Raw genomic sequence first — 457,395 nt, 5'->3', positions numbered from 1 at the left:
CGTTCCTTGCCCAGGCGCCGGTGCCGGAGACGCCGACGCTGACGCCGCCGGCGCCGCCCGCCGATATTGCGACCGAAACCGCAGTGGCGGTGATCTGCTTGGTCGACTGCGCGTCAATGCTCACCAGACCGTTGGTCGCCGTGACCGTGGAACCGTCGATCGTGGCCAGTGTCGTGCCGCCGATCTGGTTCTCCGCCAGCGTCACCGAAATGGCGACGTTGACAGCGGCGGCGCCGCTGCCGGTCGCCCCTATTGAGGCGGACACAAGCGTGGCCGTGATCGAGGAATTGTCGTCAGCGGCAAGCGTCACGTCGCCGTGAGCAGTCACGACGCTGCCGTCGGTGATGCTGGCCTCGACGGAATTCGACGTCGTGTTCTTGGCATGCGCGCCTGCGCCCGCGCCGCCGACAGACACGGCGCCGCTGCCACCGGCCGTTATCGCGGCGGACACCGAGGTCGAGACGATCTGCATGGCGGTGTCTGCGTCGACGGTGATCATGCCGCCGGTGCTGTCGACGGTGGAATCGCCGATGGTCGCAAGCACCGAGCCGCCGATGGAATTCTCCGCCAGCGTGATCGCAATCGAAAGACCGACCGCGGCGGTGCCGCTGGCGGTCACGGAAACCGAGGCAGACACGAGCGTCGCAAAGATGCCCGATATGTCCGATGCCGACACGAGCACCTTGCCAGTCGCATCGACATCGCTGCCGAGGATCGACGCCTCGACCGAATTGGTGGTCACATTTCTGGCCCAGGCGCCGGTGCCGGCGCCGCCGAACGAGAATGTACCGCTGGCCGAAACCGAGACGCTGACCGCCGCGGCGGTTGCCGTGATTGTGTTGTCGGCCAAAGCCGAGACCGTGACGAGACCGTCAAGGGCGTCGACTGAGGATCCCTCGATCGAGGCAATGACGTCGCCGCCGATGGCGTTATCGGCAAGAGCGACCGAGGCGGCTATGTCGATGGAAGCCGTGCCGCTGGCCGAAACCGAGACGCCGACCGAGGCGGAGGTCGCGAGGATCGTCGAAGTGTCGCTCGCCGTGACCGAAACCGAGGTCCCGGCCTCGACTGTGCTGTTGGCCGCAATGCGGGCGGAAACCGTGTTGGTCGTCCTATTGTCGACGCTGGCCGCGACACCGACGCCGCCGATAGCGAAGGAGCCGCCGGCCGACACGCTGACGGCGGCGGCGACGCCAGTCGCCGTGATGGTGTTGATCGTGTCGGCGTCGACGGTGACCGCGCCCGAGGCGCTATCGACGGACGATGCCGAAATCAACGCCGAGGTGGCCCCGGCGATGGAATTCTCCGCCAGACTGATGGCGATCGCGAAGCTGACCGACACATTGCCTGAAGCCGACACCGAGACGGCCGCCGCGGTGACCGAAGAGAAGATGCTCGAGGTGTCGAGGGCCTCGACGCTGATGGCGTCGACCGCATCCACCGTGCTGCCGCTCTCGATTACCGCCTGTGTCTGGCCGGTTATCGCGTTGGTCGCGCTGGACCCGGAACCTGCCGCCGACACGCTGACCGTGCCGCCGGAAGCCGAAACGGAAATGGAGACCGCGACGGCGACCGCGTCGATTTCGTTATCGTTGGTCGCAGTGACACTCACCGCGCCGTCCGAGTCGACGTCGGAGTTCTGGATGCCTGCAAGCACCGTGCTCGAAATGCTGTTCTGAGCCAACGAAACGGCGACCGACAGCGACAATGTCGCTGCGCCGGATCCCACAGCGACCGAAGCCGCCACAACCACCAGCGTGGCGCCTATCGTGCTGCTGCTCGATGCGCCGATGGTCAGCGGCCCACCGACGGTGACCGCCTGGCTGTCGGCGTCGGTGTCGAAGATGCCAGCCTTGGTCGAACCGCCGATGGCGTTGGACACTTGCGCCACGCCGAACGCGCCGGCCAGCGTCGCGCTGCCGGATCCGATGGAGATCGAGACCGCGACGGCCACCTGAACGGCAGTGATCGACTTGGACGAATCGGCCTCGATCGTGGCGCTGCCGCCCGCCGAGAGATTCGAATCGACCACATGCGCGGCCACGACATCGTTCACCGTGTTGGTGGCGACCGAAACGGCCGCCGTCAGCGAAATGGTAGCCGAACTGCCGCCGATGGATGCCGAGATCGCGGCCGTGGCCACGTTGGCGTTCACCGTCGCCGAGTCGGTGGCGAAGATTGCGGCATTGCCGTCCGCGTCGACCGACGAGCCGCCGATGACACCCGCCTCGATCGTATTCGAGATGGTGTTGTCGGCCCCGGCGCCCGCTCCGGCGCCGGAAAGGCTGACGTTGCCGCCGCCGACGCCAACGCCGATCGATGCCGCCACGGCCGTGGCGGCGATGGAACCGGTCGAGGAAGCGTCCGCGGTGAAATTGCCACCGGCGGTTATGTTCGATCCCCCCTCGACAACGGCGCGGGTAGTATTGGTGATCGAGTTCGTGGCGTCGATAGCCGACACGGTCAGCGTCGCCGACGCGCCGCTGCCGCCGCTCACGCCGACCGATGCGGCGACTGATACGATGGTGGCGCTGATATCGGTCTGGTCGGCGGCGTTGAGGGTAACGTCGCCCGAAGCGTCGACATCCGCCGCGCGGATGATTGCAAGCACGGAATTGCTGGTGACGTTCGAGACCCCGGCGCCTGCGCCGGTCAGCGAAACGCTCGCGCTGCCGGAGCCGACCGACACGCCCACCGAAGCTGCCGTGACGACGGCGTCGATAGACTTCGACGACGAGGCCAGCACATCGACGTCGCCGGTAACCGTCGTATCGACGTTGTCGATGATGGCTTCCGTCGTCGAGGTGATGGTATTCTGGGCAATCGACGCGCTGACCGTGCCGGCCACAGACACGCCACTGCTGCCGCCGGCCGCGACGCTCAGGCCGACCGATGTCGCATCGGCGTTGATGATGCCTGAATCCGTAGCGCTGACCAGCAGGCCCGCACCGGCCGAGACGCTGTGGGGATTGCCGCCGGCGTCATCGGTGATCGCCGCCCTGCTCGTCAACGTCAGATCGTTCGCGGTGACTGCGATGTTCGCGCTGATCCCAACGGCAGCGGCGGAGGAAGAGTTGGAAACCGTCAGCGACACGCCGAAGGCCGTCGCATCGATATTGCCGGTGTTGCCGGCCGTGACCGAAATCGCCCCTTCGGCGAACACCGAGCTGTTCTCCACCAAAGCGAGCGCGCTGCTGGTGATGTCGTTGATGGCGATCGCCAGGCCGAGACCCACGCCGACCTTCGCTCCCGTGCCGCTGCCGACGTTCAAGCTGATGCCGACCGCGCCAGCCGTCGCCGTGATGTCGGCGCTGTCGGTTGCGGAAACCGTCACATCGCCGGTAGCGGTTATGACGCTCGGATCGATGCTCGCCGTGGTCGTCGACGTGATGTAGTTGCCGGAACCGGAGCCAGCGCCGGCCAGCGACAGGGGACCGTTGCTGGTGTTCAGCGACCCGGAAATGCCCAGTGTGAAGGCGCTGATGGTGCCGGTGGAGCCGGCCGTCACATCGACATTCGCACCGCTTGCATTGACGTTCTGCAGCGCCGCCGTCGTCGTCTTGGTGATCTCGTTGTCGGCTGCGGCAGCACCTATGGCGACGGCGCCCATATTGCCGCCGTTGGTAGAGACCGACAGAGCCCCCGAGCCCGCATCCGCGTCGATCTCGCTGGAATCCGTAGCTTCGATGTTAATGTCGCCCGTCGCGGTCAAATTCCTGCTTCCGGACGGATTCAGCACGCCGGCCGTGGTCGTGGAAACGACAAAGTTGCCGGAGCCGGAGCCAGCGCCGCCGAGCGCATTGCCGCCGGTCGAGACGGATGCCGAACCGGCGATCGTCAGCGCGTCGATGACGGCGCTGTTGTCGGCTGTGGCCGACACGTTGGCGGCCGAGATGGACGTGTCCGTCGCCGCCGCCGAAATTGTCTGGGTGATGTCATTGACCGCGACCGATGCGCCGACGGAGCCTGCCGTCGTTCCGTTGTTGGTCGAGACCGTTATGGCGACGCCGCCGGAATCCGCCGTGATCGCCGAATCGTCGCTCGCGTCAAGCGTCAGGTCGCCGGTTGTCGAGACGCTGCTGCCGGCTCCGATATCGGCCAGCGCCTCCGTCTCGACCATGTTCACAGTCACGGCGCCCGCCCCGGAGAAATTGACGGAACTGTTTTTTCCGGAACTGGACGAACTGGTGCTGACGACGCCGGCGACCGCGATCGTCACCGCGTCGATGTCGACCTTGGCGTGGGAATCCAGGCGGACTCCGCCCCCGGCCGCGTTCAGCGTGTTGCCGCCGAGCGCGCTCGCCCAGACGAAATTGTCCACCTCGTTGACCGTGACCGAGCCGGTGACGCCGGCGTCACCGCCCTGGACGGTAATCGCCAGGCCGCCCGTGACGTTGGTCAGGTTGGTCTCGCCTGTGCCGCGCAGCAGGATTCCCTGCGCCGCATCGGCCCCGGTGTTGTCCAAATTGACCGCGACGCCATTGCCGATGGTGGCCTTGGTCTCACCCTTCAGGACCGCGACGCCCACCGATGCCGCGATGCCCACCTTGGTGCCGCCGCCGGAGCTGCCGCTGCCGCCGGAGCCGCCGCTCTGGCCGCTGTTGTCGCTACCCAGCGAGCCCGACGCCGCGATTGCCAGCAGGAACACGTCGTCGTAGCTGGTCGCGGTTACGGCAAGGCCGCGGACGGATTCCGAGCCCTGGTTGCCGTCGCCGTCGAAGATTCCGTCGTTCACCGAGGCATCCTTGCTGCCGAACGCGGTGATCGTGGACCCCTCTCCTATCGTCGCGGTGGTCTGGTCGAGATCGACCACGATGCCGATGGAAACGCCGACCGCCGAGCCGCTCAGCGAGAGGCCGAGCGTGCCTGCATAGCTCTCGATCTGCGTCTTGCTGTCTGCCACGACGACGACCGAACCGTCGGCATCGATCGCTGCTGTGCCGGTAGTCGAAGCAGCATCCGTCGGGTCCCGCCCGACCAGGGCCCGCGTAGTGGTATCGTTGACGAGCACATTGAGCCCGCCGGCGCCCGAGGTGCTGTTGCCTGCCCCAGCATTGACGGTGAGCTGGAAAAAGTCCTCAGACGAGGCAGCGTCGACGATGACGTTGCCGCCTGCGGTGACCGTGCTCGCCGCGCCGTTGCGCGTCGCGATCAGCGCTTCGGTCGTTTCGTTAAGTACGGTGACGTCAAGACCAATGCCGACGCCGCTGCCGCTCTTTTGCCCGGAGCCGATGGTGACGGCGATGCTGCCCGCGAAGTCGATGACGTTCACGTCGCTCGATGCCGTCACCGAGACGTCACCTGCCGACGCGGTGACCGTCGCTCCGGAGCCTATGCCGGCCCGGGTGGTCACATCCAGAACGTTGATGACGGCCGAGCCGGCGCCGGTGTCGCCGCCCGAGCCGATAGCCGCGCCTATCGCCAGATTGGTGACGTCGACGCCTGTATCCACTGCCTTGACGAAGGGCGAGACGATCTCAAGTGGCTTGAACGTGGTCACGGCGCTCACGTCGACATTGCCGGTGTCCACCGTGACCGTGGCATCACTGCCGATCGTGGCCAGCGTCTCGACATCGAGGACGCCGATGGTGACCGCTGCGCCAACCGTCGTGTCGGAACCGCCGCCTCCGCCTCCACCACCGGAGATCCTCAGGGCACCGCCGCCGGCGATGTTCTGCATGCCGATGTCCTGGCGCGCCGTGACCGTGACATCGCCGTTGAGCGCCGTGACGGTTGCACCATCCGCGATGCTGGCGCTCACCGTATTCGGATCGTCAGTCGCCGGTGAACCAAGGACGCTGAAGGCGACCGCCCCGGCGATGCCGAGGCTCGATTTGTCGCCGCCGGTTCCTTGCCCGCCGCCACCGGAACCGCCCTGGGTGGCCCCGCCGGTGCTGCTCTGCTGCGAGCCGGCTCCCGAGAGAGCCAACGCCTTGAACGCATTCACCTCGCCGGCGCTGGTGCCAGCCTCGACGGTTACCGACCCTGCTGTCGTGGTGCCATCGCCGAGCCGCGCTATCGTGTCCATCAGCGCGACGTTGAACGCTACCGCGGCGCTCACATTGTTGGACGAGGACGAGCCTTTGGTGAAGGCGATGCTCACCGCTTCGGCCTGCGCGTCGGCGTCGCTGATCGCCTTGACCGACAGGTCGCCGGTCGCATCGATATCCACGTCGTCGGCGATCTCCGCCGCGACCTTCGATACGATCACCGTGCCGCCGATCGACGCTGCGATTCTCAGCACGCCGCCAGACGTCTGCGTGCCCGCCTGATTGGCGTTGGCGTTACCCTGCCCGCCGGGATTCGTCGTCTGGTTCTGCGACGTCTGGTTGGCGCTCGCCACTTGGGTCTGCGGGGTCGGTTCGGTCAGGCTGGAATTCGTCCTGGCATTCAGGAAACTGGTCTGCGAGCCGGTCTGGTTCTGCGCGGTCTGGCCGCCGCTGTTGGCACTCTTCTCGCCTTCGGCGCTGCCCGTCGCCAGCACCGTCGACGTGATCGTGCCCTTGGCTTCGACCTTCACATCGTCGGCCACTGCCGCGCCAGTCGAGACGCTGCGTTCGAGCCGCGCGCCAACGTCGTCTTCGGTCCAGCCGAGCGCGATCGCCGCGCCGACCCCTGTACCGCCCGAACCGGTGACTTCGGCATTTGCCTCGGTCGCCTGGCTGACGACGTTATCTGCCGTGACCGCGAGGTCGCCTTCAATCTCGATTGCACCGAGGCCCGCCAGTATGCGCGCATCGGTGTGGTTGTCGGAGACCCCGAGCGCGACGGCGCCGCCAACCGAAGTGCCACCTTGGCCGGCGCCTGCGCCGGCGGTCGCCAGCGTGATCACACCGTGACTGGCGTCGGCGGCGACCGCCAGGTCATTGGCCGTCACCGTGGCAGAGCCGTTGATTTCGGCCAGCGTGTCGTAGCCGGCATAGCCGACGGCAAAGGAAAGGCCGACGCCCGTGGTTGCGCCCGTCGCCGCTGTGGAGGGCAGCGCCCGCGTGAGCGTGTAGGCCGTCGTCCCGGCTTTGACTGCCGAAGCGCCGATGTCCGGATCGGCGTCGTTGCCGTCCTGCGCCGTGATCGCCGCACCGTCGCCGAAAATCGCGCTGGTTTCACCTTCGACGACGTTGATCGCGACCGAACCCGCCACGCCGATCTTGCCCTTGCTGGCGCCCGATTTGGCGGTCGCGTCGGCCGAATGGCTGGTTTCGGTCAGCTTGTGACCGTCGCCGGTGCCAGACGAGGTGATCTTGATCGCCTCGCTCTTCAATGCCTTGGCCCGATCTTCGGCGAGCTGGATGTTTCCGCTGCCGTCGACGATGGCGAAATAGGTGGTGCCGTCGGTCAGTCCGCCGATGTCGGTGTTGCCGCCGCCGCCATTGGAATAAACCACCTCGTCACCAGTCACCACGCCCGGCGACACGAACCGCGCCGCGTCGGGATCGAAGGTGATGTCGTCATCTTCGGCCGTCTCGGTGCGCTGGAGCTTGTGCGCGTCACCGGAGCCGAGCCCGGTCAGGTCGACAGCAACACCGTTATCGGCGTCATCTGCCGACGCCGCCAATTGAATCAGGCCCTTCTCGCCCTTGATAACGTAATAGTCCGTACCGCTTGTCAGTCCGCCGATGTCGCTGCCGCCACCGTTGGAATAGACAACCTTCTCGCCTGTCTCGAGGCCGGCCTGCTCGCCGACGAAGATCGTGTCGGCATCGAGATCGATGGTCGAGGTCGCCTCGATCTCGCGTTCGGCCATCCCTGCCTCGACGGTGACGCCGTCGCCGGTCACGGCAGCATGCTCGATCAGGGCCTGGTTCTGGCTGTCGGAGGCGTTGACCGCGACAGCCGCGCCGATGGCGGTGGCGTTCGAGGTGGTCACCGACTTGCCGTCGGCGGTTGCCGCGGCATCGTGATTGGCAAGGCTCCTTACGGTGACGCCACCTTGTGCGGCCACGGTGATAGGCGATCCTGCGACGCCGCCGATGACCGCGCGCGAGGCCGTATCCTGCGCGATGTTGATGCCGATGGCGGCGGCCACGCTGAGCGGGCCGGCCGAGGTGCTGGTGCCGGGAGAAGTGGCGCCCGCACCGCTGGCGTTGTTGGCGCCCGCGACCTGGGTGTCTGTCTGGCTCTGGGTGGTGGTGCTTCCGTTGTCGCCTTCCTGCTTGGCGCCCGTAGCGCTCGCCTTGGAATCGGCGCGGCTGGCCGCCCGGCTGGTCGCGGCGATGAGCACCGCTCCGCCTGCCGTGACGCTGCGCGCCAAGCCCGCGAGCAAACTGTCCTGCGCGATCGTCAACGCCAGGCTCGCGCCAACCGCGGCCTTGGTGCCTTTGGCGGCGCCGTTGGCGGTAGAGGCCGCTCCGTTCTCGTGCTCGGCGATGACCGTCAGATCGCCCGTGATCGTCAGCGTCGATCCAGCTAGGATGTCGGCACTCGTGTCGTTGAGCGCGACCGCGGTCGCGACAACCGGAGTGACAGCCGTGCCGCCCGTCGCGCCGCCTTCGGCGGTGGCAAGAACGTCATGAACACCTTTCGCCGAAACGGTGATGTCGGCGGCGCCGGAAACCGCACCGGAAATACGGGCGACCGTATCGTTGTCGCCGACGCTGATCGCCACCGAAGCGCCGATGCCCGTCGAGTTACCGCTGCCGTCGACGGTGGCCTTGGCGGAGGCCTCGGTGGCGGTAGCGGACTCCGCCGACACCGTCAGGTTTGCGCCGTTCAGATTGACGTTCGCGTCGCTCTCGACCAGCGCGGTGGTGGTGGAGGTGACGACACTGAGGGCGAGCGAGCCGGCGAAGCCGGTCTTGCCGCCGTCGCCGACGCCGGACGTGACCTCGGTCCTGTAGGTACTGTCGGCATCGAGCGCCGACGTCAGCGCCACGTTCGGGGCTGTGTAACTGCCTGTGCCGCCCAGGGAAACGAGCGTCTTGGGCGCGATGACGCCGATTGCAACGGCGACGCCTACGCCAGTGCCGCCGGAGGGCGGCGGGTCCTGGGCTTCGCCGGTGTTGGACCCGTCGGCGCTGGACGTGATGGTATCGGTAGTCGTCGCAGACAGCGTGATGTCGCCAGAACTTGTTATGGAGCCTGAAGTATTGCTGGAGATCTGCGTGACCGGCCTGTAGACGGTTACTGCCACAGCGCCTGCAAATTTGATGGAGCCCTCGGCGGTTTTCGCATTGTTGCTGTCGAGCTGCTGTTCGGACTGGTTTGCGCCGCCATTCTCATCGCCACCGCCCTTGGTCGAGATCGCCGAGGTTGTGATGGTGCTGGTGGTCGTCGCGGCGAACGCGACGGACGTCGGCGCAGTGGTGGCGCCGATCGACGCGGAGTCGCTGAATTTCACGCCGGTGGCGGCAACGACCACCGTCGCGGCCACGGTAGCGCCTGCGCCGCCCGCCGTTCCGTCCGCGACGTTCTCGATCTCGAACGTCGATGCGGCATCGATGCTGACCGCACCGGCTGCGTCGATCGTGCTGGCGCCAAAAATCCCGACTTCGGACTTGGAAATCAGCGTAGTAACCGCGATCGCGGCGTCCAATTTGGCTTCGGTGTCGCTCGAATCCGCCTCGTCGGCAGCCGTGACGGTAACGTTCACAGCGGTGTCGAGATCGACCTTGCCCGTGGCCGAGATATGGGGGCTGGATGAGCCGTCGCCCAAGGTGATCGTGGCCTTGGGCAGACCGACCACGATAGCGCCGCCGATGCTTCCGATCTGACCCTGGCTGGGGGTGAGCGACGAGGTAGCAGTTGCGCTCATCACGACGTCGCCCGCAGTAGCGGTCACACTGCCCGTGACGTTGATGGTGGCGTGCGGCGCCGCCAGATAGAGACCCTTGGTGAGTTCCGTCGGAATCAGGCCGTTGCCTTCGCCGACGGCCTCAAAGTTGACGGACGTGCCGGAGACCGACGCGCCCGCGTTGACATTGATCTCCTCGGCCTTGAAGTGAATCGCTCCGGCCGTCAGGGCGCCGGTCACGAGGATGTTGTCGAGCCCATCCTCACCATCGACCGTCAGGCTCGCCGAGCCAAAATTGATGGTGCCCTGGAAGGTGATCGCATCACCCTCAACGAAGGCGGCGATGAGGTTCCCCAAGTTGGCGCCAGCGAATACGTCCTCGCCCAAATATTCATTGAGAAGCGGGAAGAGACCCTGGTCGTTGCCGAGTTTGATCGTGACGGAATTGGTTGGTAGTTCGAACGAGGTCTGCTCGAACGTCGGAATGCTTTGCGACGCGACCGTTACGGTCGACCCGCTCATCGTCACGACTGCATTGTCGGAAGCGGCACTGAGGTCGATGGTCACATTTGCAGCGTTGCCGAGGCTGACCGGCTCGAGGCCTGCATAGGTCAGCACCGCGCCGTCGCGCGTGATGGTGCCGGAATGCGCGTCGTCGGCCTTGTAGACGATTGTGCCGGAATTGCCTTCCAGAACCATGCTGTCGAAGCCGCCGGCGCCGCCGTCCATGACACCGCTCATGACGCCGCCTGCGGAAACGAAAAAGGTGTCCTCGTTGTCGGCCGAACCCCGAAGGTTCTCGACCTCAACGAAGGACACCCCTGAAACACTACCCGAATTCTGTCCGGTTATGCTCCAGGTGGCGTTCGCGGGCGGGCCGGTCACCGCGTCACTGCCCGCGCCGCCACTCAGCAGGATCTTGCCGACGAGCGCCGTTTCGAAGCCATCATGGACGAAAGTATCGTCGCCCGCGCCGGCATCTACCGTAAGCGTCACGTCCGGATGCAGGAAATTATAGGTGAGCGCGCCGCCGGCGCCGATCGCGTCGATGGTCGATATGCCGTCGCCCACGCTACCGTTATCGCCGATCCTCAGCGTCTGGCCCTGCCCCGTGGCGTCCTGGAAGATGCGGTTGCCTGCCGTGCTGCCATCCGAAACCGTGCCCACGCCGGTGAAGCCGATAATATGCGGCCCGGTTGTGCCGTTGACCGTGACCGCGCCAGCGCCGTCGCCGGTCATCCTAACGGTGACGTCGGAGAAAGTACCGCCCGACAGCGCCAGCACATCGTCGCCGTCGCCGCCTTCGAAGTCGATTGCGATCCCCTGCAAAAATTCCTCTGCGAAGTCGACCGTCAGCCGGTCGTTTGCAGCCGTGCCGACAACGCGTATGAGGTTGATGTCCTGCGCGCTGCGGCTGTCGATCAGCATACCGCTTCGGTCGTCGAAGACCTGAACTGACTGTATAAGATTGTCGTATTTCAAAGAATAATGAGCGCCGCTGGCATCGCCCATCATATCAACCCGGAAGGGGATAATGTCGGCCGAGAGCAGAAAACGCGGCTCCAATGGCTCCAACCTGAGGCCTTGGAGATGACTGGTTGCAGAGCGTGGATTCCGGTTTGCCTTGCGCTTCCTGCCCCATCCCAGCAGCCGCGCCCACATGCTTCTTCCGGCATTTCCGGATTCTTGTACCGTTTCCCGCGCCGATGACGAACCCACAACGAATGGACGCAGCATCTCAAGCCCCCCCGGTAAGATACGAAAGATTGCCTTGTACCACGCGAAACCCTGTCGCGCTATGGCAATAATCTACCCTTCAGCCAATTTCTTGCCATTTTTACACAATTCAACAATATTAAATAAAGTTATCATTCGAATTTAACGGTCCCTCATCGAGAGATATACGGTATTATATTTCGAATAACGAAATGGCCGCTGACGACCGGGCGTCAAGTGCGTTTCTTTTCCACTGTTGAGCTCGTCGCCGAGGGCTCGATAAGGCCAGAGCAAGGTTGAGTAGATCGCCAACCGACCCACTCCGGAGGGATCAAATCCGACGCGATATCGCGCAGCTTGCTCGGTGCGCCGACGCCGCCGAGCCGGTCCAAACAAGGGAGAAGCAGCCCACAAGCTCAAGCGCGCCGTCTTCTTCCCCGAGCGCGGTAAAATCGGTGATCTGTCCTGCTACAGTCGGGTATTCTGGGCGTCAGCACTCAATCTGGTGGTCAGTGCCATCGTCCACTGGAGCACCGTCTATCTCAGCCGAGCTACATCGGATTGAACGTGATCGCGTTGATGCGGCTGCGCCCGCCTACGACCTGCCTCAAATAAAGATTTGAACCGTTCCCCGAGTTCGAGGCGCTGAAGACACTCTAGACCCAGCAGGAGATCGAACCCTACAGGGCAGTTTTCATGTTCCGGCCCCGCTCGCGAGCACGCGCAATTCGGCTGGCGCAGCATGGCAGAAAGTTCGAAAAGCTTTCAAGAACCCCTAGCCAAACTGGATGCCCTACGGACAACTCAGTTTTACGAACTCCACCATCACGACAACGGCCGCCGTTTCAATCAAAGGGCTGCCTGACAACCGTACGGATTTCACCCAGATACGGTTAGCAGTTCGACAGAAACTGCGCGTTTTCACCGATGGGCTTGGGCAAGTCACGCAAAATGGCGCCGTGTCTACGCCATTTCGGGACGTCTGGAAGCCTCGCGGATCGCCTTGTGGACATTGCGCTGCAGGTCCATGAAGCCCGCGCTTTCCATGACATCTTCCCGCCGCGGGCGCTCGATGTCGACGTTGAAGGTCCGCATGATGCGGCCCGGGCCGATGCCCATCACGACGATGCGGTCCGAAAGATAGACGGCCTCCTCGACGTCATGGGTGACGAAAAGCACAGTTAGCCTGTGCTCTTCCCAGATTTGCGTGAGCAGCTCCTGCATCTGATGCCTGGTCAAAGCGTCGAGCGCGCCGAAGGGTTCGTCCATCAGCAGCATCTTGGGCCGATAGGAGAGAGCGCGCGCTATGGCGACGCGCTGCTTCATGCCGCCCGAAAGTTCAGCCGGGTAGCGATTGGCGCTGTCCGACAGCTTGACGAGCTCGAGATGCTGGCGTGCGATATCGCGGCAGGTCGAGCGATCGTGACCCGCGGCCTTGAGGGCAAACTCGATGTTCTGCTGCGCGGTCAGCCAAGGCAGCAGCGTATAGGACTGGAAGACGACGCCGCGGTCGAGGCCCGGCTGCAGGATTGGCGAGCCGTCAATGTCGAGCTCGCCGGCGTCGAAATCCTGCAATCCGGCAACGATCGACAGCAGCGTGCTCTTGCCGCAGCCCGATATGCCCACCAGCGATACGAATTCGTTGTCGGCAAGATCGAGATTGATGTCCCGCAGCACCTCGGTGCGTTGTGCGCCTACGCCGAAGCTCTTGTGCAGGCCTGCAATGCGCAGTTTGGGGGAGCTCATCGGCCGCACCTCATTACGAGCGGCTATCCTGCCGGAACAGCACCTTGCCCAGCGCCTTCATGACCTGGTCGGTGATGAGGCCGAGCACGCCCAGCAAAAGGATATAGCCGATTATCGTGTTGGTCTGGAAATAGCGCTGGGACACGGTGATGCGGTAGCCGAGGCCGGATGTGGCCGCGACGAGCTCCGCCAGCACCAGCCAGGTCCATGCCCAGCCGAGGCTGATGCGCAGGGTATCCCAGATGCCCGGCAGGGCGCTGGGAACGACGATGCGCGTCAGGATCTTGCGGTCCGGCAGCCCGAGCGTCCTGCCGAGACCGACGAAGTCCGTTGGAACCCGTTTCACGTTGTCCATGATCATCAGCACCTGCTGGAAGAATGTTCCGATGAAGATGATGAGGAATTTTTGAACGTCGCCTGTTCCCGCCCACAGGATCGAGAGGGGCACGAACGCCACCACGGGCATGTAACGGATGAAGTCAACGAGCGGCTCGATGGCCGCTTCAAAGGCCCTGAAGCTGCCGATCAGCACGCCGATCGGGATAGCCAGCGCCGAGGCGATGAGAAAGCCGATCGAGATACGGTATATCGAGGCCTTAAGGTCCAGCCACAATGTGCCGTCGCTCCAGAGCTTGCCGAGCTGAACCGCCACGCTTCCAGGCGATGGCAGGAAGATGGGCTTCACCAGTCCCAGGCCGGTTGCTGCCCACCAGGCGAGGCCAAGGCCGGCAAAGACGGCCACGGCGATCATCAGGAAGCTCGATTTCGCGATAGGCGCGCCGATCCCGGAGGATCGGCGGTGCCGCACTGCCTGTTTGGCAACCGGCCCGGATGCCGAGCGGGCCGGGCTCGTCTTGGTGGCAGGCTGCTCGGACATCTGCGCTACCACCGCGACCCGGCCTCGATCATTGCGCGGCCTTGACGAAGGCCGGATCGATCATCTGCTCCGGCGTCACGTCGGCCTGGAGCAATCCGGCATTCTTGGCGGCCGCCTCGACGTCGGCGAACGTCCTGGTGGAAAATTCGCCGGTCAGCGCATTCTTGTTTTCCGCGAGGGAATAGTAGCGCACGCCGTCAAAAGCGGTGTTGAGATCCTCGACGCTGGAGCCGACCGCCTTGGAAATAATGGCGCGGCCACCCGCGGTGTCGGCCTTGTAATCCTTCAGCGCCGCATCCCAGGCCTTGATCATGGCAAGCACCTGGCCGGGCCGCGACTTGATCACCTCGTCGCGCACCACCAGCACGTCGCTGATCAGGCCGGGATCCTCGCCCGCCGTGAAGAGCAGTTTGACATCCTTGTTCTGCGCCCTGGCCGTGGTGAGATAGGGTTCATAGGTGACCGCGACCGGGACACGGCCGGCGATCAACGCACTGCCGGCATCCGCCGCCGGCATCGGAACCGGCTGGACATCGGCGATCGACATGCCGTTCTTGGCGAGCGCGTATTTGAGCAGGATGTCGCTCGTCGTGCCTTCCTCGAAGGCGACCTGCTTGCCCTTGAGGTCCTTGATGGAAGCGATTTCCTTGCCGGCGATCATGGCGTCGGCCGTCATGCTGACATCGAGCAGAAGCACGATCTTCACCGGCAGGCCGGCCGCGACCATGCCCATGGCCGTGTGGGTCGCAATGTTTGCGGCATCGAGTTGGCCGCTCGCGAGGGCGGCGTTGATGTCCTTGTCCTCCGCGAAATTGACGATCTGCACGTCCGACAGCCCGCTTGCCTTGAACAGCCCCTTGGCCTCCGCCACGTGCCACTGGCCGTATCCCAGCCAAGGCTCGATGCCGATCTTGAACGATCCCGCCTCAGGCGTCGTGGGAACGGCCGCATCGGCCGCCTGGGCTGCCGGAGCCGCGGCGAGTCCGATGGCCGCAGCCACCAGGAGCGCACGAAATTGTCCTACCGGGTTACGCATCATCTTCTTGTTCCCCTTGATGGTCAGAGCGATTTTTTGAACCAGGCTTTACGGCCCGGTGAGAATGCGGGCTTCAGTTCTTGCAGCACTGTGCCGTGGCGGCTTACCTGCCACTTCAGCGGAGGCGCAAGCATATTCAACGTCGGCGACAAAGGATGTCAAGGCGCAAATACATACATGCATATACAAGTTGCCCTGCTGATTTCCACGCCCTCCAACAGGTCAGGTCGCCCCGGGCTCTTTGGACCTAAACTCGTCCTTTCGCGATCAGTTGTGCTTGGAAGGCGAGTAGCGGCTGCCGAGCGAGTAGCGGCTGCCGACATAGGTAAGCTTGCTGATCGTCGCCACGACCGCGCCCGTCCAGGTCCGGCGGTGCAGAAGCAGGCAGCAGTTGCCGGCATCGATACCGAGATGGCCCGCCGTTTCGGCATCGGCCGCAATGGCGGAGATGATGTGCTCGACTTCCGTCACAGGGGTCTTCTGCATCAAATAATCGTAAGTCGCCGTCTTCGAGAAGTCCTGCTTGTCATAGTCGGGTATCAAGCTCGGATTGACGAAACGCTCCTCCAGTTGCACCGGCAGGTCGTTCTCGAAGTTGACGACAACGGAATGATAGACCGCCGCGCGCTTCGCGAACTCGAACGAGAGCGCCATCTCCTTTGTCGGCATGACCTTTTCGAGGACCAGAACCTGCGAGCGATGCCTGTTGCCGCGCGCGACAATCTCGGCCGCGATGTTGTTGATCTCGATCAGCGTCGATTGCGGCCGCGGCGGCGCGATGAATGTTCCGACACCTTGGAGCCGGATCAGGATCCCCGCCGAGGTCAACTCCCTCAAGGCGCGGTGAACCGTCATGCGCGATACGCCGAGCGCGGCCACGAATTCGTTTTCGGACGGCAGCTTCCGATCCTTGCTCCACCGGCCGGTTCCGATGTTCGTCAGGATGTAGTCCTTGACCTTTTCGTAGAGCGGGCTGGCCGTATTCGGCAGATTGTTCATCTCAACGTCCTCCCCCGTCATTGTGGCCGCCAGGTTGCCGCATCCGGACGATCGTTTTCAAGCCGTCGCCTTGGCCCGCCAACAGCCGATGATAGGCCGAAGGAACATCGTCCAGGCCGATCTCCCGATCGATCAGGCTGAGGAGCGGCTCGGCCAGTTCGGGCAGCATCCGGACGGCGTCGGGAAGCTCGTCCGCGAAGGCATTGCATCCAAGCAATCCGATCTCGCGTTCGACCAGGATGTTGGGATCGATGTCGAGCCGGCCATGGAAAATGCCGACCACTGCCACCGTGCCGCCGGGACCGAGAACGCCGAGCAGCTGGTTGAGCGCAGCGATGCTGCCGGTTGCTTCGACGGCCGCGAGCAAGGGCGAGTCCGCGGTCGCCGAGGCGATGGCCTTGCGGTCAAGATCGACGATCGTGGCGCCCGTCACCCGCGCAACCCGATCGCATCTAGGCTTGTTGCGATCGGCGATGAGGACGGTACCGGCAAACGTCCGGGAGAGCAGCAGCGCTGCCAGACCGCCGATCGTCCCGCAGCCGACGACAAGGACCGAGCCCGCCGTCTTCGGCAGGCGCCGCACGGCATGCAGCGCCACCGCGAGCGGTTCGGCCATCGCGGCGACCCGCTCGTCGAGCGCGGCGTCGACGACATGCAGCAGCCGGGCCGGCAGCACCGTCTCTTCGGCGAATCCGCCGTCGCAGACCTCGCCAACGAAGCCCAGCGACCAGCAAAGATGCCGCCTGCCGGCATGGCATTGCGCGCACTCCCCGCACCAGAAGCGGGAGTCGGCGACCACCCTGTCGCCGATGGCGACGGTATCTACCCCTTGCCCGACGCCGATCACCGTTCCGGTCAGCTCATGGCCGGCCGTCGAGGGCGAACGGCTTATCCATTGGCCGGTGCGGAAATTGTGCAGATCGGAGCCGCAGATGCCCGCGGCATCGACCCTGAGCTTTACCCAGCCCGCGTCGGGAGCACCCGGCTCGGCGATGTCCTCCACCCGCAGGTCGCCGGGTGCATGAAGACGTACGGCCTTCATCGTCGCCGTTCCGCTCACGCGCCGAGATAGCGGCTGCGGATTTCCGAAACCGCGTTCTCATGCGAGCTGAAGCCTTCGTAGCGGGCTAGATTGCGGGCATGGCGGGCAAGTTCGGGATAGGCAGTCGAGGTCACATAGCCGACGGAAGAGCGTTTGAGGAAATCCGTCACGGAAAGCGGTCCGTAGGTGCGCGCCCACCGACTGGTCGGCAGCACCGCGTTGGGCCCGAGGACAAAGTTGGCAAGCGTCACCGGCGTGTGCGGCCCCATCAGGATCTCGGCCGCCTCGGTGATGTGCCCGAGATGCGCGAACGGCTCCTTTGACAGGATCTCCAGATGCTCGGGCGCATAGTCGTTGATGAAGCGGTAGCTGTCTTCCAACGACGCGGTCAATACGATGCCGCCGCGCTTTCCGGTCAGCACCGCGCGCGAAAATTCCACGCGCTGCTCGGTCATGCGGGACCAGTGCTCGGGAAGCGCAGCCAGGGCTGCCTCGGCGACCTTGCGGCTGTGCGTCACCAGATAGGCCGAGGAATCCGGCCCGTGCTCGGCTTCGATCAAAAGGTCGAGGGCGGCAAGGCCGCCGTCGACGCTGTCATCGGCAAAGATGATCGCTTCGGACGGACCTGCCGGAAGGCCGGTATCGATGATCGAGGAAAGCAGGCTCTTCGCCGCGACCACCCAGGGGCTGCCGGGCCCGACGATCTTGACCGCGGGCTTTACCGTCTCGGTGCCATAGGCCACCGCCGCGACCGCCTGGGCGCCACCGCATTTGTAAACGGTCTCCACACCGGCGAGGCGGGCGGCAACCAGGGTCGCCGCATCGACGGAGCCGTCCGAGGTCGGCGGGGTTACGATCGCGATCTGGGGAACGCCGGCAATCACCGCTGGAACCGATGTCATCATCGTCACCGAGGGGAAGGCCCCCTTGCCCCGGGGGACATAAAGCGCAACGGAAGCGATCGGCGTGTATCTGTCGCCAGCATAGGCGCCCGGCCGGACTTCCTTGAGCCACATTGTTTCCGGGCGCTGCTCCTCGTGGAAATGCCGGATGTTCTCGATGCCGAAGCGGATGCTCTCGATGACGTCCTTGTCGACCTTGCCGAACGCGGCGTCGAATTCGGCTTCCGAAACCTTGAGATTGCCATCGGCAACGGCGGCCTTGTCGAGTTCGCGCGCAAAGCGCAGCAAGGCCGCGTCGCCCTCGTTCTTGACCGCCTCGACGATGGGGCGAACCTTCTCGATGAAGACCGACAGGTCGATTTCGGCGCGCTTCAGCAGGCTGGCCCGCTGGTCGGCGCCGAGCGATGACAGGTCGTGGAAGCTGATGTCGGACATGGCTGTTCCTTCTCTTGAAATGCAATTCTTGTCGGCGCCGATCGGTCACATCCTCCGCAAGGCATCGAGTTCGACAGTCTGGCTCGGGAGCAAGGGCCAGGCCGTTTCTCAGATCGATGCCAGAAAGCCTCCGTCCACGGGGATGGACTGGCCGGTTATATAGGCCGCCGCGTCCGAGGCCAGGAACACCGCAATCCCGTGCAGATCCGAGAGATCGCCGAAACGGTGCTGTGGAATCTTGGCGAGCATCGATTGCTGCCAAGCCTCATTGACGTAGAAAGCCTCCGTCATCGCCGTCCTGAAGTAGCCGGGGGCGATGGCGTTGACCCGTATCCCCAGATCCGCCCACTCCGTCGCAAGGGCCCGCGTCATCCCAAGCAGTCCAGACTTTGACGAGCCATAGGGCACTGCGGTTGGAATTCCCACTTCGGAGGTGAGCGAGCAGAGATTGATGATGGCGCCGGGACGTCCGGCGTCCCGCATGTGCCGCGCGGCGGCCTGCGCGCAGAAGAAGGCGCCTTTGAGGTTCGTATCGACGATCCTGTCCCAAAGGGCCTCGTCGACATCGAGCGAGGGGCGAACCTCTTCCATGCCGGCATTGTTGACGAGAATATCGAGCCCGCCGAGCATGCCGGCGGCTTCGGCCGTCGCAGCCTGGCACCGCTCGACATTGGTGACGTCTAGGGCGACTGCGTGGGCGACCCCACCGGCGGCGCGGATGGCTGCCGTGGTTTCCCCGAGCGAGGCCGCGTCGCGCGCCGTGACCGCGACATCGGCGCCGGCCGCGCTGAGCGCCGCAGCGATGCTGCGCCCGATGCCGCGGCTTGCGCCTGTTATCAGCGCCTTCCTGCCCGAAAGGTCGAAGAGGGAAGCATTGCGCATGTGTCCTCCTTGACAAGATCAGCTTCACGTCCCGCTCGAGGCTATCCGATCCAGCTTATCTATACAAGCATATACAAATCTTGCGTCTTCTGTTCGGGGCGTGCCAACGGGGGTATATCCCTCGGCAATTTGCTGCCAGAACGTTGTCTCATGGAGATCGAGGGATATGTGAAGTTGGCTGGCCGACCTGGAACCGAGACCGCGCGGCCGCTTGGCCATCCACAGATTTGAGAGGCATGATCGATGCACCGCTTAGTTGATCATGGAGCCATGAGTGCGGTCGGCTATACCACGCCCTGGAGCGTAGAGCCCGGCCAGCAGGTGGAACTTGGCCTTTCCTGCGACCGGCCGGTTGAGAGCGTGCGGATATGCCGGCTGGACACGCAAGCCACGGAATTTGCGAATTGGCCGATCGAGGCGACATAGGCGCCAGTCGCGCATCGCAGTTTCGATCACGGATCATACCTTCGCCTGCATAGGGAACAGCTTGCAAAGGCGCCGACTGTCCAGGGCATCCGCTTTGAGCTGCTGCTCACCCGCAACGAAGGAGCGCGTACGATACTGGAAGCGGGCTCCGTTCGGCTAAGCCTGAATGATGGGGCGCTCGCCCTGGAAATCGCGAACGATCTTTTGTTCACGCGGGAGGTGCCACAGAGAGTTTGGCTGATCGTCGAGCTCGGCCTGGATGGGGGCGAGCCGTTCTTCATGCTCAAGTCTCACGATCTCCTCGCGCCTTATGAATTCAAGCAGCGTGTGCGCGACGCCGAATGGAAACTGCAAGAGCGCGACATGCTCTTCGGAGCCAGCACCTCCCGAAACGGCCTCACGCTCAATGCGAGATTCGCGGCCATTCGGCTGGAAACCTCTGAGGGGCCGATCGCCTGGGATTTCCCGACTGTCCTGCCGACAGGACCGATCCCTTCATCAGGCGGGCCCGTTCCGCTGGCCCTCGATGTGATCAACCAACCTACATTCTGCGTGACGTCGTCGCGCTGGGATGGATCGAGTTTCGACCCCCGGCTCGTTCCCTCGCATTACGATGCCGTCCATTGCCATGACGATGACATGGGACCGCTCCAATGGCCCGCTTCCCATCGCGTCATGGTGCCCAAAGATGCAAAGCCCGGTGTATATGCATTCCAGGCGGAATGGGACGGCGGCTATGAGCGCATCGTGTTCTTCGTCACCTCCGCGCGCGCCTCGTCATCGCTGCTTTATCTGCTGCCGACCGCGACCTATCTCGCCTACGCGGACGAGTATCTGCCCGACCATCTCTATGAGTGGAAGAGCGACGACCGCGGACACCGTTTTGCCATCGCAAACAACCTCAAGTCGCTCTACGACTACCACTCCGATCTCAGCGGCGTGTCGATCTGCTCCTACCGCAAGCCCAAGGTTACCCTGCGGGACGACTACAACTATCCGCTCTGTGGCTGCCCTCACAACCTGCCGGTCGACCTGCATTTCCTGAGGTTCTGCCACGAGAACGGCGTCGCGCTCGACATCGTCACCGATCACGACCTGCACCGGCATGGCATCGAAGCCCTGCGCGGGCATCGGGCAGTCGTGACCGGCAGCCATCCGGAATACATGTCGACCGAGATGGAAGGGGCGCTGCGGCAGTTTGCGGCCGAGGGCGGCAGCATCGCCTATCTCGGCGGAAACGGCTTTGCCGGGACGGTCGCCTTCAAGGACGACATGATGGAATTGCGCCGCTCGCCCCTGGAGTCGGGCCGCACATGGGACGGTCCAATCAGCGAACAATATCTGTCGATAACCAATGAGCCTGGAGGCTACCTTCGCTCTCGTGGCCGAGGCGAGTTTTCGCTGATCGGAGGCGCGATCTCGCTGATGGGCTTCGACGGCGCACGTCCGTTCACGCGCACGCCCGAAAGCCGCGCGCCGCAATATGCATGGCTTTTCGAAGGCGTCGAAAGCGATACCTTTGGCTCGGAGGGCATCGTATTGGGCGCAGCCGCGGGCTACGAAGTGGACGCAACCAGCCAGGCCCTGGGCACGTCGCCCGACACAATCGTAATCGCCCGCGCGACGGACTTTCCCGCCAGCTTCTTTCAAGATCCCTCCCGCTGGTACGAGGGCGGGGATGAGGAACGCGCCGGCCGTCGCTGCGCTGAAATGACCTTACGAAATCTCGCTGCAGGCGGCCTGATCTTTTCTGCAAGTTCGGTCGCCTGGTGCGGTGCGCTGCCTGTCGGAAAGGCAATGAATGATGTGGGGCGGATCACCCTCAACCTCCTCAACCATTTCTCGGCATTGCAAAACAGGGGATCAACTCCAAAGGCGAGCGAGGACAGCGCGTCTTGATGTGGCGATGTCTGCGCCTGGGCTGAACATCGCCGATAATAGAGGAGCGGTTCCTTGATAGTGGGTTTCACGGAGTAGCAGTCCTGTGACTCGAATCCCCGGACTTGGCGAAGGGCTAGTCCTCTGGCGTTGCCAACCTCATGGCCGCACCGATGTTGCACTATCTACTCAGAATTGTTCCCAGCATTGGGCACTCCGACCGATCCGCTGCCGTGAATTAGAAGCGAGAGGTTCAGCGGCACCCGTTTGCTGGTCAGGTTGCGCAGGGCTTCGTCCTGATAAGCAGCACACACCGCGCCGGCATCATTGAGAAGCCTGGCGACGGTGTTCTTGCTGACATCCATCACACGGGTGATTGGGCGGATCGACTGACCTTCGCAGAGAACGTGAAGAATGCGTGCGCGGTCTTGAAGGGCAAGCTTGTAGATATTCATTGTGGGTCTTGCGTTGGCGCAATCCCCAGAAGGTCGGCCAACCGGTGTCTGAATTGCCTGACGGCGCGGGCGGCCGTGGCAATCTCTTGCCGTTTGATGCTCTTTCGCTGCGCAATGACCGCAGCCATCAGGTAAAGAGCTTTCTGTTCGGCCTCGAACGCGTTGGACGCCCCACGGCAGACCAGTCGCCGCCACGTCCAGCGCTCGGCAATCCGTGCTGCCAATAGAGCTGCGCGCATTGTGAGAGCGCGCGGTGCCCAGACGCTTCCGCGTGCCCACCGTCGCCTCAAATTGTCAAGGATGACCAGCAGACGATGATGTCGGTTGATTAGGCGGATCATCGGTGAGGCGAGCCCAAGCCTGGACAGGTTAGAAGTCTCATCGCCTTCGTCTGAGATCGCATTGCTGGCGGCGTGGTTTCCAGTCGACGCGCGCAGGGGCTTCTGCGCTGCAGACTTTCGATATCTCGGATACGTATTTCTAAGCGGAAATTCCAAGATGGCACTCCAAGCAGTGCGGCTCGGCCTTTGTGATGGCGAACCAATGCAGTAGTCCGCACCTCCACTGCATGTTATCAGGCCGTCACATAGCGCAGAATTGCATCCCATTTTGCCCGGTTTGCCCGAAAATACCAATGAAACATTTGCGAAGTTTATTTAATACCAAACATATATGTTACAAAGCTGCGCCAGACGAGGGTATTGCCCGCAGGCGATCCTGTAGCTCAAACCGCGGCGTTCAGAGACGCCAAGCTGGCAGGAGGTCGGCGGCCGCGCCAATTTGACGAGGTCCGATAGCGGTGAGCGATCGCAACGCTAGATCATGTGTTGAACGCGCCTTCAAGCTGCTGTCCAGGCGTCTGTGCGCGTCGCATGACGTCTCCGGCGGACCGAGGATCCCGGGCCCTATTGGCGCTCTAGAAACTGTAAGCTTCACCTCCAAATCAAGGTGATCTGTAGGACGAAGGTTCCAAAAAAAGCACCATTACTCCTCCAGTCGCAGTCAAGCGGGCGCTGCAGCAAGCTGGGAGCCGATATCCACGACGCCGCCGGCGGCGCCGGCTGCCGATGGCTGTGGTGGCCGAGCGTGCTTTCACCTCGCGCTCGACCTTGCAACGGGTCGAAGCCGGCGACACCAACGTAAGCATCGGCATCTATGCAGGCGTCCTGCAAAGCGCTCGCCTGCTCGATGGCCTGACCCAGCTACCCGACATCGGCAACGACGAGGTTTCGCCCGCACCGGCGACATCAACCGCATGGCCAGCGCCTTCCAGCATGGTGATCTCAAACGGGCGCTGGCGCTCTAAACCATGCCCCTCGACCCCGGCCAGCTCATGATCGAATCCAGACCACGGTGCCCAAACAAACCGGCAGAGTTTGAGTTTGAGGTATCCGTTACGAGGCGGCCGCGGAGCCGGGGAGCTGGCCTTGTCCGCCCGCCAGTTCGTGGAAGACCGTGCACCAGAAGCGGTAGTCGCCATTGCGTCCGTCGAAATGTGCCGTCAAGGCGCAATGTGCGGCGGCGGTGGCGGCATGCGAGCCGTAAACCGCGCGCGCGGCGTTGGCCGCCCTTACTGGATCGGCGATGTTCCAAAAACTGGCTTTGCCGTCATCCGACGTGCGCGCGTTCAGTGAGTTGGGCTTGATTTCGGCCATGACAACAGCTCCCGCGGGATGGTCCAGCGAGGCGGCGTTGTGCTGCCGGCCGGACGTTGAAACCCACGTGCAGTGAGCCACGATCAAGGCGCGATGCGCCCAGACTTGCGTCGTGTCGTCCCTGGCTAGCATGCGCCCGCGACGGTCAGTCACGGACTATTGCGAGGCCAGATTATTGCAAAGCGGCATGCTGGAAGCAACCAGCGGACTGCGGGTAATGCAGGACTTGCCTGAAGCGCTGTTGAAGTCGGTGCGGGAAAGATCGGGAAGGATGCCGCCTTCATCCGGCGGCTTGGGGCTGGGTGGCGCTAGATCGCCTATTTGCGCTTTGCATTGGTCATGCCGAACTGGTCGAGCAGTTTCGGCCGGGTCGACTCCCGACTATCCTGCTCTACCGGGCGACCTGCACGATGGGCTGGATGGCATCTCCTGGGGGCCGCACGATCGGAAGGGACTGGCTCGCGGCCGCATCGGCGAACTATTTTATTAAACCAAAGCAAGTTTGTGCTCTGGGACTGGCAGAGCGGTCTGCAGCGGCACTACACATGCACCGCAAGCTTGGATCGCGCTGAAGTAAGGGACCCTGCGAACACCACACTGGGAACGTGCGAGGATCGCGGCCGTGCTCGACCCATCTAGGCTGCCGAAAAGGCAGTCCACGTGCCATGCATTCCTAGCAATGCTTCCCGTCCGCCCGGCGGCGGGAGCACCAACGCATGCCTTTCCGTCAGTTCCTGGTCTGCAAGGAAGCGCTGAAGCGCGAGCTCGGCGTCGAGCCCGAGGAAGCGACGCGGGCGCTGGTCGAACGCGCAGAGATGCCCAACATGGAGAGCCTGAAGGAGCCGATAGCCGACGGCGGCCCGCCCGAGGTCGAGCTGTCCCGCCTCGAAGCGAGAGCAGAGCCGCCGCGTACTGCCGTTTTAGTGCCGGAAAAGCCGTCGATCGCGGTCCTGCCGTTCCAGAACATGAGCGGCGACGCCGAACAGGAGTATTTCACCGACGGTGTTGTCGAGGAGATCACGACGGCGCTGTCGCATGTGAACTGGCTGTTCGTGATCGCGCGCAATTCCGCCTTTGCCTACAAGGGCCAGGCGATCGACGTGACGCGCGTGGCGCGGGAACTCGGAGTGCGCTACGTGCTGGAGGGCAGCGTCCGCAAGGCCGGCAGCCGGTTGCGCGTGGCAGGCCAGCTTATCGAGGCGGCGGCGGGGGTGAGTCTGTGGGCCGATCGCTTCGAAGGCGATGTCTCGGAGGTGTTCGAACTGCAGGACCTCGTCGCCTCCAGCGTCGTCGGCGCGATTTCGCCCAGGCTCGAACAGGCCGAGATGGCGCGCGCCAAACGCAAGCCCACCGAAAGCCTCGACGCCTACGACCATTATCTGCGTGGCATGGCGAGCCTTTACCGCTGGACGAGGGAGGGGCAGGAGGAGGCGCTGCCGCAGTTCTACAAGGCCGTCGCGCTCGACCCCGATTTTGCCGCAGCGGAGGGCGCTGCCGCCTGGTGCTATTTCTGGCGGATGGCGAATCGCTGGATGACCGATCGGCAGAAGGAGACCGCCGAGGTTTCCCGGTTGGTCGGCAACGTCGCGATCTCCGGCCATGACGACGCGGTAGCGCTGGCCTTCAGCGGCCTGGCGCTGGGCTATGTCACCGGCGACTACGAGGCCGCCTCGGCACTGGCCGACCGCGCGCTCGTGCTGAACCCGAACTGCGCCACCGCCTGGTGCGCCAGCGGCTACCTCAAGTCCTGCTACGACGATCCTGACATCGCCATCGAGCACCTGTCGCGGGCAAGACGGCTGAGCCCGCTCGATCCGCTGACCTTCTTCATGCAGACCTGCACCGCCTTCGCCCATTTCGTGGCCGGCCGCTACGACGTCGCCTGGCCGCTCGCAGAGGCGGCATCGCGCACGCAGCCATATTATCTCACCGGCCTGCGCGTCGCGGCCGCCAGCAATGCCATGGCCGGCAGGCTGGATGCCGCGAGCAAGCATATCGCGCGCGCGCTGGCGCTCGACCCCGACCTGAAGCTTGCCAACCTCACACACGTGGCGGGGCATATCAGGCCGGCCTATTTCGCCAGATATGCCGAGGCGCTGCGGCTGGCCGGGCTGCCCGAATGACGTCTTGGCCGCGCTCTCTTCAATGAGGTAGTGCCTCAGCCTCGATTTCCTTTCCGATGCGAAGCGTCTCGCGCACCAGCAGATCGAGATCGTCGCGCCGCGTGCGGTGGTTGGTGATTGCCACCCTCAGGCAATGCCGACCGCGCACGGTGGTGTCGGACAAGGCGGCGATACCTTCTTCCTGCAGCCGCAGCATGATCTCGGTGTTGAATGCCTTGAGCCGTTCCTCGGATGCCCCATCCAGGCGGTGGCGGAAGCAGACGATGTTGATCGTGGTCGGCGCCGTCAGCTCGAGCGCCGGCTCCGCCTCGATCAATTCGGCGAGATAGCGAGCCTGGGCGATGTTCTGGTCGATGAGCCGGCCGAACTTCTCGACCCCATGCTCCTTGAGCGCCATCCAGATTTTCAGCGCGCGGAAACCACGCGAAGTTTGAAGCCCGTAATCGTGCAGCCATTGCCCTGAGGCGAGGCCGCGCGGCGTCGATTCCAGATATTCCGGGGTAACGGCGAAAGTGTTGCGGTGGGCAGAAGAATCGCGAACCAGCGCGCAGCCCGCCTCGAACGGCGCATGCAGCCATTTGTGCGGGTCGAGCGCGACGGAATGTGCTTGTTCGATGCCGGCGACGAGCGATCTGTTTTCAGGCGCTATCGCGATCAGAGCGCCGATGCAGCCGTCGACATGGAACCAGAGGTCTTCTTCGGCCGCCAACCCTGCCAACGCCTGCAGGTCGTCGATCGCGCCCGTGTTGACGGTGCCGGCGGTGCCGATCACGCAGGCCGGCTTGAAACCCGCCGCGCGGTCCTCGGCGATGGCCGTCTTGAGCGCATCGACGTCGATGCGCAAATCGGCGTCGGTCGAGACGCGCTGCAGCGCCCGGTTGCCGAGGCCGAGCGCTTCCATCGCCTTGCGATGGCAGGAATGGACCTGGTCCGAGGCATAGTAGCGCAGCGGCCTTGGGATAGCGCCGACGCCCCTTTCGCGAACGTCGACGCCCGCCTTGGCATTGCGCGCCACGGTCAGCCCGATGATGTTGGCCATCGAGCCGCCGCTGACCAGCGTGCCGCCGGCCGAGGCCGGGAAGCCCACCATCTCCTTGCACCAATTGACCACCTGGCTATCCATCAGCCCGGCGGCGTGGTTGCCGCCGCCGAGGTTCGAGCCCTGGATCGCCGCCAGGAAATCGCCGAGCGCGCCGGTGAAATTGCTTGAACCCATATACCAGGACCAGAAGCGCGGATGGATGTTGCCCATCGGGTAGGCCATCACATTGCGAGCCACATCGTCATACACATCGGCAATGGACGCCGGCTCGTGCGGCACCGGCGCCGAAAAGAAGCTGCGGACATCGGCCGGCATCTCGCGCCACACCGGACGGTCCCGGACGTTCTTGAGATAAGCGACGGCGTCGTCGATGATCCTGTGCGACAGCGCCTGCATATCGCTCCAGTCCGGCGGATCGAGCGTTTCGTCCGAGACCATGGCTTCCTGCAGCGTGTCCATCATTGCTCCCTCGAGGCATCCACTTGCGAAATCGGCCGCGGCACCGCCGACCCGATGGGACGGCAGCGCCGCGCCTTTCTTCAGGCTTCGAACTGGCAGCTTGGCGTCGAGCGCGACAGCGCCGTCTCCTCGGCATCCATCTCCGCCTCGATGCCGTCGAAGAGCGGCGTCGACATGTAGCGTTCGCCGGTGTCGGGCAGCATGCACAGGATCACCGAACCGGCCGGAGCGGTTCCGGCGATCTGGCGCGCTACGGCGAAGGTGGCGCCGCCCGAGATGCCGGTGAAGATGCCTTCCTGCTGCGCCAGCGCCTTCGCCCATTTGATGCCTTCCGGACCGGGGATCGGCACGACTTCGTCGTAGTAGTGCTGGTCGATCGCCTCCTGCAGCACATTGGGGATGAAATCGGGCGTCCAGCCCTGGATCGGATGCGGCTCGAAGGCTGGATGGCTGGCGGCCGGCGCGCCGCCAGCGCCGCGCTCCTGTCCCTTGCCGCTGCCGATAAGCTGTGCGTTCGCAGGTTCGGCCAGCACGATCTTGACGTCCGGCCGCTCGCGGCGCAGCACCCGGCCGACGCCGGCGACCGTGCCGCCGGTGCCGTAGCCGGTGACCAGCACGTCGAGCCTCGAGCCCGCGAAATCGTTGATGATCTCGCGCGCCGTCGTCGCCTCGTGAATGGCGGCATTGGCTTCGGTCTCGAACTGGCGGGCCAGGAACCAGCCATTGGCTTCGGCGAGTTCCACCGCCTTCTTGTACATGCCAAAGCCCTTCTGGGCGCGCGGCGTCAGCACCACCTTGGCGCCCAGCATGCGCATCAGCTTGCGGCGCTCGATGGAGAAGCTGTCGGCCATCGTCACCACCAGCGGATAGCCTTTCTGCGCGCAGACCATGGCTAAGCCGATGCCGGTGTTGCCGCTGGTCGCCTCGACGACGGTCTGGCCCGGCTTCAGCTTGCCGCTGCGCTCGCCTTCCTCGATGATGTTGAGCGCCAGCCGGTCCTTGACCGAGGCTGCCGGATTGAAGAACTCGGCCTTCACATAGATCGTCGCATGGGCCGGGCCGAGATTGTTGATACGGATGACCGGCGTGTCGCCGACCGTGTCGAGAATGCTGTCGAACAGCCGGCCGCGACCGGCGGTGGTCCTGATCTTCAACTGCTGCAACATGGGCTTTTCTCCTCGGTATCTCACGTGCCGGTTACAAACCGGCGGCTTGGGCGGCGCGGTTTCGACACCTTGCCGAGTTAGGTTGCTTGACCAGCCGCGAATGCGGCAACGGCGGCATTCCGGCACGGAATGAGGCTGCCGGATGCTTCCTGTCGTCTTTGGTGATAGAACATGGACCAGCTGGTCAGCGTTGGAGAGAGCGTGGAAACATACGTGGAATCCACCCGATCGAGCCTGAACGAAACCGCCGCCGGCTTGTCCGTGCGACTGCTTGGGCAACTGGCGATTGCCCGTGACGGCGAGCCGGTGAAGCTGCCCTCCTCGCGCAAGCTGCGCGCGCTGCTGGCCTATCTGGCGCTCGCGCCGCATCCCGTCAGCCGCAGCCGGCTCTGCGAGCTTCTGTGGGACGTTCCCAACGATCCGCGCGGCGAGCTTCGCTGGTGCCTGAGCAAGCTTCGCGGCGCCCTCAACGAGCCGGGTCTGCACAGGGTCGAGACCGAAGGCGACACCGTGGCGCTTCGTCTCGCCGATATCAACGTCGATGCCGTCGCCGCCGCCGCGGCGGTAGCCGAAGGGATCGAGACGCTTAGCCTCGGACGCCTGCGGGCGCTTGCGCAACTCTTCGCCGGCGATTTCCTTGACGGGCTGGAACTCGATCGAAGCCCGCATTTCACCAGCTGGCTGACCGCACAACGCCGCCGTTTCAGCTCATGCCATGTCGCCGTTCTGGAGCATATCATCGCCCTTCTTGCGCAGGGAGCCGATGAAGCCGGCGCCTATCTGGACAAATGGCTGGAGCTCGCGCCGTTCGACGGGCGCGCGCATGTGGCGTTGCTGGAAAACCTTGCGCGGCGCGGCCAGATCGGCGCCGGCGAGGAACATCTGGCCACCGCCGCGGAGCTGTTTCGCTCCGAGGAGCTGGATGTCGCTCCCTTGCGCGAGGCATGGCAGGAGATTAGAGCCCGCAACATCAGCGCGACGCCATGCGCCCGGTCCGGGCCAACTTTTCTGGCCCCGCAACCCCCAATCGTTGCCGTCGATTTCGAACCCGCCGCGTCGCGCCGGGCCTCGCTGGCGGTGATGCCGTTTGCGGAAAGCACCGTCAATTTCCGCGGCGGGCTGGCCGACGGCCTGACCCACGACGTCATCACGCGCCTCGCCAAGCTCCGCGATTTCTTCGTCATCGCGCGCGGCTCGGTCTTCGCGCTCGCGGAAAAGAACATCGCGCCGGAGGATGCCGGCCGCCGGCTCAATGTCGATTATGTGGCGACAGGCTCTGTCCGCAGCTTTTCGGGCAGGGTCATCGTCTCGGTCGAGCTCGTCGAGGTCCGCACCGCCAGGATCGTCTGGGCCGAGACCTTCGAGCACAGGCCGGACGAAATCTTTGTCGTCATCGACGATATCGGCAACAGCATCGTCTCCTCGATCGCCGCCGAGATCGCGACCGTCGAGCGAAACCGCGCGATGCTGAAGGCGCCGAATTCGCTGAATGCCTGGGAGGCCTATCATCGCGGCCTCTGGCACATGTACCGCTTCACCCGCCAGGAGAACGACCTGGCGCAGCAGTTCTTCAACGACGCTCTGAAGCTCGACCCGACCTTCGCCCGCGCCTATGCCGGGCTTTCCTTCACCCATTGGCAGAATGCCTTCCAGCGTTGGGGCGATCGCGACCACGAGACGGCGCTGGCTTTCGAAACCGCCGGTCACAGCCTTCTGGTCGATGACCGCAATCCGGCTGCGCACTGGGCGATGGGACGCGCCTTGTGGCTGCGCGGCGAGCAAGACAACTCTCTGATAGAGCTGGCAAAGGCCGTCGACCTCAGCCCGAATTTCGCGCTCGGCCACTATGCGCTGTCCTTCGTCCACTCGCAGTCGGGCGATCCGCAATTGGCGATCGGCTCGTCCGATCACTCGCGCCATCTCAGCCCCTTCGATCCGCTGCTGTTCGGCATGATGGGCGCGCGCGCCATGGCCCATGCGCGGCTGGGCGAATACAATGAGGCCGCGGAATGGGCGCTGAAAGCGGCGGCCCGGCCCAATGCCCATGTCATCATCCTGGCGATCGCGGCCCACTGCCTGGCGCTGGCCGGCCGCCGGCACGAGGCGCGGAATTTTGCTGCCGCGATCCGCACCACATGGCCTGACTATCGGGCGGACGATTTCATCGCCACCTTCCGCTTCGATCGGGACGGTGAAGCCCTGTTCCGCAACGGAGCCAAGCTCATCGGGTTGCATTGAGCCTTGGCTCTTGGCCGCCAAGGGTGTGCCGAGATTCAGGTCAGGCCGAGCCGAGAACGGTGGTTTCCGAGAACCGGAGCGGAGCGTACTTGAAGTACGTGAGCACCGGAAGCGCAGGAAGCCGCCATTTGCAGGCCGGCCTCACCTGAATATCGGCACACCTTAGTGCACGAGCGGGCCGCTGGCCTTCCGCCACGCATCGATGCCGCCTTGGATGTGGCGGGCACTCGAAATCCCGACATCTTGCGCCGCCTGCACGGCCATGGCCGAACGCTCGCCGAACGCGCAATAGAACAGGATCTGCTTGGCTGTCGACTTCGCCAGCTCATGCAGCATGCCGCCGGCCGCGATGTTCTCCTGCAGCCGCGCATAGGGCAGATGGATCGCGCCGGGGATGACGCCGTGGCGATCCCGTTCCGATTGCTCGCGCAGGTCGATCAGCGCCACATCGGGCCGGCCGACCAGAGCCAGCGCCTGTTCGGCGGTCACCGACCAGCCGCGGCTGGCGATGTCGTCCTGATGCAGCCCCACCCGCATGTTGGCCGGCACCGCGACGTCCATCATCTTCGGATTGGACAGCTTCAGATTGTTCATGATGTCGACATACTCGTCGACCGACTTCACCTGCAGGCGGGGATTGAAGGCCTTTTCCTCGCCGATCGTCGACACGGTCTCGCCCTTGTAGTCATGCGCCGGGAAGATCATCGTCTCGTCGGGGAGCTTCAGCAGTCGGCCGAAGATCGATTCATATTGCTGGCGCGGATCCCCGTTCTGGAAATCGGTGCGGCCGGTGCCGCGAATGAGCAGCGTGTCGCCGGTAAAAACCCGGTCCGGCAGGATGAAGCTGTAGGAATCGTCGGTGTGGCCGGGCGTGTAGATGACGTCCAGCGCCAGCCCCTCGATCGCGAGCTTGTCGCCGTCGGCAAGCCGCATCGACACGACGTCGGCCTTGGTCTGCTCGCCCATCACGGTCACGCAATGCGTTCTGTCGCGCAGCGCGCCGAGGCCGGTGATGTGATCGGCATGGAGATGCGTGTCGACCGCCTTGACCAGCCTGAGGTCGAGTTCGTTGACCAGTTGCAGGTAGCGTTCGACCTTCTCCAGCACCGGATCGATGATCAATGCCTCGCCGCCCCGGCGGCTGGCGAGCAGATAGGAGTAGGTGCCCGAAACGGAATCGAAGAGCTGACGAAAGATCATTTCTCGGCCCCATGCGTCAGCGGCCCAGCCCGGCCGTCAGTCAGGTAAGTCTAAAACAAGCATGAGGTGCCCGCCAGCGAACACTTCATGCTTGATTTAATGCATGTCGCCCAAAAGTGCGCGGCGGTTTTGGGAAAAGGACATGCATCAAAACCAAAGGCCGAAGCTATCGCCTCAGCACCGCGCTCAGCACGTCGCGGATGCCGATCGCGCCGACGAAACGCGAGCCTTCGTCGAACAGCGCCACTGGCGCCGTCTGCGAGCGGTGCATGGCCAGCATCACCGTCTTCAGCGACGTGCCGGGATTGGCCCAGAACACCTGCGCCCCCTCCTCCGGCCGGCGCTCGACATCGGCGCAGGACACCCACACTGCCGGATTGCCGTGGCGTTCGGCCGCCGCCACCAGGCCATGCTCGTCGATCTTGAAGCGCGTCGTCTTGCGCCGGTCGAGCCAGACCCAGCCGTTCTCGCCCTGTTCGAGATCGCGGCGGTCGCGCATCACGTTCCACGCCGTCAGCACCGAAAGAGGATTCACATTGGCGATGAAGTCGCGGACATAGTCGTTGGCGGGCCTGAGCACGATATCTTCCGGCGCGCCGGTCTGGACGATGCGCCCGCCTTCCATGATGGTGATGTGGCTGCCGATCTTCAGCGCCTCCTCGAGGTCGTGGCTGACGAAGATGATGGTCTTCTTCAGCTCCGCCTGGAGCTGCAGGAGCTCGTCCTGCAGCTTGGTTCGGATCAGCGGATCGAGCGCCGAGAACGGCTCGTCCATCAAAAGGATCGGCGCCTCGGTGGCGAATGCTCGGGCGAGACCGACGCGCTGCTGCATGCCGCCCGAGAGCTCATGCGCGTATTTCTTCGACCACTGGTCGAGATGGACGAGCTGGAGCTGCTTTTGCACCCGCACCTTGCGCTCGGCATCCGGCACGCCGGCAAGCTCGAGGCCGAAGCCGACATTCTCCTCCACCGTGCGCCACGGCAGCAGGCCGAACTGCTGGAACACCATCGCCACCTGCTTCTGCCGGAGCCGCCGCAAGGTCGCTTCGTCGCAGGTCACGACATCGACGGTGCGGTCGCCGTCATTGACCAGCACCTGTCCCCGCGACACGACATTGAGCCGGTTGACGGCCCTGAGCAGCGTCGACTTGCCGGAGCCCGACAGGCCCATCAGCACGGAAATCTCGCCCTCATTCACGGTGAGATTGGCCCCGGCGCAGCCCAGCACATTGCCGGTCTTTTCGAGGATCTCGGCGCGCGTGGCGCCTTTGTCGATCATTGCAAGCGAGCCCGCCTGATCGGCGCCGAAGACAATGTCGACGTTCCTGAAGTCAACCGCGACGGTCATTTCTTGCCTCCCACGCCGATGCGCGTCATCCGGTCGAGCACGATGGCCAGCACGACGATGCCAAGGCCAGCCTCGAGCCCGAGGTCGATCCGGCGCGAGCCGAGCGCGCGGTTGATTTCAGTGCCGAGGCCCCCGGCACCGATCAGCGCCGCGAAGACCACCATCGACAGCGACAGCATGATCGACTGCGTCAGGCCCGCCATAATGGTGGGCAAGGCTGAAGGTAGCTCGACCTTCCAGAGAAGTTGTCTTTTGGTGGCGCCGAACGCCTCACCTGCCTCGACGATCGATTTCGGCACTGAAGTGACGCCGAGATGCGTGAGACGGACCGGGGTCGGAATGACGAAGATGATAGTGACGATGAGGCCGGGGGCGTTGCCAAGCCCGAACAGGGTCAGCACCGGGATCAGGTAGACGAAGGTCGGCAGCGTCTGCATCAGGTCCAGCACCGGCAGCATGAAGCGGTAGACCTTCGGCTTGTGCGCGGCCCAGATGCCGAGCGGAACGCCGATAGCCATCGAGGCGGCGGCGGCAGCAACCACCAGCACCAGCGTCTCCACGGTCTGCTTCCACAGGTTCTGGTTGATGATGAAGACAAGGCCGATGAAGACGCCGATGGCGAGCGGCCGCGAGCGCTGCAGGAACCAGGCGATGACGGCGACGACCAGGGCTAGCAGCACCGGCGGGACTATGAGCAGGAGGTCCACCGCGCCGTCGAGGATGAAGTTCAGCCCGTTCGAGAAGGCCCTGAAAATCGTATCGAAATTGTCGGTGAGGAAACTGAAGAAGTCCTTGCCCCACCGACCTATGGGGATCTTGTAGGCGACCAGGAATTTCGAGATCGGATCCATCTTTCCCCTCTTCGACCTTCGCCATCCTTGCCGGACGGTCCTCTTCTCAGCATATGAAAAAGGGCAGCCTTCTCCAGTGGCTGCCCTTTTCCGGAGATCATGCCGGACTCAAGGCCGGCTCAGCTCCCGAGCGCGGTCTTGACCGCCGCCGCCGCGTCGCCACCATCGAAGGTGGTCACGCCTGCGATCCAGGGCGCGATCGCGTCCGGATGCTTCTTCAGCCAGTCGGTGGCGACCGTCTGGGCATCGCCGCCCTTGAGGATCGCGTCCATCATCTCGCCTTCCATGTCGAGATTGAACTTCAGGTTGGAGATGAACTTGCCGGCGTTCGGGCATTCGGTGGTGTAGCCCTTGCGCACGTTGGTGTAGACGGTTGCCGCGCCGAAGCCGCTGTCGCCCATGCCGTCGAGGTAGGTGATCTTCATGGCGCCCATCACCGGATGCGGCGTCCAGCCGAGGAAGGCGATCCACTCGTTGTTCTTCATCGACTGCTCGGCCTGGGTCAGCATGCCGGCTTCCGACGACTCGACGAGTTCGAAGCCTTCGAGGTTGTCCTTCGGGTTCTTGATCATGTCGAGGATGATGCGGTTGCCGTCATTGCCGGCCTCGATGCCGTAGATCTTGCCGTTGAACTTGTCCTTGAACTTGCCGAGATCGGTCAGCGTCTTGACGCCGGCATCGGCGACATAGGTCGGCACGACGATGCCGTAGCCGGCGCCGGTCAGGTTGGTGCTTACCGTCTCGACCGAGCCGTCGGCGGTGTAGTCCTTGATGTCATTGGTCATCGACGGCATCCAGTTGCCGAGGAAGACGTCGAGGTCCTTGTTCTTCAGCGACGCATAGGTCACCGGCACCGAAAGCTGGATCACCTGCGGCTCGTAGCCGAGCGCGGTGAGCAGCACCGAGGCCAGCCCCGTGGTCGCCTGGATGTCGGTCCAGCCGACATCGGACAGACGCACCGCCTTGCAGCTCGCCGGGTCGCCGGCATAGGCGGCGGTCGTAGACAGAAGCGCCGCCAGGCCGAGGCCGGCGACGAAGGATTTCATACGCGACATTAACTTTCTCCCATTGCAATTCGAGGCGGCTCGAAGTCACGGTTCTTGCGACCGCCTTGTTTCGTCAGCCAAACACCATTTTGATGTGGTTTCAAGCGGCGCCACATCACGATGAACGGCGCGCGCTGGCCATTCAGCGACATGACCACGCCTTTCCGGCAGGGCGGCTTTTTTAGTGGACGGCGCTGGCGCCCCCTCCCAGTGCCGCGGCAACTCGGCTTAAAAGGGCGCCATGGCCAAGCTCTACTTCAATTACGCGACGATGAATGCCGGCAAGACAACGATGCTCTTGCAGGCGTCCTACAACTACCGCGAACGCGGCATGACGGCGATGCTGTTCGTCGCCGGCCATTATCGCAAGGGCGACACCGGACTGATCTCGTCGCGCATCGGTCTTGAGGCCGAGGCCGAGATGTTCCGCGACGGCGACGATCTCTACGCCCGCGTCGCCGAGCATCACGAGCACACGACCGTGCATTGCATATTCGTCGACGAGGCGCAGTTCCTGGAGGAAGAGCAGGTCTGGCAGCTTGCCCGCATCGCCGACCGGCTGAACATCCCGGTCATGTGCTACGGCCTGCGTACCGATTTCCAGGGCAAGCTGTTTTCCGGCTCGCGCGCGCTGCTTGCCATCGCCGACGACCTGCGCGAAGTGCGCACCATCTGCCGCTGCGGCCGCAAGGCGACGATGGTCGTGCGCCTCGGTCCCGACGGCAAGGTGGCCAAGCAGGGCGAGCAGGTGGCGATCGGCAAGGACGTCTATGTCTCGCTCTGCCGCCAGCACTGGGAAGAGGAAATGGGCCGGGCCGCGCCCGATGACTTCATCGGTTTTGCCCGTAATTGAGGCGGAGACCTGCCGACGGCCTTGCCGCGCAAAAACAATAGCTTAAGCATATCAGTTCAAGCTGCTTGAAGGCGATGCGCATTACTCGCGCCTTGAGCATGCTTGCCTTGTCTTTCAAGGGCCCAACCAATTCTTTTGTTTTGGCGCTTCTCCTTGTCTTCCGTCTTTCAATCCCTTGAGGCCCCACATATATTCGCCGCCACGTGCGACACGAAACCGGATGCCGAAGCGGGAGGCCCCTATGGCGACATTGCAGAATTTCGATGCCGAAATTGCCAAGACCAAGCAAGTCGTCGAGGACATGCGCACCAAGATCGAGCAGTCCGGCACAGTGCTCGACACGCTCGCCCAGGCCGACAAGAAGATCGGCGACGCCAATTTCGACATCGAGAACGCCCGCATCGAGGACGTGCTCAAGCAGCAGAAGGTGATGGAAGGCAATATCGCCGACCTGATCATCGGGCTGGAAGACGCCACCAACGTCTTCGGCGCCGAGTTCGAGAGCATGAAGAACTATACCGGTTGGGAAAATTTCGTCGGCGTCTTCTCGGCACAGCGCAAGCAGCGCATGCGCACCGACCGCGTGCGCAACATGTCGCTGGCCGGCAACCTGCAGGAGCTGCTGGCCAAATCCGATACCATCGTCGGTATTCTCAAAGCCCAGAAGCAGATCCTCGACCAGCGCTACAAGACCTCCGAGACCAGCCTGTCGCAGGTGATCGAGCGCCGCAAGGCGACCATGGCCAATCTCGAGGCGGTGCAGAAGCGCATCGAGGAGCTCAACCCGATGCTGCTCGACATCGAGAACAAGATCGCCGCCTCGACCAGCCAGAAGGAGCGCACCCAGCTCGAAGGCGAGCGTTCCAAGATGGCGACAGAATACAACGAGAAGCAGGCCAAGGAGCAGGAGTTGCTCGCCGAAAGCCAGACGCTGGAACGCTACACCTCGATGTTCCAGACCTTCGTGGATTCCCTCAACAACCAGATCGCCGCGCAGTCGACGCTGATCAACAAGCTGACCATAGATACCGAGCAGCGCATCGTGTTGTACAAAGCGCTGGAAGACTCGCTGAAGACCGCCGCCCAGCAGGACGTCGCCCACAAGATCAACACGCTTGGCAGCCAGGTCGACAACACCGCCGAGGAAACCATGGCCGGCATCGGCGCCGCCTCCCAGAAGCACATCGGCGACCTGCTCGAAATGCACGAGAAGAACATGGTGGCCAGCGCCGACATCCAGCGCCGCAAGAAGCTCGCCGACGATGCCTTCGCCCGCCGATTCGACGAGGTGATGAAGAAGCACAATTCCGCCAACTACGTGCAGCAGTAGGCGGCGTGCCGGCATTTTCTTCCAGGGCAGTGCCATGACCCCCGAAAATGAAGCGGCGGCGCGCTACTTCTCCGCTATCACAGCGGCGCTGAGCGGGCTGGAAATATTCATGCGCGACGACCGCTCGCCGCTCTACCGGCATGGCATCGTCGCCAGGATCGTCGCCGAATACATCGCCCGGCTGGACAAGTCTTTTTCCTGCTGGCGCAACCGGCTCGGCTTCATGGACACGTTCCGTATCTCGCGCGCCGACAGCGGCTATCCGGTTTTCCAGAACCTGCTCGAGCTGGAGAACGACCGCCGTCAGGCCGACGCACGGCTCGCCAACATTCCGCAGGCCGGCGAGCTGCGCGAGGAGATGGCCGACTTCATTCTGCGCCACAAGGAGTTTCCCGCGGCGCTGCAGAAGTCGATGGCCGAGCGGCTCTATCTGGAAGACGTCAAGAGCGAGGCGACCTTCGGTCCCTTCATCCTGGCGCAGACGGCGAAGGTCTCGGTCAATCCGAAAACCTTGCGGCCCTATTACCTCGTCCACTGGGCCTCGTTCGACGGCAGCGCCAACCTGCCGCTGGTCTACATGGTGACAGTGGAGGACTCCTCCGAGAGCATGGTGCGCCAGCTTGTCGACGAGAACGGCAAGCTCAATGAGCGGGTCGACATCCCGCTTCCCGTCGACGGCCTGCTCAACCCAGAGCTTGCCCATCGCTTCGACGATTTCACCGAGAAGAACTCGGCCTATACGCTCTCGCCCGCAACCATCGCGGTCAATCTTGACAAGGATTTCGAGCCGTTGCACCCGAAGCAGTTGAGGCGCGTCGTGCTCGGTCCCTTCTATTCCGCAGGCATCACCGACAACAATTCGACCGTGACCGAGGTACTGGCAAAGGTGCGCAAGCCGGAAAATGCCTGGCTGCTCACCTGGACCATCCAGGAAGTCTTTTCCAAGAGCGAGAAACCCGGCCGCAAGGGCCTGTTCTCCAGCGAGAAGACGACGCAGGAATTCTTCATCAACACCGACGACCTCGAGGCGGCGCGCCAGGGCGTGTCGAGCTACGAGAACCATGCGCTGATCCCGCACGAGGCCTATCAGGCGCTCTACGCCGCCGGCGAGGCGCAGAAGATCTTTTCCGGCTACAAGGTCCACATCCTGTCCAAGGGGCAGGTCATCAGCGACGTCTGATTTCAACCGCGGAGCACCCTCGATGGACACCGGGCTGACCACGATCTCGGAAGCGGCAATCGAAAAGCACCGCGCCACCGCGCAGAGCTTCATCACCCGCATCGTCGTGCTGGAGGATCCGTCGCGGGAATCCGGCACGCCGCTTGCCGGCACCAACCGTCGTTTCGTCTCGACCGTGTCGACCGGCTCGGTGCGCCGCACGCGCGAGGTCGAACTGTCGAAAACGGTTCAAGCCGTCCATCCCGACGACCAGTTGATGACCATCCCGCAGCACATGCTCCTCTTCCGTGCCCGGCGCGGCTTGGCGATCGCGCTTGCCGTATCGGATGTCTTCGCCGAAGGCTCCGACCTCGAAAGCCTGCAGGCCAAGAACGCCCGCGCGCCGCTCGAAGGCGATGAGGCCGCGGCCTTCAAGAAACTTTTGTCGGCCTCGGCTTACATTTCCGCCTTCAGCCTCGCCTCCTACCTCTTCCAGCTGATCGACAGCGACGGTGAGGCGCCGAACGATATTCCCGAGCCGGACTTTCTGTTCGACACGCCGCAGGACGCGGTGAAGTCGATCGTGGCCGGGCTCGACAAGGCGATTGCCGGCTCGAAGGATGACGCCGACCTGATGACGCGGGGGCGCGCCTTCGCCCGCGTCGCCATCGACGGGCTCCTGGCGCGCAAGGGCCGCTTCGACGGCATCGGCCCGTTCGAGAACGCGCACATCCGCATCGACGTCGACGACTTCACCCTCGACGGCTTCGACGTCGCGCCCGGCAAACGTTCGAAGCCGCTGGTGATGACCTTCAAGAAACCGGAAGAGGTCGTCGGCAATCACATCGCCAAATTCCAGTCGGTCAGGCTGGCCAAGATGCTGATGGCCTATGACTTCGAGCGCGAGTTGAACCCTTTTGTCGAGCTCGGCGGCTTCCTGTTCACCTTCATCGGCGACGGCGCGCCGGGCACCGGCAAGACGACGCTGATCCAGATGATCGCCGGCCTCGTCAACGGCTACTGCCAGGTGGCCGGCTACCCCTTCGCCTACGAGAATTTCGGCGTCGACCAGATCTCGTCCTACCAGGGCAAGTCCGGCCAGAACTGCCGCCAGTTCATCAACAATGTGCTCAATCCGCGCGCCATCGGTTTCGGCACCATCGACGACATCGACCAGGTGGCGGCGCGCCGCTCCGACGATCGCGCGTCCGCCGGCCAGCAGGAGATTACCGGCGTGCTTATGGATGCTTTTGCAGGTGCGGCCACCGTGGTGCGCGGCAACTGCTCCTTCGGCATGTTTTCCAACTATCCGGAAAATGTCGACGATGCGCTGCGCCAGCGCGCCGGCGCCCGCTGGCTGGTCGACGGACCGCAAACGCGCGACGACTACATCGACATCTTCGTGCTGCTCGCCGGCAAGAACCACAAGATCCCGCTTGGGGACCACGAGCTCTATGCCGCGCAGGAGATCCAGCGCGCCGTCGCCGAAGCCTATGAGGAGCACGAGAAGCCGCAGGAAGACGGGCTGATGAAGGTCTACGAGCGCTACATGAAGGAGAACGGCGCGCCCAAGACCATGGCCGACATCGGCACCTACCTGCACATGATCAAGGACGCCGAGCCGCGCTTCACCGGCCGCGCCATCAAGAACGTCACCGACGCCATCAAGATGCGCGCCATGGACATCGAGCTGCCGGACGACTGGTTCGAGAAGCCGGAAGCCTTCATGCACAAGAGCTACGACGACAAGAAGGCGATGATCGAGGAACTGCGCGGGCCGTTCTCGATGGACATGGTCATGCAGGAGATCAACCGCTACGCCGATTCCGAATTCCGCTATTCCGACAAGTCCGACGACGCCGCGGTGGAGAAGCTCCTGCGCGACGCACGTCTGCGCGAGCGCGCCGCGCGCGAGATGGAGGAATTGAAGAAGAAGGGGTTGTGGAATGCGTAGGCTTTCTTCGCTGCCCGCGAGTGCGGAAGGATGTGGTGCCAACGTCGGCGCCCCCCTCTCCCCGTCCTTCACGGGGAGAGGGTAAGGGTGAGGGGCAGCGCCGTGCGTGGACCGGTAATCGAGACGACGAAGCGAGCGCGGCGATTGCGGCAGTCAGACAATGACGCCGAAAACGCACTTTGGATCGAACTGCGTGACCGCAGGCTGAACGGCAACAAATTCGTGCGCCAATTTCCTATCGGTCCCTACTTCGCCGACTTTGCTTGCAGGGAATGCCAACTTGTAGTCGAAGTCGATGGGAGCCAGCATTTCGCGAACAAACGCGATCAGATCCGCGATCGCTTCATGGTGTCGGCCGGCTGGTCCATCCTCCGCTTTTGGAATATCGACGTTTTGAAAGAAAGGGAGGCCGTGCTTGAGACCATACTGGCGGCCGTCGAGCAGCGTTTAGAGCGCCACATCGATACGCACGACCTTCGATTTTTTGCTGCCGAAGGTTATGGGGAGACATATCCTTGACGGTTCGCGCTGCCCCTCACCCTTACCCTCTCCCCGTGAAGAACGGGGAGAGGGGGTCGCCAGCGTTGGCGCTCTATCCTTCGTCCATACAGGAAAACCCCGCGGGGTCGCGCATATGACCTCCGCCAAGAAACCCGATCTCCTGCGCGATAACGAGCTGATCTATGGCAGGCTGCTCGCCGTCGACGAGCCGCATCTCATCCAGCGCTACAACAAGGCACTTGTCGCCTTTGGCCTCGAGCCTACCAAGCTGAAGAGCTTCCAGATTGACCGCACCGGCTTCTCGCCCGAGGTCGCCGAGGAATGCGGCGACTACGACTATCTCGATCCCAACGAGGTCAATCGCCGCTTCATCATCCTGACGCCGTCGCAGATCGACCTGCCGGTGGTGCACACCGCTTTCTCCAACACCTCGCAGTTGATGTTCGAGTTCATGTCCAAGAACCAGCGCGCCATCGACGCGCTGACCATCAAGGATGTCATCTACGGCGAGATCGAGGATTCCGTCCCCAAGGTCAACGACATCGAGGACCTGCTGTCGATCAACCAGGTCGAGTTCAAGGTGCTGTCGGCCGAGGACGTGCTGGGCAAGGCGGCCGAGCTCGGCAAGCTCGTCGACCGGCTGAAGCAGGAGCCCGACGCCTGGCGCGACAACGCCATGCTTGAGCGCATGGTCGATCTCGCCAAGGTCTGCGGCGACATCCGCGAGAACGCGCTGGTCCCGGACCAGGTGATCTTTCGCCACAACGCCTACTGGACCAGCCATTTCGGCGGACTCTACGTCTTCGTCGACCCTGACATGACGACGGTGATCAGCGATCCCTCCGCCCCAGGCTTCCGCCGCTCGCGGCCCTGGCAGGTGAGCTATCTGTCGATCAACGACGCCGACAAGGTGTTCCGCTTCCTCGCCGCCACCGGCCGCCTTGACCTGCCGCGCGCCTCCTGGATCGAGGCCTCGGGCTATCTCGAGCATCGCGCCGAGATGGTGGTGCGGGCATTGATCCGCGACGCCGAGCCCAACCGCAACCTGACCGATGTCGACAAGGTCTGGCTGCAGACCTGGATCCACGGCCATGCCGACCTGATCGCCAGCGACGGCAACTTCCCCTTCCTCAACGCCGCCAAGCGCGAGATCGCCCAGTTCGGTCACCTGAAGCTGGAAGATGTGCCGCCGCGCCAGCGCTTCCTGGTCGTGCGCGCCAGGCCCGATCATCACGATGCCTGGCTCACCAACCAGCTTATCTCGGATTTCGTGCCGCAGGACTTCGCCTCGCGCTACGTCTTCAACAAACCAGGCTTCTACAAGGACTTCGACGGCTTCAGCGACGCCTGGCGATCGCATGTTGTGGACGTTCTGAAAACCACATATCTGAAGGATAAGGCGGCGTTCCGCGCGCGCCTTTACGGCTTGACTGACTGAGGGGGTGACGAGAGCCATGCTTGATCCGATCGTGAATTTCTTCACCCAGGTTTTTCAATTGATCGGCCGCGGCATCGGCTTCGTCGTCGGCATCATCCTGTGGCCGTTCATGTGGGTCGGCCGGTGGTACGGCCAGCGCGGCTGGATCCTCAAGGCCGTGGTCGGCCTCGCCCTTCTGGTGCTGATCGGCCTCTATGCCAACTTCTTCTACGCCACCCAGTGGTGGAACAATTTCGACCCGAACTATCCCGACAAATACACCTTCGAGAAGCGCAACGTGTCGGCCGGCGAGCAGGTCTCGGCCGGCGCCGGCACCGACACGGCCAAGACCTGCGGCAACTCGGCGATCGCCCAGGTGGCCGCGGATCTCACCGACTTCAACGTCAACCAGAATGCCTGGATCTCGTCGATGATCCTCTACAAGCTTGGCCTGTTCGGCATCGACTGGGACCATACGCCCTGGATGGACAACAAGGCCTCCTTCCAGCGCGGCATCAACCAGGCGGTGCGCCGCACCGCGACCGAGCTTGCCGACAATCTCGGGCGCGTGCGCACCACCTCGCAGATCGACGCCGATCTGCAGGACGCGCGCGGCAACCTGCAGTTCGATGAATACACCTGGTATTTCGGCCTCAACCCGTTCGGTCCGAAGACGCCGACGCCGAGCTACTACCGCGACGCGGTGCGCAAGCTGCGCTCCTTCAATGCCCGCCTTGCTACCTGCCAGGCGACGTTCGATGCCCGTGCCGACAATCTGAAGCAGTACATCGACCGCATCTCTTCCGACATCGGCTCGACCTCGGCGATCCTCAAGGAACGGGCCGAGAACCATAATGACGGCTGGTTCGACTTCCGCGCCGACGACCGCTTCTGGTTCGCCTTTGGCCAGCTCTACGGCTATTACGGCCTGATGAAGGGCGCTCAGGCCGATTTCGACGATGTGATCAAGGAAAAGCACCTGCAGAACCTGTGGGACACGATGGACGCCCAGTTCGTCTCGGCGCTGCGCATCCAGCCTTTCATCATCGCCAACGGCCGCGAGGACGGCTGGCTTCTGCCGACGCATCTGACGACCATGGGCTTCTATATCCTGCGCGTGCGCTCCAATATGGTCGAGATCAGCAACGTCCTCAGCCAGTAACGCTGCGGCCACAGCCGGGCGCTGGCGGATTTGCGCCGTCGCCTCTGTCGCATTCCGTGCATTGCGCGGCTGTTTTGAGACGGCGGAGCGATCCCCGCTCTGGCTTCTATACGGCGCAACGACCGGGCGCCAAAGACCCTGGGAAGGTCGGCTTGGAACAGCAATCTCTTTCTTAACAGGAAACATAGTTGCATGGAAGTTGACGCCGTGACAGCGACAGGGTTAGAACATGCCCTTGCGTCCGGGCGGCGTTTCGAGCATGCACGAATGATCGAACCCCTCCCCTCCACCGACTATTCCAGAGGAAAGCCGTCATGGCCGAAGTGAAGTCCGACATCGAGATCGCGCGTGCCGCCAGGAAGAAACCGATCCAGGAGATCGGCGCCAAGATCGGCATCCCCAACGAGCATCTGCTGCCCTATGGCCACGACAAGGCGAAGGTCTCGGCCGAGTTCATCAAGTCGGTCAAGGGCAACAAGGACGGCAAGCTGATCCTGGTCACCGCCATCAACCCGACGCCTGCTGGCGAAGGCAAGACGACCACCACGGTCGGCCTCGGCGACGGCCTGAACCGCATCGGCAAGAAGGCGATCGTGTGCATCCGCGAAGCCTCGCTCGGCCCGAACTTCGGCATGAAGGGCGGCGCCGCCGGCGGCGGCCTGGCCCAGGTCGTGCCGATGGATGACATGAACCTCCACTTCACCGGTGACTTCCACGCCATCACCACCGCCCACAACCTGCTTTCGGCGCTGATCGACAACCACATCTACTGGGGCAACGAGCTCGGCATCGACATCCGCCGCGTCGCCTGGCGCCGCGTCATGGACATGAACGACCGGGCGCTGCGCGAGATCCTCTGCTCCCTCGGCGGCGTCGCCAACGGCTTCCCGCGCGAGGCCGGCTTCGACATCACCGTCGCCTCGGAAGTGATGGCGATCCTGTGCCTCGCCACCGACCTCAAGGACCTCGAGAAGCGCCTCGGCGACATCATCGTCGCCTACCGCCGCGATAAGTCGCCGGTCTATGCCCGCGACCTCAAGGCCGACGGCGCCATGGCCGTGCTCTTGAAGGACGCCATCCAGCCCAACCTCGTGCAGACGCTGGAGAACAACCCGGCCTTCGTGCATGGCGGCCCGTTCGCCAACATCGCGCATGGCTGCAACTCGGTCGTCGCCACCACGACGGCGCTCAAGCTTGCCGACTATGTCGTCACCGAAGCCGGCTTCGGCGCCGATCTCGGTGCCGAGAAGTTCTTCGACATCAAGTGCCGCAAGGCGGGCTTGAAGCCGGCGGCGGCCGTCATCGTCGCCACCGTGCGCGCCATGAAGATGAATGGCGGCGTCAAGAAGGAAGACCTCGGCAAGGAGAACATCGAGGCGGTCAAGAAGGGCTGCCTCAACCTCGGCCGCCACATCGAGAACGTGAAGCAGTTCGGCGTCCCGGCAGTCGTCGCGATCAACCACTTCACCACCGACACCGAAACCGAGATCCAGGCGATGAAGGACTTCGTCAAGGCGCAGGGCGCCGAGGCGATCCTGTGCAAGCACTGGGCGCAAGGCTCGGCCGGCATCGAGGACCTCGCACGGAAGGTCGTCGAGATCGCCGAATCGGGCGCCTCGCAGTTCTCGCCGCTCTATCCCGACGAGATGCCGCTATTCGAGAAGGTCAACACCATCGTCAAGCGCATCTATCGCGGCGACGAGGCGATCGCCGACAAGTCGATCCGCGACCAGCTGCATGCCTGGGAGCAGGCCGGCTACGGCAACCTGCCGGTCTGCATGGCCAAGACCCAGTATTCGTTCTCGACCGACCCGAACCTGCGCGGCGCGCCGACCGGCCACACCGTGCCGGTGCGCGAGGTGAGACTCTCGGCCGGCGCCGGCTTCGTCGTCATCATCTGCGGCGAGATCATGACCATGCCGGGGCTGCCTAAGGCGCCGTCCTCGGAAAAGATCTTCCTCAACGAGGCAGGTCAGATCGAAGGCCTGTTCTAAGCATTGCTCGAACACAATGACCAAGGGCGCCGCCTCATCGCGGCGCCCTTTTTACTTGGACGACCTTCTTGATGCCGGCCACCGACTGCGATGAAGGCGCCTTGGCTTGAAGCAAGGATTGGCAACTCGCGCTGCCGTTCCTTGCGGTTCACCGATCGCTAATTCCCGCCGAATTTGCTGATCGCGTTCGTGGAGATGAAAACCAGACGGTCGAGCAGCGCAAAAAAGATGTCTATGCTGAACCCAACGATAAAAGCAAAGGTGAAGAGGCCGAAACCTACGGACTTGAACTCGCTGTTGCTGCCGAACGTCGGACCCCAAAACCACGCCAGGATCATCCCAGCCAGCGCGGCCAGCGCCATACGATGGGCTATGCGATAAACCGGCGGATTTGGTTGCGTCGTATCCAGAATAAGTCTCATATAGTAGATCATTGAGCCCAAGGCTGCATAAAGACATGGCAAGATCCATACGGCGTAGGGATCGATGGCGTCTTTTATCCTTAGAGCCCACGAATCCACCGATGGCACCGTCATCGAGACATAGTTCAGCGAATACTTGCAGGCTTGATCGACAATCTTTCTCATGTCCATCCCAAGGACCTGAGAGGCGGAGGCTTGCATCGCAGGCTCAGCCGCAGATGTTGCTTGCGTCGTAGCGCCGTCTACGCTTTTGCCGTCTTTGTTTTGCAGTTTCGCCGCCGGTTGAGCCCGACAAAAGAAGTTCATGGTATCGTTTGCGGCAGACGGTTCCTTGGCGGCCTCTGCATTGCCGGCACCGCCCGGCTTCTCAGGTGAAGGCGGACCGGCCGTGGTGACGTCCGCGGTTTTGAATGCCCCGACAAAATTCCGGCCGCTCGCCATCGCCGTACCGACGAAGGTTTCGAGCTTCAACACTCCCGGAAATGGCGAGGCTGACAAATTCTCGAAGTCGCCCACTCTTGTTTCCAGGGATTTCAGCTTGAAATTCAGATCGCGAAGTTCGTGCAGCGTCAGGTAGGATGATTCACGCGCCAGTTCGTCGATCGGCCTTTTTGCTGGAACCTTAGGGTCTTCCGGCTTTCCACCCAATTCAACGGGAAGGCTCGCGAGTTGCATCTGGTCTGGGGAGAACAGATCATCCTGGGCGACAAGCAGTTGCCGCTCCAGCTGACCAAATCGGCGATCCGGTTGCTGTGCCGCCAAAGTTTGCACCTCTGAAAGCAAGGCGACACCCTTGTTGTATACCAGAGACAGAGATCCGACCAGAAACATGAGCAGCATTGAAAGAAAAATACAGGTATAGACCATGCCTCGAGAGACAAGGTTGTCGTTAGCGCTATTCAAGGATAACTGCGCCGCTTCTATCTCAGCTTTCAGCGCAATAACATCAGCGTGATCAATCTTTCTTTGCTCCGCCGGAAGTGCCGTAACTTTTTCTCGCGCGGATATGAGTTTCTCGTTCCGCGGCCTCCCCTTGCTTGCCGCCTCCGCGACAAGCCGATCCGCTTCCAAGAGCAGATCCTCGACGCTTTCGGCTTGTGTCGTTTGCGCCAAGCGACCTCCTCAGCCAAGCCACCCAGGCACAAAGCCATAGGGACTAGGGCATCCACAGGGCGATCCAGGCGGGCCTGGAGGCTGCGCCCAACACCAGAAATTCGGAGTAAAACAGATTGTCCCTGGAGCGTGCGGGGGAACTTGAGCGAAAGCAGGCCGCGGCAGGGCTGTCGCAACACAAACTAACGCCGCGGCCACCCCATTTCGTGCAACCCGCGCTTTCAATTGCCAGCCCCCACAGCCTACCAATCGAACTTGAATTAAAGCTCAAATTCTATTTTGCGGCAAGACGACGGTGACGTCTGTGAAATACATCACTCTCTGCATGGTTTCCATTTGCTTCAACACAACGCCAAAAATTGTGATTGGCGAGGCGTTGTTTGAGCAGCGGGTTGCCGAAAAAGAAATGCCGGGCGCGATAAATCGCGATCGCTGGAAGCATCTCCATGGAAACAAGAGCGCCGCATCGCTGCGGCGCCTTTGTTGTGTCGGGCAGCCCGGCCTAAAGCATGTCTCCCGGAAGTGGGACCGGTTTCGGGGACAAAGACATGCGTAAAATCAAAATCCAAGCGCATGGAGCGAACCTGAAAGATCGCGACGCGCTTTAGGCAGCGTTGCGCGCCAGCGCCCGCTGGTTCGACGCATAGATGGTGTCGCGTTCGGGCAGGGCGCCGGTCTTCAGGCAATCGATCCATTCGGCGGTCTTGAGTACCGCGGCGAAACGCGACTGCAGCACGACGCTCACCACGCGATGGATGTCCTCGGCGGACGCGTAGCCGGCGCTGTTGGCATAGGGAACCGAGCCGCTGGCATCAGAGAGGAACTCGACGGCAAACCCCATATGCACGGCATGGATGATGGTCGACAGATCGCAATTATGCGTCATGTAGCCGACGACCGCGATCGTATCGATCTGGTTGGTGCGCAGCCAGTCCTCGAGATCCGTGCCCGTGAAGGCGGAGGGCAGCGTCTTTTCGACATAGTGGTCGCGGGCACGCCGGGCGATCTCAGGGTGCAGTTCGCCGCCATGGCTGCCCTTGGCGAAGATCGGCGAGGTCTCCGGCGCCATCTGCTTGACGACGACGATCTTGATGCCGGCCGCCGCCGCGGCGTCCATGGCGCGCGCCACGTTGGCGACGCTGTCGGCGAAGGGCGGATGCTGGATGGCGAGATTGCCGCCGTTATAGTCGTTCTGGACGTCGACGACGACGAGCGCGCGGCGCGGCTGGGTGGCTGGTACTGACATGGCGATTTCCTTTCGACCGGGTTGATGGGCGCAAAGCTAGTCGAACATCGACACATAGAAAGTGGCCCGCTTGACATTATTCGAAAGAATTGGGACACTCAACCCAACCTAATGGTGTCTGCCCTGCCATGCGCAATCCGATCATTGCCGCCGTCGCCTTCGATGGCATCAGTCCCTTCCACCTCTCCGTGCCTTGCCTTGTGTTCGGCGCGGACCGCACGAAGCTTGGCCTGCCGCGCTTCGACTTCCGCGTCTGCGCAGTCGAACAAGGGCCTATTCATACCGATGCCGGTCTGAGCATTTCGGTCCCGCACGATCTTTCGGCGCTTGACGACGCTGATATCGTCATCATTCCGAGTTGGAAGGATCTCGACGCCCCTCTGGCCGCGCCGCTCAAGCAAGCGCTCGAACGGGCGCATGAACGCGGCGCGCTGATCGTGGGCCTGTGCCTCGGCACCTTCGCCATCGCCGCCGCCGGATTGCTGGCGGGACGCAAGGCGACCACACATTGGGCCTATACCGATCAGCTCAAGGCCATTCACCCCGACATCGCTGTCGACGCCGACGTGCTCTATGTCGATGAAGGCGATATCGTCACCTCCGCCGGCGTCGCTGCGGGTCTCGACTGCTGTCTGCACATCGTGCGGGCTCGCTACGGCGCCGAGGCAGCGCTTCGGCTTGCCCGCCACGTCGTGCTCTCGCCGCACCGGCAAGGCGGACAGGCTCAGTTCATCGAACGCCCGCTCGCGCCGACGCCGAGCGTCGACCGGTTCGCCAAGGCTCTCGACGACGTGCGGGCAACGCTCGGCGAAACCCACAGCCTGGACAACGTCGCCGAAGCGGCAGGCCTTACCCGCCGCACCTTCACGCGCCGCTTCCAGAAGACGACCGGCACCAGCTTCGGCGACTGGCTGGCCGACCAGCGCGTGGCGCTGGCGCAGAGGCTGCTGGAGCAGACGGACAAGTCGATGGATATGGTGGCCTTCGAGGCCGGCTTCGGCAGCGCGACCTCGCTGCGCCAGCATTTCGCCGCGCGGCTCAAGACCTCGCCCATGCAGTATCGGCGCGAATTCTCAAGAGCAATTCCAGGAAAGGTGCTGAGCGGTTTTGCGTCCGGAATTGCGTAAGAACAAATACTGGAGCGTTCAGGTCGCCCTCAACGGCGTGTGACCGCCCGCGCCGGATTGCCGACGACGATCGCATTGGCCGGCACGTCGCGTGTCACCACCGCACCAGCACCGACGGTGGCGCCGTTGCCGATGCTGACGCCGGCGAGGATCACCGCGCTGCCGCCGATCCAGGCGTCGTCGCCGATCGTCACCGGCTTCGCGATCTCCAGGCCGGCGCGTCGGCCGGCGGCTTCGCGGTGATGTTCGGCGCAATAGATCTGCACATTGGGCCCGAGCATCGTCCTCTTGCCGATGCGGACCGGCGCAGTATCGAGGATGGTGCAGCCGGCATTGAGGAAGACGCCGTCGCCGAGGAACAGGTTGAAGCCGTAGGCGCAGTGGAACGGCGCCTCGATGCGTGCCCCCTCGCCCGCGCCGCCGAGCAGCGCAGCCAACGCCGGACCGATGTCGCCGCGCTGCCGGGGCGGCAGCCCGTTGTGCTCGAAAACGGCATCGCGAGCGGCATCGCGCAGCTCTTCCAGCTCCGGGTCGAGGCAGGTGTACCATTCGCCCGCCGCCATCTTCATGCGCTCGCTTGTCATGTCCGCTCCTCCGATGCCGCCTGCTGCCAAGCACAATCCGCCCCCAAAGCATGTCTCCCGAAAGTGGGAACCGGTTTCGGGACAAAGACATGCGTAAAATCAAAAACCTAAAAGCACATGGAGCGAATCTGAAAGATCGCGACGCGCTTTAGGGAAAAGCCGTGGCCAAAAGCCCGGCCTATGCTAGCCTGACGTCTCGGGGCCGTGCGAGGCCCTGAATTTGAGGGGGGTCGAGCATGCTTTACATTCTTGCATTGCTGATTGGTGTCGTCACCGGCCTGCGTGTCGGAACGGCGCTTGCCGTCACCGCCTGGGGCGCCTGGCTCGGCTGGCTGCCGGTCGGCGGCACCTGGGCGAGCTTCATGGGCCACTGGATCGCCGTCGGCATCTTCACCATCATGGCGATCGTCGAGCTCATCGCCGACCAGCTGCCGTCGACGCCGAGTCGCAAGGTGCCGCAGCAATTCGGCACGCGCATCGTCGTTGGCGCCTTCTGCGGCGCGGTGATCGGCGCCACTGCCGGCGCCACCATCGGCGGCCTGATCGCCGGCGCGATCGGCGCGGTGATCGGCACGCTGGGCGGCGCGGAAGTTCGTGCACGCATGGCAGCCGCCTTCGGCAAGGATCCGCCGGCTGCCTTCATCGAGGACGCGGTCGCGATCATCGGCGGCCTGCTTATCGTGGCGGCCGTGGCATGACGGCGAAGCGCTTCGACGCCATCGTCATCGGTGCCGGCCAGGCCGGTCCACCGCTCGCCGGCCGGCTCGAGGCCGCCGGCATGAATGTCGCGCTGATCGAGCGCAAATTCGTCGGCGGCACCTGCGTCAACACCGGCTGCATGCCGACCAAGACAATGGTGGCGAGCGCCTATGCCGCGCATCTAGCCCGCCGCGCGACCGACTATGGCGTGGCGCTTTCCGGTCCCGTCGGTGTCGACTATCAGAGGATCAAGGCGCGCAAGGACAAGGTCACGAACGACGCCCGCGGCAATCTCGAAAGCTGGATCGCCGGAATGAAGGGCTGCGCGCTTTATCGCGGCCATGCCCGTTTTGAATCCGCCGACACCGTGCGCGTCGGCGACGACCTGCTGACCGCGCCAAAGATCTTCCTCAACACCGGCGGCCGTGCCTCCGTGCCTGACCTGCCCGGCGTCAACGACATCCGCTATCTCACCAATTCCTCGATGATGGATCTCGATGTGCTGCCCAGCCATCTTATCGTCGTCGGCGGCAGCTACATCTCGCTCGAATTCGCGCAGATGTTCCGCCGCTTCGGATCCGAGGTCACGGTGATCGAGAAAGCGCTTCGGCTGGCCGGCCGCGAGGACGAGGACGTCTCGGCCGCGATCCAGTCCGTCCTCGAAAACGAAGACATTGCCGTCCATGTCGGCGCCGACGACATCGGCTTTGCCAGGAAGGGCAACGAGATCGCCGTGACCTTTTCCGCCGGCCAGCCGCCGGCGGTCGGCTCGCATGTGCTGCTCGCGCTTGGGCGCGTCCCCAACACCGACGATCTTGGTCTCGACAAGGCAGGCGTCAAGGTCGACCAGCGCGGCTACATCGTCGTCGACGACCAACTGCGCACCAGCGTGCCCGGCATCTGGGCGATGGGCGATTGCAACGGCAGGGGCGCCTTCACCCATACCTCCTACAACGACTACGAGATCGTTGCCGCCAATCTGCTCGACAACGATCCACGCAAGGTCAGCGACCGCATCGAGGCCTATGCGCTCTACATCGATCCGCCGCTCGGCCGCTGCGGCATGACGGAGGCGGCGGTGAAGAAATCCGGCCGCCGAGCGCTGATCGGCCAGCGGCCGATGACCCGTGTCGGCCGCGCCGTCGAAAAGGGCGAGACGCAGGGTTTCATGAAGATCCTGGCCGATGCCGACACCGGCGAAATCCTCGGCTGCTCGGTCCTCGGCCCGGGCGGCGACGAGGCGATCCACTCGGTGCTCGACCTCATGTACGCCAAAGCGCCGATCTCGACGCTGGCGCGCGCCATGCACATCCACCCCAATGTCTCGGAGCTGCTGCCGACCATTGCCCAGGAACTGAAGCCGCTGGCCTGAGGCTGGATAAGCCGCCTCAGGCCGCTGGGCTGCGCTGGCGCTCAACCGTGCACAGCGCCGCAGATCCGCCCGCCGGGTAACAGTCTGAGCCGACAGCCCGGCCCGGCTGGACCACTCGACAGTCGAGCCGCAAACATGCATGTCTGGCCTCTCTATCGGAGGCACCTCATGCAGAAGACGATCGAGCGCATCGCCGGCGACAGCGAAGGCGTTGCTTACGAATTCCCGGTTTTCCGCTTCGAGGGCGCGGACAAGTCGGCTCCGACCGCCTATCTCCAGGCCGCCCTGCATGCCGGCGAATTGCCGGGCGTCGTCGCCATCGACGCGCTGATGCCGATGCTGACCAAGGCCGAGGCCGAGAGCCGCATCAGGGGCGCCATCACCGTCGTGCCGTGGGCCAATCCGATCGGCCGGGCGCAATATCATTTCGGCGAGCACCAGGGCCGCTTCAATCTCGGTACCCGCACCAATTTCAACCGTGCCTTCCCGCTGCTTGCAGCGCCGCACGCCGAGCTTTTGCCGGACGTCAGCCTCGGCGGCGCCGACCGCCGGCTGAAGCACCGGCTCGTCGAGCTCTCGCTTGGCCGCGACATCGTGCTCGATCTCCATTGCGACGACGAAGGCCTTGCCTATCTCTACATCCACGCCAGCCTGTGGCCGGCGATGGCCGACTGCGCGGCGGCCATGGGCGTCGATGCCGTCTTGTTATGGAACGAGGACAGCAGCGGCACCTTCGAAGGCGCCTCGATCATGCCCTATCAGAATGTGCCGGCAAGTGTGTCGCGCTTCGACCGGCGCGTCGCCACCACGGTCGAATATCGCGGCATGCTCGACGTCGACGGCGCCTTGGCCGCGTCCGATGCCCAAGGGCTCTATCGACTCTTGGTCACGCGTGGCGTGGTACAGGATCCGTCCGTTCTGAAAGCGAGCAGCTTCACCGGCGCCGTCGTGCCGCTGGAAAACATCGACATGATGCCCTCGCCCAGGGCCGGCGCCATCCTTTACGACGTCAAGCCGGGTGACCGCGTCGCCAAGGGCGACAGGCTGGCGACGATCGTCCACGCGCCCGGCGAAGTCGGCGGCCGCACCGAGGTCTTCGCGCCGCAGTCGGGTTTCATCCTGACCCGGCGTTCCCGCCGCATCATCCGCGCCGGCGAGGATTTGCTGAAGCTGGCAGGCGACAAGCGAAGCGACGACGCGCGCTCCGGCACGCTTGAGGACTAACGCATGTCGCCCAAACTGCGCTGCGGTTTAGGCGAACGACATGCACCAAACAAAGGCCGCCCTCTTCACCGTCTCCACGAAATCCAGTTGCGCGGGTCGCCATTCGCCGCTATGGGAGTCGCCATGAACATGCGTTCGAACAAGACCGTTTGGTGGTGGGCTCGCTGACAGCGGCCGGTTCGAACGCGCGTGCGTAAAGAGAGGGTGGCCGCAACGGAATGTCCGGGCGGCCATTTGTTTTTTCAAGCCATTCCCGGGTCCGTTGCCCAAAACGCTGATGGAGACGGCAATGACGACTAAAGTTCTGGACAACGGGGCCGAGCGCTTCGTCACCGCGGGCGGGGTGACGATCACCCGCGAGCGCCATGACAGGCCCTATGAGGGCGCGATCGATGCCTATGTCGATGGCCTGAATTCCCGCCGCGGCGCGGTGTTTTCCTCCAACTACGAATATCCGGGCCGATACACGCGCTGGGACACGGCCATCATCGACCCGCCGCTAGTGATCTCGGCGCGCGGCCGCGCTGTGCGCATCGAGGCGCTGAACGCCCGTGGCGAAGCACTGTTGCCGGTGATCGGCAAGACGCTCGCAGCGTTGAGCGAGGTGACGATCGCCGAGGCCTCGAAAAAGCTCATCCGCTTCGATGTCGCCAGGCCGGGCCGCGTCTTCACCGAAGAGGAGCGCAGTCGCGTTCCGTCCGTTTTCACGGTGCTGCGCGCCATCACCGCTTTGTTCAAGACCGCCGAGGACGCCAATCTCGGCCTTTACGGCGCCTTCGGCTACGACCTCGCCTTCCAGTTCGACCCTGTCGACTACAAGCTCGAGCGCAAGCAAAGCCAGCGCGACCTGGTGCTCTTCCTGCCTGACGAGATTCTGGTCGTCGACCACTATTCGACCAAGGCCTGGACCGACCGCTACGACTATTCCGGCGAAGGTTTTTCGACGGAAGGCTTGGCGCGCGACGCCCATGTCGAGCCCTTCAAGACCGCCGACCGCATCCCGCCGCGCGGCGACCACGAACCGGGCGAATACGCGAACCTCGTGCGCCGGGCCATGGAGAGCTTCAAGCGCGGCGACCTGTTCGAGGTCGTGCCCGGCCAGATGTTCTACGAGCGCTGCGAGACCCAGCCCTCCGACATTTCCCGCAAGCTGAAGTCGATCAATCCCTCGCCCTATTCCTTCTTCATCAATCTCGGCGAAAACGAATATCTGATCGGCGCCTCGCCGGAGATGTTCGTGCGCGTCAACGGCCGCCGGGTCGAGACCTGCCCGATCTCCGGCACCATCAAGCGCGGCGACGACGCGATCTCCGACAGCGAGCAGATCCTCAAGCTGCTCAACTCCAAGAAGGACGAGTCCGAGCTCACCATGTGCTCGGACGTCGACCGCAACGACAAGTCGCGCGTCTGCGAGCCGGGCTCGGTGCGCGTCATCGGCCGCCGCCAGATCGAGATGTATTCGCGCCTGATCCACACCGTCGACCACATCGAGGGGCGGCTGCGCGAAGGCATGGACGCCTTCGACGCCTTCCTGTCGCACGCCTGGGCGGTCACCGTCACCGGCGCGCCGAAGCTCTGGGCCATGCGCTTCATCGAGCAGAACGAGAAGAGCCCGCGGGCCTGGTATGGCGGCGCCATCGGCATGGTCAACTTCAACGGCGACATGAACACCGGTCTGACGCTGCGCACCATCCGCATCAAGGACGGCATCGCCGAAGTGCGCGCCGGCGCCACATTGCTCTTCGACAGCGTTCCAGAGGAAGAAGAAGCCGAAACCGAACTGAAGGCATCCGCCATGCTCTCCGCCATCCGCGACGCCAAGACCGGCAACGCCGCAGGCACTGAACGCACCACCGCGCGCGTCGGCGACGGCGTCAACATCCTGCTCGTCGACCACGAGGACTCTTTCGTTCACACTCTGGCCAACTATTTCCGCCAGACCGGCGCCAATGTTTCCACCGTGCGCACCCCGGTGCCCGAAGAGGTCTTCGAGAGGCTGAAGCCCGATCTCGTCGTGCTGTCGCCCGGACCGGGCACGCCGAAGGATTTCGATTGCGCCGCCACCATCAAAAGGGCGCGCGCTCGCGACCTGCCGGTCTTCGGCGTCTGCCTGGGCCTGCAGGCGCTGGCCGAAGCCTATGGCGGCGAGTTGAGGCAACTGCACATCCCGATGCACGGCAAACCCTCGCGCATCCGCGTCTCGAAGCCCGGCATCATCTTCTCTGGGTTGCCGAAGGAAGTGACGGTCGGCCGCTACCATTCGATCTTCGCCGATCCGGTGCGCCTGCCGGACGATTTCGTCGTCACCGCCGAGACCGAAGACGGCATCATAATGGCCTTCGAGCATCGCAAGGAGCCGATCGCCGCCGTGCAGTTCCATCCGGAATCGATCATGACGCTCGGGCAAAATGCCGGCATGCGCATCATCGAGAACATCGTCGCGCATCTGCCGCGCAAGGCCAAGGAAAAGGCCGCGTAGGGACGATGACCGAAGCGCAGGAGACGACGACGGCCGCGGCGAAAGCCGCGACAAGGCAAAAGGTCGAAAGGCTCGCCTTCTGGTCGATCGTCGTCGCCGGCGTCGTGCTCGCCCTCAAGGTCGCCGCCTGGTACATCACCGGCTCCGTCGCGCTTTATTCAGACGCGGCGGAATCGATCGTCAACGTCATCGCGTCGGCCGCCGCCTTCTGGGCGATCCAGGTCAGCTACAAGCCTGCCGACCAGGACCATCCTTTCGGCCATCACAAGGCCGAGTATTTCTCGGCCGTTCTCGAGGGCGTGCTGATCGTCGTCGCAGCACTCCTGATCCTCAACGAGGTCTGGCGATCCTGGCAGCATCCGGCCCCGCTCGAGCAGCCCTGGAAAGGCCTTGCCGTCAACGGCGTGGCAACCGTGGTCAATGCGCTCTGGGCTTGGACGCTGATCCGTACCGGACGGAACGCGAAGTCGCCGGCCCTCGTTGCCGACGGCCAGCACATAATGACCGACGTGGTGACGTCGGTCGGCGTGTTCGGCGGTCTTGTCGGCGCCGTGCTCACCGGCTGGCAGATCCTCGATCCGGCGCTTGCCGTCATCGTCGCGCTCAACATCCTGTGGCAGGGCTGGCATGTCATCGGCTCGTCGATGAGCGGCCTGATGGACCGCGCCGTGGACACGCAAGAGCATATGCAGATCCGCGACATCATCTCGGCCAATTCGAAGGGCGCGCTGGAGGTGCATGACCTCAAGACGCGCATCGCCGGGCGCGCGACCTTCATCGAGTTCCACCTGGTTGTCGATGCCGACATGACGGTCGGCGCCAGCCACGTCATCTGCGACCGCATCGAGGACGCGCTGAAGGCCGAGATCCCCTCGGTGCGCGTCACCATCCATGTCGAGCCGGACGACGAGGCGAAGCTGCCGAAAGGCACGACGGCGGTGCCCTTCGCCTGAAGTCACCAGGTCTCGATAGCCAGATTCTTAATCCGCTCGAACTCGCGAACATTTCGTGTCATCAACGTCAGGCTGCGGGCACGTGCTTGGCCTCCAATAAGCACATCAAAGGGACCAATTGGAGTTCCCGATACCGCCAGCATCGCCCGAATCTCGCCGGCGTGCCGCGCGTCTTCCCGATCGAATTCGAGTACCGGGAACAGAAGGGCGTCCAGTCGTGCGAGATTCTCTTCCGTTCGCTGGCCTCTGCAGGCCCCATAATAGAGCTCGTGCGCAACGATGGCCGAAAGCGCAAAATCTTGCGGCTTGTTTCGCTTGAGCACTTTCAGCAAATCATCATCGCCCTTCATGATGGCGATGACAGCATTGGTATCGAGCAGATAGATCACTTGAAGACGTCGCCGAGAGCGGGCCGTTTCTGCTCCTCTACCCTTTCCTCCGCCGCATCGACAAAATCGTCGTCAAGTGTCCCGATCACTTGATCGAGCCATGCCCAATCTTGCGGAAGAGGTTCAAGAACGACAGTCTGCCCATGACGGCGGATCGAAACCTCGTCAGTTTCAAAGCGAAACTCCTTCGGCAGGCGGACGGCCTGCGAGCGGCCTGACCAGAATATTTTTGCTTTGTTCATCGCAAGCAAATCCATTGATATCTAGCAAAAATATATAGCATCACACCAACATGGACAAGGCGATCCGTCCCGAAATATCTCACGGCGTGCAGGCCGACTGCGGCATCGGGTTCAGCCTATAGATCTTGTCGTCGGATTTCGTCTTGCCACCCGCTGCCTTCGAGCAAAGGTCGACGATGGCAAGCGCATTGTTGGGGTTGGCCAGCATCATCGTGCCGCTGGCGCCGCGCTTGAGAAAAATCTCCTTCTGCGAGATGTCGCAGGCAAAGTCGCTCATCTTCGAGCTGGCCGAGCATCGCCACTGATCGGCCTCGCCCTGGCAGGAATAGGTCTGGGTGACTTTGGCGCCCTTGTTCCTGGTCGTCATCGAAACGGCGATATCCGCCCCGTCGGGCCAGTTCGCGGCATCGCCCCCGGCGGCGAAAGAGGCGAGCTCGATGGGTCCGCGGAAGACGCGGATCGATTGCGTCAACTGGTTGGGATGCGACTTCAGATGCGCATCGTCGTAGTCACGCCCGAAGCAGAAGGGCTGATCGGACTTCAGCCGCACGCGCAACGGGTCGCCTAGCGCCGGATCGATCGGATCGATGCGCGCGAATTCCGCCTTGCAGGTCGAGGCCGGCATCGGATCGAGACGGAAATTGTCGTCTTCGCTGCCCAGCGCCTGCTCGTTGTACTTCGTCTTGCCGAGATCTTCCTCCGCGCCGGCGTCGAGGTACACGTCAGGCTGCACGTTGGAGAGGATCAGCCTGCCCTTGTCGTCGACCTTCAGCGAGGCGAGCGTGCGGTCGCATTCCATGCCGCAACGGATGCCGCTCGCCTTGTCGCTCGCATCCTCCCTGTTGCACCAGCCGGCCGCCCATTCCGGCTTCTTGGCGCCGCGCACCGTCGTGGTGAGGAAGCCGTTGTAGGCGGCGTCGCCGAGCGTGCTCGGCTCCTCGTTCGGCCGGCTGACCGGATCATGGCCATAGTAGAAGAAAATGCGCGCCACCTTCTGGTGCGGATGCGCCTTGAGGTGCGCGGCATCGTAGACACGGCCGAAACAGGCATCGGCGCCATTCGGGCTCAATTCGGTGAGCTTGGGAGCATCATCGGCAAGCGCCGCGCCGACAACAAACAACGCGGCACCCAGCGCCGCGCCCCCCACCATCCACGACGTCATGTGATCCTCTCCTCGCACCGACAGGACGTGCCCGAGATTTATGCTAGTCTAGGTTCGCAGCCTCGGCCACGCAAGTTGTGGGCAAGCAGGCAGCTGAGGAGGACGTGATGCTGCGCCGTGACATTTTCCGCGCCGGTTTTGCCGCCGCAGCCGGCCTTTTCGGCCTGCGCCGGGCGAGCGCCGCCACGGGCGAGGACAGGCTGAAGGTTGCCTACCATCTCAGCGACGCCGACAAGGTCAATTTCGTCCTCGGCAACATCAAGAACCATTATGAGGGCACCGGCGGCGATGTCGAGATCGTGCTGGTCGTGCACGGTCCGGCCCTCGCCGCCTTCAAGGCGAACAGCGCTTCCGGCGCGACGTCCAGCCGCTTTGCCGGCCTTGTCCAGCAGGGGCTCGTTCCACAGGCTTGCGGCAACACGATGCGCGGCATGGATATCGCGCTTGCCGATCTGCTCGCCGGCTTCCATGTCGCCGACAAGGGTGGCGTCGTCAAGCTCGCGGAACTGCAGCGCCAGGGCTATGTCTATCTCCGGCCCTGATCTCGCGCCCTGGTTTCGTTTCTTGACTTGAACGCCTGGCCGGCGAGCGCCTACCAATTGCCAGCGCAAATCCCGGAGGTATCGACTTGCCCAACACACTTCTCATCCCAGACCTTGCCGGCAAGGTGGTGCTGGTCACAGGCGCGTCGACCGGGATCGGCGCCGCACTTGCCCAGGCGTATGCCGCGCAGCAATGCCGCGTCGCGCTGCACTACAATTCGAGCCGGGAAGCGGCGGAGGGCGTCGCCAAAACCATCCGTGACGGCGGCGGCGAAGTGTTCCTGACGCAGGGCGATTTTTCGGTTCCCGTCGATGTCGAGCGAGTGGTCGAGCAGAGCGCGCAACATTTCGGCCGGCTCGACGGGCTGGTCAACAATGCCGGCGGCATGCTCGGGCGCGTTGCCTATGCCGAGCAGACCGAGGCGCATTACGACGCGGTGATGGACCTCAACGCACGCTCGGTGCTGACCGCCTCGCGCAAGGCGATCCCGTGGCTGAAGCGCCAGGGCGGCTTCATCATCAACACCTCCTCGATCGCCGCCCGCAACGGTGCCGGTGGCGGCGCCGGCCTCTACGGCTCATCCAAGGCCTTCGTCTCCAACGTGACGCGCGGCATGGCAAAAGAGCTGATCGGCTTCGGCATCCGTGTCAACGCCGTGGCGCCCGGCACCATCCTGACGCCGTTCCACGAGCGCTATTCGAGCGCCGAGCAGATGAAGGCCATGGTTGCCACCATACCGCAGGGTCGCGCCGGAACCGCCGAGGATTGCGTCGGCGCCTATCTGTTCCTGTCCTCCGATCTCTTGAGCGGCTACATCATCGGTCAGGTGATCGAGGTCAACGGTGGCCAGTTGATGCCGTGAGCCGTCGACTGCATACTCGGGCGGCATACAACCTGGAGGGAGAGGAAGGGCATGTTCGGACTGATCGGCAAGATGCGGGCGGCACGCGGCCAGCGCGACGCGGTCATGGACGTGCTGCGTGAAAGCACCGTCGCCCTGCCCGGCTGCCTGAGCTACATCATCGCCACCGACCCGGTCGATGCCGACGCGATCTGGGTCACCGAAGTGTGGACCGACCAGGCAAGCCACAAGGCCTCCCTGCAATTGCCGGAGGTCCAGGCGGCGATCGCCAGGGCGCGTCCTTTCATCGCCGGCTTCGAGTTCCAGGTCGAGACCCATCCGGTCGGCGGCTTCGGCCTGCCGGTCCCCGGGAAGGGCGGCTGAGCGCGAGACTGGCGCGAATAGCACTTTCAGCGGGAAAATGGGTTCGCATTTGCCAGTGCCCGGTCTAAGAGCCGAGTATGGACTCCTCACCAGAGCGACCGCCACTGGATCAGCCACCCGCTGAACGCATGGCGCGGTTGCGCCAGCCGTGGCAGTGGCTGGTGTTGCTGGCGTTCTCGCTGCTCTTTGCCGGCGCGCTGGAACTGGCCGCCCTGCCGGCGGCGCTGCTGATCGGCCCGATGATGGCCGCGATCCTGGCCGGCACCAATGGCGCTAGGGTGCGTGTGCCCCGCCCGCTGTTCGGCTCCGCCCAGGCCGTGGTCGGCTGCCTGGTGGCGAACTCGATCTCGGCCGACATCTTCCCGGTCTTCTACGCCGAATGGCAGCTCTTCCTTGGCGTTGTGGTTGCGACCCTCGCCGCTTCCAGCCTGCTCGGCTGGCTGATCAGCCGCTGGCGCATCCTGCCCGGCACCACCGCCGTCTGGGGCTCCTCGCCGGGCGCGGCCACCGCCATGGTGCTGATGGCCGGCGCCTTCGGCGCGGACCAGCGCCTCGTCGCCTTCATGCAATATCTGCGCGTCATCTTCGTCTCGATGACGGCGGCGCTCGTCGCCAAGATGTGGGTCGACACGTCAGGCATCGAAGTGCCGCCCATCGTCTGGTTTCCGCCGATAGATCTGTTGGCCTTCACCGCCACCATCGCCATCGCGATCGTCGGCGGCCTGCTCGGAAGGCTGCTGCGGCTGCCCTCGCCCTTCTTTCTCGGCACCTTCATCTTCGGCGCCGTGGTCCATCTCGGCTTCGGCGTGCCGATGCAATTGCCGCCGTGGCTGCTGGCGGTCAGCTACGCGATGGTCGGCTGGTCGATCGGATTGAACTTCACCCGGCCGATTCTGCGCCATGCGGCACGCGCCCTGCCGCAGATCATCGCCTCGATCGTGGCGCTGATCGCCTTCTGCGGCGGGCTGGCTTTCGTCATCAGCCGTGTGCTCGGCATCGACCCGCTGACCGCCTATCTCGCCACCAGCCCAGGCGGCATGGACAGCGTCGCCATCATTGCCGCCGCCGCGCAGAACGTCGACATTTCTTTCGTCATGGCGCTGCAATCGGCCCGCTTCCTGGTCGTGTTGCTCATTGGGCCAAGCGTAGCCAAGCTGGTGGCGCGAAACGTCAGGGACTGATCCGCGATATCCCTTGCGGGGGGAAACAAAGGAGGCAGCTCATGAACCGCCGTTTGAATGCCGTCGATCTCACTGGCCGTGTCGCCGTCGTGACGGGCGGCGCGCAAGGCATCGGTCTTGCCGTCGCCCGACGTCTGCTCTCGTCGGGCGCAGGCGTCGCCATCTGGGATATCGACCAGGCCGCGATGACAGGTGCCCTGGCCGAGCTTGCGCCGCTTGGTCGCGTCGAAGCCTTGCTTTGCGACCAGTCGCAGATCGAAGCCGTCGACCGCGCCGCCATCGAAACCGAGCGGGCGCTCGGTCCCGTCGATCTTCTCGTCAACAATGCCGGCATTGCCGGCCCGGCCGCGACGGTCGTGGACTATGACCCGGCCGCCTGGCGGCAGATCGTCGACATCGACCTCAACGGCGTCTTTTATTGTTGTAGGCGCCTGGTGCCCGGCATGATCGCGCGCAACTACGGCCGCATCGTCAATGTCGCTTCCGTCGCCGGCAAGGAAGGCAATCCCAATGCCGCCGCCTATTCGGCCGCCAAGGCCGGCGTGCTTGCGTTGACCAAATCGCTCGGTAAGGAACTCGCCGGTCACGACATTGCCGTCAACGCGCTGACTCCCTCGCCCGCCCGTACCCGCATCCTCGAGCAGCTCACAGAGGCCCAGGTGACCTACATGCTTGGCAAGGTTCCACGCGGCCGCTTCGTAGAGGTGGAGGAGGCCGCCGCCATGGTCGCGTTCATGCTCTCCGACGAGAATTCCTTCACCACCGGCGCCACCTTCGATCTCTCCGGCGGACGCGCGACCTACTGAGCGAGGCCTGCGAAAGCGCCACCGTCACCTTTTCGCATCGCATGCGCTGGGGTCATGGTCAGCCTTCGGCAAAGGCATCAAAAAATACTTGACTCAGTTACTCATATTTGAGAGCGCGAAAGCGCAATCAAACATGATAATGGAGACGAGTTTATGCGCGAGCGGCCGAGGACATGGCGCCCAAAGATATCACGCCAGGCGATGTCATTGCTGGCAGGCACCGCGATCCTCGGCCAGGCCTGGCCGGCAATCGCGCAGGAGAATGGAGACGCCACCGTCCTCGGCAAGATCGAGGTCACCGCCGAGAGCAACGAGATCCTGGTGCAGGACGGCTATGTCGCCAAGAAGGACCGCATCGGCACCAAGGTCGACACGCCGATCGTCAAGATCCCGCAGGCCGTCTCGGTCGTGACCCAGAAGCAGATCGAGGACCAGAAGCCGCGCACGCTGAACGATGCGCTGGGCTACACGGCCAGCGCCAATCCCAACAGCTTCGGCTTCGACACCCGCTACGATGCCTTCTTCCTGCGCGGCTTCCAGGCCTTCTACAACGGCATGTTCCGCGACGGGCTGCGCCAGTACAACGGGCCTTCGGCTTGGTTCAAGACCGAGCCTTACGGCATCGAGGGCGTCACCATCCTGAAGGGGCCGGCGTCCTCGCTTTACGGCGTCAGCGGCCCGGGCGGCATCGTCAACGTCGTCACCAAGCGGCCCAAGGACGAGCAGTTCCACGAGATCGAATTGCTGGCCAGCGAGCACAACCGCTTCCAGGCGGCCCTCGATGCCTCGGGACCGGTGAACGAAGACGGCAGCATCCTCTACCGCTTCACCAGCCTTGGCCGCCTCAGCGAAACCGATCTGCCCGCCTATCCCGACGATAAGCTCTACCTGGCGCCGGCCGTCACCTTCAAGCCGGACGAGGACACCAAGCTCACCATCCTCGGCGAATATTCGAAGTCGGTCACCGGCGGCACCGCGGCCTTCTACAACTCGGCCTATGGCGCATTGTCCAATGTCTATGAAGGTGATCCGGCCTGGAACGACTTCAGCCAGTACCAGGGCCGCATCGGCTATGAATTCGAGCACCGTTTCAACGACTGGCTCACCGTCCGCCAGAACCTTCGCTACAACGCCGTCGACTCAGACATCGAATACAGCGGCCACTATTCGGTCGGCGCCGACCAGCCGCTGCAGCGCTACTGGGGCCACTACACCGAGACGATGAAGAACTTCGTCGTCGACAACATGGCGCAGCTCGAATTCGACACCGGCCCGGTGCGGCACACCGCGGTCGGCGGCATCGACTATGCCTGGTCGGACTACGACGCCGGCAGCGGGCTTTCCTATGTCTCGGTCGACGACATCAAGTCAGCACCCGTTCCCCATTCCGGCGGTCAGCAGATGAACCAGCTCGGCGTCTACCTGCACGACCAGATGGAGTGGAACGATTTCACGCTGTTCACCAGCGGCCGTTATGATTGGGTCAACACCACCTCGACGGCGGCCGATTTCAGCCAGTCGAAGCAGAAGGACAGCGCCTTCTCCGGCCGGCTCGGCCTCTCCTACCGGACCGAATGGGACATCATCCCCTATGTCAACTATTCGACCTCGTTCTCGCCCAACATCGGCTTCGTCTATGACGACATCAACAGCAATGTCAGCCGCGTCGCCCGCCCGATGATCGCGACGCAGAAGGAGATCGGCGTCAAATACGAAATCCCGGATTACAACGCGACGGTCAGCGCCGCGCTGTTCGACATCGACCAGAAGGACGGCGTCGTGTTCGACGCCTCGTCCGGCATCAACAAGCAGCGCCAGCTCGACCTCAACTCGCGCGGCGTCGAATTGGAAGCCAATGCCTCGCTCGACAACGGCTTCAGCGTCATCGCTTCCTACACCTATCTGCGCGTGAAGATCGAACGCGGTGCGGCAGGCACCGACGGCAAGGAGCTGTCGGCGACGCCGAACCACATCCTGTCGCTTTGGGGCCACTATCAGTTCGAGAACGGCACGTTGGAAGGGCTCGGGCTCGGCGCCGGCGTGCGCTTTGCCGGCGCCAGCTACGGCGACGACACCAACACCTTCAAGAACGATGCGCGCGCCTTCGTCGACGCCTCGCTGTCCTATGACTTCGGCTACCGCAATCCGAAGCTCGAGGGCGTCAAGCTGCAGGTCAACGCCAAGAACCTCTTCGACAACCAGCAGACGATCTGCTCGGCGGGCTATTGCTACCGCGACGAAGGCCGTTCGCTGTTCGGCAGCCTGCGCTACCGCTTCTGAGGCCGCACCGACTGCCGTGAAGCGTGCGGCGAGGACAAATCCAAATTCATGGATTGTCCTGTTCCTCGCCGTCCCCGCCCTCGCCATGCGCGCCACGGCGCCAATAGGCGGTGACCAGATGCCGGTCGCGCGGCAGGCCCCACTTCTTGCGCACGATCCTGCGGATCTCCCGGAAGTCGGCGAACTCGCATCCGGCCCAGACATAGAGATCGTCGGCCGCATGATCGCGTTCGCCCAATGCCGCCGGCAGCAGACCGGCGCGGCCTGCTTCGCGGCCGTGCCGGTAGAGCCAGCGGACGGCGATGTTATCGCCCTGTGTCAGCGCGATCCGGTCTTCCGGACCATCGACCTCGATCAGGGCCTCGGCGCAAGCCGCTGGCGGGAGTTCCTCCAGGATCCTGCCGATGGCGGGAAGCGCCGTGTCATCGCCGACCAGGAGCAGATTTTGCGCCTCCGGCACGCCACCACCGCCGGGGCCGATCATGCCGATGACATCGCCGGCCCGCGCGCCCTGCGCGAAAGCCGCGGCCGGCGTTTCAGTTCCCGGATGCAGCACGAAGTCGATGTCGAGCCAGCCATCGGCGACATCGAGCGCGCGGATCGTATAGACGCGGACGGTGAGCGCATCCTCGCCTGATGGCCACACGATCATGCCGTCGGCGCGCATGGAGGGCCACACCGGCTGCCGCCCGGCAGGGGGCAGCAACAGCCGCACATGCAGCCCGCCATGGGCGAAGCGACCGAGGTCGTGGCCCGAGAAGCGCACACGCTGCATATGTGGCGACAGCCGCGTCGAGGATTGCACGGTGATCTCACGGAAGAAGACGGGCGTGCCGGCATCGCTGCCGTCGCCCTGCCAGCGCAAGCCGCCGGTGGTTCCCAACTGCCCGGCGATATGACCCGCAACGATCATCTTCATGTAGGACAAGCAGGTTTCGTCTTGCGCCGCGACCCGGATGCGTACACCGCCGTCGTCGAGCGTGGCATTCAGCGAGCCGTAATGCATGTGGAATTCCCACTGGCCGGCAATACCAGTGTCGATCTCGCAGTCACGGTGTTCGGCGCGCAGACTGTCCATCACCGCCCGAATGGCGTTATTGCGGATATCGGCTTGCGCGCTTAGTCGATCCATAGCTCAAGTCTCCTGGAACCGGCGCATGCAAGGGCGCCATCCGTCAGGCGGGCATGCCACAATGGCACCCTGGTTTCCACAGAAACTTGACTAAACAATTCATATTTTATGATCGCCGGCGGAATGACCCGCCTCGGATCATGCGTCAAGCCAAGCGCTTCCGGGTTCAACTGATGATCAGGCTCGCGATCCGGTCGCCGTCCAGCGTGAAGGTCATGTCGCCTTCGCCGTTGAAGCCGTTGCCTGCCACCTTGATGCGCACATGGCAGGCGCCGTCAGACGGCGCGATGCGGACGATGTCGAGATGGGACTGCACGCCGATATTGTCCGTCCGGTTCCAGCGCGCGATCTGTTCGCGTCCGCGGAAAGAACGGCCCCAGTCGGTGAGCAGGGCATCGGCCGTGAAGGTTTCGAGAAAGGCCTCGCTGTCGCCGGCATTGGTGGCTTCGACAAAACGGCGAATCGGGTCGGGTGTGGTCATCAATCGAGCCTGTGCATCAGATCGTCGTCCAACCAGCGCCCGAAGAAATAAACGAGCTGCTTGTGCCACCACGGCCAGTCATGGCTGACGTCGCCGCCCCAATAGTCGACCCAGGCCGGAATGGATTTGTCGCGCAGCACCTGCTCAAGTTCGCGCGTCTCGACAAGCATGCGCTCTTCCCAGGCGCCCTGCCCGCAGCAGAAGATTAGCCTCAGCGCCCTCAGCCGCCCGAGCAGCCTCTGGTCGACGATGCCCGGCAGATAATCGAGCGGCGAATTGTAGAAGATGCTGCCCTCGAGCGTCCGGTCGAAGAAGTCGCGGGTCGAATAGACGCCGGACAGCGAGATCACGCCGCTCGCCAGTTCCGGATAGCGGAACACGAAATTCGACGAGTGGTAGCCTCCCATCGAGCAGCCGCAGAACAGCGGCTTCAAGCTGCGCCCGCCATTGGCCTTGGCGGCAACCGACTGCAGTTCCGGCAGCGCCTCCTCGCGCACATAGCGGAAATAGGCCTCGTGGCGGGCGATGCGGCTGGCGAGATCGCCATGCTTGTCGAAGAAGGATTCCGAATCGATGCCGTCGAGCGTGAACAGCTGGATGCGGCCGGTATCGATGAATTCGGCGAGCGCGCCGACGCCGCCCGAATCCTCGAACTGGAAGAACCGCCCCTGCGAGGTCGGGAACACCACCACCGGCCGCCCGGCATGGCCGTAGCGCTTGTACTCCATGTCGCGGCCGAGATTGCGGGCATGGCCCTTGTGATAGGAAACGTCCATTCGCCTCACGCCTTTTCCGCGTGGATATAGTCGACCGCCCGGCGCAGCGCTTTCTGGTCCTTCGAGCGCATCTGGTAGGCGTAATTGCCCATGGCGCGGCTGAAAACCTCTTCGATGGCCTGGTGGTGGACGATCTTGTCGCCGTGCGCGGCTAGCACGTCCTCATGGCTGTGCAAATAGTCGAGGTGGCGTTTGCGGCTGGCATAGGCGGTGAAATACTTGCCCTTGTAGGGGCCGCCGGCCGCGTCCTTGACCACCATGTCGGCCCATTCGCCATAGACGTCGATGTCGAAGGTGTAGTTGATCGCGTCGGTCATCCAGGCGCCGGGCGGGCGCATGTTGACCTCGAGCGCGATGACGCGCTTGTCCCTGGTTTCGAACAATTCAATGTGGAAGAAGCGCTCGCGCACGTCGAACGCCTTGAGGATCTTCCTGCCCGCCTCCTCGACCGCCGGGCTGATCTCGGGAAAGCAGGTGTAGCTCATGTGGCGGTCGCGGTTGACCACCTCCATGACGCTCTGATCGTAGCGGTGGCTCGCCGCCAGCACCACCTCACCGTCGCGGTTGACCAGCCCGTCGAAGGTCACCACCAACCCTTCGATGAACTGCTCCATGACGAAGCTGACGCCTTCGGGCTTGTCCCTGAAGAACTGGTCGAGCTCTTTCGCGTTTGAAATCTTAAACGTGTTCGAGGCGCCGGAGCCTGAATCCGGCTTGACCACCACCGGATAGCCGACGCGGCGGATGAAGGTCATGGCCCCGGCGCGGTCGGAGCATTTGCGCTGCGGAATGGTCTCGACGCCGCTCTTGCGGAAGAAGGCGCGCATCCGGCTCTTGCGCTTCAAATTCTTCACGAAATCGAGCTTGGTGCCGAAGATGTTGAAGTCGGTGCGGATGTTGGCTTCGAGCTCCAGCCAGTGCTCGTTGAGCGACTCGAACCGATCGATGCGCCCCCATTTGTGGATGAAGTGCCCCATCGCCCGGAACACGGCATCGTAGTCTTCCATGTCCGCGACGCGGTAATATTCCGACAGCGCCGCCTTTAACTTCCCGCTCAGCGTTTCATAGGACGCGTCGCCGATGCCGAGCACCGTGGCGCCGGCCTTCCTCAGCCGGTCGCAGAAATCGGCGCCGTTGGCCGGAAAATGCGGCGAGAAGAACACGAAATTCATGCACGACCTCCCCCTGAGATCAGGTCCTCCGGGAGCGAGTGTGGCGCATTTGCCTGATGCGGGGAAGAGCGGCACTTCACGCGGCGGGGCCGGCACTTGCCTCCCGATGGCTGCTCCTGTAAGAGAGCCGGCATGACCACGCGCACCCGCTCCGTCGCTTCTCCTCGCCCCGGCTTTGCCGGCGAGACCGTGCGCGCGCTTGCTTCGACCCTGCTTCTTCTCGGCCTTATCGGCGATCGCCGGGTTCGCTGAAGGAGCGCCCGGCGGTCGAAAACCGCCGCTCAGGGCGCATGCTCCTTGGCCAGATTGGCAAGTCACATCAAGCGAATGAAACTTTGGTAAAGGCGCCGCTCGGCACCAACCCGCCTGAAGGCGGTCACACGAGCCGCCGGGAGAAACGACGATGAATAGAAGAGAAGCAATCCGCGCCGGCGAGGCAGAAACGGGCGCGCAAGCGCCCGGGCAGATGTCGGACGCCGCCCGCAAATATCAACCCTACCCGACCGTCAATCTCGCCGATCGCACTTGGCCGTCCAAGGTCATCGACCAGGCGCCGATCTGGTGCTCGGTCGACCTGCGCGACGGCAACCAGGCGCTGATCGACCCGATGGGCCATGAGCGCAAGGCGCGCATGTTCGCGTTGCTCATCGACATGGGCTTCAAGGAGATCGAGATCGGCTTTCCGTCGGCTTCGCAGACCGACTTCGATTTCGCCCGTTGGTGCATCGAGGAAGGCGGCGTGCCGAGCGATGTGTCGCTGCAGGTGCTGGTGCAGTGCCGGCCCGAGCTGATTACGCGGACCTTCGAAGCACTCAAGGGCGCCCATCGCCCGATCGTGCATTTCTACAACTCGACCAGCGAGCTGCAGCGTCGCGTCGTCTTCGAAAAGGACGTTGCCGGCATCAAGCGGATCGCCACCGACGCCGCCAAAATGATCACCGACATGGCGGCCAAGGCCGGCGGCGGCTATCGTTTCGAGTACTCGCCGGAGAGCTTCACCGGCACCGAGCTCGAGGTCGCCCTGGAGATCTGCAACGCCGTCATCGAGATCGTGAAGCCGACGGCCGACAACAAGCTGATCATCAACCTGCCCTCGACCGTCGAAATGTCGACGCCCAACGTCTATGCCGACCGCATCGAATGGATGTGCCGCAACCTCGACAACCGCGACAAGCTGATCATCTCGCTGCATCCGCACAATGACCGCGGCACCGGCATCGCCACCACCGAGCTCGGCCTGATGGCCGGCGCCGACCGCGTCGAGGGAACGCTGTTCGGCAATGGCGAGCGCACCGGCAATGTCGACATCGTGACGCTGGCGCTCAACATGTACACGCAAGGGGTCGATCCCGGGCTGGACTGCTCCGACATCAACCGGATGAAGGATGTCTACGAATATTCCAATCAGTTGAAGATTCCGGAACGCCATCCCTATGTCGGCGAGCTCGTCTACACCGCGTTCTCCGGCTCGCACCAGGATGCCATCAACAAGGGCATGAAGGCGCTGCGCAAGGCCAACACGCCGCTCTGGGAAGTGCCCTATCTGCCGATCGACCCGGCCGACGTCGGCCGCACCTATGAGGCGATCATCCGCATCAACTCGCAGTCCGGCAAGGGCGGCATCGCCTATGTTCTGCAGGCCGATTATGGCCTCAACCTGCCGCGCAACCTGCAGATCGAGTTCAGCCAGGCGATCCAGGCGATCACCGACGCCGAAGGCAAGGAAGTGCCGGCCAAGCGCATCCACGAGCGCTTCCTCGAAGCCTATGTCGACCAGCCCGGCGCCAGGCTGAAATTCCTCGACCACCACACCTACCCCGACACTGCGGCGAAGGGGCGGCGCATGGTGGAGGCGGTCATCCTCGACAATGGCAAGGAGATGACCATCACCGGTTCCGGCACCGGCCCGATCGACGGCTTCGTCGATGCGCTTTCGCGCCATGTTGGCGTCGAGATGTCGGTGCTCGACTATTCCGAACATTCCTTGCAGCGCGGTTCGAACGCCTCGGCCATCTCCTATGTCGAGATGGAATATCCGGGCGGCAAGCTGTTCGGCGCCGGCATAAACACCAACATCGTCGCCGCCTCGCTGGAGGCCGTGGTTTCGGCCGCCAACCGGATTCTGGGCCGCGGGGCCGGCTGATTGTTTGACCTATGAAGCGTGGCGCGTTCACCGGACGTGCCACGCTTCATGGCAGGCGCAAGCCGCGATCAAATTCATTAACCGGCAGGTAAATTTCCCGTGGCTTACGCGATCACATAACAGAAGGTTCCTTGTGCGACGGCGCGAGCGCTATATTATCGCGCCCTAACCTGTGCCGACTTCGGAAGGATCGACACTTGGAGCCTGCCACGCCTGCCGCCCCCGCAGTGCGCGAGACATTGGAGCGACTGCTTGCCAGCGAAACGTTCGGACGCTCCGAGCGCGCGCGCAGGCTATTACGCTATCTCGTGGAGCGCGAGCAGGCCGGCGAAGGCGACAGGCTGAAGGGCCTTTCCATCGCCATGGACGTCTTCGGCAAGGACGGCGATTTCGACTCGGCGACCGACGCCGTCGTCAGGGTCCAAGCCGGGCGGCTGCGTGAGCTTCTGGAGCATTATTTCGCCAATGAGGGCATTGCCGAGCCGGTGCGCATCGCAATCCCGCGTGGCGGCTATGTACCTTCCTACGAGCTGAATGCGATCCGGCTGGCCGCCGAAGCCAAACCCGCCGGTAGCGGCCAGGCCGCTCCGCCATCGGCCGAACATCTCGAGAATTCCGCACCCACCGAAGCCGCGCCATTGATGCCGACCCCGGCGGCGTCCGCCTCTTCGCTGACGCGCCAATTGCGGTTCTTCTGGGCCGCCATGGTTCTGGTCATCGCCATGCTGGGTGTCCTTGTCGTCCGCCAGGGCAACGCCTTTTTCCACGATCGCGACGCAGCCGCGCCGGTCGAAACGGCAGGTGCGACCAGCAGCGTTGCTTCGCAGCCGTTCGAGAGCTTGCCCTTGATCTACATGGCCATCAAAGCCGATGGCCCTGAGGCGGCCCGTGTCGCCGCTTCGCTACGCGCAGGCCTCGCCGGCTTCGATACCATAGACTTCATCGGGCGTGACGCCGATGCCACGCGCGAAAGTTCCGCCGATCCCGTTAGCTTCGTTTTCGACGTTATTCCCGGACCCGCCGCCGGCGACGTGATGATCGAATTGCAAAGCGTCGCGACAGGACGGGTTCTCCTGTCGCGCAACCTGACGTCAGCTGAAAGCGCGCCTGGTGCGGTCGAGAACAACGTCGCCAGTCTTTTGACTTCGACCATCCCCGCTTCCGGCGCGATCTACAGTTATATCGACCAGAGCGACATCCAGACCAGCCAGATCGGATGTCTGGTGCTCAACGACCGCTACTACCTCGACCAGAGCGGCAAGACGCACGAGGCTGCGTATCGCTGCCTGGAGAAGCTGGTCGGCGAAGGCACGAAATCATCGCTCGTCTACTCGGAACTGGCTTCCCTGCAACTGGAAGCCGTCAACAACCACTACGCCTATCCGCCCGGCGCGACCATCGAACAGGCCATGTCGTTTGCTCATCGCGCCATTCAGATGGGGCCGATGAGCCCGCACGCGCATCGCGCCTATGGCTATCTCAACTCGCGTCTCGGCAATACCGACGAAGCGATCCGCTGGATGCGCAAGTCCTATGAGCTCAACCCCTATGATCTCGGTATGGCCGCCGCCTATGGCTACGGTCTGATCTTCGCCGGCAAATATCAGGAAGGTACGCCGATCCTCGGCCACGCCGTCGAAACATTCAGCGGCCACCCGACCTGGTGGGATTACGGTCTGTTTCTCGGAGCCCTGATGCAAGGCGACACGAAGCGGGCGGCGATTGCCAGCGAGTCGCTCAGAACCACGGCGTCAAAATCGCATTACCTGGCCGCACGCCTGATCGGCGCCAAGATTTCAGGCCGTGACAAACTCGCGAGCCAGCTGGCCAACGAATTGACGGCCGAATTCCCGAAATTCGCCGCCGATCCGCGCGCGACCTTCGTCGACAGGAAGTATCCCGCGGATCTCACCGATCGGCTGGTGCAGTCCCTGCGCTCTGCGGGAATCGGCAATCCAAGCTGAGGCCGCAAGCCTGTCTCCGCCGCGTCGACCGACGATGGAACCGATCCCTGGCTGCCCCGATCGCCTCAATAGCACGAGGACGACCGAAAAAATTAGAGTATGCTTATGCGGTTGGTTTGGCGCTGACCGCCCCAGTCGCGAAGATTTTACTAGCTATCGACTCGGCCGGGGAGCATCCAGCCACGATTTGGAATTGCCGCTCGTTTTGCTTCGTAACCGATAAATTTCATGCTGCCATCCCTTAACGTCGCCGAATACGGTGCAGGCCCGAAGACGATCGTGTTGCTGCACGGCTTCGGTAGCTGCCATGAGACATGGCGCGACGTGATTTCTGCATTGGCGCCGAGTGCGAGGGTGCTGGCCTACGATCTGCCGGGCCATGGAAACTCGTTGGAATGTGACGGAAATGGCGGCGCCAAGCAGGCGGCACGGGCCATCCTCGCGGATCTGGCCATCCGCCGGCTGGGCAGGGTCCACCTCGTTGGCCATTCCATGGGCGGCGCGATCGCAACGTTGATGGCGCTCGCCGATCCCGAAAGGGTGGCCTCGCTGACCTTGCTGGCGCCCGGCGGCTTCGGTCCCGAGATCAACGGGCCGCTGCTGCGCCGCTATGCCGCCGCAGACGACAGCAATGAGATTCGCGCTTGTCTTGCCGCCATGTCGGGACCGGGAAGCATGCCTCCTGAACACGTGGTGGAGGCGCTTTTGCGTATGCGTGGACGGCCGGGCCAGTTACAGACCCTTGTCGATATCGCGGCCGCGATGACCAGGGATGACCGGCAAGGTGTCATCCCCGGCGAACGGCTGGAGACCTTGAACATGCCGGTGATGGTGGTTTGGGGAACCGACGATCCCGTCCTGCCCGTCGACCAGGCCGAAAGCCTGCCGGCGCATTTCCACCTGCACCACGTGCTGGAGGCCGGCCACATGCTGGCCGAGGAGGCGCCCGACCTGATCGCAGAGGTCGTGCGCCGCAACACGCGGCGGCGCCGTCGAGGCCGGCGGCCTGTATTGGGCGCCGCGGCGAGCTGAACCCCATCTCGCAGTGCATTTTGCCGGCGACTGTGTTAACTCGCTGTTTACCAACAGCGAGGCAGCCGCCATGAAGGATGCAGGCGACAAAATCACCCCGATCGAGCCATCGCGAAAGCTCGCGGATGCGATCCGCGACGTCAAGAATGCCTTCGCCGACCGCGACGATGTGGTGGTCGACATGCGCGAGGCGCACCGCATGCGGCTCGAACTTCTGGCTGCCGAGCTTGCGCCCGTCTTTGCCGATGTGCCGGCCGACATCGACAATTTCGATTTCGCCGTCTCGTCAGGCCTGCAGCCACGACTGTGGATCGATGCCGTCAGCCACGTCGCCATGGGGCGGGATCGCCGCACCTTCCGCTTCCTCAAGGACACGCGCATCGGCCGCGTGGTGCTGGCCGAATCCGTCGACATGAAGCCCGTTTCGGACGCCGTGACACGATACGTGGCCGAGCGTGTCGTCGAACGGCAGCGGATGATGGAGGGCGGGGTCGAGAGCGCCGTGCCTGGCCTGCATCGCGCCGATGTCCAGGAAGCGGAGCCGCCCTTGCAATCCGCAGCGCGCCGCAACGGCTGGACGACCTTCTTCGCCGGCCTTGGCTTGATCGCCGCCGGCGCCCTGGTGGGCCTGGCGGTGTCGCTCGTGCTGTTCTGGGACCGCATCGCCCAGATGAAGATCAGCTTCTGACGGGAGCATGATCCCGAAAAGTGGAATCCGGTTTTCGGAAAAGATCATGCTCAAACAAACAGATAGAGCCTATCCATCCCGATTTCATCGGGATGGAACAGGCTTTGGCTCCCGAACCACAGGCATATCGACGCCGAGCTCCATCACCTGAATATCCGACGGCGGCAGTGCCGGACCGGTCAGGCCGCGCCGTGTCAGGCGGATGCTCCAGTTGCCTTTTTCCCCGTCTATCTCGAACAGATTGTATTGAGCGGCCGGATGCCTGCCGCCCGGCGCCTGGCCGGCGGCGGCCACGCCGACCACCGGCACCTTGGCGCCGCGCGGGCCGATGGTGAACAGCGACGGCAGATGCGAGTGACCGTGCAGGACAAGCTCGGCGCCATGCCGGCGAATGACCTTGTTGAAGCGCGCGATGCCGAACAGCCGCTTATGCTGCGAGACGGCGCCGCGCACTGGCGGATGATGGATCATGATGGCGCGAAACAGCCCCTGTTTGGCCGTGGCATCGAGTATCTTGGCGAGCCGCTCCGCCTGGCCCTCCATGAAGAACCCGTTGGCCATGAAAGGCGCCGTGGCCCGCGCCGTCGTGACGCCGATCAGCGCAACATCGCCTCGCACACGCAGATACGGAAAGGAATTGCGGTCGACCGGGCTGTTGACACCGTCGCCCGTCATCCACGGCGCCCAGGACCGGCAGACCTTGTCGAAGGCGCCCGGCACGTAGGCGTCGTGATTGCCTGGCACCACGGACACGTCGTTCGGAGCGCCAAGCGTCTCCAACCAATGCTTCGCCATCTCGATCTCGCCGTCGAGCGCCAGGTTGACGAGATCGCCGGTGACGGCGAGATGGTCTGGCGCGTTGGCCTTGATGTCGGCGACGATCGTGTCGATGACGGCATCATGCATATGGCGGCGACGGTTGCGCTGCCAGTTGACGTAACCCAGCACGCGCTTGGACGCGAGGTCGCGATAGGTTACATCGGGCAGAGGCCCCAGATGGACATCGGAAATATGTGCGAGCCTGAGCATAGCCCCTTCTTAAGCGACACGGTTCAGGCTTTCCACTCACCGTTTGCTGTTCGCTTGGCGATTGCCGGATGACCGGCGCCACCGATCCGGAACAGGCGTTCCGCCAGGCCGGCTGGGCGGGACTGCGGGCAAGGCTGTTCCATCTCTATTTCCTGCTGCGGCGCCCGATGACGCTTGGCGTCCGCGGCCTGGTCTACGACCGCGCCTCCAACACCGTCTTCCTCATCCGCCATACCTATGTTCCGGGCTGGCAATTGCCGGGCGGCGGCGTCGAGATAGGCGAGACCCTTCTTGAGGCCTTGGCGCGCGAGCTGGCCGAGGAAGGCAACATCGCGCTGACGGCCCCGCCGATGCTAAAATCGATGCATTTCAACCGCCGCTCCAGCCGCCGCGACCATGTCGGTCTCTATCTGATCGAAGCCTTCAGCCAGGCGGCGCCAAAACTGCCTGACCATGAGATCGCCGAGGCGGCCTTCTTTCCGCTAGACCGCCTGCCGAAAGACACGACGCCGGCGACACGACGACGGATTGCCGAAATTTTCGACGGCGAGCAGGCCTCAGTCTACTGGTAGTCAAGCTGCCTTCCTGAACCTGCCGCGATCGTGCGCCGCCGCATAGTCGAGTTCTGGCCCCACCGGGACAATGCCCGTCGGATTGATCGATTTGTGGCTTCCGTAATAATGCGACTTGATGTGATGCAGGTTGACCGTTCCTGACACGCCGGGCACCTGGTAGAGGTCGCGCAGATAGTTCGACAGGTTCGGATAGTCGGCGATGCGGCGCAGATTGCATTTGAAGTGGCCGACATAGACCGGATCGAAGCGCACCAGCGTGGTGAACAGCCGCCAGTCGGCTTCGGTGATGCGTTCGCCGGCCAGATAGCGGTGCTTTGAAAGCCGCTCCTCGATCGTATCGAGCGCCGAGAACAGCTCGCCGAACGCTTCCTCATAGGCTTCCTGCGTGGTGGCGAAGCCGGTGCGGTAAACGCCGTTGTTGATCGCCGGATAGACCAGCGCATTGATCTTGTCGATCTCGGCGCGCAGCGCCCGCGGATAGAAGTCGAGGTTCGCATCGCCCCATTCGTCGAAGGCGGAATTGAGCATCCGAATGATTTCTGAGGACTCGTTATTGACGATGGTCTGTTGGTGTTTATCCCACAGCACAGGCACCGAGGCCCGGCCCGAATAGGCGGGATCGGCCTTCGCATAGATCTGGTGCAGGAAGTCGAGGCCGTAGAGCGTGTCTCCGGTGGCGCCGTCTTCCGCCTTGAAGGTCCAACCGTTCTCGCCCATGAAATGGTGCACCACCGAGACGGAGATGATGGCTTCCAGCTTCTTCAGGGCGCGGAATATCAGCGTCCGGTGCGCCCATGGGCAGGCAAGCGAGACGTAAAGGTGGTAGCGGCCGGGTTCTGCCTTGAAGCCGCGCTTGTGGCCCTCCGCCGGCGCGCCGTCGCGCGTCACCCAGTCGCGCCATTGCGCTTCGGCCCGCACGAATCTGCCGCCGCTGTTGGCGACCGGCCGATCCTGCCATCTGCCTTCAATCAGCAATCCCATGCGAAATCTCCCTGCGGCCCCAACAGATATTTAGGCGTTTGGCCGGAATGTCGAAGCCCTCAGGCGCTGAACAGTTCGTCAAACGACGAACCAGTTCGTTCAAACGACGAACCAGTTCGTCGAGCCGCACAAAGAAAGGTGAAAAGCGCCGATTGCAGCCGGGAAAAATTGATGGTAGCGGAGGCGCCCATGTTCGACTTTGCCTCGATCCGGTTCGACCGACGACGAAAGGGCGCCCGCGCTTGATGAAGCGCTGACTGGCGAACGCTGCCGCTTGCAGCAAACCTTTCCTCGCATACCGGAACGCAAAGACCATGAGCCTTGCCGACGTGAAATATCTGCCGGAAACCCCGGCGCACGATCCTGAAATCGAAGCCATAAACGAGGAAGCCTTCGGGCCAGGCCGTTTTGTGCTTGCCGCTTACAAGATCCGCGAGTCCGGCGGGCATGACCGCTCGATGTCTTTTGTCGCGGTCAAGGGCGATACGGTGATTGCTTCCGTGCGCATGACGCGCGTCGCGGCAGGCGTCGGCCGCGCCATGATGCTGGGGCCGCTCGCCGTGCGGCCGGCGTTCAAGAATCTCGGCATCGGCCGCCGGCTGGTTGCGATCGCGCTCGAAGCCGCGGCGAAGGCCGGCGCGCCGGCCGTGATGCTGGTCGGCGACGAGCCTTACTATGGGCCGCTCGGCTTCAAGCGCTTCCCGCGCGGGCAGATCACCATGCCGCGCCCGGTCGATCTCGACAGGCTTCTCCACCACGAAATCAGGCCGGGCGCGGTGGCCCGGTTCGTCGGCGAGGTCTGCCATGCGGACACCGCCCGCCTGCCCGAGCAACTCCCAGCAATGGCGTGATCGACAATGTCGATTGATCCCGGTCAATCGCCCCGCGATTGATCCCGCCGACCGTCAATCCACATGTCAATTGATGCAGGTTGCGCCTCGCGGGCGGGCTTCGTAGCATGACCAAAAATCCTGGGAGGACGCCGACATGAACCCGAATGGCCAGATCGCGATCGTCACCGGCGGTGGCTCCGGCCTAGGCGAAGCGACGGCGCGCGCCCTTGCCGCCAAGGGCGCCAGGGTTGCCATACTGGATGTCGGCGTCGAGCGCGCGGCGAAGGTTGCCGCCGATATCGGCGGCATCGCCGTTCAGTGCGATGTCAGCAGCGGCGACAGCGGCGTCGCCGCCATTGCCGAGGTGGCGAACAAGCTCGGCGAGCCGCGCATCCTGGTCAACTGCGCCGGCATCGCCATCGGCGTGAAGACGGTCGGCAAGGATGGTCCGCACCCACTCGACCAGTACCGCAAGGTGATCGAGATCAACCTGATCGGCACCTTCAACATGATCCGCCTCGTCGCCGACCGGGCGGCGAAACTCGATCCGCTGGCAGGCGGCGAGCGCGGCATCATCGTCAACACCGCTTCGGTCGCGGCCTATGACGGCCAGATCGGCCAGGCCGCCTATTCGGCATCCAAGGGCGGCGTCGTCGGCATGACGCTGCCGGTGGCGCGCGACCTCGCGCGCTCCGGCATCCGCGTCTGCACCATCGCCCCCGGCATCTTCAAGACGCCGATGATGGCCGGCATGCCGCAGGAGGTGCAGGATTCGCTCGGCGCCTCGGTCCCCTTCCCGCCCCGCCTCGGCGAGCCATCGGAGTATGCCGCGCTTGCTCTCCACATCATCGAGAACCAGATGCTGAACGGCGAGACGATCCGCCTCGACGGCGCGATCCGCATGGCGCCGAAATAGAAAGCAATGACCACGCCACCGACAGCCACCGACAAGGCAGGACCTCTGGCTGGCTTGAGGGTGATCGAGATGGCAGGCCTCGGCCCGGTGCCGCTGGCCGCCCTGATGCTGTCGGAAATGGGCGCCGAGGTGCTGCGCATCGAGCGGGCGGACGCCAGAGAGCCGCTTCTGTCCTTGCCGGAAGCCTACGACCTCGACCGCCATGGCCGCTCAATCCTCAAGCTCGACCTGAAACGCCCGGATGGCCAGGAGCTTCTGTTGCGCCTTGCGGAAAAGGCCGACATCCTCATCGAAGGCTTTCGCCCCGGCGTCATGGAGCGGCTGGGTCTCGGTCCCGGCATCGCGCTCGAACGCAATCCGGCGCTGATCTATGGCCGCCTGACGGGTTTCGGCCAGGACGGGCCGCTCTCGCGTCGTGCCGGCCATGACATCACCTATCTCGCTTATGCCGGCCTGCTGCACGCCATCGGCAGGCAAGAGGCGCCGCCCGCGCCGCCGCTCAACCTCGTTGCCGATCAGGGTGGCGGCGCCATGATGCTGATTGCCGGCATGCTGGCGGCCCTGTTCCAGCGTTCGCGCACCGGCAAGGGCCAGGTGATCGACGCCGCGATGATCGAGGGCGCATCGATGCTCGCGGCTCCGATCCACGCTTTCATGGCGGCAGGCCTCTGGAACGACCGACGCGGCGAGAACCTGCTCGATTCAGGGGCGCCCTCCTACGACACTTACGAGACCGCAGACGGCCGGCATGTCGCCATCGGCTGCCTCGAACCGCAGTTCTTCGCTGAATTCGCCAGGCTGCTGCCGCTCGACCAGCGTTTTGTCCGCAGCCAATATGACAGGGCATCGTGGCCCGAGATGCGAGCCGTGATCGCAGCCAGGATCAGAGAGAACACGCGCGACGAGTGGATCGACGTCTTTGGCCCGACCGATGCCTGTGTGGCGCCGGTTCTTTCCATGACCGAAGCCAGGAACCACCCTCACAATCGCGCAAGGCAGAGCTTCGTGAGTTCCGGCCGGCTTGAGCGTCCGGCCCCTTCGCCGCGCTTCTCGCAAGCTCCTCAAACTCTTGCCACGGCGCCAAACGCTGCCGATCGTCAGCCGGCCACCGTGCTGGCGCGCTTCGGCATCGACGAAAGTGAAATCGAGGCCCTTGTCAGGTCCGGCCTGTTTGGCCAATAAACCGGAGAACAGAAATCAGCTTATCCTGAAAGTGTTTCGACCGAAAAGGGGAGCGCTTTGACCGAGACCAGGAAGGATGTCATCCGCGAGACCGATGCCGAGGCCGTCAGGCTGGCGAAGACGCTGATCCGCTCGGCCCGCTTCGGCGCGCTCGCGGTGATCGAGCCCGGCACCGGCGCGCCCCTGGCAAGCCGCGTCGGTGTGGCGACCGACATCGACGGCGCGCCGCTGATCCTGGTTTCGATGCTGTCCGCGCATACCGGCGCGATTGTCGCCGATCCGCGCTGCTCGCTGCTGCTTGGCGAACCCGGCAAGGGCGATCCGCTGGCGCATCCGCGTATCAGCCTGATATGCCGGGCGCTGCGGCTGGAGGGTGGATCGGCCGTTCACGCCCGCGCCGAACGGCGCTACCTCAACCCCAATCCAAAGGCGAAGCTCTATGCCGGGCTTGGCGACTTCTCGATATTCCGGCTCGAGCCTGAGCGCGCCAGTCTGAATGGCGGCTTCGGCAAGGCCTACCTTCTGGATCGCGCCGATCTGATCACCGGCGACCCGATCGTCGAGGAGCTCGCGGTGAGCGAACAGTCGGCGCTCGACCATATGAACGCCGACCATGGCGATGCGCTTTGCCTCTATGCGCGCCATTTCGGCCGGGCCGAAGGCGACGGCTGGATCGTCACCGGTTTCGATGCCGACGGCATGGACCTGGTGTCCGCGGATGCCACCTGCAGGGTGTTCTTCCCGCGGCCTCTCGGCGCCGCCAGCGAGTTGCGGTCCGTGCTGGTCGAGATGGCAAAGACCGGACGCGCCGCCGGCCAGCCACAGTAGCGAAAGTTAATCGTCCCAGATCGAAAGCAACTCTTGAGATTTAGATAAAATGATCTACCCTTTGTTGTAGCGCTGATTCAGCGGCGCTTCCTGACCTGAACATTGTGGAATCAGCCACCATTGCCCCCATGGCGGCTGGATGAGCCAGAAAACATGGGGCATCTATGATCTCGAGCAAGCTAGTCGCCAATGCCGAATCGGCTGCCGCGTTTCTGACGCTCATGGGCAACGAAAAGCGGCTGCTGATCGTCAGCTATCTGATCGAAGGCGAAATGTCGGTCGGTGCCATCGCCGAAAAAGTCCAGTTAAGCCAGTCCGCTCTGTCGCAGCATCTGGCCAAACTGAGAGCACTTGAAATCGTCGAGACGCGCCGCGACCGCCAGATGATCTATTATTCCTGCAAATCCGATGCGGTGCGCGAGCTGCTTCGCATGCTGGAAGGCATTTTCGGCGACGGCGACCTGTCCCAGATGGCCTACAGGATGCGCCGCGCCGGGGCTTGACCCGCGCTGTCCAAAGCCCCTTACCTCGCTGACGATCGTTTGCCGGCGAGATTTGCATGAACCTCATCCCCATCGACGACCCGCAGGATCCGCGTGTCGCTGCCTATCTCGACATCCGCGAGCGCGATCTCGTCGGGCGCCACGGGCGCTTCGTCGCGGAAGGCAAGGTCGTGCTGGATCTTCTTTTGTCGGTCCGACGCTTCGCCGCGGAGTCGGCCCTCATTCTGGAAAACAGGCTGGCTGGCCTGGAAGGCGTCTTGCGCAAGGCGCCGGCGGATTTCCCGGTCTTTGTCGCCAAGAGCGAGGTCATGGACCGGATCGCCGGCTTCCATATGCATCGCGGCATATTAGCGATCGGCGTTCGCGACGCTCCTCGACCGGCGGAGGTTTTGCTCGAAACCTTGCCGGCAGGCGCGCTGGTCGTGGTCCTGGTCGGCATATCCAATCACGACAATATGGGCTCGATCTTCCGCAACGCCGCGGCCTTTGGCGCGGACGCCGTGCTTCTCGATCCTACCTGCTGCGATCCGCTCTATCGCAAGGCGATCCGGGTTTCGGTCGGCGCGGCGCTGAAGGTTCCTTTCGCGCCCTTCGGCGACGCCATGAGCTTGATTGCGACGCTCAACCGGCTGGGCTTCAGCCAGTTCGCGCTCTCGCCGCGCGGCGAAACCGAAATTCGCGCCGCGGAAAGAACTTCGCGGCTGGCGCTTTATCTCGGCACGGAAGGCGAAGGCCTGCCCGAAACCGTGCTCAACCGGCTGCGGACGGTACGGATCGGCATGGCGGAGGGTTTCGACAGCCTGAACGTTGCCGCCGCTTCGGCCATCGCCCTGCACCAGTTCTCGAGACGATAGCTGTCCAGCAAGCAGGGAAAGCGTCGCCTTGCCGACAGTCTGCGTTTTGATCAGCTGGTTGGGTCGGCCTTCTGAAGGGCCCTTACACGGTCCGCGAGGCTGATGCCGCGCTCGCCCGCGCCCTGCTGCCCGTCGCGAGGGGTCGCCAACGCCTTCAAAATCGGCGAATCCGGCCCGTCCAGCTTCATCGTCAGGTTGACGACCTCGGCCGCCAGTTCGTTCATCTGTTCGCGAAGCGCCGTACCGGCGCGTCGCGCGTCGCTGGCCTGTTCGGGCCTTGCCGTTTCGAGCGTGGCAAGATCGGTCTTGAGCCGCTTGTTCTCACGCGCCAGCGAAGTCAGCCTCGCCTCCAGCCGCTCCCGATCGCCTTCGAGCTTGGCGATCGCCTTGTCGATGCCTTCGACCTCGCCGGTCTGGTGCGTTCCGCCATTTGCCTCGGCACCCTGCTTTAAGCGTTCGCGCATCCGGGCAAGCTCCTTCTCGCGCCTGTCGAGCCTTTCCTCGCGGTCGGCAAGAGTGGCAAGCAGCCGCTCGACCTTCTTGTCCAGTTCGGCTGCCCGTTTCTTTTCTGCCTTGAGCGCGTCCCTGGCCGCTTTGCCTTCCGCGGCGATTTCCTGGTTGCGCCGGTCCGCTTCCTTGCGCTGGCTGCGCAGCACCGCAATGTCGTTGGCGAGCTTGTCCAGTTCCGATTCACGGGCCACGAGCTCGATCTGGCGGTTGCTGGATGAGAAGCTGGCATCGTCATACATCTGCTCGAGCTTTTGCAGCTCCAGCGCGCGCTTCTCCAGGGAGCGCTCCGTCTGCGCCAGCTTTTCCGACAGTTTGTGCAGTTCTTCCTCGCGCTGCCGGAGCTCCGCGTTCCTGGCCTGCAGGTCGGAAAGCGCCTGGTTCTTGTCTTTCGTCTCGACCGCCAGCCCCTTCAGGGCCTCGCGGCCGCGGCCGATCTCGACCAGTTGCTCGGCCGCCTTCTCCTTGAGGCTCTTGATGTTCATCTCGAGCCGGCGCGTGTTCATGGCGAATTCGGCGCGGACCCGATCCTTTTCAGCCAAGATCTCGGCAGGCGTCAGCGGCATCGAGGCCTCGAGGCGCCTGCGCGTCAGAACGACGGCCCGCCGCCAGATGGCCGGCGCAATCAGCGACACCAAGAAGACGGCGCAGAGGAAGCCGAGTGCGAAGAACAGGATCGACTGGACCAAGGTGGACTATTCCGTATACGGGAGCGGCAAACCGCCAATGCCCGACTGTGCCATCTTGGCATGGCGGAAATCCAGCGCCGCGGCAAGAGCATGCCGCGGCGCGATCGGTCTTATCCGAGCGGTTGTGGCAATCCTGTCCGCTCAGAACGGGTTCCAGGTCGCCCGTTCGGTAAGCTTCAGGTAGCCGAGATTGACGCCGAGCCGGGCGCCGACGCCGGTGCGGATCGGAACGATGAGCACCCTGTTGCTCTGCAGCACGTTGAAGCCGACGCCGGCCACGACATAGGCGGAGCCGGCGACGCCGCCGAAGCGGTTGTAGAGGCTGCTGATGTCGTCCAGATTGTAGACCAGCATCATCACGCGCGACCCTTCGCCGCCGAAATCCCAGCCGAGCGATGGGCCTTGCCAGAATACCTTATGGTCGCCCGCGTTCTTGGTATAGAGCGTGCCCTCGCCATAGGTCAGGCCGCCGATCAGCGCGCCGGATCCCTCCTCGCCGAGCAGATAGCCGTTGGGCAGGCCGTAGGACGCAAAGATCTTTTCGACGACGGTGGCGAGGCCGCCCGACGTCGCGCCGAAGAACTTGTGGCCGGAATCGACGATCTCCTGCGCGGTGTATTCCTGGGCCCGCGACGCGGAGGTTGAGAAGATGACAGCACCCATGAGGGCGATCGTCATGGTGAGGACGCGGACGAGAGTCCGGTCATAGAATCGGGAAAACATGCTTCCAATCTCCGTCAGGGAGCACTTTCGCCGACGCCTCGTACCCCTGCGGCTCTTGGCGGCCGCTTCGAGATGACTATTACGGGCAAACTATGCCGTAATCCTTTTTCAACCATTAAGCTGGCGCAGGAAGATGGCGGTTCGAAGGCTGGCGGCCCGACGTGGCCCCTCTGGCCTCGTTTTCCCGGCATGAATGCAGCATTTTCGCCATCCGCGGTTGCGGATTTGTTGATGCACGGGCGGGCGCTGTGTATTCAGAAAGCCTTGGAAAGGGCGTGATTCGCGTGGCGGGCGCGAAATCGATCGCTCGGCCATGAATATGTGAACTAGCAGGGATTCTCTGATGGCCGAGCTCTTCACCCTCTCCGCCCCCGATCTGGCGGCGCTTCTGTGCAGCCGCGTATGCCACGATATCATCTCGCCGGTCGGCGCCATAAACAACGGCCTCGAACTGCTCGACGAAGGCGGCGCCGACGAAGACGCCATGAAACTGATTCGCCAGAGCGCCAGGAACGCCTCGGCGCGTCTGCAATTTGCCCGCATCGCCTTCGGCGCCGCCGGCTCGGCCGGCATGATGATCGATACCGGCGACGCAGAGGCCGTGGCCATTGCCTTTTTGAAAAACGAAAAGCCGGAGCTGGTCTGGAACGGTGCCCGCGCGCTGCTGCCCAAGAACAAGGTCAAGCTCCTGCTCAATCTCATTCTCGTGGCCAACGCGGCCATACCGCGCGGCGGCAAGCTGGTGGTCACGCTGGAGAACCTCGAGACCGAACCGCGTTTTGCGCTGTCGGCCAGCGGCCCGATGCTGCGCGTGCCGCCAAAATTCCTCGAGCTGCATTCCGGCCACAAGCCTGAGGAAGCGATCGACGCCCATTCGGTCCAGCCCTATTACACGCTGCTTCTGGCGCGTGAGGCCAACATGACGATCTCGATTCATGCGACCGCCGACGAGATCGTGTTGTCTGCGGCCTGAGGCAATCAGCAAGAACAGGCCAAGTATTTATCTCAGCTGATATTGCTGCTTCCGGTACGAGCGAAGCAACTTCTGCCATTGCCGGCTTATTGACGTGGGGCGAAAAACCGCGCCATGCGTCTCTTTGGAAAAACTTTACCTAACCGCTTTTCGGCTTCTTTACCAGATTGCTCTAGGGTGCCCCACGGTTACCGGAGGTTGCCGGTTCGGCAGATGGCAAAGAGGGCCCGGAAATGAAGCGCTGCCTGTTCGTGGACGATTCGAGCGTCATCAGGAAGGTCGCAAAGCGTATCCTTGGCGGTTCGGACATCGTGGTCATCGAAGCGGCCAGCGGGCTTGATGCGATCGAGATCTGCTCCAGCGACATGCCCGACGTCGTCGTTGTCGACGGCGGTTTGCCGGACATGCAGGCAGTCGACCTCATTCGCCGCATCCGTGCCATCGAAAGCCCCGTCAAGCCGCAGATCCTGGTCTCGCTCGTCGAAGTCGACGTCGGCTCGATCATGCGCGCGAAGCGTGCCGGCGCCCAGGGCTATCTTTTGAAGCCCTTCAACCGGGCGCAATTGCTCGAGAGTTTCCGCTTCCTGAAGATCGCGGCCTGAGCTTTCGATGCCAAAAAACAAAAAACCCGGCGGGATGAACTGACCCCGTAAAGTTGGACGGTTCATTGAGCTGGTAGATTTAAGGACTGGGTCCTGTATTGCACAGGGGCCAGCCCTTTCAGTTTCAGTTTGATGCGGCGGTGGTTGTAATAGTCGATGTAGCCCTTGATGGCCGTATCGAGGCTTTGGACAGTGTCGAACCTTTCCGGATGGAAGAGCTCGGACTTGAGTGTGGCGAAGAAGCTCTCCATCGGTGCGTTGTCGAGGCAATTGCCTTTGCGTGACATGCTCTGTGCAAGGCCTCTGGCCTCCAGCCTGCGCTGGAATGCCGACATCTGGTATTGCCATCCCTGATCGGAATGCAGGATCGGCCGCTCGTCCTCGTTGAGCCGGGCGAAGGCTTTGGTCAGCATGTTGTCCACCAGTTTGAAGCGCGACCGGCGCGCCGTCTCGAAGGCGACGATCTCGCCATTGTAGAGATCCATGATGGGAGACAGGTAGAGCTTGTCGCCGGCCACGCTGAACTCCGTCACGTCGGTCACCCATTTGCGGTTGGCGCGGTCGGCGCCGAACTTGCGCTGCAAGAGATCGGGAGCGGTCCGCCCGATCTCGCCCCTGTAGGAACGATACTTCTTCGGCCTGACCAGTGACTTCAATCCCATCCCGGCCATCAGGCTCTGGACGGTCTTGTGGTTGACGCATTGGCCCAACTGGCGCAGTTGCGCGGTCACCCGGCGATAGCCATAGCGGCCCTTGTGGCTGTCGAAGATGGCCTTGATCGCCTCCTTCAGCGCCGCATGACGGTCCGGGCGCGAGGCCGCCTTTTGCCTGTAATAGAACGTGCTGCGCGGCAGCTTCGCCAGGTCGAGCAGGTCCTTAAGCGGATAAAACGGCCTTAACGCTTGGACGGCTTGCGCTTTTTGGGCGCATGTTCCTGCGTTAAGGCCCTCAGTTTTTTTAGGTAGGCGTTCTCCATCCGCAACTGCTTCAACTCGGCCAGCAATTCTTCGCGGCTTTTGGCCTCGTCACTGGCTGCAACAGGCACCGCAGGGGCCGGCGGCTTTGACATGGGTCGTCCTCTGGGGCGGGGGCCGAGCGCCTCTATCCCACCCGCATGATAGTGCTTCTCCCAGCCCGTCAGGCAACCGGAATTGCGGATATTGAACAGCGTCGCCGTCTGGCGATGCGACAGACCGTCCTTCCACATCCGCTCGAGCACCGACAGCTTGAACGCCACATCGTAACGACCGTACTTCCGCGACAGCCCGGCATCGCCATGCGCCTGGTACAAAGCAACCCACTTGCGCACAGTCGCCGCGTCAACTCCACGCTTAGACGCCGCACTCGCGTAGCTTTCATCCCCGCACAAATAGCTATCGACAACCGAGCGCTTGAAACGCGCACTGTGTTTGGACATGCAAAACCCCCGAAGGTTGTGTCCAACTTTCGGGGGTCAGTTCAGGAGCCGGGTTATTTGTACGAATCGCTTGGCCGAAGATCAGGCGCTGACGCGGATGTCTTCCGGCTCGCGCAGCACATAGCCGCGGCCCCAGACCGTCTCGATGTAGTTCTGGCCGCCGGACGCCGCGTCGAGCTTCTTGCGCAATTTGCAGATGAAGACGTCGATGATCTTCAGTTCCGGTTCATCCATGCCGCCATAGAGGTGGTTGAGGAACATTTCCTTGGTCAGCGTGGTGCCCTTGCGCAGCGAGAGCAGCTCCAGCATCTGATATTCCTTGCCGGTCAGGTGCACGCGCTGGCCGCCGACCTCGACCGTCTTGGCGTCGAGATTGACCACCAGGTCGCCGGTGGTGATGACCGACTGGGCATGGCCCTTGGAGCGGCGCACGATGGCGTGGATGCGCGCCACCAGCTCGTCCTTATGGAAAGGCTTGGTCATGTAATCGTCGGCGCCGAAGCCGAGGCCGCGCACCTTGTCCTCGATGCCGGCCATGCCGGAGAGGATCAGGATCGGCGTCTTGACCTTGGAGAGGCGAAGCGTGCGCAGCACCTCGTAGCCCGACATGTCGGGAAGGTTGAGATCGAGAAGGATGATGTCGTAGTCGTAGAGCTTGCCAAGATCGACCCCTTCTTCGCCGAGATCGGTCGTATAGACATTGAAGCTTTCCGATTTCAGCATCAGCTCGATGCTTTGTGCGGTTGCACTGTCGTCTTCAATCAGCAGAACACGCATTTCATTCCCCTTTTCTGCTGCCGAACCGTGTCACGACCCGTCCGGACCGGAGCAGTGATTGCCTGAACAGAAGGTGCCACCGACTGGTTAACAAATCCTAATTTCGTGCTGACCACGATATCAGATTTTTTAACCCCTTTCTACACCCACTTGAATCTAATAATGAATCACAGACCCAAATCGCTCATGTACCACATTAACAAGCCAGCCTAAGTGACTCCAGTGACTCGCAGGCCGCGCTTCCCTCGCCGCAGCCGGAATTTTTACCCGGCCTTAAGTCCTCGCCCGTATGATTAACAATGCCCGTAAACGAATGGTTACCGCCGGCAAAAATCTTTAGGGCTTTGTTTCCCATAGCAGGGGGAAAGCCGGGGGAAACGGGCGACGCATGGGCCTGTCCAGGCCGATGGGACGATATGCAAGGTGTGCGGTTCCGGGAGTACCGAGTCATGAAGTCACGTGAAAACCTCGTTCGGCTGAAGCAGTTTCAGGTGAATGAGAAACGGCGCCAGCTCTTGCAGCTGGACATGATGATCGCCGAGTTCGAACGCATGGCCGTCGAATTGGAGGCGCAGATCGTCGCCGAAGAGAAAAAAGCCGGCATCACCGACATCAATCATTTTGCCTATCCGACCTTCGCCAAGGCGGCACGCCTGCGCCGCGACAACCTCAGGAACTCGCAGAGCGACCTCGCCCAGCAGCGAACCATGGCCGAATCACTACTCGGCGAAGCTGAAGCGGAGCTTTCCAAGGCGGAGATGCTGGAATCGCGCGACAGCAAGATCCGCGATGCGGATATGGGCGGCCGCAGCGCCATGATCGGCTGAGCCGACTGCGCTTAGCCGCTATCGCCGGGGCCGGCCGGCGGCGCCCTTGAACCGCGCCGGGAACAACTCGTGCTCACGCTCCCGCTTCAAGGCAGCACTGCCATATCGTCTTGATGGTTCGCCGATGCCCGCGCGCGGGCATCCTTGATGTCGGGCGCATGCTCTTCCGCCCAGGAGCGTATCTGGCTGAGCAGCCCCGCCAGGTTCTGGCCAAGCTCCGTCAGCTGATATTCAACCCGCGGCGGGATGACCGGAAAGACCTCGCGCCGGACAAGGCCGTCGCGCTCCAGCACGCGCAGCGTCTGGGCCAGCATCTTCGGCGTGATGCCTTCCAGCTTGCGCGCCAGTTCGCCATTGCGCAGCCGGCCGCGCTGCAGCGCGCAAACGGTCAGATAAACCCATTTGCTGGCCAGCATCTCGAGCACGGTATGCGACGGGCAGGTGCGCCGGAACGCATCGTAGCCGAAGGGGGTGGCGTCATCACTATCCATGAGGTGCCTATATATAGAAAGGTACATACTAGACAACAGAATATTACTATCCAAATGATAGCGGCATACCAATTGAGAAGGAGGCTTCCATGCGTGCCGTTATCCAAAACTCCGTCGGTGGACCCGACGTCCTTTTCGTCGCCGAGCAGCCAGACCCCTCGCCCAAGCCTGGCGAGGTGCTGGTCCGCGTCAAGGCGGCGGGCATCAATCCTGTCGACGGCGCCGTGCGCGGCGGCTTTTACCCGCTGCTTGGCGAACCGCCTTTCATTCTCGGCTGGGATATTTCCGGAACCGTCGAGGCGCTGGGCGCCGGTGTGACCGCCTTGAAGGTCGGCGACGATGTGTTCGGCATGCCGCGCTTTCCCAAGCGAGCCGGCGCCTATGCCGAGCTCGCGGCCGCGCCGGCGGACGAGATCGCCATCAAGCCCGCCGGCATCGATCATGCCCATGCCGCGGCGCTGCCGCTCGCCGGCCTCACCGCTTGGCAAGGCCTTGTCCGGCACGGCCGCATTCAGCCCGGCCAGCGCGTGCTGATCCACGCCGGGGCCGGCGGTGTCGGCCATCTGGCCGTGCAAATCGCCAAGGCAAGCGGCGCCTATGTCGTCTCGACCGCCAGCCCGGACAAGCTCGACTTCGTTCGCTCGCTCGGCGCCGATGAGGTCATCGACTACACCAAGAGTGATTTCGCGCAGAAGGCCGGCGAGTTCGACCTTGTGCTGGAGACGGTCGGCGGCGACCACGCCGAGGAGTCGTTGAAAGTGCTCCGCAACGGTGGCGTTCTTGTCTCGTTGCTCAACGTCCACGACACGACAAAGGCGAAGGCAAGGGAGCGGAACATCCGCGTCGAGCGCATGTCGGTGGTGCCTGACCGCGAGGGTCTCGTCGAACTCGCAAGGCTGGTCGACGCGAACAAGTTGTCGCCCCACGTGGCGAAAACCTTCCCGCTCGATCAGGCGGGCGCCGCCCAAGCCTTCCTTGCGACCCGGCCGATCGGCAAGGTCGTACTGACGGTGTAAGCGAAGCGCGTCTCTGAAAAAGTGAAGGGCGCGGAATTCCGCGCCCTTTCTGCTTCCGGTTGTGTGTACCTAGTGCCGGTATTGCTGGATTCGCGTCGTGCGCAGCCCGGCGAGGCCATATTCGTCGATCGATGCCTGCCAGGAGAGGAATTCCTCGGTGGTGAGCTTGTAGCGCTGGCAGGCTTCCTCGAGGCTGAGCAGGCCGCCGCGTACTGCAGCGACCACTTCCGCCTTGCGCCGGATAACCCAGCGCCGTGTATTCGTCGGCGGCAGATCGGCTATGGTGAGGGGGCTGCCGTCAGGCCCGATAACATATTTGACTCTAGGTCTAACCAGATCGGTCATCGTACTCTCTACTAAAAACTCAAAGACCCAATCCCCGCCACAGTACCGCCACAGCTTTAAAAATTGCCTAAGCCAACCGTAATGACTAGGTAAGGATCGTGAACGTCACGTTAGGTTTTTGTTCGGCATTTGAGACAATGGCGGTCCAGGCCCCGATTTCGCCGGGAAAAATCGCCGGAAAAATCGCTTGAGGAGCCAAGCTGGCGCAGCCGCAGCGCTTGACCTATATTCCGGCCATTGGCAGCCAGCGCCACGCAGATTGAAAGAACCATGAACAGCCTCGACCTTCCCGGACGCCCAGAACAGACCCGCGTCGTCGTCGCCATGTCGGGCGGCGTCGATTCGTCGGTCGTTGCCGGCATCCTGAAGCGCGAAGGCTACGACGTCGTCGGTGTCACCCTGCAGCTTTACGACCACGGCGCGGCAACGCACCGGGCGGGCTCCTGCTGTGCCGGCCAGGACATCGACGATGCCCGCCGCGTCTCCGAGACGCTTGGCATTCCGCATTACGTGCTCGACTACGAAGAGCGCTTCCGCAAGGCGGTCATCGATCCTTTCGCCGAAAGCTATGTCGCCGGCGAAACGCCAATTCCGTGCGTGTCCTGCAACCAGACGGTCAAGTTCGCCGACCTTTTGGCCACCGCGCAGGATCTCGGCGCCGATGCTTTGGCCACCGGCCACTACATCCGCTCGCGCGCCAACGGCGCGCATCGCGCGCTCTACCGTCCGGTCGATGCCGACCGCGACCAGAGCTATTTCCTGTTCGCCACCACCCAGGCGCAGATCGACTATCTGCGCTTCCCGCTGGGCGGTCTCTCCAAGCCGCAGGTGCGGGCGATCGCCGAGGAAATGGGGCTGACGGTCGCCGCCAAGCAGGACAGCCAGGACATCTGCTTCGTGCCGCAAGGCAAGTATTCCGACATCATCGCCAAGCTGAAGCCGGCGGCCGCCAATCCAGGCGACATCGTCCATATCGACGGACGCGTGCTCGGCCGTCATGAAGGCATCCTGCGCTACACGATCGGCCAGCGCCGCGGCATCGGCATCGCTTCCGGCGAGCCGCTCTATGTCGTTCATCTCGACGCCGATCGCGCACGCGTCGTTGTCGGCCCGCGCGAGGCGCTGGAGACGCACAAGATCTACCTGCGAGCCATGAACTGGCTCGGCGACGGCCCGCTCTCCGACATCCCCGAGGGCGGGATCGAGCTTTTCGCAAAAGTCCGTTCGACCCGGCCGCCGCGTCCGGCCGTGCTGCACCACCGCGACGGCGTGACCTCGGTCGAGCTGGTCGACGGCGAATCCGGCATCGCCCCCGGACAGGCCTGCGTGCTCTATTCCGACGACGGCAACGAGGCGCGCGTCTTCGGCGGCGGCTTCATCGAGCGCTCAGAGCGCGGCGCCGAGGCCGAGGCCATGCTGTCGAGGCTTGCGGCGCGGCCCGCGCACATCCCCGCCGAGTAAGCGTCTCTTCGACCAGCCGCTTCAGTTTCAGGATTGTCTTTGCGAACGCCTCAGGCGGACGAGCCGCTATGCGTCACCGTGCCCGCGGTGAGGATGCGCAGCACCCGGATCGCTTCCTCGCCGTCGGTGCGGGGTTCGGCGCGCGTTTCGATGCACTGCATGAAATGCGCAAGTTCGCGCGTCAGCGGCATGCCTTCGCCGACCGCGACATAGGACGGCTCGTTGGCGGTAAAAGCCCACTGGCCGCTGTCCTGCCAGACGGCGTGCCGGTAGACGGCAAGCTTGCGCTCCCAGGGCTCGACGTCGTCGAACACCGCCATCGCCTTGGTGCCGACCACGGTCAGCCGCCGCTCGCGATAAGGATTGAGACGCGAGGCGAAGAGATGGCTGCGCACGCCGTTCGGAAAACGCATGTGCAGATGCGCGAAATCGCTGAGATTGTCGAGCAGGGCTGCGCCCTCTCCCCTGACCTCGATCGGCTCGGTGCCGGTAATGGCGAGGATCATCGACAGATCGTGCGGCGCCAGGTCCCAGAGCGCGTCGTTCTCGGTATGGAACTTGCCGAGGCCGAGCCGGTGCGAATGGATGTAGCGCACCTCGCCGAGCTCGCCATTGTCGATCAACGCCTTCAGCGTCTCGAAGGCGGGATGGAAGCGCAGCACATGGCCGACCATGAAGACGCGGCCATTTTTCCTTGCCGCCTTCACCGCGCGTTCGGCGTCGGCAACCGTCAGCGCGATCGGCTTTTCCACCAGCACGTCCTTGTCGCCCTCGACGGCGCGCACCGCCATGTCGGCGTGGAATTGCGGCGGCAGCGCCATGACGATGGCGTCGACATCGGCGCGCTCGAACAGCTTGTCCGGCTCGATCGCCTCGCAGTCCTGCTCGCTGGCGAAGCCTTCGGCGCGGGCGCGATTGACGTCGGAAACGGCATGGAGCGCGCCAAGCGCCTTGAGGGTGCGGATGTGGTTGCTGCCCCAGTATCCGCAACCGAGGACTGCAATGCGCGGCTTCATTCGTTCAAACTCTAGAATTTCATGGCCGAGACATAGCGACGTGCCCCGTCGAACTCAACCCCGCCGCATGCGCTTGAGTGTCTGTCCGGCAAAGCTTTTTCGGGCATGAGATTATGCTGGTGTGTCCGCTTGACAGGTTTGCCCTGCCAACCTTATATCCGCGCGACCTTGGCGAACGCCTCGAATTGCCCACGTTGCGTGTGCTTCTTCGAGCCTCTTCGTCAATCCTGGCGGAGTAGCTCAGTTGGTTAGAGCACGGGAATCATAATCCTGGGGTCGGGGGTTCAAGTCCCTCCTCCGCTACCATATAGTAAATTCAATAACTTAGCTGAAATCATTGGGCACTGCCACCGTTCCCCCGGCGCCTTAAGACGACATCAAGTCGTCACAGCGGTGCAGACAGTATCCCATGTCGCGCCATCTCCGGCTATGCCGGAAGCGGAAGGTCCGCCTTTGGGATGATTAGAGCTAGAAAGCTGACCTTCCGCGTTCAGCGTTGGCTCGGGTCGCTTTGCGCCAAAGCAGTCGTCGGATAGCCGGCAGCGCCCCGGGTTCTGATCGTCCACAAACTCTGCCTTGCAGCGGGCTGGCATCTACCATTTCACACTGAAAGCGAGCTTCGCACCTATCGCGCGGCTGTCGCCGAAGTTTTTCAAGCTCGATTTGGCGAAGGCCTCGCCGAAGACCGTGTAGCGGTCGTCGGCCCAGGAAAGCGATCCGCCGACACCCAGGCCGCCCCACAGCGGCTGATCGTGCTCGGGGAAGCCAACCCCCGAGACATCGACGTCATTGCCGTCGAGGAAGTCGTAGTAGAGGTTGGCGATGCCGTAGAGATGCGAGCGGCTGACCTTGCCTTGGGCGCCCGTCCAGGCATCCTCATAGTCCAGCGACAGGCCGGCGCGGCCGACCAGCACATCGCTGCCGCTCAGAGACACCGCCGCGTCGAACGGATCGGTGAAGCTGTTGAAGCGCACCGAGGAATAGGAGAGCTGGGCTTGCGGCGTCAGCGTCCACTTGCCCTGCAGCGCGAGCTTCTGGCCGGCCTCGATGCTCAGCGCGTAGCCGAAGCCGTTGTTGCCCTTGGCGAGGTCGCTGCCGAGCGTTGCGGACTTCAGGTCGCTGTCGTACCACGTCACCTCGGCCTGGGCGTCGGTGTAGAAGCCATTGTCGCCATACCAGGTCAGCGTGCCGCCGAAGCCATAGCCGGTGGCGCGGATGGAGCCGACACCGTAGATCGAGGAGATGTCGGAAGAGGCCGTCCCGTAGTGGAAGGTGAGGCCGCCGAGCAGGGTGCCGGTGGCGTCCTCGTAGAGAAGGCCATCGAAGCCCGACTGCAGCTTCCAGGTGGTCACGTCGTAAGCCGAGACGGTTGTCGCGCTGTCAGGGCTCTGCCGCGTCTGCGCCGCCTCGATGCGGGCCCAGATCGCGCTCTGCGTCGGCACGCTGCCGATCTCGTCGGCGCCCTGGCTTGCGCCGGTCCAGGAGCGATTGCCGACGCGCTGCTGCAGGGTGCCCAGTTCGTTCAGGCTCTGCAGCACGCCGGGATAGGCTTCGTAGATCGGCACGGCCGGCGAATAGAGCGGCTGCGGCGAATTATTGATCAGCGCCGAGCGAAGATACCAGTCGCCGTCATCGGGCGTGCTGACGCCGTTCTTGTAGAGCCGATAGGCATACGCGCCGCCGACCACGGCCTGGTCGCCCTCAAAGACATAGTCGCCGGCGAGCGAGAAGGTGCCGGCCGAGGCGCCGCCGACATCGATGATCTTGATGCCTTCCACCGTCTGCGCGCCGCCGCCGCCGAGATTGGCGACCTTGAGCCTGGTGGTGCCGGCGGTGTTGCCGGTGACGACCAGCCGGTCGGTGGCGGAAGCATCGCCGCCGAACACGGTCTCGATCTCCAGCGTGCCGCCACTGCCGGTGTAATTGCCGGCGATGGTGAGCGTGCCAGGCACACCCGGATTGCCGGCGGCGATCGTGCCGCCCGCGGCGTTGGTGGTGTCGCAGACGGTGCCGGTGCCTTCAAGGCGCCCGCCGGAAAGCACATTGACGTCGCCGCACAGGCTCCCCGACACATTGATCGTGCCGCCGCCGACCGCGGTCGTGCCAGTGAACCCGGAAGAGTCGCCCGTCAGCGCCAGCGTGCCGGATCCGCTCTTGGTCAAAGCGCCGGCGCCGGAGAGCACCCCATTCAGGGTCAAGGTCGTGTGGGCGGCGGCCGAGATCGTGCCCGAGCTCATCACGTTGACCGCGCGAGATGTCGCGAAACTGTCTGTCGTGCTGAGCGTGCCGCCGTCGAAGCTGAGCGCGCCGGCGGCATCGCCCAGATTGGCGTCTTGCGAGACCTGCAACGTGCCGCCATTGACCGCCGTGCCGCCCGTGTAGCTGTTGAGACCGCTCAGGACCAGCGTGCCGAGGTCCGACTTCACCAGCTGCGCGCCGCCCGAGAGAGCGGAAGCGATCGTTGCCGTCATCCCCGCGCCGGCATTGGTGCCGTCGCCAACACGGATCGTCGACTGCGGGCCGACCAGGCCGATGGCGCCGCCCTGAATGACGTAGCCGTCGGTGGCGAACTGCATACCTGGGGCCGCAACCTGGCCGAGGCTGTTGTCCACAGTCACAGTGCCAGATCCGCCTGCGAAGATCGCGAATACATTGTCCGCGTATGGCGCGTTGACGGTGCCTGTGCCGTCGGTCCAGTTGTCATTGCCGGTCGAGCTCTGCCAGATGCCGTCGCCGCCGTCGATCATGCTGTTGTTCTTCGGACCCGCACCCCCGTCCCAATAGTTCACCGTCAGCCCTGCCGTGCTAACCAGATTCACCTGGTGAGCGATTGAAGTCTGGACGAAGGCGCCCGGCAACGGGATCGCCCCAATCGACAGGCCATTGTTTGTCAGCGTGCCGTCATAACTGAACACGCGATAGACGCCTGGCCCGAAGGTGCCGCCCGCACTCACGCGGACGTTGAGCGTGCCGTCGAGAACGAGATTGCCGCCGACTGTCGTCAGGTCGTTGAGGGCACCGCCAGCCGCATCCGCCTGCCCGAAGCTGTAGTTCAATATCGAGCCGCTGTTCAACGATAGATCGCCGCGAATGGTCAGCGTGCCGACGCCGCCTCCGAGGTCTCCCGGCGAAAGCGTGCCGCCGCTCGCGACGGTGACGGCGCCGCCGACCGTGCCCGTGCCGCCGAGTGTCCCACCGGCGCCGACAGTGGTGAGTCCCGTGGCTCCGCTCTGATTGCCGTTCACGATCAGGGTGCCGGCCGCCACGGTGGTCGCGCCGGCGTAGCTGTTGGTTCCGGTGAGAACCAGCGCATCGGTGCCGGCCTTGGTGAGCGCACCAGCTCCGCCGATTGTCCCTGAGAAGGTAAAATCGGCATCGGTTTCAAACGTGCCGCCGCCGGCGTTGAGTGTCACGCCGCGCGCCGAGCTAAAGGCGGCTGTGTTCCGCAACGTGCCGCCGTCGAACGACAGGCCGCCGGTCACATTGCCGAGATTGGTATCGGCAGAGACCTGCAGGGTGCCGCCGTTGACCGCGGTGCCGCCGGTGTAGGTGTTGGTGCCGGTGAGCACGAGCGTGCCGAGGTCGGTCTTGGCGAGTTGGGTGTTGCCAGCCAGAGCGGATTCGATGGTCGTCACATAGCCTGCACCCGGCGCCGTTCCGTCACCGACGCGGACGATCGACTGCGGGCCAACCAGGTTGATGGCACCTCCCTCGATCAGGTAGCCGTCGGTCGCGAACTGCATGCCTGAGGCGGTGACCTGACCGAGGCTGTTATCCACCGTCACCGTACCCGGCGTGCCGGCGAAGATGGCAAATGCGCCATTGGTGTAGGGAGCGTTGACGACGCCGGTGCTGTCGGTCCAGTTGTCGTTGCCAGCAGAATTCTGCCAAATCCCGTCGCCGCCGTTCACCGCGCTGTTGAACTTCGGGCCGGCCGCACCGTCCCAAAAGCTCACAGGGAGACCTGCCGTGTTGACCAGGTTGACCTGGTTGGCGACTGACGTCTGGACGAAGAAGCCCGCAGATGGGATCGTCCCGACATCCAGGCCGTTGTTGGTCAGGTTGTCGCCGTAGCCGATTATCCGATAGAGGCCCGGGCTGAACGACGCCCCAGGAGAGACCGTCACATTGAGCGTGCCGTCCAGCACGAGATCGCCCTGGACCTGGGTCAGGTCGTTGAAGGGCCCACCGACAATATTTGCCTGGCCGAAACTGTAGTTGAGCTGAGAGTCATTGCCCAGGATCGACAAATCGCCACGGATCGTCAGCGTGCCGGGCGCGGCGCCGAGATCGCCGGGTGACAAGGCTGCTGTATCGTTGAGGACGACATTGCCGCCGATGATGCCTTTGCCGCCGAGCGTGGTGTTGTTGTTGGCGAAGACATCGCCGCTCGCGCCCGATTGGTCGCCGTTGATGTAGAGGCCACCGCCGGTAAGCGTCGTCGGGCCGGCATAGCTGTTGTTGGCGGTAAGGACCGTTGTGCCCGCCCCGGCCTGAACCACTTGTCCCGAACCGGTGATGGTGCCGTTGAAGGTCACCTGGTCGGAGCGGTTGAAGATCAGGATGCCGTTGTCGACGACGTTCCCGACGACTGACCCGGTCGTGCCGCCGGTGCCTAGCATCACGGCGCCGCCCGAAATTGTCGTTCCACCGGTGTAAGTGTTGGTTCCGGTGAGGGTCAGAATGCCGGCGCCGGTCTTGGCGAGCCCACCCGCTCCGTCAATGGTCCCCGACCAGATCAGATTGGCGTCGGTCTCGAACGTGCCGCCGGCCGCATTGAGCGTCGCGTTGCGTGTCGAGGCGAAGGCCGCCGTATTCTGCAGCGTGCCGCCATTGAGGGTGAGCTGCCCTGCTGCGTTGCCGACATTGGCATCGGCCGAGACGGATAGCACACCGCCATCGATGAAGGTGCCGCCCGCATAAGTATTCGTGCCCGTCAGCGTCAGCGTGGCGGCGCCTGTCTTGGTGAGCGCGCCTGCTCCGCCGATCACGTTGGTCAGCGTCAGGTCGGCATCGGTCCGGAAGGTGCCGCCACCCGCAAGCAGCGTCACGCCGCGTCCCGAGGTAAAGGAAGCAGTGTTCGACAGCGTGCCGCCGTCGAAGGTGAGCGCGCCGGCGGCGGCGCCGAGATTGGTGTCGGCCGAGACCTGCAGCGTGCCGCCATTGATCGCCGTGCCGCCGGTATATGCGTTGGTTCCGGTGAGCACGAGCGTGCCGAGATCGGTCTTCACGAGCTGGGTGCTGCCGGCCAGATTGGAGTTGATGGTCGCGACATAGGCTGTGCCGGCCGCCGTTCCGTCGCCGACGCGGATCGTAGTGGAGGTGCCGCTGATGATGTCGGGAACCAGCGTGAGGTCGCCGCCCGTGATCACATAGCCGTTGGTGGCGAAGTTCATGCCTTGCGTGGTTATCTGGCCCTGGCTGTTGTCTACGGTCACCGTTCCCGCGCCGCCCGTGAACACAGCGAAGGAGCCGTTCTGGTAGGGCGCGTTGATCGTGCCGTCGGCCGTCGTCCAGTTCTCGTTGTTGTTCAGGATCCAGGTGCCGCTGCCGCCGTTGATGACGCCGTTGTTTCTGGGAAGCGTCGGGCCGTCCCAGAAGCTCAGGTTGAGGCCGGCGAGATTCACCAGGTTCACCTGGTTGGCGACCGAGGTCTGGAGATAGTAGTCGGGGGACGGGATGGTGCCGATTGTCAACCCATTGTTGGTCAGCGCGCCGCTATAGTTGACGACGCGGTAGATTCCCGGACCGAAGCTGCCGCCGCCGGTCGTCGTGACGTTCAGCGTGCCGTCGAGCGTTAAATTGCCGCCTACGCTGATGAGGTCGTTGAGCGCGCCTCCTACAACATTCGCCTGGCCGAAATTGTAGTTGAGCGTGGATGCCCCGTTCAACGTGAGGCCGCCGTTGATGGCGAGGGTTCCCGGTGCACTGCCGATATTGCCGGGATTGATCGTGGCCCCGTTTGCCAAGACGCTGCCGCCGATCGTGCCGCTGCCGCCGAGAAGGGCACCGGCTGCGACGGTGGTCAGGCCGGTGGCAGCGGACTGGTTGCCGTTGACGATGAGGCCGCCTGCCTGAACGGTGGTTGCCCCCGTGTAGCTGTTGTTGCCGGCGAGTATCAGCGTGCCCGCGCCAGTCTTGGTCAGGCCGCCCAGCACGTTGATGCTGCGCAGCACGCCGCTCATGACGGCATCGGCATCGGCAAGGCCGTCGCGCACCTCGACCGTGCGGTTGGCACTGCCGAGATTGATGCCATTGCGGAAGTCGACCGTGCCGTCGGCGGTCTGGTAGCCGAACACCAGGTTCTGAGCAGTCGGCACGAAGCCGCCGCTGCCCCAGTTCAGCTCACGGCTGTCGGCGAACAGGTTGACCACCTGCGTGCCGTCCCACGCGGCGAAGCCGCCCGAACCAGTCCAGCGCACACCTTGCACGTAGTTGTCGTCGTCCAGCACCTCGATGCCATTGGGTGGCAGCGGGCCGACGCCGTCCGGATCGACACCCACAGTGGTGCCGTTGTTGTTCTGCCAAGCCTGGCCCACGGTTGTTGTACCGCGGAAGAAGCCGCCGCTGGCGGCGGTGAGGCCGAGCACGCCGGCCGTATTGTCGGCCGCGCCCTGGAAGAGGACCATGCTGCTGCGCTGACTCGAGCCGGTCGCGCCATGGGATGAGGTGACGCCCAGCCCGCCAGTGATTGCTCCGGCGTTGTCCAGCCGCAGCGCGCCGCCGTTGATGATCGTGTTGTGCGAGTAGGCGTTGGCCTGGGCGTTGTTGTTGGTCGCCAGTGCCCACAGGCCCGGCCCTTCCTTGCCCAGCCGGAACCAGCTCGTGGTGAACTCCACCGGCGTAGGACTGTCGACCAGCGTCGCCGACAGGATGTTGTCGCCGGTGTTGGTGCCGCCCAGCCAATGAGTGAATCCGCCGTTCTGGGTGACTACAAAGCCGGTATTGGTGAGCACGAGCGGACCGGTGCCGGAGGATTCAAGGTGGGAATTGCCCCAGGCGTAGAACAGCCGGTTGCTGGTGTCGCCGCTGCCAATGTAGCGCAACGTGCCGTCTAAGCCGCGGAAGTCCGCGATCAGGTTCCCTGCGCCGACCGCTGAAGCCGTCCCGGCGTTGCGGATCGTCGTCGCCTCGAAGACGCCGCCGTCCGGGCTCAGCTCCCCGGTGAAGGTGTTGGCCCCGGTCAGGCGCCAGACCTCGCCGGTCACGTAAGAGCCGCTATTCCATCCTCTGACGCGGGTCACGCCGCTGCCGTCCGAAATCACCCCGGAAACCACGTTGGGAGCGACGGCGACGCCATTGGCGTCGGTGGTGGTGGCGTAGGTGCCCCCCAGCCGCAGGTCGTTCTGGCCCGACCCGGTGGTGGTGATGTTGCCGGTCCAGGTCAGCGCTCCGCTGCCGTAGTTGAAGAGGTGGTGGACCGCACCGGCCGTTCGGTTCAGCGCCAGCGTGCGATTGGTGCTGGTGGCGCCGCCAGTGTAGATCAGGCCGCCCACATGCGAGTTCAGAACCACGGTCGAGCCCGCGCCGAGCGAGCTGGCAGTGCCGGCGTCGGCGAGGGTGTTGGCCCATACCCACATGCTGTCGCCTGTACCGCCGACAGTGTTGCCGCCGATCCAGGTGGTTCCGCTGTAGGTGTTGAGCGCGTTCAGCGCCGCGTCGCCATTGCCGACCAGGACCAGCCCGCCGGTCCCCTGGATCACCCCGTTGAGGTTGACCTCCAGTTCGGAAGTATTGCTGTAACCGGCGCCCTGACCTTCAGAGACGGAGATCACACGATCGCTCGCCCCAAGGTCGAGGCCGTTCTGGAAGTTGACGGTGGAATTGGCGAAGTTGCCGCCGAAGCGCAGCACCTGTCCGGTCGGCACGAAGCCCCCACTGCCCCAGGTAAGCGTGCGGGCGTCACTGAACAGGTTGACCGTGCGCGGTCCGCCGATCGCGCCGAAACCGCCGGAGGCGGTCCATTGCACCTCACCGCCACCCGTGCCCACCGCTTGCGTGAAGGGGCCGCTGGCGGCGGTCAGATATGTCGTCCCGCTGTAGCTCCAGAAGGCGGAATTGCCGTTGAGCTGCAGGTTGGAACTGGCTGGCAGTGTGCCGGCGGCGTTCAGGATCAGGGCGCCCTGATTCTGGTTAACCGCGTCCCCGACCACCGTCGCCCCGGAATAGCTGTTGCTCGTGTTGGTCAGCTCCAGCGCGCCGCTGCCGACGATCTGCAGCCCGCCGGTGCCTGTAAGCTGGCCGCTCAGCAGGGCGTGGTCGGTGATGCTGCCATTGTCCACCCGCACCGTGCGCACCGCGCCGTTGAAGTCGATCGGATTCTGGAAGTCGACCTGGCGCGCGGTGGCGCCGGTGGCGTTCGTGCCCAGGATCAGGCTTTGGCCGGTCTGCACGAATCCGCCGACGCCCCAGGTCAGCGGCGCGGAAGCGCCGCCCAGGTTGACCGTCACGTCCGACTGGTTGTTAAGCGCGTAGAAGCCGCCGCTGCCGTTGCCGCTGCCGGCCCAGCTGATCTGGCCGTCGCCGGTGCCGACAGGAAGCGTGATGCTGGGCACGACGTTGGTGCCCCAGACCACCGCCGTGTTCGCGGTGGGATGGCCCGCGAAGCGGATATTGGTGTTGGGCGAAAGCGTGCCGGCCGAATTCAGCAGCAGACTGCCGCCGGTGATGATGGTGTCGCCGGTGTAGGTGTGAGCGCCGCCGTCGAACCAGGCCTGCCCGCCGGCCAGGGTGAAGTCGCCGGAGAAGCCGAGATTCCCCGAGAAATGCACGGCGCCGCCTTCGGTCTGCAGCGACAGCACGTTCGCGCCGGTGTCGGACAGGTTGCCGGTAACGTTCAGCGTGCCGCCGGCGAGCCGCAGCTGACTGTTGGTGGTAAGCACGGGAACGCCATTCCATGTGCCGGCGGCGCTCGTCTCGATTCGCGGCGTGCCGCCGGTCAGGGTAACGTCGTGGGCCACCGTGCCGCTGATGTTGAACCGGGCTCCGCTATTGAGGACGAGGCGCGAGGCCGCGGTATCGCCACCGAACGAGTTGCTGTTGACAACGAGAACGCCACCGTTGTTGACGGTGACGACATTGTTCGCGCCGTTGAGGCCATTGGCGGCCGAGACGGCCACCGACAGACCATTGATATTGATCCCGCCGGTGATCGTATTGGTGGCGCCAAGGATGATGCCGCCGCCGCCAAACGTATTGCCGGTGAAGGTCACGCCGTTAGTTCCGGCGAGGACCGAATTGATGGAATAGTTCACCCCGCCGGCGTTCTCGGTGATCGTCGGAGTCGCCCCGGCCAGAGTCAGCGTGCTGCCGGTGATCGTGTAGGCGCTGTTGAAGGTGATGTTGTGCACGGTGATCGGCACGCCGAGCGTGACAGTGCCCGCCGTGCTACCAAAGATGGCATTGTCGAGCGCCGCGTTGTCCCACACCGTCACCGTGCCTCCGGTGCCGGTAGAACTCGAGTTCCAGAACGGATTGGTGAGGTTCCAGGTGCCGCTGCCGCCGAGCCCCGTGGTGTTGCCGTTGATGTCCCAGTACTTGTCCGCGCCGCTTGCCGGACTGGCGGCCAGTCCCGTCAGAAGCGCCAACGGAAGAAGCCGCGCCACGCTAGCCGCGCGTAGAGCAACCTGCACCATCTTCGGCGCATAACTGGCGGCCTCGCCCTTCCATTTGGTCATACGGCCGCCGCGCTGAAAGCGCGAGAAAAGACGCCCGCGCCTCTGCCCTTCCAGTCGGCATTCCGGACGCGCCTGGGATGACGCGCGTTCGCGATGCCGGCTGTCGGCATTCAATCTCGGGTCGCCGGTGCCATTGCCGGCTTCAACGTTGTCGTGGATCGTCCTGTCGCAGGTCAACCCAACCATGCATGCCCCTTTTAGTAAATTCTAAAATAACCTTCAAGAATCGAGACCGCCAACTGGACAAAGGCATATAAAGGTAGTCGCGTATTTCAAAAAAGTGCGGAGTTTTGTAAAAAATCCGATTTCCTACCATTTTGCAGCAACATCTGAAGCGTCGGGTTACTCCAATGCGACACATCATTGTTCAGCAAGGATAATATAGATTTAAGCATTGCGGTAGAGGATTCACCTTGAGGCGCGCAGTTGCGTGGGTGCGATGCGCCTGTGCTTCTTCATGGCTACAGTCAAATGGCTCTGGCTGGAAAATCCGCGGAGATAAGCGACCGCTGCTATGGCAGCCGCTCGGCGAAATCGAGCCTGAGGTCAACCAGGCGGCGATGCGGGGCAACCCGAGGGTCTTGGTGAAGGAATGGATGAAGTGCCTCGGCGATCAGCGGCGAACTGCACGTGGATCACCCTTGCGAGTTTCCAGAGGTCTTGGGCGGCGACTGCTGCCAGATGGAACTGGTCTCGGGTATCATTGCTTGTAGTCGTAAGCGATACAGCCCACACCGTGCGCTTGAGGTGAGCGAACAGCATCTCCACGCTGTTCCGCGCGGCGCGAGAGCATGCCTGTTAGAGATCAAGCTGATCGGGTTCGCTCAAACTCCAGACCAAACACAGGCTCTTCCCGTCGGGGGAATCGGCGGTAGCGGGCCTCCGCTACCGCCATCAACGCAAGCCATGGAAATCACGGTCTAGCCGTGCCGGATTTCCGTGCCGAGCACCTTCAGGCATTCCCGGATGAAGGCTGCCAGAGCGGTCCAGCCTTTGGCCGAGACCATTGTGCCGTCGACATATGCCTCGGTTGGCGACAGGTCGATATAGGTGCCGCCCGCAAGCGTCACTTCCGGCTCGCAGGCCGCCAGCGCCCCGACCTTCTTGCCGCGCACCACGCCGTCGACCGCGATCAGGATCTGCACGCCGTGGCAGATCGTGAAGATCGGCTTCCTGGCTTCATGGAAATGGCGCACCATCGCCTGAACGCGCTTGTCGGTGCGGATGTATTCCGGTCCGCGGCCGCCGGCGCAATAGACCGCGTCGTACTGATCGAGCTGCTTCTCCGCATCCGCGAACGTCTTGTTGATCAGCGCGTAGTGACCGAGCTTCTCGGTATAGGTCTGGTCGCCCTCGAAGTCGTGCAGCGAGGTCTTGATCAGGTCGCCTGCCTTCTTGTCGGGACAAACGACATGGACCGTGTGGCCGACCGCCTCCATCGCCTGCTGATAGACGTAGATTTCATATTCCTCGGTGAATTCACCGGTCAGCATCAGTATCTTCTTGGCTGGCATGACTTGTCCTTTTCGATTTGGAAGTGGCAAGGCGCGGGACGCGCCTACTCGAAGGCGGGCAGGAGCCTGTCCCGCGAATTCTCAATGTGCACGCGCATCGCCTTCTTGGCGGCGCCCGCATCGCCCGCGGCGAAGGCAGCGAGAATCGCCTCGTGCTCGTCCAGCGCTTCTTCGGTGACGCGCGAATGATACATCAGGCGAAAGATGTGGAAGTGCGTATGCTGGTGGTTCAGCGTCTCGCGGATCAGCTCGTTCTGCGCGAACTCCATGATCTTGTCGTGGAAGATCGCGTCCTGCCGCGCAAAATTCGAATAGCGCAGGCGCTCGTCCTTTCCCACCCGCCGCGCCATGACGCCGGCCGCTTCCCGCAGGATTGCAAGACGCTCGTCATCCAGCGTTGCCGTGGCCTTGGCCGCGGCAGCGGGCTCGAGCAGAAGACGCAGCTCGTAAAGCTCGTCGAACCGGCGTCGCGTGATTTGCGGCGCGGCGCGATAGCCGATCAGGTGAGTCTTCACCACCAGCCCCTCCCCTTCCAGCCGGCCGAGCGCTTCGCGGATAGGCGTGTGAGAGACGTTGAATTCCTTGACCAGATTGTCGACGGTGATCCGCGATCCCGGAGCAATCCTCAGCGACATCAATTGCGCGAAGATTGCTTCATAGACATCCCCGGCCAGACTGTTGGCTCGCTGGATGCGGCCGCTCGTGCGGCCTTCATTGTCAACCGTCAGGTCGGGATTCTGCATCGTATTGCCTCTTGACAGGAGCAAGCCCTACCACGATGCTTGGGTCAATTCAATACTATATCCTATACGATTTAATAGAGGATACGAATGAATGGGCTAGATCCTTTCTGGACGTTGGCTGGCCTCAACGGACCCAGCATGAAACCTGACGCCGAGGGCAGGCCCTTGTCACCAGGCAGGTGTCACCAAGTGGGCCTGCAACGAACTCGATAGCTTAGCCATCAATCTGTTTCGAAGACATCAGTCCATGACCCTGTTTGCCGCCGCGCGCCTGCCGCGCGAAATCCTGTTCGGTAAAGGCCAGCGCCATGCGCTGCCGGCCATTGCCGCGCGATATGGCAGCCGCGCATTCATCTGCACCGACGAACGTCTCTCGAAGACGTCAGAGTTCGCTGAAATCCTCGTCGGGTTGGAGGCTGCCCATGTCGACACGCTCGTCCACGACCAGACCTTGCCTGACGTTCCCCGCGACAGCGTGGGCGGCTGCATTGCGGGGGCGAAAGACTTCAAGCCCGACATGGTGATCGGCATCGGCGGCGGCAGTTGCCTCGACATGGCCAAATGCGCCGCGCTTCTGCTCAGCCATGGCGGCGAGCTCCAGGACTACTATGGTGAGTTCAAGGTGCCGGGTCCCACCCTCCCCGTGATTGCAGTGCCGACCACGGCCGGCACCGGCTCCGAAGTGACACCGGTCGCCGTGATCTCCGATCCGGAGCGGACGCTCAAGGTCGGCATCTCCAGCCCCCATCTGATTGCCGCGGTGGCGCTTTGCGACCCGGATCTGACGGCGACCTGCCCGCCCTCCCTGACCGCCATCGCCGGCGCCGACGCGCTGACGCATGCGATCGAAGCCTTCACCGCCGCAAAACGCGGCGCCGATGCCGATCTGCCGCAACGACATGTCTTCATCGGCAAGAGCGCGCTGACCGATCATTTCGCCCTGCTGGCGATCAGACTTTTGGGCCGCAGCCTCGAAGCAGCCTGTCGTGACGGGTCGAACGAGAACGCGCGCGCCGACGTGATGATGGGCGCGCTGGCCGCCGGCTGCGCCTTCGGCACGGCGGGAACCGCCGCCGCACACGCGGTGCAATATCCGGTCGGCGCGCTCACCCACACGCCGCACGGGCTGGGCGTCGCAACCATGCTTCCCTATGTGATGCGCTATAATCTTTCCACCGCGGCTGCGGAAATCGCCGAGGTCGGCGCTGCTCTCGGCCTGCCTCGCCAGGACGGCAACGCCAATGGACTGGCAGACGCGGCGATCGGCGAAGTTGCCAGACTGTTCAGCGCCATAGGCATCACGCGGACGTTGGCCGAACTGGGCCTTCCCGTGGGCAAGATCGACTGGACGGCCGAGCAGGCGCTCGGCATCGACCGGTTGATCAAGAACAATCCCCGCCCGTTCGACATTGCCGCGATGCGGCGGTTGGTCAGGGCTGCCTATGAGGGCGACATGGCTGCCAGCGCCATGTGAAGGATGGAGCGCGCACCCAATGAACATCTCCCCGGAACTATTCGACCTGGATGCTGACATGTCCGACTACACCACGTTCTCCCACGGGCTCTATATCGGCGGCAAATGGCGGCCCTCATCGGACGGCCGCGTCATCGAAGTGGTCGACCCTTCGACCGAAGCCGTGATCGCGGCGGTTCCCGATGCCACGCTCGCCGACGCCGCTGCCGCGGTCGATGCGGCGGCCCAGGCAGCACCGGGCTGGCGCGAGACTCCACCGCGCAGGCGATCCGAAATCCTGCGGCGCTGCTTCGAGCTGATGACCGAAAGGGCGGAGACGTTGGCCGCGCTGATTTCCCTGGAGAACGGCAAGGCGTTGCGCGACGCGCGCGGCGAAGTCGCTTATGCGGCCGAGTTCTTCCGCTGGAACGCGGAGGAAGCGGTTCGTATCAGCGGCGAATTTGGCCTTGCGCCGTCGGGCGCAAACCGGATCGTCGTCGACTACCAGCCCATCGGCATTTGCGTTCTGATAACGCCCTGGAATTTCCCGGCAGCCATGGCGACTCGCAAAATCGCGCCGGCGCTCGCAGCCGGCTGCACCGTGATCCTGAAGCCCGCCAGCGAGACGCCGCTGACAGCCTATGCGCTTGCAGCGCTCTACGAAGAGGCCGGCGTGCCGCCCGGCGTCGTCAACGTCATCACCACCTCGAACCCCGCCCCGGTGACGGCGGCCATGCTGGCCGACGCGCGTGTGCGGAAGCTCTCGTTCACCGGCTCCACCGGCGTGGGCCGGGTCTTGCTCGCCGAGGCGGCAAAACACGTCATCTCCTGTTCGATGGAGCTTGGCGGCAACGCGCCGTTCATCGTCTTCGACGACGCCGATCTGGAGGCCGCTCTCGACGGCGCGATGATCGCCAAGATGCGCAATGCCGGCGAAGCCTGCACGGCGGCCAATCGGCTCTACGTGCAGGCCGGCATCCATGACGCCTTCGTTGACGGGCTAGCCAAACGCATGGCCGCGCTCAATGTCGGCCCCGGCACGGATTGGGAAACCGAATGCGGCCCGATGATCACCAGGAAGGCGGTCGACAAGATCGATCGCCTCGTCCAGGACGCCGTTGCCCGCGGCGCGAAAATCCTGTGCGGCGGCGCAATTTCTGCAGGCAGAGGTTATTTCTATCCGCCAACGGTGCTGAGCGATGTCCCCGCTGGTGCAGCCATGGCGCATGAGGAGATTTTCGGCCCGGTGGCGCCGATCAGCCGCTTCGAACAAGAGGCGGAAGTAGTCGCAAAGGCGAACGATACCGAATACGGCCTGGCCGCCTACATCTACACGAGCGACCTGGCAAAGGGGATGCGCGTGGCGTCGAAGGTCGAGTCCGGCATGATCGCGCTCAATCGTGGCCTGATGTCGGATCCTGCGGCGCCGTTCGGCGGCGTCAAGCAGAGCGGGCTGGGACGCGAAGGCGGACAGAAGCACGGCATAGCCGAGTTCATGGAGGCGAAATACATCGCCGTGACGATGTGAGCAGAGAGATGCCGAAAGATCCGTTCCGCATCCGTGATCACGTCGTCGAGTTCGACGACATCGTCGCCGAGATTGTCCGCAGAAGCGCGGAGACCAGGGCGAAAGTTCCAATGGTCCCCGATGTCGCCTATGGGCCGGACCCCATCGAAACCGCGGACCTGTTTTTTCCGCAGGGCAGACGCGATCGATTGCCGGTGCACATGTTCATTCACGGCGGCTACTGGCGCATGTTCTCGAAGCGCGACTATTCCTATGTCGCGCAGACCGTCACGAATGCGGGAGCGATCGCAGTCATCGTCGACTATGCGCTGATGCCTGCGGTGAGGATGGCTACGATCGTCGATCAGGTGCGCCGCGCCAGGAATTGGGTGGGCGAGCAAATTGCAAATTACGGCGGCGATCCCGGGCTGCTCACCGTTAGCGGTCACTCGGCCGGGGCGCATCTCGCAACCATGCTCTTCAACGACGGCAGCCGGCCATCAGGCATAAGAGCTGCCATGCTGCTTGGAGGGCTTTACGACCTGAGACCCCTGCAAACCTCCTTCCTCGCCGGTGAGATCGCGATCACGGATGACGAGGCAGGTCGACTTTCGCCGATCGACCATCGCTTTGATCGATCCGTGGCCGTCGAGATCTCGGTCGGAGCCGATGAGACTCCACCCTTCCATAGCCAGGCTGCAGCCTTCACTGAGCATCTGGAGAAGCAAGGACTGACCGTTTCACGCACCAGCCTTGCGGGGGCCAATCACATGAGTAGCGTCCGCGACCTCGGCTTGGCTGGTACGGAGGCTGCGGCATCCTTGGCTCGTGTGTTGACCATTTGAAAATGGTCGGCCTGCCGACACTCGCCTGTCGCTTCGGGCGGACTCGCAATCAATTGCCCAGAATGGCGCTTCTGCTGCGTTGCCTCACCAGCATCTTGAGGGGTCGTAAGTGGTTCAGTCGAAGAAGCCCGCATCCTCTTCCTTAAGATATTTTCTGGCCGCTTCGGCGTCGATATCGAGGCCTAGCCCCGGCGCTTCCAGCAGGTCCACCATGCTGTCCTTCACGATCTGCTGCGGCAGGCCGATGACGAGGTCCTCCCACCAGGGGTCGGAGGCGCTCGGGTATTCGAAGGCGATGTAATTGGCGGGTAAGGTGGCGCAAACATTGATCAACGCGCCGAGGCCGAGCAGGCCGTTCGCTGTGCCGTGCGGCGCCATCAGGATCGAGTGCATATAGGCGTGCTCGGCGACCCATTTGAGCTCGGCAATGCCGCCAATATCGGCGGGATCGGGGCCGATGACGCGCACCGCCTGCGTCTCGATCAGCTCCTTGAAATTGTGCCGCAGGTAGATCTGCTCACCGGTATGGATCGGCGTCGAGGTTGAGGTGGTCAGTTCCCGGTAGGCCTGCGGATTGACCCACGGCACATAGTCGCCGGTCAGCATGTCCTCGAGCCACATCAAATTGTACTTCTCGACCGCGCGGGCGAACTTGATCGCGTCGGGCAGCATCCAGCCCGGGCCGCAGTCGAGCGCCAGGCTGACCTTGTCGCCCAGCACTTCCTTCATCGCGATGACGCAGTCGAGCATGTGATTGAAGCCGCGCTCGCTGATCACGCCCTGATCCATGGCGCCGTGATAGCCGGCCTTCTTCTGCGTAACGCCGTAATGGAAGCCCTCGACAGAGTCCTTCATGTTGGAGTGGAACGAGATTCCCTGCTTGATCATGAAGAAGTTCTGCGGCTGCTCCATCATCCATTTGACGTCGGCGGCGTAATCCTCCGGCCGGTCGCCCGTGCGCTTGCGGCGGATCGAGCCGTTATAGACGCGCACCTTGTCGCGCACCTTACCGCCGAGCAGCTTGTAGACCGGCACGCCCGCTGCCTTGCCGGCAATGTCCCACAGCGCATGGTCGATAGCGCTTACCGCCGCGCCATAGGGCTTGAAAGAACCGCGTTGGCGGATCTTCAACATCACCCGCTCGACGTCGGTCGGATCCTCACCGATCAGCGCCTCGCGGAAATGCAGCACAAAGGGTTTGAGGTAGGTCTTGGTGAACTCGACTTCGCCGAGGCCATAGAGCCCCTCATCGGTGACGATGCGAACGATGGGGTGCTTGCCGATGACGGCGCAGCGCAGGTCGGTGATCTTCATGGCGCAGTCCTATTTCACAGACGAGAAAGCTGTCGGCGTGAGCAACTGGCTGCTGATATTGGCAATGATCTGCCCGTCGCGCTCAGACTCGTCCCGGGCCCTGTGCCATGCCGGATCGGTGACGAAAGCCGCCCATTTCGCCTCACGCTCGGCCAGCGATTCCCAGGCGAGGAAATAGGTGAGGCGATTGCTGTTTTCGCCGATCGCCGTGGTGAAAAACCCGGCTTGGCGGATGCCATGCCTCCCCCAGATGGCCAGCGTTTGGTCGGAAAAGCGCTTGAGCAAAGCCGGCAGCCTGCCCGGCAGGCAGTCATAGATACGCAGTTCGTAGATCATGGTTTCGTCCGTTTCTTTCTTCGCCTCTCCCTTGGGAGAGGTCGACGCGAATGGTCGGTCGTTGGCCCTGTGAGCCTGGGGGGAATGAGGGTACGGGTCTGGGCTAACTCCAGGTCCGGTCCCAGCTATATTCATTGTCCCAATGCTCGGTGGATTGCCATATCCCCGTGACACCGGGCTGCAGATGCTGGCTGATCACCTCGTCGACCACATCGTCTATGCCCAGCCCCGGCTTGTCGGGCACGGTTATGAAGCCGTCCTTCACCAGCGGCTTGGGCAGGCCGGTGACGATGTCGTCCCACCAGTCGACATCGGCGGAGTGGTATTCGAGCGCCATGAAGTTCTCGGTCGCGGTCGCGACATGCGCCGCGGCCATCGCGGCGATCGGGCTTTCCGCCATGTGGATGGCCATGGCGACGCCGTGGTCCTGCGCCATGTCGCCGATCTTCTTGGTCTCGAGGATACCGCCGCTGGTGAGCAGGTCCGGGTGGATGACGGAAAGGCCGCCGCTCTTGAGCAGAGGCTCGAAGGCCTCCTTGAGGTAGATGTCCTCGCCGGTGCAGATCGGCACCGAGGTCGCCTGCTGCAGCAGTCGGTACTGCTCGGTATACTGCCAGGGAATTACGTCCTCGAGCCAGGCAGGGACGTATTTCTCGATGCGGCGCGAGAGGCGGATGCCGTCCTGCAGCGAGATGTGGCCGACATGGTCGATGGCTAAAGGGATCTCGTAGCCGATGACCTCACGAACCTCGTGGATATACTGCTCGAGCAGGTCGATCCCCTTTTCGGTGAAATGCAGGCCCGTGAACGGGTGCTGCACGTTCTGCGCGTCATAGGCGAGGTTGCGGGCCTTGCGCTCCTCGAACGAGCCGCCGCGGCCGCGCGGATTGCCGTGAAACCCTTCGAGCACGCCGGCGGGCGCGACCACGGCGCCCGGGATATGGGCGATCTGCATTAAGCCCAAGTCCATCTTGAGGAAGGTGAAACCGCGGTTCATGCGCTCCTCGAGGCGCTTTCCGGTTTCGGTGCCGCTCGGCTTCTCCGCGTCGGTATCGCAATAGACGCGCACATGATCGCGAAACTTGCCGCCGAGCATCTGGTAGATCGGCACGCCATAAGCCTTGCCGGCAAGATCCCATAGCGCGATCTCGACCGCCGACACGCCGCCGCCTTGCCGCCCATGTCCGCCGAACTGTTTGATGCGGCGGAACAGGCGGTCGATGTCGCAGGGATTCTCGCCAAGCAGCCGGCTCTTTAGCATCAGCGCAAAGGTGGCGCTGGCGCCGTCGCGCACCTCGCCAAGCCCGACGATACCCTGGTTGGTGTAGATCTTGAGCAGCGCGGAGGTGAAAGGCGCGCCGACGATTTCGGCCACCCGCAAGTCGGTGATGCGAAGCTCGGACGGCCTGGAATTCGCGTTGATGCGATTGAGAGCCTCGTCGGCTCCACTCGTATTTGGCATGATTTGTCCTCTTTCCGCTCGGAGTGACCTGCCGCCCCGCCCGCTGGCCTGCTTTAAGCAGTGCTAGCCCAGCTCGATCTCATGGGCCTGCAAGTAGTCGCGGTTCATCTCGACACCGAGACCCGGCCTCGACGTCAGCTTGAGGCTGCCGTTCGAAACGTCGAGCGGTGCGTCGATGAGGTGATCGTATTTGGAGAGGTTCCACTCCGACGTTTCGAGCTTGTAGAAGTTGGGAACCGTCATCATCACCTGCGCTCCCGCGACCACGTTGATCGGTCCCGCGGCGTCGTGCGGCGAGACCGGGACGTAATAGGCTTCGCATAGGGCGGAAATCTTCTTGAGCTCGGTAATGCCGCCGGTCCAGGTGACGTCGGGCATGATGTAGTCGGCGAGCTTGTTCTCGAGCACCGGCACGAAATCCCACTTCGTGTGGCCGCGCTCGCCCCACGAGATAGCGGCACTGACCTTCTCGCGCACCTGCTTGAGGGCGTTAAGGCTCTCGGGTGGGCAGGGCTCCTCGAACCAGTCGATCTGGCCGGCTTCCTCGAGACTCCGACAGAGGCGAATGGCGGTGGGGACGTCGAAGCGGCCATGCGCATCGATCAGGATGTCGACATCAGGGCCCGCCGTTTCCCGGATCAGGGCCGTGAGTTCGGCCGCCTCGCGCTCATCCTTGCGTGTCATGCTGCCATCGAGGTAGCCGTCCCGCCGTTCGCGGGGCACGCCATCGACGCTGCGGCCCTGGTGGGGGAAAGGATCGAACTTGAGCGCGGTGTGTCCGGACTCGACGATGTCGTGAATTTCGCGGACCACGGCCTCCTTGCTGGTGAACTTGGCCTGATTTGGATGGGTGTAGAGGGCGATCTCATCGCGTACCGGCCCGCCAAGCAGCTCGTAAATCGGCTTGCCGAGGACTTTGCCTTGTATGTCCCAGAGGGCTATGTCGATGGCGCTCACGCATTCGACGGCGGCGCCGCGGCTGCCCATGTAGGTGAAGCTGCGGAAAATCTTGTGCCAGAGATACTCCATACGCGCCGGGTCCTCGCCTGTCACGGCGACGCCGATCTGCCGCAGGATCGTGCAGAGCGCGCGGTTGGCGAGTTTTGTCGTGGTGGTGATTTCTCCCCAGCCGCTCACCCCCTCGTCGGTCGTCACTTCGACGAACAGGTACTCTCCCCAATAAGAAGCGTCGGACTTGATCAGCCACGGCCGAATGCTCGTGATTTTCATCTCATCTACCTTTGTCCGAAGTGGTCAGGATAACGATGTTCTGGACCGGATGTTCTATCCGGCCCGAGCGGCATTGCGCGCACGCATGTGTTCGAGGATGTGCCGGCCGGAGCCCTCGACATGGCGAGCAACGAGTTCGGCCGCCTTGTCGGCATCTCCCGCCTTCACGAGCGCGATGAGCTCGCGGTGCTCGCGAAGGATCGCGGCACGTCGCGCCAGCGTGAAATCGAAACGCCGGCTCACGGCTCGCAGCACTTCGCGATGCTTCCACCAAAGCTCGGCGGCATGGCGGTTGTAGTGCCGCTGGTACATGACGGTGTGGAAGGCGGTATCCAGCTCACTGTGCCTGAACGTGTCGGCGAAGTTGTTTTCCTCAATCAGGCCTTGAAGACGTTCGAGTTCCGCGATGTCCTCGCCGGTGGCCATGTTCACGAACCATCGCGTCAGGGCCGGCTCGATCAAAACGCCGATCTCATAGATATCGCGGACAAATTCCTGATCTATGGGTCGCACGCGCGCCCCGCGGTTGGGGGCAAAGATGACGAAGCCCTCGCCGCGCAACAATTGCAGGGCCTCGCGCACGGGGTTGGTCGAGGTGCCGTGACGCCGGGCAAGATCGGCGACCACAAGCCGCTCGTTGGCGGCCAGCCGTCCCTCGATGATGTCTTCCCTGATCAATTCATAAAGCGAGGCGCCCTCGCTGGAGGCCCCTATGGGGTCAATCCCCGCGGGTGGCTCCGCTTTAAAATCGCTCGTTTCCGCCAAGGCAGTTCCCCCAATTCAGCACACACCCTGCCCTATATCACGCTCGACTTCGATAAAACAATGTACGATTCTGCTCGTTGACAGGCAATCTGTGATCTGAAAACGTACAAAGTGGTCGAAGGGATACATAGAACCGGAAAATGTCCCGCGATCGAATGAGCAAGGACCGCTTGCCTCGACGCAGAGCGGCATGGGAGAGAACCTGGAGGAGACCTATGAGGAGGATTACACTCGGCGGTGCCGTCCTGCGTGGCACTGTCTCGACGGCTTTAATGGCATCGTTGATGTCGGCCTCGGCGCTGGGTGCGCCGCCGGTCGACCTGAGCAAGTGGTCGCCGGAATATGTGCGCTCGATTGCGGGCACACAGGATTTTGACACGGCGGCCGATTGCGGCAAGGTCACCCCGCTCGACTACAAGGGACGACTGACTTTCTGGTACCAGGGCGTGTTCGAGGGTGACCCCGACCTTCTGCGCCAATACTACAAGGATTTCTTCGAGACTTTCCGCAAGACCTATCCGAACATCCAGCTCGAGGAACAGGCCCTCACCTATAACGACCTTCTCGACAAGTTCCGCACGGCGCTGCTCGGCAATGCCGCGCCGATGGCGGTCCGCCTGCAAATCCTGGGCGGCACCGAGTTCGCCTCAAAGGGCTACCTGCAGCCGCTCAAGCCCGAGGACGTCGGGTATTCGACCGAGGACTTCTGGCCCGGCGCCATGAAGGCGGTTACCTGGGACGGGGTGACCTACGGCATCCCAACCAACAACGAAACGATGGCGTTCATCTGGAATGCCGACATTTTCAAGCGCGCGGGCCTCGATCCGGACAAGGCTCCGGCGACCTGGGACGACGTGGTCAAGTATTCCAAGCAGATTCACGACAAGCTCGGCATTTCCGGTTACGGTCTGGTGGCGCGCAAGAATGCCGGCAATACGCCGTACCGCTTCATGCCTCAGTTATGGGCCTATGGCGGCGGCGTCTTCGACGAAGCCACGGCGAACCCGACCTATAAGGACATTGAGCTTAACAGCCCGCAGAGCAAGGCGGCGCTGCAGGCCTCCTATGACATGTATGTTCGCGACAAATCGGTTCCGGTTTCGGCGCTCACCAACCAGCAGGCCGACAACCAGCCCCTGTTCCTCGCCGGCCAGCTCGGCATGATGATCTCGCACCCGTCCGACTACAACGTCATGCTCGACCTGCAGAAGAAGGCGACCGGTCCCGACAAGGAGAAGGCGCAGACCGTCATCGACAACATGCGCTACGGCCTCATTCCGACGGGTCCCGACGGCAAGCGCGCCGTCGTGTTCGGCGGTTCGAACATTCACATCCTGAAGCCTGAATATGTCGAGGGCGGCAAGGTGGACGAGCCGGCGGCAAAGGCCATCATCTGCATGTGGACGAGCCCCGAATGGTCGCTGAAAATGGCCTATGCCGGCTCGAACCCCGGCAACCTCAACGGCTTCAAGACCAAATGGATGAAGGAGCGTCTGGACAGCATCAAGTTCCTCGATGTCACGACCTCGATGCTGCCATATGGCATCCCGTTCCCGGCCCTGCCGCAGTCGCCCGAGATCATGAACATCATCGTTCCGGACATGCTGCAGAATGCCCTGACCGGAGCGATGACTGTCGACCAGGCGGCGGACGATGCGGCCAAGAAGGTAAAGGACCTGATGGGCGGCGGACTCTAGCAGAAACCTGACCTGCGATCTCACCGGCTGCGCCGACAACGCAGCCGGTTCGTTCCGAAGAACAAGGGCACGCCAAAGTGACGATCGTGAGCGGCAGGACCGAGGTTCGCCGAAAATTGCAACCTGGCTGGTCCGGTCTGCTACGAAAGATGTGGGAGCATCGCGCCGACTACGCGTATGTGCTCCCCGCGATCGCCGTGATGCTGATCGTCATCGCCTATCCGATCTACTACACGATCGAGCTGTCCTTCTTCAACACGCCGCCCGGCCTGCAGCTCCGCGATAAGATCTTCGTCGGCTTCAACAACTACACGGCCATCCTTAAAAGTGAGGTGTTCTGGAAAGTCACCTGGAACACCCTTGTCTGGACAGTGGGATCCACCTTCATCTCCTTCGTCCTGGGGTTTGCCACAGCGCTGGCGCTCCATCGCGACTTTGTCGGCCGCGGTATCCTGCGCGCCATCCTGATCATCCCCTGGGTCATCAGCGCGGTCGCCGCGTCCTATATCTGGAAATGGATCTACCATTCGGACTTTGGCATCATCGGCGCGATCCTGGTCGAGCTCGGATTGGCCGACCGGCCGCCGAATTTCATCGACAGCGTCGGCACGGTGCTGCCCTCCCTGATCGTCGTCAATATCTGGCGCGAGTTTCCGTTCGCCATGATCATGATGATGGCCGGCCTGCAGACCGTCCCTGACCAGTTGCTGCGCGCCGCGAAAGTCGACGGGGCCAACGCATGGCAGCGCTTCTGGCACGTCACCTTCCCGCATCTGAGGAACGTCTCGACGGTGACGATCCTGCTGCTGGCCGTGGCCAACTTCAATTCCTTCATCATCCCCTGGATCATGACCGGCGGCGGGCCGTCGAACGCATCGCATATCTGGATCACCCACATCTATGAGCTCGCCTTCGGCCGCCAGCGCTGGGGGGTGGCATCGGCCTATTCGGTGCTTCTGTTCCTCATCCTGATGACGCTCGGCTACTTCTACGTCCGCGCGCTGAGCGGCAACGAGCGGAAGGTCGGGAGCGCATGAGCACGATTGCCGAGACAACCTCTCGAGGCCAGCCCAGTCGCCGCCGCGCGCGCGTCGACGGATGGCGGTGGGGCGGGCGCTTCTTCCTGGTGTTCATGCTGCTTTACACCGCGTTGCCGATGGTCTGGATGCTGCTCACCTCGATCAAGTCCGGCTTCGCGGCAATGCAATTCCCGCCGCAATGGTGGCCCGACCAGCCTACCCTCGCCAGCTACCAGAAGCTGCTCGATCCGCAGAACAGCGTCGGCCAGGACTTCCTCCGCTTCTTCTGGAACAGCCTTTTCGTCTCGACCGCCACGACCATCCTTTCGGTGATCGTGGCGGTTCCTGCGGCCTACGCGTTTTCGCGCTTCACCTTCCCCGGCCGGAACTTCCTGTTCTTCGCCGTGTTGCTGCGCAACATGTTCCCGGCGGTAATCTTTCTCGTGCCGCTCTTCATCCTGATGCGCGCGATCGGGTTGGTGAACACGCATGGTTCGCTTGTTCTCACCTACCTCACCTTCGGCCTGCCGCTGGCAATCTGGCTCCTCAAGGGCTTCTACGACAACATTCCGGTGCAGCTCGAGCAGGCGGCGCGCATTGACGGGGCGACGCGGCTGCAAGCCTTCATCCTGATCGTGATGCCGCTCTCGGCGCCTGGCATCATCGCCACGGCGATCTATTCCTTCATCGGCGCGTGGAACGAGTACATCTACGCCTACACCTTCCTCTCCAAGAACGAACAGTTGACGCTGCCGGTCGGCATCCAGCGCTTTTTCTCGGAAAACACGACGGACTTTCCGGGCCTGATGGCGGCTAGCTTCATGATGAGCGTGCCCGTCGTGGTGCTGTTCCTCGTCCTGCAACGATACTTCGTACGCGCCCTGACGGAAGGCGCGGTCAAGCATTAGGAGTTGCCGATGGCCCACGTGGTCCTAAAAGATCTCGTCAAGACCTATGGCGGCTTCAAAGCGGTCAACGAGGTTTCGCTGACGGTCAATGACGGCGAATTCGTTGCGCTGGTCGGCCCTTCGGGCTGCGGCAAGACAACGACGCTCAATCTCGTCGCGGGTCTGACCTCGATCACATCGGGCGACATCGTCATCGGAGACCGGGTGGTCAACGACCTCGACCCTAAGGACCGGGACATCGCAATGGTGTTCCAGAACTACGCGCTCTATCCGCAAAAGTCGGTCTATATGAATCTCGCGTTCCCGCTGCAGATGCGCAAACTGCCCAAGGACGAGATCGACAAGAAGGTCAGGGAAGCGGCGCGCGTGCTCGACATGACGCAGCTGCTCGAGCGCAAGCCGCGCGAACTTTCGGGCGGGCAACAGCAGCGCGTGGCCCTGGGCCGCGCCCTCGTTCGAGATCCGGCGGTGTTCCTGATGGACGAGCCGCTCTCCAATCTCGACGCAAAGCTGCGCGTGCAGATGCGGTCCGAAATCAAACGGTTCCATCAGGACCTGAAGGCGACGATCATCTATGTCACGCACGACCAGCTCGAGGCCGTGACCATGGCGGACAGGATGGCTGTGATGAATGGCGGCTACCTGCAGCAATACGATTCGCCGGCGCAAGTTTTCGCCCATCCCGTAAACATGTTCGTCGCGAGCTTCGTGGGCAGCCCGGCGATGAGCCTTATTCCGCTGGAGGCATCGACGGCAAACGGCGACACCGTTCTGACGAGCGCGGAAGGCTGGAGCCTCGAGCTGTCGCAACTCAACGCGCGCAAGGTCCAGAGAGCGGCCACCAAAAAGGTCGTGCTCGGTGCGCGGCATTCGACGATCAAGCTGCACAAGAGCGCGGTCGCCGGCGCCATTCCGGCCAAGGCCTATACGGTGGAACCGACCGGAGACGTCACCTTCGTGCAAGCGTTCCTCTCCGGCGCCATCGTCAACATCAGCGTGTCCCCCAACATCGCCGTCATACCTGACGAACAGATCTGGCTCGAGTTCGACCAGGAGCGCATGCACCTGTTCGACGGCGAAACCGAAATGGCCCTCAATGCCAACTGAAACTGGGCCAACTGAGACTGGGCCAACTGAGACGAGGATGCGTGTGGAACGTGGGCACGAATGACTACGAAACTTAAGATCACCGCGATCAAGCCCTACCCGGTGTGGGTGGGAACTCGTAACCAGATGCTCGTCAAGGTCGAGACCGACCAGGGCATCTTCGGCTGGGGCGAGAGCGGCTTGAGCGGTCGCGAGAGGGCCGTGGCCGGCGCGATCGAGCACTACCGCGAGTTTCTCATCGGCCGCGACCCGATGCGGATTGGCCGCATCTGGCAAGAGCTTTACCGCAGCCAGTACTTCGAAGGCGGGCGAGTCCTGCAGGCGGCGATTTCCGCCATCGACATCGCCCTTCACGACATCAAAGGCAAGGCGCTGGGGGTGCCGGTCTACGAGCTGCTCGGCGGCATGCAGCGCGACCGCATCCCCACCTTCGCCTCGACCGGAGACGAGGCCGAGGGCGACGCGGCCATCGAACGAGCCCGTGAACTGCGCGCGCAGGGGTGGCAGGCGATCCGCTTCTTCCCCGTAGGGCAGAGCAGCAGGGACATATTCGAGCCGCGCGAGTCGATAGGCGCTACCGCGAATATGCTGAACAAGGCGCGCGAGGCGCTGGGCGAGGACGTCGTCCTCGGCATCGACTACCATCATCGGCTGTCGGTGGCCGAGGCGGCGAGCTTCTGCAACAAGCTCGGTCGCGGCGTGCTTGATTTCCTCGAGGAGCCGATACGCGACGAGACGCCGGAGGCCTACGAATCCCTGCGCAGGATGACAGACATCCCCTTTGCCATCGGCGAGGAATTTGCCAGCAAGTGGCAGTTCCTGCCCTATATCGAGCGCGGCATCCACCAGTTCAACCGGCTCGACGTCTGCAATGTCGGCGGGCTGACCGAGGCAATGAAGGTCGCCGGCTGGAGCGAGGCGCATTATGTGGACCTGATGCCACACAATCCCCTCGGTCCGGTGTGCACGGCCGCGACCGTGCATCTCGCCGCCGCGGTGCCCAACTTCGCCTGGCTCGAGACCAGGGCGCCCGAAAGGAAGCTGGGCTTCGACAATTCCGACTTCTTCCCCATGCAACCACGGCTCGACGGGACCGATTATCCGGTCAGCGATCTGCCGGGACTCGGCGTTGAGATCAACGAAGCGGCGATCCAGGCGGAGAGTTTCCGTTTCTGGGAGGCGCCCCACCTCAAGCGCCGCGACGGTTCTGTTACGAACTGGTAGCTCAATTTCAACCGGAGTCCACCATGACGCATACTCCCGACATCACCCGGCCGCCCAGAGACCTGATCGACGCGCTAAGGGAGATCGGTGCCGCGACGGTTGCCGGCACGCTTGGCCACATGGGCTTCCGCAATCCGCACATGGTCGGTCCGGTGGCGCAGAACCACGGGAAGTCGATCGTCGGGCCGGCGCTGACGCTGCAATTCATGCCGCAGCGGCCGGACCTCTTCACCGAGGGGGAATATGCAGATCCAGAGACGCAACTGCACCGGCACGTGCTCTATCACGCGCAGGAGGGTGATGTGGTCGTGGTCGACGCTCGCGGCGACATGAGCTCCGGCGTCTTCGGCGATATGATGTCGACGTATTTCAAGGGCAGAGGCGGCGCGGGCATCGTCATCGACGGATGCATGCGCGACCGGCCCAATGTCGAAAAGCTCGATCTGCCCCTGTGGCTGCGCGGCTGGACGCCAAATTATCATGTGCAGACCAGCATTTATCCCAATGCCGTCAACGTGCCGATTGCCTGCGGCGGGGTCACGGTGATCCCCGGCGACATCATCGTCGCCGACGATGACGGGGTGGTGGTGGTTCCAGTCGCAATGGCCCCGAAGGTGATCGAAGAAGCGAAGAAGCATCACGATTGGGAGGACTTCTCGCGAGAGAAGCTGATGCAGGGCGCGCCGTTGCAGCGCTACTATCCGCTGCATGACGATGCCCGCGGAGAGTACGAGGAGTGGCGCAAGACGAACCGCTTGGAGAACCCGCGTTAGCGGGTTGACGGGATGCGGGAATTCGCCGCCAGCAGCCCGGTGTTGATCGCCTCCTCCACCTGGTTGCGCAACTGGACCCAAAGCGGTGCGGCCTCGTCGCGGTTGAGCTGGACCTTGGAGCCGATCGAGCGGAACGCTTCGGCGGCGGCGGCATCTTCCTGGTCACAACGAGGACGCCCACGCATTCTGGTCATCTGTTCCATTCGGTCTTCAGCCCGCCGCAAAATCATTTGCCGCGACTCAAAATAGCGGCAGCGCCTCCCTAACGGAGACCGCCAGCCATTTTCACGCTCTCCGGCAAATTTCGCAACCACAGCATGGCGATCGCTCCAAGAGCCGGGCCGGGAACCAGCAGCAGGAAGGCCCATCGCCAGCCGCCGATGAAGTCGGCAAAGCGCGGCGTCAGCCAGATCGCGAGCACCGTCAGCGCAAAGCCAGCTCCAAGCTGCACCGACAGAGCTGTGCCGACGAAGCGGCGGTCGCCGAGTTCCGTCACAGCGGCGGAGAATTGCGCCGAATCGCCGATCACCGAAATGCCCCAGATGATGGCGACCAGCATGAAGAGCCAGAGCGGACCGGGGAACAAAAAGCCCATCAGCAGCGCGCAGCTTCCCGAGACGATCATCATGCCGGCGGTGGTCGCTGTACGGCCGATGCGGTCCGAAAGATAGCCGCCCAACAGGCAGCCAAGGATGCCGGAGGCGACGACGAAGAAGGTCGAAAGCGAGGCGGCCGCGGCCGATCCGATCGCCTGCGCCTCGAACGCGGCGCGCGTATAGGCGAGCAGCCAGGCCCACATGGCGTAGAGCTCCCACATGTGCCCGAGATAACCGAGATTGGCCAAGAGCAGTGGCCGCTCGCGAAACACCTGCCCGATGCGCGAAGGCTCGAACACCGCCTTGCCGAAGGGATAGGGCCCTTCCCTGGCAAAAAGCAAGAATAGCAGCGCGCCGATGGCCGTCGCCACGCTGGCGGCGGCAACCACCGGCCGCCAGTCGAGCGCGGTCAGGATGGCGCGGAAGAGATGCGGCAGCGCCGAGCCGATGGTCAGCGCACCGATGACCGCGCCGAGCGCCAGCCCCCTGTCGCGCGCGAACCAGGTTGCCACCAGCTTCAGCGCCGGCGGATAGACGCCGGCGAGCGCCATGCCGGTGACGATGCGCGCGGCGATCACGCCGCCCGGCCCAAGGTTGAGCAGCAGGCTTGTATTGGCGAGCGCCGCAACAAATGCCGCCGCCGCCATGAGACGGCTGAGCCGCACCAGGTCGGGAAGGTTGACCATGCTCGCGGCCAGCGCGCCGATCACGAAGCCTACCTGAACGCCGTTGGTCAGCCAGGCCTCGGCGTCGGGACCGAGCGCGAGCTCCTGCTTCAGCTCTGGCAGGATGGCGGTCGCCGAAAACCAGGTTGTCAGCGACAGTACGACCGCCAGGCAAAGCAGCGACAACACGCGCCAGCGTTCGCCGTCGTCGGCTATGCCAGCCTGGCTGTCGTCCGCCGCGCTCATGCGCCTTGCAGCGGCACGGTGAACACCGTCGCGGTGCCGGTGAGACAAAGCTCGCCCTGGCCATTGCGCACGCTGGTCTCGATCTTGCAGATCGGCTTGTCGGGGCGCACTTCCTTGACCTCCACCCGCCCGGTGATCTCCTCGTCAACGCCGACCGCCTTGACGAACTTCCAGGCGACTTCAAGAAACACCGTCCCTGGCCCGGGCAAATCCTCCACGACCAGTGCATTGAGAATACCAGAAATGACGCCACCCTGGACGATCAGCTTGCCGAACACCTCTCGGCCAGCGCGCGGTCATAGTGCAGCGGATTGCGGTCGCGCGGGTCGAAGCCGTTCGCCAGCGAAAAGCGCGCAAGCTTGGACGATTGGAACGCGCCCGGCGCCGGCGCCCAAAGCACGGATGACATGGATTTCCTCCCGCAATGCAGGCCGGGCTCGATGGCGGCGGCGCCATCGCGCTCGGCCACCCGCTGGCGGGATCCGGCTGCCGCATCGTGGTGACGCTGCTCCACGAGATGATCCGGCGCCGAGCGAAGAAAGGCCTGGCCTCGCTCTGTATCGGCGGCGGCCAGGGCGTGGCGATCTGCCTGGAGCGGTGAGCCTGGAGCATCGAGCAACGCTTGAAGCCGAAGCGAAGGATGCGCTTGGCGTCCGCTTTAGGCCCCCACCCCTTAGAAACATCGATCAGGGCTATCGCCTAGCCGGCGACATCGCCGAAGGCGCCGCTGCTACCCTTCCTTGCCGTTTTTTGTACGCCGAAGGAACCAACCGCGCGCCTGCTGGTTCGAAAGGCATCCAGCGGAGCCTTGCCATGCCCGGGCGCAACCGAAAATCCTCGCCGACACGGAACGTGGAGGCGCGGGCAGCCGGCCGGAGCGATGGAGGCCCGCTGATGAGACTGCTGCAGGCGCTTGCGATTTCATCGCCTTGACCAGTTGAGGAAGCACATGCTCGACCTGTCCCGCGAACGCCGTCGAATGGTCGATGTCCATCTCAGCCGCCGCGGCATCCACGACCGGGAGATCCTGCAAGCGATGCGGGAGGTTCCGCGCGAAGCTTTCGTGGATCCTGGCTTCGAAGAATTCGCCTATGAGGACGGACCGCTGCCGATTGCCGAGGGCCAGACGATATCGCAGCCCTATATCGTCGCGTTCATGCTGGAGATGGCTGGGATCGGCCCCGGCGATCAGGTCCTCGAAGTCGGCACAGGGTCCGGCTACGCAGCCGCCGTGATGAGTCGCATCGTCGATCATGTCTATACGATCGAGCGGCACGCAGGCCTCGCCGAGACTGCTAGACGCCGCTTCGATAAGCTCGGCTATCGCAACATCGAGGTCAGGACGGGCGACGGCACCAAGGGCTGGCCCGAAGCGGCGCCCTTCGATGCCATCATCGTCGCGGCGAGCGGACCGGGCGCGCCGCTTGCGCTGCAGCAGCAGTTGGACGTCGGCGGCAGGCTGATCATTCCGGTCGGGGAGGATCCTGAAGAGCAGCGCCTGCTCAAGGTCACCCGCACGGGCGCGTCGACTTATAGCGAAGAAGATTTCGGAGCGGTGCGCTTTGTCCCCTTGATCGGCGAAGAAGGCTGGCGGGAGGACAACCGGATCCGCACCGGCCGTGCCCCCTCGCATTTGCCGACGCGGAGCCTGCCGCAGATGATCGCCGCGGCGGCCGAACCGCTTCCGGATTTCGATGATCCGGCCTTTGCGGGAGCCTTCGACCGCTTTGCGGAGCGGCGGCTCGTGCTGCTCGGCGAAGCCAGCCACGGCACGTCCGAATTCTACCGGGCACGAGCTGCGATCACCAGGAGGCTGATCGAGAAACATGGCTTCACGATCGTTGCGGTTGAAGCCGACTGGCCCGATGCCGCGGCGATCGACCGCTATGTGCGTCACCGCAGACATTCGCCCGCAGCCGTCCGGCCGTTCCAGCGGTTCCCGACCTGGATGTGGCGCAACATCGAAGTTGCGGCGTTCGTGGACTGGCTGCGCAACCATAATCGGAGGATCAGAACATCAAAGCGTCAGGCCGGCTTCTACGGCCTCGACATCTACAACATGAGCGGTTCCATTGCCGCGGTCCTCGACTATCTGGACCGCGTCGACCCTGAAGCGGCGGCGATAGCCCGACAGCGCTATGGCTGCCTGACCCCGTGGCAGAAAGAGCCTTCGACCTATGGTCGCGCGGCGCTCACCAGCGGCTACAGGGAATGCGAGGAAGCGGTCCTCAAGCAATGCCGGGACATGCTGGCAAGGCAGATCGAGCATGCCGGCGAGGACGGCGCCGAGCTTTTCGACGCCGCGCAGAACGCGCGGCTTATCGCTTCCGCCGAACGCTACTACCGCATCATGTACTATGGTGGGTCGCAATCCTGGAACCTGCGCGACACGCACATGTTCGAGACGCTACAACATATTCTCGAAGCGCGCGGCCCAAGTGCGAGAGCTGTGGTGTGGGCGCACAATTCCCATATCGGCGACGCGCGCTACACCGATATGGGAATCTCACGCGACGAGGTGAATATCGGTCAGCTCTGCCGTCAGCGGTTCGGCGATGAGGTCGCCCTCATCGGCTTCGGGACGCATACCGGCACGGTCGCTGCCGCCAGGGATTGGGACGGCGACATGGAAGTCATGTCCGTGCAGCCTTCGCGCGAAGACAGCTATGAGCGACTTTGTCACGACGCCGGCATCGCCCGTTTCCTGCTCGATCCTGGAAGCGATCCAGTCCTTCGTGACCGGCTGATCGAACGTCGGCTGGAACGCTTTATCGGCGTGATCTATCGGCCGGAAACGGAACTGCACAGCCACTATGCCGATGCCTCCCTTGCGCGGCAGTTCGATGCCTTCGTCTGGTTCGACGAGACCACCGCCGTGGCGCCGCTCGGGCCTGAGCACGCGGTGCGCGGCGTGCCGGAGACCTATCCGTTCGGGGTCTAGACTTCGGCACATGTTGGCCACGTATTTTTTCCTGCACCGATCTCGCGGCAGGCCGCCTGTCTTGATGGAACAAACATCAAGCCGTCCGATTGGATGTAAACAAGCGCCGTATCAGGCGCCCAGGAGGCAGCCATGGACAGGGAAGAGCGCATAAAACGCCGCGCCTACGAGATCTGGGAGCGGGAAGGTCGGCCGAAAGGACGGGAGCAAGAGCACTGGGATCAGGCAGTCCAGGAGATCGAGGCTGAAGGTTCGGAGAGCGAACGCGGTCCGGTTGCGCCTGATCCGACGGTCGGCACAGCCCCGGAGCCAGATACCAACAAGCCGGGCGGCTAGAGCATGATCCCGAAAAGTGGAACCGGTTTTCGGAGAAAGATCATGCTCCAACAAAGAGTTAGATCGTGATGGCGATTCAACGAAACGCCATCACGGTCTAAGCGCAAGAGAAGTCACTGCATCGGGCTGGAACATGTGCTCCGGCTCGGAGTTTTGCGTTCGAGACCATCGTTATCATTGCTGGGTGAGATGAAATCGAAGCTGGTTGCCGAGACCTCCGGGCAAAGGACATTCGTGGTAGTGCTGGATCCCGGCGAGGATGCAATCGCTGCGCTGACTGCGTTTGCCGGCCAGAAGGACATCACCGGCGCCTCGCTAGCAGCGATCGGCGCGTTCGAGAAGGCGACGGTCGGCTGGTTCGACGTCCAGTCGAAGTCCTACCGGAAGATCCCCGTCGACGAGCAATGCGAGGTGCTGAGCGCCATCGGCGACATCGCCGTCGACGACAGCGGCAAGCCAAGCCTGCATCTCCATGCGGTGCTCGGCCTGAGCGATGGATCGGCCCGCGGCGGACATCTGCTCGAAGGCATCGTGCGGCCGACGCTCGAAATCACGGTGCTGGAGTCGCCCGGCTATCTGCGCCGGAGGAAGCGTCCTGAACTCGGCATCGCCCTGATCGACCTGGAGGCCTGATATCCGGCGCAAGATGGTTGAGTCATCAAGCGACAGGTTTTCGCTGCCTCCGGACACGCCTCCTATGGAGGCACGCACGGCCGACGCGCTGCCCGAGGACCGCGGTGCCTGGCAATACGAGCCGAAATGGGATGGGTTCCGCTGTCTCGCCTTCAAGGGCGTTGAAGCCGTCGATCTCAGGGCAAAGTCCGGCAAGCCGCTCGGCCGTTACTTTCCCGAGTTGACGGCGATGTTGCATGGCCTCGACGCCAAGGATTTCGTCGTCGACGGCGAGATCGTGATCGAGATCGAAGGCCGCGCCTCCTTCGACGCGCTACAGATGCGGCTTCACCCCGCGGAGAGCCGGATCCGCAAGCTGAGCGTGGAGACGCCGGCCCAGTTGGTCCTGTTCGACATGCTCGTCGCGGCGGGCGGCAAGAGCCTCCTCGAGAAAACACTGGTCGATCGGCGTGCGGCACTCGAGGACTTCGTGGCGAAGGCAAATACGGCCTCCTTGCGGCTCTCGCCATCCACGACGAACCTTGCGACCGCGAAACGCTGGCTGCAAGGCGCCGGGCACGGTTCGACCGACGGCATCGTCGCCAAGGCGCTGGCCGAGCCTTACCGGCCAGGCGAGCGGGCGATGATCAAGGTCAAACGGCTGCGCACCGCCGACTGCGTGGTGGGTGGGTTTCGCTACCTGAACGGCAAGCCCCAGGTCGGATCGCTGCTCCTTGGCCTCTACAACGAACGCGGCCTGCTCGACCATGTCGGCTTCACCTCGACCATCGGCAATGACGAGCGCGCGGCGATCACCGACAAGCTGGAGAAATTGCGCGGCGGTTCCGGCTTCTCCGGCAAGGCGCCGGGCGGACCGAGCCGCTGGAGCACCGAACGCAGCGGGAAATGGGAAGCGGTGCAGCCGGAATTGGTGGTGGAGGTCCGGTTCGACCATGTCACCGGCGGCCGCTTCCGGCATGGAACCAAGCTGCTGCGCTGGCGGCCCGACAAAGCCCCGCACCAATGCACGTTCGAGCAGATCGAGTAGCACGCCACCGTATGATGGCACCCCGCTTTCTGCTCAGCGGAACTACGGGCCGCTTGAGCGGTTCCTCAAGGGAACACTAGCGTTGGAGAACGAGATGGACCCGCGCAACAAGCAACGATCGGCAAAACAGGGCGAAACCGAGGCTCCGGCCATTGAGCAGCAGGACTGGGAGGCCCTTGAGGGCAACAAGGTGCTCCCGGACAGCGTGGTCGTGGAAAACGGCGTTCCGGATACCCAGGAGACGGAGGGAACTCTTCCCGAAGAAGACGACGACAACCCCTACGAGGAGAGCGACGAAGCTTTGCCCGATGATGAGGAAGAGGACGTCCTGAAACGCGATCCCTCCAAGGAAGGAAGCCGGTTCGACGAAGTTTAATGCATGTCGCCCAAAAGTGTGCAGCGGTTTTGGGACAACGACATGCATGGGAACAAAGACCTACAGCGCGGCGCCTGAATTCGTTTCAGCGCGACGCGCTTTACGGAACCGTGCGTAGCGTCGACCAGGCGCGCCTCAGACTTCGAGCAGCGCGTAGGGTCGGCCGGTCGGCTTCGCGACATGCATGGCAACGTTGTAGACCTTGGCGCCGCCCGGCGTGCAGCCTTCGTAGGTGCCGCGATGGGCGTGCCCGTGCACCACCGCGCTCACCTTGAAGCGGTCGATCGTTTCGCCCAGCCGGGAGGATCCCAGAAACGGGAAGATTTCCGGCGGCTCACCAAGGACCGTCTCCAGGATCGGTGCATAGTGGAGAACCACCAAGGTGCGTTTGGCGCGGACTTGCCGCATTGCGTTCTCGAGCCGCATCGCCTCGCTGACGCTTTCAGCCACCATCGCCTTGATCGCGGGTTCCCCGAAGGAGCTGAGCATTCTTGCGCCAAAACCGCCGACGAAGCCCTTCACGCCGACAAAGCCGACATCCATCAACTCCGTGGCTTGTCCATCGAGGAGATGGACGCCCGCCTGACGAAGCGTTGCCGTCACCTCCTCGACAAAACCCGACTCGTAGTCATGATTGCCAAGCACGCCGACCACGGGGATCGAGCAGGCGCGCAGATCTTCGGCAAGACGCTCGGCCTCTTTGGGTTTGCCGAGATTGGTGAGATCGCCAGCAAGAACCAGGACATCAGCCTCGCGCGAAACTTCGCCGAAGAGATCGCGATAGGAAGTCTGGGCATCCTCCTGGGCATGCAGGTCGCCTATGGCAGCGATCTTGATGGCGCCGTCGCCGTCTACATTGCTGCCTTTGGCGTTGACGCTGTCAGCCATCGCGGAATTCTCCCATGCCTCCGACACCGGCAAATCCCCATTCCTTGACGTCGATCTCATAGTCGACCTGCGACAGCAGACGGCCACGACAGATCTTCGTCCGGGACGGCGGCAGTTGCCGTTGCCTGGCAAGCCGCGCGAGCAGATCGTCGAGCAGCCAATCCGGAATGTGGCCGCGCTCGCTGGGATAGATCCAGCGGAAGTTCAGGATGTGCATCAGCAGCACTTCCCAATGGACGTCGAGATGGGCGAGAAGCCTGTGCCAGTCGATCTGATCGTGCGCCTTGAGGATGGTGTGGGCGATGTCGGCGCCGTCATGGCGGCCCCGGTCCTGGATGAAGCATTTCGACCAGACGAGCTCGGTCGGGCCGACGATCCTGACCCGACTGCCCAGAAGCTCGACCTGACGGGCATGTTCCAGCCACTGGTCCTCGACCTGCATGGTGCCGTTGGCGGAGGCGAATATGACGTCGAAGAAATGCTCGCCTTCGAACACCTTCCCAAGCCACCGGTCGTCCTCGATCTCGACCCCGTAGCCGATGTCCTTGAAATGCTCGAGGATGCGCTGGCAGTCGCCGGCCTTGCAGAAAATGTCGAGGTCCTTGGTGTGGCGGACAACGCCCGTATAGGCGCTCACCGCATATGCCCCGGCGACGAGAAAGGGAATGTCGGTGGCTGCGAGCTCGCGGATCGCATTCGTATAGAAGGCCTCTGCTTCAGCGCTTTTCAGCGTCGGCTCGGCCTTGGCATCAATTACGGGAAGTGATGCCAGCACACCCGGCAACTCATCGTTCGCCATCAGCAACGCTCCGGCCTCGGACCTTTCGTCCGCCTGGTCCGATAACAGCCAGCGACCCTGCCTTGTTCCGCCATCTGGTGCGGGGACCCGTCCCGCAGTCCGGTCACTCAATGGCGGCACCCGTGCTCGACGAGATGGAACCTGTATCGATCGCGCACGAATTCGTTGAAGAACCGCCCTTTCGACGAAGCGGCCTTGAACGCCGCATAGGTCTCGGGCTCAACCTCGTCATAGTCATAGCGGTCGCCGCTCGGGACGAACCAAACCGAAAGGATCCTCGTCGACCGATCGTAATGCATGTTCCGTATCGCGGTGGAAGGCATGTCGGACGTCCCGCTTGCCAATGCGTAATTTCCAGGCGGCCGCGAGGTTCCGCGTTATCGGATGGTCCGGCACAGGATGAAGCCTTGCGGGCGCGGCCGCACTCCCTATCTGGCAGTTATGCCATCGACAAAAATCAGAACTGCAACGGCCCGCCAGGGCGAGCTGTTTGGCGCCGCCGAAAGTTTGCCGGAAGGTTTCCAGTACCAACCGGAGCTGATCACGCGCGACGAAGAACGCGAATTGGCCATTCGCATTGCGGGCCTGCCGTTCAAGCCCTTCGACTTCCATGGCCATCTTGCCAACAGGCAGGTCGTCGGCTTCGGCCTCCGTTACGACTACGATCGCAGCCAGGTCGTGGAGGCGGCGGCCATACCCGATTTCCTGCTCCCGCTCCGCCACAAGGTTGCGGGTCTGGCCCACCGGCCCGCGGCCGAGTTCGCGCAGCTGCTGATCAATGAGTATCGGCCGGGCGCCGGCATAGGCTGGCATCGCGACAAGCCGCAATTCGGGCTCGTCGCCGGCGTTTCCCTGCTGGCGTCCTGCAGCTTCCGGCTACGCCGCAAGAATGGCGCGGGATGGGACCGGGAGACGATCGAGGTCGAACCGAGATCCGCTTATGTCCTGGACGGTCCGGCGCGGAACGAATGGGAACACAGCATTCCTCCGGTCGCGCAACATCGTTACTCGGTCACCTTCCGGACGTTGCGGCCTGGCCTATGATTGCCCGCCCCGATTACGCGCCCGGCGCCGCTGCCGTCACCCGCCACACGAGTGGGCCGCAGGCAAGCTGTTCAAAGCTTGATGAGTTCTCTGGCCACGGCGATTTCCTCGTCGGCGGGAACGACAAGTACTTCTACCTTCGAATCCGGGGTGTTGATCAGCTCTTGGCCCTTCGCGTTCAACCCATCGTCGAGCGCGACACCCAGCCACGCGGCGGCCTCGCAGATCCTTTGCCGGATTTGAGGCGCATGCTCGCCGATGCCCGCGGTGAACACGAGTGTGTCGAGCCCTCCAAGCGCGGCTGCGAGCGATCCGATCTCACGCCCGATACGGTAGACGAAGAAATCGATGGCACGACGTGCCGCGGCATCTTTCGACGCAAGCAGCGTCTGCATATCGCCGGAAATGCCGGATATCCCCAGCAAGCCGGAACGCTCGTAAAGCAATTCGGTCAATTGATCGGACGACAGCTTCCGGTCCTGCAGGAGATGCAGGATCACGCCGGGATCGATGGCGCCGCAACGCGTGCTCATGAGAAGACCGTCGAGCGTCGAAAACCCCATGGTGGTGGCGGTGCTTGCCCCTGCCATCATGGCGCACAAGCTCGCTCCACTGCCGAGATGGGCGACGATGGCCCGGCCGCCGGCCCCTGGGCCGTAGCGGTCACGGAGCTTCGCGGCGATGTGGCTATACGAGAGCCCGTGGAAGCCATAGGAGACGATGCCCTGGTCGGACATCTCATGCGGCAAGCCATAGATTTTGGCGAGTTCCGGCCGCGCCGCGTGAAAGGCCGTATCGAAACAGCCGACCTGCTTGGCTTCCGGCAGGAGCCGGCTGGCCAGATCGACGATCTCGAGATTGATCGCCTGGTGGATCGGGGCGAGCGGCTCAAGCCCATGCAGGGCGTCGAGCGTATGCTCGTCGAGCCGAGTCGCGCGAACAAAACTCCTGCCGCCATGCACGATCCGATGTCCGACTTTCCCGACCTGGCGCAAAAGGCCGCGATCGGTGAGAAAGGACGCCACGGCTTCGAATGCCTTGGCAATATCGATCGGCCCGTTTCCCAAGCTCATGTCGATCTCGGGCGAGACAGCCGTCGGCGCGACGTGCAGTCGTGGCCGGCGCCCGATCGATGAAACGCTGCCGCGCACCAGAAGGTGAAGGTCGTCGCGCTGCTGAAACACCGCGAACTTCAGGCTTGAGGAGCCGCCGTTGAGGACGAGGATTGCACCGGTCATGGCCGGCCGGCTCCTGCCGCTTTTGCGGCGCTCGTCCTGGCGGCCTGGCGCTTCGGCATCGACGACTGCTCCCATTTCCAGCCGAGAATCTCCGGCATGTCCTGCCCATGCTCGCGGATATAGGCGTGGTGTTCGATCAGCTTGCCTTCCATGGCCTGTTTGAGGTCGACATGGGCGCCGGTTGGCCCGGGAAGACGTTCGATAACACCCAGTACGAGATGGTAGCGGTCGAGGCCGTTGAGCACGGTCATGTCGAAGGGCGTGGTTGTCGTCCCTTCCTCATTGTAGCCGCGCACGTGGATGTTGTCGTGGTTGGTTCGCCGGTAGGTCAGGCGGTGGACGGTCCATGGATAGCCATGGTAGGCGAAGATGACGGGCTTGTCGCTGGTGAACAGCGCGTCGAACTCGCGATCCGACAGCCCGTGCGGATGATGTTCCTTTGCCTGCAAGGTCATCAGGTCGACGATGTTGACCACCCGGATCCGCAGTTCCGGAATAGCGCGTTTCAGAATTTGGACGGCGGCCAGGGTCTCGAGCGTCGGCACGTCGCCGGCGCAGGCCATGACCACGTCCGGCTCGGTCCCGTGGTCGGTCGATGCCCACTCCCATATGCCGATGCCGGCGCTGCAGTGAACTTTCGCCTCGTCGATGGAGAGCCACTGCCAGGAATTGACCTTGCCGGCGACGATGACGTTGATGCGGTTCCATGTCTTGAGCACGTGGTCGGTCACGCAGAGCAGGCTGTTGGCATCCGCAGGCAGATAGACGCGCACGACGTCCGCCTTCTTGTTCAAGGCCACGTCGATAAAGCCTGGATCCTGATGGCTGAACCCATTGTGCTCCTGCTGCCAGACGTGGCTCGACAACAGGTAGTTCAGCGAAGCGATCGGTCGTCGCCAGGGAAGCTTGCCGCAAGCGTCCAACCATTTCGCATGCTGGTTGAACATGGAGTCCACGATATGCGTGAAGGCCTCGTAGCAGGAGAAGAAGCCGTGCCGGCCGGTCAGCAGATAGCCTTCCAGCCAGCCCTGACAGGTGTGCTCGGACAGTATCTCCAGAACCCTGCCCTGCCTGCCGAGGTGGACATCCTCGGGCAGGATGTCTTCCATCCAGGCGCGTTCGGTCACCTCGAAGACATCCTGAAGCCGGTTCGAGGCCGTCTCATCGGGACCAGCGATGCGGAAATTCCTCGCGCTTTGGTTCAATGCCATGACGTCGCGCAGGAAGTTGCCCATCACACGGGTCGATTCCGCCTTGACGCCTCCGGGGTGCTTGACCGGGACGGCGTGCTCGAGCAAATCCGGCAGATCGAGAGACCGGCGCAGCAGACCGCCATTGGCATGCGGATTGGCGCCCATGCGTTTGGCGCCGCTCGGCGCGGTGGCGCGGATCAAGGACACCGGAGCGCCCGCGGCATCGAAGAGTTCTTCGGGCCGGTAGCTCCTCAGCCATTCCTCGAGCATCTTCAGATGCGCCGGATTTTCCGCGAGACCGGAGAGCGGGACCTGGTGGGCGCGCCAGAAACCCTCGGTCTTCAGGCCGTCGACCTCCTTGGGGCCGGTCCAGCCCTTCGGGCTTCGCAGCACGATCATCGGCCATTTCGGCCGGAACGGTGCAGCCTCCGCGCCGTTTCGAGCTGCGTCCTGAATCGCCTTGATGCGATCCAGCGCATCGTCGAGCACGGCGGCCATCCGCTCGTGCATCCAGGCCGGATCATCGCCCTCGACGAACAGCGGCTCATAACCATAGCCGACGAATAGCGCTCGCAGCTCTTCTTCGGGGATGCGGGCCAGAATGGTGGGATTGGCGATCTTGTAGCCATTGAGATGCAGGATCGGCAGCACCGCCCCGTCAAGCGCCGGGTTGAGAAACTTGTTGGAGTGCCAGGACGTGGCGAGCGGCCCGGTTTCCGCCTCGCCGTCGCCGACGACGCAGGCGACGATAAGATCGGGATTGTCGAAGGCGGCGCCAAAAGCATGCGAGAGCGCATAGCCGAGCTCGCCGCCTTCATGGATCGAGCCGGGCACATCGGGCGCCGCATGGCTTGGGATGCCGCCGGGAAAGGAGAACTGCCGGAAGAGCTTCCTCATTCCGGCCTCGTCCAATTGGATATCCGGATTGATCTCGCTGTAGGTGCCCTCGAGGTAGGTGTTTGCAACCATCGCAGGTCCGCCATGACCGGGACCGCAGAGGTAGATGACATTTGCGTCGCGCTGTCTGATTGCGCGGTTGAGATGCGTATAGATGAAGCTGAGCCCCGGCGAGGTTCCCCAATGGCCGAGCAGCCTCGGCTTGACATGCTCCAGCCGAAGCGGCTCGCGAAGCAGCGGATTGTCGAGCAAGTAGATCTGCCCGATGGTCAGGTAGTTAGCGGCACGCCAGTAGGCATGGATGTCTTGCATCTCCTGCTCGGACAGGCGTTTGGCGCTGGGTTGCTCGGCCATCTCTCAATCCTTCGCTGGTTCCAAGCCGACCTTCGGTTGAAGCACAACGCGTCGGTGCCCGCACCGGTTCATGCCGGTCGCTACAAAGGTCGGCCACCGCCGATCTATCCGGCAAGCGAGGAACAGGCTTTGATCTATCGCAAATACCCGGCGTCATCGGCCGTAAGTGCAGAAGCGTGCCAGGCAAACTGTCTCTGGTTTTGGCAGGTCAGTCTGGACACGCGCGATCGAGTGGCGGCTCGATAAACTCGACGCGTAGGCTGCCTTCTTTCGGATGCGGAAAGCTGCGAACGCGGATCAGCGGTCAAGGCCGAATTTGGTGGAACGTTATCGGCGAGGAGTTCGTTCCCTCATCGACACGGATCGAGCGGCGGGCTTTGCAAAGCGATAGGAGATTGCCATGAAAGTCGGCAACTGCATGACGAGGGACGTCAAAATCGCAAATCCCGACCAGCCAATTCGAGACGTAGCGCAGATGATGGCCAGCCTCGATGCCGGCGTGATGCCTGTTGGTGACAACGACCGGCTGGTCGGCATGATCACCGACCGCGATATTGTGGTCCGCGGCGTAGCGCTGGGCAACGGGCCTGACACCAAGGTGCGTGACGTCATGAGCGTTGGAGAGGTCAGATATTGCTTCGATGACGAAGACATCGAGCATGTACTTGCGAATATGGGCAACTTGCAGGTGCGCCGACTTCCCGTTCTCAATCGAGACAAACGGCTTGTCGGGATCATCTCCCTCGGCGACCTCGCGAAGAACGGAGAAGCGGCAGAGGCTGGAGAGGCTTTGGGCAGCATATCGGTACCTGGCGGGGAACATTCGCAAACTGCCCATTGATCCAGGATGCCGGATCGCCGGAACGTCAGGCCTTCGCGGGGCGTTGGCCGACGCTGGGTGCCATCCAGTCGTGTCGCCTACGCCCCGACGCTCTCGGGCCACAACGCCTTGAAGTCCTTGGGCAGGCTATCGCGCACCTTCGCCGACTGCCCCAAATCGATGTGATGGGCGACTGCCTTGAATACCGTCCTGGCCGCGTCGTTGGCGTTTACCGGTCGTCCGGATTCCAAGCCTTCAGCGATGGTGTTGAAGAACTCTTCGACCGAGCGATTCCGGCTCGGCAAATTGGACGGCTGGTATTGGTCGTAATATGCACCGCGGATCAGGAGCGGTAGCTCCGCGCCCAGATTGGCTCCCAGTTCCGCGGGCAGCCTGTCGCGTAAAGCACGCAGAACCACACCAAGCGCATGCCATGCAAGTTGCCGATCCGGACCGAGGTCATCCATGATCTCATTCAACCAGATATTGGTGATCTGGACTGTCTTGTCGAAAACCTCGAGGCCATTTGCGCTCATCGTAATCTCCCAGACAAAAGCGCCCCACGCAGCCCTGCTTTGGTTGGAACGTTCGGCTGAGGCTATTGTTTCGTCCATCCGGCCGATTGCCTGAACTCTGTGCAAATCGATTGTGGGAAGGCGCTCGCCGATGACGCAGTCAGACAGCCAGGCAGTAGCGAAGACCCAACCCTCGGCGTGAGATGCGGACGTACTTTCGGAGCTAAGGATCAATTGCGTCCCTGACGCGTTGCCACCTTTTAAGGACGCGGATCGGCCGTCCCCAGCCGAGAAAGGAGAAGGCGATGCTGGACAAGAAAACCATCGAGAAGGCGCGACAGGACAAGCGTGAAGGCAAGTCGCCGAGCACGCAAGCAAGCGAGTTCGTGCGCGAGGAGATTGACGAGATTCGCCGCGGCAAGCACGGCGCGCGCTCCACAAAGCAAGCGATCGCCATCGGCCTTTCGGAAGCGCGCCGCGCCGGGGTCGACCTGCCCCCGCCAAAGAAGGGCAAGGTCAAGGAGAGCACGCGCAAAAGCGCTGAATACGCATACGAAGTCGGCCAGGGCGAACGCAAACCCAAGCGCCGGCCGAAAGTTTCGAAGGCCGTGTCCGAGGTCCTTCAGGATGAACCGAAAAGCAGCGCATCTCATGAGGCGCTGTCACGGCAAACCAAGAGAGCGGCTTCGCGCCGGACCGCCGGTGAACGGTCGGCCGCTGCTAAAAAAGCGGCCGAGACGAAAGGCGCAGCCGGGCGCTCGGCGGCCGCACGGAAAGCCGTAGAGACCAAGGGCGCTCAAGGCAGGAAGCAAGCGGCGAAGAAGGCGGCCAGAACCCGCGCGAGCCGCAGCTAGCTCCCGGCCATCCAGATACGCCTTCACGGAAGATCCTGTCGGTGATGCGGTAGCACCATCGAACAAAAAAGGGACGCCTCCGCGGAACAAGTGGCGGGGACCTCAGTTAATGCATGTCGCCCAAAGGTGCGCAGCGGTTTTGGGCGACCGACATGAATCGAACGAAGAAAAGACTTGAAGTGCGTCCCCTGAATCCTTTTCTGCGCGGCACGCTTTAGGTATCCTGTCCATTGAATGATGCCCAGCACAAAGTGTCCACGGGCCTCACCAGATAAGCTCTTGCCGCACATGATGAGATCAAGTGTTCTCCCTCGGCAAATCTAGGCGAACGCTGTCGCTATTCTGGATATTCGCGGCTCTGTCCGGCTGCGCGGGAGGCGTGCTTGACCCGCAAGGCCCGATCGGCGCGGGCAACCGCACGATCCTCTTGAACTCGCTGGCGGTCATGCTGGTCATCGTCATCCCGACGCTGGTGGCGCTGCTTTTGTTTGCCTGGATGTTCCGCGCCTCCAACCGCAACGCCCGCTACGATCCGGAATTCACCTATTCGGGCCGCATCGAGCTGATCGTCTGGTCGATCCCGACGCTCACCATCCTCTTCCTTGGCGGGTTGATCTATTACGGGTCCTACCATCTCGATCCGCGCCGGCCGATCGCCTCCAGCCAGCCGCCGCTCGACATCCAGGTCGTGGCGCTCGACTGGAAGTGGCTGTTCCTCTACCCGGACCAGGGCGTCGGAACGGTCAACCAGCTGGTCATCCCGGCCGGCGTGCCGGTGCGTTTCAAGCTGACCTCGGCCAGCGTGATGAACACCTTCTTCGTACCGCAGCTCGGCAGCATGGTCTATGTCATGAACGGCATGCAGACCGAAGTTAATCTGCAGGCCGACCGCGAGGGCGACTATCTCGGCCTGTCGGCGCATTTCAGCGGCGACGGCTTTTCGGACATGAATTTCCGCGTGCGGGCGATCCCGGCCGACGCCTTCGCCAGCTGGGCCTCGTCCTTGCATGGCGGCGGCGGCGTGCTCAACGCCAGCGCCTATCGCGAGCTTGCCCGGCAGAGCATCAACGTGCCGCCGTCCTCCTTCGGCCATGTGCAGCCAGGCCTGTTCGACGCAATCGTGCGGCAGACGCTGCCGCCAGGCCCGGGACCGACTGAGGCCGCCGCCGGCGAGGCGCAGGTGAGCCCGAAGGCCGAGCCGAAGGCGGGAACGACGCCCGCGGCTCAACAGCCCAAAGTGGGAGGATGACGATGCTCGGCAAGCTCGACTGGTCGGCCATTCCCTTCGATCAGCCCATCCCGCTGGGTGCTGCCCTCATCGTCTTTCTGGCGGCCGCCGCGGTGCTGATCTGGGTAACGGTCAAAGGCTACTGGCCCTATCTCTGGCACGAGTGGATAACCTCGGTCGACCACAAGCGCATCGGCGTCATGTATATCGTGCTGGCTGCGCTGATGCTTTTTCGCGGCTTCGTCGACGCCGTCATGATGCGCACCCAACAGGTGATGGCGATACACGGGCCCGGCTACCTGCCGCCGGAGCACTACGACCAGGTGTTTTCGGCGCACGGCACAATCATGATCTTCTTCGCCGCGATGCCGTTTGTGATCGGGCTGATGAATTTCGCCGTGCCGCTGCAGCTCGGCATCCGCGACGTCGCCTTCCCGACGCTGAATTCGGTCAGCTTCTGGCTGACGGCGACCGGGGCGCTGCTCGTCAACATCTCGCTCGTCGTCGGCGAGTTCGCGCGCACCGGCTGGCTGCCCTATGCGCCGCTGTCGGAGACGGCCTACTCGCCCGGTGTCGGCGTCGACTATTATCTGTGGTCGATCCAGATTTCCGGCGTCGGCACGCTGCTCACCGGCGTCAACCTGGCGACGACCATCCTCAAGATGCGCGCGCCCGGCATGGGGTATCTGCACATGCCGATGTTCTGCTGGACCTCGCTCGCCTCCAACCTGCTGATCGTCGCGGCCTTCCCGATTCTGACCGCGACGCTCGCCATGCTGACGCTCGACCGTTACCTCGGCTTCCACTTCTTCACCAACGAAGGCGGCGGCAACCAGATGATGTTCATGAACCTCATCTGGGCGTGGGGGCATCCCGAGGTCTATATCCTGGTGCTGCCCGCCTTCGGGATCTATTCCGAGATCTTCTCGACCTTCTCGTCGAAGCCGCTGTTCGGCTACCGCTCCATGGTCGCGGCGACGCTGTTCATCTGCATCGTCTCCTTCATGGTCTGGCTGCACCACTTCTTCACCATGGGCGCCGGCGCCGACGTCAACGCCGCCTTCGGCATCGCCACCTCGGTCATCGCCGTCGGCACCGGGGTCAAGATCTACAACTGGCTTTTCACCATGTATGGCGGGCGCGTGCGCTTCGACACGCCGATGCTGTGGTCACTGGCCTTCGTCACCACCTTCATCATCGGCGGCATGACCGGCGTGCTGCTCGCCGTGCCGCCGGCCGACTTCATGCTGCACAATTCGCTCTTCCTCGTGGCGCACTTCCACAACGTCATCATCTCGGGCGTTCTGTTCGCCGCCTTCGCCGGCTTCACCTACTGGTTCCCGAAAGCCTTCGGCTTCCGGCTGCACGAAGGCTGGGGCAAGGCCGCGTTCTGGTTCACGCTTGCCGGCTACGTGCTGGTCTTCGTGCCGCTCTACATCGTCGGCCTGCTCGGCATGACGCGCCGCCTCCAGCACATCGACATGGACCTGTGGACGCCGTGGCTGGTGGTGGCGGCCTTCGGTATTGCGGTGATGATCGTCGGCGCCGCGTGCCAGGTCGCGCAACTCGTCGTCTCGATCAGGCATCGCGAAGCGCTGCGCGACGAGACGGGCGACCCCTGGGACGGCCGCACGCTGGAATGGTCGACGTCCTCGCCGCCGCCTTTCTTCAACTATGCGCGGCTGCCTTATGTCGAGAACGAGGAGCCCTACTGGACCGTCAAGCAGCGGGCGCTGGATGGGCAAGCCCCGGCCGAAAACGAAAGCTACGAGCCGGTCGAGATGCCGCGCAACAGTCCGACCGGCTTCGTCACCGCCTTCTTTGCCACGCTGATCGGCTTCGCGCTGATCTGGCATATCTGGTGGCTGGCGATCGTCGGCTTCCTCGGCGCCTATGCCACCTTCGTCGTCTTCGCCTGGCGCGAGCATGGCGACTACGAGGTCCCCGCGGACGAGGTCGAGCGCATCGACCGCGATGGCAGGGCCGCGCAGCTTGCCTGGATACATAAGCGGGAGCGCGTGGCATGAGCGACATCGCAGCCGGCAGCGCGGTGCGCGAACCGTATCGGCCCGGACAGCACGACGGGCACGGTCATGGCCTGTTCTCGGCGACCGGCCATGGCCAGGGCGGCCCGGCCTCGAAATTCGTCACGGTTGCCTACGGCTTCTGGATCTTCCTTTTGTCCGACATCATCATGTTCTCGGCCTTCTTCGCGTCCTTCGCCGTGCTGTCCCAGGCGACGGCCGGCGGGCCGGCCGGCAAGGAGCTGTTCGAGCTCAACCGCGTTGCGGCCCAGACGGGGCTTCTGCTCACCTCGAGTTTCACCGGCGGCCTTGCGACGCTCGCGACCCATCGCCGGTCGATGGCGGCCACCCAGTTCTGGCTGCTCGTCACCGGCCTGCTCGGCGCTGCCTTCCTGTTCCTGGAGGTACAGGAGTTCGTGGCGATGGCGCACGAGAATGCGGGGCCCTCGCGCAGTGCCTTCCTCTCCGCCTTCTTCGCCCTCGTCGGCTGCCATGGTACCCATGTCGGCCTCGGCCTGCTCTGGCTCGGCACCATGATGGCGCAGCTCTGGGTGAAGGGTTTTCGGCCGGACTTGTTGCGGCGGCTGCACTGCTTCGGCCTGTTCTGGCACGCGCTCGACATCATCTGGATCGCCATCTTCACCCTGGTTTATCTGCTGGGAGCATCGCCATGAGCGACATTGAAAGCCGGATCGAAGAAGAGCTCGACCGCCGCGATTCAGCGCCGGGCGAAGAGCGCATCACCGAACACGAGCTGGCGGGAGGGCTTTCGGGCTATCTGCTCGGCTTCGGCCTGGCAATCCTGTTGACCATCGCCTCTTTCCTGGCGGCGCAAACCGGCCTGATCTACCAGCCGGCGGTGATCTCGGCTCTGGTGGTGCTAGCCATCGCGCAGATGGGCGTGCATCTGGTCTTCTTCCTGCACCTGACCACGGGGCCCGACAACACCAACAACGTGCTGGCGCTCGCCTTCGGCGTGCTGATCGTGGCGCTCGTCGTGATCGGCTCGGTCTGGATCATGGCCCATCTCAACGTGAACATGGCTCCGATGAGCGCCCATCAGGCCGAGATGATGCCTTAAAGCGCGTCGCGTCGAAACGGATTCAGGCGACGCGCTTTAAATCTTTGTTTTGCTGCATGTCGTTTTCCCAAACCGCTGCACACTTTGGGCGACATGCATGAACCGGGATTGCGCCGGGGCGCTTTGCAGAGCGGCCAACTTCATCAGTTGGCCGTTCGCGGCCGCCATCAGTTTTCGACGGCCATGCCGCCGAGCAGGCGCAGCCCGGTTTCGTATCTTTGCGGCGAGGCGCCTGCATGATGCGCCTGCCGCAGATTGTCCGTCAGGTCCGCCTCCTTGACCCGCCTCGCCAGCGGATTCGAGGCGGCGCGGCAAATGAAACCCTGCTCACTATCGTCGAGTCGTCTCGTCAGGGCATCGACCGCCGCCACGACGGGAAGGCTGAAGCCTGCCGCCTCCAGCCGATCCAGTGTCCAGCCCTCGCCTTTCTCCACCACGTCGTGCAGATAGGCGACGGTCTTTTCGTCGAGCGTCTCGACCGCGTTGGCGACGCGCCTGACATGTTCGATATAGGGTTGGCCGGTCTTGTCTTTCTGGCCGCGATGAGCCTCTTCAGCGATCTTGGCCGCGCGATAAAGCATGATCGTTCCCAGTGCTGACTTCAGAGCCCGCCTCGAGAGGGCGGCCGAGGCCGGCTTGCTCGGGCTTGATGCCCGGCTTGCCGGCGCGCTTTTCGCGGGGGAGCGAGAACTGCGCGCCATGCATTACGAACATTGGCAGCGCATGAATGTTCCCGCCCACAAGCGATTTTCGGGTTGGGCCTGGCGACGAGGCAGCGAGCGGCGCGATAGGTCCTGCATACCCGTTAGGGGCAAAGCATGTCGTGAGATTGTTCGAGCGAACATTTCGCTCGCAAGACCGTTTAGGGGTATGGCCGGCGCACAAACCTCGTTATCAAACCCTCGACCGCAGTCAGGCTGCGTCACAGTGTTCGGCGGTTCTGGCTTTCTTGGGCGAAGAATCGTCAAGCACCTCTTGAACCACGGGCTTGTCGTGCGCTCGGCTTCCCGCCATCCCGCACGTGCGGGACGGAAGCAGGCTCATCACGAGCTCTTTAGCGCGGTCAAAGCCGACATCCTCGACCGAAGCCAAATTGCCGCGGCCGTTTCGGATGCAAGCACGGTCGTAAACGCAGTCAGCCTCTATTCCGAACATGGAGGCGTTACTTTCGAGCGCGTCCATGTCGAGGCTGCTTCCCAGTTGGCGGACGCGGCGCGGCGAGCCGGCGCCGAACGATACATCCAGATATCCGGCATCGGTTCCGACTCACGCTCGCGGTCCAGTTACATCAAGGCGCGGGGGCAAGGTGAAGAGGCCGTCGACGTCGGATTTCCGGGCGCGACCATCGTCCGCCCCGCGGTGATGACCGGACGGGACGACGCCTTTTTGACGACGATCACGAGATTGTTGCGCATCCTTCCTGCATATCCGCTGTTCGGCAACGGCGACACCCGTCTCCAGCCGGCATCCGTTGAAGACGTTGCGGAAGCCATTGCGCGCATCGCGTCCGCAGGTGCCGACGCCCGTCTGTTCGAGTTCGGTGGGCCGCGTGTCTACACCTATCGAGACCTGGTGCTGGAAGTTGCCCGGCTGCTTGGCATCAGGACACGATTGGTGCCCGTTCCGTTTGTCTTTTGGCACGCACTCGCCACTTTCGGCGAGTTCGTCCCCGGCATGCCGCTGACGCGCAACCAGGTCGAGCTCATGCAGATCGACAATGTTGCGGATACTCGACTGCCGGGACTCCGCGATCTCGGGATAGAGCCTCATGACATCGATCAGGTGTTGCGATCGGCCTGAGAGCAGCCGTGATGAGAACTGATTTCCAAAGGAGTATGACCATGGCCAGATGCGACCAGTGCGGCAACGACTACGACAAGTCCTTTCAGCTTCATCTGGGAGGAGAAACCTACACATTCGACAGCTTCGAATGCGCGATCCAGAAGCTCGCGCCTATCTGTCCCCATTGCCAGGTCCGCATCATTGGGCATGGCGTCGAGCAAGGTGACGTCATCTACTGTTGCGTCCACTGCGCGGAGCAGGAAGGCGCTGATGCGCTTACCGATCGCGCTCCTTGAATCGTCGGCGACACAGGCTGGCAGTTCCGCGACGTCGGTGCGCACACGACGGCTTTTTTTTGCGTCGCTCCCGGCTGCATGAGCCATGACTGAGCTGCGCGGCCGGTCCAGATTTGTCGGAACGTTTTTGCCGCAGGTTCATTGGGCGTTGATCAGCGCTTCAGCGAGCGCACCCAATTTTTCCGGGAGAACGCCATGAAAGTGCAAGAGTGTATGACCACGAACGTGCGGATTGCGACACTGGAAGCAAGTCTGCGTGATGTTGCCCAAGCGATGGCCGTTCTGGACGCGGGGCTGATCCCCGTTGCCGACAACGGCCGATTGGTCGGCATCGTGACTGACCGGGATATCGCCATCCGGGGCATCGCCGCGGGAATGGAACCTGACACCCCCGTGCGCGATGTCATGTCGACTGACGTCAAATTTTGCTTCGAGGATGAGGAAGTCAGTGCCGTCCTTCAGGACATGGGCGATATCCAGGTGCGGCGCTTTCTGGTGCTCAACAGGGACAAACGGTTGGTGGGCATCGTCTCGCTCGGCGACCTCGTCGGAAACGGCGAAGCGACCCATGCTGGAAAAGCGCTTGAAGGCATCTCTCAAACTGGCGGTCAACACTCGCAAGCAGCAGCTCACTGACAGCGCCAGGCTGCTCAGCTTGGAATTGCGGCCAGATCGATCTCGGTGATGTGCCAGCGGCCAAGATTTGCGGTGTAGAGCTTGTCGCCCTTGAAGGCGATGTTGGTGGGGTGAGCCAGCGTGGTCGCCGCCGGATCCTCGATCAGCACTTCGAGGCCTCGCTCCTTTCGCCAGCGATAGATCCGGCTTGGCTCGTAGCATGAGATGAACAGCGAGCCGTCGGGAGCGAAGGCGACGCCATCCGGAACATTGCGCACGTCTTCGACGACGACCTGCCGAGCCCCTGCGCTGCCGTCGCCGAGGATCGGCACATGACTGATGCAGGACGCGTTGCTTTCCACCACGTAGAGGCCGCTGCCGTCCGGCGCCATGGCCATGCCGTTGGCGAACGACATGACTTCCCGGCACCACAGGCCGCCCTCGCCCGTCTCGAGATCGTAGCGGAAGATGCCCGAGCGATTGCCCTCGCCGACGCTGTCCGAAACGAAGAGCCAGCCTCTCGTCTCGTCGACCACCGGATAGTTGGGCACGCGGATGCCGGACGAGGCAAAGCGCTCCATGTAACCCGTCGCGGCGTCCCAGCGGAAGATCGCGGCATGCCTGAGATCGCACGCGAAACAGTTGCCGGCGCTGTCGAAGGCAATGCCGAGCAGAAACCCATCCGTGCCGCCCATGCGCTCGACCGAGCTGCCGTCGGCGGCAAGCCTCAGGAGATCGCCGTTTTCGGTGCCGCACCAGATCGATCCATCGCGGTGGACAGCAACACCTTCCGGATGCGCGACGCGCGGATTGGTGAAGATGCCGTCGAAGAAGGTGCGCGCGGCGGACATGTCGAGCAACGGCTTTGCCATGGAGCGCTCCTCAGCTTGTAACAGGCGATCTCTGCATGCCGATCAAGCGCTCGACCATCGCGCGATCGGCGGCGAGGATCTCGGCAATCAGAGCGCCACGCTCCTTCGCGCTGACGAATTCGAGACGCCGCAAACCGAGCGGGTCGATGCGGTTTCTTAACGTAGCGAGCGTATCGCTGGACGGCACCGGCACCTCCCGGCAACCGGCATCGAATGTTACGGTAAATCCGGTGGCGTCGCGGATCTGCTGGCGGGTAACGCCCGGCATGGTTTCGATGACGGTCAATTCCCTCGATGTCTGGTCGAGCCGGAAGACGCAGAGGTCGGTGAAGACCAGCGCCTTGCCGGTGCGATAGCCCATCGGCTCCCGCTCGGCCGGCGTCAGCAGCCCGCGCGCCGAACTCACGATCTCGACCTCATGCACCAGCGACTGGACCGAATGGCGGGGGATATAGAGCAAATAGTCGCGGTGCATGTTGGCGACGTCGGCCATGCCGCCCTGTCCGGGCAGCCGCAACAGGCCGCCGCTCGGTTTGCGCAGCGCGATAGTGTTGACGCGGCCGCGCCGGTCGACTTGTGCCGCGCCGACGATCTCATGCGTCACCGCGCCGGCCTGGTAGTAGGTCGAATAGGTGTCGTCGCCGCCGGCATGCGCCGCCGCCGTCTCGCAATCGAGGCTTTCTATCAGCGAGAGCACCATCGGGCTCGGCGCGATGTCGAGATGGCCGCAGCTCATCGTCGCGATGAACATATCCGGCGCATGCGTCGCCTTGGCCAGCCGGTAGGCGACGTTGGCGAGCGGCGACACCGCGCCGGCGCTGGCGAAGCTCTCATTGTCGAATTCGGTGGCGATCCGCGCGGTAATGACCTCGTCGATGGATGCCTCCTTGTCGCCATGCGCGAGCGCAGGCATCGCAAGAACCGTCTCCGTGCTGACTTTCGCCGCTTTCCGGAGCCGCTCCGACAGGCCGCCCGAAGGCAGGCGGAGCTTGTCCGACAAGGCTGTGTCCTTCGCCGCGAATGCCTCCGACAATCCCTGATAGTCGGTGACGTAGAACGGCAGGCACGAGGCCGGATAAGCGCCGCCCGGCGCCAGGGCTATGGCCGAAACCTGATTGCGGGTGAGGATGCTCTGGCGGCCGTCCTGCCGCAGCGCTCCGACCGGCACGATCTCTTCGACGGTGACCAGCACCTTGCGCGCCGCGCCCGCCATGGCGAAGTCCAGCGCCCGCGGCCCGATGATCTGCACATTGCCGCTTGCATCGGCGCGCTGGGCATGGACGACGAATGTATCGAGCCTGAGCGGCGGGACAAATCCGGTATCGGTTCCGGCAAGCGGATCGGGTCCGGCTGTCGCATTCGCCATGCGCGCCAGCATGTCGGATCCCTCTGGAAGCTGGAACGGCATCGACGGCAGGTTCTGCTGTGCCGCCCGCAATGCCTGGATCATGGCCAGGGCCGTCCAGTCGCGAACGGGGATTGCGCCGCTCTCGGCAGCGGCGCGGAACTTCGGCGGCAGCCCGAAGATGTCGAGGCTGGAGAAGCAGAGGTCTATTTCCGCCACCGCATCCGCCTCGAGCAGCAGCTCGAGCGGCAACCCGCCGGCCCAGCAAATATAGCGCAAGTCCTTGATGCCGGACCTCGCTATCGCGCGCAGCAGCGCGACCGGCAGCCGGGCGAAATGATGGCCGCCGACCCCGAAGGCATCGCCGTGGCCGACCATCGCCGCCAGCCCCTCGACATCGGTGAATTGAGGCCGGTTCGACTTGACCAAGGAGACTGACCTGCGATCTGTCACAGCGTGGATGCCTCGATGCGGTAGCGGGTCACGAACGGTTTTTCGGGCGAGAATTCCAGCGCCGTCGCAATGCCGGATTGCGCGATCGGATTGCCGGCCAGCGCGGTCGCCGGACCGAGTCCGAAGGGCGAGCAGATCGGCTCGATGCCGATGGCGACGTGACGCCTGTTCCAGGGCGCCGCCTTGCGCCCGCGATTGGAATACCAAAGCAGCAGGCTTGGGAAATGCTCCTTTTGCCAGGACAGCTGCACCCGGTAGCCGTCCTCATGGTTGGCGAGCGCCGCCGTGCCGTCCAGCCCCTCGATTTGCAGCAGCTCTTCCGTGTCGGCGTCCAGTGGCAAGCGAGAGGCGTCAGTCACACCGCCGGCGCGCGCGGGCACCGAGGCGAGGTCAGTGAAGGATTTGTTTCGGGCAAACAGCGCCGCGCCGGGTTCGACATCGTGCGGATAGGTGCGGCCTTCGTCGAAGCCGCCAAGCTCCAGCGTGGCGGCGCCCGTCTCGAACGGCAGCCGGAACACCGGATGCAGCCCGATCGGCAGCCGGCAGTCACGGCGGACGACGACCTTGAATTCAATGTCGATGGCCGGCGCCGACGGATCGGGCCTCACCGTCCGCTCGACACGCTCGACCGGGCTTGCCTCAGGATAGGCAAGCGCCAGCGATAGCGATCCGCGCTCGCTGTCGCGCCAGGTCCAGTCATGGTTGGAGCTGTGGCCATGGACTTCTTCGTCCGGCGCCGGCGGGCCCATGACGCGCACCCAGCTCTCGGGCCATCCCTCGGCTGGCACCGAATAGCCGAAGGGCACACAAGGCCATTCGCCGCGCAGCCTGCGCAGAATGCCAGGCAGCATTTCGGCCCCCGGCTCGTTGGACCAGGGCGCGATGTGCATCGGCGCGACCTGCCGGCCATCGGCCAGCAGGAAGGTGACCGGCGCCAGCATCGCGCCGAGCCGCTGCACGGTCAGCGCGCCATGTGCCCAGCCCAGGCCGCGATAGTCGTCGCCGGCGTTCACGGCGCAGCCTTCTTAGCCTTTGTCGTGCTTTTGTCGGCGAACTCCCTGATGCGCCGCTGGCCGATCTCGCTGCGGTAGAGGCCGCCCAGAATGTCGCGCTCCATGGCGAGGCCTTCGGCCAGATCGCCCGACAGCGCATGCGCCGTCAGCGCTTTCAGGCCTTCGATCGCCGCGGCCGGCTCGGCGGCGATCATCCCGGCCAATTCCAGCGCGCGCGGCATCAGGGCGTCGACATCGACAATCTCGTTGACCAGGCCGGCACCGACGAATTCGGAAGCCGGCACGATGGCGCCTGTCATCAGCAGAAGATTGGCGCGGTTGCGGCCGAGCTTGGCGACGCTGCGTTGCGTGCCGCCGCCGCCGGGGATCAGCCCGAGCTTGATCTCCGGCAGGCCGAGCTTCGCGAACTGGTTGGCGATCACGAGATCGCAGCACAGCACCAGCTCCATGCCGCCGCCCAACGCGAAGCCGTTGACCGCCGCGATCACCGGCTTGCGGTTGTTCTCGATCGCCGCGTACATGCGCGTGCCCGCCGCCTGGAACGTGTCGAACTCGGCAGCCGTCTGGGCGGCGTATTCCTTGATGTCGGCGCCGGCCATGAAGCCGCGCCCCTCGCCGGTTACCACGATCACGCCGACGCCCGCATCTGCCGACAGCGCCTCGAACACCTCGGTGATCTCGCCCTGCATCAGCCGGTTCATGGCGTTGAGCTGATCGGCGCGCCGGAAAGTGACGATCGCGACACGGCCAGAGGTCTCGACCGTGAGTGTCCGGTAGGTGCTCATCGTCAGGCCGCGTCCACGGTCATGTCACCGGACGCTTCGAGCGCGGCGATCTCATCCTTCGACAGGCCGAGCTCGGAGAGGATCTCGCGCCCATGCTGGCCGACCAGAGGCGCCGGCCGTTCGATGGTCGCGGGCGTCTCGCTCATCTTGACAGCCGGCGCCACCACCCGCACCTTGCCGCCGCGCGGATGATTATAGCTGGTGATCATGCCCATATGCGTGACCTGCGGGTCTTCCGCCGCGCTGCGGATATCCTTCACCTCGGCGCACCAGATGTCGGCCTTGAGCAGCCTAGCCAGCAGATCCTGCGTGGCGAATTTCTTGGTCTCGGTATTGACCTTCTCGAAGACCTCGTCGCGCTTGTCGAACAGCGTCTTCAAGTCGTCATAGACGGCGAGCTGCGGCGCCTCCAGCACCTCGTAAAGCGTCTTGAACGGGCTCATGGCGATCGACACGTAGCCGCCGTCCCTTGTCTCGTAGATGCCGAACGGCGCCTGCATGCCGGGATGGCCGATGCCGGAATTCGGCCGCACGAAATCCTCGCCGAGATTGAGCACGGCGACATATTCCTGGTTGAGATGCGCCAAGAGGCCGGCCAGCAGATTGACCTCGATCTTCTGGCCCTTGCCGGTCTTCTCGCGATAGTAGAGCGCCGACAATATGCCGTAGACCATGTTCATGGCGCCGATCTGGTCGGCGAGGCCGGCGCCGGCGGGAACCGGAGCCTGGTCGCCGCGGCCGGTGTTGGCGATCAGCCCGGCAAGTCCCTGGATCAGCATGTCCTGGCCGGGGCGCTCGACGTAAGGCCCCTCCTCGCCATAGCCCGAACCCGAGCAGTAGATGATACGCGGATTGACGGCCTTGAAGTCCTCGTAGCCATAGCCGAGCTTGGCCAGCACGCCGGGGCGGAAATTCTGCACCACCACATCGGCGGTCCGGGCCATCTCCATGATGATGGCACGCACCCTGCGGCTTTTCAGGTTGAGCGCGATCGAGCGCTTGTTGCGGTTCCAGGCGAGGAAGTTCGGGCTCTCGGAGCCGCCCACCCATTTGGCGAAGAAGGTCATGCCGCGGAACATGTCGCCGGCGCCGGCGCGCTCGATCTTGATGACATCGGCGCCCATGTCGCCAAGCAACTGCGTGGCGAACGGCCCTTGCAACAGATGGCTGAAATCGAGGATGCGGACGCCTTCGAGGGCCTTGTTCATTTCAATTCTCGTTTCGTGTTTCAGAGCAGTTCGGGAACGTAGCGCGGCGCGGCGGTCAGCCCGCCGTCGACGCGCAGGTCGGTGCCGGTGGTGAAGCCGGCCGCATCGGAAGCCAGATAGACGGCGGCCTCGGCCACTTCGGAAGGCTCGCCGATGCGGCCGAGCGGATGCATCTTGATCCAGGCCTTGGCGAGGTTGCCGCCGATCTCCTTGATCAGCCTGTCGTTCATCGGCGTGTTGATGGTGCCGGGCGAGATCGAATTGACGCGGATGTTCAGCGGGCCGAACTCGACCGCCATCTGGCGCGTCATCGCCATCACCGCGCCCTTGGCGCCGGCGTACGCAGTCCAGCCGTCGAGGCCGATATGACCCTGCGCGGAGGCCATGTTGATGATCGAGCCCGACTTCTGCGCGATCATGTGCGGCAGCGCGTATTTGCAGCCGCGGAACACGCTGGTCAGGTTGACCGCGATCAGCCGGTGCCATTGCTCGTCGGTCATCTCGTGCACCGGCATGCCGCCGATGGCGATGGCGGCGTTGTTGACCAGGATGTCGAGGTGTCCGGTCTTCTTGACCGCGCCGTCGATGAGGCCGGCGATATCGGCTTCCTGCGAGACGTCGCAATGGACATAGTCGGCAAGGTGGCCGGCCGCGCGCAGTGCGGCCGCGAAAGCCTCGCCGGCACCGTCGGCGATGTCGCCGAGGAAGACATGCGCCCCTTCCCGCGCCATCGCCTCGGCGATCGCGTGGCCGATGCCGTCGGCGGCGCCGGTGATGACGGCGGTTTTTCCTTCAAGACGAGCCATGTCAGCCTCCATTCGCGCGCCGGCGCTTCGCCTCGTCGAAGGCGACCGCGGCGATGATGATCATGCCGGTGATGACCAGCTGCCATTCGGTCGGCAGCCCAAGCCCGCGCAGGCCGTTGGACAGGAACTGCAGGATCAGAACGCCGAGCGCCATGCCGGTCAGGCTGCCTATGCCGCCGGCGAGGCTCACCCCGCCGAGCACGGTCGCGGCGACAACCTGGAATTCGAAATTGAGCCCTGCCGTATGCTGCGCCGAGCCGACACGCGCCGCCAGGATGATGCCGGCAACCGTCGCCAGCAGCGAACTGATGATGAAGCAGATGAACTTGACGCGCCGCACGTCGTAGCCCGCCAGCCGCGCCACTTCCTGATTGCCGCCGACGGCGTAGATCTGCCGCCCGAACGGCCGGTGCTGCATCATGTAGCCGAAGGCGGTAAGCAGCACGATGGCGATGACAGCCGAATACGGGATGATGTTGAACAGGCGCCCGTCCGACAGCGCGATGAAGCTGTCGAGGCTGGCGTCGTCGGGGATCGCGCGCTGGCCGGTATAGAGATAGACGCCGCCGCGCATGATGAACATCGTGCCCAGCGTCACGATCAGCGAGTTGATGCCGGCATAGGCGGTGAGGTAGCCGTTGACCACACCGGTGATGAGGCCGAACAACAGCGCAACGCTGACGCCGGCCAAAAGCGAATTGGTGTCGTTCATGACGATGATCAGCGGCAGCGCAATCGTCGCCAGCAGCGAGCCGATCGAGATGTCGACCTCGCCGGAAATGAAGACGATGGCGCAGCCGATGCCTGCGGTGAGCGCGAGCGAGGCCTGGCCAAGTACGTTGGTCATGTTGCGCACGGAGAGGAAATTCTCGACCGTGGCGGAAAAGAACACCAGCACCAGGACGAGGCAGACGAGCAGCGCCAGTTCCTGCCTGGCGAAGAGCCGCGCCAGCATGGAGGGCTCAGCTTTTGCAGAAGCTGTGCTTGTAAGGCTCATCGCTTCTCCCCTTCAAAGGACTGAACGCAGGAAATGCCGCCGCGAGGCACCATGGTCTCACCCGATCGCCGCATTGAGGATCTTTTCCTGCGTAGCTTCCTCGCGCGACATGATCGCGGTCAGGCGGCCCTCGCACATCACCGCGATCCGGTCGGCGAGACCGAGCAGTTCGGGCATCTCTGACGTCATCATGACGACCGCCAGGCCTTCGCCGGCAAGCCGGTCGATCAGCGCGAAGATTTCCGACTTGGCGCCGACGTCGATGCCGCGTGTCGGCTCGTCGACGACGATGACCTTCAGGCCGCGCATCAGCCAGCGCGAGATCAGCACCTTCTGCTGGTTGCCGCCCGACAGGTTCTTCACCTGCTGGAACAGGCTGGGCGTCTTGATGCGGAAACGGTCGACATAATCCTGTACCGCTCTATGTTCCTTCGCCTTGTCGACGAACCCCAGGCGGGCGAAGGCGCCGAGCGAAGCAAGGCTGGCATTCTGGTAGACCGGCAGCTCACCCATCAGGCCTTCGCTCTTGCGATCCTCGGTGAGCAGGCCGATGCCGAGCCGGACGCCGGCGCGCGTGTCATGCGGCGCCAGGCGCTGACCATCGACCGTGATCGCGCCCGAACTGATCGGGTCGTAACCGACGATCGCCTTGGCGAGTTCGGTGCGGCCGGCGCCCATCAACCCGAAGAAGCCGAGCACCTCGCCGGCGCGCGCCTCGAAGGAGACGTCGTTCAGCTTCTTCGCCGTGCTGAGGTTTTCCACGGAGAGCGCGACCTTGCTACCCGGCGCACCGCGCTTGCGGGGAAACAGATTGTCGATGCGCCGGCCGATCATGTCCTGGATGAGCGTGTCGTTGGTGTGCTCGCCGATCGGCTTGGTCGAGATGTGGCGTCCGTCACGCAGCACGGTCACCGTGTCGGCGATCTCGAACACCTCGTCGAGCTTGTGGCTGACATAGACCACCGCGATGCCGAGGGCCGCCAGGCGGCGGATGACGGTGAACAGCAGCGAGACTTCGTTCGGCGTCAGCGAGGACGTCGGCTCGTCCATCACTACGACGCGCGCCTCGTGAGCGAGCGCGCGGGCGATCTCGACCATCTGCTGCTGGCTGACCGGCAGCGATCCCGTCCGCGCCGCCGGATCGACATTGAAGCCGATGCGGTTGAACAGCGCTGCGGAATCGGTACGGATCTTCTTCCAGTCGATCGAGCCGGCCTTGCCGGTCGGATAGCCTTCGAGAAAGATGTTCTCGGCGACGGTGAATTCGGAGATCAATGCGATCTCCTGGAACACGACCTTGATGCCTTCCTTCAGGCTGTCGCGCGGCGACTTGATGTCGACCTCGCGTCCGCGCATGCGGATGGTGCCGGCATCCTTGCCGTAGACGCCCGCCATGATCTTGATCAGCGTCGACTTGCCGGCGCCGTTCTCGCCCATCAGGGCGTGGATCTTGCCGGGCTCCAGGGTGAAGTCGACATTGTCCAGCGCCACGACGCCCGGGAAGCGCTTGCCGATGCCGCGCAGTTCCAGCGCCAGCACATTCGTGTCGATAGCCGCGCCTTCGCCGGGATGCAGGAAATCAACGGACATTGGCTTTGTTCCGGATGATGTCGAGATAAGTCGCCAGGATGATGACGATGCCGGGCACCACCATCTGCAAATCCTGGTTCCAGCCGAGAATGATGATGCCGTTGTCGATCACCTTCAGCACCAGCACGCCGAGCAACGTGCCGAACAGCGAGCCGCGGCCGCCGAGCAGGCTGGTGCCGCCGAGGATGACGGCGGCGATGACCGTCAGCTCGAAACCGCGGCCGGCGGTCGGCTGGCCGGCATTCATCAGCGACGACAGGATCATGCCGGCGACGCCGACGCATAGGCCGGTGACGACGAAGGCAAACAGCTTGAGCCGTTCCGAGCGCAGGCCGGACAGGCGCACCGCCTTTTCATTGGCACCGACCGCGTAGAGATAGCGGCCGAGCGTGGTGAAGCGCAGCGTCACATAGGCAACCGCGAAGATCAGCGCCGCCAGGATGACAGGGACCGGCACCGCGCCGACATAGCCGGCGCCGAGATCGGTGAAGCTCGCCAGCTGATTGTGGTTCTGCACCGCCTCGCGCGTGAACAGATAGACGCCGCCCTGCAGCATCATCATCGTGCCGATGGTGGCGATCAGCGAGTTCACCCTGAGCCTTGTGACCACCAGCCCGTTGAACAGCCCGACACCGCCGGCAAAGGCAAGCGCCGCCAGCATGCCGAGCGCAAGGCTGTGCGTCGAGTTGAGCACCGCCATGCCGATGCAGCCGACGAACGCGAGCGACGCTCCGACCGACAGGTCGACCTCCGCCGTGATGATGAGCATGGTCATGCCCGAGGCGACGATCAGCACCAGCGCGCATTGGCGCAGGATGGCGATGATGTTGGCCTCCGAATAGAACTGCGGCGCCGCGATCGAGATGGCGATGCACAGCGCGGCCAGGATGGCGCCCAGCACGAGCTGGCTGCCGCCCAGAAGCTGGCCGCCGATCGAACGTCTTTGCGCGGGGGCGTGGGTAAGCTCGCTCATCTCAGTCCATTCCGGTCGCTCGGGGTCAGGCGCTGGTGCCGTGTCCTTGCTGCCGACAGCGCCCGCCTGGGCCCTTCCCGCGTCGCGGGAAGAGCCGTGTCGATCAGCCTATTTCTTTAGGTCGGCTGAGGTCTTCATGCACTTTGCCGGCGGCTGCAGCGCATTGACGGCGTCCCATTTGATGGTGCGGGTGGTGCCGTCGTAATCATAGAACTTTTTCCAGTCCTCGCCGGCCATCGGTGCGGTCGGGCTGACGATGTGCTCGGGCACTTCCTCGCTGTTGAAGAGCTTGACCGCGGCATCGATGGCGGTGAACCCCTCCTTTTCCGGGAACATCGCCGCCTCGATGCGGTAGGACGGCTCGTTCTGCATCGCGTTGATGAAGGCAAGCCCTTCGCCGCCGGTGCCGACCGTCAGCAGGCCGTCCTGCGATTTGCCGGCCGCTTTCCAGGCCTGCAGGCCGCCCAGCGAGGAGGAATCGTTGATGCCGTAGATGATGTTGATGTCGGAATTCTTGGCCAGCGCCGCCGAAGAGACTTCGAGCGCGCGGTCCGGATTGCCGCCGCCGTCGAGGTCGTGGACCATGACCGCGTCGGGGATGATCGTCTTCAGCCCGTCCATGAAGCCATGCGAGCGCAGCACCGTGGCGGACAGCAGCGGCAGGCCGACATTCATCACCTTGGCGACGCCGCCGAGCTTTTCCTTGGCGTATTTGCCGGCCTCGACGCCGGACATGTAGCCGGTGTCGTAGTCGCAGATGGCGACCATGGTGGTCATGCCCTTGACCGGGTTGCCTTCCAGCACGACCGGGATGTTGTTGGATTTGGCCTGGCGCAGCAACGGCACCACGCCCTCCTCGTTGACGGGCGTGATGATCAGCACGTCGACGCCCTTGGCCATGAAGTCTTCCGCGGCCGACACTTCCTTGGCGATGTCGAGATTGGCGTCCTGCACCTCGAACTCGATGCCGAGATCCTTGGCGCGCGCCTTCATGCCCTTGATGACGTTCTGGTACCACTCATGGGTGGCGTAGTTGGTGACGTAGCCGATGCGCTTGGGCATGTTCTCGGCATGCGCCGCGGCGGCGCCCAGGGCCAGTACGGCCGCGGATGCGAATAGGATTGACTTGGTCCAGTGCATTTCCTTCTCCCAGGTTTTTTCGCTTTTTGTCAGTCGCTGAACGGGTAGTCCCGCCGTTCCGGGTCGGCATGCAACGAAGAGGTGGATTCGCCCCAGCCGAGCGCGGCCGATATCTTCTCGGCGGCGGCGCGGGTGCGTTCGAAGACGGTTTCGCGGTCGAAGCGCGCCGCCTTCTGCGGCAAGAGCGGCACCGTGAGCGCGGCGATGACGGCGCCGGTGTGATCGCGCACCGGCATGGAGATGTTGGTGCAGGCCTCGACGGCCAAGGAAGCGCGCATCTCGTAGCCGAGCCTGGCCACTTCGTTCAGCCGCGCCTCGATTTCCGCCCGCGTTCCCTGGCCTTCGCCGGCGGCCACGATGCGCTCGACGATGCGGTCGCGCTCGGCCCGATTCGAGTGGGCGAGCAGGACCGCGCCGGAACTGGTTTCGAGGATCGGGAAATGCGATCCCAGCGCAACCGAATAGCGCATCGGCAGCGGTGAATCGATCTGCAGCACCACCAGCGCGTTCTGTCCCTCGCGCACCACCAGGTGACAGCTTTGGTCGGCATTGGCGGTCAATTCGCGCATCACCGGCAGCGCGCATTCGACCAGGCGGTTCACCGGCGGATGCATATGCGCCAATTCGAACAGTTTGAGCGACAGCCGGAAGCGGTCCGATTGCGTGCGGAAGATATAGCCCCGCTTCTCCAGGAGTAGGAGGATGCGGTAGATCTCGTGGATGGAGCGGCCGAGACCGGTCGCGATCTCGGTCTGGGTCAGCGCTTCGGCGCTTGCAGCCATGAACTCCAGGACGTCGAGCGCCTTCTCCACCGCCGGCACGCGATAGCCGTTGCGGCCGCTTTCGCCCTCGTCGATCGTTTCGGCAATGCCGGCAGCCATCACGCGACGCTCCGTTCCGGTTGCCTGGTTTCGCGGCAGAGACGGTTCACGTGCTCGGCCAGTTCGGCAGCCGCGATATCGCCGGCGATAGCAGCAGCCGCGCGCGGCGCGCATTCGCGGAAGAAGGCGATGAAGCCCGGGTTCGTCGGGCGCAGATAGGACGAACTGATCGTGCGCAGCGTCGATGAGAAGAAATCGCCGGCGAAACGATTGACCTCGGCGTCCTTCCAGGCGGCCAGCGATCCCGGCTGTCCGCCCGATCTCACATAGTCGCCGCGCTGATATTCGGGCGAGCACAGGAACAGCGCGTAGTCGATCGCCTCCCGCTTGTGCTTCGACTGGGCGCTGACGCCGATGCCGGCGCCCCCGAGCAGGGCGCCGGCCGATCGCGTCGTCGGCACGTCGGCAAAGCGCAGATACGGCCCGTCGGTCTTCGACGCGTAATTCACATAGCCGAAGGCGAAGGGCACATAGACCACGTCGTCATGCGCGATCATGTGGTCGTAGCAGCGGATCGGATTCCATTTGGACGAGTTGGGATGTGACAACGCCGCAAGCTCGCGCAGTTGTGCCACGGCCTGCTCGACCATCTCCCTGGCGATGAATTGCTCGCCGTTCTCCTGCGGATGGCAGAGCGTCAGAAGCAGGCACATGGCATCCGTCGGCACGGAAGGCAGGCCGAGCCATCTCCCGTCCTTGCGCGCCAGCCGGCCGAGATCGACGACCTCTTCATGCGTACGGGGCACCGGCCCGTAGCGCTCCAGGAGGTCCGGACGATATGACGCTACGTGGCAGGCGGCATCGATCGGCAATGCCCATTGCCGTCCGTTCTTCTCGTAGGACCGCCAGGACGGACCGACCGAATCCTGCTCGAAGAAGCGGATCTGCTCCGCCGACAGATAGGCGTCGAACGGCACCATCAGCCCGTCCTGCGCGATGTCGCCGATGAAGGGATGGTCGAACACGACCAGATCGTACTTGCCGAGCACCGGGCCGAGCGCGCCTTCGCCGAATTCATAGAGACTGCGGCGATCCCATTCGATTTCCAGGCCGGGATTGGCGGCGCAATACGGCCCGACGCTGGCGTCCAGCGGACCCCAGCAACGTCGATGATCCCACGCAAGACCGCGCAGTCTTGTCATATCCGGCAATTCCTCCCTGGAACCGGGCCTGTTGCCCGGCTCGCAAATCAGTAGCAGGTATTTTTACCTGAGCAAATAGTTTTTACATACGCAAACAGCGCTCCCCCGGCCAGCCACAGCCTCAAGCCAGCCCAAACCGCTCGACAGCCCGCATGATGCCGCGCAACTCGGCGAGGCCTTTCAGGCGGCCGATCAGCGAGTAGCCGGGATTGATCCTGGTCTTGCCGATGTCGTCGGCGAGCAGATGTCCGTGGTCCGGCCGCATCGGAATGCGCCAGTCGGCGCGGCCTTCCGAGCGGCGGCGCGCCTCCTCCTGCATCAAGGCGAGGATGACATGCGCCATGTCGGTCCCGCCCTCGAGATGCTCGGCCTCGTGGAACGAGCCGTCGTCCTCGATGGTGACGTTGCGCAGATGGACGAAATGGATGCGGCCGGCGAATTCCTTGACCATGGCGACGATGTCGTTGTCGGCGCGCGTGCCGTAGGAGCCGGTGCAGAAAGTCAGCCCATTGGCCGGACTGTCGACGGCGTCGAGGATGAAGCGCGCATCCTCGGCTGTCGAAACGACGCGCGGCAGGCCATAGAGCGAGAAGGGCGGGTCGTCGGGATGGATGCACATGCGCACCCCTTCCTGTTCGGCCACCGGAATGATCTCGCGCAGGAACCAGGCGAGATTGTCGCGCAATTCCTTCGGTCCGATTGCATCGTATTCGGCCAATGCCTCGCGAAAACTGTCGCGGTTGTAGCTGCGCTCGGTGGCCGGCAGGCCGGCGATGAGGTTGCGCTCGATCCTGTCGATCTTCTCCTTGCCGAGTTCCTTCAGCCGCGCTTCCGCTTCGGCGATGCGGGCGGGCGCGTAGCCGGCCTCGGCATTCCTGCGCTTCAGCACGAACAAGTCGTAAGCCGCGAAATCGATCGCGTCGAAGCGCAACGCATAACCGGTCGTCGGAAGGCGATACGCCAGATCCGTGCGGGTCCAGTCGACTACAGGCATGAAATTGTAGCAGATCGTGGCGATGCCGGTCTTCGCCAGCGCGCGGATCGTGTCCTTGTAGAAGCCGACATAGCGGGACCGTTCCGGCGAACCGATCTTGATCGAGTTATGGACGGGAATGCTCTCGACGACCGACCAGGTCAGCCCTGCCGCCTCGATGATCCGCTTGCGCTCCAGGATGTTTTCCAGCGGCCAGGCGCGTCCGTCATAGATGTCGTGCAAGGCCGACACGACGCCGGTCGCGCCCGCCTGCTTGACGTGATCGAGTGTCACCGGATCGTCCGGGCCATACCAGCGCCAGCACTGTTCCATTGTCGTTCTCCTCCGTGAGAGGCCGGCAACTTATTGTTGGACCACAATGCAAGTCAAATTAAAAATTGCGGCGCTCACGGCGATTATCTTTTCGCAAAAAGGCGTAGGAAATTCGCTGACATGGCCCAGAGCGGTTGTTTTCCCGAAATCTTACGATATTGTGGTCCAACAATTAGGAGGATCGATGTCGGAAAACTCTCAGGTGGCGCGCGACAATGTCGTCGCCCGCCGCGCCGGCGGCAGCTCCGCGGTCGACGTCGCGGCCGGGCGGATCCTCGACCTCATCCGCGCGCGGCGGTTGAATGTCGGCGACGTGCTGCCGACGGAGCGCGAGCTCAGCGAGATCACCGGCGCCAGCCGCAACACGGTGCGCGAGGCGTTGCGCACCATCCGAACCTACGGGCTGATCGAACCAAAACCCCGCGTCGGCGCCGTGCTCGCCGACGGGCAGAGCATCGCCATCCAGAATTTCTTCGCCGCGCATATGGATGTCTCGCGCTCGTCCTTCGCCGATATCCAGGGCTTCAGGCGCATCATCGAGGTCGGTATCGGCGACCACATCGTGCTTAACGCCACGAACGAACAGATCGAGGCGCTCGACGAGATCAATGCCCGGATCGTCGACAGCCGCTCGATCGAGGAGGCCGCCGAGAACGATTTCAATTTCCACATGGCGCTGGTCGCGCTGGCCGACAATCGCATGCTGACGGATATGTATTCCTTCCTGTCCCCGGTGATCCTGCGGATCATGACCATCGGCAAGGAAATGCGCCCGGTGCTGGCCGACACCCGCGCCGCGCATGGCGAGATCATCGCCGCCCTGCGTGCGCGCGACAGGCTGGCCTACGCCTACCTGAGCAGCCGCCACCTCGATTTCGCCCTGCGATTCCTGCCGGAAGAGCCGGCTTCCGACAGTGACTGAAGGAGTTCGCAATGAAGGATTTTGAAGGCAAGATCGCCCTGGTGACCGGCACGACCGGAATTGGTCTCGCAACCGCCAGGCGCCTTGCGGCAGGGGGCGCCGCGATCATCGCCTGCGGCATCGACCGCCCAGCCAATGCGGCGATGAGAGCGGAACTGGAAAGCTCCGAGGCCGGCGTGCTGGTCATCGACACCGACGTCTCCGTCTCCGACCAGGTTCGCGACGCCGTCGCCGCCGGTGTCGGACGCTTCGGCGGCCTCGATGTGATCGTCAATTCGGCGGCCGTCCATCCGTACGGGACTGCGACCAGCACCGATTTCGAGACCTGGAACAAGGCGATGTCGGTCAATGTCGGCTCGATCTACCTGACCGCCCATTTCGGCATCCCGGAAATGATCCGCCGCGGTGGCGGCGCGATCGTCAACGTCGCCTCGGTGCAGGGTTTCGCCTGTCAGCAGAACGTCGTCGCCTATGCCACGACCAAGGGCGCCATCCACACGCTGACGCGTTCGCTGGCGCTCGACTACGCGGCGGCCGGCATTCGGGTCAATTCCGTCAGCCCTGGCTCGATCCGCACGCCGATCCTCGAGAAGGCCGCGCGCGGCGAAAACGGCAGCAATGCCGACGTCGAGGAAGCCTACAGGCGCTTCGGCGCGGCCCATCCGCTCGGTCGTATCGGCGAGCCGGAGGAAGTGGCGGAGCTCATCGCCTTTCTCTGTTCGTCGAAGGCCGGCTTCTGCACCGGCGCGGATTACAAAATAGATGGCGGTCTGACCGCCGGCATCGGTGTGAAGTAACCATGAAGATCGGTCTTGGCCTTTACCGGGAATCGCTGACGCCGGACAATTTCCGCTTTGCACGTCAGGCAGGCGCCACGCACATCGTTGCCCACCTCACCAATTATTTTCGCGGGCGCGATCCTTCGCTGTCCGCCGGCAGCGAGAAGGAAGGCTGGGGCGACTGCTCCACCGATGAGCTCTGGGGCTATGAGGACTTCGCCGGCCTGGTGAAGACAGTACGCGACAACGGTCTGGAAATCGCCGCGATCGAGAATTTTTCGCCCCGTTTCTGGTCCGATGTTTTGCTCGACGGCCCCGACAGGGTAAAGCAGATCGAAGGCTTGAAGCGCCTGATCCGCGACGCCGGGCGCGCCGGCATTCCGTGCATCGGCTACAACTTCTCCATTGCCGGCGTCTGGGGCTGGTCGCGCGGACCGTTTGCGCGCGGTGAGGCGATGTCCGTGGGGCTCGATCTTGCGGCCATCGATCCCAATCTGCCGCTGCCCGACGGCGTCGTCTGGAACATGCGCTACCGAGCCGGTCGGCCTGACGCCGAACCGGTGACGGTGAGCAGCGATGAGCTTTGGCAGCGGCTCGGCACCTTCCTGCGCGAAGTCGTTCCGGTGGCCGAGGAATCCGGCGTGGTGCTGGCCGCGCATCCCGACGATCCGCCGGCCGAAGCGCTGCGCGGCACGGCACGGCTCGTCAACCGGCCGGAGAAATATGACCGGCTGATGGACATCGTCGAGTCGCCGTCCAACGGGCTGGAGCTCTGTCTCGGCTCGCTGCAGGAGATGCCGGGCACCGACGAGATTTACGGGCATGTCCGGCGCTTCGCCCGGCGCAAGCGCATCGGCTACATCCATTTCCGCAACGTGCGCGGCAAGGTGCCGAACTATCACGAGACCTTCGTCGATGACGGCGACATCGACATGGCCGAGATCGTCCGCATCCTGCGCGACGAGGGCTATGATGGCGTCATCATCCCCGACCACACGCCGGAAATGTCCTGCGACGCGCCCTGGCATGCGGGCAAGGCCTTCGCGCTCGGCTATATGCGCGCGCTGGTGCAGAACGCCGCGGCGCTGGGACTTTCCCGCACCGCCCAAGCCACCAACATCCGGATGCAAGCTTGATGACGAGACCGACGCGCCTCTATGCCGACGATGCTGAAATGTACCGCCGGTTCGAGGAAGAACTTTTCGTCGCGGTGGTCGGCGACGTGATGGACATGCTTGGGCTGCAGCATCAGTTCCTGCCGCCGGTGTTCAAGCCTGTCGATGAGAAGACGCGGCTGCTCGGCCGGGCCATGCCGGTGCTCGAAACCGACATCTTTCCGTCCAACGAGCCGACACGCGATCCGCTGATGACCAAGCCGTTCGGGCTTATGTTCGAAGCGCTCGATGAGCTGAAGCCCGGCGAAATCTACGTCGCCAGCGGCGCCTCGCCTCGCTACGCGCTGTGGGGAGAGCTGATGTCGACGCGCGCGAAGATCCTCGGCGCACGCGGCGCGCTGCTCGACGGCTTCGCCCGCGATACGGATGGCATCAAGGCGCTGGGCTTCCCCTGCTTCTGCACCGGCTACTACGCACAGGATCAGGGCGTGCGCGGCAAGGTCATCGACTATCGCTGCGCGCTCGAGATCGGCGGTGTGCGCGTAGAGCCGGGAACGCTCCTCTTCGGCGACAAGGAAGGTGTCCTCGTTATCCCACGGCAAGCCGAGGAAGAGGTCGTGCGGCTCGCCCTTGAAAAGGTTCGCGGAGAAAAGCTCGTCGCCAAGGCGATCCGCGAGGGGATGAGCGCGGTGGACGCTTACAAGACCTTCGGCATCATGTGACAGCGGCCTGAGGCGTGCCGCAGCGGCCGCGACCAGCGCATCGCCATTCGTCTGGGACAAATTGCAACTTCAAACGGCGAAAAACAAGCTGCGATTGCATCCAAAATAATTAAATTAATTTATATTTCAATTCAATTTTTACATATTAACTAACTATTAATATATCGCTTAACATTTTGATTTTTTTACTTATGGTGCCCATGAAGGGGGTAGTTTGAATATCGGAGAATGGGGCGATTTCTCCTATGCGAAAAGTTTTAGAGAATTCAAAAAAGGATTTTGAAGAAGACGGCGCTACGACCGGCGGATCGGATCCGCTCTATCCCAGCCAACATTTGACGCCCGCGAATCATGAGACTTCTCATTTCCTCCGGTTGCAGCATCAGACTTCCACCGGGCACACCAGCGTGAACGCCGTAATGAAGCTGGAAGCAGCGCCTTCCCGGCAGGACCTGCCTGCGTTGCCGACGGTGCAGTTGGGCGGGCTGCCCGTCACCGTGATTGATCGGCAGGGCGCCGCCCGGCTGATGATCGCAGCGGCGCGGCAACACCGCCACGGCAGCCGTCCGTATTATTTCACCTCCGCCAACGGCGAGGTCATCGCCCAGGCGCGTGCGAAATCGGAAATAGCTGCCCTCTTCCGCGAAGCCGACCAGATCTTCGCCGACGGCCAGCCGCTTGTTCTTGCCTCGCGCCTTTTGTGCCGCACGCCGCTGCCCGAACGGGTGGCGACCACCGATCTGTTCCACGACGTCGCAAAGCTCGCCGAGAACGAGGCCACGACCTTCTACCTGTTGGGCTCGACGGAGGCCGGGAACGCCAAGGCCGTGGCCGCCATCAAGGCCAGCTACCCACGCCTGCGCATCGTCGGCCACAGCCACGGCTATCTTTCCGGCCAGGCGCTCGAGAAAAAGCTCGATGAGATCAACGCGCTTGCGCCGGACATACTGTGGCTGGGCCTCGGCGTTCCGCGCGAGCAGATTTTTGTCCGCGATTTTGCGTCGCGGCTCTCGAATGTCGGCGTGATCAAGACCTCCGGCGGGCTCTTCGATCATATCGCCGGCAAGGTCCGGCGCGCGCCGCTCTGGGTCCAGAAGTCTGGCTTTGAATGGCTCTGGCGCATGCTGATGGAGCCGCGCCGGCTCTTCTGGCGCTATTTCACCACCAATCCCCGCGCCCTCTATGCCCTCCTGAGGTATTCGCAATGACCGCCGAACAATCGCTTCGTCCGCTGCCGGCGGGAACCGATACGGAGATCGCTATCGTCGGCGGCGGGCTCTCCGGAACGCTTGCCGCGACCCTACTTGGGCGGTCAGGTTACCGTGTCACGCTGATCGACCGCCACCCCGTTTTTCCGCGCGAGTTCCGCGTCGAGAAGATCGCCGGCGACCAGATCGACAAGCTGCGCCGGATCGGTCTCCTCGACAGTCTCTCGGCGGCGGCCGCAGCATTCGACGAGATCGTCAACGTGCGCAAGGGGCGTGTGCTCGACCGCACGCGCGCCCGCCACTACGGCATTTTCTACGACGACCTCGTCGCGGCGATGCGGGCCGAGCTGCCCAAGACCGTACGTTTCGTCGCCGGCCGGGTGAGCGCGGTGGAGGCTGGGCCCGAGCGGCAGCGTGTGTCGATCATCGGCCAGCCGGACGTGACGGCTCGCCTGCTTGTGCTCGCCACCGGCATGGGAGACATCCTGCGGCGCGACGTTGGTATCGAGCGGCGGTTTGTCCACCAGCGCCAATCACTGACCTTCGGCTTCAATGTCCGGCCGGCGGGCGCAAGCGCCTTCAAGCATCCGGCGCTGACCTATTACGGCGAGCGGGTCTCCGACGGGATCGACTACCTGAACTTTTTCCCGGCCGGTGGCGTCACCCGCGCCAATCTATTTGTTTTCCGGGACCACACCGACCCGTGGGTCAAGGCGCTGCGCGACCGCCCTCGCGAGACGCTCATCGAAACGCTTCCCGGTCTGCTCAACACATTCGGCGATTTCGAGGTCATCGACCGTGTCTCGAGCTGGCTCACCGACATCACCGTCGCCGAGAATTGCAAGCGCGATGGCGTCGTCCTGATCGGAGATGCCTATCAGACATCCTGTCCCGCCGCCGGAACAGGGGTCAGCCGGCTGCTCACCGATGTCGAACGCTTGTGCATGGTGCACGTGCCGCAGTGGATGGCATCGCCCGGCATGGCGGCGGCAAAGATCGCCACTTTCTATGATGATCCCATGAAGCAGGCGATGGATGAGCGGGGACTCGAGATGGCGAATTTCCGCCGCAGCCTGACCATCGACACCGACCTGCGCTGGCGCGCGCGCCGGCAGGTTCACTTCAGCCGCCGCCGCATCCTGCACGAGATCGACAAGGTGAGCCCAAGCTTTGCCGCGAGGCTGCGCGGGCTCAAGCGGCCGCAAATCAAAGCCGTCACCTGATCACGGACCCGTAGGCCGATGCATGTCGCCCAAAACCGCGCGCGGTTTTGGGAAGACGACATGCATCAAAACAAAGGCTTAAAGCGCGGCGCCTGAATCCGTTGCGGCGGGCTTTAGCGCATTTCGTTCGATGCCAGGCTCCGGCATGAAGATGACGGCGCGATAGAACGGGGGTCTTGAACGCACGTAGTGGCGTTCAAACCCGACGCATCGATCAGGACGATTCGGCAGCCTCATCGGAGGCCGGCGGCACCATCACGGGAGAAGGCTTGGCCTTCTTGACGTGCGCGGCTTCCAGGATACGCCGCGCCAATGCCTTGGCCGCCGGCAATTTCTCCACCGTCAGATGCGCCGCATAGCCGAGCGGGCTTCCCGCGCGGTAGATTTGCCACATCGGTGAAGGCCGGCCGCCGAAGATGCGCTTGTAGGGCTCGTCGCCGATGGTGAAATCGAGGTGGTGGTCGCCACGCTCGATACAGTCGCGGGCGATCTGCTCGAACATCAGGCTGCCGATCGACTGTTTTCTGTAGCCTGCTTCGTCGAAGCCGCCGAGAATGACCAGGAGCGAGCCGCGGTGCTCGAGCCCGAGCGCGCCAGCGATCGGCCGTCCGTTCATCCAGAATGCGTAGGTGCGGGCGAAACCGCCGCATCCTTCATTGGCGACGGCCAGATAGAAATCGAAATAGGAGGGCAGCTGCAAAAGGTCGGCGGGACCGTTGCTCCCGTCGAAGCGTTTGCCGCGATAGAGCTTGAGGGCATCGAATGTCGTGCGGATGGCGGCCGCGCCGTCCACGCATTCGAAGCGCGCCTCGCCCATGCGGTTGAGCTGCCGGGACTTCTTGTCGAGCTCCTTGCGATAGGACTGGTCCAGCCGGTGCTCGCGCCAGCCGGCGAATGTCGGTTCCAGCTTGCTGGAATAGGCGCTCATGCCCATGCTGTCGCGCTTGTCGATGCCGAGCAAGCGCTCCATCGCCAGCGAGCGGTCCGCCAGCTTGCCGACACGCAAGAGATCGTAGGGCCGCAAATGCTTGCGGATGGCGGCGACTGCGCGGCTGTCGGCGAGGATGCGGGAGAAGGTCTCCTCGTCGGCGACTGGCGACACATAGTCGGAAACCCGCATATCCGCGAATTCCACGGCCTTCAGCAGCGTATACCGGCGCCTCACCAGCGGCAGGACCATCGCTAGTTTCCCGCTTGCCCGCGCGCGTACGAGGATGATCAGCGGCGTGGCGGCGCCTTGCCGTACGATCCTCTCGTACAGTTGCGCGAGCCATATGGGATGCTGAAAAGCGGTCGCCGCCGAACTGGCGAACAGCTCGGCGTATTCCGTCGAGCGGAAATCGAACACATCCTCGGCAGTGACTTCAAACATGTGATCCGAACCGGCGCGACAGCGGCCTATCGACGACGTCTTGCATTTCAGGTCAAGATCGATCGCCGGGATTGTTGGAATCTTGGTATATGCGCAAAGTGCTAATGTTGCGTTGCACAGGGCCGGAAGGCGACCGGATTGCGGCGCGTGGCCCCAAGAATTTTTGCCTGGAAGCGCGCCGTCGGGCTTTGCCTGTAACCGCAAGGTAAGCTTTTTCAGCCAAGTCATTTCTTCCTCGGAAAACCGAGCACGATGAGAGCCGCACGGGAAGACATGCTGGCGATCGAGGTCATTGTTCCGCAATCGGCGCCCCGCCGCTGGCAGCAGCTTGTCATAGAGCGGCTTGAGGCGGACGGCCACGATGTCGCGGTGGCGCATCGGGCGGGCCCGGCAAGTTGGCCGGCCCCGGCAAAAGCCGCCTTCCAGTTCGAGCAACGTCTTTTCCGCCGGCCCGGACCGCTTCTCGGCTCAGCGGTGCAAGCAATCCAGGCTCGATCCGGCAATCGCCCCGCCGCGCTGAGGCTCGACCTCGCCGGCGATGCGGCCCCATCGGACGTTCCGACCATCGGCCTTTGGTTCGACGGATCGGGTGCCGATCTCTCGGCGGCAATTGCCGTCGCGGCCGGTCGGCTGCCGGTGATCGAGGCCGTCCTCGACAAGAAGACGGTCGTGGGCCAGGCGCGGCCGATGGTGGACAAGCGCGAATCCACCGCACTCGGCACCGAGGACGTATTCGCCCGGGCGATCACTCTGGTTCAGTCGGTCGCCCGCGCGTTTGCTGCGGGTCGGTTGCCGCTGGAACCGATCGCTGAGACCCATGCTCGCGGTCAGCGAGGCCGGTTCACATCGGCATATCTCGGCGCCGCGCTGCCGCGGCTGGGCCGGGAAGCACTCCGGCGCGCACGTTTCCGCCATGCGCACTGGCGCGTCGGCTACCGCTTCACCGATGCGCCGGGCGTCGCCGATACAGGCAAGCTCGGCACCGGTTGGTCGGTATTGCCGGACATGGGCGACCATTTCTATGCCGACCCATTCCCTTTCTGGCGGCAGGGTCGGCCTTTCGTCTTCGTCGAGGACTATCCGCATGCCACCGGCAAGGCGGTCATCTCCGTTGTTGCGTTCGACGCGAACGGTGTCCCCGGTACGCCTCGCGTCGTGCTGGAGGAGGCCCACCACCTCTCCTACCCGCAGGCATTCGAGCGCGACGGCGTGATCTGGATGCTGCCGGAGGCGAGCGCCAGCGGCAAGCTGACGCTCTACCGCGCCTCGGGCTTCCCGGATGGCTGGGTTGCCGAGACCGTGCTGGTCGAAGGCGAGATTTCCGACGCAACCTTGTTCGAGCATGAAGGCCTGCTCTGGCTGTTCGCCACGGACCGGGACGGCCATGGAAGCACTTCCGATACGCTGGCGGTTTTCTCCGCCCCCGCGCTCGCCGGTCCATGGCGGCCGCATCCGGCGAACCCGATCCTGATCGACCATCGCATGGCTCGCCCCGGCGGCGCCTTCGTCCGCAACCGCGATGGCCGCATCCTCCTTCCGGTTCAGGACGGAACGCTGGGTTATGGCGGCGGGCTTGGCCTGTCCGAATTGCTGCAACTCGACCAGCAGGCGGTGCGGCTCTCGGCGCCGCGGCCGATCGATGCCGCCGGCGACTGGCCCTATCCGAAGATCCACACGCTCAACCGGGCCGGCCGCCTGGAGGTGATCGACGGGATCGCCGCCGTGCGCAAGCGGTCAGGCAAGCAGTAGCGCCTCGTATCCCGCGCACATCCTGGCCGGCGAATATTTATCCCTGAGCCGCCGCCCCGCGGCCGAAAGCCTGGCTTTGAATTCCGGCCGCGCAAACAGATCGGCAAGTCCCGTAGCGATGCCGGCGGCGTCTGCCTCGACGAACAGCGCGGCGGGTGAGCCGTCCTCCGCGGTCAGCACCTCGCGCATGACGTCAAGGTTGCTCGCAACGACCGGCAGGCCGGAAATGGCCGCTTCGACGCAGGCAAGGCCGAAGGTCTCCGTCATCGAGGCAAACGCGTAGGCATCGCCGGCAGCAAGGAATTCGAAGATGCGCGCCGGAGGAACCTCGCCGACGAGATGCAGGCGGTTCGCCACGCCGTGGCTTTCGGCGAAGGCGACGAGCGCCTCGCGCTCCGGCCCGGCGCCGGCGAGCGCGACATGGACATCGGGCAGCCGGTCGAGCGCGCCGACAAGCGCGATCTGGTTCTTCATGGGCGTCAGCCGGCCGGACGAGACAGCCAGCCATACGTTCTGCGGCAGGCCGAAGGCGGCGCGCGCCGCCGCCTTGTCGAACTCCTCGCCCGGTACGGGAACGCCATGATCGATGCGGCGGATACGCCGCCGGTAGGATCGCGGGTAGGAATCGAACTGCGCTTGCGTCCAGCCGGAATTGACGACATTCGCCTGGTAAAGGCCGATCATGCCCATCAGCTTGTCGATCTGGGAGAGCAGCCCCATGACGCCCTTGCTATGCGGGGCGCCGCTCTGGTTTGCGACGATGTGCCTGACACCGGCCAGCCGGGCGCCGATCGTGCCGAAGATGTTGCCATAGTGCTGGTAGGTGATGACCGCGTCGGGGCGTGCCCCGCGCAGATAACGCGCCAGGCCGATGCTTGCCCGGATCTGTCCCGGCAATCCGCGCGGGCGTTCCGACAGGACAAAATCCGCATTGGGGTCGCGGTCATAGGCATCTGTCTTGCGATACATGAAGACGGTGCGCACGTCATGGCCGCGGGCCCGCAATCCTTCGCCTACCATGTCGGAGATGCGTTGCGCCCCCGCCGCCTCCGCCTGGGTCTGCACCTGGACGATCTTCACGTGCGCCCTCTCATGAGCACATGCGGCACGAGACCGATCCTGTCAAAAGACAAGCCGAGGATCGACGGGTTGATGCCGATCCTGCGCCGGGCGATCGACACCCCGAAGGCCGTCCAGGCGATCACAGTTCCGGCGATGCTGAGTGCCGCGCCTATGGGTCCGAGGTAGTAGGTTGCCACGGCCGTCACGCAAAGTCCGACCACGTTGACGACGACAAGCACTTTGAACAGCGCATGCTGGAGACCGGTCAACTGCAGCAGGACTTCGATCGGGCCGCAGGCCGTGCCGAATGTCGCCCCTATGCCGAAGATGACGAGCGTTGCCCTCATGGTCGGCGTCGCATAGGCCGGATTGAATATGGACAGGATGAAGCTGCCGAATATCCAGAACGTCGCCAGAACGCATAGCGCAATGGCCGAGCCGCCAAGCGCGGCGAGACTGGTGATGCGCTGCACGTGAGCCCTGTCGCCGCTATAGAAAGCGGCCGATATCTGCGGCGCCAGCGCCTGGTTCAGGCCGTTGAGGGCGAGGGTCACGAAACGGGTGGTCCGGTCCGCAACGAAGATCGCGCCGGCCGCCTCGGGCCCCAGGATCATCGCCACGAGGAGCGTGCTGACCTGGCCGAGAGCGGGCGGCAGCGAGGTGACGCCCCATAGGCCAAGCGTGACGGTCTTGAACTCCTGCTTTTGCGCTTCGGTGAGACCGCCGCGATCGGCCCGCATCGTGTCGCGTGCCAGGATGATTGTTTGCGGGACGACCGAGAGGACGAGCAGCAGTGCCGTCAGGTACGTTGCCGTAACCGCATCCATCTTCACATGCATGAAATGCAGCGCCAGAACGGCGGCGATCGTCGCCGCGCGCCAGATGATATCCCGCGGCAACAGGCCCGATATCAACGCGTTCTTGGCCCGGAAAGCGCCGGAGGTAAACTCCGACCAGCCGAGCGAGAAGGACAGCACCGCGGCCGCCACACACAGCGGGAGCCATTCTGGCGTTCCCCTGCCGATGAAGGGCAGCAATCCCACCATGATGATGAGCAGGCTGGTGCCGATTAGCCCGGCCAGCGCAACCAGAATGGCGCGCGCCATCAGCCCATGAGCCGAGGCGAGGTCGCCCAGTCCGGCATATTGGGGCCAGAACCGGAGCACGGTGCTCTGCTGGCCCACCGAAGCAAAGAAGGAAACCAGGCTCGCGCCGGCATAGGTCGCGCTGTAAAGGCCGAACTCCCGTTCGTCCGTCACCATCGCCACGGCCACGAACATGAGGAAGGACAGGCCCGCGCTGGCAAGCTTGATGATGCCGGCCACGGCGCCGCTCTTGGCGAGGGCTGTGATCGACATGCGCATGTCGGTCGCCGGGCTGGCCGCTGCCCCCTGGGCGGCCTCGCGGTTCCCTGTATTGTCCTTCAACGTCGCCTCCTGAGACGATCGGCGATGGGCCTACCCCGCACCTACGACGACGCTCAAAACCCAATCCTGCATAAGCAAAATGCCGTAACCGCGCCAGCGCGAACGCTTCGCATGGTTACCGGCATCGCCCACGCAGAGCTCATCGTCACGCCGCCACCCTTAACGGATGGCTAACGATAATCCTTAATAATGTGGAGACGCGTGAGGTCGTGAGATCGCGGCTCTGCATGAGGGAAATGATGAAGCCAGCCAGTATCGACGAGCGCGCTCTCCCGCCCTTGTTCGACATAGGTGCCGTCTGGGCCATCCTTTGGGCGCGTCGCCTGATGGTGCTTGCCATCGCCGGCGCGACAGTGCTGCTGGCGCTCTCCTATCTTGCGGTGACGAAGCCGAGCTATACGGCGACCGCCTCGATACTGATCGACCCCCGCGACACGCGCGCGACCAATTTCAACAACGTGCTTCCCGGGATCGGCTCCGACAGCGCCGCGATCGCCAGCCAGGTCTTCGTCATCCAGTCGCCCGACCTCATAGGTTCCGTCTTCAAAAGCCAGAAGCTCGACAGTGATCCGGAATTCGCCGGCGTCGGCATGATGTCGCGTCTGTTGTCGCTGTTCGGAGCCGGCGCGACCCCCACGCAGGATGCCGCCTTCAAGCGCTTCCAGAGCAAGGTATCGGTGGAGCGCGAAGGACTCACCTACGTCATCAATGTCAGCTTCACGTCGCCGTCGCCGGAAAAGGCCGCGCGCATCGCCAATGCCATCGTCGACCAGTACCGGGCAGGCCTCGTGGGAGAACGCGAGACCGCCAACAGCGACGTGAATACTCTGCTGACAGACAGGATCTCGGGCCTGCAAAAGGATGTCAGCGACGCAGAGCGAGCGGTCGAGGATTTCAAGGCCAAACACAATATAGTGAATTCGACGGATGGCGGCACGCTGCAGTCGCAGCTCGATCAGCTCACGGCACAGCTGATAGCCGCCCAGGGCGACGCCGATCGGGCCAAGGACCGGTACAACCAGGCGCTGGCGGCGGGCACTTCGCCGGCCGGCCTCACCAAGCTGGCGGACATTCTTACCTCCACTTCCGCCAGCAAATTGCGCGACGACTACAACCAGCGCGCCACCGAGCTTGCCAGCTTGCAAACCATGTACGGGCCGCGTCACCCGACGATCGGACGGCTTCAGTCCGAACTGGAGCGGTTGCAGCGACTGATGGCGGCTGAAGCCGACCGGATAAGGCAGCAGTTGAAGGCCAGCTACGATCTTGCCGTGCAGAATGTCGGCAAGCTGCAGGACAAGCTCGAAGCCCTGCGTCAGCAGTCCACGGACTCAAACATCGCGCAGGTGCAGCTGCGGCAACTGGAATCGAAGGCGCAAGCCGCGCGCGCCGTGCTCGACGACTATCTCAAGCGCGCCCAGGAAACGTCCCAGATGCAGGGCGTGCAGACTTCCGAGGCGCGCAAGATCGGCGTAGCCTCGCCGCCAGTCCAGCCGACATGGCCGAAGCCGGTCCTGCTTCTCCTGGTGAGCGCCGTTCTGGGGCTTCTCGCCGGATGCGGCCTCGCTCTGGCGCTTGGTCCGGTCCCGCAGCCGCAAGAGGATCCGCAGGCACCGAAGGACGCCGCGCCGGAGCCGGTCGTGGACCGCACGCCCGTCAGCCCCCTGCCACTGCCGATGCCTGCCAATTTCGGCGAATACCGTCTGCCTGGCGTTGCCGGCGGGACCGCCTATTCCAACATCAAGGCGATCAGGAAGCAGCTGTTCCAGACCGGAAACGAAACGCTTTCGCTCGACGTCCTGAAGATCATGCGGCAGATGATCCTGCACTTGAACGATCATGGCAAACCCTTTGTCATCCTCGTGTCGTCGATACGCAGCAGCTTCGAGGCAAGGATCGCGGGCGCGATGCTGGGCATCGGCATGCAAAGGGCGGATCAAAATGTGCTGATGGTGGAAATCGGCGATCATCTGTCCAACTCGACGACGGACGGAGCCGGATTGTTCATCGATGGCGCGACCGGTCTGCGGACGGTCGTGTGCGGTTCCGTGACGGAGAAAAGTCCTGGCGTTGCGGACCGCAACACCTTCCGCGGCCTCCTGACTGAGGCTGGGAGCGCATTCGATTTCGTGCTCGTGACCGTGCCTTCGTTCAAAGAGGACGGCTGGAATCCTGAACTCTTCGCCAAGGCAGACCTGGCGATTCTGGCGCTCAGCCCGTCCGAACAGCCTTCGGAGGCTGCCAAGCTCATCGCGCAGAAATTCGGCGCCGGCCAGATCGGCCGCAGTGCCACTCTTGTTGTCGCGCCGGATGGCGCGCGGCCGGCCGGAGCGATCGACGGTCCGCGAACCACAGGCGAACGGCGCCACATGTCCGCCGCCCGCGGATGAGCCGTGGAGGCGGTGGATCGATGACATCACCGCCCAAGGTGTCACGGCGACATGCGCTGGCGCTCGCCGCCGGAGCCCTTTTCGCCACCTCCCTCCTGCCCAGGTCCGCCGCGCTGGCGACGGCCGGCGCCCGCGTTCCGTCGCGCGGCTTCAACCTTCCCGGATGGCTCGATCGCGGCGACGGGCCCGCTCCCGCCGCGGCCACGCTTGAAAAGCTGCGCCAGGCGGGGTTCGAAACGATCCGGCTGCCGGTAAACGGCGACCTCGTCTCCAGCGGCGGCCCGGCAACGCTTCGCCGCATCCAGAACGGAATCAGGGACCTTGTCGGGTTGGGCTTTTCCGTCCTGCTCGACATGCACCCCTCGGGCAAGCTGGTGGCGGCGTTCCGGAGCGATCCCGAGGCCGCGGGCGGGCAGGTGCTCCAGGCCTGGACGGCGCTGCGTGTCGTCGTCGCCGATCTGCCGGCGGACTGGGTCTATCCGGAGCTCCTGAACGAGCCGCCCATGGAACGAACCAACTGGCTGGCGCTGCGCGAACAGATCGCCGCGACGCTGCGAGCGACCTGCCCGCTCCACACGCTGGTCTGGGGACCGGCGCGGTTTCAGGGCATCTGGGAAATCGCCGACACGCCGCCGCTCGCCGACGACAACCAGATTGCCGCCGTTCACTATTACGCGCCCATGGCATTCACCCATCAATGCGAGAACTGGGATGCCTCGCCGCTCGCCCGCATCGCCAACCTGCCCTTTCCCGCAAGCAAGGAAACGGCACAGGTGAACCAGCTACTCTCCAAACTGCGCGCCGCTGGCGACGAAGAGGCCGCGAACCTCGTCGAGGACGAACTGTCGGCGCCCTGGGCGGAGGCGCGGATCGCCGCGGACTTTGCCGACGTGGCGCGCTGGTCCGCGACCCACGGCTGCCCGGTGATGCTGAACGAATTCGGCGTGCTCAATTTCTGCGTGGACGCCGACAGCCGGGCGTCCTGGGTGCGCGCCGTGCGCAAGGCGGCGGAAGCAAACCATGTCGCGTGGACCTATTGGGAACTCGATCAGGGTTTCGGCTTCATCAGGAGCAGGCAGAGTGTCGAAGGCTTCGACGACTCGATGATTGCCGCGCTCCTTGGGGGTTAAGCGGGAAACGGACGTGGACGACAGACGCCATAAACGCTTGCTGGAGCAAGCAATGACCGGGACGGGCCAGAAATGAGCACGACGCAGGCCCATTCGCCTGCCGGACCGGGCGCGCCGAGCAGGGCCACGTCGGAAGCCCTGCTGCATGTCGGCACGGCTCTGCTTGTCGTTGCGCTCGCCGTCTCCTCCTTTGCGGTCTGGACTCCGTTCGGGATTGCCGCGACCTTCGTGCTGACGCTGATCATTGCGAACGCGATGCCTTCGGGCGTCCCCGTGCTGATCATCTGCGCCTTCCTCTACCAGAACCTCGTGGTCGCCTGGTTCACCCCTTACATTCCCGACAACGACACATTCGACACGCTGCGCGGCACGAACTTCATCATCCTGATGACCGCGTTCGGCATTTTCCTGGCCGCCTCGTTTCAGCACCGCGTCCGCGCGCTGACCGAATTGCGGCCATGGCTGCTGCTGAGCATGGTTCTGTGCGGCACGGTTTGTTTCTATTTCGCCCTCGGGGTCGTGCATGGCGGCCCCAAGGACGCGGTCGTCTATTTCCGCAATACGATCACGCCGCTGGCCTGCTTCCACGTTGCGGTCCTTGCCGCCAGCCTTTATCCCGTCGACCTGCGCAAGAGCATGCTCTGGCTTGGCGCCGGCGCGATCATCTATGGCTATGCGGAACTGACCTTCACCATGGATTTCCTCGGGCTCTTCCATGGCGACCAATATGTCGAGCGCAGCATATCGCGACAGGTCGAGACAGGTGTATGGGAGCAGGCGCTGAAGGAGACGGGTTTCGTTTACCGTGGGATCGAGGACGTGATGACCACGACCTTCTTCAACACGCCGCTGTTCAACGACATCCTGCCGAGCGTCTTCCGCATCGGCGGCCCCAACTTCCATCCGATCAGCTATGCTTACGCCTTGAGCATCATATCGGCCTGGCTTCTCTTCAGGGGACGATGGTTGCTGCCTCTTGCGGCCTTGCCGCTGCTGCTCGTCATCGGCTCCAAGGGCGCCACCTTCATGCTCTTCGTCGCGATTGCCGTGCGGCTCATCTACAGCCCCGCCCGCGCCGGTCTGGCGCTCATGGCCGCGATCGCCCTGGCCGTAGTCTGGACGACGGCGGCGATCGCCTACGGCGCCACGCATGGCGACTACCATGTCCTCGGCCTGATCGCCGGTATGCGCGACTTCCTGGCCGATCCGCTCGGCCAAGGACTGGGTCTCGGTGGCAACCTGTCGAGCACGAGCATCAATCTCAACTGGCAAAGCGCTCAGGCCGAGGGTGCCGCCTCCGTTCCGGTCGAGAGCGCGGTTGGCGTCATGCTTTACCAGATGGGCGTAGGCAGCCTGGTGTTCTTCGGCTTCCTGGCGGCACTGTTGGTGGCATTGCGGCGGCAGCTCATCGAAACCGGCGACCCTGATTTCCTGTTCGGCTTTGTCGGCATCGCCACCATCTCGGCCAACGCCGTGCTGCAGGAGGAAGCGTTCTACTCCCCGCTCGCCCTCGCCTTCTGCCTGCTGCTCGCCGGGATCTCGCTCGGAACACGCTGGCGCATTGCCGCCGCGGCAAGAGCTGGTTCGCCCGGCTGATTCAGCCGGCTGCGCGATGTCGTTCAGGAGCCGAACAGCACCATCTCGGTAAACGTCAGGTCTCCCGGCGAAGGTTGTTTCGGACCCTTGAAATACTTGATCCCCTTCTTCGGAAAATACCTGCCCGACAGACCGGGAACCGGCCCCATGGCATCGACGAGGCAAAGCAGCTTTCCACGCCGCAGGAGAAAGCGCCCCAGGGCCCCGGCACAGCGGACAAGGTCCACGTGCGAACGGCAGTAGACGACCTGGCAGCACGGAATGAGGCCACGCAAGATCCGGCGCGGCTTGAGCACAACGGGCAGCGCTACGCCATCGCAAATGCATATCAGCGAAAGGCAGCCCAGCGCCGCATGCTCCAGGAGTATGTATCTTTCATTGTCGGTGAGCTCAGCCATGTCGGCGAGCTCCGCATGGACTTCCAGCACGCGGTCCGACGGCGGCACGGAATTGAAAGCCGGAAGGAAGGCGACCTGTCCGCCGGAAAACAGGCGAAAACCGAACGCTTTGTTGAGCTTCACGGTCCCGGGTGATGGAGAAATATTGATGTAGACCACGTCCTTGCGCGCAATGACCGTCGCGATCATCCTGCTGGCATAGGGCCGGAACTCCGCGTCCACGGACCAGCTCGACAGATTGCAGCGGATTTCGTCGCCCTCCAGGCTCCTGTGCCTGGCATAAAGCGTAAGCACGGCGCCGACGATCCGGCCTGACTTCTCGAGGACAAATCCATATCGCGGGAAATCGGCGACCACGGGCCGCTGCGAGAGACGCGTCAGCGCATCTATCCAATAGCCCCGGCTGCGTTCCGGAAAGCCCCTGTGCAGGCAATCCGCCACGCCTTCCCAATCTCCCTCGTCGAAGGGTCGGCAGCCGACACCGGGAGGAAATGCACCGAGAACCGCCATGGTCGACTCAAGAAAAAAGGCACCGGATATGGTCGAGGTCCGTATTATCCTGACGATCGATTACTAACGAATTACACCGCCGTCGAAGCCAATTTTATTGGCCATATCTCACGCCGCCGTGCAGCGCTCCTCCGCCACACCTGAGCTTCCAAATTCTACAACTCCAAAGATATTTAAGGGTTGTAGGATCGACTAATAATCATTTGTTTTCGCGTAATCCGGTGGAGAGCCATTGCACGCCTTTCCTGATTGCCCCTGGCCCCAGCCCTTTGCGATCAGCCCTCGAGCCACCGCAGGACGCTGCCGCTATCCCGACCAACACGGCGCTATCGACGGCGCGACCGCACAGCCAAAATTTCTGCCGACCCCGCTTGTACCGAAATCTCATATGTGAATATAGTCTTCACAAGAGAAGATTTGGGGAGGATCGATCGCGTCTGGCTCCGGCTTTGCCCGGACGGCGCGGCCTATTCTCCGGCAGCGGATGAACAGGACAATGACCAGCTTCCCGCCCACCGTCGGCGTCGCTTCGACACGCCCTTCCGACATGCCGGCAGATCACGCCGAGCTGCCGGTGTGGAACGCCGAAAACTGGTTTTACGAGGATTGGCCGGTCGGCCAGAAAATCCGCTCGCTCCGGCGCACCATGGCCGAGGGCGACAGCCATCTCTTCAACACCCTGGTGCTCGACATCCATCCCTATGTTCAGGACCAGATGTTCGCCGAGCGCGAAGGCATTTTCGGCAAGCGTCTGGTGGCCGGCGCGTTCGTCTTCTCCGCCGGGCTCGGCCTCGTCGCGACCAACTGCGTCAACGCCTTTTCCTACGGCTACGACAAGCTTCGCTTCATCAAGCCGGTCTTCATCGGCGACACCATCTATTCGATCCGCACCAACATGGAAAAAAGGCCTCGCTATCATGACATGGGGCTGATCCGCGCCAGCTACGAAGTGTTCAAGGGCGAAGGCGAGCTGGTGCTCTACTGCGAGCACCTGCAGACGGTGAAATACAAGAACCCGGCCGACTTCGCCGGCAAGACGGAGAAGTGATGATGGCCGACCTGCCGCTCTCCGGCCTCGTCGTCGTCGATATGAGCCAGTTCCTGTCGGGACCTTACTGCTCGCTGAGGCTCCTCGATCTCGGCGCCCGCGTCATCAAGATCGAGCGGCCCGATGGCGGCGACCTATCGCGCAGGCTCTATCTCAGCGACACCGAGATCGGCGGCGATTCCACCATCTTCCACGCCATCAACCGGGCCAAGGAGAGCTTCGCGGTCGACCTGAAGAATGAGGACGACCTGAAGGCGCTGCGCGGGCTGCTCGCGAAAGCCGACGTGCTAATCCAGAACTTCCGGCCCGGCGTCATCGAGCGGCTCGGCCTCGACTATGAGCATGTGCGCACGCTCAACCCGCGCCTGGTCTATGCCTCGATCAGCGGCTATGGCGAGGAAGGCCCGTGGGTGAAGCGTCCGGGCCAGGACCTGCTCGCCCAGGCGCGTTCCGGCGTGATGTGGCTGAATGGCGACGAGGACCAGGGTCCGGTGCCGTTCGGCCTGGCGATCGCCGACATGCTGGCGGGTGCCGCTTGCGCGCAAGGCATCCTCGCCGCCCTGGTCCGGCGCGGCATCACCGGCGAAGGCGGCCATATCGAGACCAGCCTGTTCGAGGCGCTGATCGACTTCCAATTCGAGGTCCTGACGACGCATCTCAACGATGGCCGGCGGCTGCCGCGCCGCTCGTCCTTCCGCAGCGCCCACGCCTATCTGGCGGCGCCCTACGGCGTCTATCCGGCGAAGGACGGTTTCCTCGCGATCGCCATGACGCCGATCCCGAAGCTTGCCGACCTGCTGGAGATCGAGGCGCTGGCGCCCTATCGCGACCAGCCGTCGACCTGGTTCACCGCGCGCGACGAGATCAAGGCGATCATCGCCCAGCGCATCGCGCAGAAGTCGGTCGACGAATGGCTGGCGATCCTCGAGCCGGCCGACATCTGGTGCGCCAAGGTGCTGAACTGGAAGAAGATGCTGGAGAGCGACGGCTTCACGGCGCTCGACCTCTTGCAGACCGTGACGCGCGAGGACGGTGTTGCGATCCACACCACCCGGTCGCCGCTGAGGATCGACGGCGTGCGCGCCAAGGTCGAGCAGGCCGCGCCGCGCGTCGGCGAGCACAGCGCAAAAATCCGCGAGGAATTCGGCCTGTGACGTCGCTCAAGGGCATGACCTGGAACCATCCGCGCGGCTACGACCCGATGGTCGCCTGCTCCAGGCTGTGGAAGGAAAAGACCGGCGTTTCGATCGAATGGGAGAAGCGCTCGCTGCAGGATTTCGAATCCTTCCCGGTCGAGGAACTCGCCCGCGCGTATGACCTGATCGTCATCGATCATCCGCATGTCGGCCAGATCACCGCCGAGAAGTGTCTCGCGCCGCTCGACGTGCCGGGCCGCGAGGCGGACCGCGCGGCGCTGGCGAAGGCAAGCGTCGGCCGATCCTACCCAAGCTATACCTGGCAAGGACGGCAATGGGCCTTCCCTATCGATGCCGCGACCCAGGTGCAGGCCTGGCGTCCCGATCTGATCGAGACCGCGCCGACGTTCTGGACCGAAGTGCTGGAACTCGCCCTAGAGGGCCGCGTGCTTCTGCCGCTCAGGCCGCCCCATTCGCTGATGTGTTTCTACACGCTTGCCGCCGATCTCGGCCGGCCATGCATTGTCGATGGATCAGGTGACCTGGCCGATCCGGAGATCGGCGAGACCGCCTTCGAAATGCTGCGCGAGATCATAGCGCTCGTCGATCCCGAATGCCTGACGATGGATCCGATCGCCGTGTTCGAAAAGACGGCCGAGGCCGGCTCGAGCATTGCCTGTGTGCCGCTGGTCTATGGCTACGTGCCTTATGCGGTAGCAGGGTTCCGCCCGAACCGGCTTGCCTTTTGCGACATGCCGGTCGCCGGTGGCAACGGCCCGGTCGGCTCCGCCCTCGGCGGCACCGGCATCGCCGTCTCGGCCTTCTCAAATGCGAGCAGGGAAGCGATCGACTTCGCATACTGGATCGCCAGCGGCGAGGTGCAGCGCGGACCGTATGCCGTCGCCGGTGGCCAGCCCGGCCATGCCGCCGCCTGGGAGGACGAGGCCGTCAATGCCGCGACCGGCGACTTCTATCGCGCCACGCGGGCAACGCTCGAAGGCGCCTGGGTGCGTCCGCGCCATGACGGCTACATGGCCTTCCAGCAGGCGGCATCCGACCGCCTCAACGAGGGCCTTGTCGGCCGGCAGGACGCACGCCGCGTCGTCGCCGACATCAACCGCCTGTTCCGAGAAAGTTTCGCGCCGTCCGTCGCCGGCTAACGTCGCTTAACCCGCGCAACGGTCTCGGGGTTTAAAGCCGCCACAGCTTCTTCGCGTTGCCGGACAAAAGCTTGGCGCGCTCGGTGTCGCTTGCGCCTGCAAGGAGCGCATGCGTCGCCGCCACCCAGCCGAGCAGCCCGCCGCCCAGTGTGCAGACCGGCCAGTCGCTGCCCCACACGACACGGTCCCAGCCAAAGCTGCCGATCGTGTGCTCGACATAGGGCCGTAGCGTCTCGACGGTCCAGGTCGCGGGATCGGCATAGGCGACGACGCCGGAGATCTTGCCGACGACATTGGGGCGCCGGGCGATCTCGGCGATCTGCTCGCGCCAGGGGTGCTCGGCCTTACCCTTGATGTCGGGCACGCCGCAATGGTCGAGGACGAACTGCACCTCCGGCGCCAGATCGACCAGCGCGATCGCTTGGGCCATCTGCCTCGGCAGCACGCAGAGGTCGAAGGTCAGCCCGCTGCCGGCGATACGTCGGATGTTCTCGCGGAACAGGGGGCCCTCCGAGACGTCGTCGGGCACGACATGCAGCACGCGGCGGAAACCCTTGACGAAAGGATCGGCCTTCGCCTTGTCCAGCCATGCGGCGAAGTCAGCCTCTTCCGGCCGGCACGAGACGATCGCGCCCCGCACCAGGCTGCCAGGCTTCTTCGACAATCCTTCGACGTGAGCCGTCTCGGCCTCGATATCGGCCGGCTCGACATCGACCTCCATATGCAGCGCCAGCTCTATGCCGGCGCGGCGCGCCTCTGTGGCGTATTCATCGTAGGAGAAGTTGTGGTCCAGCGCCGGTACGCCGGACAGCCAAGGGTAGCGCAGCGCCGCCTTATCGATGAGATGCAGGTGCGTGTCGACGATCATGGCTTCCTCCCTTGTCGCGCACATACATGTTGCCCCAAACCGTGCAGCGGTCTTGGGAAAAGAACATGCATCAAAACATGGACCCGATCATCTCACGGGAGAATTGATCATTCAAATAAGAATTACGCCTTGGGCATCACGTCCGATCCGGCGAGTTGCGACAGACGGGCGGCGGCGGCCTGGAGCAGCGTGATGGTCCTGGTGATATCGGGCGCGGCCGGTGCATTGACCAGCGTGATATAGGGGATGGTGAGCGCGGCGATGCCGCGTCCGTCGGGACCGAGCACCGGCGCCGACAGATTGTAGACGCCGGCCGTCTGCAGCGAAGCCATCATCTCGTAGCCGCGGTCGCGCACCTGGTCGAGGCGGGCGAAGAAGTCGGGCGACAGCTTCATCTCCTCGTTGCTGCGCAAATGCTCGGCGATCATCATCTTACGCTCTTCCGGCGAGCGGAAGGCCAGCAGCACGTGCCCCGATCCGGTGTCGAACAGGCTGATATGCGAGCCGACGCGGATCGAGATTCCCCAGTATCCCGGCGCTTCCTGCTGGGCGATGACGACAGCGCTGCCGCGGTCGAACACCACGAGCTGGTTTGCCTGCCACGCGGTTTCGGCCAATTCGCGCATGATCGAGGTGGCGTAGGAGACCAGCCTGCGCACCGGCGCATGCAGCTGGCCGAGCCCGAAGAGCTTCAGCGTCAGCGAATAGCGGTCGCCGTCGGGGCGTGTGACGTAGCCGCGTTTCACCAGCCGGTCGAGCATCCGGTAGAATTCGTTCGGGCTGCGGTCGAGCCGCTTGGCGATCTCGGCCTGAGTCAGCCCGCCATCGACGCTGGCCAGCAGTTCCAGGATGTCCAGCCCTTTGTCCAGAGCCGGCGCGCGATAGCGGTCTTCCTCGTCTTCCTGCACCGGATGCCTCTCTGGTGAATTTCCATCTTCATATACGCAAGAGCGCCTTCATTGGGAAGAAGTTTCGGCTTGACGACTTATGAATATTTTGTTTGCATATGAATGAAGCGGTAGAGCTTCAGGTCATGACGGCCCATCGGCCGTCCAGGGAGGAATTCATGAACAGACTGCTTACCGGCGTCGCCGCCGGCGCATTGCTCATGGCATCGGGCGCTGCATTCGCGGCCGACCTGCCGGGCAAGTTTTCCGGCGTCACCATCGACGCCAAGCTAATCGGCGGCCAGCAATACGAAAAACTCTACGAGCGCATCGGCGAGTGGGAGAAGGCGACCGGCGCAAAGGTCAACGTCATCTCCAAGAAGAATCACTTCGATCTCGACAAGGAGATCAAGTCGGACATCGCCTCCAACTCGATCACCTGGTGCGTCGGCTCCAACCACACCTCGTTCGCGCCGCAATATCCGGGCATCTACACCGATCTCGCCAAGCTCTTGCCGAAGGAGGAGATCGACGCCTTCGTTCCGGCCAACATCGCGGCGGGAACGCTCGACGGCAAGCTGGTGATGCTGCCGCGCGCGCAGTTCGACGTCTCGGCGCTCTACTACCAGAAGAGCCTCTATCAGGACGAAGCCAAGAAGAAGGCTTACAAGGAGAAGTACGGCGAGGAACTCGCGCCGCCGGACACGTTCGACGAGATGGCCCAGCAGGCGGAATTCTTCGCCAGCCCGCCCGATTTCTACGGCACGCAATATGCAGGCAAGGAAGAAGCGATCAACGGCCGCTTCTACGAGATGCTGATCGCCGACGGCGGCGAATATCTCGATAAGGACGGCAAGCCGGCCTTCAATTCCGAAGCCGGCGTCAAGGCGCTCGACTGGTTCGTCAACCTCTACAAGGCTAAGGCCGTGCCGGCCGGCACGACAAACTATCTGTGGGACGATCTCGGCCAGGGTTTTGCCTCCGGCACCGTAGCGATCAATCTCGACTGGCCGGGCTGGGCCGGCTTCTTCAACGACCCGAAGTCGTCCAAGGTCGCCGGCAATGTCGGCGTCAAGGTCCAGCCCAAGGGCTCGTCCGGCAAGCGCTCTGGCTGGTCCGGCGCGCACGGCTTCTCGGTGACCGAGAACTGCGCCAACAAGGACGCCGCCGCTTCGCTGGTCTGGTGGCTGACCAACGAGGACAGCCAGAAGCTGGAAGCCGCGGCCGGCCCGCTGCCCACCCGCACCAAGGTGTGGGAGTGGGACCTCGAGCAGGCGAAGTCCGATCCTTACAAGACCGAAGTGCTGCAGGCCTTCCAGGAAGCCGCCAAGAACGCCTTCCCGGTGCCGCAGACGCCGGAGTGGATCGAGATCTCCAACGCCGTCTATCCGGAACTGCAGGCCGCGATCCTCGGCGACAAGACCTCCAAGCAAGCGCTTGACGATGCGGCCGCCAAGGCGACGCAGATCCTTGAGGACGCTGGCAAGCTCTAAGGACCATCTTCCCCGCGGCGCCGGTCCTCGCGACCGGCGCCGCTTTGACCGATGCCGCCGCCTGCGACACGGATCGCCGGTCGCGCAACCATCTTTGGGACATTGCATGACGGCCAAGCGGCTATCCGCGCCAACCCTTCTCCTGCTGCCGGCCGTCCTCGTGCTGGCGGCGGTGGTGGTCGTACCGCTCTGCCTGTCCTTCTATTCCAGCTTTACGCCGTTCAGGCTGACGCGGCCGGAGACCTTCTTCACCTTCATCGGCCTGCGCAACTATCGCAACATCCTGTCCGACACGAATTTCTGGTGGGCATTCGGCCGCACCGTGCTCTTGCTCACCATCGCGCTCAATCTCGAAATGCTGCTTGGGCTCGGCCTTGCGCTGCTGGTCGAGAAGGCCAGCCGCGGCCAGCGGTTGCTGCGCACCATCATGATGTTTCCGATGATGTTCTCGCCGATCCTCGTCGGCTTCCAGTTCAAGTTCATGTTCAACGACAATATCGGGCTGGTGAACAACGCGCTGCAGTCGCTTGGGCTGACGCGGGATGCCATCCCCTGGCTGATCGAAGGCCACCTCGCTTTCATCGCCATTTCGATCGCCGAGATCTGGTCGTCGACCTCGATCTTCGCGATCCTGATCCTTGCCGGCCTGCTCGCCATGCCGAAGGAGCCGGTCGAGGCGGCGCGAGTCGACGGCTGCACGCCCTGGCAGACCTTCCGCTATGTGACCTGGCCCTTCATCATGCCCTTCGCCTATATCGCCATGACCATCCGCTCGCTCGACGTCGCGCGCGCCTACGACATCGTCAAGATCATGACGGATGGCGGCCCGGCCGGCCGCACGGAGCTTTTGTGGACGCTGGTCGCGCGCACCGCTTACGGCGACGCGCGCATGGGCGTTGCCAACGCGATGGCCTATTTCTCGATCCTGCTGTCGATCGTCTTCACCGTCTATTTCTTCAGGAAGCTCGCCTCGGCGCGCACCCAGATCGGCGCGGAGTGGTGAGAATGGACGCCAATGCATCCGCCCGCCTGAAGCGCCGCGTGGCGACCGTCGCGCACCGCGTCGGCCTGTTCTTCGCCATGCTTTTGATCTGCCTGCCCGGCATTTGGATCGTGCTGTCCTCGCTGCGGCCGACCGTCGAGATCCTGGCCAAGCCGCCGGTCTGGATTCCGCAGCAGGTCTCGCTCGATGCCTACATCGCCATGTTCAGCGGTGTCGGCAAGGGCGGCATTCCGGTCCTCGACTATTTCCGCAATTCGTTGATCATCTCGGTCACCTCGACCGTGATTGCCATCGCCATCGGCATGGCCGGCGGCTACGCCTTCGCGCGCTACCGCTTCCGCGGCAAGTCGGCGATGTTCCTCGGCCTGATGCTGACGCGCACCGTGCCCGGCATCGCGCTCTCACTGCCGCTGTTCTTCGTCTATGCGCGGCTCGACATCATCGACACGCATTTCGGCCTGATTCTGGCCTATGTCGCGCTCAACGTGCCCTTCACCATCTGGCTGATCGACGGCTTCTTCCGCCAGGTGCCGAAGGACCTTGCCGAGGCCGCGCAGATCGACGGCTGCACGCGCTGGCAGGCTTTCTGGCAGGTCGAGTTTCCGCTCGCCGGACCCGGCATCGCGTCCGCCGGCATCTTCGCCTTCCTCACCTCCTGGAACGAGTTCGCGCTGGCCTCGCAGCTGACGCGCTCGATCAATTCCAAGACGCTGCCCGTCGGGCTGCTCGATTACACGGCCGAATTCACCATCGACTGGCGCGGCATGTGCGCGCTGGCCGTGGTGATGATCATTCCGGCGCTAATCCTCACCTTCATCGTCCAGAAACACCTCGTCGGCGGCCTGACCTCCGGCGCGGTGAAAGGTTGATCCGATGGCGATTGTCTCGCTCAAGAAACTCACAAAGCGTTACGGCAACATGGAGATCGTGCACAGCATCGACCTCGACGTCGCCGACCGTGAGTTCATCGCGCTCGTCGGGCCGTCCGGTTGCGGCAAGTCGACCACCTTGCGCATGATCGCCGGGCTGGAGGACATCTCCGGCGGCACGATCGAGATCGGCGGCCGCGTCGTCAACGACCTGCCGCCGCGCTCGCGCAACATCTCGATGGTGTTCCAGTCCTACGCGCTTTATCCGCATATGACGGTGCGCGAGAATCTCGGCTTCTCGCTCAAGATCGCCGGCGCGCCGAAGGAAGAAATGGACCGCCGCGTCGCCGAAGCGTCGGCCATCCTCGGCCTCGACGCGCTGCTCGAGCGCCGTCCCTCCCAGCTTTCGGGCGGCCAGCGCCAGCGCGTCGCCATGGGCCGCGCCATCGTGCGCGATCCGGACGTCTTCCTGTTCGACGAGCCGCTCAGCAATCTCGACGCAAAGCTGCGCACCCAGATGCGCACCGAGATCAAGAAGTTGCACGCCAAGGTGAAGTCCACCGTCATCTACGTTACGCACGACCAGGTCGAGGCGATGACGCTTGCCGACCGCATCGTCATCATGCGCGACGGCTATATCGAGCAGGTCGGCACGCCGGACGAAGTCTTCCAGCGCCCGGCGACGCGCTTCGTCGCGGGCTTCATCGGCTCGCCGCCGATGAACCTGCAGGAGGCGACCGTGGACGACGGCAAGATCGTCTTCGCCAGCGGCCAGAGCCTGCCGCTTCCCGGCCGGTTCAAGGCCAGGGTGAGCCCCGGAGACAAGGTGGTGTTCGGCCTGCGGCCCGACGATCTCTACCCCGTGGGTCACGGCTTGCATTCCGGCGACGCCGCGGACGTCCATGAGGTCGACCTGCCGGTGACGGTGACCGAGCCGCTCGGCAACGAAACGCTGGTGTTCGCCGAATTCGACCGCCGCGACTGGGTTTCGCGTATGCTGAATCCCAAGCCGCTGAAGGCGGGCGACCGTGTCGCCATGCATTTCGACCTGTCGCAGGCGCATCTCTTTTCCGCGGAAACCGGCAAATCCTTGAGGAGCTGACGATGGCGAAGATCGAGAAAGTCGAGCTTGCAATGGTCGACCTGGTGCCGAAGGTCAAGCGCACCGACGCCATCCAGAGTTTCGTCAGCCAGGAGACGCCGATCGTCACCATCACCGACGCCGATGGCGCGGTCGGCATGGGCTACAGCTACACGATCGGCACCGGCGGCTCCTCGGTGATGCGGCTTCTGGCCGACCACCTTGCGCCGCGCCTGATCGGACAGGACGCCGACCGGATCGAGGCGATCTGGCACGATCTCGAATTCGCCACTCATGCCACCACCATCGGCGCCATCACGGCAATCGCGCTCGCAGCAATCGACACCGCGCTTTGGGACCTGCGGGCGCGGAAGCAGAAGCTGCCGCTCTGGAAACTCGCCGGCGGCGCCAAGGATCGCTGCCCGCTCTACACCACCGAAGGCGGCTGGCTGCACATCGAGACGCAGGCGCTGGTTGCCGACGCGCTGGCAGCCAAGGCGAAAGGCTTCACCGGCTCCAAGGTCAAGATCGGCAAGCCGCACGGCTCGGAGGATTTCGCCCGTCTTTCGGCGGTGCGCAAGGCGGTCGGCGACGGCTACGAGATCATGACCGACTGCAACCAGGGCTTTTCCGTCGACGAAGCCATCCGGCGCGCCGAGCGGCTGCGCGACCTCGACCTCGCCTGGATCGAGGAGCCGCTGCCGGCCGACGACATCGATGGCCATGTGCGATTGTCGCGTTCGACCGCGACGCCGGTGGCGGTCGGCGAGTCGCTTTATTCGATCCGCCATTTCCGCGAGTATATGCAAAAGGGCGGCTGCAACATCGTCCAGGTCGATGTCGGCCGCATCGGCGGCATCACGCCCTGGCTGAAGGTGGCGCATATGGCGGAAGCCTTCGACATGCCCATCTGCCCGCATTTCCTGATGGAACTGCATGTCAGCCTGGCCTGCGCGGTGCCGAACGGCAAATATGTCGAGTACATTCCGCAGCTGGATGAGTTGACGGGCAAGAAGATGGTGATCGAGAACGGACATGCGCTGGCGCCGAGCGAGCCGGGCCTCGGCATCGACTGGGATTTCGATGCGCTCAAGGCGCGCGGCATCGCCGAGTTCAGCGTCACCGTCACCGAACGGAGGAACTGAGATGCAGCGAATGGGCATGGTGCTCGGCCTCAAGCCGGAGAAGGTCGAGGAATATGTGCGCCTGCACGCCGCCGTCTGGGCGGACGTGCTGAAGGTGATCTCGGCCTGCAACATCGAGAACTACTCGATCTACCTCAAGCGGCCGGAGAACCTGCTGTTCTCCTATTTCGAGTATCACGGCACCGACTATGCCGCCGACATGGCCAAGATGGCCGCCGATCCAAAAACCCAGGAATGGTGGGCGGTCTGCATGCCTTGCCAGGAGCCTTTGCCGACAAGGCAGGAGGGCGAATGGTGGGCGATGATGGATGAAGTCTTCCACCATGACTGACGCCTTCGATCCCGCCTCGCTGGCGCAATCCTGGCCAAAGCCCACGAAGCCGCGTCCGATCGTGACCTTCGGCGCCGGCTCGATCGTTGGCGATGCGCATTTCCCGGCCTATCGCAAGGCCGGCTTTCCGGTTGCCGGCCTTTACGACCCGGACCAGGGCAAGGCTGAGACGCTGGCCGAGAAATGGGGCGTGACGGCGTTCCGCTCGGTGGACGAGGCGGCCGCTGTCAAGGACGCGATCTTCGATCTGGCGACGCCGCCCGGCCGGCACGCCGAGGTGCTGAAGGCCGTGCCCGACGGTGCGGTCGCATTGATCCAAAAGCCGATGGGCAACTATCTCGGCGAGGCAACCGAGATCCTCGAAATCTGCCGCACCAAGAGGCTCAAGGCTGCAGTCAATTTCCAGCTCCGCTTCGCGCCGATGATGCTGGCGCTGAAGGACGCGATTGCCAAGGGCTGGCTTGGCGATGTCGTCGACTTCGACGCCTGGCTGGCGCTCGACACGCCGTGGCAGCTCTGGGAATTCCTGCTCAAGGCGCCGCGCGTCGAGATCGCCATGCATTCGATCCATTACCTCGACCTGATCCGGCAGCTTCTGGGCGACCCCAAGGGGGTTCACGCCAAGACGCTCGGCCATCCCAATCACAAGGTCGCGCAGACCCGCACCAGCGCCATTCTCGACTATGGCGATACGGTGCGCTGCGCGCTCTCGATCAATCACGACCACAAGTTCGGGCGCCGGCACCAGGCCTGCGAGTTTCGCATCTGCGGCACCGAAGGCGCTGCCTACGTCAAGCTCGGCCTCAATCTTGACTATCCGCGCGGCGAGCCGGACGTGCTGGAGATCTACCCCAAGGGTGGGGCCGACTGGATAAAAGTGCCGCTGTCGGGCGCCTGGTTCCCCGACGCTTTTGTCGGGCGCATGGCCAATGTCCAGCGCTTCGCTTCCGGCGAGGACAAAGAGCTGGTCAGCTCAGTCAAGGACGCCTGGAACACAATGGCGCTGGTGGAGGCCGCCTATCGATCGAGCGCCGCGCCGGCGACGCCGCTGGCCGAAAGACCGTAAGGAACCGCATGGAACAGGTCACCTATTTCGAGGACTACGAGGTCGGCTCGTCTCGGCTGACAAGTGGGCGCACGATCACCGAGACGGACTTCGTCGTCCATGCCGGCCACACCGGCGATTTCTTTCCGCACCACATGGACGCCGAGTTCATGAAGACGACGCCCTTCGGCCAGCGCATCGCGCATGGCACGCTGGTCTTCTCGGTCGGCGTCGGCCTGACGGCGAACGTGATCAACCCTGTCGCCTTCTCCTATGGCTACGACAGGCTGCGCTTCATCAAGCCGGTCTTCATCGGCGACACGATCCGCACGCGCACGACGATCGCCGCGAAGGAGGACGATCCGAAACGCCCGGACTCCGGGCGTGTCATCGAACGCGTCGAGGTTCTGAACCAGCGCGACGAAGTCGTGCTTGCCGCGGACCACATCTATATCGTCGAGCGGCGCAAGCAGCCGGCCTGAGACACGAAGGAGAACCGACATGGCTCAATCACTGGACGGCAAGACCGTCGTCGTCACCGCGGCTGCGCAGGGCATCGGTCGGGCAAGCGCGCTCGCCTTCGCTGCCGCCGGCGCCACTGTCCATGCCACCGACATCAACGAAGCTGCGCTCGCCGAACTCGACGGCCATAAAGACATCGTCACCCGCAAGCTCGATGTGCTGAACGACGAGGCGGTGAAGACCGCCTTCGCCGAGATCGGCCGCGTCGACGTGCTGTTCAACTGCGCCGGCTTCGTCCATTCGGGCTCGATCCTCGAGATGAAGGACGGGGACCTCGACTTCGCCTTCAATCTCAACGTGCGCGCCATGATCCGCACCATCCGCGCCGTGCTGCCCGGCATGCTGGAACGCGGCGATGGCGCCATCATCAACATGGCGTCGGTCGCGGGCGCGCCGAAAGGCGTGCCCAACCGCTTCGCCTATGGCGTGACCAAGGCCGCCGTGATCGGCCTGACCAAATCGATCGCCGCCGACTACGTGGCCAAGGGCATCCGCTGCAACGCGATCTGCCCCGGCACGGTGGAGAGCCCCTCGCTCGAAAGCCGCATGCGCGCCCAGGGCGACTATGAAGCCGCCCGCGCGGCCTTCATCGCCCGCCAGCCGATGGGAAGGCTGGGCACGGCCGAGGAAATCGCCGATCTTGCCGTCTATCTGGCCGGCGCCACCTATACGACCGGGCAGGCCTATAATATCGACGGCGGCTGGTCGATCTGATGGAACTGAGAGCATGACCCGCATCACCGATCTTCACACCTTCGACCTGCGTTTTCCGACGTCGCAAAGCCTCGACGGCTCGGATGCGATGAACCCCGACCCGGACTACTCCGCGGCCTACGTCATCCTCGACACCGACGTGCCGTCGTTGAAGGGCCATGGGCTCACCTTCACCATCGGCCGCGGCAACGAGATCTGCTGCGCGGCGTTAGAAGCGCTGCGCCATCTGGTCGTCGGGCTCGACCTCGACTGGGTCAAGGAGGATCCCGGCCGTTTCTGGCACCACGTGACCGGCGACAGCCAGCTGCGCTGGATCGGCCCGGACAAGGGCGCCATGCATCTCGCGGTCGGCGCGGTCGTCAATGCGGTCTGGGACCTGTGGGCGAAGGAAGCCGGCAAGCCGGTCTGGCGGCTGGTCGCCGAGATGAGCCCGGAAGAGATCGTGCGGATCGTCGACTTCCGCTACCTCACCGATGCCATCACGCCGGCCGAGGCGCTGGAGATTCTGAAGAAAGCCGAGGCCGGCAAGGCCGAGCGCATCGCCACGCTAAAACGCGAAGGCTATGCCTGCTACACCACCTCCGCCGGCTGGCTCGGCTATCCCGACGACAAGCTGAGGCGGCTCTGCCAGGAAGCGGTCGACCAGGGTTTTGATCACATCAAGCTGAAGGTGGGCCGCGACCGCGCCGACGACATCCGCCGCCTCAGGATCGCGCGCGAGGTGATCGGCCCGGACCGTTACCTGATGATCGACGCCAACCAGGTCTGGGAGGTCGACCAGGCAATCGACTGGCTGGGTGACCTTGCCTTCGCCAAGCCCTTCTTCATCGAGGAGCCGACCAGCCCGGACGATGTCGCCGGCCATGCCAAGATCCGCAAGGCCGTGGCGCCGATCAAGGTCGCGACCGGCGAGATGTGCCAGAACAGGATCATGTTCAAGCAGTTCATCGCCGGCGGCGCCATCGACGTCGTGCAGATCGATTCCTGCCGCATGGGCGGCCTCAACGAGGTGCTTGCCGTCCTGCTGATCGCAGCCAAGTTCGGCCTGCCGGTCTGGCCGCATGCCGGCGGCGTCGGCCTCTGCGAATACGTCCAGCATCTGTCGATGATCGACTATGTCGCCGTCTCGGGCACCAAGCAGGATCGAGTGATCGAATATGTCGACCACATGCACGAGCATTTCCTCGAACCCTGCACCATCGAGAACGCGGCTTACATGCCGCCGACGGCGCCGGGCTTCTCGATCGAGATGAAGCCGGATTCCATTGCCGCCTATCGGCACCGTGGTTGATCAGAGTCGTAACGCAGGCGATTAGGCCCGCGTTACGACTTGCTTCTCCAGGCGTTCGGCGCGCCGCGTGATTTTGCGTCAGTCGACCTCGACGGCAAACACCGAGACGCAATCGCCGGCCTTGACCAGGCCCGGAAAATGACGCGCCGCCAGCAGGCCCGACATCCTGGCCTTGATTTCCTGCGGTACGATGCCGGTGCGGCCCGTCGAATGGATGCGCGCCACGGCCTGACCCTCATCCACTTTCTCGCCGAGATCGACCATCGTTTCGATCAAGCCGTCCTCATCGGCGAAGGCGAAGCAATCGCCCGACGGCATGTCCAGCCATTGAGTTCGAGTCTTCTCGACCGCACCATTAACGATGCCAGCATGGCGCAGCACGTTGAGCATGCCGCGCCGGGCAATCCGCACCGTCTCGGCACGTGATGTGCCGCCGCCGCCGAGCTCGGTGGTGACGAAGACCTTGCCCATCTCCTCGGCCGCCGTGTCATACATGCCGACCGTATCGATCTCGGTCATGCGCATCGAGAACGGCGCCGAAAAAGCCTCGACCGCGGCGAAGGCCTTCTTTTCCTGCACCTTGTCTGGCAGCGTGTGCGCGGCGCAGAACGGCACGAAGTCCAGTGTCTTTCCACCGGAGTGGAAGTCGAACACGATGTCCGCGCGCGGCAGCAACTCGCGCTGGAAATAGTCGGCGATCTTCTCCGTCACCGTGCCGTCGGGACGACCGGGGAAAGAGCGGTTCATGTTGCCCTTGTCGATCGGCGAGGTGCGCGTGCCGGCGCGGAAGGCCGGATAGTTCATCGCCGGCACGATGATGACCGTGCCGGAAACGTCCTTCGGGTCGAGGGTGCGGGCAAGCTCATAGAGCGCCAGCGGCCCCTCATATTCGTCGCCGTGATTGCCGCCCGTGAGCAGTGCCGCCGGCCCCTTGCCGTTGCGGATCACGCAGATCGGGATCATCACCGAACCCCAGGCGGAATCGTCGCGGCTGTAGGGCAGGCGCAGGAAGCCGTGCTGGACGCCGTCACGTTCGAAATCGACGGTGGGCGTGATCGGCGATGGACGCAGAGTTGACATCGGCCTCAATCCTTCACGAACAGCTTGCGCGGCACATTGGCCAGGCACTCGACGCCGGTCTCGGTGATCAGGATCGACTCGGTGATCTCCAGCCCCATCGTCTCCAGCCATAGACCCGTCATGAAATGGAAGGTCATGCCGGGCTTGAGCTCGGTGCGGTCGCCGGGGCGCAGGCTCATGGTGCGCTCGCCCCAGTCCGGCGGATAGGAGATGCCGATCGGGTAGCCGGTGCGGTTGTCCTTGACGATGCCGTACTTCTTCAGCACGGCGAAGAAGGCATTGGCGATGTCCTCGCAGGTGTTGCCGGGCTTGGCGGCAGAGAGGCCTGCTTCCATGCCTTCCAGCGTCGCCTTCTCGGCGTCGAGGAAGCCCTGCGTCGGCTTGCCGAGGAAGACGGTGCGCGACAGCGGGCAATGGTAGCGGTTGTAGCAGCCGGCGATCTCGAAGAACGTGCCCTCGCCCGCCTTCATCGGCTTGTCGTCCCAGGTGAGATGTGGCGCCGAAGCGTCGGCGCCCGACGGCAGCAGCGGCACGATCGCCGGATAGTCGCCGCCGATGCCTTCGACGCCGCGCGTGCCGGCGTCATAGATCTCGGCGACCAGATCGCATTTGCGCATGCCGACCTCTATTCTGTCGACGATGCGCTTGTGCATGGCCTCGACGATGCGGGCGGCATTGCGCATGTAGCCGATCTCGGTCGCGCTCTTCACGGCGCGCTGCCAGTTGACCAGCGCGGTGGCGTCGACGAAATGGGCATTGGGCAGATGCTTCTGCAGCGAGGCGAAAGCAGCCGCCGAAAACCAGTAATTGTCCATCTCCACGCCGATGGTCAGCTTGTCCCAGCGGCGATCGGCAAGCACGCTGGCGAGGTAGTCCATCGGGTGCCGCTCCGTCGACTGCACATAATGGTCGGCATAGCCGATGATGTTGTCGTGGGCGAGATAGGCGGTGCGCTTGGCGCCGTTGGCGTCCTGGCCGCGGCCGTACCAGACCGGCTCGCCCGAAGGCGGCACGATGACCGCCTGATGCACATAGAACGACCAGCCGTCGTAGCCGGTCAGCCAGGCCATGTTCGAGGGATCGCTGACGATCAGCAGATCGACCCCTTTGGCCTCCATGGCTTTCCGCGTCTTGGCGAGGCGATCGGCAAATTCGCTTCGCGAGAATTTCAGGTTTGGCTGCATTGTTCTTGATCCTCGTTTGTTGGGCCCAGAGCCTATTTCTGTTTGAGCGTGATCTTTCCGGAAAACCGGTTCCCACTTTTCCGGATCACGCTTGGCCAGGTATCAGCTTTCGAAAATGGTTCCGGCATTGGCCGCATGGGCGCGATCGCGGGCTAAAGTGGCGATCGCGGTGTCCTGCACGCCGGTGCCGGTGAGGTCGGCAATCGTGATGTCGCCGGCCGAGCGTCGTCCGTGCTTTTTCCCGGCGATGATCTGGCCGAGTTCGGTGACGTCCGCGTCGGCGGGCATTACACCAGCCTCGATGGCATGGTGGAGCTCGCCCAAGCGCCGCGTCTGCTTCGCGCTGTCGGCGACGTAGAGATCGGCCAGGCGAAGGATCGCCGGCGCGATCTCGTTCTTGTGCTCGGCGTCCGAGCCCATGGCCGTGATGTGCTGTCCAGCGGAAACGAAACCGGCCTTGATCAGCGGCTCGGTCGACGGCGTGGTGGTGACGATGATGTCGGCATCTGCCGCCGCCTTCGCCGCATCCGGCTCGGCGCGCACCATGATGCCCAACTTCTCGCGCAAGCGGGCGGCCGCCGCCTCGGCCTTGGCTGCGTCGCGCGCCCAGATACGCGCTTCCTCGATCGGCCTGACAAGGCGCAAGGCTTCCAACTGCAGGCCGGCCTGCAAACCGGCGCCGAAGATCGCGGCTACGGTGGAATCTTCGCGCGACAGATGCTTGGCCGCTACCGCGCCGGCGGCGGCCGTGCGGACATCAGTCAGATAGCCATTGTCGAGCAGCAGCGCCTCGACCACGCCGGTCTTTGCCGAAAGCAGCACCATCATGCCACCGCCACTCGGCAGGCCGAGCGTCGGATTGTCGAAGAAACCTGAGCTTATCTTGACGGCGAAGCCGTCGATGCCGGGTACGTAAGCGGACTTCACGTCGACCTCGCCGCGATGCTCGGGAATGTCGAGCCTGAGAATAGGTGGCATCGCCACCGGCAACGTGGCCAAAGCGCGGAATGCGTTCTCGACGCAGGCGGCGGCATCGAGATCCAGCGTCACGATCTTGCGCAGTTCCGCTTCGGTGAGGATGATCATGCGGCTCATGCTGCGCTCTCCTCCAGTGCAGTGTCGCCGCAGACAATGCGGCGATGCAGGCTCATGTCGATATTGCGGCCCGACAGGATGAGGACGGTCGGGCCGTTCGCTTTCACCTTCCCGGAAAGCAGCGCGCCGATGCCGACGGCGCCCGCGCCTTCGATGATCTCGCGCTCTTCCTCATAGGCATGGCGGATGCCGGCGGCGATCTCATCCTCGGAAAGCAGGATGACGTCGTCGAGCAGGCCACGGCACATGCCGAAGGTCAGTTGGTTGTCGAGGCCGATGCCGCCGCCGAGCGAATCGGCGAGCGTCGGCAGTTCCTCGACCTGCACCGGCCGACCGGCATCGAGGCTTGCTTTCATCGCGGCGCCGCGCGCCATCGAGATGCCGATGACTTTGGTGGCCGGGCTCACGCCCTTGACGGCAGCGGCAACACCGGCTGCCAATCCGCCGCCGGAGAGCGGCACCAGCACGCTTGCTGCGTCCGGAACTTGCTCCATGATCTCGAGCCCCAGCGTGCCTTGCCCGGCAATGATGTCTGGATGGTCGAAAGGCGGCAGCATGACGAGCCCCTCTTCCGCGACCAGCCTGTCGACTTCCTGCTGGGCGTCGTCCTGGCTGTTGCCGACAATGCGGATCTCCGCGCCGAGGCGGCGGATGGCGTCGAGCTTGTTCTCGGGCACCAGCCTGGACATGCAGATCACCGCGCGCATGCCTTCGAGTTTCGCCGCGTGAGCGAGCGCGCGGCCGTGATTGCCTGTCGACGCCGCGACGACGCCTCGCGATCTTTGCTCCGGGCTCAACGCGGCGATGGCGTTGGACGCGCCGCGCAGCTTGAACGCGCCGGTGGTCTGGTGATGCTCCAGCTTGAGGTGGATGGGATGGTCAGCGCGGTCCGAAAGGCTTTGCGACTTAACGGCGGGCGTCCGCTCGACCTTGCCGGCAATGCGTTCGCGGGCGGTACGGATGTCCGCGAGAGCGATGGCGCGCGTCATGGGGCGACCCCCTCTGGCCTACCGGCCATCTTCCCCTCAAGGGGGGAGATCCGCAGCTTCGACACTGTCTCTCTTCCTGCAACGTCGATGATTGGCGAAAGCGTAGCAGCAGCCAATCTCCCCCCTTGAGGGGAAGATGGCCGGCAGGCCAGAAGGGGTCGCTCTTGTACGCAGGACATAATTTTTACTGTCCAAGCGGCAGTGTCATCAGCCGGCCGAACTCGGGTCGCGGCGCGTCATCGCCGCAGAGCCGCAGGCAATTCCAGGCGCTGGCCTGGTTGCTGGTGACGACCGGACGACCGATCGCCTCCTCCATTCCGGGGACCGCAAGTGCGGCGCGCAGCGCCGTGCACGAAACGAACAGCGCATCGGCCTGCGCATGGGTGGCTTTGCGCGCCAACTCGACGAGAGCGCCCGGCTTGATGCGCGCCATCTCGCGATCGTCCTCGAAGCCGAGGCAAGTGAAGCTCTCGATATCGAAACCGTGCGCGGCGAAATAGGTCGCCATCGGCCGGCTGGTCTCGACGGTGTAAGGCGTGAGAATGCTGATCCGCTTCACTCCGAACGCGTTCAGGCCGCGCACGCCGGCCATGGGTGGCGTGACCACGGGAACATTCGGTTTGGCCGCCTGGATCGCGGCCTCGATCTCGGCATCGCCGATCACCACCGAGGCCGAGGTGCAGGAATAACAGACGGCATCGAGCGGCTCGTCCGGCAGGATGAGCGCAGCGCCCGCCGTCAACGATGGCTGCATCTTGCGCAGGTTCTCCGGCGTCGTCGGGTTGGCATAGGGAATGCGCGCGACATAGACGCCGATCCGCTCGCTCGCCACCATTCGGCGGAAGTCGACCTCGCTGGTATGGTCGGTGGCTAAAGCGATCAGGCCGACGCGTTTTTCGAGTGGACGCGCGTCGAGGGCGGGCCGGCCCGGCGCCAGCCGGATTTCGGGCAATTGTTTCATGACTTTCATCTTTCGATCCTGCCGTAGCGGTGCTCCAGCCAGCGCAAGAGTACGACGGAGCAGAGGCTGATGACGAGGAAGAAGGCGCCGACCAGCGTCATCGGCTCGATGTAGCGATAGTAGGTGTTGGCGACGCTCTTGGCCTGGTTCATCAGCTCCAGCACGGTGATCGCCGACAGCAGCGGCGTCTCCTTGAACATGGCGATGAAATAGTTGGCCAAGGCCGGGATCATCGGCGGGATCGCCTGCGGCAGGATGATATGCGTCCAGGTGTGGCGGCCGCCGAGATTGCAGGCCTTGGCCGCCTCCCACTGGCCGCGCGGAACGTTGTCGATGCCGGCGCGGTAGACTTCCGCCGTATAGGTGCCGTAGTGCAGGCCGAGCCCGATGACGCCTGCCACCAGCGGCGGCAAAAGGATGCCGATATCGGGCAGCACGTAGAAGATGAAATAGAGCTGCACCAGGAGCGGCGTGCCGCGGATGAATTCTGCGAACCAGCCCACGCTGCGCGCCACGGCCCGGTTCGGCGAACGCCGCGCCAGCGCTATCGCCAGGCCAACGATCGCCGCCAGGACCGAGCCGAGCACCGTTGCCAGGATGGTGATCTTCACGCCCTGGATCAGGGTCGGCATGATCTCGCGGACGAAGTTCCAATCCCATTCCATCAGAGGGCCCATTCCATCAGACACGCACTCCATCGAGGCCGCGCGCCATGCGGCGTTCCAGTGAACGAATGCCCCAGGAGATGATCAGCGCGAGCACGAAATAGATGACGAGAACGGAGACGAAGGGCATTAGCGTGCTGCCGGTCTGCGAGCGCACCACTTGCGCCTGGAAAGTAAGATCGGCGAGCGAGATCAGCGACACGACCGACGTCGCCTTCAGCAGCTCGATCGCGTTGTTGCCGAAGGTCGGCAGCATGACCAGCAGGGCTTGCGGCAGGATGACGTGGCGCATGCCTTGCCAGCGGCCGAGATTGAGCGCCGTGCAGGCCTCGTATTGCTCGCGGCCGATCGACAGGATGGCACCGCGCACCACTTCCGCGGCATAGGCGCCGACATTGAGCCCCAGCGCCAGCACGCCAGCTTGGAGCGGCGTCAGCGACAGGCCGGCGAAGGGCAGCACGAAATAGGCCCAGAACAGCTGCACGAAGATCGAAGTGCCGCGAAAGAACTCGATATAGGCGGTGGCCAGCGCCCGCACGACAAAGAAACGCGACACGCGGCCCATGCCGGCGAGGAAGGCCATGACGAGCGCGAGCACCGACCCCATCAGCGTCAGCTCGATGGTGACAAGCGCTCCCTGCAATATCAGGCCGAGATAGCCGGACCACTGGGTCATCTGGGTTCCAACGTTTGCATTCCTGGTCCCTTCTCCCCGTTAACGGGGAGAAGATGCCGGCTCGCCCTGCGTAGCTGCAGCGCAGCTGCTGCGTAGGATGGGCAGCCAGATGAGGGGCAGCGCCAACTATGGAAGCGTGGCGCCGCCCCTCATCCGGCCCTTCGGGCCACCTTCTCCCCCGTGAACGGGGGAGAAGGAAAGCTCCCTACTTCGCCGCGCAGAGCTTCTCGCGCGTCGTCGACATCGCCGCCTTGGCCGAGAAGCCGTAAGGCTCGATGATCTTGGCGAACTCGCCGGACTTCTTCATCTTGGCAAGCTCGACGTCATAGGCATCGCGCAGCGCTTCGTCGCCCTTCTTGAAGGCGGCGCCATCGCAATAGACCGGGGCGCCCTGCACCGGCGCGATCACTTCCAAGTTCGGATCGTTGGCCTTCTTGATCAGGTCGTTGATCGAGAGAACGGGAAGCGAATAGGCGTCGATACGGCCGTCCTGCACCATCTTCAGGCCGCTCTGGCCATCCGGCACGACGATGACGCGATCGCGCGGCACGCCGGCATTGAGCGCCAGCTTCTCCTCGGTGCCGCCACCCGGCGCGCCGACGGTGGCGGAAGTATCCTTGGCGATATCCTCATAGCTCTTGAAGCCTTTCGGATTGCCCTTCTTCACCAGCATCGCCTCCGCATCGCAAAGCACAGGCTCGGAATAGGCGACCGCCGCGCAGCGCTCCGGCTTCATGAACAGGCCGGCGGTGACGACGTCGAAGCGGCCGGCCTGCAGGCCGGGGATCATGGCGCCATATTCGGAGATGGAGGCGACGATGTCGTTGACGCCGAGGCGCTTGAAGATCTCGCGCGCCACGTCGGGCGCCGCGCCCGAGACCTTGCCGTCGGCGGCCACCGCCGTGTAGGGCGGCTCATTGGCAATGGCGACGCGGGCGAAGCCTTGCGCCTTGAGCTGCTCGAGCTTTGCGTCGTCTGCTGAACGCGCACCGGAGGCGAGCAGCATTGCGCTCACCGCGAGGCCGGCGACGCCAGCCAGAATGCCAAGTTTCTTCATCGTTCCCAACTCCTTGTTTCTATCTTCTTGGTTTGCCCACTTGGGCGTTTGGACCCCGAGGGTGGCTCGTTGCCCGGGACGACTTCGTCGCCCGTTTGCATTGCGGTCAGACGCGATGTCCGGCCGCGATGATCTTCTTCAGGAAGCTTTGCGTGCGCTCCTGCTTGGGATGACGGAAAATCTCGTCGGGCTTGCCTTCCTCGACGATCTTGCCGCGGTCGAAGAACAGCACCCGGTCGGCGAAGTCATGGGCAAAGCCCATCTCGTGGGTGACGAGCAGCATGGTCATGTCGGTCTCGGAGCAGAGCCGCCACAGCACGTTCAGCACCTCCTCGACCAGTTCCGGATCGAGCGCCGACGTCACCTCGTCGAACAGCATGATCCTCGGCTGCAGGGCGAGCGCCCTGGCTATCGCCACGCGCTGCTTCTGGCCGCCGGAGAGCTGAGCCGGCATGCTCCTGGCCTTGTCGGCCATGCCGACCATGTCGAGCAGCTCCATCGCCCGCTTCTCGGCGGCGGTGCGCGAAACACCCTTGGTCAGCATCGGCGCCAGCGTGACGTTGTCGATGACGCTCTTGTGCGGGAATAGGTTGAACAGTTGGAAGACCATGCCGATCTTCTGGCGCATCTTCGCCAGGTGCCGCTCGTCGGCCGGCAGCAGCTGGCCGTTGCGCTCCATGTGATAGAGCTGCTCGCCATCGATCTGGATGTGGCCGCCGTCAATACGTTCCAGCGTCATCAGGATGCGCAGGATCGTCGTCTTGCCGGAACCGGAGGGACCGATCAGCGCGAGCTTCTCGCGCGGCATGACCTGCATCGACAGGCCGTCCAGCACCTTGAAGGTGCCAAAGCTCTTCGTGATGGCGTCGACCTTGATGATGGGCGCGGGCAATCCATTTCCCCGTTCTGGAGAAGCCTATGCCCTTAACGATGCGGAACAGCAGAAATCATGTCAATTATGAAAATAATATCATGACAATATTTCCGCTGCGGCACAATTTCGGGGCAATTTGCGCTCCCGTTGTGCATCAGATGGCGAGCAGGAGATGTTCCGGGTCGCCAAGCAGGAGCTTGGCGACAACGCTCAAGCCCGCGCGCAGTTCCCCCTCGGTGGTCGATCCGAGCGAGATGCGCACGGCGGGACGCCAGGGCGTCTCGGCGATACGGAACGAAGTGCCCGGCGCGATCGCCACCCCCCGCAGGCGCGCCTGCGCGACGAAGCTCTCCTCGGCGCGATCGCCCGGCAACTCGAGCCACAGATGCAGCCCATCACGATGCACGCGATAATCGACACCCGTCAGCACTTCCGCGGCGATCTCCTGACGTCGTCTCAGCGCGCCGCGCTGCCAGTTGACCAGCTCGATCGCCGTGCCGTCCTTCACCCAGCGCGTCGCGATCTCCGCCACCATCGGTGTCGCCATCCAGTTCGAGACGAGATGGCGGTTGGCGACGGCCGCGACGTAGCGGTCCGGCACCGCGAGATAGCCGATGCGCAGGCCCGGCACGACGATCTTGGTGAAGGAAGTGACGTAGAGGGTTCGCTCGGGCGCGAAGGCGGCGACGGCCGGAGGACGGCCTTCGACGAGAGGCCCAAGCACATCGTTCTCGATGATGGCGATGTCGTGCTTGCGCGCGACCGCCGCGATCTGCTCGCGCCGGGTGGCATCCATCAAGGTGGCCGTCGGGTTGATTACCGAGGGCTGGACGAAGACGGCGCGGATATCCGAGAGTCGGCAGGCTTCGTCCAACGCCTCAGGGATCAGGCCGTTGTCGTCGATCGGCAGGCCTTCGAGGTTGAAGCCTAGATAGCGGGCAAGCGGCACCAGCGTGTGGTGGCCGATCGCCTCGGTGGCGACGGTCGAGCCGGGCGGCGCCACGCTCATCAGCGCCACCGTCATGCCGGCCGTGGCGCCGTTGGTGAGGCAGATATTCTGCGGCGAGGCTTCCAGGCCGCAGAGCTTCAGCCACTCGACCGCCACCGCGCGGTGGCGCGGGAACACCATGTTCGGCCGGAACGACAGAGCCGAGCTCGACGGCAGGTTTTCGGCCAGCCAGCCCAGCGCCTGCTTCAATCTCTCCAGATGCATCGGCTCGCAGACCGGCTTCAGGATGGAGAGGTCGATGACCTCGCCCAGCCGTTCCGGGAGGTAGGGCGGCTCCGGCTCGCGACGCTGCGTCTGCACGAAGCTGCCGCGCCCGACCTCGCCGGAAATCAGGCCGCGGCGGATCAGTTCCTCATAGGCGCGGCTGACCGTCTGCACCGAAAGTTTCAGGTCGTCCGCAAGGCGGCGGTGCGTCGGCAGCCGCACGCCATTGGCGAGCCGTCCGTCATGGATCGCGCGGGCGAATTGATCGGCCAGCGAGAGGTAGGCCGGTCGTCGGATCAGCGCTGGATCTGGCTGCCATAATGTCATGACTTATTAGAGATCGAAATCAGTGCAATTGACAATCGAAATAATGCATCGTCATGGTGTCCCGAGCAAAAAACGGAGCCGGCATGGCGGCAGCGAAACTCGACCCGATCGACCTCAAGATCCTGGACGCCATCCAGCGAGATGGCCGCATCACCAAGCTGGCGCTGGCCGAGAAGGTCGGTCTGTCGCCGACCCCTTGCTGGATGCGGCTGCGCAAGCTGGAGAAGGCCGGCATCGTTTCCGGCTACCACGCCGCGATCGCCATGCGTGCGATCGCGCCGGTGGCGACCGTGCTGATGGAGGTGACCTTAGCCAGCCACCGCCAGGCCGACTTCGACCGCTTCGAGCGTGTCGTCCGCGACATCCCGGAGATCGTCGCCTGCTGGTCGGTCGGCGGCGGCGTCGATTACATGCTGAAGGTGATGGCTCGCGACATCGACGCCTATCAACGGCTCGTCGACGCCCTGTTGGAACGCGAGATCGGCATCGACCGTTACTTCACCTACATCGTTACCAAGACGGTGAAGGAGGAGACGGCGCTGCCGGTGGCCGACCTGCTGCCGGGACAATGAAAAACGGCCATCGTCATCCACGGGCGGAGCAAGGAGCGTAGCGACGCAGCGCAGACCCGAGGATCCATTCCGTTACATCGGAACGGTGCCAACGGTGCAGAATTCTGCTCCCGCTGCGTACTTCGGCCGGGGTCACGGCATGGATCCTTGGGTCTTCGCGACGGAGCTGCGTTCCTGCTTCGCCCAAGGGCGAGGTTGAGGAGACTCACGGTTTGGCGGCACCCGCCGGACGGCAAGCTAGAGAGATCGTCCTGCCCTGCCTCCGAATAGAGACAATCTCTCTACAAGCGGCTGCCGAAACAGCCTCTCTGTCTCAGTCGCGCGGCTAGTCTCTCCGTATCGCCTCGACACCGGGAGATATCGATGTCCGCGCATTTTGCACGCCCGCACCGCCACGAAGCACTCGACCGTCTTGCCGATCGCCGGCTGCTGCGCGATCTCGGCTATGTCGGCGGCCACTGGACGGCCGGCCGCTCGGCCGCGAGCTTCGAGGTTACCGACCCCGCCACCGGCGCCACCGTGGCCTTCGTCGCTGCGCTCGACGCGGGGCAGACGACGGAAGCTGTCGACGCCGCAGCGCGCGCCCTGCCGGCCTGGCGCTCGGCCCTGACGCAGGAGCGCTCCAGGATTTTGCGAAAATGGTTCGATCTGATCATCGCTGCCAAGGACGATCTGGCGCTGCTGATGACGCTGGAACAAGGCAAGCCGCTCAAGGAATCGCTCGGCGAGATCGACTACGCCGCCTCCTTCGTCGAGTGGTATGCCGAGGAAGCAAAACGCATCAACACCGAAAGCGTGACCAGCCATCTGCCCAATGCCGAGATGACCGTGCGCCGCGAGCCGCTCGGCGTCGTCGGCGTCGTCACGCCCTGGAACTTTCCTTCGGCCATGCTCACCCGCAAAGCGGCAGCGGCGCTCGCCGCCGGCTGCACGGTGGTGGCGCATCCATCCTCGGAAACGCCTTTGTCGGCGCTGGCGCTGGCCGAACTCGGCGAGCGCGCCGGGCTGCCGGCCGGCGTCTTCAACGTCGTCACCGGCGATGCGCGAACCATTGTCGGCGCGATGTGTGCTGCTGCCCGCGTGCGCGCCATGAGCTTCACCGGCTCGACCGAGGTCGGCAGGCTGATCGCCGCGCAGAGCGCGCCGACCATGAAGCGGCTGGTCATGGAGCTCGGCGGCCACGCGCCGCTGATCGTCTTCGACGATGCCGATATCGACAAGGCTGTCACGATCGCGCTCGATGCCAAATTCGCCACCTCCGGCCAGGACTGCCTGGCCGCCAACCGCATCTATGTGCAGCGTCCGATCTATGAGCGGTTCTGCGCCGCGTTCGCCCGCCGCATCGAGCTGCTGCGCACCGGCAACGGGCTTTCCGGCGACGCCGACATCGGGCCGCTGATACATGAGCGCGCGGTCAAGAAGGTGGAAGAGCAGGTAGCCGATGCGCTGACACGTGGCGCACGCTGCCTGACCGGCGGCAAGCGCCACGCGGCCGGGCCGCTGTTCTACCAGCCGACGCTGCTCGCCGACGTGACGGACGCGTCGCTGATCATGCGTGAGGAAACCTTCGGTCCGGTCGCTGCCGTGACGCCCTTCGAGGACGAGGCGGAAGTCGTCGCCCGCGCCAACGCCACCGAATATGGCCTCGTCGCCTATGTCGTGACCGAAAACGGCGCCCGCCAGGCCCGCATGGGCCGCATGCTGGACTACGGCATGGTTGCAATCAACCGGGTGAAGATCACCGGCGCGCCGATCCCGTTCGGCGGCGTCAAGCAATCCGGCATCGGCCGCGAAGGCTCGCGTCATGGCCTCGAAGCCTTCACCGATCTGAAATATCTCTGCCTGGACGTCGCCTAAGGTGTGCCGATATTCGGGTGATGCCGGCCTGCAAACGGCGGCTTCCTGTGCTTCCGGTGCTCACGTACTTCAGTACGCTCCGCTCCGGTTCTCGGAAGCCACCATTTTCGGCTCGGCCTAACCTGAATCTCGACACACCTTTGGACCGCGCCAAGGCGATCATTCTTAAGGAGTCAAAAAGATGCTCGAACAATCCAACGAACTTTCGGCCTGGGACCGCGACCACTTCTTCCATCCCTCGACGCATATGGGCACGCATGCGCGTGGTGAATCGCCGGCCCGCATCATGGCCGGCGGCGAAGGCGTCACCGTCTGGGACAACACCGGTAAGAAGAGCATCGATGCTTTCGCCGGCCTCTATTGCGTCAATGTCGGCTATGGCCGCCAGAAGGTCGCCGATGCGATTGCCGAACAGGCGAAGAACCTCGCTTACTACCATGCTTACGTCGGCCACGGCACCGAGGCCTCGATCACGCTCGCCAAGATGATCATCGACCGCGCGCCGAAGGGCATGTCGAGGGTCTATTTCGGCCTCTCCGGCTCCGACGCCAACGAGACCAACATCAAGCTGATCTGGTATTACAACAACGTTCTGGGACGGCCGGAGAAGAAGAAGATCATCTCGCGCTGGCGCGGCTATCACGGCTCGGGCGTGATGACGGGATCGCTCACCGGGCTCGAGCTGTTTCACAACGCCTTCGACCTGCCGCGCGCGCCGATCATGCACACCGAAGCGCCCTATTATTTCCGCCGCGCCGACCGCTCGATGAGCGAGGAGCAGTTTTCGCAATATTGCGCCGACAAGCTCGAGGAGATGATCCTGGCCGAAGGCCCGGACACGGTCGCGGCCTTCATCGGCGAGCCAATCCTTGGCACCGGCGGCATCGTGCCGCCGCCGGCCGGCTATTGGCAGAAGATCCAGGCGGTGCTGAACAAATACGACGTGCTGCTCATCGCCGACGAGGTGGTGACCGGCTTCGGCCGACTCGGCACCATGTTCGGCTCCGACCATTACGGCATCAAGCCGGACCTGATCACCATCGCCAAGGGCCTGACCTCGGCCTATGCACCGCTTTCCGGCGTCATCGTCTCCGACAAGGTCTGGCAGGTGCTGGTCAAGGGTTCCGACAAGCTCGGCTCGCTCGGTCATGGCTGGACCTATTCGGCGCATCCGATCTGCGTTGCCGCGGGTGTCGCCAATCTCGAGCTGATCGACGAGATGGACCTGGTGAGGAACGCCGGCGAGACCGGCGCCTATTTCCGCGCCGAGCTCGCCAAGGCCGTCGGCAGCCACAGAAATGTCGGCGAGGTGCGCGGCGACGGCATGCTGGCTGCGGTCGAGTTCGTGAAGGATCGCGACGACCGCGTCTTCTTCGATGCCTCGCTGAAGGTCGGGCCGCAGATCGCCACGGCGCTTGCCGCAAGCGGCGTCATCGGCCGCGCCATGCCGCAGGGCGATATCCTCGGCTTCGCGCCGCCGCTCTGCCTGACGCGCGAGGAGGCCGACACGATCGTCGCCAAGACCGCCGATGCCGTGAACAGTGTGCTCTCAGCTCTCTGATTTCGACACTTGGCGCTGCCCCTCATCCGCCTGCCGGCACCTTCTCCCCGTAAAAAACGGGGAGAAGGGACAAGCTCCAGCGCCGGCGTCCCCCTCTCCCCGTTCTTCACGGGGAGAGGGTAAGGGTGAGGGGCAGCGCCAACCTGCACAGTTGGAAGTAACATCTATGAAGTCCCATTCCACCGTCCCCGCCACGATGGCCGCCGTGCAGCTCACCGGCCATGGCGGCCTGGAAAAACTCGTCTACCGCACCGATGTGAAGGTGCCCTCGCCGGCTGCCGGCGAGGTGCTGGTCAAGGTCAGCGCCTGCGGCATGAACAACACCGACGTCTGGGTCCGCCAGGGCGCCTATGGCACCGAGGAAGATGCGGCCGCAGTGTCGACCTGGCGCCGGCAGGGCAACACGCTGACCTTCCCGCGCATTCAGGGCACCGACACGGTCGGCACCATCGTCGCCGTCGGTGACGGCGTTTCGGCCGACCGCATCGGCGAACGTGTCATGGTCGACTTCTCCATTTACAACCGCGACGACGATTCGCTTGCGGACATCGACTATATGGGCCACGGCCGCGATGGCGGGTATGCCGAATACCAGGCGCTGCCGGCCGAGAACGCGCATGTCGTCGACACCGACTTCAGCGATGTCGAACTCGCCACCTTCTGTTGCGCCTACCTGACCGGCGAGCAGATGCTGGAGCGTGCAGGCTTGAAAGCCGGCGAGCGGGTGCTGGTCACGGGCGCCTCCGGCGGCGTCGGCTCCGGCATTGTCCAGTTGGCACGGGCGCGCGGCGCCATTCCCTATGCCATCGTCGGCAAGGGCAAGGAGCAGGCGGTGCTCGACATCGGAGCCGAAAAGGTGATCACGCGCGGCGTGGCCGATCTGCCGGCCACCGTCGCCGAGGCGACCGCTGGCCAACCCATCGACGTGGTCGCCGACCTCGTCGGCGGCGCGATCTTCAACGACCTGCTGCGGATCCTCAGGCCCGAAGGCCGCTACACCACGGCGGGCGCCATTGCCGGGCCTGTGGTGCAACTCGATCTCCGCACCATGTACCTCAAGCAGCTGCAGCTCCACGGCTCGAGCCAAGGGACGCGGGCGGATTTCCGCCGCATCGTGCGTTACATCGAGGAAAAGAAGATCAGGCCGCTGGTCGGCGGCGTGTACAAATTGTCGGACTTCCACCACGCCCAGACGGACTTCATGGCCAAGGACTTCGTCGGCAAGCTGGTGGTGGTGCCGGACGCGATAGCGAACACGAGCAAATAACCGTCGATGGCGGCCGAGGGCTCGACCTTCGCGCTCAGCCCTTGCGCTCCTGCAGGATGTTGCCGCCGTCAACGACGAGAACGGCGCCGTTGACGTAGCTGGCGCCGTCGGACGCCAGGAACTTGACGGCAGCGGCGACTTCCTCAGGTGTGCCGGCGCGGCCAAGCGGCGTGTTTTGCGCGGCGACGAGCTCTTCCGGCGTTGAAGCGCCGGTGGCGATCCAGCCCGGCGCCACGGCATTGACCGTGACGCCGCTGCGGCCGACCTCGAGGGCAAGCGCGTGGGTGAGACCGACCATGCCCGCCTTGGCGGCGGAATAGGCGGCCTCGCCTTCATTGGAGACGTAGGGTCCGGTGACCGAAGCCATGTTCACCACGCGTCCATGGCCGCGCTGAACCATGCCGGCCAGAAATCCGCGTGTGCTCAAGAACGCGGTCTTCAAGCTGACATCGATGCCCCGGTCCCAGTCGCTTTCGCTGAGATCGAGAAATCGCCGCTGCAGCGCCGGCTCGGCCACCGTGCCCATTCCGGCATTGTTGACGAGGATATCGATCGCGCCGACCTCCGAGCATAGTCGCTCGACATCCGCCGAACGCGTCAGGTCGGCCACGACCGCACGGACGTCGAGCCCGTCCGCCCCCAGCTCTTCGGCGCGCTGCTCGACGCGTTGCGACGAAGCGGTGATCGCGACCGCAAGCCCGGCTTCGCCGAGCGCACGCGCGATGGCGACGCCGATGCCGTCGGCGGCGCCCGCGCCGGTCACCAGCGCCGTGCGGGATTTGCGGAACACGGTCATGGATCCTCCAGGCGGTGAAGCCGACGCCGACGCAATTCAATATCCGGCGCTGATGCCGAAATCGATCGAAAGCGCGGCCCCGGTGATCGGCGCCGCGCCGGGCTGGCAAAGATAGTGAATGAAGGAAGCGATCTCTTCCACGGTGATGAAGCGAGCTCTTTCCCCTTGCGGGTAGTGCCCCAGAAGCTTCCGCTTGTAACCGTCCGGGTCATTTCCGCCATAGGTCCTCGCCTGATATTCGATCATCGGCGTCGCCGTGTCGCCGGGGCAGACGGCGTTGACCCTGATGCCCTGCGGGGCGAGCTCCAGGGCGAGAGCCTTGGTCAAAAGCACCAGCCCGCCCTTGGAGGCGCAATAGACCGCCGCGCCGCTGTTGCCGACGATGCCCGCGTCGGAGGCGATGTTGATGATCACACCTTGCGCCGCCGACAGATACGGGATCGCAGCCGAGATCAGGAAGAACGCGCCTTTCAGATTGACGTCGAGCACTAGGTCCCATTGCTCTTCGCGAACCTCGCTTGCCGCTCCCTCGAGCCAGACGCCGGCGGCGTTCACGAGGATGTCCAGGCCGCCTCCCCACGCGCGGGCCTTGTCCACCACTTCGCGGCAGGCGGCAACCGAGCGGATATCGAGCGACAAGCCGATCGCCTTCGCGTCGGTCGCGGCAACCCTGGCCACGGCCTCGTCGAGTTTCGGGCCGGGAAGGTCGGCGAGCGCGATCCGGTCACCGTCGGCCGCGAGGCGAAGTCCGGTCGCGAAACCCATCCCTCCGGCGCCGCCCGCGATCAGGACCGTCCTGCCAGCCATTCGATAACCTCCACGAAACGTCGCCGCTAACACATGCCAACCATGTCCAGCAGAGATGTCGCATGGACCACTTCGGATAAACAATGATCCCAAGAGGTTTGGCCCTGCGGCCGACGATCACCCCAGTTCCAGCGTCGTGATGCCGAAAACCTTCGACGGCGCATTGCCGGGCTTGCCGCCCTTGTACATGCGGGTCGTGGTGAAGCCTGGAACCATGCCGGCCGCTTGAAGCATTGCGGTGAACTCGACCTGGGTGGCCGGCACGTCGATATGCAGCGCTTCGTCTTCTGTCTTGCCCGCCAATCCCGCCACCAACGCCAGGGCTATGTCCATGTCCTCCGCGAACAGCGGCCCAATCTTGAAACCCTCCCGGCACCGACGCGCCACCCCATAGCCGGCAATGCCGGCCGGACCGGCGGACACCAGCGCGATCCGGGGCGGCTGCAGCCATTCCCGCAGGAAGGCCTCGCGCGGCGCCGGGAAGCATCGGCGGTCGTAAGCCAGGATCCCGGCTGGGCTGGCGGCCGTCACGGGCAGGACGTCGCTGGCGCCAGCCAGCCCAACGGCGCGCCCGCTGTAGCGGACGGTCTCATAGGCGGCCACGAACCCCTTGCGGCGGTAGTTGGCCCGCTGCTCGGCTACGCCATCGAGACCGATGATGCGGTTGCCGAGCCGGGCCATGCCGGCGTCCCAGACCGCCCTGCCGTGGCCTTCGCCCCGCCGATCGGGCCGGCAGATGTAAAGGCCGATGAAGCCAAAACCCGCGCCATAGGCGACGGCCGAAACGCCCGCCACCATTTCGCCGTCGTCGAAAGCGCCGACAAAGCCTTCCGGATCGGCCGCCCAAAAAGCGGCGGCATCGCCAACGCCTGGATTCCAGCCCTCCCCCGCCGCCCAGTCGACGAGCATTTCCACCTCGCTGGCGGTCAGCGTTCGGATCGTTCTCGGCATTGTTTCACTCGGCGGCCTCGGCCGAAGGACCTCGATCCACCACGATAGGTCGTCGCTCGCGGGTTGCAAGGGCCATGCTTGGACGCCCGCTCGCCCTTGCGGCGAAAGGGACGTGTCACGCGGGCGGCGGGCCCGACTATTGTTGGAACGGGTTTTCCGAACCGATGCAAGGGGTTAGCGAGGAACGCGGCAAAACGTCTGCTGTTGTTCCAATAGGCAACTGGACACAACCGTCGTAGGCTGGGAATCTTCATTTGCCGTTGCTTGGAATCGAATGGAGTGCCGCAGGAATGCCGCTGAGTGCCGAAGAGATCGCCAGTCATCCGGCAGCGCTTCGTCATGTTCAGGAACAGTCGCGCGCGCTCATTCATGTCTACGAAACCAGCCCGCGCCTTGCCGCCGTCTTTGCCACCCAGCAGCGTTGGCTGCTCGGCCATGTCGGGCTTGCCCTTCATTTCAGGCGCGACCCCAATGACCGCCGCACCGAAATGACGGTGGCGCGTTTCATCGAGGCCGTGCGCCGCAATTCAGTGGCCAGCCGCAACACCGCCGAGGCGTTTGTCAAGGAAATGCTGCATTACAACATCGCCGAATATGTTTCGAAGAGTGGCGACGGCCGCGCCCACCCCTTGCGGGTCAGCGCGGCCACCATTGAGACCTTCACCAGCTGGATCCATGCTCATTTGAGAACGCTCGATCGCATCGATGGCGGGAACCGGCTGGCAACCTTCCTCGAGCGACCCGATATGCTAGCGAAGCTGCAGCCGTTGATCTGCGACGGACTGCTCGCATCCGATCCGGTGCGGGAGCCCGAACAAACCTTCTCGCTGTTTATCTGGCTGAACAACGGCGGCATCGTCATGGACTGGCTGATGTCGGGCATCGATCCGGAGGACGCCGACCTCGACAAGATACCGACCAGCGTCATTTCGATCAGCGAATTCGCGCATTGGCTCAAGCTCTCGCGCACCCATCTGGCGCGCAAGCTTCATGATGCCGAAGCGCTCGGCAGCATCGGCTGGGTCGGCCAGCGCGGGCATTCCGTCATGTGGGTTTCGCGGCAGTTCTTCGACGAATACATGGCTGTCCAGGCAGCCAAGCTCGCTATCGTCGATGCGGCCTTCGAAGCCTGTTTCCCTCCGGCGGCGAAAAACTGAGCGCCGCACGGTTGCAACTCAGGCCCAACCGGTAAAAACCGGCGGTTGCGCTGGCGGGCGCCGGCCGAAACTGCTATCCAGATCCGGGCATTGCGATATCTGGCGCGGATTCTGGGGGGATGGCGCTGAACTTCGAAGACATTGCCGGCCATCCTGCGCTGCGTGCTTGCGTCCAGGCGCAGGCGCGGGCGATGCTGCGGGCCTATGAAGGGAACCCGAGGGCGTCGTCGGTCTTTGCCACCCAGCAGCGCTGGCTGATGGCCCATATCGGTCTTGCCCTGCATTTCCGCAGGGACCCCAGCGACTATCGAAAGGAGCTGACGGCCGCGCGTTTCGTCGACGTCACCCTTCAGCATTCGGTGGCCAGCCGCAACACCACCCATGCCTTCATCAAGGAAATGCAGCACTACAATTTCATCGTCGATGCGCCTGGCAGTGACGACGGCCGCATTCGCCCGTTGCAACCAACGGCCGCGGCATTGGTGGAGCTGACAGGTTGGGTTCTCATGCATCTCAAAACGCTTGACGATCTCGATGGCGCGAACCGGCTGGCGACATTCCAGGCACGGCCGCAAATGCTTGCGCAGCTGCAGCCGCTGATCGCGGACGGGCTGGTCTCGTCCGTGCCGGTGCGCGAGCCGAAACAGACTTTCTCGCTGTTCACCTGGCTCAACAATGGCGGCGTCGTCATGGACTGGCTGATAGCCGGCGTCGAACTCGAGGACGTTGGCCAGGAGCATATCCCGACCGGTATCCTCTCGATCGGCGATTTCGCCAGGTGGCTGAAGCTGTCGCGCACCCACCTGGCGCGCAAATTGCGCGACGCCGAGACGCTCGGCAGCGTCGGCTGGCTCGGCCAGCGTGGGCATTCCGTGATGTGGATCTCGAACGAATTCTACGGCGAGTATGTGACGGCGCAGGCGGTCAAGCTCGCCATCATCGACGCGGCCTTCGCCGCTTGCATGGAGAACGCGGTCTTCCGGCAAGCCGGAGCGAGGTCAGCATCATAGCGAGGCTGACCGCCCCAGACCGCGTTTGCCGTCTTCAGTCGATGTCGAACGACACGCCTTGCGCCAACGGCAGCGCCTTGGAGAAGTTCACCGTATTGGTGGCCCGGCGCATATAGGCCTTCCACGCGTCCGAGCCGCTCTCGCGGCCGCCGCCGGTCTCCTTCTCGCCGCCGAATGCGCCGCCGATCTCGGCGCCCGAGGTGCCGATATTGACGTTGGCGATGCCGCAATCCGAGCCGTCGACGCCCAGGAAGCGCTCCGATTCCTGCAGGTCACGCGTGAAGATCGACGACGACAGGCCGGCGCCGACCGCATTGTGCAGGTCGAGCGCCTCGTCGAAATCGGAGTACTTCATCACATAGAGGATCGGTGCGAAGGTCTCTTCCGTCACCGGCGAGACTTGGGCAGGCATCTCGACCAGCGCCGGATGCACATAGTAGGCTTCCGCGTGGCCATTCTCGAACCGCGCGCCGCCGGTGACCTTGCCGCCATGCGCTTGCGCCTCCTTGAGCGCCTTCTGCATGTTGTCGAAAGCGGCCTTGTCGATCAGCGGGCCGACCAGCGCCGACGTCTCCAGCGGATTGCCGACCGAGACGCTCTGGTATGCCTTCTTCAGGCGCGGCAGCAGCGCGTCATAAACGCTCTCATGCACGAACAGGCGCCTGAGCGTCGTGCAGCGCTGCCCGGCCGTGCCCATGGCGCCGAAGGCGATGGCCCGCAGCGCCATATCGAGATCGGCGGTCGGGCAGACGATGCCGGCATTGTTGCCGCCGAGCTCCAGCACCGCGCGAGCGAAGCGCTTCGCCAGCCGCGGACCGACCTCTCGGCCCATGCGGGTCGAGCCGGTGGCCGAAACCAGCGGCACCTTCGGATGGTCGACCAGCACCTCGCCGGCGGCGCGGTCGCCGATCAGCACCTGCAGCAGGCCTTCCGGCGCGTCGGCGCCGAAACGCTTGGCGGCGCGCTTGAAGATCGCCTCGCAGGCAAGTGCTGTCAGCGGCGTCTTTTCCGACGGCTTCCACACCACCGCGTCGCCGCAGACGAGTGCAAGTGCCGCGTTCCACGACCACACAGCGACCGGGAAGTTGAAGGCCGAAATTACGCCGACGACGCCGAGCGGATGCCAGGTCTCCATCATGCGATGTCCGGGACGTTCGGTGGCGATGGTCAGGCCGTAGAGCTGGCGGGAAAGGCCGACCGCGAAATCGCAGATGTCGATCATCTCCTGCACTTCGCCGAGGCCCTCGGACGGGATCTTGCCGACCTCGATCGACACCAGCCGGCCAAGCTCGGCCTTATGCGCGCGCAGTTCCTCGCCGAGCAGGCGCACCAGCTCGCCGCGCTTCGGCCCCGGCACCAGCCGCCAGGCCTGGAAGGCCTTGTGCGCGGCATCGATGGCCTTGCCGGCATCAGCCGCCGAAATCGACTTCAGCGCCGCGATCTGCTCGCCCGTCACCGGGCTGCGCACGATGAGGTCGCCGCCGGAAAGCGCATCCTTGGCAACGCCCAGTTTCTCCAGAATTGAGGCCGTTTCCTTCGCTATCGTCATTTTGGTCCCTTTCAAATCCCGCCTGGATATGGCGAGCGTCGAAGCCTTGCGCCGTGCCTTGCCGTGCCCTTGGGCACGTCCGGGCGCCTTTGATGGCGTGGCATTACTCGTTTCAGGAAAAAACCGCCACCCCGGCATGGTCCAAGGCCGGTGCGCTAAATTGGGCCAGAAACCGCTACTCGCTATCAGCGCGCCTTCTGGATGGAGGACTTCTCAGCGCTTTCCTTGATCAGCCGGTCGATATGCATGCGGATATGCGCCGCCTCTGCGGCGGTATTTGCTAGAGCTATGGCGCGGTCGAAGGCGACGCGCGCTTCCTCATTGCGGTCGAGTTGCATCAGCAAACCACCCCTCAGCCCGAAGAAATGGAAATAGCCGGACAGCCTGTCCTCCAAAGGCTCGATCATGGCTAAAGCCGCTTCCGGGCCGCGCACCTTGCTCACCGCGACGGCGCGGTTGAGCGTCACCACCGGCGACGGCTGCATCTGCTCGAGCAGGCCGTAGAGCAGGTCGATCTCGGTCCAGTCGGTATCCTCGGGCGTTGCCGCCCGCGCATGCAGCGCTGCGATCGCCGCCTGCACCTGGTAAGGGCCGGGCTTGCGGTGGCGCAGCGCCTTGTCGACCAGGGCCAGGCCCTCGTCGATCATCTTGCGGCTCCAGAGCGACCGGTCCTGGTCTTCGAGCAGCACGATCTCGCCATTTTCGTCGAAGCGCGCCGGCGCGCGCGCATGCTGGAGAAGCAGCAGCGCGGTCAGTCCCATGATCTCCGGTTCCTGCTGAAACAGCCTGAGCAGCAGCCTGGCGAGCCGGATCGCCTCCTCGCAGAGCGGCGCGCGGACCGGCGCCTCGCCGCCATTGGTCGAGTAGCCCTCGTTGAAGATGAGATAGACCATGGCGGCAACCGCCGCGAGCCGCTCGGAACGCTCGACAGCGCCGGGCGTCTCGAACGGCACGCCGGCGTCGGCTATGCGCGCCTTGGCGCGGGTGATGCGCTGCTCCATGGCGCTCTCGCCGACGAGGAAGGCGCGCGCGATCTGCTTGACTGTGAGGCCGGAGACGATGCGCAGCGCCACCGCGATCTGCTGCGTCGCCGGCAGGTCCGGATGGCAGCATATGAACAAGAGCCGCAATATGTCGTCGCGATAATGCGCGCCGTCCAGCCGCTCGGCCATATCGCCTTCGGCATCCTCGAGATCGGAAATCTGGTCCTCTTCCGGCATCGGCGCCTGCTTGGCGCGCTTGCGCACCGCGTCGATGCCGCTGTTGCGGCCGACGAAGATCAGCCATGCCGCCGGATCGCGCGGCGGACCGTTTTTCGGCCAGTTCTTCAGTGCCCTGAGACATGCATCCTGGAAAGCTTCTTCCGCGGCGTCGAGGTCGCGGAAATAGCGCAGCAGCGCGCCCATCGCCTGCGGACGGGCGTTGCTGATCGCGGTGCTTATCCAGGCAAGCTCTGTCATACGGCAACCTTTGTGGGATTGAAGACCGAAACCGGTCGGATCTCGTAGGAACCGCCACTCGGATTGACCTCGGAGAGCTCGCGGGCGAACTCGACGGCCTCATCCAAGTCTTGGCATTCGAGCGTGTAGAAGCCGAGGAACTGCTCCTTGGTCTCTGCGAACGGCCCGTCGAGCACCATAGACTCGCCCTTGACCTTGCGGAGTGTCGTCGCGGCGGTGGTCGGCAGGAGACGCGCCACAGGCCCCAGCCGACCCGCCTTGGCGTATTTGTCCTGTACGTTGAGGAGCTTTGCCATCACCTCGTCGTCCTGTTCCTTGCTCCAGGAGCACACGACGTCTTCGGAGGCGTAGCAGAGGATGGCATAGAGCATGGTGCGTCCTTTCCGTATCAAAGGACGAGACAGTAGGACCCTTCCCGACACGACGTCGATAAAAAAATTTGTAGGGCGATCACGGGCTTACCTTGTCCGCCTGCCATTCGTCAGGCTCCGCGCGCCTTGAGCCATCTGAGCACCAGCGTCTCCTCCTCGTCGAGGCCCGGTATAAGACGCTTTCGCTTGTTGGCTTCCGCCATTTCGTCGAGCAGCTTCCCTTCGGACCACGCCTCGAAGACGAGTGGATGGATATAGCACTGGCGGCAGACGGCTCGCGTGTTGCCGAGCCGTTCGGCAACCTTGTCGACGATGCCGTTCATCACCCGCTTTCGCTGGGTCACGCTCTCTGGAAGCTCTGCCTGCGCAAACAGCGCTGCCGCATGGATGGTGCCGCCCCAGGTACGGAAGTGCTTGGAGCTGAACTCCGAGCCGGACGCCTCGCGGATGTAGCGGTTGACGTCCTCCGACCGCAGCGGTCGCCGATCGCCGCCTTCGTCGAGATATTGGAACAATTTCTGGCCGGGCAGGTCCTGGGCGCCGCGCACGATTTTGGCTACGCGGCGGTCGACCAGCCTCAGCTTCCATTCCTTGCCGGATTTGCCCTTGAAGGCGAACCGCAGGCTGGAGCCGGTGATTTCGACATGGCGGTCGCGCAAAGTGGTCAAACCGAAACTCTTGTTGTCGCGGGCATAGGCGGCATTGCCGATGCGGATCATGGTGTTGTCGAGCAACCAGACCACCGAGGCGACCACACGTTCCAGCGACAGGCCATGCCGGCGCAGGTCAGCATCGATCTGGCGCCGGAGATCGGGCAACGCCTCGGCAAAAGCAACGAGACTGGAATATTTGACACCGTCCCGCTCTTCGGTCCACTGCCGGTGATAGCGGTATTGCTTGCGTCCGCGCTGATCCCGGCCGGTCGCCTGGATATGGCCGTTCGGATCGGGCGAAATCCATACGTCCGTCCACGCCGGCGGAATGACGATCGCCTTGACGCGGGCGAGCGTCGCCGCGTTCACCGGGTTCCCGTTCGGGCCGAGGTAGGAAAATCCCTTTCCTTTTCTCAATCGGCGAATGCCGGGATCGGCGTCGCTGACATAGCTGAGCGAGGCGCGATCGGCGAAACCTTGCGCCCCGTTCCTTTGCATTTCCTCCCCACCCGTCGGGCGGCCGGAGGACGATTGTGCTCGTTGCAGCATGATGGCTCCACGGAACTGGTCCGTAGATAAGCGGCGCAACAGGCAGCTGGTTCCACCGTTCCCAAAGCGCGCCCCCAGCCCGTCGATGGCGCAGCCCGGATCGCGACCGATGCCAACCACGCAGCTTTCAGGCAGCGACCGGAATGACATCGACGGCCTGCTCACCGACCTGGCCGCCGGTGGTTTTCAGCACGCCGACGATCGGCGCCACGTCGGAATAGTCGCGGCCGTACCCGACGGTGATATGGTCGTTGCTCGCCCGCATGCCGTTGGTCGGGTCGAATTCCTGCCAGCCGGCGTCGCGGCCGCACCAGGCCTTGACCCAGGCATGCATGGCATCCGCCCCTTCGAGCCGCGGTTTGCCTTTCGGCGGAATGGTGCGCAGGAAGCCGCTGACATATCCGGCGGGGATACCCAGCCCGCGCAGCCCGGCTATCATGATGTGGGAAAAATCCTGGCAGACCCCGCGTTTCAGCGCGAAGGCGTCGCTGGCCCGTGTCTGCACGGTGGTCGCCTCGCCGTCATAGGCAAAATCGCGGTGGATGCGGTTGCAGAGATCGGCCGCTGTGGCGACGGTCGAACCTGCAAGGCTCTCCCGCGCATAGGCGCTGATCGCTGCGTCGATGCCGGCGTGATCGCTGGCGGCGAGGAAATGATGCGGCGCGGCAGGCGATAGCGAACGCACTGCATCGAGTTCCGCCCTCAAGCCGTGAATGTCGGGCGAGACGTCCAGCCCCGGCTCCGGCCGCGAGACCGACACCCGCGCGCTCATCCTGATGTCGAGCTCCTCATGCGCGTCGCGAAAGGCGATCGCGGTGACGTTGTTGCCGAAGAAATCGGAAAAATCCGCCCGCTCGGCCGGCGTCGGCGCGAAGGACAACGAGGCGGCGATAACCCTCTGCACGCCGGGAACCGTCTGCGGCAAGACGCGCACCTGATGCCGGCCGCCGCCGGCTGCGGCCGCGTAATCGTAGTGCAGATGGAGCCTGATGTCGTAGAGCATTGCCGCCTACCCGAAATAGCCCTTGGCGAGGCTGCTGTAGAGATCGCCGATCTGGTTGGCGAGTTCGTCGAGCACCTTCACGGTCATGTCGTGGGGCTCCATCACCGCGATTGCCGTGTTGAGCTGCAGGATTTCTTTCGCCGCGGGCGACATGTGTCCCTCGCCTCCGACGGGTGGCAGCATGCCGATCTCGGCCTTCAACCGCTCGAGCTGGAACAGGATGGAGCGCGGGTTGAGCGGATCGAGCGCCAGAAGGTCGATCACCGTGCGCCGCCCGGCCTGCACCGGATATTGCCGGCGGTGGGTCATCACGCTGTCGCCGATCTCCAGCATCATGTCGAGTGCGCCGTCCGGCGCGCCGTTTCCGGTCAGCCGTGCCAGCGTGCGGGCGATCTGGATGCCGCGCTCCAGCCGGCGGCCGATCTCCAGGAAGCGCCAGCCGGTGAAGCGGTACATGTTCTCGTGCAGCAGGCCGGAAAAGCCAGCAAGCTTGCGCAGCATCACGGTCATCGCCCGCGTCGCGTCGTCGCCGGGCGCCACGGTCTCGGCGAACTGATGAATGGTCTTCGACAGGTCCTTCAGCGCCAGCCAGCCGTCCGGCGAGAAGCGGTCGCGGATCTGGCCGGCGCTGTAGACGGCGCTGTCCAGCGTGCTGATCAGCCCGAGCGGGATCGCCGGCTCGACCTCGATGCCGAACGGTTCGAGATAGTCCCTGATGTCGGCAAGCAGCGGCATCTCGGGGTCGGAGGTCTCCGCCAGCCGTACATGATAGGCGCGCAGGATGCGTACCGTGTCTTCCGAGCGCTCGATATAGCGGCCGAGCCAGGTCAGGTTCTCCGCCGCGCGGCTCGGCAGGCTGCCGGGCATGGTGCGGGTGAAGCCGTCAGTCTCCTGCGGCAGCAGCGTCTCGCGTTCGACAGGCCTGTCGCTGACCACCCAGACATCCGCCGCCTGGCCGCCGCGCTGCATGGCGATCGCCGTCGGGTCGAGCGAGAAGCCGACGCGGGCAAAGCCGCCGGGCATGACGGTCCAGCCTTCTTGTGTTCGCGCCAGGTAGACGCGCAGGCTGGCAGGCCGAGGCTCCAGCACACCGCCGACAAAGACCGGCGTCGTCGAGAGCGTCACCGCTTCCTGGCCGACAAAGCCGGCGCCGTCGGCTTCGATCCGCGCGATCAGCGCCGCCTGTTCCCCTGCCGAAAGCGCCGAACCGAGCTGCGTTGCGCCGTCGTCCTCGAAAGCGAGCCGTGTCGACAGCGCCGGGCCAACCACCAGGCGGTCGATATTGGCCAGCACATGGTCGCGCTCGATCTCCTGCCCGCACCACCAGGTGGCGATGCTCGGCAGTTTGAGCTCTTCGCGCTGCAACTCGCGCGCGATCCTCGGCAGGAAGGAAAGCAGCGCTCGGGTTTCCATCAGGCCTGAACCCAACGCATTGACGGCCGAGATCGTGCCGCGACGGATTGCCTCGACCAGCCCCGGCGTGCCGATCTGCGAGTCCGGCCTGAGCTCGAGCGGATCGGCGAAGGCGGCATCGAGGCGCCGCCACAGCACGCCGATCGGCATCAGCCCCGAAACGGTGCGCACCATCAGCCGGCCGCCGGACACCGTCAGGTCCTCGCCCTCGAGCAGCATGATGCCGAGATAGCGCGCGATATAGGCATGCTCGTAATAGGTCTCGTTGAGCGGCCCGGGCGTCAGGATGGCGACACGGCCGCCGGAATCCTTCGCCATGCCGTTCAGCGCGTCGCGGAAGCGGCGGAAGAAGCCGGCAAGCCGGTGCACATGCAGCTCGCCATAGATGTCGGACAGAGCGCGTGTGGTGGCGACGCGGTTCTCCAGCGCGAAGCCGGCGCCCGACGGCGCCTGCGTGCGGTCCCCCAGCACCCACCAGCGGCCATCCGGTCCGCGACCGAGCTCGAAGGCGACCATATGCAGGAAATGACCGCTGGCCGGACGGACGCCGACGACCGGGCGCAGATATTCCGGACTGGCCGCGATCAGCCCTGCCGGGAGGATGCCTTTCTCGATCAGCCGGTTCGGCCCGTAGAGATCGGCCAGGATCGCTTCGAACAGGTCGGCGCGCTGGACCAGGCCGGCGCTGATCTCGGCCCATTCTTTTTCGTCGATCAGCAGCGGGACATGCGCCAGCGGCCATTCGCGCTCGTTGGCGCCGGCCTTGTCATAGACGCGGTAATAGACGCCGGCATCGCGCAAATACTGGTCGGCGCGGGTAAAACGCTGTCCGAGCGTTTCCGCCCCCAGTTCGTCCAGCGCTTCGATGAAGGACCGCCAGGCAGGGCGGGGATTGCCTGTGGCGTCGACCATCTCGTCGACGACGCCGTCGATCGGCCGATAGAGCCTCAGCAGGCTCCGCGTCCGCGGCCTGCTGCCCGCCCGTTTCTGATTCCCCTTTGCCATGGTCGATCAGAGTCTCGCCGGGCGTCTCAGGTCAAGGGTCATGGGAAAGTCTTCAGAAGCTTCTTCGGCGGTGAGCACATAGCCGCCGGGCGTATGACCGCGCGGCTCGAAGCGGGCCAGCCGCCGCGCCTCGGCCTCGTTGCCGTTGACCGGGAAGGTATCGTAGTTGCGGCCGCCCGGATGTGCGACATGGTAGACGCAGCCGCCGACCGAACGGCCCGACCAGCGGTCATAGATGTCGAAGACCAGCGGCGTGTTGACCGGCAGGGCCGGATGCAGGCCGGAGGCCGGCTGCCAGGCCTTGAAGCGCACGCCCGCCACCGCGACCTCGCGGTTGTCGGTCACCTTCATCGGCACGATGCGCCCATTGCAGACGATGGCGTGGCGCTCAGGATTGAGGCCTTCCGTTCTCACCTGCACCCGCTCGACCGAAGAATCGACGAAGCGGACGGTGCCGCCGATGGCACCCTGCTCGCCCATCACGTGCCAGGGCTCCAGCGCCTGTCTCAGCTCCAGCCTGACGCCTGCGTGCTGCACCTCGCCGCAGAACGGGAAGCGGAATTCGAGCTGCGCGGCGAACCATTCCGGGCGGAACTCGAAGCCGTTGAGCTTCAAATCCTCCAGCACGTCGAGGAAATCCGCCCAGACATAGTGCGGCAGCATGAAACGGTCGTGCAGCGAAGTGCCCCAGCGCGTGAAACGGCCATCGAGCGGGTTCTTCCAGGCGCGTGCGATGATGGCGCGAACCAGCAACTGCTGTGCGAGCGACATGCGCGCATTGGGCGGCATCTCGAAACCGCGGAATTCGACCAGGCCAAGCCTGCCGGTGGGGCCGTCCGGCGAGAACAATTTGTCGATGCAGATTTCCGAGCGATGCGTGTTGCCGGTCACGTCGGTCAAGAGATTGCGGAACAGCCGGTCGACCAGCCACGGCAACGGCGCCTCGCCCTTGTCGGGATGGGGCACCTGCGCCAGCGCAATCTCCAGCTCATAGAGCGAATCGTGCCGCGCCTCGTCGATGCGCGGCGCTTGGCTGGTCGGGCCGATGAACAGGCCCGAGAACAGGTAGGAGAGCGAGGGATGCCGCTGCCATTCTAGCACCAGGCTTTTCAACAGGTCCGGCCGGCGCAGGAACGGGCTGTCGTTGGGCGTCGCGCCGCCCACCACGACATGGTTGCCGCCGCCGGTCCCGGTGTGGCGGCCATCGATCATGAACTTGTCGGTGCCAAGCCGCGACTGCCGGGCTTCCTCGTAGATCGCGGTCGTCGTGGCGACGCATTCCTGCCAGTTGGCGGCCGGGTGGATGTTCACTTCGATGACGCCGGGATCGGGCGCCACGCGGATGACGTTGAGGCGCGGATCGTGCGGCGGGCTGTAGCCCTCGATATGCACCGGCAGGCCGATCGCCTTCGCCGCATTCTCGGCCGCCGCCACCAGTTCGAGATAGTCTTCCAACGCCTCGACCGGCGGCATGAACACGCAAAGCCGTCCGTCGCGCGGCTCGACGGTGAGCGCGGTGCGCACCGCTCCGCCGATCTCGGTGAGCTGCTGCTCGACACGGTCCTGCTGCGCGGTGGCCGCCGTGAAGGAGGCTTCCGTCTGCTGCCGCGCCGTTTCATCGGCGCCGCCCGCTGGCGCTTCCGGCAAGATGGCCTCGCGCGCCGGCAGCGGCCCGCGCGGCACCGACGGATCGACCGGCACGATGTAGGGGAATTGCGCCGGCGGCACGTAAGGCAGCGTGCCAAGCGGCAAGCGGTAGCCGACCGGTGAATCGCCTGGCACCAGGAACAGCCGGCCGCGCCGGGTGTTCCATTTCTCCGAACGCCAGCGTTGCCCCGCGGCCTGGCTGTTCCAGCGCTGGACCGGCAGCACGTAGCCGGATGGCTTGGTCAGGCCGCGCTCGAACACACGCGCCATGCGGCTGCGTTCTTCCGGATCCTCCAGCTTGGAATTCGACGGATCGACATTGTCCGGCAGCTTGCCCTCCTTGAGCAGCCATTCGGCCGGATCCTCATAGGCCTCGCCGACCATCGATTTCTCGATGCCAAGCTCGCCGGCGATCGCCTTGAGCAGGCTTTCGGCCTGCTGCGGGCCGATATCGCCCTCGCTCTTTTCGCGGGCGATCAGCGAAGGGTCACTCCATACCGGCTCGCCGTCGGTGCGCCAGTAGAGCGAGAAGGTCCAGCGCGGCAGACTCTCGCCCGGATACCATTTGCCCTGGCCGTAATGCAGGAAGCCGCCTGGCGCGAAGCGCTCGCGCAGCCTGCGGATGAGCCGGTCCGCCTTGTCGCGCTTGGTCGGACCGACGGCCGCCGTGTTCCATTCCGCGGACTCGAAATCGTCGATCGAGACGAAGGTCGGCTCGCCGCCCATGGTGAGGCGCACATCGCCTTCGTTCAGCGCGGCATCGACCTTGTTGCCCAGCGCGTCGAGCGCCTGCCAGCTTTCGTCGGAGAACGGCTTGGTGATGCGCGGATGCTCGGCGATGCGGTCGACCCGCATGTCGAAGTCGAAATCGACATTGGCGAAGCTCGCCATGCCCGAGATCGGCGCGGCATTGCGGTAATGCGGCGTCGCCGCCAGCGGCACATGGCTTTCGCCCGTGAGCAGGCCGGAAGTCGGATCGAAGCCGATCCAGCCGGCGCCCGGAATATAGACCTCGCACCAGGCGTGCAGGTCGGTGAAATCGACCGAGGTTCCAGCCGGTCCGTCCAGCGAAACCAGATCGGGCTTGAGCTGGATCAGGTAGCCGGACACGAAGCGCGCGGCGATGCCGAGGTTGCGCAGGATCTGCACCAGCAGCCAGCTTGAATCGCGACACGATCCCTTGGCCGCGGCCAGCGTCTCCTCCGGCGAGAAGACGCCGGTCTCCATGCGCACGATATAGGCGATCTCGCGCTGCAGCCGAGCATTGAGGTCGACGAGGAAATTGACGGTGTTCTTCGGGCTGCGGTCGATGCTTTGCAAGAATTTCGACAGCAACGGCCCCGCCGCCTCCGGCGTCCGGTAGATGGCGAGGTCCTCTCTAATCTCTTCCGGATAGTCGAACGGGAAGTTTTCGGCCGCCTCCTCGACGAAGAAGTCGAACGGGTTGTAGACCGTCATGTCGGCGACGAGATCGACCTCGATCTTGAGTTCCGTTACCGGCTCCGGGAAGACGAAGCGGGCAAGGAAGTTGCCGTAAGGGTCCTGCTGCAGGTTGACGAAGTGGTCCTTCGGCTCGACCTTCAGCGAGTGGCTGAGCACTTTGGTGCGCGAATGCGGTGCCGGCTGCAGCCTGATCACCTGGGGACCGAGCACCACCGGCCGGTCGTATTTGTAGTGGGTCAAGTGATGGACGGCTGCCAGAATTGCCATGGTGCCCCGGAGAATGGCGTTTTACCGCCAGACCCTGACACAAGTCCTGGGCATTCTCCAAGCAGAGATGTTGCGCTGCACCTAATTTAAGCAACTATCATAGCATCGCGAAACAGAGCACTCCGCTCGCTGACGACAAAGCGTTGCAGCCGCACAGAGCCAACGCTGGCGGGACAGCACCCCCCTCTGTCCTGCCGGACATCTCCCCCTCAAGGGGGGAGATTGGCAGCTTCGTCGCCGGCGCCTTCCTGCAACGCCGGAGATTGGCGAAAGCCGGCGAATATCTGATCTCCCCCCTTGAGGGGGAGATGGCCGGCAGGCCAGAGGGGGGCGCGAAGGAACTCGGCGGCTCCAGTTTTGCTTCGCTTCTGCTCCGCCAGAGGATGACGAAGCGGATGGGTTAGCCGGCTTAGAAAAACGCCTGGATACCCGTTTGAGCCCTTCCCAGGATCAGCGCATGCACGTCATGCGTGCCCTCATAGGTATTCACCGTCTCCAGGTTCTGCGCGTGGCGCATCACGTGGTAGCCGATCTGGATGCCGTTGCCGCCATGCATGTCGCGAGCCTGGCGGGCGATGTCGAGGGCCTTGCCGCAATTGTTGCGCTTGACGATGGAGATCATCTCCGGCGCCATCTTGCCCTCGTCCATCAGCCGGCCGACGCGCAAGCTACCCTGCAGGCCGAGCGCGATCTCGGTCTGCATGTCGGCGAGCTTCTTCTGGAAGAGCTGCGTGCCGGCGAGCGGCTTGCCGAACTGTTTGCGGTCGAGGCCGTATTGCCGCGCCCGGTGCCAGCAATCCTCGGCGGCACCCATGGCGCCCCAGGAAATACCGTAGCGCGCGCGGTTGAGGCAGCCGAACGGTCCTTTCAGGCCCGAGACGTTGGGCAGCAGCGCCTCTTCGCCGACTTCGACGCCTTCCATCACCACCTCGCCGGTGATCGACGCGCGCAGGCTGAGCTTGCCTCCGATTTTCGGCGCCGAAAGCCCCTTCATGCCTTTTTCCAGCACGAAACCGCGGATCTGGTTGTCGTGTGCTGCCGACTTCGCCCAGACGACGAAGACGTCGGCGATCGGGGCGTTGGAGATCCACATCTTGGAGCCGGAAAGCCTGTAGCCGTTCGTCGTCTTCTCCGCGCGCGTCTTCATGCCGCCCGGGTCGGAGCCGGCGTCCGGCTCGGTGAGGCCGAAGCAGCCGATCCATTCGCCGGAGGCGAGCTTCGGCAGGTATTTCTTGCGCTGCTCCTCCGAGCCATAGGCGTGGATCGGATACATGACCAGCGACGACTGCACGCTCATCATCGAGCGGTAACCGGAATCGATGCGCTCGACTTCGCGCGCGACCAGGCCGTAGGTCACGTAGCCGGCGCCGAGCCCGCCATATTCCTCCGGAATGGTAATGCCGAGCAGGCCAGCCTCGCCCATCTCGCGGAAGATCGAGGGATCGGTCTTTTCCTCGGCATAGGCTTCCTCGATGCGGGGCGCGAGCTTGTCGGCGGCGAACGCCGCCGCGCCGTCGCGCACCATGCGTTCATCCTCGGAAAGTTGATCCTCGATCAGGAAAGGATCGTTCCAGACGAAGGCGTTCTTCTCGGCGGCCATGACCGTGTGCTCCCGGCAAAATCTTGGATTGCCCGGCTTATCGGCCTCCACATGGAAAAAATCAAACAAAATTGCATCACGGATCAATGAGGGTTAGTAATGGATCATGAACGTCCAGCGCCGCCTTTTGCCGAACATCAGCGCCCTTGCCGCCTTCGAGGCGGTGGCGCGCCTTGGCTCCTTCACCGCCGCCGCGCGCGAGCTCGATCTAACACAAGGGGCCGTCAGCCGGCAGATCGGCCTGTTGGAGGAACAGTTCGGCCGACGATTATTCGAGCGCGACAGCCGCAATGTCCGGCTGTCGACGGCGGGAGAAACCTACGCCGAGGCGGTGCGCTCGGCGCTGGGCCAGTTGCGCGATGCCGCGCTTGGATTGATGAGCAATCGGCATAGCGGCGTCCTCAACCTTGCCATCCTGCCGACCTTCGGCACGCGCTGGCTGATGCCGCTGATCCCGGATTTCGTCGCCCGTCACCCCGACGTCACCATCAACTTCGCCACCCGCATCGGCCGCTTCGACTTCGCCCGCGAGCGGCTCGACGCCGCGATTCATCACGGCACGCCCGACTGGCCGGACGCCGACAGCACGCTTTTGATGCGCGAAACCGTGATGCCGGTGGTTTCGCCGGAATTTCTCGCCACCCGCGACGTCGCTACGCCGGCCGACATCAGCCGCCTGCCGCTGCTGCATATGGCAACCCGCCCGGGCGCATGGAACGAGTGGTTCGAAGAGCAGGGGCTCGAGGCGCCGACCGGTCCCGGCATGCAGTTCGAGCAGTTCGGCACGGTCGCCCAGGCCTGCATGGCCGGGCTCGGCGTCGCACTGCTGCCGGAAATCCTGATTGCCGGAGAATTGCAGCGCGGCCAGTTGGTGCCCGCGCCCGGCCAGCCGATGCAGAGCCGCAGCGCCTATTACCTCGTTGTCCCGCATGACAAACGCGGTCATCCACCAGTCGCCAGCTTCCGCGACTGGCTGCTGGGTCAAGTCGAGAAGGAACCGACTGTTCTGGCGTGGTAGCTATTTGCGCTTCGTCGCTTCCGCTTCCAGCTGTAAGCCTAGCGTCATTGAGACTTGCGTTTCGGCAACTTTCGCATCGAGCTTGCTTTTGATCCGGGCGAAAGCCTGGTTTCCATCGACCGAGCTGCCACTCGCCATGCCCTCGTCCCAAAGGCGCCCCAGCTCGTGGATACTCACTTTCTCGAAACTTGCCATATCGCGCGTCTCTCCACACACGGATGGTAGATAACGCTCTATTGATTGCAAGGAACCATTCGAGATTACTTCCGCTTCATCGCTTCCGCAAGCGCAGCGCCAAACGCGCCCTGCACCGGTCTTTCCGGCTGGCGCTGCGGCGCCGGCGAGCGCGGCGCTGGCTTGCCGCCGCCACCGTCACGCTGGCCGCCACGCGAAGCTCCGCCATCGCCATCCTTGCGCATCGATAGCCCGATACGGTTGCGCTTGATGTCGACGTCGACGACCCGCACCTTCACCACATCGCCGGCCTTCACCACCTCATGCGCGTCCTTGATGAAGCGATCGGCCAGCTGCGAGACATGCACCAGCCCGTCCTGATGCACGCCGATGTCGACGAAGGCGCCGAAGGCCGCGACATTGGTGACGGTGCCTTCGAGCAACATACCGGGCTTCAGATCCTTGATGTCGTCGACGCCGTCGGCAAAGGTCGCCGTCTTGAAGCCGGGACGCGGATCGCGGCCGGGCTTTTCCAGCTCGGCGATGATGTCGCGCACCGTCGGCAGGCCGAAACGCTCGTCGACGAAGACGCGCGGGTCGAGCGCCTTGAGCGCCGCGCTGTCGCCCATCAGCGAGCGCACGTCACGCCCGCAGGCGGCGACGATCTTCTTTGCCACGCCATAGGCCTCCGGATGCACTGAGGAAGCATCGAGCGGCTCCGCGCCATTCGGAATGCGCAGGAAGCCGGCGCACTGCTCGAACGCGCGCGGCCCGAGACGTGACACATTGAGCAGATCGCGGCGTGTGGCGAAGGGACCGCCGGCATCGCGATGCGCGACGATCGCTTCGGCGAGCGACGGCCCCAGCCCAGAAACCCGCGCCAGCAGCGGCGCCGACGCCGTGTTGAGGTCGACGCCGACGGCATTGACCGCGTCCTCAACCACCGCTTCCAGCGAGCGGCCGAGCCGGTATTGGTCGACATCGTGCTGGTACTGGCCGACGCCGATCGACTTCGGCTCGATCTTGACCAGCTCGGCGAGCGGATCCTGCAAGCGCCTGGCGATCGACACCGCGCCGCGCAACGACACATCCAGGCCGGGGAATTCCGCCGCTGCGGTCGCCGAAGCCGAATAGACCGAAGCGCCAGCCTCGCTGACGATAACCTTGAGCGGCTTCGGCCCGCCATCCGCAGGCAGGCTGGACAGCAAGTCGGCCACCAGCTTCTCGGTCTCGCGGCTGCCGGTGCCGTTGCCGATCGAGATCAGCTCGACCTTGTGCTGGCGGATGAGGGCGGCAAGTTCGGCCTGCGTGCCGCGCACATCGTTCCTGGGCGGGAAAGGATAGACGGTCGTCGTTGCCACCAGCTTGCCGGTCCCGTCGACCACCGCCACCTTGACGCCGGTGCGGATGCCCGGATCGAGGCCCATGGTGGGTCGCGAGCCGGCCGGCGCTGCAAGCAGCAGGTCCTTGAGATTGCGCGCGAAGACATGGATCGCCTCTTCCTCGGCCCGCTCGCGCAAGTCGCGCATCAGGTCGAGCGTGAGGTGCAGCGACAGCTTGATCCGCCAAGTCCAGCCGGCGACCTCCATCAACCATTTGTCGCCCGGCAGATTGCCGCCGATGGCATAGGCATTGGCGATCATGCGCTCGACCGGCTTCACCGGCGAGGCGTCGTCGGCATCGACCTCGATGTCGAGCGACAGCACTTCTTCGTTGCGGCCGCGCAGCATGGCCAAGGCGCGGTGGCTGGGAACGCCCGCCCAGCGCTCGGCATGGTCGAAATAGTCCGAGAATTTCGCGCCCGCCTCCTGCTTGCCGTCGACGACGTGAGCGCGCAGGAAGGCGCGTTCCTTCATATAGGCGCGCAGCTTGCCGACCAGGTCGGCATTCTCGGCGAACTGCTCCGACAGGATGTCGCGCGCGCCTTCGAGCGCCGCTTTAACGTCGGCCACCTCTTCCGTGACATAGGCGAGCGCGAGTTCCGCAGGCACGGCCGAACGATCGGCGAGGATCCCCTCGGCCAGAGGTCCAAGCCCGCGCTCCCTGGCGATCTCGGCCTTGGTGCGGCGCTTCGGCTTGTAGGGCAGATAGATGTCCTCGAGCTCCGCCTTGGTGGCCGCCGCGGCGATCTTGGCCTCGAGCTCTTCGGTCAACTTGCCCTGCTCGCGGATGGAACCGAGGATGGTCTCGCGGCGCGCATCGAGCTCGCGCAGATAGGCAAGCCGCTCGGAAAGGTCGCGCAGCTGCGTGTCGTCGAGCCCGCCGGTGACCTCCTTGCGGTAGCGCGCCACGAACGGCACCGTCGCGCCTTCGTCGAGCAGCCCAATGGCCGCCGCAGCCTGTTCGGGCCGCGAGTCGATCTCGGCCGCGATGATTGCTGCGATGCGCTTGATGTCCGATGCCATGCTGGTCCCTGTCGAAAAGAGCGGCGACCATAGGCCGGGATGGCGGCTGCGCCAACCGGGTTGGTTTCAACTGGATGAGGGGTCCACAGGAAACCGGTCTAAGGTTGGCGCCGCCCCTCACCTGCCTGCCGGCATCCTCTCCCCGTATAGTGACGGGGAGAGGGGCACTCTCATCGCCGGTTTCGCCAATCGCCAGCGCTGCAGGAAAAGCGCCGAGTTGCGGCCATCCTCCTTCTCCCCGTCACTATACGGGGAGAAGGTGCCGGCAGGCGGATGAGGGGCAGCGCCGACATAGACTGTCGGCTCGATAAGCCCCTCAGACCATCCCGCTCAGCGCCTCGAAGAACGCCACGATATCGATGTCGAGCACATCATCCACCGGCTCCGGCTGCGACGACATCTTCGCGATCACCACCTCGTCCCTGGGATTGACGTAAAGCCACTGCCCGTGGATGCCGATGCCGCAGAAGGCGCCTCTTGTCGTGCCCATCTGGTACCATTTGTTGCGGTAGCGCCCCTTGGGGAACAGAAACGCCATGGTGCCGCGCTGCCAGGCTTCATGGCTGCCGCCGGCGGCGACCGTATCGCGCACCCAGGCTTCCGGCACGATTTGGCGGCCATTGGCCGTGCCGCCCTGCCGCATCATCTCGCCGATGCGGGCAAGGTCGCGCGGCGTCATCGACATGCCGCCGGCGGTGCGCGCCGTGCCTTCCATGTCGACCGTCACCGACATCTCGCTCGCGGCGCCCAGCGGCAGCCACAGTTTCTTAGCTAGCAAGTCACTGACGCGCTTGCCCGAGGCTCGCTCCACCAGGATGCCGAGCATATCCGAATTGGGCGAGCGGTAGCGGTAGGTCTGCCCATGCGGCTCGGCCAGACGCTGCAGCGTCAACAGGAACGCCGCGAGGCTTTCCGACCCGCCGCCGGGATTCCACAGCGTCGCGCGGCGATAGCGGGCGAAGGCGCTTTCCGGATCGAGATAGGCCTCCTCGAAATCCAGGCTGACCGTCATGTCGAGCACGTTGCGCACGCTGGCATCGCCATAGGCCGACCCCTTGGCCTCGGGGATGTACCGCGTTACCGGCGCCTCAGGATCGAACACCCCCTCGCCTTCCAGAATGCCGGCGAGAATGGCAGTCACCGACTTGCTGATCGAGAAGATGATGTGCCGCGCTCCGAACGCCATGTGCGGTGCCGACCAGTCGCCGACCAGCTTGCCGCCTTTAACGATCGCCAGCCCATCGGTGTCTGAGCGTTTGAGGAAAGCCTCGACGGTTTCGGGCCCGCCAGCAAGCGAGACCTTTTCTTCGAGCAGCGCACCGAGAGGCTTCGCCTGCGCCTCTCCGCCGGGCGCGGCGGCAACATGCACCGACGGGACAAGTTCGCCGACATTCTGGAACGACCATTGGCTGAAAGGCCTCAGCCGCCAGTTGTCGAGCCGCACATCCTTTCGGGAAAAGCCGTATTTGGTCTCGAACGCAGTCTTGCCGGTCACGATTGTCTCCCGGGTGTTTTATCTCTGATCTTCAGGCGAGCGCCGCCGCTATGGCGTGCACCGCCTTCAGCGTCGCCACCGAATAGGCGGCGTTGAGGAAATCCGGATAGGTCGAGAGCTTCACCACGACCATCCGGTGCTCCCAACTGATATGGATCATCTGGCCGAACACGCCGCGGCACATCAGCGAGCGCGAGCGCGAATCCTCGATCCAGAACTGGTTGCGATAACTGCCGTCCGGCAGGCTCGGGCTGAAATTCGGCCCATGCTTGCCGGTGCGCGTCGCCTCGATCCAGTCGGCCGGGATCACGCCGCCGCCATTGTCGAGGATCAATTGGCCGAAGCGGCCATAGTCGCGCAGCGTCGCGTTGAAGCCGCCATCGGCCAGCGCATAGCCGGCGCTGTCGACCGTGAAACATGCGCTCTCGTCGGCGCCGAGCTTTTGCCAGAGTTCTTCCGAGACAAGCTGCGCCAGGCGCCTGCCGCTCACCCGCTCCATGATGAAGGCAAGCACATCCGTCTCGATCGAGCGGTACTCGAAGGCCTCGCCATGCTCCCGCACCTTGTCCTTCAGCCGCAGGATCAGCTCGAACAGATGCGACGGCCACTGGAAGTCTGGATCGCTGCCCGGCGGGATCGGCTTCCAGCCCGTGGCGACATCGACCTGGCCGATTTCGGAATAGCGATCGGTGTACTCCTCGGAAAAGCGCACGCCCGTCGTCATGTCGAGCACCTGCTGCACGGCAGCGCCGGCCCAGGCGGTTTCGCCGAGCTCCGGCAGATAATCGGTCACCAGCCTGGCGGGGTCGAAAAGGCCGCGTCCGACCAGGATGCCGAACACCGATCCGGTCACCGACTTCGCCATCGACTGCGACAGATGCAGTGTGCGCTCGTCCATGCCGTTGAAATAGCGCTCATAGGCTATCCTGCCGTCCTTGAGCACCAGGAAGCCGTCGGCATAGGTCTCGTCGAGCAATCCGGCGAGTGTCGTCGCAGCACCCGTGCTGTCCACCACCGGCAGTGCATCGAGATCGACCTCGGCGCGCTCGAGACGACGGCGATGACCATGGCCGCGCCAGACTTCGACGGTCGGCAGGACCTCGCGGATATTCTGGAAGGCCCAGCGATTCCAGGGCCCCCTGTCCCAATCGAGTTTGGGCGGTACCATGACGGGCGGCGAGCCCTGCATGATCGGCGGCCGCGGATCGGAGTTGCGGTAAGAGGTCATGATGAACTTCCCGACGACATGGACGCGACCCGGCGGCGTGTGCCGCCGGGTCCGTCGGGACGCGTTTTACTTCTGCAGTTCGGTCCAGATCTTGGTGTAGATATCCTGCACTTCCGGAGCGCACATCCGCTGGAACTCGCCACGCGGCTTCGCGTCAGCCGGAATGATCACTTCCGGCGCGTCCTTCATGTCGGCCGGCATGTATTTGTCGGAACCGGTGATGGCGTTGGCGTAGCGGTGGAAAGCCGAAAGGCCGGCGGCATTTTCCGGATCCATGATGAAATTCTGGAACAGCTTGGCGTTCTCGACATTCTTGGCTTCCTTGAGGACGACCACATTGTCGCTCCACAGGCCAAAACCTTCCTTAGGGTAGTTGTAGTGGATGGCCGGGTTGGCCAGCCGCTGGCGCAGCGCCGAGCCGTTCCAGTCGCTGGTCGCCTTGAAGTCGCCGGCGCCCATCTTCTCGATGGTGTTGTATTCCATAGCGATCCAGTTCGGCTTGGCGGCAACGAGCGTGTCGCGCACCTTCTTGAGAACCGCCTTGTCGTCGGTGCATTGCTGGCCGCCGAGATATTTGATCGCTGCGAAGATCACGTCGTTCATTTCGGGAACGACGTTGACCTTGCCCTTCAACTCGTCCGGTGCGTTGAAGATGATCCCCCATGAATCGGCCGGCCCCTTATAGGCGTCGGTGTTGACGACGACGCCGATCGTGCCCCAGGCCCACGGCACCGAATATTTGCGGCCCGGATCGAATTCCGGATTGGCCCATTCCGGCGCCACGTTCTTGAAGTTCTCCATCTTGCCGGGGTCGGTCTCGAGCAGGAGGCCCTCCTTGATCCAGATCGGAAGGAAGGTCTGCGAGGGCACAGCGATATCGAAGCCGGTGCCACCCTGGCGGACCTTGGCCAGCGCCGTGTCGTTCGAATCGTAATCGGTGATGGTCACCTTGACGTTGTATTTCTGCTCGAACTTCTTGATCACGTCGGGGCTGGTGTAGTTGCCCCAATTGTAGATGTTCAGCACGCCGTCGGCGCGGGCCAAGCTTGTCGAAGCGAGCAACGCCAGCCCGACGGCGGTAGCTGTTGTCTTCCAGTTCATGTCTTAACTCCCATTATCGGTTCAGTCTTGTTTCCTGCTGATGAAGAAAAACAACGTGACGATGGCGACCGAGAGCAGCAGGAAAGCGGTCGATATCGCGTTGATCTCAGGCGTTATCCCTCGGCGTATCTGGCCGAGCATGTAGGTGGGCAGCGTATCCTGGCCGCCCGACTTGACGAACTCGGTGATGACGACATCATCGAGCGAGATGACGAAAGCGAGCATCAGCCCGGCCAGAATGCCGGGCCACAGCAGCGGCAGCGTAATGCGGCGAAAGGTCTGCCAGGGCGTCGCGTAGAGATCGGCGGCGGCGCGCTCCAGCGTCAGGTCCATGTTCTCCAACCGCGCCCGGATCGGCAGGTAGGCGAAGGGTATGCAGAATGCCGTATGCGCCGCGATGAGATAACCGAGGCCGGAATAGCCGGTGAATATCTTGATGCGCGAGAAGAAGATCAGCAGCGCCACGCCGGTGACGATCTCCGGCACCATAAGCGGCTGGTTGATTGCTGCATATTTGAAGGTCAGTCCCCGATAGGGCGCCGTGCGCGTCGTCGCGAGCGCCGCCATTGTGGCGGCGATGGTCGCGAGCACGGCGGCGACGGAGCCGATCTGGAAGGACAGCAAGGTGGCGTCGATGACTTGCGTGTTCTGCCACGCCGACTGGAACCATTTCAGCGAGAAGCCACCCCATTCGGAGGTCGAGGTGGCGGCGTTGAACGCATAGATGACCAGCACGACGATCGGCAAATAGAGAACGACGAAGCAGGTCGCCGCGATCGCGGTGAAGCCTGGCTGATGCTTGATGGAGAAATTAGCCATGCCGCGTCTCCGCTCGTCCGGCATTGCGCACATAGGCAAGCAGCGCCACCATGACGATGATCATCACGGCGATCGACAGCGCCGAGCCGAGCGGCCAGTTGCGGCCCTGCCCGAACTGCAGCTCGATCAGGTTGGAAAGCATCATGTTCTTGCCGCCGCCGAGCACGCTGGGCGTGACATAGGCGCCGATCGCAGGAATGAAGACCAGGATCGAGCCGGCGATCACGCCCGGCCTGACCAGCGGGAAGATGATACGCCTCAGCACCTGGAAACGGCTGGCATAGAGATCGTAACCAGCCTCGACCAGCCGGAAGTCGAGCTTTTCCATGCTGGCATAGATCGGCAGCACCATCAGCGGCAGGTAGACATAGGCCATGCCGATCAGTATCGCGGTATCGGTAAAAAGCATCTGGATCGGCTGGGAGATGATGCCGAGCTTGAGCAGGATCGTGTTGATGATGCCTTCGTTGCGGATGATCTGCAGCACGGCGAACGTGCGGATCAAAAGGTTGGTCCAGAACGGTATAGTGATCAGGAACAGCCAGATGTCGCGCGTCTTTTCGCTGCGCGTCGCCATGAAATAGGCAGTAGGAAAGCCAAGCGCCAAAGTGGCGATCGTGGTCACGATCGCCAGCTTGATGGAGCGCCAGAAGATCGTGACATGGGCGGCCGCGAGCGAAAGCGTGTCGTCGAAGATATCGCGTTCCATGAACACCGACACCCAGGCCTCCGGCGAGAATTGCCATTTCACGTCGCCATAGGGACCCGGCAGCAGGAACGAATAGACGAGCACGATCAGCAAGGGGCCCGTTGCCGCGAGAAAGATGATGATGAGCGCCGGCGCCGACAACAGCCAGCGCGTGCGGATATCTTGCCGTTCGGCTTCCTTGGCGACTTGTTCCGCGGTGGCCATCAGTCCCTCAGCACCTGCGCCGCGTCGTTGCCGATAGTGATGCCGACCGTGGCGCCGCGCTCGAAGCCGCAGCCGGCGCTGCGCGTATTCTGCTGGCGCACCGTGAAGGCCTCGCCGCTGTCCAGCCGGACATGGATATGCGTGTCGGTGCCGAAATAGACGATGTTCTCGACCGTCCCCGAAAGATCGCCCTTGCTGTTGCTGAGCTTGGCATGTTCCGGCCGCACCACCACGGTCGCATTGCCCTTCGGCTGGAAGCCATCGGCCACGGTCGCCTCGATTGTGGTGCCGGATTTGAGCGTCGCGCGCGCCTTGCCGTTGCCCATGCCGGTAATGGCCGCGGTGAGGAAATTGGTCTCGCCGATGAAGTCGGCGACGAAGCGTTCCGCCGGCTTGTCGTAGATATCCCAGGGCGTGCCGACCTGCAGGATCTTGCCGGCCGACATCACCGCGATGCGGTCCGACATTGTCAGCGCTTCTTCCTGGTCGTGGGTCACGAAGATGAAGGTGATGCCCGTCTCGTGCTGCAGCCGCTTCAGCTCGATCTGCATTTCCTTGCGCAGCTTGTAATCGAGCGCCGAGAGCGGCTCGTCGAGCAAGAGCACTTTCGGCTGCGGCGCCAGCGCCCGGGCGAGCGCCACCCGCTGCTGCTGGCCGCCGGAGATCTGGCTGGTGCGGCGCGCCTTGAGCGCCTCCATCTTGACCAGCTTCAGCATCTGGGCGACGCGCGCTTCGATCTCGGCTTTCGGCTTGCCGAGCATTTCCAGCCCGAAGCCGATGTTCTGGGCCACCGTCATATGCGGGAACAGCGCATAGCTCTGGAAGACCGTGTTGACCGGGCGCTTGAAGGGCGGCAGCGGCGCGATGTCCTGGCCGTGCAGCAGGATTTCGCCGGCGCTTGGGAAATCGAAGCCGGCAATCAATCTCAGCAGCGTCGTCTTTCCACATCCCGACGGGCCGAGCAGGGTGAAAAACTCGTTCTCGCGGATCGACACCGAAACCGTGTCGAGAGCGGCTACCTGATTTTCACCGGTTCCAAATACCTTGCGTACACCGCGAACTTCGATCGCGTTCTTATCCGGTTGTTCCGGCACGATTACCCCATTGAGAGAGCCTGCTCTTGGCGGCAGGTTTGTTCCTGTTTGATTGTCACCACAAGCCAATCGGCTTGGCAACTGCGGAGCTTTGACTGGACCTAAAAAGCAATTCCTGTGCCACCGTCAGGCTTGATACGTGACCTTTCCACCACAAATCGTCGTCACCGGCCGGACCGTATGCAGTGCTTCCGGCGCGGTCGTCTCGATGTCGGCCGACAAAACCACGATATCGGCAAGGTATCCGGTCTTCAGCCTACCCTTGCGATGTTCCATGAACTCGGCATAGGCGCCCTCGACGGTGTAGGCGGCAATCGACTCATACAGCGAGAAGCTCTGATCAGGATCGGTCTCCGCCCAGGGTTTGCGCAACACTGCCGCCTGAATGCCCAGGATCGGATCGATCGGCGATACCGGCCAGTCCGAGGCGAAGACGATGCGCGCGCCGGCATTCTTCAGCGTCCGCCAGGCATAGCTTAGCGGCCAGCGTGGGGCGCCGATGCGCGACACCGTCGGCTCCAAGGGAAAGCCCATGGCGCCCGGCGGATGCGGCGGCTGCATCGAGGCGATGACTCCGAGATTCTGGAAGCGCGGCACGTCGGCAGCGGTGATCACCTCGATGTGCTCGACCCGATGCCGGCTGTCGCGCCTGCCGTTGGCCTGCTCGGCCGCCTCATAACCATCGAGCACGGCGCGCACGGCGCCGTCGCCGATCGAATGCACCGCGATTTGCAGGCCGCGCTTGTCGACGGCGACCGCAAGGTCGATGAACTGCTGCGGTGTGAAAAGCGGTTCCCCTATCCAGTCCGGACGGTCGGCATAGGGCTCGATCATGACAGCCGTCCAAGAATCGAGCACGCCGTCATAGAACACCTTGACGATGCCCGACGACAGCCATTCGCTGTCGTAGCGCTCGGCCATGGCTGACGCCTTGTCGAGCATGTCGAGCGTCATGAAATTCTTGTAGTGGAACGGGACCTGCACGCGGCAAGCCAGCCCCTCCTCGGCCTCGATCTCGGCCAGCAGTTCGAGCTGGTAGAGGTTGCCATCCATGTTCTGGACGGAGGTGATGCCGTGGCGCGCGCACCAGGCAAGTCCGCGCCGCATGATATCGCGATCGGCGGCACGTTCTTCCGCAGACGGCGTTGGGTCCGGCTCACCGCCGGTCGCCAGCCCCAGCCGCACACGGCTTTCGCCGGCAAGGTCGAGCACCGGACCGAACGCTTCGCCCTCGCGCAATTCGCCGGTGGCCAGGCCATCATCCCCCATGACGATTTCGTTGCCCGGGCCGAGCTGTTGTCCCTGCAAAACCCCCGCCATCTCTAAGGCCATGGTGTTGGCCCACATCGTGTGGTGGTCGGGAGCGGCCATAGCAAAAGGCCGGTCCGGCAGGATCGCATCGAGATGGTGACGCGTCACCCGCTCGCTGCCGAGCACGGTGTAGTCGACACCCTGCCCGACCAGCATCTTGGCATCGGGACGCGTCTGCGCGTGGTCGCGGATCGCGCTTTGCAGCGCTTCGAAGCCGTGGACGCCCGCCAGCTGCAAATGGGCAAGCTCGGCCGCACCTGAAAACAGATGCATGTGGGCCTCGATGAAACCAGGCAGGACGGAGCCGCCCTTGGCGTCGATGACCTTTGTTGCCGGTCCCTTGAGCCGTTCGACAGCGGCGCGGCTGCCGATGGCGACGATGGCGCCGTCCTTGACGGCAACGGCCTCGGCGGCGGGATTGTCCTCGTCCATGGTCAGTACACGACCGTTGATGACGATCAAATCCGCATTGTGACCCGCACCCGTGACCGACATCGCGACTCCGCGCTTTTGATGACTGACCGAGAACCGGCAACGCCCGCCCAGCGACCCGCCACACCACTGGAGTGGGGTCTTGGAAAATATGATGCCGGTGCGCGTCTCCGAAATTCCCCTTGTTATCTCTGAAGACAGCGTGGATAAAGAATGCGACTGTTTATTCGCGTTTGTCAACAGCCGGAATTTGGAATGTATAGTGGACAGCACCCCGCGTCTGTGTTGAGGCCGGGCGGGGAACGAGGGGACCGAAAAGTGAAGCGCAGTCTCGACCGTAAGACCAGGATAGCGCTTGAACCACGCAAGCAGCCGCGGCAAAAACGGTCAAGCAAGGTGGTCGACAGGATTCTCGACGCGGCGCTGATCCTGACGCGGGAGCAGGGAACCAGAACGCCGACGACGCTCGCCATCGCGCAACGCGCGGGCTTGTCTGTCGGTTCGGTTTATCAATACTTTCCCAACAAGGAAGCCATTCTTCTGGATCTGGCCCGGCGCTGGCTGTCGTCTTTTCCTGAGATCATCCGGAAGCGCATCAACGTCCCCCGGCCAGCCAATCGTGACGAGTTTCGGCGCGAAGTGCGCAAGCTCTTCATCGACACATCCAGGCTCTACCTGGACAACGCCACGCTGATGCCGGTGATCGAGGCCATATCCGGCAACGCCGACCTCAGGCCGATCCAGGACGAATATGACAAGCAGATCATCGCCCTCTACGCAGCCTGGTTGCAGCATGTGAACCCGGCCCTTGAAGAAAAGACCGCCAAGCGGTTGGGCTTGGTGATGATGGAGGTCGGACACGCCTGCAGGCTTGTGGGGCTGAAGAGAGATCGCAAGACATTCGACCTCATCGAGGACGATGTGGAAGCCATGTGGCTGGCTCTTGTGAGCCCCCATCTGAACCTCGACTGATTTCACACTTCCAACTGATTTCGCACTCCTGGGGAATTCCTATGAAGACTGTCTATTCGCCGCTTCATGCCGGTCATGCCGGGCAGATGGAACTGGTCACGTCGGCGATTGTCCCTGGGTTCGAGAAGCCGTCGCGGGCCGAATTCGTCAAGGCAAGGGTGGAGAGCGAGAAGCTTGGGCCGATCATCGGTCCGGTCGAGCACGACCTTGCCGCCGCCAAGCGCGTGCATGAGGCGCACTACATTGATTTCCTGCCGACCGTGTGGCCGGAATGGGTCGCCGCCGGCTTCAAGGGCACGGCCATGGGCTTCACCTGGCCGACGCGCGGGCTGCGCGGCGACGTGCCGCCGAAGCGCATCGACGCCCTGCTCGGCTATTATTCCTTCGATGCCGGCGCCACCTTCGTCGAAGGCACCTGGGCGGCGATCAAATCATCCTACGACGTCGCGCTGACGGCCGCAGCCCTGGTCAAGGGCGGCGAGCGGACCGCCTTCGCGCTCTGCCGGCCGCCCGGCCATCACGCCGGCGCCGCCTTCATGGGCGGCTACTGCTTCATCAACAACGCCGCCGTCGTCGCGCAATGGTTCCGCGACCAGGGCGCCAAACGCGTCTCGATCCTCGACGTCGATTACCACCACGGCAACGGCACGCAGGAGATCTTCTACCGCCGCGGCGACGTCCAGGTGCTCAACCTGCATGGCGATCCGATGGTCGAGTACCCCTTCTTCCTCGGTCATGCCGACGAGCGTGGCGAGGGTGAAGGCGAAGGCTTCAACATCAACTATCCGATGCCCTTCGGCACCGACTGGGACGGCTGGAACGCATCGCTGGAGGATGCCTGCGCCAAGCTTGCTGCCTACGCACCCGACGTCGTCGTGGTGTCGCTCGGCGTCGACACCTTCGAGAAGGATCCGATCAGTCAGTTCAAGCTGAAGAGCGAGGACTATCCCAAGATCGGCCGCCGCATTGCCAGGCTCGGCTTGCCGACGCTGTTCGTCATGGAAGGCGGCTACGCGGTGGAGGAGATCGGCATCAACGCCGTCGGCGTGCTGACGGGTTTCGAGGATCGCTGATGCATGTCGCCCAAAAGGCGCAGCGGTTTTGGGATAACGACATGCATCAAGACAAAGACTTGAAACGCGTCGCCTGAATCTGCGCGACGCGCTTTAAGCCACATCCGGTCGAAAGGACATGCGCCCTCGGATGCCCCCGGGGCATATTTTTTGACGGCTTTACCGCGAAGTCGTCGGCTCAACTCGACCCTGAAATCGTCGCCAAGTAACGCGAGACGCGGCCTCTGAGTCGCAACACGAGTCCACCGGATTCGATTTTGTCAAATCGCGTTTGATGTCGGATTCATCTGCGGGTAGATTAGACCCGAATCAGCCGGTCCACGGGGGGCGCGGCAACCACCCAAGGTCTCTTGTTCCGGCGCTCGGCCGGCACCAGACGCGGACGGCTTCGCGTTCCCCAAAAGGATTCGGCTTGGTTGGGCGCTGTGCGTGCCCTTGAGTGTGTTTTCGTCAACGTGACGCGTTTCGGGTCCGGACGCTGGCTGATGCCGGCACCGGGCACAGGGATCGATTCCGGCCAGAATATCAAAATGAGCAGTCCCGCCGCGCTTCTCCAACCCGATGCTTCAGGCTCGCGCCTGGCGTCCCGCGGCGATCTCACCAGCTTCTTCATGCAGCTTGCTGCCGACATCGGCGCCGACAGCTACATGCTGGTCGCCATCGTCCACGACCAGGACCGCAACGATGCGCGCATCGTGTCGTCGAACTGGATTTTCGACGCCATCGAGCTGATCGGCAAAAGGCTGATTGCCAATCTTGCGCTGGGACCGCTGACGGCGGCTCCCGGCGTACGTCCCAGACCACTGGTCGCGGCCCACGCGCCCGATGCCGGCGCGCTGCTGAGCGGCGAGGAGGCCAGGCTGCTCGACGTGCTCGGCCATGCCGAAATCTACTCGCTCAGGCTGAATGTCGGCCGCCAGCGCCTGTTCGTGCTGTTTTCCGCCGCCGAGCCCGACAAGATCGACCTTCCGGCCCTGATGAAGGCACAGCTGAAATGCTGCTACGCGCTGTCCAGCATCCCGCAATTGATCGCCGAGGCATCGATGCAGGATCCGCTGTCCGACCGCGAGCGCGAATGCCTGTTCTGGGTGTCGGAAGGCAAGACCACCGACGAGGTGGCACTCATCCTTGGTGTCTCGTCGAACACCGTCAACAGCTACATCACGCATGCCATCCAGAAATTCGCGGCCAGCAACCGCGCGATGGCGATTGCGACCGCGATCAGGAGCGGCATCATTTGAAGCACGCACAGGTCAGGGAGGCCGCGGCCGCCCTTTTCAACGATCAGCGCAATCCGTTCGGCGCCTTCTCGCTCGGATCGGAGACGCATCACGCGGTGACCATCCCGGATGCCGTGCGCCGATGCCGCTGGATTGCCGTCGACATCAACGCTTCCAGCTTCGGGCTGTTCTTCGTCAGCCCTTCGCTGGAGCGCGCCCGCCTCGTCGCCTGCTTCGATTCCGACTATCCGTCGACCGCCGTCACGACCAAATTCATCTCGGGCGCCAGCGGCGAGGAGATGGTGCGCCACAGCCGCATCTCGACGACGCCGCGCTGGTGGGCCGACGACGACATGGCCGGCTCGCGGCAGACGCTGGAGAGCCTGACATGGCCCGAGGCAGCCTCATCGCCGGCGCCAGGCACCAATGGCATCGCCTTTCCGGTGCATGCGGATCGCGGCCAGTGCGGGCTGGTGGTCTTCCTGGGGCCGGACATCACGCTGTCGGACGACACGCTTTGCGAAATCCACGCGCGTTGCTTTGCGCTGTTCGCCGCGGTCGCCCGCATCCGTCCAGGCGAGACCGGCAGGACGCGCGCCATCTCCAAGCGCGAGCTCGAATGCCTGAAGCTGACCGCCAATGGCAACACCAGCGAGGAGATCGCGAAGCTCCTGAAGCTGTCGGTGCACACCGCCAACCAGTATCTGACCCAGTCGACGCAGAAGCTCAACGCGGTCAACCGCAACCAGGCTGTCGCCAAGGCGCTGCGTCTCGGCCTGATCGAATAGCTCGCTTGGGCCAGCGTCCACGCTCTATTCTCAGGGGTAGGCGAGCGGCTCGGTCCTGCGGATGCGCGCCTCATCGATCGCGTCCTCGAGCAGGGCCGTGTTGTGCTCCGGCGTCTCGCCCGGCTTCTCGAAAGACACGTAGTTGACGACCACGGACGCCCCCTGCCCGCTCAGCGTCAGCTGGAAGTAGACAGTGACGCCGCGCGGCCGAAGCTCGAGATCGAGCACGATGCGCGGATGGCCCGTCCAGTCGACATGCGCTTCGCCGCCATGGCCAAGCCTGAGCGTGCCCGGCTGGAAGTAAAGTTCCGCGGCCGAGTCCACCAGGTCCGACAGGCAGGCGAAATGCTCCAGCCGGATGAAGGCGATGTAGTCGGCGACCTCGATCAGGCGCAACTCGCCGACCACGTCCTGGATGGAGCTGGCGACGATCTGCTCGCGTGAATTGGCGTGTGGTTGCCGGTTCATGGATTACAAGCGGCGTCCGTTCATTGGTTTAATTTTCGCTCGGCCTTCTTCGAGTAGACGATCCGCACCAGCTCGGCGACGGCCTGGTAGAATTGCGACGGGATCACGCTATCAACCGAAACTTGCTTGTACATGGAGCGGGCAAGCGCCACGTCCTCGAAGATCGGGATGTTGTGCTCCCTGGCGATCTCGCGAATTTTCAGCGCCACCAGATCCTGGCCCTTGGCGAGCACCAGCGGAGCGGAGTCCTCCTCGCGGACATATTTCAGCGCGATGGAATAGTGCGTCGGATTGGCGATGATGAGCGTCGCGCGCGGCACCGCCGTCATCATGCGCCGCCGCGCACGGTCGCGCGCCAGCGAGCGCAGGCGCGACTTGACGATCGGATCGCCCTCCGACTGCTTCATCTCGTCCTTCACTTCCTGCTTGGTCATGCGCAGGTCGCGCCGCCAGTGGAAGCGCGACCAGACGATGTCGGCGACCGCGATCAGCCCCATGACGAAGACGATCGCCACCAGGATGTCGACAAATATGCTGCGGATGACCATGCCGAACGACATCGGGTTGGTGATCATGCCGGCAAGGAGCCTGCGATGATCCTCCGACACCGTGAAGGTGAGCACGGCGATGGCAAACGCAAGCTTGGCCAGCGACTTGCCGAATTCGACGAAGCCTTGCACGCCGAACAAGCGGCTCCAGCCCTTGGCGATCGAAATGCGCGACAGTTGCGGCCTGATCCGTTCGCCGACAATTTGCGGTATGTTCTGAAACACCGAAGCCCCGACGCCGGCAACCACCAGCAGCACCAGCAGGCTGACGACGGCGCGGCCGACTTCGATCAAGACCTGCTGGTAGAGCGTGATGACATCGGTCTCGGTGTCCATCGGCCACGCCTCCGGCTTCTCCAGGAACATGGCGAGGAACATGCCGAGGTTGACGATGGCGTCCTTGGCGTAGAAGACGGTGAACACCAGTATGGCAAGGAAGGAGGCAAAGATCGCCGTCTCGCGCGAATGGGGCAGCTTGCCCTGCTCGATCGTGTCGCGGATCTTCTTTTCTGTGGCTTCCTCGGTTTTGGAATCCTTGTCGACCGCCTCAGCCATGGTGCCCTGACCGTATTGCCGCCGTCAGGCTGCTTCGGCGGCGGTCTGCGTCGCCGGAAGCTCGAATGCTCCTTGCCGCGACAGCCGGATGGTCGCCACCGCGACCGTCTTGCGTGCCGCCATGATGTCGGTGAGCGCAATGCCTTCCGATCCCTGTCCGAGCTCGGATTCGATCATGCGGCGTGAGCGTGCGCCGATCGCCGACAGCACCGATTCGGTGAGCGCCGCCGGCGCGCCGCGCAGCGCCAGCGTGACGAGCTCGGTCGACAGTCCGTCGAACAGAAGCACGCGCGCCTTCTGGGTGAGCAGCGGCAGATCGTCAAAGGCAAACAGCCGCGACTTGACGCCGGCGAGGTCGGGCGTGCCGGCCTCTTCCAGATCCTGCATGAGCTCATCGAGCTCGGGCTTGGCCATTTCGTTGAGCACGCTGGCGACACGCTCCTGGCCGGCCGACGTGTCCCTGCTCGCTTTTTGCGAAAGCACGCTGGCGCGCAGCTGGTTCTCGACGATCCTGGTCGCCGCATCCGGAATATTGGCCATCGTCACCATGCGCTTGATGATCTGGCTGCGTATCGGCTTTTCCATCGTCAAGAGCACATTGGCGGCAGTCTGCGGCGCAAGCTTCGACAACACCATGGCGGACGTCTGCGGGTGTTCGCCGGCGAGGAAGGTCCCAAGACGCGCGGGCTCGAGCTTTTCGAGATCCGGCCAGATCGGCGGAAGCCCTTCCGGCGTCGGCTCGAATTTCTTCTCGCCCATGATGGCGCTCATTTCCTCGGGCGACAGCGATTCGTTGAGGATCGTGTCCATCCGATCGGCCGAATCGAGCAGGCCGGCGCCTTCCGTGAACTCGGCCTCGAATTCCACGACGATGCGCTCCAGATCGGCTTGCGGGATGGTGCGCAGCAGCCGCGCGCCTTCGATCAGCGCCTTCAGCTCTTCCTGCTTGAAGAATTTGAGCAGCCGGCTGGCCGAGGGCTTGCCCATCGCCACCAGGATCGCGGCGGCCTTTTGCGGGCGCGTCAGCGTCAATGACGTCATCATGCTTTGCTCCGCTGCCGGTCAGTGCTCTCGCCGTCCACGCTCAGGCGCTCTTCGTCGCGGCGATGATCTCGGTCAACCTGATGCCGAAGCGCGACGGATCGTGCTCCAGCACGGTGATCTCGCCGCGTGCAATCCTGCGGCCGTTGACCACCACGTCGACCGGCTCGCCGATGCGGCGGTTAAGCGCCACGGTCGAGCCCTTCTGCAGTGCCATCAGCTCCGAAACCGGCATTTCGGTGCTGCCGAGGATGATCTGCACGTCGACCGGGATCGTCATGATGATCGAGGAATTGGCTCCTGCCTGGAGGGCGGCGTCCGGCCTTTGTTCCTCTTCCCGCAGCACGCCGCGCAGTTCCTCGATGGCTCGGTCGAGCTGCTCGTCCGGCTGGTCGGCTTCGGGTTCGGCTTCCACCTTGGTCTTTGCCATGCCTCGTCTCCAATATTCCCAAGCCCGGCCTCAGCCCGGCATCAATCCGTCGATAAAATCCTGCCCGCCATCGTGGGGATGCCGGATGCGAACCGTGTAATTCTGTCCGAGCTTGCCGAACTCGCAGACAAAAAGCGTCTTGTCGCGCGCGCTGAGCCTGGCCTGCAGCTGCGCGTTTTCCTCGAACTCGATCACCTGGCCGGGCTGGAAGGCGGCGAGATCGCCAAGCGTCAGCCGGGCGAGTGGCATGGTGGCCTCGAGCCGCACGGCCGAGCGCATCACTTCTTCCGAGAACCGGGCCCGCCAGTCGAACTCCGTCGCGTCGTCGTCGCCTTGATGGGCGGTGGCGCCGCGCGTCGCCAGCAGGATGCGCTGCGGGATCATCACCGTGATCATCCCGGCGTCGGTCGGCGTGGATATGCCGTAGACGATGCGGATCGCCGCCCCGTCGCGCAGCACGCGCCGTTTTGCCTCGTTGCCGGACATCGCCCTGGGGACCGGCAAACGCAGGTCGAGCGAACGCCTGCCCGATCCGTTCAGCGCCACCGCGACCTCCTGGAAGACCGTGGTCGCGACATCGGTCTCGATCTGCGACAGGTCGCGCTGGATCGGCGCCACCGGCTGGTCCGGGTCGCCGCCGAACAGCGCCGAGACCATGACCGCGATCGCCGGCGCGTCCATGACGAGCGTCACGGCGTCGGCCGAGGTCGGCGAAGAAACGATCGTCATGGCGAAGGTTTCGCCGGCGCGCATGCGCGCATCTGGAACGCGGCCCACTTCGACGGCCTGCAGGTCGACCGTGACCGGCGCGCCGAGCTCACCCGCAAGCGCCTTCTGCAGCAGCGGCAGCGAGCGTTCGGCCATGCCGCGGCCGACGCCGATCACCTGCGCGGCCTCGCCGCTGTCGCCGACGAGACGCTCGATGATCAAAGCCCGGGTTTGCGACGGACTGCCCAGACTGGTCATGACGGCAAGCGGCCCTGACTGACATTCTGCATGCTCAGGCCGCCTTCTTCTCGGCGGTGCCTGTGTTCATCGTGCTCTGCTCAACGGCATCGATCGTCGGGCGCTCATAGGAGGAAATGGTCTTGCGGCCGAACTCGATCGCGACCTGCGGCAAGGCGCCGTTCATGTAAGCGAGCAGTGTCTGCTTGACGATGATGTAGAGGCGGTTCTTCTTCTCGCGCACCGTCTTGATCTTGGTGGCGACCGGACCGACCACGGCATAGGACAGGAAGATGCCGAGGAAGGTTCCGACGAGTGCGGCGCCGATCAGGCCGCCGAGGATTTCCGGCGACTGGTCGAGCGCGCCCATCGCCTTCACCACGCCGAGCACGGCGGCGACGATGCCGAGCGCCGGCAGGCCGTCGCCGACCGCGACCATCGCGTGATAGGCCTTCAGCTTGTCGGTGCGAATGGTCTGGATCTCCTCGTCCATCAGCGCCTCGATCTCGTGCGAGCGGGCATTGCCGATGATGATGATGCGGCAATAGTCGCAGATGAAATGCGTCAGATCGTGGTTCTTCAAGACGGTCGGGAACGCCTGGAAGATGGCGGACTCTTCCGGATTGTCGATATGCGCCTCGACCTCGCTGCGCGACTTCGAGCGCAATTCGCGCATCAGACTGTGCAGGACGCCGAGTGTTTCGAGATAGTCGCGCTCCTTCGGCACCGCCTGCTTGAAGGCTTCGAGAATGCCCTTGCCGGTGTCCTTGACCGTCTTCATCGGATTGGCGACGAGGAAGGTGCCGAGCGCGGCGCCGCAGATGACCACCGCTTCCCATGGCTGCATCAGCACATGCAGATGGCCGCCCATGGCCATGAAGCCGCCAAGAACGCAGCCAAGCGTCACCACAAGTCCGATCAGAATACCCACGACAGGTCCTTCCGCATGTCACGTCGTGGATCAGGGATAGTCCTCGTGCCTTGTGTGAGGCTTGAATCGCGAGGCTGGAAACCGATTCAGCTTCGCACAAGGAAGCTTCGCTATCATTCCTGGATAGCTTCGGCCGGAGGCGCATATGTTGAACACCTATACGAGCTACCAGCTCATCGCCAGGGACATCCCCAAGGCGATCGACCAGATCGAGTCGCAGCCCGTCGTGAAGCGCGAGACCGACTACTATTTGGCCAATATCGGCAACGTCAAAACCATCGACGATTTCGTCAACAACACACGGCTCTTCAACTACGCCATGAAGGCGTACGGGCTGGAGGACATGGCCTATGCCAAGGCCTTCATGGTCAAGGCGCTCAAGGAAGGCGTGTCCGATTCCGACAGCTTCGCCAACAAGCTGAGCGACAAGCGCTACGCCGACTTCGTCAAGGCTTTCAACTTTGCGGCCTATGGCTCGACCGCCACCCTCTTTCCCTCCGCCCAGCAAGGCGCCGTCGACAAATACATGCGCCAGACGCTGGAGGAGAATGCCGGCGAGACCAATCAGGGCGTGCGGCTGGCGCTCTATTTCCAGCGCAAGGCGCCAAACATCACCAACTGGTATGACGTGCTCGCCGACACCGCGCTTTCGAGCGTGGTCCGCACCGCGCTCGGTCTGCCCGACGCCTTCGCCTCCGCCGATATCGACAAGCAGGCGCAGGCGTTCGAGCAGAAGCTCGATATCGCCGACTTCAAGGACCCCGACAAGTTGAACAAGTTCCTGACCCGTTTCACCAGCCTGTGGGAGATCAACAACCCGACCTCCAGTGCCGTGACGTCGGTCAGCGTGCTCTTCGCACAACCGACCACGGTCGGTATCTCGACCGATCTGATGATGGCCATGCAGAAGCTGAAGTTCTGAGAACACCATGCAGGACAGTCTCTATGTCGCCCTCTCCTCGCAGATTGCGCTCGAGCGGCGCCTCGACACCATCGCCGACAATGTCGCCAACGCCTCGACCATCGGCTTTCGCGCCACCGGCGTGAAATTCGAGGACGTGGTCTCCGGCACCGGGCCGAGGTCGGTCTCCTTCGCGTCCTCCGGCAAGACCTATCTTTCCACCGCGCACGGCTCGATGACCGAAACCGGCAATCCTTTCGACTTCGCCATACAAGGCGACGCCTGGTTCGCCATCGAGACGCCGGCAGGAACGGTGATGACCCGCGACGGCCGCTTCTCCATGAACGAGAACGGCGAGCTGATGTCGATCGAAGGCTATCCTGTGCTGGACGGCGGCGGCGCGCCGATCCAGCTCGATCCGCGCAACGGCCCGCCCAAGGCGGGCGCCGACGGCTCGCTCAGGCAGAACGACCAGCTTGTCGGCGCCATCGGCCTCTATGATTTCGACCCCGGCGACAATTTTGTCCGCTACGGCAATTCGGGCATCGTGCCCGCGCGCGCCCCGGAGCCGGTCACCGACCGTTCCGACGTCGGTGTCGCGCAAGGGTTTCTGGAAGAATCCAACGTCAATCCGGTGCTGGAGATGACCCGGCTGATCCAGGTGCAGCGCGCCTTCGAGAACACGGCTGCGCTGATCCGGCAGAGTGCCTCGTCCACCGACGACGCGATCAAGACGCTCGGTTCGAAGTAGCGGCATGGCGACCGGCCCGTCCCTGCTGCGCGCGCCAGAGAGGCTTGCCGAAGCCGGCCCGACGGATCGGCTGGCCGCTCTCGAACGCGTCTGGCGGCGGTTCGACAATCCGGAAAATGTGCTCAGCCGGGGCGGCCACGTCGTCGAGGTCTCGCCCACCCACTATAAGGTCGGCGGCCTCTCCGACATCGCCAGGCTCGGCGACATCGTCGAGCAGCGCGGCAAGGCCGGCACGCGCCGCGGCGAGATCGTCAGGATAGGCCGCGACGAGGTGGTGGTGGCGCCGTTCGAGCGCAGCGCCGATGCCGGCATCGGCGACGCCGTGTTCCGGCGCGGTCCGCTCGCGGTCGCGCCGCACGCTTCCTGGCGCGGACGCGCGATAGACGCCTTGACCCGCGTCATCGACGGCGGCCCGCCGCTGGCCAGGCCTAACGCCGCCGATAGCGCGCACGCACTGACGCCTGGCGCCATGTCGCGCCAGCGGGTCGGCACGAGCTTCCTGACCGGCGTGCGGGTGATCGACATCTTCACGCCGCTCTGCTTCGGCCAGCGGCTCGGCATCTTCGCCGGCTCCGGCGTCGGCAAGTCGACGCTGCTTGCCATGCTCGCCGGCGCCGAGGCCTTCGACACCGTCGTCGTCGCGCTGATCGGCGAACGCGGCCGCGAGGTGCGCGAATTCCTGGAGGACACCATCGGCGCCGACAGCATGGCAAAGACCGTTGCCGTGGTCGCCACCAGCGACGAGAGCGCCATGATGCGCCGGCGCGCGCCCGACACCGCCATGTGCGTGGCCGAGCATTTCCGCGACCAGGGCCATCGTGTGCTCCTGGTGCTGGATTCGATCACCCGCTTTGCCCACGCGCTGCGCGAGGTGGCGACGGGGACCGGTGAGCCGCCGGTCGCGCGCGGCTACCCGGCATCGGTCTTCACCGACCTGCCGAAGCTGCTCGAAAGGGCCGGACCGGGCGCCGAGGGGCCCGGGGTTAAAGGCAGGGGCTCGATCACAGCCATCATCTCGGTGCTGGTCGACGGCGACGACCACAACGATCCGGTCGCCGATTCGGTGCGCGGCATCCTCGACGGCCATGTCGTGCTCGACCGCGCGATCGCCGAGCAGGGCCGCTATCCGCCGGTCAATCCGCTGTCGTCGATCTCGCGTCTCGCCGATAAGGCCTGGAGCGCCGAGCAGCGCATGCTGGTGACCAGGCTGAAGTCGATGATCGCGCGCTTCGAGGACACGCGCGACATCCGCCTGCTCGGCGCCTATCAGGGCGGCGCCGACGCCGAGCTCGACATCGCCGTGCGCCAGGTGCCGCTGATCTACGAGGCGCTCACGCAGTCGCCGAAGGACCGCGCGTCGGCCGATCCGTTCGCCGATCTCGCCCGCCATCTCAAGGGGAAGCAGAATGGCGACCAAGGAGACTGATCTTCAGCACACCGAGCGCGTGCTGCGCGAGATGATCGCAGAGGCCAAGGCCGCCGAGGAGGCCGACGCCAGCCGCGACTCACTCATCAACGGCCTATTCCCGAAGAAGATGGAGTGGCCGCAGCCGCCGCGAGCCGAATTCCCGCGCCTGGCCAACAGGAAAGCGGACCGGCGCAGCGATTTCGTCATCGCCGCACTCGGCATCACGCTCGGGCTGATCTGCGCGCTGTTTCCCTGGTACATTTTCTTCAACCAGGAGCAGTTCGGCGTGCAGGCCATCAAATTCGGCGGCAGCGGCAGCAATTCCGGTCGCGCGGGCGGCGGGGTTGCAGCCGAACGCAGCGGACCGCTGACGGCGAAGGACGTTCCCAATGCCGATATCGACCTGCTTGCCACCGGAACGGTACGGGATGACCCGGCCCCAGCGCCGGCGCCCGACGAGCAGCCCTTCCCCGCCGTATCGGGATTCAAGATGGTGCACGTCGCCAACGGCCGCGCCATGATCGAGGACGATACAGGCCTGTGGATTGTCCAGCGCGGCTCGGTCCTGCCCGATTCCAGCCGCGTCGTCTCGATCGAGCAGCGCGGCGGCAAATGGGTCATCGTCACGGACGCCAACAAGGTGCTCGAGCTTTCCAGGTGACGGCGCCCGGCCCGCGCGCTCGTCCCGCGCAAGGTCCGCGCAAGACTGGCGGCCTAGTCTTGTGCGTACTCGCCCGGAGAGTCCCATGGAACCCGTCAACCTCTTTGACCTCGCCACCCGGCAGTCGCAATGGCTGGCCGTGCGCCAGTCGGCGATCGCTTCCAACATCGCCAACGCCAACACGCCGGGCTACACGGCAAACGATGTCGAGCCATTCGAAAAGGTTCTCGACCGGACGGCGGTGACGTTGAAGGCCACCGAGGCCGGCCATCTCGGCGCGGAGGCTACCAATGCGGGCTTCAACGTCAAGCCGGAGGAGCAAACCGGCTCGATCATGCCGTCGAAGAACACGGTCGTTCTCGAAGACGAGTTGATGAAGGCCGGCGAAGTGCGCCGCTCCTTCGAGCTCAACACGGCGATCGTCAAGGCCTTCCATTCGATGATGACCATGGTGGTGAAGAGCTGATCATGGACGCGCTGACCGCAGCCCTCAAAGTCGCTTCATCCGGCCTTGGCGCCCAGTCGGAGCGCCTGCGCGTGGTGTCGGAGAACCTCGCCAACGCGCAATCGACGGGCAATACGCCCGGCGCCGACCCCTATCGCCGCAAGACGATCACCTTCCAATCCGAGCTCGACCGCGCGTCTGGCGGCTCGCTGGTCGAGGTGAGCTCGATCGCGCGCGACCCGTCCGACTTCCCGATCGAGTTCCAGCCCGGCAACGAAGCAGCCGACGAAAAAGGCTACGTCAAGATGCCCAACGTCAACGTGCTGGTCGAAATGGCCGACATGAGCGAGGCGAACCGCTCCTACGAGGCCAACCTGCAGGTCATCAAGCAGGCTCGCGATCTGATTTCCATGACCATCGACCTGATGAGGAACCAGCAATGATCGGCGGTATCGGGGCACTACAGTTCAAACCGGCAATCGACGGCGCGGAAGCCGGCTCGCCGGGCCTGGTTCAGGGCGGTATCGGGACGCAGGCGAGCGAAAGCGTCGGCAGCAGCTTCGCCGAGGTCCTCAGCCACGCGGCGACCAAGACCGTCAACACGCTGCAGGGCGCCGAGCAGATGTCGATCCAGGCGCTCAAGGGCGATGCCGACACCCGGCAGGTTGTCGATGCGGTGCTGAGCGCCCAGCAGGCCCTGCAGACGACCATCGCCATCCGCGACAAGGTCGTCTCGGCCTACCTCGAAATCAGTCGCATGAATATCTAGGACCGCGTCATGAAAGCCCTTGCCATCGCCGCGACCGGCATGAACGCCCAGCAGACCAATCTGGAAGTCATTGCCAACAACATCGCGAACATCAACACCACCGGCTACAAGCGGGCGCGGGCCGAATTCTCCGACCTGCTCTATCAGGTCGACCGGACCCAGGGCGTGCCCAACCGCTCGAACACCTCGCTGGTGCCCGAGGGCGTCTCGATCGGGCTCGGCGTCAAGACGACGGCCGTGCGCAACGTCCACACGCAGGGCGAGCTGACCACCACCGGCAACAGCTTCGACCTGGCGCTGACCGGCAGGGGCTGGTTCCAGATCGAAGGCGCCGACGGCAGCACGCTCTATTCCCGCGCCGGCGCCTTCAACACCAATGCCACCGGGCAGCTGGTCACCGTCGACGGCGCCAACGTCATTCCGGCGATCACTGTGCCGACCGACGCGGTCGAGGTCATCGTCAACAAGACCGGCCAGGTCTTTGCCCGCATCGACGGCCAGACCGACCTCCAGCTTCTCGGCCAGCTCCAGATCGCCAACTTCGCCAATGAAGCGGGCCTGGCGCCGCTCGGCGACAATCTGTTCCAGGAGACGGCGGCTTCCGGTCCGGCCAATGTCGGCGTTCCAGGCGATCCCGGCTTCGCCACGATCGAGCAGGGCTATCTAGAATCCTCCAACGTCGATCCGGTCAAGGAAATCACCGAGCTGATCTCGGCGCAGCGCGCCTATGAAATGAACTCCAAGGTCATCCAGGCCGCCGACGACATGGCCTCGGTGGTCTCCAAGAACATCAGGTAACGGATAATGGCTATGCCGGCCCCCTGCCCTGCTTTCCGCCGCGCCGTGCTGGCCCTTGCGCTGGCGGCCGTCGGCATGCCGGCGCTTGCGCAAGAGACGGCCAAACAGATTCAGGGCGAGTCGGCCAACCAGATCGCCGCCAATCAAGCGGTCGGCGAAGCCGTGCTGATCCCCAACCGGGTCATCTATCCCGGCGAGACCATCGAGCTTGCAGCGCTGAAGCAGGTGACCCTTGTGCCGGGCAAGCATAAGCCGGACGGCATGGCGACGCGCTCCGAGGAACTGCAGGGCAAGGTCGCCAAGCGCACGCTGCTGCCCGGCCGCTACATCCCGGTAGCCGCCATTCGCGAGGCCTGGCTGGTCGAACAAGGAGCTTCCGTTCAGGTCTATTTCACCGCCGGCGCGCTCACCATTTCGGCCGCCGGCGTCACCTTGCAGCCGGGCGCCGCCGGCGACCAGATCAAGATCCGCAACATCGACAGCGGCAAGATCATCTCCGGCACGGTGATGGCCGACGGCACCATCAAGGTCGGCGCATCGTGATGCGCGCCTTCGCACTTCTGCTGAGCGCCGCCATGAGCCTTCAGCCGGCACTGGCCGATGGGCTCACGCCCAAGGCCAAGCGCGAACTTGCGCAGAAAAATGGCGGCGTCTACGACGACCCTGAATACGATCCGGCCACGACCACACGCATGTTCCGCGTCTCGACGGGACCGAGCACGCTGCCGCCGGGCCAGGTCGCGGCGCGCATCAAGGACATTGCCCAGCTGCAGAGCGCGCGCGACAACCAGCTCGTCGGCTACGGCCTGGTCATCGGCCTGGCCGGAACCGGCGACAGCCTGCGCAACTCGCCCTTCACCGAACAGTCGATCCGCGCCATGCTGGAGAATCTCGGCATCGCCACCGAGGGCGGCAGCGCGCGCGCCAAGAACGTCGCCGCCGTCATCGTCACCGCCAACATGCCGCCTTTCGTCCAGTCGGGCGCGCGCATCGATATCGACGTCTCCTCGATGGGCGATGCCACCTCGCTCGCCGGCGGCACGCTGGTGATGACGCCGCTCAAGGCGGCGGACGGCGAGATCTACGCCGTCGGGCAAGGATCGGTGATCGTGGGCGGTTTCACCGCCAAGGGCCAGGCCGAGGAGTTGACGCAAGGCGTGCCCACAGCCGGCCGCGTGCCGAACGGCGCCATCGTCGAGCGCCCGGTGCCTGCCGAGTTCGACGACCAGGGCGTGCTGACGCTGCAATTGCGCAATCCGGATTTCTCGACCGCCATCCGCATCGCCGACGCCGTCAACGACTACACCTCGCAGCGCTTCGGCATGCGCGTCGCGGCCGAGCGCGACGCCCGCACCGTGCAGATCAGGCGGCCGAAGAACGTCTCCGCCGCGCGCTTCTACGCCGAGATCGAAAATCTGGTCGTCGAGTCGGATACGCCGGCCCGCGTCGTCATCGACGAGCGCACCGGCACCATCGTCATCGGCAACAACGTCAGGATCTCGCGCGTGGCGATCAGCCACGGCACGCTAACCGTGCGCATCACTGAAGCGCCGAAGGTTGTCCAGCCCGAGCCTTTTTCCAGAGGCCAGACCGCGGTCGAGCCCTTCACCGCCATCGAGGCCACGCGACCCGACGCGCGCGTCGCCGTACTCGACGGTCCCGATCTCGAAACGCTTGTCTCCGGCCTCAACCGTCTCGGCGTGAAGCCCGACGGCATCATCGCCATCCTGCAAGGCATCAAGTCGGCCGGCGCCTTGCAGGCCGACCTGGTTCTCCAATAGGCACGCCGATGATCGAGCTTTTCTCTTCGAAACCGCATCGTCGCCCGAGACTTCATCCTGCAATGTGCCTCGTCGCCGCTGCCGCGATCGTTACCCTGGTGGGCGCCGCCGCCCGCGCGGAAGAAGTGCGCCAGGTGCTGCCCGGCGGACAGGCGCCGGCTCAGCCGGCGCAGCTCACGCGCGAGAAGGCGCCGGACGAAAGCGAGATCCAGCGTTTTTGCTCCAACATCGCCGACGCCGCGCGCGACCGCCGTTATGCCCTGCAGGCCGAGGAGTTGAAACAGCTCCAGGCCGGCATCGACGAGCGCATGAAAGCTCTGGAGGCAAAGCGGACCGAATACGAAGAATGGCTGAAGCGCCGCGAAGTGTTCCTGGCGCGCGCCGAGGACAGCGTGGTCAAGATCTATGCCGGCATGAAGCCCGACGCCGCGGCCGAGCGCCTGGCGATGGTCAATGCCGAGCTCGCGGCCGCCATCCTGATGAAGCTCGATTCGCGCAAGGCCGGCGTCATTCTCAACGAAATGGACCAGAAGGCGGCGGCGGCGCTCACCGGCATCATGGCCAGCGCGGCGCGAAGGGTTGATCCGTCATGAAGTTGAAATTGCTCGTCCTTGTCGCAGGCGTCGGTCTGTCCGGCTGCGGCACCGATCTCAAGGAGGTCGGCCGGGAGCCTGCGCTGTCGCCGGTCGGCTCCGGCATCGGCAATGGCGGTGGGGCTCCCTACAGCTATCCGGAGCCACCGGCCGCGCCCGTGAAGAAATTCTCGCTGTGGGACGACCGCCAGAGCCGGCTCTTCACCGATCCGCGAGCACTGCAGGAAGGCGACATCCTGACCGTCAACATCAAGCTCAACGACAAGGCCAATTTCAAGAACCAGAACGACCGCAGCCGCACCGCCGCGCGCAAGCTGGGCTACGACGTCACGCTCGGATGGGACGGCAAGAGCACCAGCGGCAAGGGCGATGCGGGCCTGAGCTCCAGCACCGAAACCAACGCCGACGGCGAGATCAAGCGCTCGGAGAATCTCGAGCTCAATGTCGCCGCCGTCGTCACCGAGGTGCTGCCCAACGGCAATCTGATGATCAGCGGCTCTCAGGAGGTGCGCGTCAACTACGAGCTTCGGGTGCTGACCATCGCCGGCATGGTGCGTCCCTCCGACATCGGCGCCGAGAACACGATCCCCTACGAGCGTATCGCCGAGGCGCGCATTTCCTACGGCGGCCGCGGCCGTGTGAGCGAGGTCCAGCAGCCGCCCTACGGCCAGCAGATCCTCGACCAGGTTCTTCCTTTCTAGGCTGGGAGAGCGCTGTCCATGGCAAATGTCGAGCAGGCTCAGCCCAAGAAGGGACCTTCCCTGGTGGTCCAGCTCGCCATGCTTCTCGCCATGACGGGTGCTGCCATCGGCTTGGGCTGGGTTTCCGGCGGCTATCTCAAGCAGGGCGAAGCACCGGCGCCGGTGCCTGCCGCGCCGGAGAACGCCGGCAGCCCGGAGAAACCCGCGGACGCGGACAAACCCGCTGCCGGGCCGACGGTGGTCCAGCTGGCGCCGATCACCACCAATCTCGCTTCGCCGAGCGAAATCTGGATAAGGCTGGAGGCATCGCTGCTCTACGACGTACCGCAGCCGCCGGAGATGGCCGAGCAGATCCATCAGGACCTCTTGGCGTTCGTGCGCACGCTGAAGATGCATCAGATCGAAGGCGCCAGCGGCTACCAGCATCTCAAGGCCGATCTCGACGAGCGCGCGGCGCTGCGCAGCGGCGGCCACGTCAAACAGGTTCTCATCAGGACGATGCTGCTCGAATGAGAAAGCTTTTCATTGCCACGGCGCTTATCGTCGTCACCACCTCTGTCGCCGCGGCCCAGCAGCTCGATCTCGGCGGCATCGGCAAGGCCGACGGCACCACGGTCGGCTACCTCATCCAAATGTTCGGCCTGCTCACCGTGCTTTCGGTGGCCCCGGGCCTGCTGATCATGGTGACGAGCTTCACCCGCTTCGTCATCGCCTTCTCGATCCTGCGCGCCGGCATCGGCCTGCAGTCGACGCCCGCCAACCTGATCCTGATCTCGCTGTCGCTGTTCATGACCTTCTATGTCATGGCACCGACCTTCGACCAGGCCTGGAACACCGGCGTCAAGCCGCTGATGGACAACCAGATCACCCAGGCCGAGGCCTTCGAGAAGATCTCGGATCCGTTCCGCGGCTTCATGCTGCACAATGTGCGCGACAAGGATTTCGACCTCTTTGCCGATCTCGCCCGCGAGCGCGGCCAGACCGTCTCGCGCGGGACCGTCGACCTGCGCATCCTGGTGCCCGCCTTCATGATCTCGGAGATCAGGCGCGGCTTCGAGATCGGCTTCCTGATCGTGCTGCCGTTCCTCGTCATCGACCTCATCGTCGCCACCGTCACCATGGCCATGGGCATGATGATGCTGCCGCCGACGGTGGTCTCCCTGCCGTTCAAGATCCTGTTTTTCGTGCTGATCGACGGCTGGAACCTTCTGGTCGGCAGCCTGGTGCGGTCCTTTACCTGACCGCACCGCCGGCGGCACCGCAAATGCATCGCTCGAATTTCGCGCAATATATTTTCGATTAACCGTCCAGTTTAGCCGTTTGGTAGGAAGTTGCCCGCATAGTCCGCCTCAGATGGCGGGTGATCAGGTCTCAGCGATCATTGGCATGATGCCGCACCGTCATACCGGACAAGCCGGTATGTCAAAAAAATCCGTGTAAAAACAAGGTACGAGTACCATGGCCAGTATCATGACCAATTCCGCCGCGCTGACCGCGCTGCAGAGCTTGAACAGCACCAACAAGCAGCTCGAGATCACCCAGTCCCGCATTTCCACCGGTTACCGCGTCGCCACCGCCAGCGACAACGCCGCTTACTGGTCGATCGCCACGTCGATGAAGTCCGACAACAAGGCGCTGTCGGCCGTCCAGGACTCGCTCGGCCTCGGCGCCGGCAAGGTCGACACCGCCTACACCGCCATCAACGACATCAAGGACCAGGTCGACCTGATCAAGACCAAGCTGGTCACCGCCCGCGGCGCCAGCAAGGAAGACCAGCAGAAGATCGCGACCGAAATCAACGCCATCCAGGCGCAGATCAAGTCGTCGGTCACCAACGCCAACTTCGCCGGCTCGAACCTGCTGCAGAATGACGGCACGGCGGCTTCCGACCTGAAGATCGTCGCTTCGTACAACCGCACTGGCGCGACCGTCACCATCGACACGATCAACGTCAAGTCGGCCGACACGCAGGTCCTCGACGTCGCCGGGACGGGCGGTATCGTCGGCGGCCTGCTTGCCGCGACCTTCTTCGACCCGAGCACCACCGCTGTCGCCGACACCGCCATCGACACCGCGCTCGGCTCCGTTGAAACGGCGCTCGGCAAGCTGTCCACCGGCGCTGCCTCGCTCGGTGCCGCCAAGTCGCGCATCGACACCCAGAAGAGCTTCCTGTCGAACCTGTCGGACTCGATCGACAAGGGCGTCGGTTCCCTCGTCGACGCCGACATGAACAAGGAATCGACCCGGCTGCAGGCCCTTCAGGTCCAGCAGCAGCTCGGCATCCAGGCGCTGTCGATCGCCAACGGCAACTCGCAGTCGATCCTGTCGCTCTTCCGCGGCTGATCACCCAGCGAACTTCAGGCATCCGGATCGGGCCGCGCCATCAGCGCGGCCCGATTTTCATTGTGACGCCACCGCCCTCCGAGGCGCGCCTCTTCCCTTAAGAAATACTACCGCATCGCGGTTTCAAGGCCCGCTTTTAACGCGGCATTAACCGTGACGCGCTAGTTATGGTTAACCAATCGCTATGACGGGCCGACCGGTGGTCGACAGGCATGATGCCCCCGCCAGAGAGTTGACCGGCATGCGCGAGGCATGCCTGCTGTGAGAAGGGGTGTATCTTGGCAAGCATCATGACCAACGCCGCCGCGCTGACCGCGCTGCAGAGCCTCAACGCCACCAACAAGGCGCTTGAAACCACACAGGGCCGCATCTCGACCGGTTACCGCGTCGCCACCGCTTCCGACAACGCCGCCTACTGGTCGATCGCCACCTCGATGCGGTCAGACAATCAGGCGCTCTCGGCCGTCCAGGACGCGCTCGGCCTCGGCGCCGGCAAGGTCGACACCGCCTACACCGCCATCACCCAAATCAAGGATCAGGTCGACGCGATCAAGACCAAGCTGGTCACCGCCCGGGGCGCCAGTCAGGACAATCAGCAGAAGATCGCCACCGAAATCAAGGCCATCCAGGACCAGATCAAGTCGTCGGTCACCAACGCCAGCTATGCAGGCTCCAATCTCCTGCGGAACGACGGCACCACCGCTTCCGATCTGCAGATCGTCGCTTCATACAACCGCACCGGCACGACGGTTTCCATCGACACCATCACGGTCAAGTCTGCCGACACGCAGGTTCTCGACGTCGCCGGCACCGGCGGCATTGTGGGCGGCCTGCTCGCCACGGGCTTCTTCGACCCGAGCACCACCGCTGTCTCCGACACCAATATCGACACCGCGCTTGCCAGTGTTGAAACCGCGCTCGCCAAGCTCGCCACCGGCGCTGCCTATCTCGGCGCCGCCAAGTCGCGCATCGACACCCAGAAGAGCTTCCTCTCCAACCTCTCGGACTCGATCGACAAGGGCGTCGGCGCGCTGGTCGACGCCGACATGAACAAGGAATCGACCCGCCTGCAGGCCCTCCAGGTGCAGCAGCAGCTCGGCATCCAGGCGCTGTCGATCGCCAACGGCAACTCGCAGTCGATCCTGGCCCTGTTCAAGAGCTGATTAGTCCGTCCGAGACAACCCTTCCACCGCAAGGCCGCGTCTGAACGCGGCCTTTTTTCTTGCGCATCGGATGGCTGCTTTCGCGCTTTCCAGGTCCCGCGTGGCGCTCGGCGGCACGCACTATCATCCTCGCACAAGCTTCGCGGTCTAGTCTTCCGGCGGACAGTCATGCTGGGAGCGGTTGAATCGTGCCGGAACAGATCCAGAGCCTCATCGCGAACCTGCGGGGATTCGGCGTCAGGCGTCTCGCTCTCATGGGCGGCATTGCCGCGCTGGTCATGGCCGTGATCGGCGTCGCCTCTGTCTATCTCAACCGTCCGGCCTACGAGACGCTCTATGTCGGGCTCGACCGCAGCGACGTGAACCAGATCGGCCTGGTGCTGGGCGAGGCCGGCATCGGCTTCGACGTCGGCGCCGACGGAACGTCGGTGCTGGTGCCGGCCGGCACCACCGCGCAGGCGCGCATGCTGCTTGCCGAGAAGGGACTGCCGACCAGCGCCAACGCCGGCTACGAGCTGTTCGACAATGTCGGCTCGCTTGGCCTCACCTCCTTCATGCAGCAGATCACCCGCGTGCGCGCGCTGGAAGGCGAGATCGCGCGCACAATCCAGTCGATTGCCGGCGTCAAGGCGGCGCGCGTCCACATCGTCATGTCCGAGCGCGCCAATTTCCGCCGCGACGAGCAGCAACCTTCCGCTTCGGTGGTCATCCGCTATGCCGGCGTCGATGCCGAGAAGAGCGCGCAGTCGATCCGCCACCTGGTCGCGGCGGCGGTTCCGGGCCTGTCGGCCGACAAGGTCACCGTGCTCGATTCCAACGGCAACCTGCTCGCCGCCGGCGACGACACCTCCAACACCAGCGCTGCCCGCACGCTTGGCGTCGAGCAGACGGTCGAGGCGCAGATCGGCGACAACATCCGCCGCGCGCTCACCCCCTATCTCGGCCCCGACAATTTCCGCGCCAGCGTCAAGGCCGACGTCAACACCGACACCCGCCAGACCGAAGAGACGATCTTCGATCCCGAATCCCGCGTCGAGCGGTCGGTGCAGTCGGTGCGCACCAATGAGGCCAGCAACCAGAAACAGGCCTCGACGCCGACCAGCGTCGAGCAGAATCTGCCCGAGACGCAGACGACCAGCACTGAAGGGCCGCAGTCCTCCTCGCAGAACGACCGCAAGGAAGAGATCACCAACTACGAGATCAACTCCAAGAAGATCGCCACCGTCTCCAACGGCTATTCGGTGACCAAGATGTCGATCGCCGTCGTCGTCAACCAAGAGCGGCTGAAGACGATCCTCGGCAAGGACGCCACCCCCGAGCAGATCGCCAAGCGCGTCGCCGACATCCAGAAGATGGTGGCCTCGGCGACCGGCTTCGACGACAAGCGCGGCGACGTTATCGACGTTTCGGCGGTCGAGTTCATCGACGGGCTCGACGGCGAGCCGATCGAACAGCCCGGTATCCTCGCCTCGATCGGCACTTATAGCGGCACGATGATCAATGCCGGCGCCTTCATCGTCGTCGTGTTCCTGGTCGCCTTCTTCGGCCTGCGGCCGATGGCGGCCGCGCTGACGGCGTCGGCGAAGCCCGCGGCCGTCGCCGGCCCCAGCTTCGACGATGTCCAGCGCTCGCTGCCGACGCCTGACGCGCCGGTGGCCGCGATTGCCTCCGATACGCCGGCCGGCGCCTTGCCGGATGCCCGCTCGGGGTCCACCCCGCTCGACGACCTGCGTCAGAAGCTCAGGCCGGCGCCGCAGGAACGGCTGGCGCGCATGGTCGACCTCAATGAGGAGCGTACCGCCCAGATCCTGCGCAAATGGGCCGCCGCCCCGGAAGCGGCGGCATAAGTCATGGCTTCGGGAGCCCTTTTCGATCTCTTGCCTGATTTCGGTTTGCGCAGCCCGCGCGCCGGCCAGGCGCCGGTGGCCGCCGACATCGAGCGCAAGCCCGAGATATCGCCGCCGCAGGCCGACATTGGCGCTTTGATCGCCGAGGCGGTGGCCGATGCGGAAGCAGCGCTCGAGGCTCGCCTCACGGCCGCCCATCGGGCGGCGCTCGAAGCCGAGCGCCGGGCCAATGATGATGCGGCGAAAGCATTCCTGGAAAGCTTTGGCGGCGATCTCGGCGCGGCGGTCGCGATGCGCGTCGATGCCATGGAAGCGCGCGTTGCCGATCTCACCGCCACGACGGTTGCCCGCATCATCGGCGGCATCGTCAGCGACGATCTGCAAAAGCGCTCGCTCGCAGCCCTTGCCCAAACCATCAGCGCCGCGGTCGCAGACGGTGAGGCCGTGCGCATCGTCGTGCGCGGGCCGCTGTCGCTGTTCGAGCCGCTGAGGGCCGCGCTTGGGGACCGCGCGGCCAACCTCGATTTCACCGAAGCCCCGGGCTTCGACCTTACCGTGACCATCGATGACACCGTGTTCGAGACGCGCATCGCCGAATGGTCGGCTTCCTTTTCGGAGGTCCTGTCATGACCGCGATCGACAGTGAGCCCCGGCACGAGATCATCATCGTCAAGCGCAATCACGACGGTCATGACGAGGGCCATCATGGCGGTGTCTGGAAGATCGCCTTCGCCGACTTCATGACCGCGATGATGTGCTTCTTCCTCGTCATGTGGCTGATCAACGCCGCCAACGAGCAGACTAAAGCGGCGGTCGCCAGCTACTTCAACCCGGTCGAGCTGATCGACCGCAACTCCAGCCGCAAAGGCCTGGAAGACCTTGGCGACGGCCCGAGCAAGGTCGGTCTCACCGCCGACAACCCGCAGGACGGCGCGAGCAAGGCCGGCGAAAACGGCAAGGGCGGTGCTGGCTCTTCCGATAGGCGACAGACCAAGGAAGCCTCGCAGAAGTCCGACCTTTCCGACGAGCATCTGTTTGCCGATCCCTATGCCGTGCTGTCAGAGATCGCCACCGACACCGGCGTGATGCAGAATGTCAGTGCCAAGGGCGAAGGCGGGGCGCGGAACGCCGGTCCGGCGACCGGCGCTTCCGGCGGCGAATCCTATCGCGATCCCTTCGCACCGGATTTCTGGTCGCAGCAGGTGGCGACCCCTGGCGCCGAAGCCAGCGCCGAACGCAGGAAGATCGAAGGCGATCCGGCCAAACCCGGCGAAAAGGTCGCCGAAACCGAAGTGCCGAAAGTCAAGGCCGTTCCGCCTGCGCCGCCGCAGTTGGATGCGCCGCTCGAGCCGTTGGCGACACCGGAAAAACCCGGTGCCAAGGTGACCGCCGGTTCGAGCGGCACGAAAGTCGGGAAAGCCGACGGCAAGGAGATCAAGGGCGAGAAAGCCGACGGCGAGAAGGCGGACGCCGAAAAAGCCGAGGCCGCCGCGAAGCCGGGGACCGCGAAGGCCGAAGCGGCTAAGGCGGGGATGGAAAAGGCCGAGCCGGAACAAGCTTCCGACAAGGGGGAAAAGACCCCGAGCAGCGCCGCCCTCAAGGCCGCGGCCGAGATCAAGCAGGAACTGGCCAAGGCCTTCGCGCCAGGCGAGAAACTGGCGGCGGGCGTCTCCGTCGAGGCCACCGGCAAGGGCGTCGTCATCTCGATCACCGACCAGCTCGACTTCGGCATGTTCGAGATCGGCTCGGCCCTGCCGCGCCGCGAGCTGGTGCTGGCGATGGAGAAGATCGGCCATATCATCAACGAGAAGAAAGGCACCATCACCATCGGCGGCCATACCGATGCGCGGCCGTTTCGCAGTGACACCTACGACAATTGGCGGCTGTCCACCGCCCGCGCCCACTCCGCCTACTACATGCTGGTGCGCGGCGGCGTCGACGAAAGCCGGATCACCGAGGTCGCCGGCTTCGCCGACCGCCAGCCCAAGATCCCATCCGATCCGCTGGCGGCCGCAAACCGCCGCATCGAGATCCTGATGGCGACCGGCGGATGAGGGGCAGGACCGTCATCGGCCGCGCCGTCGGGCTGCTCTTGCTTGCCGCGGGGTCGCCCGGGGCGGCCTTCGCGCAGGACGACGGCTTGCAGCCCTATCAGCTGGTGCGTTCGCTGCAGCTCATTCAGGACCGCATCGCAGGCGGCGACCATGCGGCGCTGCCGATGCAGGCCAAGCTTCTGGAAATGGCCGATGCCAGGCTTCGCGCGGCCGATGCCGGGGATTTCAAGGACCCGAAGAATTTCCGCGCTCTGCTCGTCTACGGCATGAGCGGCGGCAACCCGGTCACCGTCGAGGCAGCGGCTTCGCGCGCGACGACCGACCCGCAGAGCCTTGCCATCGCCAAAGGGATCGTCGCCTATCTGAACGGCCGGCCGGCCGCCGCGATCGAAATCCTGAAACCGATCGATCCGATGAGCGTGCCCCCCGACCTCGGCGCCTTCCTGGCGCTGGTCAAGGGTTCGCTGCTCGCGACCGATGAACCTTTGACCGCGCTCACCCTGCTGGATGAGGCGCGCCTGCTCAGCCCCGGTACGCTGGTCGAGGAAGCAGCCCTTCGCCGCTCCGTCGGCATCGCCGCGGCGCAAGGCGACGCCGCTCGCTTCGCGCTCGCCTCGACGCAGTATGTCGCCGGCTATCTCTATTCGCCCTATGCCAGTCAGTTCGCCGACTCCTTCGTTTCCGGTGTCATTGCGCTCCATATGTCGATCAGCCAGGACAAGTTGGCCGACATCACGTCGATGATGGACGCCGAGCGCGAGAAGGTGATCTACCTGCGCATCGCGCGCCGCGCCGCGATCGACGGGCTGACCGATCTCTCGGCCTTTGCCTCGGCGCGGGCCGAGCAGGGCCGCAACGGCAACGGCAATCAGGACGATCCGCGCGCCGTGCTCTACTCGAGCCTCTCCACGGTGACGTCGTCCACGATCGACGACGTGCGCGCCAAGCTCGGCAAGATCGATCGCGGCAAGCTTTCGGAAGGCGACCGCGCCTTGCTCGATGCGGCGCAAGCCGTCGCCGGCGAGGTTGTCGCTCCTGTGCCGGCGGCCGCCAAGGACGAGACCGAGGCTGCAGATCCGGCAAAGAGCGATGCGGCGAAACCCGCCGCCGAAACCGACCCCGCGGGCCTGGCTGACGCCGACGCCTTGCCGCCGGTGGAAGGCGCGGTGTCCGAGCAGCCAGCTGTCGCGGCCTCGCCCAAGCCGGCGGCGGACGCGCCGGCCGCGGCTTCTATGCCGCAGGCCACGCCAACGACGGCTCAGTCCACGGCCGAAGCTCCGGCCTCCGCTCCTGCGCCGCCCGAAACGCCGCCGGTGCTGCCTGCATCCGCGCCGGCGGCTTCGGGTCTTGATCCGCACGATCCCACCGACGCCGCGATGCTCGACGCGCGCCGGCAGCTCGACCAGATTGACCAATTGCTCGGAACCGCTCCCAAATGACCAGCGCCCAAATGACTAGCGTGAGTCAGGCCCTGCCGGGGCTCGGCTCCGCTCACACCCCGTCCCGCGAGCAGGCCGCCGACGGGACGGAAAAAGGCTCGAATTTCGGCGAGATGGTGCATGGCGCCGAAAAACCGGCCCGCCAAGGCGAGCATTCGGCCGAGCCTGTGTCCTCCGATGCTCATCCAATGAGGCGCGCCCTCGCCGGTTCGCCCAAGGTGCAGGCTGACCAGGATGGGCAGAACAAGACCGCCGCGCAAAAGCCGGCAGCCGGAAAAGCCACCAAGAGCAGCGCCGACACCGGTCATGCGAAAGCAGCGGACGATGCCGACGCGGCGGCGCAATCGTCCGACGCCGCTCCGCTCCAGGACGGCTTGCCCTTGCTGATGGCGTTGGGCGACATCCGCCATTTCGCAACGTCGACAAATGCCGGTCGCGACGGATCCACCGCCGAGGGAGAGGCAGGGATCCAATCCCCCCTTGGCCGGTCCGCCGCTTCGCAGCTGGCGATTCGCCAGGGCAGACGCACATTGGCCGACGCTTCCGAAACCTCCGAGCCGTTGCCGCAATCCGGTCGCGCGGGACCAGCGACGGAGAAATCCGGGCCCGATTTCGGACAGAAACCGGTGAGCGCCGATCCGGCCGCGGACGCATTGGTCCGCAAGGAGGACGTCCTGCCGGGAACGCAAGGCACCGAAACCGACGCCGCAACGCCGCGCGGCTGGCGGCCGGCAGCCGCCCAGAAAGCGGCGCAGTCCATCGCGTCGATCAATCAGACCAGGCCATCCTCCGCCGCCGGGCGCATGGATGTCGTCAGCCAGCAGAGCTTCCCGGCGCCGGCGCAAAATCCCCTCAGCCAGACGGCATCGGGTCTGGTTGAGGCGATCGCCTCGGACGATGACGTTCAACAGGCCTTTTCAGGCGCGTCGGTCAGCTCCCAAACGGCCAATTCTGTTGCCGTTCCGACACATGTCCTGAAGATCGAGCTCCACCCTTCGGAGCTCGGCATGGTGACCGCCAGCCTGAGGCTCTCGGGAGAGCAACTTTCGATTGAGATGAAGCCGGAGACGCATGAGGCATACCGCCGGCTGACCGCCGACAGCGACGCCATCGTCAAGTCGCTCCGCGGCCTTGGCTTCGAGGTCGACCACGTCACCATCCTGCAACCCTCGATAGCAGTGCATTCGGCAAGCCGCGCCGATGCGAACAGCGCGCTGCCGATGTCGACGGGCCGCGACCAGCCTTCATTCCAACCGGGGAATTCGGGCGGCAACAGCTCCGGCGGCGATCGGCAATCGGGAAGGAACGACCGCAATGGCGCACAGGAATTCGGCCGCGCTGCTTCGCCTCTTCGCGAGCGCGCTGGCGACGATATCTATATCTAGCCTGGCTGTCGGCGTCGCCAAAGCCGCCGCCAATCCCTGCGAGCCGGAAATCCTGCGCGCCGCCGATCGTTACGGCGTGCCGGCGGGTATCCTCTACGCGGTCGGCCTGACGGAGACTGGAAAGAAGGGCAGCCTCCAGCCCAACGCTTTGAATATAGAAGGAAAAGCTGTCTTCCCGCGCAGCCGCGGCGAAGCGTTGGCGACATTCGAGAATGCCCGTCGCCAGGGTAAGACGCTGATCGACCTCGGCTGCATGCAGATCAACCATCGCTATCACGGCGATCATTTCCGCAGCGTCGAGGACATGCTCGATCCGCACCGGAACGTCGACTACGCGGCGCGCTTCCTGGTGAGCCTCCATGCCCGCCATATGACCTGGTCGATGGCTGTCGCCCGCTATCATGCCGGCCCGAACAACGACCCGGCGCAGAAGGTCTATGTCTGCCGCGTCATCGCCAACATGGTCGCCACCGGCTTCGGCAAATGGACGCCGAACGCCACCGCTTTCTGCAATCAATAGTTGTTTCTGCAGCGACTTCGAACCTGGCCGCCGTCGAGGGTCCCGGCGACTCCGGTATCGTCCCCGATCCGGTGCCGCCAATACACGTTTGCACAACCGCCTTTATTACGGGTCCCAAAAAAACTCCCAAGAAAATAGCTACAAGAAATGACGGTTTTTCAGGATTCACCGAGCCGGGTACCCCTTTCCGCACGGGGCAAATGAGCTGATTCGGAGGGGTGGTCCGATGATCGTGATCGTTGATGAGCGCGAGCTCGTAACTGAAGGCTATAGCTCGCTTTTCGATCGCGAAGGCGTCGCCACTGCCGGCTTCGCGCCGGGCGAGTTCGGCGAGTGGGTGAGCTCCGCCGCCGATACCGATCTGAGATCGGTCAGGGCCTTCCTCATCGGCGACTGTCGCGACGGCGCCATCTCGCCGCGCCAAATCCGCGACCGCACCAGCGCCCCGGTGATCGCGCTCAGCGAGCAGCATTCGCTGGAACACACGCTGCGGCTTTTCGAGAGCGGCGTCGACGACGTCGTCCGCAAGCCCGTGCACATCCGCGAGATTCTCGCCCGCATCACCGCCATCCGCCGCCGCGCCCATGAAGAGGCCGCCTACACCGAAGTCGGCTCGATGCGCATCTTCATGGACGGCCGCGATCCGGAGATCGACGGCGAGCCGCTGCCGCTGCCGCGCCGCGAGCGGCGCATCCTGGAGTATCTGGCCAGCAATCGCGGCCGGCGCGTGACCAAGACGCAGGTCTTCAACGCCATCTACGGCATCTTCGACGAAGAGGTCGAGGAGAACGTGGTGGAGAGCCATATCTCGAAGCTGCGCAAGAAACTGCGCGAGAAGCTCGGTCACGACCCGATCGATTCCAAGAGGTTCCTCGGCTACCGGCTGGTGTTTTGATGGCCGCCCAGGGCTCATCCCGCACCAGCCTCGCGCAAGACACGAAGCTTAGTTCTGTGGCCTTCTACCCAGGCACTGCGGAGATGTATCGATGAGCCTCTACGGAATGATGCGGACCGGCGTTTCCGGTATGAACGCGCAGGCCAACCGCTTGTCCACGGTGGCCGACAACATCGCCAACTCCGACACCACCGGCTACAAGCGCTCCTCCGCCGAATTCTCGACGCTGATCATGCCCGGCACCGGAGGCGCCTATAATTCTGGCGGCGTGACGACAACGATCCGCTCCGCCATCAGCTCGCAAGGCGTCATGCAGTACACCACGTCGGTGTCCGACCTCGCCGTCAACGGCGACGGCTTCTTCGTCGTGCAGGATCCGAGCGGCACGCCCTACCTCACCCGCGCCGGCGCCTTCGTTCCGGACGCCGAGGGCAGGCTGGTCAACGCCGCCGGCTACCAGCTGATGGCCTACAGCTATGCCAATGGCGTGCCCGCGGCCACCGCTAACGGTTTTGAGGGCCTGGTGCCGGTGCAGATATCCGACCAAGAGATGACGGCGACGCCCAGCACCGAGGGCACCTTCTCCGGCAATCTGCCATCGGGCGCCACTCCGGTCGCGGCCGGCAGCCTGCCCACCACCAACACCGCCGCGGCCCAATACACCTCGAAGTCCTCGCTGGTCGCCTATGACAATCTCGGCAACAAGGTGCTGCTCGACGTCTATTTCACCAAAACCGGCGCCGGAACCTGGCAGGTGTCGGTCTTCGACCAGTCGAAGGCGACCCCCGGCACGTCCTTCCCCTACACCGGCGGCGCATTGGGTTCGGCAAACCTGACCTTCGACACCACCACCGGCAAGCTAACCGGCGCGACCACGGGCGTCTCCTTCACGGTGCCGAACGGCTCGACCCTCAATCTCGATCTCTCCAAGCTGACCCAGCTAGGCACCGGCTACACCGTTGCCGACGCCGACGTGAACGGCAATGCCCCCAGCACCATCGAGAAGATCCAGATCGGGCAGGACGGCGTGATCTACGCGCAGTACCAGGACGGCTCCACAAAACCGCTCTACAAGATTCCGCTGGCCGACGTTCAGAGCCCCGACAACCTCACCGCGATGCCGGGCAACGTCTATGTGCAGAGCGCCGATTCCGGCGCCGTTCGCATCGGCTTCGCCAACGAAGGAAAACTTGGCGCGGTCGTCTCGGGCGCGCTCGAGAATTCCAACGTCGACATCGCCGAGGAACTGACCAACATGATCGCGGCGCAGCGCAGCTACACCGCCAATTCCAAGGTCTTCCAGACCGGTTCCGACCTCATGGACGTCCTCGTCAACCTGAAGAGATAAACCCATCGGGCGCCAGCCCGTGAAAGACCCGCATGTCGCTTTCCACCGCACTAAGCATCGCCCAGTCGGCGCTCCTGGCCACATCCAAGCAAACCAGCGTCGTGTCGCGCAATGTGGCCGACGCTTCCAACCCGGACTATGCCCGCCGCGTCGCCGTCGTCACCAGCACGGCGCCCGGCGCACGATCGGTGGAGATCCAGCGCGCCGCCAATGACCTTCTGTTCCGGCAGAACCTTTCCGCGCTGTCGGCATGGAGCGGCCAGAGCGCGCTTTACAGCGGCATGGATCAGCTCGACCTCTCGGTCAACGGGGTCGACAACGCATCGTCTCCATCGACGGCGATCGCCAATCTGCAGCAGGCGCTGCAGCTCTACGCCACCACGCCGTCGAACCAGAATCTCGGCGCCAGCGTCATCGACGCGGCCAAGCAGGTGGTGAGCTCGCTGAACGACGGCACCAAGGCGATCCAGGACTTCCGCACCCAGACCGATGGCCAGATCGCCACCGCGGTCGACGACCTCAACTCGCTGCTCAGCCAGTTCCAGGACGCCAACAAGGCCGTCATCGCCGGCACGCGCTCCGGCACGGATGTGTCCGACGCGCTCGACCAGCGCGACGCCATTTTGAAGAAGATCGCGGAATATGTCCCGGTCTCGACCTTCACGCGCGGCGACAACGATATGGTCATCACCACCAAGGACGGCACGACGCTGTTCGAGACGGTGCCGCGCTCGGTAACTTTCACGCCCTCGGCCGGCTACACCGCCGGCGCTCCCGGCAACACGATCTATATCGACAACGTGCCGCTTTCGGCAGGCGCCGGCGACAACGCCAGCGCCGATGGCAAGCTCGCCGGCATGCTGACGCTGCGCGACGGCGTCGCCGCGACCATGCAGAGCCAGCTCGACGAGATCGCGCGCGGCCTGATCACGGCATTTGCCGAGACCGCGCCGTCTAAGCCCAATGCAGCGGGCCTTTTCACTTGGTCCGGCGCGCCGGCCATTCCGGCTGCCGGCACCCTGGTCAACGGCCTCGCCGGCTCGATCAGCGTCAACGCCGCCCTTGACCCGAGCACCGGCGGCAGCCCGTCGCTCCTGCGCGACGGCGGCATCAACGGCGCGGCCTATATTTCCAACACCGGCGGCGGGGCTTCCTACGCGGACCTGCTGATCGCCTATGGCAACAGGCTGGATCAGCCGATGGCCTTCGACAGCTCCGCCGGCATCACCGCCACCTCGTGTGTCTCCGACTACGCCGCGAACGCCATCGGCTGGTTCGCGGGCGTGCGCCAGCAGGCCTCGACCAACGCCGACGCCAAGGAGGCGCTGGCCACGCGCACCGCCGAAGCGTTGTCGAACGACACCGGCGTCAATGTCGACCAGGAAATGTCCCTGCTTCTCGACCTCGAGCACACCTATCAGGCGTCGGCGCGCATGATGAAGACCGTCGACGACATGCTGGACGCCCTATTGAGCGCGGTGGGATAAGCCATGAAAGCGACAGCCGTCTCCTCGGCCGCCATCTCCAACGCCCTGCGCTATCAGCAGATGCGCATGCAGGCCGAGCTCGTCAAGGCGACGACGGAATCCCAGACCGGCAAGGTCGCGGATGTCGGCTTGGCGCTTGGCGGGCGCACGACCCAGGCCGTCACCTTCCAGCGCGATCTCGACCGGCTGAACGGGATCATCGATTCCAATTCGCTGGTCGCGGCGCGCCTGACATCGACGCAGGATTCGCTTGGCCAGCTCTCCGATGTCGCGCAGGACCTTCTGACGGCGCTGACCAGCGCCGTGTCGGGCGATTCCTCGACCGCAATCACCCAGACCGCCGGCGCCACGGCGCTGCAGCAGATGACGGGTATCCTGAACACCAGCGTCAACGGCGAATATCTGTTTGCCGGCACCAACACCGACGTCAAGCCGATCGACGACTTCAGCGCCGCCGGCTCGCCCGCCAAGGCGGCGTTCGACGCCGCCTTCACCAGCTACTTCGGCTTCGCCCAGAGCGACCCGGCTGCTGCCAATATCACCGCCGCCCAGATGGACGACTTCATCACCACCAAGGTCGAGCCGCAGTTCCTGGGCGCCGGCTGGCAGACCAATTGGTCGAGCGCCACCGACGACCAGATCACCAGCCGCATTTCGTTGAGCGAGACCACGCAGACCTCGGTCAGCGCCAACGAGCAGGGCATCCGCAAGCTCGCCATGGCGGCCGCCATGGTCAGCACCCTCTTCACCGGCAACATCAGCCAACAGGGGCAGAATACGATCGTCAGCCGCGCGCAGAAGCTGGTCGGCGAAGCCATCGGCGGCATCGTCCAGGTGCGATCCGAAGCCGGTCTCGCCCAGAAGCGCGTGTCCGACGCCAGCGACCGCATGAAGACCCAGGTTGATCTGTTCGAGAAGCACATCATCGATCTCGAGGGGGTCGACCCAACGGAGGCCGCCACCCGCGTGGCCGACCTGACGCAGCATATCGAAACGTCCTTCGCCTTGACCGCGCGCCTGCAGCAGCTCAGCCTGTTGAACTATCTCACCTGAACACTTTTCACCGGAACGCCAGAGCTCCGACGATGTATCAATTCTCCTACGCCGACATCCAGACCGACTCCGTCGCCGACGCCAAGGACCGGGAGCGGCAGCTGCTCACCCGCTCGATCGACATGTTGTCCGCGGCGGCCGCCGTCGGGCCGGACACGATGGAAGCGGTCGAGGCGCTGCACTTCACCAACCGCATCTGGACCACCTTCGTCGAGGATCTCGGCTCCAGCGACAATGCGCTGCCCAAGGAACTGCGCGCCAACCTGATCTCGATCGGCCTGTGGCTGCTGCGCGAGACGGAGGACATCCGGCAGGGCCGCGCCAACAATTTCGAAGGATTGATCGAGGTCTCCCAGATCATCCGGGACGGCATTCAATGACCAACACGCTGAAGATCTCGCTGAAGCCGAACGAGAAGATCTACATCAACGGCGCCGTCATCCGCGTCGACCGCAAGGTCTCGATCGAGCTGATGAACGACGTCCAGTTCCTGCTCGAAAGCCATGTCATCCAGGCCGACCAGGCCTCGACGCCGCTGAGACAACTCTACTTCATCGTGCAGATCATGCTGATGAATCCGTCGGGCGCCTCCGAGGCCCGCGACATGTTCCGCCGCTCGCTGCCGATGCTGATCGCCAGCTTCGACAACCAGGACATCTGCAGCGGGCTGAAGCAGATCGACCGCATGGTCGGCGAGGATCATATTTACGAGGCGCTGAAGGCGATCCGCGCGCTGTATCCGCTCGAGCGCCAGGCGCTCAACAGCAATGAAGACATTTCCGAAGCGCCACGCGCGCTGGCTGTAGGAGCATAAAGATGGCCGTGGACATGACAACGACGATCCCGGTTGGCGCCAACCAGGCAAGCCAGCAGACCTCGAAGACCGCCGTCGACTATCAGTCGTTCCTGAAGCTTTTGATCGCCGAAATGAAGAACCAGGATCCGACCAAGCCGATGGACTCGACGCAGTATGTCGCGCAGCTCGCGACCTTCTCGCAGGTCGAGCAGTCGGTCCAGACCAACAGCAAGCTCGACCAGATCATGCAGTCCTCGGCGCTATCGCAGGCGGACGCGCTGATCGGCCGCTCGATCACCTCCGCCGACGGCAAGACCACGGGGACCGTGGCTTCGGTGAAACTCGCCAGCAGCGGCCTGATAGCGGTGCTTCAGGACGGCACCGAAGTCCCCGTCGGCGCGGGCGTATCGATCAAGCCGGCCGCCTAAGCAGGTCTCCCGAAAGTGGGTCCGGTTTCGGGACGAAGACATGCTTAAAATCAAAAAGCCTAAAGCAGGTCGCGTGAATCCTTTTTCACGCGACCTGCTTTAGCCGATATTTCGCAAGGGGTCTGCCCATGAACGAGGCCGACGCCCTCGATATCGTCCAATACGCGGTGTGGACTGTGCTTACCGCCTCAGCGCCGGTCGTGCTTGTGGCCATGGCGGTCGGCATCGGCATCGCGCTCATCCAGGCGCTGACCCAGATTCAGGAAATCACGCTCACCTTCGTGCCCAAGATCGTCGCCATCATGCTGGTGGTGGCGCTGACCGGGCCGTTCATCGGCAGCCAGATCTCGGCCTTCACCAACGTTATCTTCGAACGCATCGAACACGGCTTCTGAAGCCTCGCTGTCGCGGGGCTCGGAGTGGGTAGTTGGTCAGTTTGAATTTCAGGACGGATGGCCAAACGCGGTTACAATAAGAAGCGCCACGCCGAATGCGCAAAGATAGCCGATAACACCATATGCCATGACCCGGCGCGCCGTCCGGAACCGGGATGACCAGAAGTCAGCATATAGTCTTGCGTTACGTCGCCCAAGGCGTTCGCTCCAAGGGAGGTTTTGCTCGTCTATCGGGCCGAAGAAATTGGTCCGCACAACTATGCTCAGAAGTGCGATAAACACGGTTGCGAAACTCGGCACCAACACAACGAAACAGGCTGTAATTGGAAGAACCAAGTGGGGATTGTCCGCCCATTCGTACTTCAATTCTCCCTCCGTTTTCTGCACAGACCGCGAACCAGAGGTTTCTCTGCCTCTTTAGCCTCAATCAGCGCAACAATATCGCTGATTTCCCAAAGCTTGTCAGCAATGCCAGCAGCCATAGCTGGCGTGATGCGTAGGGTCTTATGGATGCGGACGAAGTTGTAGTACGAAACCGCTTATTGTGATCGAGATGAAATTTCAAACTGATCCACTACCTCGGAGTGAGTTCGCTTGCGGCCGGCCCCGTTGCGATTAGATTGGGAGTCGCGCGGCGTCGGCGACGCCTTCATTTCGGACAGACTTCGAGAAGCCATGGATCAGGCAAAAGCAGCCGGCGGGTCATGTGCGGGATAGCCGGCGTCTGGCGAAAGCGCGATCCGATCGGCGCCGGCGATCTTTCCGACATCGCCCGCATGATGCAGGCGCTGGCGCATCGCGGTCCGGACGATCACGACAGCTGGAACAGCGCCAGGCTGGCGCTCGGTCACCGCCGGCTTGCCATCATCGACCCGTCGCCCGCCGCGCGAGAACCGATGCTGACAACCGATGGCCAGGGCGTCCTTTGCTACAATGGCGAGGTCTACAATTACCGCTCGCTGCGCAAGTCGCTGGAAGCCGAAGGCCTTGAGTTCCGCACGGTCTCCGACACCGAGGTGGTGCTCCTGGCTCTGCATCATTGGGGCGCGGAAAAGGCTGTGCCGCTGTTCGACGGCATGTTCGCCTTCGCTTATTTCGATCAACGCGACGGCGCGTTGTGGCTTGCCCGCGACAGGCTTGGCATCAAGCCGATATCCGTGTCCGACACAGGCGAGCGGCTGCTGTTCGCCTCCGAGGACAAGGCGATCCTCGCCTGCCAGGACTTTCCGCGCCGGGTCGACGCGCGCGAGATCACCTTGCGCCTTGCCTGGCAGAGCCGCGATTCCAGCTACAGCATCTTCGAAGGCGTCGAGCGCCTGCCTCCCGCCGGCCTCTGGAAGATCAGCGATGGCGGCATCGAGAAGCGGCGTTTCTGGCATGTGCTCGACGTCCTGGAGACATCGCGCATCGTCAACGACAGGACGTCCGACGCCGGGCAGTTGGCCGCCCTTCAGGCGCTGCTCGAAGAAAGCGTCGAGCTGCACTGCATCGCCGATGCCAGCCTGGCCACCGCCTGCAGCGGCGGTGTCGATTCCGGTCTGATCACCGCGCTCGCCAAGCGCTACAGGCCGCAGATGCATGGCTATGTGGTCGATCCAAAGCTCGGCCGCAGCGAGGCGGAAAGCGCCGAGCGGACCGGCCGCCATGTCGGCGTCGACCTGCGCCGCGTGCCGGTCGACCGGAACCGGTTCTTCGAGCTCTGGCCACGCGCGGTCTGGCATCTCGAGAGCGATGGCTGGCATGCCAGTATTGCCGGCCTGCTGGCGCTCGCGGATCAATGCCGCGCCGACGGCGTCAAGGTGCTGCTTACCGGCGAGGGTTCCGACGAGCTGTTCGGCGGCTACAAATGGCAAGCATCGACCATGCGATTGTGGCGTCCGCCGTGGCTTCGGCACCTGTTCCGCTCCAAGTCGGCGCGCGAACGGAAATTCGTCCAACTTCGCCGGGCGCCGTTCCGCAATTCGATCGGCCGCGGCTCGCCCTGGGACCGCAATATCGTGTTGAGGGCCTTGTCGCCCGAGCTGAACTTTCTGCAGACGAAGCTGTTCGACCGGCTCGACGGCGTCAGCCCGGACAGCGACCGCGCTTTCCTGGCAAGCTGCTTCTACGATCTCTATTCGCATCTGCAGGACCTGCTGCACCGGCATGACCGCCTCAGCATGGCCGCTTCGGTCGAGCTCAGAGTGCCATTCCTCGAAAACCGGCTGATCGATTTCGCCATGCATCTGCCGAGGCGGCACAAATACCGCAACCGGACGAGCAAATGGCTGCTGAAGAAGGTCGCCGAGCGCCATCTGCTGCGCGAAAATATTTATGCGGCAAAGAACGGCTTCGAGATGTCCGGCGCCTTTTCGGCCGGCACCCAGGGGCTGCTGCGCGGCGGCTTCCTGCGCGACGCCATGAAATGGTCTGCGTCCGAGCTGGACGACCTCATCGATTTGGCGAAAAGCCAGGAGCCATCCCGGCTGCGGCTTGTCGGGATGGAAATGTTGCTGAGACTGTATATGGGCAGCGAGACGATGGGCAACCTGACCGAGGCATTGCATGCCGAGTTCAGCGACGCGAAATGATCAAAAATTGGTCCAGACCGGCAAGATGCTTGGCTTAAAGCTTCGCCGACGCATTTTCGCCTTTGCCTTCCTGTTGTTGGACCGCGATTCTTGACGGGTCGCCAGCACAGCCGGGACGCGACGACCGGCTTGGCGAGTGGAAGTAGCAGGTGAAGGCGGGACAGCGACCATGATCGACGACGAGCCGGAAAGCGAACGCGTCCCGGCGCTGGCGCCGTTCCGGCACGGCATCTTCCGCGCCGTCTGGTCGGCGAGCCTTGTGTCGAATTTCGGCGGCCTGATCCAAGGGGTCGGCGCCGCCTGGATGATGACCACGATCGCCACTTCTTCCTACCAAGTGGCGCTGGTCCAGGCATCGACCACCTTGCCGATCATGCTGTTCGCGCTCATTGCCGGCGCCATCGCCGACAGCTTCAACCGCCGCAAGGTCATGCTGGTGGCGCAGAGCTTCATGCTGGTCGTCTCGGCGCTGCTCACCGCGTTCACCTGGTTCGGCTGGATGACGCCGTGGACGCTGCTCGCATTCACCTTCCTGATCGACAGCGGCACGGCGCTGAACAGCCCGTCATGGCAGGCCTCGGTCGGCGACATGGTGCCGCGCGCCAAGGTGCCGGCGGCGGTCGCGTTGAACTCGATGGGCTTCAACATCACCCGCAGCGTCGGCCCGGCGATCGGCGGCATCGTCGTCGCTGCCGCGGGTGCCGCCGCAGCCTTTGCCGCCAACGCCGTCAGCTATATCGGACTGATCGTCGTTTTGTTCCGCTGGAAGCCCGAACAGCCCGCGCCGACGCTGCCGCGCGAGGCGCTGGGTGCTGCGATGGGCGCCGGCCTGCGCTATGTCGCCATGTCACCCAACATCGCCAAGGTGCTGGTCCGGGGTTTTGCCTTCGGCTTCAGCGCCGGCGCGGTGCTGGCGTTGCTGCCGCTGGTGGCGCGCGACGTCGTCAAGGGCGACGCATTGACCTACGGCATCATGCTCGGCGCCTTCGGCATCGGCGCGGTCGGCGGCGCGCTGATCAGCGTGCGGCTGAGGCAATTGCTCTCCAGCGAGACGATGGTGCGCGCTGCCTTCGCCGGCTTCGCGCTCTGCGCCTTCAACGCCGCCGTCAGCCACAATGCCTGGCAGACTTCGGCCGGCCTGCTCGTCGGCGGCGCCTGCTGGGTGATCGCGCTCTCGCATTTCAACGTGACGGTGCAGATGTCGACGCCACGCTGGGTCGTCGGCCGCGTGCTGTCGATCTACCAGACGGCGACCTTCGGCGGCATTGCGCTGGGCAGCTGGATCTGGGGCGTGGTCGCCGACGCCCATGGCGCGGAGACCGCGTTGATGGCGGCTGCCGTCGCCATGCTGGCGGGCGGCGCCATCGGCCTGTTCCTGCCGTTGCCGCAACAGAAGACGCTCAACCTCGATCCGCTCAACCGGTTCAAGGAGCCGATGCTGGGACTCGACTTGAAGCCGCGCAGCGGCCCGATCGCCATCATGATCGAATACATCATCCGCGAGGAGGACGTGCCGGAATTCCTCGCCACCATGGCCGAGCGCGGCCGCATTCGCCGCCGTGACGGCGCCCGCAACTGGACGCTCGCGCGCGATCTCGAGAACCCCGGCATCTGGATCGAGCACTACCACACGCCGACCTGGGTCGAGTACATCCGCCACAACCGGCGCGCCACCCATGCCGATGCCGTGGTCGGCGAGCGCATCCGCGCTCTCCACAGCGGCGAGAACCCGCCGCGCGTGCGCCGCCTGATCGAGCGCCCGACGTCTGCGGGCACTGCCCTTGTGTCACCCAAGGGGCCGATCGAGCATTAAGGCTTTTCGGGGTCAGCCGGCGCTCTGGATCATGTAGAGCTTGCGCGTCGTCTCCCGGATCAGCCATTCGCCCTTCCACCCTTGCGGCAGCACGAGAAGGTCGCCCGGTCCGAGCGCGCGCATCTCGCCGTCGGCGCGGCTCACCTCGGCGCGGCCGGAAATGATGTGGCAGATTTCCGAAGAGCCGGAACGGTCGGCGGTGAAGCGGCCGGGCGTGCATTCCCAGATGCCGATATCGACGGTTCCGTCGGGCGACTGGAAGAACGAGCGCGCGGCCTCGACCTGATTGCCTTCAATGGAGGTCGGCTTGGGCGAGAACGCACCGATATCGGCTTTGGCGAGGTCGTGGAAAGTCGAAAGATCGATCAAGCTGGTGGTCTCCATGATCAGAGCAATTCCAGGAAAAGTGTGAAGCGGCTTTCCGTCCGGAATTGCGTGAAAACAAATAGTTGGAGCGGTTCGGCGAACGATGGACCGCTCTAATGGCCTGTGATGCCGTCGGCCAGAGCGGCAAGCTTCGAGGTGTGCTGAAGCCCTGCCGCCTCGCGTTGGTCGGCGATGCGGTAGAGCTGGTACATCGAATGGACGCCGAGCCAGCGGAAGGGTTCCGGCTCCCAGCGCCGCACCTTGCGGTTGACCCAGGGCAGTCGCGTAAGATCCGTCTCGTTGCCGAGGATCAGATCGGCAAGCGTGCGACCCGAAAGGTTGGAGCTCGAAACGCCCAGCCCGACATAGCCGCCGGCCCAGCCGATGCGCGTCTTGGGATCGAGGCCGACCGTCGTGCACCAGTCGCGCGGCACGCCGAGCACCCCGCACCAGGCATGGTCGATGCGGCATCCCGCCGTCTGCGGCAACAGCGTCGTCAGGATCGTGTGCAGCTGGTCGATCGTCGCCTGCTGCGTCCGGCCGTTGACGTCGGTGCGCGAGCCGTAGCGGTAAGGCACGCCGCGCCCACCCATGGTGATGCGCCCCTCGCGCGTGCGCTGGGCGTAGCAATAGGCATGCGCCGCATTGCCGAGCAGCTCATGCCCTTCCCAGCCGATCTCGCGCCAAAGCTCCGGCGACAGAGGCTCGGTGACGATCTGCGCGCTGTTGAGCGCCAGCCAGGTTCGCTCTTCGCCCGGAATGCCGGCGGTGAACCCTTCCGTCGCGCGAATGATGGTTTCGGCCCGCACCGTGCCACGGTCGGTGGTCACGCTGCCCTTGGCGATCGCCGTCACCGTCGTCTTTTCGTAGATCGGCACGCCGAGCCGCTCGACCGCTGCCGCCAGCCCGCGCACCAGCTTGGCCGGCTGCACCCGCGCCTGGCCGTGAATGACGAAGCCGCCCATGACATTTTTGATGTTGATGCGCGCGCGCGTCGCGGTGGCGTCGAGCAACTCGATGCGCTCGGGATCGGCATCCCAGGAGCGGATCGTCTCGCTCTCCTCGCGCACGCGCTCCAGCTGCGCCGGATTGGTGGCGACCGTCAGATTGTCGACGCGACGGATGTCGGCGTCGATGCCTTCCTCGGTTGCCACCCGGATCACTTCGTCGACGCAGCCGGCCATCGCCTTCTGCATGCCGGTCACGCCTTGCCGGGTCGAGGTCTTGAGATATTTTTCGCGAGACCAGCCGAAGCCGCCCGACAGCCAGCCGCCATTGCGCCCCGACGCGCCGAAGCCGGCGAACTCGCGTTCGAGGAGCACAATCCGAAGCGCGGGTTTCGCCTTCTTTAGATAGTAGGCGGTCCAGAGCCCTGTGTAGCCGGCGCCGACGATCGCGACATCGGCTTCGATGTCGCCGGGCAAAGGCGGACGCTGCGCGGGAACCGCGCCCAGATCCGCATACCAGAAGGAGATATCGCCGTTGCGCTTGACTTGCATTGGATGATTTCCAAGGTGAGAGAGGATCAGGTGAGCGTCGTGTCGGCGGTGCTGTCGTCGGGCAGAAGCTTGGCGTCGGCGCCATCGAAGCGGAGCTCCACCTTTTCGCCGAGGCCGAAACTCTCGCCGGTCAGCGGCGAGCGCACGATTGCGGTCGAACCATCGGCGAGCTTCACCTCGTATTTCGAGCCCGAGCCCAGATAGATCGCTTCGGCGATCGTTCCCGACAATCGGTTGGCGCCGGCAGCTGTCGCATGCCCGGGCCGGCGGATGGTGAGTTTTTCAGGCCGCAACAGCATGACGGGATTGGCCTCGCCCGCAAGCCGGCGCGGCGCTGTGACCGTCTCGCCGGCGATGCTCAGCGCTGTGCCGGTGCCGTCGCTTTTTGCCTCGCCGCGCAGCACGGTGGAGTCGCCGATAAAGCGGCCGACGAACAGCGTCGCCGGCTCGTCATAGAGTTGGCGGCCAGTGCCGACCTGCTCGATCCGCCCGCGGTTGAACACGGCGATGCGATCAGACAAGACAAGCGCCTCTTCCTGGTCGTGCGTGACATAGACGAAGGTGGTGCCGAGCTCACGGTGGATGCGCTTGATCTCGAGCTGCAGCCATTCGCGCAGCTTCTTGTCGAGCGCGCCGAGCGGCTCGTCCATCAAGAGCAGCGGCGGATCGAAGACGATGGCCCGCGCCAGCGCCACGCGCTGCTGCTGGCCGCCCGACAATTCGCTCGGATAACGATGCGCGAAGTCGCCCATCTTGACCATGTCGAGCGCCTCGGCCATGCGCGCCTTCCGCTTCCCTTGGTCAATGCCGCGAAGCGTCAGCGGATAGGCGACGTTGCGGCCAACCGTCATATGCGGGAACAGCGCGTAATGCTGGAAGACGACGCCGATGTTGCGCTTGTGCGCCGGCACGCCGACGACGCTTTTTCCCCCGACCAGCAGCTTGCCGCTGGTCACGTCCGTGAAGCCGGCGACCACATTGAGCGTCGTCGTCTTGCCCGAGCCGCTTGGCCCCAGCAGCGTCATGAACTCCCCGGGCTCGATCCTGAGCGACACGCCGTCCAGCGCCTTGAACGTGCCATAGGCCTTGGTGACGGATTCGAGGTCGATCGCCGCGCCGCGATTGTCCGGTCTTGGGTTCATAAGCGTCCCTTCCGCTCGCGGCCAAGAAGAAGCATGCCGCCGCCGATCAGGATCGTGGTGGCGCACAAAAGGATAGTGCCGACGGCGGCGACCGTCGGGTCGGCGTCGCGCGTGATCGAGGAGAAGATCTGCACCGGCAGCGTCTTGAGATAAGGATTGGTGATGAAGAGCGAGACGATGATCTCGTCGAAGGACGTCGCGAAGGCGAAGAGCAGGCCGGAGAGGATGCCGGGCAGGATCAGCGGCAGCGTGACGGTCCGGAAGGTGGTGAGCGCGCCGGCGCCGAGGCTGGCCGCCGCCGTCTCCAGGCGCTTGTCGAACACTTCGAGATTGGCCGAGACCGCGATCAGCACGAAGGGCAGCGCCAGGATGGTGTGGGCGAGCACGAACCCCGGCAGCGTGCCGACGAGCTGGGCGTCGAGATAGACGGCGTAGATGCCGATGGCCAGAACCACGCCCGGCACCACCATCGGCGTCAGCATCAGCATCCGCAAAAGGTTAGCCGGCCGCGCCTTCATGCGGTCGAGGCCGAAGGCGGCGAGCGTGCCGAGCACCGTCGCCAGCACCGCCACGATCGAGGCGACCTTCAGCGAGTTGAGGAAGCTGGTCGACCATTCCGGATTGGTGACGAAATTGTGGTACCACTGCCAGGAAAAGCCGTGCGGCGGAAAGGCGAGCGATTTGTTGGCATTGAACGACATCGGCACGACGACGAGCGTCGGCGCCACCAGCCATATCGCCACCAGCAGGCAGACGAGGCCGAGGATAACGCGGGTGAGCGGCTTCATTTCCATCAGCGCCGCCCCGCTTCCCGGTGCCGCGACCGCATCACCGGCGCTGCCAGCGCGAGCAGCAGGAAGGTCGTGACCAGCAGCACCACGCCCATCGCGCCGCCGCGTCCCCATTGGAGCAGGCTGAGCACTTGGGTCTGCACCAGTGTCGAGAGCATCGTCGAGCGCGGCCCGCCGAGCAGCGCCGGCGTGATGTAGAAACCCAGCGCCAGGATGAAGACGATGATCGCGCCGGCATAGACGCCCGGCAGCGACAGCGGCAGATAGACCGTGAAGAAAGCGCGTGACGGCCGGGCGCCAAGGCTTCGCGCCGCCTGCACCAGCCTGAGGTCGATTCCCTTCATCACCGAATAGAGCGGCAGGATCATGAAAGGCAAAAGCACCTGCGCCATGCCGATCACCACGCCGGTCTGGGTGCGGATCAACCGGATGCCGGTGAAGCCGGCCGACCGGAGCAGCGAATTGATGACGCCTGAATCCTGAAGCAGGATCACCCAGGACAGGGTGCGCACCACGCCGCTCACCCAGAACGGGATCAAAACGCAGAGCACCAGGACGAGCCGGACGCGCGGTCCGACCGCGGTCATCAGATAGGCGTAAGGATAAGCGCAGACGATGCAGACCAGCGTCACCCATGCCGAGATGGAGAAGGTGCGTTGCAGCACCGCGAGGTTGACGGGCGCGCCGAAGAACCAGGCGTAGTTCTGCACGCCCCATTCCGGCTCCGACAGGCTTCGCAGCACGATGGTGATCAGCGGATAGCCGATCACCCCGGCGAGCAAGACCAGCGCCGGCAGGGTGAGCGCGTACGGCCGCCATGCCCACCCTGCCCGTTTCTCGGCAGCAGGCGTCGTCGGTTCGAGCGCGCTCACGGGCCTTGCCTCCGTCAGCCGGTCAGTTGCCGGCCATCAGCGCGGACCACTTCTCCTGCGCCAGCGGGAAGTTCTCGACCCAGAACTTGATGTTCTGCTTGTAGCCCTGCTTCTGACGCTCGGGCGTGTTGGTCAGGAAGGCGGCGACGGATGCGTCGACCTTGGGCTGCGCGTCGTTGTTGATCGGCGTGTAGGAAGTCTGCTGCGCCAGGATCTCCTGCGACTGCTTGCCGAGATAAGCGTTGAGCAGCGCGTAGGCGGCATCGGTATCCTTGACGCCGACGGGGATGGTCATCTGGTCCATCACCACCAGCCAGTCCTGCCAGGCGGGGGCGTATTTGGCGCCGTTCTTGACCGCCGTCATGGCGCGGCCGGTCCACATCATCAGCATGTCGGCTTCGCCGGATTCGGCAAGCTGCTGCGATTCCGCGCCCGTCTTCCAGTAGATCGTGTCGGGGCCGAGCTTGCGGATCACGTCGATGGCCTTGTCGATATCGCCGGCCGCCATCGCCTTCGGGTCGCCGCCCGCCGCTTTGAGGGCCTGTTCGAGCAGGCCGCCGGTCGGGTCGCCCGAGCCGTCGAGTCCGCGCACGCCCGGAAATTTTTCGGTGTCGAAGAAGTCGGCCCAGCTCTTGGGCGGGTTATCCTTGTACTTCTCCTTGTTGTACATCAGCACGACGCCGTAGTTCATCGCCGGCACCGAGCACTCGCCGACCTGGCCTTCGGGAATCTTCGAGATATCGAGCTTCGAAAGGTCGAGCTTCTGGAACAGCTTGCCGCAATAGACGTAGGGCGGCAGGTCGGCGGTATCGACGACGTCCCAGGTGACATTGCCGGATTCGACCTGGGCCTGCAGCTTGGCGATCTCGGTCGGGCCGTCATTGAGCAGCTTGACGCCGGACTTGTCGACGAATTCCTTCAGCGCCGCCGCCTGGCCGTCCTGGTAGATGCCGCCATAGGAGACCAGCGTCAGGGTCTTGCCCTTCAGCGAGCCCTCCTTCACCTCGCCCGCGACAGGCTTGTCCTGCGCGAAGGCGGCGGTTGTCAGAACGCCGAGCGCCAGCGCGGCGCCAAGGCTCACAAGTTTCGACTTCAACATAACTGTAACTCTCCCATTGAGGCCCGCGTTTAAATCGGACTACCTGGCCGCGAGCGGTTTCCAGGCCTTGTATTGATCGAGCTCGGCGCGCGCCGAGGTCGGCGGCGCGATGATCCACATCACCTCGGCCCGGCCGCTGCCGATGTTCTCGCTGCGATGCGGTGTCGATGTCGCGTATTCGATGCTGTCGCCCTCTTCGAGGACATGGCGTGCGTCGCCGAGGGAGACCTCGACAATGCCGCGAAGGACGACGAGCATCTCGTGGGCGTCGCCATGCGTGTAAAGCGCGGAGCCGGTCGAGCCGCCGATGTCGAACTCGCCGACATAGACTTCCATGTCGCTCAGGGGCGGGCGCGAGAGCAGCATCTTGCGGCAGCCGTCGCTGGGCGGAAGGCTTGGCCGCTCGCTGCGCCGAAGGGCGCCGTGATGATTTTTGGCCGTGCTTTCCTCGAACAGCATTGCCACGCTGACGCCGAGCGCCGAGGCCATCTGGTTGAGCGAGGCAGTGCTTGCGCCGGTCAGGCCGCGTTCGAGCTGGCTGATGAAGCTGGCGCTCGTCCCGGTCGCCTCCGCAAGATCGCGCAATGACAGCCGGCGGGCGAGGCGAAGGCTCTTGAGACGCGCGCCCAGCACCTGATGGGCAAGCGTCGCAGCCGAGCTGGCACTATTTGCCGCCGGAGCCTGGCTGTTATTCGAAGCCTTGGGCATCCCGTTCTCCTCCACTTAACACTTTGTACAGTACCACTGTACAGTTGGCAAGCCGCGCGTGGCGCCAGGCCCGCGCCGGTATTTGGGCCAGGCTGCAAGCTTGGGGGTGTATCCGCAGGAGAAAAGCGCGGTGGCGGATCGACAAGCTACGCGCGGGAGGTCTCGCTACCCCTCACCCGAAAGATCCCGCCGCGCCTTGTCGAGCTCCTCGGCGTAGCGCCGCATCAGATGGCTTTCTGTGAGCAGGCCGCGGACGATGCGATCGTCGAAATCTTCAACGACGGCCAGCTCTTCAGCGCCGGCGCGCTGGAAGGTCTCTGCGGCGGATTGCACATTCATCGACGGCACCAGCACCGCATCCTTGAACTGGGCAAGCGCCTGCACCGGGGTCTCGCCATCGGAGAGATCGCTGTGCAGTTCGGCAACCAGCAACACGCCGACGTAATGCTGCCCCTGCTCGACGGCAATGACGCGCTGCGCGGAGCCGAGCGGGATTTCCTTGCGGAACTCGGCAAGCGTCGTCGAGGCATCGATGGTGCGGACGTCCTTGCGCATCATCGAGCCGACATTGAGGCTGCGCATCCAGCCGACGTCGTGGGCGCTGCGGATCGTCTCGCCGCGCAGATGGAAGCGCCAGGTCGAGAAGGAGTAGCCGAAGGTCTCGCGCACAAGGATCGCCGACATGATCGAAGCCGCCAGCACCACGCCGGTGAGCGTCAGATCGCGGGTCGATTCCAGCGCCAGGAAAGTCATGGTCAGCGGACCGCCGACAACGCCGACGGCCAGCGAGGTCATGCCGACGACGGCGGCGACCGCCGGATCGATGCCCGTCGTCGGCGCGGCCATCGCCATGACGCCGGCAAAGACCTTGCCGAGAAGTGCTCCCAGAAACAGCGAGGCAAAGAACAGGCCGCCGCGGAAGCCGGACCCGAGCGAGATCGCCGAAGCCGCCAGCTTCATTACGAAGACGCTCGCCACCACGGCAAGCCCGTAATTCATCGCGAACTCTCGGTGCAGCGCGCCATGGCCGCTCGACAGAACCTGCGGCGTGACCAGCCCGAGCAGCCCGACGAGGATGCCGCCGATAAACGGCCGGACCGAAGCATCGATCGACAGCCGCGCGAAACCGCGCTCGATCAGACTGACCAGGTTCATGATGGCGATCGAGGCGGCGCCGCCAAGCAGCCCCAGCAGCAGGAACGGCACGTACTGGCTGGCGGTCAGCGTCGGCAGGCCGGAAAGCTCCAGCGGAAACGGCACGCCGCCGAACATCTCCGCGGTCAGCGAGGCAGAAATCGCCGCCGTCATGACCGGCGCGACATTGGCCACCGAGTAGATGCCGATGACCAGCTCGAAGCCGTAGAAGGCGCCGGTCAGCGGCGCATCGAAGGCGGCCGCGATGGCGCCCGCGGCGCCGCAGCCGACAAGGATGCGGACGTCGTTGCGGCGCAGCCGGAAGGCGCGCGCCAGCCGCGAGGCGATGCCGGAGCCGATCTGCGTATAGCCGGCTTCCAAGCCGACCGAAGCGCCGAAGCCGCTGGAGATCATGGTCTGGCCGACGATGATGAAAGTATCGGTCAGCGACATCCGCCCGCCATAAAGCGCATTGGCCTCGATCGGGTCGACAGGCGTGCGGAATTTTCGCTTGCGCAGCCAGATGACCGAAAGGCCGAGCACAAGGCCGCCGATCGCCGGAAACATCGCCTGCACCGGACTTGCCAGCGAAAACATCGCCGAGAGCCGCCCGCCCGGCTGCACGTCGAAGAGCAGAAAGTGCAGGCCTTGCACCAACTCGCTCATGCCGGTGACCAGCGCGCCCGCGATCATCCCGACGAGGCCCGCCATCAGCACGATGACGATGCCCCGCGCTTCGAGCACGGGTATCGAACTGATCAGCACGGCGCGAAGCCGGCGGGCGTAGACTTGCGGATCGTTTCTGGCAGGCAACGGAGCGGCTCGCCGGATATGCGAAGGGATGGAAAGCTGCCGTGCCTGATACGCCCGGCGGCATTGCGTGACAACCGCAATGCCGACAGCTTGTGGCGCCATTTTGGCGCTGCATCGATTAGCGATGGTTAGGTCGTTTGTCTGCCAGCGCGAAGGCCGGAAAGCTCATCGATCAAAGATGGTCAGCGGTCCGCAACCGTCTTCCGAGACGAAGATCGCCAGCAGCTCGGCCGGCTCGGTTGCGCTCGCATTCTCCGCGAAGAGATGGATCGTGCCCGGCAGCTCGAACCAGGTCTGTCCCTTGCCGAACGTGCCGACGGGTCCGCCCTCGAGCTGCGAGCGCAGCATGCCGTTGAGCACGAAGGCCGTGACCGCGCCGGGATGGCGATGTCTCGGCGTATGGGCATTCGGCGGAAACTCGACGAGCGCCGTGGTGATCGAATGCCCCGGAACATTCGGCAGTTTTTCACAGGACAGCGGCTTGACCGTGGTGGTGGGGCGCGCAGCCGCACCTTCGCCCGCCCCCACCATATGCACATGCGCCGGTCCACCGGCGACAGAGTTTGCCCGGTTGCCCTGCACGACCACCGCGCCAAGCAGCGCCGAGCCAATCGCTGCGACGCCGAGCAAGGTAAGATTTCGTGCCGAAGCGACTTCGATGATAGCAGCAAATTCCTCCGTCTGTTTCACACCGTCATACGGAAGCCGGAGCGCCAACCGAGCTCGCTGACAGCTTTGTCGGTCGTGACATGACCGTTAGGCTCCGCGACGTTGAACGCGCCCTGTGATCCTCGCTCGACGGCGAGCAGCGCGGCGTAAGCCGCGGCATCGACATGCAGCGCCGGATCGGCGGCGGTCTCCGTGCCGGTGCCCGGTCCATAGAGGCGTCCATAGCGCAGCACGATGCCTGTCATGGGCGAGGCTTCGAGAACTTGCCGTTCGAGAGCGATCACCCCACCGACGCTGATGCCGCGGCTGCCCTCTGCGCCGCTGTCGAGCGGATCGGATTCGGCATGCGGCTCGGGTCCAGGCGCATAGACCCAGGCGATGCTTTGCGCGATCAGGCGCCTGGCGCCGGCCGACTTCGCGGCCTCGACCAGATTGCGGGTACCCTTATCGCGAATGCGGGCGTTTCCGATGATCGCTTCGCCCATCCTGGCCGGGTCGAGTCCGGGCGGCAGGTCGGTGAGCTGATGGATGACGATCTCGGGCTTTGCCGCCGCGACCGCGGTGCGCAAGCCACCGGCATCGAACACGTCGACAACCACCGGCTCGGCGCCGAGCGCGCGGAGCCCTTCAGCCTTTGCAGGCTGGCGCGTCGTCGCTGCCACCTGATGGCCGGCATCGACCAGTTGTGGGATCAGGCGGCGACCGATCGCGCCGGAACCACCGGCAAGAAAGATTCGATAGCCCATCGTCTCCTGCTCCATTTTACGATAATATCAGTGTTCGAACAACATATAAGAGCCCTGACATCGTGCGCAAGCGGAAAACCTCCCCTGCAATTCCCGCGCCCGGCGAAGGCAAGCGCGGCGAGCAAGGCTATATCGGCTATTTGCTGCGCCAGGCGGCCGGTGCCTACAGGCTGCGAGTCGAGCGCGCGCTGGGCGAATTCGGCGTGACGCAGCCGCAATTCGCGACCCTGACCATGCTGTCGGCCTATCCCGGCATATCCAACGCCGACCTCGCCCGGCTTGCGGTGCTCACCCCGCAGACGGTGAGCGTGATCGTCGCCAATCTGGAAAGGGCAGGCTCTCTCGTCCGCAAGCCGCATGCGGTGCACGGGCGCATCCAGCACCTCGATCTCAGCGACAGCGGTCGCGCCTTGCTGAAGAAATGCCGGGAACGGGTGCAGAAGCTTGAACGCGAGCTGACTGCAGGACTGTCCGCGACCGAGGAACGCGCCGTCCGCCGCTGGCTGGTCGGCGTCGCCACGGCGGACGCGACCGGTTAGAGCAATTCCAGGAAAAGTGTGAGCGGTTTTCCGTCCGGAATTGCGTAAGAACAAGCTCTATGTCGCAGTGCCCTCGCCCGCTTCGTAGAGAGTGAGCTTCCGATCCCCGATGCCGAGTTCCGACCAGCTCGCGCGCCATTCGGCGATATGCGCCGACTTGAAGTGCGCGTCGAGCGCGGCACGGTCACTCCAGATTTCGGAAACATGGATCAAGCCGGGATCGAGCACATCCTGCGCATAGGAATATTCGAGGCAGCCGGGTTCGGCGCGGCTGGCCGAGATCATCCGCTCCATGGCCGGCCTGGTGTCGGCCAGCCTGTCAGGCGGCACGCGTATAGTGCCGATGATCAGCAGCATGCTCTTGTCCTCGCGATATCCCGGCAACCTTTTGCTGCCCTCCGGCGTCGCGCCGTCATCCGGACTCGGCAGTAGCCCCTCTCCCACCTTCGCGCAAGCTTGGCCGGCTACGGTCGGGGGCCTGCCCTTTGCGCCGGGCAAATCTGGATTCGAGGACGACATGGCGATCAGCGAAACAATCCCGTCCGGCGTGGTGGCCAAGAACGGCCGCGACGTCTTCTTCGCGCTCGGCATCGTCGTCATCCTGGCGGTGCTGTTCCTGCCGATCCCCGCCTTCCTCATCGACATCGGCCTTGCCTTCTCGATCGCGCTCTCGGTGCTGATCCTGATGGTGGCGCTGTGGATCCAGCGGCCGCTCGATTTCTCGTCCTTCCCGACCGTGCTGCTGATCGCCACCATGCTGCGGCTCTCGCTCAACATCGCCACCACGCGCATGATCCTGTCGCACGGCAACGAGGGCACCCATGCCGCGGGCTATGTCATCTCGGGCTTCTCGAAGCTGGTGATGTCGAGCGACTTCGTCATCGGCCTCATCGTCTTCATGATCCTGATCGTGGTGAACTTCATCGTCATCACCAAGGGCGCCACCCGCATCGCCGAGGTCGGAGCGCGCTTCACCCTCGACGCCATCCCCGGCAAGCAGATGTCGATCGACGCCGACCTGTCCGCCGGTATGATCGACGAGAAGACGGCGCAGCTCCGCCGCCGTGAGCTGGAGGAAGAATCCTCCTTCTTCGGCTCCATGGACGGCGCCTCGAAATTCGTGCGCGGCGATGCGATCGCCGGCCTCATCATCACCGCCATCAACATCGTCGGCGGCATCGCCATCGGCTATCTGCGCCATGGCATGGGCCTCGGCCAGGCCGCCGACGTCTTCATCAAGCTGTCGGTCGGCGATGGCCTGGTCACCCAGATCCCGGCCCTCATCGTCTCGCTCGCCGCCGGCATGCTGGTCTCCAAGGGCGGCACCCGCGGCTCGGCCAACCAGGCGGTTTTCGGCCAGCTCGGCGCACATCCGCGCGCGCTCTATGTCGCCGGCTCGCTGCTCGTCATCCTCGGCCTGATGCCCGGCCTGCCGCTGTTCCCGTTCTTCGCGCTCGCCGGCGCCATGGCCGGCCTCGGTTACGTCATCCCGCTGCGCCAAAATCGCGAGTTGGCTGCCGCGGAGGCGTTGAAGAACCAGGAGAAGGCGAACAAAGCCGAAGAGGAGAAGAATTCGGTCAAGGCATCTTTGGCCACCGCCGAGATCGAGCTTCTGATCGGCAAGCAGCTTTCGACCCGGCTGCTGGTCGCGCATCAGGAGCTGGTGTTCCGCATGTCGAAGATGCGCAAGAAATTCGCCCAGCAATACGGCTTCGTGGTGCCGGAGGTGCGCGTCGCCGACGACTTCGCCATTCCGCCGAAGAGCTACCAGATCAAGGTCCACGGCACCGTCGTCGCCGAATACCAGATGCGCGTCGGCGAGGTCATGGTGCTGCTCGGCACGCGCGGCGTGCCTGACATCCCTGGCGAGGAGATCCGCGAGCCGGCCTTCGGCATGCGCGCCTATTCGGTGCTGGAAACCTTCGCCGAGGATTTGAAGCGCGAGAACTACACTTTTGCCGACAACATGTCGGTGCTGCTCACCCACCTCTCCGAGGTCATCCGCAACAACCTGCCGCAGCTCCTGTCCTACAAGGATATGAAAGCGCTGCTCGAGCGGCTGGATCCCGAATACCGCAAGCTCGCCGACGAGATCTGCACCTCGCACATCTCCTATCCCGGCCTGCAGGCGGTGCTGAAGCTTCTGCTTGCCGAGCGCGTCTCGATCCGCAACCTGCATTTGATCATCGAGGCCATCGCCGAGATCGCGCCGCATGTGCGCCGCACCGAGCAGATCGTCGAGCATGTCCGCATCCGCATGGCGCAGCAGATCTGCGGCGACCTTTCCGAGGGCGGCATGCTCAAGGTGCTGCGCCTCGGCAACCGCTGGGACCTTGCCTTCCACCAGAGCCTCAAGCGCGACGCCAAGGGCGAGGTGCGCGAGTTCGACATCGATCCGCGCCAGCTCGAGGAATTCGGCCAGGACGCGACCAAGGCGATCCGCAAGCACCTCGAGGCCGGCGAGCGCTTCGTGCTGGTCACCGCGCCCGATGCGCGACCCTATGTGCGCATGATCATCGAGCGGTTGTTCACGACGCTCCCCGTTCTCTCCCATGTCGAGATCGCCAAGGGCGTCGAGATCAAGGTGCTTGGAACGATCTCGTGAACGCGCTCTCGCAAGGCGTCGTCATCGCCGCCTTCCTCGCCTTCTGCCGCATCGGCGCCTGCTTCATGCTGATGCCCGGCCTGTCGAGCACCCGCGTGCCGATGCAGGTCAGGCTGTTCGTGTCGGTCGCCGCCACCGGCGGCCTGCTCGCCTTCCTGTGGGACCGCATCTACCCTTATGTCGATCCGCGCCCGCAGATCCTTGCGCCGATGATCGTCTCCGAGCTTCTGGTCGGCGGTCTGATCGGCGCCATGACCAGGCTCTACATGGAAGCGCTGCGCTTCATGGGTTCAGCCGTCGCCATGATGATCGGCTATGGCGGCTCAGGCGGCCCGGCGATCGAGGAGCCGGAGCCGCAGGCGGCGCTCGCCGCCATCATCTCGTTCTCGGCGCTGCTCCTGCTTTTCGTCTTCGACTTCGACCACGAGATCGTCAGGGCGCTGGTCGCGTCCTACACGGTTGCTCCGGTCAATGTGTTCTTCAATCCGCAGGCAGCCCTTGTCGACGTCACCGACACGGTATCGGATGCCTTCTTTCTGGTGATCCGGCTCGGCAGTCCCTTCGTCGCCTACGCCATACTGGTCAACCTGACGATCGGCTTCGTCAACAAGCTGACGCCGCAGATCCCGGTCTACTTCATCTCGCTACCCTTCGTCATCGCCGGCGGGCTGATCATCTTCTACTTTGCCATCGGCACCTTGCTGTCGCTGTTCGTCGACGGCTTCGTCGATCTCACGCTGGCGAGGTAGCGCAATGACCTCACGCAAGGATCGGCTGAAGAAACTGGTCAAGGTGCAGGAGCAATTGAAGGCGCTGCACGAAACCCGTCATGCCGGCTTCCTCTCCGCGGCCGTGGCGGCCGAATCGGAAGCGAGGGAACTCGTCGGGCATTTCGATGCCGGTGGCTCAATGGCCGGCCTGTTCCCGGAGCTTTACCATCGCCGCATCGCCAACGCGCTCGCCCGGCAGAAACAGAACCTTGAGAGCGCCCGGCAGGAGGCGGCGCTGATCGCCACCGCGACGGCACGCACCAATATGGTCGAGCGCGCCTATAAGGACGTCCGCCGGCGCGACGAGCGCGAGCGCTCCGACCGCGAGCGGCTGGACCTCATTGCGCAGAAGCGGGGACATGAGTAGCAGTTGATCCGCCGCGAGGCGAACCGGGCGGCGTCAGGTGCCGGTCGCCGTCGTGCCAACCGGCTTGGCGGCCCCGATCCGTTCCCAGCGTCTGCCATTCCCCTGCGCCTGCCGGGCGAAATAGCTGTAAGGCGTGCTGGACCAGTCACGGACCGAGTTGGTGAGGTTGTCGAGCACCAGGTCGCCCTCATTGGTGCGCACCGTCAATACGGTGTGCCCCTCGCCGTGATAGCTTGCCACGGTCAACAGCAGCGCCGAGGCCGGCCATCCGCGCTTCATCAGCTCGAGTTTCTTCAGGATCGCAATATCTTCGCAGTCGCCGGACACCGTTGGCACGCGCCAGTCGTCATCCTTGCCGACAACGGCTCGATCGCTGAGCTCGGTAATGCGTGAATTGACCGAACGGTTCACCTGCTTCAATTGCGCGCTGAGCCCAGACCGCAAGGTGACGACCTTTGTTCCGCCGGCCGTGCTACACAGGCCGGGTTGGTGGCTGCAGAACGAATAGAAGGCCGGCGGTGCGAACCCCTTGCCTCTGGTTTCCATGGTCGTTCCGGCCTGGGCGGCAAATGGGCAGGCAACCGACAACAGAAATGCGATCAGCGCGACATCGCGTTTCACGATCTACGTCTCCGATATTTGGCTTCCTAGGGTGAGCGGGGCGGGTTAATGAGCGGTTTCTAAAGGGCACAATTCGAGCCTGGGCGGGGCAACGCCGTTAAAATATTAATACGCTCTAAAATAAGATTTGAGCTTATGCCGAAGCGGTGGAAAGGGCTTGAGTGCTCCTGATAAGGAGCCGCCGGCCACGAACAGCATCGGCACGGCTCGTAGTGGCTCGGCCGCGGGTGGGAATTCCGCCTTCGATATCCACGCAGCGGCCTACGGCCAGGGGATCTGGGGTCATTGACGACAAGGTCGGACTGCGATCTGCATTTCGCCTCCCGCAAGCCTGCCACAAGCTTGTTGAGTCATTGTGCAACTCACAAAACCCGGCAAAAGGCAGCGCTTTCTTGGCTATCTCTCCCCCCAGCGACATCGTGATGGACGTCGCCCGCGCAGCGGAGCCGGCCGACGTCGAGGCGGCGCGAGCGGCACTCGCGAGAAGGGCGGGCGGTGCCGCGGGTCCCTTCTCGATCGACCAGGCCGCATCGGTCGATGCCGGTTCTGTGCTGTCGCGCGCCACCGCCGACAAAGCCGAGGCGGCGAACCCGGCGAAAAAGTTCCAGCGCTTCGAGGCGATGGTGCTGACGACCTTCATCCAGAACATGATGCCCAAGGACACCGAAGGCGTTTACGGCAAGGGGCTGGCCGGCGACATGTGGAAGTCGCAGCTTGCCGAAAAGGTGGCCGATGTGATGGCCGCGCACGGCGGTATCGGCATCGCGAAATCAATGCTTGCCGACCATTATCTGGACGGCAAGCATAAGGTGCCGGTCGGGCCCGTTGGGGGCGGACCGGAGAAAGCCGAGATCGACCGGCAGACCAGGCTTTCGACCTCCCTGGTCGAGGAGCTTGAGCGCAAGGCCGCTCGGTCGATGACCGGCGACGACACAACCATAAAAACGGACATCGAGATCTAGGGACTTACATGGCCGACCAAACGGACCTTTCCAACCTGCCAGCACGAACCACCGCCACGGAAGCGCCGACCGCGTCCGCCCGGCCAGGCAACCTCGCCGCCATCATCGGCCGCATCGAGGAAGCGGTGGACGAGGAGACGGCTGGTATCCGCAGCGGAACCGACTACGACCTCAAGGCCTCGAATGCCCGCAAGAGCCGCTATCTCTACGAACTGACCCGGGCCCTGAAGGGCGCCAACGAGATCGAGTTCCTCGAGCAGCATCGCGAGGGGTTGGCGCGGCTTCGGCAGAAGCTGGCGAAGAACGAAGCGGCTATCCTTGCCCATCTCAATGCCGTCAACGAGGTCGCCACGCTGCTGAAGAACGCCATCCAGCGCGCCGATACCGACGGCACCTATTCGGCCGGCGAATTCGGATACGCCCGGGCTTGAATGGGATGACTATGGCGCAAGGAAGGATCCGGTGATCAAGTTCATCGCCGCAGCGCTCTGGATCTGCGCCGCCACGCTCGGCGCGGTGTTCTATTCCTTCCAGGCTGCGGGTGAACGCGGTGTCGGCGAGCCGCCGAAGCCGATGCTGGGCGGCCTCGACTACGTCAAGACCGATATCATTTCGGTGCCGCTCATCCGCGGTGCCAAGATCGATGGTTATTTCCTGACCAAGCTCGTCTACACGGTGGAACCGGATCAGATAAAGAAACTGTCGATCCCGGCGCCGGCACTGATCACCGACCAGGTCTATTCCTACCTCTATTCCAATCCTCAGATCGATTTCACCAAGAAGGAGACGATCGATCTCGACGCTTTCCGCAAGGCGATCCGCGACACCGTCAACGCCCGCGTCGGCGTCGAGCTGGTACATGACGTGCTGATCGACCAGGTCAACTTCCTGTCCAAGGACGAAATCCGCGACAACGCCATCCGCCGCCGCAAGAATGCCGGCGAGACGGCCCAGGAAATGACCAAGGCTTTCAAGCAGCACTGATCGCCTGCCCGAGGCTTTCTGACCACGGTTTCCTCGGCCCTAAGTGATGCGACATGCCGCATGGTTACCAACATGCCGCATGGCGACCACGTTGACGTAAACGTCAACTGGAAGCTATATGCGCCAGTGTGTCGCCGCGCTCCCGCGCGACGCGGCCTCGCCCAGCGGCTAAGGCTGGTGCGCGCCAAACGCAACCAAACGAGGAGAACCGCCGTGGGCGTTCAGGAGATTGCCGACAAGATCAAGTCGCGCGTGGCAAGCGCGGGCTTCGAGCACTCGGTCAAGTTCGACACCGGCAGCGACGGCGTCATCGTTATCGACGGCGCGACCGTCTCGACCGCCGATGCCCCGACCGACTGCACGATCAAGCTTTCGCTCGACGATCTCGACTCGCTGATTGCCGGCGACCTCAACCCGACCATGGCCTTCATGGCCGGCAAGCTGAAGGTCGAAGGCGACATGACGGTCGCCATGGCGCTGAGCCAGCTGCTCGGCTGATGAACCACCACTTGCAAGACAGACGCGGCGCCGCATCGACACGGCGCCGCATCGGCTTTCAATGATCAAACGAAATCGAGCGCCTTGACCTTGCGGCCGGCGGCCTTGATCGTGCCCTTCGCGCCGTCGAGCGCGCCATCCTTCAGTTCCAGCGCCAGCAGCCGGTGCCGCTCATAGGGGCCGGGCATGGCGAGCGTGCCGGTGCGGCGGGCGGAGAAGCCGAACCGACCGTAGTAGGGCGCATCGCCGACGAGCAGGATCGCGCCATGGCCAAGCCGCGCGGCCTCGGCGACCGCGTGGTGCATCAGCGCCGAGCCGATGCCGCCGCTCTTCAGCGACGGCTCGACCGCCAGCGGCCCTAGCAGCAGTGCGGCCGGGCCGTTCTCGCCCAGCGTCACATCCCACAGCCGGACCGTGCCGACGACCGCGCCTGAGGGATCGCGCGCGACAAAGGCCAGGCCTTCCGACGGCCGGCGGCCGCGCCGCAGCTTCTCGGACGACTTCTTCCTGCGCTTCGGCCCCATGGCACGGTCGAGCAACGCTTCGCGCGCCTCAATGTCACCGACGCCTTCGGCAAGGATGGTATAGGCGCGGGCAATCTCCCCCCTCGAGGGGGAGATGTCGCCAAATGCGACAGAGGGGGTCGCCGCGCGTGAAGCGCCAGCCTCCATCTGCCGCAGCAGGCCGAGCCCGGTCGGACTGACCCCCTCTGGCCGCTGCGCGGCCATCTCCCCCTCGAGGGGGAGAGGAGTCGCGCAGTGCCGTCAACGATGAGATTTGCCATATCCATTTCCGCGATCCTTCACGAGCGGAGATCTGTTCCACAAGCGAGCCCGGGCGGATGACAGACACCCACTCGGGTTGATCTGAGCGGTCCTTGCGAACCGGTCAGATCACGTAGGATCGGAGAGGCTCGAAGCCGTTGAAGGCGACCGCCGAGTAGGTGGTCGTATAGGCGCCGGTGCCTTCGATCAGCACCTCGTCGCCGATGGTCAGCGACAAGGGCAGCGGATAAGGCGTCTTCTCGTAGAGCACGTCGGCCGAATCGCAGGTCGGGCCGGCGAGCACGCAAGGCGCGGTCTCCGAGCCGTCGTGGCGAGTGACGATCGGATAGCGGATCGCCTCGTCCATGGTCTCGGCGAGGCCGCCGAACTTGCCGATGTCGAGGAACACCCAGCGCACATTGTCGTTGTCGGCCTTCTTCGAGATCAGCACGACTTCCGACTTGATGACGCCGGCATTGCCGACCATGCCACGGCCCGGCTCGATGATCGTCTCGGGCAGTGCGTTGCCGAAATGCTTGCGCAGCGCCGAGAAGATGGCCTGGCCATAGGACTGTGCCGCGGGCACGTCCTTCAGGTAACGGGTCGGGAAGCCGCCGCCCATGTTGACCATCTTGAGCACAATGCCTTCCTCGGCGAGCGTCGCGAATACCTTCTTGGCGTCGCCCAGCGCGCGGTCCCAGGCCGTGAGGTCCGTCTGCTGCGAGCCGACATGGAACGACACGCCATAGGCGTCGAGGCCGAGGCCCTTGGCATGGCGCAGCACGTCGACGGCCATCGCCGGCACGCAGCCGAACTTGCGCGACAGCGGCCATTCGGCGCCCTCGCCGTCGGTGAGCACGCGGCAGAACACGCGCGAGCCGGGGGCGGCGCGGGCGATCTTCTCGACCTCCTCGACGCAGTCCACCGCGTAGAGGCGGATGCCGAGCTGATAGGCGCGCGCAATGTCGCGCTCCTTCTTGATGGTGTTGCCGAAGGAAATGCGGTCGGCCGGCGCGCCGGCGTCCATCGCCATCTCAACCTCGGCAACGGATGCGGTGTCGAAGGACGAGCCCATCGCAGCAAGCAGGCGCAGGATCTCCGGCGCCGGGTTTGCTTTCACCGCATAGTAGATCCTGGAATCGGGCAACGCCTTCTCGAAGGCGCGGAAATTGTCGCGCACGACATCGAGGTCGACGACCAGGCAGGGGCCGTTCGGACGTCGGGTGGCGAGGAAGTCGAGGATGCGCTGAGTAGCCATAGCGGTCTCTCCATCACGCCTTGCGGCGTGCACAAAGGCTGCGCGTCACGGGCCGTCGGCCTCGCGAACACGCGGTGGACAAAGGCGGGACGAAAATCCATGGAACCAGCCGGTGGAGACCCCGGAACCATGAACCGCCGTCTCGCGGCGATGAACCTTGGCCTTGCCCGGCCTCGGTTCGCTTTGTCTGCCTTGGCTTGGATGGGAGACCATCCGCACTGCCGGCAATGAAGGTGTGCCTCTTTAGTAACCCCGGTCTTTGGACGACCGGAAGAGAACCAGAAAGGCCCGCACCGTCGTTGCTTCAAGGTGTCCTCGATCTTGTGGTTGGCCACTGACCGACTGGAGGGGTTGGCTCCAGTTACCTTACCGATTGCCCTCACCATTCGAGGATCGGCGGACACCCACAGGCACGTGCGACTTTGGGCAAGCGCGATATAAGAGCGAAGGGTTTTACAATCAATAAAAATCGTAAGCGCCGGTTGTAAAAATTCCGGCATCGAACAATGTTTGTGGACCGTATCCGGAAATCGAACGATGCCAGGTACTCACGGCCCTCTCAACGCCTTCCTCGATCTGCGCCAAATGCCTGTGGCAAATGCGGAAATAGGCCCGCTTGCCGGCCTGCGCCTTGCGGTCAAGGACATTTACGACATCGCCGGCTACCGCACCGGTTGCGGCAACCCGCGCAAGTTCGATGAGGCGCACGCCGCCTCGCAGACGGCCGAGGCCGTGCAGGTGATTCTCGATGCCGGCGCGCAATTCGTCGGCAAGACGCAGACCGACGAGCTTGCCTTCTCGCTGTTCGGCCAGAATTCGCATTTCGCGTTCCCGGTGAACGCGGCCGCTCCAAACCGCGTGACCGGCGGCTCCTCCTCGGGATCGGCATCTGCAGTCGCAGGCGGCCTTGCCGACATCGCCATCGGCTCCGACACCGGCGGCTCGATCCGCGCGCCGGCGAGCTTCTGCGGCCTGATCGGGCTGCGCACCAGCCACGGCCGCATCTCGCTCGACGGCGCGATGAAGCTGGCGCCGAGCTTCGACACCTTCGGCTGGTTCGCCGGCGACATCGAGACCTATGAGGCGGTCGGCAAGCTGCTGCTCGGCGATGATCCGCACCGGCATCCGCTCAACCGCCCGCTGGCGATCCACTCGCTCGATGCCTTCGTTGCCGGCCCGGCCGAGGCCGCCGAATACGCGCGGATGAAGGCGCTGGCCGCCGGCGTCGTCGGCGAGCCGACCGAGACGGGATACGCCTTCGCCTCGTCTCCGGATGAACTCTATTGGTGCTTTCGCAGGCTGCAGGCCTACGAGGCCTGGCAGGTTCATGGCGGCTGGATCTCCGCGGGCAACCACGGCCTTGGCCCTGGCGTCGATGAGCGTTTCGGCTTCGGCCGTACGATCGATGCCGGCACGGTTGCCGCCGAGACGGCACGCCGATCCGCTTTCCGCGCCGAATTGGGCGCCCTGCTGGGCGACAACGGTCTTCTCGTCCTGCCGACCGTTCCAGGCGCAGCGCCGCTCGCGGCAAGCACACCGGAACAGTTCCAGGCCTATCGCGAAAGGGCGCTGCATCTGTTGTGCCTGGCCGGCCTGTCGGGTTTCCCGCAAATCACCTTGCCGCTCGGTTCTGTCGACGGCGCGCCCTTCGGCCTGTCGCTGCTGGGCCCTTCCGGCAGCGACGTCGCTTTGATACGGCTCGGCCGCAGGATTCTCGACGCGGCACGAAAGGTCTGATCATGGATACGTTGACCCGCATGCGCGCCTTCATCGACGTGGTCGAGGCGGAAGGCTTCTCGGCCGCCGCGCGCAAGATCGGCCGCTCGAAGGCGCTGCTGTCGAAATATGTGCGCGAGCTGGAGGACGAGCTCGGCGCGCTGCTGTTGAACCGCACCACCAGGCAGTTCTCGCTGACCGAAGCCGGCCACACCTATTATCAGCGCGCCTCCGAAATCGTGCGCGAGGTTGACAGCCTGGCCGACGCAGTGCGCGAATCCTCCGGCGACGTGCGCGGCCGGATCAAGCTTTCGGCGGCGCGCACCTTCGCCGACGCGCCGATCGGCCAATCATTGATCGATTTCGCCAAGCAGCATCCCGACATCGTGCTCGACATCCATCTCGACGACCGCTTCGTCGATCTGGTCGAGGAAGGCTTCGATGTCGCCGTGCGCATTTCGCGGCTGGAGAACTCCTCGCTGATCGCCAGGCGCCTGGGGCCGTTTTCGATCAAGCTTTGCGCGTCGCCCGAGCTGATCGCAAAGCATGGCATGCCGACGCGCCCGCAGGATCTTTCCAACATGCCCTGCATCGTCGACACCAATGGCCGCTCTTTAGCCAACTGGCGCTTCAAGGGCGACGGCGAGGATTCGGTCAGCGTCACCGTCTCGGGTCCGATCGAGGTGAACAGTCCGATGGCGGCGAGAGCCGCAGCCGTCTCGGGCCTGGGCTTCACCATCCTGCCGGATTTCATCGCCGCGCCCGATCTATCCAGCGGCCGGCTGGTAACGGTGCTCGACGACCGTATCCTGTCGGGCAGCGGCATCTTCGCCGTCTATCCGCACCGCCGCTACCTGCCTGCCAAGGTCCGCGTCTTCGTCGATTTCCTGGTGCACTGGTTCAGGACACGCGACGCAGCGTGACCGACCGGGAGGCTCGCGGTCCCAATTTCGCCCCCTTTCTGATAACTCTCGGGGTCCACTCCCAAAGTCGATGGAATCGCGGCTGAGAATGCACCTGAAACGGCAAGCAACCATGCTGGCTTCGGCCGCAGCAGTGACATTTGCCGCGGTCGAGCCGGCCGAGGTGCATCCCCACGTCTTCGCTGAAGCCCGCCTCGACGTCATCCTCAGCGAAGATCACCAAAGTGTGACGGCGCTGCGCCACCTTTGGCGCTTCGACGATCTTTTTTCGAGTACTGTGATGATGGAGTTCGACAAGAACTCCGATCTGAAGCTTGACGACAAAGAGCTCAAGGAAGTGGCCGACACCGTCCATTCCTCGCTGGCCGAGTTCAACTACTTCCAGCTCGTCACTCAGGACGGCAAGGACGTACCCATGGTCCCGCCGCCGCATCTGATGGCCAACTTCGACAACGACCAGCTGATCATCCTGTTCGAATCGCAGCCGAAGACACCGATCAAGCTCGCCGGCAAGATCGACATCGGCGTCTACGATCCGACCTTCTATACGGCGATCGACTTCACCGACGACGCCAACCTCACCGTCGAGGGCTTGCCCTCGAACTGCACCAAGAAGGTCATCCGTCCCGATCCGGACGAAGCGATCAAGGAAAACCAGAAGACCCTGACGGACGCGTTCTTCAACGATCCGACGGGCACCGACATGAGCAAGATCTTCGCCACCAACCTCGAACTGACCTGCCCGCCAGAAGGATAAACCGGTGATGAAACCATCGCTGCGCTTGGCGCTTGGCCTTTTGGCCGCCACCCTGGTGCTTACCCATCTGCCCGGCGCCGCCCATGCCCAGAGCTCGCTCGGCATCGGCACCAATGACGGCATGGCGCCCAGCACCTCCGGCCCGTTCGCCCATATCCTGATGTGGATCAATCTGAGGCAGCAGGAATTCTACCATTCGCTGGCCGCCGCCATGAAGGCGATGCGCCAGGACGGCAGCAAGCTCTGGCTGCTGGTCGGGCTTTCCTTCGCCTATGGCATCTTTCACGCCGCCGGCCCCGGCCACGGCAAGGCGGTGATCTCGTCCTACATGGTCGCCAACGAAGTGGCGCTGAAGCGCGGCATCATGCTGTCCTTCGTCTCGGCGCTGCTGCAGGGCCTCACCGCGGTCGTCGTCATGGTGCTTGCCTATTTCGTGCTGCGCGGCACGGCGGTGTCGATGACCGACGCGGCCTGGTTCCTCGAGATCTCCAGCTTTGTGCTGGTCACCCTGTTCGGCGCCTGGCTTTTGTGGCGCAAGCTCGGTCCATCGATACTGCGCCTGCTCGGCAGAGCGCCCGCCTACAGCCTGTCGGCGGCGCACGCCGGCCATTCGCATGGCGGGCACTCGCACGCTGGCGCGCATTCCCACGCGAGCCATTCCCACACTCATTCGCATTCGACGCATGCTCATGCGGCGCATTCGCATGCGCGCAGCCACGAGGCACAGGATCACAGCGCGCACGATCACCATCATCACGACCACGCGGCGCACGACCATGATCACGCTGGGCATCATCATCACGACCATGGTCCGGGAGAAGTCTGCGAGACCTGCGGCCATTCGCATGCTCCGGACCCGGCGCTGCTTTCGGGCGACCGTTTCGACTGGAAGACCGCCTGGTCGGCGGTGGCCGCCGTTGGCATCCGCCCCTGCTCCGGCGCGCTGATCGTGCTGAGCTTTGCGCTCCTCAACGGGCTCTGGATGGGTGGCCTGCTGTCGGTGCTGGCGATGTCGATCGGCACCGCGATCACGGTCTCGGCGCTGGCGACGCTCGCGGTGACGGCGAAGAATTGGGCGGTCTATTTCGCCGGCGACGGACGCCTCGGCAACCGTATCCATTCGATCGTCGAGATCGGCGGCGCGGCCTTCATCTTCCTGGTCGGCCTGCTGCTTTTGTCGGCCAGCCTGACGGGCGGCGCCTGATTTTAAGGCTGGCTCGCCAAGGTGTGTTGAGATTCAGGTCAGGCCGAGCCGAGAATGGTGGTTTCCGCGAACCGGCCTACGCCGGCCGTAGCCTTAATTTGGCTGCCACGCCATTCGTGAATGCTTCGGCCGGCGAAGGCCGGAAGCGCAGGAAGCCGCCATTCGCAGGCCGGCATCACCTGAATATCAATATACCTTTCCGCCCAGCTCATCCTCGATATGAGCGCGGATGATCTCGTCGAAATTCTTCTCGGCGACAAAACCCAGTTCCCGCGAGCGGCGCGCCTCGAACCGCGTCGGCCAGCCTTTGACGATCGCCCAGATCGTTTCGTCTGGCTGTTCGCGGATCCGCTTCACCACCTCGGGTCCGGCGATGCGCTCCAGCGCCTCAATCTGCTCGCCGACGGTCACGGCGACACCGGGCATTGTGAGGTTGCGGCGCGGCCCGACCTTGTCGCCGTCGATCTCTGCCGCATGGATCAGGAAATTCACCGCCGAGCGTGGGCTGGCATGCGTGTGCAGCACCGAGCGCGGCACCGGCAGGATCGCCTCTTGCCCGCTGAGCGGCTCGCGGATGATCCCGGAGAAGAAGCTCGAAGCCGCCTTGTTCGGCTTGCCCGGCCGCACGCAGATGGTGGGCAGCCGGATGCCGATGCCGTCGAAGAAGCCGCGCCGCGTATAGTCGGCAAGCAGCGCTTCGCTCATCTGCTTCTGCGTGCCGTATGAGGTGAGCGGCGTCGGATGGAACTCGTCCGGGATGACATCGGGGAACGGCGCGCCGAACACGGCGATCGACGAGGTGAAGACGAGGCGCGGCGCAAAGCCCGCCAGGCGCACGGCGTCGAACAGCGCGCGCGTGCCGTCGAGATTGACGCGGTAGCCGAGGTCGAAATTGGCTTCCGCCTCGCCGGACACGATGCCGGCCAGATGGAAGATCACATCCGGATGGGAAGCGACGAGCTTAGCCGTCGCGCCGGGCGCGGAAAGGTCGCCGGTATGGATCGAGACATCGACGCCCGCGAGCGCCGGCGCCTGCGGCGCCACGATATCGTGCAAATCGATCGCCGTGATTTTACGCCCGCGCAGCACACCGTCCTTGGCCAGCCTTGCGATCAGTTTGCGGCCAACCATGCCGGCGGCGCCGGTGATCAGAATTCTCATTTCAGCGACCTTTCTTGCGCTGGCTGCGTCCGCGCAACCAGAAGACGACGAACAACGCCAGCATGAAGATTGCGGCGACGATGGCGGCGAGCACTGTCGAAACCTTGCCGACAGCCAGCATTATGGTTGGCAGGAAATAGGCGGCGAGCCCGAAGAGCAGTAGTATACAGGCCGCGGCGATCGCCGCGCTACGCGTCTCGCGATCCATCAGGCGCCGTCCCTCGATCCGAGGCTCTTCAAGCTCATTGCCGGCTCAGTGATAGTGCCGGCGATCGCGAGGCGCGTCATGCGCATGATCGTGGTGATGGTCGTGCTCGTCATGGCTGTCGGCGCACAGTCCGAACTCGGGCTCCACCGTTGCATGGTCGATGCCGTGCTCGGCGGCAAGCCGCTTCTTGATGGCGCTCACCGCCATATGCGGGTCGACGCCGTCATTAAGGCAGGCGTGCAGCGTCGCCATGTTGCTGGTGCCGTCCAGCGACCAGACATGCATGTGATGCACCTCGCGCACCCCCTTGACCGTGGCTTCAATATCCTTGGCGATCAGGTCGCGGTCGAGGCTTGCCGGCACACCTTCGAGCAACACATGGGCGGCCTCGCGCATCAGCGACCACGCCGTCGACAGGATCAGCAGCGCCACCAGCACGGAGAGGATCGGATCGATCGGCGTCCAGCCGGTTGCGAGGATGACGAGCGCCGCCGCTATTGCCGCCGCCGAGCCAAGCAAATCGCCAAGCACATGCAGTATGGCGCCGCGCATGTTCAGGCTTCCGCGATCGCCGCCATTGAGCACGAAGAAAGCGGCGATGTTGACCAGCAAGCCGGTGACCGCCACCACCAGCATCGGTCCGCCCAGCACCGGAGCCGGGTGCATCAGCCGTCCCCAGGCCTCGTAGACGATCCACAGCGCGATAACGAAAATGGCGATGCCGTTGGTGTAGGCGACCAGCGTCTTCACGCGGCCGAAGCCGTAGGTGAGACGACCCGTGGCCGGCCGGCCGGCGAGATGGAAGGCATACCAGGCGAGCCCGAGCGCGATCGAATCCGCCAGCATGTGGCCGGCGTCCGCAAGCAGCGCCAGCGACCCGGTGATGAGGCCGCCGAGCGCTTCGGCGACCATGAAGCCGCCGGTCAGGCAGGCCGCGATCAGCACCCGCTTCTTGTCGGTCGAGCCGTGCACATGACCGGGCCCGTGGCTGTGCCCTTGCGAAGCGTGATCATGCGCCATCGCGCAACTCCTGTTTACTGACCAGGATCCTGTCCGAAGCCGGTTTCCCACTCTTCGCAATCATGGTCTACGCGCCGAACTCGGCGCGGAAATCCTCGAGCCGCCGCTTCTGGCGGCCCTCGCCATCGAAATTCGCCGGATCGAGCCAGGCCTCGTAGGCCTTGCGCAGCGCCGGCCACTCCTTGTCGATGATCGAATACCATGCCGTATCGCGGTTTTCGCCCTTTACCACAAGATGCTGGCGGAAAATGCCTTCGAACTTGAAGCCGAAACGTTCCGCCGCGCGCTTCGACGGCTCGTTGCGGTTGTTGCATTTCCATTCGTAGCGGCGATAGCCGAGCTCGTCGAAGGCATATTTCGTGAACAGGAACTGCGCTTCGGTAGCCTGCGGCTTGCGCGAGATCAGCGGCCCCCAATAGATGTTGCCGATCTCGATGACACCGTTATTGGCATCGACGCGCATCAGCGTCTGGCGCCCGGCGATCTTGCCGCTCGCCTTGTCGATGACGGCGAAGAACAGCGGATCCTCGCTCGCCTCGACCTTGTCCAGCCACGGCTGGAAAGCGGCACGGGTTTCCGGCGGGTAGTCGGGCAGCCAGGCGAAGCGGCCGCCGGCATCCGGCACCGAGGACGCCTCGTAGAGCCCGTCGCCGTGCTTTGCCGCGCTCAACGGCTCGAGGCGGACATAGCGACCTTCGAGTGTCTTGCGTTCGGGCCGCGGGCGTGGCTGCCAATTCTTCAGATTTTCCGACACCGGAAGCTCCAATCCGTTTGACTTTTCCTGGCGGACGCTCACAAAAACGCTCGCCCACAGAAAGAACCACAGGGACGGGAAAAATGCTCCACACGATCGCGGCCTTCGACCGTCTCGGCGAGGAAAACGCGTTTGCGGTGCTCGCGCGAGCCACCGCGCTTGCCTATCAGGGCCGCGACATCATCAATCTCGGCATCGGCCAGCCCGACTTCAAGACGCCGCAGCACATCGTCGAGGCGGCGATCAAGGCGCTGCGCGACGGCCATCATGGCTACACGCCGGCCAACGGCCTGCTCGCCACCCGCGAGGCGGTGGTTCGCCGAACGCTGACCACCACCGGCGTCGAGGTGTCGCCCGAAAACGTAATGATCCTGCCCGGCGGCAAGCCGACCATGTTCGCCGCGATCCTGATGTTCGGCGAACCGGGCGCGGAGATTCTCTACCCCGACCCGGGCTTTCCGATCTATCGCTCGATGATCGAGTTCACCGGCGCGGCGCCCATTCCCGTGCCGATCCGCGAGGAGAACGGCTTTGCCTTCTCGGCGGAAGAGACGCTGGCGCTGATCACGCCGAAGACCAGGCTGCTGATCCTCAACTCGCCCGCCAATCCGACCGGCGGTGTGACGCCTCGCGCGGAAATCGAAAAGCTGGTCAAGGGCCTGGAGAAGCACCCCGAGGTCGCGATCCTGTCCGACGAAATCTACGACGTCATGACCTATGACGGCGAGACGCACTGCTCGCTGCTCAATTTTCCGGAAATCCGCGACCGGCTGATCCTGCTCAACGGCTGGTCGAAGACCTGGGCGATGACCGGCTGGCGCATGGGCTGGTCGATCTGGCCGAACGGCGAAAAGGGCGCTCACCTCTACGACAAGGTGCGCAAGCTGGCGGTCAACTGCTGGTCCTGCGTCAACGCGCCGAGCCAATATGCCGGCGTCGCGGCGATAGACGGCCTGCAGGATGACGTCGAAAAGATGATGCGGGCTTTCGACAACCGCAGGAAGATCGTGGTCGAGGGCCTGAACGCCCTGCCGGGCATTTCCTGCATCACGCCCAAGGGCGCCTTCTATGCCTTCCCCAATGTGTCGAAGACCGGCTGGAAGGCGAAGAAGCTTGCCTCGGCGCTGCTCGAGGATGCCGGCGTCGCGCTGATCGGCGGTCCCGACTTCGGCGTGCTCGGCGAAGGCTACATCCGGCTATCCTACGCGAATTCCGAGGAGAACATCCTGCGCGCGCTGGAGCGGATCGAGGCGTTTTTGAAGAGGTAAAGCTTCAGCCCCTCACCCGCGCCCGACAAACGGCATCTTCGTCGCCATCACGGTCATGAACAGCACATTGGCGTCGAGCGGAAGGCTCGCCATGTGAAGCACCGCGTCGGCGACCCGCTGGACGTCCATCACCGCTTCGGCGGCGATGGAGCCGTTGGCCTGCGGCACGCCGACCGTCATCGGCTGCGCCATCTCGGTCAGCGCGTTGCCGATGTCGATCTGGCCGCAGGCGATGTCATAAGGGCGGCCGTCGAGCGCGAGCGTCTTGGTCAGGCCGGTGATGGCGTGCTTGGTCGCCGTATAGGGCACGGAGCCCGGACGCGGCGCATAGGCCGATACCGAGCCGTTGTTGATGATGCGGCCGCCCATCGGCTTTTGCCGGCGCATGGCGCCGAAGGCGGCGCGGGCGCACAGGAACGAGCCAGTGAGGTTGACGCCCACGACGTCGTTCCACACCTCGACCGGGATCTCGTCGATCAGCGTCGACTTGTAGCCCATGCCGGCATTGTTGAAGAGCAGGTCGACGCGCCCGAACGCCTCCACTACGGTCTCGAACATATCCTCGACCTCGCCGGCCTTGCTGATATCGCAGGCAACCGCAAGCGCCTTGGCTTCCATCTTGCCAGCCTCGGCGATCGCCTCCTCGAGCACCTTCTTGCGACGGCCGCAGAACACGGTGTTCCAGCCTGCCTTGAGCAGCGTCGTGGCAACGCTCTTGCCGATGCCGGTGCCGGCGCCGGTGACGATCGCGGTTCTCTCTGTGATGGCGGTCATCGACGCGCTCCCCGGTCATTGCTGAAACAGGACGAGGCATCGCAAATGATGGAGATCGTGGCAAGCAGCTCTTGTCAACAAAAAGGGAGGGTCGGCAAAACGGAGGGGCCGACAAAAAGGGCGGTCATTGGCGACCGCCCTGATCTGAACCGCGCTTGGGAGGAGGAAAGCCGGCCCGACTGGTTAGAATCATGCGCTTGCTCGGTTAACGAAAGGTTAACGCCTTGGCGCGGCCTTTTCGTCCCGCTGTCATCGGGTGGTTCAAGCTTCGGCCTGCGCCTTCGCCGCCGAGACCGTCGCCTCGACATGATCGACCAGCGCATCCGGCAGGCCGAGACGACCGGCGAGCAGGTCGAGATAGCCGCGCTCGGTGCGGGTGTCGGGATCGATGGTCAGGCGCGAGGCGGTGTAGAGCTCGAGCTTCTGCGCGTCGGTCTTGGCGCCGGCGATCAGCGTGTCGAGGTCGAGCGGCCGTTCGAGCTCTTCCATCAGGAATTTTTCAGCCTCCGCGCCAACGCCGGCAAGCTTGAGCTTGTCGGCGATCTTCTGCCGCTCCTCATCGTCGACATGGCCGTCCGCCTTGGCCGCCGAGATCATCGCGCGCACAAGGGTCAGCGTGAATTCGGCCTCGCCTTGCGGCGCTTGCGAGGGATGGAAAGCTGTGTCGGCCGGCGGCGGCAGCAATTCCGGCTCGCCTGCCGGAGGCTTCTGCGCCGGCTCGGCGCCGTTCTTGTAGTTCTGGTAGGCCTTGTAGGCGAGGCCGCCGATCGCGGCCAAACCACCGAGCTTGATGGCCGCTCCCGTCACCTGCCGCCCGGTACCTGTGCCGAGCAGCACGGCGGCCAGCGCGCCGGCGGCGAGCGGATTGTCCTTGGCCATCTGCACCGCTTGCCCCGCCTTGTCGCGAACGGTCGATCCCGTGCCAGGAATTTGCGAGCCGAGAAGGTCGTCGAGCAGCTTCTTGGGGTCGAGCATCAATGCCTCCAGAATTGGCCCGGCCGATTGCGCCCGGGCGGGGGTTTCGGACCGGCATGACGTAAGCCCCGCGCGCTGACATTACAATAACGGGCGAACTGTTTTGGCCCGATGCCGGCATTGGAACGGAAGCCATGTGTCGAAAGCAACCAGCACTTCGGCTAGGATCGCCAGGCATTTCCGAGGGAGCAACTTGAATGTCTGATGCAGCGAACCGCGAACCGCCGCGCGATCCCCAGGAGCTCGAGCGCATGCTGATCGAGCGGCAATGGGCCGGAGATGTCGAAGGGATGCTGGCGCTTTTCGAGCCCGACGCGGTAGTCGACAGCGGCGATGGAGAACTGACGCGAGGCCGCGAGGCCATTCGCGCGCTCTTCGAGAAAAGCGTCGCCGCGGGACGTAAATTCCAACGTGGCGAGCAGCGCCCCGCCCTCGTCAAGGGCGATCTGGCGATCACCTCGACGAAACTGCCCGATGGCAGCATTACAAGCGAGGTCGCCCGCCGGCAGAGCGACGGGACCTGGCTCTGGGCGATCGATCGTTACTCCGTCGCGTTTTAGCTGCCGATATGGCGTTTGCTGCCCCGCATTTGCGCCAGCTCCACCTGGCGATGGCGCTCGGCATAGCGGGCGCGGTCCTCGTCCGAGCGCGCTTCGAAGCAATGCGGGCATGAAACGCCGACCGCATATTTGGCCGACAGCCGGTCCTCGGCGGTGAGCGGATGCCGGCAGGCGCGGCAGAGCTCGGCTTCGCCTTCGGCAAGCCCATGCGACACCGACACCCGCTCGTCGAAAACGAAGCACTCACCCTGCCACAGGCTCTCGTCGGCCGGCACTTCTTCGAGATATTTCAGGATGCCGCCCTGGAGATGGAACACGTTCTTGAAGCCCAGCGACTTCACGTAAGCCGTCGCCTTCTCGCAGCGTATGCCGCCGGTGCAGAACATCGCGACCTTGCGGCCTTCGAGCTCCTCGCGGTGCTGCTCGATCCAGGCCGGAAACTCGCGGAAGCTGGCGGTTTTCGGATCGACCGCACCCTTGAAGGTGCCGATCGACACCTCGTAGGCGTTGCGCGTGTCGATGACCAATGTGTCGGTATCCGAGATCAGCGCATTCCAATCGGCCGGCGCGACGTAGGTGCCGGCGCCGGTCGCAGGGTCGAGATTGTCGACGCCCATGGTGACGATCTCGCGCTTCAGCCGCACCTTCATGCGGTGGAACGGCATGTCGGCGGCGGCGCTGTATTTGACCTCGATGCCGGCAAGCCCTTCGGTCGTCTGAAGGTGATCGATCAGCGCGGCAATCGCCTCCTCGCTGCCGGCGACGGTACCGTTGATACCTTCATGCGCCAGAAGCAGCGTGCCCTTGATGCCGCGTCCGCGGCAGAAGGCGGCGAGTGGCGCGCGCAAGGCTTCGTACCCGTCGAGCCGCGCGAATTTGTAGAGCGCGGCGACGCGGATTGGCTGATTTTCCTTGGCTGTTGTCATGCCCATGCCACTAGACCGTGCTGAAAGCGGTTTCAAGGCAGAGGAAATTCTGGGCCGGCGCGGCGATCCCCTGCGTGACATCGCGACACGCCCGCCTTCGTGGACTTGGGGTATCCCTTCTGCTAATCGGTTGAAATCGATCGGAACGGAAAGACAAGCCAATGACCAGCAAGACCGAAAAGCTCCTGTCGCTCCTCAACGGCCAGCCAGTCATTCCGGTGCTCAAGATCGCCAACGTGGCCGACGCCGTGCCGCTTGCACGCGCTCTGTCGCGCGGTGGCCTGAGGGCTATCGAGATCACGCTGCGCACCGCCGACGCGCTGGAAGCGATCCGCCGTGTCGCGGCCGAGGTCGAGGACGCGATCGTCGGCGCCGGCACGATTCTCGATGCGAAGCAGTTCGACGAGGCGGCACGCGCCGGCTCGAAATTCATCGTCAGTCCCGGCATCACCTGCCAGCTTCTGGACGCGGCGAAGGACAGCCCCGTGCCGCTTTTGCCCGGCGCCATCACGCCCGGCGAGATCATGGCCGCGCGCGAAGCCGGCCTGCGCTTTCTGAAATTCTTCCCGGCCGAGCAGTCCGGCGGCATCGCCTCGCTGAAAGCCTTTGCCTCGCCGCTCGCCGACGTGAAATTCTGCCCGACCGGCGGCATCACCGGCAAGAACGCCGCCGACTATCTGAGCCTGCCCAACGTCATTTGCGTCGGCGGCTCCTGGGTGGCTCCGGACGATCTCATCAAGGCCGGCAAGTGGGATGAGATCGAAGCGCTCGCGCGCGAGGCCAGCAAGCTCGCCAAATAATTCACCAGGGCAGCGGACCGTTCTCATCGAAATAGCCGCCGGTCGGTCCGCCCGCATCGAGCGTCGCCAGGCGCATGACGATCTCGGCCGCCTGCTGCACCGTACGGTGGCCCTTGTGCCCGTTGAGATCCGTCGCGGTATAGCCGGGGGCGGCGGCGTTGACCATGATGCCGCGCGGCGCGAGCTCCCTGGCGAAAGCCACGGTGATGGCATTGAGCGCCGTCTTGGAGCTGCCATAGCCCATGACATTCGGCGACTGGCTCTCGCCAAGTCCAGCACCAACCGCGCGTGCGATCGACCCGAGATAGCTGCTCAGCATGACGATGCGGGCAGCGGGCGATGCCAGGAGCAACGGCAGGAACGCCTGGGTGACGCGAACCGGGCCGAAGACGTTGACGTCATAAGTGGCTTTCATGTCCGCGACGCCTTCCCAGCTCGGCGGCCGCTCATAGCGTCCGTCCGGGCCGAGCGCGTCGACATAGCCGGGGGCGACGCCGGCATTGTTGACCAGCACGTCGAGGCCGGGCGCCTGCGCCGCGACGGTCTTGGCCGCGGCAACGACGCTCTCGTCGCTGGTGACGTCGAGCTCGAGCCGCTCGACGTCGAGCCCTTCGGCGCGCAGCGCCCCGGCCGCGGCCGCGCCGCGCTTTGCATCTCGGGCGCCGAGCCAGACTTTGAACCCAAGCGCCCCCAGTCGCCGCGCGGTCTCGAGGCCGATGCCCTTGTTGGCGCCGGTCACCAGCGCGCTCTTCCGTGTCGTCATGTCCATGTCTCCTTTCAGCGACCTAGAGATGACGTGAACCGGCCGGCTTCGCGCGCCGAAAGCTCTCATGCTCTTGCCTAATCCTCTCAGCTGCGCGCTTGCGCGTCTCAGGTGCGCGCTTGCGCGTCTCAGGTGCGCGCTTGCGCGTCACCGGTGCGCGGTGGCGCGTTGCGCGGTTCGCGCGGATCGGCAATGCTGAACCGATGAACCAGGCGCTGCAGGAATTGATCGCGATCGCCAGCCGCCACGCGCATGGACGGCGGACAAGGACGGCCGTCCCGCACGTCACGATCGGCCGCAGCGAGCTTCCAACACCGCCGCTGCCCGAGCTTTGTCAGCCGACGGCCTTGTTTGTGCTGCAGGGCGCGAAATCGGTGCTGATCGGCGACCGCACGCTTCGCTACGGCGCCGGCAGCTGCTTCGTCTATGCGGTCGAGACACCCGCCACCAGCCAGCTGATCGAGGCGAGCGCCGCCCGCCCCTATCTGGCCATTGCTTTCGCTCTCGATATCGAGGTGATCGCCACATTGCTTATCGACCACAGACCGGCGGCCGGCGGCGACAGCTTCGCGACCTACCCCGCCGATGACGAGCTGCTCGACGCATGGCGCCGGATGCTGCGGCTGCTCGACAGACCCGACGAGATCCCCGTGCTCGCTCCGATGCTCGAGCGGGAGATAGCGTTTCGGCTGCTGCAAGGTCCGCAAGGCGCAAAGCTGCGCCAGCTCGCGCGCGCCGACGGACGCCTGTCGCAGATCCGCCGCGCCACCCAGTGGATACGGGCGCACTACAACGAGCCGATCGACGTGACGGAGCTGGCCGCGCTCGCCCATATGAGCAGCGCCGCGTTCCACCGTCACTTCAAGGCAGCGACAGCCATGAGTCCGATCCAGTATCAGAAGCAGGTCCGTCTGCTGGAGGCCCGCCATCTGCTGATCGCGCAGCCGGGCAACGCCGCGCGTGTCGCCTTCACCGTCGGCTACGAAAGCGCATCCCAGTTCAGCCGGGAATATGCGCGCCAGTTCGGCTTGCCCCCCGCGCGCGACGCCGCGCGGCTTCTGGCTAAGGGCGAAGCGCCGACACTGGAAATTGACTGAGCCGCCTCAAGCGACGTGAAAAAAACCGGCCGGCTCTCGCCGACGCCGACTGGTTCCCGCTCATGGATTCGAACCACGATTCACGCCTTCAAAGGGCGCTGTCCTACCATTAGACGAAGCGGGATGGCCGGGGGGTCAAATATGCCGCCATGGATGAAAAAGCAAAAGCCGCGCTATTGCCCAACGCGGCTTTTGCGGCAGCGGCAGGCTGGCTATTTCGTCTGGAAGCGGGCGACCGAAAGGAATTTCACGGCGTTGCCGGTAAACCGGCTCGCATCCGGCGTCTGGGGGTCCGTCTGGAAGCCGGCCGTGTAGACCTCGCTCGGCGGCGTGTGCACGATGTTGTAGGCATAGCGCGGCGCCGTCGTCGGGTCGGAAACGGTGGCGATGTTCTCGCCGCTGCCCAGCGCCCAGCGCGCTGCCTGCGGCGGCGTCGCCACCACCATCGCCTTCGGCCCGGGCCGCAGGTCGCCGGCGGAAGCCCTGGCCTCCTTGCGCGTCGTCTTCACACCGGCGCCGATCGCCTGCACCGGATCGGTGCCGGCCGGACGGGCGGCGATGGCCTCGCGCGGCGAAGCTGCATCGAGGCCCGACGGATCGCTGAACGCCGAGCGCGGTTGCGGCTCTGTCAGCGAAGCGACCTCATATTCGGCCCCGCTCGCGCCGGCGGCGGTGGTTGCGCTGGCCTGTTCAAGCACTGCCTTGATCTCATCCTGCTTGCCCGTGTCGGGCCGCGCCGTCGGCAGCGCCGAGAAGGCATCGGTGGCGCTCTTGTCCTGCGCGGCCGTTTCCGCCAGCGCCAGAAGCACGTTCTTGTCCTTGGAGGCGAGTTCGGCCGGCGTCGAGCGATCGGGGCGCCAGGTCGGCAGCGGGATGTTGTTGACCGCCACCTGCGCGGGGTCGGCTGCGGCTTGTGCCGCGCCGGCGGCATCAGCCATGCCGAACGGCACATTGACCGGCGCATGCGCCGTCGCCACCACCTGCTCGGTCGTGGCCGAGGCATCCGCCGTGGCGAACGGCACATTCTCAGGCGTCTGCTGCCCGACGTCGGCCTTCGGCCTCGGCGCGAAAGCAGGCAGCGGAATTTCCTTCGGCGGCAGCGCGGCGATAATGGTCTCAGGCGTATCCTGCTGCGGTTGCGAATCGTCGGTGCTGTCGTCCGCGATCTGCGGAATGTTGGCGCGCCTGGCGTCCTGCGGCGCGACGATTGCGATGCCCGGCCGGTTGCTGCTCTTGGCCGCAGCCATCTGCTTCACAGCCTTTGGCTGCGGCGCGGGTTCGGCGCTCGCGACATCGGCGCTGTCGTCGGCCTCGTCGTCGCCGCCGCCAAACCAGGCCGCAAGCAGCCCGCCGGACCGCTTGGTCGAACCGCCGGCGCTGGCCAGCTCGATGTTGGGAGTGCCGGCGCCCTTACGCGCCTTGTAGGCGGCCACCGCCTGCTCATAGCCCGGGAGCGGCCGGCCGTCGCTCGGCACATGCAGCGTCTTGCCGTTCGGGAAAAGGCTGACCAGTTCCTGGCGGCTGATGCCCGGCCAGTGGCGCACGTTGCCGACATCCATGTGGACGAACGGAGAACCCGAACTCGGATAGTAGCCGACGCCGCCGCCCTGCATCTTGAGTCCGATATTGCGCAGCTTCTTCAGCGGCACGCCGGGAATGTAGAAGTCCATCGCCTTGCCGAGCATGTGCTGGCTTTTTTCGGCGACGCCGCGGCTGCGGCTGCGCAGCATCGCATTGGTCGACGGCGAGCGATAGCCGCAGACCACTTGGATATAGTCGGTCGCTCCGCTTTGCCGATAGGCCTCCCACACCAGATCGAGCAGCCGCGGATCCATCTTGGTCGGCTCGTTGCGGCGCCAGTCGCGCAGGATGATGTTGATCTTGCGCAGGCCTTCCGGATCGTAGCGGCCATTGCGCTTGTAGACGATCTCGGCCTTTTCGTGCGTGTGCAGATGGTAGAGCTTCAGCGAACGGCTTTCGGCCTTCGCGCCGGAGACGGCTGCCGAGAGGAACCCGACGGCCAAAATCACAAACGTCAGCCACCTCGGCCAGACGCTCATGTGAAAATGCCGCCCGTTTGTGTGTCGTTCGACTTGGTTCAAATCAAAAGGCCTTGCAGGCTGCCGTTTGTCCCCGGATTTGCCCAAACGGATGCGTGGTTCTCACATCCGAATATCGATCCTAATGGTTAATCATCGCTTATTGAAGCCGAAATGCGGTAACACCGTGGCGATATCCCGTCAAAAATGATGCACCGCGTTTCGTGGTAAATCACTGGTTTATATCGAGAATTCGGTTCAGGCCGAAACACGATCTGTTACCGTTAGCCTTAATGCGTGATCGCAGGCCCGCAAGCCGCTGAAAAACAGCGCCTTGCGGGCCAAAAAGCGACAATTTGACTCGAATTTTAAGCTGGCAGGCTGGGTTGGGCTCGCGTCTCAGGAAGCGAGCCGGTCGAGGCGGCCCGCTTCGGGATCAATGCCATATTCCTTCAACTTGCGGTAGAGCGTGGAGCGGCCGATGCCGAGGCGGCGCGCCACTTCACTCATCTGGCCGTTATAGTGGTCGATCGCAAGCTTGATCATCTCGAGTTCGACATCGGCCAGCGCGCGCACATTGCCACGTTCGTCCAAGGCTCTCAGCGTGCCGAAGCGGGGCTGCAGCCGCGCCGGGGCCTCGCTCTCGGGCAAAACAGCCCCTGCCCCGTTGGCAGCGGCCTGGTCGGCCGGCTGCGGCTCGGCCGCGACTCCCTCAGCGGCCAATGCTGGCTCGGCATCCAGCTTTACCGTGCCTTCGACCTGCGCTCGGATTTGCGGAAATTCCTCTTCGGTCAGCAATTCGCCTTCGGCGAGCACGGACGCCCTGAACACGGCATTTTCGAGCTGGCGGATGTTGCCGGGCCAGTCATAGGCCTGCAGCATCGCCAGCGCCTTGGCCGATATGCCGGCGAGGCGGTGGCGCGGACCGGCCGGCCCCACCTTTTCCATAAAGTGCCTGACCAGATAGGGGATATCGTCACGCCGGTCGCGCAACGGCGGCACGAAGATCGGATAGACGTTGAGCCGGTAGAACAGGTCTTCGCGGAATTTGCCGTCCTTGACCTGCTGCAACAAGTTGCGGTGCGTCGCCGAGATCAGCCGGATATCGACCTTGACGGTCGAACGGCCGCCGACCGGGTCGACCTCTCCCTCCTGTACGGCGCGCAGCAGCTTGACCTGGACATCGAGGGGCAGGTCGCCGATTTCGTCAAGAAACAGCGTGCCCGAATGCGCCTCGACGAATTTGCCGGTGTGCTTGTCGGTGGCGCCGGTAAACGAGCCCTTCTCGTGGCCGAACAGGATCGATTCGACGAGGTTGTCGGGAATGGCGCCGCAATTGACGGTGACGAAGGGTTTCGAGCGGCGGTCGCCGCTGCCCTGGATGGCGCGCGCCACCAGCTCCTTGCCGACGCCGGACTCGCCTTCGATCAGGATCGGGATGTTGGAGGCCGCCGCCTTTTGCCCGAGGCGGATCACCCGGTCCATCGCCGGGCTGCGGGTGATCAGGTCCTTGAAGGTCAGATGGCCGCCGCGCCGCCGCGACGTGCGCTTCATCTCGTCCTCGACCGCCTCGACCTTCAGAGCATTGGAAATCGACGCCTGCAGCCGGTCGGGCGAGGCCGGCTTGACGACGAAATCGAATGCGCCGTGGCGCATGGCCGAGACAACGGTCTCGATGCCGCCCTGCGCGGTCTGCACGATGACCGGCAGGTTGATGGCGCGCTCGCGCATCGCCTTCAGCACACCGATGCCGTCGAGACCGGGCATGACGAGGTCGAGGATGACGACCGACACATCGCGGGCGTTCGGTCCGTCGAGCACATCGAGGCCTGCCTCGCCGCCATCCGTGACGATGGCGCTGTGGCCGAATTTCGTCACCGCCGCCTCGAGCAGCCTGCGCTGCACGGGATCGTCATCGACTATGAGTATGGAACCTGTCATGACTGTGTTGGCTGCCCGGCCCTAAGAAATCCCCATGGATCATCTTGGCACAGGGTTCTAAATAAGGTTTCAAAAAACCCGGTGAACGAATTCCTTAGGATTTGACCGGCTTCTTCTTTCCCATTGGTCCTGGAAGGTATTTTGATGCGCATGATGTTTGGTCGGCGGCTTGCGGCGCCAGCGTCTGGTCAGGGCGCGGCGGAGCTTGGCGATCTACCGGAATGGAATCTTGCCGATCTCTATTCCGGCATGGAAGCGCCGGAGCTGAAGCGCGACATCGCCCGGGCGGCAAGCGACGCCATTGCCTTCGAGGCCCGCTGGAAGGGCACGTTGGCCGCCGAGGCCGAGCGCGGCGCCGCCGGTCGGCTCGGCGAAGCGCTGACGGCCTATGAGGCGCTGGAGGAACTGATCGGCCGCATCGTCTCCTATGCCGGGCTGGTCTATGCCGGCAACACCGCCGATCCGCAGCGCGCCAAGCTCTATGGCGACGTCCAGGAGAAGATGACCGATGCCAGCGCGCATCTTTTGTTCTTCGCGCTCGAGCTCAACCTGATCGACGACGCGGTGATCGAAGCCGCGCTTGCGGCCGACGCGACCTTGGCCCATTACCGTCCGTGGGTGCTCGACCTCAGGAAGGACAAGCCCTACCAGCTCGAGGATCGGGTCGAGCAGTTGTTCCATGAAAAGTCGGTCACCGGACGCGGCGCCTGGAACCGCCTGTTCGACGAGACGATGACCGACCTGCGCTTCGATGTCGACGGCGAGGAGCTGACTCTGGAGCCGGCGCTGAACCGGTTGCAGGACTCGGACGGCGAAGTGCGCCGCCGCGCCTCCGAGGCGCTCGCCGCGACCTTTCGCAAGAACCTGCGGACCTTCACCCTCATCACCAACACGCTCGCCAAGGACAAGGAGATTTCCGACCGGTGGCGCGGCTTCGAGGACATCGCCGATTCACGCCATCTCGCCAACCGCGTCGAACGCGGCGTGGTCGACGCGCTGGCGGCCGCCGTGCGCGAGGCCTATCCGCGCCTGTCGCATCGCTACTATGCGATGAAGGCGCGCTGGCTCGGCATGGAGGTGATGAACCACTGGGACCGCAACGCGCCGCTGCCCGAGACCCCGCAGGCGGTGATCCGCTGGGACGACGCCAGGGACACGGTGTTGTCGGCCTACCAGCGCTTTTCGCCCGACATGGCGGAAATCGCGCGGGCCTTCTTCGACCGCAGCTGGATCGATGCGCCGGTGCGGCCCGGCAAATCGCCTGGCGCCTTCGCCCATCCGACCGTGCCGTCGGCGCACCCTTACGTGCTGCTCAACTACATGGGCAAGCCGCGCGATGTGATGACGCTGGCGCACGAGCTCGGCCATGGCGTGCACCAGGTGCTGGCGGCCGGCCAGGGCGCGCTGATGGCCTCGACGCCGTTGACGCTGGCCGAGACGGCTTCCGTCTTCGGCGAGATGCTGACCTTCCGCTCGCTGCTCGACCAGACCGCCGACCGCCGCGAGCGCAAGGCGATGCTCGCCCAGAAGGTCGAGGACATGATCAACACCGTCGTTCGCCAGATCGCCTTCTACGAGTTCGAGCGCAAGGTGCATGCCGAGCGCCGCAACGGCGAGCTCACCTCCGACAGGCTCGGCCAGTTCTGGCTGGAGGTGCAGGCGGAGAGCCTGGGGCCGGCGATCAAGCTGCGCGATGGCTATGAGGTCTTCTGGACCTACATCCCGCATTTCATCCACTCGCCCTTCTATGTCTACGCCTATGCCTTCGGCGACTGCCTGGTGAACTCCCTCTATGCCGTCTATCAGAACGCCGAGCGCGGCTTTCAGGAGAAGTATTTCGAGATGCTGCGCGCCGGCGGCACCAAGCATCACTCGGAGCTTCTGGCGCCCTTCGGCCTCGACGCCACCGACCCTGCCTTCTGGCAGATCGGCCTTGGCGTGATCGGCGCCCTGATCGACGAGTTGGAGGCGCTCGACAAATGACGGGCGTTTCGCGCGGCGGCATGGGTCGGAACAATTTAGCCGAAACGCATATTCGCGGCGCTCTATTCTTGCCCTAAATACCTGTTCTTCAATAACTCTGCGCCGCATTTTTCAATTAGCTTTCCGCAGGCCATATGATAGCGTCCCGCCCCAAGCTCAGCCGGACGCATCGCCAAGGCCAGAGACGGCCTTGGCGGCGCTTCGGCGGATGCGATGACGGCCGTCGGCCATAGCCGGAGGAGAGCCAAGCGCCGACTGCTCGATTGAAGCGGCTGTTCCGCCGACTGCGGAACGATTGACGATCCCTGCGACAAGCCCGCCATTCCGGGCCGCGGCAGCTCGATCGGACTGGAGAGGGAAATGAGCACTTTCTTCTACATGCTCCTGGCGTTCGTTGTGGGTGTTTTGGCCGGCTGGTTCATCTGGGGCCGCCTGCGCGGCGAGCTCGACAGCCTGCGCGGCGACCTCGACCGCACGAAGAGCGAACGCGACAGGTTGCGCGCCGATACCAATCGCCTGAGCGGCGAGCTCGACGCATGTGGCCGCGCCCGCGCCGACCTCGAGAACCGGCTGCGCGAAGCGCCTTCCGCACCCGCCAAGGCCGGTGCCGACAAGGCCGCCGCACCTGCGCCGGCGGCTTTGATGTCGACGCCGGCCGCGGCGAAATCGTCTGCGGCAAAACCCGCTTCGACCAAAACCGCCGCGACCAAGCCGGCAGCAGCCAAGACGAGCGCCGCACCGAAACCGGCGGGTAAATCGGCTGTGCCAAAGAAGGCCGCCACGGCTCCGAAGAAAGCCGCCGCTCCCAAGGCGGCTGCCGGCAAGGCCGACAATCTGCGCCGCCTGATCGGCATCGGTCCGGTCAACGAGAAGCTGCTCAAGGGTCAGGGCGTCACGACTTACGCCCAGATCGCTGCCTGGACCGATGCCGACGTCAAGCGGATCGAAGACGTGCTCAATTTCGACGGTCGCATCGCGCGCGAGAAATGGATCGAGCAGGCGAAATTGCTGGCCTCGGGCAACGAGGCCGAATTCGCCCGCCAGTTCCCGACGGCTGGAACCTCAAGCAACACCTGATCCCATTCAGCCTTCGGGCACATGACAGGCGGCGGCGCTCGTCATGGGCACCGCCGCTTTCCTTTTGTTCCAGCCGCCTTTGCGTCCATGGACGCCGCTCTCTCGATTGCGCGCCGACAGCCCCCCATATAGAGCGATCGACGGCGCCATTGACCGCATCCGAAAGCTTATGTCCCTGCCTTCCGCAATCTTCCGCAACGACGAGACCGGCCGCCAGCTCGTCTTCGACAGGCCGCTTGAGATCATCACGGCGCTGAGCGCCGACGAGTTCACGCCGGCGCTCGAGGCGGCACAGGCGGCCTCCGACGCCGGCAAATGGCTGGCAGGCCATTTCTCCTATGAGGCCGGCTATCTGCTCGAGCCGAAGCTGGTGCCATTGCTGCCCGAGGGCCGCCGCGCGCCACTGATCTGTCTCGGCGTCTTCGACGCGCCGCTCGAGCAGGCGGTGCCGCAGAACCCGGGCCCAGTCAGCAACGGCCCGATCTTCGACGCCAGGGCAACCTGGTCCGCCGAGGACTATGCCGTCCGCTTCGCGCGCCTGCACGACCACATCCGCAAGGGCGACTGCTACCAGGGCAACCTGACCTTTCCGGTCCATGCGCAATGGTCCGGCGATCCGCTCGCCGCCTTCGACGCGCTGACCGAACGCCAGCCGGTGAAGTACGGCGCGCTGATCTCGCTTGGCGATCCGATCGTGTTGTCGCGCTCGCCGGAACTGTTCTTCGAGATCGACGCCGAAGGCATGATCGAAACCCATCCGATGAAGGGCACGGCGCCGCGCGGCGCGACCAGGGCTGAGGATGCGCGGCTGAAGGCATTTCTGCGCAACGACGAGAAGAACCAGGCCGAGAACCGCATGATCGTCGACCTGCTGCGCAACGACATCTCGCTGATCAGCGAGGTCGGCACGCTGGAGGTGCCGGAACTGTTCCGCATCGAGACCTATCCGACGGTGCACCAGATGGTGAGCCGGGTGCGGGCGAAGCTCTTGCCGGATATCGGCATCCGCCAGGTCTTCGCCGCGCTCTTTCCCTGCGGCTCGATCACCGGCGCGCCAAAGATCCGCGCCATGGAGATCCTGCACGAGCTGGAGGGCGTGCCGCGCGACGTCTATTGCGGCGCCATCGGCTGGGTCGCGCCCGGCGGCAGGATGCGCTTTTCGGTGGCGATCCGCACCATCTCGCTCTTTGCCGATGGCGAGGCCGTCTACAATGTCGGCGGCGGCGTCGTCTTCGATTCGACAGCCGATGAGGAGTACCGGGAGTGTCTTCTGAAAGCGCGCTTCGCGACGGGAACCGTGCCGATTTCGAGCTGATCGAGACCATGCGCTGGGAGCCTGGCTCGGGCTTCCTGCGCTTCGACCGCCATCTTGCGCGGCTTTACGCCTCGGCGGCGGAGCTCGGCTTTGCCTGCGACCCGCAACGGGTCGGCGAGGTGCTGACGGGCGCGGTCGGCGGGCAGCGGATCGTGCTGCGAACCCGCCTCGCCCTGCGGCGCAACGGCGAAGCAGCGGCGTCCGCGCAGCCTTACGAACCGCTTCCCGCCGGCAAGGCGTGGCGCCTGCAGTTGGCGCGAGTCCGGCTCGATTCCGGCGACACGCTGCTGCGCCACAAGACCAGCCGCCGCGAAACCTACCAGCGGGCGCGCGCCGAATATCTCGCCACCCGCGCCGACGAGGTGCTGCTTGCCAATGAGCGCGGCGAACTCTGCGAAGGCACCATCACCAATCTCTTCGCCGACTTTGGCGACGGCGTGCTCGCGACGCCGAGACTTGATTGCGGCCTCTTGCCTGGAGTATTGCGCGGCGAGCTTCTGGACGAAGGCCGCGCCGTGGAAGCGATCTACACCTTCGACGATCTAAAATCCGCGAAGGCGATCTTCGTCGGCAATTCGCTGCGCGGGCTTATCCCGGCGCAATTGGAATGACACGGGAGCCGCCGGAGATTTTCTGTTTGATAAAAGCATGACCATTCGCCAGCCGACCCACACGCCTTACGACGGATCCTTCAAGCTCTTCACCATTGGCCTGAAGCCGCTCGAGCTCGATCGCTGGATCGAGGTCGACGAATTCCTCTTGCCGCATCTCGCCGAGAAGCAGCGGCTTTACGCGGAGATCGCGGAAAAGGTCTTTGTCGAGGAATACGATACGCGCGACGCGCAGCGCGAAGTGCTCGACCTTCTCGCCGCCTATCTCCCCGCAAAACATCCTGAGAGCCATCGCGGCGATGGCTCAGCTATCGAGGTGGTCGGCCTCAACGGAGCGACCCGCGAACTCTCTCCCGAATTGCGCGAAGCACCGCTTGTCCGGGCATCGCTGCTGGTCCAGGAGGATTTGATCCTGATGCGCCGGGACGACAGCGGCTGGCGGCTCGCCGCCGGATCGCTGTGCTTTCCGTCATCCTGGTCGCTTCGGGAAAAATTCGGCAAGCCGCTGCAGCAAATCCATGCGCCGGTGCCCGGCTTCGGCCCCGGCACGCGGCCGGCCGAAGTCATCAACCGCATGTTCGACGGCCTGCAGGGTCAGGCGGTCGAACGCTTCAACTGGTCGATCCAGGCGGGCGACGCGCTCTATCACCCGCTTTCCAACATCCAGCGCGTCGACCGCGCCACCAACCGCCCGACACGCTTTCCGGACGGCGATATCAACGCGCACGCCTTTATCCGTGTCGAGCGCCAGACGCTGCGCAAACTGCCGGTCTCGCGCGACATTCTCTTCACCATCCGCATCCATCTCGACCCGCTGGCCGTGCTCGCGCGCCACCCCGACAAGGCGGCGCTCGCGGCTTCTTTCGCCGAGCAGCTCAACGCCCTCGACCAGGCGCAGCTCGACTACAAGGGCCTGACCGCCGACCGCGACCGGCTGGTTGCCTTCCTCGCCGGCATGGTCGAGGCAGCTTAACCACGTGGCCGTCCCGGCTTAGCCGGCGGTTGGCGCTTTTCGCTGGTTTATGACAATGATCTGTGGTTGTAGCGCTTGGCCATCCGGCGGGAACGCCGGGTTTTTGCATGTGTTTGAAGGAGTGTCCGAAAAAATGGCGAATGAAAACTGGCCCGTTTACGGTGAAATCACCGGCCCTGTCGTGATGATCGGCTTTGGCTCGATCGGACGGGGAACGCTGCCGCTGATCGAACGCCATTTCAAGTTCGACAAGTCGCGCATGACGGTCATCGACCCGCGCGACGCCGACCGCAAGCTGCTCGACGAGCGCGGCATCACCTTCATGCAGGATGCGGTGACCAAGAAGAACTACAAGAAGCTTCTGACCCCGCTTCTGACCAATGGCGCCGGCCAGGGCGTTTGCGTCAACCTGTCGGTCGACACCTCCTCGCTCGAATTGATGAAGCTCTGCCGCAAGCTCGGCGTGCTCTACATCGACACCGTCGTCGAGCCGTGGCTCGGCTTCTATTTCGACGAAAAGGCCGACAATGCCTCGCGCACCAACTATGCGCTGCGCGAGAGCGTCCGCCAGGAGAAGGAGAAGAACCCGGGCGGCACCACCGCGATCTCCTGCTGCGGCGCCAATCCCGGCATGGTCTCCTGGCTCGTCAAGCAGGCGCTGGTCAACCTCGCCACCGATCTCGGGCTCGAGTTTGCTGTGCCGGCGGAGCACGACCGCGAGGGTTGGGCGAAGCTGATGAAGAAGGCCGGCGTCAAGGGCATCCACATCGCCGAGCGCGATACCCAGCGCACGAAGAAACCGAAGCCGATGGACGTGTTCTGGAACACCTGGTCGGTCGAGGGCTTCATCTCGGAGGGCCTGCAGCCGGCCGAGCTCGGCTGGGGCACGCATGAGACCTGGATGCCGAAAAACGGCAAGAAGCACAAGAACGGCTCGCAGGCAGCGATCTATCTGGAGCAGCCTGGCGCCAACACGCGCGTGCGCAGCTGGTGCCCGACGCCCGGTGAGCAATATGGCTTCCTGGTGACGCACAACGAGGCGATCTCGATCGCCGACTTCTTCACCGTGCGCGGCAAGAAGGGCAAGGTGCAGTATCGCCCGACCTGCCACTATGCCTACCATCCCTGCAACGACGCCGTGCTGTCGCTGCATGAGATGTTCGGCGCCGCCGGCAAGGCGCAGCCCGTCCATCATGTGCTCGACGAGAACGAGCTGGTCGACGGGGTCGACGAGCTCGGCGTGCTGCTCTACGGCCACGACAAGAACGCCTACTGGTACGGCTCGCAGCTGTCGCTGGCCGAGGCGCGCAAGCTCGCGCCTTACCAGAACGCCACCGGCCTGCAGGTGACTTCGGCGGTGCTCGCCGGCATGGTCTGGGCGCTCGAGAATCCGGCTGCCGGCATCGTCGAGTCCGACGAGATGGACTACAAGCGCTGCCTGGAAGTGCAGATGCCCTATCTCGGGCCGGTCAGGGGCTATTACACCGACTGGACGCCGCTCGATCACCGCCCCGGCCTTTTCCCCGAGGATATGGACAAGGACGACCCGTGGCAGTTCCGCAACATCCTCGTGCGATAGCAGCCGCGTCTACCGCCGTCTCCACCTTGCAATCGCCCGGAAATCGGGCGATTGAAATGAAGCGGCCTAGAGCGGCATGCGTCCAGTCGGACGCATCAAGTACGCTCTAGCACTTGAATGGACGCATCGTGCTTTCCGAAAATCGGATCGATTTTCGGGCCGATGCGAGAGGAGAGGACTTTCATATGACCATTGCGCGCAAATTGCTTTCGGCAGGCGCCGCGGCAAGCCTTCTGGCCGCTGCCGCCTGCACCACCACCGGCCCCTCCGAACCGATCGCGGCCGCGCCCAAGGGCGTCGAGGGCAACTGGATCGACGCCAAGGGCACCGGACTGTCGACCTTCGCCGCCGGCAGCTTCACCACCGTCGCGACCGACACCGGCCAGAAGCTGTCCGAGGGCAGCTACACCCTGACCGGCCCGACCTCGGTCGAGATTCACGGCACCTCGCTGATCCGCCAGACGCCGGTCAGCTTCAACTGCCTGATGGTCTCGACCAGCCAGCTCAACTGCACCAGCGCCAGCGGCCAGAACTTCGTGCTGACGCGCCGGGCTTAAGGTCTACGAAATATCGAAATGATGCGGGACGGCGGCGCGAGCTGCCGTCCTTTTTTGTGCTGGCAAACCTCTTCCCGATTTCCGCTTGCATCGGCCAAAACGCGATGTGAACATGACCGGAAGCTGGCTGTTATGTTCCAGTCAAGCGAGGGGTTTAAGCATTTCAGGTCAGTGCATCCGGGAGACGAAGATGAAGAAATTTGCCGCCATTGCCGCCCTTTCAGCATCAGTACTCAGCCTGTCGGCCGGAGCCTCCTTTGCCGACTACACGCTGAACATCCTGCATTTCAACGATTGGCACAGTCGCATCGAAGGCAACAACAAATACGAGTCGACCTGTTCCGCCGAGGAGGAGACCAAGGGCGAATGCATCGGCGGCGCGGGCCGGCTGATCACTGCGATCGCGCAGGAGCGCAAGAAGCTCGAAGGCCAGAACGTGCTGCTGCTCAATGCCGGCGACAGTTTTCAGGGGTCGCTGTTCTACATCACGTACAAGGGCGCCGCGGAAGAGGAATTCCTCAATCAGATGAAGCCCGACGCGGTGACGCTCGGCAATCACGAATTCGACGACGGCGAGAGCGCGCTGGTGCCTTACCTCGACAAGGCGCAGTTCCCGGTCGTCAGCGCCAATGTCGTGCCCAACGACAAGTCCGGCGCCAAGGGCAAGATCAAGCCGTCGATCGTGGTCGAGGTCGGCGGCCAGAAGATCGGCATTGTCGGCGCCGTCACCAACGACACGCCCGAGCTCGCCTCGCCCGGTCCCAACATCGCCATCGAGGACGACGTCAAGTCGATCACCGCCGAGGTCGAGAAACTGAAGGCGCAGGGCATCAACAAGATCATCGCCGTCACCCATATCGGCTACAACCGCGAGCGCGATGTCATCGCGAAAATCCCTGGCGTCGACGTGGTGGTCGGCGGCCACAGCCACACGCTTCTGTCGAACACCGACCCGAAGGCGGCGGGCCCCTATCCGACGATGGTCGACAACCCCGACGGCTACAAGGTGCCGGTCGTGCAGGCGGCGTCCTATTCGAAATATCTCGGCGAGTTCAAGGTCGTATTCGACGACAATGGCGTGGTCAAGGAAGCGGGCGGCGACCCGATCTATCTCGACAAGTCGATCACGCCCGATCCGGCCGTGCTCGCCCGTATCAAGGAGCTTGGCGCGCCGATCGAGGCGCTGAAGAACAAGGAAGTCGCCGAGACCACCAAGGCCATCGACGGCAGCCGCGAGAATTGCCGGGCGCGGGAATGCGAGATGGGCAATCTTGTCTCCGACGCCGTCCTCGATCGCGTCAAGGGCCAGGGCGTCGAGATCGTCATTTCGAACGGCGGCGGCCTGCGCGCCTCGATTGACCAGGGCACCGTGACCATGGGCGAGGTGCTGACCGTGCTGCCGTTCCAGAACACGCTGGCGACGTTCAAGATCTCCGGCAAGGACCTGGTCGCCGGTCTCGAAAACGGGCTCAGCCAGATCGAGGACGGCGCCGGCCGTTTCCCGCAGGTGGCCGGGCTGAAATACGCCTTCGACAAGTCGGTGGCGCCCAATGCCGGCCGCGTCAAATCGGTCGAGGTGATGGAGAACGGCGCCTGGGCGCCGATCAATCCGGAGAAGCAGTATCTGGTCGCCACCAACAACTATGTCCGCCAGGGCGGCGACGGCTACAAGGTCTTCGCCGAGAAGGCGACGGACGCCTATGACTACGGTCCCGGGCTGGAGCAGGTGGTGGCCGACTATCTCGGCGCGCACCGGCCCTATACGCCGAAGCTCGACGGCCGCATCACCGAGGTCGGCGCGGCGGCGGCGGAACCTGCAAAACCTGCCGAGACCGCGCCCGCAGCAACCGCGCCGGCGGCCGAGCCTGCGAAGCCGGCCGAGACCGCGCCTGCCACCGCCGAAACCGCAATGCCGGCTTTGCCATCCAATTCCGGCGACATCGCCGGCACGCCGCCGACCGTTCCGGCCGAGACGACACCGGCAACGTCGGAAGCGGCAAAACCTGCCGAGACTGCTCCGGCGACTCCTGCCCCCGAGCCGGCCAAGCCGGCCGGGACCAGCCCAGAAACCAACCATGTGATCGCCGCCGGCGACACTTACTGGGACCTGGCCAAGAAAAACTATGGCGACGGCACCAAATGGAAGCTGATTTCCGAGGCCAACAAGGACTACAGGCCGCGCCGCCTGCCGCTCGGCGCGACGCTGACCATCCCGCCGGCTGCCAAGTAATCTCTCGCCGGAAAATTCAGGGGCACCCGTCCGGGCAACCGGGCGGGTGTTCTGTTTTCGGGCGGGAGCGGGATAAGGTGCGGCCAGACGCGGCATTGAAAAGCAGCAGGGCGTCGCTAGTTTTACGGCGCCTGCCCGGAGACAGTCGATGACGCTTGCCAACCCCGCCGATGCGAAAGCCGCCGAGACCGCAGATCCGGCGCCGGCGGGTGCCGCGCCGGTGACAGCGGGCAAGATCGGCATCATGCTGATCAATCTCGGCACGCCTGACGGCACCGACTTCAAGCCGATGTGGCGGTATCTGAGGGAATTCCTCTCCGATCCGCGCGTCATCGAGCTCAACAAGGCGATCTGGTATCCGATCCTCTACGGGCTGGTTCTCACCACGCGGCCGAAAAAGTCCGGCGCCAACTACGCCAGAATCTGGAACCGCGAAAAAAACGAGTCGCCGCTGCGCACCTTTACGCGCGCGCAGGCCGAGAAACTCGCCGGTGCGCTCGCTGACCTGCCGAACGTCGTGGTCGACTGGGCGATGCGCTACGGCGACCCTTCAACGGGTAGCGTCGCCCAACGGCTGGTCGAGCAAGGCTGCGAGCGCATCCTCAGCTTTCCGCTCTACCCGCAATATTCGGCGACGACGACGGCGACCGCCAACGACCAGCTGTTCCGCGCGCTGATGAAGATCAGGCATGCGCCGGCAATCCGCAGCGTGCCGCCCTATTACGACGAGCCGGTCTATATCGAGGCGCTCGCGCGTTCGATCGAGAAGCATCTGGCGACGCTCGATTTCGAGCCGGAGGTGGTGATCACTTCCTACCACGGCATCCCGAAGCCCTATTCCGACAAGGGCGATCCTTATCGGGCGCATTGCCTGGAGACGACGCGGCTGCTGCGGGCAAGGCTCGGCTGGGACGAGAAGAAGCTGATTACAACTTTCCAGTCGCGCTTCGGCGCGCAGGAATGGCTGCAGCCCTACACCGACGTCACCGTCGAGAAGCTGGCGAAGGACGGCGTCAGGTCGATCGCCATCGTCAATCCGGGATTTTCGGTCGACTGCATCGAGACGCTGGACGAGATCGGCCGCGAAGCGGCCGAGACGTTCCACCATGCCGGCGGCAGGAACTTCGCCCATATTCCTTGCCTCAACGACAGCGCCGAGGGCGTGGCGGTGATCGAGGCGCTGGTCCGGCGCGAACTGCGCGGCTGGGTGTGACGAGCTTCACCGACAGGTCCTGATGCCGGTGCGCAAAAGCCTCCGCTAACCAATATTCGTGATCACCTGATTGTAACGTTGCGGAAACACACTTAAGTGATTTCGTGAGGTCGCCGCCTTTTGAGGGAGAAACGAAATGGGCTTCAGCGGTTTCGATATTGCCATCATTGTTCTTGTCTTCCTGGTCATCATCCTTCTTTTCAAAGGCATCAAGACGGTGCCGCAAGGCTACAATTACACGGTGGAACGTTTCGGACGGTACACCAAGACGCTGACGCCCGGCCTGAACATCATCAACCCGATCTTCGAGCGCATCGGCGCCAAGATGAACATGATGGAACAGGTGCTTGATGTTCCGAGCCAGGAAATCATCACCCGCGACAACGCAATAGTCGGCGTCGATGGGATCGCCTTCTTCCAGATTCTCAATGCGGCGCAGGCGGCTTACCAGGTCTCCGGTCTGCAGAACGCCATCCTTAACCTCACCATGACCAACATCCGCACCGTCATGGGCTCGATGGACCTCGACGAACTGCTGTCGAACCGCGACGCCATCAACGAGCGCCTGCTGCGCGTCGTCGACGAGGCGGCGCATCCGTGGGGCATCAAGATCACCCGCGTCGAGATCAAGGACATCAACCCGCCGGCCAATCTGGTGGAATCGATGGGCCGCCAGATGATGGCCGAGCGCGACAAGCGCGCCCAGATCCTCGCCGCCGAAGGGTTGAAGCAATCGCAGATCCTCGAGGCCGAGGGCCGCAGGGAAGCCGCCTTCCGCGACGCCGAGGCGCGAGAGCGCTCGGCGGAAGCCGAGGCCAGGGCGACGCAGGTGGTGTCGGAAGCCATCGCCAAGGGCGACGTGCAGGCGATCAACTATTTCGTCGCCCAGAAATACACCGAGGCGCTGGCCAAGATCGGCTCGTCCAGCAACAACAAGATCGTGCTGATGCCGTTCGAAGCTTCATCGCTGATTGGTTCGCTCGGTGGCATCGGCGAGATCGCCCGCGAGGTCTTCAAGGGCGACGGCCCCTCGGGCGGGCAACGGCAGAGCACCCGTCCGCCGCTCGTGCGGCCGACGGACAACTGATCCAACGTGTGGGTGGGGGAGAACGTCAATGATCGACCGCATCGTTTCGGAACTCGGCCCGTGGAACTGGATGGTTCTCGGCTTCGTCCTCCTGGTGATGGAAATCGTGGCGCCGGGCGTGTTCATGCTGTGGATCGGCATCGCGGCCCTCATCATCGGCGCGATATCGCTGTTCATCGGCTATGCCGCCATCTGGCCGTGGCAGGCCGAGTTGAATGGCGCCATTTGGACGTGGCAGGTTCAGGTTCTGGCCTTTCTCGTCCTGTCCGTGATTTCGGCCTTCGTCGGCAAGAGGCTGACGGCAGCACGCGCCGGTGAGGTCGATCAGCCGCTGCTCAACCGTCGTGGCGCACAGATGGTCGGCCGCACGGCCACGCTTGCCGAGCCGATCCAGAACGGGCGCGGCCGCATCCGGCTGGGGGATACGCTGTGGCGCGTCTCCGGCCCGGATCTTCCGGCGGGTGCGCAAGTGCGCGTTACCGGCGCAGCAGACACCGACCTGGAGCTGACCGTCGAAGCTATCTGAACCTAGGCGGCGCCGATGCGCAGCAGATCGTGCAGATGCACAAGGCCGACCGGCCGTCCGCCTTCGACCACCATCAGGCTGGTGATGGCGGACGTATTGATCGTCTGCAATGCCGTCGCCACCAGCGTGTCGGGGGCCGCCGTCTTCGGCTTCTTCGTCATCACCTGATCGACGTTCATCGACAGAAGATCGCTGCCGATATGGCGGCGGATGTCGCCGTCGGTGATGATGCCGATCAGCGCGCCATCGGCGCCGGTGATCGCCACGCAGCCGAAGCCTTTGCGCGACAGTTCGGCGATCGCCTCGCGCATGCCGGTGCCCGACGGCACCAGCGGCAGCCGCTCGCCGACATGCATGATCTCGCGCAGCTGCGTCAGGTTGGCGCCGAGCTGGCCGCCGGGATGGAAGGTGCGGAAATGATCGGGCGTGAAGCCGCGCGCCTCGAGCAAAGCGATCGCCAGCGCATCGCCCATGACCAGTTGCAGCAGCGCCGATGTCGTCGGCGCCAGCCCGTGCGGACAGGCCTCCGGCGCCGGCGGCAGGAGCAGCACCACGTCGGCGGCACGCGCCAGCGCCGAACTCCCGCCGGAGGTGATGGCGATCAGCGGGATCGAAAAGCGCCTGGAATAGGCGACGATGCCCATCAGTTCCTTGCTCTCGCCCGACCATGACATGGCGATGATAGCGTCGTCCTTGGCGATCATGCCGAGATCGCCATGATTGGCCTCGGCCGGATGGACGAAGAAGGCAGGTGTGCCGGTCGAGGCGAGCGTGGCCGCGATCTTTGAGCCGATATGGCCGCTCTTGCCGACACCGGTGACGATGACACGTCCCTCGATCCGCGAGATGAGATCGATGGCTGCCGCGAACGGCTCGGCCAGACCGTTGTCGAGCGCTGCGGCAAGCGCAGCGATACCGGCCTGCTCCGTCGCCACCGTTCTCAGCGCCGATTCGATCGCGGCCTGCCTGTCCGGCGGCTTTCTTCCTGGGGACCCCGCATGCATGGCAGATGCCATTAGCGCCATGTCGCCCGCCTGTCCAACGGAATTCCCGTTTCGCGTGCGCCGGGGGCAGCGGAATCGGCCCGCCTCAACCCTCCGTTAACCATCCGCCTTTACGGTTCGGTAAGTATGGCGCAACCGCGCCGCGCAAGCAGTGGTGACGATGTCCGGGGCCCAGCCTGAAACGATAAGAGGTCGAAAGGGCATAGCCGTCAGCACGCTGCTGGTGGCTGCGAGCGTTCTTGCCTTGCTGCGCCCGGCGCCGGCCTTCGCGCAGGAAACCGAGCTGCGCGGCGAGGTCTCGGAATCGGCGATCCTGGCCGACCAGCAGCGCAAGGCGAGGCAATTGCGCGCGCAAGGATCGCTGGATCAGGCTGCTCCGGCGGCCCAGACGGCCGAGGACCAGACACAAGCCAACCCCTATGAGCCGGCGAGCCTGGGTGCGGTGCCTGGCGACGACCAGACAGCGGGCGCGACTGGGAGCATCTTCGACCAGCCGCAAGCGACCGACGACCCGTTCGCCGACGATCAGACCGCGGCCAAACCGCGCCGGCCTTCGACCGCCAGGCAGCGCGCGGCTGACGCCAACGCAAAAAAAGACGTCAAGGCGGCCGACAAGAAAAAGGTCAAAAAGAAGCCCGGAGAGACCACCGGCAGCACGACCAGGACCGCCGTCGCCGGCGACCAGGCCGATACCGCGGCCACCGACCAGGACGGTCCCAACCGCCGCGCCCTTACCATCGACAGCATCGACAGGCAGAAGCTCGATCCCGGCGCCGAGCGTACCGGGTCGATCGAAGGCCAGAAAGTCAAACCCGAGGACGATCCCTTTGCCGCCACCGGCATCAAGGTCGGCACCTTCGTCTTCCGGCCGACACTGGAGCAGGGCTTCACCGCGACGTCCAATGCCGATGCCAGCAGCGGCGGCAGGCCGGCGGTGTTGTCCGAGACGGCGCTGCGTTTTTCCGCCACCTCGGACTGGCGCGAGAATTCAGCGCTGATCAACGGCTACGGCATATTCCGCAACACGCTCTCGGGCCAGAAGATCAACGATGCGCAGGGCCGGATCGAGGGCCAGCTCAACGTCGACCTCGACCATGAGCTGCGCGCCATCGCCAAGCTCGGCTATGAAGCAGTGCCGGAATCGGCGTCCTCGCCGGATGCCATCGCCGGCGTCACCTCGCAGCCGCTGCGCCAGACCGTGGACGGCAGCCTCGGCATCGAGAAGGATGTCGGCAAGATGCGCTACACGCTGACCGGTGCGGTCACACATGACTTTTATGGCGACGCCAAGCTCTCGGATGGCACCGTCCTGTCGCAGAAGGATCGCGACTCCACGCTCTATTCCGCGACCTTGCGCACCGGCTACCAGGTGTCACCGGCCGTCACCCCGTTCGCCGAGGTGGAAGCCGGCCGGCGGGTCTATGATCTGCGCCTCGACAGCAACGGTTTCGAACGCTCCTCGACGCGGCTCGGCGCGCGCGCCGGCCTCGAGCTCGACATGGACGACAAGCTGTCCGGCGAGTTCTCCGTCGGATGGCTGCGCGAAGCCATCGACGACGACCGCCTGCCGGCCAATGCCGGCCCATACGTCAATGCCGATCTCAAATGGTCGCCCGAGCGCGGCACCATCATCGGTCTCACCGGTAGGACCACGATCGAGAGCACGACCGCGGCCAACGAGAGCGGCGACGTCCTCTACTCGGGCCGGCTCACCGGAGAGCGCCAGGTCCGCGCCAATCTGACGGCGAATTCGTCGCTTGGCCTCGATTGGCGGAACTATACCGGCTCCGACGGCCACGATCTGATCTTGAGCGCCGAGGCCGGGCTGACCTGGTGGCTGAACCGTTACGCCGGCCTCACCACGCGGGTGAGGACGGAGAAGCTCACCAGCAACCTGCCCGGCCGCGACTATGTCGCCAACAGCGTCTATCTCGGCCTGAAGGTGCAGCGCTGAGGGGTGCCGCCGAAGCGGTCCCGGCATAGCTGAATATCGGCAATTACCCTAAAAGGCGGCACCGCGGCGTTCGGTCGGCTGCACCTCATCCAGCAGCGTGCGGATGACCCCGGCCATGCTCGCGTTCATATCGTTGCGCCAGAGCGCGAAAGCGACATTGGCCTCGACGAAGCCTTCCGGCGAGCCGCAGTCGAAGGTGCGGCCTTTGTAATGATAGCCGTAGAAGGACTGCTGCCTCTCGAGCTTCAGCATCGCATCCGTCAGTTGGATCTCGTTGCCTGCGCCGCGCTCCTGGCTTTCGAGGATGCCGAAAATCTCCGGCTGCAGGATATAGCGCCCGTTGATGAAGAGATTGGAGGGCGCCGTGCCCGGTTTCGGCTTCTCCACCATTTCGGTGATGCGGAAGCCGTGATGGGTATCCTCGCCGCGGCCGACGATGCCGTATTTGTGCGCTTCGGCCGGGTCGCATTCCTGCACGGCGATGATGTTGTTGCCGGTCTCGGCATAGAGCTCGACCATATCCTTCATGCAGCTTTTCTCCGACTGCATGATCATATCGGGCAACAGCAGCGCGAACGGCTCGTCGCCGACAAGCTCGCGCGCGCACCAGACGGCATGGCCAAGCCCCATCGGCACCTGCTGGCGCGTGAAGCTGGTCTGCCCCGGCGCCGGCTGCAGTCGCTGCAGGCGGGCGAGCTGATCGTCCTTGCCGCGCTGGGCCAGCGTGTCGTAGAGCTCGAACTGGACGTCGAAATGATCCTCGATGACCGCCTTGTTGCGACCGGTGACGAAGATGAAATGCTCGATGCCCGCATCGCGCGCCTCATCGACAACATATTGGATGACCGGCCGGTCGACGACCGTCAGCATCTCCTTCGGAATGGCCTTGGTGGCTGGAAGAAACCGTGTGCCGAGGCCGGCGACCGGGAAAACTGCCTTGCGAACTCGCTTCATGCTCCACCCATCCTTTTTTGAACCCATTATCCGCTCGGCGCTCCGCTCCGCAATCCCCTCCGACATTTTCACGACGGGAATCATTTTCACGCCGGAATGTTGAACTACAGAACGGCCGGATTGACCGGCGAAAGGCCGTGACCGCACTTTTCGTTCCTAGCGGCCCCTATGGTAAACTAAATACTAACCCGGTTCGGCGTTGAATGATCCTTCCTGATTTGACGAAGGAGGAAAAGATGTCCGTTCGCAGTACCGCAAGGCGCCTGACGGCACTGGTGACGGCGGCCGGCCTGACGCTTGCCTTGCTGATGCCCGCCGGACCCGCTTTCGCCGATGCCGGGTTCCGCCAGTGGGTCGCAGGCTTCCGCGCGACCGCGGTCGCGGGCGGCGTTTCCGGCGCTGTCTATGACCAGGCCATGAGGGGCATCGAGCCCGACCCGGTCGTGCTGGAAAAGGCCCGCACCCAACCGGAATTCACCGCCCCCGCCTGGGATTATTTCGACAACCGTGTGCATGACCAGTCGGTGGCCAATGGACAGGCGATGGCGCGCAAATGGAAGCCGTGGCTGGATCGCATCGAGGCGCGGTTCGGCGTCGACCGCAATGTCCTTCTCGCCATCTGGTCGATGGAATCGAACTATGGCGAGATCCTCAAGCGCGACGACATCATGCGCAATGTCGTCCGTTCGCTGGCAACCCTTGCCTATGGCGATCCGAAGCGCTCGAAATATGCCCGTACGCAGCTGATCGCCGCGCTGAAGATCCTGCAGACCGGCGACATCGACGAAAGCCATCTCATGGGTTCCTGGGCCGGCGCGATGGGCCAGACGCAGTTCATCCCGACCAGCTATCAGCGCTATGCCGTCGACATGGACGGCAACGGCCGGCGCGATATCTGGAATTCGATCCCCGACGCATTGGCGACCGCCGCCAACCTTTTGAGGAAGAACGGCTGGCAGGCCGGCAAGACCTGGGGCTACGAGGTGACCCTGCCGGCCGGCAAGCTGCCCGCCGGATCGAAGACGCTGGCGCAATGGCGGGCGCTCGGTGTCGCCAGGGCCAATGGCAAGCCGTTCAGGAACCTGACCGATAAGGCGACGTTGAAGGTGCCGGACGGCAGGGGCGGACCGGCATTCCTGATGATCAGGAATTTTTCGGTCATCAAGGCCTACAACAACGCCGACAAATATGCTTTGGCCGTCGGCCTTCTCGCCGACGAGATCGCCGGCGGCACCGGTCTCGTGCAGGACTGGCAGCGGCCTTTCACCAAGCTCACCTTCGAGGAACGCCAGGAATTGCAGAAGCGGCTTTCCGAGCACGGCTATTATGACGGCAAGTTCGACGGCAAGATCGGCGACGGATCGAAGGCCGCCATCATGGCTTATCAGGCCAAGGTCGGCTTGACCCAGGATGGCTATCCGAGCCTGGAAGTGCTGAAATGGCTCCGGAAGCAATAGAGCCGTCCATGGCGCGAGGCATCCTTTCAAAGACGGAAAGGATGCTGTAGCGCTTCGGCTTGCGCATGATTTTCCGCGTTTTGCTGGTCATGCGCCAAGGAATGGAGAGGTGATTGGTTACGGTTGCGCGTATCTGGCTGATCGTTCGCCACCTGCCGATCCTCGTCCTGGCTGTCGCCGTGCTCGCCGTCGCCGGCTCCAGTGCCTTCCATTCGCCAGCTTTCGCGCAGGAAGAGGAAAGCCGCGGCTGGTCGCTGCGCGACCTCCTGTTCCCGCGCCGCAGCGAGCGCATCGAGCCCCCGGTCGAAATCCAGAAGGCCAGGCCGAAACCAAAGAAGAAACCCAAGCCGCGTCCGCCGGCCGAACCGGAAACGCCGATCGTCGAGAAGGCGCCGGACGCCCGCGTCGTTCTGGTGGTCGGCGATTTCCTGGCGGGCGGGCTGGCCGAGGGTCTCGACGACGCCTTCGCCGACAATCCGGCCGTCAGGATCGTCGTGCGCAGCAACGGCTCGTCCGGCTTCGTGCGCGACGATTTCTACAACTGGCCGGTCGAGATCAAGTCGCTGATCGAGACGGAGAAACCGTCCGTCGTGGTGGTCATGCTCGGCTCCAACGACCGTCAGCAGATGCGCGTCGGCGACGTGCGCGAGCAGCCGCGCTCCGAGACCTGGACCAAGGAATATGAGCGCCGCGCCGACGCGCTGGGCAAGGCCATTCAAGACACCAAGGTGCCGTTCCTGTGGGTCGGCATGCCGGCGTTCCGGGTGGCGAAGATGACCTCGGACATGCTGGCCTTCAACGACATCTATCATTCGGCCGCACAGAGCCATGGCGGCGAGTTCGTCGACGTCTGGGACGGCTTCGTCGACGAGAACGGCGCCTTCGTCACCTCCGGTCCCGACATCAACGGCCAGCCGGTGCGCCTGCGCTCGGACGACGGCATCAAAGTCACCAGGGCCGGCAAGCGCAAGCTGGCCTTCTACACGGAAAAGCCGCTGGCGAAGATCCTGGGACTGGCGGCGCCGGGAAGCATCACCACGGTTTCCGCGCCGGCCGGCGCCCCGGTCGAGGCGTCGAAGCCTGCCGCGGCGCCTGTCATCGTCGACCGCACACCGCCAATGCTGCTCAGCGACCCCGCGCTCGACGGCGGCACGGAACTGCTGGGCGCCGCGCCGCCCGTCAAGGCCGATCCGAACCTGCCGGGTGAAAAGCTGGCCGTAGAAGGCAAGGCGCCGGCCGCCTCGCCCGGCCGCGCCGACGATTTCTCCTGGCCGCCGAAACCGGCAGCCGCGGCCGGCGCCGAGCCGGATACGACGACAGCCATCAGCCGCTAGAACAACCTCAGGAAAGGTGCATAGCGGTTTCCGTTCGGAATTGCGGCATGCAGGCGTTCCGGACCGGGTGGAACAATGGCATTGTCCGCCAAGGGCAAATTCCATGGCTGCGGCCATGACTGGGGGACAAGATGTCGGCGACCGGTTACGCGTTGATTGGGTTCACAGCTTGGGCGCTTTGCCTGCTTATTTTCATGGAAGTCGTGCGGACCTATCTGGTTGTGACGGGCCGGATCCCCGCAAATGGTTTCAGCCCCGACAACGCCGGCTTGTCGCCCTTTATGCAGCGACTTGCACGGGCTCATGCGAATTGCATCGAGGGCCTGCCCATATTCGGAAGTCTTATGGCTTTGGCGATCATGACCTCACGCGTTTCGATCACCGATCCTCTTGCGTACTGGTTCCTCGCGGCCCGTATTGCGCAGTCGGTTGTTCATTTGACGTCGACAAGCGCAACCGCTGTTAAGGTTCGATTCTCGGCGTTTGCGGTCCAGATGGCCATCGGCGCCTATTGGGCGGCAGCGCTACTGGTGAGCTAGAACTATCGAAGCTCCTGGCCCGAGCATTTGCGGCCAGCGGCGTCATCTTGCCTTGCGGAACACATCGACCCTCTTCAGCGTGGCAGCACTGTCGACCCCATCAGCGCCTCGTCGATCGAGCGCGCCGCCTGGCGGCCTTCGCGGATCGCCCACACCACCAGCGACTGGCCGCGGCGCACGTCGCCGGCCGCGTAGAGCCTGTCGATGCTGGTCCTGTAGTCGCGGTCGTTGGCCTCGACGTTTCGCGAGCGACGGCTGTCCGTGACCACCTTTATCTCGCCATCGAGCTCCTTCATCACGCTGTCGCTCGCCGGCCCGGCAAAACCGATGGCGATGAAGGCGAGATCGGCGCGGATGACGAATTCGCTGCCGGCGATCGGCTTGCGCTTCTCGTCGACCTCGCAGCAGCGGACGCCGGTCAGCTGGCCGTCCTCGCCGATGAACTCGAGCGTCGCCACCTGGAATTCGCGCTCCGCGCCCTCGGCCTGCGAGGACGACGTGCGCATCTTGGTCGCCCAGTAGGGCCAGACCGCGAGCTTGTCTTCCTTCTCCGGCGGCTGCGGGCGGATGTCGAGCTGCGTCACGCGCACCGCGCCCTGCCGGAAAGCGGTGCCGATGCAGTCGGATGCCGTGTCGCCGCCGCCGACCACCACGACATGCTGACCGCCGGCAATGATCGGGTGCGAGGGCCAGGCCACCGACTGGATCGGCTCGCCGCCGACGCGGCGGTTCTGCTGCACCAGATAGGGCATGGCGTCATAGACGCCGCCAAGATCATCGCCCGGAATGTTGGCCGGGCGCGGCGTTTCCGAGCCGCCGCAATAGAGCACGGAGTCATGGTCGGCGAGAAGTTCGGCAACAGACTTGTCGACGCCGACATTGACGCCGCAATGGAAGCTCACGCCTTCGCCCTGCATCTGCTCGATGCGGCGGTCGATGTAGTGCTTCTCGATCTTGAAGTCCGGAATGCCGTAGCGCATCAGTCCGCCCGGCCGGCTCTCGCGCTCATAGACATGCACGTCATGGCCGGCGCGGCCGAGCTGCTGCGCCGCCGCCATGCCGGCCGGCCCGGAGCCGATGATGGCGACACGCTTGCCGGTCTTCTTCTCCGGCGGATAGGGCCGGATGTGGCCGGTCTCATAAGCCTTGTCGGCGATCGCCTGCTCGATCGTCTTGATGGCGACCGGAATGTCCTCGAGATTCAGCGTGCAGGCTTCCTCGCACGGCGCAGGGCAGATGCGGCCGGTGAATTCAGGGAAATTGTTGGTCGAATGCAGGTTGCGGATCGCATTGTCCCAGTCGCCATTGTAGACGAGATCGTTCCAGTCCGGGATCTGGTTGTGGATCGGGCAGCCGGTCGGTCCATGGCAGTACGGGATGCCGCAATCCATGCAGCGCGCGGCCTGTTTCTCGACCTCCTTGTCCGACATCGGCAGCGTGAACTCGCGGAAATGCCGGATGCGATCCGAGGCAGGCTGGTACTTGTGCACCTGCCGGTCGATTTCGAGAAAGCCTGTTACCTTGCCCATAGTCCAGTCCCTGCTGTCCGAAGGCACGCACGAAAGCCTAGCTTGTCGGCGCACCCGTTAACCTCATAAGGCCGCCGTGGCAACCTTGGTTCCTAAAGCAATTCCAGGAAAAGTGCGTGGCGGTTTTCCGTCCGGAATTGCGTAAAAACAAATAGTTAGAGCGGTTTGGCGGTTCTAGCCAAACCGCTCTAGGTCAGGATTGTTGGTGAGGATGCCGGCCGGGGCATTGTCTCCCCGGCCATTCCCGAAGCCTATTCCGCCGCCACGCTCATGCGCATGCGTTCCATCTCGATCAGCGCGCGGCGATACTCGACCGGCATGATTTTCCGGAATTTCGGCCGGAAGCTCTGCCAGTTGTCGAGTATCTCGCGGCCGCGCAGCGAGCCCGTGTAATGGACGTGGTTCGAGATCAGCTGATAGAGCCGCTCCTCATCGTGGCTGGTCATATCGCCGGAGACGTCGACGCGCCCCTTGTGGTCGAGGTCGCCGCCGTGATGGAGCAGCTTCTCCATCAGGTCGTCCTCTTCCGGAACCGGCTCCAGCTCGACCATCGCCATGTTGCAGCGCTCGGCGAAATCGCCCTTCTCGTCGAGGACATAGGCGACGCCGCCCGACATGCCGGCGGCGAAGTTGCGCCCTGTTTTGCCGATGACGACGACGATGCCGCCGGTCATGTATTCGCAGCCATGGTCGCCGACGCCTTCGACGACGGTGACGACGCCGGAATTGCGCACCGCGAAGCGCTCGCCGGCGACGCCGGCGAAATAAGCCTCTCCCTCGGTGGCGCCATAGAGCACAGTATTGCCGACGATGATCGATTCAGCAGCTGTGATCTTGGCCTCTTCCGGGGGACGGATGACGATGCGGCCGCCCGACAGGCCCTTGCCGACATAGTCGTTGCCGGCGCCGACGAGATCGAAGGAGACGCCGCGCGCCAGAAACGCGCCGAACGACTGCCCGGCTGTGCCGGTGAGCTTGACGGTGATCGTGTCCTCGCGCAGGCCCTTGTGCTTGAAGCGCTTGGCGACTTCGCCCGACAGCATCGCGCCGGCGGAGCGGTCGACATTGCGGATCGGCAGCTCGATGGTGACCGGCTGCTTGGCCTCCAGCGCCGGCTTCGCCAGCTCGATCAGCTTGCGGTCGAGCACGTCGTCGATCGGATGCTTCTGCCGCTCGGTCCAGTGCAGCGCCTCATGCGGCGCATCGGGCTTGAAGAACATCTTCGAGAAGTCGAGCCCGCGCGCCTTCCAATGCTGGATCACGTCGCGCTTCTCCAGAAGGTCGGTGTCGCCGATGATCTGGTCGAGATGGGTGAAGCCCATTTCGGCGAGCAGCGCGCGCACCTCTTCCGCCACGTAGAAGAAGAAGTTGATGACGTGTTCCGGCGTGCCCTTGAAGCGCTTGCGCAGCACCGGGTCCTGCGTCGCCACGCCGACCGGGCAAGTGTTCAGGTGGCACTTGCGCATCATGATGCAGCCGGCCGCGATCAGCGGCGCGGTCGAGAAGCCGAACTCGTCGGCGCCGAGCAGCGCTCCGATGATGACGTCGCGCCCGGTGCGCAACCCGCCGTCGACCTGCAGCGCGACGCGGGAGCGCAGGCCGTTGAGCACCAGCGTCTGGTGCGTTTCGGCAAGACCCATTTCCCATGGGCTGCCGGCATGCTTGAGCGAGGTCAGCGGCGAGGCGCCGGTGCCGCCGTCATAGCCCGAGATGGTGATGTGGTCGGCGCGCGCCTTGGCGACGCCCGCCGCAACCGTGCCGACGCCGACCTCCGACACCAGCTTGACCGAAACATCGGCCGCCGGGTTGACGTTCTTCAGGTCGTAGATCAGCTGCGCCAGATCCTCGATCGAATAGATGTCGTGATGCGGCGGCGGCGAGATCAGGCCGACGCCGGGCGTCGAATGCCTGACTTTGGCGATGGTGGCGTCGACCTTGTGTCCAGGCAGCTGACCGCCCTCGCCGGGCTTGGCGCCTTGCGCCACCTTGATCTGCATGACGTCTGAATTGACGAGGTATTCCGCCGTGACGCCGAACCGACCGGAAGCGACCTGCTTGATCGCCGAACGTTCCGGATTCTTGCCGCCGCCGGGCAGCGGCAGGTAGCGGTCGGCCTCTTCGCCGCCCTCGCCGGTGTTCGACTTGCCGCCGATGGTGTTCATCGCGCGCGCCAGCGTGGTGTGCGCTTCCCTGGAGATCGAGCCGAAGGACATCGCCCCGGTCGAGAAGCGCTTGACGATCTCGGCTGCCGGCATGACGTCGTCGAGCGCGACAGTCTTGCGGCCGGTTTCCTCGGCCAGCTTGATCTTGAACAGGCCGCGGATGGTCTGCGCCCGCGCGGTCGCGCTGTCGATCTGCGCCGAATAGTCCTTGAATGTGTCCCAGGAGCCCTGGCGCACGGCGTGCTGCAAGGTGGCGACCGCGTCCGGCGACCACATATGCGCCTCGCCGCGCATGCGGAACATGTATTCGCCGCCGACCTCGAGGCTGTTGCGCAGCACCGGGTCGTTGCCGAAGGCGTCGGTATGGCGGCTGAGCGTCTCGGTCGCGATCTCGTCCAGCCCGACGCCTTCGATCAGCGTCGCGGTGCCGGTGAAATACTTCTGCACGAAATCCGACTTCAGGCCGATCGCGTCGAATATCTGCGCGCCGCAATAGGACTGATAGGTTGAGATGCCCATCTTGGACATCACCTTGAGGATGCCCTTGCCGATCGACTTGATGTAGCGGGAGACGACCTCGTATTCGTCGACCTCTTCCGGCAATTCGCCGCGCCTGTGCATGTCGAGCAGCGTGTCGAAGGCGAGATAGGGATTGATCGCCTCGGCGCCGTAGCCGGCCAGGCAGCAGAAGTGATGCACCTCGCGCGGCTCGCCGGATTCCACGACCAGCCCGACCGCCGTGCGCAGCCCCTTGCGGATCAGGTGGTGATGCACCGCCGCCGTGGCGAGCAGCACCGGGATGGCGATCCGGTCCGGTCCGATCTGGCGGTCGGAAAGGATGATGATGTTGTAGCCGCCGGCGACCGCCGCCTCGGCCCGCTCGCAGAGCCGGTCGATGGCGCCCTGCAGGCCCGCCGCGCCCTCGTTCGAGGCGTAGGTGATGTCGATCGTCTTGGTGTCGAAACGGTCCTCGGTGTGACCGATGGAGCGGATCTTCTCGAGATCGCCGTTGGTCAGGATAGGCTGGCGCACTTCCAGCCGCTTGCGGCGCGACGTGCCGACAAGGTCGAAGATGTTCGGCCGCGGCCCGATGAAGGACACCAGGCTCATCACCAGCTCCTCGCGGATCGGGTCGATCGGCGGGTTGGTGACCTGGGCGAAGTTCTGCTTGAAATAGGTATAGAGCAGCTTCGACTTGTCCGACATCGCCGAGATCGGCGTGTCGGTGCCCATCGAGCCGACCGCTTCCTGGCCCGTGGTCGCCATCGGCGCCATCAGAAGCTTGGTGTCTTCCTGCGTGTAGCCGAAGGCCTGCTGGCGATCGAGCAGGCTGACGTCCTTGCGCAGCGCGCGCGGCTCGACCGGCTTCAGGTCTTCGAGGATGAGCTGCGTGTTGGCGAGCCAGGTCTTGTACGGGTGCCTGGTGGCGATCTCCGACTTGATCTCCTCGTCGGAGATGATGCGGCCCTTGGCAAGATCGATCAGAAGCATGCGGCCGGGCTGCAGCCGCCACTTCTGCACGATCTTTTCCTCCGGCACCGGCAGCACGCCGGCTTCCGAAGCCATGATGACGCGGTCGTCCTCGGTGACGATATAGCGCGCCGGGCGCAGGCCGTTGCGGTCGAGCGTCGCGCCGATCTGGCGTCCGTCGGTGAAGGCGACCGCCGCCGGCCCGTCCCACGGCTCCATCAGCGCGGCATGGTACTCGTAGAAGGCCTTGCGGTCAGCGTCCATGAGCTTGTTGCCGGCCCAGGCTTCCGGGATCAGCATCATCATGGCGTGGCTCAGGCTGTAGCCGCCCTGGAACAGGAATTCGAGCGCATTGTCGAAGCACGCCGTGTCGGACTGACCCTCATAGGAGATCGGCCAGAGCTTCGAGATGTTGTTGCCGAACAGCTCGGAATCGACCGAGGCCTGGCGCGCCGCCATCCAGTTGTTGTTGCCGCGCACCGTGTTGATCTCGCCATTATGCGCGACCATGCGGTAGGGATGCGCCAGCTTCCACGACGGGAAGGTGTTGGTCGAGAAGCGCTGGTGGACGAGGATCAGCGCGGTCTCGAAGCGCGGGTCGGTGAGGTCCTTGTAGTAGGCGCCGACCTGATAGGCCAGGAACATGCCCTTGTAGACGATGGTCCGCGCCGACAGCGACACGCAATAGGCGCCGATGTCCTTGTTGTCGTTCTCGGCATAGATGCGGCCCGAGATCACCTTGCGCAGCAGATAGAGCCTGGCCTCGTATTCCTCGTCGTCCGGAATGTCGGCCGTGCGGCCGATGAACACCTGCCGATGGAACGGCTCCGATGCGACGATCTCCGGCGCCTTCGACAGCGACGAATTGTCGACCGGCACGTCGCGGAAGCCGACGAGCGGCAGACCCTCGGATTGTGCCGATTCGGCGATGATGTCCTCGATATGGGCACGCAGTGCTGCGTCCTGCGGCATGAACCAGTGGCCGACACCGTACTGGCCGGCAGGCGGCAGTTCGACGCCCTTGGCCGCCATCTCCTCGCGGAAGAACCGGTCCGGAATCTGCACCAGCACGCCGGCGCCGTCGCCGACCAGCGGATCGGCGCCGACGGCGCCGCGATGGGTGAGGTTCTCCAGCATCGCCAGACCGTCTTCGACGACCTGGTGCGACTTCACGCCCTTCATGTTGGCGATGAAGCCGACGCCGCAGGCGTCATGCTCGTTGCGCGGATCGTAGAGCCCTTGCGCGGTCAAGACAGTGGTCGGGCCGGCGGCGGCGCGAGTCGGATTTTTGACGGCTGCCGCTTTCGTCTGCGCGGCCTGGCCGTTGATCGCAGATGGCGTCAGTTCCGTCATCGTCCTATCCTCCGTTCCGCACCCTTGGCGGTGATTTCCCTTAGGGCGCTGGTTTGCCTTGGGAAGCACAACGCTTCCCTTTCATCCTTGCTGCACGTCTCGCGAAATCCTTGCCGAACCATGCGGCCATACGCCCGGTTCGCATCCGGTATCGTACAGGCCAGAGCGGAGCCGTCTACCCGCCGCTCGCGACAATGGCCGGATTGGCAGCGATGATACGCCAGTCCAGCCTGTTTTGTGCGACAAAATAAGACAGCACTACTGTCCTAAATTTTTTATGACAGAATTCAGGAGCCCGCACAAGACCGATTCACAAAAATCTTGGCCACGCCGCGACACAAAATTTCGTGAGGCGCTTGCGAAACGTAAGCATCAGTCTCGGCTCCTTCGCGTTGGCTGGCTTCACCGCTTTGCCGGCATTTGGCCCTTGCGCTCGGCTGGCCAAAGCGTTCAAGTCGCGCCCGTTTTCCTCAGATCAGCTGCGAGCCTTTCGATGTTCTTTGCATCCGACAACTGGGCGGGCGTCCATCCCGACATTTCGGCCAATCTTTCCCGGCACGCGGCCGGCATCGCGACCGCCTACGGCGACGGCGACCTGGACCGGGCCGTCTACCGCCGCTTCAGCGAGATCTTCGAGCGGGACGTTCAAGTGTTCTTTGTCGCGACCGGCACGGCGGCGAATGCACTCTCGATGGCGGCGTTGAACCGCATCGGCGGTATCGCTCTTTGCCATTCCGAAGCGCATATGAATGTCGATGAATTCGGCGCGGCGGGTTTCTATACCGGCGGCGCGCGCATGGCGCCGGTCCAAGGCCCCTTGGGACGCATCAACCCGCAGGCTCTGGACAGGGCCATCAAACGCTATTCGCAAGACCTTGCGCCGGCCGGCCAGCCGATGGCGGTGACGATCACCCAGGCTACGGAAGTGGGCACCGTCTACACTGTCGGCGACGTCAAGGCGATTGCCGAGGTCAGCCGCCGCCATAGACTGCCGCTGCATATGGACGGCGCGCGCTTCGCAAATGCGATCGCGGCGACCGGCGTGACCCCTGCTGAAATGACCTGGAAAAGCGGCGTCGATCTCATCTCCTTCGGCGCCACCAAAAACGGCTGCTGGATGGCCGACGCGGTGGTGATCTTCAACCCGGAAGTCGGCCGGGATCTGCGCCTGCTTCGCCAGCGTGCAGGGCAGACCTTTTCCAAGGCGCGCTTCATCTCGGCCCAGTTCGAGGCCTATCTCAACGACGAGCTGTGGCTGAGGATGGCGCACCACGCCAATGCGATGGCGGCACATCTGGCCGAGACCATCGAGGACGCGCCGGCGGGCAGGCTCGCCTGGCTGCCGCAGGCCAACGAAGTGTTCGCGATCCTCGACCGCGGCACTGCCGAAAAGCTGCAGGCCGCCGGCGGCAAATTCTACGAATGGGGCGTGCCGCAGGGTTTTGACGGCCATCTCGGCGACAATGAAGCGATCTACCGCTTCGTCGCCAGCTTCGCGACGACGGCGGAAGAGATTGACCGCCTCGGTCTACTGCTCTCCGAATGATCAGGCCAGGAAAGGCCGCACAAGCAGCTCGAAGCCAAGCAGGATCAGGAAGATCAGGAACCAGCGGCGGAATGCCGCCGGGCTGATCCGCTGTCTGAGAACCTGCCCGAGCCACATGCCGAGCAAGGCCGGCAGCACGGCCAGCGAGGACATCGCCAGATGTCCGACCTCGAACGCGCCATGCGAGGCCAGGCCCAGCGCCAGCGCAATGGTGGACACCGTGAAGGAAAGGCCGAGCGCCTGGATGAGGTCATCGCGGCCCAACCCGAGCGCCTGGATGTAGGGCACGGCCGGCACGACGAAGACTCCGGTGCCGCCGGTCACAAGGCCGGTCAGAAAGCCTACAAACGGTGAGAACCAGCGCTCGGTCTTCGCCGGGACGGCGGGCTGCCGCGCCAGCAACGTATAGGCGGCATAGAGAACCAGGGCGGCGCCGAGGCCTGCGTTCGTCCACGTTATATTGTCGCTGGCGAGCAGCCGCGAGCCGGCGACGGTGCCGACCACGATGCCTGCCATCATCAGCCAGAGCCGTCGCAGGATCGATGCAAAGCCCGGGCCGGCGAACAGCTGCCAGACATTGGTGACGAAGGACGGCACGATGAGCAGCGACGCGGCGGTGACCGGCGGCATGACGGTGCCCAGCAATCCCATCGCCAGCGTCGGCAGCCCCATGCCGGTGACGCCCTTGACGATCCCCGCCAGCAGGAAGGTGACGGCGATGGTTGAGGTGAGCAGCAGGGAGAAATCGGTCATTGCCCTTCATGGGAGGACAATGCGGGCTTCAAAAGAGCCAGAAGGGATCCGTTGCCCATGGCACAAAAAAGCGGCGCCTTTCGACGCCGCTTTTGTCTCGGGAGGGAGACGTGTCTTACATGTGGAGCGCGCTGGTTACGCGGCGGCCTTGGCCTCGATCTGCTTGGCCTTGTCCGAAGACGAGGTGATCGCGATCTTGCGCGGCTTCAGCTCCTCGGGAATGTTGCGCTTGAGGTCGACGAAGAGCAGGCCGTTCTTCAGCGTGGCGCCCTCGACCTCGACGTGATCGGCGAGCTGGAAGCGGCGCTCAAAGGCGCGCGAGGCAATGCCGCGATAAAGCAGCTCGGAACCTTCGCCGTTGTTCTCTTCCTTGCGCTCGCCCTTGACGGTCAGCACATTGCGGTGCGCCTCGATCGAGATCTCGTCTTCCGAGAAGCCGGCAACGGCCATCGAGATGCGATAGGCGTTCTCGCCGGTGCGCTCGATGTTGTAGGGCGGATAGGTCTGCACGCTCTCGGGCTGGCCGAGGGTATCGAGCATGGTAAACAGCCGGTCGAAGCCGACGGTCGAACGATAAAGCGGGGAAAAATCAACGTGACGCATGGTGTGTTCTCCTGTTGAGCAACATGGTTTGCGTGTGACCCGGTGCGAAACCCTCGAAAGGCGTCCCGGATAGGCCAGCGGCCCCGACATCGGCGGCCGCAATCTCCATTTGGGAAGCGCAAAAGCCCATTTCAAGAACTTTGCGCGATCAACTTCCCTGCGATCTTTGCGCCCGATGAACGCCAGATGAACCGCGGCTTCGGCATCCGTTCAGCCACGCGGCGCCAAGCTACTGCCGACAATGCGGACATGCGGTGCCTCGATCAGGGCGCCGCGACGAGGCCGAACCGGGTGCAACGTCCCTTCCTCCCGGATCGACAGAGGCCGGAAGCGCGCCGCAGGCGCTTCCGGCCTTCCCCGTTCGGCCCAGCAACGCCTTTGCTTTTGGCGCATGGCCGTCTATCACCATGGCAACGCCTGGCCCGTTCGGGCAATGAACAATCAACGAAGCGCCGAATGACGGACCTTTTCCACCAGACCGAGGGCAATCCGCAGCCCGAAAATGCCGCCGGCGGCTTTTTCACCACCCACGACGGCAAGAAGATCCGCTATGGCGTCTTCGGCGCGGTCGCCCGCCCGCTGCAGGGCACGGTGGTGCTGCTGACCGGCCGCAACGAGTGCATCGAGAAATATTTCGAGACCATCCGCAACCTCGCCGACCGGGGCTTCAGCGTCGCAGTCCTCGACTGGCGCGGCCAGGGCGGTTCCAGCCGCCTGCTGCGCGATCCCCAGCGCGGCTATGTCCGCAGCTTCCGCGACTACACCCGCGATCTCGAGCAGTTCTTCGGGGAGATCGTGCTGCCGGATTGCCGCGGCCCCTATTACATCCTCGCCCATTCGACCGGGGCGGTGATCGCGCTGCTGGCTTCACCGTCGATGGTCAACCGGGTGCGGCGCATGGTGCTGATCGCGCCCTTCCTGGCCGTGCCCGACTTGCCGGTTTCGATAACCGCTGTACGGCGCGTCTGTGCGGTGTTTTGCGCTCTGGGCCTCGGCTGGCTTTATGCCGCCCTGGGGCCGCGCCCGAAATTGCCGACGCCCTTCGAAACCAACAAGGTGACTTCGGATCCTGAGCGCTACCGGCGTAATACCGGCATCTACAAGGCCTGGCCGCAGCTGGCGCTCGGCGGCCCGACCATCCGTTGGCTGAAAGCCGCCGCCGAGGCTTCCGATGCGATCAGCGATCCCGACTTCATGGCCGGGATCCAGGTGCCGATGCTCATTGTCGCCGCCGGCGCCGACCAGGTCGTCTCGACCAAGGCCGTGGAATCCTATGCCAGGCGGCTCCGCGTCGGCTCGCTCCTGATGATCGACGGCGCGCATCATGAGATCCTGCAGGAGAAGGATCTTTACCGCGAGCAGTTCCTCGCGGCCTTCGATGCTTTCATTCCCGGAACCGGCGACGCCATTTGACCGCTTCGCCGGGCGCGCCGATCTCGCGGGCCAGCCTGACGACCGGCGGGCGAATTGCATGATCCGGCTGGCTTCCCGGCTCTCCGCGCCGTGCCGGGCGCGGCTTGACCCATATTCCCGTTCAGGCCTCGAGCGCTAGGTTGCCACCCAACGAGGTCATACGCCAGTCGACAGAGATCGGGAGAAACGGCCATGAACGCATCGAACACGCTGTCACGTCAGGGGCATCACCTGCTGCAGATTGGCGTCGCCCTGCTTTTGTTTTCGTCATTCGAAGGCTTCACAATACCGTTCCTCGCCGCACCGCGGCTTGGACTGTCCGCGCACACGCTGAGCGGCCTGCAGGGCGTTCTCATGCTGGCGCTGGGTCTCGCGTGGCCAAGGCTCAATCTCGGCGCGGCGATGTCGCGGGTTGCGTTCTGGCTGCTGATCTATTCGGCTTTGGCGATCCTGGCGGCCTACGTGATCGCCAGCGCCTGGGGGGCCGGCAATGAGACAATGCCGTTGGCGGCTGGGGCCTTCCGTGGGAGCGCCTTTCAGGAAGCCGTGATCAAGATCGTGGGGTATTCGTCCGCGCCGACCGGCCTCACCGCTTTCGCGCTCATTTTGTGGGGCCTGCGTCTCACGGATGCCCGGCGCGCCGACAGCTAGGCGATTCCATCCGCGCTGCGGTTTTCAGCCGCGTACTGCCTGAACAGACGCAGAGGCGCGCCGGATGCTCAGCCGCGCAGCGCCGCCATCGCCGCGGCATGCAATTCCGGGGTTGCCGCCGCCAGTATGTCGCCGCCCTTCTCCGCCGGCCCGCCCTCGAATGTCGTTACCACGCCGCCCGCCTTCTCGATGATTGGGATCAGCGCCACGATATCGTAGGGCTTCAAGCCTGGGTCGGCGACAATGTCGACGCTTCCCGCCGCCACCATGGCGAAGGCGTAGCAGTCCGTGCCGTAGCGGGCGAGTTGCACCTGCTTCTCGAACTCATCGTAGCGATTGCGCGCCTCGCCCCTGTAGAGCGCCGGCGTGGTGGTGAACAGCGTCGCCTCGGCGAGCTCCGTCGTCTTGCGGGTCGCGAGCTTGCGCGGGCCACCCGGACCTTCGTAATGCGAGCCGGAGGCATTGGCGTAGAACAGCTCGCCGGTGAAGGGTTGCGACATCAGGCCGGCGACGGCGTCGCCGTCGACCGTCAGACCGACCAGCGTTCCCCACACCGGCAGGCCGGAGATGAAGGCGCGTGTGCCGTCGATCGGGTCGATGACCCAGACATGCCGGCTCGAAATGTTCTCGCTGCCATGCTCCTCGCCGAGGATGCCGTGATCGGGGTATTCCGCCGCTATCAGTGCCCGGATGGCGCGCTCGGCCTCGCGATCGGCCTCCGTCACCGGATCGAAGCTTTCCGTCTGCTTGTTGGCGACCGCGCCCTGGCTGCGGAAGCGCGGCAAGGTCTCGGCGGCGGCGGCACGCGCGATGCGCCGCATGAAATCGATGCTGACGTCCAACTCACTCTCCCCGTTGCGGCAGCCATCGGCAGCCGCTGTTTCCGCCGGAAGAGAAGCGTGAAGCCAGGGTCAGGCGCCTCCCTCCTGTTGCCCCAATGTCACACCTCACCCGCCGAAGCGGAATTTCCACATCATATTGAATTAAAAAACCCTGAAGCCGATTGACATTTGTGCATCGCACAATAGTTTTGTTCTCGGACAGGTTACTCTGTCCATGCCCTCCTTGGGCGTTTCCTCCCTAGACTTCGACCGTGTCGTGAAAGCGATGCGGTCTTTTTTTAGGCCGCGAACGGCCGCTTCGCGGTCATTCCGCGGCGAGCGGCAGGTCGACGAAATGATGATCGGGTATCGACATCAGCTCGGCCGAAAACCGCGTCAGGTCGTCGGCAAGCGCGTCGAAGCCGGCCGATTTCTGGAATGTCCGCTCGTTCATGTAAAGCCCGCGATTGACCTCGATCTGCAGCGCGTGGAGATGACGTGCCGGCCGCCCGTAATGCTCGGTGATGAAGCCGCCGGCATAGGGCTTGTTGTGCGCGACCGCGTAGCCCATGCCCGTAAGCAGGCCGATCGCCCTCTCGGTCAGAGCCGCGGTGGCGGAAATGCCGAAGCGGTCGCCGATGATGAAATCCGGCCGCACCCCATTGTCGCCGACCCGGATGCTGGCCGGCATCGAATGGCAGTCGATGAGCACGGCATAGCCGAACCTGGCGTGGGTCCTGGTCAATAGCCGCTTCAGCGTTTCGTGATACGGCTTGTAGACGGTCTCTATGCGCCCCACCGCCTCGGAGAGCGGCAGGCGCCCGGGATAGATGTCCAGCCCCTCCCCCACCAGCTTCGGCACGGTGCCCAGCCCGCCCGCGACGCGGGCCGAGCGGATGTTGCAGAAGGACGGCACCGGCTCCGCGAACATGCGCGGATCGAGTTCCCATGGCTCGCGGTTGACGTCGAGATAGGCGCGCGGGAAGTTCGCCGCCAGCATCGGCGCGCCGAGCGCGACGGCGCCGCCGAAAAGCTCCTCGACATAGCAATCCTCGGAGCGGCGTATGGCGTTGCGGTCGAGCCGCGCCATGGCGAGGAAGCGCTCGGGATAGTGGCGGCCGCTATGCGGCGAATTGAACAGGAAAGGGACGCGTTGCTCGGCGCCCGATCGGATTTCGAAGGGTGGTACGACCGAAAAATCCTCGGCTGCCGTCTTCAATTTGAACGAACCAGGATGAAGCACTGCATCATGTTGCAAAACTGCCATCTTGCGCCCGGCATGTCCAGCATTTCAGCCCCACGAAACAGCTGGCCGCTGCGGCAAAGACAAGGCCAATGTTCACTTGATGTTTACCGTCTCCTCCTCATATACAGGATGGTTAACGGGCTTGCCCGTCGGCAGGCTTGGGGTAGTGATTCGGACGGGACAACATGGCACGCATTCTGCTGGCGGAAGACGATGACGATATGCGCCGGTTCCTCGTCAAGGCGCTGGAACGAGCCGGCTACCAGGTAAGCGATTTCGACAATGGCGCCAGCGCCTATGAGCGGCTGCGCGAGGAGCCTTTCTCGCTGCTTTTGACCGACATCGTCATGCCCGAGATGGACGGCATCGAGCTTGCCCGCCGGGCCACCGAGATCGATCCGGACCTCAAGGTGATGTTCATCACCGGTTTTGCCGCCGTCGCGCTCAACCCGGATTCCAAGGCGCCCAAGGACGCCAAGGTGCTGTCGAAGCCTTTCCATCTGCGCGACCTTGTCAACGAGGTCGAGAAGATGCTGCAGGCCGCTTGAGGAGCCTTTCGGCAAGGCATCGGTACTTCCAACCGCTGCCGCAAAACGGAGCTTTCTTTTCTCATTCCTGCTATTGACGCGCCGGACCAAAAATGGTGTATGCGCGGCTTCGGATGGGCGTGTAGCTCAGCGGGAGAGCACTGCATTGACATTGCAGGGGTCACAAGTTCAATCCTTGTCACGCCCACCATCCAGCCAAATCCAAAAGAGTAAGGCAATACGGCAGTAGGCAATAGGGCTTCGCCGCTGCGTTCCCGGATTCCTCCTACTGCCCTACTCCCCTACTGCCCTGCTTTCTCATTGAATCATTGCGGTGTCGGATCGGGCGAATGACCGGGATTGCCACCGCCACCGCCGCCCTTGCCTTCGCGGCATGGCGCATCGCCGATGCCGCAGCATTTGGCGTTATGGGTAACGTTCGGCTTGATGGTGTCGCAGTCCCTGTAGCTTGTGGTCTTGCAGCCGGCCAGCACAGAAACGGCGATGGCGGCGAGAAAGACTTTTCTTGAAACGATAGTCATATGCGTTCTCCTTGGTGAACTTGGTTCGTTACGCAACGCTTGGTCGCGCTTCGCCACGGAACGGTTCAAAGGAGAGAAAAGAATTTTTATCCGCCAGCTGATCGGCAGCGGCGGCAGGAGCCGACAGGTGTCCGGCTCAGACGCCTGCTACCGCCAAGAAGCTCTTCATCCTGGCGACGGCAAGCTCGGGATCGGCCAGCAATCCTGCCTGGTCGGCGAGGCGAAACACGTCCGCGTAATGGCATATGCCGCGCGCCGACTGCATGCCGCCGACCATGGTGAAATGATCCTGGTGTCCGTTCAGCCAGGCCATGAAGACGATGCCGGCCTTATAGTATTCCGTAGGAGCCTCGAAGATCTTGCGCGACAAAGGCACGGTCGGCGCCATCAGCGCGTCATAGCCGGCCCGGTCGCCCGCGCCGAGCCTGGCCAGCGCGGCGTTCGCCGCCGGCGCGATGGCGTCGAAGATGCCGAGCAGCGCGTGCGAATGCCTCCTGCCGTCGCCGGCGATCAGCTCCGGATAGTTGAAATCGTCGCCCGTGAACATCACCACGCCGTAAGGCAGGCGGTCGCGCAGCAACACCTCCTTGCCGGCATCGAGCAGCGAGATCTTTATGCCTTCGATCTTACCGGCATGCCGCTCGATGATACCGACGACCGTGTCAAGCGCCGGCTCGAAATCCCGGCTGCCCCAATAGCCCTTGAGCGCCGGATCGAACATGTCGCCCAGCCAGTGCAGGATCACCTTGCCGGAGGCCTGTGAAAGGATGCGGTCGTAGACGCGCGCATAGTCGTCCGGGCCTTTGGCCACCGCCGCGAGCGCGCGGCTCGCCATCATGATCGCCTTGCCGCCCTCGCCTTCGATGAAGGCGAACTGCTCCTCATAGGCATGGATCACGTCGTCCAGCGTCCTTGCCGCCGCCGGCGCCAGATGGTCGGTGCCGGCGCCGGAGGCGAGATCGGCACCCTTCATCGTACGCGCCTCGGCGATCGAGCGCCGGATCAGTTCCTTGGCGCTTGCCCAGTCGAAACCCATGCCGCGCTGCGAGGTATCCATTGCTTCGGCGATGCGGAAACCGAGCCGCCACAGATGATGGCGAAAAGCCATGGTTCTGTCCCAGTCGACCGCAGCCTGAGACCACGGATCGGTCATGGCGAAGGGGTTGGCGACGACATGGGCCGCGGCATAGGCGACGCGTGGGAAAGCCGCGCCGATAATGGGCTCCGCCGGTTGGCCGACCAGCCGGTAGCCGACACGGTCGCCACTCTCCGCAGGCAGGATGATGTCCATGCAAATCTCCCTTTGCGGCAGCCTATAAATGGAACGTTCCAATAAATCAAGAACCTTTATGGTTTTGGCAACTGAAGCGATTCAACGCCGCATCCCGACGTCAAAGTCTTGCATTTGCGACTAATCCATCAATTTTTTGAATTCCGTGCGAATCCCGATTGACTCCGGTTTGGTACGATGTTTAGAACGTTCCAATAAATTTGATATCGAGCATGGAGAACGCATGACATGGCCAGCCGGGCCAAGGCGACGATCCTGGACATTGCCCGCGAGGCCGGCGTGTCCAAGTCGACGGTATCGCTCGTGCTGCAGGGCAGCGGGCTGATCCGGCCTGAAACCGCGACCAAAGTCCGCAAGGCGATCGAGGATGTCGGATATGTCTACAACCGCGGCGCCGCCAATCTGCGCAAGGCGCATTCGAACGTCATCGGCATGGTGATCAACGACCTCACCAATCCCTTCTTCGCGGAGCTTGCGGTCGGCATGGAGCGCGTCTTCCAGGCGGCCGGCATCGTGCCCTTCATCGCTAACACGGCGGAAAATCCGGTCCGCCAGGAAGAGGTGCTGAAGTCGCTGATGGAGCAGGGCGTCGCAGGCCTGATCGTGTCACCGGCGCGCGGCACCACGCCAGGCGCTTTCCGCCGCGTCGAGGCGGCAGGCGTGCCGGTCGTCTTTGCCATGCGCCGCCTGCCCGAGAGCCGCATCCCGGCAATCGCGCCCGACAACCATCGCGGCGCCTTTCTCGCCACCCAGCATCTCATCGCCAAGGGACATCGCCGGCTGGCCTTCTTCGGCGGCTCCTCGGACCTTGTGGTCTACCACGACCGCTTGGGCGGCTTCCTCGAAGCCTGCGAGACTCACGGCATTCCGGCAGCCGATAGGACCATCGTCGAAGGCGAGACCAGCCGCAAAGGCGGCATGGCTTGCCTGGAGACGGCGCTTGCGTCGCCCGAGCCGCCGACGGCCGCCCTTTGCTTCAACGATGCCGTCGCCTTCGGCGTCATGCTGGCGCTGCGCAAGCGCGGCCTGGAGGCCGGGACGGATTTTGCCGTGGTCGGCTTCGACGATGTCGCCGAGGCCGAACACTACATCCCCGCGCTGACCAGCGTTGCCGTCGACACCGCCGGCCTCGGCGAACGCGCCGCTCACGTCATGCTGAAGATGATCCAGTCGCGCACGACGCGCGCCGAGGACCATATCGGCGCGGTGAGCCTGGCCGTCAGGGAAAGCTGCGGGCCGGACCGCAATGCGCGCGGCGCTGGAGTGGGAGACGCCGCATGACGGTGAGATGGGGCCTGATCGGCGCGAGCACGATCGCAAAACAGTTCATGATCGACGCCATCCGCGCCCAAGCCGACGCCGAGGTTGCCGCCGTGATGAGCTCCAGCCCCGAGCGCGCCGAAGCCTATGCCGGGGAAAACGGCATCCCGGCCGCCGTCTCGAAGCTCGATGCGTTGCTCGGCACGGACATCGACGCCGTCTACATCTCGACGACCAACGAATTGCACCTCCAACAGGGGCTTGCCGCGATCAAGGCCGGCAAGCATGTGCTCTGCGAAAAGCCGCTGGCGCTGACCAGCGCCGACGCGCGCAAGATGGTTGCGGCCGCGAAGGAAGCCGGCATCGTGTTCGGCACCAACCATCATCTGCGCAACGCCGGCGCGCACCGGGCGATGCGCGAGGCGATTGCCGCCGGGCGTATCGGCAAGCCTGTCGCGGCGCGCGTCTTCCACTCCGTCTATCTGCCGGAAAACCTGCAGGGCTGGCGCATCGCCAGGCCCGAAGCCGGCGGCGGCGTGGTGCTCGACATCACCGTCCACGACGCCGACACGCTGCGCTTCGTGCTCGGCGACGACCCGGTCGAGATCTCCGCTTTCACACAGTCGGCCGGCATGGCCGGTGGTGGACTGGAAGACGGCGCCATGTGCGTCTGGCGCTTCAAGTCCGGCGTCATTGCGCAATCGCATGAAGGCTTCACGACGAAGTTTGCCGGCACCGGCTTCGAGGTGCATGGTTCGGAAGGCTCGCTGATCGCTACCAATGTAATGACGCAGAAGCCGGTCGGCTCCGTGCTCTTGCGCACCGCGAACGGAGAGGAAGAGCTGAGCTTCGACCGCGAGGACCTCTACACCCGCTCGCTGCACCAGTTCCATGCCGCGATCCGGGGCGAAGGCCAGCCCTCGGCCACCGGCGAGGACGGCGTCTGGTCGCTGGCAGCGGCCGAGGCGGCTTTGCAGTCGGCGAAGACCGGCAAGACCGTTTCGATCGATCCGAAACTCGGGAGCGGAAATTGAGCAAGGTCGTTTCCGCGTCACGGGCCGCCAGCCTGATCAAGGACGGCATGGTCGTCTCGGTGTCGTCGTCGAGCGGCCTCGGCTGCCCCGACGCGGTGCTTGCCGCGATCGGCGAGCGCTTCGACGCGGAAGGCCATCCGACGGCGATCACCACGCTGCATCCGATCGCCGCCGGCGACATGTACGGCATCAAGGGCATCGACCATCTGGCGAAACCGGGCCTGCTCAAGCGCACGCTCTGCGGCTCCTATCCGTCCGGCCCCTCCTCCGCCGAGCCGCCGCAAATCTGGAAGATGATCGGCGATAATTCGGTCGCCGCTTACAACGTGCCGTCCGGCATCCTGTTCGACATGCATCGCGAGGCCGCCGCCAAACGGCCGGGCGTGCTGACCAAGGTCGGCCTCGACACCTTCGCCGACCCGCGCCACCAGGGCTGCGCCATGAACGCGGCGGCTAGCGAGCCGATCGTTTCGGTGCAGCAGTTCGATGGCGAGGAATGGCTCTATTTCCGCGCCATTGTTCCGAACATCTCGATCATTCGCGCCACCACGGCCGACGAGCGCGGCAACCTCACCTACGAGCATGAAGGCGCCTATCTCGGCGGTCTGGAACAAGCGCTCGCGGCCCGCAACAATGGCGGCATCGTCATCGCGCAGGTGAAGCGCGTCGTCGAGAACGGCACGCTGAAGCCGCATGACGTCCGCGTGCCCGGCATGCTGGTCGACCATATCGTGGTGGCGCCCGACCAGTTGCAGACGACGCTGACGCCTTACGATCCGGCGATCTCGGGCGAGATCTTCCGGCCGCTCTCCACCTTCCGCACGCCCGAGATGAATATCCAGAAGGTGATCGCGCGCCGTGTCGCCATGGAGTTGCGCGACGGCATGGCCGTCAACATCGGCTTCGGCATCTCCGCCAACGTGCCGCGCATCCTCTTGGAGGAAGGCCAGCACGGCAAGGTCACCTGGGTGATCGAGCAGGGCGCGGTCGGCGGCGTGCCGCTGCTCGATTTCAAGTTCGGCTGTGCCTCGAACGCCGAGGCGATCATGCCGTCACCGCACCAGTTCATCTATTTTCAGGCTGGCGGCTTCGACGCCTCGCTGCTCTCCTTCCTGCAGATCGACCGTCACGGCTCGGTCAACGTCTCGAAGCTGTCGGCGCGCCCGCATGTCACCGCTGGCGCCGGCGGCTTCGTCGACATCACCGCGCGGGCGAAGAAGATCGTCTTCTCCGGCTTCTTCAACGCCGGCGCAAAACTCTCGCTGGCCGACGACGCCATCCGCATCGACCAGGAAGGCAAGGTCAAGAAGATCGTCGAGGAGGTCGAGCACATCTCCTTCTCCGGCAGGCGCGCCGTCGCGCAAGGCCAGGACATCACCTATGTCACCGAGCGCTGCGTGATGAAGCTGACGCCGGACGGGCTGATGGTGACGGAGCTGGCGCCCGGCGTCGACCTCGAACGCGACGTGCTGGCGCAAGCCGAGATTCCGCTTGCCATCGCCAACGATCTGAAGGTGACGCCCGCGTCGCTCTACCAGGACCGGCCGATCGGCCTGTCGCTCAATGGCGGCGCTTCGCTCGGAGGCGCGCATGGCTGAGCGCCTCGTCACCTTCGAGCAGGATGGCGCCGTCGGCATCGTCACGCTGCGCCGTCCGGAAAAGTTCAACGCATTGGACATTCCGATGCTTCGCGCGCTCGAAGCTTCGCTCGACGAAGCAGAACTGGCCGAGGGCGTCCGCGTCGTGCTCATCCGGGGCGAAGGCAAGGGCTTTTGCGCCGGCGGCGACGTCGAGGCCTGGGCCCAATTAAGCGCCGCCGACTTCCAGGTGCAATGGGTCCGCTACGGCCATCGCGTTTTCGACCGGCTGGCGCGGCTCAGGCAGCCGACCACCGCCGTGCTGTCCGGCCATGCGCTGGGCGGCGGGCTGGAACTGGCGGCCGCCTGCGACTTCCGCATCGCCGAATCCCAGGTGAAGCTCGGTTTCCCTGAAACCTCGATCGGCGTCGTGCCCGGCTGGTCCGGCACGCAGCGCGCCGTGCGCCGCTTCGGCGCGCAGGCGGTGCGGCGCATGGCAATAGGGGGGGAAGTCTTGCTAGCGAGCGAGGCGCTCGCGCTCGGCATCGTCGACCGCCTCGTCGAAACCGGCAAGGCATTTGAAGAAGCCAGAGCTTGGGGAGAAAAAATCGCCGAGCGCGGCCCGCTGGCGACCGAGGCCGCGAAGCTGATGATCGGCATTGCCGAAGGCGAGGAGAATGCCGCCGCGGTCGAGGCGCTGGCCAGCGGCTTCATCGCGCTGACCGACGACCTCAAGGCCGGCGTCGGCGCCTTCAAGGCCAAGCAGAAGCCGGCCTTTTCGAGATCCTAGGAAAACGCGATGAACGCTCCCCTCAACATATCAATGCCGGCCGAGGCCTCTCAGGCACCGAAAGCCTACCAGCTCCTGATCGACGGCAAGCATGTCGATGCGCGCGATGGCCGCACGATCGAGCGCAGCAGCCCCGGCCACGGCTTTGCAGTGTCGCGTTACGTCCAGGCGGGTGCGACGGAAGTGGAAGCCGCGGTTCAGGCCGCGCATAGAGCCTTCGAGGCTGGCCTCTGGCCGCGCATGAAGGCTTCCGAGCGCGCCGCCGTGCTGCTCAAGGCGGCCGACCTGATCGAAACCCGGCTGGAGGAGATTGCGCGTCTCGACGCGTTGGAATCCGGCAAGCCGATTGCCCAGGCGCGCGGCGAGATCGGCGGCGCCGTCGACATCTGGCGCTATGCCGCCTCGCTTGCCCGCACGCTCTCTGGCGAGAGCTATGCCAATCTCGGCGATTCCATGCTGGGCGTGGTGCTGCGCGAGCCGATCGGCGTCGTCTCGATCATCACGCCGTGGAACTTTCCGTTCCTGATCGTCAGCCAGAAACTGCCCTTCGCGCTCGCCGCCGGCTGCACGGCAGTGGTGAAGCCGAGCGAGATGACCTCCGCCTCGACCTTCGTGCTCGGCGACATTCTGCTCGAGGCGGGTCTGCCGGCCGGCGTGGTCAACATCCTCGCCGGTTTCGGCGCCGATGTCGGCGCACCGATGGTCAGCCATCCGCTGGTCGAGATGGTGTCCTTCACCGGCTCGACGCGGGTCGGCAAAATGACCATGGCCGCCGCGTCCAATTCGCTGAAGAAAGTCTCGATGGAGCTCGGCGGCAAGAACGGCCAGATCGTCTTCCCCGACGCCGACCTCGAGGCAGCGGCTGACGCAGCCGTCTTCGGCGGCTTCTTCAACGCCGGTGAGTGCTGCAATGCCGGCAGCCGGCTCATCGTGCATGAGGCGATCGCCGACGACTTCCTCAAGAGGGTCAAGGCGCTGGCCGAGAAGGTCAGGGTCGGCGACCCGCTCGACGACCGCACCAAGGTCGGCGCCATGATCTCGACCGATCACATGGCAAAGGTAGCCGGCTATGTAACGGCCGCGAAAACCGACGGCGGCAGCGTCTTCAGCGGCGGCGGGCAGCTCGCCTCCAACGCCGGCCAGTATCTCGACCCGACCATCGTCCGCGACGTCACCGAGGACATGGCGATCGCCCGTGAGGAAGTGTTCGGGCCGGTGCTGTCCGTGCTCACTTTTGAAACGATTGAAAAGGCATTGCACATCGCCAACAACACGCCCTATGGTCTGTCTGCGGGTGTATGGAGCGCCAGCATCGACACGTGCATGTCGGTGGCGCGCGGTGTGCGTTCGGGGACGGTTTGGGTGAATACGTTCATGGAAGGTTATCCCGAACTGCCTTTCGGCGGCTACAAGCAGTCCGGTCTAGGACGCGAACTCGGCAAACGCGCCGTCGAGGATTATACCGAGGAAAAGACTATCCAGTTTCATCGCGGCCAGCGCACCGGATGGTGGGTCGGCTGAGTTGGGAGACCCCGGCGGCCATCCGCCGGTGATGTGCATGCATGCAACAAGGGAGGTAGTAAATGTTGCGCAAACTGCTTATCGGAACGGCTCTTGCGACGAGCTTTGCGTTCTCGGCGCATGCCGCGGACGTCAAGGAAGTGCAGATGCTGCATTGGTGGACGTCGGGCGGCGAAGCGGCTGCTCTGAACGTGCTGAAGCAGGATCTGGCCAAGGAAGGCTATGCCTGGAAGGACGTGCCGGTGGCCGGCGGCGGCGGCGACGCCGCCATGACCGCGCTGAAGGCGATGGTCGCGGCCGGCAACTATCCGACCGCCTCGCAGATGCTCGGCTACACCGTGCTCGACTATGCCGCCGCCGGCGTCATGGGCGACCTCACCGAGACCGCCAAGAAGGAAGGCTGGGACAAGTCGGTTCCGGCCGCCCTGCAGAAATTCTCAGTCTATGACGGCAAGTGGGTCGCGGCCCCGGTCAACGTCCACTCCGTCAACTGGCTGTGGATCAACAAGGCGGTGATGGACAAGATCGGCGGCGCCGAGCCGAAGACCTTCGATGACTTCATTGCCCTCCTCGACAAGGCGAAGGCCGCGGGCGTCATCCCGCTGGCGCTTGGCGGCCAGAACTGGCAGGAAGCCACCATGTTCGACTCCGTCGTGCTGTCGACCGGCGGGCCGGAGTTCTACAAGAAGGCGATGAACGACCTCGATGAGGAGTCGCTCAAGTCCGACACGATGAAGAAGTCGTTCGACAATCTCGCCAAGCTGGTCACCTATGTCGACCCGAACTTCTCGGGCCGCGACTGGAACCTCGCCACCGCCATGGTCATCAAGGGCGACGCGCTGGTTCAGGTCATGGGCGACTGGGCCAAGGGCGAGTTCCACGCCGCCAACAAGACCCCGGGCACCGACTTCCTCTGCTACCGCTTCCCGGGCACCGACGGCTCGGTGATCTACAACTCCGACATGTTCGGCATGTTCAACGTTCCGGACGACCGCAAGGCCGCCCAGGTCGCTTTGGCCACCGCCACCTTGTCGAAGAGCTTCCAGTCGGCCTTCAACGTCGTGAAGGGCTCGGTTCCGGCCCGCACCGACGTGCCGGACACCGACTTCGACGCTTGCGGCAAGAAGGGCATCGCCGACCTGAAGAAAGCCAACGAAGGCGGCACACTGTTCGGCTCGCTGGCCCAGGGCTATGGCGCGCCTCCGGCGGTCGCCAATGCCTACAAGGACGTCATATCGAAGTTCGTCCACGGCCAGATCAAGACCTCGGACGAGGCCGTGACCGAGCTGGTCAAGGCAATCGACGACGCCAAGTAAGCTGCGCTTGAACTTAGGTCTCCCCCGCTCCGGCGGGGGAGGTCACCTGTCGACAAAGATGCGGGATGCACCCTGGCGCGCTGTCGTGCCGGGCAGCTCCCGACCAACCGGTACTGGATGAGCCGATGAGCACAGTTGCCGAAACCACCGCGAAGCTGACACCGGAGCACGACGCCCGCCCCACCGCGACCGTCCGCTCGCGATTGCAGGACCTGTTGCCGAAGATCGTCCTGGCGCCGAGTTTCGCGGCGACGATCGTCTTCGTCTATGGCTTCATCCTGTGGACGATCTATCTGTCGTTCACCAACTCCAAGACCTTCCCGTCCTACGCCATCACCGGTGCCCGCGCCTATCAGCGGCTGTGGCGCTGGACCTTCGAGAGCGACCCGCCGTCGAGCTGGTACACCTCGATCACCAATATGGGCATTTTCGGCTTCCTCTACATCCTGATCTGCCTGGCGCTCGGCCTGTTCCTGGCCATCCTGCTCGACCAGAAGATCCGCGGCGAGGGCATGCTGCGGCCGATCTACCTTTACCCGATGGCGCTCTCCTTCATCGTCACCGGCGTCGCCTGGAAATGGTTCCTCGACCCCGGCCTCGGGCTGGAGCAGACGCTGCATCAATGGGGCTGGACGAGCTTCCATTTCGACTGGATCAAGAACAACGACTTCGTCATCTACACGGTGGTAATCGCCGGCGTCTGGCAGGCCTCCGGCTTCATCATGGCGATGTTTTTGGCCGGCCTTCGCGGCATCGACGGCGAGATCATGAAGGCCGCGCAGATCGACGGCGCCACCACCTTCCAGCTCTACCGCCGCATCGTCATTCCGCTGCTGCGGCCGGTGTTCCTCTCGGCCTTCATCGTGCTCGCCCACCTCGCCATCAAGTCCTATGACCTTGTCGTGGCGCTGACCAGCGGCGGGCCCGGCGGCTCCGCCTGGCTGCCGTCCAACTTCATGTATGAGTTCACCTTCAAGCGCAACGAGATGGCGGTCGGGTCGGCGAGCGCGGTGATCATGCTGATGACCATCACGGCCATCATCGTTCCGTATCTCTATTCCGAGCTCAGGGAGAAGTCGCGATGAGCGCCGTCACTTCACCCGCTCGCCAGGCCTCAACCGGCGTCCGCGCCAGGATGCTCAACCGCATGGTGATCTACGGCCTGCTCGCGCTGTTCGCGATCTTCTACCTGATGCCGCTCTTCGTCATGCTGGTCACCTCGTTCAAGACCATGGACGAGATCCAGAACGGCAACATGCTGTCGCTGCCGCATGCGCCGACTTTCGCACCATGGATAAAGGCGTGGAGCGAAGTTTGCTCGGGCCTGACCTGCGTTGGCATGAAGGGCTATTTCTGGAACTCCATCAAGATGGTCGTGCCGGCGGTGCTGATCTCGACGCTGCTCGGCGCGCTCAACGGCTATGTGCTGACCAAATGGCGCTTCCGCGGCCACACGCTGGTCTTCGCGATGATGCTGTTTGCTTGTTTCATCCCGTTCCAGTCGGTGCTGTTGCCGATGGCAACCATCCTTGGCAGCATCGGCCGCTTCGGCGCCACCCTGCGGAACGCGACCGGGTTCAACTTCGGCCTCGGCAATTCGACGGTGAACCTGGTCTTCGTCCATGTGGTCTATGGCCTCGGCTTCACCACGCTGTTCTTCCGCAACTACTACGAGGCCTTCCCGACCGAACTGATCAAGGCGGCACAGGTCGACGGCGCCTCCTTCTTCCAGATATTTCGGCGCATCATGCTGCCCAATTCGCTGCCGATCATCGTTGTGACGGTGATCTACCAGTTCACCAACATCTGGAACGACTTCCTGTTCGCCTCCGCCTATGCCGGCTCCGGCGACGTGATGCCGATGACGGTGGCGCTGAACAATGTCGTCAACACCTCGACCGGCGTCGTCGAATACAACGTCAACATGGCCGCGGCGATGATCGCCGCGCTCCCCACCCTGATCGTCTATGTCGTCGCCGGCCGCTATTTCGTGCGCGGGCTGATGGCTGGCGCGGTCAAGGGCTGATCTTTTTTGAAGGAACGACCATGGCTTTTCTGGAAATTGATGGGCTGAAGAAGCGCTTCGGGAATGTCGAGATCCTGAAGGGCATCGATGTCGAGCTCGAAAAGGGCGGCTTCCTCGTGCTGGTCGGCCCGTCCGGCTGCGGCAAGTCCACGCTGCTCAACACCATCGCCGGCCTGGAGACCATCACCGAGGGCGAGATCCGCGTCGACGGCCGCGCGATCAACGATCTGCATCCCTCGAAGCGCGACATCGCCATGGTGTTCCAGAGCTACGCGCTCTATCCGAACATGACGGTCGCCGGAAACATCGCCTTCGGCATGGAGATGCGCGGCGTGCCGGCGGCGGAACGGCAGGCGGCGATCGACAAGGTGGCCAAGATCCTGCAGATCGGCCATCTCTTGCAGCGCAAGCCCAGCCAGCTCTCCGGCGGCCAGCGCCAGCGTGTCGCCATGGGCCGCGCGCTGGTGCGCGACCCGAAACTCTTCCTTTTCGACGAGCCGCTGTCCAACCTCGACGCGAAGCTGCGCGTCGACATGCGCATCGAGATCAAGCGCCTACACGCCACGACCGGCACGACGATCGTCTATGTCACCCACGACCAGATCGAGGCGATGACGCTGGCGACCAAGATCGCCGTGATGCGCGACGGCGAGGTGCAGCAGTTCGGCACGCCGGCCGAAATCTATAACAACCCGACCAACATCTTCGTTGCCGACTTCATGGGCTCGCCAGCGATGAACCTGATCCCGGCCAAGATCGGCGCCAATGGCAGCGGCTTGTCCGTCGTGCTCGACCGCGAGGCGCGCCAGCCGATCACGCTGTCGCTGCCCGGCGCGCCGGCCGGCCTTGCGGCCTTCAAGGACAAGCCGGTGATCTTCGGCGTTCGCCCGGAAGCGCTGACCGATCCGGAAGGCGCCGAGCGCAACGGATCCGAGATCGCCACCGCCGACTGCCACATCGAGGTGGTCGAGCCGGCGGGATCGGATACGTTCGCGGTCACCAATCTCGGTGGTAAGGGCGTGGTGGCGCGGCTGCGTGCCGATGCCAGGATCCAGCCCGGCACCAGCACGCCGCTGGCCTTTAACCTGAGCAAGGCGGTGTTCTTCGATCCGGCGACCGAGAAGCGCATCCTCTGATGCATGTCGCCCAAAAGTGGCTCCGGTTTTGGGGCAACGACATGCATCAAAATAAAGACCCTTAGACTATGACAAGTCCGGATATCGTCATCATCGGCTCCGGCATCGGCGGCGCCACGATCGCCGCCGGCTTGGCCGGCAGCGGCGCCTCGATCCTGATCCTGGAGCGCGGCGAGCCGCTGCCAGCGACGCCGCATGCGCGTTCGACGCGCTCGATCTTCATCGACGGGCATTACCGGCCGAAGGAGATGTGGCGCGAGTCCGGCGGCGCGGCCTTCAATCCCGGCAATTATTACTATGTCGGTGGCAACTCGAAATTCTTCGGCGCGGTGCTGATCCGCTACCGCAAGGAGGACTTTTCCGAGCTCGAGCATTTCGGCGGCGTGTCGCCGGCCTGGCCGTTTTCCTATGACGAGTTCGAGCCCTGGTACTCGAAGGCCGAGCAGCTTTTTCGCGTGCGCGGCTCGCTCGGCGAGGATCCGACCGAGCCGTTCCATTCGATCCCCTATGCCTTCAAGCCGGTGCCCGACGAACCTTCGATCGCGCGCGCCCGCGCCGAACTCAAAGGCCTCGGCCTGCATCCCGCTTCGCTGCCGCTCGGTGTCGACATCGAAGCCTGGCTGAAGGACGGCAAGACCGGCTGGGATGCTTTCCCCAATACCGGCCAGGGCAAGGTCGACGCCCAAACCGGGCCGCTGACAGCAGCCCTCGTGGACAAAAACATACGGCTCGAAACGGGCGCGCATGTCGATTGGCTCGAGCCCTCTCCGGACGGCAAGTCGATCGCCGCCATCCACTATACCCAGCACGGCTCGCAAAAGACGCTGTCGCCGAAGCTGGTCATCCTCTCGGCCGGCGCGGTCAACTCCGCCGTCATGCTGTTGCGCTCGCCTTCCGCCGGCAACGGCAAGGCGGGCGGCAAAGGCCTCGCCAACAGCTCCGACCAGGTCGGCCGCAATTTCATGAACCACAATTCGAGCGCGATGCTGGCGATCGACCCGCGCCGCCGCAACGACGCCGTCTACCAGAAGACGCTGATGCTCAACGACTACTATCTGTCGGACGGCAAGGGCGGCAAGCCGTTGGGCAATGTGCAGTTGCTCGGCAAGATCGACGGCAACATGCTGAGGGCCAATGTGAAGCTGGCGCCGAAGTTCGCGCTCGATTTCATGGCCGGCCACGCCGTCGATTGGTACCTGATGTGCGAGGACCTGCCCGATCCCGAAAGTCGCATCATGGTCGACGGCAAGGAGATCGTCATGCAGTGGCGGCGCTCCAACATGCAGTCGCTGGAAGGCCTGACCAAGGTGATGCGCGAAAACTTCCGCGCCTGCGGCTATCCGATCGTGCTGTCGCGCCCCTTCGACAAGCGCACGCCCTCGCACCAGTGCGGCACCGTGCGCATGGGCAACGATCCGGCAACGGCGCCGCTCGATCCGTTCTGCCGTGCCTACGACCACCGGAACCTGTTCGTCGTCGACGGCGGCTTCCTGCCGACGTCCGCTGCGGTCAACCCGGCGCTGTCGATCGCGGCCCAGGCGCTGCGCGTCGCCGACCACATCCGCAAGACGGAGCTTGCAGCATGACCCGCCCGGCGGCCATCGTCACCGGCGGCGCGCGCGGCATCGGGCTGGCTTGCGCGGAGGCGCTTGCCGATGCCGGCTTCGACATCCTCGTCGCCGACCTCGCCGACAAGCCTGCCGACGGGCTTGCCAAGAACATCGCAGCGCGCGGCGCGAAATTCGCCTACGCCCGCTGCGATATCGCCGATCTCGCCGGACATCCGAAACTGGTTGCAACGGCTACGGATGCCTTCGGCCGCATCGACTGCCTCGTCAACAATGCCGGCATAGGCGCCGTGGTGCGCGGCGACCTTCTGGAGTTGAAGCCGGAAAATTTCGATCGCGCGCTGGATATCAACCTGCGCGGCACGGTGTTCCTCAGCCAGGCCGTCGCCAAAGCGATGCTAGCAACCCCCTCAAGCGCGACCAGATCGATCATCACCATCACCTCGGTCAGCGCCGCGATGGCCTCGCCTGAGCGTGCGGACTACTGCATTTCCAAGGCCGGCCTATCCATGTGGGTGAAGAACCTGGCGCTGCGGCTCGCCGCCGAAGGTATCGGCGTGTTCGAGGTCCGGCCAGGCATCATCCGCACCGACATGACCGCCGGCGTTTCCGCCAAATATGACGCGCTGATCGATGGCGGCCTGGTGCCGGCAAAACGCTGGGGCGAGACCGCCGACATCGGCAACGTGGTCGCGGCGCTGGCCTCGGGGAAATTCGGTTTTTCGACCGGATCGGTCATCGATGTCGACGGCGCGCTTTCCGTGCCCCGCTTGTGAGTGAGTGGAACAATGGCTGATTACATCATCGTTGGCGCCGGCCCGGCCGGCTGCGTGCTGGCCAACCGGCTGAGCGAGGATCCTTCGATCTCGGTGCTGTTGCTCGAAGCCGGCGGCAAGGATTGGCATCCGCTGATCCATATGCCGGCGGGTTTCGCCAAGATGACCAAGGGCATCGCCTCCTGGGGTGGTCGACCGTGCCGCAGAAGCACATGAAGGACCGCGTCTTCTGGTACACGCAGGCCAAGGTCGTCGGCGGCGGCTCGTCGATCAACGCGCAGATCTACACGCGCGGCAACGCCCGCGACTACGATGCCTGGGAGAAGGAAGAGGGCCTCACCGGCTGGGGCTATCGCGACGTGCTGCCCTATTTCAAGCGCGCCGAGAACAACCAGCGTTTCGCCAACGACTATCACGGCGACCAGGGCCCGCTCGGCGTCTCCAACCCGATTTCGCCGCTGCCGATCTGCGAGGCCTATTTCCGCGCCGGCCAGGAGATGGGCATCCCCTTCAATCCGGATTTCAACGGCTCTAGCCAGGAGGGCGTCGGCTACTACCAGCTCACCCAGAAGGACGCGCGGCGCTCGTCCGCCTCGGTCGCCTATCTGAAGCCGATTCGCACCCGCAAGAACCTTGCGGTCCGAACCGACGTGCTCGTCACCCGCATCGTCATCGAGAAGGGCCGCGCCATCGGCGTCGAGATGGTCGACAAGCCCGGCGGCGAGAAGACCATATTGCGCGCCGAGCGAGAGGTGATCACCTCCTCCGGGTCCATCGGCTCGCCGAAGCTCCTGATGCAGTCCGGCATCGGACCAGCCGACCATCTGAAATCGGTCGGCGTGACGCCGGTCCACGACCTGCCCGGCGTCGGCTCCAACATGCAGGACCATCTCGACCTGTTCGTCATCGCCGAATGCACCGGCGACCACACCTATGACAACTACGCCAAGCTGCACCGCACGCTATGGGCCGGCCTGCAATATCTGCTTTTGAAGAAGGGCCCGGTCGCCTCCAGCCTGTTCGAGACCGGCGGCTTCTGGTACGCCGACCCGACGGCCGCCTCGCCCGACATCCAGTTCCATCTCGGCCTCGGCTCCGGCATCGAGGCCGGCGTCGAGAAGCTGAAGAACCCGGGCGTGACGCTGAACTCGGCTTTCCTGCGTCCGCGCTCGCGCGGCACGGTGCGGCTGAACAGCGCCGATCCGGCCGATCATCCGCTGATCGATCCGAATTACTGGTCCGACCCCTATGATCGCGACATGTCGATCAAGGGCCTTAGGCTGGCGCGCGAGATCATGCGCCAGAAGGCGCTGCAGCCCTATGTGCTGCGCGAGGTGCTGCCGGGCCCTGCCCTGCAAAGCGACGCCGAGCTCTTCGACTATGCCTGCCGAACCTCGAAGACCGACCACCATCCGGTCGGCACCTGCCGCATGGGCCATGACGCAATGGCGGTGGTGACGCCGGATCTGAGGCTGCGCGGCATCGACGGCCTGCGCGTCTGCGATGCCTCCGTAATGCCGCGCGTCCCCTCCTCCAACACCAACGCACCGACGATCATGGTCGGCGAAAAAGGCGCCGATCTGATTCTTGGCCGCGAGCCGTTGCCGCCGGCCGTGTTCAAAGGCAACCAGGCGGCTTGAGGGAACATCGATGATCAGGCACTGCGTCTTCGTCCGCTTCCGCGACGATGTCTCCACCTCCGAGCACATGGCGATCCACGCCGATCTGGAGGGGCTGCGCTCGTTGATCGACGGCATGGGCAAGGTCCATTTCAGCGCCAATGTCAGCCCCGAGCCCTTCGCGCGCGGCTTCAGCCATGGCTTCACCATCGATTTCCGCGATGCCGCCGCCCGCGACGCCTATCTGGTGCACGAAGCGCATCGGCGCGCCGGCGCCCGGCTGGTCGCCGCCCTTGATGGCGGCACCGACGGGTTGATGGTCTTCGATCTGGAAATTTCCGGCTGAAGCGGGACGGCACGTTGCGGATTCATCCCAACCGCAGCGCCACCACGCCGGCGACGATCCCGAGCGCGGCGGTGGCGCGCCAAGCCGTCATCTTCTCGCCCAGCGCCAGCACCGAGATCAGCATGGCGAACAGGATCGAGGTCTCGCGCAGCGACGCGACCGAGGCGATCGGCGCCTTGGTCATCGCCCACATCACGATCCAGTAGGCTGCGCCGCTGAGCACGCCGGTGAAAAGCCCTGCCTTCCAGTCGCGCGCCAGCATGGGGAGCGACTGCGGGCCACGGAAGGCAACGCATAGCACCAGCGCCCACGCAGCGTCGCAGACGAACAGCCAGGCTGCATAGCTTTGCGCGGTTGCCGCCAGCCGCGCGCCGCTGCCGTCGGACAGCGTATAGCTGGCGATGAAGATCGAGGTGCCAAGCGCGAAGCCGACCGCGCGAAGGTTGAACCGCTCCAGATGCACGCCGCCGCGAAACGACATGACAAACGTACCGATCGACAACAGCACGATGCCGACGATCGCGAGCGGCGCAGGAACCTCCCCGACCAGGACGATGGCGCCGAGCGCCGAAAGCAGTGGCGCGGTGCCGCGCGCCAGCGGATAGGTCTGGGCGAAATCGCCGGCCTTGTAGGCGCTGATCAGGAACGTCCGGTAGCCCATATGGAAGAAGACCGAGGCGAGAATGAACGGCCACACCTCCGCTTTCGGTATCTCGACGAAGGGAAGAACGAGGAGCGCCGCAAATCCCATGCCGAGCGTCATCAGCGTGATCGACAGGAAGCGGTCGAGATGCACCTTGACCAGCGCGTTCCAGATCGCATGCATGGCGGCGGCCGAGAGCACCGCAAGGAAGACGAAAAGCGTCATGCCCGGTTCACCTGCCCGCCAGGCCTGGGGCAATGCCCGGCGTTTCCAGATCGATATCGACCCTGAGCGGGAAATGGTCCGAAGCCACCTCCCCGATGTCGGCGCCGACCGAGCGCACCCGCCCGGCCAGCACGCCGCCGACGAAGCAATGGTCGAGCCGTCGTTTCGCCAGCCTGCCGTCGATGATCTTTTCGTGCGTATGGAAGTCCGGCACGGGCTCGCTGGCGACGGAAGCGGCGTCGACGAAGCCGCCGAGATAGGCGGCGGCGCGATGATAGGGCGTGCTGCCGACGATGCGCCGGTATTCGGCGCTTCTCGGTTCCATATTGAAATCGCCAAGCCAGATCGCCGCCAGCGGGTTTTCCGGTTCGGGCTCGCCATTGCTCCAATTGCGCTGCGGCTCATCGTCGGCGCCGCTCCACGGGCCGCCGTCGGACGGCGCACGGCGATGCTCGCCAAGCAGATAGTCGATCTGTTCCAGCCTCTCCTCGGCCGCGATATGCGCAAGGTGCAGCGAGATAACCCGCACGGGTCCCGCCGGCGTGCGGATCATGCATTCCAGCGCCGCGTTGCGGGTGTTGAGCGGCCTGAGCGTGCGGCGCAGCGGCAGCACGTGCAGCCTTGACCAGACGATCGGCAGCTTCGACAGCACCATCGTACCGAACTGCCGCCGGCGGTTCACGACCCGGTCGTCACGCTTTTCGCTGGCGTCCATGTCGAAGGCCGGGCCATAGGCCCAGTAATAGTCGGGCAGCAGCCGTGAAAGCATCTCCGGCTGGTCGTCGCCATTGCTGCGCTGCCAGTGCCGCTCGACTTCTTGCAACGCGATGATGTCGGCGCCATCGACAAGGCGCGCTGCGCGCGCGAGATCGTAGCGGCCGTCGCTGCCGAACCCGTACTGGATATTGTAGCTTACCAGCTTCATCGATTAACCGGCTCAATTCCGATGACCGCAGTAGCGCCCCGCCGATGGCGTTGCAATGGACCGTGGCGGCACGCGAAATGGTCCAGCCGATAATCACCGGATCGGCCCATCCCTTGAGCGGTTCATCGTTTCACGAAACGCTGAACTGCTCTAACCATTTGTTTTTACGCAATTCCGGACGGAAAACCGTTACGCACTTTTCCTGGAATTGCTCTAATAAGTCGTGAGCGGCTGGAACCGTCCGGCCGGCGATGCAGCCAGCTCGGCCCAGTCGATCTCCTCTTCCAGCCGGTGGTAGGCCTCGTCGCCGATCGTGCCGTTGCGGCGCAGCTCCTCCAGCGTGTCGCGCTGGCGGTTGATGGCATAGAGGCGCAGCCGGTCGTATTCGGTGGCCGCCTGCGCATCTTCCGGATTCTCGGCGACCAGACGCTGAGCCTCGTACTGCTCGCGCACGACCGCGGCTGCGGCCGTCGTCTTGCGGCTCAGCACGTCGAGCGCGGCTTGCATGATGGCAACGCGCGCCTGGGCCACCTCGCGGTCCACCGTCGTATCCCGCTCGAAATCGAGCCGGCGCAGCAGCGGCTTCAGGCTGATGCCTTGCAGCACCAGCGTGCCGAGCACGACAGCGAAGGCGGCAAGCACGATCGGATCACGGCCGGGGAAGCCCGTCGGCAAGGCAATAGCCGCGACCAGCGTCACCAGCCCGCGCATGCCGCACCAGCCGACGAGCACGGCACCGCGAAACGTCGGCGCATCCCGCCTTTGTTCTTCGCTGTCGAAGCGGGCAAACCGTCTCATGATGGCGACATAAGCCAGCACCCAGACGAGGCGCGCCACGATGACGACGGCCAGCACTGTTGCGGCGAAGGCAAATGCATCGCCTTGCCCCTCGCCGGAGAGCCGGCCGACGATCGACCGTGCCTGCAGGCCCATCAGCACGAAAGCAAGCACGTTGAGCACGAACACCGCCGACTCCCAGACCGAATAGGTGCTGACGCGGCGCCTCGCCGTCATGTGGCGCGGTGCGGTGCGCGCGATGGTGATGGCATAGACGACGATGGTGATAATGGCGGAGAGGCCGATCCTGTCGGCGATGATCCAGACCGCGAAGGTTCCGGCAAACTGCACCACGGTGCTGCTTGCCGCATCCTCGATCCGCGTCAGGGTCAGCAGCGAGATGCGCCCGAACAGATAGCCGGCGGCAACGCTGCCAACCGTCGATAAAAGGACCACCGGCACCGCGTCCTTCAGCATGACCGAGCCGATGGCGGCCGAAACCGCAATCCGGTAGATCAGCAGTGCCGTGGCATCGTTGAGCAGGCTCTCGCCCTGCAGGATGGCGGTGAGCCGGTGCGGCACCTTGAATTGGTTGAGCACGGCGCTCGCCGCCACGGCGTCCGGCGGAGCGACGATGGCGCCGAGCGCGATCGCCGCCGCGATTGGCAGGCCGGCCATCTTCCAGCCGACGAAGGCAACGACCACGGTGGTGAAGACGACGGCGCCGAGCGCCAGCAGCACCAGCGACAGCCGGTAGCGCTTCAGGTCGCGCAGCGATGTGTCATAGGCGGCATCGAGAAGCACAGGCGCGATGAACAGCGCCAGCGCCAGTTCCGGATCGATCTCGATCATCGGGGCGCCCGGCAGGAAGGCGAGCCCTGCCCCGGCCAGGGCAAGGAGCGACGGATAAGGCACCTCCAGCCAGCGTGACAGCGCCGTCAGCGCGACGGCAATCAAAAGCAGGATCAAGGTGACTTCGAACAGCGCCATGGCTCATCGTAGCGGCGAAGCGGGCGAGTTGGCAGTGCCTTCCGATAGGATGCTGTTGATTGTCCGGCAAGATTGGCAGTGTGAATCGGATCGTCCCAGAACGCCCCTGCGGTGCAGAAATCCGAAGCGCTGGCGGGACAGCACCCCCCCTCTGTCCTGCAGGACAGAGGGGGGTGTGAAGGAACGCGGCGCTCCAGCTTCGCTAATGCAGCACCAGCATGTCGCCCGACGAGAAGGAGATGTCCGCCTTCTCGCCGACAACGGGCGGCGGCGTCGCGGAGTTGTTGAAGGTGTCGAGCGAAACCGTGTTGCCGCCGATGCCGACGCGCACGCGGATGACCGAGCCCAGGAAATGCACTTCGGCGATCTCGCCCGACAGGCTGGTGTCATGGCCGGGCTGGCGCGCCAGCGAGATCGCTTCCGGCCGCAGTGCCAAGGACAGCGTGTCGCCGGACTTCGAGCCGTTGAGCTTGCCCTTGAGCGAGACCTCCTGCGCGTTGACCTGCACCTTGCCCGAGGAGGCATCGGTGACCTTGCCTTCCAGCACATTGAGCGTGCCGACGAAATTGGCGACGAACTTGGTCGCCGGCCGATTGTAGATCTCGAAGGGCGTGCCGACCTGCTCGGCCCTGCCGCCATACATGACGGCGATGCGGTCGGAGATCGACAGCGCCTCTTCCTGGTCGTGCGTGACGAAGATGGTGGTGATGCCCAGCTTCTTCTGGATCGAGCGGATTTCCTCGCGCAGCGACACCCGCACCTTGGCGTCGAGCGCCGACAGCGGCTCGTCGAGCAGCAAGAGTTTCGGCTTCGGCGCGATCGCGCGCGCCAGCGCAATGCGCTGCTGCTGGCCGCCGGAAAGTTGGTAGGGGTAGCGGTCGCCCATCTGCGGCAGCTTGATGATGTCGAGCATCTCGGCGACGCGCCTGTCGGCATCTGCCTTCGGCATGCCGGCTACTTTCAGTCCGAAGCCGATGTTCTGCGCCACCGTCAGATTGGGGAACAGCGCATAGGCCTGGAACACCATGCCGACATTGCGCTGGTTGGGCTTCAGCCTGGTGATATCCTTGCCTCCGACGACGATCTTGCCGGCCGAGGGCTCCTCGAAGCCGGCGACCATGCGCAGCACCGTCGTCTTGCCGCAGCCGGACGGACCCAGGAAGGAGACAAATTCGCCCGGCTCGACATCGAGATTGAAATCCTGCACCACGGTAGTGGCGCCAAAGGCCTTTCGCACATGCTGGATGGAGAGGAACGGCTCGGCCATGGCTTCTTCTTTCAGTTCGGGCGGTTCGCCGATTTCGGCGCGAAACGCGACAGGATCTGGATCAGCGACATGCAGCCCCAGGTTATGGCAAAGGCGATGATGGCAAGCGCCGCCGGTTCATAGGCGCGATTGGCGCCAATATTCTGCAGATACGGGCCGAAGGCCGGGCGGTTGAGCAGGCTGGCCATCGTGAACTCGCCGATGACGATGGCGAAGGTCAGAAAGGCGCCGGAGAGCACAGCGATCAGCACGTTTGGCAGGATCACCCGAGTAATGATGGTGGACCAGCCCGCCCCGAGGATCTGCGCCGCTTCCGTCAGCGTGCGCACGTCGATGGTGCGAAGGCCTGTATCCACCGCCCGGTACATGTAGGGAAGCGACAGCGTGGCATAGCCGATGACCAGCAGGGCGTTGGTCGCGGTGTCATTCGCCAGGAAGGGCAGCGGCGAGTTCGAGCCATACATCCTGATGTAGCCGAAGACGATGACGATGGCCGGAATGACCAGCGGCAACAGCGTGATGAACTCGACGACCGGTCTGATCTGCGGCAGCCGCAGCCGGATCCAGTAGGCGGCCGGCACCACGACCAGCACGCCGAGGATGATGGTGAAGATGGCGGCGATCACCGAATACATGAAGGTCGCCTGGAAGCGCGCGTCGCCCAACACGATCTGGTAGGCGTCGAAAGAATAGGCGCCGCGGCGCATGCGCATGGAGAATTCCACCGTCGCGATCAGCGGGATGAAGAAATAGGCCGCGCCAAGGATGAAAACGACCCAGGCCCAGAAGCGTCCGGTCTTCATTTCAGCCACCTTTCCGAGCGTGTCCGGAACCAGATGTAGAAGACATTGGCGAGGCCGGTGATGACGATCATGCCGAAGGCGATGGCATAGCCGAGATGCGCGTTGTGCAACACGTCACCACGGATCTGCGCATAGAGCACGATCGGAATGATGTTCAAAGACGAGCCGGTCAGCGCGTAAGCGGTGGCGATGGCGCCAAAGGCGTTGGCGAAAAGGAGGATCACAGTGCCGAGGAAACTCGGCCAGATCACCGGTATGACCACCATGCGCCAGTATTGCGCTGTGGTGGCCCCCAGCGTGGCGGCCGCCTCGCCCCATTCCCGCTTCAGCCCATCGATCGCCGGAGTGATGATGACCACCATCAGCGGAATCTGGAAATAAACGTAGGTCAGCGTCAGGCCCCAGAAGGACAGGATGTTGAAGCCGTGCGCATAGATGTTGAGACCAAACACGGTGTTTAAGAGCACCGTGGCGAGGCCGAGCCGGCCGAGGGTGGCAAGGAAGGCGAAAGCCAGCGGGATGCCGGCGAAATTGGAGGCCACACCGGAAAAGGTCAGCGTGGCCGAGCGTATCCACTCCGGCAGGCCGCCGCGCACGATGGCGATGGCTATCGCCAGGCCCGCAAATGCGCCGATCAGCGAAGAGGCCAGGCTGACCTTGATAGAGATCCAGTACGCGGCGACGATCGTGGGCAGGCTACAGTTTCCATCGACCCAGGAAGCCCAGGAATTAATCTGGCACTGCAAATAGTTCGACAGATTGGGCGGGTCGAAGATACCAATGATGTTTTCGAGGGTGAACTCGCCGGCATCATTCTGGAACGCGCCCAGCATCAGGTAAAGCGTGGGCAGGATCAGGAACATAATGGCGAAGATGAAGAATGGCGCAACGCCCAGCCACTGCGTCGGCAGCCGTAACGCGCGCGCCTCGCTGGGCGGCGCGGCCTTTCCCGCAATTGTCTGGTTGGAAAGCGAGAGATCGGTCATGCGCCGGCTACCGTCTGTGAGAAGAGCCGGGCGGCCAGAGCCGCCCGGCCGTATCATTCTGCTACTTCACGTTGGCGCCGACAGTGGCGTCCCAGTTCTTGGTGATCGCTTCCTTGGCCTTGCCCTGCTCATCGAGGGTCGGGAACACGGCCGATGCATAGGCTTCGGCCGGCGGCAGCTTGGCCATCACGTCGGCCGGAAGCTTGCCGCTCTTGGCGAGGTCGTTGAAGCGGATCGGATGGCAGTAACCCTTCAGCCAGCCGATCTGACCCTCGTCGGAGTAGAGATACTCGAGCCAAAGCTTGGCCGCATTCGGATGCGGCGCATAAGCGCTGATCGCCTGCACATAAACGCCGGCGACGACGCCGGTCTTCGGCACGACGACGTCGACCGGCGGGTTGCCCTTCAGCGTGTCGCGGCCGGCAAGCGCGTTGTAGTCCCAGGTGACCAGGATCGGGGTCTGCCCTTGGGCCAGCGTGGCCGGCTTGCCGATTACCGGCACGAAATTGCCAGCGGCATTGAGCTTCTTGAAGAAGTCGAGACCTGCCGTGCCGGCTGCTTCACCAGCAGCGGCACCACCGGACAGGCCGGCGGCGTAGACCGCCTGGATCGCCTGGTTCGAGGCGCGCGGATCACCGGCCAGGGCGACGGTGTTGGCGTAGTCCGACTTCAAAAGGTCGGCCCAGTCGGCCGGCGCTTGCTTGACGAGATCCTTGTTCACCAGGAAGGACAGCACGCCGTAATAGTCGCCGGTCCAAAAACCATCGGCATCCTTGGCGGTGTCCGGGATCGAATCCCAGGTCGATACTTTGTAAGCCTGGATCAGGCCGTCTTTCTTTGCGGTCGGACCGAAGGACAGGCCGACGTCGATGACGTCTGGCGCCTGCGGGCCCTTGTTGTCCTTGTTGGCCTTGATCGCCTCGACCTCGTCGCCGGAGCCGGCATCGGGGTTGAGCTCGTTGATCTTGATGTCCGGATACTTAGCCTTGAAAGCGTCGATGACCGCCCCGTAGCCGCACCAGTCATGCGGAAGCGCGATGACAGTCAGCTGGCCTTCAGCCTTCGCGGCCTTGGCGAGGTCGTCCAGCGAATCCGCGGACGAAATCACCGTCGACGCAAAGAGCGCCGCGGCCGAGAGGGAAAGCACTTTCCCCGTGAACTTGAACATGTGTTCTCTCCGTTGAACTGGCGCCGCTGGGCGCCTGCGATGCGGGTATCGTTTTCGTGTGACAGCCAGATGAAGGCTTTTTGAAACCCGAGCCCCGCGGCACAAAAAGTTAACTCTTTTTAACGGACTGTAGCAATTAGCCCGCACTTAATTTTCCGGCTAATGGTTAGTCGCCTTTCCTGTCGCCCCTCCTCCTCTTCTTAGGTTGTCGCCCTCTTCAACTTTTTCGGTATCCGAAGCCGGCTCTCACACCGAGCCGGCAATGGCATTTTCGAGCAGCGTCAGCGCCGCCTTCTTGGTCAGCTTGACCGGGTTGCCGCCGGCCGTCGGATCGACCACCGCCATGTCGGCGATCAGTGCCTTGCGCTTCTTGTCCATGTCGAGGCCCTTGATCAGGCCGGGCAGCGCGTGCGGCACCTTGAGTTCCTTGCGCAGCTTGACGATCGCCTTGGCGAAACCGTCGAAGCCGCCTTTGATGCCGCAATAGGCGGCGAGCCGGGCGATGCGCTCATCGATCGCCTCGCGGTTGAAGGCGAGCACATAGGGCATGAACACCGCATTGGTCATGCCGTGATGGGTGTCGTAGAGCGCGCCGACCGGGTGCGACAGCGAGTGGATGGCCCCCAGCCCCTTCTGGAAGGCGGCCGCGCCCATCGCGGCGGCGCTCATCATATGGGCGCGGGCGACCAGATCCTTGCCGTTGGCGAAGGCCTTGGGCAGGTTCTCGAACACCAGCCGGATGCCTTCCACCGCGATGCCGTCGGCCATCGGATGATAGCCCGGCGCGCAATAGGCTTCGAGGCAGTGGGCTAAAGCATCCATGCCGGTGCCGGCGGTGATGAAGGCAGGCATGCCGACCGACAGCTCCGGATCGGCAATCACGATCGCCGGCAGAAGCTTCGGATGGAAGATAACCTTCTTGGTGTGGGTCGCCTCGTTGGTGATGACACCGGCGCGGCCGACCTCCGACCCGGTTCCGGCCGTTGTCGGCACCGCGATGATCGGCGCGATCGCGTCCGAGTTGGCGCGCGTCCACCAGTCGCCGATATCCTCGAAATCCCACACCGGGCGCGTCTGCCCCGCCTGGAAGGCGATCAGCTTGCCGAGGTCGAGCGCCGAGCCGCCGCCGAAGGCGATGACGCCGTCATGCTTGCCCTTCTTGAACACGGCGATGCCGGCGGTGAGGTTGGACTCGACCGGGTTCGGCTTCACCTCCGAAAACACCCCGTAAGGCACCTTGGCGTCGTCGAGAATTTTCAGCGTCGAGGCGACGACCGGAAGTTTCGCCAGCCCAGGATCGGTGACGAAGAGCGGCCGCTTGATGCCGGCCGCGGCCAGTGCGTCCGGCAGTTCCCTGATGCGGCCGGCGCCGAAACGTACGGTGGTGGGGTAGTTCCATTTGGAGATGAGCTTGGACATTTTCTGTCTTTCGAAAAATCAGATCGTTTCGCGCAGGTGATAGGATTTCGGGCGGGTCAGGTTGTCGTAGCCGATGGCCGAGAGTGCCGCGCCCTTGCCGGTGTCCTTGACGCCGGTCCAGACCAGCGCCGGATCGAGATAGTCGCAGCGGTTCATGAACACCGTGCCTGTCTCGACGCGGTCGCCGATCGCCACCGCGCGCTCGGCGTCGCGCGTCCAGATCGAAGCCGTCAGCCCGTAAGGGCTGTCGTTCATCAGCGCGATCGCCTCCTCGTCGCTGCGCACCTTCATGATGCCGACGATCGGTCCAAAACTTTCCTCGCGCATGACGCTCATCTGGTGGTCGACCCCGGTCAGCACTTCCGGCGCCAGATAGGGCGAGCCCGCTCTGTCGTTCTCGACCTTCATGTTGATATGCCCCTTGGCGCCCTTGCGCAGCGCCTCTGCCTTCTGCTCGCGGATCAGGTCGGCGAAGCGCGCCTGCGCCATCGGCCCCATGGTCGTGGCCTCATCCAGCGGATTGCCGACGACATAGTTCTTCGTCTCGGCGACAAAACCTTCGACGAACTCGTCATAGACCTTCTCATGCACATAGACGCGCTCGATGCCGCAGCAGCATTGGCCGGAATTGTAGAAGGCGCCGTCGACGAGGTTGGCGATCGCATGGTCCATCTTGGCGTCGGGCAAAACATAGGCCGGATCCTTGCCTCCGAGCTCGAGGCCGAGCGTCATGAAGGTACCGGCCGCCGCCTTCTCGATGGCGCGACCGCCGGCGACCGAGCCGGTGAAGTTGACATGGTCGATCTTGCCCGAACCGAGCAGCTTCTCGGTCTGGCCATGGTTCATGACCAGGTTCTGGAACAGGCCCTTGGGCAGGCCGACCTTGTCGAAGGCCTGTTGGAAGCGTTCGCCGACCAGCAGCGTCTGCGCCGCATGCTTGAGGATGACGGCGCTTCCGGCCATCAGCGCCGGCACGATTGTGTTGACCGCCGTGAGATAGGGGTAGTTCCACGGCGCGATCACCAGCACGACGCCGAGCGGCACCTTCTTCACATAGCGGCTAAACCCATCCTTCGGGTTGGAAGCCATGACCGGCTTCAGCGCAGCTTCAGCGATCTCGACCATGTAGCCGGTGCGTTCCTTGACGCCGCCGAACTCGCCGCCATAACGCACCGGCCGGCCCATCTGCCAGGCGATCTCGGGCACGATCTCGTCGCTCATGCCGACCAGCGCTTCCAGCATCGCCAGCATGTATTTGCCGCGCTCGACAATCGGCGTCTCGGCCCATTTCTCCTGCGCCGCCTTGGCGCGCTCTACCGCTGCGTTTATCGCTTGGTCGGTTGCGACCGGCCGCTCGGCATAGATCGAGCCGTCGATGGGGGATTTGAGTTTGACCGTTTCGGTCATGTCTTCCTCGCAGTTTTACAACAATCGAAAATCACATGGCGTGGCGCCGCCCCCATCCGCCCGAGAAGGGAGAAGCTCCAGCGCCGGCGCCCCCTCTCCCCGTTCTTCACGGGAAGAGGGTAAGGGGGCAGCGCCGACGCCAGCCCGGCACCCTAATACCGTTCAAAACCCCGGTGCAGTTCCCAATCCGTGATGCGGCGGTCGTATTCGAACTGCTCCCAGCGAGCGGTGTGCACGTAGTGTTCGACCACGTCCTCGCCGAAGGCCTGCTCCAGCATGGCAGAGTTCGCCAACGTCTCGGTCGCATCGCGCAGGGTCTTCGGGATTTCCGGCAGCTGCGACGCCTGATACGCATCGCCGACGAACGGCTTCTGCAGCTCCAGCTTCTCGTCGATGCCGGCAAGGCCGGCGGCGATCAATGCCGCGAAAGCGAGATAGGGATTGAGGTCGGCGCCGCCGATGCGGCACTCCATGCGGATACCCTTGGTGCCTTCGCCGCAGAGCCGGAAGCCGGCGGTGCGGTTGTCCTCGCTCCACATGATCTTGGTCGGCGCGAAGGTGCCGGCCTGGAAGCGCTTGTAGGAGTTGATGTAGGGCGCCAGGAACCAGGTGAACTCCTTGGCGTATTTGAGCTGGCCCGCCGCCCATTGCTGGCCGAGCGTCGACAGCGTCCACTCCGCATTTTTATCGAAGAACAGCGGCGTCTTGCCGTCGGCGCTCCACAGCGAATTATGGATGTGGCTGGAGTTGCCGGCGAGGCCGTAATTGTACTTGGCCATGAAGGAAATCGCCTTGCCTTCCGACTCGGCGATCTCCTTGGCGCCGTTCTTCAGGATGACGTGGCGGTCGGCCATCTCGAGCGCTTCGGCATAGCGCACGTTGATTTCTTCCTGGCCCGGGCCCCACTCGCCCTTGGAGTTCTCGATCGGAATGCCGGCCGCTTCCATCTCGTTGCGCAACCGGCGCATCACGCCTTCTTCCTTGGTGGTGATGCCGATCTGGTAGTCGCCGATATAGGGCGAAGCGGTGTCGAGGCCCTGCCAATGCTTCCTGCGGGCGGAATCGTAGGTTTCGCTGAACAGGTAGAATTCGAGCTCGGAGGCGAAATAGCCGATATACCCGCGCTCCTTGAGCCGCTGGATCTGTTTCTTCAGGATCGCGCGGGGTGAGTGTGCCAAATCCTCATGATCATGGTGATCGAGCACGTCGCAGATGACCAGCGCCGTCTTTTCCAGCCACGGGATGCGCCGCAGCGTCGAAAGATCGGGCTTCATGACGAAGTCGCCATAGCCCTTCGACCAGCTCGCCGCCTTGTAGCCGGGCACCGGCTCCATATCGATGTCGGCGGCCAGCAGATAGTTGCAGCCATGCGTTTCGCCATGCGCCGAATCGACGAAATACTGGGCCAGGAAGCGCTTACCCGCGAGCCGTCCCTGCATGTCGACGATGCAGGCCAGCACGGTGTCGATCTCGCCGTTGGAGACCGCCTGCTTCAACTGATCGAACGAGAAATTCCCGGCCATTCCTTTGGCACTCCAGTACTTGTCGGTTGAAAGGAAGAAACGAGGCCATGGCCGGCATGATGCCGGCCATGGTCATGAGGTGAAGTATCAGTGGCCGGTCTCGCCGACCGCCTGTTCGGCCGCCTTGATCGCCGCCTGGCGCGCCGCGATGATGTCGCCGAGCGGCGGGCCTTGGAAGCGGTTGCGCTCGAAGGCGAACCAGACGATCGCCGTCAGGATGAAGAAGCCGACGGTGATGTAGAGCGCCCAGTCGTTCGGCGGCTGGATGCCGATGACGAAGATCAAGATCATCGACACGAGTGACAGGACCGAGAACAGCATGAACAGGCCGCGGCCCATGTTCCAAGGGCCCATCTTGTCCCACTTCGGCGTTCCCCACGCCGCCATGCCGAGCACGATCGGCACGATAAAGGAGAGGAACAGGAAGATGACGGTGCAGGAAACAACGATCGTGTAGGCCGAGGTGCCCGCGACCGAGACCACCGATGAGCCCCACACGAACAATACCGACAGGATCGAGGCTGTCCAGATCGCCGCCACCGGCGTGCGGTGGGCGGGGCTGACCTTGGCGAGCGCCGACGAACCCGGCAGGCCGCCGTCGCGCGAGAAGGCGAAGATCATGCGCGAGGCCGAGGTGACGGTGGCGAGACCGCACAGGAGCTGCGCCAGGAATACGACGAGGTAGACGAACTCCTTGAGCCCGGTGCCGACACGCTGGTCGAAGGCCCAGAAGAACACGTTCCAGCCCTGCTTGGCGGCGTCGTCCATGTTCGGGATCATCAGGATGAACGCAGCCAGGAACAGATAGCCGAACAGCGCCGACCAGATGACCGACATGACCATCGCGCGCGGCACCGAAGAAGCCGCCTTGATGGTTTCCTCCGAAGTGTGCGCGGACGCGTCGTAGCCGGTGATGGTATAGATCGGCAGCAAGAGGCCAAGCGCGAACACCCAGGCGTTGGACACCGATGGCCACACACCGTTGCCCGCATCGCCGGAGTAGTTGTGGAAGGTGAAGAGGCGGCTGAAGTCCCAGGTCTCGGCCGAGAGCAGGCAGACCACCGCGATCAGGATCGAGCCGAAGAAGATGAGGTAGCCCGAGAAGTCGGTGAGCTTCGCCGTCAGCTTGATGCCGAGGTGGTTGATCAGCGCCTGGGCGCCGGTGATGATGATCAGGAAGATCATCTGGTTGGTCAGCGTTCCCTCGATGCCCAGCGCCGGCCCGAAAGCGCCGATGAAAAACGTCCAGGTGCCGACATTGATGGCGCCGAGCACCGTGATCAGGCCGAGCAGGTTGAGCCAGGCCGTCACCCAGCCGGTGCCGCGATTGCCGAGGATGGAGCCCCAGTGATAGAGGCCGCCGGCCGTCGGATAGGCGGAGCTGATCTGCGACATGGCCACCGCGAAGGTGAGCGACACGAAACAGCCGACCAGCCAGCCGATGCCGATGCCGATGCCGCCCGCGCCCGACGTTGCTTGCGCCAGCGAGTTGATGCCGCCGGACAGGATGCAGATGATGGAGAAGGAAACCGCGAAATTCGAGAAGCGGCTGAGGCGCCGCTCGAGTTCCTGGGCATAGCCCATGCTGTGAAGGACCTTTATGTCCTCCGCCTTGTCGACTTCGTTATAGTCTTGCGCTGTCATGTTGGAAGTCCCCTGTTGGTTCTTAGCTGGCCGACTCTACTGACTTTCCCATTACGCGTTGTCGGGAACCCCTGGCCTCCTCGGGCTCCAGATTCGAAAATATCCCTGTGAGCAGATCCGCCCATTTCCGCTGCCCGGTCTCGCCGGAGATCTCGTCGTTGCGGATTTCGATCATCGCGCAGGCAAGGCCGCGCGAGCGCGCATGCCGTTCCAGCGTGAAATAGACGCGGTCGGCCGGCGAATAGGGTTCGTTGACGCCGACGCTGACGCCGGCAAGCCGCTGCAGCGCCGCTATCAGCGGCGACGCCAGCCGGCGGTCGTCGTCGTGGATGATGCCGATATGCCAGGGCCGGCTCTTGCCCTTGTAGACCGGCGTGAAGGAATGCACCGACACAAGCCGCGTCTCCTGGCCATATGCCAGCCGTTGTTCGATGATCTGCGCAATCGTGTGGTGGAATGGACGCCACGCCAGGTCGATCCGCGCGCCGCGTTGTTTGTCCGAAAGGCCGGTGTTGCCGGGAATGGCCGTCGTTTCGCTGACCGGCGGCACGAGGTCGGGCGCGTCGAGCGGCCGGTTGCAGTCGATCACCAGGCGCGAGACGCGGGTTTCGACCAGCGTGGCGTCGAGCGCCTCGGCCATGCGGCTTGCGACGGGAAGCGCGCCGGGATCCCAGGCGATGTGGCGGGAAAGGTCCCCGACCGGCAGGCCGAGCGTGCCGAATTCCGCCGGCAGGAAGTTCGAAGCGTGGTCGCAGGTGAAGACGAAGGGGCTCGAGCCGCCAGGGTTGGTCACCCTTACGGTCTCCGACGGTGCAAGGCTGGTGGGCCGTGCTTTCTCCATACTGCCGTCCCCTGGGGAGCGCTGTATCGTATGTTACGTATTTTGCCTCATTGCGTCCCTGTGGATGATTTCATACAGTTTGTCCGGCTTTGTCAAACGCCAATTCCGAAAACGGCGCCGACCAGGTCAAAGGGTGGGGAAAACGATGATTTCCAGCATTGCCGAACTGATCTCGGACCGCATCGGCACCATGCCGGCGGGCGAGCGCCGCGCCGCGCAGACGCTGATTGCCAATTATCCGCTGACCGGGCTGAAGACGGTGGCCGAATTCTCGACCGCAGCGGGGGTTTCGTCACCGACGATCCTGCGTTTCGTCGCGAGACTGGGCTTTCAGAACTATCCCGAATTCCAGTCGGCGCTGCAGGATGAACTCGCCGCGCAGTTGCAGTCTCCGGCATCGCGCACGCTCAACCCGGCGTCGCCCGCCAGCGGCGGCGCCGCATCCCCGATGCTGGAGGCGACGCTCGACAACATGCGCGAGACGTTCCGGCACCTCTCCGACAAGCAGTTGGTCGACATCGCCTCGACACTTGCCGAGCGGCGCGGCAAGACCTTCCTGATCGGCGGCCGCTTCACCGACCCGCTGGCCCGCTACATGGCCGCCCATCTCGCCATAATCCAGCCGGATGTCTACCACCTCGCCGGCCAGGAGAGCATCTGGCGAGACCGGCTGATCGACATGGGCAAGCGCGACGTGCTGGTGATCTTCGATATCAGGCGCTACCAGGAGAGCCTGGTCCGCTTCGCCGAGAAGGCGCACCAGCGCGGCGTGCAGATCGTGCTGTTCACCGACCAATGGCTCTCGCCGATCGCCCGCTTCGCCCGCCATGTGATCGCCGGGCGCACCGCCGTGCCCTCGGCCTGGGATTCCTCGGCCGCGCTTTTCGTCGTCGTCGAGACGCTGATCGGCGCCGTCACGAGACAACTCGAAGCCGCCGGCGCCAAGCGCATCCGCGATCTTGAAAGCTTGCGCTAAAGCAATCCCAGGAAAAGTGTGTAGCGGTTTTCCGTTCGGAATTGCGTAAAATAAGCCGAACCGGAAGTCGGCACGCGATCCGCGTCACGTTACCGAGATTTAATGTGCACGATTGCGTGATAATTGCCATAAACCGCTGATATCGGGGCGTGGCGTGGCCGGTTTTCGCCCCCAGCCCGTATCGTCGCTGTGCCTCCTTTCGCCGGCAGACGAATCCTGCCGCTGGAGTGTCAATGTCGAGCTGGAAACAGATTGTTGTTGCGCTTGTGATCGTGGTCGCCGCCACGATCGCCTGGGTACGCTTCTATCCCGGCGCGCCTGAGATATTGGCGCGCTGGGGCATGGACTGGGCTATCGCCGCGACACCTCCCGCCACGGAGAGCGCTTCGACTGGCTCTGCCCGGTCCGGGCGCAACCGCGCCGGCCAGGTCGTGACCATCGTCGCCTCACCGGCCGGCACCGCCACCATCAACGACAGGCTGCAGGCGATCGGCACCGGCCGCGCCAACGCGACCGTCACCGTCAACCCTTACTCTTCCGGCCGTCTGACGGAATTGCTGGTCCAGTCAGGCACCCATGTCGAGAAGGGCGATGTCATCGCAAAGCTCGACTCCGAAACCGAGGTCATCGCACGTGATCGCGCCCAGGTGGCGATTGAAGATGCTCAATCCAAGCTCGACCGGGTCAAGTCGCTACGGGCCTCCAACGCCGCGACGCCGGTAGCCGTCGCCGATGCCGAGGTGGCGCTCGCCAATGCCAAGCTGGCATTGCGCGATGCCGAGCTTGCGCTGGAGCGCCGATCGATCGTGGCGCCGATCGAAGGCACGGTCGGCATCCTGCCCATCGCCGCCGGCAACTACGTCACCAGCCAGTCGGCGATCGCCACGCTCGACGACCGTTCGAGCATCCTGGTCGATTTCTGGGTTCCTGAACGCTTCGCCGCCGCGGTCAAGGTCGGCGCGCAACTGTCGGCCACGCCGCTTGCCAACCCCAATCAGGTCTATAGCGGCACGGTTTCGGCTATAGACAACCATATCGACGAGAACAGCCGCACGCTGCTCGTCAAGGCGACCATCGCCAACCCGGCCGATTCGCTTCGCGCCGGCATGTCGTTCCAGATCGGCATGAAATTCTCCGGCGACACCTATCCGGCCGTCAGCCCTCTGGCCATTCAGTGGGGCACCGACGGCGCCTATGTCTGGGCTGTCGAGAACGGCAAGGCCAAGCGTGTGCCGGTGCGCATCATCCAGCGCAACACCGAGACCGTGCTGATCGACGCTCCCGTCGAAAGCGGCGAAATGGTGGTGACCGAAGGCACCCAGAGCGTCAGCGAAGGCGGCGACGTCCGCATCGCCGGCGAGGACCGCGCCACCGAGGCCGAAGGCTCATGAGCGCCTCGGGCGATCCGGCCGCGGGGTCGGGCCTGACGGCGCTCTTCATCCGCAGGCCGGTCATGGCCTTCGTGCTGAACACGCTGATCGCGGTCGCAGGGCTGGCCGCCTTTTGGGGCGTCGAAATCCGCGAGCTGCCGGATGTCGACCGCCCCGTCATCACCGTCAACACCACCTTCGAGGGCGCTGCCGCCGAAACCGTCGACCGCGAGCTGACCGATGCTATCGAGGGCGCCGTCGCGCGCGTCTCCGGCGTCAAGTCGATCTCGTCGACTTCGTCCTTCGGTCAGAGCCGCGTCACCATCGAGTTCAACGACGGCGTCGACTTGAACGTCGCCGCATCCGACGTGCGCGACGTCGTCAGCCGTATCACCAACCAGTTGCCGGAGACCGCCGACGCCCCGCGCATCGTCAAGGCCGACGCCAATTCCGACGCGGTGATGCGGCTTGCCGTCACCTCCGACACCATGTCGGTGCAGGACATGACGGTGCTGGTGCAGGATCGTATCGAGGATGAGCTCGCCGCCGTGCCCGGCGTCGCCGACGTCCAGGTTTATGGCGATCGCGACAAGATCTTCCGCATCGATGTCGACCAGAACAAGCTGGCGAGCCACGGCTTCACCGTAGCGGATCTGCGCAAGGCGCTCGCCTCGGTGGCATTCGATTCCCCGGCCGGCTCGATCACGACGACCAACCAGGACCTCATCGTGCGCACGACCGCCGACGTCACCACGCCGGAGGAATTCGAAAATATCGTCATCGGCGGCGCAACCCGCATCCGCGACGTAGCCACCGTGACGCTCGGCCCCGACATCGGCCAGACCTCGCTGCGCTCCGACGGCAAGACCGGCATCGGCCTCGGCATCATCCGCCAGGCGGAATCGAACACGCTGGATATCTCCACCGGCGTCAGGGCGGCCGTCGAGAAGCTGCAGCAGAACCTGCCGCAAGGCATGTCGATCAAAGTCACCAGCGACGACGCGGTCTTCGTCAACGGCGCCGTACACGAGGTCGAGATCGCGTTGGTGCTCTCCGTCTCGATCGTGCTCATCGTCATCTACGCCTTCCTGCTCGACTGGCGTGCGACGCTGATCCCCGGCCTGTCGATGCCTGTCGCCATGATCGGCACCATCGCCGCGATCTATCTCGCCGGCTTTTCCGTCAACATCCTGACGCTGCTGGCGCTGGTGCTGGCGACAGGCCTTGTCGTCGACGACGCCATCGTCGTGCTCGAAAACATCGTGCGGCGCCGCAACGAGGGCATGGGACCGCGCGCGGCCGCCGTGCTCGGCACCCAGGAAGTGTTCTTCGCCGTCGTCGCCACCACGCTGACGCTGGTCGCGGTCTTCGTGCCGATCTCGTTCCTGCCGGGACAGACCGGCGGCCTGTTCCGCGAGTTCGGCTTCGTGCTGGCGATGTCGGTGCTGCTCTCCAGCGTGGTGGCGCTGACGCTGTGCCCGATGCTTGCTTCGCGCATGCTCTCCAGTGTCTCCCTCCATCACGACGGCGGCAGCGGTATCGGCGCCCGCATCGGCGGCGCATTGCATCGCCTTTACAAGCGCTGCCTTCATGCCTGCCTCGCCGCGCCCTGGATCGTGGTGCTCGCAGCACTGCTCTTCGCCGGCACCGCCTTCACGCTGTTCGGCACCATCCGCCAGGAGCTGACGCCGACCGAGGACCGCGCTGTCGTTTTGTTGCGCATCAACGCCCCGCAAGGCGTCAGCCTCGACTACACGACCGAGCAGATGCGCAGGATTGAGCGGCTGATCCAGCCGCTGCGCGATTCCGGCGAGATTCGCAGCACCTTCGAGAATGCCGGCAACAACGGCTCCTACAACTCGGGCTTCATGGTGATGACGCTGGCGCCATGGGACGAGCGCAGCCGCAGCCAGCAGGAGATCATGGCCGACATCAGCCGCCTGACCAAGCAGGTGCCGAGCGTGCGCGTTTTCCCCGTGCAGCCCAACAGCCTCGGCATCCGCGGCGCCGGCAACGGCCTGCAATTCGCGCTGGTCGGCAACGACCGCAAGGCGTTGAGCGAGGCGGCGGTGAAGATCGTCGACGAGATGCGCCAGGATCCGCGCTTCCAGACGCCGCGGCTTTCCGTCGATCCGACGCAGCCGCAGCTGGCGGTGGCCATCGACCGCGAGCGTGCTTCCGACCTCGGCATCGACATCACCGGGCTCGCCGACACGCTTCAGGCAATGCTCGACGGCAACGATGTCGTCGACGTGTACATAGCCGACCGCAGCTACGGCGTGAAGCTGGTCTCCACCACCAACCCGATCAACGATCCGACCGATCTCGAAAACATCTTCCTGAAAACGTCGGATGGCCGCTTCGTGCCGATGTCGACCATCGCCACGCTGACCGAACGCGCCGTGCCGCCGTCTTTGACGCGCGAACAGCAGCAGCCGTCGGTCGCGATCACCGCCAACCTCGGCGGTGGCTTCGCGCTCGGTGAAGCGCTGACCCGCGCCAAGGAGATCGCGACGCCGCTTCTGCCGCCGGGCGCGCGTATCCTGCCGCTCGCCGAAGCGGCGACGCTCGGCGAAAGCAACAGCGCCATGATCGCCGTCTTCAGTTTCGCGCTGGTCATCATCCTTCTGGTGCTGGCGGCACAGTTCGAGAGTTTTGTCAGCGCCGTCATCATCATGGCGACGGTGCCGCTCGGGCTGGCCTGCGCCATCTTCGCGCTGCTGCTCTCAGGCACCAGCCTCAACGCCTACAGCCAGATCGGACTGGTATTGCTGGTCGGCGTCATGGCCAAGAACGGCATCCTGATCGTCGAGTTCGCCAACCAGTTGCGCGACCGCGGGTTTGGCGTGCGCCAGGCGATCGAGGAGGCCGCCACCATTCGCCTTCGTCCGGTGATGATGACGATGATCTGCACCGTGCTCGGCGGAGTGCCGCTGGTGCTGGCATCGGGCGCCGGCGCCGAGGCGCGTATCGCTCTCGGCTGGGTGATCGTCGGCGGCCTCGGGCTGGCCACCGTCTCGACGCTGTTCCTGACCCCTGTCGCCTACCTTCTGCTCGGCCGCTTCGTCACGCCCAAGGCGCATGAGGAAGCCCGCCTGAAGCGCGAGCTCGAAGAGGCCGCTTATACCAACGTCGAGCCGGCGGAATGATTAGCTCTCCTCTCCCCGTCACTATACGAGGAGAGGATGCCGGTCCACCCTCCGCAGCTGCAGCGCAGCTGCTGCGGAGGACGGGCAGGCAGGTAAGGGGCAGCGCCTGCTTGCGAGATTGCCGCCTAATACCAATGATGGCGAACGTCGGCAGCACGGCCAGTCACAGCGGTCAGCGCCGCCCCTCATCCGCCCTTCGGGCGCCTTCTCCCCGTAGAACGGGGAGAAGGAAAGTCCGCGCTTACGGCTTGATAAACACCTTGCCGTTCGGCTTGGCCAACTCGGCCGGCAGCCGCGCCATCGCCTCTACCAGCGGCACCACCGCCGTCACGTCGGTCGACCAGCGCCCGTCGGAAAAGCGCTTTTGCGCCTCCAGCACCGCCGGGCCGAGCCGGTCGCGGAACTGCCGCATCCATTCGGCCAGCCAGAAACCCTCGATGCGCTTGTGCTGGAAGATCAGCTGGCCGGGCTCGCGGATCACCGTCGGCTCGGCATCGAGCCGGCCATAGACGATCCAGCGCGAGCGCTTCGGCATGGCATTGAAGATGGCCGAGGCCAACGGGCCGGTTACCGCGTCGAGGAAGATGCGCGGTTGCTCGGCCTTGATCGCCTCGCGCAGCTTGGCCTCGAAATCCGCTGCCTTCTCGTTGAGCACATGGGCGGCACCGAGCTCCTTCAGCAAAGGAATCTGCTCGTCGCGGCGCACGGTGACGATCGGGCGGAAACCGTCCTCCTTCGCCAGTCCAACGATCAGTTTGCAGAGCTGGCTGGCGCCGGCGGTCATGATGAAGGCCTTGTCGCCTTCCTGCTTGACGATGCCGAACATGGCGAGCGCGGTCAGCGGATTGACGATCATCGCCGCGGCGTCCTCGTCGCGCACCGTGTCGAGCAGCGGAATGCAGGACGCGGCCTCCGCCACCGCATAGTCGGCCCAGGAACCCCAGTTCGACACGCCGGTGGCAAAGGCGACGCGCTTTCCTTCCAGGCTCTTTGCATAGGGGTCATCGCCGGTCGCGACGACGATGCCAACGCCTTCGAAGCCTGCCGGCTGGCCCTTCACGCGCGGCTGGCCGTACTGCCCCTTGACGAAGGCGATGTCGGACGGGTTGATCGAGGCGAGGCCGACCTTGATCAGCGCCTGCGTCGGTCCCGGCGCCGGCACGGCGATGCTGCCCGGCCGAAGATAAGGCTCCACCGCCTCCAGCGCGCCGGCCGAAGGCGTTTTGGTGTAGCCGTCGCCGACAAGCAGCAAGGCCTTCATTTCCGACGGAAGCGCCATGGCGATCACACCTTCTCCTGCGTGTATTTCCTGAGCTCGCTGCGCGCCACCTGCCGCCGATGCACTGCGTCCGGCCCGTCGGCAAGCCGCAGGGTTCTGAGATGTGTCCAGGAGCGGGCGAGCGGCATGTCCTGGCTGATGCCTTGCGCGCCGAACATCTGCACCGCCTCGTCGGTGACCTTGAGCGCGACGCGGGGTGCCACGACCTTGATCTGGCTGATCCAGGGCGCCGCGGCGCGCGCATCGCCCTGGTCGATCATCCACGCCGCCTTGAGGCAGAGCAGCCTGGCCATCTCGATCTCCATCCGGCACTCGGCGATGATGTCGAAATTGGCGCCGAGCTTGGCCAGCGACTGGCCGAAAGCCTCGCGCCGCACCGAGCGCTGGCACAGCATCTCCAGCGCCATCTCGGCCTGGCCGATGGCGCGCATGCAGTGATGGATGCGGCCGGGCCCCAGTCGCCCCTGCGCGATCTCGAACCCCCTGCCCTCGCCGAGGATCAGGTTCGCCGCCGGCACCCGCACGTCCTCGAACCTCAGATGCATATGGCCGTGCGGCGCGTCGTCGTCGCCATAGACCTGCATCGGTCGCAGCTTGGTGATGCCCTTGCTGTCCGCCGGTACCAGGATCATCGAATGCCGGCGATGCTGCGGCTCGTCGTCAGGCCCGGTCCTGACCATGGCGATATAGATGGCGCAGCGCGGATCGCCGGCGCCCGATGCCCACCATTTCTCGCCGTTCAGCACATAATCCTCGCCGCTCCGATCGCAGCGCATCGAGATGTTGGTGGCGTCCGATGAGGCGACGTCCGGTTCGGTCATCAGATAGGCCGAGCGGATTTTGCCTTCGAGCAGCGGCTCCAGCCATTCCTGCTTATGCTCTTCTGACCCGTAGCGCTCCAGCACTTCCATGTTGCCGGTGTCGGGCGCCGAGCAGTTGAAGGTCTCGGCGCCGAGATGCGCCTTGCCCATCTCCTCCGCCAGATAGGCGTATTCGACCGTCGACAGGCCGTAGCCGCGCTTGGAATCGGTCAGCCAGAAATTCCACAGGCCGCGCTTGCGCGCCGTCTGCTTCAGCCCTTCCAGGATCTCGGTCTGCCTCGCCGTGTAGGCCCAGCGGTCGCCGTTCCTGCCGACCTCGGCCAGAAACTCCTCGCCGAGCGGCGCGATCTCGTCGCGCACCATCGCGGCCACGCGCTGATGGATCGGCTTCAGCCGCTCGGTCATGCCGAGATTCATGTCCACCATCGGTTCAGGCCCTTTCGCAGATGCATCTTTACCCGTGGCAAGGATGACCGTACTTCGGCTAGCCTTGTCAACGCGAGTCCTTCGGTTCCGGCCGGGACGAGGCACGTGGGAGGAATTAGGATGAGCTATCTCGACAAGCTGTTCTCGGTCGCCGGCAAGACCGCGCTGGTGACCGGTGCCGCAACCGGCATCGGCCGCATGGTCGCGACCGCGCTGGTGCGGGCCGGTGCCACCGTGATGATCGCCTCGCGCAAGGGCGAGGACTGCGTCCGGGTCGCCAGCGAGCTCAATGCGCAGGGAGGCGACGGCCGGGCCGAGGGCTTTGCCGGCGACGTGTCCAGTGAAACAGGTATCGCAGCTCTGGTCGCCGAGGTTAAGGTGCGGACGGACCGGCTGCATGTCCTGGTCAACAATGCCGGCATTTCCTGGGGCGCGCCGCTGGAGGAATTCCCCTACCACGCCTGGGCGAAGGTCTTCGGCGTCAACGTCACCGCCGTCTTCCACCTGACGCGGGAACTTTTGCCGCTGCTCGATGCCGCCGCAAGCGACGAGGATCCTGCCCGCGTGATCAATCTGGGCTCGGTGATGGGGACCCAGCCGCTGGCCGACGATGCCTATTCATACACGGCGTCGAAAGCCGCCGTGCATCACCTTACGCGCACGCTGGCGATCGAGTTCGCGGGGCGCCGCATCACCGTCAACGCCTTTGCGCCCGGCCCCTTCCAAAGCCGGATGACGGCGTTTGCCACCGCCACCGAGGAGCAGGCGAAACATGTCGGTAACCACGTTCCGCTGGGCCGTATCGGGGGACCGGATGACATTGCCGGCGCAACGCTCTATTTGTGCAGCCGTGCCGGAAGCTATGTCACCGGCGCCATCCTGCCGATCGACGGCGGCCAGTCGGTGCAGCACGGGATGACATTGTTCAAGGAATAAGGCGTCCGGCTCAAGGAATCGCGGTCCGGGCGGGGTGCGGAGGACATCAGGGTGGAACCGATCAGTCTCGATACGCTTCTGGCCAGCGTCGGCAAGGAAGTCGGCGTGTCGCCCTGGCGAACGGTCACGCAGCGCATGATCGACCAGTTCGCCGACGCCACCGACGACCACCAGTTCATCCATTGCGATCCCGAGCGTGCCGCGCGCGAAACGCCGTTCGGCGGCACCATCGCGCATGGTTTTCTGTCGCTGTCGCTTTTGTCGGCGATGACTTTCGAGACCATGCCGCCGATCGAAAACACCAAGATGGGCGTCAATCACGGCTTCGACACGCTGCGTTTCCTGGCGCCGGTCAAGACGGGCTCGCGCATCCGCACCCACTTCGTGCTGGCCGACGTCAAGGTGCGGCCGTCCGGCTGGGTGCAGACGGCGCACGACGTGACCATCGAGATCGAGGGATCGAAGAAGCCGGCGCTCACCGCGCGCTGGCTGACCCTGACGCTGATCGAGCGCCAGCCAGAGACCGCATGAGCGACGGTGCCAACGCGCTAGATCGGGCAGCGCTTGCGCCCTACCTCGAAGCGCATATCCCGGGTTTTGCCGGCCTTTCCGCGATCGAGAAATTCAAATCCGGGCAATCGAACCCGACCTATCTGCTCACCGCCGCCAGCGGCCGCTACGTGCTGCGCGCCAAGCCGCCGGGACAATTGCTGAAATCCGCGCACCAGGTCGATCGCGAATTCCGGGTCATGCAGGCGCTTGGCGCGACCGCCGTGCCGGTGCCGCGCATGCTGCATCTGTCCGGCGAGGATTCCCCGATCGGCCGCATGTTCTACGTCATGGAGTTCCTCGACGGCCGCATCTTCTGGGATCCGTCATTGCCGGACGCAGCCGGCCCCAACAAATCCAGCAATGACGAGCGCACTGCTGTCTACGACGCCATGAATGCGACGCTTGCCGCATTGCACGACGTCGATGTCGAGGCCGTGGGCTTAAGCGATTTCGGCAAGCCCGGCAGCTATTTCGAGCGCCAGTTCGCCCGCTGGACCAGCCAGTATCGCGCCTCCGAAACGGAAAAGATCGCCGCCATGGATCGGCTGATTGCCTGGTTGGAGACGCATATGCCGGCCGATGACGGCCGGGTCTCTCTGGTGCATGGCGACTACCGGCTGGACAACATGATCTTCGCCAAGCACGAGCCGCGAGTGATCGCCGTGCTCGACTGGGAGCTGTCGACGCTCGGCCATCCCTTTGCCGACCTTGCCTATCAGTGCATGCAGTGGCGGCTGCCGCATGCTTCCGGCTTTCGCGGTCTCGGCGGCCTCGACCGCGCCATGCTCGGCCTGCCCTCCGAGGAAGCCTATGTCGCCGCCTATTGCCGCCGGCGTGGGATCGAGGGCATCGGCAATTGGACGTTCTTCCTCGCCTTCTCCTTCTTCCGGCTGGCGGCGATCTGCCAGGGTGTCTATCGTCGCGCGCTCGACGGCAACGCCTCCAATCCGGAGAAGGCCAGGACCTATGGCAAGGCAGTGAAGCTGCTTGCCGCGCTCGCGGTGGAGCTGATCGACAGCAAGATTTTGACAACGGAGCGTTGAGCGATGGGCCGTTTCGAAGGAGCCACGGTGCTGATAACCGGTGCGACCGGCGGGCTCGGCAGCGGCGCGGCCAAAGCCTTCGCCACTGAGGGCGCGCGGCTGGTCCTTTCCGATCTCGACGAAGCGGCACTCGGCGATTTCGCGGCGACGCTAGGGTCTTTCACGATTTGACGGAAGCATAGCCTGCGTTTGCGAAGTAGTTCTTGCATTCGGCTGGCTCGATGGTTTCGACGAGGTGACCGATGTGACGCCAGGTGTCCTCGACGGTACGTTTCTGAGCTTGGCGCATCCAGTGTTTGATTTTGGCGAAGGCCTGCTCGATCGGATTAAGGTCCGGCGAGTAGGGCGGCAGGTACCAAAGCCTGGCACCGGCGGCCTTGATCATCTGCCTGATGGCGGCCGACTTATGACTTCCCAGATTGTCCATGATGACGATATCGCCGGGCTTAAGGACAGTGATGAGCTGTTGCTCGACATAAGCGCGGAAGCATTGGCCGTTGATCGGTCCGTCGAAGACACAAGGTGCCGCGAGCCGATCCCAGCGCAGCGCGCCCAGGAAAGTCAGCGTGCGCCAGTGGCCGTGCGGAGCCAAGCCGCGCAGCCGCTTGCCCTTCGGCCCCCAGCCACGCAGCGGAGCCATGTTGGTCTTGATCCAGGTCTCATCGATGAAAACCAGGCACTGCGGATCGAGGCCGGCCTGCCAGGATCGCCATCGCTGGCGCCTTCGGGCAATATCGGCGCGTGCCTGCTCAAGAGCGAACAACGTTTTTTTTGAAGCTCAGCCCCTCGCGGCGCAGGAATTGCCACACTGCGTTATGCGAAACCTTGACCCCGCGAGCGGCCAACTCATCCTTCAGACCGTGCAGCGTCAGATGCGGCGTCTCACGTAGACGGGCCGCGATGAAGGCACGGTGCGGCTCCAACACCCTCTTGCGATGTCCGCCCATCTTGCCTGGAGCAACCGAACCAGTCGCCCGATGGCGCTGCAACAACTTCACCGCCGCCGAAACCGAAATGCCAAACCGTTTGGCCGCCGACCGGCGGCTCTCACCACGCAAAACCGCCGCCACAACCCGTTCGCGAAGATCATTCGAAAGAGGTCGCGTCATCAGATGCTGGCCTCCATTCCAGCCAGCATCTTGAATCACAAATCCGACAAATCGGGAATCCTTTCCGATTCCGTCAAATCTTGAACCGCTCTAGGCGCCGAGACCGCGCTTCTTGCCGGCAACATTGCCGACGAAAAGCTCTCGGAGGATCTGGTGAAGCTGGCGTTGCAAAAATTCGGCCGGCTGGACATTGCCGTCAACAATGCCGGGATCGTGCACGCCTTCGTGCGGTTGCCGCAGGTGACATCGCAGGAAGCGCGCCGGGTGCTCGAGGTCGATCTGCTCGGCGTCTTCTACGCCATGAAGCACCAGATCCCGCAGATGGAGCGCCAGTTCAGGGAAAGCGGCAAGGGCGGCGCCATCGTCAATGTCGCCTCGGTCGCGGGTCTCTCCGGCGCGCCGAAGCTGTCGGTCTACGCTGCTGCCAAGCATGGCGTGATGGGCCTTACTCGTTCTGCGGCGGTCGAATATGCCAGCAAGGGGATACGCATCAACGCCGTCTGTCCCGCCCATACCAGGACGGCGATGGTCGACGGCTTCGTGCGTTCCACCGGCGCGCCGGAGGCGGAAGCGCTGGCGGAGTTGACCCGCGGTGTGCCGATGAAGCGGGTCGGCGAGGTCGCTGAGATCGTAAACGGCATCCTTTATCTCGCCGATCCTGCCAACTCCTTCATGACCGGACATTCGCTGGCGCTCGACGGCGGTATTGGCGCCATTTGAGCGGACGTTACGGAACCGGCCTGCGCTCTTGTCCGTTGCCGTACAGCGTATATAATTTTGTAAGGCAACCAACCACAAAGGCAGGCGGACATTGGCGCTGAGCGTTCAGAAACGCCGCGAAAAACAAAAAGCCGAACTTCGTTCCGAGTTGGTCGACGCGGCCCACAAGCTCGTCCAGGAAGAGGGCTACGAAGGGCTTACCATCCGCAAGCTGGCCAAGCGGGTCGGCTACGCGCCGATGTCGGTCTATTCCTATTTCGCCGACAAGCAGGACATCCTGTTCGCGCTGGCCGAGGATGCCTTCGAGACGCTTGCCCGGCGCATCGAGGGGCATCCCGCCGATGACCCGATCGAGGCGCTGCGGGCGGTAATGACCGAATATGCCGCCTTCGGCCTCGGCAACCCCAATGAATATCGCACCGTGTTCATGACCGAGAAGACCAAGCTGCCGGAAGGCCGCAGTTACGAGGAGATGGAAGAGGGCAACCCGGCGATGAAGGTGCTGATCAAAAGGGTCGAGGCATGCGTCGCCGCCGGCAAGCTCAAGGGCGACCCCCGCGCCATCGCCACCATGCTGTGGACGGTCGGCCACGGCACGATCTCGCTGCTGATCACCTTTCCCTTCTATCCCTTCGGCGACCCTCAGGCCTATGTGAAGCGGATGTGCGACTTCATGCTGGCCTCCCTGTCGGCGCAGGACATTCCCCCGCTCACCGAAACACCCGTCAACTGCTGACCGGTTGTCCCGCCGTTTTTCCGCTGCGCCGATCGTTTGATTCGCGGCGGCGAATTCCTACGTTCAAGAAAATTTGTCGTACACGTACAAATTCTCTCTTGAATTCAGCTTTCGTTAACCGTACATATACGCCGTATCGTACATGTACGAACAGGTTACTGGAGACGGAAGATGAAAAAGACAATCCTCGCTCTCGCTGCCGTGCTGGCCTTCTCGGGTGCCGCTTTCGCCGGCGCGAGCCAGCCGGCCAAGCACGCTCCCGCGGCCTGCGCTCAGACCCATACCAATGTGATGCTCGACTGCACGGCGACCGGTTCGGTCGAAAAGGCTGACGCCAGCAAGACCCAGACCACCAGGGGTCCGCGGCTCGGCATGGACGTGAACCCGTGGTTCGTGCCCGGCCTCTAAACCCGCAAAACTGGCAACGAAAACGGGCGGCACTTGGCCGCCCGTTTTCGTTTATACCGGCGCTCTCGAAGCGAACGTTTTATCTCTTGCGCTGTTTCTGTCGCGATACTGTCTTGGCTTTGGCCGGCTTCGCAGGCGCGCCCGTAATCGAAGTGCTGGTGATCGAAACAGGATCGCTGGCCGGGAATGTGTCCTCGAGGCCTTCCTCAAGTTCCTCATCCTCGATGTCGTGATGCTGCTCCCGCTCCAGTGAACGGACCGCCGCGGTCTTCTTGGGCGACTTCGGCGCTGATTTGGATAGCATCGGCCTTCTCCCTCGCTAGTCGCAAACAACGGGGACGGATCGGCGATGGTTCCTGCGACGCCGCCTCCGGTTAACGGCGTTCAGGAAAATCAGTTCGCCGCGTCGCTTGCCGCTTCCGACAGCAAAGTAAAGACATAGTCCGAGAAGGAACGCCAGCACTCCACCCGGAATGCATCCGCCGCGGTGCGCAACAGCACGATCTCGGACTTGCCGAGGATGGTGCGCGAAGCCGCCCCGACCGGGAATGCCTCGAGCGACAGGTCCTGCGGGCAGCCCGAATTGACCGTCACGGCAGCGGCTGGCCCGGCGACCGAGATCGCGACATTGCGATGCGAGATGCCGACCGCCGAATGCAGCGCCGACACCTTGGCGCAATCGGCCAGCGGATCCTTGCCGGCCTCGTCGATGATCAGCCACTCGTCCGGCCCGAGCCACAGAGCGGTGCGCCCGCCCTTCGCGGCCGAGGTTTTCGGTTTCGCCGGCAGCGTCACGCCGAGCGCCTTGGAGAGCGCGGCGATGGAAGCCTGCGGCGCGCGAAGCGAGATGCGTTCGGCCGGAGGCAGGATCTCGACCTTGACGCCCGGCGCCGACAGCGCGCGGCCGGCAAGCGCCGGACGCCGCTCGACGGAGCCGGAAGCCGCGGCGGCTTTTGTCTTGGCGGCAGCCTTAGCCATTGAGGCGTTCTCCCTTCTCGTCGACGAACACCATGCCGGTGACCTCTACCTCGATCGTGCCGTTCGGCATCGGCACGTAGAGCGTCTGACCCATGCGGTCGCGGCCGCCGGCGACCAGCGCCAGCGCGATCGAGCGCCCGCAATTCTCCGACCAGTAGCTGGAGGTGACGTGGCCGATCATCTTCATCGGGATCGCCTGCTTCGGATCGTCGACGATCTGCGCCCCCTCTTCCAGCACGACCTTCGGGTCCTTGGTCTTCAGGCCGACGAGCTGCTTGCGGCCCTTGGCGACGAGGTCTGCACGCGCCATGCCGCGGATGCCGACGAAGTCGGTCTTCTTCTTGCCGACCGCCCAGTCGAGCCCGGCGTCGTTCGGCGTCACCGTGCCGTCGGTGTCCTGGCCGACGATGATGTAGCCCTTCTCGGCGCGCAGCACGTGCATGGTTTCGGTGCCGTAGGCGGTCGCGCCATGCTTCTGGCCTTCGGCCCACAGCGCTTCCCAGACCGCCTCGCCATAATCGGCCGGCACATTGACTTCGAATCCGCGCTCGCCGGTGAAGGACATACGGAACAGCCTGGTCGGCACGCCGCAGATCTTGCCCTCACGCACCGACATATGCGGCAGCGCCTCGTCCGACATGTCGATGCCTTCGACCAGCGGCGCGATGATGTCCCGCGACTTCGGCCCCTGCACCGCGATCACCGCCCATTGTTCGGTGATCGAGGTCAGCCACACGTTGAGGTGAGGGAACTCGGTCTGGAGGTAGTCCTCCATGTGATGCATGACGCGCGGCGCGCCGCCGGTAGTGGTCGTCACATGGAAGCGGTCCGGCGCCAGCCTGCCGACGACGCCGTCGTCATAGATGAAGCCGTCCTCGCGCAGCATGATGCCGTAGCGGCAGCGGCCGGGCTCCAGCTTCTCCCACGGGTTGGTGTAGAGCAGCTCCATGAACTTCGCCGCGTCCGGCCCGACCACCTCGATCTTGCCGAGCGTCGAGGCGTCGAACAGGCCGGCCGTCTTGCGCACCGTCACGCATTCGCGATTGACGGCGGCATGCATGTCCTCGCCGGTTTTGGGGAAATACCAGGCGCGCTTCCACTGGCCGACATCCTCGAACACGGCGCCTTTGGCGGCCGCCCAGCCATGGGTCGCCGTGCGGCGCGTCGGGTCGAAAAGCGGACCCCGCGCGTGTCCGACGATCGAGCCGAAGGTGACCGGCGTATAGGGCGCGCGGAAGGTGGTGAGGCCGACCTGCGGGATCGGCTTGCCGAGCGTCTCGGCCGCGATCGCCAGACCGTGCATGTTCGACGTCTTGCCCTGGTCGGTCGCCATGCCGTTGGTGGTGAAGCGCTTGACATGCTCGATCGAGTGCATGCCCTCATGCACCGCCTGGCGGATGTCCTTGGCGGTGACGTCGTTCTGGAAATCGACGAACGCCTTGACGGTGGTGCCTGCTCCGGCGCCGGGCGCGGCGCCCAGCATGCCGCGCGACCAGCTCTCGCTGGCATCGACCTTCGGCTTGGCGCTCTTGCCCGTCTTGACGCTGGAATCCTTGCCGCCGGCGTCCTTCGCCGCCTTGGCGCCAGCCGCGTAGGCCTCGTCGATGGTTGCGGAGAGCCCGTCCGTGCCGTTGCAGGCGCCGACCGACACGCAGTCCTGCGCATAGGTTCCCGGCACGAAGCGCCGCGTCTCCTCGTTGAAGGCGACCTTGCCGCGCGACTGCGAGAAGAGATGCACCGACGGCGTCCACCCCGCCGACATCAGGATGGCATCGACGGGAATCGTGCGCTCGCCGCCGCCGGTCTTCGGCTGCACGGTCATCGACGAGACGCGCAGCTTGCCGCCGGCCCGGACCACGGCGCGGCCGAAATTGATCTCGATGCCGAGCCCTCTCGCCTCGTCGATCACCGGTCCGGACGGGTTGTCGCGCAGGTCGACTATTGCCGCGACATTGACGCCGGCCTTCTTCAGGTCGATCGCCGCCGCGTAAGCCGAGTCGTTCGCCGTGTAGACGCCGACATTCCTGCCGACCGCGACGCCATAGTGGTTGAGATAGGTGCGCGCGGCCGACGCCAGCATGACGCCCGGACGGTCGTTGTTGGCGAACACCATATGCCGCTCGATGGCGCCGGTCGCGAGCACCACGCGCTTGGCGCGGACCTGCCACAGGCGCTCGCGCGCCAGCTCCCGGCCAGGAGCCTTGAGATGGTCGCTGACCCGCTCGACCAGGCCGACAAAATTCTGCGCGTAATACCCAAAAGCGGTCGTGCGCGGCAGCACGCGGACATTGTCCATCGCCTTGAGCTTGGCGATCGCACTTTGAGCCCAGGCAAAGCCGTTCTCGCCGTCGATTTTTGCGCCGCTTTCGAAGCGCAGGCTGCCGCCGAATTCGGCCTGCTCGTCGGCGAGGATCACCCTGACACCGGTTTCGGCAGCGGCAAGGGCTGAGGCAATGCCGGCAGCACCGCCGCCCAGCACCAGCACCTCGCAATGCGCGTAGCGCGCGGCATAATGGTCGGGGTCCGGCCGGTCCGGAGAAACGCCAAGCCCGGCCGCGGCGCGGATCTTCGGCTCGTAGAGGCTCTTCCAGGCCGACTTCGGCCACATGAACGTCTTGTAGTAGAAACCGGCCGAGAACAGCGGCGAGGCCATGTCGTTGACCGCGCCGACGTCGAAGGCGAGCGAGGGCCAACGGTTCTGCGAATGGGCAGTGAGGCCGTCATAGAGCTCCTGCACGGTCGCCCGCACATTCGGCGTCTTGCGCGCGTCGTCGCGAACGACCTGAACCAGCGCGTTCGGCTCTTCCGCGCCGGCCGACAGGAAGCCGCGCGGCCGGTGGTATTTGAAGGAACGGCCGACCAGATGCACGCCATTGGCAAGCAGCGCCGAGGCGAGCGTGTCGCCCTCGATGCCGATATACGACTTGCCGTCGAAGCTGAAGGAGGCGGTCTTGGCCTGCTTCAGGCGCCCGGCGCCGGAGATGCGGAAGGCGGCGTTCATTTCGAGGCTCCAGGCAACTTCGCGGGCTTCGGCTCGCCGGCCTTGTAGGTCATGACGAACTTGTCGGTGACGGTGTCGCGCACGGCGTTGAAGAAGCGCGCGCAGCCGTGGATGTGCCGCCAGCGCTCATAGATGACGCCTTTCGGGTTCGAGCGGATGAAGAAGAATTTCTCGAAATCGTCTTCACTCTCGGCGGCAATGTTGGTCGGGCGCGCGATATGCGCCTCGCCGGCATTGCGGAACTCGAGTTCCGGGCGCTCTTCCTCGCAATAGGGACAGCGGATGAGAAGCATCAATCGACTTTCTTTGATTCGGTCGAACCGCCACGCGCAGAGCCGTCATGCCTGCCACGGTTGGTCACGACATTTCCTTCGGAAGGGCGGTCTTCAACAAGCAATCCTATCGGACGCAAAATCGCTTTGGCTCGATCGACATCCGCCTGTGTTCGAGGTCCGGAGAAAGTTCTTTCGAGCATTTTCGGTATGGCAAACGCCCACACGCAGAAGGCAGTAGGTACCCCGACAATTGCAAACATGGCCAACATGACGGGATCGACTCCGTTGGCCTCGTACCCGACCATTCGAACCAAAATCTCCCTGACCACCAAGAGCGTGAACAGCACCGTGACGCCCAGTAGGCCCAATCCGAAAAGCATGGTGTGGGTCTTGCGCGTCATTGCCGGTGCTCAGTGCGCCACCGCGGCCGCGGCCGCTTCGTCGATGAGACGGCCGGTGCGGAAGCGCTCGAGCGTAAAGGGCGCATTGATCGGGTGCGGATCATCCTTCGCGATTGTGTGCGCGAAGACGTTGCCCGATCCCGGTGTCGCCTTGAAGCCGCCCGTGCCCCAGCCGCAATTGACATAGAGGCCCTTGACGGGCGTCTTGGCCAGGATCGGCGAGCGGTCTGGCGTCACGTCGACGATGCCGCCCCAGGAGCGCAGCATCTTCATGCGGGTGAAGATCGGGAACATCTCGCAGATGGCGTCCAGCGTGTGCTGCAATATGTGCAGGCCGCCGGTCTGCGAATAGGAGATGTACTGGTCAGTGCCGGCGCCGATGACCAGCTCGCCCTTGTCCGACTGCGAGATATAGGCATGCACCGTATTCGACATGATCACGCATGGCACCACCGGCTTGACCGGCTCCGACACCAGCGCCTGCAACGGATAGCTCTCCAGCGGCATGCGCACGCCGGCCATATCCATAATGACCGACGAATGGCCGGCCGCGACCACGCCGACCTTCTTGGCGCCGATGAAGCCGCGCGACGTCTCGACGCCGGCGACGGCGCCATTTGCCGCGCGCTTGATGCCGGTGACCTCGCAGTTCTGGATGATATGCACGCCGCGCGCCGAGGCGCCGCGCGCATAACCCCAGGCGACCGCATCATGGCGCGCCGTGCCGCCGCGCCGCTGAAGTGCTGCGCCCATCACCGGATAGCGCGCCTCTTTGGCGATGTTGAGCGGCGGACAGAATTCCTTCGCCTGCTCCGGCGTCAGCCACTCATTGTCGATGCCGTTGAGCCGGTTGGCATGGATGTGGCGCTTGAACACCTGCACGTCATGGACGTTGTGCGCAAGCATCATGACGCCGCGCGCCGAATACATGACATTGTAGTTGAGCTCCTGGCTGAGCCCATCCCACAGCTTCAGCGCATGGTCGTAGATGCCGGCGCTCTCGTCATAGAGATAGTTGGAGCGGATGATGGTGGTGTTGCGGCCGGTGTTGCCGCCGCCGAGCCAGCCCTTTTCCAGCACCGCGACATTGGTGATGCCGTGCTCGGTCGCCAGATAGTAAGCCGTCGCCAAGCCGTGCCCGCCGGCGCCGACGATGATGACGTCGTATTCCTTCTTCGGCTCGGGCGAGGTCCACTGCTCTTCCCAGCCCTTGTGGCCGCGCATCGCCTCCCGGGCAATGGCGAATACCGAGTATTTCTTCACGTTATAGCCTCGCGCCAAAAAATCGCGGATGTCGTCCGCCCGTCACGGGAGGTGTATCACTAGCGAAACCGCGCTGCCATCCTTGCGCTGTTTGCGACGGCGCTTGCCGTTTTGCGCCGCGGTCAAAATGATGCATCCGATCTGGCTTCCGTGGCTGACTTCAGCGACACTTCCTGTCGCGTGACGCTGGAGGATGATGATGGGTAACGCCTGGTGGAATCTGACCCTGCGCTTTCTGCTCGAGCTTTCCGCGTTGCTTGGCCTCGGCATGGCCGGCTGGAGCTTTCCGGTCGAGTTCTGGCGCTGGATTCTCGCCATCGCCCTGCCGCTCATCGCTGCTGTGTTATGGGGCACCTTCGCCGTGCTCGATGATCCTAGCCGATCGGGCCGGGCCCCGGTGCCGGTGTCAGGCGCCGTCAGGCTGGTGCTGGAACTTGTCATACTGTTCGGCGGCGCCGCTGGATTCTATCTGGCCGGTCATACGGCTACGGGCATTGTCATGGCTCTGCTGATTGCCCTCAGCTACGCCTTCTCGCCGGACCGACTGAATTGGCTGTTGCGGCAGTAGGGCAACAGCGGTCTTTGCGGGTTTCGGGTGGCCGCTACCATGCCGATTTGCGACCAAGCATCCGCCCGCCGACAAGACCGGCACAGAGGAGGATGAAGAAAATGTTCGCGCTCACCAACAAAGTCGCCATCGTCACCGGGGCCAGCTCCGGCATCGGCCGCGCCACCGCCAGGCTGTTCGCCGAGCAAGGCGCCAGCCTCGTCGTCGCGGCGCGCCGCCGGGCTGAGCTGGATATGCTGGTTGCCGAGATCGAGGACGCCAATGGCACTGCTGTCGCCCTTGCTGGCGACGTTAGGGAGGAAGCGTACGCAAAAGCCCTCGTCGATCTGGCGGTTGACAGGCTCGGCGGTCTCGACATCGCCTTCAACAATGTCGGCGCCGTCGGCCAGATGGGATCGATTTCCGACCTGTCGCTGGAGGGATGGCGCGAGACGCTCGACACCAATCTGACAAGCGCGTTTCTCGGCGCGAAATACCAGGTGCCGGCAATGATCGAGCGGGGTGGCGGCTCGCTGATCTTCACATCCACCTTTGTCGGCCACACGGTCGGCATGCCCGGCATGACGAGCTACGCGGCGAGCAAGGCCGGCCTGATCGGATTGACGCAGGTGCTCGCTGCCGAATATGGCCCGCAAGCCATTCGCGTCAACGCGCTCCTGCCGGGCGGCACCGACACGCCTGCGGCGACATTCAAGACGCCCGAATCGCGGACATTTGTCGAAAACCTGCATGCCTTAAAGCGTGTGGCCCAGCCGGAAGAGATCGCCCGTTCGGCGCTCTACCTCGCCTCCGACGCCTCGAGCTTCACCACCGGCACGGCGCTGTTTGCCGATGGCGGCGTGTCGATCAACCGGACATGATCCGGTTGGCCCGCAGGCAGCCATCCTCATCCGCTGAAATATTGCGATGCGGCCTTGCATTCCGGTCCGATTTGACGATTTGGTTTCCCGTCAAAAACGGGCCGGACCGATGCTGCTGATCAAAACCTATGTCGCCAAGAGCGCCATCGAAGGCGTCGGTGTTTTCGCCGCCGAACCGGTCAGGAAGGGCGCCTCGATCTGGCGGCTCGACCCGGATTTCGATCGGCTGATCCCGATGGAGAAATACGAGGCGGCGCCGTCGCATCTCAGGGAACTGCTCGACCGCTACGCCTATCCGAGCCCCGACAAGCCCGGTTTCATGGTCTATGAGGTCGACAATGGCCGCTTCATGAACCATTCCGAGCGGCCGAACACGGATTTCTCGCAATATGGCGGCGCCACCGCCATCCGCGACATTGCGGCGGGCGAGGAAATCACCTGCGACTATGGCGAGTTTTTCGAGGATTTCGCCCGTCTCCATTTGGCAACGGCATGAGCGCCGGGCAGGCGGGCGCAGCGCATCGGCTTTTGATCGCGGTTTCCTGCAATCAACGGTGGACAGCACGGCCTGATTCTGCTATCAGCCGCCACAATTCGCGGTGCAACCCGCCGCGGAGGCACAATGGCTATGGTCGTTTGCCTTATTGATTTCAAACCGGAAGACAGGATTGCACGTGCAGGTACTCGTCCGCGACAACAACGTTGATCAGGCGCTTCGCGCGCTGAAGAAGAAGATGCAGCGCGAAGGTATTTTCCGCGAAATGAAGATGCGCGGTCACTACGAGAAGCCGTCCGAGAAGCGTGCCCGTGAAAAGGCTGAAGCCGTGCGCCGCGCGCGCAAGCTGGCCCGCAAGCGCGCTCAGCGCGAAGGCCTGCTGCCGATGACCCCGCGCCCGGCTCCGGCTGGTGCTGCCGGCGCATCGCGCTCGCCGCGCTCATAACGCCAATTTTTCGTCCTTTTCGAAGGATACCGAGGGTGGCGCGATGCGGAATCGCCGCCACCTTTTTGTTTATGCATTCGAGCCGGTTCGGAGAGGGAACGGACTGACGGCGCCGCGGCAGTGAGGACAAAGATGAACGCAATTTCCGTGGAGCGCAGAACCGCTTTTCGCGGCTTCGCCCTGACGGCGGCCCTGCTTTCGGGCCTGACGCTTGCAGCATGCCAGACGACCCCGACTGGCGAATTCAGCTCAATCGACAAGGCGCAAGGGTCGACCGAGAACATCTCCTCGCTATCGGCGGTCATCCAGCGTAACCCGCAGGATCCCGAAGGCTACAATGTGCGTGGCTCGGCCTATGGTCGTGGCGGCCAGTACCAGGCGGCGCTGAAGGATTTCGACACGGCGATCCAGCTCAACCCGAATTTCTACCAGGCCTATTCGAACCGGGCGCTCATCCAACGCTTCCTCGGCAACCAGCAAGCAGCGCTTGCCGACTACAACCGCTCGATCCAGATCAACGCGAATTACGACGCCGCCTATATCGGCCGCGGCAATCTCTACCGCAAGGGTGGCCGCACCCAGGATGCGTTCAACGACTTCCAGAAGGCGATCCAGCTCGATACGACCGACGCCCGCGCCTACCACAATCGCGGCCTGATCTATCAGAGCCAGGGCCAGCACAAATTCGCCATCGAGGATTTCTCGACCGCGATCTCGCTGGCGCCGGACGCCGCCGAGCCCTACAACGGCCGCGGCCTCTCCTATCTGGCGACCGGCGACGAGGACAACGCCTTCTCCGATTTCAACATGGCCATCAAGCTCGACGGCAAGAACGCGGAGGCCTGGGCCAACCAGGCGCTGATCTATGAAAAGCGCGGCGACAAGGTAAGGGCAGCCAAGTCCTACCGTGAGGCTGTCCACCTCGACCCGAACTACCAGCCGGCCAAGGACGGCCTGTCGCGCACCTCCGGCAGCGCCAGCTGATCGGAGGCTGACGCTGGATGTGCGGCACGCTCCCGGTCGTCGCCGGCGATCGCAGTGTTGCGGCGCTGAGACGCCGGTTGCGATCCGTTAACCGCCCGGCGCAATGCGTCATCCCTTGCCACGCTCGCGCCAAGTTTTCGGCGGAACGCTCCACGCACCTCGACCGTTAACCGAGGCCAATTTTCGCGAAAGGACCTTTCCAATGATCAAGACACTTGCCTGTGCCGCCGCCGCGCTTGCCGCCACGGTCCTCGCTTCTCCAGTCAACGCCGGCACGCTCCGGCTCGGCACGCTCGATTGCACCATCGACGGGGGTACCGGCTATGTCATCACCTCCAACAAAGGCGTCTCCTGCGTCTTCCGCCCCTCCCATCACGGTCCGGCCGAGATCTACACGGGCATGATCTCCAAGCTGGGCGTCGATGTCGGCCAGACGCATCAGGGCCAGCTTGTCTGGGCGGTTCTCGCCGCAACCCGCAGCCATGACGCGGGCGATCTCGCCGGCAGCTATTACGGCGTCAACGCCGAGGCGAGCGTCGTGACCGGCGGCGGCGCCAATCTCCTGGTCGGCGGCCTGGACGGCGCCTTCATGCTGGAGCCGCTCAGCGTCCAGGCCCAGACCGGTGTCAATCTGGCCGTCACCGTGGCCTCGCTGGACCTCGTCCACTCCTACAAGTGAAGCTTTCGATCGGCCGTTCGATCAGAACGGATGCGGCTCGGGACACTCGTTCCGGGCCGTATTCTTATTGGCGCGCTGATCGCTTGTGCTTGAATTCGTGCCTCTGTCCGCAGCCGCGATATCGCTGAAAAGCCTCTTGAGCTCAACCTCGCTTGAGGTTCTACAAGCCATGCCGAACTGGATCTGGCGCCTCCTTCAAAAGCGAATGAGGCTGCGAATGGCATCAGGGAGATCGGCGTGACGGCAGCAAGCGGCAACAAGGCGGGCGGCAACAAGGTGGCCCGCAACAGGGTGGCCCGTAACAAGGTGGATTGGCGGGCGCTGTGGGCAAGCGGCGACCTGGCGCGCTTCTGCTTCATCAGCCTGGGCATCCTGCTGCATGCCACCAACGAGACGATGGTGGCGACGGTGATGCCGGCCATGGTCGGCGATCTGGCTGGCGTGCAACTGGTCGGCTGGTCGCTGGCCATCTATGAGCTCGGCGCCATTGTCGCGGGTGCGGCGGCCGGCCGGCTGGTGAGCTATGTCGCGCTGCGCTCCAACATGATGGTCGCCGCCCTCCTCTACGCGGCCGGGGCGCTGATCTGCGCCGCGGCGCCTTCCATGCCTGTGTTCCTCGCCGGGCGCCTGGTCGAGGGCCTCGGCGGCGGCGCGCTGGTGTCGCTGGCCTTCGTCTCGGTCGAGCGCCTGTTTGCACGCAACATCTGGCCGCAGCTCTTCGGCATCATGTCGGCCATCTGGGGCGTCGCCGCCTTCAGCGGACCGATGCTCGGCGCTGTTATGACCGAGTTCCTGTCGTGGCGCTGGGCCTTCGGCGTCTTCACGTTCGGCGGCGCGGCGATGGCGCTGGCAAGCTTCATCGTGCTCGACACGCCCGAGGCGACGAAGCCGCAGGCGGGCAACGGCACTGCGCCGCCCTTCCCCTATGCCGCACTTGCCTGTCTCGCCATCAGCGTGGTGCTGATCGCCGCCGCCGGCGTCGACATTGCCTTGCTGCGCTCGTCGCTGCTGCTCCTCATCGGCCTGATCGGCCTGGCGCTGTTCTTCCGCATCGATGCGCTGAGGCCGCGCTCGCGCCTCTTCCCGTCGCCTTTGTTCTCATGGCGCTCGCCGCTGGGCAGCGGCATGACCATGGTTGCGGCATTCTCGGTGGCCACCTGCACCTTCACCATCTACGGGCCGCTGCTTCTGACCACGCTTCACGGCATCCCGATCCTGACCACCGGCTACATCATTGCCGCCGAATCGATCGCCTGGTCGATCCTGTCGATCCTCATCGCCAATGCGCCGCTGGAACGCGAACGGCTGATCATCGTCATCGGCGCGCTGATGATCGCCTCCGGCCTCGCCGGCTTCGCCTACACCATCCCGTCGGGCTCGATCCCGCTGATCCTGTTCTGCGCCCTGCTGCAGGGCGGCGGTTTCGGCGTCTGCTGGCCGTTCCTCACACGCGTCATCGTCGCCTCGGCCCGCGAGGGCGAGCAGACGATCGCGTCGGCCGCCGTGCCGACCATGCAGCGCATCGGCTATGCGGTGGGCGCAGCCCTTGCCGGCATCGTCGCCAACGCCAGCGGTTTTTCCGAAGGCCTGAACAGCGAAGCGGCCGCGGGCGTGGCCGGCTGGCTGTTCCTGGCCTTCGTGCCGCTTGGGATCCTGGGCTGCATCGCCGCGCTGCGGATCGCGTTGCCGGCTCTCCGGCCCCAGCAAGCGACCGGCTAAAGCATGTCTCCCGAAAGTGGGACCGGTTTCGGGACAAAGACATGCGTAAAATCAAAAGCCTAAAGCGCACGGAGCGAATCTGAAAGATCGCGACGCGCTTTAGACCACGATCGTCTTCAGCCGCTCGGCAATCAAGTCGGCGAGCCGCGCCGCCACCTCGTCCTTGCCCATCTCCGGCCATTCCTCGACGCCGGAGCGCGAGACGATGCGCACCTTGTTGCGGTCGCCGCCCATCACGCCGGACGAGCCGATACCGCTCTCGTGCGAGACATCGTTTGCAACGATGAAATCGGCGCCCTTTTTCTTCAGCTTCGCCTCGGCGTTGCTGATGAGATCCTGCGTCTCGGCGGCGAAGCCGACGACGAGGCCCGGCCGCTGGCTGTGATGGCCGACCCCCGCGAGGATGTCGGGATTCTCGACCATCCGCAGTGAAGGCGGTCCCTCGCCCGCCACCTTCTTGATCTTCTCGCCGGCCGCGTTGGCCGTTCGCCAGTCGGCGACCGCGGCGACGAAAACCGCCGCGTCCGCCGGCAAAAGGTGCTCGACCGCCTCCTTCATCTCGGCCGCGGTCTCGACATGCGTGGTCGTAACCCCGGCCGGATCGGCGATGTTGACCGGCCCGGATACGAGCCGGACGTCGGCGCCAAGCTTCGCCAGCGCCGCCGCGATCGCATGACCCTGCTTGCCGGAGGAGCGGTTGGCGATGTAGCGCACCGGGTCGATCGGCTCATGCGTCGGCCCCGAGGTGACGATGATCCTGCGGCCGGCAAGCGGCTTCGGCTTCTCGTCGAGCATGGCCTCGATCGCGGCCACGATCTCCAGCGGCTCGGCCATGCGGCCCTCGCCGGCCTCGTTGCTTTCCGCCATCTCGCCCTTGGCCGGGCCGACGAAGGCGATGCCGTCCTTCTGCAAGGTCGCCCGGTTGCGGCGCGTCGCCGGATGCGACCACATTTTCGGATTCATCGCCGGCGCCATCAGCACCTTCTTGTCGGTGGCCAGAAGCACGGTCGAGGCAAGGTCATTGGCATGGCCGTTGGCGAGCTTGGCCATCAGGTCGGCGGTCGCCGGCGCCACGACCAGCAGATCTGCCTCGCGCGACAGCCTTATATGGCCGACATCATGCTCGTCATTGCGATCGAAAAGGTCAGTGAACACGTGGTCGGCTGAAAGCGCGCCGACCGACAACGTGGTGACGAACTCCTGCGCGGCGGCCGTCATCACCGCCCGGACTGAAGCGCCGCGCTCGCGCAGGCGCCGGATCAGGTCGAGCGATTTATAGGCGGCGATGCCGCCGCCGACGACAAGCAGGATGCGTTTGCCGGAAAGCGTTCCCCGAATTGGTGGCTTACCGGATAAGGCAGCGATGGGGAGTGCCTGCCGACTGGAGCCTGTCAGCACACGCAGCGTCTTCTCGATCTGGTCGATGCGGTCGGCCTGCCCTGCGCGGCCTTCAACCGCCGCGCGGATCATCAGCCGCGCCTGCTCCTCCATCGAGCAGCCATTTTCGGCCGCCAGTTGCCGGAGCAAGTCCTTGACCTCGTCATCGAGGTTGCGGATCGTTATGCTGGCCATGTGATTGCATTCGCCTCAAACTGACGCAAGCAATGATAGCAATGCAATCAAATGGCAGCAAGGCATGCAGCGGTCAGAAAATTCGCCACGCAATGTAGACGAGGGTCAGCGCGATCACCCACAGCGCCATGCGGCCTGAGCGCGTATGGCGCGCCTCGGCCTTGCCGATGGCGTGCGCGGTCGCGTCGTCGAAGCGAAGGCCGTGCTCGGCCATCAGATCGATCTCGCGCGACAGCCGCTCGGTGCGGGCCGCAATATCCGGCGCCTGCCTCGCCAAAGCCACCAGCGCCTTGCCGGCGTCGCGCGCGTCGCCAAGCATGCCGCGCGGGCCTAGATTGCTGGCGATCCAGTCGCTGACCACGGGCTCCGACGTCTTCCACATGTTGAAGGCCGGATCGAGCGTGCGGGCGACACCCTCGACCACCACCATCGTCTTCTGCAGCAGCACCAGTTCGGTCCGTGTCGCCATGTCGAAAAGGTCGGTGACTTCGAACAACAGCGTCAGAAGCTTGGCCATCGAGATGGTCTCGGCCGACTGGCCGTGGATCGGCTCGCCGATGGCGCGGATCGCCTGCGCGAAGGCCGAGACATTGTGCCGGCGCGGCACGTAGCCGGCCTCGAAATGCACCTCGGCGACGCGGCGGTAGTCACGCACGATGAAGCCGTAGAGGATCTCGGCGAGAAAGCGCCGCTCCTTCTTTCCGAGCCGGCCGGCGATGCCGAGATCGACAGCAACGATGGTGCCGTCCGGCTCTACGAAAAGGTTGCCGGGATGCATGTCGGCATGGAAGAAGCCGTCACGCAGTGTGTGCCTGAGGAACGACTGGATGAGGTTGGCGGCGATCGCCTTGAGGTCGTGGCCGGCGGCGGCCAGGCCGGCGAGATCGTTCATCTTGATGCCGTCGATCCACTCCATGGTGATTACATCGCGACCGGTCCTTTCCCAGTCGACAGCGGGCACGCGGAAGCCCGGATCGTCCTTGGTGTTCTCGCCGAGCTCGGAAAATGCCGCCGCCTCGAGCCGCATATCCATCTCGATCTTGGTGGTCTGCGCCAGCGTCTCGGTCACCTCGACCGGACGCAGGCGACGTGACGAAGGGATGTATTTTTCCTGCAGGCGGGCGGCGAGGAAATAACTTTCGAGATCGTGGAAGAAGTGGCGACGCACCCCCGGCCGGATCACCTTCACCGCCACACGCGAAATCATTCCGTCGCGAACGACTTCGGCGCTGTGCACCTGGGCGATCGAAGCGGCCGCCACCGGCTCGCCAAGGCTGGCATAGAGATCGTCGATCCTGCGCCCGAGCGAGGCCTCGATCGCCGCGATCGCCTCCGCCTTCGGGAAGGTGTGCATCTTGTCCTGCAGCAGGGCGAGGTCGACTGCCATGTCGTTGCCGACGACGTCGGGTCGCGTCGCGAGGAACTGGCCGAGCTTGACATAGGACGGCCCCAACCGCACCACCGCCTGCGCCAGCCGGTCGCCGCGCAGATGCTTTCTCGCGCGGCGGCGGGTAAGCACGCGCGCCAGCTGCCAGCCGAGCTTCGGCATGCCGGAGAGCTCTTCGCCGGGCAGCGCCGCGACGACGCCCTCGCGGACCAGCACCCAGCCGGCTCGCACGAGCCTGAAACCAGCGCCGACGGTGGTCATCGCTGCGCTTGCCTCAAAGCTTCCAGCCCGAATGAAGCGCGGCGATGCCGCCCGAATAGTTGCGATAAGTGACGCGATCGAACCCTACCCGCGTGATCATGGCGGCAAAATTCTGCTGGTTGGGGAATTTGCGGATCGATTCCACCAGGTAGGAATAGGGTTCGCCGTCGCCGGTCACCGCCCTGCCGATTCTGGGAATGGCGTTGAAGGACCAGGCCTCGTAGGCCTTGTCGAGCAGCGGCATGTCGACTTCCGAGAATTCGAGACAGAGGAAGCGCCCGCCGCGCCTCAGCACGCGAAAAGCCTCGCTCAGTGCCACATCGATGCGCGGCACGTTGCGGATACCGAATGCGATCGTATAGGCGTCGAAAATGTCGTCCTCGAAGGGCAGCGCCTCGGCATTGGCCTCGACGAAATCGGTGTTTTCCTGGAGGTTTTTCTTCTCGGCCCTGTCGCGGCCGACTTCGAGCATCGAGCCGTTGATGTCGAGCACCGTAGCGTGCGCGTGGCGGTGGCTGGCCTCGATGATGCGGAAGGCGATGTCGCCCGTGCCGCCGGCGACGTCGAGCACCTTCCAGCCCGACCGCTTCGGCGGATTGAGCCATGCGACCATCGCGTCCTTCCATAGCCGGTGCAACCCGCCCGACATCAGATCGTTCATGAGGTCGTATCGATTGGCCACCTTATGGAAGACATCGTTGACCAGGGACTGCTTGTCGCCTGCGCCCACCCTCCTGAAACCATAGGAGGTTTCCATGCCGCCCGCGGCCGTGGTTCTCTCAACTGACATTATTTTGATCCGCCATAAAACCGGCGGGACCATAGCCGATCGATGGGGCTGGCGCTATTGTCCAAGGCGCGGTTTTCGGCCGCGCCTTGGAGACGGGTTCGGGCAGGATCTCGCATGATTTTCCGCCCGGAATCGGCGCGAGGACAAAATACCGGACGGGATGGCCGCATGATTTTGAAAGCCGAATTACACTGCCACATCGAAGGGGCAGCGGCGCCCGACCTTGTCGTCAGCCAGGCCCGCAGATACGGCAAGGACCCCTCGCCCTATATCCAGGACGGTTCCTTCGTCTGGCACGATTTCAGCTCTTTCCTCGCGGCCTATGACTTTGCCTCCGATCTGTTCCGCACGGAGGAGGACTACGCCCGTCTGACCGATCATTACCTCACCAGCCTTGCCCGCGACGGCGCCATCTATTCCGAGGTCTTCACCTCGCCGGATCATGCCAGGAAGGCCGGTCTTTCGCCCAAGGCCTACACGGACGCGCTTGGCGAAGGCATGGTCCGCGCCAAGGCCAGGACCGGCATCGAAGGCCGCATGATCGTCACCGGCGTGCGTCATGTCGGCGTCGAGGCGATCGAGCAGGCGGCACGCTTCGCGGCGCGCTGCGGCCATCCGCTGGTGACCGGCTTCGGCGTTGCCGGCGACGAGCGCATCGGCGATTTCGAGGACTATGTGCGGGCATTCGAGATCGCGCGAGAGGCAGGCCTCGGCATCACCATCCACGCCGGCGAATTGATGGGCTGGGAAAGTGTCAAGGCAGCGCTCGACCATATCCGCCCGTCGCGCATCGGCCATGGCGTGCGCGCCATCGAGAACCCAGACCTCGTTCGCCGCATTGCCGCCGAGGGCGTGGTGCTGGAATGCTGCCCCGGCTCCAACATCGCGCTCAAAGTGTTCGACAGTTTCGCCGACCATCCTTTCCCGGCATTGCGCGCCGCCGGCTGCAAGATGACGCTCAACTCCGACGATCCGCCCTATTTCTGGACCTCGCTGAAGCGCGAATACGACATCGCCGCCGAGCATTTCGCGATGGACGACAAGGCGCTCACCGCCGTCACCAGAACGGCCATAGAAGCGGCCTTCGTCGACCGGAAGACCAAGGCGATGCTGCTAGGCCGGCTGGACGTGAAGGTAAGATGAGGAGGAAGTAGTGAGTAGTCGGTAGTGATTGATTTGGCGGCGTGCGCATCGCGCGGTTGAAGGTTGGCGCTTTCCCTCAGTCAGGGACTCGCAAATCGGCTCACTATTCACTACTCACTATTCACTACCCACTGCGAACCAGTCGGAGCACATCATGCAGGGCGTCACCGTCGTCGACCACCCCCTTGTCCAGCACAAGCTGACCATCATGCGCAAGAAGGAAACCTCGACGGCCGGCTTCCGGCGGCTGTTGCGCGAGATCTCGCTGCTTCTGGGCTATGAGGTCACCCGCAATCTCGAACTGACCACAACCACCATCGAGACGCCGATCGAGGAAATGGAAGCGCCGACGCTGGAGGGCAAAAAGCTGGTTTTCGCTTCGGTGCTGCGGGCCGGCAACGGCCTGCTCGAAGGCCTGCTCGACCTGGTGCCGGCGGCGCGCGTCGCCCATATCGGCCTCTACCGCGACCACGAGACGCTGGAGGCGATCGAGTATTTCTTCAAGGCGCCGAGTGACCTTGCCGACCGTCTGGTGATCGTCGTCGATCCGATGCTGGCGACGGCGAATTCCGCGATTGCGGCGATCGACAAGCTGAAGGGGCGCGGCGCCACCAACATCCGCTTCCTCTGCCTGTTGGCGGCGCCCGAAGGCATCGAGCGCTTCACCAAGGCGCATCCGGATGTCCCGATCTTCACCGCCTCGATCGATCGCCAACTGAACGAAAAGGGCTATATCATGCCTGGCCTTGGCGACGCCGGCGACCGCATGTACGGGACCAAGTGAGCGTTTTCTTTACCGCTTGTTTACGCAAAGACCACGGTTCCCGCGCCCGTTAAAGCTGAAAACACCATGTCGGCTTAAGGATCGAACCTTCACGAAGGTCGATCCATGCTGCGCAAGCTTCTCCTCCTCGGCGTCTTTGTCGGAAGCTCGGCATCGATCCCGATCGTCTACCAGTCGAACCCGCGGATGGTCGAAAGCCTGCTGAGATCGGCGGTCGCCTCGAAGCCGGCGGCCCCGGAGGTCCAGCCGGACGTCAAACTTGCCTCGGTTCCGGCCAAGCCGGCGACGCCGATGCCGCTCGGCCGCCAGGTGCTGGTCAATGCCGACGAGCGCGGTCATTTCACCTCCGCTTTCAAGCTCAACGGCCGTCAGATCGACGGCATGATCGACACCGGTGCGACGCTGGTCGCCATCAACACATCGACGGCGCGCCGGATCGGCATCTCGCTCAACCAGTCGGATTTCAGTCACCAGGTGAACACCGCGAACGGCGCCATCAAGGCCGCGGTGGTGACCGTCGACCATCTGCAGATCGGCAAGATCTCCGTCGACAACGTCCAGGCCGTGGTGCTCGACGACCGGGCGCTGCAAACCAACCTGATCGGCATGAGCTTCCTGCAGCGGCTGCAGAAATACGAAGTCCAGAACGGCGCGCTGCTGCTCGTGCAGTAGGAATTGCCCCCTGCCTAGGGTGTGTTGAGATTCAGGTCAGGCCGAGCCGAGAACGGTGGTTTCCGAGAACCGGAGCGGAGCGTACTTGAAGTACGTGAGCACCGGAAGCGCAGGAAGCCGCCGTTCGCAGGCCGGCATCACGTGAATATCGACACATCCTAAAGCGGCAGGATCCGCCTGAGCACCGTCTTCTCGGCGGGCGGCTTCGAGGCGCCGATCGAATAGGCGGAACGCACCGCGGCGGCGGCGGCCTCGGCGCCCGCCTCGGTCCGCGCGTGAACCAGCGCCAGTGGCTCGCCCGCACGCACCTCGGCACCGACCGGCAACAGGCTGGTCAAGCCCACGGCGTGATCGATCCTGTCGTCCGGACGGGTGCGTCCGCCGCCGAGGGCAACGACGGCTAGCCCGATGTCGCGCGTCGCGATGCCGGCGACGAAGCCGTCCGTCGCCGCGTCCACCGCCAATTCGACCCGCGCCTTGGGAAGATATTTTTCCGGATTTTCGACGAGGTCGGCGGGACCGCCGAGCGCCGTCACCATGCGCGCGAACACCGCCGCCGCGCGTCCGCCGGCAAGCGTCTCGGCGGCGCGCCTGATCCCGTCCTGGTTGGATGAGGCAATCCCCGCCGACTGCAGCATTTCGGCGGCCAGCGCCAGCGTCACGTCCTCCAGCCGGCGGTCGCGGAAACGGCCGGTCAGGAAATCGACGGCGTTCTTCACCTCGACCGCATTGCCGGCGGCCGAGGCGAGCGGCTCGTTCATGCCGGTCACCAGCGCCGACGCTTTCAGGCCCGCGCCATTGGCGACCTCGACCAGGCTGTTCGCCAGGGCGACCGCATCGCGCGACTTCTCCATGAAGGCGCCGTTGCCGACCTTGACGTCGAGCACCAGCGAGCCGAGCCCGGCGGCGAGCTTCTTCGACAGGATCGAGGCCGTGATCAGCGGCACCGACTCGACCGTCCCCGTCACGTCGCGGATGGCATAGAGCCGGCGGTCCGCCGGCGCCAGGTCGGCGGTCTGGCCGATGATGGCGCAGCCGGTTTCCAGCACCGTCTTGCGCAAACGCGCCACATCCGGTTGGCTGGCATAGCCGGGGATGGCATCCATCTTGTCGAGCGTGCCGCCGGTATGGCCGAGACCGCGGCCGGAGATCATCGGCACATAGGCGCCGCAGGCGGCGACGATCGGCGCCAGCATCAGCGAGACGTTGTCGCCGACGCCGCCCGTCGAATGCTTGTCGGTGACCGGGCCCGGCAGATCGGACCAGTCGAGCACATCGCCGGAATCGCGCATGGCGGTGGTCAGCGCCACCGCCTCCTCGCGGCTCATGCCTTTGAGGAACACGGCCATAGCGAAGGCGCCGATCTGGCCCTCCGACAGCGTGCCGGCGGTTATCCCCTCGATGAAGGCCGCGATCTCGGCCGCCGAGAGCTTGTGGCCGTCGCGCTTGCGGCGGATGATTTCCTGGGGGAGCATCAGCTTTCCGGCAAGCCTTGCTCGAAGACGCGCCGCAGGATCGTCGCCAGCCGCGCGCCGCCGACCGGCGCCATGTCCTTGGTTTCCTGGTGCGAGAGTTCCGCCCCGGTCATGCCGGCCGCCAAGTTGGTGATGACCGAGCAGGCGGCGACCCTCAGGCCGAGAAAGCGGGCAAGGATGACTTCCGGCACGGTCGACATGCCGACCGCGTTGGCGCCCATGACGCGCGCCATGCGGATCTCGGCCGGCGTTTCGAAGCACGGGCCGGAAAACCACATATAGACGCCCTTGTGCAGCGCCGTGCCGGTCTCCTTCGCCGCCTTCTCGATCGCCTTGCGCAGGCCGGCATCATAGGCCTCGGTGAGACCGACGAAGCGGCGGTCGCTCGGCTCGCCGATCAGCGGGTTGGAGCCGGAGAAGTTGATGTGGTCGGTGATCAGCATCACCGAGCCCGGCCCCATGTCCGGCTCGACCGAGCCGGCGGCGTTGGTGAGGATGAGATGCGAGATGCCGATGCCGGCAAGCACCTCCAGCGCCGGGCGCATCGCGGCCGCGTTGCCGTGCTCGTAGTAATGCGCGCGGCCGGAGAGCATCAGCACCGGCGTACCGGCGAAATGCCCCGCCACCACCTCGCCGGCATGGCCGGAAACGCCGCTGCGCGGGAAGCCCGGCAGCTCCGCATAGGAAATGCGCCTCGCGTCCTCGACCTGGTCGACCAGCCCGCCGAGGCCGGAACCCAGAACAAGCGCCGCGGTCGGGGCCAGCCCGTCCAGCTTCTCGACCAGATGATCCAGCGCTTCCTTCATTTCAACCCGCTCTTCATTTCAAACCGCTCTTCATTTCAAGATGTCGCCCCTGAAGCCGTAAGGCAGCATGTCGCCCATAGTGACCGTCTGGACCACGCCGGTATTGTCGCAGAGATAGAGCTTTGTCTCCGGCCGGCAGAATTCCGCCAGCCTCTGCCGGCAGCCGCCGCAGGGCGAGCATTTGGCCATGCGCTCGGCGATCACCGCGATCTCGGTGATCTTGCCGCCGCCGCCCATGACGTAGTGACCGAGCGCCGTGGTCTCGGCGCACCAGCCCTCGGGATAGGAGGCCACCTCGATGTTGGCGCCGGTGAAGACGCGCCCGTCCTCGGTGCGCAGCGCCGCGCCGACGGGAAACTTGGAATAGGGCGCATAGGCCTTGGCCATCGCCGTCTTCGCCGCCTCGAACAGATCATGCGACATTCAGTTCTTCTCTCCCACGATCTTGTTCAATGCCGGTTGCCGAAGCTACCCGAGCCTCAGCGTTCCTTGACGTAGGGCACGCCGCCGGCGCGCGGCGGGATCGCCTTGCCGATGAAGCCGGCGAGCAGGATGACGGTGAGCACATAGGGCAGCGCCTGCATGAACTGCACCGGCACCTTTCCGATGACCGGCAGCGGCGAGCCCTGCAGGCGGATCGCCGCCGCGTCGAGGAAGCCGAACAAAAGGCAGGCGAACATGGCGTTGACCGGCTTCCACTTGGCGAAGATCAACGCGGCCAGCGCGATGTAGCCCTTGCCCGCGGTCATGTCCTTCACGAAGCCGCCATTCTGCACCATGGAAAGATACGCCCCGGCCACGCCGGTCAGCACGCCGGTGCAGATCAGCGCGCGGTAGCGCAGCCAGGCGACCGAGATGCCGGCCGTGTCGACGGCGGCCGGGTTTTCGCCCACGGCGCGCATCCTGAGGCCGAAGCGGGTGCGAAACAGCACCCACCAGGTGAACGGCACCATCGCGAAGGCGAAGTAGACCAGGATCGAATGACCGGAGATCAGCTCGGCATAGATCGGCCCGAGAATCGGCACGTCGCGGACGGCTTCGGCGCCGGGCCAGGCGATCGCCTCGAACCGCTCGCCCGGCTGCAGCGCCGGCGTACGGCCGCCTTGCTGGAACCAGGCCTGGCCGAGGATGATGGTCGAGCCGGCGGCGACGAAGTTGATGGCGACGCCGGAGACGATCTGGTTGCCGCGATGCGTGATCGAGGCGAAGCCGTGCACCATGGCGAAGGCGACCGAGATCAGGATGGCCATGCCGAGGCCGATGAAGGCCGAATGGAAGACCGAGGCCGCCGCAGCGCCGGCGAAAGCGCCGACCAGCATCTTGCCTTCGAGGCCGATGTCGAAGATGCCGGCCCGCTCGGAATAGAGGCCGGCGAGACAGGCAAGCAGCAGCGGCACCGAGAGGCGGATGGTGGAGTCCAGAACCTGGACGATTGCGTTGAACGTGTCCATCTCAGGCCCCCGTCCCCTTGACCGCCTGCATGCCGACCGATTTCGGACTGAACGAGGCGAACAGCGCCTGGATGTAAGGCCTGAACATATGCTCCAGCGCGCCGGCGAACAGGATCACCAACCCTTGAATGATGACGATCATGTCGCGGCTGATCGCCGGCATCTCGAAGGCAAGCTCGGCGCCGCCCTGGTAGAGCATGCCGAACAGGATCGCCGCCAGCACGATGCCGACCGGATGCAGCCTGCCCATCAGCGCCACCGCAATGCCGACATAGCCGGCGCCCGAGACGAAATCGATCGCCACATTGTGCTGGTCGCCCATCACCGGATTGAGCGCCATCATGCCGGCCAGCGCGCCCGAGATCATCATCGCGGTTATGATGATGCGGGTTTCCGAAATACCGGCATAGCGCGCCGCCTTCGGGCTATGGCCATAGGTGCGCATCTCGTAGCCGAGCCTGGTGCGCCAGATCAGCAGCCAGACCAGGAACGCCATCGCCAGCGCCAGCAGGAAGCAGATGTTGAGCGGCGCCGAGCGGATCTTGGCGCCGAACAATTCGATGATCCAGTTGAGCTTCGGCAATTCCGCGCCGGCCAGGAAATTGCGTGTCTGCGGCGCCTGCGATCCTGCCGGCTTCAGCGGGCCGACCAGCAGATAGACCATCACCGAGGCGGCGATGAAGTTGAACATGATGGTGGTGATGACGATGTGCGAGCCGCGCTTGGCCTGCAGATAGGCGGGGATGAAACCCCAGAGCGCGCCGAACACCGCTGCGGCGACGATCGCCATCGGAAAGATCGCCCACCAGGGCAGCACGCTGTCGAAGCTCAGACAAACGAGCGCGATGCCGAGGCCGCCGATATAGGCCTGGCCCTCGGTGCCGATGTTGAACAGGCTGCAATGCGCCGCCACCGCCACCGACAGACCGGTGAAGATGAAGGTGGTGGCATAGAACAAGGTGAAGGCGATGCCCGTGCCCTTGCCGAAAGCGCCCTCGACCAGGATGACGGCGGCGCGGAACGGATTTTCCCCGACCAGCATGACGACGAAGCCGGCGACGATGAAGGCCACCGACAGATTGATCAGCGGGATCAGTCCGTAATCGGCCCAGGCCGGCAGCTTGGCGTAAGGCGTGCTCATTCGGCGGCCTCCTGGTGCTCGACACCGGCCATAAGGAGGCCAAGCTCGCCTTCGGTCGCCTCCGGCCCGCGTTCGCCGACGATGCGGCCGGCAAACATCACCAGGATGCGGTCGGACAGCGAACGGATCTCGTCGAGCTCGACCGACACCACCAGCACGGCCTTGCCCTGGTCGCGCATGGCGATCAGCCGCTTGTGGATGAATTCGATAGCGCCGACATCGACGCCGCGCGTCGGCTGGCCGACGATCAGCACGCCGGGATCCTGCTCCATCTCCCGCGCCAGCACGATCTTCTGCTGGTTGCCGCCGGAGAAATTGGCTGTCCTCAGCCTGCAGTCGGCCGGACGGATGTCGTATTTGCCGATCTTGTCCTTGGCGTCGTTGCGGATGGCATCGACGTTGAGGAACGGTCCCTTCAGATACCGCTCGTCGTCGTGATAGCCGAGGATCGAATTCTCGTTCTCCTCGAAGGCGAGCACCAGCCCGACATGGTGGCGGTCCTCCGGCACATGAGCAAGACCCCGGTCGCGCAACTCGCCTGGGTCGGCCTTGCCGGTCAGGTCGACCGGCTTGCCTTCGAGCATGACTTCACCCGAGACGGCGTGCCGGATACCGGAAATCGCCTCGAGCAGCTCCGACTGGCCGTTGCCGGCCACGCCGGCGATGCCGACGATCTCGCCGCCGCGCAGGTCGAAGGAGACGTCGTCGACCATGGTGACGCCGCGTGAATCCTTGACCGTCAGGTTCTTGACCGAGAGCTTCACGGCGCCGGCTTCCGACTGGCCCTTCTCGACCCGCAAGAGCACGCGCCGCCCGACCATCAGCTCGGCCAATTCGCCGACCGTGGTTTCCTTCGTCACCCTGGTGGCCACCATGGTTCCCTGGCGCATGACCGAGACCGTGTCGGTGATGGCCATGATCTCGCGCAGCTTGTGGGTGATCAGCACCACCGTTTTTCCCTGCTCCTTCAATTGCTTGAGGATGCGGAACAGATGGTCCGCCTCGGCCGGCGTGAGCACGCCCGTCGGCTCGTCGAGGATCAGGATCTCGGCGCCGCGATAGAGCGCCTTGAGGATTTCGACGCGCTGCTGCAGGCCGACCGGCAGCTCCTCTATGATGGCGTCGGGATCGACCTCGAGGCCGTATTCGCGCTCCAGCCGCTCGAGCTCGGAGCGCGCCTTGGCGATGCTTTTCTTCAACAGCGCATCGCTCTCGGCGCCGAGAATGACGTTTTCCAGCACCGTGAAATTGTCGACCAGCATGAAATGCTGGTGCACCATGCCGATGCCGAGCGCGATGGCGTCGTTGGAGGTGTTGATCGACACCGGCTTGCCGCCGACGTGGATCTCGCCGCTGTCGGCCTGGTAGAAGCCATAGAGGATCGACATCAGCGTCGACTTGCCGGCGCCATTTTCGCCGACAATGCCGTGGATGGTGCCGCGCGCGACTTCCAGGTTGATGTCGCGGTTGGCGCGCACGGCGCCAAAACTCTTGTTGATGCCTATGAGCTCGATTGCGGCTTGCGCCATGCAGCCTGTCCCACTCAGTTTTTTTATCGCTTGGTCAAAATGCCTAGCATGATGCCCCGCCCATGCCAATTGGCACGGAACGTCATTCACTCTCGACAAATCCCCGCGCGCTTGTCAATTTCGAAGGTGGCCGAGAGCTTCACATTCACAGAACCCGGGTTTTGAATGACCAGACCTGACGACCGGCTGACGACGCTGGAAATCCGCGCCGCCGAGCAGGAAAAGACGATCGAGGAGCTGTCCGGCCAGATCGCCGAGCAGTGGAAGGTGATCGAGCGCATGGAACGCAAGCTCGCCGCCCTGACCGACCGGTTCCTGGCTTTGGAGGAGCAGGCCGCTCCCGATGTGCCGGTGACCAAGCCGCCGCATTGGTGAGCGGGCATTGGGGCGAGCCATGAGGGAGAACGGTCATGGCCGGTGAAGGAGACCGCATCGCAAGGGCCGGCGACTATGTCTTCGGCCTGATGAACGAAAGGGAGCGCGCCCGCGCCGAGCGCGACCTTGAGATCGATCCCGTCTTTCGCGACACGGTGCTGCGGCTCGCCGAACGTATGCGCGCCCTGGAGCCGGCGGGAGCGTCGAATGCCGCTTCGGACCAACGTTGGCAGCTCGTCCAGCGCCGCCTCGGCGAACTGCCGCAGATGCGACTTGCCGGCTTGACCGACGGAGAGGCGAAACCGCAGCCGATCGTGATCCACCGGCTTGAGCGCAAGCCTTACGGTGTCGGCCTGCATTCCCTGGGCGGTCGGCTTGGATTTGTCATCGCGATGGCGCTCTTGGCGGCGTTTGCGCTCGGCTATCTCGCCGGCACCCTATAGAGATCGTTCCATCAGCACCATCGGTTCGTCGCCCTGCTCAAAGGTCTCGACCGCAGTCCAGCCGAGGGCCTCGTAGAAGCGTCGTGCCTGCCAAGTGTAGAGATAGAGCTTGTCCACGCCGACGGATGCCGCATGGGCCTCAACGGCCCTGAGAAGCGCCACGCCGATACCCCGAGCCCGATAATTTTCGTCCACGACAAGCCCCGCAAGCCAGGGAGTCAGATCATGCGCCGGATCGATCTCGTTGCGGACGAACAGGCAGCTGCCGATCGGCGCATCGCCGAGGCGAGCGACGAACGCCGCCTCGAAGCCGTCGCCGGCGATCAGTCCGCGAAGCCCCGCTATATCCTCTTCGAGCGTCCGGGCCGTCCCTCCGAAGAAGGCAGCCAGGCGCAGCGTTGCGATGGCCTCGACGTCAGGCTCGGCCATTGCTTCGATAGTCGGCAGCATCGCGCTCGCCCAAAATGAAACCGCCGGGACTTCGCCCGGCGGTCCAAAAACCTTGGTTCAGTTGCCGATCAATACGGGCACTTGTTGTCGGCGGTGTAGTCGTGCACCTCGACCTTGCCGGCGATGATGTCGGCCTTGGCCTTTTCGACGGCCGCCTTCATCTCGTCGGTCACCAGCGCCTTGTTGTTGTCGTCCATGGCATAGTCGACTCCGCCTTCCTTGAGGCCTAGATTCTGGACGCCGCCCTTGAAGGTGCCGTTCTTGCCGTCCATGAAGGCGTTGTAGACGGCAACGTCGACGCGCTTCATCATCGAGGTCAGCACCTTGCCGGGCTGCAGGCCGTTCTGGTTGGAATCGACGCCGATGCCGAGCTTGCCGGCATCCGCCGCGGCCTGCAGCACGCCGACACCGGTGCCGCCGGCGGCGGCGTAGACCACATCAGCGCCCTGGTCGATCTGCGTCTTGGCGATCTCGCCGCCCTTGGCCGGGTCGTTCCAGGCGGCCGGCGTGTCGCCGGTCATGTTCTGGATGACGTCGGTGGCGCCGGCCGACTTGGCGCCGCCGACATAGCCGCATTCGAACTTGCGGATCAGCGGAATGTCCATGCCGCCGACGAAGCCGACCTTTTTCGACTTCGACGCCATCGCCGCCAGGATGCCCACGAGGTAGGAGCCCTCATTTTCCTTAAATACCAGCGAGCGGACATTGGGCAGGTCGACGGCATCGTCGATGATGGCGAAGTTGAGGTCGGTATATTCGGCCGCGACCTTCTTCAGCGCATCCTCCCAGGCAAAGCCGGCCATGACGATCGGGTTGCGGCCGTCCTCGGCGAAGCGGCGCAGCGCCTGCTCGCGCTGCGAGGCGTTGGAAACCTCGAATTCGACGTAAGCGACGCCGGTTTCGGCCTTGAATTTCTCGGCGCCGTGAAAGGCGGCCTCGTTAAAGGATTTGTCGAACTTACCGCCGAGATCGTAGAGGATGGCCGGCTGGACATCCGCGGCGAAAGCCGGAAGAACCATTGCAGTTGCGGCCAGGAGGCCGAGAACGATACGTTTCATGTGATCCACACCCTGTCGGTTATTTTTTCCGTTGCACCGCATTCCCGCCCGGTTCTCCGGCAGGCACACGACGTCATGCAGGAAGTGTATGCCCCTCCCCGCTGGCGGCCAATCTGGCACGGCCCGAAACAAAATTCACGTGGAATTTTGACCTGTTGGAAAAAGCGGCCGGCCTGCCCGTTTCCGGGCGGAGCGAAACGTCCGCGTCAGTTGGTCGGGGCGAATTCGTGGCGTCGACGCCGGTAGCCGAGGGCGTAGAGCAGGAACGCCAGCACGGCGAACACCGCGAACCCAGGCTGGCCGAGCACCCAGGCGATGGCGCCGTCCCAGACCAGCGGACTGGCCTTGGCGCGCACATAGGTCTCGAAGGCGGCGCGGGTGTCGGGCGATACCGCCAGCCAACTCGTGTTGAGCGGTGTCATGACCAGTGCCGACGCCGCCACCGAGCGCGTGGTGTCGATCACCGCCATGATGACGGAAATCGACAACGCAATCATAGCCGCCAGCCGAAAGATGAAACGCAACATCCAACGCACTCCCCGGGAATGCTCCCGTCTGCCCGCAACCGACATAGAGCGAGCGCAATCGCCACGCAATCGCGACACGTGATTTTGAGGTTAGACTGTTTTTGCCGTTTTGCGCCGGTTGACCCGCCAGATGGCGAAGATTCCGCCGGCGATGGCTCCGACGATCAGGCCTGCGAGGCCGATGAAAGCGGCGAAAAACCCGCAGGCGCCCTCGAAGCAGCTCATATGGGTGGCGTCGGCGATCAGCGAACCGGCAAAGAAGCCGGCGCAGGCGCCGCTGGCGCCGCCAAGGATGATGCCGAGCAGCGCGGCAACGAGCGAGACCAGCAGTGGCGGGCGTTCGGTCTCGGGATTGGCATAGACGGTCTCGGCGCCGGCGCCATGCCGCAACAGGTAGATGCAAAGCAGGCCGATGGCGATCTCGGCGGCCGTGAAGCCCAGCGCTTCTGCGGAGAAGACGAAGTCGGGCATCAGAAGCGTGTAAGCCTGGCGCACGATGAGCCACAGGATGATCGCCACCTGCCAGATGGTATAATGGCGGGGAAACCGCGCCGACCGGTTGAAGGCGAGGCTCAGCAGATAAAGCCCCCACAAAATGGTGACAAGGCCGCCGGCCAGCCCGCCATAGATCAGGAAGAGCACGCTTTCCGGCAGGTTGAAGTCGCCGATCAGCCGCCAGCTCGAGATCAGGCCGTAGGCCGACAGGCCCATGACGACGATCAGCCACGCCACCGGGATGAAGGTAAGCCCGCTGTCCGGCCGGCCCGCGGGTTGCTGGTGGATCGATGTCATGTCAGGACGATGCCCCTCGCAAAGCCCAAAACGCGCGCAGCGGTTTTCCATCCGCAATTGCGCAAAAACGAATATTTCAGTCAGTCGACAGGTGGCAAAGGCCGAAGTCAAGCGCAGCTGAGGCTGCGGCCCGCCCTGTGCACATCATTCGAAGGTCGGCAGCGCTTTATCGAGCCCGCCTTCGAGCCATCAACGGCAAAAGCCTTTGCACCGCCTTTATGGCTTGGCATTCGCCTTAGGATCGACTAGATGAGCCCCGCGCCTGTTTTGCCTAGACGGCTAGAGGTGCTGGGAAGGGTTGCCCGCCGGTTGAAGGCACCCCAAATAGTCCGCCGAGGACTTCCCGAGGGAGGTGCATCTCCCCAACCCGCGCGGCGAAACCGGCCGGCGCGAGAGTGCAAGGACGGAGAGGTGGCCGAGTGGTTGAAGGCGCACGCCTGGAAAGTGTGTTTACGGGAAACCGTAACGCGGGTTCGAATCCCGCTCTCTCCGCCAGAATTTTTCTAATAAGTCAATTATTTCAAATAGTTAGTTAACTCACAGAAGCGCTTCAAGGTCGAAGCGTGGTTAGTCTGTGTAACAAACGGTCAGGAATCCGCATAGTCCGCCATGGCGTCGCTCAACGTCGAGGAGGTCAGCGTCCTGTTTGGGGCCGAGAGCGGACCGGCAGCTTCGGTCTGCGAATCTTCAAGAGCGGACATTCAGGTTGGCCGTGGGCATCGTCCTGACGTGACCCTAGCCGGTCATTCGGGGCCAGCGAATCTGGCGTCCCGCTGCCAGACGGGCTAGATAGAATTACGAGTTGACGAATTGCTGATCGTGACTCGATAGGAAGTTGAATGGCCGAAGGCCGTGCACATCGTCGCCTCGCCGCTATCCTCGCGGCGGACGTGGTCGGCTATTCGCGCCTCATGGAGACCGACGAAGCCGGAACGCTCGCGCGGCTGAAGACGCTGCGCCAGAACATCATTGACTCCATCGCCTCGCATTCAGGCCGGATCGTCAAGCTGATGGGCGACGGCGCCCTCGTCGAGTTCGCCAGCGCGGTCGAGGCGGTGACCAGCGCGGTCGAAATCCAGAACAAGATGCGCGAGCACAACGCCGACGCTGGAGACAACGCGATCTGGTTCCGCATCGGTATCAACGTCGGCGACATCATCGTCGAGGGTGACGACATCTATGGCGACGGCGTCAACATCGCCGCCCGGCTGGAAGCGTTGGCCGAGCCCGGCGGTGTGTTCATCTCCCGCACCGCCGCGGACCAGGTGCGCGATAAGGTGCCAATCAATATCGAGGACCGCGGCGACTTCGCGGTCAAGAACATTGCGCGCCCCATCCAGGTGTTCTGTGTCGTGGTCGACGACCGGGTCGCCAAGGCTGCCCAACGGGGCGAAGCGGCACCTTCCAAGCGGCCCAGAACTCCGTCAATCGCGGTTCTTCCGTTCGTCAACATCAGCGGCGATGCTGAGCAGGAGTACTTTGCCGACGGCATCAGCGAAGACATCATCACCGATCTGTCGAAGGTCGCCGGGCTGCTCGTCATCGCCCGCAATTCGAGCTTCACTTACAAGGGCAAGAGCATCGATATCCGCACCGTGGGGCGCGAGCTCGGCGTGACCTCGGTGCTGGAGGGCTCGATCCGGCGGGCCGGCAACCGGGTGCGGATCACCGCGCAGCTCATCGACGCCACGGCCGGGACACACCTTTGGGCGGACCGCTACGACCGTGACCTCACCGACATCTTCGTGGTTCAGGACGAGGTAACGCGCCAGATCGTCGAAGCGCTGAAAGTCACGCTTACGCCAGCGGAGTCGGCGCGTATCGCCCGTTCGCCAACGAGAAACATCGAGGCGCACGATCTCTTCCTGCGCGGGCGGGAGGCGTTGTTCGGTCCTGAAAAGACAAAGGAGTCTTTCGAGCGCGAAGTCGCGCTGTTCACCCAGGCGATCGAGCTCGACCCCGACTATGCCGAACCATATGTTGGTCTGGCCCAGGCCTACAACCACGACTTCCAGAACCACTGGAGCGGGCGCACCGACAGCCAACAACTATCGGGCCACTACAGCAGGCTGGCGCTCGAGAAGGACCCCACCCTGCCCTATGCGCACTCTGTAGCCGCGATCGTGAAGTTCTGGGAAAAGGATCTGGCCGGACATCGCGAGGAAGTGGAGAAGGCGCTGGCGCTCAACCCCAACTTCGCGTTGGCCCTCCGCATGCGCGGGGTGGGCAACATCTACAACGGCGCGCCGCTGGAGGCGATTCCGGATCTGGAGCACGCGCTGCGCCTCGATCCGCTGGTGGGACACTTGACCTGGCAGTTCATCGGCTCCGCCTATCTCATCGCCGGCCAGTACCAGAAGGCTGTCGAGGCCTTCCGTGAGCGGATCCGCCTCTCGCCCAAGACCGACCTGTCGCGCGGGTTTCTCATTGCCGCCCTTGGTCACCTCGGCGAAGTCGACGAGGCGCGGCGTGTTTGGGCGGAACTGAAAGAGATAAATCCGAACTATCGCATCTCGGAGCATGTCGGGCGGCTGCCATTCCGGGATCCCGCCGATGCCGAACGTATCCGGGTCGGCTTCGCCATGGCGGTACCCGAATAAGCGGTTGCGCGGCCCTCTTTTGCGGGCGCGACCGCGACCTCCAGCGTGGTCGCCGGCAATGCCTGGTTTCGGTCAACGGCAACGCTGACCTTTTCGGCCGATAAGCGGCGCAAAGCGGTCATACGTGACTCACCTATTGCTTTGAACCTGCGCCACGACGAAACCAGCTGAGAATGTGCGTAACTCGGTCGGCGTCTGTGATGCAGGCGGATTGGGCGGTGAATTTTAAAGCTGCCGGAGTAATTCGAAATCATGTCAATGGCTGTGCAACAAACTGTGTAACAAACAGCAAGAAAAACTCAATCTTTTCAGCGCCATAAGCGTTGAATCGAAAGATGCTATCTTCGCCAGCAAACTTCCTAATAATGTAATGTTTTCAAATTATTATCAGAATCGATGAGCACCTCAAGGCTGAAGCATTCTTGATCTGTGTAACAAGCTGCCACTTAGTCCGCTAAACGTCCTAGAGCCTTTTTCACCACCAAATCATGGGTGGTTTTGCAATTCCGACACCTAGCAGCTTCCTTCAGCATGGCACGATGTTCCTAAGAGCCTAACGTGGGGAAAGTGCTTTCCCGAAGGACAATCAGCCAAAGTCGGTTTTTTGGGCGACAGTACGAACGGTATCTGCGACCGACAGGCGTCAATTCTTAACGTCGGACCAGTCAACGTCGAGTTTGGGCCGATTGCGGACAGGCCGCTTTGGGCCGGGATACAAGAGAGCAGATATTCAGGTCGTCGACCTGACCCGATCACGATGTTCACTCCGGCCAGTGGAATGTATGGATTTGGCGCGCGATTCCGACCTCGGCGAACGAAGTCATGACACGCACTCGCGCTTGCCGAAGGGGCTGTCGGGTCTGACGGGATTGGCGTAAACTACCCGTCCATATGGGGTGCACACATGCACCGTATCATCGCCATAGCAATCGTAATTCTCGCGGCCGTGTTCAGTTCCGCGAGGGCCGAGGTGCTGATCGGGGTCTCGGCTGCGATGACGGGACGGCTTGCCTGGCTCGGCGAGCAGGGACAGCGCGGCGCGGAGATGGCGGTGGCCGACGTCAACGCGGCGGGCGGCGTGCTCGGCCAGAAGGTGAGGCTCATCTCGGTCGACGATTTCTGCGATCCCGAGCAAGCGGTCGCGGCCGCCCAGAAGCTGGTGGCTGACGGGGTGGTGCTCGTCGTCGGGCATTATTGCTCCGGGGCCTCGATCCCCGCATCGAAAGTTTACGAGGAAGCGGGCGTCGTCCAAATATCCCCAGGCTCGACCAATCCGCAGCTGACCGAACAGGGTCGTCGCAATGTCTTCCGCACCATCGGCCGCGACGACGCGCAAGGGTTCATCGCCGGCAACTACCTTGCCGATCGCTGGGGCGACAAGAAGATTGCAATCCTTCACGACAATTCGACCTATGGGAAGGGTCTCGCCGACGAGACCAGGAAGCAGCTGAACAAACGGGGCGTGACTGAAGCTGTTTACGACTCATACGCGCCCGGGAAGGACGACTATTCAGTCGAGGTCGCTGCGTTGCAGACCGCCGGCGTCTCAGTCTTGTATGTGGGTGGGTATCATGCCGATGTTGCGCTGATCGCTCGCGCCGCACACGACCGTGGCTACACGGTTCAGCTCATATCCGGAGATTCCTTGGCTACCGAGGAATTCGCCCTGATCGCAGGCTCAGCGGCGGAAGGCACCCTGTTCACCTTCCCGGCGGACCCGCGGCGAAATGCCGGCGCGGCCGCGATCGTGGAGCAGTTCCGTGCGGAGAACTTCGAGCCCGCGGGCTACACGCTGTTGAGCTACTGCGCCGTCCAGGTTTGGGCTCAGGCGGTCGCGAAGGCAGGTTCGCTGGAGCCGAAGGCGGTCATCGCGGCACTGCACGAACAGCAATTCGACACCGTCATTGGCCGGGTCGATTTCGACGACAAGGGCGACCTCACGAGGCAGAGCTGGGTTTGGTACGTCTGGCGGGGCGGGGAGTACGTGCCGGTTGAATAGGGTTCGCCGAGCGCCGGCGTGCCGCCTGAGACGTCTAGTCTGATGCAGACCAGTGTGGCTGGATTGTTCCGACTCACCGCGATGCTTGAACGCCTCGGCATACGCGGCCGGCTGCTGTTCGCGTTTTTCGGGATCAGCGCACTTGCGGTGCTGGCAACCGCTGCGGCACTTTATGCCTTCCTCCAAGTCGGCGACGTCGTCGACCGAATTACCACGGATCGGGTGCCGTCGGCACTGGCCTCCCTCCAATTGTCGCGCCAGGCCGAACGGGTCGCTGCTGCCGCGCCTTCGGTGCTGGCGGCGACAAGCAGGGCTCAGCACAGCGAGGTCTCGGCTGCCGTCGCGCTCGAGATGTCCCGCCTCGAGGCGCTGCGCACGGACCTCAGGGACGCCACGCTGGACACAGTGCCTTTGGCCGAGATTGAGGAAGCCGCGATTGTTCTGAGGCGCAACCTGAAGGAGCTCGACTCTCTGGTTATCGCCCGGCTCGATGTGGTCGCCCACAAGGAGGAGCTCCTGAACCGCCTCGCCGCGACGACGACCGGAAGCCACCGCCTTCTGGCCACCGGCATCCTGGTGATGGATTCCCGGCTCCCGCAATGGCGGGCGGTCGCGGCCGATACGTCGCTGTCGCCCGATCGACGCGCAGCGGCAATGGCCGACATGGTCCAGGCGACTGCGGCTTACATCCCACAGCAGAACGCGCTGCTGGAGATCTCGGCGGTCAACGACGCGCTGGTCAAGGCCGCGACCGCGCCAACGCGAGGCGACCTGGCGTTGATCCTGTTTCCGCTGCGCCGCTCGCTTGCCGCCCTGGAAACGGCTTCCTCGGAGATCGACCAAAAGCTGCAGGCCCGTTTCCGGCAGCGGGTGGACGAGTTCAAGGCACTAGCTGACGGTGAGAACAGCATCCCGAAGGCTCGGGAGGAGGAGCTTGCGGTCCTCGCGCAGGGCGAAAAGCTTCTGGCCGAAAACAATCGGCTGTCGCGCAGTCTCACCGCTGCCGTCGACCGTCTTGTCGCAGCAGCGGACCGCGAGATCGCTGCCTCCGGTCGCGAAGCCGCGCTCGTCCAGCGCTACGGCACCGGAGTTGTCCTCGGCTCCGCCTTTCTCAGCCTGTTGAGCTCGGTTCTGGTCGTCTGGCTCTATGTCGACCGCAGTCTTCTCGCCCGTCTGGGAGCGGTGAGCCAGGGCATGCTCGCGATCGCGGGCGGCGATCTTCGTGCGCCGCTGCCGGCCGCGGGCAGCGACGAAATCGGGCGCATGGCCGAGGCGCTGAGCCTCTTCCGGGATACCGCTGTCGAGGTCGAGGAAAAGAACCTGCGCGACGTTGCAGAAGCACGTCAGCGGCTAGTCGATGCCATCGAAAGCATTTCCGAAGGGTTCGCTCTCTACGATAGAGAGGATCGGCTTGTTCTTAGCAACAGCCGCTACCGCGAATTGCTATACGCCGGTCTGGAGGCCGAGCTAACCCCTGGCACGGCATTCGAGGAGATCATTCGCCGATCCGCCGAGCGCGGCTACATCAGGGATGCCGAGGGGCGGATCGATGAGTGGGTTGCCGAGCGCCTGTGGCGGCACCGCAACCCTGGCGAACCATGGGTGCAGCGGCGGGGCGACGGACGATGGATCATGATAAGCGAGCGGCGGATCAGCGCCGGCGGCACAGTCGCCGTCTATTCGGACATCACCGAGCTGAAGCAAAGGGAGGAGAACCTCGCCGAGAAGTCCACGGCTCTAGAGGCGCTCTCCAGCAAGCTGGCCAAATATCTGGCGCCGCAAGTGTACAGCTCGATATTCACCGGCCGCCAAGACGTTAGAATCGCCAGTCAGCGCAAGAAGCTGACAATATGCTTCTCCGACATCGCCGGCTTTACCGAAACGACCGACAAGATGGAGTCCGAGGATCTCACCCAGCTCCTCAATCACTACCTGACGGAAATGTCGAAAATCGCGTCGGATCATGGTGCCACGATCGACAAGTACGTCGGCGACGCGATCCTGATGTTTTTCGGCGACCCTGAGACGCGCGGCGTCAAGGAGGACGCGCTGGCTTGCGTACAGATGGCGCTTGCCATGCAAAATCGGATCAGCGAGCTTACCGAAGTCTGGCGGGACATGGGGATCGAAACACCGCTGCGCTGCCGCATCGGCATTCATACCGACTACTGCACCGTCGGTAACTTCGGCAGCGAGGACCGGATGGACTACACGATAATCGGGGGCGCGGTGAATCTCGCCTCGCGCCTGGAACAGGAGGCGGCTCCAGGGGCCATCCTCATTTCCTACGAGACGTTTGCGCAGGTGAAGGACACGATCGATTGTGAGGAGATGGGGCACGTCCAGGTCAAGGGGATCGCCTATCCCGTCGCCACCTACCGCGTCATCGATCTGAAGGCCAATCTCGTGGGCACTTGTCGCGCTGTTCGAACCGAGCTGCCGCACTTCAGGCTGGAACTTGAACCGGAGCTGATGTCCGCCGACGAGCGTGGCGGTGCCGCCACTGCGCTTCGAGATGCGCTGGATCGGCTTTCCCACAAGCCCGGGCAGTAGGGCTTGGTTCACAACGGCCCTCCCCAAAGGACGCAAGGAGTAGGATGTGGGAAGGCTTGTTGGTGCTATCGATGCAAAGGCCGCAGAACGATCGCGGTTAGTCTTGAACTCGGGCGAGGGTCCGGGTGCCTGACCTGCTCAATGGAAGCAGCTCTTAGCAAGGCGCTCTAGCTACGACACCCACTCGGAAGGTCGATCAGGCGGTCATCTGGTTGAGTTGGATCATGTTTGCGCCTTGCCGCAGACCGGTGGCGACGACCGACACCCGGAACTTCCCAGCCAACGCTTGGTCGAAGATGGCGCCGACGATAATGTTGGCGTCGGCATCGACCTCCTCGCGTATCCGTGTCGCGGCCTCATCGACTTCGAACAATGTCATGTCCATGCCGCCGCTGATCGATACGAGCACGCCCCTGGCGCCCGCCATGGAGGCCTCATCCAGCAGCGGATTGGCGATCGCGGCCTCGGCAGCCGTCTTTGCACGGCCCTCTCCGAAGGCCTCACCGGTTCCCATCATCGCTCGCCCCATGTCCCGCATCACCGCCTTGACGTCAGCGAAGTCGAGATTGATCAGGCCTTCCTTCACGATGAGGTCGGTGATGCAGCCGACGCCCGCGTAGAGAACACGGTCCGCCATCGCAAACGCGTCGGCAAACGTTGTCCTGGCGTCGGCGACCCTGAACAGGTTCTGGTTCGGGATGACGATCACGGTATCGGCGCTCTCGCGAAGGCGTTCTATGCCTTCCTCGGCGGCCTGGGTCCGGCGCTTGCCTTCGAACACGAAGGGCTTGGTGACGACGGCCACGGTCAAAATGCCGGCATCGCGTGCGGCACGCGCAATAACGGGTGCGGCGCCCGTCCCGGTCCCGCCTCCCATGCCCGCGGTGACGAAACACATATGCGTTCCCGCCAGATGATCCATGATCTCATCGATGGACTCTTCCGCGGCAGCGCGGCCGACGTCGGGCAATGATCCGGCACCAAGGCCTTCGGTGACATGGGCACCCAATTGGATCAGTCGCGAAGACTTCGACATGGCGAGCGCCTGCGCGTCGGTATTGGCCACGACGAACTCCGCGCCTTGCAAGCCCTCGATGATCATGTTGTTGATGGCGTTTCCGCCGCCGCCGCCAACGCCGACCACAGTGATTTTAGGCCTCATCTCGAGGATTTCGGGCTTGTCGGTCATTGCGATCTCTCCACGGAAGCACCCGCCGCGCGAGCACGCGAATCAGGCGACCCCCACCAAGCCTACGGAATCAGACGGGATACCTCCCTGCAAGGGCTGCGCGAGCGTTGACCGCAGTCGATGTTCGCCGGCGCGTTTATCAGTCCCCGTATGTGGCCACCGGCTTGCCGAACATGCCGGGTTCCGGTTTCACGCCGAGGCCCGGCCGCTGCGGCACGGCGATGTGGCCCTTTTCGATGACGACCGGGTTCTTCCGGTCGAAATGCCCGTCGATATATTCCTGAGCGATCCAGGCGCCCTCCATGCGGCGCGGCTCGACCGTGGCAGCCAGATGGACACACGCCGCCGCGATGATGTCGCCGCCCCAGGCGTCGTCGCAGCTGTGCGGCAAGGAGCGGATCGCGCAAAGATCGCGCACCGTCGTCATCTTGGTGAGACCGCCGAGGCGCGTGACCTTGAAGCCGAAGCCGTCGGCAATCCCCAGCGAAATAGCCCTCAGCACCGCGTTCTGGTCCTCGGTATTCTCGTCCAGATACACCGGATGCGTCACCCTGCCCTTCAGCGTGGCGACTTCATCCATGGTGTTGCAGGGCTGCTCGAAGACGAAGGGGATTGCCTGGCAAAGCCGGTCGAGATGGATGGCGGAGGCGACCGTCAAGCCCCGGTTCCCGTCCACCGCGATGCGCGCCTTATAGCCTACCGCCTCCCAGACCTTGTGAACGGTCGCCACGTCCTCTTCGAGATCGCGGCCGCCGATTTTCACCTGAAGGCGTGGATAGCCCGCCTTGACCTTGTCGGCCGCGATGCGGGCGGTTTCCTCCGGCGAACCGACGATCAGCGAGTAATAGGCAGGCACACGGTCGGTCAAAGCCCCGCCCAACAACGTCGAGACCGGCACGCCCAGTCTCTGGCCGAGAAGGTCGAGAAACGCCATGTCGAATGCGGCTTTGGCGTAGCCATGTCCGTTCAGACGCTCGTCCATGCGTTTTGCCAAGAGCCTGATCGAAGCGATCTCGGACCCGATAAGCCCGGGCGCGATCTCGGCGATTGCGGCGCGAGCGCCCAATGCGTGATGAGGCTGGTAGACAGGCCCGATCGGACAGGTCTCGCCCCAGCCGGTCAGCCCGTCATCGGTGACGATCTCGATAAGCGTGCTGTCCAGCGATTCGACATTGTCGCTCGCCATGCGATAGGCGCCGCCCTTCACCGGCAGCGCAGTCGTATAGATGTTGATCCTTTCAATGCGCATGACGTCGCTCAATATTCCTCGTTCGATGCATCGACCGCAGGGATTTCACGCGATCGCCGGCCGATATAAGTGCGCAGCTCCTCGTCTTACGCAATACTCAGCCTGGGCTCTTCATACTCTGCCAGAAGCCGGGCGGGCATGCTCCGGCGCCCGCTGCCTGAGGCCGATCGCGCTATTGCTTCACCGAAGTCGACGTGCCCCACGTGTCCGACAGCACATAGCCTTGCGGATAAGGATCCGTCGGATCGAGATAGTAGTTGTGCTCGCCCGTGATCCAGGCGCGGCCGGTGATCTGCGGGACGATCGCCTTGCGGCCGGCGACTTCGGCCAGTTCGAGAATTCTGCCGGTGAAGCGGGAGCCGATGATCGATTCATGGATCAGAACGTCGCCGACGCCCATCAGGCCCCGGGCCTGCAGCACGGCCATCCGCGCCGATGTGCCGGTTCCCGTCGGGCTGCGGTCGGAGCGTCCGGGCGAGACGATACAGGTGTTGCGCGTGACGTTGCCCGGACCCTGGAACGGCATGGCGAACTGCACGATCGACACGCCGCGCACGTGCTCGAATTCCGGATGCACGACATCGAGCTGCTCGCGCGCTGCGTGACGGACCTTCTCGCCGGTCACCGCCAATTCCCGGGCCTCGTCGGGTGTGACCGAGAAGCCGAGCGCGGCCGCATCGACGATCGCGTAGAACATGCCGCCATAGGCGATGTCGACCTTCAGCGTTCCCAGCCCTTCCACCTCGATATTGGCATCGAGGCGTTCGGCAAAGGCGGGCGCGTTGCGGAAAGTTATCGACAGGCATTTGCCGTCGCGGCATTCGGCGCGCACCTCGATGACGCCGCCGGGCATGTCCAGCTTGAAGCGCGTCTCGGGCTCGTTCATCGGCACCATGCCGGTCTCGAGCAGCACTGTGGCGACGCAGATCGTGTTGGAGCCGGACATCGGCGGGTATTCCGTCGGTTCCATGATGATGGCGCCGGCGACACAATCCTCGCGCGTCGAGGGAACCAGGAGATTGACGTGCCGGGCAACGCTGCCGCGCGGCTCGCAGATCAGCATGCGCCTGATATGGTCGTGATCGCGTTCCATCGTGATCATCTTTTCCATCATCGTGCGGCCCGCCGGCGGCAGCACACCGCCCACGATGACATCGCCGACCTCGCCCTCGGCATGGCAACCGACGACGCGAATGCTGGATCTGGTACGCATTGTTTCTCCCTGTCGTCCAAGACTATCCGCTTGGCAAGCGGTATCACTCCGGGACAAACTGGCCAATCTGCCTGCCGGCCTCAAGGAGAATCCGAATGACCGCCAACGTCTTTTCCGGCTGCATGCCGGCGCTGATGACGCCTTGCACCAATGATCGCCTTCCCGACTTCGACGCGCTGGTGCGCAAGGGACGCGAGCTGATCGCCGCCGGAATGTCGGCGGTCGTCTATTGCGGCTCCATGGGCGACTGGCCCCTGCTCTCCGACGAACAGCGCATGGAAGGCGTCGAGCGGCTGGCGAAAGCCGGCGTGCCGGTGATCGTCGGCACCGGCGCGGTCAACACCGCCAGCGCCGTGGCGCACGCCGCCCATGCCCAGAAGGTCGGCGCACGCGGCCTGATGGTGATCCCGCGCGTCTTGTCGCGCGGACCCTCGGTGACGGCGCAGCGCCACCACTTCAAGGCAATCCTTGCCGCCGCGCCCGATCTGCCGGCGGTCATCTACAACAGCCCCTATTACGGCTTTGCCACGCGCGCCGATCTCTTCTTCGCGCTTCGCGCCGAACATCCGAACCTGGTCGGCTTCAAGGAGTTCGGCGGTCCGGCGGATTTGCGCTATGCGGCGGAAAACATCACCAGCCGCGACGATGACGTTGCGCTGATGATCGGCGTCGACACCGCCGTCTTCCACGGTTTCGTCAATTGCGGCGCCTCCGGCGCCATCACCGGCATCGGCAATGTGCTGCCCAAGGAAGTGCTGCATCTGGTGGGTCTGAGCCAGGCGGCGGCGAAGGGCGACGCCGAAGCGCGCCGGCTGGCGCTGGAGCTGGACGCCGCGCTTGCTGTGCTTTCCTCTTTCGACGAGGGCCCGGACCTGGTGCTCTATTTCAAGCACATGATGGTGCTCAAGGGTAACGCGGAATACAAGCTGCACTTCAACGAGACGGATGCGCTGAGCGACAGCCAGCGCGGCTATGCGGAGCAGCAGCTCAAGCTGTTCGACGCCTGGTACGCCCAGTGGTCGAAGCAGCCCGCAATGGCGAGATACGCGGCCTGATCGGCGCGGATGGCGGCGGGAGCTATCTGAACAATACGCTCCTTCCGCCATCAATTCGGAGCCGACCAGTCCTGCTGGTCAACGAGCAAGCCCTCGAAGGCGCTCTCGAACACCTTGGCCATCTCGGCGTAGCCATCGTCGGACGGATGCAGGCCGTCGCCGCAATCGAGGGCGCGGAGCAGCCTGGACGGGTTGGCGGGATCGGCGAGCGCGCGCTCGAAGTCGACGACGGCGTCGGCTTCGCCCGATGTCCTGATCCAGGCGTTCACAGCCTGCCGGTCGCGCTCCTTGGACGCCGAGTAGAAGGTCTTTAGCGGCAGGCCCTCGAACGCGCCGCCGAAGGGCGGCAGCGTGCCGAGCAGCACTTTGATGCCGTTGAGGCGGGCGCGCGCGATCAACTGCCGGTAAGCCGAAATGAGACTTTCGACGGCGACAGCCTCTTGGCCTCCGGCAAGCATGGTTTCCGGCCATCCGATGTCGTTGATGCCTTCCAGCACCGAGATCCATTTGACGTTCGGGAAGCTCAGCACGTCGCGGTCGAAGCGGGCGAGCGCGTTGGCGCCGCGAGCGCGGCTGGCGAGCACGCGGTTGCCGCCGATCCCCTGGTTGAGGACACCGATGCCCGACAGCCGGCCGCTTTTCGCAAGCCGTTCCGCCAGCCGGTCCGGCCAGCGCGCATTGCCGTCGATGGTCGAGCCGAAACCGTCGGTGATGGAATCGCCGAGACAAACCAGCGAGCCGCCGCCCGGCCCGCTCTCGACCAGCACGGCGCTGAGGAAATAGCGGCTGGTCGAGGTCTGCTGCACCGGCAGATCGGGCGCATCGGCAAAATCCCCGAACTCGGAAATATAGGCGGTCTGCTGCGCCTCGTAGTGGTAGGTCTCGATCGGCGCGAAGTCGGGGAAATAGAGGCTGATCGCGATCTCTCCGAGATTGCGAACCTTGAGCTCGATCGGGTCGCTAAGAAGCGGTGCGCCGGGCGCGAGATCGGTCTGCCTCTCGCCGCCGAACGTCACTTGCCGAATGGTCGCGGCGTCGACCGCGCCATCTTTCGCGGCAAGGACGACGGTGGCGGCGCCGATCCGGATCGGCGAGGCGCCATATTCGTTGGACAGCCTCAATCGCAACCTGTCGCCGCCTGTGCTGACGCGCAGCACCTGGCGCACCGTCTGCCGGTGGAAGCCGTAGAGCACCGCGTCGCCCGGCCAGACATTCATCGGGCTCGCGCTCCAGGTTCCGATCCAATGTTCCATTCTCTCCATCCCTTCGATTTTCGGCGCGCAGCCCCTCGCGAACACAGATAGCCGCAGCGCGCGACGCGGGCTACCGGTTGCGCTTTCCGCGACACATACATTTTTGACTCGCCCGACCGCGAACCCGGCAGGCCAGCCCTTTGCCTTCGCGGGTACCGGGCCGCGACGGCATCGGCTTTTCCCGAGCGGGATCAAAAAAGTACTAACACCCGCCCCGGAACGTGGTGGCTGGCCGGACAGCGCGCGCCTAGCCTGAAATCGACATCGGATCGCCGGAGGAGGAGACGTCCGGGAGATGTCCGGGGCTGCGTGCCCTGCCGGGTGGCTTCGTGGAAAAGCCGCGCCGGCCAAGGATTCCAACCATTTCAGGGAGCGAGACATGGGTTGCGAGACCAAGAGCTTTACGATGAACCGCCGCACGCTTTTGCAAAGCGCGGCAGCCGCTACCGGCGGCCTGTTGCTGGCAGGCGGCAAGCGCGCCGTGGCGCAGGGCGCGGCATCCAAGGTGGTGGCCTGGGAGACCGGCTATCTCGGCTTCTTCTTCTTCGTCGTGCTGCAGGAGGCGCTGAAGCGCAAGGTCGAAAGCCTCGGCCTGGAGTTCGTCGGCAAGGACGCCAACGGCGATGCCAACGCGCAGGTCAACGACTGGAACAGCCTGCTCCTGCAGAAGCCGCGCTACCTCATTTCCGACGCGCTGGACTCGGAACTGCTCATACCGCTGAGCAAGAAGGCGAAGTCGCTCGGCGTGCCGCTCGGCATGGTCGACACCGTGCTCACCGGCGGCGAGGTGGCCGCATCGGTGACGTTCGACAACAAGCAGTCCGGCGTCATGGCGGCGGAAAAGACCGCCGAGTTGCTCACCAAGAAGCACGGCTCGCCGAAGGGCAGCGTGCTCAACAATTACGGCTCGCTGACCGCGGTGGCGCTGCGCGACCGCAAGGACGGCTTCGAGGACACGCTGAAGAGCAAGTATCCCGAGATCGAGATCATCTCGCGGCCGCAGAACAACCAGCATGAACAGGCGCTCGCCGTGGTCTCGGCGACGTTGCGCGAACGGCCGGACCTCGACGCCATCCACATGCCGACCGACATCTTCGTGGTCGATGCGCGCAAGGCGCTGGAAACGCAGAAGCGGCTGTTCCCGGTCGGCCACGAGAAGCACATCATCCTCACCAGCATCGATGCCTCGCCGAACGCGCTGGAATGGGTGAAGGCCGGCGAGATCGACGCCGATATCGCACAGGATCCGATCGCCTATGTCGAGATCGCCGTCGATCTGCTGGAAGAATACACGCTGAAGGGCAAGCCGGTTCCGATCGGACCTTACGAGAACAAAAAATATTTCTGGGAGAAGGGCACGATCGCCGACAGCCCCTCCGGTCCGCTGCTGACCATCCCGCCCTACTTCCTCACCAAGGAAAATGCCGACGACCCGCGTCACTGGGCCAATGTCGTGACCCAGGTGTGGAAGATGCAGCAGAACGCCGGCTGAGATCTTGAAGCGCGTCGCACATTAACGGATTCAGGCGACGCGCTTTAAGTGTTTGTTTTGATGCATGTCGTTCTCCCAAAACCGCTGCGCACTTTTGGGCGACATGCATTGGCCGCCAGCAAGGGTGGGAACGCTGTCGCGTTCTCACCCCATTTCGGAACTACCGGTTATCCAGATGAATGTCGCCGACGGCACGATCGTGCCCGATAGTCATGCGCCGGACAGCGCCGATGCTGTCCTGACGGTCGACAACGTCTTCAAGCGCTTCGGCCCGCTTGCGGTGCTGGACGGCGTCTCGCTGACCGTGTCGAAAGGGGCGATCCATGGCCTGCTCGGCAAGAACGGCGCCGGCAAGTCTACGCTGTCCAACATCATCGCCGGCCTTTTGCGCCATGACAGCGGCTCCGTCCTGTTGAACGGCGAGGACGTATCGGCCCTGCCGCTGACGGCGCGCAAGAAACGCGGTCTTCATCTTCTGTCGCAGCATTCGGAGATCTTCGAGGACCTCTCGGTCGGCGAAAACCTTCTACTGCCTGAATTGCCGAAGCGCTTGGGCCTGACCGACTGGACATCACTCCATCGGCTTGCGGCGCATCAGCTCGAAAGCCACGGCATGCCGGTTGACTCGCGTCGGCGCGCCGGCGATCTCAACGCCAGCGACAGGCGAAGGCTCGCCATCATCAAGGCGGTCGCGGCCGAGGCGTCGCTGATCATCCTCGACGAGCCGACGGCGGGCCTCGCCGCGGCGGAACGGCTGCATCTTCTGGAATGGGTCGAGAGCCTCACTGAACGCGGCACGTCCTTCATCTACATCTCGCACCACAATGACGAGGTGCGTCAGCTCTGCTCGGAATACACGGTGCTGCGCGACGGCAAGGTAACCGCCAGCGGCAAGGCGGCGGAGCTGTCGGCCGATGCCATGGCGCGCGTCATCACCGGCGCCGACGTCGCCGAATTCCATCGCAGCCGCGAGGATCATCCCGCCGCCATCGAGCTCAGCGGACTTACCTTTCCCGGCGGCGGGCCAGTCGATCTCGCGATCGGCCGCGGCGAGATCGTCGGCCTCGTCGGCCTGCTCGGCGAAGGGCCGCAGGAACTGATGCGGGCGCTGGGTGGCCTGCTGCCCGTCGAAGCCGGCAGCGTCCTCATCGATGGCCGCCAAGTCCGGCTCGGCTCGCCGGGGCAGAGTCTCGGTTCAGGCGTCGCCTATCTTACCCATGACCGCATCGGCGAAGGCCTGGTCGGCTCGATGTCGGTGACGGAGAATCTCAACCTCGGCAACTGGCCGCGCTCGCTCGGCTGGCTGGTCAGCGGCGCCGGCATGAACCGCCGCATGCGCGAGGCGCGCGGCGCCATGGATATCGTCATGGGTAGCGGCGGCCAGGAGATCGGCGAGCTGTCCGGCGGCAACCAGCAAAAGGTGCTGCTCGGCCGGCTCTTGGAGCGCAAGCCAAGGCTGCTTCTGCTCGACGAGCCGACGGTCGGCGTCGACGTCGCCGCCAAGGAACAGATCCACCGCCTGATCGACGATGCGACGAAGAAGGGCGTCAGCGTGCTGCTGCTCGCCCAGGACCCGGAAGAGATGCAGCGCCTCGTAGACCGGGTGGTGATCTTCTCCAAGGGCTGTATCGCGCGCACCTTGCGGAGTGCCGAGATAACCATCGACGCGATCGCCGAAGCGAGAACGGCACGATGAAAGTTTTGAGGTAAGGCTCGCAAATGGCCAGCAAGAAATTCCTTCTCGACAATGTGGTCTGGATCCTGATCGTGGTGTTCAGCATCCTCGCCGGCTTCCTCAATCCGTTCTTCCTCTCGGAAGGCAATCTGCAGAACGTGCTGGTGCAGGCGACCACTCTGGGCGTTTTGGTGCTGGCGGTCTCCTTCACGCTTTTGATCGGCGAGATCGATCTGTCGGTGGTCGGCAATCTCGTATTCTCGAGCATGGTCGGCGCCTATGCCATGCAGCAGTTCGGCGTCCACTGGACGCTGGCCGTCCTGATCACCATCGTCGCCGGAGTCCTCGTCGGCCTGCTCAACGGCTACTTCGTCGCCTATCTGCGCATGAACTCGCTGATCGCGACGCTCGCGATGGGCCTTTTCCTGCAGGGCGCGGTGCTCGGCGCCACCCAGGCCCGCACCATGGTCGTCGCCGACGAGGGCTACAGCTACATAGGCAGCGCCACCATCGGCAACTGGCCGGTGATGCCGATCGCCCTTTTCGTCGCCTATCTCCTGGCGCATGTCGTGCTCGCCTATTCCGCCTGGGGCCGGAACCTCTATGCCACCGGCGGCAACCGCCGGGCGGCTAATGCCGCGGGCATCAACGTCAAGCGGGCAAGGCTCGGCGCCTTCACCGCTTCCGGCTTCCTTGCCGGCGTGGCCGGCTTCCTCTACACCTCCTATCTCGGCGGCGTCAGCGTCACCGTCGGCAGCACGACGCTGCTCTATGCGGTGGCAGCACCGGTCATCGGCGGAGTTTCGCTGTTCGGCGGGCGCGGCCGGGTCATCGGCATGCTCGGCGGCACGCTGCTGATCACCGTCATCCAGACCGGCCTGCAGCTTATCAATGTGTCGGCCTATTACATCCAGATGATCGGCGGAGCGATGATCCTGCTCGCGATCGCCGTCGACGCCTTCCGCATCCGAAGCGAGGAACGCGGCGTCGTTTGAGACGCGGTTCGGTGTCGTGGAGGCTCAGAATAGTCAAAAAAGTACCAATGATCGGACGGGAACATAGTGGCGCCGGTTTTGTCGGCTCAGTAGTCTGGCTGGCATGAGGCCGATGGGAGGAGACGCGTCGACGAGGCGATCGCGCTGACGGCCTTGCACGGAGGAACAGCGATGAAACCTGACCTCGAGGTTGTGCAGATCAGGCCGGGCGAATCTTTCACCGCCTGGTCGCACGGCTATCCTTTTCGCACGGTGCGCTGGCATTTCCATCCGGAATACGAGCTGCATCTCATCGTCGCCACGCGCGGGCGCTATTTCGTCGGCGACTTCATCGGCGAGTTCGAGCCGGGCAATCTGGTGCTGACTGGTCCCAACCTGCCGCACAACTGGGTGAGCGATGTGCCGAAGGACGCGACGGTGCCGCTGCGCTGCCGCATCATCCAGTTCAACGAGGGCTTCATCGACGGCGCCATCAACACCTTCCCCGAGCTCGCTGCCCTGACGCCGGTGCTCGAAGCCTCGCGCCGCGGCGTGTTGTTCAGCCGGCAGACCAGCAGGCAGCTTGGCCCCCTGATGGAAGAGATCATGAACTCGCAAGGCGTGCGCCGCATCGAGCTGTTCATGATGATGATGGGGCTGCTCAGCCGTGCCGAGGGCGCGCGCATGCTCGCCAGCGCAAGCTATCTGCCCGACCCGTCGGGCTACATGTCGGCCGGCATCAACAAGGCGCTTGCCTATCTGCGCGAGAACCTCACCCAGCCCTTCAGCGAGACGGATCTGGCCGCCATCGCCGGTCAGTCGTCCAGCGTCTTTTCCCGCTCTTTCCGCCAGCACACCGGCATGACCTTGGTGCAGTATGTGAAGCGGCTGCGCATCAACCTGGCCTGCCAGATGCTGATGAGCGACGAGCAGGCTTCGATCACCAACATCTGCTTCGAGGTCGGCTACAACACCCTTTCCAACTTCAACCGGCAGTTCCTCGCCGAAAAGGGCATGACGCCCTCGCACTTCCGGCGGCTGACACTGCACAACATCAACATGGCGAAAGCGGCTTAGCCGGTCGGCACGACAACAGCGGCATCGAGACGTGGCGCAATGTTCATGCTCACCAGGCCGCGCAACATCACCATTCGCGACCTTGTCATCCCGCCGCAAAGCAATGACCTATAGGAACCGGACGGATCGGGCGAAGGATCTGAAGTCATGAGCAGCCATTTCATCGGCATCGACATCGGCACGGGAAGCGCGCGCGCTGGCGTCTTCGACGAAGCGGGCGCGCTGCTTGCATCCGCCAAGGCCGACATCGCCGTCTGGCATGCCGAAGACCATATCGTCGAGCAATCGAGCAACGACATCTGGCGCGCCGTTGCGGCCACCGTCCGCGAGGCCGTGACGCTCGCCGGCATTTCTGCCCAGTCGGTACGCGGCATCGGCTTCGACGCGACCTGCTCGCTTGTCGTTCTCGGGCCGGGCGGCGCGGCGCTGACGGTGAGCCCATCGGGAAATCCGGAGCGCAACATCATCGTCTGGATGGATCATCGCGCCACCGAGCAGGCCCGCAGGATCAACGAAACCGGCGAGGACGTGCTCAACTATGTCGGCGGCAGCATCTCGCCGGAGATGGAGACGCCGAAGCTTTTGTGGCTCGCCGAGAACATGCCGCGGACTTTCGCCGCGGCGCGGCAGTTCATGGACCTCGCCGATTTCCTGACCTGGCGGGCGACCGGCAGCCCGGCGCGCTCGACCTGCACGGTGACCTGCAAATGGACCTATCTCGCCCACGAGGCGCGCTGGGACGACGCCTATTTCCGTAAAGTCGGGCTTGGCGCGCTTGCGGATGAGAAATTCGCGCGGATCGGCACCGAGATCGTGGCGCCCGGGAGCGCGCTCTCCAACGGCTTGACGAACGAGGCGGCGGCAGAGTTTGGCCTGCTGCCTGGAACGCCCGTCGCGGCCGGCATGATCGACGCCCATGCCGGCGGAATCGGCTCGGTCGGCGCGCGCGGCGGCGCCGGCAATGTCACGACGCGCATGGCCTATGTCTTCGGCACCTCCGCCTGCACCATGACGACGACCGAGCAGGCTGCTTTCGTGCCGGGCGTGTGGGGCCCCTACTTCTCCGCCATGGTGCCGGGCCTGTGGCTGAACGAAGGCGGCCAGTCGGCGGCCGGCGCCGCCATCGATCGCCTGGTCGGCATGCACCCTGCCGCCGTCGAGCTTGCCGGGATAGCGACGCGCAGCGGCCGGAGCCTCAGCCAGTGGCTGGCGCAAGAGGCTGAGCGGCACGGCGGCGCGGCCAGGGCGGACAAGGTCATCGGCGGGCTGCACGTCGTTCCCGAATTTCTCGGCAACCGTGCCCCCTTGGCCAATCCCGACGCGCGCGGACTGATTGCCGGGCTGGACATGGCAACCGGCGCCGACAGCCTCGTCGCGCTCTATCTCGCCGGGATCTGCGGCCTCGGCTATGGCGCCCGGCAGATTCTCGAAGCCATGCGCGCCTGCGGCATCAATATCGACACGATCGCCATCAGCGGCGGCGCCGGGCAGAGCCCGCTGGTGCGGCAGCTCATCGCCGACACCACCGGCAAACTGGTCTACGCGCCGACGTCTCCAGAGCCGGTACTGCTCGGCTCGGCGATGCTCGGCGCCGTCGCCACCGGCCGCCACCCCGACCTTCCGGCGGCCATGGCGGCGATGTCGGAAGTGGGCGAGGTCTATTCGCCCAACTCGTCGCTAGCCGCCTGGCACGACAGGCGCTTTGCGGCGTTCGAGCGCCTGCAGGCGGCGGCGCTGTCGGTGCTGGCTGTTTGAAATTTCCATTCGGCAGCGGATGACGGCCATGCCGGCTCCGCCGAGCTTCGCCGTCAGCTTGCCACCCTTCACCGGGAACCATCGCTCGGCGGAGGGGTTGTGTCGTCAGTCTTCGAGACATGGAGGAAAGACGATGCGGACATTGACGATGGTCCTCACGCTTTCAGCGCTGGCCCTGGCACAGCCGGCCTCAGCCCAACGCGCCGGTCCGCAGCCTCCGCAGGCCCTGCCGCCAGCACAGCAACCTGCGCCCGACCAGCCGCAGGCACAACCCGATCAGGACAATTCCGGCCAGAAATTCACCAGTGTCGTGGTGGTGGCGATCGAGGATCTTCCCGCTGAAGTGAAGGCGCAGGCGGAAGCCGTGGTCACCAGGACGACTGCCAAGGACCTGGCCAAGCTGCAGAAATCGATCGATGCGTCGCCCGAGGCGGTATCGGTCCTGCATGCGAACGGACTGAATTCCTCGCAGGTCGTGGCCGCCAACATCGATGGCGACGGCACGCTGACGCTGATCATCCAGACAACGACATGATCGGCGCCGCGAGACGCGGCGGATCGGACAGGCACCAGCCAGAAAGAAACCAGATTCCACGAAGGGCCGGCCATGGCCGAAACCTCAGTCCGTAACTTCACGCTCAACTTCGGACCGCAACACCCGTCGGCGCACGGCGTGCTCAGGCTGGTGCTGGAACTGGACGGCGAGATCGTCGATCGTGCCGATCCGCATATCGGTCTGCTCCACCGCGGCACCGAGAAGCTGATCGAATACAAGAACTATCTGCAAGCCCTGCCCTATTTCGACCGGCTCGACTACGTCGCGCCGATGAACCAGGAGCATGCCTTCTGTCTCGCCGCCGAGAAGCTGCTCGAACTACCGGTTCCCCGGCGCGGGCAGCTTATCCGCGTCCTGTTCTGCGAGATCGGCCGGCTGCTGTCGCATCTGCTCAACGTCACCACGCAGGCCATGGATATCGGCGCGCTGACGCCGCCGCTCTGGGGCTTCGCCGAGCGTGAGAAGCTGATGGTTTTCTATGAACGCGCGTCCGGCGCCCGCATGCACGCCAACTATTTCCGGGTCGGCGGCGTGCATCAGGATCTGCCGGGGCAGCTGCTCGACGACATCTGGGATTTCTGCGATCCGTTCCTGAAGGCCTGCGACAATCTCGAGGTCCTTCTGACCGACAACCGCATCTTCAAGCAGCGCAATGTCGATGTCGGGGTGATCTCGCTCGACGATGCCTGGGCCTGGGGCTTCTCCGGCCCCATGGTGCGCGGCTCGGGCGCGGCCTGGGATCTGCGCAAGGCGCAGCCTTACGAGTGCTATCCCGAGATGGATTTCGACATTCCGGTCGGCAAGCACGGCGACTGCTACGACCGCTACCTCGTGCGCATGGAGGAGATGCGGCAGTCGGTGCGGATCATGCGCCAGTGTCTTGAGAAACTGCGTTCGGCCGACGGCGCGGGGCCGGTCGCCGCGCCCAACCAGAAGATCACGCCGCCGCCGCGCGCCACCATGAAGCGCTCGATGGAAGCGACGATCCAGCATTTCAAGCTCTACACCGAAGGGCATCGCGTGCCGCCTGGCGAAGTCTACGCCGCGGTGGAAGCCCCGAAAGGGGAGTTCGGTGTCTATCTGGTCTCGAACGGCAGCAATGTTCCCTACCGCTGCAAGATACGCGCGCCGTCCTTCGCCCACCTCCAGGCGATGGACTATCTGTCGCGCGGGCACATGATCGCCGACGTCGCGGCCATCATAGGCTCGCTGGATATCGTGTTCGGCGAGATCGATCGTTGACTGAAGCCGTCCGGAGAACAAGACTTTAGGGCAATTCCAGGAAAAGTGTGTAACGGTTTTCCGTCAGGAATTGCCTACGGTGAGGGCAATTCAGCGGTTCCACCCAACGCTGAACGGATCTGATGACGCGAGGCTGCCAGGCGTCACCCTGCCGGCCGGCGGGAAGAGCAGGCAACTCCCCTCCGCCTCCGGCAAAGTCCGGTATTGAACTTAGCCGCGGTTCCGCGAACCGCGGCTATCGCCTCAGTGCATGAACACCGATCTCAGCCAGGCGAGAATGCCTGAACCCGGAGAGATCGCCGCGCGAACGCGGGACGCCGCCCAGCGTGCCGGCAGATTGGCGCCGACATGACAATGGCAGACGACCTCATGCAACTGCCAGTCGCTGAGCTCGAAGAAGCGCTTCGCTTCGCCGTAGGTGTCGTCTTGCAAACCCTGCGCACGAAAGATCGGGTCTTCGAAGGCGACAGTGATTGGCGATCCGGCGGAACGCATTCTTTCGCGCACTTCTGGAGTGGCATATTCGGTGCCCGCAAGCGCCGAGAGGCGCCGGCTGGGATTTTGCTCGAGAAGTTGCGCCCAGCGTTCGAGGCGCTGGCCTCGACTGGCGATAAGTACCGCTGCTTCAGCATGAACGTCGGCAACGGCATTGAGTTGGTCAACGGTTTGGTACTTCAAGGCCGCCTCCTATGTCGGCAGTTTGACCACCCGCCCCGCAATGGAATTAAGGCGCTGCATGACGCCGGCAAGAGCCGAAATGGGTTACGGGAATCATTTGATCGGCATTCGCGTCGGGCGCCGCCGGAATGCGGCAGGCTCGCATTGGAACCATCCGCCGGCATGACCGTTTTGGCAGCGTCAGCCGCCAGTCGGGCGCTCGATGAGTGTCGGGGATGCGGCGATCAATCCGTCATGTTCTGGTCGGGCAGATTATCCGGTTACCGGAAACCGCATCACGCCGACGGACGGCCCGCCAGCGCAACGAGGGAAATCACTTAATGGCCATTATACCCAATCCCGATCCCACACCCACGCCAGTCCCCACGCCGCCGCCTTTTCCCGACCCGAAGCCGATGCGCGAGCCGGATCCGGAGAGGCTGCCGGACGAGCAACCCGTCCCCAATCCGGATGAGAACGATGTGCCGCCCAAGCACTCGGCGTGGGGAGATGTCCAGCGCGACATCTGAAAGCCCGGAAAGCGCCAGGGACACGCCTCCCGAGCCACGCATTCATTCCCCGCGCATCGTCGCCTGGAAGGCCGGCAGGTGCTTCTTCTGCGCCTCGATCATGCGCTCGCGGTAGACGCCGTAGATGACGTCGGTGTCGTGCAGCGTCACGCCGGCGATGGTCGGCGAAGCGAAGACCGGCAGCTCGATGCCGCGCTTCGACAGCTGCTCGGCCGTGCGCGCCAAGAGCTCATGCGCCATGATCATGGCAAGCACCGTCGAGGAACCCGACACCGGCCGGCTCCAGCCTTCGATCGGCACGACCGCGTCCTCGACCGGCGAGCAGGTGTCGATGACGAGATCGGCGGCGTCCGCCAGCCGCTTGCCGGAGGAATGCGTGGCCGGCTTGTCGAGGTTGTTCTTGCTGGTGACCGCGACGACGAAGATGCCTCGCTTCTTGGCATAGAGCGCGGTATCGATGCCGGAGGAGTTGCGGCCGCTATGGCCGAAGATGATGATGGAATCGCCCTTGTTGAGCGGCTGATGGTCGAGGAATTTCTCGGCGTATTTTTCCGTCCGCTCCAGCCACAAAAGCTCGCGCACGCCGCCGGCGCCGAGCACGTTGTGCCACATCACGCGCGGATCGGTGAGTGGATTGAAGCCGACAAAACTGCCGTAGCGCGGGAACATTTCCTGCGCCGGCAGCACCGAATGGCCCGAGCCGTAGAGATGGACCAGCCCGCCCTTCTCAAGCGTGTCGGCGAAGCGGCTCGCCGCCTGGCCGAAGGCTTCCGAATTGGCCTTCGAAGCCTGTTCGATGAGAGCGACGAGACGGGGAATGTAGAGATCGGACACTTTCGGTACTCCTGTTATCGTGTCAGCTTCTGGTGTTTGGGCGGCCGGCGCGCAGCGTCGAGCGGATCTCGTAGCGGTCACCGCGCATGACGGAGACGGTGAATTCGAACGGGCCGCGCTCGTCGATGGTGATGCGCTCAACGACGAAAGCGGGACTGCCAGCCGGTAAATCGAGCAGTTCGGCATCGGCACCGCTGACGGCGCCGACGCGATAGTTCTCGCGCGCCTCGACCGGCACGATGCCGTACTGGTTCTCCAACGCCTCGTAGAGCGAGCCCTTGAGCAGGCCGGCATCGAGGAAGCCAGGCACGCGCGCCGCTGCCAGCTGCGCCGTCTGGATGCCGATCGGCTCGTTGTTGCCGAGCCTGAGCCGCCGGATGCGCACGATAGGATCGCCCTCCTCGATCTCCAGCGCGCCGGCGGCGGCCGCATTGGCCGTCGTCAGGCTGCAGTCGAGCAGTCGCGAGCCGGCGACGACGCCGATATTGCCCATTTCCTGGGTGAAGCTGGTGAGCTCGCGCGTGCCGGCGACCAGCGTGGTGGAACGCACGAAGGTGCCCCTTCCATGCTCGCGCCTCAGCAGCCCGCTTTCCTCCAGATTGCGCAGCGCGTGACGCAGCGTGATGCGGCTGACCCCGAACAGCGCGCAGAGCCGGTCCTCGGCCGGGATCTGGTCGCCGGTCGCCCACTCGCCGCTCTTGACGATGGCGCGGATCGCCTCCTCGACCTGATACCAGAGCGGTTCGGGCCGCCTGCGGTCCGGCTGCTGAAAGCTCGCTTCGCTCATCGGATCTGCCTCCACCCGCTCCCCGCCTGCCCGGCAAGTGCTGCGCCAACCAGCCCCGCGCGCGGACCGAAAGCGCCGGGCCTCAGTTCGATGCCGCGCAGATGCGGCGGCAGTTGCCGCCGTAACGCCGCAAGCAGCGGCGGTGCAATCGCATCCAGCGCATCGGCCAGGCCGCCCGAGACCAGGATCACACCCGGATCGAGCAGGCCGACGGCGCCGGCGAGTGCGGTACCCAGCCGGCGTGCCGGTTCTTCCAGCAAGGCAAGTGCCGCGCGGTTCCCTGCCCGGCCGGCCGCGATCAATTCGCCGCCATTCGCGAGCCCGATCCGCGTGGACAGTTGATCGAGCGCGCGGCCCGAGGCCACGCGCTCCAGCCAGCCGCTGCGTTCCTCGCCCTGGTCGTCAATGTCGGCGCAGGCCCAGCCGAAGGAGCAGGCGCCGCCATGCGCGCCGGCGACGATGCGGCCGTTGGCCAGCACCGCCGAGCCGATGCCGGTGCCGATCGCAAGCAGGATCGTATCGGACACGCCCTTGGCCGCGCCTTCGGCCGCTTCGGCGAGCAGCGCGATCTGCGCGTCATTGCCGAGCGCGACACTGATGTCGGGAAACAGCGCCGCGACATCGATGCCGTCGAGCCATGGCAGGTTCGGGATCCATCGGCAGACGGAGCCTTCGACGAGTCCCGGCACCGCGAGCCCGAGCGCTTCGATGTTGCCGGCAGCCAAAAACGCACGGACGCGGGCGACGAAACCATCGAGGTTTTCCGGTGCCGGCTGGTGGCTCTGCTGCGCTAGCGCGGCGATATCACCTGTGTAGACGGCGGTCCGCAGATTGGTGCCGCCGAGATCGATGGCCAGCACCCGCGTCATGTGTCGCGCCTCCGGTCGGCAGGCGGCGCGAACAGGCCGCTGCCGGCATTCCAGGAATGCGAGGCGGCAGCAAAAGCCTGCGCATGGCGCGTGCCGCGCAGGCAGCCGCGCAGCCTGTAGAGCGCGCTGTAGTAGTCGACATAGGGAAAGCTGCTCAGCCCGCGCGCCAGCTCGTATTCCATCACAGCCTCGTGCCAGGCGTCGAAACCGGCGCTGACGTCGACGAGATGCTCAGGGCGAAAACCTTCGTCGTCCTCCCAATTCTCGCCGAAGAGCAGGAGCTGCGGCGTATGCGCGGGATGGGCCCGTTTCAGCGTCGGCAGAGCGGAAAGGAAAATGCCGTTCTGGGTGAGGTGCGCCGCGGCGCGATGGTCCTTGTGCCAGCTGCCATGCCAGTGGGTGATGACGACCTCCGGCTTCACCTCGCGTATGACGTCGCAGACCTGCAGGGCGGTCGCATTGTCGTTAGGCAGGAAGGCGTCGCGCAGTTTCATACTCAACATCGACACGCCGAGCCGCGCCGCAGCCTTCGCCGCCTCGTCCTCCTTCTGCGCCGAATACTGCTCCGGGATCAGGCAAGGGTGTCCTTGCTCGCCCATCGAGAGATGCAGGAAGGTGACCTGGGCGCCGCCCTTGGCCGCTGCCGCCGCCAGAGGCCCGGCGATGACCTCGGCGTCGAAGGCATGCGCTCCGACAACCAGGATCGAGCGCGCGGCATAGACCTTGTCCTCGATCATTTCATGCCTCCCCCGGCGCCGACGCCCTCGCGAATCTGGCGCGCCAGCAAACAATACATGATCAGGATCGGCGCCATGGAGATCGCCAGCGAAGCGAACACCAGGCCCCAATCCGTGCGGAACTGCCCGACGAAGACGCTGATCGCCAGCGGCACCGTCTTGTAGCGGTCGTCGAAGATGAAGATCAGCGGGAAGAAGAAGTCGTTCCACACCGCGATCGCCGTGAAGATGGCGACGATCGACACAGCCGGCTTCACCATCGGCAGCACGATCTGGAACAGGATGCGCGTCTCGCCGGCGCCGTCCATGCGCGCCGCCTCGTCTAGCTCGGAGGGCAGCACGCGCATGAAATTGGCGAAGATGAAGACGGCGAAGGGAATGCGGATCGCCGAATAGACCAGTATCAGCCCGGTCAGCGAATCGAGCAGGCCGAGGCTGCGCATCAGCGTGAACAGCTCCACCGATGCGAGCCTGATCGGCAGCATGATGCCGGAAAGGAAGAGGCCCAGCATGATGGCGTTCCAGCCGAGCCTGTAGCGGCTGAGCGGATAGGCGGCCATCGCCGAGACGACGATGGTAAGCATCACCGCGCCGCCGGTGACGATCAGGCTGTTGATGAAGTTGTGGCCGAGGTCGGCGCGTGTCCAGGCGCGGACGAAATTGTCGAGAGCCCAGCTCTGCGGCAAGCCGAGCCGGTTGTCGTAGATTTCGGCCGTCGTCTTGAAGCAGGAGACGACCAGGATGTAGAGCGGCAAAAGCACCGCCGCCGTCCAAAGCAAAAGGACGGTCCAGCCGGGCAGCCGCGCCAGCCCCTGCGGGATAGCGAGCGCGCTCATAACTCAATCGTCCGCTTGTCGAAGAAGCGCAGCATCAAAAGCGTGCCGATGCTGAGGATGAGGAACAGCATGGTGCCGAGCGCCAGCGCCAGCCCTATATCGGTGATGCCGACCGCGCCCTCGGCGCCGAAGGCCAGCCGGTAGAAATAGGTGACCAGCGTGTCGGTCGAATAGCTCGGATTGCCCTGCACGCCCTGCATCACATAGACGATGTCGAACTGGTTGAAGGTGTTGATGAAGGAAAGCGTGGTCAGCGTGCCGAGCGCCGGCATCAACAGCGGCAGCGCAATGGAAAACAGCATGCGCGCATTGCCGGCGCCGTCGAGCTTCGCCGCCTCGAAGATCTGGCCGGAGATCTGTCTCAAGCCAGCCGTGTAGATCAGCACCGGCAGGCCCATCCAGTTCCACGCATCGACGGCGATCAGCATGCCAAGCGCCGTGTGGCTGTTGCCGAGCACCGTCAGGCTCCCCTGATGCAGGCCGAGGCCGTTCAGCGCCCATTCGACGATGCCGCCCGGCGCCAGAAGCAGCCGCCACAGCGCGCCGACGATGACGGGGCTGAGCACCGCGGGGAAGAAGAACACCGACTGGAAGAAGGCCGCTCCCTTGTCGCGCAGGAAGAGCAGCCAGGCGAACAAGAGCCCGAGGCCGTTCTGCAGCAACATGATGCCGAAGAACCAGACGACGTTGTGCCCGAGCGCGCCATAGAGCCGCGCGCCGCTCGGGAAGACGAACAGGCGCGAGAAGTTCGCCAGGCCCGCGAACTCCTGCATGCGCAGCCCCTTCCAGGCGAAGAAGCTGCCCCATAGCGACATCAGCAGCGGGTAAAGCACGAACAGCCCGTAGACGGCCAAAGCCGGCAGGATGAACAGCACGGCCATGCGCTGCTGCGTGCGCTGGAGGCTGGTCATGCGGCGAAGCTTGATCATCGGCTGTTTTCTGTCGGGATGGAGCGCCGGCCGCGTCGTGGCCGGCTGCATGCCTTACTGCTTTGGCTTGAACCAGGTGGCGACGGCGGCCTGCATGTCGGCCGCCAGCTTCTCCGGCGCGACATTGCCCTCGACCATGTCGATGATCTCGGACTGCATCACCGAGGACGCCGTTGGCGTCTGCCAGCGGAAGCCGACAAGCGTGAGGTACGGCGTCGAGTTCTTCGACATCTCCATCATTTTGGCGAGCACCGGATCCCTGACGGTGACGTCGGTGCGTGCCGGCGGCCAGCCGAGCTCGTCGGCGAAGAGTTGCGCGAACTCGGTCGAGGCCATGAAGTTCAGCACCCTGGTCGCCGCCTCCTTGTTCTGGCTCTCCGAGACGAGACCATAGGAGCCGTCGGAGAAGGCCGACGTGTAGAGCTTGGTAGAGGCATCGTCGGCGGGGAACGGGAAGATCGAGAATTTCAGCTTCGGGTTCTGCGACTTGAAGCTGCCGTTCTCGAACGAGCCGCCGAAGAACATCGCCGCCTTGCCGCCGATGAATTGCTGCGTCGCGGTGGTGTAGTCGATGCCGGCGAAGCCGTCGGAATAATAGGGCTTCAGTTCGGCGAAACGCTTCAGCGCCGCAACGTAACGAGGATCCTCGAACGTCGCCTTGCCGCTCATCATCTCGTCATAGAAGCCAGGCCCGTAGATCGTCGGGCCGATGACGCCGACGCCGATCTCCAACTCCCACGCCGAGCCGTTGGCGCCGCCATTGGCGATCGGCGTGATGCCCGCCGCCTTGAGTTTTTCGCAGGCGGCGACAAAGTCCTTGTAGGTCTTCGGGATCTCGATGCCTTGCGCCGAGAAGATGTCCTCATTGTAGAAGACGCCCATCATCGGCACCGAATAGGGCACGCCATAGAGCTTGCCGTCGGCACGGCCGCGCGCGCCGCCAAGCGCAGCGTCCGGCATGTTCTTCAATTCCGCCACGCTGTCGTCGAGCGCGTCGAGATAGCCGCCTTCGATAAAGGGCTGCAATTCGCCATAGGCCTTGAGCTGCGCGATGTCGGGTCCGCGGCCGCCGCGCAACGCCGTGCTCAAGCGGTTCTGGTAGTCGGCGTCGGGCGTGAACTGGATATCGACCTTGATGCCCTGATTGTTCTTCTCGAAGACATCGAAGATGCGGCGCATCGCAGCCTCGTCCTCGGTGCGCCAGCTCCACAACGTCACGGTGCTGTCGGCTCGGGCCGGCAGCGTCGTCAAAATGCCGGCGCAGGCGGCGGCGAGGCCGCCGATAAGGCCGAGCGCGGTGCGCCGGTGGATTGAAAGCATGCTCATTTGCCGGTTCTCCCATTTTTTCTGTTTCTGGGCCGCGCGGCAGGAAGCCGCGGGAGAGTCATCTGCTTTTTCATAAAGTCATTATAACGACATGACGCCAATCGCAAGAGCCTGAAAGCCGTGGGTGACTATCTGACAGTCGCGAGTGAAACGGGGATGGCAATGTTATCCATATGAATTTCATACATAAATTTCCGAAGAGCGGTTGCTGAAGATTTTTGACCCACAAGCGCCAACCGAACGTTCTCACGTTGGGGCTTGCGCCCGAGATCAAACTTGTCATAACGTCGTCGCTTCTGTCGCGGCTTGTGTGGAGGATGCCGATGTCGTCTGCCTGGATCTCGAAACTGGCTCTTGCCGCGGGTCTCGTCGCGCTTCCCGCGACCGGCTGGGCGCAATCGGTCAACATCTCCTATCTGACCCACTGGTCGCCGGAGACGGTCGCGCTGCTCGAAGCGGCGGCCAAGGATTTTTCGAAGCAAAATCCGGATGTCGGCGTCACCGTGCGCGCGGTTCCCTTCGGCGATCTTCTGACCACGCTGCGCTCGCAGGGCGGCTCCTCCGACGGGCCGACGATCGGCGGCATCTACGATCTGTGGCTGCCGGAACTGGCAAGGGACAAACTCGTCGCCCCTGCGCCCGAAGCGATAGCCAATGAGGTGAAGAGCGCCTGGCCGGCGGGCGTCGTCAGCGCCGCCTCGGTCGGCGGCACGCTCTACGGCATCCCGAACGAAATCGACGTCTACGCGCTGAACTACAACAAGGAACTGTTCAAGGAGGCAGGCATTGCCGCGCCGCCCAAGACCTGGGCCGAATTCAAGGATGCCGCGGCAAAACTGACCAACAAGGATAAGGGCCAGCAGGGTTTTGGCATGATCAACTCATGGGCGGCAGGCGTGGTCCATCCTTTCGCCTCGCTGCTCGTGTCCAATGGTGGCAACCTGGTCAAGGATGGCAAGCCGGCGCTGGACAGTCCCCAGGCCGGCGAGACCTTCGGGCTCTACGAAGACTTGATAAAGTCCGGAGCAAGCAATCCGGCGATGGCGACGGCCGACGCCAACACCACCGGTCCGTTCCTCGACAATTTCGTCTCCGGCAAGACCGGCATGATCATCATGGCCAACTGGTGGGAAAGCGCGCTCAAGACCGGCATGGGGGACAAGTTCGCAAACGTCGCCACCGCGCCGATCCCCGTCGGCCCGAGCGGCGACAAGCCGCATTCGATCTCCTATTCCTGGATGACCGTGGTCAACGCCAAGGCGGGCGAGGCCGAGCAGAAGGCGGCCTGGGAATTCCTCGCCTGGCTGAACAGCCCGAAATCCGGCAAGAACGGCGCTTCGGCCATGTCCGACATCCTGATGTCGATGGGCATCCTGCCCTCGCGCAGCTCCGATATCGAGGCGCACAAGGACAAGCTCGGCTCCGAATTCCTCTCCGGCTATGTCAGCGTGCTGGCCGACGCTCGGCCCTTCCCCGTCGTGCCCGGCGGCCAGGAGTTCTCGGAATCCCTGCAGCAAACGCTCGAGGCGTTGCAGTATGGCCAGGTCTCGGCCAAGGATGCGCAAGTGAGCGCTGAGGCCGACGCCACGTCGATCCTGGAGCGCGCGGCGAAATAGGCTCGGGTCTTCGACCCGTAGCCATCGGAAGCATAGGAATGGCCAAAGCTTTTCGTGCCCCGGCGGGCATCATGCTTGCGCCCGCCGTGACATTGATCGGCGTCTTCGTGCTCTTGCCGATGCTGCTCACCATCTGGCTCTCCTTCCACGACTGGTCGACGCAGACGCCTTTTTCCGAAGCGAGCTTCGCCGGGCTTGGTAATTTCCGCGAGATTTTCGGCCCGACCTCGGTCGGGCGCGATTTCAAGACCGCCTTGCTCAACACCGCAGTCTATACCGCGCTTTCGGTCGTCCTCATCCTGCCGCTGTCGGTCGTCTTCGGACTGATGGTCTACCAGCGTGACGTGCCCGGCGGCACGGCGCTGCGGACGGTGCTGTTCTCCACCTACATGGTGCCGATGATCGCGGTGGCCCTGGTCTGGTCGAAACTCTATTCGCCGAGCGAAGGCCCGCTCAACCATTTGCTCGGGCTGATCGGCATCGGCCCGCAGCCCTGGCTCTCCTCGCCGCGCTCGGCGCTGGTGTCGATCGTCCTGCTCAATGTCTGGCAGCAGGTCGGCTACTTCACCGTGCTGGCGATCGCCGGGCTGACGCAGATTCCCGGCAGCCTCTATGAAGCCGCGACGCTCGACGGCGCCAACGGCAAAGAGCAGTTCCGCTTCATCACGTTGCCCTTGCTTCGCCGCACGCTTTTGTTCAGCGCCGTCATCGCCATCATCAACGCGGTGCAGGTTTTCGAGCCGGTGGCGCTGATCACCCAAGGCGGGCCGGTGGGCTCGACCAATGTGCTCACCTACCATATTCGCCGCGTCGGCATCGAACGCGCGCAGGGCGGGCTGGGCTCGGCCATGGCTGTGATGCTGATGCTGTCGCTGATCGTCTGCGTCTCGGCGCTGTTCTCACTTGTCAACCGCAAGGACGGCGAATGAGTACGGCCGCCCGTTCGCTCACCCGCAAGCGCCCCTCGGGCCGCAAGGCCTTGCTTGCAACGGCGATGCTCCTGGTCGCCGTGGCCTCCGCCTTTCCACTGGCCTGGATGGTGCTTTCCAGCCTGAAGACGCCGGCCGAGACCATGCAGGTGCCGCCAGTCTGGATCCCGCACGCGCCGACGCTCGAGGCGTACGAAAAGGTCGCCGGCGTCATCAATCTCGGCCGCTCGATGTGGAATTCCTTGGTCATCGCTTCGGTCACCACCGCCGGCATCCTGGCGACCAGCATGATGGCCGGCTATGCCTTTGCCAAATATTCCTTCCCAGGCCGCTCGCTGCTGTTCTCGCTGCTGATCGCCACCATGTTCCTGCCGCCGATCGTCACGCTGATCCCACTCTACCGCATGGTCGGCTCGCTCGGGCTCAACGCCAGCCTCGCCGGCATCATCGTGCCCAACCTCGCCAACGCCTTCGGCATCTTCCTAATGCGCCAGTTCATCGCCGGCGTGCCGGACGACCTGATCGACGCCGCGCGCATGGACGGCGCCTCCGAACTGCTCATCCTGTTCAAGATCGTGGCGCCGAGCGTCGCGCCGGCGATCGCCGCCCTCGCGTTGTTCGCCTTCGTCTACCACTGGAACAGCTATCTCTGGCCGCTCACCGTGCTGCAGGGCAATGCCGACGCCTATCCGATCGTCATCAGCCTGAGCCGGCTGCTCAGCTACAACCGCGGCGCTGTCAACACCGGCCTGGTGATGGCCGGCGCAACGCTCGCCGTGCTGCCGCCGCTCGTCCTGTTCGTCTTCCTGCAGCGCTTCTTCGTCGACTCGATCGTGGGTTCAGCTATCAAGGGGTAAGTCGTTCGGCCATAGGTTCATGTCGGACGCCTGCAGCCACCAGCGGCGTTGCCGCAATCCTCACACCTTGATACCGCGCAGGAAATGCAGGCCGAGCCAGCCGAGCGGGCCACTTTCAATGCGCTCGAAGCCCGCCGCCGCCAGCGGTTCGCGGAGGCGATGCAGGTCGAACTGGCCATGCAGGCCGTGCTTTGCCGACATGTGTCCACGCTCGCTGACGGGGCCGGCATAATCGATCAGCAACAGCCGTCCGCCGGGCGGCAGGACGCGAGCCGCCTCGCGCAGGCAAAGGCTGCGTCGTGCTTCCGGCACCATGTGCAGCACCGTGGTGAAAGTGACCGCATCGAAGCGTCCGTCCTCGAAGGGCAATTCGGCCGCATCGGCATGATGAAACGCGATATCGAGGCCAGCCCGGCTCGCCTTGCGGCGAGCGGCGGCAAGCATCTTTTCGGAGACGTCGACGCCAACCACCGATCCACCGGGTTGCACGCGGCGCCAGGCCGAAATCGCCTGCGTGCCGGTGCCGCATCCGACGTCCAGCAGTTGGAAGCCCGGCGCCAGGCCGGCCAGATCGAGCAGAGCGTCGCGATAGGCCAGGTCCCGCCCACGCGTCAGCACGAGAACGAGCAGGTCGTAAAGACGCGGGAAGCCGATGCCCTTGTTGGCTTCCGGGCCGATTGCGGTTTCAGCGGTACGCACTTCGCTTCGCATATGATGCATGTCCGTCACGTCCTTTCTTCGAAAGCGCCAGATCTTCAACAGCGCCAAGCTGGCGAATGCCGGTACAGTGGCTGCCAACTGGTGAAGCTTCGAAACAATGCGTATGATAATGGACACTCTGTCCGGAATTTTCGACGGACGATGCAACTGGAACGTCCGTTAGTGGACAATCCGGGCCTGCCGTCCTGGAAAACGTGCAGAGAAGGGAGCGGATTGGCAAAGGGAGGAGTGATTCATGCCGCGCGGAATCGATCGACGGGCCGCCCGTACGCGCAAGGCCCTTCACCAGGCGCTGCTGGCGCTCATGCTGCGCAAGGGCTATGAGGCCCTCTCGGTGCAGGACATCATCGATGAAGCCGATGTCGGCCGCTCGACCTTCTATGCGCACTATACCGGCAAGGAGGATCTCCTGCGCAGCGGCTTCCAGCTGCTTCGGGAAGAGCTGAAAGAGGCGCAATCCGCGGCGCCTGCAACAGCTGAAGCATCACACGACGACCCGCTTGGCTTCAGCACGGCCATGTTCGAACATGCGGCCCGGTATGCCGACCACTACCGGACGATGATCGGCGGGCGAGGCGGCGCCGTGACGGACAACGAGATCCGCCTGATCCTGTCGGAAATGGTCCGGCAAGAGCTGTCCTCGACGCTCCGAGACGATGCCATCCCGCGCGACTTCGTCGTGCAATTCATCGTCGGAGCCTTCCTGACGGCTCTGAGCTGGTGGTTCGAGCGGAAGCCTGGACTGCTGCCGTCTGAGGTCGACGCCATGTTCCGGAGCCTGGTGCTTGACGGGCTTTCACCCTTAATCGGCGACGAGCGCGGACGGACGGATCCCCTGCCGCAATGGGCATGCTGAGTGATCAATCCGAAGGGCCAGGCCCCGCCCGCAAGAGCCGATCAGAGAGAACTGTCACGCCGGGTGCTTGCCCATCGACATTCGGCAAGTCGAGCGCGGAACGCAGCAAGCCGGCATCCCGCTGGTAGAGCGTCGAATAGCGGACCGGTGCCAGGAGGTCGGCGTAAGGTTGGAAATCCGCAATACGCTTGTTGAAGGGTATCGCTCCGCAACCGGGAACCAGACAGTCTTCCTTTCCTTTCGGACATTGGCTGAAGGAACAGAGCCGGCCAAGGTAGCGGTCGCTGCCGGGCTCGAACAGGAATACGTCGAGCTGATGGTTGGCGACGCTGATGCCCACGCCTGCCTCGAAGGCCTTTCGCAGCGAGGCGGCTCCCGCGCGGCGCAACTCGCCGAGCCGATGTTGCGAGTCGATCCACACCGCCAGATCGAGATCGCCGCACTCGTGCCAGACCTCGATGCGCGCGCGGCGGAATTCGCTGAACCGGGGACCTCCTTCCAGAGCGGTTTTGCCACTGACCCTATGACAGCGATCGCCTCGATCTCGGGGAACGCCATCCAGGACTGCGTGACGACATCGGCGGCCTGGCGGAATTCGCGCTGGCGCCGCAGGAGGTAACGGTTCTGCTCTTCGATCTGCGCGCGCTTCATGGTTCACCCAAGCAGCTTCATCAAACTGCGTTTGCGGCCATCGGAGGCCGAGTTCGGCAAGCCGTCAAGAGTGCGACTGCCCCCTCACTCAAACCTCGCCGCTATCCACACGCCGCCTGCCGCGTTCGACTCCACCGCCGCCGCCACGAACTTCACGCCGCGCGCACCGTCGACCACGTCGGGCACCTGCGCCACGCGTGCCGTATCGGACCCCTCGCCCCGAACGATGCCGCGCAGGATGATGTCGGCGGCGTCGGCGGTAGAAATTGGCGAAGGCTCGATATAGCCCTCGGGATGCGCGGCCGGCCGTGCGCGAGACCGCGCCGGGCTTCCGGCCGTCGATCCGTGGCCGCCGCGCAGCCAGCGTGCGCGTTCTCCTCGCCATGGGCGAGAAGCGCAGCTCCTCCGGCCGCGTGGCCCGACCATTCGAGCCCGGCCTTGTCGCCATAGATGCGCACCGAGAGGTCGTTGTAGTGGCCGGCGAGGTCTGGCTGGCGAGGATCGTGCCGTGCGCGCCGCCCATCCAGCGCACCAGCACATGCGCATTGTCGTCGAGCCGCCGGCCGGGCACGGCGGTGAAAAGGTCGGCCGAGACCGCCTCCGCCTCGAAGCCGGAGATGAAGCTCGCCAGGTTGAAGGCATGCACGCCGATGTCGGCAAGCACCGCGACTGCCCGGCGCGCGCCGGGTCGGTGCGCCATTCGGCCTGCTTCTGCCTTGCGCGTCGATCGGCTGCCGTCAGCCAGTCCTGCATATAGGCGCCATGCACGGAAACGATGCGGCCGAGCGCGCCCGCCGCCACCATCTCGCGCGCCTGGCGCACCATGGCGTAGCCGGTGTTGTTGAGCGTGACGACGAAGCGGCGCTTCTTCGCTTGGTTAGCGTCACCAGCGCCTCGGCCTCGGCAAGCGTCGTCGATAGCGGCTTGTCGCAGATGACGTCGATGCCGGCCTCGAGGAAGGCGGTCGCGATCGGCGCATGCAGATGGTTGGGCGTGACGACGACCACCGCCTCGATGCCGTCCGGCCGCGCCGCTTCGGCTTTCGCCATGGCACGGTAATCGGCATAGCTGCGCTCGGGTGCGATGCCGATCTCGGCGCCGAGGCGGCTGCGTTCTCCGGATCGGAAGACAGCGCGCCCGCCACGAGGGCGATCTGGTCGTCGAGCCGCATGGCCAGCCGGTGCACAGCGCGATGAAGGGCTGCGGCCGCCCCCGACCATGCCGACCGTCAGGCGCTTGCGCGAGGTTCCGTTAGCGGTTGCATGGACCATGTTTCGATTCCTCCCCGAGGCTGTCATTGGCCGGCGACTAATAGGGGCGCTCCGCCAATTTCGAACAGTGTATTCCATTGTTTTGTGAAAACGACCGCAACTCGCGCAGCCTTGCACGGCATTTGTCGAAGGGGTTCGATCAGTTTGCGCGATTTTCCTAGCGCTGGCGGCTGCCCCTCATCCGCCTGCCGGCACCTTCTCTCCGTATAGTGATCGGGAGAAGGCGGACGGCCGCGGCGCCCGGCTCGTTTCCTGGCAGAAGTTGCGATTGTCGAACGCTTGAGAGCGCCCCTCTCCCGTCACTTATACGGGAGAGGATTGCCGGCAGGCCAGGTGAGGGCGGAGCCGACTTGGACGAATTGCGTCTCCACGCAATGTTGGGTCGCCTGCGCGATGTCGGGTCCGCGGCCGCCGCGCAACGCCGTGCTCAAGCGGTTTCTTGGCCGTAGGTCCCGGAGCGTCCCGGGGCGGGGGAACTTGGTATCACGAGGATACGACCAAGTTCATCGCGCTCCGATTGGTTCTTTCCTCCTAAATGACATCGAAGTATGCCGCGCTTCGCACGCATGTCCGTTCCCGGTGCGCCAGCTCCGCACAGACCGATCACGGGTGGCTGCGTCGGCTCGAGCATGCCGGCAGCAGGTCCGTCAATAGATGCCTCCTGGCGCAGTGGCGGTCGGCGAGGCACGCCGATAAAGGCCGAGAACTGCAGGGTGCGCCCGCGGTGGGACGGGGACAAGCGCGCGTGATTGCCATTGCCCGGTCTCCCCATTTCTTTGGTCTGTCGCTTCCTCGGGAGGGGCGGCAGGCGACGGGGACGCGGAAGCCGTGGGGAAGGAAGTTTTACATGCGTGCTCTTTTCTCCATGAGAGATCATTCTAGTGACTGACCTGACGTCGTCCAATCTCTTCAAGTAGGCTTGAAAGCCGTTGCGTGTTGTACTATGTCTGACTATGGTTGTTCCGGTAGATTGTGTATATATTTCGGGGATGTCATTTGAGTGTTACTATTTTAGTTTGTGTAATTTTCTTATCTATTTTGATTAATTGGTGTTTTTTTGTTGTCTCTGGAAGAGTTTCAGGTATGCTGTGATAGATTTTTTGACTTCTTGTTTTGTCTCTTAATCATATCTTGGCTTCTGATATCTCTGTATGTAGCGTTTTTTTCTCGTTTATCGTTTTGTTTGGTGTTGTGTTTTTTGCTGTTGTCTTTGCTTTCCTTTTTTTTGATGATTGTTCTAAATCGCTTTTTGGTTCATTTATATTTTTTCTTTTATTTCGTGTCGTTTTTAGTATCGTCTGTGTTTTCTTCTGTTTTCTGTGTCCTTGTTTGGTCGTTGTATTGGTTGTATTTGCTTTCTGATGTTTGTTTGTTTCTTTTTGCTCTGATTTCTTTTTTCGTTTATTATATTCTGTGCTGTTCCTTTGTCCTGCGGGTCCTCGTCCGCGGCCTGCGCGCGAACCGGGCTGGGCGCAACGCGTCAACATTCTCCTATCTGATACCCAGCTGGGCCCGTGAGACGGTCCGCGCTGCTGCGAAAGCGGCGGCCAAGGATTCTCGAAGCAAAATCCGGATGTCCGGCG

409 protein-coding genes, 4 tRNA genes and 8 pseudogenes (1 of these 421 only partly in view) are annotated in these 457,395 nt (G+C 64.1%); 222 read left to right on the top strand and 199 right to left on the bottom strand.

What is annotated here, in order from left to right; genetic code table 11:
• Positions 1-11,158, bottom strand: the start of a protein-coding gene (locus EJ071_RS13460; RefSeq protein WP_245460222.1) for a hypothetical protein. The gene continues 23,582 nt to the left of window position 1, outside the view; only the first 11,158 of its 34,740 coding nucleotides appear in the window; its start codon is at positions 11,156-11,158; the stop codon falls past the left edge of the window.
• Positions 11,159-11,792: 634 nt separating this feature from the next.
• Between EJ071_RS13460 and EJ071_RS13455 the strand changes: the two are divergent.
• Positions 11,793-12,005 (top strand): annotated as a pseudogene (locus tag EJ071_RS13455) (Tn3 family transposase); the annotation flags it as partial.
• A gap of 404 nt (positions 12,006-12,409) precedes the next feature.
• Here the strand turns inward: EJ071_RS13455 and EJ071_RS13450 are convergent.
• The 7 genes from EJ071_RS13450 to EJ071_RS13420 all read right to left on the bottom strand — a co-directional run bounded on the left by EJ071_RS13450 (position 12,410) and on the right by EJ071_RS13420 (position 19,365).
• Positions 12,410-13,192, bottom strand: a complete 783-nt coding sequence (locus EJ071_RS13450) for an ABC transporter ATP-binding protein (protein ID WP_126098303.1) — start codon at positions 13,190-13,192, stop codon at positions 12,410-12,412.
• A gap of 13 nt (positions 13,193-13,205) precedes the next feature.
• Positions 13,206-13,943 (bottom strand): ABC transporter permease, encoded by a 738-nt coding sequence (locus EJ071_RS13445; protein WP_189521541.1) that lies wholly within the window; start codon positions 13,941-13,943, stop codon positions 13,206-13,208.
• Positions 13,944-14,097: 154 nt separating this feature from the next.
• Positions 14,098-15,105 (bottom strand): ABC transporter substrate-binding protein, encoded by a 1,008-nt coding sequence (locus EJ071_RS13440; protein WP_126102567.1) that lies wholly within the window; start codon positions 15,103-15,105, stop codon positions 14,098-14,100.
• A gap of 267 nt (positions 15,106-15,372) precedes the next feature.
• On the bottom strand, positions 15,373-16,104 hold the full coding sequence (gene hutC / locus EJ071_RS13435; RefSeq protein ID WP_126098301.1) for a histidine utilization repressor: 732 nt from the start codon (positions 16,102-16,104) through the stop codon (positions 15,373-15,375).
• A gap of 1 nt (position 16,105) precedes the next feature.
• The gene (locus tag EJ071_RS13430; protein ID WP_126098300.1) at positions 16,106-17,146 is read right to left on the bottom strand and encodes an alcohol dehydrogenase catalytic domain-containing protein; all 1,041 of its coding nucleotides are present in this window, start codon (positions 17,144-17,146) and stop codon (positions 16,106-16,108) included.
• Between the two features lie 14 nt (positions 17,147-17,160).
• Positions 17,161-18,483: a histidinol dehydrogenase gene (hisD, locus tag EJ071_RS13425; protein ID WP_126098299.1), complete on the bottom strand. Its 1,323-nt coding sequence runs from the start codon at positions 18,481-18,483 to the stop codon at positions 17,161-17,163.
• Between the two features lie 108 nt (positions 18,484-18,591).
• Complete coding sequence (locus EJ071_RS13420; protein ID WP_126098298.1) at positions 18,592-19,365, bottom strand: glucose 1-dehydrogenase; 774 nt, start codon at positions 19,363-19,365, stop codon at positions 18,592-18,594.
• Between the two features lie 630 nt (positions 19,366-19,995).
• On the opposite strand from EJ071_RS13420, the gene EJ071_RS13415 reads away from it, so the two are divergent.
• Positions 19,996-21,690, top strand: coding sequence for a N,N-dimethylformamidase beta subunit family domain-containing protein (locus tag EJ071_RS13415; protein WP_245460221.1), 1,695 nt, complete (start codon positions 19,996-19,998; stop codon positions 21,688-21,690).
• A gap of 230 nt (positions 21,691-21,920) precedes the next feature.
• On the opposite strand, the pseudogene EJ071_RS13410 reads toward EJ071_RS13415, so the two are convergent.
• Positions 21,921-22,118: pseudogene (locus EJ071_RS13410) on the bottom strand (helix-turn-helix domain-containing protein); the annotation flags it as partial.
• A 989-nt stretch (positions 22,119-23,107) separates the two neighbouring features.
• Here EJ071_RS13410 and EJ071_RS39025 point away from each other — a divergent pair.
• Positions 23,108-23,461 carry a hypothetical protein gene (locus EJ071_RS39025; RefSeq protein WP_348628158.1) on the top strand — a complete coding sequence of 118 codons (354 nt, stop codon included), beginning with the start codon at positions 23,108-23,110 and terminating at the stop codon, positions 23,459-23,461.
• A 57-nt stretch (positions 23,462-23,518) separates the two neighbouring features.
• On the opposite strand, the gene EJ071_RS13400 is transcribed toward EJ071_RS39025, so the two are convergent.
• Entirely contained in the window at positions 23,519-23,779 is a 261-nt protein-coding gene (locus tag EJ071_RS13400) for a hypothetical protein (RefSeq protein WP_245460220.1), read from the bottom strand.
• Positions 23,780-24,495: 716 nt separating this feature from the next.
• On the opposite strand from EJ071_RS13400, the gene EJ071_RS13395 reads away from it, so the two are divergent.
• Positions 24,496-25,902: a CadC-family transcriptional regulator gene (locus EJ071_RS13395; RefSeq protein ID WP_126098296.1), complete on the top strand. Its 1,407-nt coding sequence runs from the start codon at positions 24,496-24,498 to the stop codon at positions 25,900-25,902.
• 19 nt (positions 25,903-25,921) lie between these two features.
• Here EJ071_RS13395 and EJ071_RS13390 read toward each other — a convergent pair whose 3' ends face one another.
• Together EJ071_RS13390 and EJ071_RS13385 are read right to left on the bottom strand one after the other, a co-directional pair.
• On the bottom strand, positions 25,922-27,403 hold the full coding sequence (locus tag EJ071_RS13390) for an aspartate aminotransferase family protein (protein ID WP_126102565.1): 1,482 nt from the start codon (positions 27,401-27,403) through the stop codon (positions 25,922-25,924).
• An 80-nt stretch (positions 27,404-27,483) separates the two neighbouring features.
• Positions 27,484-28,569 (bottom strand): pyridoxal-phosphate dependent enzyme, encoded by a 1,086-nt coding sequence (locus EJ071_RS13385; protein ID WP_126098295.1) that lies wholly within the window; start codon positions 28,567-28,569, stop codon positions 27,484-27,486.
• 171 nt (positions 28,570-28,740) lie between these two features.
• Here EJ071_RS13385 and EJ071_RS13380 point away from each other — a divergent pair, with 171 nt between their 5' ends.
• A complete protein-coding gene (locus EJ071_RS13380; protein WP_126098294.1) occupies positions 28,741-30,807 on the top strand; it encodes a BTAD domain-containing putative transcriptional regulator in 2,067 nt (688 codons plus the stop codon).
• A 162-nt stretch (positions 30,808-30,969) separates the two neighbouring features.
• On the opposite strand, the gene EJ071_RS13375 is transcribed toward EJ071_RS13380, so the two are convergent.
• From EJ071_RS13375 to EJ071_RS38435, 5 genes are all read right to left on the bottom strand, one after another.
• A complete protein-coding gene (locus EJ071_RS13375; protein ID WP_126098293.1) occupies positions 30,970-32,007 on the bottom strand; it encodes an MBL fold metallo-hydrolase in 1,038 nt (345 codons plus the stop codon).
• A gap of 166 nt (positions 32,008-32,173) precedes the next feature.
• Positions 32,174-33,355: a choline ABC transporter ATP-binding protein gene (gene choV / locus EJ071_RS13370; protein WP_126098292.1), complete on the bottom strand. Its 1,182-nt coding sequence runs from the start codon at positions 33,353-33,355 to the stop codon at positions 32,174-32,176.
• On the bottom strand, positions 33,352-34,206 hold the full coding sequence (gene choW / locus EJ071_RS13365) for a choline ABC transporter permease subunit (protein WP_126098291.1): 855 nt from the start codon (positions 34,204-34,206) through the stop codon (positions 33,352-33,354). The genes choV and choW overlap by 4 nt, the downstream gene beginning before the upstream one ends.
• A gap of 119 nt (positions 34,207-34,325) precedes the next feature.
• Positions 34,326-35,261 carry a choline ABC transporter substrate-binding protein gene (locus tag EJ071_RS13360; RefSeq protein WP_126098290.1) on the bottom strand — a complete coding sequence of 312 codons (936 nt, stop codon included), beginning with the start codon at positions 35,259-35,261 and terminating at the stop codon, positions 34,326-34,328.
• Positions 35,261-35,404, bottom strand: coding sequence for a hypothetical protein (locus EJ071_RS38435; protein WP_189521455.1), 144 nt, complete (start codon positions 35,402-35,404; stop codon positions 35,261-35,263). The genes EJ071_RS13360 and EJ071_RS38435 overlap by 1 nt, the downstream gene beginning before the upstream one ends.
• Before the next feature lie 89 nt (positions 35,405-35,493).
• Here EJ071_RS38435 and EJ071_RS13355 point away from each other — a divergent pair, with 89 nt between their 5' ends.
• The 8 genes from EJ071_RS13355 (at position 35,494) to EJ071_RS13320 (ending at position 45,622) form a co-directional block, all read left to right on the top strand.
• Positions 35,494-36,105 (top strand): thymidine kinase, encoded by a 612-nt coding sequence (locus tag EJ071_RS13355; RefSeq protein WP_126098289.1) that lies wholly within the window; start codon positions 35,494-35,496, stop codon positions 36,103-36,105.
• Between the two features lie 241 nt (positions 36,106-36,346).
• A complete protein-coding gene (locus EJ071_RS13350; RefSeq protein WP_126098288.1) occupies positions 36,347-37,435 on the top strand; it encodes a hypothetical protein in 1,089 nt (362 codons plus the stop codon).
• Between the two features lie 34 nt (positions 37,436-37,469).
• Positions 37,470-38,615 (top strand): hypothetical protein, encoded by a 1,146-nt coding sequence (locus tag EJ071_RS13345; protein WP_126098287.1) that lies wholly within the window; start codon positions 37,470-37,472, stop codon positions 38,613-38,615.
• A 22-nt stretch (positions 38,616-38,637) separates the two neighbouring features.
• Positions 38,638-40,548 (top strand): AAA family ATPase, encoded by a 1,911-nt coding sequence (locus EJ071_RS13340; protein ID WP_126098286.1) that lies wholly within the window; start codon positions 38,638-38,640, stop codon positions 40,546-40,548.
• A 102-nt stretch (positions 40,549-40,650) separates the two neighbouring features.
• Positions 40,651-41,067 carry a DUF559 domain-containing protein gene (locus tag EJ071_RS13335; protein ID WP_245460324.1) on the top strand — a complete coding sequence of 139 codons (417 nt, stop codon included), beginning with the start codon at positions 40,651-40,653 and terminating at the stop codon, positions 41,065-41,067.
• Between the two features lie 115 nt (positions 41,068-41,182).
• Positions 41,183-42,487, top strand: coding sequence for a DUF6638 family protein (locus tag EJ071_RS13330; protein WP_126098284.1), 1,305 nt, complete (start codon positions 41,183-41,185; stop codon positions 42,485-42,487).
• Positions 42,488-42,503: 16 nt separating this feature from the next.
• Positions 42,504-43,628, top strand: a complete 1,125-nt coding sequence (locus EJ071_RS13325; RefSeq protein WP_126098283.1) for a DUF2333 family protein — start codon at positions 42,504-42,506, stop codon at positions 43,626-43,628.
• A gap of 314 nt (positions 43,629-43,942) precedes the next feature.
• Positions 43,943-45,622, top strand: a complete 1,680-nt coding sequence (locus EJ071_RS13320) for a formate--tetrahydrofolate ligase (protein WP_126098282.1) — start codon at positions 43,943-43,945, stop codon at positions 45,620-45,622.
• A gap of 158 nt (positions 45,623-45,780) precedes the next feature.
• Here the strand turns inward: EJ071_RS13320 and EJ071_RS13315 are convergent, their stop codons facing one another.
• The gene (locus tag EJ071_RS13315; protein WP_126098281.1) at positions 45,781-47,157 is read right to left on the bottom strand and encodes a hypothetical protein; all 1,377 of its coding nucleotides are present in this window, start codon (positions 47,155-47,157) and stop codon (positions 45,781-45,783) included.
• Between the two features lie 304 nt (positions 47,158-47,461).
• Between EJ071_RS13315 and EJ071_RS13310 the strand changes: the two genes are divergently transcribed.
• Entirely contained in the window at positions 47,462-47,713 is a 252-nt protein-coding gene (locus EJ071_RS13310; protein ID WP_126098280.1) for a hypothetical protein, read from the top strand.
• A 48-nt stretch (positions 47,714-47,761) separates the two neighbouring features.
• Here the strand turns inward: EJ071_RS13310 and EJ071_RS13305 are convergent, their stop codons facing one another.
• Positions 47,762-48,403 (bottom strand): cysteine hydrolase family protein, encoded by a 642-nt coding sequence (locus EJ071_RS13305; protein ID WP_126098279.1) that lies wholly within the window; start codon positions 48,401-48,403, stop codon positions 47,762-47,764.
• Positions 48,404-48,531: 128 nt separating this feature from the next.
• On the opposite strand from EJ071_RS13305, the gene EJ071_RS13300 reads away from it, so the two are divergent.
• Positions 48,532-49,530 carry a helix-turn-helix domain-containing protein gene (locus tag EJ071_RS13300; protein WP_126098278.1) on the top strand — a complete coding sequence of 333 codons (999 nt, stop codon included), beginning with the start codon at positions 48,532-48,534 and terminating at the stop codon, positions 49,528-49,530.
• A 29-nt stretch (positions 49,531-49,559) separates the two neighbouring features.
• On the opposite strand, the gene EJ071_RS13295 is transcribed toward EJ071_RS13300, so the two are convergent.
• Positions 49,560-50,114, bottom strand: a complete 555-nt coding sequence (locus EJ071_RS13295; RefSeq protein ID WP_126098277.1) for a sugar O-acetyltransferase — start codon at positions 50,112-50,114, stop codon at positions 49,560-49,562.
• Positions 50,115-50,350: 236 nt separating this feature from the next.
• Between EJ071_RS13295 and EJ071_RS13290 the strand changes: the two genes are divergently transcribed.
• From EJ071_RS13290 to EJ071_RS13270, 5 genes are all read left to right on the top strand, one after another.
• Positions 50,351-50,812, top strand: a complete 462-nt coding sequence (locus EJ071_RS13290) for a DUF4126 domain-containing protein (RefSeq protein WP_126098276.1) — start codon at positions 50,351-50,353, stop codon at positions 50,810-50,812.
• Positions 50,809-52,185, top strand: a complete 1,377-nt coding sequence (locus tag EJ071_RS13285; RefSeq protein WP_126098275.1) for an FAD-containing oxidoreductase — start codon at positions 50,809-50,811, stop codon at positions 52,183-52,185. The genes EJ071_RS13290 and EJ071_RS13285 overlap by 4 nt, the downstream gene beginning before the upstream one ends.
• A 168-nt stretch (positions 52,186-52,353) precedes the next feature.
• Positions 52,354-53,409, top strand: coding sequence for a succinylglutamate desuccinylase/aspartoacylase family protein (locus tag EJ071_RS13280; protein ID WP_126098274.1), 1,056 nt, complete (start codon positions 52,354-52,356; stop codon positions 53,407-53,409).
• A gap of 289 nt (positions 53,410-53,698) precedes the next feature.
• Positions 53,699-55,888, top strand: coding sequence for an anthranilate synthase (locus tag EJ071_RS13275; RefSeq protein WP_126098273.1), 2,190 nt, complete (start codon positions 53,699-53,701; stop codon positions 55,886-55,888).
• Positions 55,889-55,893: 5 nt separating this feature from the next.
• Positions 55,894-56,841: a cation diffusion facilitator family transporter gene (locus EJ071_RS13270; RefSeq protein WP_126098272.1), complete on the top strand. Its 948-nt coding sequence runs from the start codon at positions 55,894-55,896 to the stop codon at positions 56,839-56,841.
• A gap of 2 nt (positions 56,842-56,843) precedes the next feature.
• Here the strand turns inward: EJ071_RS13270 and EJ071_RS13265 are convergent, their stop codons facing one another.
• The 3 genes from EJ071_RS13265 to EJ071_RS13255 form a co-directional block, all read right to left on the bottom strand.
• The gene (locus EJ071_RS13265) at positions 56,844-57,230 is read right to left on the bottom strand and encodes a type II toxin-antitoxin system VapC family toxin (RefSeq protein ID WP_126098271.1); all 387 of its coding nucleotides are present in this window, start codon (positions 57,228-57,230) and stop codon (positions 56,844-56,846) included.
• A complete protein-coding gene (gene vapB / locus EJ071_RS13260) occupies positions 57,227-57,472 on the bottom strand; it encodes a type II toxin-antitoxin system VapB family antitoxin (RefSeq protein ID WP_126098270.1) in 246 nt (81 codons plus the stop codon). Before vapB ends, EJ071_RS13265 begins: the two co-directional genes overlap by 4 nt.
• A 79-nt stretch (positions 57,473-57,551) precedes the next feature.
• Positions 57,552-58,634, bottom strand: a complete 1,083-nt coding sequence (locus tag EJ071_RS13255) for a hypothetical protein (protein WP_126098269.1) — start codon at positions 58,632-58,634, stop codon at positions 57,552-57,554.
• 107 nt (positions 58,635-58,741) lie between these two features.
• On the opposite strand from EJ071_RS13255, the gene EJ071_RS13250 reads away from it, so the two are divergent.
• The 6 genes from EJ071_RS13250 to EJ071_RS13225 all read left to right on the top strand — a co-directional run bounded on the left by EJ071_RS13250 (position 58,742) and on the right by EJ071_RS13225 (position 64,669).
• The gene (locus tag EJ071_RS13250) at positions 58,742-59,176 is read left to right on the top strand and encodes a DsrE family protein (RefSeq protein ID WP_126098268.1); all 435 of its coding nucleotides are present in this window, start codon (positions 58,742-58,744) and stop codon (positions 59,174-59,176) included.
• Positions 59,177-59,256: 80 nt separating this feature from the next.
• A complete protein-coding gene (locus EJ071_RS13245; protein WP_189521540.1) occupies positions 59,257-60,039 on the top strand; it encodes an SDR family oxidoreductase in 783 nt (260 codons plus the stop codon).
• 51 nt (positions 60,040-60,090) lie between these two features.
• Positions 60,091-60,402 carry a putative quinol monooxygenase gene (locus EJ071_RS13240; RefSeq protein WP_126098266.1) on the top strand — a complete coding sequence of 104 codons (312 nt, stop codon included), beginning with the start codon at positions 60,091-60,093 and terminating at the stop codon, positions 60,400-60,402.
• 77 nt (positions 60,403-60,479) lie between these two features.
• Positions 60,480-61,583 carry an AbrB family transcriptional regulator gene (locus EJ071_RS13235; RefSeq protein WP_126098265.1) on the top strand — a complete coding sequence of 368 codons (1,104 nt, stop codon included), beginning with the start codon at positions 60,480-60,482 and terminating at the stop codon, positions 61,581-61,583.
• A gap of 53 nt (positions 61,584-61,636) precedes the next feature.
• Positions 61,637-62,389, top strand: coding sequence for an SDR family NAD(P)-dependent oxidoreductase (locus tag EJ071_RS13230; RefSeq protein ID WP_126102564.1), 753 nt, complete (start codon positions 61,637-61,639; stop codon positions 62,387-62,389).
• 201 nt (positions 62,390-62,590) lie between these two features.
• Positions 62,591-64,669 (top strand): TonB-dependent siderophore receptor, encoded by a 2,079-nt coding sequence (locus EJ071_RS13225; RefSeq protein WP_245460219.1) that lies wholly within the window; start codon positions 62,591-62,593, stop codon positions 64,667-64,669.
• A 46-nt stretch (positions 64,670-64,715) separates the two neighbouring features.
• Here the strand turns inward: EJ071_RS13225 and EJ071_RS13220 are convergent, their stop codons facing one another.
• From EJ071_RS13220 to EJ071_RS13205, 4 genes are all read right to left on the bottom strand, one after another.
• Positions 64,716-65,801 (bottom strand): siderophore-interacting protein, encoded by a 1,086-nt coding sequence (locus tag EJ071_RS13220; RefSeq protein ID WP_126098263.1) that lies wholly within the window; start codon positions 65,799-65,801, stop codon positions 64,716-64,718.
• A gap of 166 nt (positions 65,802-65,967) precedes the next feature.
• On the bottom strand, positions 65,968-66,282 hold the full coding sequence (locus tag EJ071_RS13215) for a nuclear transport factor 2 family protein (protein ID WP_126098262.1): 315 nt from the start codon (positions 66,280-66,282) through the stop codon (positions 65,968-65,970).
• Positions 66,282-67,058: an alpha/beta hydrolase-fold protein gene (locus tag EJ071_RS13210; RefSeq protein ID WP_126098261.1), complete on the bottom strand. Its 777-nt coding sequence runs from the start codon at positions 67,056-67,058 to the stop codon at positions 66,282-66,284. Before EJ071_RS13210 ends, EJ071_RS13215 begins: the two co-directional genes overlap by 1 nt.
• A 5-nt stretch (positions 67,059-67,063) precedes the next feature.
• Positions 67,064-68,230: an ATP-grasp domain-containing protein gene (locus EJ071_RS13205; RefSeq protein WP_126098260.1), complete on the bottom strand. Its 1,167-nt coding sequence runs from the start codon at positions 68,228-68,230 to the stop codon at positions 67,064-67,066.
• Positions 68,231-68,696: 466 nt separating this feature from the next.
• Between EJ071_RS13205 and leuA the strand changes: the two genes are divergently transcribed.
• The 4 genes from leuA to EJ071_RS13180 all read left to right on the top strand — a co-directional run bounded on the left by leuA (position 68,697) and on the right by EJ071_RS13180 (position 74,057).
• On the top strand, positions 68,697-70,373 hold the full coding sequence (gene leuA, locus EJ071_RS13195; RefSeq protein WP_189521539.1) for a 2-isopropylmalate synthase: 1,677 nt from the start codon (positions 68,697-68,699) through the stop codon (positions 70,371-70,373).
• 197 nt (positions 70,374-70,570) lie between these two features.
• A complete protein-coding gene (locus EJ071_RS13190; RefSeq protein WP_126098258.1) occupies positions 70,571-72,337 on the top strand; it encodes a hypothetical protein in 1,767 nt (588 codons plus the stop codon).
• A 228-nt stretch (positions 72,338-72,565) separates the two neighbouring features.
• The gene (locus EJ071_RS13185) at positions 72,566-73,369 is read left to right on the top strand and encodes an alpha/beta fold hydrolase (protein WP_126098257.1); all 804 of its coding nucleotides are present in this window, start codon (positions 72,566-72,568) and stop codon (positions 73,367-73,369) included.
• Between the two features lie 70 nt (positions 73,370-73,439).
• A complete protein-coding gene (locus tag EJ071_RS13180) occupies positions 73,440-74,057 on the top strand; it encodes a hypothetical protein (RefSeq protein ID WP_126098256.1) in 618 nt (205 codons plus the stop codon).
• 84 nt (positions 74,058-74,141) lie between these two features.
• Here the strand turns inward: EJ071_RS13180 and EJ071_RS13175 are convergent, their stop codons facing one another.
• Positions 74,142-75,086 (bottom strand): metallophosphoesterase, encoded by a 945-nt coding sequence (locus EJ071_RS13175; protein ID WP_126098255.1) that lies wholly within the window; start codon positions 75,084-75,086, stop codon positions 74,142-74,144.
• Between the two features lie 68 nt (positions 75,087-75,154).
• On the opposite strand from EJ071_RS13175, the gene EJ071_RS13170 reads away from it, so the two are divergent.
• Complete coding sequence (locus tag EJ071_RS13170) at positions 75,155-75,658, top strand: NUDIX domain-containing protein (RefSeq protein ID WP_126098254.1); 504 nt, start codon at positions 75,155-75,157, stop codon at positions 75,656-75,658.
• Here the strand turns inward: EJ071_RS13170 and EJ071_RS13165 are convergent, their stop codons facing one another.
• On the bottom strand, positions 75,659-76,642 hold the full coding sequence (locus EJ071_RS13165; protein WP_126098253.1) for a glutathione S-transferase family protein: 984 nt from the start codon (positions 76,640-76,642) through the stop codon (positions 75,659-75,661).
• A gap of 314 nt (positions 76,643-76,956) precedes the next feature.
• Between EJ071_RS13165 and EJ071_RS13160 the strand changes: the two genes are divergently transcribed.
• From EJ071_RS13160 to EJ071_RS13135, 6 genes are all read left to right on the top strand, one after another.
• Complete coding sequence (locus tag EJ071_RS13160; protein WP_126098252.1) at positions 76,957-77,493, top strand: N-acetyltransferase; 537 nt, start codon at positions 76,957-76,959, stop codon at positions 77,491-77,493.
• A 136-nt stretch (positions 77,494-77,629) separates the two neighbouring features.
• Positions 77,630-78,391, top strand: a complete 762-nt coding sequence (locus EJ071_RS13155) for a 3-hydroxyacyl-CoA dehydrogenase (protein ID WP_126098251.1) — start codon at positions 77,630-77,632, stop codon at positions 78,389-78,391.
• A 6-nt stretch (positions 78,392-78,397) separates the two neighbouring features.
• A complete protein-coding gene (locus tag EJ071_RS13150) occupies positions 78,398-79,573 on the top strand; it encodes a CaiB/BaiF CoA-transferase family protein (RefSeq protein WP_126098250.1) in 1,176 nt (391 codons plus the stop codon).
• A 57-nt stretch (positions 79,574-79,630) separates the two neighbouring features.
• Positions 79,631-80,401, top strand: coding sequence for a HugZ family protein (locus tag EJ071_RS13145; RefSeq protein ID WP_126098249.1), 771 nt, complete (start codon positions 79,631-79,633; stop codon positions 80,399-80,401).
• Positions 80,402-80,565: 164 nt separating this feature from the next.
• Positions 80,566-80,904, top strand: coding sequence for a metalloregulator ArsR/SmtB family transcription factor (locus EJ071_RS13140; protein ID WP_126098248.1), 339 nt, complete (start codon positions 80,566-80,568; stop codon positions 80,902-80,904).
• A 56-nt stretch (positions 80,905-80,960) separates the two neighbouring features.
• Positions 80,961-81,758, top strand: a complete 798-nt coding sequence (locus tag EJ071_RS13135; RefSeq protein ID WP_126098247.1) for an RNA methyltransferase — start codon at positions 80,961-80,963, stop codon at positions 81,756-81,758.
• A 50-nt stretch (positions 81,759-81,808) separates the two neighbouring features.
• Here the strand turns inward: EJ071_RS13135 and EJ071_RS13130 are convergent, their stop codons facing one another.
• Together EJ071_RS13130 and EJ071_RS13125 are read right to left on the bottom strand one after the other, a co-directional pair.
• Positions 81,809-82,954: a hypothetical protein gene (locus tag EJ071_RS13130; protein WP_126098246.1), complete on the bottom strand. Its 1,146-nt coding sequence runs from the start codon at positions 82,952-82,954 to the stop codon at positions 81,809-81,811.
• Between the two features lie 141 nt (positions 82,955-83,095).
• On the bottom strand, positions 83,096-83,632 hold the full coding sequence (locus tag EJ071_RS13125) for an EipA family protein (protein WP_245460323.1): 537 nt from the start codon (positions 83,630-83,632) through the stop codon (positions 83,096-83,098).
• A gap of 388 nt (positions 83,633-84,020) precedes the next feature.
• On the opposite strand from EJ071_RS13125, the gene EJ071_RS13120 reads away from it, so the two are divergent.
• Together EJ071_RS13120 and EJ071_RS13115 are read left to right on the top strand one after the other, a co-directional pair.
• On the top strand, positions 84,021-84,650 hold the full coding sequence (locus EJ071_RS13120) for a histidine phosphotransferase family protein (RefSeq protein WP_126098244.1): 630 nt from the start codon (positions 84,021-84,023) through the stop codon (positions 84,648-84,650).
• Positions 84,651-84,883: 233 nt separating this feature from the next.
• The gene (locus EJ071_RS13115) at positions 84,884-85,252 is read left to right on the top strand and encodes a response regulator (protein ID WP_126098243.1); all 369 of its coding nucleotides are present in this window, start codon (positions 84,884-84,886) and stop codon (positions 85,250-85,252) included.
• A gap of 62 nt (positions 85,253-85,314) precedes the next feature.
• Here EJ071_RS13115 and EJ071_RS13110 read toward each other — a convergent pair.
• Both EJ071_RS13110 and ctrA read right to left on the bottom strand, forming a co-directional pair.
• A pseudogene (locus EJ071_RS13110) lies at positions 85,315-86,669 on the bottom strand (IS3 family transposase).
• 81 nt (positions 86,670-86,750) lie between these two features.
• Entirely contained in the window at positions 86,751-87,446 is a 696-nt protein-coding gene (gene ctrA / locus EJ071_RS13105; protein WP_006203583.1) for a cell cycle two-component system response regulator CtrA, read from the bottom strand.
• Positions 87,447-87,895: 449 nt separating this feature from the next.
• Between ctrA and EJ071_RS13100 the strand changes: the two genes are divergently transcribed.
• Positions 87,896-88,273 (top strand): flagellar export protein FliJ, encoded by a 378-nt coding sequence (locus EJ071_RS13100; protein WP_126102563.1) that lies wholly within the window; start codon positions 87,896-87,898, stop codon positions 88,271-88,273.
• 86 nt (positions 88,274-88,359) lie between these two features.
• Here EJ071_RS13100 and EJ071_RS13095 read toward each other — a convergent pair whose 3' ends face one another.
• Complete coding sequence (locus EJ071_RS13095; RefSeq protein ID WP_126098242.1) at positions 88,360-88,764, bottom strand: helix-turn-helix domain-containing protein; 405 nt, start codon at positions 88,762-88,764, stop codon at positions 88,360-88,362.
• A gap of 89 nt (positions 88,765-88,853) precedes the next feature.
• On the opposite strand from EJ071_RS13095, the gene EJ071_RS13090 reads away from it, so the two are divergent.
• Positions 88,854-89,780, top strand: coding sequence for an NADP-dependent oxidoreductase (locus EJ071_RS13090; RefSeq protein ID WP_126098241.1), 927 nt, complete (start codon positions 88,854-88,856; stop codon positions 89,778-89,780).
• 69 nt (positions 89,781-89,849) lie between these two features.
• On the opposite strand, the gene EJ071_RS13085 is transcribed toward EJ071_RS13090, so the two are convergent.
• Complete coding sequence (locus EJ071_RS13085) at positions 89,850-90,125, bottom strand: DUF1153 domain-containing protein (RefSeq protein ID WP_006203587.1); 276 nt, start codon at positions 90,123-90,125, stop codon at positions 89,850-89,852.
• Between the two features lie 270 nt (positions 90,126-90,395).
• Between EJ071_RS13085 and mnmA the strand changes: the two genes are divergently transcribed.
• The gene (gene mnmA, locus EJ071_RS13080) at positions 90,396-91,586 is read left to right on the top strand and encodes a tRNA 2-thiouridine(34) synthase MnmA (RefSeq protein ID WP_126098240.1); all 1,191 of its coding nucleotides are present in this window, start codon (positions 90,396-90,398) and stop codon (positions 91,584-91,586) included.
• 50 nt (positions 91,587-91,636) lie between these two features.
• Here the strand turns inward: mnmA and EJ071_RS13075 are convergent, their stop codons facing one another.
• Positions 91,637-92,602, bottom strand: coding sequence for a Gfo/Idh/MocA family oxidoreductase (locus tag EJ071_RS13075; RefSeq protein WP_126098239.1), 966 nt, complete (start codon positions 92,600-92,602; stop codon positions 91,637-91,639).
• A gap of 229 nt (positions 92,603-92,831) precedes the next feature.
• On the opposite strand from EJ071_RS13075, the gene EJ071_RS13070 reads away from it, so the two are divergent.
• A tRNA-Met gene (locus EJ071_RS13070) sits at positions 92,832-92,908 on the top strand.
• Between the two features lie 287 nt (positions 92,909-93,195).
• Here EJ071_RS13070 and EJ071_RS13065 read toward each other — a convergent pair.
• The 3 genes from EJ071_RS13065 to EJ071_RS13055 form a co-directional block, all read right to left on the bottom strand.
• Entirely contained in the window at positions 93,196-102,465 is a 9,270-nt protein-coding gene (locus EJ071_RS13065; protein WP_126098238.1) for an autotransporter outer membrane beta-barrel domain-containing protein, read from the bottom strand.
• Positions 102,466-103,199: 734 nt separating this feature from the next.
• Positions 103,200-103,793: a DJ-1/PfpI family protein gene (locus tag EJ071_RS13060; protein WP_126098237.1), complete on the bottom strand. Its 594-nt coding sequence runs from the start codon at positions 103,791-103,793 to the stop codon at positions 103,200-103,202.
• Positions 103,794-103,837: 44 nt separating this feature from the next.
• Positions 103,838-104,536: a GntR family transcriptional regulator gene (locus tag EJ071_RS13055; RefSeq protein ID WP_126098236.1), complete on the bottom strand. Its 699-nt coding sequence runs from the start codon at positions 104,534-104,536 to the stop codon at positions 103,838-103,840.
• 247 nt (positions 104,537-104,783) lie between these two features.
• Here EJ071_RS13055 and EJ071_RS13050 point away from each other — a divergent pair, with 247 nt between their 5' ends.
• From EJ071_RS13050 to EJ071_RS13040, 3 genes are all read left to right on the top strand, one after another.
• Entirely contained in the window at positions 104,784-106,010 is a 1,227-nt protein-coding gene (locus tag EJ071_RS13050) for an iron-containing alcohol dehydrogenase (RefSeq protein WP_126098235.1), read from the top strand.
• Positions 106,011-106,029: 19 nt separating this feature from the next.
• Positions 106,030-107,517 (top strand): NAD-dependent succinate-semialdehyde dehydrogenase, encoded by a 1,488-nt coding sequence (locus EJ071_RS13045; protein WP_126098234.1) that lies wholly within the window; start codon positions 106,030-106,032, stop codon positions 107,515-107,517.
• A gap of 110 nt (positions 107,518-107,627) precedes the next feature.
• Positions 107,628-108,341 carry an alpha/beta hydrolase gene (locus tag EJ071_RS13040; RefSeq protein WP_348628140.1) on the top strand — a complete coding sequence of 238 codons (714 nt, stop codon included), beginning with the start codon at positions 107,628-107,630 and terminating at the stop codon, positions 108,339-108,341.
• 114 nt (positions 108,342-108,455) lie between these two features.
• Here the strand turns inward: EJ071_RS13040 and EJ071_RS13035 are convergent, their stop codons facing one another.
• From EJ071_RS13035 to EJ071_RS13015, 5 genes are all read right to left on the bottom strand, one after another.
• Positions 108,456-109,655: a mandelate racemase/muconate lactonizing enzyme family protein gene (locus tag EJ071_RS13035; protein ID WP_126098232.1), complete on the bottom strand. Its 1,200-nt coding sequence runs from the start codon at positions 109,653-109,655 to the stop codon at positions 108,456-108,458.
• A gap of 9 nt (positions 109,656-109,664) precedes the next feature.
• Entirely contained in the window at positions 109,665-109,991 is a 327-nt protein-coding gene (locus tag EJ071_RS13030; protein ID WP_126098231.1) for an NIPSNAP family protein, read from the bottom strand.
• 103 nt (positions 109,992-110,094) lie between these two features.
• Positions 110,095-111,453, bottom strand: a complete 1,359-nt coding sequence (locus EJ071_RS13025; RefSeq protein ID WP_126098230.1) for a mandelate racemase/muconate lactonizing enzyme family protein — start codon at positions 111,451-111,453, stop codon at positions 110,095-110,097.
• Positions 111,454-111,516: 63 nt separating this feature from the next.
• On the bottom strand, positions 111,517-112,683 hold the full coding sequence (locus EJ071_RS13020) for a mandelate racemase/muconate lactonizing enzyme family protein (protein WP_126098229.1): 1,167 nt from the start codon (positions 112,681-112,683) through the stop codon (positions 111,517-111,519).
• A 54-nt stretch (positions 112,684-112,737) separates the two neighbouring features.
• Entirely contained in the window at positions 112,738-113,448 is a 711-nt protein-coding gene (locus EJ071_RS13015) for a GntR family transcriptional regulator (RefSeq protein ID WP_126098228.1), read from the bottom strand.
• 215 nt (positions 113,449-113,663) lie between these two features.
• On the opposite strand from EJ071_RS13015, the gene EJ071_RS13010 reads away from it, so the two are divergent.
• The 6 genes from EJ071_RS13010 to EJ071_RS12985 all read left to right on the top strand — a co-directional run bounded on the left by EJ071_RS13010 (position 113,664) and on the right by EJ071_RS12985 (position 120,176).
• The gene (locus EJ071_RS13010) at positions 113,664-115,145 is read left to right on the top strand and encodes a sugar ABC transporter substrate-binding protein (RefSeq protein ID WP_126098227.1); all 1,482 of its coding nucleotides are present in this window, start codon (positions 113,664-113,666) and stop codon (positions 115,143-115,145) included.
• A gap of 77 nt (positions 115,146-115,222) precedes the next feature.
• Positions 115,223-116,182: a sugar ABC transporter permease gene (locus EJ071_RS13005; protein WP_126098226.1), complete on the top strand. Its 960-nt coding sequence runs from the start codon at positions 115,223-115,225 to the stop codon at positions 116,180-116,182.
• Positions 116,179-117,072: a carbohydrate ABC transporter permease gene (locus EJ071_RS13000; protein ID WP_126098225.1), complete on the top strand. Its 894-nt coding sequence runs from the start codon at positions 116,179-116,181 to the stop codon at positions 117,070-117,072. Before EJ071_RS13005 ends, EJ071_RS13000 begins: the two co-directional genes overlap by 4 nt.
• Positions 117,073-117,081: 9 nt before the next feature.
• Positions 117,082-118,179 (top strand): ABC transporter ATP-binding protein, encoded by a 1,098-nt coding sequence (locus EJ071_RS12995; RefSeq protein WP_126098224.1) that lies wholly within the window; start codon positions 117,082-117,084, stop codon positions 118,177-118,179.
• 60 nt (positions 118,180-118,239) lie between these two features.
• Positions 118,240-119,403, top strand: coding sequence for a mandelate racemase/muconate lactonizing enzyme family protein (locus EJ071_RS12990; protein WP_126098223.1), 1,164 nt, complete (start codon positions 118,240-118,242; stop codon positions 119,401-119,403).
• A 23-nt stretch (positions 119,404-119,426) separates the two neighbouring features.
• Positions 119,427-120,176 carry a ribonuclease activity regulator RraA gene (locus EJ071_RS12985; RefSeq protein WP_126098222.1) on the top strand — a complete coding sequence of 250 codons (750 nt, stop codon included), beginning with the start codon at positions 119,427-119,429 and terminating at the stop codon, positions 120,174-120,176.
• On the opposite strand, the gene EJ071_RS12980 is transcribed toward EJ071_RS12985, so the two are convergent.
• From EJ071_RS12980 to EJ071_RS39375, 4 genes are read right to left on the bottom strand one after another with little or no spacing between them, the layout of a single operon-like run.
• Positions 120,173-120,379 carry a hypothetical protein gene (locus EJ071_RS12980; protein WP_245460218.1) on the bottom strand — a complete coding sequence of 69 codons (207 nt, stop codon included), beginning with the start codon at positions 120,377-120,379 and terminating at the stop codon, positions 120,173-120,175. The genes EJ071_RS12985 and EJ071_RS12980 overlap by 4 nt on opposite strands.
• Positions 120,380-120,438: 59 nt before the next feature.
• Positions 120,439-121,683 (bottom strand): MFS transporter, encoded by a 1,245-nt coding sequence (locus EJ071_RS12975; RefSeq protein WP_126098221.1) that lies wholly within the window; start codon positions 121,681-121,683, stop codon positions 120,439-120,441.
• Positions 121,680-121,961, bottom strand: coding sequence for a MaoC/PaaZ C-terminal domain-containing protein (locus EJ071_RS12970; RefSeq protein ID WP_245460217.1), 282 nt, complete (start codon positions 121,959-121,961; stop codon positions 121,680-121,682). The genes EJ071_RS12975 and EJ071_RS12970 overlap by 4 nt, the downstream gene beginning before the upstream one ends.
• The gene (locus tag EJ071_RS39375) at positions 121,946-122,092 is read right to left on the bottom strand and encodes a hypothetical protein (RefSeq protein WP_245460216.1); all 147 of its coding nucleotides are present in this window, start codon (positions 122,090-122,092) and stop codon (positions 121,946-121,948) included. The genes EJ071_RS12970 and EJ071_RS39375 overlap by 16 nt, the downstream gene beginning before the upstream one ends.
• A 36-nt stretch (positions 122,093-122,128) precedes the next feature.
• On the opposite strand from EJ071_RS39375, the pseudogene EJ071_RS12965 reads away from it, so the two are divergent.
• The 6 genes and pseudogenes from EJ071_RS12965 to EJ071_RS12940 all read left to right on the top strand — a co-directional run.
• Positions 122,129-122,284, top strand: a pseudogene (locus EJ071_RS12965) (acetyl-CoA C-acetyltransferase); the annotation flags it as partial.
• A 348-nt stretch (positions 122,285-122,632) separates the two neighbouring features.
• Positions 122,633-124,624, top strand: coding sequence for a protein-L-isoaspartate(D-aspartate) O-methyltransferase (locus EJ071_RS12960; protein WP_126098220.1), 1,992 nt, complete (start codon positions 122,633-122,635; stop codon positions 124,622-124,624).
• A gap of 132 nt (positions 124,625-124,756) precedes the next feature.
• Positions 124,757-124,960: a DUF2934 domain-containing protein gene (locus EJ071_RS12955; protein ID WP_126098219.1), complete on the top strand. Its 204-nt coding sequence runs from the start codon at positions 124,757-124,759 to the stop codon at positions 124,958-124,960.
• Positions 124,961-125,149: 189 nt separating this feature from the next.
• The gene (locus EJ071_RS12950) at positions 125,150-125,593 is read left to right on the top strand and encodes a PPC domain-containing DNA-binding protein (protein ID WP_126098218.1); all 444 of its coding nucleotides are present in this window, start codon (positions 125,150-125,152) and stop codon (positions 125,591-125,593) included.
• 13 nt (positions 125,594-125,606) lie between these two features.
• Complete coding sequence (locus tag EJ071_RS12945) at positions 125,607-126,620, top strand: ATP-dependent DNA ligase (protein WP_126098217.1); 1,014 nt, start codon at positions 125,607-125,609, stop codon at positions 126,618-126,620.
• 94 nt (positions 126,621-126,714) lie between these two features.
• On the top strand, positions 126,715-126,996 hold the full coding sequence (locus tag EJ071_RS12940; RefSeq protein WP_126098216.1) for a hypothetical protein: 282 nt from the start codon (positions 126,715-126,717) through the stop codon (positions 126,994-126,996).
• 135 nt (positions 126,997-127,131) lie between these two features.
• Here the strand turns inward: EJ071_RS12940 and EJ071_RS12935 are convergent, their stop codons facing one another.
• The 3 genes from EJ071_RS12935 to EJ071_RS12925 form a co-directional block, all read right to left on the bottom strand.
• Positions 127,132-127,884 (bottom strand): metallophosphoesterase, encoded by a 753-nt coding sequence (locus tag EJ071_RS12935; protein WP_126098215.1) that lies wholly within the window; start codon positions 127,882-127,884, stop codon positions 127,132-127,134.
• Positions 127,877-128,683: a nucleotidyltransferase gene (locus EJ071_RS12930; protein WP_126098214.1), complete on the bottom strand. Its 807-nt coding sequence runs from the start codon at positions 128,681-128,683 to the stop codon at positions 127,877-127,879. Before EJ071_RS12930 ends, EJ071_RS12935 begins: the two co-directional genes overlap by 8 nt.
• Before the next feature lie 107 nt (positions 128,684-128,790).
• Entirely contained in the window at positions 128,791-128,982 is a 192-nt protein-coding gene (locus tag EJ071_RS12925) for a KTSC domain-containing protein (protein WP_348628139.1), read from the bottom strand.
• Positions 128,983-129,124: 142 nt separating this feature from the next.
• Between EJ071_RS12925 and EJ071_RS12920 the strand changes: the two genes are divergently transcribed.
• Positions 129,125-129,727, top strand: a complete 603-nt coding sequence (locus EJ071_RS12920; RefSeq protein ID WP_126098212.1) for an alpha-ketoglutarate-dependent dioxygenase AlkB — start codon at positions 129,125-129,127, stop codon at positions 129,725-129,727.
• Positions 129,728-129,798: 71 nt separating this feature from the next.
• Here the strand turns inward: EJ071_RS12920 and EJ071_RS12915 are convergent, their stop codons facing one another.
• Positions 129,799-130,965, bottom strand: coding sequence for an acetate/propionate family kinase (locus EJ071_RS12915; RefSeq protein WP_126098211.1), 1,167 nt, complete (start codon positions 130,963-130,965; stop codon positions 129,799-129,801).
• Positions 130,962-133,409, bottom strand: coding sequence for a phosphoketolase family protein (locus tag EJ071_RS12910; RefSeq protein ID WP_126098210.1), 2,448 nt, complete (start codon positions 133,407-133,409; stop codon positions 130,962-130,964). The genes EJ071_RS12915 and EJ071_RS12910 overlap by 4 nt, the downstream gene beginning before the upstream one ends.
• Positions 133,410-133,809: 400 nt before the next feature.
• Here EJ071_RS12910 and EJ071_RS12905 point away from each other — a divergent pair, with 400 nt between their 5' ends.
• A complete protein-coding gene (locus EJ071_RS12905; RefSeq protein ID WP_126098209.1) occupies positions 133,810-134,250 on the top strand; it encodes a CBS domain-containing protein in 441 nt (146 codons plus the stop codon).
• Between the two features lie 77 nt (positions 134,251-134,327).
• Here EJ071_RS12905 and EJ071_RS12900 read toward each other — a convergent pair whose 3' ends face one another.
• A complete protein-coding gene (locus EJ071_RS12900; protein ID WP_126098208.1) occupies positions 134,328-134,765 on the bottom strand; it encodes a DUF2267 domain-containing protein in 438 nt (145 codons plus the stop codon).
• Positions 134,766-135,049: 284 nt separating this feature from the next.
• Here EJ071_RS12900 and EJ071_RS12895 point away from each other — a divergent pair, with 284 nt between their 5' ends.
• From EJ071_RS12895 to cyoD, 5 genes are all read left to right on the top strand, one after another.
• A complete protein-coding gene (locus EJ071_RS12895; RefSeq protein WP_126098207.1) occupies positions 135,050-135,598 on the top strand; it encodes a DUF6496 domain-containing protein in 549 nt (182 codons plus the stop codon).
• 379 nt (positions 135,599-135,977) lie between these two features.
• Positions 135,978-136,847, top strand: a complete 870-nt coding sequence (gene cyoA, locus EJ071_RS12890; protein WP_245460215.1) for a ubiquinol oxidase subunit II — start codon at positions 135,978-135,980, stop codon at positions 136,845-136,847.
• Between the two features lie 2 nt (positions 136,848-136,849).
• Complete coding sequence (cyoB, locus tag EJ071_RS12885; RefSeq protein WP_189521454.1) at positions 136,850-138,853, top strand: cytochrome o ubiquinol oxidase subunit I; 2,004 nt, start codon at positions 136,850-136,852, stop codon at positions 138,851-138,853.
• The gene (locus tag EJ071_RS12880; RefSeq protein ID WP_126098204.1) at positions 138,850-139,524 is read left to right on the top strand and encodes a cytochrome (ubi)quinol oxidase subunit III; all 675 of its coding nucleotides are present in this window, start codon (positions 138,850-138,852) and stop codon (positions 139,522-139,524) included. The genes cyoB and EJ071_RS12880 overlap by 4 nt, the downstream gene beginning before the upstream one ends.
• Positions 139,521-139,931: a cytochrome o ubiquinol oxidase subunit IV gene (gene cyoD, locus EJ071_RS12875; RefSeq protein ID WP_126098203.1), complete on the top strand. Its 411-nt coding sequence runs from the start codon at positions 139,521-139,523 to the stop codon at positions 139,929-139,931. Before EJ071_RS12880 ends, cyoD begins: the two co-directional genes overlap by 4 nt.
• A 167-nt stretch (positions 139,932-140,098) precedes the next feature.
• Here the strand turns inward: cyoD and EJ071_RS12870 are convergent, their stop codons facing one another.
• Entirely contained in the window at positions 140,099-140,512 is a 414-nt protein-coding gene (locus tag EJ071_RS12870; protein WP_126098202.1) for an HD domain-containing protein, read from the bottom strand.
• On the opposite strand from EJ071_RS12870, the gene EJ071_RS12865 reads away from it, so the two are divergent.
• Complete coding sequence (locus EJ071_RS12865) at positions 140,511-141,731, top strand: complex I NDUFA9 subunit family protein (RefSeq protein ID WP_245460214.1); 1,221 nt, start codon at positions 140,511-140,513, stop codon at positions 141,729-141,731. The genes EJ071_RS12870 and EJ071_RS12865 overlap by 2 nt on opposite strands.
• On the opposite strand, the gene EJ071_RS38430 is transcribed toward EJ071_RS12865, so the two are convergent.
• Positions 141,710-142,096, bottom strand: coding sequence for a hypothetical protein (locus EJ071_RS38430; protein WP_189521453.1), 387 nt, complete (start codon positions 142,094-142,096; stop codon positions 141,710-141,712). The two genes, EJ071_RS12865 and EJ071_RS38430, sit on opposite strands and share 22 nt — an antisense overlap.
• 108 nt (positions 142,097-142,204) lie before the next feature.
• Here EJ071_RS38430 and EJ071_RS12855 point away from each other — a divergent pair, with 108 nt between their 5' ends.
• Positions 142,205-142,645, top strand: a complete 441-nt coding sequence (locus tag EJ071_RS12855) for a CBS domain-containing protein (protein ID WP_126098201.1) — start codon at positions 142,205-142,207, stop codon at positions 142,643-142,645.
• A gap of 14 nt (positions 142,646-142,659) precedes the next feature.
• Here the strand turns inward: EJ071_RS12855 and EJ071_RS12850 are convergent, their stop codons facing one another.
• The 13 genes from EJ071_RS12850 to uxuA all read right to left on the bottom strand — a co-directional run bounded on the left by EJ071_RS12850 (position 142,660) and on the right by uxuA (position 157,135).
• The gene (locus EJ071_RS12850) at positions 142,660-143,496 is read right to left on the bottom strand and encodes an SMP-30/gluconolactonase/LRE family protein (protein WP_126098200.1); all 837 of its coding nucleotides are present in this window, start codon (positions 143,494-143,496) and stop codon (positions 142,660-142,662) included.
• 10 nt (positions 143,497-143,506) lie between these two features.
• Positions 143,507-145,270: a CoA-transferase gene (locus EJ071_RS12845; protein ID WP_245460213.1), complete on the bottom strand. Its 1,764-nt coding sequence runs from the start codon at positions 145,268-145,270 to the stop codon at positions 143,507-143,509.
• 20 nt (positions 145,271-145,290) lie between these two features.
• Positions 145,291-146,307, bottom strand: coding sequence for a hypothetical protein (locus EJ071_RS12840; protein WP_126098198.1), 1,017 nt, complete (start codon positions 146,305-146,307; stop codon positions 145,291-145,293).
• Positions 146,304-147,092: an enoyl-CoA hydratase/isomerase family protein gene (locus tag EJ071_RS12835; RefSeq protein WP_126098197.1), complete on the bottom strand. Its 789-nt coding sequence runs from the start codon at positions 147,090-147,092 to the stop codon at positions 146,304-146,306. The genes EJ071_RS12840 and EJ071_RS12835 overlap by 4 nt, the downstream gene beginning before the upstream one ends.
• A gap of 2 nt (positions 147,093-147,094) precedes the next feature.
• Entirely contained in the window at positions 147,095-148,300 is a 1,206-nt protein-coding gene (locus EJ071_RS12830) for a CaiB/BaiF CoA-transferase family protein (RefSeq protein ID WP_126098196.1), read from the bottom strand.
• 20 nt (positions 148,301-148,320) lie between these two features.
• Positions 148,321-149,106 (bottom strand): SDR family oxidoreductase, encoded by a 786-nt coding sequence (locus tag EJ071_RS12825; protein ID WP_126098195.1) that lies wholly within the window; start codon positions 149,104-149,106, stop codon positions 148,321-148,323.
• 1 nt (position 149,107) lies between these two features.
• Entirely contained in the window at positions 149,108-150,061 is a 954-nt protein-coding gene (locus EJ071_RS12820; protein ID WP_245460212.1) for an ABC transporter permease, read from the bottom strand.
• A gap of 99 nt (positions 150,062-150,160) precedes the next feature.
• Positions 150,161-151,693: a sugar ABC transporter ATP-binding protein gene (locus EJ071_RS12815; protein WP_126098193.1), complete on the bottom strand. Its 1,533-nt coding sequence runs from the start codon at positions 151,691-151,693 to the stop codon at positions 150,161-150,163.
• Positions 151,683-152,666: an ABC transporter permease gene (locus EJ071_RS12810; protein WP_126098192.1), complete on the bottom strand. Its 984-nt coding sequence runs from the start codon at positions 152,664-152,666 to the stop codon at positions 151,683-151,685. The genes EJ071_RS12815 and EJ071_RS12810 overlap by 11 nt, the downstream gene beginning before the upstream one ends.
• Positions 152,667-152,774: 108 nt before the next feature.
• Positions 152,775-153,806, bottom strand: a complete 1,032-nt coding sequence (locus EJ071_RS12805) for a sugar ABC transporter substrate-binding protein (protein WP_126098191.1) — start codon at positions 153,804-153,806, stop codon at positions 152,775-152,777.
• A 29-nt stretch (positions 153,807-153,835) separates the two neighbouring features.
• Entirely contained in the window at positions 153,836-154,687 is an 852-nt protein-coding gene (locus EJ071_RS12800) for an IclR family transcriptional regulator (protein WP_126098190.1), read from the bottom strand.
• A complete protein-coding gene (locus tag EJ071_RS12795) occupies positions 154,687-155,829 on the bottom strand; it encodes an extracellular solute-binding protein (protein ID WP_126098189.1) in 1,143 nt (380 codons plus the stop codon). Before EJ071_RS12795 ends, EJ071_RS12800 begins: the two co-directional genes overlap by 1 nt.
• Before the next feature lie 121 nt (positions 155,830-155,950).
• Positions 155,951-157,135 carry a mannonate dehydratase gene (uxuA, locus tag EJ071_RS12790; protein ID WP_126098188.1) on the bottom strand — a complete coding sequence of 395 codons (1,185 nt, stop codon included), beginning with the start codon at positions 157,133-157,135 and terminating at the stop codon, positions 155,951-155,953.
• A 184-nt stretch (positions 157,136-157,319) separates the two neighbouring features.
• Between uxuA and EJ071_RS12785 the strand changes: the two genes are divergently transcribed.
• The 6 genes from EJ071_RS12785 (at position 157,320) to EJ071_RS12760 (ending at position 163,104) form a co-directional block, all read left to right on the top strand.
• Entirely contained in the window at positions 157,320-158,057 is a 738-nt protein-coding gene (locus tag EJ071_RS12785; protein ID WP_126098187.1) for an FCD domain-containing protein, read from the top strand.
• Positions 158,058-158,068: 11 nt separating this feature from the next.
• Entirely contained in the window at positions 158,069-158,854 is a 786-nt protein-coding gene (locus EJ071_RS12780) for an SDR family oxidoreductase (RefSeq protein WP_126098186.1), read from the top strand.
• A 2-nt stretch (positions 158,855-158,856) separates the two neighbouring features.
• Positions 158,857-159,972 (top strand): mannonate dehydratase, encoded by a 1,116-nt coding sequence (locus EJ071_RS12775; protein WP_126098185.1) that lies wholly within the window; start codon positions 158,857-158,859, stop codon positions 159,970-159,972.
• Entirely contained in the window at positions 159,972-160,673 is a 702-nt protein-coding gene (locus EJ071_RS12770; RefSeq protein WP_245460211.1) for an RraA family protein, read from the top strand. The genes EJ071_RS12775 and EJ071_RS12770 overlap by 1 nt, the downstream gene beginning before the upstream one ends.
• Positions 160,674-161,092: 419 nt before the next feature.
• The gene (locus tag EJ071_RS12765) at positions 161,093-161,881 is read left to right on the top strand and encodes a WecB/TagA/CpsF family glycosyltransferase (protein WP_126102560.1); all 789 of its coding nucleotides are present in this window, start codon (positions 161,093-161,095) and stop codon (positions 161,879-161,881) included.
• Positions 161,878-163,104 (top strand): NAD(P)/FAD-dependent oxidoreductase, encoded by a 1,227-nt coding sequence (locus EJ071_RS12760; RefSeq protein WP_126098184.1) that lies wholly within the window; start codon positions 161,878-161,880, stop codon positions 163,102-163,104. Before EJ071_RS12765 ends, EJ071_RS12760 begins: the two co-directional genes overlap by 4 nt.
• 214 nt (positions 163,105-163,318) lie before the next feature.
• Here the strand turns inward: EJ071_RS12760 and EJ071_RS12755 are convergent, their stop codons facing one another.
• Positions 163,319-164,476, bottom strand: a complete 1,158-nt coding sequence (locus EJ071_RS12755; protein ID WP_126098183.1) for a GNAT family N-acetyltransferase — start codon at positions 164,474-164,476, stop codon at positions 163,319-163,321.
• Between the two features lie 252 nt (positions 164,477-164,728).
• On the opposite strand from EJ071_RS12755, the gene EJ071_RS12750 reads away from it, so the two are divergent.
• The gene (locus tag EJ071_RS12750) at positions 164,729-166,225 is read left to right on the top strand and encodes a hypothetical protein (RefSeq protein ID WP_245460210.1); all 1,497 of its coding nucleotides are present in this window, start codon (positions 164,729-164,731) and stop codon (positions 166,223-166,225) included.
• Here EJ071_RS12750 and EJ071_RS12745 read toward each other — a convergent pair.
• Both EJ071_RS12745 and EJ071_RS12740 read right to left on the bottom strand, forming a co-directional pair.
• Positions 166,211-167,305 (bottom strand): glycosyltransferase family 4 protein, encoded by a 1,095-nt coding sequence (locus tag EJ071_RS12745; protein WP_126098182.1) that lies wholly within the window; start codon positions 167,303-167,305, stop codon positions 166,211-166,213. The two genes, EJ071_RS12750 and EJ071_RS12745, sit on opposite strands and share 15 nt — an antisense overlap.
• Positions 167,302-168,714: a lipopolysaccharide biosynthesis protein gene (locus EJ071_RS12740; RefSeq protein WP_126098181.1), complete on the bottom strand. Its 1,413-nt coding sequence runs from the start codon at positions 168,712-168,714 to the stop codon at positions 167,302-167,304. Before EJ071_RS12740 ends, EJ071_RS12745 begins: the two co-directional genes overlap by 4 nt.
• Before the next feature lie 236 nt (positions 168,715-168,950).
• Between EJ071_RS12740 and EJ071_RS12735 the strand changes: the two genes are divergently transcribed.
• The 3 genes from EJ071_RS12735 to EJ071_RS12725 all read left to right on the top strand — a co-directional run bounded on the left by EJ071_RS12735 (position 168,951) and on the right by EJ071_RS12725 (position 173,830).
• Positions 168,951-171,104 carry a GumC family protein gene (locus EJ071_RS12735; protein ID WP_245460209.1) on the top strand — a complete coding sequence of 718 codons (2,154 nt, stop codon included), beginning with the start codon at positions 168,951-168,953 and terminating at the stop codon, positions 171,102-171,104.
• 20 nt (positions 171,105-171,124) lie between these two features.
• Positions 171,125-172,234, top strand: a complete 1,110-nt coding sequence (locus tag EJ071_RS12730; RefSeq protein WP_126098180.1) for a cellulase family glycosylhydrolase — start codon at positions 171,125-171,127, stop codon at positions 172,232-172,234.
• A gap of 72 nt (positions 172,235-172,306) precedes the next feature.
• Positions 172,307-173,830 carry a hypothetical protein gene (locus EJ071_RS12725; RefSeq protein WP_126098179.1) on the top strand — a complete coding sequence of 508 codons (1,524 nt, stop codon included), beginning with the start codon at positions 172,307-172,309 and terminating at the stop codon, positions 173,828-173,830.
• Between the two features lie 23 nt (positions 173,831-173,853).
• On the opposite strand, the gene EJ071_RS12720 is transcribed toward EJ071_RS12725, so the two are convergent.
• Positions 173,854-174,738: a hypothetical protein gene (locus EJ071_RS12720; RefSeq protein WP_245460208.1), complete on the bottom strand. Its 885-nt coding sequence runs from the start codon at positions 174,736-174,738 to the stop codon at positions 173,854-173,856.
• Between the two features lie 496 nt (positions 174,739-175,234).
• Here EJ071_RS12720 and EJ071_RS12715 point away from each other — a divergent pair, with 496 nt between their 5' ends.
• The 3 genes from EJ071_RS12715 to EJ071_RS12705 are packed head-to-tail and all read left to right on the top strand — an operon-like array spanning position 175,235 to position 178,082.
• On the top strand, positions 175,235-175,786 hold the full coding sequence (locus tag EJ071_RS12715) for a MaoC family dehydratase (protein WP_126098178.1): 552 nt from the start codon (positions 175,235-175,237) through the stop codon (positions 175,784-175,786).
• Positions 175,786-176,940 (top strand): CaiB/BaiF CoA-transferase family protein, encoded by a 1,155-nt coding sequence (locus tag EJ071_RS12710; protein ID WP_126098177.1) that lies wholly within the window; start codon positions 175,786-175,788, stop codon positions 176,938-176,940. Before EJ071_RS12715 ends, EJ071_RS12710 begins: the two co-directional genes overlap by 1 nt.
• A 14-nt stretch (positions 176,941-176,954) precedes the next feature.
• Positions 176,955-178,082: an extracellular solute-binding protein gene (locus EJ071_RS12705; RefSeq protein WP_126102556.1), complete on the top strand. Its 1,128-nt coding sequence runs from the start codon at positions 176,955-176,957 to the stop codon at positions 178,080-178,082.
• Between the two features lie 31 nt (positions 178,083-178,113).
• Here EJ071_RS12705 and EJ071_RS12700 read toward each other — a convergent pair whose 3' ends face one another.
• Both EJ071_RS12700 and EJ071_RS12695 read right to left on the bottom strand, forming a co-directional pair.
• Positions 178,114-178,950: an amidohydrolase gene (locus EJ071_RS12700; protein ID WP_126098176.1), complete on the bottom strand. Its 837-nt coding sequence runs from the start codon at positions 178,948-178,950 to the stop codon at positions 178,114-178,116.
• Positions 178,951-179,072: 122 nt separating this feature from the next.
• Entirely contained in the window at positions 179,073-179,858 is a 786-nt protein-coding gene (locus EJ071_RS12695) for an IclR family transcriptional regulator (RefSeq protein ID WP_126098175.1), read from the bottom strand.
• Between the two features lie 158 nt (positions 179,859-180,016).
• Here EJ071_RS12695 and EJ071_RS12690 point away from each other — a divergent pair, with 158 nt between their 5' ends.
• From EJ071_RS12690 to EJ071_RS12645, 10 genes are all read left to right on the top strand, one after another.
• Positions 180,017-181,330 (top strand): sugar ABC transporter substrate-binding protein, encoded by a 1,314-nt coding sequence (locus EJ071_RS12690; protein WP_126098174.1) that lies wholly within the window; start codon positions 180,017-180,019, stop codon positions 181,328-181,330.
• Between the two features lie 106 nt (positions 181,331-181,436).
• Positions 181,437-182,333 carry a sugar ABC transporter permease gene (locus tag EJ071_RS12685; RefSeq protein WP_126098173.1) on the top strand — a complete coding sequence of 299 codons (897 nt, stop codon included), beginning with the start codon at positions 181,437-181,439 and terminating at the stop codon, positions 182,331-182,333.
• A gap of 2 nt (positions 182,334-182,335) precedes the next feature.
• The gene (locus EJ071_RS12680; protein ID WP_126098172.1) at positions 182,336-183,202 is read left to right on the top strand and encodes a carbohydrate ABC transporter permease; all 867 of its coding nucleotides are present in this window, start codon (positions 182,336-182,338) and stop codon (positions 183,200-183,202) included.
• A gap of 4 nt (positions 183,203-183,206) precedes the next feature.
• Positions 183,207-184,304: a sn-glycerol-3-phosphate ABC transporter ATP-binding protein UgpC gene (ugpC, locus tag EJ071_RS12675; RefSeq protein WP_126098171.1), complete on the top strand. Its 1,098-nt coding sequence runs from the start codon at positions 183,207-183,209 to the stop codon at positions 184,302-184,304.
• A gap of 2 nt (positions 184,305-184,306) precedes the next feature.
• Positions 184,307-185,428 carry a mandelate racemase/muconate lactonizing enzyme family protein gene (locus EJ071_RS12670; protein WP_126098170.1) on the top strand — a complete coding sequence of 374 codons (1,122 nt, stop codon included), beginning with the start codon at positions 184,307-184,309 and terminating at the stop codon, positions 185,426-185,428.
• Position 185,429: 1 nt separating this feature from the next.
• Positions 185,430-185,759 (top strand): L-rhamnose mutarotase, encoded by a 330-nt coding sequence (locus EJ071_RS12665; protein WP_126098169.1) that lies wholly within the window; start codon positions 185,430-185,432, stop codon positions 185,757-185,759.
• Entirely contained in the window at positions 185,752-186,825 is a 1,074-nt protein-coding gene (locus EJ071_RS12660) for a Gfo/Idh/MocA family oxidoreductase (RefSeq protein ID WP_126102555.1), read from the top strand. The genes EJ071_RS12665 and EJ071_RS12660 overlap by 8 nt, the downstream gene beginning before the upstream one ends.
• A gap of 8 nt (positions 186,826-186,833) precedes the next feature.
• Positions 186,834-187,286, top strand: a complete 453-nt coding sequence (locus EJ071_RS12655) for a MaoC/PaaZ C-terminal domain-containing protein (protein WP_126098168.1) — start codon at positions 186,834-186,836, stop codon at positions 187,284-187,286.
• Between the two features lie 19 nt (positions 187,287-187,305).
• Positions 187,306-188,040 (top strand): SDR family oxidoreductase, encoded by a 735-nt coding sequence (locus EJ071_RS12650; RefSeq protein ID WP_126098167.1) that lies wholly within the window; start codon positions 187,306-187,308, stop codon positions 188,038-188,040.
• 13 nt (positions 188,041-188,053) lie between these two features.
• A complete protein-coding gene (locus tag EJ071_RS12645; RefSeq protein ID WP_126098166.1) occupies positions 188,054-189,331 on the top strand; it encodes an L-fuconate dehydratase in 1,278 nt (425 codons plus the stop codon).
• 78 nt (positions 189,332-189,409) lie between these two features.
• Here EJ071_RS12645 and doeB read toward each other — a convergent pair whose 3' ends face one another.
• The 10 genes from doeB to EJ071_RS12590 form a co-directional block, all read right to left on the bottom strand.
• Positions 189,410-190,411: a N(2)-acetyl-L-2,4-diaminobutanoate deacetylase DoeB gene (gene doeB / locus EJ071_RS12640; RefSeq protein WP_126098165.1), complete on the bottom strand. Its 1,002-nt coding sequence runs from the start codon at positions 190,409-190,411 to the stop codon at positions 189,410-189,412.
• 5 nt (positions 190,412-190,416) lie between these two features.
• The gene (gene doeA / locus EJ071_RS12635; RefSeq protein WP_126098164.1) at positions 190,417-191,595 is read right to left on the bottom strand and encodes an ectoine hydrolase DoeA; all 1,179 of its coding nucleotides are present in this window, start codon (positions 191,593-191,595) and stop codon (positions 190,417-190,419) included.
• Positions 191,596-191,697: 102 nt separating this feature from the next.
• Positions 191,698-192,690 carry a cyclodeaminase gene (locus EJ071_RS12630; protein WP_126098163.1) on the bottom strand — a complete coding sequence of 331 codons (993 nt, stop codon included), beginning with the start codon at positions 192,688-192,690 and terminating at the stop codon, positions 191,698-191,700.
• Complete coding sequence (eutB, locus tag EJ071_RS12625) at positions 192,687-193,679, bottom strand: hydroxyectoine utilization dehydratase EutB (RefSeq protein WP_126098162.1); 993 nt, start codon at positions 193,677-193,679, stop codon at positions 192,687-192,689. The genes EJ071_RS12630 and eutB overlap by 4 nt, the downstream gene beginning before the upstream one ends.
• A 184-nt stretch (positions 193,680-193,863) precedes the next feature.
• The gene (gene eutA / locus EJ071_RS12615; RefSeq protein ID WP_126102554.1) at positions 193,864-194,640 is read right to left on the bottom strand and encodes an ectoine utilization protein EutA; all 777 of its coding nucleotides are present in this window, start codon (positions 194,638-194,640) and stop codon (positions 193,864-193,866) included.
• A gap of 5 nt (positions 194,641-194,645) precedes the next feature.
• Positions 194,646-195,305, bottom strand: a complete 660-nt coding sequence (gene ehuD / locus EJ071_RS12610) for an ectoine/hydroxyectoine ABC transporter permease subunit EhuD (protein WP_126102553.1) — start codon at positions 195,303-195,305, stop codon at positions 194,646-194,648.
• Positions 195,306-195,321: 16 nt separating this feature from the next.
• The gene (ehuC, locus tag EJ071_RS12605) at positions 195,322-195,981 is read right to left on the bottom strand and encodes an ectoine/hydroxyectoine ABC transporter permease subunit EhuC (protein ID WP_126098161.1); all 660 of its coding nucleotides are present in this window, start codon (positions 195,979-195,981) and stop codon (positions 195,322-195,324) included.
• Between the two features lie 205 nt (positions 195,982-196,186).
• The gene (ehuB, locus tag EJ071_RS12600; protein WP_245460322.1) at positions 196,187-196,987 is read right to left on the bottom strand and encodes an ectoine/hydroxyectoine ABC transporter substrate-binding protein EhuB; all 801 of its coding nucleotides are present in this window, start codon (positions 196,985-196,987) and stop codon (positions 196,187-196,189) included.
• A 157-nt stretch (positions 196,988-197,144) separates the two neighbouring features.
• Positions 197,145-197,930: an ectoine/hydroxyectoine ABC transporter ATP-binding protein EhuA gene (ehuA, locus tag EJ071_RS12595; protein WP_126098159.1), complete on the bottom strand. Its 786-nt coding sequence runs from the start codon at positions 197,928-197,930 to the stop codon at positions 197,145-197,147.
• 136 nt (positions 197,931-198,066) lie between these two features.
• Complete coding sequence (locus tag EJ071_RS12590) at positions 198,067-199,452, bottom strand: PLP-dependent aminotransferase family protein (RefSeq protein ID WP_126098158.1); 1,386 nt, start codon at positions 199,450-199,452, stop codon at positions 198,067-198,069.
• A gap of 83 nt (positions 199,453-199,535) precedes the next feature.
• Between EJ071_RS12590 and EJ071_RS12585 the strand changes: the two genes are divergently transcribed.
• The 4 genes from EJ071_RS12585 to EJ071_RS12570 all read left to right on the top strand — a co-directional run bounded on the left by EJ071_RS12585 (position 199,536) and on the right by EJ071_RS12570 (position 204,709).
• Positions 199,536-200,024: an Lrp/AsnC family transcriptional regulator gene (locus tag EJ071_RS12585; protein WP_126098157.1), complete on the top strand. Its 489-nt coding sequence runs from the start codon at positions 199,536-199,538 to the stop codon at positions 200,022-200,024.
• A 363-nt stretch (positions 200,025-200,387) separates the two neighbouring features.
• The gene (locus EJ071_RS12580; protein WP_126098156.1) at positions 200,388-201,881 is read left to right on the top strand and encodes an NAD-dependent succinate-semialdehyde dehydrogenase; all 1,494 of its coding nucleotides are present in this window, start codon (positions 200,388-200,390) and stop codon (positions 201,879-201,881) included.
• 181 nt (positions 201,882-202,062) lie between these two features.
• Complete coding sequence (locus tag EJ071_RS12575; protein WP_126098155.1) at positions 202,063-203,442, top strand: aspartate aminotransferase family protein; 1,380 nt, start codon at positions 202,063-202,065, stop codon at positions 203,440-203,442.
• Between the two features lie 166 nt (positions 203,443-203,608).
• Positions 203,609-204,709: an alcohol dehydrogenase family protein gene (locus tag EJ071_RS12570; protein WP_126098154.1), complete on the top strand. Its 1,101-nt coding sequence runs from the start codon at positions 203,609-203,611 to the stop codon at positions 204,707-204,709.
• A gap of 34 nt (positions 204,710-204,743) precedes the next feature.
• Here EJ071_RS12570 and EJ071_RS12565 read toward each other — a convergent pair whose 3' ends face one another.
• The 3 genes from EJ071_RS12565 to EJ071_RS12555 all read right to left on the bottom strand — a co-directional run bounded on the left by EJ071_RS12565 (position 204,744) and on the right by EJ071_RS12555 (position 207,263).
• Positions 204,744-205,505, bottom strand: a complete 762-nt coding sequence (locus EJ071_RS12565) for an SDR family NAD(P)-dependent oxidoreductase (protein ID WP_126098153.1) — start codon at positions 205,503-205,505, stop codon at positions 204,744-204,746.
• A gap of 36 nt (positions 205,506-205,541) precedes the next feature.
• Positions 205,542-206,312, bottom strand: coding sequence for an SDR family oxidoreductase (locus tag EJ071_RS12560; protein ID WP_126098152.1), 771 nt, complete (start codon positions 206,310-206,312; stop codon positions 205,542-205,544).
• Positions 206,313-206,429: 117 nt separating this feature from the next.
• Complete coding sequence (locus tag EJ071_RS12555; protein WP_126098151.1) at positions 206,430-207,263, bottom strand: GNAT family N-acetyltransferase; 834 nt, start codon at positions 207,261-207,263, stop codon at positions 206,430-206,432.
• A gap of 290 nt (positions 207,264-207,553) precedes the next feature.
• Here EJ071_RS12555 and EJ071_RS12550 point away from each other — a divergent pair, with 290 nt between their 5' ends.
• Both EJ071_RS12550 and EJ071_RS12545 read left to right on the top strand, forming a co-directional pair.
• Positions 207,554-208,420: a hypothetical protein gene (locus EJ071_RS12550; protein WP_126098150.1), complete on the top strand. Its 867-nt coding sequence runs from the start codon at positions 207,554-207,556 to the stop codon at positions 208,418-208,420.
• Positions 208,421-208,539: 119 nt separating this feature from the next.
• Positions 208,540-209,430 carry a hypothetical protein gene (locus EJ071_RS12545; RefSeq protein WP_126098149.1) on the top strand — a complete coding sequence of 297 codons (891 nt, stop codon included), beginning with the start codon at positions 208,540-208,542 and terminating at the stop codon, positions 209,428-209,430.
• 34 nt (positions 209,431-209,464) lie between these two features.
• Here the strand turns inward: EJ071_RS12545 and EJ071_RS12540 are convergent, their stop codons facing one another.
• From EJ071_RS12540 to EJ071_RS12500, 8 genes are all read right to left on the bottom strand, one after another.
• Entirely contained in the window at positions 209,465-210,979 is a 1,515-nt protein-coding gene (locus EJ071_RS12540; protein ID WP_126098148.1) for an aldehyde dehydrogenase family protein, read from the bottom strand.
• A 185-nt stretch (positions 210,980-211,164) separates the two neighbouring features.
• Positions 211,165-212,439: an RNA polymerase sigma factor gene (locus EJ071_RS12535; RefSeq protein WP_126098147.1), complete on the bottom strand. Its 1,275-nt coding sequence runs from the start codon at positions 212,437-212,439 to the stop codon at positions 211,165-211,167.
• The gene (locus EJ071_RS12530; RefSeq protein WP_126098146.1) at positions 212,436-212,810 is read right to left on the bottom strand and encodes a YciI family protein; all 375 of its coding nucleotides are present in this window, start codon (positions 212,808-212,810) and stop codon (positions 212,436-212,438) included. Before EJ071_RS12530 ends, EJ071_RS12535 begins: the two co-directional genes overlap by 4 nt.
• 110 nt (positions 212,811-212,920) lie before the next feature.
• Complete coding sequence (locus EJ071_RS12525) at positions 212,921-214,012, bottom strand: DNA topoisomerase IB (RefSeq protein ID WP_126098145.1); 1,092 nt, start codon at positions 214,010-214,012, stop codon at positions 212,921-212,923.
• A 127-nt stretch (positions 214,013-214,139) separates the two neighbouring features.
• Positions 214,140-215,015 (bottom strand): transglutaminase family protein, encoded by an 876-nt coding sequence (locus tag EJ071_RS12520; RefSeq protein WP_126098144.1) that lies wholly within the window; start codon positions 215,013-215,015, stop codon positions 214,140-214,142.
• A 6-nt stretch (positions 215,016-215,021) separates the two neighbouring features.
• The gene (locus EJ071_RS12515; RefSeq protein WP_126098143.1) at positions 215,022-217,433 is read right to left on the bottom strand and encodes a circularly permuted type 2 ATP-grasp protein; all 2,412 of its coding nucleotides are present in this window, start codon (positions 217,431-217,433) and stop codon (positions 215,022-215,024) included.
• A 6-nt stretch (positions 217,434-217,439) separates the two neighbouring features.
• Entirely contained in the window at positions 217,440-220,790 is a 3,351-nt protein-coding gene (locus tag EJ071_RS12510; protein WP_126098142.1) for a transglutaminase family protein, read from the bottom strand.
• Between the two features lie 409 nt (positions 220,791-221,199).
• Positions 221,200-222,390 carry an acyl-CoA dehydrogenase gene (locus EJ071_RS12500; RefSeq protein WP_126098141.1) on the bottom strand — a complete coding sequence of 397 codons (1,191 nt, stop codon included), beginning with the start codon at positions 222,388-222,390 and terminating at the stop codon, positions 221,200-221,202.
• Between the two features lie 106 nt (positions 222,391-222,496).
• Here EJ071_RS12500 and EJ071_RS12495 point away from each other — a divergent pair, with 106 nt between their 5' ends.
• On the top strand, positions 222,497-223,408 hold the full coding sequence (locus EJ071_RS12495; RefSeq protein WP_126098140.1) for a LysR family transcriptional regulator: 912 nt from the start codon (positions 222,497-222,499) through the stop codon (positions 223,406-223,408).
• On the opposite strand, the gene EJ071_RS12490 is transcribed toward EJ071_RS12495, so the two are convergent.
• The 9 genes from EJ071_RS12490 to EJ071_RS12445 all read right to left on the bottom strand — a co-directional run bounded on the left by EJ071_RS12490 (position 223,409) and on the right by EJ071_RS12445 (position 234,443).
• Complete coding sequence (locus tag EJ071_RS12490) at positions 223,409-223,603, bottom strand: hypothetical protein (protein WP_126098139.1); 195 nt, start codon at positions 223,601-223,603, stop codon at positions 223,409-223,411.
• 65 nt (positions 223,604-223,668) lie between these two features.
• Positions 223,669-225,987: a Tex family protein gene (locus tag EJ071_RS12485; protein ID WP_126098138.1), complete on the bottom strand. Its 2,319-nt coding sequence runs from the start codon at positions 225,985-225,987 to the stop codon at positions 223,669-223,671.
• Between the two features lie 316 nt (positions 225,988-226,303).
• Positions 226,304-227,482 carry a serine hydrolase gene (locus tag EJ071_RS12475; RefSeq protein WP_126098137.1) on the bottom strand — a complete coding sequence of 393 codons (1,179 nt, stop codon included), beginning with the start codon at positions 227,480-227,482 and terminating at the stop codon, positions 226,304-226,306.
• 31 nt (positions 227,483-227,513) lie between these two features.
• Positions 227,514-228,710, bottom strand: coding sequence for a serine hydrolase (locus EJ071_RS12470; protein ID WP_126098136.1), 1,197 nt, complete (start codon positions 228,708-228,710; stop codon positions 227,514-227,516).
• A gap of 66 nt (positions 228,711-228,776) precedes the next feature.
• On the bottom strand, positions 228,777-229,811 hold the full coding sequence (locus EJ071_RS12465) for an extracellular solute-binding protein (protein WP_126098135.1): 1,035 nt from the start codon (positions 229,809-229,811) through the stop codon (positions 228,777-228,779).
• A 21-nt stretch (positions 229,812-229,832) separates the two neighbouring features.
• Positions 229,833-230,630: an ABC transporter permease gene (locus tag EJ071_RS12460; RefSeq protein WP_126098134.1), complete on the bottom strand. Its 798-nt coding sequence runs from the start codon at positions 230,628-230,630 to the stop codon at positions 229,833-229,835.
• On the bottom strand, positions 230,623-231,543 hold the full coding sequence (locus tag EJ071_RS12455) for an ABC transporter permease (protein ID WP_126098133.1): 921 nt from the start codon (positions 231,541-231,543) through the stop codon (positions 230,623-230,625). The genes EJ071_RS12460 and EJ071_RS12455 overlap by 8 nt, the downstream gene beginning before the upstream one ends.
• Positions 231,543-232,637, bottom strand: a complete 1,095-nt coding sequence (locus tag EJ071_RS12450; protein WP_126098132.1) for an ABC transporter ATP-binding protein — start codon at positions 232,635-232,637, stop codon at positions 231,543-231,545. Before EJ071_RS12450 ends, EJ071_RS12455 begins: the two co-directional genes overlap by 1 nt.
• Before the next feature lie 126 nt (positions 232,638-232,763).
• Positions 232,764-234,443, bottom strand: a complete 1,680-nt coding sequence (locus EJ071_RS12445; RefSeq protein WP_126098131.1) for an amidohydrolase — start codon at positions 234,441-234,443, stop codon at positions 232,764-232,766.
• A 255-nt stretch (positions 234,444-234,698) separates the two neighbouring features.
• Here EJ071_RS12445 and EJ071_RS12440 point away from each other — a divergent pair, with 255 nt between their 5' ends.
• The 4 genes from EJ071_RS12440 to EJ071_RS12425 all read left to right on the top strand — a co-directional run bounded on the left by EJ071_RS12440 (position 234,699) and on the right by EJ071_RS12425 (position 238,433).
• Positions 234,699-235,352, top strand: coding sequence for a TetR/AcrR family transcriptional regulator (locus EJ071_RS12440; RefSeq protein ID WP_126098130.1), 654 nt, complete (start codon positions 234,699-234,701; stop codon positions 235,350-235,352).
• A 41-nt stretch (positions 235,353-235,393) separates the two neighbouring features.
• Positions 235,394-236,425: a histone deacetylase family protein gene (locus EJ071_RS12435; RefSeq protein ID WP_126098129.1), complete on the top strand. Its 1,032-nt coding sequence runs from the start codon at positions 235,394-235,396 to the stop codon at positions 236,423-236,425.
• A gap of 530 nt (positions 236,426-236,955) precedes the next feature.
• Positions 236,956-237,666, top strand: coding sequence for a helix-turn-helix transcriptional regulator (locus EJ071_RS12430; protein ID WP_126098128.1), 711 nt, complete (start codon positions 236,956-236,958; stop codon positions 237,664-237,666).
• Positions 237,663-238,433, top strand: coding sequence for a LuxR C-terminal-related transcriptional regulator (locus EJ071_RS12425; RefSeq protein WP_126098127.1), 771 nt, complete (start codon positions 237,663-237,665; stop codon positions 238,431-238,433). Before EJ071_RS12430 ends, EJ071_RS12425 begins: the two co-directional genes overlap by 4 nt.
• Positions 238,434-238,463: 30 nt before the next feature.
• On the opposite strand, the gene EJ071_RS12420 is transcribed toward EJ071_RS12425, so the two are convergent.
• The 6 genes from EJ071_RS12420 to motA are packed head-to-tail and all read right to left on the bottom strand — an operon-like array spanning position 238,464 to position 243,351.
• Positions 238,464-238,901 carry a hypothetical protein gene (locus tag EJ071_RS12420; protein ID WP_126098126.1) on the bottom strand — a complete coding sequence of 146 codons (438 nt, stop codon included), beginning with the start codon at positions 238,899-238,901 and terminating at the stop codon, positions 238,464-238,466.
• A gap of 20 nt (positions 238,902-238,921) precedes the next feature.
• Complete coding sequence (gene flhB, locus EJ071_RS12415; RefSeq protein WP_126098125.1) at positions 238,922-240,004, bottom strand: flagellar biosynthesis protein FlhB; 1,083 nt, start codon at positions 240,002-240,004, stop codon at positions 238,922-238,924.
• Positions 240,005-240,028: 24 nt separating this feature from the next.
• Positions 240,029-241,048 (bottom strand): flagellar motor switch protein FliG, encoded by a 1,020-nt coding sequence (locus EJ071_RS12410; RefSeq protein WP_126098124.1) that lies wholly within the window; start codon positions 241,046-241,048, stop codon positions 240,029-240,031.
• Between the two features lie 40 nt (positions 241,049-241,088).
• Positions 241,089-241,475, bottom strand: coding sequence for a flagellar motor switch protein FliN (fliN, locus tag EJ071_RS12405; RefSeq protein WP_126098123.1), 387 nt, complete (start codon positions 241,473-241,475; stop codon positions 241,089-241,091).
• A gap of 30 nt (positions 241,476-241,505) precedes the next feature.
• On the bottom strand, positions 241,506-242,441 hold the full coding sequence (locus tag EJ071_RS12400; protein WP_126098122.1) for a FliM/FliN family flagellar motor switch protein: 936 nt from the start codon (positions 242,439-242,441) through the stop codon (positions 241,506-241,508).
• A 34-nt stretch (positions 242,442-242,475) separates the two neighbouring features.
• Positions 242,476-243,351, bottom strand: coding sequence for a flagellar motor stator protein MotA (gene motA / locus EJ071_RS12395; protein WP_126087864.1), 876 nt, complete (start codon positions 243,349-243,351; stop codon positions 242,476-242,478).
• A gap of 145 nt (positions 243,352-243,496) precedes the next feature.
• Between motA and EJ071_RS12390 the strand changes: the two genes are divergently transcribed.
• From EJ071_RS12390 to fliQ, 30 genes are all read left to right on the top strand, one after another.
• The gene (locus EJ071_RS12390; protein WP_126098121.1) at positions 243,497-244,273 is read left to right on the top strand and encodes a DUF1217 domain-containing protein; all 777 of its coding nucleotides are present in this window, start codon (positions 243,497-243,499) and stop codon (positions 244,271-244,273) included.
• Positions 244,274-244,280: 7 nt separating this feature from the next.
• Positions 244,281-245,003 (top strand): flagellar basal-body rod protein FlgF, encoded by a 723-nt coding sequence (gene flgF / locus EJ071_RS12385; protein WP_126098120.1) that lies wholly within the window; start codon positions 244,281-244,283, stop codon positions 245,001-245,003.
• 4 nt (positions 245,004-245,007) lie between these two features.
• Positions 245,008-246,429, top strand: a complete 1,422-nt coding sequence (gene fliI, locus EJ071_RS12380) for a flagellar protein export ATPase FliI (protein WP_126098119.1) — start codon at positions 245,008-245,010, stop codon at positions 246,427-246,429.
• Entirely contained in the window at positions 246,410-247,072 is a 663-nt protein-coding gene (locus EJ071_RS12375; RefSeq protein ID WP_126098118.1) for a hypothetical protein, read from the top strand. The genes fliI and EJ071_RS12375 overlap by 20 nt, the downstream gene beginning before the upstream one ends.
• 85 nt (positions 247,073-247,157) lie before the next feature.
• Entirely contained in the window at positions 247,158-247,538 is a 381-nt protein-coding gene (gene flgB, locus EJ071_RS12370; protein ID WP_126098117.1) for a flagellar basal body rod protein FlgB, read from the top strand.
• A 2-nt stretch (positions 247,539-247,540) separates the two neighbouring features.
• Complete coding sequence (gene flgC, locus EJ071_RS12365) at positions 247,541-247,960, top strand: flagellar basal body rod protein FlgC (protein ID WP_126098116.1); 420 nt, start codon at positions 247,541-247,543, stop codon at positions 247,958-247,960.
• Complete coding sequence (locus EJ071_RS12360) at positions 247,957-248,286, top strand: flagellar hook-basal body complex protein FliE (protein WP_126098115.1); 330 nt, start codon at positions 247,957-247,959, stop codon at positions 248,284-248,286. Before flgC ends, EJ071_RS12360 begins: the two co-directional genes overlap by 4 nt.
• A 9-nt stretch (positions 248,287-248,295) precedes the next feature.
• The gene (gene flgG / locus EJ071_RS12355; RefSeq protein ID WP_126098114.1) at positions 248,296-249,084 is read left to right on the top strand and encodes a flagellar basal-body rod protein FlgG; all 789 of its coding nucleotides are present in this window, start codon (positions 248,296-248,298) and stop codon (positions 249,082-249,084) included.
• Between the two features lie 6 nt (positions 249,085-249,090).
• Positions 249,091-249,627 carry a flagellar basal body P-ring formation chaperone FlgA gene (gene flgA, locus EJ071_RS12350; protein WP_126098113.1) on the top strand — a complete coding sequence of 179 codons (537 nt, stop codon included), beginning with the start codon at positions 249,091-249,093 and terminating at the stop codon, positions 249,625-249,627.
• A gap of 149 nt (positions 249,628-249,776) precedes the next feature.
• Positions 249,777-250,865 carry a flagellar basal body P-ring protein FlgI gene (locus EJ071_RS12345; RefSeq protein ID WP_245460321.1) on the top strand — a complete coding sequence of 363 codons (1,089 nt, stop codon included), beginning with the start codon at positions 249,777-249,779 and terminating at the stop codon, positions 250,863-250,865.
• Positions 250,866-250,927: 62 nt separating this feature from the next.
• Positions 250,928-251,458 carry a MotE family protein gene (locus EJ071_RS12340; RefSeq protein WP_126098111.1) on the top strand — a complete coding sequence of 177 codons (531 nt, stop codon included), beginning with the start codon at positions 250,928-250,930 and terminating at the stop codon, positions 251,456-251,458.
• Complete coding sequence (flgH, locus tag EJ071_RS12335) at positions 251,455-252,159, top strand: flagellar basal body L-ring protein FlgH (RefSeq protein ID WP_126098110.1); 705 nt, start codon at positions 251,455-251,457, stop codon at positions 252,157-252,159. Before EJ071_RS12340 ends, flgH begins: the two co-directional genes overlap by 4 nt.
• 18 nt (positions 252,160-252,177) lie before the next feature.
• Complete coding sequence (locus tag EJ071_RS12330) at positions 252,178-252,672, top strand: flagellar basal body-associated FliL family protein (protein ID WP_126098109.1); 495 nt, start codon at positions 252,178-252,180, stop codon at positions 252,670-252,672.
• Positions 252,669-253,400, top strand: coding sequence for a flagellar type III secretion system pore protein FliP (gene fliP, locus EJ071_RS12325; protein WP_126098108.1), 732 nt, complete (start codon positions 252,669-252,671; stop codon positions 253,398-253,400). The genes EJ071_RS12330 and fliP overlap by 4 nt, the downstream gene beginning before the upstream one ends.
• Positions 253,401-253,617: 217 nt before the next feature.
• Positions 253,618-254,502 (top strand): flagellin, encoded by an 885-nt coding sequence (locus EJ071_RS12320; RefSeq protein ID WP_126098107.1) that lies wholly within the window; start codon positions 253,618-253,620, stop codon positions 254,500-254,502.
• A 278-nt stretch (positions 254,503-254,780) separates the two neighbouring features.
• Complete coding sequence (locus EJ071_RS12315) at positions 254,781-255,665, top strand: flagellin (RefSeq protein ID WP_126098106.1); 885 nt, start codon at positions 254,781-254,783, stop codon at positions 255,663-255,665.
• A gap of 188 nt (positions 255,666-255,853) precedes the next feature.
• The gene (fliF, locus tag EJ071_RS12310) at positions 255,854-257,512 is read left to right on the top strand and encodes a flagellar basal-body MS-ring/collar protein FliF (RefSeq protein WP_126098105.1); all 1,659 of its coding nucleotides are present in this window, start codon (positions 255,854-255,856) and stop codon (positions 257,510-257,512) included.
• Between the two features lie 3 nt (positions 257,513-257,515).
• Entirely contained in the window at positions 257,516-258,142 is a 627-nt protein-coding gene (locus EJ071_RS12305) for a hypothetical protein (RefSeq protein WP_126098104.1), read from the top strand.
• Positions 258,139-259,566 (top strand): MotB family protein, encoded by a 1,428-nt coding sequence (locus EJ071_RS12300; protein ID WP_189521452.1) that lies wholly within the window; start codon positions 258,139-258,141, stop codon positions 259,564-259,566. The genes EJ071_RS12305 and EJ071_RS12300 overlap by 4 nt, the downstream gene beginning before the upstream one ends.
• Positions 259,563-261,005, top strand: a complete 1,443-nt coding sequence (locus tag EJ071_RS12295; protein ID WP_126098102.1) for a chemotaxis protein MotC — start codon at positions 259,563-259,565, stop codon at positions 261,003-261,005. Before EJ071_RS12300 ends, EJ071_RS12295 begins: the two co-directional genes overlap by 4 nt.
• Positions 261,002-262,390 carry a flagellar hook-length control protein FliK gene (locus EJ071_RS12290; RefSeq protein ID WP_126098101.1) on the top strand — a complete coding sequence of 463 codons (1,389 nt, stop codon included), beginning with the start codon at positions 261,002-261,004 and terminating at the stop codon, positions 262,388-262,390. The genes EJ071_RS12295 and EJ071_RS12290 overlap by 4 nt, the downstream gene beginning before the upstream one ends.
• Positions 262,320-262,910: a transglycosylase SLT domain-containing protein gene (locus EJ071_RS12285; protein ID WP_126098100.1), complete on the top strand. Its 591-nt coding sequence runs from the start codon at positions 262,320-262,322 to the stop codon at positions 262,908-262,910. Before EJ071_RS12290 ends, EJ071_RS12285 begins: the two co-directional genes overlap by 71 nt.
• Before the next feature lie 226 nt (positions 262,911-263,136).
• On the top strand, positions 263,137-263,805 hold the full coding sequence (locus tag EJ071_RS12280; RefSeq protein ID WP_126098099.1) for a response regulator transcription factor: 669 nt from the start codon (positions 263,137-263,139) through the stop codon (positions 263,803-263,805).
• Between the two features lie 91 nt (positions 263,806-263,896).
• Complete coding sequence (locus EJ071_RS12275) at positions 263,897-265,153, top strand: flagellar hook protein FlgE (protein WP_126098098.1); 1,257 nt, start codon at positions 263,897-263,899, stop codon at positions 265,151-265,153.
• A 32-nt stretch (positions 265,154-265,185) separates the two neighbouring features.
• A complete protein-coding gene (gene flgK, locus EJ071_RS12270; protein WP_126098097.1) occupies positions 265,186-266,640 on the top strand; it encodes a flagellar hook-associated protein FlgK in 1,455 nt (484 codons plus the stop codon).
• A gap of 3 nt (positions 266,641-266,643) precedes the next feature.
• Positions 266,644-267,693, top strand: coding sequence for a flagellar hook-associated family protein (locus EJ071_RS12265; protein WP_126098096.1), 1,050 nt, complete (start codon positions 266,644-266,646; stop codon positions 267,691-267,693).
• A gap of 32 nt (positions 267,694-267,725) precedes the next feature.
• Entirely contained in the window at positions 267,726-268,073 is a 348-nt protein-coding gene (gene flaF, locus EJ071_RS12260; protein ID WP_126098095.1) for a flagellar biosynthesis regulator FlaF, read from the top strand.
• A complete protein-coding gene (flbT, locus tag EJ071_RS12255; RefSeq protein WP_126098094.1) occupies positions 268,070-268,507 on the top strand; it encodes a flagellar biosynthesis repressor FlbT in 438 nt (145 codons plus the stop codon). The genes flaF and flbT overlap by 4 nt, the downstream gene beginning before the upstream one ends.
• A 2-nt stretch (positions 268,508-268,509) precedes the next feature.
• The gene (gene flgD, locus EJ071_RS12250) at positions 268,510-268,917 is read left to right on the top strand and encodes a flagellar hook assembly protein FlgD (protein WP_126098093.1); all 408 of its coding nucleotides are present in this window, start codon (positions 268,510-268,512) and stop codon (positions 268,915-268,917) included.
• Between the two features lie 128 nt (positions 268,918-269,045).
• On the top strand, positions 269,046-269,312 hold the full coding sequence (fliQ, locus tag EJ071_RS12245) for a flagellar biosynthesis protein FliQ (protein ID WP_027165133.1): 267 nt from the start codon (positions 269,046-269,048) through the stop codon (positions 269,310-269,312).
• Between the two features lie 48 nt (positions 269,313-269,360).
• On the opposite strand, the gene EJ071_RS12240 is transcribed toward fliQ, so the two are convergent.
• Both EJ071_RS12240 and EJ071_RS39370 read right to left on the bottom strand, forming a co-directional pair.
• Entirely contained in the window at positions 269,361-269,678 is a 318-nt protein-coding gene (locus EJ071_RS12240) for a hypothetical protein (RefSeq protein ID WP_126098092.1), read from the bottom strand.
• Positions 269,675-269,842, bottom strand: a pseudogene (locus tag EJ071_RS39370) (IS1 family transposase); the annotation flags it as partial. The gene EJ071_RS12240 and the pseudogene EJ071_RS39370, both read right to left, overlap by 4 nt.
• Before the next feature lie 174 nt (positions 269,843-270,016).
• On the opposite strand from EJ071_RS39370, the gene asnB reads away from it, so the two are divergent.
• Together asnB and EJ071_RS12225 are read left to right on the top strand one after the other, a co-directional pair.
• Positions 270,017-271,882, top strand: coding sequence for an asparagine synthase (glutamine-hydrolyzing) (asnB, locus tag EJ071_RS12230; protein WP_126098091.1), 1,866 nt, complete (start codon positions 270,017-270,019; stop codon positions 271,880-271,882).
• A gap of 169 nt (positions 271,883-272,051) precedes the next feature.
• Complete coding sequence (locus EJ071_RS12225; protein ID WP_126098090.1) at positions 272,052-273,695, top strand: MFS transporter; 1,644 nt, start codon at positions 272,052-272,054, stop codon at positions 273,693-273,695.
• Between the two features lie 12 nt (positions 273,696-273,707).
• Here EJ071_RS12225 and EJ071_RS12220 read toward each other — a convergent pair whose 3' ends face one another.
• From EJ071_RS12220 to EJ071_RS12175, 10 genes are all read right to left on the bottom strand, one after another.
• Positions 273,708-274,079: a cupin domain-containing protein gene (locus tag EJ071_RS12220; RefSeq protein ID WP_126098089.1), complete on the bottom strand. Its 372-nt coding sequence runs from the start codon at positions 274,077-274,079 to the stop codon at positions 273,708-273,710.
• 95 nt (positions 274,080-274,174) lie between these two features.
• A complete protein-coding gene (locus EJ071_RS12215) occupies positions 274,175-275,560 on the bottom strand; it encodes an FAD-binding oxidoreductase (RefSeq protein WP_126098088.1) in 1,386 nt (461 codons plus the stop codon).
• A gap of 26 nt (positions 275,561-275,586) precedes the next feature.
• Positions 275,587-276,702: an ABC transporter ATP-binding protein gene (locus EJ071_RS12210; protein WP_126098087.1), complete on the bottom strand. Its 1,116-nt coding sequence runs from the start codon at positions 276,700-276,702 to the stop codon at positions 275,587-275,589.
• A complete protein-coding gene (locus EJ071_RS12205; RefSeq protein WP_126098086.1) occupies positions 276,699-277,496 on the bottom strand; it encodes an ABC transporter permease in 798 nt (265 codons plus the stop codon). The genes EJ071_RS12210 and EJ071_RS12205 overlap by 4 nt, the downstream gene beginning before the upstream one ends.
• Positions 277,496-278,365: an ABC transporter permease gene (locus EJ071_RS12200; protein ID WP_126098085.1), complete on the bottom strand. Its 870-nt coding sequence runs from the start codon at positions 278,363-278,365 to the stop codon at positions 277,496-277,498. Before EJ071_RS12200 ends, EJ071_RS12205 begins: the two co-directional genes overlap by 1 nt.
• A gap of 22 nt (positions 278,366-278,387) precedes the next feature.
• Positions 278,388-279,464, bottom strand: a complete 1,077-nt coding sequence (locus tag EJ071_RS12195; RefSeq protein WP_126098084.1) for an extracellular solute-binding protein — start codon at positions 279,462-279,464, stop codon at positions 278,388-278,390.
• 39 nt (positions 279,465-279,503) lie between these two features.
• A complete protein-coding gene (locus tag EJ071_RS12190) occupies positions 279,504-280,172 on the bottom strand; it encodes an XRE family transcriptional regulator (RefSeq protein ID WP_126098083.1) in 669 nt (222 codons plus the stop codon).
• Between the two features lie 165 nt (positions 280,173-280,337).
• Positions 280,338-282,119 carry a chloride channel protein gene (locus EJ071_RS12185; protein ID WP_126098082.1) on the bottom strand — a complete coding sequence of 594 codons (1,782 nt, stop codon included), beginning with the start codon at positions 282,117-282,119 and terminating at the stop codon, positions 280,338-280,340.
• 165 nt (positions 282,120-282,284) lie between these two features.
• Complete coding sequence (locus tag EJ071_RS12180) at positions 282,285-282,749, bottom strand: cupin domain-containing protein (RefSeq protein ID WP_210211915.1); 465 nt, start codon at positions 282,747-282,749, stop codon at positions 282,285-282,287.
• 56 nt (positions 282,750-282,805) lie between these two features.
• Complete coding sequence (locus EJ071_RS12175; protein ID WP_126098081.1) at positions 282,806-283,534, bottom strand: NAD(P)-dependent oxidoreductase; 729 nt, start codon at positions 283,532-283,534, stop codon at positions 282,806-282,808.
• A gap of 62 nt (positions 283,535-283,596) precedes the next feature.
• Between EJ071_RS12175 and EJ071_RS12170 the strand changes: the two genes are divergently transcribed.
• On the top strand, positions 283,597-284,073 hold the full coding sequence (locus EJ071_RS12170) for a MarR family transcriptional regulator (RefSeq protein ID WP_126098080.1): 477 nt from the start codon (positions 283,597-283,599) through the stop codon (positions 284,071-284,073).
• A gap of 57 nt (positions 284,074-284,130) precedes the next feature.
• Here the strand turns inward: EJ071_RS12170 and EJ071_RS12165 are convergent, their stop codons facing one another.
• Entirely contained in the window at positions 284,131-284,430 is a 300-nt protein-coding gene (locus tag EJ071_RS12165) for a putative quinol monooxygenase (RefSeq protein ID WP_126098079.1), read from the bottom strand.
• 160 nt (positions 284,431-284,590) lie between these two features.
• Between EJ071_RS12165 and flhA the strand changes: the two genes are divergently transcribed.
• From flhA to EJ071_RS12150, 3 genes are read left to right on the top strand one after another with little or no spacing between them, the layout of a single operon-like run.
• Positions 284,591-286,678, top strand: coding sequence for a flagellar biosynthesis protein FlhA (flhA, locus tag EJ071_RS12160; RefSeq protein WP_126098078.1), 2,088 nt, complete (start codon positions 284,591-284,593; stop codon positions 286,676-286,678).
• A complete protein-coding gene (gene fliR / locus EJ071_RS12155) occupies positions 286,675-287,427 on the top strand; it encodes a flagellar biosynthetic protein FliR (RefSeq protein WP_126098077.1) in 753 nt (250 codons plus the stop codon). Before flhA ends, fliR begins: the two co-directional genes overlap by 4 nt.
• Before the next feature lie 4 nt (positions 287,428-287,431).
• Positions 287,432-287,815: a hypothetical protein gene (locus tag EJ071_RS12150; RefSeq protein WP_126098076.1), complete on the top strand. Its 384-nt coding sequence runs from the start codon at positions 287,432-287,434 to the stop codon at positions 287,813-287,815.
• Between the two features lie 33 nt (positions 287,816-287,848).
• Here the strand turns inward: EJ071_RS12150 and EJ071_RS12145 are convergent, their stop codons facing one another.
• On the bottom strand, positions 287,849-288,436 hold the full coding sequence (locus EJ071_RS12145) for a transglutaminase-like cysteine peptidase (protein ID WP_126098075.1): 588 nt from the start codon (positions 288,434-288,436) through the stop codon (positions 287,849-287,851).
• Positions 288,437-288,828: 392 nt separating this feature from the next.
• Here EJ071_RS12145 and EJ071_RS12140 point away from each other — a divergent pair, with 392 nt between their 5' ends.
• The 4 genes from EJ071_RS12140 (at position 288,829) to EJ071_RS12125 (ending at position 290,880) form a co-directional block, all read left to right on the top strand.
• Positions 288,829-289,398, top strand: coding sequence for a rod-binding protein (locus tag EJ071_RS12140; protein WP_245460207.1), 570 nt, complete (start codon positions 288,829-288,831; stop codon positions 289,396-289,398).
• 8 nt (positions 289,399-289,406) lie between these two features.
• Positions 289,407-289,829 carry a hypothetical protein gene (locus EJ071_RS12135; protein WP_126098074.1) on the top strand — a complete coding sequence of 141 codons (423 nt, stop codon included), beginning with the start codon at positions 289,407-289,409 and terminating at the stop codon, positions 289,827-289,829.
• Positions 289,830-289,860: 31 nt separating this feature from the next.
• Positions 289,861-290,382, top strand: a complete 522-nt coding sequence (locus EJ071_RS12130) for a hypothetical protein (protein WP_126098073.1) — start codon at positions 289,861-289,863, stop codon at positions 290,380-290,382.
• A gap of 213 nt (positions 290,383-290,595) precedes the next feature.
• Entirely contained in the window at positions 290,596-290,880 is a 285-nt protein-coding gene (locus EJ071_RS12125) for an SCP2 sterol-binding domain-containing protein (RefSeq protein WP_126098072.1), read from the top strand.
• Positions 290,881-290,945: 65 nt separating this feature from the next.
• Here EJ071_RS12125 and EJ071_RS12120 read toward each other — a convergent pair whose 3' ends face one another.
• The gene (locus EJ071_RS12120) at positions 290,946-291,608 is read right to left on the bottom strand and encodes an N-acetyltransferase (protein WP_245460206.1); all 663 of its coding nucleotides are present in this window, start codon (positions 291,606-291,608) and stop codon (positions 290,946-290,948) included.
• 160 nt (positions 291,609-291,768) lie between these two features.
• Positions 291,769-292,902: an ornithine/lysine decarboxylase gene (gene odc2 / locus EJ071_RS12115; protein ID WP_126098071.1), complete on the bottom strand. Its 1,134-nt coding sequence runs from the start codon at positions 292,900-292,902 to the stop codon at positions 291,769-291,771.
• Between the two features lie 537 nt (positions 292,903-293,439).
• Here odc2 and EJ071_RS12110 point away from each other — a divergent pair.
• The 4 genes from EJ071_RS12110 (at position 293,440) to EJ071_RS12095 (ending at position 297,502) form a co-directional block, all read left to right on the top strand.
• Positions 293,440-294,639 carry an amidase gene (locus EJ071_RS12110; RefSeq protein WP_126098070.1) on the top strand — a complete coding sequence of 400 codons (1,200 nt, stop codon included), beginning with the start codon at positions 293,440-293,442 and terminating at the stop codon, positions 294,637-294,639.
• 2 nt (positions 294,640-294,641) lie between these two features.
• A complete protein-coding gene (locus EJ071_RS12105) occupies positions 294,642-295,541 on the top strand; it encodes a LysR family transcriptional regulator (RefSeq protein ID WP_126098069.1) in 900 nt (299 codons plus the stop codon).
• An 88-nt stretch (positions 295,542-295,629) separates the two neighbouring features.
• On the top strand, positions 295,630-296,298 hold the full coding sequence (locus EJ071_RS12100; RefSeq protein ID WP_126098068.1) for a DUF1007 family protein: 669 nt from the start codon (positions 295,630-295,632) through the stop codon (positions 296,296-296,298).
• Between the two features lie 7 nt (positions 296,299-296,305).
• Entirely contained in the window at positions 296,306-297,502 is a 1,197-nt protein-coding gene (locus EJ071_RS12095) for a nickel/cobalt transporter (RefSeq protein ID WP_126098067.1), read from the top strand.
• Positions 297,503-297,688: 186 nt separating this feature from the next.
• On the opposite strand, the gene denD is transcribed toward EJ071_RS12095, so the two are convergent.
• The 4 genes from denD to EJ071_RS12075 form a co-directional block, all read right to left on the bottom strand.
• On the bottom strand, positions 297,689-298,663 hold the full coding sequence (gene denD / locus EJ071_RS12090; protein WP_126098066.1) for a D-erythronate dehydrogenase: 975 nt from the start codon (positions 298,661-298,663) through the stop codon (positions 297,689-297,691).
• 1 nt (position 298,664) lies between these two features.
• Positions 298,665-298,871 carry a hypothetical protein gene (locus tag EJ071_RS12085; RefSeq protein ID WP_126098065.1) on the bottom strand — a complete coding sequence of 69 codons (207 nt, stop codon included), beginning with the start codon at positions 298,869-298,871 and terminating at the stop codon, positions 298,665-298,667.
• 45 nt (positions 298,872-298,916) lie between these two features.
• Positions 298,917-299,891: a cation diffusion facilitator family transporter gene (locus tag EJ071_RS12080; RefSeq protein WP_126098064.1), complete on the bottom strand. Its 975-nt coding sequence runs from the start codon at positions 299,889-299,891 to the stop codon at positions 298,917-298,919.
• A 67-nt stretch (positions 299,892-299,958) separates the two neighbouring features.
• The gene (locus EJ071_RS12075; RefSeq protein ID WP_126098063.1) at positions 299,959-300,645 is read right to left on the bottom strand and encodes a GNAT family protein; all 687 of its coding nucleotides are present in this window, start codon (positions 300,643-300,645) and stop codon (positions 299,959-299,961) included.
• Between the two features lie 83 nt (positions 300,646-300,728).
• Between EJ071_RS12075 and EJ071_RS12070 the strand changes: the two genes are divergently transcribed.
• Positions 300,729-301,913 carry a pyridoxal phosphate-dependent aminotransferase gene (locus EJ071_RS12070; protein WP_126098062.1) on the top strand — a complete coding sequence of 395 codons (1,185 nt, stop codon included), beginning with the start codon at positions 300,729-300,731 and terminating at the stop codon, positions 301,911-301,913.
• Between the two features lie 12 nt (positions 301,914-301,925).
• Here EJ071_RS12070 and EJ071_RS12065 read toward each other — a convergent pair whose 3' ends face one another.
• Positions 301,926-302,687, bottom strand: a complete 762-nt coding sequence (locus EJ071_RS12065) for an SDR family oxidoreductase (RefSeq protein ID WP_189521451.1) — start codon at positions 302,685-302,687, stop codon at positions 301,926-301,928.
• A gap of 261 nt (positions 302,688-302,948) precedes the next feature.
• Entirely contained in the window at positions 302,949-303,662 is a 714-nt protein-coding gene (locus tag EJ071_RS12060) for a tellurite resistance TerB family protein (protein WP_126098061.1), read from the bottom strand.
• A 251-nt stretch (positions 303,663-303,913) separates the two neighbouring features.
• Between EJ071_RS12060 and EJ071_RS12055 the strand changes: the two genes are divergently transcribed.
• Entirely contained in the window at positions 303,914-304,222 is a 309-nt protein-coding gene (locus tag EJ071_RS12055; protein ID WP_245460205.1) for a nuclear transport factor 2 family protein, read from the top strand.
• On the opposite strand, the gene EJ071_RS12050 is transcribed toward EJ071_RS12055, so the two are convergent.
• Positions 304,219-305,148 carry a rhodanese-related sulfurtransferase gene (locus EJ071_RS12050; protein WP_126098059.1) on the bottom strand — a complete coding sequence of 310 codons (930 nt, stop codon included), beginning with the start codon at positions 305,146-305,148 and terminating at the stop codon, positions 304,219-304,221. The two genes, EJ071_RS12055 and EJ071_RS12050, sit on opposite strands and share 4 nt — an antisense overlap.
• A gap of 161 nt (positions 305,149-305,309) precedes the next feature.
• Here EJ071_RS12050 and EJ071_RS12045 point away from each other — a divergent pair, with 161 nt between their 5' ends.
• A complete protein-coding gene (locus tag EJ071_RS12045) occupies positions 305,310-305,948 on the top strand; it encodes a 2-dehydro-3-deoxy-phosphogluconate aldolase (RefSeq protein WP_126098058.1) in 639 nt (212 codons plus the stop codon).
• Between the two features lies 1 nt (position 305,949).
• Here the strand turns inward: EJ071_RS12045 and EJ071_RS12040 are convergent, their stop codons facing one another.
• Entirely contained in the window at positions 305,950-306,711 is a 762-nt protein-coding gene (locus tag EJ071_RS12040) for an SDR family NAD(P)-dependent oxidoreductase (RefSeq protein ID WP_126098057.1), read from the bottom strand.
• Positions 306,712-306,914: 203 nt separating this feature from the next.
• On the opposite strand from EJ071_RS12040, the gene EJ071_RS12035 reads away from it, so the two are divergent.
• A complete protein-coding gene (locus EJ071_RS12035; RefSeq protein WP_126102548.1) occupies positions 306,915-307,808 on the top strand; it encodes an AraC family transcriptional regulator in 894 nt (297 codons plus the stop codon).
• A 50-nt stretch (positions 307,809-307,858) separates the two neighbouring features.
• Here EJ071_RS12035 and EJ071_RS12030 read toward each other — a convergent pair.
• From EJ071_RS12030 to EJ071_RS12020, 3 genes are all read right to left on the bottom strand, one after another.
• Positions 307,859-307,932 (bottom strand) — tRNA-Gln (locus EJ071_RS12030).
• An 88-nt stretch (positions 307,933-308,020) separates the two neighbouring features.
• Positions 308,021-309,868: a DUF882 domain-containing protein gene (locus EJ071_RS12025; RefSeq protein WP_126098056.1), complete on the bottom strand. Its 1,848-nt coding sequence runs from the start codon at positions 309,866-309,868 to the stop codon at positions 308,021-308,023.
• 378 nt (positions 309,869-310,246) lie between these two features.
• On the bottom strand, positions 310,247-311,788 hold the full coding sequence (locus EJ071_RS12020) for a sigma-54 dependent transcriptional regulator (protein WP_126098055.1): 1,542 nt from the start codon (positions 311,786-311,788) through the stop codon (positions 310,247-310,249).
• Positions 311,789-311,932: 144 nt separating this feature from the next.
• On the opposite strand from EJ071_RS12020, the gene EJ071_RS12015 reads away from it, so the two are divergent.
• The 11 genes from EJ071_RS12015 (at position 311,933) to EJ071_RS11965 (ending at position 324,939) form a co-directional block, all read left to right on the top strand.
• Positions 311,933-313,771, top strand: a complete 1,839-nt coding sequence (locus EJ071_RS12015) for a M3 family oligoendopeptidase (protein ID WP_189521450.1) — start codon at positions 311,933-311,935, stop codon at positions 313,769-313,771.
• A 360-nt stretch (positions 313,772-314,131) separates the two neighbouring features.
• Complete coding sequence (locus EJ071_RS12010; RefSeq protein ID WP_126098054.1) at positions 314,132-314,848, top strand: proton-conducting membrane transporter; 717 nt, start codon at positions 314,132-314,134, stop codon at positions 314,846-314,848.
• A 169-nt stretch (positions 314,849-315,017) separates the two neighbouring features.
• Complete coding sequence (locus tag EJ071_RS12005; RefSeq protein ID WP_126098053.1) at positions 315,018-316,163, top strand: aminodeoxychorismate synthase component I; 1,146 nt, start codon at positions 315,018-315,020, stop codon at positions 316,161-316,163.
• Positions 316,112-316,774, top strand: a complete 663-nt coding sequence (locus tag EJ071_RS12000) for an aminotransferase class IV family protein (protein ID WP_126098052.1) — start codon at positions 316,112-316,114, stop codon at positions 316,772-316,774. Before EJ071_RS12005 ends, EJ071_RS12000 begins: the two co-directional genes overlap by 52 nt.
• A 37-nt stretch (positions 316,775-316,811) precedes the next feature.
• The gene (locus EJ071_RS11995) at positions 316,812-317,747 is read left to right on the top strand and encodes a DUF3445 domain-containing protein (RefSeq protein WP_126098051.1); all 936 of its coding nucleotides are present in this window, start codon (positions 316,812-316,814) and stop codon (positions 317,745-317,747) included.
• A 133-nt stretch (positions 317,748-317,880) separates the two neighbouring features.
• Positions 317,881-319,326 (top strand): homospermidine synthase, encoded by a 1,446-nt coding sequence (locus EJ071_RS11990; RefSeq protein WP_126098050.1) that lies wholly within the window; start codon positions 317,881-317,883, stop codon positions 319,324-319,326.
• A 185-nt stretch (positions 319,327-319,511) separates the two neighbouring features.
• A complete protein-coding gene (locus EJ071_RS11985; RefSeq protein WP_126087794.1) occupies positions 319,512-319,883 on the top strand; it encodes a hypothetical protein in 372 nt (123 codons plus the stop codon).
• A 190-nt stretch (positions 319,884-320,073) separates the two neighbouring features.
• Positions 320,074-322,113: a 5'-nucleotidase C-terminal domain-containing protein gene (locus EJ071_RS11980; RefSeq protein ID WP_126098049.1), complete on the top strand. Its 2,040-nt coding sequence runs from the start codon at positions 320,074-320,076 to the stop codon at positions 322,111-322,113.
• Between the two features lie 148 nt (positions 322,114-322,261).
• Positions 322,262-323,326 (top strand): ferrochelatase, encoded by a 1,065-nt coding sequence (hemH, locus tag EJ071_RS11975; RefSeq protein WP_126098048.1) that lies wholly within the window; start codon positions 322,262-322,264, stop codon positions 323,324-323,326.
• A 136-nt stretch (positions 323,327-323,462) separates the two neighbouring features.
• Positions 323,463-324,413 (top strand): SPFH domain-containing protein, encoded by a 951-nt coding sequence (locus EJ071_RS11970; RefSeq protein ID WP_126098047.1) that lies wholly within the window; start codon positions 323,463-323,465, stop codon positions 324,411-324,413.
• A 28-nt stretch (positions 324,414-324,441) separates the two neighbouring features.
• The gene (locus EJ071_RS11965; RefSeq protein WP_126098046.1) at positions 324,442-324,939 is read left to right on the top strand and encodes an NfeD family protein; all 498 of its coding nucleotides are present in this window, start codon (positions 324,442-324,444) and stop codon (positions 324,937-324,939) included.
• Positions 324,940-324,941: 2 nt separating this feature from the next.
• On the opposite strand, the gene EJ071_RS11960 is transcribed toward EJ071_RS11965, so the two are convergent.
• Positions 324,942-325,943 carry a KpsF/GutQ family sugar-phosphate isomerase gene (locus EJ071_RS11960; protein WP_126098045.1) on the bottom strand — a complete coding sequence of 334 codons (1,002 nt, stop codon included), beginning with the start codon at positions 325,941-325,943 and terminating at the stop codon, positions 324,942-324,944.
• A gap of 160 nt (positions 325,944-326,103) precedes the next feature.
• Here EJ071_RS11960 and EJ071_RS11955 point away from each other — a divergent pair, with 160 nt between their 5' ends.
• On the top strand, positions 326,104-327,897 hold the full coding sequence (locus EJ071_RS11955; protein WP_126098044.1) for an outer membrane beta-barrel protein: 1,794 nt from the start codon (positions 326,104-326,106) through the stop codon (positions 327,895-327,897).
• Positions 327,898-327,945: 48 nt separating this feature from the next.
• Here EJ071_RS11955 and galU read toward each other — a convergent pair whose 3' ends face one another.
• Positions 327,946-328,851: a UTP--glucose-1-phosphate uridylyltransferase GalU gene (gene galU, locus EJ071_RS11950; protein ID WP_126098043.1), complete on the bottom strand. Its 906-nt coding sequence runs from the start codon at positions 328,849-328,851 to the stop codon at positions 327,946-327,948.
• 236 nt (positions 328,852-329,087) lie between these two features.
• On the opposite strand from galU, the gene EJ071_RS11945 reads away from it, so the two are divergent.
• The 3 genes from EJ071_RS11945 (at position 329,088) to EJ071_RS11935 (ending at position 332,181) form a co-directional block, all read left to right on the top strand.
• Complete coding sequence (locus tag EJ071_RS11945; protein ID WP_126098042.1) at positions 329,088-330,308, top strand: lytic murein transglycosylase; 1,221 nt, start codon at positions 329,088-329,090, stop codon at positions 330,306-330,308.
• Between the two features lie 113 nt (positions 330,309-330,421).
• On the top strand, positions 330,422-331,642 hold the full coding sequence (locus tag EJ071_RS11940) for a DUF459 domain-containing protein (RefSeq protein WP_126098041.1): 1,221 nt from the start codon (positions 330,422-330,424) through the stop codon (positions 331,640-331,642).
• A 131-nt stretch (positions 331,643-331,773) separates the two neighbouring features.
• Positions 331,774-332,181 carry an MAPEG family protein gene (locus EJ071_RS11935; protein WP_126098040.1) on the top strand — a complete coding sequence of 136 codons (408 nt, stop codon included), beginning with the start codon at positions 331,774-331,776 and terminating at the stop codon, positions 332,179-332,181.
• A 74-nt stretch (positions 332,182-332,255) separates the two neighbouring features.
• Here the strand turns inward: EJ071_RS11935 and EJ071_RS11930 are convergent, their stop codons facing one another.
• A complete protein-coding gene (locus tag EJ071_RS11930; RefSeq protein ID WP_126098039.1) occupies positions 332,256-333,710 on the bottom strand; it encodes a glutamate synthase subunit beta in 1,455 nt (484 codons plus the stop codon).
• A 251-nt stretch (positions 333,711-333,961) separates the two neighbouring features.
• Positions 333,962-338,695 (bottom strand): glutamate synthase large subunit, encoded by a 4,734-nt coding sequence (gene gltB, locus EJ071_RS11925; protein ID WP_126098038.1) that lies wholly within the window; start codon positions 338,693-338,695, stop codon positions 333,962-333,964.
• A 493-nt stretch (positions 338,696-339,188) separates the two neighbouring features.
• On the opposite strand from gltB, the gene EJ071_RS11920 reads away from it, so the two are divergent.
• Complete coding sequence (locus EJ071_RS11920; RefSeq protein ID WP_126098037.1) at positions 339,189-340,241, top strand: low specificity L-threonine aldolase; 1,053 nt, start codon at positions 339,189-339,191, stop codon at positions 340,239-340,241.
• Here EJ071_RS11920 and EJ071_RS11915 read toward each other — a convergent pair whose 3' ends face one another.
• Entirely contained in the window at positions 340,242-340,994 is a 753-nt protein-coding gene (locus EJ071_RS11915; RefSeq protein WP_126098036.1) for a sulfite exporter TauE/SafE family protein, read from the bottom strand.
• A gap of 135 nt (positions 340,995-341,129) precedes the next feature.
• Positions 341,130-341,597: an Hsp20 family protein gene (locus EJ071_RS11910; protein WP_126098035.1), complete on the bottom strand. Its 468-nt coding sequence runs from the start codon at positions 341,595-341,597 to the stop codon at positions 341,130-341,132.
• Positions 341,598-342,053: 456 nt separating this feature from the next.
• On the opposite strand from EJ071_RS11910, the gene EJ071_RS11905 reads away from it, so the two are divergent.
• Positions 342,054-343,010, top strand: coding sequence for an alpha/beta hydrolase (locus tag EJ071_RS11905; protein WP_126098034.1), 957 nt, complete (start codon positions 342,054-342,056; stop codon positions 343,008-343,010).
• A gap of 192 nt (positions 343,011-343,202) precedes the next feature.
• The gene (locus EJ071_RS11900) at positions 343,203-343,661 is read left to right on the top strand and encodes a hypothetical protein (protein WP_126098033.1); all 459 of its coding nucleotides are present in this window, start codon (positions 343,203-343,205) and stop codon (positions 343,659-343,661) included.
• Positions 343,662-343,729: 68 nt separating this feature from the next.
• On the opposite strand, the gene hisN is transcribed toward EJ071_RS11900, so the two are convergent.
• Both hisN and EJ071_RS11890 read right to left on the bottom strand, forming a co-directional pair.
• A complete protein-coding gene (gene hisN, locus EJ071_RS11895) occupies positions 343,730-344,503 on the bottom strand; it encodes a histidinol-phosphatase (RefSeq protein ID WP_126098032.1) in 774 nt (257 codons plus the stop codon).
• Positions 344,504-344,807: 304 nt separating this feature from the next.
• On the bottom strand, positions 344,808-345,749 hold the full coding sequence (locus EJ071_RS11890) for an N-formylglutamate amidohydrolase (RefSeq protein WP_126098031.1): 942 nt from the start codon (positions 345,747-345,749) through the stop codon (positions 344,808-344,810).
• A 164-nt stretch (positions 345,750-345,913) separates the two neighbouring features.
• On the opposite strand from EJ071_RS11890, the gene EJ071_RS11885 reads away from it, so the two are divergent.
• Both EJ071_RS11885 and EJ071_RS11880 read left to right on the top strand, forming a co-directional pair.
• On the top strand, positions 345,914-346,276 hold the full coding sequence (locus tag EJ071_RS11885) for a response regulator (protein ID WP_006199474.1): 363 nt from the start codon (positions 345,914-345,916) through the stop codon (positions 346,274-346,276).
• Between the two features lie 115 nt (positions 346,277-346,391).
• Positions 346,392-346,466: transfer RNA gene (locus tag EJ071_RS11880), tRNA-Val, on the top strand.
• Between the two features lie 115 nt (positions 346,467-346,581).
• On the opposite strand, the gene EJ071_RS11875 is transcribed toward EJ071_RS11880, so the two are convergent.
• Positions 346,582-346,797 (bottom strand): hypothetical protein, encoded by a 216-nt coding sequence (locus tag EJ071_RS11875; RefSeq protein WP_059184470.1) that lies wholly within the window; start codon positions 346,795-346,797, stop codon positions 346,582-346,584.
• A gap of 136 nt (positions 346,798-346,933) precedes the next feature.
• Positions 346,934-348,088, bottom strand: a complete 1,155-nt coding sequence (locus tag EJ071_RS11870; protein ID WP_126098030.1) for a dihydrodipicolinate synthase family protein — start codon at positions 348,086-348,088, stop codon at positions 346,934-346,936.
• Positions 348,089-348,316: 228 nt separating this feature from the next.
• Here EJ071_RS11870 and EJ071_RS11865 point away from each other — a divergent pair, with 228 nt between their 5' ends.
• The 13 genes and pseudogenes from EJ071_RS11865 (at position 348,317) to EJ071_RS11805 (ending at position 363,057) form a co-directional block, all read left to right on the top strand.
• Positions 348,317-349,369, top strand: a complete 1,053-nt coding sequence (locus tag EJ071_RS11865) for a LacI family DNA-binding transcriptional regulator (RefSeq protein ID WP_126098029.1) — start codon at positions 348,317-348,319, stop codon at positions 349,367-349,369.
• Entirely contained in the window at positions 349,366-350,382 is a 1,017-nt protein-coding gene (locus tag EJ071_RS11860) for a Gfo/Idh/MocA family oxidoreductase (RefSeq protein WP_126098028.1), read from the top strand. Before EJ071_RS11865 ends, EJ071_RS11860 begins: the two co-directional genes overlap by 4 nt.
• On the top strand, positions 350,379-351,980 hold the full coding sequence (locus EJ071_RS11855; protein WP_126098027.1) for an acyl CoA:acetate/3-ketoacid CoA transferase: 1,602 nt from the start codon (positions 350,379-350,381) through the stop codon (positions 351,978-351,980). The genes EJ071_RS11860 and EJ071_RS11855 overlap by 4 nt, the downstream gene beginning before the upstream one ends.
• A complete protein-coding gene (locus EJ071_RS11850; RefSeq protein WP_126098026.1) occupies positions 351,973-352,749 on the top strand; it encodes an enoyl-CoA hydratase/isomerase family protein in 777 nt (258 codons plus the stop codon). Before EJ071_RS11855 ends, EJ071_RS11850 begins: the two co-directional genes overlap by 8 nt.
• A gap of 9 nt (positions 352,750-352,758) precedes the next feature.
• Positions 352,759-354,270 (top strand): aldehyde dehydrogenase family protein, encoded by a 1,512-nt coding sequence (locus tag EJ071_RS11845; RefSeq protein ID WP_126098025.1) that lies wholly within the window; start codon positions 352,759-352,761, stop codon positions 354,268-354,270.
• A gap of 62 nt (positions 354,271-354,332) precedes the next feature.
• Entirely contained in the window at positions 354,333-355,586 is a 1,254-nt protein-coding gene (locus EJ071_RS11840; RefSeq protein WP_126098024.1) for an ABC transporter substrate-binding protein, read from the top strand.
• A 125-nt stretch (positions 355,587-355,711) separates the two neighbouring features.
• A complete protein-coding gene (locus EJ071_RS11835; RefSeq protein ID WP_126098023.1) occupies positions 355,712-356,671 on the top strand; it encodes a sugar ABC transporter permease in 960 nt (319 codons plus the stop codon).
• Complete coding sequence (locus EJ071_RS11830) at positions 356,668-357,612, top strand: carbohydrate ABC transporter permease (protein WP_126098022.1); 945 nt, start codon at positions 356,668-356,670, stop codon at positions 357,610-357,612. The genes EJ071_RS11835 and EJ071_RS11830 overlap by 4 nt, the downstream gene beginning before the upstream one ends.
• A 20-nt stretch (positions 357,613-357,632) precedes the next feature.
• Positions 357,633-358,748, top strand: coding sequence for an ABC transporter ATP-binding protein (locus EJ071_RS11825; protein ID WP_126098021.1), 1,116 nt, complete (start codon positions 357,633-357,635; stop codon positions 358,746-358,748).
• 68 nt (positions 358,749-358,816) lie between these two features.
• The gene (locus tag EJ071_RS11820) at positions 358,817-360,334 is read left to right on the top strand and encodes a GMC family oxidoreductase (RefSeq protein WP_126098020.1); all 1,518 of its coding nucleotides are present in this window, start codon (positions 358,817-358,819) and stop codon (positions 360,332-360,334) included.
• A complete protein-coding gene (locus EJ071_RS11815) occupies positions 360,331-361,092 on the top strand; it encodes a 3-ketoacyl-ACP reductase (protein ID WP_126098019.1) in 762 nt (253 codons plus the stop codon). The genes EJ071_RS11820 and EJ071_RS11815 overlap by 4 nt, the downstream gene beginning before the upstream one ends.
• Before the next feature lie 12 nt (positions 361,093-361,104).
• Positions 361,105-362,732: pseudogene (locus EJ071_RS11810) on the top strand (choline dehydrogenase).
• A 10-nt stretch (positions 362,733-362,742) separates the two neighbouring features.
• Positions 362,743-363,057: a Dabb family protein gene (locus tag EJ071_RS11805; RefSeq protein WP_126098018.1), complete on the top strand. Its 315-nt coding sequence runs from the start codon at positions 362,743-362,745 to the stop codon at positions 363,055-363,057.
• Between the two features lie 22 nt (positions 363,058-363,079).
• Here the strand turns inward: EJ071_RS11805 and EJ071_RS11800 are convergent, their stop codons facing one another.
• The 12 genes from EJ071_RS11800 to EJ071_RS11745 form a co-directional block, all read right to left on the bottom strand.
• Positions 363,080-363,925 (bottom strand): EamA family transporter, encoded by an 846-nt coding sequence (locus EJ071_RS11800; RefSeq protein ID WP_126098017.1) that lies wholly within the window; start codon positions 363,923-363,925, stop codon positions 363,080-363,082.
• 7 nt (positions 363,926-363,932) lie between these two features.
• Positions 363,933-364,850, bottom strand: coding sequence for an endonuclease/exonuclease/phosphatase family protein (locus EJ071_RS11795; protein ID WP_126098016.1), 918 nt, complete (start codon positions 364,848-364,850; stop codon positions 363,933-363,935).
• 213 nt (positions 364,851-365,063) lie between these two features.
• Positions 365,064-366,617 carry a sodium:proton antiporter gene (locus tag EJ071_RS11790; protein WP_126098015.1) on the bottom strand — a complete coding sequence of 518 codons (1,554 nt, stop codon included), beginning with the start codon at positions 366,615-366,617 and terminating at the stop codon, positions 365,064-365,066.
• Positions 366,618-366,819: 202 nt separating this feature from the next.
• A complete protein-coding gene (locus EJ071_RS11785; RefSeq protein ID WP_126098014.1) occupies positions 366,820-367,884 on the bottom strand; it encodes an ABC transporter ATP-binding protein in 1,065 nt (354 codons plus the stop codon).
• Positions 367,885-367,895: 11 nt separating this feature from the next.
• The gene (locus EJ071_RS11780) at positions 367,896-368,687 is read right to left on the bottom strand and encodes an ABC transporter permease (RefSeq protein WP_126098013.1); all 792 of its coding nucleotides are present in this window, start codon (positions 368,685-368,687) and stop codon (positions 367,896-367,898) included.
• Positions 368,684-369,550: an ABC transporter permease subunit gene (locus EJ071_RS11775; RefSeq protein ID WP_245460320.1), complete on the bottom strand. Its 867-nt coding sequence runs from the start codon at positions 369,548-369,550 to the stop codon at positions 368,684-368,686. Before EJ071_RS11775 ends, EJ071_RS11780 begins: the two co-directional genes overlap by 4 nt.
• Positions 369,551-369,734: 184 nt before the next feature.
• Positions 369,735-370,841, bottom strand: a complete 1,107-nt coding sequence (locus EJ071_RS11770) for an ABC transporter substrate-binding protein (RefSeq protein ID WP_126098011.1) — start codon at positions 370,839-370,841, stop codon at positions 369,735-369,737.
• Between the two features lie 246 nt (positions 370,842-371,087).
• The gene (locus EJ071_RS11765; RefSeq protein ID WP_126098010.1) at positions 371,088-372,260 is read right to left on the bottom strand and encodes an iron-containing alcohol dehydrogenase; all 1,173 of its coding nucleotides are present in this window, start codon (positions 372,258-372,260) and stop codon (positions 371,088-371,090) included.
• A gap of 18 nt (positions 372,261-372,278) precedes the next feature.
• Complete coding sequence (locus EJ071_RS11760; protein WP_126098009.1) at positions 372,279-373,667, bottom strand: aldehyde dehydrogenase family protein; 1,389 nt, start codon at positions 373,665-373,667, stop codon at positions 372,279-372,281.
• A gap of 152 nt (positions 373,668-373,819) precedes the next feature.
• A complete protein-coding gene (locus EJ071_RS11755; RefSeq protein WP_126098008.1) occupies positions 373,820-375,190 on the bottom strand; it encodes a glutamine synthetase family protein in 1,371 nt (456 codons plus the stop codon).
• A gap of 87 nt (positions 375,191-375,277) precedes the next feature.
• On the bottom strand, positions 375,278-376,834 hold the full coding sequence (locus EJ071_RS11750) for an amino acid permease (protein WP_126098007.1): 1,557 nt from the start codon (positions 376,832-376,834) through the stop codon (positions 375,278-375,280).
• Positions 376,835-376,856: 22 nt separating this feature from the next.
• A complete protein-coding gene (locus EJ071_RS11745) occupies positions 376,857-377,675 on the bottom strand; it encodes an N-formylglutamate amidohydrolase (RefSeq protein ID WP_126098006.1) in 819 nt (272 codons plus the stop codon).
• A 145-nt stretch (positions 377,676-377,820) separates the two neighbouring features.
• On the opposite strand from EJ071_RS11745, the gene EJ071_RS11740 reads away from it, so the two are divergent.
• From EJ071_RS11740 to EJ071_RS11730, 3 genes are all read left to right on the top strand, one after another.
• Positions 377,821-378,651, top strand: a complete 831-nt coding sequence (locus EJ071_RS11740; RefSeq protein WP_126098005.1) for a MurR/RpiR family transcriptional regulator — start codon at positions 377,821-377,823, stop codon at positions 378,649-378,651.
• Between the two features lie 233 nt (positions 378,652-378,884).
• Positions 378,885-380,042 (top strand): efflux RND transporter periplasmic adaptor subunit, encoded by a 1,158-nt coding sequence (locus EJ071_RS11735; RefSeq protein ID WP_126098004.1) that lies wholly within the window; start codon positions 378,885-378,887, stop codon positions 380,040-380,042.
• On the top strand, positions 380,039-383,170 hold the full coding sequence (locus EJ071_RS11730; protein ID WP_126098003.1) for an efflux RND transporter permease subunit: 3,132 nt from the start codon (positions 380,039-380,041) through the stop codon (positions 383,168-383,170). The genes EJ071_RS11735 and EJ071_RS11730 overlap by 4 nt, the downstream gene beginning before the upstream one ends.
• Before the next feature lie 241 nt (positions 383,171-383,411).
• Here the strand turns inward: EJ071_RS11730 and EJ071_RS11725 are convergent, their stop codons facing one another.
• Positions 383,412-384,449: a zinc-binding dehydrogenase gene (locus tag EJ071_RS11725; RefSeq protein WP_126098002.1), complete on the bottom strand. Its 1,038-nt coding sequence runs from the start codon at positions 384,447-384,449 to the stop codon at positions 383,412-383,414.
• A 5-nt stretch (positions 384,450-384,454) separates the two neighbouring features.
• Positions 384,455-385,696, bottom strand: a complete 1,242-nt coding sequence (locus EJ071_RS11720) for an acyl-CoA dehydrogenase family protein (protein ID WP_126098001.1) — start codon at positions 385,694-385,696, stop codon at positions 384,455-384,457.
• 120 nt (positions 385,697-385,816) lie between these two features.
• Here EJ071_RS11720 and EJ071_RS11715 point away from each other — a divergent pair, with 120 nt between their 5' ends.
• Genes EJ071_RS11715 through EJ071_RS11700 form a run of 4 tightly spaced genes read left to right on the top strand, consistent with a single transcriptional unit; the run spans position 385,817 to position 388,398 of the window.
• The gene (locus tag EJ071_RS11715) at positions 385,817-386,632 is read left to right on the top strand and encodes an SDR family oxidoreductase (protein ID WP_126098000.1); all 816 of its coding nucleotides are present in this window, start codon (positions 385,817-385,819) and stop codon (positions 386,630-386,632) included.
• A gap of 51 nt (positions 386,633-386,683) precedes the next feature.
• Complete coding sequence (locus EJ071_RS11710; RefSeq protein ID WP_059184497.1) at positions 386,684-387,163, top strand: MaoC family dehydratase; 480 nt, start codon at positions 386,684-386,686, stop codon at positions 387,161-387,163.
• Positions 387,160-388,227, top strand: a complete 1,068-nt coding sequence (locus EJ071_RS11705) for a phosphotransferase (RefSeq protein WP_126097999.1) — start codon at positions 387,160-387,162, stop codon at positions 388,225-388,227. Before EJ071_RS11710 ends, EJ071_RS11705 begins: the two co-directional genes overlap by 4 nt.
• A gap of 3 nt (positions 388,228-388,230) precedes the next feature.
• Positions 388,231-388,398 carry an SDR family NAD(P)-dependent oxidoreductase gene (locus EJ071_RS11700; protein WP_126097998.1) on the top strand — a complete coding sequence of 56 codons (168 nt, stop codon included), beginning with the start codon at positions 388,231-388,233 and terminating at the stop codon, positions 388,396-388,398.
• On the opposite strand, the gene EJ071_RS11695 is transcribed toward EJ071_RS11700, so the two are convergent.
• Positions 388,388-389,336 (bottom strand): IS630 family transposase gene (locus EJ071_RS11695; protein WP_126097997.1). Its coding sequence is split into 2 segments (ribosomal slippage): positions 388,388-388,999 and positions 389,001-389,336, totalling 948 coding nucleotides; the frame shifts between segments, so codons are not numbered across the junction. The two genes, EJ071_RS11700 and EJ071_RS11695, sit on opposite strands and share 11 nt — an antisense overlap.
• 123 nt (positions 389,337-389,459) lie before the next feature.
• Between EJ071_RS11695 and EJ071_RS11690 the strand changes: the two genes are divergently transcribed.
• From EJ071_RS11690 to EJ071_RS11680, 3 genes are all read left to right on the top strand, one after another.
• The gene (locus EJ071_RS11690) at positions 389,460-390,056 is read left to right on the top strand and encodes an SDR family oxidoreductase (protein WP_126097996.1); all 597 of its coding nucleotides are present in this window, start codon (positions 389,460-389,462) and stop codon (positions 390,054-390,056) included.
• Positions 390,057-390,147: 91 nt separating this feature from the next.
• The gene (locus tag EJ071_RS11685) at positions 390,148-390,792 is read left to right on the top strand and encodes a TetR/AcrR family transcriptional regulator (RefSeq protein ID WP_126097995.1); all 645 of its coding nucleotides are present in this window, start codon (positions 390,148-390,150) and stop codon (positions 390,790-390,792) included.
• 171 nt (positions 390,793-390,963) lie between these two features.
• Positions 390,964-391,200: a DUF680 domain-containing protein gene (locus EJ071_RS11680; RefSeq protein WP_126097994.1), complete on the top strand. Its 237-nt coding sequence runs from the start codon at positions 390,964-390,966 to the stop codon at positions 391,198-391,200.
• A gap of 79 nt (positions 391,201-391,279) precedes the next feature.
• Here the strand turns inward: EJ071_RS11680 and EJ071_RS11675 are convergent, their stop codons facing one another.
• From EJ071_RS11675 to EJ071_RS11650, 6 genes are all read right to left on the bottom strand, one after another.
• Positions 391,280-391,504, bottom strand: a complete 225-nt coding sequence (locus EJ071_RS11675) for a hypothetical protein (RefSeq protein ID WP_126092088.1) — start codon at positions 391,502-391,504, stop codon at positions 391,280-391,282.
• Positions 391,505-391,593: 89 nt separating this feature from the next.
• Complete coding sequence (locus EJ071_RS11670) at positions 391,594-392,178, bottom strand: sarcosine oxidase subunit gamma (protein ID WP_126097993.1); 585 nt, start codon at positions 392,176-392,178, stop codon at positions 391,594-391,596.
• Positions 392,171-395,179, bottom strand: coding sequence for a sarcosine oxidase subunit alpha (locus EJ071_RS11665; protein WP_126097992.1), 3,009 nt, complete (start codon positions 395,177-395,179; stop codon positions 392,171-392,173). The genes EJ071_RS11670 and EJ071_RS11665 overlap by 8 nt, the downstream gene beginning before the upstream one ends.
• The gene (locus EJ071_RS11660) at positions 395,176-395,472 is read right to left on the bottom strand and encodes a sarcosine oxidase subunit delta (RefSeq protein ID WP_067002607.1); all 297 of its coding nucleotides are present in this window, start codon (positions 395,470-395,472) and stop codon (positions 395,176-395,178) included. The genes EJ071_RS11665 and EJ071_RS11660 overlap by 4 nt, the downstream gene beginning before the upstream one ends.
• Positions 395,472-395,855 carry a hypothetical protein gene (locus EJ071_RS11655; protein ID WP_126097991.1) on the bottom strand — a complete coding sequence of 128 codons (384 nt, stop codon included), beginning with the start codon at positions 395,853-395,855 and terminating at the stop codon, positions 395,472-395,474. Before EJ071_RS11655 ends, EJ071_RS11660 begins: the two co-directional genes overlap by 1 nt.
• A 9-nt stretch (positions 395,856-395,864) precedes the next feature.
• On the bottom strand, positions 395,865-397,118 hold the full coding sequence (locus EJ071_RS11650) for a sarcosine oxidase subunit beta (RefSeq protein ID WP_126097990.1): 1,254 nt from the start codon (positions 397,116-397,118) through the stop codon (positions 395,865-395,867).
• 199 nt (positions 397,119-397,317) lie between these two features.
• On the opposite strand from EJ071_RS11650, the gene EJ071_RS11645 reads away from it, so the two are divergent.
• The 7 genes from EJ071_RS11645 to EJ071_RS11615 all read left to right on the top strand — a co-directional run bounded on the left by EJ071_RS11645 (position 397,318) and on the right by EJ071_RS11615 (position 402,869).
• A complete protein-coding gene (locus tag EJ071_RS11645) occupies positions 397,318-397,686 on the top strand; it encodes a YrdB family protein (RefSeq protein ID WP_126097989.1) in 369 nt (122 codons plus the stop codon).
• 101 nt (positions 397,687-397,787) lie between these two features.
• The gene (locus tag EJ071_RS11640; RefSeq protein ID WP_126097988.1) at positions 397,788-398,546 is read left to right on the top strand and encodes an SDR family oxidoreductase; all 759 of its coding nucleotides are present in this window, start codon (positions 397,788-397,790) and stop codon (positions 398,544-398,546) included.
• A gap of 109 nt (positions 398,547-398,655) precedes the next feature.
• Positions 398,656-399,042, top strand: coding sequence for an SET domain-containing protein-lysine N-methyltransferase (locus EJ071_RS11635; protein ID WP_126097987.1), 387 nt, complete (start codon positions 398,656-398,658; stop codon positions 399,040-399,042).
• Positions 399,043-399,220: 178 nt separating this feature from the next.
• Positions 399,221-399,487, top strand: a complete 267-nt coding sequence (rpsU, locus tag EJ071_RS11630; protein WP_027165252.1) for a 30S ribosomal protein S21 — start codon at positions 399,221-399,223, stop codon at positions 399,485-399,487.
• 132 nt (positions 399,488-399,619) lie between these two features.
• The gene (locus EJ071_RS11625; protein WP_126097986.1) at positions 399,620-400,471 is read left to right on the top strand and encodes a tetratricopeptide repeat protein; all 852 of its coding nucleotides are present in this window, start codon (positions 399,620-399,622) and stop codon (positions 400,469-400,471) included.
• 202 nt (positions 400,472-400,673) lie between these two features.
• Entirely contained in the window at positions 400,674-401,150 is a 477-nt protein-coding gene (locus EJ071_RS11620) for a DUF992 domain-containing protein (RefSeq protein WP_126097985.1), read from the top strand.
• A gap of 291 nt (positions 401,151-401,441) precedes the next feature.
• Complete coding sequence (locus tag EJ071_RS11615; RefSeq protein WP_126102546.1) at positions 401,442-402,869, top strand: MFS transporter; 1,428 nt, start codon at positions 401,442-401,444, stop codon at positions 402,867-402,869.
• A gap of 99 nt (positions 402,870-402,968) precedes the next feature.
• Here the strand turns inward: EJ071_RS11615 and coaBC are convergent, their stop codons facing one another.
• The 3 genes from coaBC to ubiE form a co-directional block, all read right to left on the bottom strand.
• Positions 402,969-404,441, bottom strand: coding sequence for a bifunctional phosphopantothenoylcysteine decarboxylase/phosphopantothenate--cysteine ligase CoaBC (coaBC, locus tag EJ071_RS11610; RefSeq protein WP_210211914.1), 1,473 nt, complete (start codon positions 404,439-404,441; stop codon positions 402,969-402,971).
• Between the two features lie 73 nt (positions 404,442-404,514).
• Complete coding sequence (gene ubiB / locus EJ071_RS11605) at positions 404,515-406,089, bottom strand: 2-polyprenylphenol 6-hydroxylase (protein WP_126097984.1); 1,575 nt, start codon at positions 406,087-406,089, stop codon at positions 404,515-404,517.
• Between the two features lie 13 nt (positions 406,090-406,102).
• Complete coding sequence (ubiE, locus tag EJ071_RS11600) at positions 406,103-406,879, bottom strand: bifunctional demethylmenaquinone methyltransferase/2-methoxy-6-polyprenyl-1,4-benzoquinol methylase UbiE (RefSeq protein ID WP_126097983.1); 777 nt, start codon at positions 406,877-406,879, stop codon at positions 406,103-406,105.
• 168 nt (positions 406,880-407,047) lie between these two features.
• Here ubiE and EJ071_RS11595 point away from each other — a divergent pair, with 168 nt between their 5' ends.
• The 3 genes from EJ071_RS11595 to EJ071_RS11585 all read left to right on the top strand — a co-directional run bounded on the left by EJ071_RS11595 (position 407,048) and on the right by EJ071_RS11585 (position 409,478).
• Entirely contained in the window at positions 407,048-408,022 is a 975-nt protein-coding gene (locus EJ071_RS11595) for an adenosine deaminase (protein ID WP_126097982.1), read from the top strand.
• A 154-nt stretch (positions 408,023-408,176) separates the two neighbouring features.
• Positions 408,177-408,806, top strand: a complete 630-nt coding sequence (gene upp / locus EJ071_RS11590) for a uracil phosphoribosyltransferase (protein WP_059184513.1) — start codon at positions 408,177-408,179, stop codon at positions 408,804-408,806.
• Positions 408,807-408,911: 105 nt separating this feature from the next.
• A complete protein-coding gene (locus EJ071_RS11585; RefSeq protein ID WP_126097981.1) occupies positions 408,912-409,478 on the top strand; it encodes a TIGR02281 family clan AA aspartic protease in 567 nt (188 codons plus the stop codon).
• 158 nt (positions 409,479-409,636) lie between these two features.
• Here the strand turns inward: EJ071_RS11585 and deoA are convergent, their stop codons facing one another.
• The 6 genes from deoA to EJ071_RS11555 are packed head-to-tail and all read right to left on the bottom strand — an operon-like array spanning position 409,637 to position 415,880.
• On the bottom strand, positions 409,637-410,953 hold the full coding sequence (gene deoA, locus EJ071_RS11580) for a thymidine phosphorylase (protein ID WP_126097980.1): 1,317 nt from the start codon (positions 410,951-410,953) through the stop codon (positions 409,637-409,639).
• Positions 410,953-411,759, bottom strand: coding sequence for a purine-nucleoside phosphorylase (locus EJ071_RS11575; RefSeq protein ID WP_126097979.1), 807 nt, complete (start codon positions 411,757-411,759; stop codon positions 410,953-410,955). The genes deoA and EJ071_RS11575 overlap by 1 nt, the downstream gene beginning before the upstream one ends.
• A 30-nt stretch (positions 411,760-411,789) precedes the next feature.
• Positions 411,790-412,182: a cytidine deaminase gene (cdd, locus tag EJ071_RS11570; protein ID WP_126097978.1), complete on the bottom strand. Its 393-nt coding sequence runs from the start codon at positions 412,180-412,182 to the stop codon at positions 411,790-411,792.
• A 56-nt stretch (positions 412,183-412,238) separates the two neighbouring features.
• Positions 412,239-413,210 carry an ABC transporter permease gene (locus tag EJ071_RS11565; protein ID WP_126097977.1) on the bottom strand — a complete coding sequence of 324 codons (972 nt, stop codon included), beginning with the start codon at positions 413,208-413,210 and terminating at the stop codon, positions 412,239-412,241.
• Between the two features lies 1 nt (position 413,211).
• Positions 413,212-414,351, bottom strand: a complete 1,140-nt coding sequence (locus EJ071_RS11560; protein ID WP_126097976.1) for an ABC transporter permease — start codon at positions 414,349-414,351, stop codon at positions 413,212-413,214.
• Positions 414,348-415,880 carry an ABC transporter ATP-binding protein gene (locus tag EJ071_RS11555; protein ID WP_126097975.1) on the bottom strand — a complete coding sequence of 511 codons (1,533 nt, stop codon included), beginning with the start codon at positions 415,878-415,880 and terminating at the stop codon, positions 414,348-414,350. Before EJ071_RS11555 ends, EJ071_RS11560 begins: the two co-directional genes overlap by 4 nt.
• A gap of 165 nt (positions 415,881-416,045) precedes the next feature.
• Here EJ071_RS11555 and EJ071_RS11550 point away from each other — a divergent pair, with 165 nt between their 5' ends.
• Together EJ071_RS11550 and EJ071_RS11545 are read left to right on the top strand one after the other, a co-directional pair.
• On the top strand, positions 416,046-416,255 hold the full coding sequence (locus EJ071_RS11550; RefSeq protein WP_126097974.1) for a SlyX family protein: 210 nt from the start codon (positions 416,046-416,048) through the stop codon (positions 416,253-416,255).
• A 35-nt stretch (positions 416,256-416,290) separates the two neighbouring features.
• Positions 416,291-416,698, top strand: a complete 408-nt coding sequence (locus EJ071_RS11545; protein ID WP_126097973.1) for a hypothetical protein — start codon at positions 416,291-416,293, stop codon at positions 416,696-416,698.
• Here the strand turns inward: EJ071_RS11545 and EJ071_RS11540 are convergent.
• The 4 genes from EJ071_RS11540 to EJ071_RS11525 all read right to left on the bottom strand — a co-directional run bounded on the left by EJ071_RS11540 (position 416,693) and on the right by EJ071_RS11525 (position 419,525).
• Positions 416,693-417,148, bottom strand: coding sequence for a GNAT family N-acetyltransferase (locus tag EJ071_RS11540; RefSeq protein ID WP_126097972.1), 456 nt, complete (start codon positions 417,146-417,148; stop codon positions 416,693-416,695). The two genes, EJ071_RS11545 and EJ071_RS11540, sit on opposite strands and share 6 nt — an antisense overlap.
• A gap of 68 nt (positions 417,149-417,216) precedes the next feature.
• The gene (locus EJ071_RS11535) at positions 417,217-418,206 is read right to left on the bottom strand and encodes a BMP family ABC transporter substrate-binding protein (protein WP_126097971.1); all 990 of its coding nucleotides are present in this window, start codon (positions 418,204-418,206) and stop codon (positions 417,217-417,219) included.
• A 206-nt stretch (positions 418,207-418,412) separates the two neighbouring features.
• Entirely contained in the window at positions 418,413-418,733 is a 321-nt protein-coding gene (locus EJ071_RS11530; RefSeq protein WP_126097970.1) for a hypothetical protein, read from the bottom strand.
• Between the two features lie 90 nt (positions 418,734-418,823).
• Positions 418,824-419,525, bottom strand: coding sequence for a hypothetical protein (locus EJ071_RS11525; protein WP_126097969.1), 702 nt, complete (start codon positions 419,523-419,525; stop codon positions 418,824-418,826).
• A gap of 405 nt (positions 419,526-419,930) precedes the next feature.
• On the opposite strand from EJ071_RS11525, the gene EJ071_RS11520 reads away from it, so the two are divergent.
• The 4 genes from EJ071_RS11520 (at position 419,931) to EJ071_RS11505 (ending at position 426,677) form a co-directional block, all read left to right on the top strand.
• Positions 419,931-420,020 (top strand) — tRNA-Ser (locus tag EJ071_RS11520).
• A 344-nt stretch (positions 420,021-420,364) separates the two neighbouring features.
• Positions 420,365-422,125, top strand: a complete 1,761-nt coding sequence (locus tag EJ071_RS11515) for an adenylate/guanylate cyclase domain-containing protein (protein ID WP_126097968.1) — start codon at positions 420,365-420,367, stop codon at positions 422,123-422,125.
• 904 nt (positions 422,126-423,029) lie between these two features.
• Positions 423,030-424,124: a branched-chain amino acid ABC transporter substrate-binding protein gene (locus EJ071_RS11510; protein WP_126097967.1), complete on the top strand. Its 1,095-nt coding sequence runs from the start codon at positions 423,030-423,032 to the stop codon at positions 424,122-424,124.
• 81 nt (positions 424,125-424,205) lie between these two features.
• Entirely contained in the window at positions 424,206-426,677 is a 2,472-nt protein-coding gene (locus tag EJ071_RS11505; protein ID WP_126102544.1) for an adenylate/guanylate cyclase domain-containing protein, read from the top strand.
• Between the two features lie 196 nt (positions 426,678-426,873).
• Here EJ071_RS11505 and ftsZ read toward each other — a convergent pair whose 3' ends face one another.
• From ftsZ to EJ071_RS11490, 3 genes are all read right to left on the bottom strand, one after another.
• Complete coding sequence (ftsZ, locus tag EJ071_RS11500) at positions 426,874-427,872, bottom strand: cell division protein FtsZ (protein ID WP_126097966.1); 999 nt, start codon at positions 427,870-427,872, stop codon at positions 426,874-426,876.
• Between the two features lie 133 nt (positions 427,873-428,005).
• Positions 428,006-429,115, bottom strand: a complete 1,110-nt coding sequence (locus EJ071_RS11495) for a mandelate racemase/muconate lactonizing enzyme family protein (RefSeq protein WP_126097965.1) — start codon at positions 429,113-429,115, stop codon at positions 428,006-428,008.
• Between the two features lie 172 nt (positions 429,116-429,287).
• Positions 429,288-430,328: a proline racemase family protein gene (locus tag EJ071_RS11490; protein WP_126097964.1), complete on the bottom strand. Its 1,041-nt coding sequence runs from the start codon at positions 430,326-430,328 to the stop codon at positions 429,288-429,290.
• A 95-nt stretch (positions 430,329-430,423) separates the two neighbouring features.
• Between EJ071_RS11490 and EJ071_RS11485 the strand changes: the two genes are divergently transcribed.
• Complete coding sequence (locus EJ071_RS11485; RefSeq protein WP_126097963.1) at positions 430,424-431,383, top strand: dihydrodipicolinate synthase family protein; 960 nt, start codon at positions 430,424-430,426, stop codon at positions 431,381-431,383.
• Positions 431,384-431,433: 50 nt separating this feature from the next.
• Here EJ071_RS11485 and EJ071_RS11480 read toward each other — a convergent pair whose 3' ends face one another.
• Entirely contained in the window at positions 431,434-432,636 is a 1,203-nt protein-coding gene (locus EJ071_RS11480; RefSeq protein WP_189521449.1) for an SGNH/GDSL hydrolase family protein, read from the bottom strand.
• A gap of 379 nt (positions 432,637-433,015) precedes the next feature.
• Here EJ071_RS11480 and EJ071_RS11475 point away from each other — a divergent pair, with 379 nt between their 5' ends.
• From EJ071_RS11475 to EJ071_RS11435, 8 genes and pseudogenes are all read left to right on the top strand, one after another.
• Entirely contained in the window at positions 433,016-434,128 is a 1,113-nt protein-coding gene (locus EJ071_RS11475; RefSeq protein WP_189521448.1) for a sugar ABC transporter substrate-binding protein, read from the top strand.
• Positions 434,129-434,303: 175 nt separating this feature from the next.
• Positions 434,304-435,824: a sugar ABC transporter ATP-binding protein gene (locus tag EJ071_RS11465; protein WP_189521447.1), complete on the top strand. Its 1,521-nt coding sequence runs from the start codon at positions 434,304-434,306 to the stop codon at positions 435,822-435,824.
• Between the two features lie 23 nt (positions 435,825-435,847).
• Entirely contained in the window at positions 435,848-436,798 is a 951-nt protein-coding gene (locus EJ071_RS11460) for an ABC transporter permease (protein ID WP_126097959.1), read from the top strand.
• Positions 436,799-436,969: 171 nt separating this feature from the next.
• Positions 436,970-437,854, top strand: coding sequence for an AraC family transcriptional regulator (locus EJ071_RS11455; RefSeq protein ID WP_126097958.1), 885 nt, complete (start codon positions 436,970-436,972; stop codon positions 437,852-437,854).
• A 39-nt stretch (positions 437,855-437,893) separates the two neighbouring features.
• Positions 437,894-437,968: pseudogene (locus EJ071_RS11450) on the top strand (glucose dehydrogenase); the annotation flags it as partial.
• A gap of 33 nt (positions 437,969-438,001) precedes the next feature.
• Positions 438,002-439,609 carry an FGGY-family carbohydrate kinase gene (locus tag EJ071_RS11445; protein WP_126097957.1) on the top strand — a complete coding sequence of 536 codons (1,608 nt, stop codon included), beginning with the start codon at positions 438,002-438,004 and terminating at the stop codon, positions 439,607-439,609.
• A 133-nt stretch (positions 439,610-439,742) separates the two neighbouring features.
• A complete protein-coding gene (locus tag EJ071_RS11440; protein WP_126097956.1) occupies positions 439,743-440,144 on the top strand; it encodes a hypothetical protein in 402 nt (133 codons plus the stop codon).
• A 72-nt stretch (positions 440,145-440,216) separates the two neighbouring features.
• Positions 440,217-441,407 carry an NADH-quinone oxidoreductase subunit D gene (locus EJ071_RS11435; RefSeq protein ID WP_126097955.1) on the top strand — a complete coding sequence of 397 codons (1,191 nt, stop codon included), beginning with the start codon at positions 440,217-440,219 and terminating at the stop codon, positions 441,405-441,407.
• Positions 441,408-441,650: 243 nt separating this feature from the next.
• On the opposite strand, the gene EJ071_RS11430 is transcribed toward EJ071_RS11435, so the two are convergent.
• Positions 441,651-442,085, bottom strand: a complete 435-nt coding sequence (locus tag EJ071_RS11430) for a hypothetical protein (RefSeq protein ID WP_126097954.1) — start codon at positions 442,083-442,085, stop codon at positions 441,651-441,653.
• A gap of 329 nt (positions 442,086-442,414) precedes the next feature.
• Here EJ071_RS11430 and EJ071_RS11425 point away from each other — a divergent pair, with 329 nt between their 5' ends.
• Complete coding sequence (locus EJ071_RS11425; RefSeq protein WP_245460319.1) at positions 442,415-442,594, top strand: hypothetical protein; 180 nt, start codon at positions 442,415-442,417, stop codon at positions 442,592-442,594.
• 42 nt (positions 442,595-442,636) lie between these two features.
• Here the strand turns inward: EJ071_RS11425 and EJ071_RS11420 are convergent, their stop codons facing one another.
• The 7 genes from EJ071_RS11420 to EJ071_RS11390 are packed head-to-tail and all read right to left on the bottom strand — an operon-like array spanning position 442,637 to position 448,912.
• Positions 442,637-443,428, bottom strand: coding sequence for an SIS domain-containing protein (locus EJ071_RS11420; RefSeq protein ID WP_126097952.1), 792 nt, complete (start codon positions 443,426-443,428; stop codon positions 442,637-442,639).
• A gap of 22 nt (positions 443,429-443,450) precedes the next feature.
• The gene (locus EJ071_RS11415) at positions 443,451-444,215 is read right to left on the bottom strand and encodes a GntR family transcriptional regulator (RefSeq protein WP_126097951.1); all 765 of its coding nucleotides are present in this window, start codon (positions 444,213-444,215) and stop codon (positions 443,451-443,453) included.
• The gene (locus EJ071_RS11410) at positions 444,212-445,084 is read right to left on the bottom strand and encodes an ROK family protein (RefSeq protein WP_126097950.1); all 873 of its coding nucleotides are present in this window, start codon (positions 445,082-445,084) and stop codon (positions 444,212-444,214) included. The genes EJ071_RS11415 and EJ071_RS11410 overlap by 4 nt, the downstream gene beginning before the upstream one ends.
• A complete protein-coding gene (locus EJ071_RS11405; protein ID WP_126097949.1) occupies positions 445,081-445,821 on the bottom strand; it encodes a PIG-L family deacetylase in 741 nt (246 codons plus the stop codon). The genes EJ071_RS11410 and EJ071_RS11405 overlap by 4 nt, the downstream gene beginning before the upstream one ends.
• Positions 445,818-446,657 carry a carbohydrate ABC transporter permease gene (locus EJ071_RS11400; RefSeq protein ID WP_126097948.1) on the bottom strand — a complete coding sequence of 280 codons (840 nt, stop codon included), beginning with the start codon at positions 446,655-446,657 and terminating at the stop codon, positions 445,818-445,820. Before EJ071_RS11400 ends, EJ071_RS11405 begins: the two co-directional genes overlap by 4 nt.
• Entirely contained in the window at positions 446,654-447,637 is a 984-nt protein-coding gene (locus tag EJ071_RS11395) for a sugar ABC transporter permease (protein WP_245460203.1), read from the bottom strand. The genes EJ071_RS11400 and EJ071_RS11395 overlap by 4 nt, the downstream gene beginning before the upstream one ends.
• A gap of 3 nt (positions 447,638-447,640) precedes the next feature.
• Positions 447,641-448,912: an extracellular solute-binding protein gene (locus tag EJ071_RS11390; RefSeq protein ID WP_126097947.1), complete on the bottom strand. Its 1,272-nt coding sequence runs from the start codon at positions 448,910-448,912 to the stop codon at positions 447,641-447,643.
• Between the two features lie 323 nt (positions 448,913-449,235).
• Here EJ071_RS11390 and EJ071_RS11385 point away from each other — a divergent pair, with 323 nt between their 5' ends.
• Genes EJ071_RS11385 through EJ071_RS11375 form a run of 3 tightly spaced genes read left to right on the top strand, consistent with a single transcriptional unit; the run spans position 449,236 to position 452,314 of the window.
• Positions 449,236-450,528 (top strand): extracellular solute-binding protein, encoded by a 1,293-nt coding sequence (locus EJ071_RS11385; protein WP_126097946.1) that lies wholly within the window; start codon positions 449,236-449,238, stop codon positions 450,526-450,528.
• A gap of 38 nt (positions 450,529-450,566) precedes the next feature.
• Complete coding sequence (locus tag EJ071_RS11380; RefSeq protein ID WP_126097945.1) at positions 450,567-451,457, top strand: sugar ABC transporter permease; 891 nt, start codon at positions 450,567-450,569, stop codon at positions 451,455-451,457.
• On the top strand, positions 451,454-452,314 hold the full coding sequence (locus EJ071_RS11375) for a carbohydrate ABC transporter permease (protein WP_126097940.1): 861 nt from the start codon (positions 451,454-451,456) through the stop codon (positions 452,312-452,314). The genes EJ071_RS11380 and EJ071_RS11375 overlap by 4 nt, the downstream gene beginning before the upstream one ends.
• A gap of 60 nt (positions 452,315-452,374) precedes the next feature.
• On the opposite strand, the gene EJ071_RS11370 is transcribed toward EJ071_RS11375, so the two are convergent.
• Positions 452,375-453,034, bottom strand: a complete 660-nt coding sequence (locus tag EJ071_RS11370; protein WP_126097939.1) for a methyltransferase domain-containing protein — start codon at positions 453,032-453,034, stop codon at positions 452,375-452,377.
• Positions 453,035-453,269: 235 nt separating this feature from the next.
• On the opposite strand from EJ071_RS11370, the gene EJ071_RS11365 reads away from it, so the two are divergent.
• Entirely contained in the window at positions 453,270-453,890 is a 621-nt protein-coding gene (locus tag EJ071_RS11365; RefSeq protein WP_126097944.1) for a TetR/AcrR family transcriptional regulator, read from the top strand.
• 4 nt (positions 453,891-453,894) lie between these two features.
• Here EJ071_RS11365 and EJ071_RS40235 read toward each other — a convergent pair.
• The 4 genes and pseudogenes from EJ071_RS40235 to EJ071_RS11345 all read right to left on the bottom strand — a co-directional run bounded on the left by EJ071_RS40235 (position 453,895) and on the right by EJ071_RS11345 (position 457,299).
• Positions 453,895-454,541 (bottom strand): annotated as a pseudogene (locus EJ071_RS40235) (hypothetical protein).
• An 88-nt stretch (positions 454,542-454,629) separates the two neighbouring features.
• The gene (locus EJ071_RS11355) at positions 454,630-455,241 is read right to left on the bottom strand and encodes a hypothetical protein (RefSeq protein WP_126097943.1); all 612 of its coding nucleotides are present in this window, start codon (positions 455,239-455,241) and stop codon (positions 454,630-454,632) included.
• A gap of 37 nt (positions 455,242-455,278) precedes the next feature.
• Positions 455,279-455,812 carry a Gfo/Idh/MocA family oxidoreductase gene (locus EJ071_RS11350; RefSeq protein WP_189521445.1) on the bottom strand — a complete coding sequence of 178 codons (534 nt, stop codon included), beginning with the start codon at positions 455,810-455,812 and terminating at the stop codon, positions 455,279-455,281.
• A gap of 1,124 nt (positions 455,813-456,936) precedes the next feature.
• Complete coding sequence (locus EJ071_RS11345) at positions 456,937-457,299, bottom strand: hypothetical protein (RefSeq protein ID WP_126097941.1); 363 nt, start codon at positions 457,297-457,299, stop codon at positions 456,937-456,939.
• Positions 457,300-457,395 lie beyond the last annotated feature (96 nt).

Origin of the sequence: Mesorhizobium sp. M1B.F.Ca.ET.045.04.1.1 (genome assembly GCF_003952465.1) — a bacterium.
Lineage (GTDB): Bacteria > Pseudomonadota > Alphaproteobacteria > Rhizobiales > Rhizobiaceae > Mesorhizobium > Mesorhizobium shonense.
This window is presented reverse-complemented; position numbering and strand designations above follow the sequence as displayed.

Bases quoted from the DNA above. Each gene is read 5' to 3' on its own strand.
- EJ071_RS12835 (WP_126098197.1), bottom strand. From the start codon at position 147,092: ATGAGCACCTACCGGACACTCACGGTCGAGACCTCTGGCCGTGTCGCG.
- EJ071_RS12715 (WP_126098178.1), top strand. From the start codon at position 175,235: ATGACCAGCTTCCCGCCCACCGTCGGCGTCGCTTCGACACGCCCTTCC.
- hisD (WP_126098299.1), bottom strand. From the start codon at position 18,483: ATGTCCGACATCAGCTTCCACGACCTGTCATCGCTCGGCGCCGACCAG.
- EJ071_RS13010 (WP_126098227.1), top strand. From the start codon at position 113,664: ATGAGGAGGATTACACTCGGCGGTGCCGTCCTGCGTGGCACTGTCTCG.
- EJ071_RS13350 (WP_126098288.1), top strand. From the start codon at position 36,347: ATGGCGACATTGCAGAATTTCGATGCCGAAATTGCCAAGACCAAGCAA.
- EJ071_RS11790 (WP_126098015.1), bottom strand. From the start codon at position 366,617: ATGGCGCTGTTCGAAGTCACCTTGATCCTGCTTTTGATTGCCGTCGCG.
- EJ071_RS12520 (WP_126098144.1), bottom strand. From the start codon at position 215,015: ATGCTCTACGACATCAGGCTCCATCTGCACTACGATTACGCGGCCGCA.
- EJ071_RS11550 (WP_126097974.1), top strand. From the start codon at position 416,046: ATGACCAGACCTGACGACCGGCTGACGACGCTGGAAATCCGCGCCGCC.
- EJ071_RS12320 (WP_126098107.1), top strand. From the start codon at position 253,618: ATGGCCAGTATCATGACCAATTCCGCCGCGCTGACCGCGCTGCAGAGC.
- EJ071_RS13215 (WP_126098262.1), bottom strand. From the start codon at position 66,282: ATGACCACACCCGACCCGATTCGCCGTTTTGTCGAAGCCACCAATGCC.
- EJ071_RS12430 (WP_126098128.1), top strand. From the start codon at position 236,956: ATGAGCAGTCCCGCCGCGCTTCTCCAACCCGATGCTTCAGGCTCGCGC.
- EJ071_RS13300 (WP_126098278.1), top strand. From the start codon at position 48,532: ATGCGCAATCCGATCATTGCCGCCGTCGCCTTCGATGGCATCAGTCCC.
- EJ071_RS13325 (WP_126098283.1), top strand. From the start codon at position 42,504: ATGCTTGATCCGATCGTGAATTTCTTCACCCAGGTTTTTCAATTGATC.
- EJ071_RS12010 (WP_126098054.1), top strand. From the start codon at position 314,132: ATGAGCACTTTCTTCTACATGCTCCTGGCGTTCGTTGTGGGTGTTTTG.
- coaBC (WP_210211914.1), bottom strand. From the start codon at position 404,441: ATGGCCAGCATAACGATCCGCAACCTCGATGACGAGGTCAAGGACTTG.
- EJ071_RS12045 (WP_126098058.1), top strand. From the start codon at position 305,310: ATGACCAGCAAGACCGAAAAGCTCCTGTCGCTCCTCAACGGCCAGCCA.
- EJ071_RS11490 (WP_126097964.1), bottom strand. From the start codon at position 430,328: ATGCGTACCAGATCCAGCATTCGCGTCGTCGGTTGCCATGCCGAGGGC.
- EJ071_RS13330 (WP_126098284.1), top strand. From the start codon at position 41,183: ATGACCTCCGCCAAGAAACCCGATCTCCTGCGCGATAACGAGCTGATC.
- EJ071_RS11665 (WP_126097992.1), bottom strand. From the start codon at position 395,179: ATGAACGCCGCCTTCCGCATCTCCGGCGCCGGGCGCCTGAAGCAGGCC.
- EJ071_RS11990 (WP_126098050.1), top strand. From the start codon at position 317,881: ATGGCGAATGAAAACTGGCCCGTTTACGGTGAAATCACCGGCCCTGTC.
- choW (WP_126098291.1), bottom strand. From the start codon at position 34,206: ATGGATCCGATCTCGAAATTCCTGGTCGCCTACAAGATCCCCATAGGT.
- eutB (WP_126098162.1), bottom strand. From the start codon at position 193,679: ATGACGCGCGCCATCGCTCTCGCGGACATCCGTACCGCCCGCGAACGC.
- EJ071_RS12290 (WP_126098101.1), top strand. From the start codon at position 261,002: ATGACCAGCGCCCAAATGACTAGCGTGAGTCAGGCCCTGCCGGGGCTC.
- EJ071_RS11850 (WP_126098026.1), top strand. From the start codon at position 351,973: ATGGCTGAGCGCCTCGTCACCTTCGAGCAGGATGGCGCCGTCGGCATC.
- EJ071_RS12470 (WP_126098136.1), bottom strand. From the start codon at position 228,710: ATGACCTCTTACCGCAACTCCGATCCGCGGCCGCCGATCATGCAGGGC.
- EJ071_RS11995 (WP_126098051.1), top strand. From the start codon at position 316,812: ATGACCATTCGCCAGCCGACCCACACGCCTTACGACGGATCCTTCAAG.
- EJ071_RS39375 (WP_245460216.1), bottom strand. From the start codon at position 122,092: ATGTCATCCGTGCTTTGGGCGCCGGCGCCGGGCGCGTTCCAATCGTCC.
- EJ071_RS12680 (WP_126098172.1), top strand. From the start codon at position 182,336: ATGGACGCCAATGCATCCGCCCGCCTGAAGCGCCGCGTGGCGACCGTC.
- EJ071_RS12195 (WP_126098084.1), bottom strand. From the start codon at position 279,464: ATGTTGAAGTCGAAACTTGTGAGCCTTGGCGCCGCGCTGGCGCTCGGC.
- EJ071_RS13125 (WP_245460323.1), bottom strand. From the start codon at position 83,632: ATGACGATCGCCCTCATGGGTGCTGTCATCTTCTCAACCTCCGCGTCG.
- EJ071_RS12820 (WP_245460212.1), bottom strand. From the start codon at position 150,061: ATGCTGGCGCGGCTCTTCGCCAGGCAGGAACTGGCGCTGCTCGTCTGC.
- EJ071_RS13440 (WP_126102567.1), bottom strand. From the start codon at position 15,105: ATGCGTAACCCGGTAGGACAATTTCGTGCGCTCCTGGTGGCTGCGGCC.
- EJ071_RS13045 (WP_126098234.1), top strand. From the start codon at position 106,030: ATGAACATCTCCCCGGAACTATTCGACCTGGATGCTGACATGTCCGAC.
- EJ071_RS11410 (WP_126097950.1), bottom strand. From the start codon at position 445,084: ATGACGCGGGTGCTGGCCATCGATCTCGGCGGCACCAATCTGCGGACC.
- hutC (WP_126098301.1), bottom strand. From the start codon at position 16,104: ATGAACAATCTGCCGAATACGGCCAGCCCGCTCTACGAAAAGGTCAAG.
- EJ071_RS13235 (WP_126098265.1), top strand. From the start codon at position 60,480: ATGGACTCCTCACCAGAGCGACCGCCACTGGATCAGCCACCCGCTGAA.
- EJ071_RS11575 (WP_126097979.1), bottom strand. From the start codon at position 411,759: ATGAAGGAAGCGCTGGATCATCTGGTCGAGAAGCTGGACGGGCTGGCC.
- flgH (WP_126098110.1), top strand. From the start codon at position 251,455: ATGAAGTTGAAATTGCTCGTCCTTGTCGCAGGCGTCGGTCTGTCCGGC.
- EJ071_RS11380 (WP_126097945.1), top strand. From the start codon at position 450,567: ATGGCCAAAGCTTTTCGTGCCCCGGCGGGCATCATGCTTGCGCCCGCC.
- EJ071_RS12120 (WP_245460206.1), bottom strand. From the start codon at position 291,608: ATGGCCGCGCAGCGGCCAGAGGGGGTCAGTCCGACCGGGCTCGGCCTG.
- EJ071_RS11750 (WP_126098007.1), bottom strand. From the start codon at position 376,834: ATGACAGCGCAAGACTATAACGAAGTCGACAAGGCGGAGGACATAAAG.
- EJ071_RS11655 (WP_126097991.1), bottom strand. From the start codon at position 395,855: ATGACGCGCAAGACCCACACCATGCTTTTCGGATTGGGCCTACTGGGC.
- EJ071_RS13290 (WP_126098276.1), top strand. From the start codon at position 50,351: ATGCTTTACATTCTTGCATTGCTGATTGGTGTCGTCACCGGCCTGCGT.
- EJ071_RS11475 (WP_189521448.1), top strand. From the start codon at position 433,016: ATGGGTTGCGAGACCAAGAGCTTTACGATGAACCGCCGCACGCTTTTG.
- fliQ (WP_027165133.1), top strand. From the start codon at position 269,046: ATGAACGAGGCCGACGCCCTCGATATCGTCCAATACGCGGTGTGGACT.
- EJ071_RS11455 (WP_126097958.1), top strand. From the start codon at position 436,970: ATGAAACCTGACCTCGAGGTTGTGCAGATCAGGCCGGGCGAATCTTTC.
- EJ071_RS12645 (WP_126098166.1), top strand. From the start codon at position 188,054: ATGACCCGCATCACCGATCTTCACACCTTCGACCTGCGTTTTCCGACG.
- EJ071_RS12810 (WP_126098192.1), bottom strand. From the start codon at position 152,666: ATGAGCGAGCTTACCCACGCCCCCGCGCAAAGACGTTCGATCGGCGGC.
- ubiE (WP_126097983.1), bottom strand. From the start codon at position 406,879: ATGTCAGTTGAGAGAACCACGGCCGCGGGCGGCATGGAAACCTCCTAT.
- EJ071_RS12950 (WP_126098218.1), top strand. From the start codon at position 125,150: ATGAAATCGAAGCTGGTTGCCGAGACCTCCGGGCAAAGGACATTCGTG.
- EJ071_RS11645 (WP_126097989.1), top strand. From the start codon at position 397,318: ATGGGTAACGCCTGGTGGAATCTGACCCTGCGCTTTCTGCTCGAGCTT.
- EJ071_RS12435 (WP_126098129.1), top strand. From the start codon at position 235,394: ATGAAGACTGTCTATTCGCCGCTTCATGCCGGTCATGCCGGGCAGATG.
- EJ071_RS12655 (WP_126098168.1), top strand. From the start codon at position 186,834: ATGGAACAGGTCACCTATTTCGAGGACTACGAGGTCGGCTCGTCTCGG.
- EJ071_RS12920 (WP_126098212.1), top strand. From the start codon at position 129,125: ATGCCATCGACAAAAATCAGAACTGCAACGGCCCGCCAGGGCGAGCTG.
- EJ071_RS12390 (WP_126098121.1), top strand. From the start codon at position 243,497: ATGTTGAACACCTATACGAGCTACCAGCTCATCGCCAGGGACATCCCC.
- EJ071_RS12750 (WP_245460210.1), top strand. From the start codon at position 164,729: ATGAGAGCCGCACGGGAAGACATGCTGGCGATCGAGGTCATTGTTCCG.
- EJ071_RS11980 (WP_126098049.1), top strand. From the start codon at position 320,074: ATGAAGAAATTTGCCGCCATTGCCGCCCTTTCAGCATCAGTACTCAGC.
- EJ071_RS13075 (WP_126098239.1), bottom strand. From the start codon at position 92,602: ATGAAGCCGCGCATTGCAGTCCTCGGTTGCGGATACTGGGGCAGCAAC.
- EJ071_RS13255 (WP_126098269.1), bottom strand. From the start codon at position 58,634: ATGACGTCGTGGATGGTGGGGGGCGCGGCGCTGGGTGCCGCGTTGTTT.
- EJ071_RS11445 (WP_126097957.1), top strand. From the start codon at position 438,002: ATGAGCAGCCATTTCATCGGCATCGACATCGGCACGGGAAGCGCGCGC.
- EJ071_RS13420 (WP_126098298.1), bottom strand. From the start codon at position 19,365: ATGCGCAATGCTTCCCTCTTCGACCTTTCGGGCAGGAAGGCGCTGATA.
- EJ071_RS12995 (WP_126098224.1), top strand. From the start codon at position 117,082: ATGGCCCACGTGGTCCTAAAAGATCTCGTCAAGACCTATGGCGGCTTC.
- EJ071_RS12915 (WP_126098211.1), bottom strand. From the start codon at position 130,965: ATGACCGGTGCAATCCTCGTCCTCAACGGCGGCTCCTCAAGCCTGAAG.
- fliI (WP_126098119.1), top strand. From the start codon at position 245,008: ATGGCGACCGGCCCGTCCCTGCTGCGCGCGCCAGAGAGGCTTGCCGAA.
- EJ071_RS12225 (WP_126098090.1), top strand. From the start codon at position 272,052: ATGATCGACGACGAGCCGGAAAGCGAACGCGTCCCGGCGCTGGCGCCG.
- EJ071_RS12960 (WP_126098220.1), top strand. From the start codon at position 122,633: ATGCTCGACCTGTCCCGCGAACGCCGTCGAATGGTCGATGTCCATCTC.
- flgG (WP_126098114.1), top strand. From the start codon at position 248,296: ATGAAAGCCCTTGCCATCGCCGCGACCGGCATGAACGCCCAGCAGACC.
- EJ071_RS13380 (WP_126098294.1), top strand. From the start codon at position 28,741: ATGGACCAGCTGGTCAGCGTTGGAGAGAGCGTGGAAACATACGTGGAA.
- EJ071_RS12410 (WP_126098124.1), bottom strand. From the start codon at position 241,048: ATGATGACGTCATTGACGCTGACGCGCCCGCAAAAGGCCGCCGCGATC.
- EJ071_RS12775 (WP_126098185.1), top strand. From the start codon at position 158,857: ATGAAGATCGGTCTTGGCCTTTACCGGGAATCGCTGACGCCGGACAAT.
- EJ071_RS13035 (WP_126098232.1), bottom strand. From the start codon at position 109,655: ATGAAGATCACCGACCTGCGCTGCGCCGTCATCGGCAAGCACCCCATC.
- EJ071_RS12825 (WP_126098195.1), bottom strand. From the start codon at position 149,106: ATGGCTCGTCTTGAAGGAAAAACCGCCGTCATCACCGGCGCCGCCGAC.
- EJ071_RS12165 (WP_126098079.1), bottom strand. From the start codon at position 284,430: ATGCTGCTGATCATCGGCACTATACGCGTGCCGCCTGACAGGCTGGCC.
- EJ071_RS13025 (WP_126098230.1), bottom strand. From the start codon at position 111,453: ATGCCAAATACGAGTGGAGCCGACGAGGCTCTCAATCGCATCAACGCG.
- EJ071_RS12895 (WP_126098207.1), top strand. From the start codon at position 135,050: ATGCTGGACAAGAAAACCATCGAGAAGGCGCGACAGGACAAGCGTGAA.
- EJ071_RS12205 (WP_126098086.1), bottom strand. From the start codon at position 277,496: ATGGAAATGAAGCCGCTCACCCGCGTTATCCTCGGCCTCGTCTGCCTG.
- EJ071_RS12990 (WP_126098223.1), top strand. From the start codon at position 118,240: ATGACTACGAAACTTAAGATCACCGCGATCAAGCCCTACCCGGTGTGG.
- EJ071_RS12035 (WP_126102548.1), top strand. From the start codon at position 306,915: ATGAACCAGGCGCTGCAGGAATTGATCGCGATCGCCAGCCGCCACGCG.
- EJ071_RS12850 (WP_126098200.1), bottom strand. From the start codon at position 143,496: ATGGCAAAGCCGTTGCTCGACATGTCCGCCGCGCGCACCTTCTTCGAC.
- cdd (WP_126097978.1), bottom strand. From the start codon at position 412,182: ATGTCGCATGATCTGTTCGAGGCGGCGAAGACGGCGATGGCCAAGGCC.
- EJ071_RS13065 (WP_126098238.1), bottom strand. From the start codon at position 102,465: ATGGTTGGGTTGACCTGCGACAGGACGATCCACGACAACGTTGAAGCC.
- galU (WP_126098043.1), bottom strand. From the start codon at position 328,851: ATGAAGCGAGTTCGCAAGGCAGTTTTCCCGGTCGCCGGCCTCGGCACA.
- EJ071_RS12500 (WP_126098141.1), bottom strand. From the start codon at position 222,390: ATGGCCGCCGAGAAGAACGCCTTCGTCTGGAACGATCCTTTCCTGATC.
- EJ071_RS13275 (WP_126098273.1), top strand. From the start codon at position 53,699: ATGACGACTAAAGTTCTGGACAACGGGGCCGAGCGCTTCGTCACCGCG.
- EJ071_RS12175 (WP_126098081.1), bottom strand. From the start codon at position 283,534: ATGGGCTATCGAATCTTTCTTGCCGGTGGTTCCGGCGCGATCGGTCGC.
- EJ071_RS11815 (WP_126098019.1), top strand. From the start codon at position 360,331: ATGACCCGCCCGGCGGCCATCGTCACCGGCGGCGCGCGCGGCATCGGG.
- EJ071_RS12705 (WP_126102556.1), top strand. From the start codon at position 176,955: ATGACCTGGAACCATCCGCGCGGCTACGACCCGATGGTCGCCTGCTCC.
- EJ071_RS12935 (WP_126098215.1), bottom strand. From the start codon at position 127,884: ATGGCTGACAGCGTCAACGCCAAAGGCAGCAATGTAGACGGCGACGGC.
- EJ071_RS12490 (WP_126098139.1), bottom strand. From the start codon at position 223,603: ATGGCAAGTTTCGAGAAAGTGAGTATCCACGAGCTGGGGCGCCTTTGG.
- EJ071_RS12085 (WP_126098065.1), bottom strand. From the start codon at position 298,871: ATGGATCGCGAGACGCGTAGCGCGGCGATCGCCGCGGCCTGTATACTA.
- EJ071_RS13180 (WP_126098256.1), top strand. From the start codon at position 73,440: ATGAAGGATGCAGGCGACAAAATCACCCCGATCGAGCCATCGCGAAAG.
- EJ071_RS12005 (WP_126098053.1), top strand. From the start codon at position 315,018: ATGTCCCTGCCTTCCGCAATCTTCCGCAACGACGAGACCGGCCGCCAG.
- EJ071_RS13150 (WP_126098250.1), top strand. From the start codon at position 78,398: ATGACCACGCCACCGACAGCCACCGACAAGGCAGGACCTCTGGCTGGC.
- EJ071_RS11985 (WP_126087794.1), top strand. From the start codon at position 319,512: ATGACCATTGCGCGCAAATTGCTTTCGGCAGGCGCCGCGGCAAGCCTT.
- EJ071_RS11770 (WP_126098011.1), bottom strand. From the start codon at position 370,841: ATGTTCAAGTTCACGGGGAAAGTGCTTTCCCTCTCGGCCGCGGCGCTC.
- EJ071_RS13305 (WP_126098279.1), bottom strand. From the start codon at position 48,403: ATGTCAGTACCAGCCACCCAGCCGCGCCGCGCGCTCGTCGTCGTCGAC.
- EJ071_RS12495 (WP_126098140.1), top strand. From the start codon at position 222,497: ATGAACGTCCAGCGCCGCCTTTTGCCGAACATCAGCGCCCTTGCCGCC.
- EJ071_RS11870 (WP_126098030.1), bottom strand. From the start codon at position 348,088: ATGGACATCATCCTGCCTGCGGAGAGTGGCGACCGTGTCGGCTACCGG.
- EJ071_RS11740 (WP_126098005.1), top strand. From the start codon at position 377,821: ATGATTTCCAGCATTGCCGAACTGATCTCGGACCGCATCGGCACCATG.
- EJ071_RS13095 (WP_126098242.1), bottom strand. From the start codon at position 88,764: ATGGATAGTGATGACGCCACCCCCTTCGGCTACGATGCGTTCCGGCGC.
- EJ071_RS11465 (WP_189521447.1), top strand. From the start codon at position 434,304: ATGAATGTCGCCGACGGCACGATCGTGCCCGATAGTCATGCGCCGGAC.
- doeB (WP_126098165.1), bottom strand. From the start codon at position 190,411: ATGTCAACTCTGCGTCCATCGCCGATCACGCCCACCGTCGATTTCGAA.
- EJ071_RS12955 (WP_126098219.1), top strand. From the start codon at position 124,757: ATGGACAGGGAAGAGCGCATAAAACGCCGCGCCTACGAGATCTGGGAG.
- EJ071_RS12215 (WP_126098088.1), bottom strand. From the start codon at position 275,560: ATGCAAGTCAAGCGCAACGGCGATATCTCCTTCTGGTATGCGGATCTG.
- EJ071_RS12910 (WP_126098210.1), bottom strand. From the start codon at position 133,409: ATGGCCGAGCAACCCAGCGCCAAACGCCTGTCCGAGCAGGAGATGCAA.
- EJ071_RS12870 (WP_126098202.1), bottom strand. From the start codon at position 140,512: ATGCTTTATCGCGCGGCCAAGATCGCTGAAGAGGCTCATCGCGGCCAG.
- EJ071_RS12285 (WP_126098100.1), top strand. From the start codon at position 262,320: ATGGCGCACAGGAATTCGGCCGCGCTGCTTCGCCTCTTCGCGAGCGCG.
- EJ071_RS12545 (WP_126098149.1), top strand. From the start codon at position 208,540: ATGGCGCTGAACTTCGAAGACATTGCCGGCCATCCTGCGCTGCGTGCT.
- EJ071_RS12110 (WP_126098070.1), top strand. From the start codon at position 293,440: ATGCCAGGTACTCACGGCCCTCTCAACGCCTTCCTCGATCTGCGCCAA.
- EJ071_RS11885 (WP_006199474.1), top strand. From the start codon at position 345,914: ATGGCACGCATTCTGCTGGCGGAAGACGATGACGATATGCGCCGGTTC.
- EJ071_RS11480 (WP_189521449.1), bottom strand. From the start codon at position 432,636: ATGGAACATTGGATCGGAACCTGGAGCGCGAGCCCGATGAATGTCTGG.
- EJ071_RS11700 (WP_126097998.1), top strand. From the start codon at position 388,231: ATGGGCCGTTTCGAAGGAGCCACGGTGCTGATAACCGGTGCGACCGGC.
- EJ071_RS12300 (WP_189521452.1), top strand. From the start codon at position 258,139: ATGACCGCGATCGACAGTGAGCCCCGGCACGAGATCATCATCGTCAAG.
- EJ071_RS13355 (WP_126098289.1), top strand. From the start codon at position 35,494: ATGGCCAAGCTCTACTTCAATTACGCGACGATGAATGCCGGCAAGACA.
- EJ071_RS11405 (WP_126097949.1), bottom strand. From the start codon at position 445,821: ATGATCGAGGACAAGGTCTATGCCGCGCGCTCGATCCTGGTTGTCGGA.
- EJ071_RS13100 (WP_126102563.1), top strand. From the start codon at position 87,896: ATGAAGTCACGTGAAAACCTCGTTCGGCTGAAGCAGTTTCAGGTGAAT.
- EJ071_RS11825 (WP_126098021.1), top strand. From the start codon at position 357,633: ATGGCTTTTCTGGAAATTGATGGGCTGAAGAAGCGCTTCGGGAATGTC.
- EJ071_RS12105 (WP_126098069.1), top strand. From the start codon at position 294,642: ATGGATACGTTGACCCGCATGCGCGCCTTCATCGACGTGGTCGAGGCG.
- EJ071_RS11900 (WP_126098033.1), top strand. From the start codon at position 343,203: ATGAACGCATCGAACACGCTGTCACGTCAGGGGCATCACCTGCTGCAG.
- deoA (WP_126097980.1), bottom strand. From the start codon at position 410,953: ATGCTCCCCCAGGAAATCATCCGCCGCAAGCGCGACGGCCACAAGCTC.
- EJ071_RS11560 (WP_126097976.1), bottom strand. From the start codon at position 414,351: ATGAGCACGCCTTACGCCAAGCTGCCGGCCTGGGCCGATTACGGACTG.
- EJ071_RS13250 (WP_126098268.1), top strand. From the start codon at position 58,742: ATGCTGCGCCGTGACATTTTCCGCGCCGGTTTTGCCGCCGCAGCCGGC.
- flgC (WP_126098116.1), top strand. From the start codon at position 247,541: ATGGACGCGCTGACCGCAGCCCTCAAAGTCGCTTCATCCGGCCTTGGC.
- EJ071_RS12070 (WP_126098062.1), top strand. From the start codon at position 300,729: ATGCTCCACACGATCGCGGCCTTCGACCGTCTCGGCGAGGAAAACGCG.
- EJ071_RS12560 (WP_126098152.1), bottom strand. From the start codon at position 206,312: ATGGCTGGCAGGACGGTCCTGATCGCGGGCGGCGCCGGAGGGATGGGT.
- EJ071_RS13220 (WP_126098263.1), bottom strand. From the start codon at position 65,801: ATGGATCGACTAAGCGCGCAAGCCGATATCCGCAATAACGCCATTCGG.
- EJ071_RS13320 (WP_126098282.1), top strand. From the start codon at position 43,943: ATGGCCGAAGTGAAGTCCGACATCGAGATCGCGCGTGCCGCCAGGAAG.
- EJ071_RS12735 (WP_245460209.1), top strand. From the start codon at position 168,951: ATGATGAAGCCAGCCAGTATCGACGAGCGCGCTCTCCCGCCCTTGTTC.
- EJ071_RS11530 (WP_126097970.1), bottom strand. From the start codon at position 418,733: ATGTTGCGTTTCATCTTTCGGCTGGCGGCTATGATTGCGTTGTCGATT.
- EJ071_RS12540 (WP_126098148.1), bottom strand. From the start codon at position 210,979: ATGACGATAGCGAAGGAAACGGCCTCAATTCTGGAGAAACTGGGCGTT.
- EJ071_RS12570 (WP_126098154.1), top strand. From the start codon at position 203,609: ATGAAGTCCCATTCCACCGTCCCCGCCACGATGGCCGCCGTGCAGCTC.
- flgK (WP_126098097.1), top strand. From the start codon at position 265,186: ATGTCGCTTTCCACCGCACTAAGCATCGCCCAGTCGGCGCTCCTGGCC.
- EJ071_RS11385 (WP_126097946.1), top strand. From the start codon at position 449,236: ATGTCGTCTGCCTGGATCTCGAAACTGGCTCTTGCCGCGGGTCTCGTC.
- EJ071_RS12135 (WP_126098074.1), top strand. From the start codon at position 289,407: ATGGCCGACCAAACGGACCTTTCCAACCTGCCAGCACGAACCACCGCC.
- EJ071_RS12025 (WP_126098056.1), bottom strand. From the start codon at position 309,868: ATGAGCGTCTGGCCGAGGTGGCTGACGTTTGTGATTTTGGCCGTCGGG.
- EJ071_RS12530 (WP_126098146.1), bottom strand. From the start codon at position 212,810: ATGCTCTATGCCATCCTCTGCTACGCCTCCGAAGACGTCGTGTGCTCC.
- EJ071_RS12525 (WP_126098145.1), bottom strand. From the start codon at position 214,012: ATGCTGCAACGAGCACAATCGTCCTCCGGCCGCCCGACGGGTGGGGAG.
- EJ071_RS12630 (WP_126098163.1), bottom strand. From the start codon at position 192,690: ATGAGCCGCATGATCATCCTCACCGAAGCGGAACTGCGCAAGATCGTG.
- EJ071_RS11935 (WP_126098040.1), top strand. From the start codon at position 331,774: ATGTCGGCGACCGGTTACGCGTTGATTGGGTTCACAGCTTGGGCGCTT.
- EJ071_RS11515 (WP_126097968.1), top strand. From the start codon at position 420,365: ATGGCCGAAGGCCGTGCACATCGTCGCCTCGCCGCTATCCTCGCGGCG.
- EJ071_RS13120 (WP_126098244.1), top strand. From the start codon at position 84,021: ATGGCCGAGCTCTTCACCCTCTCCGCCCCCGATCTGGCGGCGCTTCTG.
- EJ071_RS12765 (WP_126102560.1), top strand. From the start codon at position 161,093: ATGAAGCTGGAAGCAGCGCCTTCCCGGCAGGACCTGCCTGCGTTGCCG.
- EJ071_RS12340 (WP_126098111.1), top strand. From the start codon at position 250,928: ATGTGCCTCGTCGCCGCTGCCGCGATCGTTACCCTGGTGGGCGCCGCC.
- EJ071_RS12760 (WP_126098184.1), top strand. From the start codon at position 161,878: ATGACCGCCGAACAATCGCTTCGTCCGCTGCCGGCGGGAACCGATACG.
- EJ071_RS12665 (WP_126098169.1), top strand. From the start codon at position 185,430: ATGCAGCGAATGGGCATGGTGCTCGGCCTCAAGCCGGAGAAGGTCGAG.
- EJ071_RS11765 (WP_126098010.1), bottom strand. From the start codon at position 372,260: ATGTCCAAGCTCATCTCCAAATGGAACTACCCCACCACCGTACGTTTC.
- EJ071_RS11345 (WP_126097941.1), bottom strand. From the start codon at position 457,299: ATGTTGACGCGTTGCGCCCAGCCCGGTTCGCGCGCAGGCCGCGGACGA.
- cyoD (WP_126098203.1), top strand. From the start codon at position 139,521: ATGAGCGACATTGAAAGCCGGATCGAAGAAGAGCTCGACCGCCGCGAT.
- EJ071_RS12795 (WP_126098189.1), bottom strand. From the start codon at position 155,829: ATGACAAGACTGCGCGGTCTTGCGTGGGATCATCGACGTTGCTGGGGT.
- flaF (WP_126098095.1), top strand. From the start codon at position 267,726: ATGTATCAATTCTCCTACGCCGACATCCAGACCGACTCCGTCGCCGAC.
- EJ071_RS11675 (WP_126092088.1), bottom strand. From the start codon at position 391,504: ATGCTATCCAAATCAGCGCCGAAGTCGCCCAAGAAGACCGCGGCGGTC.
- EJ071_RS12305 (WP_126098104.1), top strand. From the start codon at position 257,516: ATGGCTTCGGGAGCCCTTTTCGATCTCTTGCCTGATTTCGGTTTGCGC.
- EJ071_RS11930 (WP_126098039.1), bottom strand. From the start codon at position 333,710: ATGGGCAAGGTAACAGGCTTTCTCGAAATCGACCGGCAGGTGCACAAG.
- EJ071_RS13160 (WP_126098252.1), top strand. From the start codon at position 76,957: ATGAGCCTTGCCGACGTGAAATATCTGCCGGAAACCCCGGCGCACGAT.
- EJ071_RS13360 (WP_126098290.1), bottom strand. From the start codon at position 35,261: ATGTCGCGTATGAAATCCTTCGTCGCCGGCCTCGGCCTGGCGGCGCTT.
- EJ071_RS12550 (WP_126098150.1), top strand. From the start codon at position 207,554: ATGCCGCTGAGTGCCGAAGAGATCGCCAGTCATCCGGCAGCGCTTCGT.
- EJ071_RS13240 (WP_126098266.1), top strand. From the start codon at position 60,091: ATGTTCGGACTGATCGGCAAGATGCGGGCGGCACGCGGCCAGCGCGAC.
- EJ071_RS13390 (WP_126102565.1), bottom strand. From the start codon at position 27,403: ATGGACACGCTGCAGGAAGCCATGGTCTCGGACGAAACGCTCGATCCG.
- EJ071_RS11820 (WP_126098020.1), top strand. From the start codon at position 358,817: ATGACAAGTCCGGATATCGTCATCATCGGCTCCGGCATCGGCGGCGCC.
- EJ071_RS12900 (WP_126098208.1), bottom strand. From the start codon at position 134,765: ATGAGCGCAAATGGCCTCGAGGTTTTCGACAAGACAGTCCAGATCACC.
- EJ071_RS12905 (WP_126098209.1), top strand. From the start codon at position 133,810: ATGAAAGTCGGCAACTGCATGACGAGGGACGTCAAAATCGCAAATCCC.
- EJ071_RS11745 (WP_126098006.1), bottom strand. From the start codon at position 377,675: ATGGAGAAAGCACGGCCCACCAGCCTTGCACCGTCGGAGACCGTAAGG.
- EJ071_RS11795 (WP_126098016.1), bottom strand. From the start codon at position 364,850: ATGAAGCTGGTAAGCTACAATATCCAGTACGGGTTCGGCAGCGACGGC.
- EJ071_RS12975 (WP_126098221.1), bottom strand. From the start codon at position 121,683: ATGAGCGCGGCGGACGACAGCCAGGCTGGCATAGCCGACGACGGCGAA.
- EJ071_RS11585 (WP_126097981.1), top strand. From the start codon at position 408,912: ATGCTGCGCAAGCTTCTCCTCCTCGGCGTCTTTGTCGGAAGCTCGGCA.
- EJ071_RS12925 (WP_348628139.1), bottom strand. From the start codon at position 128,982: ATGCATTACGATCGGTCGACGAGGATCCTTTCGGTTTGGTTCGTCCCG.
- asnB (WP_126098091.1), top strand. From the start codon at position 270,017: ATGTGCGGGATAGCCGGCGTCTGGCGAAAGCGCGATCCGATCGGCGCC.
- EJ071_RS11920 (WP_126098037.1), top strand. From the start codon at position 339,189: ATGTTCTTTGCATCCGACAACTGGGCGGGCGTCCATCCCGACATTTCG.
- EJ071_RS11390 (WP_126097947.1), bottom strand. From the start codon at position 448,912: ATGAGCATGCTTTCAATCCACCGGCGCACCGCGCTCGGCCTTATCGGC.
- EJ071_RS12265 (WP_126098096.1), top strand. From the start codon at position 266,644: ATGAAAGCGACAGCCGTCTCCTCGGCCGCCATCTCCAACGCCCTGCGC.
- EJ071_RS12055 (WP_245460205.1), top strand. From the start codon at position 303,914: ATGCTGATCGAGCGGCAATGGGCCGGAGATGTCGAAGGGATGCTGGCG.
- EJ071_RS12060 (WP_126098061.1), bottom strand. From the start codon at position 303,662: ATGCTCGACCCCAAGAAGCTGCTCGACGACCTTCTCGGCTCGCAAATT.
- fliP (WP_126098108.1), top strand. From the start codon at position 252,669: ATGAGAAAGCTTTTCATTGCCACGGCGCTTATCGTCGTCACCACCTCT.
- EJ071_RS13430 (WP_126098300.1), bottom strand. From the start codon at position 17,146: ATGAAGGCCGTACGTCTTCATGCACCCGGCGACCTGCGGGTGGAGGAC.
- EJ071_RS12420 (WP_126098126.1), bottom strand. From the start codon at position 238,901: ATGAACCGGCAACCACACGCCAATTCACGCGAGCAGATCGTCGCCAGC.
- EJ071_RS12580 (WP_126098156.1), top strand. From the start codon at position 200,388: ATGTCCGCGCATTTTGCACGCCCGCACCGCCACGAAGCACTCGACCGT.
- EJ071_RS11355 (WP_126097943.1), bottom strand. From the start codon at position 455,241: ATGGCGCACCGACCCGGCGCGCGCCGGGCAGTCGCGGTGCTTGCCGAC.
- EJ071_RS12375 (WP_126098118.1), top strand. From the start codon at position 246,410: ATGGCGACCAAGGAGACTGATCTTCAGCACACCGAGCGCGTGCTGCGC.
- EJ071_RS11735 (WP_126098004.1), top strand. From the start codon at position 378,885: ATGTCGAGCTGGAAACAGATTGTTGTTGCGCTTGTGATCGTGGTCGCC.
- EJ071_RS11365 (WP_126097944.1), top strand. From the start codon at position 453,270: ATGCCGCGCGGAATCGATCGACGGGCCGCCCGTACGCGCAAGGCCCTT.
- EJ071_RS11760 (WP_126098009.1), bottom strand. From the start codon at position 373,667: ATGACCGAAACGGTCAAACTCAAATCCCCCATCGACGGCTCGATCTAT.
- EJ071_RS12460 (WP_126098134.1), bottom strand. From the start codon at position 230,630: ATGGCTAATTTCTCCATCAAGCATCAGCCAGGCTTCACCGCGATCGCG.
- EJ071_RS11510 (WP_126097967.1), top strand. From the start codon at position 423,030: ATGCACCGTATCATCGCCATAGCAATCGTAATTCTCGCGGCCGTGTTC.
- EJ071_RS11440 (WP_126097956.1), top strand. From the start codon at position 439,743: ATGCGGACATTGACGATGGTCCTCACGCTTTCAGCGCTGGCCCTGGCA.
- EJ071_RS12660 (WP_126102555.1), top strand. From the start codon at position 185,752: ATGACTGACGCCTTCGATCCCGCCTCGCTGGCGCAATCCTGGCCAAAG.
- eutA (WP_126102554.1), bottom strand. From the start codon at position 194,640: ATGAAACAATTGCCCGAAATCCGGCTGGCGCCGGGCCGGCCCGCCCTC.
- flgA (WP_126098113.1), top strand. From the start codon at position 249,091: ATGGCTATGCCGGCCCCCTGCCCTGCTTTCCGCCGCGCCGTGCTGGCC.
- EJ071_RS11705 (WP_126097999.1), top strand. From the start codon at position 387,160: ATGAGCGACGGTGCCAACGCGCTAGATCGGGCAGCGCTTGCGCCCTAC.
- EJ071_RS13270 (WP_126098272.1), top strand. From the start codon at position 55,894: ATGACCGAAGCGCAGGAGACGACGACGGCCGCGGCGAAAGCCGCGACA.
- EJ071_RS11505 (WP_126102544.1), top strand. From the start codon at position 424,206: ATGCTTGAACGCCTCGGCATACGCGGCCGGCTGCTGTTCGCGTTTTTC.
- EJ071_RS11640 (WP_126097988.1), top strand. From the start codon at position 397,788: ATGTTCGCGCTCACCAACAAAGTCGCCATCGTCACCGGGGCCAGCTCC.
- EJ071_RS12945 (WP_126098217.1), top strand. From the start codon at position 125,607: ATGGTTGAGTCATCAAGCGACAGGTTTTCGCTGCCTCCGGACACGCCT.
- EJ071_RS13445 (WP_189521541.1), bottom strand. From the start codon at position 13,943: ATGATCGCCGTGGCCGTCTTTGCCGGCCTTGGCCTCGCCTGGTGGGCA.
- EJ071_RS11565 (WP_126097977.1), bottom strand. From the start codon at position 413,210: ATGGACACGTTCAACGCAATCGTCCAGGTTCTGGACTCCACCATCCGC.
- EJ071_RS12280 (WP_126098099.1), top strand. From the start codon at position 263,137: ATGATCGTGATCGTTGATGAGCGCGAGCTCGTAACTGAAGGCTATAGC.
- EJ071_RS11840 (WP_126098024.1), top strand. From the start codon at position 354,333: ATGTTGCGCAAACTGCTTATCGGAACGGCTCTTGCGACGAGCTTTGCG.
- EJ071_RS11670 (WP_126097993.1), bottom strand. From the start codon at position 392,178: ATGGCTAAGGCTGCCGCCAAGACAAAAGCCGCCGCGGCTTCCGGCTCC.
- EJ071_RS13085 (WP_006203587.1), bottom strand. From the start codon at position 90,125: ATGACCGATCTGGTTAGACCTAGAGTCAAATATGTTATCGGGCCTGAC.
- EJ071_RS12700 (WP_126098176.1), bottom strand. From the start codon at position 178,950: ATGATCGTCGACACGCACCTGCATCTCATCGATAAGGCGGCGCTGCGC.
- EJ071_RS12800 (WP_126098190.1), bottom strand. From the start codon at position 154,687: ATGGCTGCCGGCATTGCCGAAACGATCGACGAGGGCGAAAGCGGCCGC.
- EJ071_RS13090 (WP_126098241.1), top strand. From the start codon at position 88,854: ATGCGTGCCGTTATCCAAAACTCCGTCGGTGGACCCGACGTCCTTTTC.
- EJ071_RS11595 (WP_126097982.1), top strand. From the start codon at position 407,048: ATGATTTTGAAAGCCGAATTACACTGCCACATCGAAGGGGCAGCGGCG.
- doeA (WP_126098164.1), bottom strand. From the start codon at position 191,595: ATGCAGCCAAACCTGAAATTCTCGCGAAGCGAATTTGCCGATCGCCTC.
- EJ071_RS13115 (WP_126098243.1), top strand. From the start codon at position 84,884: ATGAAGCGCTGCCTGTTCGTGGACGATTCGAGCGTCATCAGGAAGGTC.
- EJ071_RS11660 (WP_067002607.1), bottom strand. From the start codon at position 395,472: ATGCTTCTCATCCGCTGTCCCTATTGCGAGGAAGAGCGCCCGGAACTC.
- EJ071_RS13165 (WP_126098253.1), bottom strand. From the start codon at position 76,642: ATGGGATTGCTGATTGAAGGCAGATGGCAGGATCGGCCGGTCGCCAAC.
- EJ071_RS38430 (WP_189521453.1), bottom strand. From the start codon at position 142,096: ATGGCTCATGCAGCCGGGAGCGACGCAAAAAAAAGCCGTCGTGTGCGC.
- EJ071_RS12720 (WP_245460208.1), bottom strand. From the start codon at position 174,738: ATGGCGGTTCTCGGTGCATTTCCTCCCGGTGTCGGCTGCCGACCCTTC.
- EJ071_RS13040 (WP_348628140.1), top strand. From the start codon at position 107,628: ATGGTCCCCGATGTCGCCTATGGGCCGGACCCCATCGAAACCGCGGAC.
- EJ071_RS13280 (WP_126098274.1), top strand. From the start codon at position 52,354: ATGCAGAAGACGATCGAGCGCATCGCCGGCGACAGCGAAGGCGTTGCT.
- EJ071_RS12150 (WP_126098076.1), top strand. From the start codon at position 287,432: ATGACCTCACGCAAGGATCGGCTGAAGAAACTGGTCAAGGTGCAGGAG.
- EJ071_RS12980 (WP_245460218.1), bottom strand. From the start codon at position 120,379: ATGGAACAGATGACCAGAATGCGTGGGCGTCCTCGTTGTGACCAGGAA.
- EJ071_RS13000 (WP_126098225.1), top strand. From the start codon at position 116,179: ATGAGCACGATTGCCGAGACAACCTCTCGAGGCCAGCCCAGTCGCCGC.
- upp (WP_059184513.1), top strand. From the start codon at position 408,177: ATGCAGGGCGTCACCGTCGTCGACCACCCCCTTGTCCAGCACAAGCTG.
- EJ071_RS11830 (WP_126098022.1), top strand. From the start codon at position 356,668: ATGAGCGCCGTCACTTCACCCGCTCGCCAGGCCTCAACCGGCGTCCGC.
- EJ071_RS11375 (WP_126097940.1), top strand. From the start codon at position 451,454: ATGAGTACGGCCGCCCGTTCGCTCACCCGCAAGCGCCCCTCGGGCCGC.
- EJ071_RS11555 (WP_126097975.1), bottom strand. From the start codon at position 415,880: ATGGCGCAAGCCGCAATCGAGCTCATAGGCATCAACAAGAGTTTTGGC.
- EJ071_RS12650 (WP_126098167.1), top strand. From the start codon at position 187,306: ATGGCTCAATCACTGGACGGCAAGACCGTCGTCGTCACCGCGGCTGCG.
- EJ071_RS13385 (WP_126098295.1), bottom strand. From the start codon at position 28,569: ATGTTGCAGCAGTTGAAGATCAGGACCACCGCCGGTCGCGGCCGGCTG.
- EJ071_RS13375 (WP_126098293.1), bottom strand. From the start codon at position 32,007: ATGATCTTTCGTCAGCTCTTCGATTCCGTTTCGGGCACCTACTCCTAT.
- EJ071_RS12940 (WP_126098216.1), top strand. From the start codon at position 126,715: ATGGACCCGCGCAACAAGCAACGATCGGCAAAACAGGGCGAAACCGAG.
- EJ071_RS12050 (WP_126098059.1), bottom strand. From the start codon at position 305,148: ATGACAACAGCCAAGGAAAATCAGCCAATCCGCGTCGCCGCGCTCTAC.
- EJ071_RS12590 (WP_126098158.1), bottom strand. From the start codon at position 199,452: ATGACATTATGGCAGCCAGATCCAGCGCTGATCCGACGACCGGCCTAC.
- EJ071_RS11845 (WP_126098025.1), top strand. From the start codon at position 352,759: ATGAACGCTCCCCTCAACATATCAATGCCGGCCGAGGCCTCTCAGGCA.
- EJ071_RS13155 (WP_126098251.1), top strand. From the start codon at position 77,630: ATGAACCCGAATGGCCAGATCGCGATCGTCACCGGCGGTGGCTCCGGC.
- EJ071_RS12575 (WP_126098155.1), top strand. From the start codon at position 202,063: ATGCTCGAACAATCCAACGAACTTTCGGCCTGGGACCGCGACCACTTC.
- ehuC (WP_126098161.1), bottom strand. From the start codon at position 195,981: ATGACCCAGTGGTCCGGCTATCTCGGCCTGATATTGCAGGGAGCGCTT.
- flgD (WP_126098093.1), top strand. From the start codon at position 268,510: ATGGCCGTGGACATGACAACGACGATCCCGGTTGGCGCCAACCAGGCA.
- EJ071_RS12755 (WP_126098183.1), bottom strand. From the start codon at position 164,476: ATGTTTGAAGTCACTGCCGAGGATGTGTTCGATTTCCGCTCGACGGAA.
- EJ071_RS12445 (WP_126098131.1), bottom strand. From the start codon at position 234,443: ATGTCGGTCACGGGTGCGGGTCACAATGCGGATTTGATCGTCATCAAC.
- denD (WP_126098066.1), bottom strand. From the start codon at position 298,663: ATGAGAATTCTGATCACCGGCGCCGCCGGCATGGTTGGCCGCAAACTG.
- EJ071_RS12065 (WP_189521451.1), bottom strand. From the start codon at position 302,687: ATGACCGCCATCACAGAGAGAACCGCGATCGTCACCGGCGCCGGCACC.
- ehuD (WP_126102553.1), bottom strand. From the start codon at position 195,305: ATGGAATGGGATTGGAACTTCGTCCGCGAGATCATGCCGACCCTGATC.
- ubiB (WP_126097984.1), bottom strand. From the start codon at position 406,089: ATGACCACCGTCGGCGCTGGTTTCAGGCTCGTGCGAGCCGGCTGGGTG.
- EJ071_RS11875 (WP_059184470.1), bottom strand. From the start codon at position 346,797: ATGACTATCGTTTCAAGAAAAGTCTTTCTCGCCGCCATCGCCGTTTCT.
- EJ071_RS12985 (WP_126098222.1), top strand. From the start codon at position 119,427: ATGACGCATACTCCCGACATCACCCGGCCGCCCAGAGACCTGATCGAC.
- EJ071_RS11905 (WP_126098034.1), top strand. From the start codon at position 342,054: ATGACGGACCTTTTCCACCAGACCGAGGGCAATCCGCAGCCCGAAAAT.
- EJ071_RS11485 (WP_126097963.1), top strand. From the start codon at position 430,424: ATGACCGCCAACGTCTTTTCCGGCTGCATGCCGGCGCTGATGACGCCT.
- ctrA (WP_006203583.1), bottom strand. From the start codon at position 87,446: ATGCGTGTTCTGCTGATTGAAGACGACAGTGCAACCGCACAAAGCATC.
- EJ071_RS12360 (WP_126098115.1), top strand. From the start codon at position 247,957: ATGATCGGCGGTATCGGGGCACTACAGTTCAAACCGGCAATCGACGGC.
- EJ071_RS11945 (WP_126098042.1), top strand. From the start codon at position 329,088: ATGTCCGTTCGCAGTACCGCAAGGCGCCTGACGGCACTGGTGACGGCG.
- EJ071_RS12330 (WP_126098109.1), top strand. From the start codon at position 252,178: ATGGCAAATGTCGAGCAGGCTCAGCCCAAGAAGGGACCTTCCCTGGTG.
- EJ071_RS12815 (WP_126098193.1), bottom strand. From the start codon at position 151,693: ATGTCCGTTGATTTCCTGCATCCCGGCGAAGGCGCGGCTATCGACACG.
- EJ071_RS11860 (WP_126098028.1), top strand. From the start codon at position 349,366: ATGACGGTGAGATGGGGCCTGATCGGCGCGAGCACGATCGCAAAACAG.
- ehuB (WP_245460322.1), bottom strand. From the start codon at position 196,987: ATGCTGCTCGCCTCCGGTGCGCGTTCAGCAGACGACGCAAAGCTCGAG.
- EJ071_RS11785 (WP_126098014.1), bottom strand. From the start codon at position 367,884: ATGGCCGAGCCGTTCCTCTCCATCCAGCATGTGCGAAAGGCCTTTGGC.
- EJ071_RS11680 (WP_126097994.1), top strand. From the start codon at position 390,964: ATGAAAAAGACAATCCTCGCTCTCGCTGCCGTGCTGGCCTTCTCGGGT.
- EJ071_RS13030 (WP_126098231.1), bottom strand. From the start codon at position 109,991: ATGATCTACGAACTGCGTATCTATGACTGCCTGCCGGGCAGGCTGCCG.
- EJ071_RS13345 (WP_126098287.1), top strand. From the start codon at position 37,470: ATGACCCCCGAAAATGAAGCGGCGGCGCGCTACTTCTCCGCTATCACA.
- EJ071_RS13185 (WP_126098257.1), top strand. From the start codon at position 72,566: ATGCTGCCATCCCTTAACGTCGCCGAATACGGTGCAGGCCCGAAGACG.
- EJ071_RS11715 (WP_126098000.1), top strand. From the start codon at position 385,817: ATGAGCTATCTCGACAAGCTGTTCTCGGTCGCCGGCAAGACCGCGCTG.
- EJ071_RS12510 (WP_126098142.1), bottom strand. From the start codon at position 220,790: ATGGCAATTCTGGCAGCCGTCCATCACTTGACCCACTACAAATACGAC.
- EJ071_RS12295 (WP_126098102.1), top strand. From the start codon at position 259,563: ATGAGGGGCAGGACCGTCATCGGCCGCGCCGTCGGGCTGCTCTTGCTT.
- EJ071_RS12465 (WP_126098135.1), bottom strand. From the start codon at position 229,811: ATGAACTGGAAGACAACAGCTACCGCCGTCGGGCTGGCGTTGCTCGCT.
- EJ071_RS12190 (WP_126098083.1), bottom strand. From the start codon at position 280,172: ATGCCCAAGGCTTCGAATAACAGCCAGGCTCCGGCGGCAAATAGTGCC.
- choV (WP_126098292.1), bottom strand. From the start codon at position 33,355: ATGACCGTCGCGGTTGACTTCAGGAACGTCGACATTGTCTTCGGCGCC.
- EJ071_RS12730 (WP_126098180.1), top strand. From the start codon at position 171,125: ATGACATCACCGCCCAAGGTGTCACGGCGACATGCGCTGGCGCTCGCC.
- EJ071_RS12710 (WP_126098177.1), top strand. From the start codon at position 175,786: ATGATGGCCGACCTGCCGCTCTCCGGCCTCGTCGTCGTCGATATGAGC.
- EJ071_RS12275 (WP_126098098.1), top strand. From the start codon at position 263,897: ATGAGCCTCTACGGAATGATGCGGACCGGCGTTTCCGGTATGAACGCG.
- EJ071_RS11620 (WP_126097985.1), top strand. From the start codon at position 400,674: ATGATCAAGACACTTGCCTGTGCCGCCGCCGCGCTTGCCGCCACGGTC.
- EJ071_RS11970 (WP_126098047.1), top strand. From the start codon at position 323,463: ATGGGCTTCAGCGGTTTCGATATTGCCATCATTGTTCTTGTCTTCCTG.
- leuA (WP_189521539.1), top strand. From the start codon at position 68,697: ATGTCGGACGCCGCCCGCAAATATCAACCCTACCCGACCGTCAATCTC.
- EJ071_RS13450 (WP_126098303.1), bottom strand. From the start codon at position 13,192: ATGAGCTCCCCCAAACTGCGCATTGCAGGCCTGCACAAGAGCTTCGGC.
- EJ071_RS12555 (WP_126098151.1), bottom strand. From the start codon at position 207,263: ATGCCGAGAACGATCCGAACGCTGACCGCCAGCGAGGTGGAAATGCTC.
- EJ071_RS12830 (WP_126098196.1), bottom strand. From the start codon at position 148,300: ATGAACAAGGCCCTCGAAGGCGTCCGCATCCTCGATTTCAGCCATCTG.
- EJ071_RS12400 (WP_126098122.1), bottom strand. From the start codon at position 242,441: ATGACCAGTCTGGGCAGTCCGTCGCAAACCCGGGCTTTGATCATCGAG.
- EJ071_RS11535 (WP_126097971.1), bottom strand. From the start codon at position 418,206: ATGAAACGTATCGTTCTCGGCCTCCTGGCCGCAACTGCAATGGTTCTT.
- EJ071_RS12040 (WP_126098057.1), bottom strand. From the start codon at position 306,711: ATGACGACACGGAAGAGCGCGCTGGTGACCGGCGCCAACAAGGGCATC.
- EJ071_RS12780 (WP_126098186.1), top strand. From the start codon at position 158,069: ATGAAGGATTTTGAAGGCAAGATCGCCCTGGTGACCGGCACGACCGGA.
- EJ071_RS12095 (WP_126098067.1), top strand. From the start codon at position 296,306: ATGAAACCATCGCTGCGCTTGGCGCTTGGCCTTTTGGCCGCCACCCTG.
- EJ071_RS13285 (WP_126098275.1), top strand. From the start codon at position 50,809: ATGACGGCGAAGCGCTTCGACGCCATCGTCATCGGTGCCGGCCAGGCC.
- EJ071_RS11780 (WP_126098013.1), bottom strand. From the start codon at position 368,687: ATGAAGACCGGACGCTTCTGGGCCTGGGTCGTTTTCATCCTTGGCGCG.
- EJ071_RS12485 (WP_126098138.1), bottom strand. From the start codon at position 225,987: ATGGCATCGGACATCAAGCGCATCGCAGCAATCATCGCGGCCGAGATC.
- EJ071_RS11725 (WP_126098002.1), bottom strand. From the start codon at position 384,449: ATGGCGCTTCCGTCGGAAATGAAGGCCTTGCTGCTTGTCGGCGACGGC.
- EJ071_RS11890 (WP_126098031.1), bottom strand. From the start codon at position 345,749: ATGGCAGTTTTGCAACATGATGCAGTGCTTCATCCTGGTTCGTTCAAA.
- EJ071_RS38435 (WP_189521455.1), bottom strand. From the start codon at position 35,404: ATGTCGCTGAATGGCCAGCGCGCGCCGTTCATCGTGATGTGGCGCCGC.
- flgB (WP_126098117.1), top strand. From the start codon at position 247,158: ATGGAACCCGTCAACCTCTTTGACCTCGCCACCCGGCAGTCGCAATGG.
- EJ071_RS13400 (WP_245460220.1), bottom strand. From the start codon at position 23,779: ATGGCCGAAATCAAGCCCAACTCACTGAACGCGCGCACGTCGGATGAC.
- EJ071_RS12690 (WP_126098174.1), top strand. From the start codon at position 180,017: ATGAACAGACTGCTTACCGGCGTCGCCGCCGGCGCATTGCTCATGGCA.
- EJ071_RS11415 (WP_126097951.1), bottom strand. From the start codon at position 444,215: ATGAGCGAAGCGAGCTTTCAGCAGCCGGACCGCAGGCGGCCCGAACCG.
- EJ071_RS12785 (WP_126098187.1), top strand. From the start codon at position 157,320: ATGTCGGAAAACTCTCAGGTGGCGCGCGACAATGTCGTCGCCCGCCGC.
- EJ071_RS13055 (WP_126098236.1), bottom strand. From the start codon at position 104,536: ATGCAGAATCCCGACCTGACGGTTGACAATGAAGGCCGCACGAGCGGC.
- EJ071_RS12210 (WP_126098087.1), bottom strand. From the start codon at position 276,702: ATGAACCCAAGACCGGACAATCGCGGCGCGGCGATCGACCTCGAATCC.
- EJ071_RS12855 (WP_126098201.1), top strand. From the start codon at position 142,205: ATGAAAGTGCAAGAGTGTATGACCACGAACGTGCGGATTGCGACACTG.
- EJ071_RS11910 (WP_126098035.1), bottom strand. From the start codon at position 341,597: ATGCGTCACGTTGATTTTTCCCCGCTTTATCGTTCGACCGTCGGCTTC.
- flhA (WP_126098078.1), top strand. From the start codon at position 284,591: ATGGCGATCAGCGAAACAATCCCGTCCGGCGTGGTGGCCAAGAACGGC.
- EJ071_RS11525 (WP_126097969.1), bottom strand. From the start codon at position 419,525: ATGACATCGATCCACCAGCAACCCGCGGGCCGGCCGGACAGCGGGCTT.
- EJ071_RS11395 (WP_245460203.1), bottom strand. From the start codon at position 447,637: ATGCAGCCGGCCACGACGCGGCCGGCGCTCCATCCCGACAGAAAACAG.
- EJ071_RS11460 (WP_126097959.1), top strand. From the start codon at position 435,848: ATGGCCAGCAAGAAATTCCTTCTCGACAATGTGGTCTGGATCCTGATC.
- flhB (WP_126098125.1), bottom strand. From the start codon at position 240,004: ATGGCTGAGGCGGTCGACAAGGATTCCAAAACCGAGGAAGCCACAGAA.
- EJ071_RS11915 (WP_126098036.1), bottom strand. From the start codon at position 340,994: ATGACCGATTTCTCCCTGCTGCTCACCTCAACCATCGCCGTCACCTTC.
- EJ071_RS13140 (WP_126098248.1), top strand. From the start codon at position 80,566: ATGATCTCGAGCAAGCTAGTCGCCAATGCCGAATCGGCTGCCGCGTTT.
- EJ071_RS11350 (WP_189521445.1), bottom strand. From the start codon at position 455,812: ATGGTCCATGCAACCGCTAACGGAACCTCGCGCAAGCGCCTGACGGTC.
- EJ071_RS11495 (WP_126097965.1), bottom strand. From the start codon at position 429,115: ATGCGCATTGAAAGGATCAACATCTATACGACTGCGCTGCCGGTGAAG.
- EJ071_RS11805 (WP_126098018.1), top strand. From the start codon at position 362,743: ATGATCAGGCACTGCGTCTTCGTCCGCTTCCGCGACGATGTCTCCACC.
- EJ071_RS11965 (WP_126098046.1), top strand. From the start codon at position 324,442: ATGATCGACCGCATCGTTTCGGAACTCGGCCCGTGGAACTGGATGGTT.
- EJ071_RS11835 (WP_126098023.1), top strand. From the start codon at position 355,712: ATGAGCACAGTTGCCGAAACCACCGCGAAGCTGACACCGGAGCACGAC.
- fliN (WP_126098123.1), bottom strand. From the start codon at position 241,475: ATGGCAAAGACCAAGGTGGAAGCCGAACCCGAAGCCGACCAGCCGGAC.
- EJ071_RS12725 (WP_126098179.1), top strand. From the start codon at position 172,307: ATGAGCACGACGCAGGCCCATTCGCCTGCCGGACCGGGCGCGCCGAGC.
- EJ071_RS11540 (WP_126097972.1), bottom strand. From the start codon at position 417,148: ATGCTGCCGACTATCGAAGCAATGGCCGAGCCTGACGTCGAGGCCATC.
- EJ071_RS13050 (WP_126098235.1), top strand. From the start codon at position 104,784: ATGACCCTGTTTGCCGCCGCGCGCCTGCCGCGCGAAATCCTGTTCGGT.
- EJ071_RS11400 (WP_126097948.1), bottom strand. From the start codon at position 446,657: ATGAGCGCGCTCGCTATCCCGCAGGGGCTGGCGCGGCTGCCCGGCTGG.
- odc2 (WP_126098071.1), bottom strand. From the start codon at position 292,902: ATGGCTACTCAGCGCATCCTCGACTTCCTCGCCACCCGACGTCCGAAC.
- EJ071_RS13020 (WP_126098229.1), bottom strand. From the start codon at position 112,683: ATGAAAATCACGAGCATTCGGCCGTGGCTGATCAAGTCCGACGCTTCT.
- flbT (WP_126098094.1), top strand. From the start codon at position 268,070: ATGACCAACACGCTGAAGATCTCGCTGAAGCCGAACGAGAAGATCTAC.
- EJ071_RS13340 (WP_126098286.1), top strand. From the start codon at position 38,638: ATGGACACCGGGCTGACCACGATCTCGGAAGCGGCAATCGAAAAGCAC.
- EJ071_RS12585 (WP_126098157.1), top strand. From the start codon at position 199,536: ATGGCGGCAGCGAAACTCGACCCGATCGACCTCAAGATCCTGGACGCC.
- EJ071_RS12455 (WP_126098133.1), bottom strand. From the start codon at position 231,543: ATGGCCACCGCGGAACAAGTCGCCAAGGAAGCCGAACGGCAAGATATC.
- EJ071_RS11960 (WP_126098045.1), bottom strand. From the start codon at position 325,943: ATGCATGCGGGGTCCCCAGGAAGAAAGCCGCCGGACAGGCAGGCCGCG.
- cyoB (WP_189521454.1), top strand. From the start codon at position 136,850: ATGCTCGGCAAGCTCGACTGGTCGGCCATTCCCTTCGATCAGCCCATC.
- EJ071_RS12565 (WP_126098153.1), bottom strand. From the start codon at position 205,505: ATGACCGTGTTCCGCAAATCCCGCACGGCGCTGGTGACCGGCGCGGGC.
- EJ071_RS12770 (WP_245460211.1), top strand. From the start codon at position 159,972: ATGACGAGACCGACGCGCCTCTATGCCGACGATGCTGAAATGTACCGC.
- EJ071_RS12020 (WP_126098055.1), bottom strand. From the start codon at position 311,788: ATGACAGGTTCCATACTCATAGTCGATGACGATCCCGTGCAGCGCAGG.
- EJ071_RS12670 (WP_126098170.1), top strand. From the start codon at position 184,307: ATGGCGAAGATCGAGAAAGTCGAGCTTGCAATGGTCGACCTGGTGCCG.
- EJ071_RS11545 (WP_126097973.1), top strand. From the start codon at position 416,291: ATGGCCGGTGAAGGAGACCGCATCGCAAGGGCCGGCGACTATGTCTTC.
- EJ071_RS13395 (WP_126098296.1), top strand. From the start codon at position 24,496: ATGCCTTTCCGTCAGTTCCTGGTCTGCAAGGAAGCGCTGAAGCGCGAG.
- EJ071_RS11865 (WP_126098029.1), top strand. From the start codon at position 348,317: ATGGCCAGCCGGGCCAAGGCGACGATCCTGGACATTGCCCGCGAGGCC.
- EJ071_RS12515 (WP_126098143.1), bottom strand. From the start codon at position 217,433: ATGGCAAAGGGGAATCAGAAACGGGCGGGCAGCAGGCCGCGGACGCGG.
- EJ071_RS12220 (WP_126098089.1), bottom strand. From the start codon at position 274,079: ATGGAGACCACCAGCTTGATCGATCTTTCGACTTTCCACGACCTCGCC.
- EJ071_RS11720 (WP_126098001.1), bottom strand. From the start codon at position 385,696: ATGGTGGACATGAATCTCGGCATGACCGAGCGGCTGAAGCCGATCCAT.
- EJ071_RS12080 (WP_126098064.1), bottom strand. From the start codon at position 299,891: ATGGCGCATGATCACGCTTCGCAAGGGCACAGCCACGGGCCCGGTCAT.
- EJ071_RS13175 (WP_126098255.1), bottom strand. From the start codon at position 75,086: ATGCTCAGGCTCGCACATATTTCCGATGTCCATCTGGGGCCTCTGCCC.
- EJ071_RS13210 (WP_126098261.1), bottom strand. From the start codon at position 67,058: ATGGACGTTTCCTATCACAAGGGCCATGCCCGCAATCTCGGCCGCGAC.
- EJ071_RS11635 (WP_126097987.1), top strand. From the start codon at position 398,656: ATGCTGCTGATCAAAACCTATGTCGCCAAGAGCGCCATCGAAGGCGTC.
- EJ071_RS12100 (WP_126098068.1), top strand. From the start codon at position 295,630: ATGCACCTGAAACGGCAAGCAACCATGCTGGCTTCGGCCGCAGCAGTG.
- EJ071_RS12685 (WP_126098173.1), top strand. From the start codon at position 181,437: ATGACGGCCAAGCGGCTATCCGCGCCAACCCTTCTCCTGCTGCCGGCC.
- EJ071_RS13135 (WP_126098247.1), top strand. From the start codon at position 80,961: ATGAACCTCATCCCCATCGACGACCCGCAGGATCCGCGTGTCGCTGCC.
- EJ071_RS12880 (WP_126098204.1), top strand. From the start codon at position 138,850: ATGAGCGACATCGCAGCCGGCAGCGCGGTGCGCGAACCGTATCGGCCC.
- EJ071_RS11800 (WP_126098017.1), bottom strand. From the start codon at position 363,925: ATGACGCTTTTCGTCTTCCTTGCGGTGCTCTCGGCCGCCGCCATGCAT.
- EJ071_RS11625 (WP_126097986.1), top strand. From the start codon at position 399,620: ATGAACGCAATTTCCGTGGAGCGCAGAACCGCTTTTCGCGGCTTCGCC.
- EJ071_RS11955 (WP_126098044.1), top strand. From the start codon at position 326,104: ATGTCCGGGGCCCAGCCTGAAACGATAAGAGGTCGAAAGGGCATAGCC.
- ugpC (WP_126098171.1), top strand. From the start codon at position 183,207: ATGGCGATTGTCTCGCTCAAGAAACTCACAAAGCGTTACGGCAACATG.
- EJ071_RS13060 (WP_126098237.1), bottom strand. From the start codon at position 103,793: ATGCCAGCCAAGAAGATACTGATGCTGACCGGTGAATTCACCGAGGAA.
- EJ071_RS11435 (WP_126097955.1), top strand. From the start codon at position 440,217: ATGGCCGAAACCTCAGTCCGTAACTTCACGCTCAACTTCGGACCGCAA.
- EJ071_RS11370 (WP_126097939.1), bottom strand. From the start codon at position 453,034: ATGCATCATATGCGAAGCGAAGTGCGTACCGCTGAAACCGCAATCGGC.
- uxuA (WP_126098188.1), bottom strand. From the start codon at position 157,135: ATGGAACAGTGCTGGCGCTGGTATGGCCCGGACGATCCGGTGACACTC.
- EJ071_RS11775 (WP_245460320.1), bottom strand. From the start codon at position 369,550: ATGTTCCTGATCCTGCCCACGCTTTACCTGATGCTGGGCGCGTTCCAG.
- EJ071_RS13170 (WP_126098254.1), top strand. From the start codon at position 75,155: ATGACCGGCGCCACCGATCCGGAACAGGCGTTCCGCCAGGCCGGCTGG.
- EJ071_RS13205 (WP_126098260.1), bottom strand. From the start codon at position 68,230: ATGAATTTCGTGTTCTTCTCGCCGCATTTTCCGGCCAACGGCGCCGAT.
- EJ071_RS12865 (WP_245460214.1), top strand. From the start codon at position 140,511: ATGATCGTTCCCAGTGCTGACTTCAGAGCCCGCCTCGAGAGGGCGGCC.
- vapB (WP_126098270.1), bottom strand. From the start codon at position 57,472: ATGAACAAAGCAAAAATATTCTGGTCAGGCCGCTCGCAGGCCGTCCGC.
- mnmA (WP_126098240.1), top strand. From the start codon at position 90,396: ATGAACAGCCTCGACCTTCCCGGACGCCCAGAACAGACCCGCGTCGTC.
- EJ071_RS13225 (WP_245460219.1), top strand. From the start codon at position 62,591: ATGTCATTGCTGGCAGGCACCGCGATCCTCGGCCAGGCCTGGCCGGCA.
- EJ071_RS12345 (WP_245460321.1), top strand. From the start codon at position 249,777: ATGTTCCGCGTCTCGACGGGACCGAGCACGCTGCCGCCGGGCCAGGTC.
- EJ071_RS11730 (WP_126098003.1), top strand. From the start codon at position 380,039: ATGAGCGCCTCGGGCGATCCGGCCGCGGGGTCGGGCCTGACGGCGCTC.
- EJ071_RS11755 (WP_126098008.1), bottom strand. From the start codon at position 375,190: ATGGCCGGGAATTTCTCGTTCGATCAGTTGAAGCAGGCGGTCTCCAAC.
- EJ071_RS12535 (WP_126098147.1), bottom strand. From the start codon at position 212,439: ATGACAGAGCTTGCCTGGATAAGCACCGCGATCAGCAACGCCCGTCCG.
- gltB (WP_126098038.1), bottom strand. From the start codon at position 338,695: ATGACGGAACTGACGCCATCTGCGATCAACGGCCAGGCCGCGCAGACG.
- EJ071_RS12930 (WP_126098214.1), bottom strand. From the start codon at position 128,683: ATGGCGAACGATGAGTTGCCGGGTGTGCTGGCATCACTTCCCGTAATT.
- hemH (WP_126098048.1), top strand. From the start codon at position 322,262: ATGACGCTTGCCAACCCCGCCGATGCGAAAGCCGCCGAGACCGCAGAT.
- EJ071_RS13295 (WP_126098277.1), bottom strand. From the start codon at position 50,114: ATGACAAGCGAGCGCATGAAGATGGCGGCGGGCGAATGGTACACCTGC.
- flgF (WP_126098120.1), top strand. From the start codon at position 244,281: ATGCAGGACAGTCTCTATGTCGCCCTCTCCTCGCAGATTGCGCTCGAG.
- EJ071_RS12015 (WP_189521450.1), top strand. From the start codon at position 311,933: ATGCGCATGATGTTTGGTCGGCGGCTTGCGGCGCCAGCGTCTGGTCAG.
- EJ071_RS12805 (WP_126098191.1), bottom strand. From the start codon at position 153,806: ATGCACTGGACCAAGTCAATCCTATTCGCATCCGCGGCCGTACTGGCC.